The 454,280-nt window shown below is 70.6% G+C and carries 418 protein-coding genes, 4 tRNA genes, 7 pseudogenes and 2 riboswitches (1 of these 431 running past the window's edge); of the genes and pseudogenes, 158 read left to right on the top strand and 271 right to left on the bottom strand.

The window, feature by feature from the left end; all coding sequences use genetic code 11:
* Positions 1–616, bottom strand: partial view of a DUF6350 family protein gene (locus ABZ887_RS05550; protein ID WP_361283148.1) — the 5' portion only. The gene continues 1,124 nt to the left of window position 1, outside the view; the window shows 616 of its 1,740 coding nt (coding positions 1–616); the start codon lies at positions 614–616; the stop codon falls past the left edge of the window.
* A gap of 96 nt (positions 617–712) precedes the next feature.
* Here ABZ887_RS05550 and ABZ887_RS05545 point away from each other — a divergent pair, with 96 nt between their 5' ends.
* Positions 713–1,555, top strand: a complete 843-nt coding sequence (locus ABZ887_RS05545) for a sigma factor-like helix-turn-helix DNA-binding protein (protein WP_361283146.1) — start codon at positions 713–715, stop codon at positions 1,553–1,555.
* Between the two features lie 248 nt (positions 1,556–1,803).
* Here ABZ887_RS05545 and sucD read toward each other — a convergent pair whose 3' ends face one another.
* From sucD to ABZ887_RS05510, 7 genes are all read right to left on the bottom strand, one after another.
* Positions 1,804–2,688, bottom strand: coding sequence for a succinate--CoA ligase subunit alpha (gene sucD / locus ABZ887_RS05540; protein WP_089099337.1), 885 nt, complete (start codon positions 2,686–2,688; stop codon positions 1,804–1,806).
* Positions 2,689–2,715: 27 nt separating this feature from the next.
* On the bottom strand, positions 2,716–3,897 hold the full coding sequence (sucC, locus tag ABZ887_RS05535; RefSeq protein ID WP_361283143.1) for an ADP-forming succinate--CoA ligase subunit beta: 1,182 nt from the start codon (positions 3,895–3,897) through the stop codon (positions 2,716–2,718).
* A gap of 447 nt (positions 3,898–4,344) precedes the next feature.
* The gene (locus ABZ887_RS05530; protein WP_361283141.1) at positions 4,345–4,668 is read right to left on the bottom strand and encodes a hypothetical protein; all 324 of its coding nucleotides are present in this window, start codon (positions 4,666–4,668) and stop codon (positions 4,345–4,347) included.
* A gap of 248 nt (positions 4,669–4,916) precedes the next feature.
* On the bottom strand, positions 4,917–5,750 hold the full coding sequence (locus ABZ887_RS05525) for a hypothetical protein (RefSeq protein WP_361283139.1): 834 nt from the start codon (positions 5,748–5,750) through the stop codon (positions 4,917–4,919).
* Positions 5,751–5,986: 236 nt separating this feature from the next.
* A complete protein-coding gene (locus ABZ887_RS05520) occupies positions 5,987–7,207 on the bottom strand; it encodes a VWA domain-containing protein (RefSeq protein ID WP_361283137.1) in 1,221 nt (406 codons plus the stop codon).
* Positions 7,204–9,654: a DUF5682 family protein gene (locus ABZ887_RS05515; RefSeq protein WP_361283135.1), complete on the bottom strand. Its 2,451-nt coding sequence runs from the start codon at positions 9,652–9,654 to the stop codon at positions 7,204–7,206. The genes ABZ887_RS05520 and ABZ887_RS05515 overlap by 4 nt, the downstream gene beginning before the upstream one ends.
* Positions 9,651–10,769 (bottom strand): AAA family ATPase, encoded by a 1,119-nt coding sequence (locus tag ABZ887_RS05510; protein WP_361283133.1) that lies wholly within the window; start codon positions 10,767–10,769, stop codon positions 9,651–9,653. The genes ABZ887_RS05515 and ABZ887_RS05510 overlap by 4 nt, the downstream gene beginning before the upstream one ends.
* A gap of 132 nt (positions 10,770–10,901) precedes the next feature.
* Here ABZ887_RS05510 and ABZ887_RS05505 point away from each other — a divergent pair, with 132 nt between their 5' ends.
* Complete coding sequence (locus tag ABZ887_RS05505; protein WP_361283131.1) at positions 10,902–12,257, top strand: SWIM zinc finger family protein; 1,356 nt, start codon at positions 10,902–10,904, stop codon at positions 12,255–12,257.
* Between the two features lie 97 nt (positions 12,258–12,354).
* The gene (locus ABZ887_RS05500) at positions 12,355–13,947 is read left to right on the top strand and encodes a DUF5691 domain-containing protein (RefSeq protein WP_361283129.1); all 1,593 of its coding nucleotides are present in this window, start codon (positions 12,355–12,357) and stop codon (positions 13,945–13,947) included.
* A gap of 90 nt (positions 13,948–14,037) precedes the next feature.
* On the opposite strand, the gene ABZ887_RS05495 is transcribed toward ABZ887_RS05500, so the two are convergent.
* Positions 14,038–14,454 (bottom strand): cobalamin B12-binding domain-containing protein, encoded by a 417-nt coding sequence (locus ABZ887_RS05495; protein ID WP_361283127.1) that lies wholly within the window; start codon positions 14,452–14,454, stop codon positions 14,038–14,040.
* Between the two features lie 329 nt (positions 14,455–14,783).
* On the opposite strand from ABZ887_RS05495, the gene ABZ887_RS05490 reads away from it, so the two are divergent.
* Both ABZ887_RS05490 and ABZ887_RS05485 read left to right on the top strand, forming a co-directional pair.
* A complete protein-coding gene (locus tag ABZ887_RS05490; RefSeq protein ID WP_361283125.1) occupies positions 14,784–15,665 on the top strand; it encodes an alpha/beta fold hydrolase in 882 nt (293 codons plus the stop codon).
* A 262-nt stretch (positions 15,666–15,927) separates the two neighbouring features.
* Entirely contained in the window at positions 15,928–17,433 is a 1,506-nt protein-coding gene (locus ABZ887_RS05485) for a M23 family metallopeptidase (RefSeq protein WP_361283123.1), read from the top strand.
* 67 nt (positions 17,434–17,500) lie between these two features.
* Here ABZ887_RS05485 and pcrA read toward each other — a convergent pair whose 3' ends face one another.
* A complete protein-coding gene (pcrA, locus tag ABZ887_RS05480; protein WP_361283121.1) occupies positions 17,501–19,999 on the bottom strand; it encodes a DNA helicase PcrA in 2,499 nt (832 codons plus the stop codon).
* 313 nt (positions 20,000–20,312) lie between these two features.
* Positions 20,313–20,485, top strand: a riboswitch (cyclic di-AMP (ydaO/yuaA leader).
* 8 nt (positions 20,486–20,493) lie between these two features.
* Between pcrA and ABZ887_RS05475 the strand changes: the two genes are divergently transcribed.
* Together ABZ887_RS05475 and ABZ887_RS05470 are read left to right on the top strand one after the other, a co-directional pair.
* Positions 20,494–21,639 carry an NlpC/P60 family protein gene (locus tag ABZ887_RS05475; protein ID WP_361283119.1) on the top strand — a complete coding sequence of 382 codons (1,146 nt, stop codon included), beginning with the start codon at positions 20,494–20,496 and terminating at the stop codon, positions 21,637–21,639.
* 281 nt (positions 21,640–21,920) lie between these two features.
* Positions 21,921–22,864, top strand: a pseudogene (locus ABZ887_RS05470) (tellurite resistance/C4-dicarboxylate transporter family protein); the annotation flags it as partial.
* 30 nt (positions 22,865–22,894) lie between these two features.
* Here the strand turns inward: ABZ887_RS05470 and ABZ887_RS05465 are convergent.
* On the bottom strand, positions 22,895–23,248 hold the full coding sequence (locus ABZ887_RS05465) for a hypothetical protein (protein WP_217555043.1): 354 nt from the start codon (positions 23,246–23,248) through the stop codon (positions 22,895–22,897).
* Between the two features lie 456 nt (positions 23,249–23,704).
* Here ABZ887_RS05465 and ABZ887_RS05460 point away from each other — a divergent pair, with 456 nt between their 5' ends.
* A complete protein-coding gene (locus ABZ887_RS05460; RefSeq protein ID WP_361283117.1) occupies positions 23,705–24,763 on the top strand; it encodes an NlpC/P60 family protein in 1,059 nt (352 codons plus the stop codon).
* A gap of 52 nt (positions 24,764–24,815) precedes the next feature.
* On the opposite strand, the gene ABZ887_RS05455 is transcribed toward ABZ887_RS05460, so the two are convergent.
* Both ABZ887_RS05455 and ABZ887_RS05450 read right to left on the bottom strand, forming a co-directional pair.
* Positions 24,816–25,553: a response regulator transcription factor gene (locus ABZ887_RS05455; RefSeq protein WP_361283115.1), complete on the bottom strand. Its 738-nt coding sequence runs from the start codon at positions 25,551–25,553 to the stop codon at positions 24,816–24,818.
* The gene (locus ABZ887_RS05450; protein ID WP_361283113.1) at positions 25,550–26,842 is read right to left on the bottom strand and encodes a PspC domain-containing protein; all 1,293 of its coding nucleotides are present in this window, start codon (positions 26,840–26,842) and stop codon (positions 25,550–25,552) included. Before ABZ887_RS05450 ends, ABZ887_RS05455 begins: the two co-directional genes overlap by 4 nt.
* 224 nt (positions 26,843–27,066) lie before the next feature.
* Here ABZ887_RS05450 and ABZ887_RS05445 point away from each other — a divergent pair, with 224 nt between their 5' ends.
* Positions 27,067–28,407: a PspC domain-containing protein gene (locus ABZ887_RS05445; protein ID WP_361283111.1), complete on the top strand. Its 1,341-nt coding sequence runs from the start codon at positions 27,067–27,069 to the stop codon at positions 28,405–28,407.
* The gene (locus ABZ887_RS05440) at positions 28,394–28,633 is read left to right on the top strand and encodes a hypothetical protein (RefSeq protein WP_361283109.1); all 240 of its coding nucleotides are present in this window, start codon (positions 28,394–28,396) and stop codon (positions 28,631–28,633) included. The genes ABZ887_RS05445 and ABZ887_RS05440 overlap by 14 nt, the downstream gene beginning before the upstream one ends.
* Here the strand turns inward: ABZ887_RS05440 and ABZ887_RS05435 are convergent.
* Both ABZ887_RS05435 and ABZ887_RS05430 read right to left on the bottom strand, forming a co-directional pair.
* Positions 28,619–29,158: a DoxX family protein gene (locus ABZ887_RS05435; RefSeq protein ID WP_361283107.1), complete on the bottom strand. Its 540-nt coding sequence runs from the start codon at positions 29,156–29,158 to the stop codon at positions 28,619–28,621. The genes ABZ887_RS05440 and ABZ887_RS05435 overlap by 15 nt on opposite strands.
* 162 nt (positions 29,159–29,320) lie before the next feature.
* Positions 29,321–30,598 (bottom strand): hypothetical protein, encoded by a 1,278-nt coding sequence (locus ABZ887_RS05430; protein ID WP_361283105.1) that lies wholly within the window; start codon positions 30,596–30,598, stop codon positions 29,321–29,323.
* Positions 30,599–30,786: 188 nt separating this feature from the next.
* On the opposite strand from ABZ887_RS05430, the gene ABZ887_RS05425 reads away from it, so the two are divergent.
* Complete coding sequence (locus ABZ887_RS05425) at positions 30,787–31,680, top strand: DUF4429 domain-containing protein (protein ID WP_361283103.1); 894 nt, start codon at positions 30,787–30,789, stop codon at positions 31,678–31,680.
* Positions 31,681–31,814: 134 nt separating this feature from the next.
* On the opposite strand, the gene ABZ887_RS05420 is transcribed toward ABZ887_RS05425, so the two are convergent.
* A complete protein-coding gene (locus ABZ887_RS05420) occupies positions 31,815–32,609 on the bottom strand; it encodes a class II aldolase/adducin family protein (protein ID WP_361283101.1) in 795 nt (264 codons plus the stop codon).
* Positions 32,610–32,853: 244 nt separating this feature from the next.
* Positions 32,854–34,434 carry a glutamine-hydrolyzing GMP synthase gene (gene guaA, locus ABZ887_RS05415; protein WP_361283099.1) on the bottom strand — a complete coding sequence of 527 codons (1,581 nt, stop codon included), beginning with the start codon at positions 34,432–34,434 and terminating at the stop codon, positions 32,854–32,856.
* A gap of 491 nt (positions 34,435–34,925) precedes the next feature.
* Between guaA and ABZ887_RS05410 the strand changes: the two genes are divergently transcribed.
* Entirely contained in the window at positions 34,926–35,207 is a 282-nt protein-coding gene (locus ABZ887_RS05410) for a chorismate mutase (RefSeq protein WP_089099362.1), read from the top strand.
* A 599-nt stretch (positions 35,208–35,806) separates the two neighbouring features.
* On the opposite strand, the gene ABZ887_RS05405 is transcribed toward ABZ887_RS05410, so the two are convergent.
* Complete coding sequence (locus ABZ887_RS05405; protein ID WP_361283097.1) at positions 35,807–36,949, bottom strand: hypothetical protein; 1,143 nt, start codon at positions 36,947–36,949, stop codon at positions 35,807–35,809.
* A 238-nt stretch (positions 36,950–37,187) separates the two neighbouring features.
* On the opposite strand from ABZ887_RS05405, the gene ABZ887_RS05400 reads away from it, so the two are divergent.
* On the top strand, positions 37,188–38,216 hold the full coding sequence (locus ABZ887_RS05400; protein WP_361283095.1) for an LAETG motif-containing sortase-dependent surface protein: 1,029 nt from the start codon (positions 37,188–37,190) through the stop codon (positions 38,214–38,216).
* Positions 38,217–38,338: 122 nt separating this feature from the next.
* Here ABZ887_RS05400 and ABZ887_RS05395 read toward each other — a convergent pair whose 3' ends face one another.
* From ABZ887_RS05395 to ABZ887_RS05360, 8 genes are all read right to left on the bottom strand, one after another.
* A complete protein-coding gene (locus ABZ887_RS05395; protein ID WP_361283093.1) occupies positions 38,339–40,117 on the bottom strand; it encodes a GMC family oxidoreductase in 1,779 nt (592 codons plus the stop codon).
* A gap of 103 nt (positions 40,118–40,220) precedes the next feature.
* Positions 40,221–41,846: a succinic semialdehyde dehydrogenase gene (locus ABZ887_RS05390; RefSeq protein WP_361283091.1), complete on the bottom strand. Its 1,626-nt coding sequence runs from the start codon at positions 41,844–41,846 to the stop codon at positions 40,221–40,223.
* Positions 41,847–41,982: 136 nt separating this feature from the next.
* A complete protein-coding gene (locus ABZ887_RS05385) occupies positions 41,983–42,909 on the bottom strand; it encodes a serine/threonine-protein kinase (RefSeq protein WP_361283089.1) in 927 nt (308 codons plus the stop codon).
* A gap of 97 nt (positions 42,910–43,006) precedes the next feature.
* On the bottom strand, positions 43,007–43,639 hold the full coding sequence (locus ABZ887_RS05380) for a LamG-like jellyroll fold domain-containing protein (protein ID WP_361283087.1): 633 nt from the start codon (positions 43,637–43,639) through the stop codon (positions 43,007–43,009).
* Positions 43,640–43,673: 34 nt separating this feature from the next.
* Positions 43,674–45,302: a serine/threonine-protein kinase gene (locus ABZ887_RS05375; RefSeq protein WP_361283085.1), complete on the bottom strand. Its 1,629-nt coding sequence runs from the start codon at positions 45,300–45,302 to the stop codon at positions 43,674–43,676.
* Positions 45,303–45,395: 93 nt separating this feature from the next.
* On the bottom strand, positions 45,396–47,234 hold the full coding sequence (locus tag ABZ887_RS05370) for a serine/threonine-protein kinase (RefSeq protein ID WP_361283083.1): 1,839 nt from the start codon (positions 47,232–47,234) through the stop codon (positions 45,396–45,398).
* Between the two features lie 182 nt (positions 47,235–47,416).
* Positions 47,417–50,311, bottom strand: coding sequence for a protein kinase (locus tag ABZ887_RS05365; protein ID WP_361283081.1), 2,895 nt, complete (start codon positions 50,309–50,311; stop codon positions 47,417–47,419).
* A 137-nt stretch (positions 50,312–50,448) separates the two neighbouring features.
* Positions 50,449–52,521, bottom strand: coding sequence for a serine/threonine-protein kinase (locus ABZ887_RS05360; protein WP_361283371.1), 2,073 nt, complete (start codon positions 52,519–52,521; stop codon positions 50,449–50,451).
* 171 nt (positions 52,522–52,692) lie between these two features.
* On the opposite strand from ABZ887_RS05360, the gene ABZ887_RS05355 reads away from it, so the two are divergent.
* Complete coding sequence (locus ABZ887_RS05355) at positions 52,693–53,736, top strand: serine hydrolase domain-containing protein (RefSeq protein WP_361283079.1); 1,044 nt, start codon at positions 52,693–52,695, stop codon at positions 53,734–53,736.
* 12 nt (positions 53,737–53,748) lie between these two features.
* Here ABZ887_RS05355 and ABZ887_RS05350 read toward each other — a convergent pair whose 3' ends face one another.
* Positions 53,749–55,455, bottom strand: coding sequence for a glycerol-3-phosphate dehydrogenase/oxidase (locus ABZ887_RS05350; RefSeq protein WP_361283077.1), 1,707 nt, complete (start codon positions 55,453–55,455; stop codon positions 53,749–53,751).
* Positions 55,456–55,744: 289 nt separating this feature from the next.
* On the opposite strand from ABZ887_RS05350, the gene ABZ887_RS05345 reads away from it, so the two are divergent.
* Positions 55,745–56,953 carry a nucleotide sugar dehydrogenase gene (locus ABZ887_RS05345; protein ID WP_361283075.1) on the top strand — a complete coding sequence of 403 codons (1,209 nt, stop codon included), beginning with the start codon at positions 55,745–55,747 and terminating at the stop codon, positions 56,951–56,953.
* 114 nt (positions 56,954–57,067) lie between these two features.
* Here ABZ887_RS05345 and ABZ887_RS05340 read toward each other — a convergent pair whose 3' ends face one another.
* From ABZ887_RS05340 to ABZ887_RS05325, 4 genes are all read right to left on the bottom strand, one after another.
* A complete protein-coding gene (locus ABZ887_RS05340; protein WP_089099376.1) occupies positions 57,068–58,192 on the bottom strand; it encodes a GuaB3 family IMP dehydrogenase-related protein in 1,125 nt (374 codons plus the stop codon).
* 115 nt (positions 58,193–58,307) lie between these two features.
* Complete coding sequence (gene guaB / locus ABZ887_RS05335) at positions 58,308–59,813, bottom strand: IMP dehydrogenase (RefSeq protein ID WP_361283073.1); 1,506 nt, start codon at positions 59,811–59,813, stop codon at positions 58,308–58,310.
* 177 nt (positions 59,814–59,990) lie between these two features.
* On the bottom strand, positions 59,991–60,578 hold the full coding sequence (locus ABZ887_RS05330; protein WP_089099378.1) for a sigma-70 family RNA polymerase sigma factor: 588 nt from the start codon (positions 60,576–60,578) through the stop codon (positions 59,991–59,993).
* A 277-nt stretch (positions 60,579–60,855) separates the two neighbouring features.
* Positions 60,856–61,467 (bottom strand): response regulator transcription factor, encoded by a 612-nt coding sequence (locus tag ABZ887_RS05325; protein ID WP_003948568.1) that lies wholly within the window; start codon positions 61,465–61,467, stop codon positions 60,856–60,858.
* A 381-nt stretch (positions 61,468–61,848) separates the two neighbouring features.
* On the opposite strand from ABZ887_RS05325, the gene ABZ887_RS05320 reads away from it, so the two are divergent.
* Positions 61,849–62,178, top strand: a complete 330-nt coding sequence (locus tag ABZ887_RS05320; protein ID WP_123974752.1) for a WhiB family transcriptional regulator — start codon at positions 61,849–61,851, stop codon at positions 62,176–62,178.
* Positions 62,179–62,327: 149 nt separating this feature from the next.
* On the opposite strand, the gene ABZ887_RS05315 is transcribed toward ABZ887_RS05320, so the two are convergent.
* The gene (locus tag ABZ887_RS05315; protein WP_361283070.1) at positions 62,328–63,227 is read right to left on the bottom strand and encodes a LysR family transcriptional regulator; all 900 of its coding nucleotides are present in this window, start codon (positions 63,225–63,227) and stop codon (positions 62,328–62,330) included.
* A 79-nt stretch (positions 63,228–63,306) separates the two neighbouring features.
* On the opposite strand from ABZ887_RS05315, the gene ABZ887_RS05310 reads away from it, so the two are divergent.
* From ABZ887_RS05310 to ABZ887_RS05300, 3 genes are all read left to right on the top strand, one after another.
* The gene (locus ABZ887_RS05310) at positions 63,307–63,975 is read left to right on the top strand and encodes an MOSC domain-containing protein (protein WP_361283068.1); all 669 of its coding nucleotides are present in this window, start codon (positions 63,307–63,309) and stop codon (positions 63,973–63,975) included.
* Between the two features lie 97 nt (positions 63,976–64,072).
* On the top strand, positions 64,073–64,846 hold the full coding sequence (locus ABZ887_RS05305; RefSeq protein WP_361283066.1) for an SDR family oxidoreductase: 774 nt from the start codon (positions 64,073–64,075) through the stop codon (positions 64,844–64,846).
* Between the two features lie 152 nt (positions 64,847–64,998).
* Complete coding sequence (locus ABZ887_RS05300) at positions 64,999–65,706, top strand: ester cyclase (protein WP_361283064.1); 708 nt, start codon at positions 64,999–65,001, stop codon at positions 65,704–65,706.
* A 157-nt stretch (positions 65,707–65,863) separates the two neighbouring features.
* Here ABZ887_RS05300 and groL read toward each other — a convergent pair whose 3' ends face one another.
* From groL to ABZ887_RS05275, 5 genes are all read right to left on the bottom strand, one after another.
* Positions 65,864–67,489, bottom strand: a complete 1,626-nt coding sequence (groL, locus tag ABZ887_RS05295) for a chaperonin GroEL (protein WP_361283062.1) — start codon at positions 67,487–67,489, stop codon at positions 65,864–65,866.
* Positions 67,490–67,608: 119 nt separating this feature from the next.
* Positions 67,609–67,917, bottom strand: coding sequence for a co-chaperone GroES (groES, locus tag ABZ887_RS05290; protein WP_066995800.1), 309 nt, complete (start codon positions 67,915–67,917; stop codon positions 67,609–67,611).
* A gap of 212 nt (positions 67,918–68,129) precedes the next feature.
* Positions 68,130–68,897 (bottom strand): pirin family protein, encoded by a 768-nt coding sequence (locus ABZ887_RS05285; RefSeq protein WP_361283059.1) that lies wholly within the window; start codon positions 68,895–68,897, stop codon positions 68,130–68,132.
* 132 nt (positions 68,898–69,029) lie between these two features.
* Entirely contained in the window at positions 69,030–69,818 is a 789-nt protein-coding gene (locus tag ABZ887_RS05280; RefSeq protein ID WP_361283369.1) for a polysaccharide deacetylase family protein, read from the bottom strand.
* Between the two features lie 41 nt (positions 69,819–69,859).
* Positions 69,860–70,747, bottom strand: coding sequence for a polysaccharide deacetylase family protein (locus ABZ887_RS05275; protein WP_361283057.1), 888 nt, complete (start codon positions 70,745–70,747; stop codon positions 69,860–69,862).
* A gap of 90 nt (positions 70,748–70,837) precedes the next feature.
* Here ABZ887_RS05275 and ABZ887_RS05270 point away from each other — a divergent pair, with 90 nt between their 5' ends.
* Complete coding sequence (locus ABZ887_RS05270; protein ID WP_361283055.1) at positions 70,838–72,016, top strand: class I SAM-dependent methyltransferase; 1,179 nt, start codon at positions 70,838–70,840, stop codon at positions 72,014–72,016.
* Between the two features lie 127 nt (positions 72,017–72,143).
* Here the strand turns inward: ABZ887_RS05270 and ABZ887_RS05265 are convergent, their stop codons facing one another.
* The 8 genes from ABZ887_RS05265 to ABZ887_RS05230 all read right to left on the bottom strand — a co-directional run bounded on the left by ABZ887_RS05265 (position 72,144) and on the right by ABZ887_RS05230 (position 79,884).
* A complete protein-coding gene (locus ABZ887_RS05265) occupies positions 72,144–73,424 on the bottom strand; it encodes a sigma-70 family RNA polymerase sigma factor (RefSeq protein WP_361283053.1) in 1,281 nt (426 codons plus the stop codon).
* Between the two features lie 43 nt (positions 73,425–73,467).
* A complete protein-coding gene (locus tag ABZ887_RS05260; RefSeq protein ID WP_361283051.1) occupies positions 73,468–73,824 on the bottom strand; it encodes a YciI family protein in 357 nt (118 codons plus the stop codon).
* A gap of 160 nt (positions 73,825–73,984) precedes the next feature.
* Positions 73,985–74,563, bottom strand: coding sequence for a Uma2 family endonuclease (locus ABZ887_RS05255; RefSeq protein WP_361283049.1), 579 nt, complete (start codon positions 74,561–74,563; stop codon positions 73,985–73,987).
* Between the two features lie 59 nt (positions 74,564–74,622).
* Positions 74,623–75,471 carry a hypothetical protein gene (locus tag ABZ887_RS05250; protein WP_361283047.1) on the bottom strand — a complete coding sequence of 283 codons (849 nt, stop codon included), beginning with the start codon at positions 75,469–75,471 and terminating at the stop codon, positions 74,623–74,625.
* A 335-nt stretch (positions 75,472–75,806) separates the two neighbouring features.
* Positions 75,807–75,998 carry a WD40 repeat domain-containing protein gene (locus tag ABZ887_RS05245; RefSeq protein WP_361283045.1) on the bottom strand — a complete coding sequence of 64 codons (192 nt, stop codon included), beginning with the start codon at positions 75,996–75,998 and terminating at the stop codon, positions 75,807–75,809.
* Positions 75,999–76,187: 189 nt separating this feature from the next.
* On the bottom strand, positions 76,188–77,192 hold the full coding sequence (locus ABZ887_RS05240; RefSeq protein ID WP_361283367.1) for an LCP family protein: 1,005 nt from the start codon (positions 77,190–77,192) through the stop codon (positions 76,188–76,190).
* A gap of 152 nt (positions 77,193–77,344) precedes the next feature.
* On the bottom strand, positions 77,345–78,730 hold the full coding sequence (locus tag ABZ887_RS05235) for an endo-1,4-beta-xylanase (RefSeq protein ID WP_361283043.1): 1,386 nt from the start codon (positions 78,728–78,730) through the stop codon (positions 77,345–77,347).
* A 122-nt stretch (positions 78,731–78,852) separates the two neighbouring features.
* Positions 78,853–79,884 (bottom strand): LacI family DNA-binding transcriptional regulator, encoded by a 1,032-nt coding sequence (locus tag ABZ887_RS05230; RefSeq protein WP_361283041.1) that lies wholly within the window; start codon positions 79,882–79,884, stop codon positions 78,853–78,855.
* A 153-nt stretch (positions 79,885–80,037) separates the two neighbouring features.
* Between ABZ887_RS05230 and ABZ887_RS05225 the strand changes: the two genes are divergently transcribed.
* Entirely contained in the window at positions 80,038–82,341 is a 2,304-nt protein-coding gene (locus tag ABZ887_RS05225; RefSeq protein WP_361283039.1) for a glycoside hydrolase family 3 N-terminal domain-containing protein, read from the top strand.
* A 3-nt stretch (positions 82,342–82,344) separates the two neighbouring features.
* On the opposite strand, the gene ABZ887_RS05220 is transcribed toward ABZ887_RS05225, so the two are convergent.
* Complete coding sequence (locus ABZ887_RS05220; protein ID WP_361283037.1) at positions 82,345–82,593, bottom strand: DUF397 domain-containing protein; 249 nt, start codon at positions 82,591–82,593, stop codon at positions 82,345–82,347.
* Positions 82,590–83,423 carry a helix-turn-helix transcriptional regulator gene (locus tag ABZ887_RS05215; RefSeq protein ID WP_361283035.1) on the bottom strand — a complete coding sequence of 278 codons (834 nt, stop codon included), beginning with the start codon at positions 83,421–83,423 and terminating at the stop codon, positions 82,590–82,592. The genes ABZ887_RS05220 and ABZ887_RS05215 overlap by 4 nt, the downstream gene beginning before the upstream one ends.
* Positions 83,424–83,501: 78 nt before the next feature.
* On the opposite strand from ABZ887_RS05215, the gene ABZ887_RS05210 reads away from it, so the two are divergent.
* The gene (locus tag ABZ887_RS05210; protein ID WP_361283033.1) at positions 83,502–84,335 is read left to right on the top strand and encodes an NAD(P)H-binding protein; all 834 of its coding nucleotides are present in this window, start codon (positions 83,502–83,504) and stop codon (positions 84,333–84,335) included.
* 10 nt (positions 84,336–84,345) lie between these two features.
* Here the strand turns inward: ABZ887_RS05210 and ABZ887_RS05205 are convergent, their stop codons facing one another.
* Positions 84,346–84,606 (bottom strand): hypothetical protein, encoded by a 261-nt coding sequence (locus ABZ887_RS05205; protein WP_361283031.1) that lies wholly within the window; start codon positions 84,604–84,606, stop codon positions 84,346–84,348.
* Between the two features lie 199 nt (positions 84,607–84,805).
* Here ABZ887_RS05205 and ABZ887_RS05200 point away from each other — a divergent pair.
* A pseudogene (locus tag ABZ887_RS05200) lies at positions 84,806–84,910 on the top strand (RNA-guided endonuclease TnpB family protein); the annotation flags it as partial.
* A 30-nt stretch (positions 84,911–84,940) separates the two neighbouring features.
* Here the strand turns inward: ABZ887_RS05200 and tsaD are convergent.
* Genes tsaD through tsaB form a run of 3 tightly spaced genes read right to left on the bottom strand, consistent with a single transcriptional unit; the run spans position 84,941 to position 87,229 of the window.
* Complete coding sequence (tsaD, locus tag ABZ887_RS05195; RefSeq protein ID WP_361283029.1) at positions 84,941–86,035, bottom strand: tRNA (adenosine(37)-N6)-threonylcarbamoyltransferase complex transferase subunit TsaD; 1,095 nt, start codon at positions 86,033–86,035, stop codon at positions 84,941–84,943.
* Entirely contained in the window at positions 86,028–86,555 is a 528-nt protein-coding gene (rimI, locus tag ABZ887_RS05190; protein ID WP_361283365.1) for a ribosomal protein S18-alanine N-acetyltransferase, read from the bottom strand. Before rimI ends, tsaD begins: the two co-directional genes overlap by 8 nt.
* A 17-nt stretch (positions 86,556–86,572) precedes the next feature.
* A complete protein-coding gene (gene tsaB, locus ABZ887_RS05185; RefSeq protein WP_361283027.1) occupies positions 86,573–87,229 on the bottom strand; it encodes a tRNA (adenosine(37)-N6)-threonylcarbamoyltransferase complex dimerization subunit type 1 TsaB in 657 nt (218 codons plus the stop codon).
* 148 nt (positions 87,230–87,377) lie between these two features.
* Between tsaB and ABZ887_RS05180 the strand changes: the two genes are divergently transcribed.
* Positions 87,378–87,941, top strand: a complete 564-nt coding sequence (locus ABZ887_RS05180; protein WP_361283025.1) for a hypothetical protein — start codon at positions 87,378–87,380, stop codon at positions 87,939–87,941.
* A 105-nt stretch (positions 87,942–88,046) separates the two neighbouring features.
* Here ABZ887_RS05180 and ABZ887_RS05175 read toward each other — a convergent pair whose 3' ends face one another.
* From ABZ887_RS05175 to ABZ887_RS05140, 8 genes are all read right to left on the bottom strand, one after another.
* Entirely contained in the window at positions 88,047–88,268 is a 222-nt protein-coding gene (locus ABZ887_RS05175) for a hypothetical protein (RefSeq protein WP_361283023.1), read from the bottom strand.
* A 130-nt stretch (positions 88,269–88,398) separates the two neighbouring features.
* Positions 88,399–88,911, bottom strand: a complete 513-nt coding sequence (tsaE, locus tag ABZ887_RS05170; RefSeq protein ID WP_361283021.1) for a tRNA (adenosine(37)-N6)-threonylcarbamoyltransferase complex ATPase subunit type 1 TsaE — start codon at positions 88,909–88,911, stop codon at positions 88,399–88,401.
* Positions 88,877–90,139 carry an alpha/beta hydrolase gene (locus ABZ887_RS05165; RefSeq protein WP_361283019.1) on the bottom strand — a complete coding sequence of 421 codons (1,263 nt, stop codon included), beginning with the start codon at positions 90,137–90,139 and terminating at the stop codon, positions 88,877–88,879. The genes tsaE and ABZ887_RS05165 overlap by 35 nt, the downstream gene beginning before the upstream one ends.
* 129 nt (positions 90,140–90,268) lie before the next feature.
* Positions 90,269–91,474: an alanine racemase gene (gene alr / locus ABZ887_RS05160; protein WP_361283017.1), complete on the bottom strand. Its 1,206-nt coding sequence runs from the start codon at positions 91,472–91,474 to the stop codon at positions 90,269–90,271.
* Positions 91,475–91,547: 73 nt separating this feature from the next.
* Entirely contained in the window at positions 91,548–92,471 is a 924-nt protein-coding gene (locus tag ABZ887_RS05155; RefSeq protein WP_361283015.1) for a L,D-transpeptidase family protein, read from the bottom strand.
* A 226-nt stretch (positions 92,472–92,697) separates the two neighbouring features.
* Positions 92,698–94,149 carry an NAD(P)H-hydrate dehydratase gene (locus ABZ887_RS05150; protein ID WP_361283013.1) on the bottom strand — a complete coding sequence of 484 codons (1,452 nt, stop codon included), beginning with the start codon at positions 94,147–94,149 and terminating at the stop codon, positions 92,698–92,700.
* Between the two features lie 73 nt (positions 94,150–94,222).
* Positions 94,223–94,594 (bottom strand): holo-ACP synthase, encoded by a 372-nt coding sequence (locus ABZ887_RS05145; RefSeq protein ID WP_089099408.1) that lies wholly within the window; start codon positions 94,592–94,594, stop codon positions 94,223–94,225.
* Positions 94,595–94,778: 184 nt separating this feature from the next.
* Positions 94,779–95,654, bottom strand: a complete 876-nt coding sequence (locus tag ABZ887_RS05140) for an aldo/keto reductase family oxidoreductase (RefSeq protein ID WP_361283011.1) — start codon at positions 95,652–95,654, stop codon at positions 94,779–94,781.
* A gap of 93 nt (positions 95,655–95,747) precedes the next feature.
* Between ABZ887_RS05140 and ABZ887_RS05135 the strand changes: the two genes are divergently transcribed.
* On the top strand, positions 95,748–96,611 hold the full coding sequence (locus ABZ887_RS05135) for a LysR family transcriptional regulator (protein WP_361283009.1): 864 nt from the start codon (positions 95,748–95,750) through the stop codon (positions 96,609–96,611).
* A 47-nt stretch (positions 96,612–96,658) separates the two neighbouring features.
* Here ABZ887_RS05135 and glmS read toward each other — a convergent pair whose 3' ends face one another.
* Positions 96,659–98,506: a glutamine--fructose-6-phosphate transaminase (isomerizing) gene (glmS, locus tag ABZ887_RS05130; protein ID WP_361283007.1), complete on the bottom strand. Its 1,848-nt coding sequence runs from the start codon at positions 98,504–98,506 to the stop codon at positions 96,659–96,661.
* A 98-nt stretch (positions 98,507–98,604) separates the two neighbouring features.
* Here glmS and ABZ887_RS05125 point away from each other — a divergent pair, with 98 nt between their 5' ends.
* Genes ABZ887_RS05125 through ABZ887_RS05115 form a run of 3 tightly spaced genes read left to right on the top strand, consistent with a single transcriptional unit; the run spans position 98,605 to position 101,033 of the window.
* A complete protein-coding gene (locus ABZ887_RS05125) occupies positions 98,605–99,009 on the top strand; it encodes a hypothetical protein (protein WP_361283005.1) in 405 nt (134 codons plus the stop codon).
* Between the two features lie 45 nt (positions 99,010–99,054).
* Entirely contained in the window at positions 99,055–100,044 is a 990-nt protein-coding gene (coaA, locus tag ABZ887_RS05120) for a type I pantothenate kinase (RefSeq protein WP_361283003.1), read from the top strand.
* Positions 100,045–100,103: 59 nt separating this feature from the next.
* Positions 100,104–101,033 (top strand): DUF389 domain-containing protein, encoded by a 930-nt coding sequence (locus tag ABZ887_RS05115; RefSeq protein ID WP_361283001.1) that lies wholly within the window; start codon positions 100,104–100,106, stop codon positions 101,031–101,033.
* 86 nt (positions 101,034–101,119) lie between these two features.
* Here ABZ887_RS05115 and glmM read toward each other — a convergent pair whose 3' ends face one another.
* From glmM to rplM, 3 genes are all read right to left on the bottom strand, one after another.
* Complete coding sequence (gene glmM, locus ABZ887_RS05110; RefSeq protein WP_361282999.1) at positions 101,120–102,478, bottom strand: phosphoglucosamine mutase; 1,359 nt, start codon at positions 102,476–102,478, stop codon at positions 101,120–101,122.
* Positions 102,479–102,658: 180 nt separating this feature from the next.
* Positions 102,659–103,180, bottom strand: coding sequence for a 30S ribosomal protein S9 (rpsI, locus tag ABZ887_RS05105; RefSeq protein WP_351714120.1), 522 nt, complete (start codon positions 103,178–103,180; stop codon positions 102,659–102,661).
* Positions 103,181–103,222: 42 nt separating this feature from the next.
* A complete protein-coding gene (gene rplM / locus ABZ887_RS05100; protein ID WP_020941688.1) occupies positions 103,223–103,666 on the bottom strand; it encodes a 50S ribosomal protein L13 in 444 nt (147 codons plus the stop codon).
* A 370-nt stretch (positions 103,667–104,036) separates the two neighbouring features.
* Between rplM and ABZ887_RS05095 the strand changes: the two genes are divergently transcribed.
* From ABZ887_RS05095 to ABZ887_RS05070, 6 genes are all read left to right on the top strand, one after another.
* Positions 104,037–104,915 (top strand): hypothetical protein, encoded by an 879-nt coding sequence (locus tag ABZ887_RS05095; protein WP_361282996.1) that lies wholly within the window; start codon positions 104,037–104,039, stop codon positions 104,913–104,915.
* Positions 104,916–105,119: 204 nt separating this feature from the next.
* Positions 105,120–106,619 carry a glycosyl hydrolase gene (locus tag ABZ887_RS05090; RefSeq protein WP_361282994.1) on the top strand — a complete coding sequence of 500 codons (1,500 nt, stop codon included), beginning with the start codon at positions 105,120–105,122 and terminating at the stop codon, positions 106,617–106,619.
* 150 nt (positions 106,620–106,769) lie between these two features.
* The gene (locus ABZ887_RS05085) at positions 106,770–108,221 is read left to right on the top strand and encodes a glycosyltransferase family 2 protein (RefSeq protein ID WP_361282992.1); all 1,452 of its coding nucleotides are present in this window, start codon (positions 106,770–106,772) and stop codon (positions 108,219–108,221) included.
* A gap of 21 nt (positions 108,222–108,242) precedes the next feature.
* Positions 108,243–109,469: a hypothetical protein gene (locus ABZ887_RS05080; protein ID WP_361282990.1), complete on the top strand. Its 1,227-nt coding sequence runs from the start codon at positions 108,243–108,245 to the stop codon at positions 109,467–109,469.
* Positions 109,470–109,483: 14 nt separating this feature from the next.
* Complete coding sequence (locus ABZ887_RS05075; protein WP_361282988.1) at positions 109,484–110,581, top strand: NDP-sugar synthase; 1,098 nt, start codon at positions 109,484–109,486, stop codon at positions 110,579–110,581.
* Positions 110,582–110,619: 38 nt separating this feature from the next.
* Positions 110,620–112,647: an acyltransferase family protein gene (locus ABZ887_RS05070; protein WP_361282986.1), complete on the top strand. Its 2,028-nt coding sequence runs from the start codon at positions 110,620–110,622 to the stop codon at positions 112,645–112,647.
* A gap of 3 nt (positions 112,648–112,650) precedes the next feature.
* Here the strand turns inward: ABZ887_RS05070 and truA are convergent, their stop codons facing one another.
* The 33 genes from truA to rpsJ all read right to left on the bottom strand — a co-directional run bounded on the left by truA (position 112,651) and on the right by rpsJ (position 132,111).
* Positions 112,651–113,496 carry a tRNA pseudouridine(38-40) synthase TruA gene (truA, locus tag ABZ887_RS05065; RefSeq protein ID WP_361282984.1) on the bottom strand — a complete coding sequence of 282 codons (846 nt, stop codon included), beginning with the start codon at positions 113,494–113,496 and terminating at the stop codon, positions 112,651–112,653.
* A gap of 143 nt (positions 113,497–113,639) precedes the next feature.
* A complete protein-coding gene (rplQ, locus tag ABZ887_RS05060) occupies positions 113,640–114,164 on the bottom strand; it encodes a 50S ribosomal protein L17 (RefSeq protein ID WP_361282982.1) in 525 nt (174 codons plus the stop codon).
* Positions 114,165–114,332: 168 nt separating this feature from the next.
* Positions 114,333–115,355, bottom strand: a complete 1,023-nt coding sequence (locus ABZ887_RS05055) for a DNA-directed RNA polymerase subunit alpha (protein WP_003966937.1) — start codon at positions 115,353–115,355, stop codon at positions 114,333–114,335.
* Between the two features lie 143 nt (positions 115,356–115,498).
* Complete coding sequence (gene rpsK, locus ABZ887_RS05050; protein ID WP_003956432.1) at positions 115,499–115,903, bottom strand: 30S ribosomal protein S11; 405 nt, start codon at positions 115,901–115,903, stop codon at positions 115,499–115,501.
* A gap of 70 nt (positions 115,904–115,973) precedes the next feature.
* Positions 115,974–116,354 (bottom strand): 30S ribosomal protein S13, encoded by a 381-nt coding sequence (gene rpsM, locus ABZ887_RS05045; protein ID WP_031167100.1) that lies wholly within the window; start codon positions 116,352–116,354, stop codon positions 115,974–115,976.
* A 224-nt stretch (positions 116,355–116,578) separates the two neighbouring features.
* A complete protein-coding gene (gene rpmJ, locus ABZ887_RS05040) occupies positions 116,579–116,692 on the bottom strand; it encodes a 50S ribosomal protein L36 (protein ID WP_003998809.1) in 114 nt (37 codons plus the stop codon).
* 61 nt (positions 116,693–116,753) lie between these two features.
* Positions 116,754–116,975 (bottom strand): translation initiation factor IF-1, encoded by a 222-nt coding sequence (infA, locus tag ABZ887_RS05035; protein WP_003948620.1) that lies wholly within the window; start codon positions 116,973–116,975, stop codon positions 116,754–116,756.
* Between the two features lie 264 nt (positions 116,976–117,239).
* Positions 117,240–118,076, bottom strand: coding sequence for a type I methionyl aminopeptidase (map, locus tag ABZ887_RS05030; RefSeq protein ID WP_361282979.1), 837 nt, complete (start codon positions 118,074–118,076; stop codon positions 117,240–117,242).
* A gap of 106 nt (positions 118,077–118,182) precedes the next feature.
* A complete protein-coding gene (locus ABZ887_RS05025) occupies positions 118,183–119,394 on the bottom strand; it encodes a hypothetical protein (protein ID WP_361282977.1) in 1,212 nt (403 codons plus the stop codon).
* A gap of 173 nt (positions 119,395–119,567) precedes the next feature.
* Positions 119,568–119,948 carry a hypothetical protein gene (locus tag ABZ887_RS05020; RefSeq protein WP_361282975.1) on the bottom strand — a complete coding sequence of 127 codons (381 nt, stop codon included), beginning with the start codon at positions 119,946–119,948 and terminating at the stop codon, positions 119,568–119,570.
* A gap of 230 nt (positions 119,949–120,178) precedes the next feature.
* A complete protein-coding gene (locus ABZ887_RS05015; protein ID WP_361282973.1) occupies positions 120,179–120,844 on the bottom strand; it encodes an adenylate kinase in 666 nt (221 codons plus the stop codon).
* Positions 120,844–122,157: a preprotein translocase subunit SecY gene (secY, locus tag ABZ887_RS05010; RefSeq protein ID WP_361282971.1), complete on the bottom strand. Its 1,314-nt coding sequence runs from the start codon at positions 122,155–122,157 to the stop codon at positions 120,844–120,846. Before secY ends, ABZ887_RS05015 begins: the two co-directional genes overlap by 1 nt.
* Before the next feature lie 189 nt (positions 122,158–122,346).
* Positions 122,347–122,802 carry a 50S ribosomal protein L15 gene (gene rplO / locus ABZ887_RS05005; protein ID WP_352359641.1) on the bottom strand — a complete coding sequence of 152 codons (456 nt, stop codon included), beginning with the start codon at positions 122,800–122,802 and terminating at the stop codon, positions 122,347–122,349.
* Between the two features lie 2 nt (positions 122,803–122,804).
* Positions 122,805–122,987 (bottom strand): 50S ribosomal protein L30, encoded by a 183-nt coding sequence (gene rpmD / locus ABZ887_RS05000; RefSeq protein ID WP_006376032.1) that lies wholly within the window; start codon positions 122,985–122,987, stop codon positions 122,805–122,807.
* Entirely contained in the window at positions 122,987–123,592 is a 606-nt protein-coding gene (gene rpsE / locus ABZ887_RS04995; protein ID WP_016645168.1) for a 30S ribosomal protein S5, read from the bottom strand. Before rpsE ends, rpmD begins: the two co-directional genes overlap by 1 nt.
* A gap of 36 nt (positions 123,593–123,628) precedes the next feature.
* The gene (gene rplR / locus ABZ887_RS04990) at positions 123,629–124,012 is read right to left on the bottom strand and encodes a 50S ribosomal protein L18 (RefSeq protein WP_089099426.1); all 384 of its coding nucleotides are present in this window, start codon (positions 124,010–124,012) and stop codon (positions 123,629–123,631) included.
* A gap of 3 nt (positions 124,013–124,015) precedes the next feature.
* Positions 124,016–124,555, bottom strand: a complete 540-nt coding sequence (gene rplF, locus ABZ887_RS04985) for a 50S ribosomal protein L6 (protein ID WP_089099427.1) — start codon at positions 124,553–124,555, stop codon at positions 124,016–124,018.
* Between the two features lie 24 nt (positions 124,556–124,579).
* Positions 124,580–124,978: a 30S ribosomal protein S8 gene (gene rpsH, locus ABZ887_RS04980; protein WP_089099428.1), complete on the bottom strand. Its 399-nt coding sequence runs from the start codon at positions 124,976–124,978 to the stop codon at positions 124,580–124,582.
* 213 nt (positions 124,979–125,191) lie between these two features.
* Positions 125,192–125,377, bottom strand: a complete 186-nt coding sequence (locus tag ABZ887_RS04975) for a type Z 30S ribosomal protein S14 (RefSeq protein WP_003948630.1) — start codon at positions 125,375–125,377, stop codon at positions 125,192–125,194.
* 5 nt (positions 125,378–125,382) lie between these two features.
* Positions 125,383–125,940 carry a 50S ribosomal protein L5 gene (gene rplE / locus ABZ887_RS04970; RefSeq protein ID WP_123974794.1) on the bottom strand — a complete coding sequence of 186 codons (558 nt, stop codon included), beginning with the start codon at positions 125,938–125,940 and terminating at the stop codon, positions 125,383–125,385.
* Positions 125,940–126,263, bottom strand: coding sequence for a 50S ribosomal protein L24 (gene rplX, locus ABZ887_RS04965; RefSeq protein ID WP_030967306.1), 324 nt, complete (start codon positions 126,261–126,263; stop codon positions 125,940–125,942). Before rplX ends, rplE begins: the two co-directional genes overlap by 1 nt.
* Before the next feature lie 2 nt (positions 126,264–126,265).
* A complete protein-coding gene (gene rplN, locus ABZ887_RS04960) occupies positions 126,266–126,634 on the bottom strand; it encodes a 50S ribosomal protein L14 (protein ID WP_003992364.1) in 369 nt (122 codons plus the stop codon).
* A 99-nt stretch (positions 126,635–126,733) separates the two neighbouring features.
* On the bottom strand, positions 126,734–127,021 hold the full coding sequence (rpsQ, locus tag ABZ887_RS04955) for a 30S ribosomal protein S17 (protein WP_361282967.1): 288 nt from the start codon (positions 127,019–127,021) through the stop codon (positions 126,734–126,736).
* On the bottom strand, positions 127,021–127,245 hold the full coding sequence (rpmC, locus tag ABZ887_RS04950; protein WP_018564811.1) for a 50S ribosomal protein L29: 225 nt from the start codon (positions 127,243–127,245) through the stop codon (positions 127,021–127,023). Before rpmC ends, rpsQ begins: the two co-directional genes overlap by 1 nt.
* Complete coding sequence (gene rplP, locus ABZ887_RS04945) at positions 127,245–127,664, bottom strand: 50S ribosomal protein L16 (protein ID WP_030788270.1); 420 nt, start codon at positions 127,662–127,664, stop codon at positions 127,245–127,247. The genes rpmC and rplP overlap by 1 nt, the downstream gene beginning before the upstream one ends.
* A 5-nt stretch (positions 127,665–127,669) precedes the next feature.
* Complete coding sequence (rpsC, locus tag ABZ887_RS04940; protein WP_093499641.1) at positions 127,670–128,497, bottom strand: 30S ribosomal protein S3; 828 nt, start codon at positions 128,495–128,497, stop codon at positions 127,670–127,672.
* Positions 128,497–128,844 (bottom strand): 50S ribosomal protein L22, encoded by a 348-nt coding sequence (rplV, locus tag ABZ887_RS04935; protein WP_003974262.1) that lies wholly within the window; start codon positions 128,842–128,844, stop codon positions 128,497–128,499. The genes rpsC and rplV overlap by 1 nt, the downstream gene beginning before the upstream one ends.
* A 44-nt stretch (positions 128,845–128,888) precedes the next feature.
* Positions 128,889–129,170 (bottom strand): 30S ribosomal protein S19, encoded by a 282-nt coding sequence (gene rpsS, locus ABZ887_RS04930; protein ID WP_003992359.1) that lies wholly within the window; start codon positions 129,168–129,170, stop codon positions 128,889–128,891.
* Between the two features lie 12 nt (positions 129,171–129,182).
* Complete coding sequence (gene rplB, locus ABZ887_RS04925; RefSeq protein WP_041665436.1) at positions 129,183–130,019, bottom strand: 50S ribosomal protein L2; 837 nt, start codon at positions 130,017–130,019, stop codon at positions 129,183–129,185.
* A 38-nt stretch (positions 130,020–130,057) separates the two neighbouring features.
* The gene (gene rplW, locus ABZ887_RS04920) at positions 130,058–130,477 is read right to left on the bottom strand and encodes a 50S ribosomal protein L23 (protein ID WP_189268840.1); all 420 of its coding nucleotides are present in this window, start codon (positions 130,475–130,477) and stop codon (positions 130,058–130,060) included.
* Positions 130,477–131,133: a 50S ribosomal protein L4 gene (gene rplD / locus ABZ887_RS04915; protein WP_067119432.1), complete on the bottom strand. Its 657-nt coding sequence runs from the start codon at positions 131,131–131,133 to the stop codon at positions 130,477–130,479. Before rplD ends, rplW begins: the two co-directional genes overlap by 1 nt.
* Positions 131,134–131,141: 8 nt before the next feature.
* Positions 131,142–131,786, bottom strand: a complete 645-nt coding sequence (rplC, locus tag ABZ887_RS04910; protein WP_062706771.1) for a 50S ribosomal protein L3 — start codon at positions 131,784–131,786, stop codon at positions 131,142–131,144.
* Between the two features lie 16 nt (positions 131,787–131,802).
* A complete protein-coding gene (rpsJ, locus tag ABZ887_RS04905; RefSeq protein ID WP_003948644.1) occupies positions 131,803–132,111 on the bottom strand; it encodes a 30S ribosomal protein S10 in 309 nt (102 codons plus the stop codon).
* 536 nt (positions 132,112–132,647) lie between these two features.
* On the opposite strand from rpsJ, the gene ABZ887_RS04900 reads away from it, so the two are divergent.
* Together ABZ887_RS04900 and ABZ887_RS04895 are read left to right on the top strand one after the other, a co-directional pair.
* On the top strand, positions 132,648–134,300 hold the full coding sequence (locus ABZ887_RS04900; RefSeq protein WP_361282964.1) for an RNA ligase family protein: 1,653 nt from the start codon (positions 132,648–132,650) through the stop codon (positions 134,298–134,300).
* 3 nt (positions 134,301–134,303) lie between these two features.
* Complete coding sequence (locus tag ABZ887_RS04895; protein ID WP_361282962.1) at positions 134,304–137,099, top strand: poly(A) polymerase; 2,796 nt, start codon at positions 134,304–134,306, stop codon at positions 137,097–137,099.
* Positions 137,100–137,196: 97 nt separating this feature from the next.
* Here the strand turns inward: ABZ887_RS04895 and ABZ887_RS04890 are convergent, their stop codons facing one another.
* The 6 genes from ABZ887_RS04890 to ABZ887_RS04865 form a co-directional block, all read right to left on the bottom strand.
* Positions 137,197–137,787 (bottom strand): hypothetical protein, encoded by a 591-nt coding sequence (locus tag ABZ887_RS04890; protein ID WP_361282960.1) that lies wholly within the window; start codon positions 137,785–137,787, stop codon positions 137,197–137,199.
* Between the two features lie 28 nt (positions 137,788–137,815).
* Positions 137,816–138,283, bottom strand: coding sequence for a hypothetical protein (locus tag ABZ887_RS04885; RefSeq protein ID WP_361282958.1), 468 nt, complete (start codon positions 138,281–138,283; stop codon positions 137,816–137,818).
* Positions 138,284–138,286: 3 nt separating this feature from the next.
* Complete coding sequence (locus tag ABZ887_RS04880) at positions 138,287–142,942, bottom strand: RHS repeat-associated core domain-containing protein (RefSeq protein WP_361282956.1); 4,656 nt, start codon at positions 142,940–142,942, stop codon at positions 138,287–138,289.
* A gap of 103 nt (positions 142,943–143,045) precedes the next feature.
* A complete protein-coding gene (locus tag ABZ887_RS04875; RefSeq protein WP_361282954.1) occupies positions 143,046–143,378 on the bottom strand; it encodes a hypothetical protein in 333 nt (110 codons plus the stop codon).
* A 13-nt stretch (positions 143,379–143,391) separates the two neighbouring features.
* Positions 143,392–143,856 carry a hypothetical protein gene (locus tag ABZ887_RS04870; RefSeq protein ID WP_361282952.1) on the bottom strand — a complete coding sequence of 155 codons (465 nt, stop codon included), beginning with the start codon at positions 143,854–143,856 and terminating at the stop codon, positions 143,392–143,394.
* Between the two features lie 4 nt (positions 143,857–143,860).
* Positions 143,861–144,508, bottom strand: a complete 648-nt coding sequence (locus ABZ887_RS04865; RefSeq protein WP_361282950.1) for a hypothetical protein — start codon at positions 144,506–144,508, stop codon at positions 143,861–143,863.
* 79 nt (positions 144,509–144,587) lie between these two features.
* On the opposite strand from ABZ887_RS04865, the gene ABZ887_RS04860 reads away from it, so the two are divergent.
* The gene (locus ABZ887_RS04860) at positions 144,588–144,938 is read left to right on the top strand and encodes a hypothetical protein (protein WP_361282948.1); all 351 of its coding nucleotides are present in this window, start codon (positions 144,588–144,590) and stop codon (positions 144,936–144,938) included.
* Between the two features lie 29 nt (positions 144,939–144,967).
* Positions 144,968–145,510 carry an isochorismatase family protein gene (locus ABZ887_RS04855; RefSeq protein WP_361282946.1) on the top strand — a complete coding sequence of 181 codons (543 nt, stop codon included), beginning with the start codon at positions 144,968–144,970 and terminating at the stop codon, positions 145,508–145,510.
* Here ABZ887_RS04855 and ABZ887_RS04850 read toward each other — a convergent pair.
* From ABZ887_RS04850 to ABZ887_RS04840, 3 genes and pseudogenes are all read right to left on the bottom strand, one after another.
* Entirely contained in the window at positions 145,496–146,062 is a 567-nt protein-coding gene (locus ABZ887_RS04850) for a hypothetical protein (protein WP_361283363.1), read from the bottom strand. The two genes, ABZ887_RS04855 and ABZ887_RS04850, sit on opposite strands and share 15 nt — an antisense overlap.
* Before the next feature lie 592 nt (positions 146,063–146,654).
* Positions 146,655–146,891 (bottom strand): DUF397 domain-containing protein, encoded by a 237-nt coding sequence (locus ABZ887_RS04845; RefSeq protein ID WP_361282944.1) that lies wholly within the window; start codon positions 146,889–146,891, stop codon positions 146,655–146,657.
* A pseudogene (locus ABZ887_RS04840) lies at positions 146,888–147,208 on the bottom strand (Scr1 family TA system antitoxin-like transcriptional regulator); the annotation flags it as partial. The gene ABZ887_RS04845 and the pseudogene ABZ887_RS04840, both read right to left, overlap by 4 nt.
* A gap of 128 nt (positions 147,209–147,336) precedes the next feature.
* Between ABZ887_RS04840 and ABZ887_RS04835 the strand changes: the two are divergent.
* The 3 genes from ABZ887_RS04835 to ABZ887_RS04825 all read left to right on the top strand — a co-directional run bounded on the left by ABZ887_RS04835 (position 147,337) and on the right by ABZ887_RS04825 (position 150,286).
* Complete coding sequence (locus ABZ887_RS04835) at positions 147,337–147,786, top strand: hypothetical protein (protein ID WP_361282942.1); 450 nt, start codon at positions 147,337–147,339, stop codon at positions 147,784–147,786.
* A 133-nt stretch (positions 147,787–147,919) separates the two neighbouring features.
* Positions 147,920–148,765 (top strand): FkbM family methyltransferase, encoded by an 846-nt coding sequence (locus ABZ887_RS04830; RefSeq protein WP_361282940.1) that lies wholly within the window; start codon positions 147,920–147,922, stop codon positions 148,763–148,765.
* A 129-nt stretch (positions 148,766–148,894) separates the two neighbouring features.
* Positions 148,895–150,286 carry a S41 family peptidase gene (locus tag ABZ887_RS04825; protein WP_361282938.1) on the top strand — a complete coding sequence of 464 codons (1,392 nt, stop codon included), beginning with the start codon at positions 148,895–148,897 and terminating at the stop codon, positions 150,284–150,286.
* Here ABZ887_RS04825 and ABZ887_RS04820 read toward each other — a convergent pair.
* The 5 genes from ABZ887_RS04820 to rpsL all read right to left on the bottom strand — a co-directional run bounded on the left by ABZ887_RS04820 (position 150,210) and on the right by rpsL (position 157,873).
* Positions 150,210–153,293 (bottom strand): glycosyl hydrolase 115 family protein, encoded by a 3,084-nt coding sequence (locus tag ABZ887_RS04820; RefSeq protein WP_361282936.1) that lies wholly within the window; start codon positions 153,291–153,293, stop codon positions 150,210–150,212. The two genes, ABZ887_RS04825 and ABZ887_RS04820, sit on opposite strands and share 77 nt — an antisense overlap.
* Positions 153,294–153,498: 205 nt before the next feature.
* The gene (gene tuf / locus ABZ887_RS04815) at positions 153,499–154,692 is read right to left on the bottom strand and encodes an elongation factor Tu (RefSeq protein WP_189268825.1); all 1,194 of its coding nucleotides are present in this window, start codon (positions 154,690–154,692) and stop codon (positions 153,499–153,501) included.
* A gap of 170 nt (positions 154,693–154,862) precedes the next feature.
* Positions 154,863–156,989 (bottom strand): elongation factor G, encoded by a 2,127-nt coding sequence (gene fusA, locus ABZ887_RS04810; protein ID WP_361282934.1) that lies wholly within the window; start codon positions 156,987–156,989, stop codon positions 154,863–154,865.
* A 39-nt stretch (positions 156,990–157,028) separates the two neighbouring features.
* Entirely contained in the window at positions 157,029–157,499 is a 471-nt protein-coding gene (gene rpsG, locus ABZ887_RS04805) for a 30S ribosomal protein S7 (RefSeq protein ID WP_005481264.1), read from the bottom strand.
* A 2-nt stretch (positions 157,500–157,501) separates the two neighbouring features.
* Positions 157,502–157,873, bottom strand: a complete 372-nt coding sequence (gene rpsL, locus ABZ887_RS04800; RefSeq protein ID WP_003948652.1) for a 30S ribosomal protein S12 — start codon at positions 157,871–157,873, stop codon at positions 157,502–157,504.
* A gap of 490 nt (positions 157,874–158,363) precedes the next feature.
* Here rpsL and ABZ887_RS04795 point away from each other — a divergent pair, with 490 nt between their 5' ends.
* A complete protein-coding gene (locus ABZ887_RS04795; RefSeq protein WP_361282932.1) occupies positions 158,364–159,527 on the top strand; it encodes a hypothetical protein in 1,164 nt (387 codons plus the stop codon).
* Between the two features lie 177 nt (positions 159,528–159,704).
* On the opposite strand, the gene ABZ887_RS04790 is transcribed toward ABZ887_RS04795, so the two are convergent.
* The 3 genes from ABZ887_RS04790 to ABZ887_RS04780 form a co-directional block, all read right to left on the bottom strand.
* A complete protein-coding gene (locus ABZ887_RS04790; protein ID WP_361282930.1) occupies positions 159,705–159,902 on the bottom strand; it encodes a hypothetical protein in 198 nt (65 codons plus the stop codon).
* Positions 159,899–160,516 carry a hypothetical protein gene (locus ABZ887_RS04785; protein WP_361283361.1) on the bottom strand — a complete coding sequence of 206 codons (618 nt, stop codon included), beginning with the start codon at positions 160,514–160,516 and terminating at the stop codon, positions 159,899–159,901. Before ABZ887_RS04785 ends, ABZ887_RS04790 begins: the two co-directional genes overlap by 4 nt.
* A gap of 88 nt (positions 160,517–160,604) precedes the next feature.
* The gene (locus ABZ887_RS04780) at positions 160,605–160,916 is read right to left on the bottom strand and encodes a WhiB family transcriptional regulator (protein WP_361282928.1); all 312 of its coding nucleotides are present in this window, start codon (positions 160,914–160,916) and stop codon (positions 160,605–160,607) included.
* A 257-nt stretch (positions 160,917–161,173) separates the two neighbouring features.
* Between ABZ887_RS04780 and ABZ887_RS04775 the strand changes: the two genes are divergently transcribed.
* The 5 genes from ABZ887_RS04775 (at position 161,174) to ABZ887_RS04755 (ending at position 163,984) form a co-directional block, all read left to right on the top strand.
* A complete protein-coding gene (locus ABZ887_RS04775) occupies positions 161,174–161,644 on the top strand; it encodes a helix-turn-helix transcriptional regulator (protein WP_361282926.1) in 471 nt (156 codons plus the stop codon).
* A gap of 376 nt (positions 161,645–162,020) precedes the next feature.
* A complete protein-coding gene (locus ABZ887_RS04770; RefSeq protein WP_361282924.1) occupies positions 162,021–162,434 on the top strand; it encodes a hypothetical protein in 414 nt (137 codons plus the stop codon).
* 145 nt (positions 162,435–162,579) lie between these two features.
* Positions 162,580–163,179: a phage tail protein gene (locus tag ABZ887_RS04765; protein ID WP_361282922.1), complete on the top strand. Its 600-nt coding sequence runs from the start codon at positions 162,580–162,582 to the stop codon at positions 163,177–163,179.
* Positions 163,180–163,283: 104 nt separating this feature from the next.
* Positions 163,284–163,574: a hypothetical protein gene (locus tag ABZ887_RS04760; RefSeq protein WP_361282920.1), complete on the top strand. Its 291-nt coding sequence runs from the start codon at positions 163,284–163,286 to the stop codon at positions 163,572–163,574.
* Positions 163,575–163,639: 65 nt separating this feature from the next.
* Positions 163,640–163,984, top strand: coding sequence for a hypothetical protein (locus tag ABZ887_RS04755; protein WP_361283359.1), 345 nt, complete (start codon positions 163,640–163,642; stop codon positions 163,982–163,984).
* A gap of 62 nt (positions 163,985–164,046) precedes the next feature.
* On the opposite strand, the gene ABZ887_RS04750 is transcribed toward ABZ887_RS04755, so the two are convergent.
* Positions 164,047–164,826, bottom strand: coding sequence for a hypothetical protein (locus ABZ887_RS04750; protein WP_361282918.1), 780 nt, complete (start codon positions 164,824–164,826; stop codon positions 164,047–164,049).
* A gap of 404 nt (positions 164,827–165,230) precedes the next feature.
* Here ABZ887_RS04750 and ABZ887_RS04745 point away from each other — a divergent pair, with 404 nt between their 5' ends.
* Positions 165,231–165,428, top strand: coding sequence for a hypothetical protein (locus ABZ887_RS04745; RefSeq protein WP_361282916.1), 198 nt, complete (start codon positions 165,231–165,233; stop codon positions 165,426–165,428).
* A gap of 231 nt (positions 165,429–165,659) precedes the next feature.
* Here the strand turns inward: ABZ887_RS04745 and ABZ887_RS04740 are convergent, their stop codons facing one another.
* A complete protein-coding gene (locus ABZ887_RS04740; RefSeq protein WP_361282914.1) occupies positions 165,660–166,160 on the bottom strand; it encodes a DUF3592 domain-containing protein in 501 nt (166 codons plus the stop codon).
* Between the two features lie 36 nt (positions 166,161–166,196).
* On the opposite strand from ABZ887_RS04740, the gene ABZ887_RS04735 reads away from it, so the two are divergent.
* From ABZ887_RS04735 to ABZ887_RS04680, 12 genes are all read left to right on the top strand, one after another.
* Positions 166,197–167,012, top strand: coding sequence for a hypothetical protein (locus ABZ887_RS04735; RefSeq protein ID WP_361282912.1), 816 nt, complete (start codon positions 166,197–166,199; stop codon positions 167,010–167,012).
* Between the two features lie 27 nt (positions 167,013–167,039).
* Entirely contained in the window at positions 167,040–168,230 is a 1,191-nt protein-coding gene (locus ABZ887_RS04730; RefSeq protein ID WP_361282910.1) for a phage tail protein, read from the top strand.
* Positions 168,227–169,477 (top strand): tape-measure protein, encoded by a 1,251-nt coding sequence (locus ABZ887_RS04725; RefSeq protein WP_361282908.1) that lies wholly within the window; start codon positions 168,227–168,229, stop codon positions 169,475–169,477. Before ABZ887_RS04730 ends, ABZ887_RS04725 begins: the two co-directional genes overlap by 4 nt.
* Positions 169,478–169,506: 29 nt before the next feature.
* On the top strand, positions 169,507–170,427 hold the full coding sequence (locus ABZ887_RS04720) for a phage tail protein (protein ID WP_361282907.1): 921 nt from the start codon (positions 169,507–169,509) through the stop codon (positions 170,425–170,427).
* Positions 170,428–170,470: 43 nt separating this feature from the next.
* Complete coding sequence (locus ABZ887_RS04715) at positions 170,471–171,688, top strand: hypothetical protein (protein ID WP_361282906.1); 1,218 nt, start codon at positions 170,471–170,473, stop codon at positions 171,686–171,688.
* Between the two features lie 126 nt (positions 171,689–171,814).
* Complete coding sequence (locus ABZ887_RS04710) at positions 171,815–172,837, top strand: hypothetical protein (RefSeq protein ID WP_361282904.1); 1,023 nt, start codon at positions 171,815–171,817, stop codon at positions 172,835–172,837.
* Positions 172,838–172,866: 29 nt separating this feature from the next.
* A complete protein-coding gene (locus ABZ887_RS04705) occupies positions 172,867–173,994 on the top strand; it encodes a hypothetical protein (RefSeq protein ID WP_361282902.1) in 1,128 nt (375 codons plus the stop codon).
* A complete protein-coding gene (locus ABZ887_RS04700) occupies positions 173,994–174,695 on the top strand; it encodes a hypothetical protein (protein WP_361282900.1) in 702 nt (233 codons plus the stop codon). Before ABZ887_RS04705 ends, ABZ887_RS04700 begins: the two co-directional genes overlap by 1 nt.
* A gap of 61 nt (positions 174,696–174,756) precedes the next feature.
* Positions 174,757–175,146 (top strand): ATP-binding protein, encoded by a 390-nt coding sequence (locus ABZ887_RS04695; RefSeq protein WP_361282898.1) that lies wholly within the window; start codon positions 174,757–174,759, stop codon positions 175,144–175,146.
* 171 nt (positions 175,147–175,317) lie between these two features.
* The gene (locus ABZ887_RS04690) at positions 175,318–176,193 is read left to right on the top strand and encodes a peptidoglycan-binding protein (RefSeq protein ID WP_361282896.1); all 876 of its coding nucleotides are present in this window, start codon (positions 175,318–175,320) and stop codon (positions 176,191–176,193) included.
* A 16-nt stretch (positions 176,194–176,209) separates the two neighbouring features.
* Positions 176,210–176,437 (top strand): hypothetical protein, encoded by a 228-nt coding sequence (locus ABZ887_RS04685; RefSeq protein ID WP_361282894.1) that lies wholly within the window; start codon positions 176,210–176,212, stop codon positions 176,435–176,437.
* Entirely contained in the window at positions 176,424–176,687 is a 264-nt protein-coding gene (locus ABZ887_RS04680; RefSeq protein WP_361282892.1) for a hypothetical protein, read from the top strand. The genes ABZ887_RS04685 and ABZ887_RS04680 overlap by 14 nt, the downstream gene beginning before the upstream one ends.
* Before the next feature lie 66 nt (positions 176,688–176,753).
* Here ABZ887_RS04680 and ABZ887_RS04675 read toward each other — a convergent pair whose 3' ends face one another.
* The 10 genes from ABZ887_RS04675 to ABZ887_RS04630 form a co-directional block, all read right to left on the bottom strand.
* A complete protein-coding gene (locus ABZ887_RS04675) occupies positions 176,754–180,653 on the bottom strand; it encodes a DNA-directed RNA polymerase subunit beta' (RefSeq protein WP_361282890.1) in 3,900 nt (1,299 codons plus the stop codon).
* Between the two features lie 101 nt (positions 180,654–180,754).
* A complete protein-coding gene (gene rpoB / locus ABZ887_RS04670; RefSeq protein ID WP_361282888.1) occupies positions 180,755–184,240 on the bottom strand; it encodes a DNA-directed RNA polymerase subunit beta in 3,486 nt (1,161 codons plus the stop codon).
* A 554-nt stretch (positions 184,241–184,794) separates the two neighbouring features.
* A complete protein-coding gene (gene rplL, locus ABZ887_RS04665) occupies positions 184,795–185,178 on the bottom strand; it encodes a 50S ribosomal protein L7/L12 (RefSeq protein WP_361283357.1) in 384 nt (127 codons plus the stop codon).
* A 121-nt stretch (positions 185,179–185,299) separates the two neighbouring features.
* On the bottom strand, positions 185,300–185,830 hold the full coding sequence (gene rplJ, locus ABZ887_RS04660) for a 50S ribosomal protein L10 (RefSeq protein ID WP_361282886.1): 531 nt from the start codon (positions 185,828–185,830) through the stop codon (positions 185,300–185,302).
* 413 nt (positions 185,831–186,243) lie between these two features.
* Positions 186,244–187,173: a hypothetical protein gene (locus ABZ887_RS04655; RefSeq protein WP_361282884.1), complete on the bottom strand. Its 930-nt coding sequence runs from the start codon at positions 187,171–187,173 to the stop codon at positions 186,244–186,246.
* A gap of 165 nt (positions 187,174–187,338) precedes the next feature.
* Positions 187,339–188,064 (bottom strand): 50S ribosomal protein L1, encoded by a 726-nt coding sequence (gene rplA, locus ABZ887_RS04650; protein WP_360239580.1) that lies wholly within the window; start codon positions 188,062–188,064, stop codon positions 187,339–187,341.
* A gap of 81 nt (positions 188,065–188,145) precedes the next feature.
* The gene (gene rplK, locus ABZ887_RS04645) at positions 188,146–188,580 is read right to left on the bottom strand and encodes a 50S ribosomal protein L11 (RefSeq protein WP_055631380.1); all 435 of its coding nucleotides are present in this window, start codon (positions 188,578–188,580) and stop codon (positions 188,146–188,148) included.
* A gap of 212 nt (positions 188,581–188,792) precedes the next feature.
* The gene (gene nusG, locus ABZ887_RS04640) at positions 188,793–189,644 is read right to left on the bottom strand and encodes a transcription termination/antitermination protein NusG (RefSeq protein ID WP_361282881.1); all 852 of its coding nucleotides are present in this window, start codon (positions 189,642–189,644) and stop codon (positions 188,793–188,795) included.
* An 80-nt stretch (positions 189,645–189,724) separates the two neighbouring features.
* Entirely contained in the window at positions 189,725–190,009 is a 285-nt protein-coding gene (secE, locus tag ABZ887_RS04635) for a preprotein translocase subunit SecE (protein ID WP_361282879.1), read from the bottom strand.
* Between the two features lie 109 nt (positions 190,010–190,118).
* Positions 190,119–190,191 (bottom strand) — tRNA-Trp (locus tag ABZ887_RS04630).
* A 261-nt stretch (positions 190,192–190,452) separates the two neighbouring features.
* On the opposite strand from ABZ887_RS04630, the gene ABZ887_RS04625 reads away from it, so the two are divergent.
* Complete coding sequence (locus tag ABZ887_RS04625) at positions 190,453–191,679, top strand: pyridoxal phosphate-dependent aminotransferase (protein WP_361282877.1); 1,227 nt, start codon at positions 190,453–190,455, stop codon at positions 191,677–191,679.
* A 170-nt stretch (positions 191,680–191,849) separates the two neighbouring features.
* Positions 191,850–192,890: an adenosine deaminase gene (locus ABZ887_RS04620; protein WP_361282875.1), complete on the top strand. Its 1,041-nt coding sequence runs from the start codon at positions 191,850–191,852 to the stop codon at positions 192,888–192,890.
* A 7-nt stretch (positions 192,891–192,897) separates the two neighbouring features.
* Here ABZ887_RS04620 and ABZ887_RS04615 read toward each other — a convergent pair whose 3' ends face one another.
* Positions 192,898–193,527, bottom strand: a complete 630-nt coding sequence (locus ABZ887_RS04615) for a helix-turn-helix domain-containing protein (protein WP_361282873.1) — start codon at positions 193,525–193,527, stop codon at positions 192,898–192,900.
* A 166-nt stretch (positions 193,528–193,693) separates the two neighbouring features.
* On the opposite strand from ABZ887_RS04615, the gene ABZ887_RS04610 reads away from it, so the two are divergent.
* Positions 193,694–194,323 (top strand): NAD(P)H-binding protein, encoded by a 630-nt coding sequence (locus ABZ887_RS04610; protein WP_361282871.1) that lies wholly within the window; start codon positions 193,694–193,696, stop codon positions 194,321–194,323.
* 38 nt (positions 194,324–194,361) lie between these two features.
* Here the strand turns inward: ABZ887_RS04610 and ABZ887_RS04605 are convergent, their stop codons facing one another.
* The 8 genes from ABZ887_RS04605 to ABZ887_RS04570 form a co-directional block, all read right to left on the bottom strand.
* Positions 194,362–195,417: a UDP-N-acetylmuramate dehydrogenase gene (locus ABZ887_RS04605; protein ID WP_361282869.1), complete on the bottom strand. Its 1,056-nt coding sequence runs from the start codon at positions 195,415–195,417 to the stop codon at positions 194,362–194,364.
* Between the two features lie 122 nt (positions 195,418–195,539).
* Positions 195,540–196,976 (bottom strand): DHA2 family efflux MFS transporter permease subunit, encoded by a 1,437-nt coding sequence (locus tag ABZ887_RS04600; RefSeq protein ID WP_361282867.1) that lies wholly within the window; start codon positions 196,974–196,976, stop codon positions 195,540–195,542.
* Between the two features lie 103 nt (positions 196,977–197,079).
* Positions 197,080–197,661 carry a TetR/AcrR family transcriptional regulator gene (locus ABZ887_RS04595; protein ID WP_361282865.1) on the bottom strand — a complete coding sequence of 194 codons (582 nt, stop codon included), beginning with the start codon at positions 197,659–197,661 and terminating at the stop codon, positions 197,080–197,082.
* 162 nt (positions 197,662–197,823) lie between these two features.
* Positions 197,824–198,252, bottom strand: coding sequence for a MaoC family dehydratase (locus ABZ887_RS04590; RefSeq protein ID WP_361282863.1), 429 nt, complete (start codon positions 198,250–198,252; stop codon positions 197,824–197,826).
* 7 nt (positions 198,253–198,259) lie between these two features.
* The gene (locus ABZ887_RS04585; RefSeq protein ID WP_361282861.1) at positions 198,260–198,721 is read right to left on the bottom strand and encodes a MaoC family dehydratase N-terminal domain-containing protein; all 462 of its coding nucleotides are present in this window, start codon (positions 198,719–198,721) and stop codon (positions 198,260–198,262) included.
* A gap of 115 nt (positions 198,722–198,836) precedes the next feature.
* Positions 198,837–199,001, bottom strand: a complete 165-nt coding sequence (gene rpmG, locus ABZ887_RS04580) for a 50S ribosomal protein L33 (RefSeq protein ID WP_003948671.1) — start codon at positions 198,999–199,001, stop codon at positions 198,837–198,839.
* A gap of 89 nt (positions 199,002–199,090) precedes the next feature.
* Positions 199,091–199,163 (bottom strand) — tRNA-Met (locus ABZ887_RS04575).
* A gap of 46 nt (positions 199,164–199,209) precedes the next feature.
* Positions 199,210–199,282: transfer RNA gene (locus ABZ887_RS04570), tRNA-Thr, on the bottom strand.
* 266 nt (positions 199,283–199,548) lie between these two features.
* On the opposite strand from ABZ887_RS04570, the gene ABZ887_RS04565 reads away from it, so the two are divergent.
* Entirely contained in the window at positions 199,549–200,817 is a 1,269-nt protein-coding gene (locus tag ABZ887_RS04565) for an amidohydrolase family protein (protein ID WP_361282859.1), read from the top strand.
* A 143-nt stretch (positions 200,818–200,960) separates the two neighbouring features.
* Positions 200,961–201,617, top strand: coding sequence for an SDR family oxidoreductase (locus ABZ887_RS04560; RefSeq protein ID WP_361282857.1), 657 nt, complete (start codon positions 200,961–200,963; stop codon positions 201,615–201,617).
* Between the two features lie 10 nt (positions 201,618–201,627).
* On the opposite strand, the gene ABZ887_RS04555 is transcribed toward ABZ887_RS04560, so the two are convergent.
* Positions 201,628–201,840 carry a hypothetical protein gene (locus ABZ887_RS04555; protein WP_361282855.1) on the bottom strand — a complete coding sequence of 71 codons (213 nt, stop codon included), beginning with the start codon at positions 201,838–201,840 and terminating at the stop codon, positions 201,628–201,630.
* A 215-nt stretch (positions 201,841–202,055) separates the two neighbouring features.
* Positions 202,056–202,137: transfer RNA gene (locus tag ABZ887_RS04550), tRNA-Tyr, on the bottom strand.
* Between the two features lie 227 nt (positions 202,138–202,364).
* Between ABZ887_RS04550 and ABZ887_RS04545 the strand changes: the two genes are divergently transcribed.
* A complete protein-coding gene (locus tag ABZ887_RS04545) occupies positions 202,365–202,853 on the top strand; it encodes a YajQ family cyclic di-GMP-binding protein (protein ID WP_351748076.1) in 489 nt (162 codons plus the stop codon).
* A gap of 100 nt (positions 202,854–202,953) precedes the next feature.
* On the opposite strand, the gene ABZ887_RS04540 is transcribed toward ABZ887_RS04545, so the two are convergent.
* Entirely contained in the window at positions 202,954–203,220 is a 267-nt protein-coding gene (locus ABZ887_RS04540; protein ID WP_361283355.1) for a GlsB/YeaQ/YmgE family stress response membrane protein, read from the bottom strand.
* Positions 203,221–203,422: 202 nt separating this feature from the next.
* Between ABZ887_RS04540 and ABZ887_RS04535 the strand changes: the two genes are divergently transcribed.
* Positions 203,423–204,670: an amino acid permease gene (locus ABZ887_RS04535; protein ID WP_361282853.1), complete on the top strand. Its 1,248-nt coding sequence runs from the start codon at positions 203,423–203,425 to the stop codon at positions 204,668–204,670.
* Between the two features lie 108 nt (positions 204,671–204,778).
* Here the strand turns inward: ABZ887_RS04535 and ABZ887_RS04530 are convergent, their stop codons facing one another.
* From ABZ887_RS04530 to ABZ887_RS04470, 13 genes are all read right to left on the bottom strand, one after another.
* On the bottom strand, positions 204,779–205,345 hold the full coding sequence (locus ABZ887_RS04530) for an SMI1/KNR4 family protein (RefSeq protein ID WP_361282851.1): 567 nt from the start codon (positions 205,343–205,345) through the stop codon (positions 204,779–204,781).
* A 145-nt stretch (positions 205,346–205,490) separates the two neighbouring features.
* A complete protein-coding gene (locus ABZ887_RS04525; RefSeq protein WP_089099495.1) occupies positions 205,491–205,883 on the bottom strand; it encodes a YccF domain-containing protein in 393 nt (130 codons plus the stop codon).
* Positions 205,880–206,743, bottom strand: coding sequence for a zinc metalloprotease HtpX (htpX, locus tag ABZ887_RS04520; protein ID WP_361282848.1), 864 nt, complete (start codon positions 206,741–206,743; stop codon positions 205,880–205,882). Before htpX ends, ABZ887_RS04525 begins: the two co-directional genes overlap by 4 nt.
* 252 nt (positions 206,744–206,995) lie before the next feature.
* Complete coding sequence (locus ABZ887_RS04515) at positions 206,996–208,519, bottom strand: NADH-quinone oxidoreductase subunit N (RefSeq protein WP_361282846.1); 1,524 nt, start codon at positions 208,517–208,519, stop codon at positions 206,996–206,998.
* Positions 208,516–210,090 (bottom strand): NADH-quinone oxidoreductase subunit M, encoded by a 1,575-nt coding sequence (locus ABZ887_RS04510; RefSeq protein ID WP_361282844.1) that lies wholly within the window; start codon positions 210,088–210,090, stop codon positions 208,516–208,518. Before ABZ887_RS04510 ends, ABZ887_RS04515 begins: the two co-directional genes overlap by 4 nt.
* A 6-nt stretch (positions 210,091–210,096) precedes the next feature.
* On the bottom strand, positions 210,097–212,091 hold the full coding sequence (locus tag ABZ887_RS04505; protein WP_361282842.1) for an NADH-quinone oxidoreductase subunit L: 1,995 nt from the start codon (positions 212,089–212,091) through the stop codon (positions 210,097–210,099).
* Positions 212,088–212,465 (bottom strand): NADH-quinone oxidoreductase subunit NuoK, encoded by a 378-nt coding sequence (gene nuoK, locus ABZ887_RS04500; protein ID WP_361282840.1) that lies wholly within the window; start codon positions 212,463–212,465, stop codon positions 212,088–212,090. Before nuoK (ABZ887_RS04500) ends, ABZ887_RS04505 begins: the two co-directional genes overlap by 4 nt.
* On the bottom strand, positions 212,465–213,199 hold the full coding sequence (locus ABZ887_RS04495) for an NADH-quinone oxidoreductase subunit J (protein WP_361283353.1): 735 nt from the start codon (positions 213,197–213,199) through the stop codon (positions 212,465–212,467). The genes nuoK (ABZ887_RS04500) and ABZ887_RS04495 overlap by 1 nt, the downstream gene beginning before the upstream one ends.
* Positions 213,199–213,750 (bottom strand): NADH-quinone oxidoreductase subunit I, encoded by a 552-nt coding sequence (locus ABZ887_RS04490; protein ID WP_361282838.1) that lies wholly within the window; start codon positions 213,748–213,750, stop codon positions 213,199–213,201. The genes ABZ887_RS04495 and ABZ887_RS04490 overlap by 1 nt, the downstream gene beginning before the upstream one ends.
* A 2-nt stretch (positions 213,751–213,752) precedes the next feature.
* On the bottom strand, positions 213,753–214,721 hold the full coding sequence (locus tag ABZ887_RS04485; RefSeq protein ID WP_361282836.1) for a complex I subunit 1 family protein: 969 nt from the start codon (positions 214,719–214,721) through the stop codon (positions 213,753–213,755).
* On the bottom strand, positions 214,718–216,127 hold the full coding sequence (locus tag ABZ887_RS04480) for an NADH-quinone oxidoreductase subunit C (protein WP_361282834.1): 1,410 nt from the start codon (positions 216,125–216,127) through the stop codon (positions 214,718–214,720). The genes ABZ887_RS04485 and ABZ887_RS04480 overlap by 4 nt, the downstream gene beginning before the upstream one ends.
* The gene (locus ABZ887_RS04475) at positions 216,124–216,729 is read right to left on the bottom strand and encodes an NADH-quinone oxidoreductase subunit B family protein (RefSeq protein WP_361282832.1); all 606 of its coding nucleotides are present in this window, start codon (positions 216,727–216,729) and stop codon (positions 216,124–216,126) included. The genes ABZ887_RS04480 and ABZ887_RS04475 overlap by 4 nt, the downstream gene beginning before the upstream one ends.
* The gene (locus ABZ887_RS04470; RefSeq protein WP_361282830.1) at positions 216,720–217,130 is read right to left on the bottom strand and encodes an NADH-quinone oxidoreductase subunit A; all 411 of its coding nucleotides are present in this window, start codon (positions 217,128–217,130) and stop codon (positions 216,720–216,722) included. Before ABZ887_RS04470 ends, ABZ887_RS04475 begins: the two co-directional genes overlap by 10 nt.
* Positions 217,131–217,398: 268 nt before the next feature.
* Here ABZ887_RS04470 and ABZ887_RS04465 point away from each other — a divergent pair, with 268 nt between their 5' ends.
* The 5 genes from ABZ887_RS04465 to ABZ887_RS04445 all read left to right on the top strand — a co-directional run bounded on the left by ABZ887_RS04465 (position 217,399) and on the right by ABZ887_RS04445 (position 224,271).
* Positions 217,399–218,589 carry a sensor domain-containing protein gene (locus tag ABZ887_RS04465; protein WP_361282828.1) on the top strand — a complete coding sequence of 397 codons (1,191 nt, stop codon included), beginning with the start codon at positions 217,399–217,401 and terminating at the stop codon, positions 218,587–218,589.
* 158 nt (positions 218,590–218,747) lie between these two features.
* Entirely contained in the window at positions 218,748–220,103 is a 1,356-nt protein-coding gene (locus tag ABZ887_RS04460) for a sensor domain-containing protein (RefSeq protein ID WP_361282826.1), read from the top strand.
* 254 nt (positions 220,104–220,357) lie between these two features.
* A complete protein-coding gene (locus ABZ887_RS04455; RefSeq protein ID WP_361282824.1) occupies positions 220,358–221,065 on the top strand; it encodes a response regulator transcription factor in 708 nt (235 codons plus the stop codon).
* A gap of 202 nt (positions 221,066–221,267) precedes the next feature.
* Entirely contained in the window at positions 221,268–223,196 is a 1,929-nt protein-coding gene (locus tag ABZ887_RS04450) for a 2-oxoacid:acceptor oxidoreductase subunit alpha (RefSeq protein ID WP_361282822.1), read from the top strand.
* 4 nt (positions 223,197–223,200) lie between these two features.
* Positions 223,201–224,271 (top strand): 2-oxoacid:ferredoxin oxidoreductase subunit beta, encoded by a 1,071-nt coding sequence (locus ABZ887_RS04445; RefSeq protein ID WP_361283351.1) that lies wholly within the window; start codon positions 223,201–223,203, stop codon positions 224,269–224,271.
* A 40-nt stretch (positions 224,272–224,311) separates the two neighbouring features.
* Here ABZ887_RS04445 and ABZ887_RS04440 read toward each other — a convergent pair whose 3' ends face one another.
* Positions 224,312–224,650 (bottom strand): helix-turn-helix domain-containing protein, encoded by a 339-nt coding sequence (locus ABZ887_RS04440; protein ID WP_361283349.1) that lies wholly within the window; start codon positions 224,648–224,650, stop codon positions 224,312–224,314.
* Positions 224,651–224,838: 188 nt separating this feature from the next.
* Here ABZ887_RS04440 and ABZ887_RS04435 point away from each other — a divergent pair, with 188 nt between their 5' ends.
* The 3 genes from ABZ887_RS04435 to ABZ887_RS04425 all read left to right on the top strand — a co-directional run bounded on the left by ABZ887_RS04435 (position 224,839) and on the right by ABZ887_RS04425 (position 227,315).
* Complete coding sequence (locus tag ABZ887_RS04435; RefSeq protein ID WP_361282820.1) at positions 224,839–225,690, top strand: SDR family oxidoreductase; 852 nt, start codon at positions 224,839–224,841, stop codon at positions 225,688–225,690.
* A 163-nt stretch (positions 225,691–225,853) separates the two neighbouring features.
* Positions 225,854–226,819, top strand: coding sequence for an EamA family transporter RarD (gene rarD, locus ABZ887_RS04430; protein ID WP_361282818.1), 966 nt, complete (start codon positions 225,854–225,856; stop codon positions 226,817–226,819).
* 31 nt (positions 226,820–226,850) lie between these two features.
* A complete protein-coding gene (locus tag ABZ887_RS04425; RefSeq protein ID WP_361282816.1) occupies positions 226,851–227,315 on the top strand; it encodes a VOC family protein in 465 nt (154 codons plus the stop codon).
* Positions 227,316–227,365: 50 nt separating this feature from the next.
* Here ABZ887_RS04425 and ABZ887_RS04420 read toward each other — a convergent pair whose 3' ends face one another.
* The 6 genes from ABZ887_RS04420 to ABZ887_RS04395 form a co-directional block, all read right to left on the bottom strand.
* Positions 227,366–228,562, bottom strand: coding sequence for a tetratricopeptide repeat protein (locus ABZ887_RS04420; RefSeq protein WP_361282814.1), 1,197 nt, complete (start codon positions 228,560–228,562; stop codon positions 227,366–227,368).
* A 210-nt stretch (positions 228,563–228,772) separates the two neighbouring features.
* Positions 228,773–229,663: an ABC transporter permease gene (locus tag ABZ887_RS04415; protein WP_361282812.1), complete on the bottom strand. Its 891-nt coding sequence runs from the start codon at positions 229,661–229,663 to the stop codon at positions 228,773–228,775.
* On the bottom strand, positions 229,650–230,741 hold the full coding sequence (locus ABZ887_RS04410) for an ABC transporter ATP-binding protein (protein ID WP_361282810.1): 1,092 nt from the start codon (positions 230,739–230,741) through the stop codon (positions 229,650–229,652). The genes ABZ887_RS04415 and ABZ887_RS04410 overlap by 14 nt, the downstream gene beginning before the upstream one ends.
* A gap of 58 nt (positions 230,742–230,799) precedes the next feature.
* Positions 230,800–232,059 carry a DUF2092 domain-containing protein gene (locus ABZ887_RS04405; RefSeq protein ID WP_361282808.1) on the bottom strand — a complete coding sequence of 420 codons (1,260 nt, stop codon included), beginning with the start codon at positions 232,057–232,059 and terminating at the stop codon, positions 230,800–230,802.
* Positions 232,060–232,353: 294 nt separating this feature from the next.
* Positions 232,354–233,298, bottom strand: coding sequence for a CHRD domain-containing protein (locus tag ABZ887_RS04400; protein WP_361282806.1), 945 nt, complete (start codon positions 233,296–233,298; stop codon positions 232,354–232,356).
* Between the two features lie 118 nt (positions 233,299–233,416).
* Positions 233,417–234,427: a polyprenyl synthetase family protein gene (locus ABZ887_RS04395; protein ID WP_361282804.1), complete on the bottom strand. Its 1,011-nt coding sequence runs from the start codon at positions 234,425–234,427 to the stop codon at positions 233,417–233,419.
* A gap of 944 nt (positions 234,428–235,371) precedes the next feature.
* Positions 235,372–235,568: riboswitch (cyclic di-AMP (ydaO/yuaA leader) on the top strand.
* 4 nt (positions 235,569–235,572) lie between these two features.
* On the opposite strand from ABZ887_RS04395, the gene ABZ887_RS04390 reads away from it, so the two are divergent.
* Positions 235,573–236,061, top strand: a complete 489-nt coding sequence (locus ABZ887_RS04390; protein ID WP_361282802.1) for a transglycosylase SLT domain-containing protein — start codon at positions 235,573–235,575, stop codon at positions 236,059–236,061.
* A 20-nt stretch (positions 236,062–236,081) separates the two neighbouring features.
* Here the strand turns inward: ABZ887_RS04390 and ABZ887_RS04385 are convergent, their stop codons facing one another.
* Positions 236,082–236,888 carry an HAD family hydrolase gene (locus ABZ887_RS04385; protein ID WP_361282800.1) on the bottom strand — a complete coding sequence of 269 codons (807 nt, stop codon included), beginning with the start codon at positions 236,886–236,888 and terminating at the stop codon, positions 236,082–236,084.
* Positions 236,889–237,036: 148 nt separating this feature from the next.
* On the opposite strand from ABZ887_RS04385, the gene ABZ887_RS04380 reads away from it, so the two are divergent.
* A complete protein-coding gene (locus ABZ887_RS04380; RefSeq protein WP_361282798.1) occupies positions 237,037–237,390 on the top strand; it encodes a hypothetical protein in 354 nt (117 codons plus the stop codon).
* A gap of 17 nt (positions 237,391–237,407) precedes the next feature.
* On the opposite strand, the gene ABZ887_RS04375 is transcribed toward ABZ887_RS04380, so the two are convergent.
* Both ABZ887_RS04375 and ABZ887_RS04370 read right to left on the bottom strand, forming a co-directional pair.
* The gene (locus ABZ887_RS04375) at positions 237,408–238,661 is read right to left on the bottom strand and encodes an FAD-dependent oxidoreductase (RefSeq protein ID WP_361282796.1); all 1,254 of its coding nucleotides are present in this window, start codon (positions 238,659–238,661) and stop codon (positions 237,408–237,410) included.
* A gap of 26 nt (positions 238,662–238,687) precedes the next feature.
* Positions 238,688–239,953 (bottom strand): ATP-grasp domain-containing protein, encoded by a 1,266-nt coding sequence (locus tag ABZ887_RS04370; RefSeq protein WP_361282794.1) that lies wholly within the window; start codon positions 239,951–239,953, stop codon positions 238,688–238,690.
* 256 nt (positions 239,954–240,209) lie between these two features.
* Between ABZ887_RS04370 and fahA the strand changes: the two genes are divergently transcribed.
* The gene (gene fahA / locus ABZ887_RS04365; protein ID WP_361283348.1) at positions 240,210–241,421 is read left to right on the top strand and encodes a fumarylacetoacetase; all 1,212 of its coding nucleotides are present in this window, start codon (positions 240,210–240,212) and stop codon (positions 241,419–241,421) included.
* Positions 241,422–241,723: 302 nt separating this feature from the next.
* On the top strand, positions 241,724–242,662 hold the full coding sequence (locus ABZ887_RS04360) for a M56 family metallopeptidase (RefSeq protein ID WP_361282792.1): 939 nt from the start codon (positions 241,724–241,726) through the stop codon (positions 242,660–242,662).
* Positions 242,663–242,684: 22 nt separating this feature from the next.
* On the opposite strand, the gene recQ is transcribed toward ABZ887_RS04360, so the two are convergent.
* Positions 242,685–244,736, bottom strand: coding sequence for a DNA helicase RecQ (gene recQ, locus ABZ887_RS04355; RefSeq protein ID WP_361282790.1), 2,052 nt, complete (start codon positions 244,734–244,736; stop codon positions 242,685–242,687).
* 339 nt (positions 244,737–245,075) lie between these two features.
* Between recQ and ABZ887_RS04350 the strand changes: the two genes are divergently transcribed.
* Positions 245,076–245,600 (top strand): hypothetical protein, encoded by a 525-nt coding sequence (locus tag ABZ887_RS04350; RefSeq protein ID WP_361282788.1) that lies wholly within the window; start codon positions 245,076–245,078, stop codon positions 245,598–245,600.
* 90 nt (positions 245,601–245,690) lie between these two features.
* Here ABZ887_RS04350 and nuoN read toward each other — a convergent pair whose 3' ends face one another.
* Genes nuoN through ABZ887_RS04280 form a run of 14 tightly spaced genes read right to left on the bottom strand, consistent with a single transcriptional unit; the run spans position 245,691 to position 261,515 of the window.
* The gene (gene nuoN, locus ABZ887_RS04345) at positions 245,691–247,340 is read right to left on the bottom strand and encodes an NADH-quinone oxidoreductase subunit NuoN (protein WP_361282786.1); all 1,650 of its coding nucleotides are present in this window, start codon (positions 247,338–247,340) and stop codon (positions 245,691–245,693) included.
* Entirely contained in the window at positions 247,337–248,908 is a 1,572-nt protein-coding gene (locus tag ABZ887_RS04340) for an NADH-quinone oxidoreductase subunit M (RefSeq protein ID WP_361282784.1), read from the bottom strand. Before ABZ887_RS04340 ends, nuoN begins: the two co-directional genes overlap by 4 nt.
* A gap of 5 nt (positions 248,909–248,913) precedes the next feature.
* Positions 248,914–250,809, bottom strand: a complete 1,896-nt coding sequence (nuoL, locus tag ABZ887_RS04335) for an NADH-quinone oxidoreductase subunit L (protein ID WP_361282782.1) — start codon at positions 250,807–250,809, stop codon at positions 248,914–248,916.
* 14 nt (positions 250,810–250,823) lie between these two features.
* Positions 250,824–251,123 (bottom strand): NADH-quinone oxidoreductase subunit NuoK, encoded by a 300-nt coding sequence (gene nuoK / locus ABZ887_RS04330; RefSeq protein ID WP_046726439.1) that lies wholly within the window; start codon positions 251,121–251,123, stop codon positions 250,824–250,826.
* Positions 251,120–251,962 (bottom strand): NADH-quinone oxidoreductase subunit J, encoded by an 843-nt coding sequence (locus ABZ887_RS04325; protein WP_361282780.1) that lies wholly within the window; start codon positions 251,960–251,962, stop codon positions 251,120–251,122. Before ABZ887_RS04325 ends, nuoK (ABZ887_RS04330) begins: the two co-directional genes overlap by 4 nt.
* Entirely contained in the window at positions 251,959–252,567 is a 609-nt protein-coding gene (gene nuoI / locus ABZ887_RS04320; protein WP_361282778.1) for an NADH-quinone oxidoreductase subunit NuoI, read from the bottom strand. Before nuoI ends, ABZ887_RS04325 begins: the two co-directional genes overlap by 4 nt.
* Complete coding sequence (gene nuoH / locus ABZ887_RS04315; protein WP_361282776.1) at positions 252,560–253,924, bottom strand: NADH-quinone oxidoreductase subunit NuoH; 1,365 nt, start codon at positions 253,922–253,924, stop codon at positions 252,560–252,562. The genes nuoI and nuoH overlap by 8 nt, the downstream gene beginning before the upstream one ends.
* A complete protein-coding gene (locus tag ABZ887_RS04310) occupies positions 253,921–256,425 on the bottom strand; it encodes an NADH-quinone oxidoreductase subunit G (protein ID WP_361282774.1) in 2,505 nt (834 codons plus the stop codon). The genes nuoH and ABZ887_RS04310 overlap by 4 nt, the downstream gene beginning before the upstream one ends.
* Complete coding sequence (gene nuoF / locus ABZ887_RS04305) at positions 256,422–257,771, bottom strand: NADH-quinone oxidoreductase subunit NuoF (protein ID WP_361282772.1); 1,350 nt, start codon at positions 257,769–257,771, stop codon at positions 256,422–256,424. The genes ABZ887_RS04310 and nuoF overlap by 4 nt, the downstream gene beginning before the upstream one ends.
* Entirely contained in the window at positions 257,768–258,532 is a 765-nt protein-coding gene (gene nuoE / locus ABZ887_RS04300) for an NADH-quinone oxidoreductase subunit NuoE (protein WP_361282770.1), read from the bottom strand. Before nuoE ends, nuoF begins: the two co-directional genes overlap by 4 nt.
* Positions 258,529–259,851, bottom strand: a complete 1,323-nt coding sequence (locus tag ABZ887_RS04295; RefSeq protein ID WP_361282768.1) for an NADH-quinone oxidoreductase subunit D — start codon at positions 259,849–259,851, stop codon at positions 258,529–258,531. The genes nuoE and ABZ887_RS04295 overlap by 4 nt, the downstream gene beginning before the upstream one ends.
* On the bottom strand, positions 259,848–260,591 hold the full coding sequence (locus ABZ887_RS04290) for an NADH-quinone oxidoreductase subunit C (RefSeq protein ID WP_361282766.1): 744 nt from the start codon (positions 260,589–260,591) through the stop codon (positions 259,848–259,850). The genes ABZ887_RS04295 and ABZ887_RS04290 overlap by 4 nt, the downstream gene beginning before the upstream one ends.
* Complete coding sequence (locus tag ABZ887_RS04285; protein WP_053654534.1) at positions 260,588–261,142, bottom strand: NADH-quinone oxidoreductase subunit B; 555 nt, start codon at positions 261,140–261,142, stop codon at positions 260,588–260,590. Before ABZ887_RS04285 ends, ABZ887_RS04290 begins: the two co-directional genes overlap by 4 nt.
* A 13-nt stretch (positions 261,143–261,155) precedes the next feature.
* The gene (locus tag ABZ887_RS04280; RefSeq protein WP_007383963.1) at positions 261,156–261,515 is read right to left on the bottom strand and encodes an NADH-quinone oxidoreductase subunit A; all 360 of its coding nucleotides are present in this window, start codon (positions 261,513–261,515) and stop codon (positions 261,156–261,158) included.
* A gap of 757 nt (positions 261,516–262,272) precedes the next feature.
* Here ABZ887_RS04280 and ABZ887_RS04275 point away from each other — a divergent pair.
* Together ABZ887_RS04275 and def are read left to right on the top strand one after the other, a co-directional pair.
* On the top strand, positions 262,273–263,079 hold the full coding sequence (locus ABZ887_RS04275) for a C40 family peptidase (RefSeq protein WP_361282764.1): 807 nt from the start codon (positions 262,273–262,275) through the stop codon (positions 263,077–263,079).
* Between the two features lie 289 nt (positions 263,080–263,368).
* Positions 263,369–263,995, top strand: coding sequence for a peptide deformylase (gene def / locus ABZ887_RS04270; protein WP_361282762.1), 627 nt, complete (start codon positions 263,369–263,371; stop codon positions 263,993–263,995).
* Between the two features lie 9 nt (positions 263,996–264,004).
* Here the strand turns inward: def and ABZ887_RS04265 are convergent, their stop codons facing one another.
* Entirely contained in the window at positions 264,005–265,288 is a 1,284-nt protein-coding gene (locus ABZ887_RS04265; RefSeq protein WP_361282760.1) for a geranylgeranyl reductase family protein, read from the bottom strand.
* Between the two features lie 98 nt (positions 265,289–265,386).
* On the opposite strand from ABZ887_RS04265, the gene ABZ887_RS04260 reads away from it, so the two are divergent.
* Both ABZ887_RS04260 and ABZ887_RS04255 read left to right on the top strand, forming a co-directional pair.
* Positions 265,387–265,923 carry a GNAT family N-acetyltransferase gene (locus ABZ887_RS04260; protein ID WP_361282758.1) on the top strand — a complete coding sequence of 179 codons (537 nt, stop codon included), beginning with the start codon at positions 265,387–265,389 and terminating at the stop codon, positions 265,921–265,923.
* A 110-nt stretch (positions 265,924–266,033) separates the two neighbouring features.
* Positions 266,034–266,342 carry a PASTA domain-containing protein gene (locus tag ABZ887_RS04255; RefSeq protein WP_361282756.1) on the top strand — a complete coding sequence of 103 codons (309 nt, stop codon included), beginning with the start codon at positions 266,034–266,036 and terminating at the stop codon, positions 266,340–266,342.
* A gap of 15 nt (positions 266,343–266,357) precedes the next feature.
* On the opposite strand, the gene ABZ887_RS04250 is transcribed toward ABZ887_RS04255, so the two are convergent.
* The 4 genes from ABZ887_RS04250 to ABZ887_RS04235 are packed head-to-tail and all read right to left on the bottom strand — an operon-like array spanning position 266,358 to position 271,307.
* A complete protein-coding gene (locus ABZ887_RS04250) occupies positions 266,358–267,053 on the bottom strand; it encodes a demethylmenaquinone methyltransferase (protein ID WP_361282754.1) in 696 nt (231 codons plus the stop codon).
* Positions 267,054–267,077: 24 nt separating this feature from the next.
* Positions 267,078–268,448, bottom strand: a complete 1,371-nt coding sequence (locus ABZ887_RS04245) for an acyltransferase (protein WP_361282752.1) — start codon at positions 268,446–268,448, stop codon at positions 267,078–267,080.
* On the bottom strand, positions 268,448–270,907 hold the full coding sequence (locus ABZ887_RS04240) for a bifunctional polysaccharide deacetylase/glycosyltransferase family 2 protein (RefSeq protein WP_361282750.1): 2,460 nt from the start codon (positions 270,905–270,907) through the stop codon (positions 268,448–268,450). Before ABZ887_RS04240 ends, ABZ887_RS04245 begins: the two co-directional genes overlap by 1 nt.
* 22 nt (positions 270,908–270,929) lie before the next feature.
* Positions 270,930–271,307: a hypothetical protein gene (locus tag ABZ887_RS04235; protein WP_361282748.1), complete on the bottom strand. Its 378-nt coding sequence runs from the start codon at positions 271,305–271,307 to the stop codon at positions 270,930–270,932.
* A 305-nt stretch (positions 271,308–271,612) separates the two neighbouring features.
* Between ABZ887_RS04235 and ABZ887_RS04230 the strand changes: the two genes are divergently transcribed.
* The gene (locus tag ABZ887_RS04230; protein WP_361282746.1) at positions 271,613–272,650 is read left to right on the top strand and encodes a chitinase; all 1,038 of its coding nucleotides are present in this window, start codon (positions 271,613–271,615) and stop codon (positions 272,648–272,650) included.
* A gap of 66 nt (positions 272,651–272,716) precedes the next feature.
* Here the strand turns inward: ABZ887_RS04230 and ABZ887_RS04225 are convergent, their stop codons facing one another.
* From ABZ887_RS04225 to ABZ887_RS04200, 6 genes are all read right to left on the bottom strand, one after another.
* On the bottom strand, positions 272,717–273,163 hold the full coding sequence (locus ABZ887_RS04225) for a hypothetical protein (RefSeq protein ID WP_361282744.1): 447 nt from the start codon (positions 273,161–273,163) through the stop codon (positions 272,717–272,719).
* A gap of 7 nt (positions 273,164–273,170) precedes the next feature.
* On the bottom strand, positions 273,171–274,370 hold the full coding sequence (mqnC, locus tag ABZ887_RS04220; protein ID WP_361282742.1) for a cyclic dehypoxanthinyl futalosine synthase: 1,200 nt from the start codon (positions 274,368–274,370) through the stop codon (positions 273,171–273,173).
* 44 nt (positions 274,371–274,414) lie between these two features.
* Positions 274,415–280,171, bottom strand: coding sequence for a PQQ-binding-like beta-propeller repeat protein (locus ABZ887_RS04215; protein ID WP_361282740.1), 5,757 nt, complete (start codon positions 280,169–280,171; stop codon positions 274,415–274,417).
* Positions 280,172–280,316: 145 nt separating this feature from the next.
* On the bottom strand, positions 280,317–281,183 hold the full coding sequence (locus ABZ887_RS04210) for an A24 family peptidase (protein WP_361282738.1): 867 nt from the start codon (positions 281,181–281,183) through the stop codon (positions 280,317–280,319).
* Positions 281,180–284,176: a BTAD domain-containing putative transcriptional regulator gene (locus ABZ887_RS04205; RefSeq protein WP_361282736.1), complete on the bottom strand. Its 2,997-nt coding sequence runs from the start codon at positions 284,174–284,176 to the stop codon at positions 281,180–281,182. Before ABZ887_RS04205 ends, ABZ887_RS04210 begins: the two co-directional genes overlap by 4 nt.
* 220 nt (positions 284,177–284,396) lie before the next feature.
* A complete protein-coding gene (locus ABZ887_RS04200) occupies positions 284,397–284,747 on the bottom strand; it encodes an SsgA family sporulation/cell division regulator (protein ID WP_361282734.1) in 351 nt (116 codons plus the stop codon).
* Positions 284,748–284,943: 196 nt separating this feature from the next.
* Between ABZ887_RS04200 and ABZ887_RS04195 the strand changes: the two genes are divergently transcribed.
* Entirely contained in the window at positions 284,944–286,461 is a 1,518-nt protein-coding gene (locus ABZ887_RS04195; protein WP_361282732.1) for a sigma-70 family RNA polymerase sigma factor, read from the top strand.
* A 91-nt stretch (positions 286,462–286,552) separates the two neighbouring features.
* Here the strand turns inward: ABZ887_RS04195 and ABZ887_RS04190 are convergent, their stop codons facing one another.
* The 15 genes from ABZ887_RS04190 to ABZ887_RS04120 all read right to left on the bottom strand — a co-directional run bounded on the left by ABZ887_RS04190 (position 286,553) and on the right by ABZ887_RS04120 (position 297,877).
* Complete coding sequence (locus ABZ887_RS04190; protein WP_361282730.1) at positions 286,553–287,014, bottom strand: pilus assembly protein TadG-related protein; 462 nt, start codon at positions 287,012–287,014, stop codon at positions 286,553–286,555.
* A complete protein-coding gene (locus tag ABZ887_RS04185) occupies positions 287,011–287,430 on the bottom strand; it encodes a TadE/TadG family type IV pilus assembly protein (protein WP_361282728.1) in 420 nt (139 codons plus the stop codon). The genes ABZ887_RS04190 and ABZ887_RS04185 overlap by 4 nt, the downstream gene beginning before the upstream one ends.
* Entirely contained in the window at positions 287,431–287,808 is a 378-nt protein-coding gene (locus tag ABZ887_RS04180; RefSeq protein WP_254647026.1) for a TadE family protein, read from the bottom strand.
* A gap of 196 nt (positions 287,809–288,004) precedes the next feature.
* On the bottom strand, positions 288,005–288,256 hold the full coding sequence (locus ABZ887_RS04175) for a hypothetical protein (RefSeq protein WP_189266468.1): 252 nt from the start codon (positions 288,254–288,256) through the stop codon (positions 288,005–288,007).
* Positions 288,257–288,325: 69 nt separating this feature from the next.
* Positions 288,326–289,246 carry a type II secretion system F family protein gene (locus ABZ887_RS04170; RefSeq protein WP_361282726.1) on the bottom strand — a complete coding sequence of 307 codons (921 nt, stop codon included), beginning with the start codon at positions 289,244–289,246 and terminating at the stop codon, positions 288,326–288,328.
* Positions 289,243–290,232 (bottom strand): type II secretion system F family protein, encoded by a 990-nt coding sequence (locus ABZ887_RS04165; protein WP_361282724.1) that lies wholly within the window; start codon positions 290,230–290,232, stop codon positions 289,243–289,245. Before ABZ887_RS04165 ends, ABZ887_RS04170 begins: the two co-directional genes overlap by 4 nt.
* 6 nt (positions 290,233–290,238) lie before the next feature.
* Positions 290,239–291,546, bottom strand: coding sequence for an ATPase, T2SS/T4P/T4SS family (locus ABZ887_RS04160; RefSeq protein ID WP_361282722.1), 1,308 nt, complete (start codon positions 291,544–291,546; stop codon positions 290,239–290,241).
* Positions 291,543–292,382 (bottom strand): hypothetical protein, encoded by an 840-nt coding sequence (locus ABZ887_RS04155; RefSeq protein WP_361282720.1) that lies wholly within the window; start codon positions 292,380–292,382, stop codon positions 291,543–291,545. The genes ABZ887_RS04160 and ABZ887_RS04155 overlap by 4 nt, the downstream gene beginning before the upstream one ends.
* Positions 292,383–292,399: 17 nt before the next feature.
* Positions 292,400–293,125 carry a hypothetical protein gene (locus ABZ887_RS04150; protein WP_361282718.1) on the bottom strand — a complete coding sequence of 242 codons (726 nt, stop codon included), beginning with the start codon at positions 293,123–293,125 and terminating at the stop codon, positions 292,400–292,402.
* A gap of 542 nt (positions 293,126–293,667) precedes the next feature.
* On the bottom strand, positions 293,668–294,267 hold the full coding sequence (locus tag ABZ887_RS04145) for a hypothetical protein (RefSeq protein WP_361282716.1): 600 nt from the start codon (positions 294,265–294,267) through the stop codon (positions 293,668–293,670).
* A complete protein-coding gene (locus ABZ887_RS04140) occupies positions 294,267–294,896 on the bottom strand; it encodes a hypothetical protein (protein ID WP_361282714.1) in 630 nt (209 codons plus the stop codon). Before ABZ887_RS04140 ends, ABZ887_RS04145 begins: the two co-directional genes overlap by 1 nt.
* Positions 294,893–295,705 (bottom strand): hypothetical protein, encoded by an 813-nt coding sequence (locus ABZ887_RS04135; protein WP_361282712.1) that lies wholly within the window; start codon positions 295,703–295,705, stop codon positions 294,893–294,895. Before ABZ887_RS04135 ends, ABZ887_RS04140 begins: the two co-directional genes overlap by 4 nt.
* A 47-nt stretch (positions 295,706–295,752) precedes the next feature.
* The gene (locus ABZ887_RS04130) at positions 295,753–297,159 is read right to left on the bottom strand and encodes a hypothetical protein (protein WP_361282710.1); all 1,407 of its coding nucleotides are present in this window, start codon (positions 297,157–297,159) and stop codon (positions 295,753–295,755) included.
* Complete coding sequence (locus ABZ887_RS04125; RefSeq protein ID WP_361282708.1) at positions 297,156–297,458, bottom strand: type VII secretion target; 303 nt, start codon at positions 297,456–297,458, stop codon at positions 297,156–297,158. Before ABZ887_RS04125 ends, ABZ887_RS04130 begins: the two co-directional genes overlap by 4 nt.
* 2 nt (positions 297,459–297,460) lie before the next feature.
* Positions 297,461–297,877, bottom strand: a complete 417-nt coding sequence (locus tag ABZ887_RS04120; RefSeq protein ID WP_361282706.1) for a hypothetical protein — start codon at positions 297,875–297,877, stop codon at positions 297,461–297,463.
* A gap of 221 nt (positions 297,878–298,098) precedes the next feature.
* Here ABZ887_RS04120 and ABZ887_RS04115 point away from each other — a divergent pair, with 221 nt between their 5' ends.
* From ABZ887_RS04115 to ABZ887_RS04095, 5 genes are all read left to right on the top strand, one after another.
* Positions 298,099–298,773 carry a hypothetical protein gene (locus ABZ887_RS04115; protein ID WP_361282704.1) on the top strand — a complete coding sequence of 225 codons (675 nt, stop codon included), beginning with the start codon at positions 298,099–298,101 and terminating at the stop codon, positions 298,771–298,773.
* Positions 298,761–299,804 carry a hypothetical protein gene (locus ABZ887_RS04110; RefSeq protein ID WP_361282702.1) on the top strand — a complete coding sequence of 348 codons (1,044 nt, stop codon included), beginning with the start codon at positions 298,761–298,763 and terminating at the stop codon, positions 299,802–299,804. Before ABZ887_RS04115 ends, ABZ887_RS04110 begins: the two co-directional genes overlap by 13 nt.
* A 280-nt stretch (positions 299,805–300,084) precedes the next feature.
* Positions 300,085–300,216 (top strand): hypothetical protein, encoded by a 132-nt coding sequence (locus ABZ887_RS04105; protein WP_361282700.1) that lies wholly within the window; start codon positions 300,085–300,087, stop codon positions 300,214–300,216.
* A gap of 402 nt (positions 300,217–300,618) precedes the next feature.
* Entirely contained in the window at positions 300,619–301,509 is an 891-nt protein-coding gene (locus tag ABZ887_RS04100) for a hypothetical protein (RefSeq protein WP_361282698.1), read from the top strand.
* A gap of 203 nt (positions 301,510–301,712) precedes the next feature.
* Positions 301,713–303,710: a protein kinase gene (locus ABZ887_RS04095; RefSeq protein WP_361282696.1), complete on the top strand. Its 1,998-nt coding sequence runs from the start codon at positions 301,713–301,715 to the stop codon at positions 303,708–303,710.
* Between the two features lie 286 nt (positions 303,711–303,996).
* On the opposite strand, the gene ABZ887_RS04090 is transcribed toward ABZ887_RS04095, so the two are convergent.
* Positions 303,997–304,569, bottom strand: a complete 573-nt coding sequence (locus ABZ887_RS04090; protein ID WP_361282694.1) for a hypothetical protein — start codon at positions 304,567–304,569, stop codon at positions 303,997–303,999.
* 378 nt (positions 304,570–304,947) lie between these two features.
* The gene (locus ABZ887_RS04085; protein ID WP_361282692.1) at positions 304,948–305,541 is read right to left on the bottom strand and encodes a hypothetical protein; all 594 of its coding nucleotides are present in this window, start codon (positions 305,539–305,541) and stop codon (positions 304,948–304,950) included.
* A 26-nt stretch (positions 305,542–305,567) separates the two neighbouring features.
* Between ABZ887_RS04085 and ABZ887_RS04080 the strand changes: the two are divergent.
* Positions 305,568–305,882: pseudogene (locus ABZ887_RS04080) on the top strand (hypothetical protein); the annotation flags it as partial.
* A gap of 69 nt (positions 305,883–305,951) precedes the next feature.
* Here the strand turns inward: ABZ887_RS04080 and ABZ887_RS04075 are convergent.
* From ABZ887_RS04075 to ABZ887_RS04055, 5 genes are all read right to left on the bottom strand, one after another.
* A complete protein-coding gene (locus ABZ887_RS04075; RefSeq protein WP_361282690.1) occupies positions 305,952–306,515 on the bottom strand; it encodes a hypothetical protein in 564 nt (187 codons plus the stop codon).
* Complete coding sequence (locus ABZ887_RS04070; RefSeq protein ID WP_361282688.1) at positions 306,512–307,108, bottom strand: hypothetical protein; 597 nt, start codon at positions 307,106–307,108, stop codon at positions 306,512–306,514. The genes ABZ887_RS04075 and ABZ887_RS04070 overlap by 4 nt, the downstream gene beginning before the upstream one ends.
* A gap of 68 nt (positions 307,109–307,176) precedes the next feature.
* On the bottom strand, positions 307,177–307,755 hold the full coding sequence (locus tag ABZ887_RS04065; protein ID WP_361282686.1) for a hypothetical protein: 579 nt from the start codon (positions 307,753–307,755) through the stop codon (positions 307,177–307,179).
* Positions 307,756–307,800: 45 nt separating this feature from the next.
* Complete coding sequence (locus ABZ887_RS04060; RefSeq protein ID WP_361282684.1) at positions 307,801–309,078, bottom strand: putative T7SS-secreted protein; 1,278 nt, start codon at positions 309,076–309,078, stop codon at positions 307,801–307,803.
* Positions 309,075–309,380: a hypothetical protein gene (locus tag ABZ887_RS04055; RefSeq protein WP_361282682.1), complete on the bottom strand. Its 306-nt coding sequence runs from the start codon at positions 309,378–309,380 to the stop codon at positions 309,075–309,077. Before ABZ887_RS04055 ends, ABZ887_RS04060 begins: the two co-directional genes overlap by 4 nt.
* Positions 309,381–309,458: 78 nt before the next feature.
* Between ABZ887_RS04055 and ABZ887_RS04050 the strand changes: the two genes are divergently transcribed.
* Positions 309,459–310,157: a hypothetical protein gene (locus ABZ887_RS04050; RefSeq protein ID WP_361282680.1), complete on the top strand. Its 699-nt coding sequence runs from the start codon at positions 309,459–309,461 to the stop codon at positions 310,155–310,157.
* Between the two features lie 66 nt (positions 310,158–310,223).
* On the opposite strand, the gene ABZ887_RS04045 is transcribed toward ABZ887_RS04050, so the two are convergent.
* A complete protein-coding gene (locus ABZ887_RS04045; RefSeq protein WP_046726478.1) occupies positions 310,224–310,526 on the bottom strand; it encodes a WXG100 family type VII secretion target in 303 nt (100 codons plus the stop codon).
* 241 nt (positions 310,527–310,767) lie between these two features.
* On the opposite strand from ABZ887_RS04045, the gene ABZ887_RS04040 reads away from it, so the two are divergent.
* Positions 310,768–315,342: an FtsK/SpoIIIE domain-containing protein gene (locus tag ABZ887_RS04040; RefSeq protein ID WP_361282678.1), complete on the top strand. Its 4,575-nt coding sequence runs from the start codon at positions 310,768–310,770 to the stop codon at positions 315,340–315,342.
* A 23-nt stretch (positions 315,343–315,365) separates the two neighbouring features.
* Here the strand turns inward: ABZ887_RS04040 and ABZ887_RS04035 are convergent, their stop codons facing one another.
* Positions 315,366–317,060: a serine/threonine-protein kinase gene (locus ABZ887_RS04035; protein WP_361282676.1), complete on the bottom strand. Its 1,695-nt coding sequence runs from the start codon at positions 317,058–317,060 to the stop codon at positions 315,366–315,368.
* 122 nt (positions 317,061–317,182) lie between these two features.
* Positions 317,183–318,031 (bottom strand): menaquinone biosynthesis protein, encoded by an 849-nt coding sequence (locus ABZ887_RS04030; protein WP_361282674.1) that lies wholly within the window; start codon positions 318,029–318,031, stop codon positions 317,183–317,185.
* Positions 318,032–318,357: 326 nt separating this feature from the next.
* Here ABZ887_RS04030 and ABZ887_RS04025 point away from each other — a divergent pair, with 326 nt between their 5' ends.
* Positions 318,358–318,561 carry a cold-shock protein gene (locus tag ABZ887_RS04025; RefSeq protein WP_003992177.1) on the top strand — a complete coding sequence of 68 codons (204 nt, stop codon included), beginning with the start codon at positions 318,358–318,360 and terminating at the stop codon, positions 318,559–318,561.
* Positions 318,562–318,655: 94 nt separating this feature from the next.
* Here ABZ887_RS04025 and ABZ887_RS04020 read toward each other — a convergent pair whose 3' ends face one another.
* Positions 318,656–319,237 (bottom strand): XRE family transcriptional regulator, encoded by a 582-nt coding sequence (locus ABZ887_RS04020; RefSeq protein WP_361282672.1) that lies wholly within the window; start codon positions 319,235–319,237, stop codon positions 318,656–318,658.
* 72 nt (positions 319,238–319,309) lie between these two features.
* On the opposite strand from ABZ887_RS04020, the pseudogene ABZ887_RS04015 reads away from it, so the two are divergent.
* The 3 genes and pseudogenes from ABZ887_RS04015 to ABZ887_RS04005 all read left to right on the top strand — a co-directional run bounded on the left by ABZ887_RS04015 (position 319,310) and on the right by ABZ887_RS04005 (position 320,845).
* A pseudogene (locus ABZ887_RS04015) lies at positions 319,310–319,715 on the top strand (hypothetical protein).
* Entirely contained in the window at positions 319,712–320,026 is a 315-nt protein-coding gene (locus ABZ887_RS04010) for an AzlD domain-containing protein (RefSeq protein ID WP_361282670.1), read from the top strand. The pseudogene ABZ887_RS04015 and the gene ABZ887_RS04010 overlap by 4 nt, the downstream one beginning before the upstream one ends.
* A gap of 153 nt (positions 320,027–320,179) precedes the next feature.
* Positions 320,180–320,845 carry a class I SAM-dependent methyltransferase gene (locus ABZ887_RS04005; RefSeq protein WP_361282668.1) on the top strand — a complete coding sequence of 222 codons (666 nt, stop codon included), beginning with the start codon at positions 320,180–320,182 and terminating at the stop codon, positions 320,843–320,845.
* Positions 320,846–320,849: 4 nt separating this feature from the next.
* Here ABZ887_RS04005 and kstD read toward each other — a convergent pair whose 3' ends face one another.
* The 3 genes from kstD to ABZ887_RS03990 all read right to left on the bottom strand — a co-directional run bounded on the left by kstD (position 320,850) and on the right by ABZ887_RS03990 (position 323,897).
* Positions 320,850–322,616 (bottom strand): 3-oxosteroid 1-dehydrogenase, encoded by a 1,767-nt coding sequence (gene kstD / locus ABZ887_RS04000; RefSeq protein WP_361282666.1) that lies wholly within the window; start codon positions 322,614–322,616, stop codon positions 320,850–320,852.
* A gap of 94 nt (positions 322,617–322,710) precedes the next feature.
* Entirely contained in the window at positions 322,711–323,034 is a 324-nt protein-coding gene (locus tag ABZ887_RS03995) for a DUF397 domain-containing protein (protein WP_361282664.1), read from the bottom strand.
* On the bottom strand, positions 323,031–323,897 hold the full coding sequence (locus ABZ887_RS03990; RefSeq protein WP_361282662.1) for a helix-turn-helix transcriptional regulator: 867 nt from the start codon (positions 323,895–323,897) through the stop codon (positions 323,031–323,033). Before ABZ887_RS03990 ends, ABZ887_RS03995 begins: the two co-directional genes overlap by 4 nt.
* A 132-nt stretch (positions 323,898–324,029) precedes the next feature.
* Here ABZ887_RS03990 and ABZ887_RS03985 point away from each other — a divergent pair, with 132 nt between their 5' ends.
* Positions 324,030–324,446: an ATP-binding protein gene (locus ABZ887_RS03985; RefSeq protein ID WP_361282660.1), complete on the top strand. Its 417-nt coding sequence runs from the start codon at positions 324,030–324,032 to the stop codon at positions 324,444–324,446.
* 30 nt (positions 324,447–324,476) lie between these two features.
* Here ABZ887_RS03985 and ABZ887_RS03980 read toward each other — a convergent pair whose 3' ends face one another.
* On the bottom strand, positions 324,477–325,301 hold the full coding sequence (locus ABZ887_RS03980; protein ID WP_361282658.1) for a hypothetical protein: 825 nt from the start codon (positions 325,299–325,301) through the stop codon (positions 324,477–324,479).
* Between the two features lie 56 nt (positions 325,302–325,357).
* Entirely contained in the window at positions 325,358–326,224 is an 867-nt protein-coding gene (locus ABZ887_RS03975; RefSeq protein WP_361282656.1) for an NAD(P)H-binding protein, read from the bottom strand.
* Between the two features lie 91 nt (positions 326,225–326,315).
* Here ABZ887_RS03975 and ABZ887_RS03970 point away from each other — a divergent pair, with 91 nt between their 5' ends.
* Entirely contained in the window at positions 326,316–327,044 is a 729-nt protein-coding gene (locus ABZ887_RS03970; RefSeq protein WP_361282654.1) for a TetR/AcrR family transcriptional regulator, read from the top strand.
* 12 nt (positions 327,045–327,056) lie between these two features.
* Here ABZ887_RS03970 and ABZ887_RS03965 read toward each other — a convergent pair whose 3' ends face one another.
* The 3 genes from ABZ887_RS03965 to ABZ887_RS03955 form a co-directional block, all read right to left on the bottom strand.
* On the bottom strand, positions 327,057–328,265 hold the full coding sequence (locus ABZ887_RS03965; protein WP_361283345.1) for a cytochrome P450: 1,209 nt from the start codon (positions 328,263–328,265) through the stop codon (positions 327,057–327,059).
* Positions 328,266–328,276: 11 nt separating this feature from the next.
* Positions 328,277–329,260 (bottom strand): DUF1259 domain-containing protein, encoded by a 984-nt coding sequence (locus ABZ887_RS03960; protein ID WP_361282652.1) that lies wholly within the window; start codon positions 329,258–329,260, stop codon positions 328,277–328,279.
* A gap of 156 nt (positions 329,261–329,416) precedes the next feature.
* Positions 329,417–331,321 (bottom strand): AMP-binding protein, encoded by a 1,905-nt coding sequence (locus ABZ887_RS03955; RefSeq protein ID WP_361283343.1) that lies wholly within the window; start codon positions 331,319–331,321, stop codon positions 329,417–329,419.
* Positions 331,322–331,669: 348 nt separating this feature from the next.
* Between ABZ887_RS03955 and ABZ887_RS03950 the strand changes: the two genes are divergently transcribed.
* Complete coding sequence (locus ABZ887_RS03950; RefSeq protein ID WP_361282650.1) at positions 331,670–332,560, top strand: MaoC/PaaZ C-terminal domain-containing protein; 891 nt, start codon at positions 331,670–331,672, stop codon at positions 332,558–332,560.
* Positions 332,561–332,773: 213 nt separating this feature from the next.
* Positions 332,774–334,075 carry a DUF6716 putative glycosyltransferase gene (locus tag ABZ887_RS03945; protein ID WP_361282648.1) on the top strand — a complete coding sequence of 434 codons (1,302 nt, stop codon included), beginning with the start codon at positions 332,774–332,776 and terminating at the stop codon, positions 334,073–334,075.
* A 31-nt stretch (positions 334,076–334,106) separates the two neighbouring features.
* Here ABZ887_RS03945 and ABZ887_RS03940 read toward each other — a convergent pair whose 3' ends face one another.
* The 8 genes from ABZ887_RS03940 to ABZ887_RS03905 form a co-directional block, all read right to left on the bottom strand.
* Positions 334,107–334,745 (bottom strand): TetR/AcrR family transcriptional regulator, encoded by a 639-nt coding sequence (locus tag ABZ887_RS03940; protein WP_361282646.1) that lies wholly within the window; start codon positions 334,743–334,745, stop codon positions 334,107–334,109.
* Between the two features lie 39 nt (positions 334,746–334,784).
* Positions 334,785–335,102 (bottom strand): DUF4229 domain-containing protein, encoded by a 318-nt coding sequence (locus ABZ887_RS03935; protein WP_361282644.1) that lies wholly within the window; start codon positions 335,100–335,102, stop codon positions 334,785–334,787.
* An 88-nt stretch (positions 335,103–335,190) separates the two neighbouring features.
* The gene (locus ABZ887_RS03930; RefSeq protein WP_361282642.1) at positions 335,191–335,715 is read right to left on the bottom strand and encodes a GNAT family N-acetyltransferase; all 525 of its coding nucleotides are present in this window, start codon (positions 335,713–335,715) and stop codon (positions 335,191–335,193) included.
* 215 nt (positions 335,716–335,930) lie between these two features.
* Positions 335,931–337,094 (bottom strand): aminofutalosine synthase MqnE, encoded by a 1,164-nt coding sequence (gene mqnE / locus ABZ887_RS03925; protein ID WP_361282640.1) that lies wholly within the window; start codon positions 337,092–337,094, stop codon positions 335,931–335,933.
* A 38-nt stretch (positions 337,095–337,132) separates the two neighbouring features.
* Positions 337,133–337,588 (bottom strand): Lrp/AsnC family transcriptional regulator, encoded by a 456-nt coding sequence (locus ABZ887_RS03920; RefSeq protein ID WP_089099612.1) that lies wholly within the window; start codon positions 337,586–337,588, stop codon positions 337,133–337,135.
* A gap of 60 nt (positions 337,589–337,648) precedes the next feature.
* Complete coding sequence (locus ABZ887_RS03915; protein WP_361282638.1) at positions 337,649–338,293, bottom strand: UbiX family flavin prenyltransferase; 645 nt, start codon at positions 338,291–338,293, stop codon at positions 337,649–337,651.
* 85 nt (positions 338,294–338,378) lie between these two features.
* Entirely contained in the window at positions 338,379–339,281 is a 903-nt protein-coding gene (mqnP, locus tag ABZ887_RS03910) for a menaquinone biosynthesis prenyltransferase MqnP (RefSeq protein WP_361282635.1), read from the bottom strand.
* Positions 339,278–340,735, bottom strand: a complete 1,458-nt coding sequence (locus tag ABZ887_RS03905; protein WP_361282633.1) for a menaquinone biosynthesis decarboxylase — start codon at positions 340,733–340,735, stop codon at positions 339,278–339,280. The genes mqnP and ABZ887_RS03905 overlap by 4 nt, the downstream gene beginning before the upstream one ends.
* 63 nt (positions 340,736–340,798) lie before the next feature.
* Between ABZ887_RS03905 and ABZ887_RS03900 the strand changes: the two genes are divergently transcribed.
* Positions 340,799–341,350 (top strand): TlpA disulfide reductase family protein, encoded by a 552-nt coding sequence (locus ABZ887_RS03900; RefSeq protein ID WP_361282631.1) that lies wholly within the window; start codon positions 340,799–340,801, stop codon positions 341,348–341,350.
* Between the two features lie 17 nt (positions 341,351–341,367).
* Here ABZ887_RS03900 and ABZ887_RS03895 read toward each other — a convergent pair whose 3' ends face one another.
* A complete protein-coding gene (locus ABZ887_RS03895) occupies positions 341,368–341,898 on the bottom strand; it encodes a DUF3515 family protein (protein ID WP_361283342.1) in 531 nt (176 codons plus the stop codon).
* Between the two features lie 88 nt (positions 341,899–341,986).
* On the opposite strand from ABZ887_RS03895, the gene ABZ887_RS03890 reads away from it, so the two are divergent.
* Positions 341,987–342,253, top strand: coding sequence for a PLD nuclease N-terminal domain-containing protein (locus tag ABZ887_RS03890; RefSeq protein WP_361282629.1), 267 nt, complete (start codon positions 341,987–341,989; stop codon positions 342,251–342,253).
* A gap of 76 nt (positions 342,254–342,329) precedes the next feature.
* On the opposite strand, the gene ABZ887_RS03885 is transcribed toward ABZ887_RS03890, so the two are convergent.
* The gene (locus ABZ887_RS03885; protein ID WP_361282627.1) at positions 342,330–344,021 is read right to left on the bottom strand and encodes a protein kinase; all 1,692 of its coding nucleotides are present in this window, start codon (positions 344,019–344,021) and stop codon (positions 342,330–342,332) included.
* Between the two features lie 243 nt (positions 344,022–344,264).
* On the opposite strand from ABZ887_RS03885, the gene ABZ887_RS03880 reads away from it, so the two are divergent.
* The gene (locus ABZ887_RS03880) at positions 344,265–345,479 is read left to right on the top strand and encodes a hypothetical protein (protein ID WP_361282625.1); all 1,215 of its coding nucleotides are present in this window, start codon (positions 344,265–344,267) and stop codon (positions 345,477–345,479) included.
* 128 nt (positions 345,480–345,607) lie between these two features.
* Here ABZ887_RS03880 and ABZ887_RS03875 read toward each other — a convergent pair whose 3' ends face one another.
* Positions 345,608–345,958 (bottom strand): helix-turn-helix domain-containing protein, encoded by a 351-nt coding sequence (locus tag ABZ887_RS03875; protein ID WP_361282623.1) that lies wholly within the window; start codon positions 345,956–345,958, stop codon positions 345,608–345,610.
* A 126-nt stretch (positions 345,959–346,084) separates the two neighbouring features.
* Between ABZ887_RS03875 and ABZ887_RS03870 the strand changes: the two genes are divergently transcribed.
* The 3 genes from ABZ887_RS03870 to ABZ887_RS03860 all read left to right on the top strand — a co-directional run bounded on the left by ABZ887_RS03870 (position 346,085) and on the right by ABZ887_RS03860 (position 348,729).
* Complete coding sequence (locus ABZ887_RS03870) at positions 346,085–346,735, top strand: NAD(P)H-dependent oxidoreductase (protein WP_361282621.1); 651 nt, start codon at positions 346,085–346,087, stop codon at positions 346,733–346,735.
* Positions 346,736–346,919: 184 nt separating this feature from the next.
* Positions 346,920–347,174: a chaplin gene (locus ABZ887_RS03865; protein ID WP_361282619.1), complete on the top strand. Its 255-nt coding sequence runs from the start codon at positions 346,920–346,922 to the stop codon at positions 347,172–347,174.
* 160 nt (positions 347,175–347,334) lie between these two features.
* Entirely contained in the window at positions 347,335–348,729 is a 1,395-nt protein-coding gene (locus ABZ887_RS03860) for a cytosine permease (protein ID WP_361282617.1), read from the top strand.
* A gap of 82 nt (positions 348,730–348,811) precedes the next feature.
* Here the strand turns inward: ABZ887_RS03860 and ABZ887_RS03855 are convergent, their stop codons facing one another.
* Positions 348,812–349,783, bottom strand: a complete 972-nt coding sequence (locus tag ABZ887_RS03855) for a CorA family divalent cation transporter (protein WP_361282615.1) — start codon at positions 349,781–349,783, stop codon at positions 348,812–348,814.
* Positions 349,784–349,986: 203 nt separating this feature from the next.
* Between ABZ887_RS03855 and ABZ887_RS03850 the strand changes: the two genes are divergently transcribed.
* On the top strand, positions 349,987–350,571 hold the full coding sequence (locus ABZ887_RS03850; RefSeq protein WP_361282613.1) for a hypothetical protein: 585 nt from the start codon (positions 349,987–349,989) through the stop codon (positions 350,569–350,571).
* Here ABZ887_RS03850 and ABZ887_RS03845 read toward each other — a convergent pair.
* Complete coding sequence (locus ABZ887_RS03845) at positions 350,568–351,881, bottom strand: PucR family transcriptional regulator (RefSeq protein ID WP_361282611.1); 1,314 nt, start codon at positions 351,879–351,881, stop codon at positions 350,568–350,570. The two genes, ABZ887_RS03850 and ABZ887_RS03845, sit on opposite strands and share 4 nt — an antisense overlap.
* A gap of 111 nt (positions 351,882–351,992) precedes the next feature.
* Here ABZ887_RS03845 and ABZ887_RS03840 point away from each other — a divergent pair, with 111 nt between their 5' ends.
* From ABZ887_RS03840 to ABZ887_RS03825, 4 genes are all read left to right on the top strand, one after another.
* Positions 351,993–352,442 (top strand): nucleoside deaminase, encoded by a 450-nt coding sequence (locus ABZ887_RS03840; RefSeq protein WP_361282609.1) that lies wholly within the window; start codon positions 351,993–351,995, stop codon positions 352,440–352,442.
* Positions 352,435–353,406 (top strand): 2-oxoglutarate and iron-dependent oxygenase domain-containing protein, encoded by a 972-nt coding sequence (locus tag ABZ887_RS03835; protein ID WP_361282607.1) that lies wholly within the window; start codon positions 352,435–352,437, stop codon positions 353,404–353,406. Before ABZ887_RS03840 ends, ABZ887_RS03835 begins: the two co-directional genes overlap by 8 nt.
* Positions 353,407–353,500: 94 nt before the next feature.
* A complete protein-coding gene (locus ABZ887_RS03830) occupies positions 353,501–355,600 on the top strand; it encodes a hypothetical protein (protein WP_361282605.1) in 2,100 nt (699 codons plus the stop codon).
* Positions 355,600–357,150: a hypothetical protein gene (locus ABZ887_RS03825; protein WP_361282603.1), complete on the top strand. Its 1,551-nt coding sequence runs from the start codon at positions 355,600–355,602 to the stop codon at positions 357,148–357,150. Before ABZ887_RS03830 ends, ABZ887_RS03825 begins: the two co-directional genes overlap by 1 nt.
* A gap of 97 nt (positions 357,151–357,247) precedes the next feature.
* Here ABZ887_RS03825 and ABZ887_RS03820 read toward each other — a convergent pair whose 3' ends face one another.
* The 9 genes and pseudogenes from ABZ887_RS03820 to hemL form a co-directional block, all read right to left on the bottom strand.
* On the bottom strand, positions 357,248–357,646 hold the full coding sequence (locus ABZ887_RS03820; protein WP_361282601.1) for an SRPBCC family protein: 399 nt from the start codon (positions 357,644–357,646) through the stop codon (positions 357,248–357,250).
* 61 nt (positions 357,647–357,707) lie between these two features.
* Positions 357,708–357,824 (bottom strand): annotated as a pseudogene (locus ABZ887_RS03815) (RNA polymerase subunit sigma-70); the annotation flags it as partial.
* 89 nt (positions 357,825–357,913) lie between these two features.
* Positions 357,914–359,023 carry a c-type cytochrome biogenesis protein CcsB gene (ccsB, locus tag ABZ887_RS03810; protein ID WP_361282599.1) on the bottom strand — a complete coding sequence of 370 codons (1,110 nt, stop codon included), beginning with the start codon at positions 359,021–359,023 and terminating at the stop codon, positions 357,914–357,916.
* Complete coding sequence (locus ABZ887_RS03805; protein WP_361282597.1) at positions 359,020–360,732, bottom strand: cytochrome c biogenesis protein ResB; 1,713 nt, start codon at positions 360,730–360,732, stop codon at positions 359,020–359,022. The genes ccsB and ABZ887_RS03805 overlap by 4 nt, the downstream gene beginning before the upstream one ends.
* Before the next feature lie 3 nt (positions 360,733–360,735).
* Complete coding sequence (locus tag ABZ887_RS03800; RefSeq protein ID WP_361282595.1) at positions 360,736–361,512, bottom strand: cytochrome c biogenesis protein CcdA; 777 nt, start codon at positions 361,510–361,512, stop codon at positions 360,736–360,738.
* 1 nt (position 361,513) lies between these two features.
* Complete coding sequence (locus tag ABZ887_RS03795; protein WP_361282593.1) at positions 361,514–362,104, bottom strand: TlpA disulfide reductase family protein; 591 nt, start codon at positions 362,102–362,104, stop codon at positions 361,514–361,516.
* 67 nt (positions 362,105–362,171) lie between these two features.
* Positions 362,172–363,431, bottom strand: coding sequence for a hypothetical protein (locus tag ABZ887_RS03790; RefSeq protein ID WP_361282591.1), 1,260 nt, complete (start codon positions 363,429–363,431; stop codon positions 362,172–362,174).
* Between the two features lie 125 nt (positions 363,432–363,556).
* The gene (locus ABZ887_RS03785) at positions 363,557–364,204 is read right to left on the bottom strand and encodes a histidine phosphatase family protein (RefSeq protein ID WP_361283340.1); all 648 of its coding nucleotides are present in this window, start codon (positions 364,202–364,204) and stop codon (positions 363,557–363,559) included.
* Positions 364,205–364,287: 83 nt separating this feature from the next.
* Positions 364,288–365,613 carry a glutamate-1-semialdehyde 2,1-aminomutase gene (gene hemL, locus ABZ887_RS03780; protein WP_361282589.1) on the bottom strand — a complete coding sequence of 442 codons (1,326 nt, stop codon included), beginning with the start codon at positions 365,611–365,613 and terminating at the stop codon, positions 364,288–364,290.
* A gap of 302 nt (positions 365,614–365,915) precedes the next feature.
* On the opposite strand from hemL, the gene ABZ887_RS03775 reads away from it, so the two are divergent.
* Entirely contained in the window at positions 365,916–366,599 is a 684-nt protein-coding gene (locus ABZ887_RS03775; protein WP_361282587.1) for a hypothetical protein, read from the top strand.
* Between the two features lie 67 nt (positions 366,600–366,666).
* Here the strand turns inward: ABZ887_RS03775 and ABZ887_RS03770 are convergent, their stop codons facing one another.
* Both ABZ887_RS03770 and ABZ887_RS03765 read right to left on the bottom strand, forming a co-directional pair.
* Positions 366,667–368,016: a tyrosine-type recombinase/integrase gene (locus tag ABZ887_RS03770; protein WP_361283339.1), complete on the bottom strand. Its 1,350-nt coding sequence runs from the start codon at positions 368,014–368,016 to the stop codon at positions 366,667–366,669.
* A 1-nt stretch (position 368,017) separates the two neighbouring features.
* Positions 368,018–368,221, bottom strand: coding sequence for a hypothetical protein (locus tag ABZ887_RS03765; RefSeq protein WP_361282585.1), 204 nt, complete (start codon positions 368,219–368,221; stop codon positions 368,018–368,020).
* A 475-nt stretch (positions 368,222–368,696) separates the two neighbouring features.
* On the opposite strand from ABZ887_RS03765, the gene ABZ887_RS03760 reads away from it, so the two are divergent.
* The 4 genes and pseudogenes from ABZ887_RS03760 (at position 368,697) to ABZ887_RS03745 (ending at position 373,241) form a co-directional block, all read left to right on the top strand.
* On the top strand, positions 368,697–368,918 hold the full coding sequence (locus tag ABZ887_RS03760; protein ID WP_361282583.1) for a helix-turn-helix domain-containing protein: 222 nt from the start codon (positions 368,697–368,699) through the stop codon (positions 368,916–368,918).
* 679 nt (positions 368,919–369,597) lie between these two features.
* Positions 369,598–370,767, top strand: coding sequence for a DUF3631 domain-containing protein (locus tag ABZ887_RS03755; protein WP_361282581.1), 1,170 nt, complete (start codon positions 369,598–369,600; stop codon positions 370,765–370,767).
* A 304-nt stretch (positions 370,768–371,071) separates the two neighbouring features.
* Positions 371,072–371,572 (top strand): plasmid mobilization relaxosome protein MobC, encoded by a 501-nt coding sequence (locus ABZ887_RS03750; RefSeq protein WP_361282579.1) that lies wholly within the window; start codon positions 371,072–371,074, stop codon positions 371,570–371,572.
* Positions 371,569–373,241 (top strand): annotated as a pseudogene (locus ABZ887_RS03745) (mobilization protein). Before ABZ887_RS03750 ends, ABZ887_RS03745 begins: the two are co-directional and overlap by 4 nt.
* On the opposite strand, the gene ABZ887_RS03740 reads toward ABZ887_RS03745, so the two are convergent.
* From ABZ887_RS03740 to ABZ887_RS03725, 4 genes are read right to left on the bottom strand one after another with little or no spacing between them, the layout of a single operon-like run.
* Complete coding sequence (locus tag ABZ887_RS03740; protein WP_361282577.1) at positions 373,242–373,802, bottom strand: flavoprotein; 561 nt, start codon at positions 373,800–373,802, stop codon at positions 373,242–373,244.
* Positions 373,799–374,593 carry a WbqC family protein gene (locus ABZ887_RS03735; protein WP_361282575.1) on the bottom strand — a complete coding sequence of 265 codons (795 nt, stop codon included), beginning with the start codon at positions 374,591–374,593 and terminating at the stop codon, positions 373,799–373,801. The genes ABZ887_RS03740 and ABZ887_RS03735 overlap by 4 nt, the downstream gene beginning before the upstream one ends.
* A complete protein-coding gene (locus ABZ887_RS03730) occupies positions 374,535–375,224 on the bottom strand; it encodes a YdcF family protein (protein WP_306500884.1) in 690 nt (229 codons plus the stop codon). The genes ABZ887_RS03735 and ABZ887_RS03730 overlap by 59 nt, the downstream gene beginning before the upstream one ends.
* Positions 375,221–376,264 carry a hypothetical protein gene (locus tag ABZ887_RS03725; RefSeq protein WP_361282573.1) on the bottom strand — a complete coding sequence of 348 codons (1,044 nt, stop codon included), beginning with the start codon at positions 376,262–376,264 and terminating at the stop codon, positions 375,221–375,223. Before ABZ887_RS03725 ends, ABZ887_RS03730 begins: the two co-directional genes overlap by 4 nt.
* Before the next feature lie 119 nt (positions 376,265–376,383).
* Between ABZ887_RS03725 and ABZ887_RS03720 the strand changes: the two genes are divergently transcribed.
* From ABZ887_RS03720 to ABZ887_RS03685, 8 genes are all read left to right on the top strand, one after another.
* Complete coding sequence (locus tag ABZ887_RS03720; protein WP_361282571.1) at positions 376,384–376,800, top strand: hypothetical protein; 417 nt, start codon at positions 376,384–376,386, stop codon at positions 376,798–376,800.
* A gap of 32 nt (positions 376,801–376,832) precedes the next feature.
* A complete protein-coding gene (locus tag ABZ887_RS03715) occupies positions 376,833–377,213 on the top strand; it encodes a hypothetical protein (RefSeq protein ID WP_361282569.1) in 381 nt (126 codons plus the stop codon).
* Positions 377,210–377,446 (top strand): hypothetical protein, encoded by a 237-nt coding sequence (locus tag ABZ887_RS03710; RefSeq protein WP_361282567.1) that lies wholly within the window; start codon positions 377,210–377,212, stop codon positions 377,444–377,446. Before ABZ887_RS03715 ends, ABZ887_RS03710 begins: the two co-directional genes overlap by 4 nt.
* Before the next feature lie 232 nt (positions 377,447–377,678).
* Positions 377,679–378,839, top strand: a complete 1,161-nt coding sequence (locus tag ABZ887_RS03705; RefSeq protein ID WP_361282565.1) for a radical SAM protein — start codon at positions 377,679–377,681, stop codon at positions 378,837–378,839.
* A complete protein-coding gene (locus ABZ887_RS03700; protein ID WP_361282564.1) occupies positions 378,836–379,048 on the top strand; it encodes a hypothetical protein in 213 nt (70 codons plus the stop codon). Before ABZ887_RS03705 ends, ABZ887_RS03700 begins: the two co-directional genes overlap by 4 nt.
* A gap of 122 nt (positions 379,049–379,170) precedes the next feature.
* Entirely contained in the window at positions 379,171–379,974 is an 804-nt protein-coding gene (locus ABZ887_RS03695) for an aminoglycoside phosphotransferase (RefSeq protein WP_361283337.1), read from the top strand.
* 215 nt (positions 379,975–380,189) lie between these two features.
* Entirely contained in the window at positions 380,190–381,182 is a 993-nt protein-coding gene (locus tag ABZ887_RS03690; RefSeq protein ID WP_361282562.1) for a cyclic GMP-AMP synthase DncV-like nucleotidyltransferase, read from the top strand.
* Entirely contained in the window at positions 381,179–382,942 is a 1,764-nt protein-coding gene (locus tag ABZ887_RS03685; RefSeq protein WP_361282560.1) for a ThiF family adenylyltransferase, read from the top strand. Before ABZ887_RS03690 ends, ABZ887_RS03685 begins: the two co-directional genes overlap by 4 nt.
* 78 nt (positions 382,943–383,020) lie before the next feature.
* Here the strand turns inward: ABZ887_RS03685 and ABZ887_RS03680 are convergent, their stop codons facing one another.
* The gene (locus ABZ887_RS03680; protein ID WP_361282558.1) at positions 383,021–384,103 is read right to left on the bottom strand and encodes an SAVED domain-containing protein; all 1,083 of its coding nucleotides are present in this window, start codon (positions 384,101–384,103) and stop codon (positions 383,021–383,023) included.
* 406 nt (positions 384,104–384,509) lie between these two features.
* Between ABZ887_RS03680 and ABZ887_RS03675 the strand changes: the two genes are divergently transcribed.
* Together ABZ887_RS03675 and ABZ887_RS03670 are read left to right on the top strand one after the other, a co-directional pair.
* Positions 384,510–385,220, top strand: coding sequence for a phage Gp37/Gp68 family protein (locus ABZ887_RS03675; protein ID WP_361282556.1), 711 nt, complete (start codon positions 384,510–384,512; stop codon positions 385,218–385,220).
* Positions 385,214–386,107, top strand: a complete 894-nt coding sequence (locus ABZ887_RS03670) for a phage Gp37/Gp68 family protein (protein ID WP_361282554.1) — start codon at positions 385,214–385,216, stop codon at positions 386,105–386,107. Before ABZ887_RS03675 ends, ABZ887_RS03670 begins: the two co-directional genes overlap by 7 nt.
* Positions 386,108–386,213: 106 nt before the next feature.
* On the opposite strand, the gene ABZ887_RS03665 is transcribed toward ABZ887_RS03670, so the two are convergent.
* The 4 genes from ABZ887_RS03665 to ABZ887_RS03650 all read right to left on the bottom strand — a co-directional run bounded on the left by ABZ887_RS03665 (position 386,214) and on the right by ABZ887_RS03650 (position 393,205).
* Positions 386,214–388,697, bottom strand: coding sequence for a hypothetical protein (locus ABZ887_RS03665; RefSeq protein ID WP_361282552.1), 2,484 nt, complete (start codon positions 388,695–388,697; stop codon positions 386,214–386,216).
* Positions 388,698–388,882: 185 nt separating this feature from the next.
* Positions 388,883–389,350, bottom strand: coding sequence for a hypothetical protein (locus tag ABZ887_RS03660; protein ID WP_361282550.1), 468 nt, complete (start codon positions 389,348–389,350; stop codon positions 388,883–388,885).
* A 230-nt stretch (positions 389,351–389,580) separates the two neighbouring features.
* Positions 389,581–392,034, bottom strand: coding sequence for a site-specific integrase (locus tag ABZ887_RS03655; protein WP_361282548.1), 2,454 nt, complete (start codon positions 392,032–392,034; stop codon positions 389,581–389,583).
* On the bottom strand, positions 392,024–393,205 hold the full coding sequence (locus tag ABZ887_RS03650; RefSeq protein ID WP_361282546.1) for a tyrosine-type recombinase/integrase: 1,182 nt from the start codon (positions 393,203–393,205) through the stop codon (positions 392,024–392,026). The genes ABZ887_RS03655 and ABZ887_RS03650 overlap by 11 nt, the downstream gene beginning before the upstream one ends.
* A gap of 303 nt (positions 393,206–393,508) precedes the next feature.
* Between ABZ887_RS03650 and ABZ887_RS03645 the strand changes: the two genes are divergently transcribed.
* Complete coding sequence (locus tag ABZ887_RS03645; RefSeq protein WP_361282544.1) at positions 393,509–394,636, top strand: three-Cys-motif partner protein TcmP; 1,128 nt, start codon at positions 393,509–393,511, stop codon at positions 394,634–394,636.
* A gap of 410 nt (positions 394,637–395,046) precedes the next feature.
* On the opposite strand, the gene ABZ887_RS03640 is transcribed toward ABZ887_RS03645, so the two are convergent.
* Positions 395,047–396,033, bottom strand: a complete 987-nt coding sequence (locus ABZ887_RS03640) for an NAD-dependent epimerase/dehydratase family protein (RefSeq protein ID WP_361282542.1) — start codon at positions 396,031–396,033, stop codon at positions 395,047–395,049.
* A gap of 344 nt (positions 396,034–396,377) precedes the next feature.
* Here ABZ887_RS03640 and ABZ887_RS03635 point away from each other — a divergent pair, with 344 nt between their 5' ends.
* The gene (locus ABZ887_RS03635; protein WP_361282540.1) at positions 396,378–398,642 is read left to right on the top strand and encodes a hypothetical protein; all 2,265 of its coding nucleotides are present in this window, start codon (positions 396,378–396,380) and stop codon (positions 398,640–398,642) included.
* Between the two features lie 18 nt (positions 398,643–398,660).
* Here ABZ887_RS03635 and ABZ887_RS03630 read toward each other — a convergent pair whose 3' ends face one another.
* On the bottom strand, positions 398,661–399,365 hold the full coding sequence (locus tag ABZ887_RS03630) for an SDR family oxidoreductase (protein ID WP_361282538.1): 705 nt from the start codon (positions 399,363–399,365) through the stop codon (positions 398,661–398,663).
* A gap of 50 nt (positions 399,366–399,415) precedes the next feature.
* Positions 399,416–399,850, bottom strand: coding sequence for a GNAT family N-acetyltransferase (locus ABZ887_RS03625; RefSeq protein ID WP_361282536.1), 435 nt, complete (start codon positions 399,848–399,850; stop codon positions 399,416–399,418).
* A 355-nt stretch (positions 399,851–400,205) separates the two neighbouring features.
* Here ABZ887_RS03625 and ABZ887_RS03620 point away from each other — a divergent pair, with 355 nt between their 5' ends.
* A complete protein-coding gene (locus ABZ887_RS03620; RefSeq protein ID WP_361282534.1) occupies positions 400,206–401,882 on the top strand; it encodes a tetratricopeptide repeat protein in 1,677 nt (558 codons plus the stop codon).
* Positions 401,883–401,982: 100 nt separating this feature from the next.
* Here the strand turns inward: ABZ887_RS03620 and ABZ887_RS03615 are convergent, their stop codons facing one another.
* The 3 genes from ABZ887_RS03615 to ABZ887_RS03605 all read right to left on the bottom strand — a co-directional run bounded on the left by ABZ887_RS03615 (position 401,983) and on the right by ABZ887_RS03605 (position 404,645).
* A complete protein-coding gene (locus tag ABZ887_RS03615; protein ID WP_361282532.1) occupies positions 401,983–402,774 on the bottom strand; it encodes an SAM-dependent methyltransferase in 792 nt (263 codons plus the stop codon).
* Between the two features lie 118 nt (positions 402,775–402,892).
* A complete protein-coding gene (locus ABZ887_RS03610) occupies positions 402,893–403,582 on the bottom strand; it encodes a M24 family metallopeptidase (protein WP_361282530.1) in 690 nt (229 codons plus the stop codon).
* Positions 403,583–403,730: 148 nt separating this feature from the next.
* Positions 403,731–404,645 (bottom strand): winged helix-turn-helix transcriptional regulator, encoded by a 915-nt coding sequence (locus ABZ887_RS03605; RefSeq protein ID WP_361282528.1) that lies wholly within the window; start codon positions 404,643–404,645, stop codon positions 403,731–403,733.
* Positions 404,646–404,745: 100 nt separating this feature from the next.
* Between ABZ887_RS03605 and eno the strand changes: the two genes are divergently transcribed.
* Both eno and ABZ887_RS03595 read left to right on the top strand, forming a co-directional pair.
* Positions 404,746–406,029, top strand: a complete 1,284-nt coding sequence (gene eno, locus ABZ887_RS03600) for a phosphopyruvate hydratase (RefSeq protein ID WP_361282526.1) — start codon at positions 404,746–404,748, stop codon at positions 406,027–406,029.
* Positions 406,030–406,125: 96 nt separating this feature from the next.
* Entirely contained in the window at positions 406,126–406,548 is a 423-nt protein-coding gene (locus ABZ887_RS03595; protein ID WP_361282524.1) for a TOBE domain-containing protein, read from the top strand.
* Positions 406,549–406,598: 50 nt separating this feature from the next.
* On the opposite strand, the gene ABZ887_RS03590 is transcribed toward ABZ887_RS03595, so the two are convergent.
* Positions 406,599–407,357, bottom strand: a complete 759-nt coding sequence (locus tag ABZ887_RS03590) for a nuclear transport factor 2 family protein (protein WP_361282522.1) — start codon at positions 407,355–407,357, stop codon at positions 406,599–406,601.
* Between the two features lie 98 nt (positions 407,358–407,455).
* Here ABZ887_RS03590 and ABZ887_RS03585 point away from each other — a divergent pair, with 98 nt between their 5' ends.
* On the top strand, positions 407,456–408,367 hold the full coding sequence (locus ABZ887_RS03585) for a helix-turn-helix transcriptional regulator (protein WP_361282520.1): 912 nt from the start codon (positions 407,456–407,458) through the stop codon (positions 408,365–408,367).
* Between the two features lie 153 nt (positions 408,368–408,520).
* Here ABZ887_RS03585 and ABZ887_RS03580 read toward each other — a convergent pair whose 3' ends face one another.
* Complete coding sequence (locus ABZ887_RS03580) at positions 408,521–409,495, bottom strand: cytochrome c oxidase assembly protein (RefSeq protein ID WP_361282518.1); 975 nt, start codon at positions 409,493–409,495, stop codon at positions 408,521–408,523.
* A gap of 176 nt (positions 409,496–409,671) precedes the next feature.
* Here ABZ887_RS03580 and ABZ887_RS03575 point away from each other — a divergent pair, with 176 nt between their 5' ends.
* The 9 genes from ABZ887_RS03575 to pstB all read left to right on the top strand — a co-directional run bounded on the left by ABZ887_RS03575 (position 409,672) and on the right by pstB (position 422,268).
* Positions 409,672–410,208 (top strand): hypothetical protein, encoded by a 537-nt coding sequence (locus tag ABZ887_RS03575; RefSeq protein ID WP_361282516.1) that lies wholly within the window; start codon positions 409,672–409,674, stop codon positions 410,206–410,208.
* Positions 410,209–410,381: 173 nt separating this feature from the next.
* Positions 410,382–411,044 carry a hypothetical protein gene (locus ABZ887_RS03570; RefSeq protein WP_361282514.1) on the top strand — a complete coding sequence of 221 codons (663 nt, stop codon included), beginning with the start codon at positions 410,382–410,384 and terminating at the stop codon, positions 411,042–411,044.
* A 361-nt stretch (positions 411,045–411,405) separates the two neighbouring features.
* Positions 411,406–412,380 carry a phosphate ABC transporter permease subunit PstC gene (gene pstC, locus ABZ887_RS03565; protein ID WP_361282512.1) on the top strand — a complete coding sequence of 325 codons (975 nt, stop codon included), beginning with the start codon at positions 411,406–411,408 and terminating at the stop codon, positions 412,378–412,380.
* A 2-nt stretch (positions 412,381–412,382) separates the two neighbouring features.
* The gene (gene pstA, locus ABZ887_RS03560; RefSeq protein WP_361282510.1) at positions 412,383–413,870 is read left to right on the top strand and encodes a phosphate ABC transporter permease PstA; all 1,488 of its coding nucleotides are present in this window, start codon (positions 412,383–412,385) and stop codon (positions 413,868–413,870) included.
* On the top strand, positions 413,870–415,558 hold the full coding sequence (locus ABZ887_RS03555) for a substrate-binding domain-containing protein (protein WP_361282508.1): 1,689 nt from the start codon (positions 413,870–413,872) through the stop codon (positions 415,556–415,558). The genes pstA and ABZ887_RS03555 overlap by 1 nt, the downstream gene beginning before the upstream one ends.
* Positions 415,555–418,161 carry a hypothetical protein gene (locus ABZ887_RS03550; RefSeq protein WP_361282506.1) on the top strand — a complete coding sequence of 869 codons (2,607 nt, stop codon included), beginning with the start codon at positions 415,555–415,557 and terminating at the stop codon, positions 418,159–418,161. The genes ABZ887_RS03555 and ABZ887_RS03550 overlap by 4 nt, the downstream gene beginning before the upstream one ends.
* Before the next feature lie 173 nt (positions 418,162–418,334).
* Entirely contained in the window at positions 418,335–420,332 is a 1,998-nt protein-coding gene (locus ABZ887_RS03545) for an Ig-like domain repeat protein (protein ID WP_361282504.1), read from the top strand.
* A 77-nt stretch (positions 420,333–420,409) separates the two neighbouring features.
* Positions 420,410–421,324, top strand: coding sequence for a sortase (locus ABZ887_RS03540; RefSeq protein WP_361282502.1), 915 nt, complete (start codon positions 420,410–420,412; stop codon positions 421,322–421,324).
* 122 nt (positions 421,325–421,446) lie between these two features.
* Positions 421,447–422,268 (top strand): phosphate ABC transporter ATP-binding protein PstB, encoded by an 822-nt coding sequence (gene pstB, locus ABZ887_RS03535; RefSeq protein WP_361283335.1) that lies wholly within the window; start codon positions 421,447–421,449, stop codon positions 422,266–422,268.
* A gap of 15 nt (positions 422,269–422,283) precedes the next feature.
* Here the strand turns inward: pstB and ABZ887_RS03530 are convergent, their stop codons facing one another.
* Positions 422,284–423,114 (bottom strand): M55 family metallopeptidase, encoded by an 831-nt coding sequence (locus tag ABZ887_RS03530; RefSeq protein WP_361282500.1) that lies wholly within the window; start codon positions 423,112–423,114, stop codon positions 422,284–422,286.
* A gap of 77 nt (positions 423,115–423,191) precedes the next feature.
* On the opposite strand from ABZ887_RS03530, the gene ABZ887_RS03525 reads away from it, so the two are divergent.
* Together ABZ887_RS03525 and ABZ887_RS03520 are read left to right on the top strand one after the other, a co-directional pair.
* A complete protein-coding gene (locus ABZ887_RS03525) occupies positions 423,192–423,473 on the top strand; it encodes a hypothetical protein (protein WP_361282498.1) in 282 nt (93 codons plus the stop codon).
* A gap of 131 nt (positions 423,474–423,604) precedes the next feature.
* Positions 423,605–425,404 carry a phosphatidylglycerol lysyltransferase domain-containing protein gene (locus ABZ887_RS03520; RefSeq protein WP_361282496.1) on the top strand — a complete coding sequence of 600 codons (1,800 nt, stop codon included), beginning with the start codon at positions 423,605–423,607 and terminating at the stop codon, positions 425,402–425,404.
* 58 nt (positions 425,405–425,462) lie between these two features.
* On the opposite strand, the gene ABZ887_RS03515 is transcribed toward ABZ887_RS03520, so the two are convergent.
* The 6 genes from ABZ887_RS03515 to ABZ887_RS03490 form a co-directional block, all read right to left on the bottom strand.
* Positions 425,463–425,861 carry a hypothetical protein gene (locus ABZ887_RS03515; protein WP_361282494.1) on the bottom strand — a complete coding sequence of 133 codons (399 nt, stop codon included), beginning with the start codon at positions 425,859–425,861 and terminating at the stop codon, positions 425,463–425,465.
* A gap of 1 nt (position 425,862) precedes the next feature.
* Positions 425,863–433,782, bottom strand: coding sequence for an RHS repeat-associated core domain-containing protein (locus tag ABZ887_RS03510; RefSeq protein WP_361282492.1), 7,920 nt, complete (start codon positions 433,780–433,782; stop codon positions 425,863–425,865).
* A 315-nt stretch (positions 433,783–434,097) separates the two neighbouring features.
* Positions 434,098–435,516, bottom strand: a complete 1,419-nt coding sequence (locus tag ABZ887_RS03505) for a HAMP domain-containing sensor histidine kinase (protein ID WP_361283333.1) — start codon at positions 435,514–435,516, stop codon at positions 434,098–434,100.
* 57 nt (positions 435,517–435,573) lie between these two features.
* Complete coding sequence (locus ABZ887_RS03500; protein WP_361282490.1) at positions 435,574–436,335, bottom strand: response regulator transcription factor; 762 nt, start codon at positions 436,333–436,335, stop codon at positions 435,574–435,576.
* 271 nt (positions 436,336–436,606) lie between these two features.
* Positions 436,607–437,215, bottom strand: a complete 609-nt coding sequence (locus tag ABZ887_RS03495; RefSeq protein WP_361282488.1) for an FMN reductase — start codon at positions 437,213–437,215, stop codon at positions 436,607–436,609.
* Positions 437,212–438,351, bottom strand: a complete 1,140-nt coding sequence (locus ABZ887_RS03490; RefSeq protein WP_361282486.1) for an LLM class flavin-dependent oxidoreductase — start codon at positions 438,349–438,351, stop codon at positions 437,212–437,214. Before ABZ887_RS03490 ends, ABZ887_RS03495 begins: the two co-directional genes overlap by 4 nt.
* 214 nt (positions 438,352–438,565) lie before the next feature.
* Here ABZ887_RS03490 and ABZ887_RS03485 point away from each other — a divergent pair, with 214 nt between their 5' ends.
* A complete protein-coding gene (locus ABZ887_RS03485; protein ID WP_361282484.1) occupies positions 438,566–439,603 on the top strand; it encodes a thaumatin family protein in 1,038 nt (345 codons plus the stop codon).
* A 43-nt stretch (positions 439,604–439,646) separates the two neighbouring features.
* On the opposite strand, the gene ABZ887_RS03480 is transcribed toward ABZ887_RS03485, so the two are convergent.
* Entirely contained in the window at positions 439,647–441,626 is a 1,980-nt protein-coding gene (locus ABZ887_RS03480) for a sigma-70 family RNA polymerase sigma factor (RefSeq protein WP_361282482.1), read from the bottom strand.
* Positions 441,627–441,799: 173 nt separating this feature from the next.
* Between ABZ887_RS03480 and ABZ887_RS03475 the strand changes: the two genes are divergently transcribed.
* From ABZ887_RS03475 to ABZ887_RS03465, 3 genes are all read left to right on the top strand, one after another.
* Entirely contained in the window at positions 441,800–442,837 is a 1,038-nt protein-coding gene (locus tag ABZ887_RS03475) for a thaumatin family protein (protein WP_361282480.1), read from the top strand.
* Positions 442,838–442,973: 136 nt separating this feature from the next.
* Positions 442,974–443,831 carry an alpha/beta hydrolase gene (locus tag ABZ887_RS03470; protein WP_361282478.1) on the top strand — a complete coding sequence of 286 codons (858 nt, stop codon included), beginning with the start codon at positions 442,974–442,976 and terminating at the stop codon, positions 443,829–443,831.
* 189 nt (positions 443,832–444,020) lie between these two features.
* Positions 444,021–444,716 carry a type 1 glutamine amidotransferase domain-containing protein gene (locus ABZ887_RS03465; protein ID WP_361282476.1) on the top strand — a complete coding sequence of 232 codons (696 nt, stop codon included), beginning with the start codon at positions 444,021–444,023 and terminating at the stop codon, positions 444,714–444,716.
* Between the two features lie 52 nt (positions 444,717–444,768).
* Here the strand turns inward: ABZ887_RS03465 and ABZ887_RS03460 are convergent, their stop codons facing one another.
* Positions 444,769–445,233, bottom strand: a complete 465-nt coding sequence (locus ABZ887_RS03460) for a hypothetical protein (protein WP_361282474.1) — start codon at positions 445,231–445,233, stop codon at positions 444,769–444,771.
* Between the two features lie 133 nt (positions 445,234–445,366).
* On the opposite strand from ABZ887_RS03460, the gene ABZ887_RS03455 reads away from it, so the two are divergent.
* The 6 genes from ABZ887_RS03455 to ABZ887_RS03430 all read left to right on the top strand — a co-directional run bounded on the left by ABZ887_RS03455 (position 445,367) and on the right by ABZ887_RS03430 (position 449,451).
* Positions 445,367–445,699 carry a YnfA family protein gene (locus ABZ887_RS03455; protein ID WP_361282472.1) on the top strand — a complete coding sequence of 111 codons (333 nt, stop codon included), beginning with the start codon at positions 445,367–445,369 and terminating at the stop codon, positions 445,697–445,699.
* A 172-nt stretch (positions 445,700–445,871) separates the two neighbouring features.
* Positions 445,872–446,630 (top strand): SDR family NAD(P)-dependent oxidoreductase, encoded by a 759-nt coding sequence (locus tag ABZ887_RS03450; protein ID WP_361282470.1) that lies wholly within the window; start codon positions 445,872–445,874, stop codon positions 446,628–446,630.
* A complete protein-coding gene (locus ABZ887_RS03445) occupies positions 446,630–446,827 on the top strand; it encodes a hypothetical protein (protein WP_361282468.1) in 198 nt (65 codons plus the stop codon). Before ABZ887_RS03450 ends, ABZ887_RS03445 begins: the two co-directional genes overlap by 1 nt.
* Before the next feature lie 11 nt (positions 446,828–446,838).
* The gene (locus ABZ887_RS03440; RefSeq protein ID WP_361282466.1) at positions 446,839–447,597 is read left to right on the top strand and encodes a tyrosine-protein phosphatase; all 759 of its coding nucleotides are present in this window, start codon (positions 446,839–446,841) and stop codon (positions 447,595–447,597) included.
* A 24-nt stretch (positions 447,598–447,621) separates the two neighbouring features.
* Positions 447,622–448,359, top strand: a complete 738-nt coding sequence (locus ABZ887_RS03435) for a phosphotransferase (RefSeq protein WP_361282464.1) — start codon at positions 447,622–447,624, stop codon at positions 448,357–448,359.
* A 258-nt stretch (positions 448,360–448,617) separates the two neighbouring features.
* Entirely contained in the window at positions 448,618–449,451 is an 834-nt protein-coding gene (locus ABZ887_RS03430) for a hypothetical protein (RefSeq protein ID WP_361282462.1), read from the top strand.
* Between the two features lie 43 nt (positions 449,452–449,494).
* On the opposite strand, the gene ABZ887_RS03425 is transcribed toward ABZ887_RS03430, so the two are convergent.
* Positions 449,495–450,688, bottom strand: a complete 1,194-nt coding sequence (locus ABZ887_RS03425) for an RtcB family protein (RefSeq protein ID WP_361282460.1) — start codon at positions 450,686–450,688, stop codon at positions 449,495–449,497.
* Positions 450,689–450,915: 227 nt separating this feature from the next.
* Between ABZ887_RS03425 and ABZ887_RS03420 the strand changes: the two genes are divergently transcribed.
* The 3 genes from ABZ887_RS03420 to ABZ887_RS03410 all read left to right on the top strand — a co-directional run bounded on the left by ABZ887_RS03420 (position 450,916) and on the right by ABZ887_RS03410 (position 454,224).
* Positions 450,916–451,782, top strand: coding sequence for a DUF3558 domain-containing protein (locus ABZ887_RS03420; protein WP_361282458.1), 867 nt, complete (start codon positions 450,916–450,918; stop codon positions 451,780–451,782).
* A gap of 117 nt (positions 451,783–451,899) precedes the next feature.
* Positions 451,900–452,799 (top strand): DUF3558 family protein, encoded by a 900-nt coding sequence (locus ABZ887_RS03415; RefSeq protein WP_361282456.1) that lies wholly within the window; start codon positions 451,900–451,902, stop codon positions 452,797–452,799.
* 84 nt (positions 452,800–452,883) lie between these two features.
* Positions 452,884–454,224: a DUF2637 domain-containing protein gene (locus ABZ887_RS03410; RefSeq protein ID WP_361282454.1), complete on the top strand. Its 1,341-nt coding sequence runs from the start codon at positions 452,884–452,886 to the stop codon at positions 454,222–454,224.
* The last annotated feature ends 56 nt before the right edge of the window (positions 454,225–454,280 follow it).

Genomic DNA, 454,280 nt, shown 5'->3' with positions numbered 1-454,280 from the left:
GGCTCAGCAGCGGTTCACGCGGACGGCCGTACGCCGTCCACACCCCGGCGCCCGCCGCGGCCGCCGCGAGCAGCGGCAGGCACACCGCCACCCACGGCCACTGGGGGCGCAGTTCGCCGCCGGACGCGTAGAGCGCGGCACACCCGCCGACGCCGAGGTAGCCGACGACGACCCCGGTCCACGCGGTACGGGCACGGACCGGCGGCGGTGCGCCGGCGCCGTCGCCGTCCGGCGCGTCGACCGCGTCCCGCGTACCCCGGTACACCAGCAGCGCCGGCAGCGCGGGCAGCAGCAACGGCGTCACCCCGACGGGCGCCGGTAGCGCGGACAGCGTGTCGGTGCGGACCAGTTCGACGCCGTGGGCGAGCAGCCACAGCGCCGCCGCGACGTGCACCGCACCGCCCGGACCGCTGTCGGGGTACGGCGAGCTGACCCAGAGCGCGATCACCAGCACGGCGAACGCGGCCAGGCCGAGCCCGGCCGCGAGGGCGCCGGCCGCCAGGCTCGCGGCCAGTCCCGGGGAGCGGTCGCGCACCCGGCCGAGCAGAGGCGACAACGACGGTCGGCGGGACGGCAACGACGGTCGGCGGGCGGTCATCCGAATCACGACCGCCATGCTCCCAACGACACGCGCTTTCCCGTCGTAACCAGTGAACAGCCGAAGTGTCGCTCAATATATGTTTATGTGCTTTTTCGAAGGGAGGTGCGCCCGATGACACAGAGCCCCGCCCGTACCGACGAGGCCGGACCGTCCCCCGCGCTGACGCCCGCTCAGGCCTTCGACGCGCTCTACGCGTTCTGCGCCCCGGCTCTGGTACGGCAGACCTACCTGCTCACCGGCCGCCGGGAGCTGGCGCAGGAGGCGGTCGAGCGGGCCTTCCAACTCGCCTGGCAGAACTGGCCGCAGGTGGCCCGCGACCGGGATCCGGCCGGCTGGGTGCGGGTGGTGGCGCACGAGTGCGCGCTCTCCCCCTGGCACCGCTTCCGCCTGCGCCACCGCCACCCCGAGCCCCCGCCGGCCGACGCGGCCGACCGCGCGCTCCTGGACGCGCTGCTGAAACTGCCCACGACGTACCGCCGCACGCTCCTGTTGTACGACGGCATCGGCCTCGACCTGCCGGAGACCGCGGCGGAGACGGAGGCGAGCACGCCGGCGGCGGCCGGCCGGCTGACCCGCGCACGGAGGCTGGTCGCCGGCCGGGTGCCGGAACTCGCCGACCCCGCCGCGCTGCACCGCCGGCTCGCCGAACTGGCCTCGACGGAGCGGCTGCGGGCGGCCCAGCCGCCCACCGTGCGGACGTACGCCGAACGGCAGACCCGTTTCTGGACCCGGTCGGCGCTCGCCTTCACGGCGACGATCATCGCGGCGACGACCCTCACGCTGCGGACGGCGCCGACGCACTACGAGGCGCCGATCGGCCCGGCCCAGGCGATCAGCGGGGTCCCGGCGGAGGTGGGGATGGGGCCGTTGTCCGCCGGGCAGCGGGCGCTGCAGGCGAAACTGCGGAAGTCTGCCGACAGCGGGCCGGAGAGGCTGATGCCGCTGGCCAGGTAGCACGGTTGGGTGCGGGTGCGTGGGGGCTGGTCGCGCAGTTCCCCGCGCCCCTTACGGGGCGCTGCCCAGCCGCTCCTTCCACAGCTCCCCAGCTGCGGGCAGGCGTGCCGCAGGGCGGCACGGGTGGGCGCTGGGGGTCCCCCGGCCGAAGGCTGGGGGAGGCACCCCGCAAGCGCGGGCGAGCGAAACGCCGGTAGGCCCACCCCCACCCCGGGGACGGGCCTACCGGCGTTCAGTCACGCAGCTGTTCAGCCGGCGAGGATCTCGCGCGCCAGCTTCGCCGTCTCGGTCGGGGTCTTGCCGACCTTGACGCCCGCGGCCTCCAGGGCCTCCTTCTTCGCCTGGGCGGTGCCCGACGAACCGGAGACGATGGCACCGGCGTGGCCCATCGTCTTGCCCTCGGGCGCGGTGAAGCCCGCGACGTAGCCGACGACCGGCTTGGTCACGTTCTTCGCGATGAAGTCCGCGGCCCGCTCCTCGGCGTCGCCGCCGATCTCACCGATCATCACGATCAGGTCGGTGTCGGGGTCGGCCTCGAACGCGGCGAGCGCGTCGATGTGCGTGGTGCCGATGATCGGGTCGCCACCGATGCCGACGGCGGTCGAGAAGCCGATGTCACGGAGCTCGTACATCATCTGGTACGTCAGCGTGCCGGACTTCGAGACCAGGCCGATACGGCCCGGCTTGGTGATGTCGCCCGGGATGATGCCGACGTTGGACTGGCCGACGGTGATGATGCCGGGGCAGTTCGGGCCGATGATCCGGGTCTTGTTGCCCTTCTTGCCGGCGTACGCCCAGAACGACGCCGAGTCGTGCACGGCGATGCCCTCGGTGATCACGACGGCCAGCGGGATCTCGGCGTCGATGGCCTCGACGACCGCGTCCTTGGTGAACTTCTCCGGCACGAAGATGACGGAGACGTTGGCGCCGGTGGCCTCGATGGCCTCCTTGACGGTACCGAAGACGGGTACCTCGGTGCCGTCGAAGTCGACCTTCTGTCCCGCCTTGCGCGGGTTCACGCCGCCCACGACGTTGGTGCCGTCCGCCAGCATGAGCTTGGTGTGCTTCATGCCCGTGGCGCCGGTCATGCCCTGGACGATGACCTTGCTGTCCTTGTTGAGCCAGATAGCCATGGTGTGTTGTGTCCTCGTCCTGAGTGCTTACTTGGCGGCGTTTGCCAGCTCGGCGGCCTTGTCGGCGGCGCCGTCCATGGTGTCGACGCGCTGCACCAGCGGGTGGTTGGCGTCGGTGAGGATCTTGCGGCCCAGCTCGGCGTTGTTGCCGTCGAGGCGGACGACGAGCGGCTTGGAGACGTCCTCGCCGCGGTCCTCCAGAAGCTTCAGGGCCTGCACGATGCCGTTGGCGACCTCGTCGCAGGCGGTGATGCCACCGAAGACGTTGACGAAGACCGACTTGACGTCGGGGTCGCCGAGGATGATCTCCAGGCCGTTGGCCATGACCTGGGCGGAAGCGCCGCCGCCGATGTCGAGGAAGTTGGCGGGCTTGACGCCACCGTGGTTCTCACCGGCGTACGCGACGACGTCCAGGGTGCTCATGACGAGACCCGCGCCGTTGCCGATGATGCCGACCTCGCCGTCGAGCTTGACGTAGTTGAGGTTCTTCTCCTTGGCGGCGGCCTCCAGCGGGTTGGCCGCGGCCTTGTCGTGGAGCTCGGCCCAGTCCGCGTGGCGGAACTCGGCGTTGTCGTCCAGCGACACCTTGCCGTCGAGGGCGATGACGTCGCCGGAGGCGACCTTCGCGAGCGGGTTGACCTCGACGAGGAGGGCGTCCTCCTTGATGAAGGTGTCCCACAGCGTGACCAGGACGTCGGCGACCTTGTCGGCGACCTCGGCCGGGAACTTCGCCGCGGCGACGATCTCCTTGGCCTTGGCCAGGTCCACACCGTCGATCGCGTCGATCGGGGTCTTGGCGACGGCCTCGGGGCGGGTGACCGCCACCTCCTCGATCTCCATGCCGCCCTCGACGGAGGCGATGGAGAGGAAGGTGCGGTTGGCACGGTCGAGGAGGAAGGAGACGTAGTACTCCTCGAGGATCTCCGGGGCCGTCTCGGCGATCATCACCTTGTGGACCGTGTGGCCCTTGATGTCCATGCCGAGGATGTCCGTCGCCCGGGCGACGGCCTCGTCCGCGGAGGCGGCCAGCTTGACGCCACCGGCCTTGCCGCGGCCACCGACCTTCACCTGCGCCTTGACGACGGACTTGCCGCCCAGACGCTCGGTGATCGCGCGCGCCGCCTCAGGCGTGTCGATGACTTCACCGGCCAGCACCGGTACATCGTGCTTGGCGAAGAGGTCCCTCGCCTGGTACTCGAACAGGTCCACGCGCTTCCGTCCCTATCAGTGATCTCGCGGTTCGTTGGATGCGTGGGCGTGCCGCGAAGGGCAACGTGACGTCCGCATGGGTCACAGGGGAAGCGCACACGGTGTCCGAGCGCGCGGCATGTCCGTCTCGCAGGTTATCGCCGCTCGCTGAGGGTCTCTAAATCGGGAGTCACACCTGAGCGGTGATACCTGTCACATGATGCCGGGTAGCACCGGTTTTCGTGGCACGGCGTGCCGTCTTGCGTGCGATGTGCGAGGCCTCACCGGGCTGGGGTTGGCCCGGTGAGGCCTCAGGCCCCGAGGACCTCCGGTTCTCGGGGCCGGGCGGCCGCCCCCGCCCCAGGGGGAGGGCCGACCCGAACCGTGGGACTCCGGCCGGACGGACGACGGCATTCGGCCGCCCGCACCGGGCCACCCACGGAGTCACAGAAGGCCGCTCACCCGGGTCTACGCCCGGCGGTCGGCCTCCGGGGCCATGGGGGTGACCGCCGAGGGGAAGGGGAGATGGCCGGGAGCGGTGTCCGTGAGCATGGTCGCCGCGCGGTTCTGGAGGGCCTGGGCCTGAGCTCGGGCGGTGGCCTGCGCCCTGGCCGTGGCGGTCGCGGCGCGGGCCGCGCGGGCGCCCTGGATGGCCTGGGCACCGCGGATCCGGGCCGCCCGGCCCGTCACGGCGGGCGGCTCCTCCGGGCCGGCCGCTGCGGGCCGGCCGAACGCCCACGCCCAGGTCCCGCCGGCGGCTGTGACCATGGAACGGCCGATGTATTCGTTCATGTGTACGTCAGTCCTTCGGGGCTCCGGCGCGTTCGCCACGCGCATACGGAGCCGGGAGAGCTTCCGGTGAGGCCGGAAGCGCGGCTGGGGACATCGCCGTCCGGAGCGCTCGGCAGGGGAAACCGAGCAGGGGGAACCGTGACGTGCTCACGGAGTCCGGAAGGGGGATCCGAAAGGGTCCGGACGGGCGGGCAGACCTGTTCCGCCCCCACGCGACAGGTCTGTGGCGGGGAAGGTGGTCGCCGGTCCTAGCCGGGGAAGACGGGGATGTCCCGGTATCTGTCCGGGGTCCCGGCCGCGTCGGGACGCGCGGCGGCACCGGGCACGAGCCCGAGCGGCGCCCGGCCGGCGAAGGTCACGGCGTGCGCGTCACCGTGCCGGGAGGGGCTGCCGTCGACCGCCGACTTGCCCAGCGCACCGTCCGGGTCCCCGGTGGGCGCGGGGTGGGCGGGAGCGCCGACGGCGCGGGTGGCACGGTGGGTCCCGGTGTGGGTCGCCCTGTCGGGCGCGAAGGCCACGGCGGTGATCCGCGGCCCGTACGACACCGCGGTGGTCGCCGCCGCGTTCCTTTCGCTACGGGACTTGTCGTGCCCGGCGTGGTGCGTGACCGGCGTCCGCGACTGCGCGGGGCCGGGCGTCGACGTCACCGGTGCCGGTGCCGACTCGACCGGCGGCTCGGAGACGACGGGAAGCTCCGGCACCTGCACCACGGGCAGCTCCGTCACCTGCCGCACCGTCTCGGTGAGGGTCTCGGTGAGTGTCTCGGTCAGGGCCGAAGTGACGGGAGAGTTCACGGTGGCGGCCACCGTGCCGGTCACGGACCGGACGACCTCGTGGACGCCGTCCACCGCCGACGCCACCGGCGCCGCCGTCACCGCCTCGACGACCGCGGACTTCCGCGCCCCCGGCGGCGGCGTCTTCTGGGGCACGACCGACGTCAACGGCGTCAACGTCGGAGTCGTGGGCGCTCCCTCGGCCGCCTGCGCCTGCTGCCCGCAGAGGAAGCCGAGCGCGAGGAGTCCGCCGACCAGCAGCGCCAGTTGCAGCGCACGTCGTCCCGGCGCCGTGCGCAACACGCGCACGGCGGCACCGGACACAACGGCTGGCGAGGTCAAGACGGGGAGGATCCTCCCGTGCGGCGGAACAGAGCAGAGGGGCCCGACGGTGTGAAGGCCGGTGAATGACCCGTGGAGACTTCGATCCTTGCACGGGACTCCCGAGGTTGCGCAAGCCCCCCGTTACCGATGGGTAGTCATGTCCGTTTTGACGGCGGGTGCCGGACATCGCCGAGTCGACAAGTCACCCTCCAGGCGCGGCATCACACGGTGTCCGGCACCGGAATCGGCCGCTTCTCGATCGCGGCCGCCATCACCTCGGGGAAGAGGTCGGGCGTGCACGCGAACGCCGGTGCCCCCAGCGCCGCGAGCGCGGCAGCGTGCTCCCGGTCGTACGCCGGCGCCCCCTCGTCCGACAGCGCGAGCAGCGCCACGAACTGCACCCCCGACGCCTTCATGGCCGCGACCCGCTTCAGCATCTCGTTCCGTATCCCGCCCTCGTAGAGGTCGCTGATGAGGACGACGACGGTCTCCGCCGGCCGGGTGATCTGCGACTGGCAGTACGCCAGTGCCCGGTTGATGTCCGTACCGCCGCCGAGCTGGGTGCCGAACAGGACGTCCACCGGGTCGTCCAGCTGGTCGGTGAGGTCGACCACCGCGGTGTCGAAGACGACGAGCCGGGTGTCGATCGACCGCATGGACGCCAGCACCGCCCCGAACACCGAGGCGTACACCACCGACGCGGCCATCGACCCGGACTGGTCGATGCAGAGCACCACCTCCTTCTTCACCGACTGCGAGGCCCGCCCGTACCCGACCAGCCGCTCCGGCACGATGGTCCGGTACTCCGGCAGGTAGTGCTTGAGGTTGGCCGCGATGGTGCGGTTCCAGTCGATGTCGTGGTGGCGCGGCCGGTTGATGCGAGCGCTGCGGTCGAGGGCCCCGGTGAGGGTGGCCCGGGTACGGGTGGCCAGCCGCTTCTCCAGGTCCTCGACGACCTTGCGCACCACCGCCCGTGCCGTCTCCTTCGTGGTCTCCGGCATCGCCTTGTTCAGCGAGAGCAGCGTGCCGACCAGGTGCACGTCCGCCTCCACCGCCTCCAGCATCTCCGGTTCGAGCAGCAGCGAGGCCAGCCCGAGCCGGTCGATGGCGTCCCGCTGCATGACCTGGACGACGGAGGACGGGAAGTACGTCCGGATGTCCCCGAGCCAGCGCGCCACCGACGGCGCCGACGCCCCGAGCCCCGCCGAACGCTCCCGCCCCGACTGGGCCCTGTCCCCCTTGCCGTACAGCGCGGCCAGCGTCCCGTCCATCGCCGCGTCCCGCCCCGACAGCGCGCACCCGGTGCCGTCGGCGGCCTCGCCCCCGAGCACCAGCCGCCACCGCCGCAGCCGCTCCCGGCCCGGATCGCCGAGTCCGGCACCGGCGTCCGTCGTGTCCGCCGTGTCCGACACATCCGTCACGTCCGTCACGTCCGTGGTCATCTCCCCGCCCCCACAAGGTCGTTGTCCGGTTCCGCTGCGTCTTCCCCCTCGTCGAGGCCGAGCAACAGGCGCAGCACCGGCAGTACGGCGTCGGCGCGCCCGGCGTCCGTCTCGGCACCGAAGCCCGGTGTCCCCCCGGTCCGTCCCGCTCCCTCCTGCGGCCGCTCCCCGGGCCCGCGGCGCACCAGCTCGCCGATCGTCCGGCGCACCCCGGGCTCGTACACCGAGAACGTCCGCCGCAGCAGCGGCAGTACGTCCGTGAACGCCTCCGCCGGTACCCCGGTCAGCCAGGAGTCGACCAGGCCGAGCAGCCGTTCGTCGTGCACCAGCAGCATCCCGCCCCCGCCGCTGCCGCCCACGAACCCCTCGATCCAGGCGGCCCCGTCCGCCGGCGGGGTCCCCGGCGAGAGCACCAGCCCCATCAGCCGCGCCGCCTCCTCCGGCCCCAGCTCCCCCTCGTCCAGCAGGATCCGCACGGACCGCCCGCGCAGCACCCCGGGCACGCGCTCCCGCCCGGACAGCGTGCGCAGCACGGCCCGCCAGCGGCCCCGCAGGTCACGCCCGCCGGAATCGGCCCCCGCCGCCGCCCCGGCCCCCGTTCCTGGCTCGCCGAGCAGACCCACCGCCGTGTGCACCGCGTCCACATGGCCGCGCATCTCCTCCGCCGCGTCCGCGTCCAGGGCGGCGCAGGCCGGTGGAAGCCCGACGAAGACCCGCTCGGCAAGGCCCGCTGCGACCTCGGCGAGCGCGTGGATGTCGGTGCCCCGGACGTCGCCGTAGCGCAGGGAGCGGACCAGGGCCGGGAGGGCCTGGGCGAGGTGGCCGACGTCCGTGTCCAGGGCGGCCCGGTCGGCGAGCGCCCGCATCACCACCGGCAGCGCGTCCGGCAGTCCGGCGAGCAGACAGTGCTCGGCGAGCCCGGTGACCTCGGCGAGCGCGCTCGCCTGCACCGCGTCGGCCTCGGCCCTGGCGGTCGCCGCCCCCTCGACGGTCGTCCCCCACACCCCGGCCTCGGCCACCCGCACCGACAGCTCCGGCTCCCAGCGCAGCCGCCACGTCTCCCGGAACGTCCCCGTACCGGCCCGGGACTGCGCGGGCTCGCCCCACTCGACGCCGAGCAGCCGCAGCCGGTGCAGCAGCCTGCTGCGCCCCGCGTCGGTGTCCTTGCGCAGGTCGAGCTCCAGCTCCCGCTCAAGCGCCTCCGGCTTGAGCCTGAGCCTGCGCTGCTCCCGGACCAGGTCCCGCTGCAACGGCACCGCGGGCGCCGCCTCCGGCACCTCCCCCAGCACGTCCCCGACCACCAGCCGGTCGTGCACCAGCGCCAGCGGGACGTCCGAGCCCTCGCACAGCACCGCCCGCACCGCGTCGGTGGTCTCGCCGAGGCCGGGCAGCGGACGGCCGCGCATCACGGCCAGCGTCTCGGCCAGCCGTACGGCTTCGATGACATGGGCCGAGGAGACGATCCGGTCCTCCTCGCGGAGCAGCCCGGCCACCTTGACGAGCCATCGCTCCACCGGCCGGTCCGGAGCGCGGAACAGATGTCCGTACCAGCCCGGCGAGTCGATGCCCGCGCCGTAGCCGCTCGCCCGGGCCAGCCGACGGTTCGTCCACGGCACCCAGGTCAGGTCCGCCTTGACCTTGGGCAGTCCCTTCAGCAGCTCCCGGTCGGCGGCGACGGTGCTCTTCGCGCGCAGCGCCGGCACGTGCCACGCCCCGCACACCACCGCGACCTGCTCCCCGAACTCCCGCTGCGCGGCGCGCAGTCGGAGCCGCATGTGGGCCTCCCGCACGGGATCCCGGTCGCGGCCGCCGGCCCCGTACGTCTCCCGCAGCGCCCCCATCGCCTCCGCCACCGCGGCGAACGGCGCGAACGCGTCCCGCTCCCCGGCCCCGTCCCGGTGCTCGACGACGTCCTCCCACCACCGCTCGGGATCGTCGTAGCCGGCGGCCTCGGCGAGGGCCGCGAGAGGGTCGACGCGCAGCTGACGACCGGCGCCGGACTCGTCGGCCCCATCGGGCTGCTGCCGCCCGGCGGCGGGCTCGTCCGCCTCCGTGCCGGGGACCGCGACCGCTTCTTCGTCCTCCCCTTTCCCCCAGGCCAGCGTGTGCGTGGCCGGCAGGTCGATGAAGCGGGCCGGGACCTCGTGCTCCAGGGCCCAGCGGAGGGCCACCCACTCGGGGCTGAAGTCGGCCAGCGGCCAGAACGCGGAGCGGCCGGGCTCGTCCACGGCGTGCGCGAGGAGCGCGACCGGTGGCCGCATCTCCGGGTCGGCGGCCAGCGGGATCAGCGCGTCGGCCTCGGGCGGCCCCTCGATCAGCACGGCCCGCGGCCGGGCGGCGTCCAGCGCGGCCCGCACCGCCCGCGCGGAGCCGGGCCCGTGGTGCCGCACCCCCAGCAGCAGCGGCCCGGGACCGGGCGACCGCCGCCACTCCGTGTCGTCCCTCATGTGCTCACCTCGCGGCAGGCGCGGTAGAAGTCCTTCCAGCCGTCCCGCTCGCGGACGACCGTCTCCAGGTACTCCTGCCAGATGACCCGGTCGGCGGCCGGGTCGCGGACGACGGCCCCGAGGATGCCGGCCGCGACGTCACCAGCCCGCAGCACGCCGTCCCCGAAGTGGGCCGCCAGGGCGAGGCCGTTGGTCACGACGGAGATCGCCTCGGCCGTGGAGAGCGTGCCACTCGGCGACTTGAGCTTGGTGCGGCCGTCGGCGGTGACGCCGTCGCGCAGCTCGCGGAAGACGGTGACGACCCGGCGGATCTCCTCGATGCCGTCGGGCGCGGCGGGCAGCTCCAGGGAGCGGCCGATCTGGTCGACCCTGCGGGCCACGATGTCGACCTCGGCGTCCGGGCTCTCCGGCAGTGGCAGCACCACGGTGTTGAAGCGGCGGCGCAAGGCGCTGGAGAGGTCGTTGACGCCCCGGTCGCGGTCGTTGGCGGTGGCGATCAGGTTGAACCCGCGGACCGCCAGCACCTCCTCGCCCAGCTCCGGGATCGGCAGGGTCTTCTCCGACAGGATCGTGATCAGCGTGTCCTGCACGTCGGCGGGGATCCGGGTCAGCTCCTCGACTCTCGCCGTCATCCCCTCCGCCATGGCCCGCATGACGGGGCTCGGCACCAGGGCGTCCCGGCTCGGGCCGTGGGCCAGCAGCTGCGCGTAGTTCCAGCCGTAGCGGATGGCCTCCTCCGGGGTGCCGGCCGTGCCCTGCACCAGCAGGGTCGAGTCTCCGCTGACGGCGGCCGCCAGGTGCTCGGAGACCCAGGTCTTGGCGGTACCGGGCACGCCGAGCAGGAGCAGGGCGCGGTCGGTGGCAAGGGTGGTGACGGCGACCTCGACGATGCGGCGCGGTCCGACGTACTTCGGCGTGATCACCGTGCCGTCCGGCAGCGTGCCGCCGAGCAGATAGGTGGCCACCGCCCACGGCGACATCCTCCAGCGGGCCGGGCGCGGCCGGTCGTCCTGCGCGGCCAGCGCCGCGAGTTCGGCCGCGAAGGCGTGCTCGGCGTGCGGTCGCAGCGCACTCTCGGTGCTCGTCGGGTCGGTCAGTTCCACGGACACAGTCATGGCTGAGGCCCCCTCCAGCTCGGCCGGTTCGGATCTGGTGTCCACCGTGCACCACGCCACTGACAATCGCTCTGACCTGCACAAACACGCTCGCCGGGGCGATTGTCAGTGGCGGGATCTACCTTCGATGACATGACTCAGCAGGGGGTGCGCTGGAGTGCGGACCAGGTGCTGGCCTTGGCGCCTGACGCCGCGTCACGCAAAGCAGGAAGCAGACTCGGGGCGGCCGGGCCGTGGTCCGGGACCGGGAGTTGCGAGGAGGGGACGGTATGGGGACTGTGCAAGGGCAGCGGCAGCAAGCCGTACCAGACGATCGTGGACATCGCCGACCCGGCGGGTCCCGCCTACAAGTGCAGTTGCCCGAGCCGGAAGTTCCCCTGCAAGCACGCCCTCGGACTGCTCCTGCTCTGGGCGGGCGAGGACGACTCGGTACCGGCGGTGCCGCAGCCCCCGGACTGGGCCGAGCAGTGGATCGCGGGCCGGCGCAGGCGTGCGGAGGACAAACGGCCGGCGGAGGGCGGGAGTTCCCCGGCTGCCGCTGATCCGGAGGCGGCCCGGCGCCGGGCGGAGAGGCGGGCCGAGCGGGTCACGGCGGGCGCCACGGAGCTGGAGCAGCGCCTGTCCGACCTGCTGCGCGGCGGCCTGGCCGCGGCCGAGCAGGCGGGGTACGGACTGTGGGAGGAGACGGCGGCCCGCATGGTCGACGCCCAGGCCCCCGGACTGGCCGCGCGGGTGCGGGAGTTGGGGGCGATACCCGGCTCCGGTCCGGGCTGGCCGGTGCGGCTCCTCGAGGAGTGCGCGCTGCTGCACCTTCTCGACCAGGGCTGGCTGCGCCGGGACCGGCTGCCGGCGGGCCTCGCGGCCACGGTCCGCTCCCGTGTCGGCCTGCCCGCCGCGGCGGACGGCCCGCCGGTGCGCGACCGCTGGCTGGTCCTCGCCCAGTACGACGCGGCGGACGCGAAGCTGACGACCCGCCGGATCTGGCTGCACGGCGCCGACTCGGGCCGTACGGCACTGCTCCTCTCCTACGGCGCGGCCGGTCGCGCCCCCGAGCTGGCGCTGCCGGTCGGCCTCGCCCTGGAGGCGGAGCTGTCCGCCTATCCGGGCGCGGGCCAGTACCGGGCGGCGCTGGGTGAGCGGTTCGCCGCACCCGCGCCCCTCTCGATACGGCCGCCGGGCGTGCCGACCGCGCAGGCGGCGGCCCGGTACGGGGAGGCGCTGCGCGACGACCCGTGGCTGGAGTCGGTGCCGGTGACACTGGCCCGGGTCGTGCCGGTCCCGGACGGCGACTCCTGGCAACTGGCGGACGCCGAGGGTGAGTCCGCGCTGCCGCTCGCTCCCGCCGCCCGTTCCGGGCCCGGGCTGTGGCGGCTGGTCGCGCTCTCGGGGGGCGCCCCGGTCACGGTCTTCGGCGAGTGCGGCCACCGCGGCTTCACCCCGCTGACGGCCTGGCCGGAGACGGCGGGCGAGGCGGTCCCGCTGTGCTGACCCGGCCGACACACGCCCCGCCCCGGCACCACCGCCCCGCGCCCCAGCCGACTCGCAGAACTCGCGGAACTCGCAGAACTCGCGGAAAGGGAACCCCGTGACCGCTTGGGAGGATCTCGTCACCACGGCGCTGCTGGGCACGGACCGGCGGCCGCCCGCGACCGGCGGGCCGGGCCGTGAGGCTCCGGTGGCCCTGCTGGACGAGGCAGCCGTGGCCACCGTACGACGGCGGGCCGGGCTGCGTCCGGCACCGGCCGCGCCCCGCCCCGAACCGGCCGCCGAGGACCTGCGCCCCGCGCTGCCGGCCGCCGCGGCCCGCCGGCTGGCGATGCTGCTCTCCGACCGTCCCGGCATCGCGGCCGGCAGCCGCCGGGGCACCTCGCCCGACCTGATGGAGCTGCTGCCGCAGTGGCTCGCGGCGGCCAACGCACGCGGGTTCGCCGCACCCCCGCAGACACTGCCCGCACTGCTGGACGCGGCCAGGGGCCGTACCGACCTGCGGCCCGCCGCGCTGGCCTTCGCCGGACCGCGTGCCCTGTGGCTGGCCCGGCTCAACCAGGACTGGCGGTTCGCCCTGCGCGCGGTCCCGGGCGGCGGCGCGGCCCTGCCCGGCCCCGAGGACACCGAGGCGATACAGCAGCTGTGGCAGGAGGGGCTGTTCGCCGAGCGGGTCGCGCTGCTGGCCGTGCTGCGGGCCCGGGCCCCCGAGGCGGCGCTCGAGCTGCTGGCCGGGACCTGGGCGACGGAGCGGGCCGAGGACCGGCTGATGTTCCTCGACTCGCTGCGCACGGGACTGGCCGCCGGGGACGAGCCGTTCCTGGAGCAGGCGCTGTCGGACCGGAGCCGCAACGTGCGGACGACGGCGGCGGAGCTGCTGTCCGCGCTGCCCGGCTCGGCGCTCGCCGGGCGGATGGCGGTGCGGGCCGGGTCGTGCGTGGCCGTCGACCACACCGGGAACGGCCCGGTGATCGCGGTGGAGGCACCGCCGGAGTGCGACCCGGGGATGGAGCGCGACGGAGTGGTGGCCAAACCGCCGACCGGGCGCGGCGAACGGTCCTGGTGGCTGGGGCAGTTGGTGGAGGCGACCCCGCTCTCCACCTGGCCGGCGCGGCTCGGTGGCCGTACGCCCGGGGAGATCGTGGCGCTGCCGGTCGCGGACGGCTGGCAGGCCGAGCTGCACGCGGCCTGGTGCCGGGCCGCCGTACGGCAGCGGGACGCCGAGTGGGCGAGAGCGCTGCTCGGGGTTCCGGCGGCACCGGAGGCGGGCGGTCCGGGGGCGGTGTCCCTGGCCGAGCGGGCCAAGCTGCTGGGCACGCTGGAGGGCGCGGAGCGGGCCGGCTGGGTGGCCGGCTTCATCGCGGCGCACGGCCTGTCGGAGGCGTTCCAGCTGCTCGGTGTGTGCGCCGTACCGTGGTCGGCGCCGCTCGGCCGGTCCGTGGTGGACGCCCTCAACATCGCGCGGGACGCGGGGAGTTACCCGTGGAGTTTCAGCGGGGTGATGGGCCTTGCCGAACGCTGCCTGGACCCCGCGGAAGCCGGCCGCCTGGACGCGCTCCTGGCCGTACCGGACGAACGCGAGGACGCGTCACCGGGCGCCGGCGGCTACTGGGCGGAGGCGTTCCAACGCCTGGTGACAACACTGAGACTCCGGTCGGCCATGCTCAAAGAGCTCGACGACAGCGCCCCATAAGGGGCGCGGGGAACTGCGCACCCAGCCCCCACCGGCGGTCGGCCGACACACGACCCGCACCACCGAAGTCGGCCCCCCCGCGAACGCGGCCTACGCCTCGGTCGGCTGCCTGACGTTCTCCCGCACCCACTCCACGATCGACGACATCGTCGCCCCCGGCGTGAAGATCGCGGCGACGCCCTTCTCCTTGAGGGGGGCGATGTCGTCCTCGGGGATGATGCCGCCGCCGAAGACGAGGATGTCCTCGGCGTCGCGCTGCTTGAGCAGGTCGATGACCGCGGCGAACAGGGTGTTGTGGGCGCCGGAGAGGATGGAGAGGCCGATGGCGTCGGCGTCCTCCTGGATGGCCGTGTCGACGATCTGCTCCGGCGTCTGGTGGAGGCCGGTGTAGATGACCTCCATGCCCGCGTCGCGCAGCGCCCGCGCGATGACCTTGGCTCCGCGGTCGTGGCCGTCGAGCCCCGGTTTGGCCACCACCACACGGATCGGGCCGGCTGCCACACCCATCACTGCCTCCATGACCATGAAACGAACACGCCAACATCCATCCGTACCGAGAAGTACCGCACATTCGGCGCGTTCCGCCACCCGTCTCAAGTGAACGAACGTTATCTCCAGCATCCCGCAACCGGCAGTTTCGCGGAGGTTACAGAGGGGGAAATCACACACAGCGGGACACGTCAGGGAGCCGCAGCGTGGTCCGCGGGGACGGTACGGACACGCGACGCGGCAAGTCGTCGTACACGGCCGGCCACCCCCGCAGCCTCCGCCCGGCCTCCCCATGAGGGCACACGGGGGACGGAGCTGTCCTCGGCGTGCCGACAGGAGGTCGGCCGATGAAGGTCACCGAGGTACTGGACCCTTTTCTCCCGTTCTGCCGCCGCCTCCTCCCCGACAGTCTCGCCGGCCTGTCGCTGGCCCTCCTGAAGTCGACCGCCCTGGAGGCCGCGATCCTGGCCGGGCATCTCCTGCTGTACCCGACGGGCCTCACCCCTGAGCGCCGCCCGCCTGTACCGTCCGTACCGCACGTACCGTCCGCGCCGTCCGTGGAGCCCGACGGCACGGTCCGGCTGCCGGTCCGGCCGGCCCCGCCGGTCGTGCTGCTGCACGGCTTCATCGACAACCGCTCGGTCTTCGTCCTGCTGCGCCGCGCCCTCGCCCAGCACGGCGGCCAGCGCGTCGAGTCGCTCAACTACTCGCCGCTGACCTGCGACATCCGCACCGCCGCCGAGCTGCTCGGCCGGCACATAGAGGAGATCTGCGAGCGCACCGGCAGCGGCCGGGTCGACATCGTCGGGCACAGCCTCGGCGGGCTGATCGCGCGCTACTACGTCCAGCGCCTCGGCGGCGACCTGCGCGTCCGCACCCTGGTGACGCTCGGCACCCCGCACTCCGGCACCCGGGTGGCACCGCTCGCGGACGCGCACCCGATCGTGCGGCAGATGCGCCCCGGGTCGTCGGTGATCGAGGAGCTGACCAGGCCCGCACCCGGCTGCCGCACCCGGTTCGTGAGCTTCTGGAGCGACCTCGACTCGGTGATGGAGCCGGTGGAGACGGCCCGCATCGACCATCCGGACCTCATGGCGACGAACGTGCGGGTGACCGGGATCGGTCACCTTGCCCTGCCCGTCCACCCGGCGATCGCGTCCGGTATACGGCAGGCCCTCGACGAAACACCCGCGGAGGAGCGGATCGCGGGCGGTCTGACGGTGGCCTGAGGGCGGACCGGGCGAGCGAGGACCGCCCGGCGGCGCTCGGCGGAGCCTCGGCGCGGCCCGACGGAGCCCGTTTGGACGCACCCCACGCTCGAACACTCATCGAACAAAAGGCCAAACCCGCGCCCGTCGTCCCCCGAAACACGGCCGAATGCCCGTTTCCCGAAACAGCGAAACCTGTTGAAGATTGTCGCGCCCGTATACCGCCGGGTACAGTCGCCGCACTGCTCTGGCAGCCCCTGTTGTCGAGGCGAAAGAGAAGTTGGTGAACGACCGTCACCCGTCGGGGACCATGACCACCCCGGCCCCGGCTTCCGACGCCGATCCGGCGCACTACGCGCCCTACGGCACCCAGGAAGCCCAGTACGGCGACTTCACCACGTACGGCGACCACACCGCCACCGGCGCCGCGTTCCACAGCGACCCGCTCTTCGGCAGCTTCCCGAGCCAGGGCCAGGGCCATGCCACCGGCGCGTACGACGCCACGCAGTGGCAGACGGCCGGCGGCCAGACACTGAACTACGACCCGTACGCGGCCCAGCACCACGCCGCCTACGACTCCGGCGCCTACGACAGCACCGCGTGGACCGTCCCGGCGCCGGCGCAGGAGACGGTCGCCGACACCAGCGGCCACTGGGACGCGAACGCCTGGCTCCAGCCCGAGCAGTCGGCCGTGGCCGGGGCGACCCAGCAGTGGGAGTGGGGCACCCAGGCCTTCGACACCGGTGTGTACGACGCCACGCAGTGGAACTCCGACGGCACCCCGGCACAGACCGCCGAGCCCGGGTACGAGCACGAACCGCAGGCCGCCGCCTTCGACGAGTCGGCGAACCAGATGTTCGATCAGCTCCCCTACGAGGAGCGCGGGGAGTTCGAGGAGCTGGGAGAATTCGGGGAGTTCGGGGAGTCCACGGAAAACCTCCCGGACGACGGCGAGCTGACCGCGACCGGCGAACTGCCTGAAGTAACGCCACTGCTGGACGACCAGGAAGAGGTCACCCCGGTCACGCCGGCGGCGACGACCCGCGCGGGGTCGCGTTCCCGCCGCCGTACGCCTCCCAAGCGGTCCGCGCTGCTGACCGTCGCCGTGCCCTCGGTGTGCGTGATGGGGGTCGCCGGGATCGCGGCCGCCTCCGTCAACAGCCTGACCGGCGACGGCAAGGACACCACGGCCTCCGCCTCCGACGCGCAGTCGGTGAAACCGTCCGCCGCCAACAGCAAGCTGGACGCCCAGCTGCGGACGCTCTCGGCGGGTGCCAACGACTTCGCCGACCGGGCCAGCCGGACGCAGGAGCGCATCGACCTCAAGGCCCAGCAGGAGTCCGAGAAGAAGAGGGCGGCGGCGGAGGCGGCCCGCAAGGAGCGGCTGCGCCCGAAGTACGCGCTGCCGGTCACGCAGAAGGGCCTCAGCGCCTACTTCGGCCAGGCCGGCGTGAACTGGATGTCCGTCCACACCGGCATCGACTTCCCCGTCTCCTACGGCACGACGGTGATGGCCGCCACCGACGGCGTCGTCTCCACCAAGTGGAACAGCGCCTACGGCAACATGATGATCGTGACGGCGAAGGACGGCACGGAGACGTGGTACTGCCACCTCTCCTCGTACCGTGTCGCCGCCGGTACGACCGTGAAGGCCGGCGATCCGATCGCGTACTCCGGGAACTCCGGGAACTCGACCGGCCCGCACCTGCACTTCGAGGTCAGGCCGGCCGGAGGCGCTGCCATAGACCCGCTGCCGTGGCTGCGCAGCCACGGCCTCGACCCGACCTGACCCCGCCGATATCGGCGATACCGGCGATACCGGTGGGTCCCGCCGCAGCGGGACCGGGCCCCGTGTCCTACAGCTTTTCCACCGGCGCGTACCGCAGCAGCAGCCGCTTCGGCTTGGCCTCGCCGAAGTCGATCGTCGCCTCCGCGTTGCCGCCCGTGCCCTTCACCGCGACGACCGTGCCGAGGCCGAACTGGTCGTGGGTGACGCGGTCGCCGACGGCCAGCGAGACCACCGGCTTCTCCGAGGTCCGCCGGGTGGCGAAGCCGGACGCACCGGAGGCCGAGGAGCGTGAGCGGGTCGAGGAGAGCGAGGCCGCCACGCCCGCCGCGGGCCCGGCGGAGACCGGCGCCGTCGCCCCGGTCCGCTTCCACTCCAGATACGCGCCCGGGATCTCCTCCAGGAAGCGCGAGGGCGGGTTGTACGACGGCTGGCCCCAGGCGCTGCGCATCGACGACCGGGTGAGGTACAGCCGCTCCCGCGCACGCGTGATGCCGACGTACGCGAGCCGCCGCTCCTCCTCCAGTTCCTTGGTCTGGCCGAGGGCACGCATGTGCGGGAAGACGCCGTCCTCCATGCCGGTCAGGAACACCACCGGGAACTCGAGACCCTTGGCGGTGTGCAGGGTCATCAGGGTGATGACGCCGTCGCCGTTCTCGTCCTCGTCGGGGATCTGGTCGGAGTCGGCGACCAGGGCCACCCGCTCCAGGAAGGCGGCGAGCCCGGGCTGCTCCTCGCCCTCGCCGGTCTCCTGCTCGAACTCCAGCGCCACGGAGGCGAGTTCCTGGAGGTTCTCGATGCGGGTCTCGTCCTGCGGGTCCGTCGAGTTCTGCAACTCGGCCAGGTATCCGGTGCGTTCGTAGATCGCCTCCAGGACGGTGGCGGGTCCGGCGCCGGACTCCACGACCGTACGGAGGTCCTCCATCAGCGTGTTGAACCGCTTGACCGCGTTCGTCGACCGGGCGGCCATGCCGTACGCCTCGTCGACGCGCTTGAGCGCCTGCGGGAAGCTGATCTTCTCGCGCTGGGCGAGGGCGTCGATCATCGCCTCCGCGCGGTCGCCGATACCGCGCTTGGGAACGTTGAGGATCCGCCGGAGCGGGACGGAGTCCTCCGGGTTGGCCAGCACCCGCAGGTAGGCCAGGACGTCCCGGACCTCCTTGCGCTCGTAGAAGCGGACGCCGCCGACGACCTTGTAGGGCAGGCCGACGCGGATGAAGATCTCCTCGAAGACACGGGACTGCGCGTTGGTGCGGTAGAAGACGGCGACGTCGCCGGCCTTCGCCTCGCCCGCGTCGGTCAGACGGTCTATCTCCTCGGCGACGAACTGGGCCTCGTCGTGCTCGGTGTCGGCGACGTAGCCGGTGATCTGCGCGCCCGCGCCCGCGTTGGTCCACAGGTTCTTCGGGCGGCGGGACTCGTTGCGCTCGATGACCGCGTTGGCGGCGCTCAGGATCGTCTGCGTGGAGCGGTAGTTCTGTTCGAGGAGGATCGTCGTCGCGTTCGGGTAGTCCTCCTCGAACTGGAGGATGTTGCGGATCGTCGCACCCCGGAAGGCGTAGATCGACTGGTCGGCGTCACCGACGACGCAGAGTTCGGCGGGGGGCAGGTCGTGCCCGCCGGGCGGGGTGTCGGCGCCGTCGGCTCGCGTGCCCGTGCCGGTGCCGACGAGCTCGCGCACCAGGGCGTACTGGGCGTGGTTGGTGTCCTGGTACTCGTCGACCAGGACGTGCCGGAAGCGGCGGCGGTAGTGCTCGGCGACGTCCGGGAAGGCGCGCAGCAGGTTGACCGTCGTCATGATCAGGTCGTCGAAGTCGAGGGCGTTCGCCTCGCGCAGCCGCGACTGGTACATGGCGTAGGCCTGGGCGAGGGTCTTCTCGAATCCGTCGGTGGCCTGGGCGGCGAAGTCCTCCTCGTCGATCAGCTCGTTCTTCAGGTTGCTGATCTTGGCGCTGAAGGACTTGGGCGGGTAGCGCTTGGGGTCCAGGTCCAGGTCCCGGCAGACCAGGGCCATCAGGCGCTTGGAGTCGGCCGCGTCGTAGATCGAGAAGGAGGAGGTGAAGCCGAGCTTCTTGCTCTCCCTCCGGAGGATCCGGACACAGGCGCTGTGGAAGGTCATCACCCACATCGCGTGGGCGCGCGGGCCGACGAGGTGCTCGACCCGCTCCTTCATCTCGCCCGCGGCCTTGTTGGTGAAGGTGATCGCGAGGATCTGGCCCGGGTGCACCTGGCGCGCGCCGAGCAGGTGGGCGATGCGGTGGGTGAGTACCCGGGTCTTGCCGGAACCGGCGCCGGCCACGATGAGCAGCGGCGAGCCGGCGTGCACGACGGCCGCCCGCTGGTTCTCGTTCAGCCCGTCCAGGAGCGCGGCCGGGTCCAGGGCCGGGCGGGCGGCGCCGTCGCGGTAGTAGGCGTCCCGGTCCGGGGGCACGTCGAACTTCCCGCCGAACAGATCGTCCGGAATCGACTCCGGAGCGTGCTCGTCCTCGGGCGGCGGCGGAGGTTCCTCGTCATGGCCGCGGGGGGCCTGGAGGCTCGCCAGGAAGCTGTCGTCAAAGAGGCTGCTCATCGCTCTCCGAGTCTAGGGCGCCCCACCGACAACCGGCCGCCGCCCCGGAAACTCGCCCGGGTGACCGAACAGATCCGCTCCGTCACGGCAGGCCGACGCACTCCACGGTGTCGCGGGCACCGACGGCGAACCACCACCCCCTTCCCCGACAAGTCGCCCATACCACCCCAGACAACCTTGCCTGAACCGGCCTCAACAACAAGGTCACGAAAATGTATCGGGCATATCGCACATCAAACTTCACAGAGGCCACACGAGTTGGTTAGCGTGCCAGGCAGGCCGTACGACCTCCACCGGCGAACATCGCCGGGCCGCACGGCCTCCGCCGAGTCCGGGGCGCCGCCGCGCATCCGGAGCCGGGGACCCACACCGATCCCGGGGTGAATCGGTCCCGACTCCCCTCCGGGGAGCGGACCGTAGGGCAACCCTTCCGAACCACCCGCCCGAACCCGACAGCTAACTCGGTAGGCGGAACATGGAAGGAGTCGCCTCCGTTGGCGTCGCACCGCAAGTCCCGGCCGTCAGGAATACGCGCGGCGGGCATACGCACCCCCGCGCTGGCCACCGCAGCCCTCACCTCCGTGGCCCTGCTCTCCCAGACGGCCGAGGCCGCACCCCCCGAGGACGGCAAGCCGAGCCTGGAGGAGGTCGAGAAGAAGGTCGACTCGCTCTACCGGCAGGCGGAGTCGGCGACCGAGAAGTACAACGCGGCCAAGGAACGGACCGGCAAACAGCGCAAGCAGGTCGACACCCTGCTCGACGACGTCGCCGAGCGCACGGACCGGCTGAACAAGGCGCGTGAGGAGCTGGGTTCGTTCGCCGCGGCCCAGTACCGGACCGGGACGAGCGTTTCCGACACGGCGACCTTCCTGCTCGCGGACAGTCCCCAGGACTACTTCGAGCAGGACCAGTTGATGAGCCGCCTGACCTCGCGTCAGAAGGACGCGGTCGACGACTACGTCACCCAGCAGTCCGCGACCATGAAGAAGCGCCAGGAGGCCGCCAAGAGCCTCGAGACGCTCACCGAGACGCAGGACGACCTCAAGACCGCCAAGACCACCGTCCAGACCAAGCTGGCCTCGGCGCGGGAGCTGCTGTCGCAGCTGACGGCCGCGGAGAAGGCCCGGCTGGCGGCGCTCGAGAAGCGGCAGGAGGAAGCGGCGGCCCGCAAGGCGGCGGAACTGGCGAAGCAGCAGGCCGCGGCCGCCGACCAGGGGACCTCGTCGTCCTCGACGTCGAGCGGCTCGTCCTCCGGCTCGTCCTCCGGCTCCTCCACCTACGCCACGAAGGCCGCCAAGGCGATCGCCTTCGCCCGCGCACAGATCGGCAAGCCGTACGTGTGGGGCGCCACCGGTCCCGGCTCCTACGACTGCTCCGGGCTCTCCCAGGCCGCCTGGAAGGCCGCGGGCGTCTCCCTGCCGCGCACCACCTACGACCAGGTGAACGCCGGCACCACCGTCTCCCTCGCCGACGCCCGACCCGGCGACCTGGTCTTCTTCTACGACGACGTCAGCCACGTCGGCATCTACATCGGGGACGGCATGATGATCCACGCCCCCAAGCCCGGCGCTTACGTCCGGGAGGAGTCGATCTACTACGGCGGCGAGTCGATCATCCACAGCGTGGTACGCCCGGCCTGACCCGATGGGGCGCCCACCACACCTCGGGCGCCCCCTGGCACTCCCCCGCACCTGATCGCACCTCGACGCGATCCGAGCACCGCCTCGCGCATCCGCCTCGCGCGCCCCCGGCCGCTTCCACGCATCCGCTCGCACCCCGTTCCCGCCGCCCCTTCCCGCCGCCCCTTCCGGCGCCGCTTCCCGCCGCCGCGGGGTTTTCGGGCCGCACGCGCGCGTGGCCCGTTCGTGCCGTGGCCGGCCCTCCCTAGCATCAGCGGCATGTCCGGTATTTCCCCCTCCCCGCCTGGTCGGCGTGGCGTCCGGCCGCGGCCGGGGCCGCTGTGATGGCCACCGGCATCATGTCGGTGGGGCTGCACCTGGCGGGGGCGGAGACCGTGTCCCGGGTGGCGCTGGTGCTTGCCTGCGTGATGTGGGCGGCGCTGGCCGCGGACTTCGTCGTACGGCTGGCGCTCGATCGCCGGCACTGGGCGGCGGAGGCGCGGACGCCTGGCGCGCTCACCGCCGTGGCGGCGACGACGGTGCTGGGACGGAGTTCTCGGCGCTCGGGTGGCAGCCCCTCGCCGAGGCCCTGCTGGCGCTGTCGGCGGTGCTGTGGCCGCCGCTGCTGGTCCTCGTCGTGCGGCACTGGAAGCCGAGGATGCCCGGCGCGGTGTTCCTGGCCTGTGTGGCCACGCAGGGCCTGGCCGTACTGGGAGCGACGCTGGCGGCGGCCGTGACGACGGCGTGGCTCGCCCACCTCTCGCTGGTCCTCTTCTGGCTGGGGCTGGCGATGTACGGGCTCGCCGTACCGCGGTTCGAGTGGCGGCAGATCGCCGAGGGGCCCGGTGACCAGTGGGTGGCGGGCGGCGCGCTCGCGATCTCGGCGCTGGCCGGGGCGAGGCTGCTGGCCGCCGACACCGCGCGACTGTACCTGTGGAACGACGACGACCGCGGTGTCCTGCGTGTGGTGACGGTGGCGCTGCTGGTCCTCGACCTGGCCTGGTACGTCGTCCTGCTGGCCGCGGAGGTGGCATGGCCCCGGCCGCGTTACGACGTGCGCCGCTGGGCGACGGTGTTCCCGATGGGGATGACGGCGACGGCGACGCTCTCGGTGGCGGCCGCCGTCGGCGTGCCGTGGCTGAAGTGGCCGGGGCGGGTCCTGGTGTGGGTCACGGTGGCGGCCTGGCTGGCGGTGGCGGCCGGCGCGGCGGCGGCCGCCCGTGCCGGCCTCAGGAAGGCCCGCTGAGGACGCCGGGGATGCCGGGGATACCGGGGGTCACGTCCACAGGACGGCGATGAAGATGTTCGCCACCGTGAGCAGACCCACCAGCCCGAAGGCGCCCTTCTCCACCTTCTCGTCGTCCCGTTTCACGTAGACGAGACCGAGGATCACGATCAGCAGCGCGAGCTTCACGCCGATCTTGACGGTGTTGACGTGGTGGTCGTCGGCCTCGTTGAGGCCGACCAGGATCACCCCGGTCGCGAGCATGGTGAACGCGCCGTGCAGCATCCCGGGGACGAACCGGGCCGTGCCCTGGCCCATCGCCTTCATCTGGGTGAGGAAGCCGCCGAGGAGCGCGGCGATGCCGATGATGTGCAGGCCGACGAAGAGATGGATGAGTACGTCCATGGCCCCGGAGCCTAATCAGGGCCCTACGGGGCACCGGGCACCGGCCCCTCCCTCCGCGCCCGCCGCGCCGCATATATGCACCCCATAGCACCCCGTGTCCCCCGCCAGCCCCGGAACCGCCTCTTCGGTCATCCCGCCCCGAGAAGCCGACGGCTCCGGACCGGAATCCCGGTCACATACCGTCGGGTAACGATCCGGTCACGCCAATTCCGCGCATCGCGTTACCGAGCCGACACACGCGGGCCTAGCGTCCTCCCCCAGGTGACCGACTCCCCACCGCCGCCCGGGCCAGGGGCGGCAGTCGGAAGCCACCGCCGAGAAGGTCCGGCGGCGGTCCGCTCCCCCTGTGCGGGCCGCCGCCGGACGCGCAATCCGCACTCCCCGCGACCGTACGGGCGCTCCCCTGGCGTTCGCGCGGACGGGACGGCGGTCGTACGAAAGGACGGGACAGTCCAGGTGGCAGCGCACCGCAAGCCCCGACAGCGCTCGCTCAGCGGCAACACGGCCCGCACGGCCGCCACCCTCGCCCTGGCGGGCGCGGCCACCGCGACGGCTTTCGAAGGGACCGGAAACGCCGAGCCGCAACTGACACCGGCGCAGGTGAAGGCCAAGGTGGACCAGCTGTACCAGGAGGCCGAGGCGGCCACCCAGAAGTACGACGGAGCCAAGGACAAGGCCGATACGGCCGAGCGGCGGCTGAAGTCGCTGCAGGACGAGACCGCCCGCGCGCAGGAGAAGCTCAACTCCGCCCGGGACGCGCTCGGTTCGACAGCGGCCGCGCAGTACCGCGACGGTGGCATCGACCCGGCCTGGCAGCTGGCGCTGTCCAGCGACCCCGACCGGTACCTGGACGACGCGGCGCTCGCCGAACGGGTCGGCGACCGGCAGGCCGGGGCGGTGGCGCGGGTACGCAGGCAGCTGCAGGAGATCGAGCAGCTGCGCGGCGCGGCGCACGTGGAGCTGACCTCGCTGCGGTCCCGGCAGGCCGAGCTGAAGCAGCACAAGACCGCTGTCATCGGCAAGCTCGGCGAGGCCCGGCGGCTGCTGTCACAGCTGTCGCCGGGGCAGCGGGCGGCGGTCATGGCGGACGACGGCACCGGACGTGCCTCCCGCTCGGCGCCGGACGCCCGCGCCCCACTGGCCGCCGGCAGCGTCGCCGCCACCGACTCCCGCGCCGCGGCCGCCGTCGCGTACGCCTACTCGAAGCTCGGCAGCCCCTATGTCTGGGGCGCGACCGGCCCCGACGCCTTCGACTGCTCGGGCCTTGCCCAGGCCGCCTACCGCTCCGCCGGCGTCTCCATCCCCCGCACCACCTACGCCCAGATCGACGCGGGCCGCCGCGTCTCCCGCTCCGAACTCCAGCCGGGCGACCTGGTGTTCTTCTACTCGGGCATCAGTCACGTCGGCATCTACATCGGCAACGGCCAGATGATCCACGCCCCCAACCCGTCGGCGCCGGTGCGGATCGCCCCGATCGACGAGATGCCGTTCGCGGGGGCCACGCGGGTGGTGTGAGCCCCCGGCCGGTCTCCGTGGCCCCGGGGCGCAGGACCCTCGCGGACCCGCCTCAGACCAGGCGTCGCGCCGTCGCCCAGCGGGTCAGCTCGTGCCGGTTCGACAGCTGCAGCTTCCGCAGGACCGCCGACACATGGGACTCGACCGTCTTGACGGAGATGAACAGCTGCTTGGCGATCTCCTTGTAGGCGTAGCCCCGCGCGATGAGGCGCAGGACCTCGCGCTCGCGCTGGGTGAGGCGGTCGAGGTCCTCGTCGACCGGCGGAGCGTCGGTGGACGCGAAGGCGTCCAGGACGAACCCCGCGAGCCGCGGCGAGAAGACGGCGTCGCCCTCCTGGACCCGGAAGATCGAGTCGACCAGGTCGGTGCCGGTGATCGTCTTGGTGACGTAGCCGCGGGCGCCGCCCCGGATCACGCCGATCACGTCCTCGGCCGCGTCCGACACGGACAGCGCGAGGAAGCGCACCGGCTGCTCGGCGCCCGCCATCAACGGGGCGCACCGGCGCAGCACTTCGACCCCGCCGCCGCCCGGCAGGTGCACGTCCAGGAGGACCACCTCGGGCCGGGTCGCGGTGATCACCGAGACGGCCTGGTCGACGTCGGCGGCCTCGCCGACCACCTCGACGCCGGTCTGCTCGGTCTGGCCGATCTCGGCCTGGACGCCCGTACGGAACATCCGGTGGTCGTCGACGAGGACCACCCGCACCCGACGCCCGGCCTTGCCCGCGCCTTCCGCCGGACCGTTCGCCGGGCCGTTCGCCGGGCCGTTCGCCTCGGTCGCGTCGCTCATGACGTCTTCTCCGCCCTCTCCATCTCCAGCTCGACCTCCGTGCCGCCGCCCGGCACGGACCGCAGCCGTGCGGTGCCGCCGTGGCGCTCCATGCGGCCGATGACCGATTCTCTGACACCCATCCGGTCGGCGGGTATCGAGTCGAGGTCGAAGCCGGGACCACGGTCGCGGACGGACACGAAGACCGTCCTGCCCTCGACTTCGGCGTAGACCTGGACGGCGCCGCCCTCGCCACCGTACTTGGCCGCGTTGACCATCGCCTCGCGCGCGGCCTGCATCTGCGCGCCCGTCCCCTCGTCGAGCGGGCAGTCCCCGACCACCACGACCTCGATGGGGACGCCGTGCTTGTCCTCCACCTCCGCCGCGTTGCGCCGGACCGCGTCGGCGAGGGTGGCGGGCTCGTCGGCCTCGTCCTTGCCGGTGCCCTCGGGTTTGTAGAGCCAGGTGCGCAGGTCGCGCTCCTGGGCACGGGCGAGGCGGCGCACCTCGCCCGCGTTCTCCGCGTTGCGCTGGATCAGGGTGAGGGTGTGCAGCACGGAGTCGTGGACATGGGCGGCGACCTCGGCGCGCTCCTGGGCGCGGATGCGCATCAGCCGCTCCTCGGAGAGGTCCTGGGTCATCCGCACGAGATACGGGCCGGCGAGCAGCGTGATGCCGACGAGTACGGCGAGAGCCGCCTGGAGCACCGCGCCGATGTGTGCGGCGGAGCCCTGCATGACGAAGACGCCCGAGACGCCCGCGGTGACGAGCAGGACGCCGACGCCCGCGCGCAGCAGGGTGAGCGTGCGGCGCCGGCTGCCGACCTCGACCCAGCGGGCCCGGCGGGCGTTGTCCGCCTGGCGCCAGACCAGGGCGACACCCGCGGCGACCAGGACCGCGGGAAGGAGATAGGCCTTGGCGCCGCCGGTCAGGTTGACGCTGCCCACGAACACCATGGACACGACGACCATGAGGAGCAGGGCGACGATCTGGCCCCGGTCCGGTTTCCGGGCGACGAGTCTGCGGCGGCCGTCCGCCGAGGTCTCGGTGGCGACCAGGGACGGCGGCTTCTGGCCGCCCACCCCGCCGACGCCGAGGGGTACGAAGAACCAGAACGCGGCGTACAGCAGCGCGCCGAGGCCGTTGGCCATGAACAGGCCGACGAAGGCGAGCCGCACCCAGACCACGGGCAGGCCGAGGTGCCCGGCGAGGCCCCGCGCCACTCCGCCGAGCCAGCGGCCGTCGCTGCTGCGGTAGAGCTTGCGCGGCGGCCGCGGGTCGTCGAGGGGCACTGCTGCGGCTTCCGGCATGCCATCGATGTTCACACGCCCGCCGTTGCGGAGCATCAGGGTCGGCCCCCGAGACTCCCCTGATCTTCGGACTTTCCCGCGCCTGCTCCCCGCGGCGTGGGCCCGGATCTCCGTCACCCCGGCGCCGTTCGAACGCTTCCCGGCCCGGCCTCGGGGCCGATTTCAGGGTTCGGCCAGGGTCATCCCGACTGCCGTTGCGGCGGCGCGGCCGTCACCATTGACTCATGACTGATCACGAGCACGCCGCGACGGGTCCGGGACCCGGCGCCGGTGCCGGTGCGGAAGCCGTCGACGCGGCCTCCCCGCGGTTCCGGCGCGACCGTCGGCACAAGATGATCGCGGGCGTGTGCGCGGGGCTCGGACGTCACACCGACCTGGACCCGGTGATCTTCCGCATCACCCTGGCCGTGCTGGCCGCGACCGGTGGCATCGGCCTCCTCTTCTACGGCTTCGCCTGGCTCTTCGTGCCGTACGAGGACGACGAGGAGAACGAGGTCCGCAAGCTGCTGACCGGCCGGGTCGACGGGCAGGCCCTGGCGGCCGTGCTGTTCGCGCTGATCGGCTGCGGAGTGCTGCTGACCATGATCAAGAACGGCCAGGTGCTGGCGTTCGCCGTCGTCCTCTCCCTGCTGCTGGCCGGTGCCGGGTACTGGTCGCGGCGGCGCGGCGCCCCCGACCCCGACCCGCTGTCCGCCCAGGCCGTCGCCGACGCCCCGCCGGAGGCCCAGGCACCGCCGATCCAGATCTCGTACCCCTCGTGGTGGCGCGACCCGATCGTCAAGGACGGCACACATGTCGGAGGCACCGGCTATCTGTGGGGGCCCGCCGACGCCCGCGGCCGGGACGCCCCGGGACTCGACTTCCGGCTGAGCACCCCCTGGGTCCACGGCCAGGACACCCGCGTCCGGCAGAGCCCGCCCCCGAAACCGCGCGGACCGCGCTGGATCGGCGGCTGGATCTTCCTGTTCGCCCTGGTCGCCGGCGGCCTGGGCACCGGCCTGACATGGGACACGCACCCGCTGGGCACCAGCCTCCAGACCGGTCTGGCCTGCGCGCTGATCGTGTTCGGACTGGGGACGGCGCTCAGCTCGTTCCTCGGACGCACGGGGGCCGGCTCGCTGTTCCTGGCGCTGCTCACGGCGGCCCTGCTGGCGGCCGCGACGGCCCTGCCGTCCGACATCAGCACCCACTGGACGCGGATGTCCTGGACCCCGGCCACGGCGGCGGAGGTGTCGTCGGCGTACGACCTCGGGACGGGTGTGGCCACGCTGGACCTGACGCACATACGCATCGCCAAGGGGCAGACGGTGTCGACGTCGGCCGAGGTGGGCGCGGGCCGGCTGAAGATCGTCGTGCCGGCGGACGCGACCGTGCGGATGAGCATCGACGTGGGGGTGGGCGACATCCAGTTGCCCGGTGACGACAAGAAGGACGTGGACGTGGAGCCGGGCAAGCACAAGGACGTGACGCTGCCGCCGGCGAGCGGTGCGAAGAACGCGGGGACGCTGGACCTGGATCTCCAGGTCGGCGCGGGACAGGTGGAGGTGACCCGTGCTGCGGCATGAGTTCCAGCCCGGACGGCTGGTCGTGGGTGTCTTCCTGACGGCGGCGGGGGTCGCCTACGCCGGTGACGCGGGTGGCTGGTGGGACACCGAGTGGTTCGCGGTCATCCCCGTGATGGTGGCCGGCCTCTTCCTGGCGGGGGTGACCGCGGGCCTGACCCGGGCGATACGCAGGCGCCGCGGTACACCGGAGAGCCGCAAGGAGCCGAGCCGGCTAGAGACCCAGTGAGGCCCGTGCGGAGCGGTGTCGGCGCCGGGCCCGGAGCATCGCGTCCAGGGAGAGGTAGGGGGCGCCGGCGAGGACCAGGGGCAGCCAGGCCATCAGGTAGGCGAGGTCGTTGCCGTAGTAGTACGGGGAGTTGGCCCAGCTGATGGTCAGCCAGAGGCTGAGCGAGATCAGCGCGCCGCCGAGCGCGGCCAGACGGGCCAGCAGTCCGAAGAGGGTGCCGAGGCCCACGGCCAGCTCGCCGATGGCGATCGCGGTGCCGAAGCCGACGGGGTTCTTCAGGGCCAGGTCGATCAGGGCCGGGATCGCGGCGGAGTCGCGGACGGCGCGCATGGTGTCGCCGATGGACCCGGACCCGCCGGATTTGAGGAAGGCGCTGTCGGTCAGCTTGTCCAGGCCGGCGTAGATGAAGGTGACGCCCAGGAAGATCCGCAAGGGAAGGAGGGCGTATCGGGTGGCGGTGTCCCGCAGTCCGCGGTCGCCGTCGAGATACGGGGTGTGCGTGTCCGAACGAATGCCGTGAGTCATCGCCAGTAGCCGCCTCTCGCCGCTGTACCCAGGCCCCTCAACAGACCATACGTACGACAACCGGGACTCGCTCAACCCTCAGCCGGACGTTTTTCCGAATTTCGGTCGGACACAGCCACCCGGGAGGGTGGAGAAACCCCCTTCACTCGGTCACTTCGACCTTCACTCGGTCACTTCGACCACGCACCGGTTGGTCGCCACTCCGGCCGCCGTCACCACCTGGACCTCGACCCAGCCGGGCTCCACGTCGGCCGGGACCGGGACGGTGAGGACGTGGTCCGTGGGGTTGCTGAAGCCGCCGGTGACCGGGACCAGGGGGACGTGGACGTTGACGGGGCCGATACGGACGACCATGCGGGAGAGACGGTCGGCGGTCTGGGCGCCGGGCGGGACGAAGCCGGTGCCGCGGATCTCGATGTCGTCGCCGGTGCGAATCGGGGCGTCCAGGTCACCGGCCTCACGGGCCCGGACGACGGAGAGGATCACCGGGCGGCCGCCCTCGGCGTACTTGCCGGCCAGGTAGGTCGCAGCGGAGATCAGGACCACCGTCGCGAGGCCCCAGGGCAGGTCGGGGAGCTGGTCGGGGCGGCGGGCGAGCCGTACGGCGGCGAAGAGCAGGGCGACGGCGCTGATGACGACGAACTGGATGTCGGCGAAGGTGCCACGGCCGGCGTCGTCGGTGAGGAGGTCGGAGGCGCGGGGGCGGTGGGCGCGCACCTTCTGCAGGCGCTGGCCGACGATGCGCAGGCCGACCACCCGGCGCACCAGGACGGCGATGCCGCAGACCACGGCGAGGACGGTCACCGCACCGGCGCCGCGGGCGAGGTCGAGTCCGGAGATGAGGGCGTCGCGTTCGGCGGGAGAGGAGGCGGCGGCCAGGCGGCCGGCCAGGACGAGGACGGCGTACGCGACGAACAGGACCCAGGAGGCGGCGACGGTGCGGGAGGTGGACATGCGGTTGTCCTCGCCGATGACGGGGGCGAGCACCCCGCCGCGCGAGCGGTGGAACCAGGAGGCGGTGGTGAGGGCGAGGGCCACGACCAGGGCGGCGAGCAGTCCGGCGGTGCGGGCACTGGTCCAGCCCGCGCCGATGGCGGTGAGGGACTGGGTGAGGAGCATGATCACGACGATCGCCCAGACGGTGCACGTGGTGCGCAGCCAGAGGCGGGCCAGCCAGGCCTCGCCCTCGGCGCGGCTGCGTTCGGCGACCGCCTCCGCGGACTGGGTGAGTTCCTCGGAGACCCACTGGCGGGAGGCGGAGGCCGAATGGGCCACCGCCGCGGGCAGCCCCTGCCCGGCCGCGAACTCGTCGCGTTTGAGGAGGAATTCGGCGACCGCCCGCCGGTGCCCCTCGCGCGCACCGTGCGGACAGTCCCCGCACGCGCAGCCGCCCCCGTGGACACCCGAACCGGCGCCCTGCCTCGCCTCCTGCACCGCCACGCCCGACGCCTGCCTTCCCCACGCCCGGGGCACGCCGCGCAGGGCCCTCCCCGGGGCTCGACGACGCCGTGCAACTCCCTTGTGTCGAGAGCGAATTGTGCCCTACGCCACGCCGTTCGCGAGCAGCAGGTTGGTCACGACGAGTGAAGGTACGGCAGACGTGTTGACCCGGCTGCGAGAATTTCCCCATGGCCGAGATCATCCAGCGGGACGGGACCTGGGCCTTCGACGGCAGCACGGTCCGGATCACGCCGGGTCGGCACCGCTCCGTGCCGCTGTTCCGGCAGACCTACGGGGAGATCTCGGTCCCCCTGGAGGCGGTGTCGGGGGTGGTGTACGAGCCGGAGCGCAAGCGGGGGCGGCTGCGGATGCGGCTGCGCGAGGGGGCCGACCCGTTGTTGCAGGCGACGGGCGGGCGGCTGCCGGAGGCGGCGGATCCGTACCGGCTGACGGTGGACGGGGACCGGTCCGGGGTGGCCGAGTACGTCGTGGCGGAGATCCGGCAGTCGCTGCTGCTGGACCAGGTCCCGAAGGAGCCGACGAAGACGTATCTGCTGCCGGGGCCGCCGGTGCCGGTGTCGGTGCGGTCGTCGGACGGCACGGTGTCGTTCGACGGTACGCAGGTGCGCGTCGACTGGGCCGACACCTCCGACCGGGTCAAGCGGGCCACCGGGCCCCGGATCATCGGCGTCGGCGATGTGGTGCAGGTGGAGTGGCTGCCCAACTCCGGCCGCGAGGACGGCTTCCTGCGGTTCGTGACCCGCGAGACGGTGTTCTCGAAGCTGCCGGCCGAGCGCGACCCGTACGCCCTCGACCTGTGGGGCAGTGTCCGCCGCGATCTGCTGACGGCGCTGGTCGCGGCGGCGGTCACGGCCCGGCTGCCGCATCCGTCGACCCGGCCGGGCACGGAGTACGCCGACCGGGACCGGAACCGGGCCGCGGTGCCCGTGCCGCGCCGGTCGGGCGACCATCACGACGTCCTGCTGCGCAGACTGCGGGAGCTGGGCGAGCTGCACCGGGACGGGGTACTCACGGACGAGGAGTTCACGCGGACGAAGGCCGCCGTGCTGCGGAGCTTCTGAGCAGCGCCCCGCAAGGGGCGCTGGGGGTACCCCCGGCCGAAGGCTGGGGGAGGAACTGCGCGACCAGCCACAACGGCGCCGCAGACGAAAGACGACAGATCACGGCGCTTCCAGCGGAGCGCTCCGCGGAGCGCCTAGCTGAGCAGGTCCGGTTCGCTGCGGCTGATGTCCTGCCACAGGGGCTGGTAGTTGATCCAGGCCACCAGGTCGCCGCCGAGCTGTTCCCGGGTGGCGACGGCGAGCTTGTGGTCGATGAGCAGCGGGCGGCCGGCCGCCTTCGCGGTCAGCTGGACCTGCGCGGACTTCTCCATGGAGAGGAACCACCAGGCGGCCGCGTCCACCGAGTCGCCGACGGTCAGCAGCCCGTGGTTGCGCAGCACCAGCGCCTTGCGGGAGCCGAGGGCGGCGGCGATGCGGCGGCCCTCCTCGGCGTCGACGGCGACGCCGGTGTAGGAGTCGTAGAGGGCGTGGTCCTCGTAGAAGGCGCAGCTCTCCTGGCTGATCGGGTCCAGCAGGTCGCCCAGGGCGGACAGGGCGCGGCCGTGCACGGAGTGGCAGTGGGCGACGGCGACGACGTCCGGGCGGGCCGCGTGTACCTGGGCGTGGACGGTGAAGGCGGCCTGGTTGATGTGGTAGCGGCCCTCGATCACCTGGCCGTCCTGGTTGGCGAGGACCAGGTCGCCGACGGTGACGTGCTTGAACGGCATGCCGAACGGGTTGACCCAGAAGCAGTTCGAGTATTCGGGGTCGCGGGCGGTGATGTGCCCCGACACCCCGTCCTCCAGTCCGGCCCGGCCGAAGATCCGCAGCGCGCCGGCGAGCCGCTCCTTGCGATGCCGGCGCTCGTCGTCGAGCGAGTCGTACATCGGCGGCATCGCGAACTGGAGCTGGTCGGTGGGCAGTGGAAGGGGCGGGGTCGGCCCGTGCATAGGTCCTCCAGCACTGGGTTTGTGTTACGGCCGGAAGTTACCGCCGGTCCGCGCAGGAAAACAGAGCTGTTCTGTAAAGATGACGCGCGCGAGCAGATCGCGACAGAAGTTGTCGGGAATCGGCGGCACAGCGGCTCGTACGGCACACGCCGAAGAGGTGGCGCCGCCGGAGCCGCACCACCTCTTCTTCAGCTACTTCCTCCGCAGTGGGTTCCGCAGCGGGCGCGATCGGGCGCGCCCGGTCCTACTCCCACTCGATGGTGCCCGGCGGCTTCGAGGTGACGTCGAGGACGACCCGGTTGACGTCCCGGACCTCGTTGGTGATCCGGGTGGAGATCTTCGCGAGGACCTCGTAGGGCAGGCGGGACCAGTCGGCCGTCATGGCGTCCTCGGAGGAGACCGGGCGCAGGACGATCGGGTGGCCGTAGGTGCGGCCGTCGCCCTGGACGCCCACACTGCGGACGTCCGCGAGCAGGACCACCGGGCACTGCCAGATGTCACGGTCGAGGCCGGCCGCGGTCAGCTCCTCGCGGGCGATCGCGTCGGCCTCGCGGAGCAGGTCGAGGCGGTCCTTGGTGACCTCGCCGACGATCCGGATGCCGAGACCCGGACCCGGGAACGGCTGGCGCTGGACGATCTCCTCCGGCAGGCCGAGCTCCTGGCCGACCATCCGGACCTCGTCCTTGAACAGCTTGCGCAGCGGCTCGATCAGCTTGAACTCGAGGTCCTCCGGCAGGCCGCCCACGTTGTGGTGCGACTTGATGTTCGCGGTGCCGGTGCCGCCGCCGGACTCCACGACGTCCGGGTAGAGGGTGCCCTGGACCAGGAACTCCACGGCCGGGCCGGCGTCGGCGATGATCTCGGCCTGGGCCTGCTCGAAGACCCGGATGAACTCGCGGCCGATGATCTTCCGCTTCTGCTCCGGGTCGGAGACCCCGGCGAGCGCGTCGAGGAAGCGGGCCTCCGCGTCCACGACCCTCAGCTGGACGCCGGTCGCGGCGACGAAGTCCTTCTCGACCTGCTCGGTCTCGCCCTTGCGCATCAGGCCGTGGTCGACGTAGACGCAGGTCAGCTGGGAGCCGATGGCCTTCTGGACGAGGGCGGCGGCCACGGCGGAGTCGACGCCGCCGGACAGACCGCAGATCGCGCGCCTGTCGCCGACCAGCTCGCGGATCGCCGCGACCTGCTCGTCGATGACGTTGCCGGTGGTCCAGGTCGGCTTCAGGCCCGCGCCCCGGTAGAGGAAGTGCTCCAGGACCTGCTGGCCGTGCGTGGAGTGCATCACCTCGGGGTGGTGCTGGACGCCGTAGAGCTTCTTCTCGTCGTTCTCGAAGGCGGCGACCGGGACGACGTCCGTGGACGCGGTGACGGTGAAGCCCTCGGGGGCGGCGGAGCAGGCGTCGCCGTGCGACATCCACACGTGCTGTTCGGCGGGGGTGCCCTCGAACAGGGTGGAGGAGTTCTTGGAGACGTGCAGGTCGGTACGGCCGTACTCGCGGGCGCCGGTGTTGTCGACGGTGCCGCCGAGGACCTGTGCCATCAGCTGGAAGCCGTAGCACATGCCGAAGACGGGGACGCCGGCCTCGAAGAGCTCGCGGTCCAGGCGGGGGGCGCCCTCCTCGTACACGGACGAGGGGCCGCCGGAGAGGATGATCGCCGCCGGGTTCTTGGCGAGCATCTCGGCGACCGGCATGGTGCTGGGCACGATCTCGCTGTAGACCCGGGCCTCGCGGACGCGGCGGGCGATGAGCTGGGCGTACTGCGCGCCGAAGTCGACGACCAGGACGGTGTCGGGAGCGGCGGCAGCGGGAGTCGCTGATGACACGGGGTGCCTTCCGGCGGTCGGGCGGGGGTCTGTGCCTCCGATTCTAACGGGGCGCGGTGGGGCACCTCCCGCCTCCGGGGGCTCCGCCCCCGGACCCCCGGGTCCTTTGCCCACCCACCACCCGACTCGGCACACCAGAAAGTGACCGCCCCCACCCGACCCGGCGGGCCGAGAAGTGACCGCCCGGCCAGGCCCGGCAGGCCGAGGAGTGGCCGCCCCGCCCGCCCTTCCCGGCCCGGCGGGCCGGGAAGCGGCCACCTGCCCGGCCCGGTCCGCCCATCCCGTTCTGTGGCATAATCGCCCCCATGCTCACCCGGACGACCTTCCTCTTTACCTATGGCAACCGGCCCACCGGCTGCCATGGTCGTGCTGCTTGAGCTACTGACAAGCGACTTCCCCAGGCGCCCCGGGCCGACAAGGTCCGGGGCGCCTGGTGTTTCTCCGGATCCTGTCGGTTCGGGGCACCGCCCGCCTTCCGACGAGGAGCCCCCATGAACGCGATCGACGTGACCGGTGCCCGTACCCCCGAGGCCGCCGAGGTGATCAGTGGTGCGCGGGAGCGCATCGACGCGCTCGACGACCGGATCATCGGTCTGATCCAGGAACGGATGGCCGTCTCCGCCGTTGTCCAGGAGGCACGGATCACCTCCGGCGGCCGCCGGGTGAACCTCTCCCGGGAGATGGAGATCCTCGGCCACTACAGCACGGCGCTCGGCAAGCCCGGCACCGCCCTCGCCATGACGCTCCTGGAGCTGTGCCGGGGCCGCATCTGAGTCGGGCGGATCTGCGTTCGGGGTCTTCTCACCCGTACGGCGCGTGACCGGCCCGCGAACCGCTTCGTTGGTGGGGTGTCCGTGTCAGCCAGGGGCGGGCCCGAAGGAACCACGCGTGGCTTCACTGGGGCGATGAGGCGTACGGAACGTGCCGTGCGCCGTGGGACCTCGCTCCAGTCAAGTGACCGGACGGCAGGGGACAGCAGCCCGGTCACCCAAGAGACGGCCGGCTCCGGGGACGCCCGGGGCCGACCGGCGGAAAATTGCAAAAATGCATAAGGGCTGGGTCAAACGGTTGCGGAGGCCGCGTGCATCCAGCACGATGCGTAGAAGGCCCGCAAGGGGCTTCGGAGTTCCCAAGTCCCAGTTCAGGCAACGGAATTGCCGTGTACCAACCGTCCGCCAATGGTCGAGACCTGCCGTACGCCCCGTGTGCGCCGGGGCGCCGACCCGGGGCTCGGACGGTGGCGCAGGGCGCGGAAACCAGCGGCGCAACCCCCCGGCGCCGCTTCCAGGCACCGACGCTGCCCTGACGTCGGTGCTGACGAAAGAAGGGCCCCGCGGCTCCGTCCCGCGGGGCCCTTCGCCTGTGTGCGCGGCTAGGTACGGCTCACCGTGCCGCAGGCCTCTTCCTTGCCGATGTCGCGGCTGCGGTCGTACGGGTCGACGGACGGGCCGGTCGGGGCGGCACCGGCGGTCGGGGCCTGGGACGGGAACTGCGGGTGCAGATAGCCGTCGTTGATGTCGCAGGCCGAGTTGCCGGCGTCCTCGTCGTAGCGGAGCAGGGTCAGCCGGCCGGGGGTGACCTGGTACCGCGTGGGGTCGGGGAGTTCGGCGTCGATCACGCGGCGCACGATCGTGCGGGTGACCTCGGTGGAGCCGCCGGCGCGGACGACCGGGTAGACGAAGGTGTAGTCGGCGTGCACGGCCACGCCCTGGTACTTGCCCTTCGCGAAGGTGATGCGGCCGCGCACCTTGACGATCTTCCCGGCCTGCTTCACGTCCTTCGGGTCGAAGCGGCTGAAGAGGAAGAGCGGGTCGTGGGTCTTGCTCGGGCTGCGCAGCGAGGCCTTGAGGCCGTCGAGCACGTCGGGCTGCTTGGGGTCGAGCACCGAGAGGGCCGCGTCGGGGTTGCCGCCGGCGATGACGTCGGGGTTCAGGTTGGCGTCCACCAGCAGCTTCCTGGTCTGCTGGAGGGCCAGTTCGACGCGGTCCTTCGGGATCGCGCCGAGCGCGGTGGCCTTCGGCAGCACGATGCCTTCCGCGCCGTCGGCCCAGCGCAGCGCCGGGGAACCGGCGAACGGATGGGCGAGCGTGGGGGTGTCGGGAGCGGCCGCGGAGGGCGGGGCGGTCGGGGTGGTGGTCTCGGCGGGCAGGGGCGTGGTGGCGGTGTCCGTGCCGGCGGACGAGCCGAAGGGGTCGCCCGGGATCAGGGAGGGCCGCATCGCGACGACGGCCACGGCGATCGCCAGCGGAACGCCGATGAGCGCCCATGCCCTGCGGCGGCGGGTGGCCCGCCCGTTCATCTCCTGCCAGGCGGGCCCGGTCCGCCACCCCTCGGGCTCCCCCTTCCGCCCCTTGAGCCGCTCGGTCACCTCGCGGGCCCGCGCGGAGGGCTCCTTGGGGGCGGACTTGCGGATGTCCCGTTCGCTGTCCTGGAGGAACTGCTCCCACACCTCGTCGGATATGGAGGAGGACGACGGCTCGTCCCCCGACGATTCTTCGGACCGTCTGTCAGACATGACACTCTCTCGCTCGGCCGTTCGACGGGGGCGAGAATAACCTTGGAATCGACTGTGTTCATGCCATGCCCGCCGATTGACATGAAGAGGCGACAGCCTTGAGGTCACTTGAGATCAAGTGACCCACATCACATATGAATTCGGTGAATGTGGAGGCAACCATTCACACGACTTGCCGGTCACATCAGCGGAACCAGCGGTGACATCCATCCACCGCAGCTGATGTACGGGGGTCCTCATGAAGCTTCGCCGGGCCATGGCCGCGGCGGCCGTCACGGCCGTGATCGCACCGGTCGCGCTGCTGTCCGCGCCGGCCGCGTTCGCGGACGAGTCGCCGTCGGCGCCGGAGACGTCGGAGAGCGCACCGAGCGAGATACCGAGCGACACGGCCTCGGCCTCGCCGTCCGACTCCGCCGCACCGAGCGACAGCGCATCCGAGTCCGAGTCCGCATCGGCGTCCGCATCGCCCAGCGACGGCGCGAGCGCCAGTGCGTCGGCGTCGGCCTCCTCCTCCGTCGAGCCGTCCGAGTCGGCCGAGCCCAGCGAGGACCCGTCCGACCCGGACGTGCCGTACTGCGAGGACCTCGACGAGAACTTCGGCGACGCCAAGGTGTCCGCCGACATCAAGGGCCTGCCCGGCAAGATCGTCGCGGGCGACGGCTTCCACGGCTTCGAGCTGGTCGTGACGAACGAGTCCAAGACGGACGTCGAGGGCGTCGCCTTCTACGCCGAGATCGAGAACTACGAGCTCGACGAGTCGAAGTACCTCAGCCCGTACGTCGACCTGGAGTTCAAGAACCCCGACACCGGCTCCTGGGACCGGATCGGCAGCGACGACTGGGCCGGCGACTACTTCTTCTACGTGCCGAAGCTGAAGTCCGGCGCGAGCAAGTCGGTCGACCTGCGGGTCTCCATCGACGCCAAGGCGCCCGCCGGTGACGCCTACTCCTTCGGCTCCGGCGCCTACCTCGACAAGGTCGACGGCCAGGACTGCATCGCCGAGGGCTGGGCCCAGTACGACTTCACGGTCCTCGAGGCCGGCTCGTCCAACCCGGACCCGGGTACGGCCACGCCGAGCGACGACGGCGGCAAGGACTCCGTGAAGAAGCCGCAGGGCGACATCTCCGACCTGCCGACCGGCAACCTCGCCGACACGGGCTCCAGCTCGGCGCTCCCGGTCATCGGCCTGGTCGGCGGCGCCGCCGTCGTGGTCGGCGCCGGCGCGGTGGTCCTGGTACGGCGGCGGAAGGCCGGCGCCGGCTCATAGGCAAGGTCGCGCGAGCCGTCGTCAGGCGGCGGCCGCGCACCGATCGAAGAGGGACCTGGGCTCGGAGGGGGGCACAGGTCCCTCTTCGGTGTCCGGCGACCTTCCCGGCCTTCTCCTTGGGCCTACTTCTTCGGCGGTACGGCCGGAATGCCGAGGAACGGCAGCCGCAGCGCGCCGAAGGCCTCGGCCGGGACCGCCGGACGGAGCGGCTCGACCGGGCGGAGCCGCTCGTACGGCTCGCCCTGCCGCGGCCGCGGGTCCGCCTCGCCCTTGTTGGGCCAGTACGACATCGCGCGCTCGGCCTGTGCCGTGATCGTGAGGGACGGGTTCACGCCCAGGTTCGCGGAGACGGCGGCGCCGTCCACGACCGAGATGCCCGGGTGGCCGTAGAGCCGGTGGTACGGGTCGATGACCCCGGTCTCGCGGGAGTCGCCGATGGGGCAGCCGCCGAGGAAGTGGGCGGTGAGCGGGGTGCCCATCAGCTCGCCGACGTTGCTGCCGGCGAAGCCGTTGATCTCCTCGGCGAGCACGGTGGCCGCCTCCGAGGCGGCCTTGATCTGCTTGGGGTTGGGGGCGCCGTGACCCTGCCGGGCGGTGAGCAGGCCCTTGCCGACGCCGTCCGGTTTCAGGTACGTCGTCAGGGAGTTGTCCAGCGACTGCATCACCAGGCCGATGATGGTCCGCTCCGACCAGCGCCGGTTGGAGAGCGAGCGCAGCACCAGGAGGGGGTGGCGGGCCGCGTTCGCCAGCCAGCCGAGGACGCGGGAGGAGCCCTCCGCGTACGGGACCTGGAGGATGGACAGCCCGCCCATCGCGTTCGAGCCCCTGCCGTAGCGGACCGGCTCGATGTGGGTGTTCTCGTCCGGGTGGACGGAGGACGTGATCGCGACGCCCCGCGTGAAGTCGGCCTTGGGCGTGCCGTGTGCCTTGCGGTAGCGGCGGTTGTCGGTCTGCGCGCCGACCAGGGCCTCGGAGTTGGTGCGGGTGAGGTCGCCCAGGCGGTCGGAGAGGTACGGCAGCTGACCGCCGGCCTTCATGCGGTGCAGGAGGGTCTGGGTGCCGTAGGTGCCGGCGGCGATGACGACCCGGCGGGCCTTGAAGACCCGGCCCCCGGCCTTCTTCCGGTCGTCCGTGGGCAGCGTCGCGACGGCGTAGCCGCCCTGCGAGTCGTCGGTGACGGAGACGACCGTCGTCATCGGGTGCACCACCGCGCCCGCCTGCTCGGCGAGGTGGAGGTAGTTCTCGTTGAGGGTGTTCTTCGCGCCGTGCCGGCAGCCGGTCATGCACTCGCCGCACTCGGTACAGGCGTTGCGGGCGGGGCCCGCACCGCCGAAGTAGGGGTCGGCCACCTGGTCGCCGGGGGCCGCCTTCGCCTCGCCGTCGGCGTCCTTGCCGTCGCCGAAGAACACGCCGACCGGGGCGAGGTGGAAGGTGTCGCCGACGCCCATGCGCTGCGCCGCCGCCTTCAGGTGGACGTCGGACGGCGTCATCGTCGGGTTGAGCCGTACGCCGAGCATGCGCTGCGCCTGGTCGTAGTACGGCTTCAGCTCGTCCTGCCAGTCCGTGATGTCACGCCACTGGGGGTCGTCGAAGAAGGGTTTCGGCGGGACGTAGAGGGTGTTGGCGTAGTTGAGCGAGCCGCCGCCGACGCCCGCGCCGGCCAGCACCATGACGTTGCCGAGGAGGTGGATGCGCTGGATGCCGTAGCAGCCGAGCCTGGGGGCCCAGAGGTAGTTCTTGATGTCCCAGGAGTTCTTGGGGAGGGACGCGCGGGTGAAGCGGCGGCCGGCTTCCAGGACGCCGACTTTGTAGCCCTTCTCGGTGAGGCGCAGGGCGGTTACGGACCCGCCGAAGCCGGAGCCGACGACTATGACGTCGTAGTCGTAGGTGTCCTGGGGCACGGGTGCTCCTCGTTGAGTTTCGCGTGCGGGTGGATCGTGGTTGCTCGCGCCCACGCGGCGGAGCCGCAAATCAAATACAGCCCCGCGCCCCTGAAGGGGCGCGTCAGCGCAGCCTCAGTGCCTTCATCACGCGGAGGCTCGTGCTCATGAAGGCGGCGTACTTCTCGTCGTCCATGCCGAGCGAGGGGGCCATAGGCAGCAGGCGCTGCTGGGCGACCGTCTGCGCCTCCGTGTACTTGAGGATGCCCTCCGAGCCGTGTCGGCGGCCCAGGCCCGAGTCCTTCATGCCGCCCATCGGGGACTGGACGCTGCCGTAGGCGGGGGCGTAGCCCTCGTTGACGTTCACGGTGCCGGTGCGCAGGCGGGCGGCGACCGCTCGGCCCCGGCTGCCGTTCTTCGTCCAGACCGAGGAATTGAGGCCGTACGGCGTGCCGTTGGCGTGCTCGACGGCCTCGTCCTCGGTCTTGAAGCGGTAGATGGAGACGACCGGGCCGAAGGTCTCCTCCGTGCAGACGGCCATCGCGTCCTCGACGCCGTCGAGGATGGTGGGCTCGTAGAAGTAGGGGCCGATGTCCGGGCGGGCGGTGCCGCCGGCGACGACGGTCGCGCCCTTCTCCACCGCCTCGTCGACGTGCCGGGTGACGGTCTCCAGCTGCCGTTCCCCGACCAGGGACCCCATGTCGGCGCCGTAGGCGAGGGACCTGCCGAGCCGCATGGCCCTGGTGCGGGCGGCGAAGCGCTCGACGAAGGCGTCGGCGACCGACTCGTGGACGTACAGCCGCTCGATGGAGATGCAGAGCTGGCCGGCCGAGGAGAAGCAGGCACGGACGGCGCCGGCCGCCGCCTTCTCGATGTCGGCGTCGTCCAGGACCAGCATGGCGTTCTTGCCGCCGAGTTCGAGGGAGACGCCGACCAGGCGGGCCGCCGCGCCCTGGGCGACCTCGCGCCCGGTGCGGGTGGAGCCGGTGAAGGAGACGTAGTCGGCGTGCCGGACGACCTCGGGGCCGACGACCGGGCCCTCGCCGAGGACGACCTGGAAGACGTCGGCGGGCAGCCCCGCCTCGATGAGGAGGTCGCGGGCCCACAGGGCGGTCAGGCAGGTCTCGGTGTCCGGCTTCATGACGACCGCGTTGCCCGCGGCGAAGGCGGGGAGCGCGTCGCCGACGGAGAGTTCCAGGGGGTAGTTCCAGGGGGCGATCTGGCCGACCACGCCCCGCGGGTGGCGCAGTTCGGTGACGCGCGTGAGGGTGGGCATGGCGCCCGCGTGCCGCTTGGGGCGGAGGTAGGCGGGGGCCTTGCGGCCGTAGTGCCGGGCGGCGACCGCGACGGCCTGCACCTCCTCGTGGGCGTGCAGGCGGGCCTTGCCGGTCTCCAGCTGGATGAGGTCGAGGACCTCGGCCTGGCGGGCCAGGATCAGGTCGTGGAAGCGGAGCAGGACGGCGGCGCGCTGCCGTACCGGCACCTTCGCCCACACGGCCTGGGCGGCGCGGGCCGCGTCGAAGGCCTTGGCCACGTCCTCGGGGGTGGACTCGGGCAGGTCGGCCAGCTTCTCGCCGGTGAAGGGCGTGTGGTTGGCCGTGCGTCCGGAGCCGGCGACGCCCTTGGTGAGCTGGGCGACCAGCTCGGGTGTGACCACGTCGGCGGCGGTTCGAGCCCCTGCGGGGGCGGGGGCGAGCGGGTTCGTGCCGGTGGGGGCCGGTGCGTGGGCCGGGGCCTGCGAGTCCGTCATGAGCCGCAGGGTATTCGGGAGCGGGGCCTTTGGGTACCCGTGGGTAACCCGGTTTCACGGACCGCACACACACCGCCAGTGATCACTGGCAGAGAATGCGCTGATCAGGGGGTTGGACGGGGACGATCAGCGCCGGTCAGCCGCGTTCCGGTTTTTTGGCGAGGAGCAGGCCGAGGGCGGCGAGCGGGGTGAGGCGGCGGGGTTCGGGGGCCGCCGGAACCGGTGGGGCCGGTGCGACCGGTGGCGCCTGGGGGCGGACCGGGGCCGGCGCCGGGGGCTCGGTCACCCATGCCGGAGGACTCACCCCGGCGGCTTCGGCGAGCACCTCGGCAGCGTCGGCGGCCGTCGGCCGGGCCTCGGGTTCGGGGGCGAGGAGCTGCGCGAGGAGCGGACCGAGGGGGCCCTCGCCGCCGTCGGTGGCCGAGGCGCGCTCGCCGCCGTCGGTGGCCGCGCGGAGCAGCGCGCCGAGGGACCACAGGTCGGAGGCGGGCCCTGCGCCGCGCCCCTCCTCGTACTCGGGGGCGATGAAGTCGCCGTCGCCGCGCCCCTGCTGCCCCGCGCCGATGCCGAAGTCGGTGACGACGACGCGCTCGCCGTCGGCTCCGAGCAGGACGTTGGAGGGCTTGAGGTCACGGTGGACGATGCCGACGCCGTGCGCGGCGTGCAGCGCGCCGAGGACGGCGAGCCCGATGCGGGCGGCCTCGGGAGCGGGCAGCGGCCCTCGGCCGGCGAGGGCCGAGTGCAGCGGCTCCCCCGCCACCAGCTCCATGACGATCCAGGGGAGTTCGTCCTCGACGACCACGTCGTGGATGGCGACGGCGGCCGGGTGGTCGACGCGGGCGGCGGCGCGGGCCTCGTGCAGCAGCCGGTGTGCGGCGCGCTCCCGTTCCGCGCCGCCCGGCTCGCCGGTCAGGCGGGGCTCCTTGACGGCGACGTACCGCCCGTCCTGCTCGTCGCGGGCCCGCCACACGGTGCCGCTCGGCCCGGAGCCGATGCGTCCGGCGAGCCGATAGCGCCCACCGATCAGACGTTCCCCGACCGGCTGTTCGCCGTCTTCACTCATGTCACATGAGTACCTTGCGCACCATGCCCTTGTCGAAGCGGCGCGGTCAGAGGAGTGCGGTCCGCGGGCCCCTCCCTGTGGAAGGGGCCCATGGACCTCAGATGTCGACGCTCCCGAGGGAGAGTTGGGCGAGCTGGGTCGGGGTCAGGACGCCCGCGTAGGTGTGCACCTCGTCGATCGCGCCGGCCAGGTGGTCGGTCCCGCCGTCCGGGGTGAGGGTGCGGCCGACCTGGAGGGCGCCGGTCGGCGTCCAGGTGTCCTCGCCGGCGACGCCCGCCGTGGCCGCGGGGTAGCTCGATCCCACGTAGAGCCGGAGTTGGTCGGCCTGCTCGTCGTAGACCACCGCGAGGTACTCGTCGCTCGACGCGGGCCGGTCGGCGGGCGCGGTGACCGTCGTGGTCGGCGCGTCGGCACGGTCCTCGTGCGCCACCACGGCCTCCCAGGCCTGCGAGGAGGCGACATAGCGCAGGGTGAACAGGCTGGTGTGAACGCCGGGCTGGGACAGCACGGTCATGTCGTGGTCGGCCGTCGCCGTGTCGACGCGGGCGTGCGCGGTGACCGAGAAGCCGGCGTCGGTCGGGGTGACCGCGGTCGGGGTGCTCGCGTAGTCGCCGTCCCCGTCGAGGAGGAGGTCGCCGGTTCCCCAGAGGGGGTAGGTGGCCGGGGTGCAGTCGGGGTTCCAGGCGCAGTCGTCGCTGTCGGTGTGGACGGCGGCGTCCCCGGCGAGCACGGGGGCGCGGTCGCCCGGCCTCCTATCGGCGCCCTCAGTCCGCCGTGAACGTGTCGACGGCGACGTCGAAGTACTCCCGTGCCTCCCGCACCTTCCCGACCGGCGCCGACACCCACACGTCGTACATCTGACCGCCTTCCTCCCAGCAGAGGTCGTAGGTGTGCCGCGGTCCCTCCGCCGCGCTGAAGCCCTTCCAGGTGAACTCCCAGAAGGCAGCGGGGTGTCCGGAGTGGGTGGTGTCGGTGACCCGGCCGTCGTGGTACCCGGGGTTGGTGCTCGGCCCCTCGGCCGCCGCCCGCCGCATCGCCCCGCCCGGTCCGTCCGTCGGCGGCTCGGAGACCTTGATGCCGAGCCGGAAGGTCTGCCCCGGCGACATGTAGAAGACGCGCTCGCCCTGCGGGTCGCGGGTGAAGCCCTCCGGCACGGCGAGGGCGAAGCCGACCGGGTCCCGGGCGAGGCGGTAGCCGGAGGGCGCGGTGCTGGAGTGGGCGGTGGGGGGCGGCGGGGCGGTCGAGGAGGGGGGCTGGGTGGTGGCCGTGGCCGAGGGGGACAGGGTGGTCGAGGGGGCCGTCGGGTGGGACGCGGAGACGGCCGTCGTACCCCCGGGGCCCGGGGCGGTGCCGCCCCCGCCGCCGTGGAACAGCAGCGTTGCCGCCGACACCCCCGCCCCGGCCATCGCGGCGACCAGCAGCGCGGCGACCAGCACCCCGCGGGTGGAGGTGGACCGGGGCGGTACGGCCGGTTCCGGAGCCGGCGGCCACGGCACGTCCCGCTGGGTCGGCGTGTACGACGCGACGCCCGCGTCCCGCGCCGTGGCAACGTCCGCCACGGTCCCCGTCTCCAGGAACCCGCGCAGCATCAGCTCGGCCTCCGCCGCGCCCAGCCGCCGCTCGGGATCCCGCTCCAGCAGCCCCCGTACGACCGGCAGCAGCGGCTCGGCCTGGGACGGTGGCCGGATCTCGTCGGAGACCACGGCGTGCAGGATCCCGCCGAGCGAGTCGCGCCGGAACGGCGACTCGCCGCTGAGCGCCGCGCACAGCAGCGCGCCCAGCGACCACAGGTCGGCCGCCGGGCCGGACCGCGAGCCGTTCATCCGCTCGGGCGCGGTGTACTCGGGCGAGCCGACGAAGGAACCGGTCTCGGTGAGCGTGGTGGCGCCCGCGACCTGGGCGATGCCGAAGTCGGTGAGCACGACACGCCCGGTGGCCGCCTCGACGAGCACGTTGGCCGGTTTGATGTCCCGGTGCAGCACCCCCGCCCCGTGCGCCGCCCGCACCGCGCTCAGCAGGGCGATCCCGATCCGCGCGGCCTCGCCGACGTCCACCGGCCCGCTCCGCGAGATCCGGTCGGCGAGCGAACCGCCGTCGATCAACTCCATGACGATGTAGGGCCGTCCGCCGTCCTCGACCACGTCGTGCACGACGATGATGTGCGGGTGGTGCAGCTGGGCGACGGCCTGTGCCTCACGCAGGGTGCGTTCGCGGCGCAGCCGGGCGTCGTCGTCCGAGCGGGAGTCGTCGACCGTGAGCTCCTTGACGGCGACCTGCCGTCCCAGTAACTGGTCGGTCGCGCGCCATACGACACCCATCCCGCCCCGCCCGAGCCGCGTTTGAAGGCGATAACGCCCCGCGATCAGACGGACGGCGTCCCCGTCGGTCCCCATGGCCCCATGATGCCGCACCGGACCCGAACCTTCCGGACGGTGACAAGCCAAGACACCCGACCGGAAGGCCGCTTTCCGGGCCGCGGCGCCGCGTCAGCCGGACGAGCCCGGCTCGACCCAGCTCTGGAGCACCCACTTGAACTGCTGCTCGGCCGTCGCCCAGTCCTTCGCCGGCGACGACACGTAGATCGCGTACTCGGCGCCCGCCCGTGAGTAGTACGTCTCCTCGACCGCGCGCCGGGGCCCGGCCACGTTCGCCCCGTCCTTCGCCAACGCGGTCCAGGTGTACTCCCACAGCGACCCGTCCCGGTCCCGGTACAGGTTCTGCTTCAGGGTCACGCGCTTGTAGTCGACCAGCCGCTGCAACTGCTGTTCCAGATCCAGCTGGTGGGCGTTGGCGTTGGCGAAGTCGGGCGAGCTGTCGATGGCGATGCGCACGAAGTGCTTGCCGCCGTCGGGCGTGTAGTCGACCTGCTTGAGGTCACTGTCGGTCTGTTCGCCACCGGTGCCGCCGGAGTCGTAGACATTGCGCTTCCAGCCCTTGGGCAGGGAGAGGCTGAAGCCGAACGGGTCGTGCACGGTCTGCCAGTCGGTGGGGACCGCGCCGTCCGGCGCCGTGCCGGCGCTGCCCGAGGACGACGGACTGGAGGTGGCCGGCGAGGCCACGTTGCCGCTGTCGTCCTTCTGCCCGAAGTCCCACTTCTGCAGGGCCACGGCCGTGCCGCCGCCGAGCAGTGCCGCCAGCGCGACGACGAGCGCGAGCGTGCGCAGCCGGCGCCGTCCGGGCTGCACGGAGACGGGTGCGGACGACGGGCCGAGGACCGTCGGCCCGCGCATGGAATCGCCGGGGGGACGCTGCCCCTCGTAGGAACCGCCGGGAGAAGCACCGACGGAACCGCTGTACGAACTCCCGTAGGAGCCGCTGCTGTAGGAGCCGCCGCCGTAAGAGCCGCCGCCGGAGCCGCCGCCGTGGGAGCCGCTGCCGTGCGAGCCCCCGTACGGGGTCGCCGCCTCCTCCCGGAAGGTCTCGTACGAGCCGCCGGAGTCCAGCCGCGTCCCACGACCGCCGCCACTGATCTGCGACTGCGTCGGTACGTACGCCTGTGCCGTGCTCGGCCGCCGTCCCTCCGCGGCCTCCGCGAGCATCTGCTCGACCTCTTCGGGGCCCGGCCGCTGCGCCGGTTCCTTGCGCAGCAGGGCCGTGATGACGGGCTCCAGCGGGCCCGCGGCGAGCGGCTCGCCGGCCTCGTCCTCGACGACCGCCTGCATGGTGGTCAGCGGCGAGGTGCGGCGGAACGGCGAGCGCCCCTCCACCGCCGTGTACAGCGTCGCGCCCAGTGCCCACAGGTCGGAGGACGGCCCCGGATCGTGCCCGCGCACGCGCTCCGGCGCGAGGTAGTCGACGGATCCGACGACTTCCCCGGTACGGGTGATCGTCGTGTCGCCCTCGATCTGCGCGATGCCGAAGTCGGTGAGGAGGACCCGGCCGTCCCGGCCGAGCAGCACGTTGCCCGGCTTGACGTCGCGGTGCAGCACCCCGGCGCTGTGCGCGGCACGCAGCGCGCGCAGCACCCACAGCCCGATCCGCGCGGCCTCCCGCGGCTCGATGCGCCCGCGCTCCTTGACCGCGTCGGCCAGCGAGCAGCCCTCGACCAGCTCCATGACGATCCACGGGCGGCCGTCGTGTTCGAGTACGTCGTGGACGGTGACGACGGCGGAGTGGTTGATGCGCGCCGCGGCCCGCGCCTCGGCCCGGGTGCGGGCCAGCAGGACGGACTGGTCGCTCTCGGCGACGTAGAGCGCGGCCGTCAACTCCTTGATGGCGACCGCCCGGTGCAGCACTTCGTCATGGGCGCGCCACACCCGGCCCATGCCGCCGCTGCCGATGACGTCGGCCAGCCGGTAGCGGCCCGCGATGAGCAGGCCCTGCATCTGATTCACGTTGCCCCGCAATGCTCTTGTCAGGGTCAGACTAAGGACCACCCCGCGGTCAGGGAACCAGTGGGGTCCCACGGAGACAGCACTGTGACGGTTCTCGCTTTCCTTACGGAAAGTGAGCCAAATCCCCTCATCGGAACGGGAACCAACCGGACCCGGAACGCGTCGGCCGCCGCTCAGCCCGTGTACGTGTACGTCGACGACGCCTGCTCGTACAGCGTGGTGACCTCGTCCCGGTCGGACTCCGGGCCGCGCACCTGCACGATGTGGTACCGCCCGTTGATCAGGAAGACCATGTTGCGCACGAACAGGTCGCCCTCCTGGCTGTCCGTCCAGGTGAACTGCCCCTCCGCCGACACCTGCTGGCCCACCGTGATGGTCCGCAGCCCGCCCGCGGTGGCCCAGCTGGAGTCCCGGTACGGCTGCAGCTCCGGTTCCTTGTCCCGCTGGTACGTCATCGGGTCGCTGCCGTAGGCCGCCGCGCCGTCCCGTCCGGCGACGACGATCAGCTCGAACTTCCCGTGCGAGTAGACCACCTGGCCGCTGCTGTTCTTCGGGGTGCGGCTCCAGCCCTTGGCGACGGCGATCCGGAAGCCGTTCGGGTCGTCGCGCAGGGTGAACCCGTCGGCGACGGTGGAGCCGCCGGTCGAACCGGCGGTGGTCTGGGTCTCGGTGGACGGCGTCGACGTGGGACTGGGCGTCGGTGTCGGCGTGGGCGCCTGGCTCCGGCTCGGTGCGGGGCTCGCGTCACCGGCCGCGCCCGTCCGGTCGCCGGTGCTCGCGCCGCCGTTGTCGGCGGCGTCCTTCTTCGGCAGGAAGAGCATGGCGTACGCGACCACCGCGGCCAGCAGGAGCAGGACCAGGAGGAGCAGCGTACGGCCCAGTCTGCGCGGGGACTTCGCCTCCTGCCGGGCCCGCTTGTGCCGGCCGTGCGTGGCCGGGAGCCCGGCCCTGCGCCTGCGCACCAGCTCACCGCGGCGCCGGATGATCGGCAGCCGTTTGGGATCGGCGGGCGGGGCGGCGACGACATGCGCACCGGCGTCCGGCTCGGGCGCGGACCGCACCAGCGAGCGCAGCCAGCCGCGCAGCTCCTCGAAGTCCAGCCGCTCGATGGGGTCCTGACGCAGCAACGACTCCACGACCGGCCGGAGCGACCCGCACTCCTCCGCGAAGGCGGGCGGCTCCGAGCACACCAGCTGCACCAGCTCGGCCGTCGACTCCTCCGGGTACGGCGCGTGCCCCTGGACCGCCCGGAAGAGCAGCGCGCCCAGCGCCCACAGGTCGGTGGCCGGGCCGATGGGCGCGGCCAGCTGCCAGTTCTCGTGCACGGGTACGGCCTGCTCCGGCGCCCAGCGCTCGGTCACCGGCCCCACCACGGTCATCCGCACCTGCCGCGCCCGTTCGGCGGCCAGCGCGGTGGCGGGCCCCCGCCGCCCGGGTACGACGGCGGCGGGCTCGCCCCAGCGGGCGGCGGGTCCGGTGCCCTGCGCGGGCACGACGACGTGCGGCTGCCCCGGCACGCCCTGGAGTTCGGCGCCGGTCCGGGGGGTGGTCGCACCGGTACCGGCCGGGGGCGGGCCCGCGCCGGGTCCGGCGGCCGGGAGCGCGCTGCGTTCCTGGCCGGGGGGCGCCGCCGGGGGCATGCCGGGGCGGGGTGCGGCGCCGTGCCAGGACGACGGCGCGCCGCGCACCCCGTACGGGTCGGCTATCTGGCCGGGCGGCACCCCGCCGGCGGCCCGCTGCTCCCCGCCCGGGGCCTGCGCCTGCCCGTTCGCGTACGGCGGTTGCGCCGCGCCGTTGGCATACGGCTGCTGGGCCGCCCCGTTGGCGTGCCCCGGGCCCCCGGAGCCGTACGGCGGCTGCGGTGCGGGCGCCGTGGTCTCGCCCTCGGCCGGCGGCCGGGCGCCGGGCAGCGCGGCCCGCCCGTTCTGCTGGGCCTCCTGGACCCGGGCGGCGGCCCTGGCTCCCGCCCGGTACGCGGCGATCGCCCCGGCCCGGGCGGCCCGGATGTCCACGCCGGTGTCCGGCGCCCGCCGCTCCACGGCACCCGTGCCGGGACCGCCAGGAGCGGAACCGGCCGAACCGGAACCCCCCGGCCCCTCGTCCGGACCGGCCCCCGGCAACCCGCCGGCGACCCGTGCCTGGATCGCCGCGCGCCGAGCGGCCTCGGGATCGGTCTCCGACGCGCCGGACACCCGCTGCGCGCCGCCCGTACCACCGCCCGTACCACCGGACGCACCACCGACGCTCCCGATGCCCCCGACAGCGACGCCACCCGGGCCGACCGAACCGCCCGAAACACCTGAACCGGGCGAACCGATCGAGGGGCCGGGCGGGTTGCGGGGCAGGGTGCCGGGCGTGGCGGAACCTTCCGCCTCCCCGACCCGCCGACCGCCGACGGGCGCCGCCGCGCCGCTCCCGCCACCCGCGCCGCCCTCGCCTTCGCCCTCCTGCGCCGGCACCGGGTCGTACCCGCACAGCGCCTCCTCCGCCGCCCCGACCGCGAGGCCGGTCAGCATCACCCGGCCGTCGTCGCAGACGAGGACCGTGCGGGCGGTGATGTTGCGGTGCACCCAGCCGTGGGCGTGCAGGACCCGGAGCGCCATCAGCACGTCGGAGGCGACCTCGGCCGCCCGGTAGGGGCTCAGCGACTGCTCGGCGAGGACCGCCGCCAGCGGCCGCGCGGCGACCGACTCGCTGACGATCCACAGGGAACCGCCCTCGGCGAACACGTCGAAGACCTGGTCGAGCCGGGGATGGTCGGGGATCCGGGCGGCGGCCTGCGCGGCCTCCACGGCGCGCCGCACCACCGGGTCGCTGGGCCGGCGTGTCGCGGTCCGTGCCGTCGGCGGCCGGCGGGCGCCACGGTCACGCGCCGTGAACCCCTCCGGCAACCCCTCGGCGTCCAGCACCTCCGCCTCGACGACCTCCGGCAACGGCACCTGCCGGACGAACACCTCCTGCCCGCTGTAGGTGTCGAAGGCGCGCGTCTCGGTGTGTTCGTACTCGTCGGAGGGGGGCAGCGGCAGGCGGTAGCGGTCGGCGAGTACCCGACCCGCGTAGTCGTCCACGTTGCCTCCCCCGGCCGCCCGGTTGGTCAAGTCCGTTCGTTTCGCGGCCCGTTCCGTATGCATACCTGGCTGTGTACGGTCCGCAACCACTCACGATACGTGCCGGAGGCAATTCGCATTGTGGGGATGCGAATTTGTCACTTCGGGTCGAAGGACGCCGTCAGCGTCTTCCAGGTGTCCTTGCGCAATTGGCTGCTCCAGTCGTCGGCCTTCGCGGTGTACATCAGCGCGTACCCCTGCTTGGAGCTGACCACGAACCCCCGGTCGATCGTGTGGTACTTGGTGCCGCCGTCCACGTAGGTGAACTCCCAGTCGGCGGTGTTCCAGCCGCGGTAGCTCACCGCGGCTATGCGGATCTTCTGGTACTGGGAGCGCACCATGTAGCGCTCCTGGTTCTCCCAGTCGGCCACCGGGTCGTCCTTGGGCGTGGTCGTCCAGGCGATCAGCAGCTTCTGCCCGTCGGGTCCGGTGAACCGGTCCCCGGCGGAACTGCCGGTCTGGAACTTCCAGCCCTTGGGCAGCCCGATCGAGTACCCCTGGCCGCCCTTGTACGTGGACACCACCGGCGTGCTGCCACTGCTGCTGCCGCTGCCACTGGAGTTCGACGCCGACGACGAGTCGTCACCGGACGTGTCCGAGCCGTCGTCCCCGGAGGTCCCGGCCGCCGACGCGTCCCCGTCCGTCCGCGTGCCGTCGCTCGTGTCCTCCTTGGTGGAGGAACCGGAACTTGAACCGGAACCGGAACCGGTGCTCGCGCTCGCCCCGGAGGTCGAGACCGCCTTGGAACCGCCGCTCTTGCCGCTCCCCTTGCTGTCGTCCCCGTCGCCGCCGTTCAGCACGATGGCGAGGACGGTACCGAGCACCGCGAGCACCACCACCACGGCGATGATCACCAGGGTGCGCTTCGGCACCACGTCGGTGAGCGGCGCCTTGGGCACGACGGGCCGCGGCGCCAGGTCCAGATCCGGCGGCGGCATCACGGGCCACCCCGAACCGGCCTTGCCGGCCGTGGGCTTGGCCCCCGCCGGGGCGGTGGCGGCGCCGGACCCGGCGGCGGCGGCCGGACGCGCGCCTCCGACCGGTCCCGAGGGCGAACCGGTGACGACCGGGGCCGCGGCGGCGGCCGGCTCGGCGGCCGTGCCGGCGCCGGCGCCGGCGTTCTTGGTCCGGGTCGCGGCCGCGGCACCCGCCGCACCCGCGGCCTTCCGCACCGACCGCAGCGCCCCGCGCAGCTTCTCCCCGGCCTCCTCGCCCCGCTTGGCCCCGGCGCCCTTCTCGTCCTGCGGCGCGTCGGGCTGCGGGGGCAGCGGTACGACCCGGGTGGCGTCCGCGGGCGCCTCCTCCGGAGCGTTGATGACCGCGTTGAGCATCGCCCGCGCACCCGCGTCGTCGAGCCGCTGGGCCGGGTCCTTGTTGAGCAGCCCGTAGATGACGTCCTTCAGCGGTCCCGCGTTCTTGGGCTCCTCCAGCTGCTCGGTCATCACCGCCGTCAGCGTGGCGATCGCCGACCCCTTGTCGTACGGCGGTGCGCCCTCGACCGCCGCGTACAGCAGGCCGCCCAGCGACCACAGGTCGGCCGCCGGGCCGGGCTTGTGGCCGCGGGCCCGCTCCGGGGAGATGTAGGAGGGGGCGCCGACGAGCATGCCGGTGGAGGTGATGGACGGGTCGCCCTCGACCTGGGCGATGCCGAAGTCGGTGAGCACGACGCGGCCGTCGCCTTCGGAGATCAGCACGTTGGAGGGCTTCACGTCCCGGTGCAGGATGCCCTCGCGGTGCGCCGACCGCAGCACGTCCAGGACCGCCAGCCCGACCTCGGCCGCCCGCTTCGGGTCCAGCAGGCCGTCCTCCCGGATGACCTCGGCCAGCGACTTGCCCTCGACCAGCTCCATCACGATCCAGGGCCGGTCGTCCTCGTCGACCACGTCGAAGACCGTCACCGCGCTGTTGTTGCGGATCCGGGCGATCGCCTTGGCCTCGCGCAGGGTGCGCGTGATCAGGCGCCGCTTCTCCTCCTCGTCGATGTTCGACGGGAACCGCAGCTCCTTGACGGCCACCGTCCGGCCGAGGGTCTCGTCCTCGGCCCGCCACACCGTGCCCATGCCGCCGCGGCCGAGCACTCCCCCCAGCCGGTACCGCCCGGCGAGAAGACGCTCGCTGTTGCCCTGACGAGTCTCCTGACGAGAAGTCCCCGCCCGCTCCGCCTCCGACATGCGTCCCCTCATGACAACCCGCCCTGACAGAGCCTTCATTGTCCCTCACCCGACAAGTGCCCAACGCCCAGGGGCCCCCTGACCGCGCATCGGGGCCGGCCGACCGGAACCCCCGGTGACGAGGGCGTCACACGGGCCGGGATGATGGGCCCCGAGAAGGGAGGAACCCGGATGCCGTCGCTTCGGACACTGATGGCCATACCGGTCTCTCTTGCCCTGCTGTTCGCCCCTCTGACGGCCGGTTCGGCCTCCTCTGCGGAGGCCACGGACCCGCTCCTGTCACAGTTCGTCACCAAAGGCGGAGCACCCGCCGCCGCCCTCCTGGACCGCGACGGCGACGACGTCCGCTATGCGGCCGCCGGCCGGGGCATCGCCCGTGCCGACCGCTTCCGGGCCGGCAGCGTCACGAAGACCTTCATCGCCACCGTCGTCCTGCAACTGGCCGCGGAGCACCGGCTCTCCCTGTCCGACCCCGTGGAGCGGTACCTGCCGGGGCTGCTGCGCGGACGCGGTGTCGACGGGCGCAGGATCACCCTGCGGGCCCTGCTCAGCCACACCGCCGGGCTCGCCGACTTCACCACGGTCACCCGGGGTGCCGTCCCCCTGACCCCGCGTCAGGCCGTACGCGTCGCGCTCTCCCTCCCTTCGACCCGGCTGGGCCACTACGCCTACTCCAGCACCGACTACGTCGTGCTCGGCATGGTCGTCCGGCAGGTCACCGGCCACTCGTACGCCACCGAGGTCCGGCGCCGCATCATCGCTCCCCTCCGCCTGACGGGCACCTCCTTCCCGGGCGCCCGCACCACGCTGCCCTCCCCGCACGGCCGCGCCTACGCGGCGGACGGCTCCGACGTCACCGACCTCGACCCGCGGGTGGCCGGCGCGGCGGGGGCGCTGGTGACCACGCTCGACGACCTGGACCGCTTCTACGGGGCGCTGCTGGTCGGCGAGCTGCTGCCCCCGCGCCGGCTGCGCGAGATGCTCGACACCCGGGCCGCACAGGGCGCGTACGGCCTGGGGATCTTTCCTGTGAAGCTGCCGTGCGGGACCACGGTGTGGGGGCACAACGGCCGGATCGCGGGCAGCTATGTGCGCAGCGCCGCCTCGGCCGACGGACGGCACGTCCTCACGTTCCGGGTGAACACGACGACGGTCGCGGACCCGGACCTCGAACCCGCACTGCTCGCCGCCGAGTTCTGCCCTCGCACCGGGTAGGACGGCCGGGGTCTACCGCGGCACGATGTCCGGCGCTCCCAGCCGCGCCGCGTCCGCCGTCAGGTCGTCCGGCTGGAGCTGGGACTCGCGTTCCGCCTCGACGCGCTTCTCGTAGTGCTCGACCTCCCGCTCGATCTGGTCCTTGTCCCAGCCGAGGACCGGTGCCATCAGCTCGGCGGCCTCGCGGGCGCTGCGGGTGCCGCGGTCGAAGGTCTCGATGGAGATGCGGGTGCGGCGGGTCAGGACGTCGTCGAGGTGGCGGGCGCCCTCGTGGGAGGCGGCGTACACGACCTCGGCGCGCAGGTAGTCGTCGGCGGCCGAGAGCGGCTCGCCGAGGCCCGGGTCGGCGGCGACGAGTTCGAGGACCTCGTCCGCCATCGAGCCGTACCGGTTGAGCAGGTGCTCGACGCGCACCACGTGCAGGCCGGTGCGGGCGGCGATCCGGGCCCGGGCGTTCCACATCGCCCGGTAGCCCTCCGCGCCGAGCAGCGGGATGTCCTCGGTGACGCACTCCGCGACCCGCATGTCGAGCCCGTGCACCGCCTCGTCGACGGCGTCCTTGGCCATCACCCGGTACGTCGTGTACTTGCCGCCGGCGACGACCACGAGCCCCGGCACCGGGTGCGCGACCGTGTGCTCGCGGGAGAGCTTGCTGGTGGCGTCGGACTCGCCGGCCAGCAGCGGGCGCAGACCGGCGTAGACGCCCTGGACGTCGTCGCGCGACAGCGGCACCGCGAGCACCGAGTTGACGTGGTTGAGGAGGTAGTCGATGTCGGCGCTGGAGGCGGCCGGGTGGGCCTTGTCCAGGTCCCAGTCGGTGTCGGTGGTGCCGATGATCCAGTGCCGGCCCCAGGGGATGACGAACAGGACCGACTTCTCGGTGCGCAGGATCAGGCCGGTCGTGGAGTGGATGCGGTCCCTGGGGACGACCAGGTGGATGCCCTTGGAGGCACGGACGTGGAACTGGCCGCGCTCACCGATCAGTCCCTGTGTGTCGTCGGTCCAGACCCCGGTCGCGTTGACGACCTGCTGGGCGCGGATCTCGTACTCCCCGCCGCCCTCGACGTCCTGCACCCGGGCCCCGACGACCCGCTCGCCCTCGCGCAGGAACCCGGTGACGCGCGCGCGGTTGGCCGCCTTCGCGCCGTAGGACACCGCCGTGCGCACCAGGGTCGCCGTGTAGCGGGCGTCGTCCATCTGGGCGTCGTAGTACTGGATGGCGCCGACCAGGGCGTCCTTGCGCAGGGCGGGCGCGATGCGCAGGGCGTGGCGGCGGCTCAGGTGGCGGTGGACGGGCAGGCCCCGGCCGTGCCCGCTCGCCACGGACATCGCGTCGTAGAGCGCGACGCCCGAGCCCGCGTACAGGCGCTCCCAGCCCTGGTGCTGGAGCGGGTAGAGGAAGGGCACCGGCTTGACCAGGTGCGGGGCGAGGCGCTCCAGGAGCAGGCCGCGCTCCTTGAGGGCCTCACGAACCAGGACGAAGTCGAGCATCTCCAGATAGCGCAGGCCGCCGTGGATCAGCTTGCTGGACCTGCTGGAGGTGCCGGACGCCCAGTCGCGGGCCTCCACGATGCCGGTGTTCAGGCCCCGGGTGGCCGCGTCCAGCGCGGTGCCCGCGCCGACCACTCCACCGCCCACCACCAGCACGTCCAACTCGCGCTCGGCCATGGCCGCCAGGGACTCCGCACGCTGCTCCGGCCCCAGTGTCGCTGTCCTCACCGCTGCCTCCCGCTCTGCCGCCATCGGTCATCGCTCGTCGTCGGTCATCGGTCGCACGGGCCACCCCCGCAGGCGAGGCCCCTGCCCAAATTCTGACCGGCTTGCCCGACTTCAGCCACCACTCGCCCCCAGCCTGTGGACAACGGTCACCGAACCCACGGAAGACACACGAACACAATCCCGCATAACGGTCATATTTACTCCTAGTCTGACAGTGCGCCTCGCTCATCCTGTCCACAGGGCTTGCGCACCTGTCCCGCTTCGGTTACTGGGAAGGACGGCCCACGCCATGCCCGCAGACCTCGCCGTCATCGGACTCGGTCCCTACGGCTTGCCCCTCGCCCAGGCCGCCGTGGCCGCCGGCATCTCCACCATCGGCTACGCCACCGGCCCCGAGGCCGGCTCGCTCAGCCCCGCCGAGCTGCGCCGGATGCTCGCGAAGGGCTTCCGGGTGATCGAGGACCCGGCCCAGCTGGGGCGGGTGCGGACCGCGGTGATCTGCGCGCCGACCCCGCGCGGCGCCGACGGCGGGCTCGATCTGAGCCAGGTGGAGGCCGCCGCACGCACCCTCGCCGCGCGGCTGCGCCCGCACACGACGGTGATCCTGGAGTCGCCGGTCCACCCGGGGACGACGGAGGACTTCCTGCGGCCCCTGCTGGAGAAGGGTTCCGGCCTGCGCGCGGGCCGCGACTTCCACCTCGCCTATTCGCCCAGTCGGGTGGATCCCGGCAACCGCGACTTCACTCCGGCCAACACCCCGAAGGTCATCGGCGGCTTCACGCCCGCGTGCACGGAGTCGGCCGCCACGTTCTACAGCCGGCTCACCGACAAGGTGGTACGCGCGCGTGGCCCGCGCGAGGCCGAGACCGTGCAGCTCCTGGAGACCAACTTCCGGCACGTCAACATCGCCCTCGTCAACGAGATGGCCGTCCTCTGCCACGACCTGGGCGTCGACCTGTGGGACGTCATCCGCTGCGCGGAGACCAAGCCGTTCGGCTTCCAGGCCTTCCGCCCCGGCCCCGGCATCGGCGGGCACGGCGTCGCCCAGGACCTGTCCGGCCACGCGAGCCGCGGCCTGCGCATGGTGGAGCTGGCCCAGCAGGTCAACAGCCGGATGCCGGGATACGTCGTCCAGCGCGCCGCCGCCCTCCTCAACGAGCACGGCAAGTCGGCGCGCGGCGCGCGCGTGCTGCTGCTCGGGGTCACCTACAAGGCCGACCTGGCCGACCAGCAGAACAGCCCCGCCCAGGAGCTCGCGATCCGCCTCATGGAGCTCGGCGCCTCGGTCAGCTACCACGACCCGCACGTCTCGTCCTGGAGCGTCCTGGACCGCCCGGTCCCGCGCGCGGACTCCCTCTACGAGGCGGCCGCGGACGCCGACCTGACGATCCTGGTCCAGCAGCACCGCACCTACGACCTCCAGGGCCTGTCCGTGAAGGCCCAGTTGCTGCTGGACACCCGCGGGGCGACCCCGACGGGCGCGGCGCACCGGCTCTGAGCGGGCCCGGTGCCCGCAGCAGGCGGCTCGCCGACCGGCGCACCCGGGCATGCGAAAGGGCCGGTCACCCGCCCGGGGTGACCGGCCCTCCGACCGCCGTACGGCGGCTACCGCCTACCGCTTGTGCTGCGAGTCCGCGACCGTCACCTCGACGCGCTGGAACTCCTTGAGCTCGCTGTAGCCGGTCGTGGCCATGGCGCGGCGCAGGGCGCCGAAGAGGTTCATCGAGCCGTCGGGGGTGTGGGACGGGCCGGTGAGGATCTCCTCGATGGTGCCGACCGTGCCGAGGTCGACCTTCTTGCCGCGCGGAAGCTCCTCGTTGACGGCCTCCATGCCCCAGTGGTGGCCCTTGCCGGGTCCGTCGGTCGCGCGGGCCAGCGGGGAGCCCATCATCACCGAGTCGGCGCCGCAGGCGATCGCCTTGGGGAGGTCGCCGGACCAGCCGACACCGCCGTCGGCGATCACGTGGACATAGCGGCCGCCGGACTCGTCCATGTAGTCGCGACGGGCGGCGGCCACGTCCGCGACCGCGGTCGCCATCGGGACCTGGATGCCGAGCACGTTGCGCGTGGTGTGGGCGGCGCCGCCGCCGAAGCCGACGAGCACGCCCGCCGCGCCCGTGCGCATCAGGTGCAGGGCCGCCGTGTAGGTGGCGCAGCCGCCGACGATCACCGGGACGTCGAGCTCGTAGATGAACTGCTTCAGGTTCAGCGGCTCGTGCGAGGACGAGACGTGCTCCGCGGAGACCGTCGTACCGCGGATGACGAAGATGTCCACGCCCGCGTCCACGACCGCCTTGGAGAACTGCGCGGTGCGCTGCGGGGAGAGCGCGGCCGCCGTGACCACGCCGGAGTCGCGCACCTCCTTGATGCGCGCGCCGATCAGCTCCTCCTTGATGGGGGCGGAGTAGATCTCCTGGAGGCGGCGGGTGGCGGTGTCGGCGTCCAGCTCGACGATCTCGTCGAGGAGGGGCTGCGGGTCCTCGTAGCGGGTCCAGAGGCCTTCGAGGTTGAGGACGCCCAGGCCGCCGAGCTCGCCGATGCGGATCGCGGTGGCCGGGGAGACGACCGAGTCCATGGGGGCGGCCAGGAACGGCAGCTCGAAGCGGTAGGCGTCGATCTGCCAGGCGATCGAGACCTCCTTCGGGTCCCGCGTACGGCGGCTGGGGACGACGGCGATGTCGTCGAAGGCGTACGCCCGGCGGCCGCGCTTGCCGCGCCCGATCTCGATCTCAGTCACGTCTGTGGCCTTTCCCTCTGCGTTTCAGCGTCTACCAGTATCGCCGACGGGCACGGCAAGGGCGGCCCCGGTGCACCCGGGACCGCCCTGGAAAGGCCGTGGTGACTACTGGCGGCTACTTGCTGCGGCTGTAGTTCGGCGCCTCGACCGTCATCTGGATGTCGTGCGGGTGGCTCTCCTTGAGGCCCGCGGCGGTGATCCGCACGAAGCGGCCCTTGGACTCCATCTCGTCGACGGTGGCCGCGCCCACGTAGCCCATGGTCTGGCGCAGGCCGCCGACGAGCTGGTGCAGCACGTTGGCCAGCGGGCCGCGGTAGGGCACCTGACCCTCGACGCCCTCGGGGACGAGCTTGTCGTCGGAGGAGACCTCGGCCTGGAAGTAGCGGTCCTTCGAGTACGACTTGCCCTGGCCGCGCGACTGCATGGCGCCGAGCGAGCCCATGCCGCGGTAGGACTTGAACTGCTTGCCGTTGATGAAGAGCAGCTCGCCCGGGGACTCCTCGCAGCCCGCGAGGAGGGAGCCCAGCATCACCGTGTCGGCACCGGCCGCGAGGGCCTTGCCGATGTCACCGGAGTACTGCAGGCCGCCGTCGCCGATGAGCGGGATGCCGGCCGGGCGGGCGGCGAGGGAGGCCTCGTAGATGGCGGTGACCTGCGGGACGCCGATGCCGGCGACCACGCGGGTGGTGCAGATCGAGCCGGGGCCCACGCCGACCTTGATGCCGTCGACACCGGCGTCGATCAGGGCCTGCGCGCCGTCGCGGGTGGCGACGTTGCCGCCGATCACGTCGACGCCCACGCTCGACTTGATCTTCGCCATCCAGCTCAGGGCGTTGCTGTTGTGGCCGTGCGAGGTGTCGACGACCAGGAAGTCCACGCCGGCCTCGGCGAGCGCCTGGGCCCGCTCCAGGGCCTCGGGGCTGGCGCCCACGGCGGCACCGACGAGCAGGCGGCCCTCGGAGTCCTTGGCGGCGTTCGGGTACTTCTCGGCCTTGACGAAGTCCTTGACCGTGATCAGGCCCTTGAGGACGCCCTCGTCGTCGACCAGCGGCAGCTTCTCGATCTTGTGCCGGCGCAGCAGCTCCATCGCCTCGACGCCGGAGGTGCCGACCCTGCCGGTGATCAGCGGCATCGGGGTCATGACCTCGCGCACCTGGCGGGTCCGGTCGGACTCGAAGGCCATGTCGCGGTTGGTGACGATGCCGAGCAGCTTGCCGGCCGGGTCGGTGACGGGCACGCCGCTGATGCGGAACTTGGCGCACAGCGCGTCGGCCTCGGCGAGGGTCGCCTCCGGGTGCACCGTGATCGGGTCGGTGACCATGCCTGACTCGGACCGCTTGACGAGGTCGACCTGGTTGACCTGGTCCTCGACGGAGAGGTTGCGGTGCAGCACGCCGACACCGCCGAGCCGGGCCATCGCGATGGCCATGCGGGACTCGGTCACCTTGTCCATCGCCGCGGAGAGCAGCGGGATGTTGACCCGGACGTTGCGGGAGATGCGGGACGAGGTGTCGACCGCGTTGGGGAGCACTTCGGATGCGCCCGGCAGCAGCAGCACGTCGTCGTAGGTCAGCCCGAGTGTCGCGAATTTGTCGGGCACTCCGTCGACGTTGGCAGTCATGACACCTTCCCCAAATGGCCTTGAACGGTGCGGATGCCCATGCTAACGGGAAGCACGGGTCCCAAATTCCACGGTACGACTCAGCTCAGGGCTTCGTATGTTCGTACGGAAACGGGCGCGCGCCTGTTCATCGGGGGCGTGCGTGTGAGGCCGTCACAAGGGGCGGGCGGGTTCCGCCTACTGCTCCGCGAGCGCCCGCAGCCGGCTCAGGGCCCGGTGCTGGGCCACGCGCACCGCACCCGGTGACATTCCCAACATCTGGCCGGTCTCCTCGGCCGTGAGGCCCACGGCGATGCGGAGCAGCAGCAGCTCGCGCTGGTTCTCCGGGAGGTTGGCGAGGAGTTTCTTGGCCCATTCAGCGTCGCTGCTGAGCAGGGCGCGCTCCTCGGGGCCGAGGGAGTCGTCGGGGCGTTCCGGCATCTCGTCCGAGGGGACGGCCGTGGAGCCCGGGTGGCGCATCGCGGCGCGCTGGAGGTCGGCGACCTTGTGGGAGGCGATCGCGAAGACGAAGGCCTCGAAGGGGCGGCCGGTGTCGCGGTAGCGGGGCAGGGCCAGCAGGACCGCCACGCAGACCTCCTGGGCGAGGTCCTCGACGAAGTGCCGGGCATCGCCCGGGAGACGGGACAGGCGGGTACGGCAGTAGCGCAGCGCGAGGGGGTGGACATGGGCGAGCAGGTCGTGCGTGGCCTGCTCGTCCCCGTCTACGGCGCGATGGACGAGAGCACCGATCGTCCCTACGGCAGTGACCGCCTCGTCGTCGCGCATCGGTCCATGGTGCCCTGCTGCCGTCGGCGGCGTGGCATCGCGTCCGTCGTTGTGCACCGAAGCGTTATGAGCAGGTGCGCCGGAACTCATCTCCTGCGCCCTCCCCTTCCGCTCGAACGACTCGTCCCCGAGAGACTCCACACCTCAAGGATGCGGCATCCGCGCCGAAACGAGCAGCGGGCCTCCGGCGCCAGGCCTTGCGGACCCCGCCCACCGTGGGGTAGGCGGGGGCGTCCGGTCGGTCCGTCCTCCCGCTGCGGCGCAGCTCACCGCCGTACTAACGCACCAGTCCCCAGCGGAAGCCGAGGGCAACCGCGTGGGCGCGGTCGGAGGCTCCGAGCTTCTTGAACAGGCGCCGAGCGTGGGTCTTCACGGTGTCCTCGGAGAGGAACAGCTCGCGGCCGATCTCGGCGTTGGAGCGGCCGTGACTCATGCCCTCCAGGACCTGGATCTCACGCGCGGTGAGCGTGGGCGCGGCGCCCATCTCGGCCGAGCGCAGGCGCCGGGGCGCCAGTCGCCAGGTCGGGTCGGCGAGGGCCTGCGTCACGGTGGCCCGCAGTTCGGCGCGCGAGGCGTCCTTGTGCAGGTAGCCGCGGGCGCCGGCGGCGACGGCCAGGGCCACGCCGTCCAGGTCCTCGGCGACCGTGAGCATGATGATGCGCGCGCCCGGGTCGGCGGACAGCAGCCGGCGCACGGTCTCGACGCCGCCCAGTCCGGGCATGCGCACGTCCATCAGGATCAGGTCGGATCGGTCGGCACCCCAGCGGCGGAGGACTTCCTCGCCGTTGGCCGCCGTCGTCACGCGCTCGACGCCGGGCACGGTCGCCACCGCGCGGCGCAGCGCCTCTCGGGCAAGCGGGGAGTCGTCGCAGACGAGGACGGATGTCATGACCGCCCTCCGCAGCTGATGCGCGTCACCTTGAGCCTCCAGGCTGGTACGGAATCGTCACCTGTGCGGTCGAACGTCTCGGACGCCTGCCCGAGCGCTTGTTGCTTCAACCGCCACCGCACTCTCAACGACGGTCACTCGAAAGAGTTACGGGGCTGCATGCCGTCTTCGGCACTCTACGTGAGGGGGCGGACACGGTGCAGACATGGACGTCAGACCCTCAACTTTTCATCACAACCAATGCCCCATTTAGCCCTTTTTCTTCCCATTTCACGGTGTCTGGGGCTAGATTGCCAATGAGTCATATTTTCATCTCTCTAGACCGGAGATGTACGGTCGTTGGCACCGTATCCGCCCAGAACGGCTACAAGGGGTCACGTAATGGCAGATTTCTCCCGCCTTCCCGGACCGAACGCGGACCTGTGGGACTGGCAGCTCCTGGCTGCCTGCCGTGGGGTCGACAGCTCGCTCTTCTTCCATCCCGAGGGCGAGCGCGGGGCGGCTCGGAGTGCCCGTGAGAACTCGGCCAAGGAGGTCTGCATGAGGTGCCCGGTCCGCGCGGAGTGCGCGGCGCACGCGCTGGCGGTCCGCGAACCGTACGGCGTGTGGGGCGGCCTGACCGAGGACGAGCGCGAAGAGCTCATGGGGCGGGCGCGCAACAGGCTGGTGTCGGCGTCGACAACCAGCGGCGGCTCCGCCTCCGACACATGAATGAACGTTTCTGCAATCTGTTGACAATCCGTTGACGATCTGCTGCCGCTCGGGCACGCACGCGTGCCCGGCGCCTTCACGCGTGCCCGCGGCCCTGCCGCACCTGTCCGGGGCCCCGGCGCCCTGCCGCACCCGCCCGGCACCTTCGGTCACGCCCGCAGGGCCGCCCGCCCCAGCTGTTCCAGCGTCGCCGCCACGGCCGGCACCTGTGCCAGGTCGGGCAGGGTGAGGGCGACGATCTCCCGGCGCACCGCGGGTTCCAGCGCCACCGTGCGCGCGCCTCTCGGCCGTACCGACTCGATCGCCAGCCGGGGCAGGACGGCCACTCCGAGACCCGCGCCCACCAGGCCGACCACGGCCGGGTAGTCGTCGGTGGCGAAGTCGATGCGGGGCGTGAAGCCCGCGCTCTCGCACGCCTGGACGAGCTGTCCCCGGCAGCGCGGGCAGCCCGCGATCCAGGGCTCGTCGGCGAGTTCGCCGAGGGCGACGGACTCCGCGCGGGCGAGCCGGTGCCGCTCGGGCACCAGGCCGACGAGCCGGTCGGTCAGCAGCGGCCGCACCACCAGGTCGTCCCACTCCTCGGCGTCCGCGGCGCCCTCGTAGCGGAAGGCGAGCGCGATGTCGCAGTCGCCCGCGCGCAGCAGTTCCACCGACTTCGGCGGCTCGGCCTCCTCCAGGGAGACACGGGTGCCGGGGTGGGCGGCGCGCAGGGCGGCGAGGGCCGTCGGGACCAGGGTGGAGCTGCCGCTCGGGAAGGAGACCAGGCGCACCCGGCCGGCCCGCAGCCCGGCGATCGCGGCGACCTCCTCCTCGGCGGCGGTGAGCCCGGCGAGGATCCCGGAGGCGTGCCGGACCAGGGCCTCGCCGGCCTGGGTAAGGCGCATCTCACGGCCGTTGCGGACCAGCAGCGGGGTGCCCACGGAGGTCTCCAGGGCCTTCATCTGCTGGCTGACGGCGGGCTGCGTGCAGCCCAGTTCGCGCCCCGCCGCCGAGAAGGAACCGGTGGTGGCGACGGCGCGCAGGACACGGAGATGACGTGCTTCGATCACCCCTTGAGCATAAGACGGACTTGGACATGGCGCCCGAAAATGCGCCGACCCTTTGAGAGTGGTCCCGTACCGTCGGAGCATGGAGCTTCTCTCGGTGAACCTCGGCCGTCCGACGCCGTCGCCCCACACTGACCAGAGGGACGGCGTGACCGGTATCGACAAGCGGCCGGTGGACGGGCCGGTGCGGGTGGCGGCGCCCGGGCCGAAGGGCGTCGCGGGCAGCGGGCTGGCCGGGGACGCGGTGTGCGAGCTGCGCCATCACGGCGGCGACGACCAGGCGGTGTACGCGTTCGCGCGCGAGGACCTCGACGACTGGGAGAAGGAGCTCGGCCGCCCCCTGCCGAACGGCTGTTTCGGTGAGAACCTCACGACAAACGGGCTGAACGTGTCGGATGCGCTGATCGGCGAGCGCTGGCGGATCGGCTCCGGGGTCGTACTGGAGGTCACCTCCGGGCGCATCCCGTGCCGTACTTTTCAGGGCCATCTGGGCGAGCGGGGATGGGTGAAGAGGTTCACGCGGAAGGGTGCCACCGGTGCCTACCTCCGGGTGATCGAACCGGGCGAGATCAGAGCCGGCGACCCGATCGAGGTCGTGCTCCGGCCGGAGCACGGGGTGACGGCGGCGATGGAGTTCCGCGCGACCACCACGGAGCGCGAGCTGCTGCCCCGGTTGCTCGCGGCGGGCGCCGCGCTGCACCCGGAGGCGCTGGCGCAGGCGCGGAAGTACGTGGCGGCGCAGGGCGGCTGAACGGCCGTCACGCGCAGGCCGTTCACCGGTGCTTCACCCTTCGGGAGAGCCGGTGCGCACAGCGGACGCCGTCAGTCCGGGTAACTACCCTTGGGCCATGACAACGGCTCTGATTACGGGATCGACCGCGGGGATCGGTGCCGCGTTCGCGCGGCGGCTGGCGGCCGACGGGCACAACCTCGTCCTGGTGGCCCGGGACACCAAGCGGCTGCGCGAGCAGGCGACCGAGCTGCACGACCGGCACGGCATCGAGGCGGAGGTGCTCACCGCCGACCTCGCCGAGGACGCCGGCATCGAGGCGGTCGCCGCCCGGCTCGCCGACCGCAGGAACCCGGTCGACCTGCTGGTCAACAACGCCGGCTTCGGCAACAAGGGCCACTATCTGGACGTCTCGATGGCCGACGAGCTGCGCATGCTCAAGGTGCACTGCGAGGCGGTGCTGCGGCTGACCTCGGCGGCGGCCGAGGCGATGCGCGAGCGCGGCCGCGGCGGAGTGGTCAACGTGGCGTCGGTGGCGGCGTTCGTACCGCGCGGGACGTACGGCGCCTCCAAGGCGTGGGTCGTGCAGTTCACCCAGGGCGCGGCGCGTGATCTCGCGGGCAGCGGGGTCCGGCTGATGGCGCTGGCGCCGGGGTTCGTCCGTACGGAGTTCCATCAGCGGGCCGGGATGGGCACGGACAACATCCCGGGCTGGATGTGGCTGGACGCCGACAAGCTGGTCGCGGCGGCGCTGGCCGACCTCGCGCGTGGCAGGACGCTGTCGATCCCGGATCCCCGCTACAAGGTGCTGACCGGTCTGGCGAAGATGGCGCCGCGCGGGCTGGTGGGCGGCATCAGCTCGAAGACGGGCCGCAAGTACGGGCCGCAGTAGCCGCCACAGCCGAAGCCGAAAGCAGCCGCGGTGGTCGCGGTAGCCGCAGTAGCCGCGGCACTGGCCCGGGCGGCACCGCGCGCGGCGCGGACCGGGCCGGTGAGACGATGGTGGCGTTCGGTCGCACCCGCAGGGGGGCCGGAGGCGGTTTCATGACGTTCGTGCAGCTCATCGAGTGCAGGACCAGGCGGTTCGACGAGATGGACCGGCTGATGGACAGGTGGGTCGAGCAGACCAAGGGGAAGCGGACGGCGACGCACACGCTGGTCGGCCAGGACCGCAGCGACGCGCAGCACGTCGTGGAGATCGTGGAGTTCCCGTCGTACGAGGAGGCGATGCGGAACTCGCGTCTCCCGGAGACCGACAAGGTGTTCCACGAGCTGCTGGCGCTCTGCGAGGGGACGCCGACGTTCACCGATCTGGACGTGGTGCGTGACGAGGGGCTGTACGCCGGCACCGCCCGGCGGTTCTTCGACACGATCGCGGCGGCCGGCCCGCTGGCACCGCTGGACGGTCTGCTCGCCGAGGACTACCACGACCACGATCCGGTCGAGGGCCAGGACACCATCGGCATGGACGCGATGCGGCGCAAGCTGGGGATGTGGCGGCGGGCCTTCGACTTCTCGTTCCTGGTCCAGGACCAGATCGCCCAGGGCGACCGGGTGTGCACCAGGTGGCTCTGGACGGGGGTGCAGAAGGCGGAGTTCATGGGGGTGCCGAACACCGGGCGGCAGGTCACCATGGCCGGGACGACGATCCACCGCTTCGACGCCGGCGGGAAGATGGCCGAGGGCTGGCTGCAGTACGACCGGATGGGGCTGCTGGCACAGCTGGGAGCGCTGGACGCGCTGGAGAACTAGGCCGACCATCGAAGTACCCGCGAGGGGCGAAGCCCCCGTTCCCGGCGGACGACCGGGAACGGGGGCTTCCTCAGAGACTGCTTCCCGAGAGACTGCTTCCCGAGAGACTGCTGCCCAGAGGCTGGCGCCTCGGAGACCGTTGCCTCAGTGGGTTGCCTCAGTGCGAGTGGCCGTGGGAGTGGCCCGCGGCGCCGGCCTCTTCCTCTTCCTTCTTCTCGACGACCAGGGTCTCGGTCGTCAGGAGCAGGGAGGCGATGGAGGCGGCGTTCTCCAGGGCGGAGCGGGTGACCTTGACCGGGTCGATGACGCCGGCCTTGACCAGGTCGCCGTACTCGCCGGTGGCGGCGTTGTAGCCGTTGCCCTTCTCCAGGTCGGCGACCTTGGAGACGATGACGTAGCCCTCGAGGCCCGCGTTCTCGGCGATCCAGCGCAGCGGCTCGACGGCGGCCTTGCGGACCACGGAGACGCCGGTGGCCTCGTCGCCGGTCTTGTCGAGGTTGCCCTCCAGGACCTTCACGGCGTGGACGAGCGCGGAGCCACCACCGGAGACGATGCCCTCCTCGACCGCGGCGCGGGTCGCGGAGATGGCGTCCTCCAGACGGTGCTTCTTCTCCTTCAGCTCCACCTCGGTGGCGGCGCCGACCTTGATCACGCACACGCCGCCGGCCAGCTTCGCGAGGCGCTCCTGGAGCTTCTCGCGGTCCCAGTCGGAGTCGGTGTTCTCGATCTCGGCCTTGATCTGGGCGACGCGGCCCGTGACGGCGGCGGAGTCGCCGGCGCCGTCGACGACCGTGGTGTCGTCCTTGGTGACGGTGACGCGGCGGGCGGAGCCGAGCACGTCCAGGCCGACCTGGTCGAGCTTGAGGCCGACCTCCTCGGAGATGACCGTGCCGCCGGTGAGGACCGCGAGGTCCTCCAGCATCGCCTTGCGGCGGTCACCGAAGCCGGGGGCCTTGACCGCGACCGCGTTGAAGGTGCCGCGGATCTTGTTGACGACGAGGGTGGAGAGCGCCTCGCCCTCGACGTCCTCGGCGATGATCAGCAGCGGCCGGGAGGCACCCGCCTGGATGACCTTCTCCAGCAGCGGCAGCAGGTCGGCGATGGAGGAGACCTTGCCCTGGTTGATGAGGATGTAGGGGTCCTCCAGGACGGCCTCCATGCGCTCCTGGTCCGTCACGAAGTACGGCGACAGGTAGCCCTTGTCGAAGGCCATGCCCTCGGTGAAGTCCAGCTCCAGACCGAAGGTGTTGGACTCCTCGACGGTGATGACACCGTCCTTGCCGACCTTGTCCATCGCCTCGGCGATGAGCTCGCCGACCTGCGTGTCCTGGGCGGACAGCGCGGCGACGGCGGCGATGTCGGCCTTGTCGTCGATCGGGCGGGCGGAGGAGAGCAGCTCGTCGGAGACGGCGGCGACGGCGGCGTCGATGCCCTTCTTCAGGGCGGCCGGGGAGGCACCCGCGGCGACGTTCTTCAGGCCCTCGCGGACGAGCGCCTGGGCCAGCACGGTGGCGGTGGTCGTACCGTCACCCGCGATGTCGTTGGTCTTGGTCGCCACCTCCTTCACCAGCTGGGCGCCGAGGTTCTCGTACGGGTCGTCGAGCTCGACCTCGCGGGCGATCGTGACACCGTCGTTGGTGATGGTGGGGGCGCCGAACTTCTTGTCGATGACGACGTTGCGGCCCTTGGGGCCGATCGTCACCTTCACCGTGTCGGCAAGCTTGTTGACGCCGCGCTCGAGGGCGCGACGGGCGTCCTCGTCGAACTTCAGGATCTTCGCCATGGGAGCGGTTCAGCCCTCTCGGAAAGCGTGGGTGAAACGAACGGCGCCCCCGACGCCCGGCTTCACAAGGTCGCGGGGGCCAGGGGCGCAGCTCAAAGCAGAATGTGCTTTTGGGTGAATTACTTCTCGATGATCGCGAGCACGTCGCGAGCCGAGAGGACGAGGTACTCGTCGCCGTTGTACTTCACCTCGGTGCCGCCGTACTTGCTGTACAGAACGACGTCGCCGACCTTGACGTCGAGCGGCAGGCGCTCGCCGTTCTCGAAACGGCCCGGGCCCACCGCGAGGACGGCGCCCTCCTGGGGCTTCTCCTTCGCGGTGTCCGGGATGACCAGGCCAGAGGCGGTGGTCTGCTCGGCGTCGAGCGGCTGGACCACGATGCGGTCCTCAAGCGGCTTGATGGCAACCTTGGAGCTGGTGGTCGTCACGATCCGACCTCCCCCTTCGGAGATCTCACGGGGTTAACTGTCTGAGGTGGCGACCAGGTGGATCCGTCGTCGCGGGTGCCGGACCTGCCCGTCGCGTTGTTGGCACTCTCATCTGCCGAGTGCCAGAGCCGAGACTATGACCGCGATTAGCACTCGGTCAAGCGGAGTGCCAGTTGCGGGCCGCGCGCCGCCGGAATCGGCCCCCTCGGGGGTCACAGATCGACGGCGGCATGCATCTCCCACACCAGGATCTCGGCGGGCTCCGAGGCCGTCACCCGGTGGCCGCCGGTGGCCGTGAAGCGCGCGGCGTCACCCTCGCCGAGCGCCCCGACGCCCTCCAGGTCCACCGCGCCGCGGGCGACGAACAGATGCAGGTACGGCGCCTCGGGCAGGGTCACCTGCCCGCCGGGGCGCAGCCGTGCCGCGTACAGCGCGGCGTGCCGGTTCCGGATCCGGATGGCGCTCGCGTCCTTGTGCCGGTCCATGCCGGACGCCACCCTGACCAGCCCGCCGGACAGCAGCTCGGCGTCGATCTCCAGCTGTTCGTAGCCAGGCGTGACGCCGGCCTCGTCGGGCACGACCCACATCTGGACGAAGTGCACGGGGTCGGCGGGGAGCCCGCCGGCGGCCCGGTAGGTGTCGTTCTTCTCCGAGTGCAGGATGCCGGTGCCGGCGCTCATCCGCTGGGCCAGGCCCGGGTAGATCACGCCGGAGTGGCCGCCGGAGTCCTGGTGGACCAGTGAGCCCTGGAGCACCCAGGTGACGATCTCCATGTCCCGGTGCGGGTGGGTGTCGAAGCCCGTGCCCGGCTGCACCAGGTCCTCGTTGTGGACCAGCAGCACCCCGTGGTGCGTGTTGGCCGGGTCCGGCCGGTGGGTGCCGAGGGAGAACGAGTGCTTCGAGTCGAGCCAGGACAGCCGGCTCGCGAGCCGCGCCTCACCGCGCCGCACCTCCACGCCGGGTGTCAGTAGTGCGCTCATGTTGTGCCCCCTGCTCCGAGCGAGGATCCATTGACATGAATATTCAAGTTAAAACGGATCCATCACGCCGGTAGGAGACAGCGGAGAGCACCAGCATCGACTTGACCACTAAAGTCAAAAGGTCATATTGGGCTAGAGGTAGTCCTCGAGCCGGCCCACCGTCAGCCCGCTCGCCTGCACCCGGCGCAGCAGCCGGGCGGTGCGCTCCCTGAGGGGCGGGCCGAGGGCCTCGTCGGGGCCCACCAGGATGATGTCGCCGGGGCGGAGCTGCTTGTCCCCGCCCCGGTAGGTGATGCCGTCGGGGGTCATCGCCGCCCGCCACAGGACCACCGCCGCGACACCGCAGTCGGCGGCGGCGCGGAGGGTGGTGCGGTCGTAGGTGCCGTAGGGCGGGCGGAAGAGGCGGGGGCGGATGCCGAAGCGGGACTTCAGCTTCTCCTGCTGGCCGCAGATCTCGGCGCGCTGGCCGGCGTACGGCAGACCGGGCATGGCCGGGTGGTCGAGGGTGTGGTTCTGGACGCTCGCGCCGACCGACTGGAGGCGGGCGAAGTGGCCGTAGCCGGGGCCGACCACGCTGTCCGTGAGGAACATGCTCACCGGCAGCCGCAGTTCGCGGACCATGTCGACGAAGCGGGGGTCCTTCTCGGCGCCGTCGTCGTAGGTGAGGAAGACGACCCGGTCGGACGTGGGGACGTGGTCGACGACCGGGGGGAGGGCGGCACGGAAGGACAGCGGGTGCAGCGGCGGGCGGGGGGCCGGGGAGAGGGGGGCGGTCAGGCCCCACCTGCGGTACGCCGGCTCGCCGGCCGGGCCCTGCGGGTGCACCCGGCCGGCCGCCTTCCTGCCGAGCCGTTCGATGGGGTCGACGGACGGGGCGCAGGCCGACAGGAGGAGGGAGACGGCCAGGAGGGGGACGACCAGGAGGGCGGCGGCCGGCGGCGCGGCCGTCGCCCTCGGTCGGCTCACAGGTAGTCCTCCAGGCGCGCCACCGCGTAGCCGTCGCGGGTGACCTTGTTCAGGAAGCGGCGCATGTCGTCGACCATGGTGCCGTCCCAGTCGTTCCGGCCCCGGAAGTGCGTGAGGACGATGTCACCGGGGTGCAGTGCGCGGTCCCACTCCCGGTACTCCCAGTGGTCGACGAACACCTCCTCGTCCCAGATCGGCGCGTACTTGATGCCGCAGGTCTTGGCGGCGCGCAGGGTGTCGCCGTTGTAGTTGCCGTAGGGCGGGCGGAAGACCGTCGGCGCCTTGCCGAACTCCCTCTTCATGATCTCCTGCATGCCGCAGATCTCGTGCTTCTGCTCCTCGTAGGTGAGGCCCGGCAGGTAGGGGTGGGTGAGGGTGTGGTTGTTGAGGGTGTGGCCCTCGGCCTGCATCCGGCGGAAGTAGCCGTAGTCGTCCTTGACCAGGTAGTTGCTGAGGAACGCGCTGTAGGGGATCCGCAGCTGGTCCATCATCCGCAGGAAGTCCGGGTCCTTCTCGGCGCCGTCGTCGATGGTGAGGAAGACGACCTTCTTCCTGGTCGGGATGGTGGTGAAGACCGGGGGCAGGTCGTCCTCCTCCTGGCCGTCCACCTCGAAGCCGTCGCGAGCGGTGATCCTCGGCTTGAGCCTGGGCGGGGCCGGGGGTTGCAGCGGGACCGCGTCCAGGCCCCAGCGCCGGGCGGCGGCGACCAGGGCGGCGCGGGAGTCGGGAGCGGCGCCCCGGTGGGCCTGCTGGCCCGCGGCGGGGCGGACGTCGGCCTCGCCCCCCGGTCCGGCACAGCCGGAGACGACGGCGGCAGCGGCCGTGGCGAGGGCGGCAACGGCGAGTACTGCCCTATTTTTGTCATTTTGTACGACTGCTCGCATGGCGTCGGATCCTTCCAGGCACCTTCCCGGAACCCGGGCAGACACCGCGGCCGGAGGCGAACCATCCACCGACTGGCCGACAATGACCCGGTGAACGACCACCTCTCCCCCCTCCTCACCCCCGAGGGCCGCGCCCTCCTCGACGAGGTGCGCGGCACCGCGCCCGCCGACGAGCTCGCCGTGGCCACCCGGCTGCGCCGCGAGCACCCCGCCGAACTGGTGTCGGCGGCGCTGGCCCAGGCCCGGCTGCGGCAGCGGGCGGCGGCGAAGTTCGGGGACGCGGACGCGGGCCGCATGTTCTTCACGCCGAACGGGGTCGAGCAGTCGACGCGGGCGAGTGTCGCCACGTACCGGGCGGAGCGGATGAAGGCGCTGGGGGTCACCTCGGTCGCCGACCTGTGCTGCGGCATCGGGGGCGACGCGATCGCGCTGGCGCGGGCCGGGATCCGCGTCCTCGCCGTGGACCGGGACCCGGTGACGGCGGCCACCGCGCGGGCGAACGCCGAGGCGCTCGGGCTCGCCTCCCTGATCGAGGTCCGGGAGGCGGACGTCCAGGAGGTGGACACGGCCGGCCACGACGCCGTGTTCGTCGACCCGGCCCGGCGCGGCGGCCGCGGCCGCATCTTCGACCCGGAGGCCTACTCACCGCCCCTGTCCTGGGCGGTCGAGACGGCCCACCGGGCACGGACCGCCGCGCTGAAGATCGCCCCCGGCATCCCGCACGAGGCGGTCCCGGCGGCCGCCGAGGCGGAGTGGATCTCGGACGCGGGTGACGTGAAGGAGGCCGTCCTCTGGTTCGGCACCGGTGCCCCGGGAGCCGTCCGCGCCACCCTCCTCCCGGGCCCGCGCACCCTGCTCGGCCGCGGCCTCCCCGACCCCGCGGTCCGGCCGGTCGGCCGTTACCTGTACGAGCCGGACGGCGCCGTCATCCGCGCCCACCTGGTCGCCGAGGTGGCCGAGGAGCTCGCCGGCGGTCTGGTCGACCCGACGATCGCGTACATCACGGCCGACACGCTCAGGGCCACGCCCTACGCGACGGCGTACGAGATCACCGACGAACTCCCCTTCAACGTCAAGAAGCTGAAGGCACTGCTGCGCGAGCGCGAGGTCGGGAACCTGACCGTGAAGAAGCGCGGGTCGGCGGTGGAGCCGGAGGAGCTGCGCAGGAAGGCCCTGCCGAAGCCGCAGGGACGCAACACGGCGACCGTCTTCCTGACCCGGGTGGCGGGCGCCCCGACCATGCTGCTGGGCCGCCCGGCACGTCCCTGAGCGCTCCGGCGGCTGCGCCGCGATGCGCCGCGATGTGTTGTCGAGCGGCTGCCGCGCCGTCGTGGCTGGTCGCGCCCACGCGGCGGCAGCCGCACGTCGAGGACGGCCCCGCGCCCCTTCGGGGCGCTCAGAGCTCCCGTGCCCGCCGCAGCAGCAGCTCCCGTTCCCGCTCGTTGCGGGCCAGTGCCGCCGCCCGCTCGAACTCCGCGCGGGCCTCGGCCGTCCGCCCGAGGCGGGCCAGCAGGTCGCCGCGGACGCTCGGCAGCAGGTGGTAGTCGCGCAGGGCGGGTTCGGCGGTCAGCGGGTCCACGAGCGCCAGGGCCGCCGCCGGGCCGTCCGCCATCGACACGGCCACCGCCCGGTTCAGCTCGACGACCGGGGACGGGGAGCGGGCGGCCAGCAGGCCGTACAGGGTGGCGATGGCCTTCCAGTCGGTCTCCTCGTACGTGTAAGCGTGCGCGTGGCAGGCCGCGATGGCCGCCTGGAGGGCGTACGGCCCCGGGGCGCCGGCCGCCGTGGCGTCCGCGCGGGCGAGGGCCCTGATCCCGCGGGCGACGAGCATGCGGTTCCAGCGGCGGCGGTTCTGGTCCCGCAGGAGGACCGGTGCGCCGTCGGGGCCGGTGCGGGCGGCCGTACGGGAGGACTGGAACTCCAGGAGGGCGGCGAGGGCGTGCACCTCCGGCTCCTTCGGCATCAGCCCCGACAGCACGCGGGCCAGCCTCAGCGCGTCCTCGCACAGCGAGGGGCGCAGCCAGTCGTCGCCCGCCGTGGCCGCGTAACCCTCGTTGTAGATCAGGTAGATGACGTCCAGGACCGAGCCGAGCCGGGCCTCACGGTCGGGGCCGTACGGCACCTCGAAGGCGATGTTCCGCGTCGCGAGGGTGCGCTTGGCGCGGACGATGCGCTGGGCGACGGTCGGCTCGGGGACCAGGAAGGCGCGGGCGATCTCGGCCGTGCTCAGGCCGCCGAGGAGGCGCAGGGTGAGGGCCGTGCGGGCCTCGGGCGACAGCACCGGATGGCAGGTGGTGAAAACCAGGCGGAGCAGGTCGTCGTCGATGTCGTCCGGGTCGGCGGGCTCCTCGGGCGGCGCCGTCGTCTCCGTGCTGCGGCCGATCTCCGCGAGCTTGCGGGCGTAGTTCTCCCGGCGCCGGACCAGGTCGACGGCGCGGTGCCGGGCGGTGGCCGTCAGCCAGGCGCCCGGGTTGTCGGGCACGCCGTCCCGGGGCCACTGCTCCAGGGCGGCGACCAGCGCGTCCTGCGCCAGCTCCTCCGCGATGCCGACGTCCCGGACGATCCGGGCGACGCCGGCGATCACGCGGGGCGATTCGAGCCGGAAGACCGTCTCGATGGCGTGCCGGGCCGCGGCCCCGGCGCTCGCGGGGGCGTCGGCGGGGGGCTGTGTGCTCACAGCCCCCCATGCAACACCCACCACCGGACGTACGCCAGGAGGGTCAGCCCTCCGCGATCTCCCGGACCTCGCAGGTCACGGTCCAGTACTCCTCGTGCACCTTCAGGAACCGCTTGGTCCACTCCAGGGCCTCGGCCTTGTCCTTGCACTGCATGATCGCGTAACCGCCGATGACCTCCTTGGACTCGGTGAAGGGGCCGTCGGTGACGGAGATCCTGCCGCCCTCCCAGTGCACCCGCGTCCCCTGGGAGGTCGGCGTGAGCCCCGCGGTGTCCAGCATCACGCCGGCCTTGGTGATCTCCTCGATCAGCTCGCCCATCCGCTGCATCAGCTCCTGGCTGGGCCCCTCGGCGGGGGCGGTGGTCTCGTCGATCCGCACGAGCGACAGGTAACGGGGCATGGTGACTCCTCGGTCTCGTTCCGGTGCGGCGGGGCATTTCCTCGCCGCTCACCCATGCGTCGAACGGGGGACGGGCGGATCGACACGTTCGCGAAATCTCTTCGAAGACAATTTTCCGATGAGCGTTTCCGCAGGTCAGAAGAGGTCAGACAAGGCCGGATCAGTCAGCGAAGTCCTTGAGCTTCTCCGTCTCCAGCGTGAAACCGACGGGATCCGGGAGCTCGATCACGGCGCCGAAGGCCCGGCTGGTGACAGAACGGTAGACGCCGCGCTCCGGGTCGGAGCAGACGATCACGCTCGTCAGGTCCCGGTCGACGAGTAGGTACACGGGGATGCCGGCGGCCGCGTAGCCGTCGGGCTTCTCGACCCGGTCCCGCTTGTCGGCGTCCCGGTCGTGGGAGGTGACCTCGACGACCATCAGGACACCGTCCGGCTCGGCCCACTCGCCCTTGCCGACGAAGTACTCCTCGGCTGCCAGGGCACCGTCCGGCCTCGCACGTCCCTTGCGGTACGCCTCGACCTCGAGCCCCTGCTCCGGGAAGAGGAACAGCTCAGGACGGTGCTGCATGCATCGCTTGAGAAGCCAGGCGACAATCTGTCCATGGTTGCCGTCCGGCATGGGCTTGACCCCGATCTTTCCGTTCAGGAACTCCAGGCGCGCCGACTCCGGCGCATGGCGGGCGAGCTCCTCGAATTCCTCGACGAGCATCTGGGGCCGGTCGGCAGTGCTGGGGGTCATGGTGTCGCCTCCTCCCCTCCATCCTGCCCCGACCGCGGGCGGCCCGTGCTGCAAGGTCGTCATGCGTCTGCTCCTTTCTGTGTACGAGGCCGGGTGCGCAGGGCGGCACGCAGTCGCCCCACATGCGCGTGGACCTGGTCGGCGGTGAGGCCGGACCGTCCTCCCCGGCAGCCCTCGCAGAGCCCGCCGTGCAGCGAGGCCCCGGCCGCCGGCTCAGCGCAGGCGGTGCACACGACCTCGTACCGGGCGGGCGGCTGAGACTGCGGCTCCGGCGGAAGTTTCGAGACGAGCCGGGCGCGTACGAACCCGTAGGCATGCGCCACGTGTTCCGGCAGCCCGGCGGTCATCGCCTGCACGAGCTGCGCCTCACTCGCGCCCCGCGCGAACCATTCCGCTGCGCTCTCCTCCAGTGCGCCGCACTCCCCTGCCGACAGCGTCAACCGGGGCTCGATACGACCGAGGCGAGCGACCACGTTGTACGCCACCGTGCGCGCCGCCTGGGAAGGCTCGGCGACGGGTGGCACCTCGCCGGTGAGGAAGGCGTCCCACCACGCGTCGTCACGGGCGACGCGGGAGAAGAAGGTGTGCCAGACCCAGCGCGGATTGCCGTCGACGGTGACGGGGCGGCGCACGCGGCGCAGATGGCCCGCCGCGGAGAGGTTGTTGAGGGCGGTCCCGATGGCGCACTGGCCGTACGGGAGGTGCTTGGCCAGTGTCTTGATGGAGATGTCCGCCTCGTCGTCGAGCCGGTCGAGGTACGTGGCGATCGCTGCCTCGCGGACGGGCAGGTGGGCGAAGTCGCGTCCGGTGCGGGGATCTTGGCCCGGGGCGGATTTCTTTCCGTAGCCGGGATTGGCCTTCGGGTGCGCGGACGGGCGCGGGGCAGCACTAGGCTGGGCGGTAGCCATGGATCGACGACTCTCATTCGATCTGGTGGTCAGACCCCCGCGCGGTGCTCCAACACCCACGGGGGTCGATGCTTTCGTGGCGCACGCTACACGCTCGCGACGCTGCGGCGTGACCCGATCACGAAAAGTCATCTCGCCTGGCCAGCGGGCGACTTGGGAGGGTGGGTGGGTTGAGCCCACCCACCCATTCCTTGCAAAAAGGGTCTCGGATCCCGACCCCCGAAGCTCAAGCGACGACGAGCGCGACGGACTCCGTCAGGGAGGAGCAGGAGCACGGTCAACTCGGAGGCGTCGCCCCGAAGACTGAGCTTCGAGTCACGGATGTGGACGACGCGCTACCGCAGGTCACCGACATCCCACAGCCGAACGGTCCCATCGGCACTGGCGCTCGCCAGCTGACTGCCGTCCGAGTTGAAGTCGAGGGAGAGCACGGAGTCGTTGTGACCGGTGAGCAGCATCACCTCGCGGGGAGCCACGGGCTCGTTGGTGCGGAGGATGCGGATGTCACCGCCGTAACTGTCGGCCACGGCGAGGAAAGTCAGCCAGCGGCGAGCTCCTTCCGCGCTCCAGTGCTCCCGTACGCCCGCTTCCTCCGGCGCGCCTACGCACGACCGAGTGACCTGAGGATATACCGATCCCCTCGGTCGTCGGCCGTGGTAGAACCGTCCTCCTTGCGGTGTCTCCTCGTCTCAGGGCGAAACTCTCAAGGCCACCCGCTACCGCAACGACTCCCACAGGTCGCTCGCCGCCGGTTCCTTCGCGATCACCCGGTTGTGGTCGGAGGGTGCGGTCACCACGGGCATCATCACCGTCTTGACGTTGTCGGAGGTGAGGCCCTTCAGGCTCTGGCCCAGCCGCATCAGCTCGCTGAGCGAGTCCAGGCCGGTGTCGGTGGTGAGGCTGGAGGTGACCGCGTCGGCGACCTCGTAGAGCTTGGCCGGGTTGGTCAGCAGATTGCTGGAGGCCATCTGGTCGAGGAGGGCCTTCACCAGTTTCTGCTGGAGGCCTATCCGGCCCAGGTCGCTGCCGTCGCCTATGCCGTGCCGGGTGCGGGCGAGCGCCAGGGCCTGGGTGCCGTCCAGGTGGTGGGTGCCCTTCTTCAGGTGCAGGTGGCTGTCGTCGTCGTCGATGTCCTGGTCGGTGGTCACGGTCACCCCGCCGAGCGCGTCGACCAGCTTCGCGAAGCCCGAGAAGTCGATCTCCAGGTAGTGGTCCATGCGCACACCGGTGATCGACTCGACCGTCTTGACCGCGCACACCGCCCCGCCCACCGAGTAGGCGCTGTTGAACATCGCGTTGTAGGCGACGGACGTCGAGCCGCCGGAGGACAGCGGGCAGGACGGCCGGGTGACCAGGGTGTCGCGCGGGATGCTGACGACGGTGGCCGAGGTCCGGCCGGCGTCGATGTGGACCACCATCGCGGTGTCGGAGCGGGCGCCCGAGCTGCTGCCGCCGCCGAGCTTCTTGTTCGCCTTGCCGCTGCGCGAGTCCGAGCCCAGCACCAGGATGTTCACCGAGCCGGTGGGCAGCGGGCTCGGGGAGGCGGACGCGGACGCCGTGGCCGTCGGCGTCGTCACCGCCTTCGCCGGGCGGTCGTCCCCGAGCGCGCTGTTGATGTCGACGCTCTTGATGTTGTCGTTGAGGTGCCAGTAGACCCACCCCGCGCCCGCGATGCCGAGCGTCATGACCCCCGCCAGGGTGAGGCCGACGATCTTCAGCACTCTCGACCGCCGGCCCACCCGTCTGCCCGCGTCGCCTTGCTCCTCTTGTCCCGTCACAAGGCAGGAACGTAAGTCCGAATTATTAGGGGACTGTTAGCGCGGGCGCCGCGAAGGGGTTTTCTTCGGAAAATCTCACCCTTCTCAGTCCGGGTTCAGCCCAGCGTGACGGTGGGCACCGGATTGCTCCCGCTCCAGGACGCGTTCAACCCGAAACTCACCGAACTCCCGTTCGCCACCGTCCCGTTGTAGGAAGCGTTGGCACAGGACACGGCCGCGCCCGACTGGGTGCAGACCGCGTTCCACGCCTGCGTGATCTGCTGACCGGCGCCGTACGTCCAGCTCACCCGCCAGGACGACAGCGAGGCGCCCGAGCAGGAGATGGTCACCTGGCCGGTGAACCCGGTGTTCCACTGGCTGCTCACGCCGTAGGCGGCGGTGCAGGCACCGGTCGGCGGCGGGGTGGTCGTGGTCCCGCCGAGCGCCTCCGAGATCCCGTAGTACGCCGGTTTGGGCGCGTAGTTCGCGTCGTACGGGGTCGCCGCGCCGTACCCCGGGAAGGTGCTGTCCACCCAGGAGTCGGAGTCGGTGAAGCCCCACACGGTGACGTTGACGCAGCGGCTCACCGCCACGCACGCGGCCACCACCGACTTGAAGTCGGCCTTCTGCTGGGCGAGTTTGGTGCTGTCGGAGGGCAGTGCCATCCGGATGTCCAGCTCGGTGACCGCCACGTCGACGCCCAGGTCGGCGAAGCGCTGGATGTTCTGTTGGAGGGTGGAGGGCACCTGGCCGAGGACGAGGTGGGCCTGCAGCCCGACCCCGTCGATCGGGACGCCGGCCGCCTTGAGCGACTTCACCAGGTTGTACAGGGCGGTGCTCTTCGCGTTGACACCCTCGACGTTGTAGTCGTTGATGTACAGCTTGGCGTCCGGGTCGGCCGCGTGCGCCCAGGTCAGGGCGTTGGCGATGTAGTCGGAGCCGAGGCCGTTGTACCAGAGCGTCGACCGGTAGGTGCCGTCCTCGTTGAAGGGTTCGTTGACGACGTCCCAGGCCGCGATCCTCCCCTTGTAGCGGCCGACCTCGGTGCTGATGTGGTTCTGTAGCAGGCTGCTCAGCTGGGCGGAGGTCCAGGTGCCGTTCGTCAGCCAGCTCGGGTTCTGGCTGTGCCAGACCAGGGTGTGGCCGCGCACCTGCTGGTTGTGGGCCTGGGCGAAGGCGACGATCTGGTCGGCCTCGGTCCAGTTGAAGGTGCCCTGGGTGGGCTCGACGGTCCCCCACTTCATGGCGTTGCCCGGGGTCAGCGAGCTGAACTGGCCGCCGGCCAGGTCGCCGTAGGTGCCGGTGAGCTTGGAGCCGGTGACCGCGGTGCCGATGACCTTGCCCTTGGCGGCGGCGAGGTCGCGCAGCGGGGTGTCGGCGGCGTGCGCGGCGGGCGCCGTGAACAGCAGGGCGGTGCCGGTGACGAGTGCCACCGCCAGGGACAAGCCCGTGGACAAGCCGATGGACAAGCCTGCGGGTAAGCCTGTTCTCAGAGATCTCATTGCGGGTGCCTCCGAAAGTTTCGGTCGTGCAACCGACTGGCTTCGGAGGAGTGTGGAGACGCCCGCACCACCCGTCAATACGTCAACATCCGGCCACTCCCCTCACGGAACCTCACGGAGCCTCACGGAGCCGTGGGCGCTGCCGTGCTGCTGCGCACCACCAGGCTGGTCGCCAGCTCCACCCGGGTCGCGGTCGTCGCCTCCTCCGCCCGCCCCATCTCGAGGACCAGCCGCGCCGCCGCCTCGGCCATCTCGGTCAGCGGCTGCCGTACGGTCGTCAGCGGCGGCCCCACCCAGCGGGCCAGCGGCAGATCGTCGAACCCGACGACGCTCACGTCCTCCGGGATGCGCAGCCCCAGCTCACGCGCGGCCTCGTAGAGCCCGAGCGCCTGGAGGTCGTTGCCGGTGAAGATCGCGGTGGGCCGGTCGGGCATGCGCAGCAGGTCCAGGCCGAGCCGGTAGCCGGCGTCGTGGTGGAAGTCGCCGGCCTTGATCAGGGCCGGGTCCACCGGCAGTCCGGCGGTCTCCAGCGCGGCCCGGTAGCCGTCCACCCGGGCCCGGCTGCACATCATCCGGGACGGCCCGCTGATCGCCCCGATGCGCCGGTGCCCCAGCTCCACCAGGTGCCGGGTGGCGGCCAGCCCGCCCTGCCAGTTCGTCGCCCCGATCGACGGCACGTCCGGCCCCGGGTCCCCCGCCGGGTCCATCACAACGAACGGGATGGACCGGCTCAGCAGCAGCGCCCGCTGCGACTCGTCAAGACCCGACAGCACCAGCACCACCCCGTGCGGGCGGCGGGCCGCCACCTGGTCCGCCCAGGTCCGCCCGGGAGTCAGCCGCCCGGCGGACTCACTGAGCACCACACTCAGCCCGGCGTCCCTCGCCACGTTCTCCACCCCCCGGATGACCTCCATCGCCCACGCGCTCTCCAGCTCGTGGAAGACCAGGTCGATCAGCGGCGACCGGGAGGCCTCGGCGCGGCGCCGCCGGTAGCCGTAGGCGCGCAGCAGCTCCTCGACCCGGGTACGGGTCGCCGGGGCGACGTCGGCACGCCCGTTCAGGACCTTCGAAACAGTCGGAGCGGACACGCCGGCCTCACGGGCGATTTCGGCGAGCGTCGCCGTCTGCGGTTCTGCGGGCTTCGGAGGCGTCATGCCCGCGATCGTATCCCCGCGCTCCCCCTTGACGAAGACCTTCGCGCGCCATAGGTTCCCGGAACATTCGGTGTGTAGTACGAAACATTCGTAGCAGCGTTCGTAGCAGAGAAGCCCGCAGAGAGCCCCGCAGAGAGCAGAGACGGGAGTTTCATGACCACCGCTCCTTGGCGCGACCCCGCACTGCCCGCCGCCACCCGCGTCGACGACCTGCTCACCCGGATGACGCTGGAGGAGAAGACCGCCCAGCTGTACGGGGTGTGGGTGGGCGCCGCCACGGACGGCGACGGGGTCGCCCCGCTGCAACGCGAGATGACCGCCGACTACGAGTGGGACGAGCTGATCACCCTGGGGCTCGGCCAGCTGACCCGCTCCTTCGGCACCGCCCCGGTGGACCCGGCGCTGGGCGCGCGGGCGCTGGCCCGCGCCCAGCGCCGCATCACCGCGGCCGGCCGCTTCGGCATTCCGGCGATCGCCCACGAGGAGTGCCTGGCCGGCTTCACCGCCTGGCAGGCGACGGCCTACCCGGTCCCGCTCGCCTGGGGAGCCGCCTTCGACCCGCCGCTGGTCGAGGAGCTGGGCCGGCGCATCGGCCGCGACCTCCGCTCGGTCGGCGTCCACCAGGGCCTGGCCCCCGTCCTGGACGTGGTCCGCGACCCGCGCTGGGGGCGGGTCGAGGAGACGATCGGCGAGGACCCGTACCTGGTCGGCACGGTCGGCTCCGCGTACGTCCGGGGCCTGGAGTCGGCCGGGGTCATCGCCACGCTCAAGCACTTCGCGGGCTATGCCTCCTCCGCCGGTGCCCGCAACCAGGCGCCGGTCCGGGCGGGCGTGCGGGAGCTGGCGGACGTCACCCTCCCGCCGTTCGAGATGGCGCTGCGCGAGGGCGGGGCCCGCTCGGTGATGGCGGCGTACAACGAGACGGACGGCGTCCCCGCGTCCGCCGACCCCCGCCTCCTGACCGAACTCCTCCGCGGCGACTGGGACTTCGACGGCACGGTCGTCGCCGACTACTTCGGCATCGGCTTCCTCCAGACCCTCCACCGCGTCGCCGACACGGAGGCGGAGGCGGCCCGTCTCGCCCTTGAGGCGGGCATCGACGTCGAGCTGCCGACGCTGAAGTGCTACGGCCGTCCGCTGGTGGCAGCGGTCAGGGCAGGCACGGTCCCGGAGTCACTGGTCGACCGCGCGGCCCGCCGGGTCCTGCTCCAGAAGTGCGAACTGGGGATGCTGGACGAGGACTGGACCCCGGAGCCCGCGCAGGAGGGCCCGGTCGACCTCGACTCGGCGGCGAACCGCGCGCTGGCCCGCCGCCTGGCCGAGGAGTCCGTGGTCCTCCTGGACAACCCGGACGGCGTACTCCCCCTCGCCCCCGGCACCCGCATGGCGGTGGTGGGCCCGCGCGCCGCGGACGCCCTCGCGATGCTCGGCTGCTACTCCTTCCCGTCCCACGTCCTGACCCACCACCCCGAGGTCGACCTGGGCATCGCCATCCCCACCGTCCTCGACTCCCTCCGCACCGAACTCCCGGACGCGAAGGTCACGTTCGCCGAGGGCTGCGACGTCTCGGACCCCGACACCTCCGGCTTCGAGGAGGCGGTGGCCCGGGCCGCCGAGGCGGACGTGTGCGTGGCGGTGCTCGGCGACCGCGCGGGCCTGTTCGGCCGGGGCACGTCCGGCGAGGGCTGCGACGTGACAGACCTGGAACTGCCGGGTGTCCAGGCCGACCTGCTGGACGCGCTGCTCACGACGGGCGTCCCGGTGGTCCTCGTCCTCCTCACCGGGCGCCCCTACGCACTGGGCCGCTGGCAGGGCCGGCTCGGCGCGGTGGTGCAGGCGTTCTTCCCCGGGGAGGAGGGCGGCCCGGCGGTGGCGGGAGTGCTGTCGGGCCGCGTCAACCCGTCGGGCCGCCTCCCGGTCAGCGTCCCTCGCGTGCCGGGCGGCCAGCCCTGGACCTACCTCCAGCCCCCGCTGGGCCTCGCGGGCGAGGTCAGCAACCTGGACCCGACCCCGCTGTACGCCTTCGGCGCCGGCCGCTCGTACACGACGTTCGCGTGGGACCTCGTCTCACCGGACACGGCGGAGATCGGCACGGACGGCTCGTACGACGTGACGGTGGCCGTCCGCAACACGGGCGACCGCGCGGGCACCGAGGTCGTGCAGCTCTACCTCCACGACCCGGTGGCCTCGGTGACCCGCCCGGACGTCCGCCTGATCGGCTACCAGCGGGTGGAGCTGGCTCCGGGCGCCTCGAGAAGGGTGACCTTCCACTTCCACGCGGACCTGTCGGCGTTCACGGACCGGGAGGGGGCGCGGGTGGTGGAGCCGGGGGCCCTGGAACTGCGGGTGGCGGCGTCGAGCGCGGAGGCCCGAGCGGTGACCCGCCTCCAACTGACCGGCCCGGTCCGCCGGTTGGGCCCGGACCGGGTCCTGCGCTGCGAGACGGAACTGGACTGACCGTCAGACCGCGTCCGCCGCGTGCGCGACAAAGGGGGCCCAGGCGGCGGGGGCGAGGGCGAGGTGGGGGCGGACGCGGTCCTTGGAGTCGCGGATGTGGATGGTGGCGGGGGCTACGGCTACTTCTATGCAGTTGTCGCCCTCGGTGCCGCTGTAGGTGGACTTGCGCCAGGCCAAGGCGACTTCAAGGCAGTTGTCGCCTGCGGTGCCGCTGTAGCTGGACTTGAACCACGCCAGCTCATTGGTGCTCATAGCTCTCCTCTGATGCGCTCCAGCAGGCACACGGAATCCAGAGGGCTGAGGGCCTGCGAGCGCAGTGTCGCATACCTGCGATGCAGGACGGCCGCCTCTTTCGGGTCTGCCACCAGGCGACCGGTCTCCTGCCCCTCTGAGTAGGCCAGGCGCCTTCCGTCCGGAGTCTCCAACAAGGCCAACGGGCCGTCCAGCCCCGCGTGCGCCTGGCAGTCCAGTGGCATGACCTGGATCTCGACGTTGCGCAGTTGGGCGTATCCGAGCATGTGGTCCAGTTGCGCAAGTGCAACTTCGTCCCCACCCAGTCGCCGCCGCACGACGTGCTCGTCCATGACGAAACTGAACGACGTGTTGGGACGCTCGTGCAGCAAGTGCTGCCGCTCCATACGAGCCACCGCTTGCGCCTCCACCTGCTCATCCGACAACGGCGGAATGCGGTTGCCGAACACCACGCGCGCGTACGGCTCGGACTGCAACAGCCCCGGAACCAGACGGCATTCATACGTGGCCAGGCTCACCGCCTCCTGTTCCAACGCGGCCCACTTCCGGAACCACACCGCGAACCCCGGCTGCCGCACCACCCGCCCGAACGCCTTCCGCAACGCACCCGTGTTCCCCAGCACCCCCTCCGCCGCGTCCACGAAACCCTGGTCCGCCAGCCGCCTCCCCAGCTCGATCGAAGCCACGGAGTGCTTGGACATGTGGACCCTCGCCCCGAACTCCTCCCGGCTCAGCCCCGCATGCTCCCGCAGCCCCTGCACGAACGCTCCGAAGGTCTTCATGCTGTCCGACGACTCGGGCTCACCGTTCACCTCAACGCCACCGTTCATGCACTCAGGGTGATGGCGTTCGAATCCCGTTGTCCATCGTTGACCTCAAGTCCGGTCGAGGTCCTAGCGTCCTGTCGCATGATCCTCGTGACCGGCGCCACCGGAAACATCGGAAGCGCTCTGCTGAAGGAACTCCGGGCATCGCATGCCGAACCGCTCAGGGGTCTCAGCCGTGCGCCCGAGAAGGCCGGTGTCCCCTCCGGCGTGGAAGTCGTCGAGGGCGACCTGAGCCGACCGGCCTCGCTGGAGCCCGCGTTCGAGGGAGTGCGTGCGCTCTTCCTGGTGTCACGCATCGGATTGGACGCCGACATCCTGGACGCCGCCCGCAGGGCCGGGGTCGAGCATGTGGTGCTGGTGTCGTCCGTCACCGTCCAGACCCACCCCCACCTGGGCCCGGCCCGCGAGAACCTGGCCGTGGAGCGGCTCCTGAAGGGGAGCGGGATGGCGTGGACGATCCTGCGGCCGACGCAGTTCGCCTCCAACGCCCTGTGGTGGGCGCAGACGATACGAAACCGCCGGCCGGTACGAGTGCCCTACGCGGACGTCGGTCTGCCCACCGTCCACCCCGCGGACATCGCTTCGGTCGCCCGTGCCGCGCTGGCCGGGACCGGCCACCTGGGACAGACCTACGCGCTGACCGGGCCGGAGCGGATCACTACCCGTCAGCAGCTCGAAGCCCTCGCGCAGGCGGTGGGACGGGACGTGCCGTTCACACGCGTCGGCCGGGCGGAGGCCCACCGCGACATGGCCGCGTTCCTGGGCGACGAGGCCGCGGCGGCGGTCCTGGACATCACGGGCGGCGACGTGAACGAGGAACTGCTCGCCGTACGTGACACGGTCACCCGGATCACCGGTGCTCCGGCCAGGACGTTCCGGCAGTGGGCCCTCGACAACGTCGGCGCCTTCAGCTGACCTCCGCCGGCTAGCCCTCCCCGACCGAGTCGAAACGCCAGCGGTGCACCGGGCGGGTGACCAAGTCAGCTGGCGGATCCGGGAGTTCGGGGAGTTCCGGGTCGTCGTACGACGACTCCCACCACGTGATCACCAACACCCGGTCCTGCGGCGCCCGGAAGGACTCCCGGCGTACCGGCTCCCCCACGAGCTTCTGCTCTCGCGCCCACGCCAGGAGTTCGGCGCCCCGGCCCTGCACCGCCCGCGCCTCCCACATCAAGGCGACCGTCATCGACTTCCTCCCTGCGACTCGAATCGCTCAGGCATTTGCCGGGCTGGCCTGGCACCGCCGAGGGCGACTACTGCCCCCGCTGTCACCCGTTCGTGCACTTCTTCGGGGAATCGGAGAGAAAAGCGAATCATGGCGTCATCTTGGCATTATGGAGACGCCGACGAAGGCTACCGAGGTCATACACGCCCGATATACGTACAGAGACAAGAACTCCGCTCGCGTAATGCTCGTCCGGGCAGGTCTGAACCCGGCTGGTGCCGATGGCGTAAGACCTCTTGGAGCGCCGCTTCAAGAGGCAGCCTGAGCCAGGAATTCCCTCCTCGGAGGGAAGCGGTCAAGAGTAGAGGTTCTCCTTGCTGACCTCGTGCACATGGTCGTGGTGGTGGGTGCCGGGGACGTGCGGGTCCGTCACCGGGAGGGAGCTGTCCGCCGAGAGGTCCCAGCCGGACGGCGTCCGGTTGCGGGCGACCATCTCCGCGCCGAGCGCGGCGACCATCGCGCCGTTGTCCGTGCACAACTTCATGCGCGGCACCCGGAGCCGGATGCCGGCCGCCTCGCAGCGCTCCTGCGCGAGGGCGCGCAGCCGCGAGTTGGCGGCGACCCCGCCGCCGATCATCAGGTGGTCGACGCCCTCGTCACGGCAGGCCCGGACGGCCTTGCGGGTCAGGACGTCCACGACCGCCTCCTGGAAGGAGGCGGACACGTCGCGGACCGGGACCTCCTCGCCGGCCGCCCGCTTGGCCTCGATCCAGCGGGCCACCGCCGTCTTGAGACCCGAGAAGGAGAAGTCGTACGCCGGGTCGCGCGGGCCGGTGAGGCCGCGCGGGAAGGCGATCGCCGAGGGGTCGCCCTCCTTCGCGTACCGGTCGATGACCGGGCCGCCCGGGAAGCCCAGGTTCAGCACGCGCGCGATCTTGTCGAAGGCCTCGCCGGCCGCGTCGTCGATGGTCGCGCCGAGCGGCCGTACGTCGGAGGTGATGTCCGAGGAGAGCAGCAGCGAGGAGTGGCCGCCGGAGACCAGCAGGGCCATCGTCGGCTCGGGCAGCGGACCGTGTTCCAGCTGGTCGACGCAGATGTGGGAGGCGAGGTGGTTGACGCCGTAGAGCGGCTTGCCCAGCGCGTACGCGTACGCCTTCGCCGCCGAGACGCCGACCAGCAGCGCGCCGGCCAGGCCGGGTCCTGCCGTGACCGCGATGCCGTCGAGGTCCCTGGCGCTCACCCCGGCGTCCTTCAGGGCCCGCTCGATGGTCGGGACCATCGCCTCCAGGTGCGCCCTGGACGCCACCTCGGGGACGACCCCGCCGAAGCGGGCGTGCTCGTCGACGGACGAGGCGACGGCGTCGGCCAGCAGGGTGGTGCCCCGGACGATGCCGACGCCGGTCTCGTCGCAGGAGGTCTCGATCCCCAGCACCAGGGGTTCGTCAGCCATTGGTCTCGGTTCCTTCTTCGGAGGTGGGCCCGGTGGCGGAGCCACTGCCGGGCTGCCCGGTCGTCAGGCGCATCACCAGGGCGTCCACGTTCCCCGGCTGGTAGTAGCCGCGTCTGAACCCGATGGGCTCGAAGCCGAACCGCTCGTAGAGCTTCTGGGCGCGGATGTTGTCGACCCGGCATTCGAGCAGGACCTCGGCGCACTCGAAGGCGGTCGCGGCCCGCAGCAGCTCGGTGAGCAGCTCCCCGCCGAGCCCGGTGCCCCACTGGTCACGGCGTACGGCGATGGTCTGGATGTCGCCCACCGCGGCGGCACCGGTGTCGGAGGCGGTGCCGCCCTGGGCGGCGAGCCCCCCGTACCCGACGACCCGGTCGTCCTCCAGGGCCACCAGGTACCGGCGGGTCGCCTCGGGGCCCCTGGCGTGCGCCAGTTCGGACCAGAACATCCCCCGCGACCAGGCGTCCTCGGGGAACAGGTCCTTCTCGAGCTCAAGGACCGGGTCGATGTCCCACCAGCGCATCTCGCGCAGCTGTGCGGTCACTTGGGTGTGACCACCTTGTAGTTCCTGGGCACCTGGGCGTCCGGCCGGCGCAGGTACAGCGGCCGGGGCTCGGGCAGCTCCTCCCCGGCGGCCAGCTTCTCGGCGGCCAGCGACGCCAGGGCCGCGGCGGAGACGTGCTCGGGCTCGTGCGCGACCGGGAAGGTGCCGGGGTAGAGCAGCGCCCCGGCGCCGACGGCCGGCAGCCCGGCCACCTGCTCGGCGATGTCGGCGGGCCGGTCCACCGCGGGATCCGTGCGCCGGGTGCGCGAGTCCTCGTACACCGCCCAGTAGACCTCTTTGCGGCGGGCGTCGGTCGCGACGACGAACGGGCCCTTCTCGATGTCGGCCGCGTAGGCGAGCCCGTCGAGCGTGCACAGGCCGTGGACGGGCACGCCGAGCGCGAGCCCGAAGGTGTCCGCGGTCATCAGACCGACCCGCAGGCCGGTGTAGGGGCCGGGACCGATGCCTGTGACGATCCCGGTGACGGCGTCCAGCCTGACCCCCGCCTCGGCGAGGACGCGGTCGACGGCCGGCAGCAGCAGCTCGCCGTGCCGGCGCGCGTCCACCTGGCTCGACGAGGCGATGACGGCCGAACCGTCGTGCAGGGCGACGGTGACGGCGGGGGTGGCGGTATCCAGAGCGAGCAAGAGCACGCGAACAGCCTACGGCTCCGGCGCCGCGAGCACGGCCGCCGGGGACCGACGGTCACTGGCTGCTACGGTCTGTACGAAGTACGACATATACGGCGAGGTCCCCCCTGAGGCTCGCCGTACGGCTCTACGGCAGGCAGAGGTGGCGCACGTGGCAGGGACCAGCTCGGGAGTCGTGGCCGGCCTCACCGCGGCCGCCGTCGGGGTGGTCGGTTTCCTCGCCTACCAGGCCTCGGCCACCGTCCCGCCCGGCCTCGGCGGCAGGCCGGGGGCGAGCCCCGCGCCCGGCGCGCCGGCCTCCAAGGCCCCCCGGGACCACCGCCACCCCACCGCCCTGCCGAACAGTTCCGGCACGGGTGAACGGGTGGTGTACTCGGTGGACGACGACCGGGTCTGGCTCGTCAACGAGCGGGGCCGCGTCGAGCGCACCTTCAAGGTGAACCCCGGCACCATCGACCCGACCACGGGCGCCTACTGGGTGACGTCCCGCTCGAAGGCGATCACGGGCACGGACGGCCTCCCCATCGAGCACGTGGTCCGCTTCGCCACCACGAAGGACGGCTCGGCCATCGGCTTCAGCGCGGTCACCGCGCAACGCCCCGCCGCGCCGCCCGACCCCACGGTGAAGACAGGCGGCATCCGCGAGACCCGCCCGGACGGCACGGCGATGTGGAACTTCGCGACGATCGGCGTGAAGGTGATCGTGATCCGCTGAGCGGAGCGCCCCGAAGGGGCGCGGGGCTGTGTTTGATTTGCGGCTACCGCCGCGTGGGCGTGACCAGCCCCCACCGGCCCGCACGGACCCACCGGCCGAACCGGCCTAGGCGCTCCGCCGCAACTGCTGCGATCCGTCGGCTGCCGCGCCGTCGTGGCTGGTCGCGCAGTTCCCCGCGCCCCTGAGGGGCGCTGCCGAAACCGGCGCTCTCGGCGGCCGGGACACCGCGTCGGCGCACGCGCACGACGCCAGCAGCTCACGCATGGAGACCCCGGGGACCCCGGCGACCACAACCGGTCGCCGCTCCTCGGACTGGGACACGGACACGGGCGCCTCCTGAGGTGCGGGGGCGGACGTAGTTAGGTAGACCTAACCACTCACTGGATACCATGTGACCACGCCCGATACGTCCGGCGCAATATCTTGCCGACGCCTTGTCGGAACGTTCACACGGTCCTCAGGCCGACAGCACCCCGAGATCCACCGTGCCCCACCGCTCCCCCAGCCCCGCCAGAGTCACGTGCCGCACCTCGTCCGTGGTGTCCCCGACCGCCCGGTGGATCCGGACCATGAGCCGGTCGTCGGTCAGCTCCTCGACCTTGCCGTCGCCCCACTCCACGACGACCACGGACTCGGGCAGCGAGACGTCGAGGTCCAGGTCCTCCATCTCGTCGAGCCCGCCGCCCAGGCGGTACGCGTCGACGTGGACGAGCGGCGGCCCGCCCCCCAGGGACGGATGCACGCGGGCGATGACGAACGTCGGCGACGTGACGGCCCCGCGCACACCGAGCCCCTCGCCCAGTCCCCGGGCCAGCGTCGTCTTGCCGGCGCCGAGCTCCCCGCTGAGCATCACGAGGTCACCGGCGCGCAGCAACTTCGCCAGTCGGCGGCCCAGCTCCCCCATCTGCTCGGGGGAGGTGACGATCAACTCGGTCTCAGCCTGGCTGTGCCGTGCTGCTGGTGCTTCCATAGCCACTTACCGTAGCCCCTGCCGGCACGGCACCCGCGCGGGTGAGCAGGTCGGCGAGGCGGTCGGTGACCACTTCCGGGTGTTCCAGCATGACGAGGTGCCCGGCGTCCGGGACGAGCACCAGTTCGGCGTCGGGCAGCAGGTCGGCGATGACCTCGCTGTGCTCGCTGGGCGTGACGAGATCCTGGACCCCGGCCAGCACCAGCACCGGCAGGTTCTGGAAGTAGGCGAGCGCGGCCGTCTTGTCGTGGTCGACGAAGGCCGGGTAGAACTCGGCGACCACGTCGATCGGCGTCGACTCGATCATCCGCTCCGCGAACCGCTCCACGGCCGGGTCGACGTCCTTGGACGCGAACGAGTACCGCTTGATGATCCCGGCGAAGAGATCGGCGGTGACCCGCCGCCCCTTCTCCACCAGCGCGGCCTGCGTCCCCAGGGCCTTCAGCACCCCGGGCAGCACCCGGCGCACCGCGTTGACGCCGGCCATCGGCAGCCCGAAGTTGACCTCGCCGAGCCGCCCGGACGACGTACCGACGAAGGCGGTGGCGACCACCCGGTCCCGGATCAGCTCGGGATACTGCGCGGCCAGCGCCATCACGGTCATGCCGCCCATGGAGTGCCCGACCAGCACGATCGGCCCCTCCGGCACGGCCGCGTCCAGGACGGCCTTCAGGTCCCGGCCCAGCTGGTCGATGGTGAGCTCCACGCCGTCCTCGTGCTGGGCGACGCCCCGCCCGGAGCGGCCGTGGCTGCGCTGGTCCCAGTGCACGGTGCGGACGACCCCGCGCAGGGCCGCCCGCTGGAAGTGCCAGGAGTCCTGGTTGAGGCAGTAGCCGTGGCTGAAGACGACGGTGACGGGCGCGGGCGCCTTGCGGCCGAAGAGCCGACGGCGGCGCGGCGAGACGGCGGGACCGAGGTCGGGCACCACCTCGTCGACCTCGTAGTACAGCTCGGTGCCGTCGTCGGCGTACGCCTTGCCGGGCGTACCGCGCAGGGTGCCGTACGGGCCCGCGGAGTCCAGCGCGAGGCGGGCCTTGCGGCGCATCCCGCGGCCGACGGTCATCCGCTCCACGGCGACCCCGGCTGCCGCACCGGCGGCGAGCACTCCTATGGCGGCTCCGGCGACGCCCGTCACCTTGCGCCAGCTGCCGGCGGCCGTCCCCGTGGCCGAGGCGACGACGGCCGCCGCGGCGGCGTCCGCTACGGCCTCCGCACTGCTCTCGCTCACGTACCGCTCCTCTTCGCCGTACTGCAGTTCGCTGCTTCGGTGACACGGGTGATACCGGCGTCATGGCTGTTGCCGGTGTTACTGCTGTTACAGGTGTAACCGGGTTGTGCCGCCGTCGAACCCCGAGGGTCAGGCGCCGTCCCCTGGTTCTTGCCCACTCGGTTCCTCGTTCACATAGACGCGGGGAACCCGGGTTCCGATGCGGGTGACGATTTCGTATGCGATCGTGCCCGCGGCCTGGGCCCAGTCCTCGGCGGTGGGCTCGCCCCGGTCGCCCGGACCGAACAGCACGGCCTCCGCACCGACTTCGGGCTCGTCGCCACCCAGGTCCACGACGAACTGGTCCATGGCGATGCGCCCGGCGGCCGTCCGCCACTTGCCGCCGACCAGCACGGGCCCGGTACCGGACGCGTGGCGCGGGATGCCGTCCGCGTAGCCGACGGGGACCAGTCCGAGGGTGGTCTCGCCGGGCGTGACGTAGTGGTGGCCATAGCTGACCCCGTGCCCGCCCGGTACGTGCTTCACCAGGGCGAGGGAGGCGGACAGCGTCATCACGGGGCGCAGGCCGAAGTCGGCCGCGCTGCCCAGCTCGGGGCTGGGCGAGAGGCCGTACAGCGCGATGCCCGTGCGGACCAGGTCGAAGTGGGTCTCGGGGAGGGTGAGGGTGGCCGGCGAGTTGGCGATGTGCCGCACCTCGGGGCGCACGCCCTGCTCCTCGGCGTACCCGAGCAGCTCGCGGAAGAGGGTGAGCTGGGCGGCGACGGAGGGGTGGCCGGGCTCGTCGGCGCAGGCGAAGTGCGACCACAGTCCGGTGATCCGGACCAGCCCCGCCGCCTCGGCGCGCAGCGCCTCGCGGACCAGCTCGGGCCAGTCGGCGGGCTGACAGCCGTTGCGCCCGAGCCCGGTGTCGGCCTTCAGCTGCACGCGCGCGGGACGACCGGCCTGCCCGGCCGCCTCGGTCACCTCCCGCAGGGCCCACATCCCGCTCACCGACACGTCGAGGTCGGCCTCGATCGCCTCCCGCCAGGGCCCGCCCGGGGTCCACAGCCAGCACATGATCCGCACGTCCGCCGGCAGCCCGGGGTCCGCGCGCAGCGCCAGGGCCTCCTCGGGGGTGGCCGTACCGAGCCAGCTCGCGCCGGCCTCGACGGCCGCGCGGGCGCACCGCAGGGCCCCGTGGCCGTACGCGTCGGACTTCACCACGGCCATCAGGGCCGCGTCCGGCGCGAGGGCACGCAGGGTCCGCGCGTTGGCCCGCAGGGCGGCCAGATCGATCTCGGCGCGGGCGCGCAGGGGCGCCGTCGGTGCAGTCAGCGCAGTCGGTGTATCACTCATCGCGCCCCCAGTGTCTCAGAGGCCTCGGACAGCCCTTCGGCACAGCCCCTGGTACCGGAATCGGGTACCGGGCTCAGGTGCCGGTCCGGTGGCCCCACACGTACACCTTGTCGCCCTTCTTCAGCACGCTCCACAGCTTCTTCGCGTCGCCGAGCCTGAGGTTCACGCAGCCCCAGGAGCCGATGGTGGTGTAGATGGAGCCGTAGACGGCGTGGAAGGCCTGTCCGCCGTCGAAGAACTGGGCGTACGGCATGGGCGAGTTGTAGAGCGTCGACCAGTGGTTCTTGTGCCGCCAGTAGACGGTGTGCCATCCCGCCCGGGTCGCGTACCCCTTCCTCCCGCTCCGCATCTGCACGGGCCCGTAGACCACCTTGCTGCCCTTCTGCACCCAGGTGACCTGCCGGTTGAGATCGACACAGGTGACCCGGTACGACTTCACCGGGCAGTTCTTCTTGGCGTTGGGGTTCTTCTTCGCCGAGAGCAGCATCATCTGGTACCAGGTCACGGGCCCCGCGAACCCGATCGCCGGCTTGATCTTGTACTGCTTCTGGAACTTCTGGATGGCCTTGCAGTCGGCGGTGGACTGCTTCCCGTCCGCCTTCAGCTTCAGCCACTGCTCGATCTGCTTCTGGTACGGCCCGGTCAGCTTCGAGCAGCTCACCTTGGAGACGGCGTCGCTGAGCGGCACGTACTCGATGAGGTCGTACGTCCCCGGCGCCGCCGCCTTCGGCTCGACGGCGTCCTCCTTGGCGCTGGGCGTGTACACCTTGGGCGCCAGCACCTGGTCGGGGGTGTCGATCTGCCAGGGCTGCGAGGGTCCGGGCGCGACCCCCGGCACCAGGTCCGACTCGGGCACGGCGGAGGTCGGTTCGGGCGCGCCGGTGTCCGCGACCCCCGTTCCGGCACCGAGCGAGAGAACGGCCACGGCGGCCACGAGGGTCCCCGCGGCACGCCGCGCAGGACCACCCCGCCTGCACACGATTCGTCCACTGATCATGCGATCAGACAACCCCGCAGACCCCCCGATTCCACGAAGCCGCGCGGCGAGGTCACCCGGGGGATGCAGGGCACCCACGTAAGTGCAGCGCCCCGTCAGGAGGCTCGCGACAGCGCCCCGTAAGGGGCGCGGGGAACTGCGCGACCAGCCCCCACCCACCCGCACCCGAACCACACACCCCCCCCCCGGGGCCCGGGGCGAAGCCCCGTGACGGCGCGAGCCCGGCCTACCGAGACGGGTAGGCGGGTGGGAAGACGCCTCGCCAGGCCGACGGCAACTCATCAGCGACGGCGTGAGCTACGGTCGGCGCCCCCTCCGCCGCGAACCGCCCCGCGAGCCCGTGCAGATACGCCGCCACACTCCCCGCGTCCCTCCCGTCCAGCCCCGACGCCAGCAACGACCCCGCCAGCCCCGACAGCACATCCCCGCTCCCGGCGGTGGCGAGCCAGGGCGTCCCCGTCGCGTTCACCCGGACCGGCGCCCCTCCCTGCGCCTCCGCCACCAGCGTCGTCGACCCCTTCAGCAGCACCGTCGCCCCATAGGCCGCCGCCAGCTCCCGCACCGCCGCGAGCCGCCCGGCCTCGACCTCCTCCCGCCGTACCCCCAACAGGGCCGCCGCCTCCCCGGCATGCGGCGTCATCAGGGTCGGCGCCGTACGACCGCGCACCGCGTCCCGGTCGGCGTGCCGCAGCCCGTCCGCGTCGATCAGCACCGGCACGTCCGCCTCCAGCGCCTCGGCGACGGCGTCGGCGTCGTCCCCGACCCCCGGCCCGGCCACCCAGGCCTGCACCCGCCCGGCCTTCCGCGGCCCCCCGTCCGACACCAGCGTCTCGGGAAAGCGGGCCAGCACCTCGTCCTTGGCCGGCCCGACGTACCGCACGGCCCCGGCCCCGCCCCGCAACGCCCCCGCGACGGCCAGCACCGCGGCCCCCGGATAACGCGCCGAGCCGGCGACGATGCCCACCACCCCCCGCCGGTACTTGTCGCTCTCCGCCGACGGCTCCGGCAGCAGCCGTGCCACGTCCACGTCCTGCAGCGCCTCCAGCTCGGCCGCCGCGGGCAGTTCGAGGCCGATGTCGACCAGCCGTACCGAACCGGCGTACTCCCGCGCCGGATCGATCAGCAGTCCCGGCTTGTGCGTCCCGAAGGTCACGGTCAGATCCGCCCGTACGGCGGCCCCCCGCACCTCGCCGGTGTCCGCCTCCACCCCGCTCGGCAGGTCCACGGCGACGACGGCGGCGTGCGACCGCGCCACGACCGCCGCCAGTTGCGCCGCCTCGGGCCGCAGCCCGCCCTTCCCGCCGATCCCCACGATCCCGTCGACGACGAGATCGGCCCGCAGGATCAACTCCTCGGCGCCACCGTCGCGTACGACGGTCCCCCCGGCCCGGCGCAGCGCCGCCAGCCCACCCCCGTGCACACGCTCCGGCGCGAGCAGCACCGCCGCGACCCCCGCCCCTCGCCGCGCCAGCCGCGCCCCGGCGTACAGCGCGTCCCCGCCGTTGTCCCCGCTGCCGACCAGCAGCACCACCCGGCTGCCGTACACCCGTCCGAGCAGGTCCGCGCAGGCGGCGGCCAGCCCGGCGACGGCCCGCTGCATCAGCGCCCCTTCCGGCAGCCGCGCCATCAGCTCCCGCTCGGCCGCCCGTACCGTCTCCACGCTGTAAGCAGTCCGCATGCCCCGAGTCTCCCCCGGAACCGGCGGGACGCGCATCCGCCCCACCCCGCCCGGGTCACCCCGCTCGCCCCGCTCACCCCTCGGCGATCACCACCGCCGACGCCACTCCGGCGTCGTGACTGAGCGACACATGCCAGGACCGCACGCCGAGTTCCGCGGCGCAGGCGGCCACGCTCCCCTTCACCTGCAGGCGCGGCCGCCCGTTGTCCTCGACGACGACCTCCGCGTCCGTCCAGAGCAGCCCCGGCGGCGCGCCGAGCGCCTTGGCCAGCGCCTCCTTGGCCGCGAACCGCGCCGCGAGCGAGGCGACACCGCGCCGCTCCCCGCTCGGCAGGAACAACTCCCGCTCGACGAAGAGCCGCCCGGCCAGCCCCGGAGTCCGCTCCAGCGACTCCCGGAACCGGTCGATCTCGGCGACGTCGATACCCACTCCGATGATGCTCACCGGAGCACCTTACGACCCGTCAAACCGGCACAGTCCGGGTTGCGCCCCGCAAGTGCCCGCCCGTGACCGCTGAGCGCTCCGCAGGAAGTGCCGCAATCTGCCGACTGCTGCACCGTCGTGGCTGGTCGCGCCCGCGCGGCGGCAGCCGCATATCGGATACGGCCCCGCGCCCCTCACGGGGCGCTCAGCGGCCGATCTTCTCCAACTCCACGAGGTCCTCGTCGGAGAGCGCGAGTCCCGCGCCCGTGATGTTCTCGCGCAGGTGCGCCACCGACGAGGTGCCGGGAATGAGCAGGATGTTCGGCGACCGGCGCAGCAGCCAGGCCAGGGCGACCGACATCGGCGTCGCGTCCAGCCGGGCGGCCACGGCGGACAGTGCCGTGGACTGCAGCGGGGTGAAGCCGCCCAGCGGGAAGAAGGGCACGTAGGCGATGCCCTGGGCGGCGAGGTCGTCGACCAGCTCGTCGTCCTGGCGGTGGGCGAGGTTGTACATGTTCTGCACGCACACGACCGGCGCGATCGTCTGCGCCTCGGCGACCTGTTCCGGCGTCACGTTGCTCACTCCGAGGTGCCGGACCAGGCCCTGCCGCCGGAGTTCGGCGAGGGCCTCGAAGGGCTCGGCGAGCGAGCCGGGCCGGAACCCCTGGGCGTCGCCGAGCCGGAGGTTGACCACGTCGAGCGAGTCGAGGCCGAGGTCGTCGAGGTTCTCCCGGACGGCACGGCGCAGGTCCTCGGGCCGCCGGGCGGGGATCCAGTTGCCCTGCTCGTCGCGGACCGCGCCGACCTTGGTCACGACGTGCAGCGGTGCGGGGTACGGGTGCAGCGCCTCGTGGATCAGCCGGTTGGTGACGCGCGGCCCGTACGCGCCCGCGGTGTCGATGTGGGTGATCCCGAGGGCGACGGCCTCGCGCAGGACGGCGAGCGCGCCGTCGCGGTCGGCGGGCGGGCCCATGACCCCGGGGCCGGCGAGCTGCATGGCGCCGTAGCCGAGACGGGTGACGGTCAGATCGCCGAGGGCCCAGGTGCCGCCGGGCAGAGAAGCGGAGGGTGTGTTGTCCATGCCGTCGATGGTCACGCGCGGACCCGCCGCGCATCCAATACCGCCGCAGTGCCCTGTCATACCCGTCGGGTATCACCGACGTACGCTGTGGCGATGGACACCTTGGAGACCCGCGAGCTGAGGTACTTCCTGGCGGTCGCCGAGGAGCTGCACTTCGGCCGCGCCGCCGAGCGCCTCGGCATGGCGCAGCCCCCGCTGTCCCGGGCGATCCAGCAGCTGGAACGGCGCCTCGGCGTCCGCCTGCTGGACCGCGACCGCCGCGGTGTCTCCCTGACCGGCGCCGGGGAGGTGCTGCTGCACGAGGGCCGCGCGGCCCTCGACGCGACCACCGCCGCCGTCCGCCGCACCCGTCGTGCCGGTGGCGCCGACCGTCCGGACGGCCCCCGCGACCGCCTGGTGCTGGCGGTGAAGGCCGGTGCGTCCCACGAACTGCTGCACAAGCTCCTCGACGCCTACGCGGCCGAGCCCGGCGCCGCCGAGATCGAGGTGCTGCCGACGGGCATGTGCGAGCAGGAGGGAATGCTGCGCGACGGCCGCGCCGACGTGGCGCTGATGCACGCGCCGTTCAACTCCCTCGCCGGTTTCGACAGCGAGGAGCTGACGACCGAGGGGCAGATCGCCGTCCTGCCCGCCGGTCACCCCCTCGCCGCGCACCGGACGCTGTCCCTGGCCGACGTCGGCGACATCCCCGGGCTGCCGCTCGCCCGCTGGCCCCGGCACGGCACGTACCCGCCAGGACCGGGCCCGGAGATCCGCGACCAGACACAGCTGGCCCAGCTGATCGCCCTCGGGCGCACCGTGACCGTCCTGCCCGACTCGGCCCGCGCCTGGCTGTGGGCCGAGCACGCCGCCGTCCCGCTGACCGACGCGCCGCCCGTGGTCACCTACATCGCCTGGCCCGCGCACAGCCGCTCCCTGGCCCTCGCCGCCCTGGTCCGCACGGCCACCCGGCTGTGACCCCCACCCGGCCCGTCCCCGTCGGGACGGGCCCGCTCTCCTCTCCGCTACTCCACCGTCACCGACTTGGCGAGGTTCCTCGGCTGGTCCACCTCGTTGCCCCGGGCGGTGGCCAGTTCGCAGGCGAAGACCTGCAGCGGGACCGTCGCGACCAGCGGCTGGAGCAGGGTCGGGGTGGCGGGGATCCGGATCAGGTGGTCGGCGTACGGTACGACCGCCTCGTCGCCCTCCTCCGCGATGACGATGGTGCGGGCGCCCCGGGCCCGGATCTCCTGGATGTTGGACACGATCTTGTCGTGCAGCACCGAGCGGCCGCGCGGCGACGGGACCACGACCACCACCGGCAGGTCCTCCTCGATCAGCGCGATCGGCCCGTGCTTCAGCTCGCCCGCCGCGAAGCCCTCGGCGTGCATGTACGCCAACTCCTTGAGCTTCAGGGCGCCTTCGAGGGCGACCGGGTAGCCGACGTGCCTGCCGAGGAACAGCACGGTCTTCTTGTCCGCCAGCGACCGGGCCAGCGCCCGTACCGGCTCCATGGTCTCCAGGACCCGCTCGACCTCGCCGGAGATGTGCGACAGGTCCCGGATCACCGCGCTGATCTCGTCGCCCCACTTGGTGCCCCGCACCTGGCCGAGGTACAGCGCCACCAGGTAGCAGGCCACCAGCTGGGTCAGGAACGCCTTCGTGGAGGCGACCGCGACCTCCGGCCCGGCGTGCGTGTACAGCACGGCGTCCGACTCGCGCGGGATCGTGGAGCCGTTGGTGTTGCAGATGGCGAGGACCTTCGAGCCCTGCTCGCGGGCGTGCCGGAGGGCCATCAGGGTGTCCATGGTCTCGCCGGACTGGGAGATGGCGATGACCAGCGAACGCGAGTCCAGGATCGGGTCCCGGTACCGGAACTCGCTGGCCAGCTCCACCTCGCACGGGATGCGCGTCCAGTGCTCGATGGCGTACTTGGCGATCAGGCCGGCGTGGAAGGCCGTACCGCAGGCGACGATGACGACCTTGTCGACCTCGCGCAGTTCGGCGGCGCTGATCCGGACCTCGTCGAGCGTCAGCGAGCCGTTCGCGTCGATGCGGCCCAGGAGGGTGTCGGCGACCGCCTTGGGCTGCTCGGCGATCTCCTTGAGCATGAAGTAGTCATAGCCGCCCTTCTCCGCCGCCGACGCGTCCCAGTCGACGTGGTACGAGCGGACGTCCGCCGGGGCGCCGTCGAAGCCCGTCACCCGCACGCCGTCCCGGCGCAGCTCCACCACCTGGTCCTGGCCCAGCTCGACCGCCGACCGCGTGTGCGCGATGAACGCGGCGACGTCCGAGGCGAGGAAGGCCTCGCCCTCTCCGACGCCCACCACCAGCGGGGAGTTCCGGCGCGCGCCGACGACCACGTCCGGCTCGTCGGCGTGCACGGCGACCAGCGTGAACGCGCCCTCCAGGCGCCGGCACACCAGCCGCATCGCCTCGGCGAGGTCGGCGGTGCCGGAGAACTCCTCCGCGAGCAGGTGCGCGACCACCTCGGTGTCCGTCTCGGAGCCCAGGTCGTGGCCGCGCTCGGCCAGTTCGCCCCGCAGCGCGGCGAAGTTCTCGATGATCCCGTTGTGGACGACGGCGACCCGGCCGGCGTTGTCGAGGTGCGGATGCGCGTTGGCGTCCGTCGGCCCGCCGTGGGTGGCCCAGCGGGTGTGCCCGATGCCGGTGGCACCCGTCGGCAGCGGCCGCTCCGTCAGTTCCTTCTCCAGGTTCACGAGCTTCCCGGCCTTCTTCGCCGAGGCCAGCCCGCCGTCCGCGAGCACCGCGACGCCCGCCGAGTCGTACCCCCGGTACTCCAGCCGCTTGAGCCCGGCGACCACCACATCGAGCGCAGACTGCGCCCCCACGTATCCCACGATTCCACACATGAGCGGCAGCCTAGGTGCCGCCCCTCGCCCGAACACGGCGCAGCGTGCCCGAAATCGGAAATTAAACCGGCATTCGAGACCGGCCGGAATGGAGAGCAATGACAAAGCTCGTGTCCTTCCCGTCGAACGGTCCGGGAGAGCACCTCGACTGGTTCGCCACCTCCGCCCTCTTCGACGACGTGGCCGCCTTCGTCCTCCGGTATGTGACGGACGACCGGGCCAGGCGCGACATCGCCGCGGGTGCCGCATCGGGCCATGTGTTCGTCGGTGAACTCCCGGAGCCGGATCAGACGAATGTCCTGACCGCACTGCGCGACCTGTTTCCCGGTCACGTCGATTCCGAGATCTATCCGCCGCAGGTGACCGCCGGGATGGACGACCCGGAGATCTTTGTCGCGCGCGCGAAGGCGCTCGCGCGGATGGCGGGCCGGAGTCTCGCCCTGCGCGGCGCCCCCGGAGCCGCGCCGGACAGCGCGGGCCGAGGGCCCACGGCGTCCACGTGACCGACCCCACCTCCCACCCCGTTCAAACTCCGTTAACAATGGAATGTGATCTCTCCGGTCTCCCCGATGCCCCGGAGCGCCCACCGGCACAGGCCGGAGGCGACTCCCTACGTCGACCTCACCCGCTCCGAGTGGAGCGCGCTGCGCGACAAGACGCCGTTGCCGCTCACCGCCGAGGAGGTCGAGAAGCTGCGCGGACTCGGCGACGTCATCGACCTCGACGAGGTGCGGGACATCTATCTCCCGCTGTCCCGCCTGCTCAACCTGTACGTCGGTGCCACGGACGGCCTGCGCAGCGCCCTGAACACCTTCCTGGGCGAGCAGGGCTCCCAGGCCGGCACCCCGTTCGTCATAGGCGTCGCCGGATCGGTGGCCGTCGGGAAGTCCACCGTCGCCCGGCTCCTGCAGGCCCTGCTCTCCCGCTGGCCCGAGCACCCCCGCGTCGAGCTGGTCACCACGGACGGCTTCCTGCTCCCGACCAAGGAGCTCGAAACCCGCGGCCTGATGTCCCGCAAGGGCTTCCCCGAGTCGTACGACCGCCGGGCCCTGACCCGCTTCGTCGCCGACATCAAGGCCGGCAAGGACGAGGTCACCGCCCCCGTCTACTCCCACCTCATCTACGACATCGTCCCGGACCGGAAGCTCACCGTCCGCCGCCCGGACATCCTGATCGTCGAGGGCCTCAACGTCCTCCAGCCCGCCCTGCCCGGCCAGGACGGCCGCACCCGGGTCGGTCTCGCCGACTACTTCGACTTCAGCGTGTACGTCGACGCGAGCACCGAGGACATCGAACGCTGGTACCTCAACCGCTTCCGCAAGCTGCGCGCCACCGCCTTCCAGAACCCGGACTCGTACTTCAGGAAGTACACCCAGGTCTCCGAGGACGAGGCCGTCGACTACGCCCGCGGCCTCTGGCGCACCATCAACAAGCCGAACCTGGTGGAGAACATCGCCCCGACCCGCGGCCGCGCCACCCTCGTCGTCCGCAAGGGCCCGGACCACAAGGTGCAGCGGCTGCGGCTCCGCAAGCTCTAGAGCGCCCGTCAAAGGCGGCCTGTCAAAGCCTGTCAAAGGCGGCCTGTTAAAAAGGCGTCATGCTGCATCTGCGCCTGATCACCCCGGCCGGACTGACGGACGAAGTGGTCCGGCTGATCGAGACGACCGTGGGCACCGCCCACCTGGTCGTGCTGCCGGGCGCTGCCCGCAATCCGGCCGGGGACGTGGTGATGTGCGACGTGGCCCGCGAGGCCGGTGACGAACTCATCAGCGGGCTGCGGGCGTTGGACCTCGACCGTACCGGCTCGATCGCCGTCGAGGACATCGACCTGAGCCTCTCCCAACGCGCCGACAAGGCCGAGGCGGAGGCCCCCGGCGAGGGCGCGGACGCGGTGCTGTGGGAGGGGCTGACCGAGGCGACCCACGAGGAGTCGACGCTGTCGGCCACCTACCTCGCCTTCATCACCCTGGCCACGATGATCGCGGCGTGCGGTGTCGTCCTGGACAACGCGATCCTGATCGTGGGGGCGATGGCGGTGGGCCCGGAGTTCGGCCCGCTGGCCGGCATCTGCACAGCGCTCGTGCAACGCCACCCCCGCCTGGCGCTGCGCTCCCTGACCGCGCTCCTGGTCGGCTTCGCGGCAGCCATGCTCGTGACGGTCGGGTTCACCTACCTCATGGACGGCCTCGGCCTGTTCACGAAGGTGCAGTTGGAGGCGGAACGCCCGAACACCAACTTCATCTACCGCCCCGACGCCTTCTCGTTCGTGGTCGCGGTGCTGGCCGGCATCGCCGGCATACTCTCCCTGACCTCGGCGAAGTCCGGCGCCCTGGTGGGCGTGGCCATCTCGGTGACCACGGTCCCGGCAGCCGCGAACGCGGCAGTGGCCTTCGCCTTCACGGAGTACCGGCAGGCGTGGGGTTCGGCAGAACAACTCCTGCTGAACCTGCTGGGCATCATCCTGGCGGGCACAGCGACGCTCATCGCCCAGAAGTTCTTCTGGAAGCAGCGGCGTCACCAAGCTTAGGGGCGCGGGGAACTGCGCGCCCAGCCACGACGAAACCCGCGGCCCGCAACGCACACTCCCCGACACCCCGAACCCGGAAAAACGAACTACCCCAGCGCGGACTTGACGGCGTCAGCCAGCCGCCCCGCCACCGACCGCGCCTGCTCGATGTCAGCAGCCTCGACCATCACCCGCACCAGCGGCTCGGTCCCGGAGGGACGAAGCAGGACCCGGCCCGTCTCCCCCAGCTCCCGCTCCGCCTCGGCGACGGCGGCAGCAAGGTCGGCCGAGGTCCGCACCCGCGACCTGTCCACGTCGGGCACATTGATCAGCACCTGCGGCAGCCGCTCCATCACGCCCGCCAGCTCCCGCAGCGACCGCCCGGTCTCGGCGACCCGCGCCGCCAGCAGCAGCCCGGTCAGCGTGCCGTCGCCGGTCGTCGCGTGGTCGAGGATGATGACGTGGCCGGACTGCTCGCCGCCGAGGGCGTAGCCGTGCTCCTTCATCTCCTCCAGCACGTACCGGTCACCGACCGCGGTCTGCACGAGGTGCAGCCCCGCCCGCTCCAGCGCCAGCTTGAAGCCGAGGTTGGACATGACGGTGGCGACGACGGTGTCGGAGCGCAGCTCGCCCCGCTCCCGCATGGCGAGCGCGAGCACCGCGAGGATCTGGTCGCCGTCGACCTCCTCGCCGGTGTGGTCGACGGCCAGGCACCGGTCCGCGTCCCCGTCGTGCGCGATGCCGAAGGCGGCCCCGTGCTCGACGACCGCGGCCTTGAGCTTGCCGAGGTGGGTGGACCCGCAGCCGTCGTTGATGTTGAGACCGTCCGGCTCCGCGCCGATGGTGACGAGCTCGGCGCCGGCCCGGCGGAACGCCTCCGGCGAGACCCCCGCGGCCGCGCCGTGCGCCTCGTCCAGGACGATCTTCAGTCCGTCGAGCCGGTTCGGGAGCACGCCGAGGAGATGGCCGACGTACTGCTCGAAGCCCTCGTCGTACGGCCGGATCCGGCCGACGCCCGATCCGGTGGGCCGCTCCCAGGGCTCGCCGTGCCGGTGGGACTCGTACACCGCCTCGATCCTGTCCTCCAGCTCGTCGGCGAGCTTGTGGCCGCCGCGGGCGAAGAACTTGATCCCGTTGTCGGGCATGGCGTTGTGGCTGGCGGAGAGCATGACACCGAGGTCGGCGCCGAGCACGCCGGTCAGGAACGCGACGGCCGGCGTCGGGAGGACCCCCACGGTCAGGACGTCGACGCCGGCGCTGGCCAGGCCGGCGACCACGGCCGCCTCCAGGAACTCCCCGGACGCACGCGGATCCCGTCCGACGACCGCCGTCGGCCGGTGGCCCTCGAACGTGCCCGCCTCGGCCAGCACGTGCGCCGCCGCGACGGACAGGCCGAGCGCCATTTCGGCGGTCAGGTCCGCGTTGGCGACACCGCGCACGCCGTCCGTGCCGAAGAGTCGTCCCACTTGTCCTCCTGAAGAAGCGTCCTTGCTGCCAGGAAATGATGGCAGGCGCTTGGTCACTCGATCACACCAGCCTTTGAGCGTCTTGTGTCGTTATACGCCCTTGGCTGGGATAAACGAACGCCCCGACGGCACATGTGGCGTGCCGCCGGGGCGTTCGGAGTACGTGCAGGCAGCTGGTGATTAGCGCTTGCTGTACTGCGGGGCCTTGCGGGCCTTCTTGAGACCGGCCTTCTTGCGCTCGACCGCACGGTCGTCGCGCTTGAGGAAGCCGGCCTTCTTGAGCGGGCCGCGGTTGTTGTCGACGTCGGCCTCGTTCAGCGCGCGGGCGACACCGAGACGGAGCGCACCGGCCTGACCGGAGACACCGCCACCGGCGATGCGGGCGACGACGTCGTAACGACCTTCGAGTTCGAGAACCTTGAAGGGCTCGTTGACTTCCTGCTGGTGCACCTTGTTGGGGAAGTAGTCCTCAAGGGTGCGACCGTTGATCTTCCACTTGCCGGTGCCCGGGACGATCCGGACGCGGGCGATGGCGTTCTTGCGACGGCCCAGGCCGGCGGCCGGCTGCGGGTCGCCGAAGCGGGACGCGAGGGACTCGGAGGTGTACTCGCCCTCGACGGGGACGTCCGACTCCGTGGTGTAGCTGTCGATGTCGACGAGCTCGGTCTCTTCGACCGGCTGCTCAACAGTGGTCTCGGCCACGATTCTCCTCAGATTCTCTTCAGTCTTAGGGGGTGGCCGGAACTACTGCGCGACCTGGGTGATCTCGAACGGCACCGGCTGCTGCGCAGCGTGGGGGTGCACGTCACCCTTGTAGACCTTCAGCTTCGAGAGCATCTGACGGCCCAGTGTGTTCTTGGGGAGCATGCCCTTGACGGCCTTCTCGATGGCCTTCTCGGGGTTCTTGTCCAGCAGCTCGTCGTAGCGGACGGAGCGCAGACCACCCGGGTAGCCGGAGTGGCGGTACGCCATCTTCTGGGTCCGCTTGTTGCCGGACAGGTGCACCTTGTCGGCGTTGATGATGATGACGAAGTCACCGGTGTCGACGTGGGGGGCGTAGATCGGCTTGTGCTTGCCGCGCAGAAGAGACGCGGCGGTGGTGGCGAGACGGCCCAGGACGACGTCCTGAGCGTCAATGACATGCCACTGGCGAGTCACGTCGCCGGGCTTGGGGCTGTACGTACGCACTTCGCAGCCTTCTTCTTCAGTGGATGGGTGCTGACACATGGCATCACTGAAGCGATCGTGCAGCTGGGGACGACAATGCCGGGGACGCTGCCCGTATGCCGCCCACTGGTAACTGCTCCAGGGAACCTAGGTAGAGGCCACTCCCGTGAGAATGAGCGGGCCAATACACAACGAAGAGCTAGCGTACCGGGGTGCCCCCGGTAGGGTCAAAACGAGCTCGCGCGACCCTGCGGGACGAGCGATCGTCGACATTGGCGGAAACCCGTGGCCCGCGGCCGCACCGGGATGCGCCGTCCTGCCCCCAAAGGTCCCCTATCACCGTTCGTACAGTCGCACCGGCACCCCCCTCCCCCCGTCTAAGATGCGCCCCATGAGTTATGGGCAGGGGGGACCTCAGTCCCAGTGGGATCCGTGGAAACCGCAGTCTCAGCAGCCCTGGAGCAGCGGGACCGGCCAGACTCCGGACTGGGCATCGCTCGCCGAGGCCTCGGAAACCCGGAACAAGCGGCGCAGGGTGTTCTTCATCGGCGGCGGCGTGGTCGCCACGCTGGCGATCGGCACCGCTGTCGCCATGGCCGTGGTGTCCGCGAACGGCGACAACAACGCCTCCGGCACGCCCACCAACCTGCCCGCGAGCGCCTCGCTGCCCAGCGACTCGGCCGACCCGGCGCCGTCCTTCGCGCCGACCAGCGCGCCGCCGCCGCTGGACCCGGAGGAGTTCATAGGCAACGTGAAGAAGGACACGGCGCCGCTCAGCGCCGAGACCCTCTTCCCGGGCACCCAGCTGACCATGGGCGAGACGGTGTACAAGAAGGGCCCCACGGCCGACACCAAGAAGTGCGCCACGGCCGCCAAGGGCACCCTCCCGAGCGTCTTCACCAAGAACGACTGCACCCGCCTGCTGCGTGTCACCTACTACAAGGACGGCGTCGCGGTCACGGTCGGCGTGGCCGTCTTCGACACCGAGGCGCAGGCGAGCAAGGCCAAGACCGAGGCCGACAAGAAGGGCTTCGTCACCGCCCTGGCCGGCTCCGGCGTGAAGGCCTTCTGCGACTCCGGCGTCTGCCGCACGACGACCAATTCGTACGGCCGCTACGCCTACTTCACCACCGCCGGTTTCCTCAACGGCAAGGACGTCACCACCAAGGACACCAAGGTCTTCCAGGCCGGCGACGACCTGGCCGAGTTCACCTTCCGCCAGATCCACCGCCGCGGCGAGGCCCAGGCGTCGGCGGCGGCCCAGAACTAGGGGCTGTGCTGGAATCGCCGCGACGCGCCGTCGTTCGTCCGCGGCGGCGTCGTGACCGGTCGCGCCCGCGCGGCGGCAGCGGGCTTCACCCGACCTGATCAGCGGGTCACCGCACGCCTCCGGCCCGGGGGCGAATCGCCGGACCCCGTCCCCTTCGAGGCAGAATCTCCTCGGGGTGCACCGGGGAGGGTCGGGGAGATGGACATGCGCGGGCGGGTTCGGCTCGTGGGGGCCGGGGTGGCGGCGGGGCTGCTCGCGCCCCTGACATGGTGGGCCACCCGGCCCGAGGCCACCGGCGACGACGGCGGCCCGCGTCCGGTCCCCGCGGACCTGCGCGCGCGGGACCCGCACGCGACCCCCGCCGCCCGCCGGGTCTACGCCCTGCTCGCCGGACTGGAGAACCGGGCGCGGCGCGGCGAGCCGTCCCGGACGGTCATCGGCCAGCACGTCGAGCTGCAGAACGAGCGCTACAACGCGTCGTACGGCGACTACCGAGGCGCCAAGCAGCCCGGCTACTACTACAAGAAGGCCCGCGACATCACCGGCAGGCTCCCGGGGTTCGTGGAGATGGACCTGGGGCCCGGGTACGGGCAGCCGGGCTGGGCGGTGGGCGAGCCGCGCTCCTACTCCCGCTCCTCGTGGCCGAGCTGCCGCAGGTACTGGGGGTACGTCGACGACGCGGTGGACCTGGCGCTCGGGGTATGGGCCGGGCTGCCGCGGCCGGCGGACGGGTCGTACCACCCCTCGGGCACGCACGTCGACTGCGCCTCCGGGACCCGGGTGAGCCTGCCACAGAACGGGGGCGGCCCGGCGGGCATCGTCGGTTTCTCCTTCCACCAGCCCTACCCGGGCAGCGCCGTCAAGGGCTTCGAGCAGACCCGGTACCAGAACTCCCCGGCGGCCCGGGACAGCGGCTGGTTCGGCCGGGTGGTCACCCCGGGCACCGCCGAGCACCAGGCCCTGCTGGCGAACCTGGACTATCTGGCCGACCACCTGGGGTACCTCGCGGAGCACGGGGTGCCGGTCCTGCTGCGGCCGTACCACGAGATGAACACCAGGCCGGGGCACGGATTCTGGTGGGCGGGGCAGGATCCGGCCGCCTACCGGAAGCTGTGGCATGTCACATACGACCACCTCGTGGGCGACCGCGGTCTGCACAACCTCCTCTTCGTCTGGTCCCCCAGCGCCTGGGACGGCACCTTGGCACGCGAGCCCGGCGACTACTACCCGGGCGGGCGGTACGTCGACGTCGTGGGCGTGGACGACTACAGCGACACCCCGCAGCGGCCGTTTCGGGGGCAAGCGCTGGACCGAGGTCTGGTACCGGGGCCTGGAGCGCTACGAGCGGCCCCGCGTCATGGCCGAGTCCTTCCACGTCCCGCTCGGCTCCGCCCAGCACAGGACACTTTCGGACACCCCCTGGGTGCTCTGGACGGTATGGGGACAGGCCCTGACATACGCCAATGTCTCCGGCACGAGCGGAAAGAACACTTTGCAAGACGTAAAAGCGACTTATGCGTCTTCGCAGGTCATCACCGGCGGCGGGGACGGGCGGACGGGCTTCGACTGGACTTGGTTGCACAAGACATAGATTTATTACTTTCCCACTACATCTTGCTCACCAGTGCTTCTTGGCGGATTCTTACGTGGCAGGATTTGATTTCTTGTACGGCCGGGGCTCAGGAAGCCCGGGGGGGCATCTGACCGGCCGCAGAACGCCGAAGAAGGCGCCGGGGGGCAACACAAACGGCCCGGAGCGGGACGGATGAGACGAGGTTTCTCGTGTCACCGGCACCCGTCACCGAGCCATGCCCACTCGGCCGCCGCCGAACTCACGGAAGAGCATGTAGCCGTATGGCATCGACAGTGGTCGACGGGGGAGCCCCGCATTCGCGACACAACGCGAAGCTGGCCAAACGCACTGCCGAGTGGAAACCGGGCATCCTGCCGTTCCTGATCCCGCTCGTGTTCCTGACTCTCTTCAGCCTGTGGTCCTACACACCCAGCGACTCGCCGCTGGCCTGGCTGATCACCATCTGCTGGGCCCTGCCGGTGCCCGGCGTGCTCGTGTCGATCCAGGGCTTCCTGCTGATCCGGCGCCGGATCCGCAAGGCCCATCTGATGACCCCGCCGGCCCTGGTCGAGCAGGACTTCCTGACCGTGCTGGTGCCGACCATCGGGCGCCACGACACCTACCCGGCCCTGGAGCGCTCGGTCCTCTCCTACGTGGAGCACCTGCCGGAGTGGTTCCCGTACATGCGCGTGGACGTGCTCACCGAGGAGGGCTGTGAGGCCGCCGAGCGCATCGACGCGCTGGCCGCGACCAGCCACCTGATCCGCGTGGTCACGGTCCCGAAGGCCTACCAGACCAAGAACGGCACCCGCTTCAAGGCCCGCGCCAACAACTACGCCCACGAGCTGCGCATCGAGGAGGGCGAGGCCCTCGAGCACGTGTGGGTGCTGCACATGGACGACGACACCGGAGTGGGTCCCGACACCTCCGCGTCCCTCGCCCAGTTCATCAACCGGCAGCGCCGTGCGGCCCCCGAAGAGGTCAAGCACATGGCGCAGGGCATCCTGACGTACCCGCGCGAGAACGCGGTGTCCCTGCTCACCTGGTTCGCCGACGCGATCCGCCCCGCCGACGACATCGCCCGGTTCCGCGCCTTCACCGGCCTCGGCACCCCGGCCGCCGGTGTGCACGGCGAGCTGCTCGTCATCCGCGCCTCCATCGAGGCGGAGATCGGCTGGGACTTCGGTCCGAAGGAGATCGTCGAGGACGCCCGGCTGGCCCTGACCTTCTGCCGCCTCTACCCGGGCCGCAGCGACTGGTTCAACGGCCGCTGCTACGGCGCCTCGCCCGCCAACACCCAGGACTTCATCAAGCAGCGCGAGCGCTGGGCCTGGGGCCTGGTCGCCCTCTGCTTCAACCGCAAGGTGCCGCTGCGCTACCGCTGGTTCCTTACCATCTGCGTGACGAGCTGGATCCTCGGTCCACTGCAGCACGTCGGCACGATCCTGTTCGTGGCCTGGTTCATCGGCGACATGAACACCTCACCCGTGACGCAGTCCGTGGTCATCCTCTGGTCGGTCAGCTTCGCCTACGTGATCTGGGCGTACTGGGAAGGTCTGCGACTCAACGCGATCGCCTCCGTCAACGGCAAGCGCAGGTGGTGGGAGCCCATGGCCGTCCTGGTCATGCTCCCGTTCTTCTCCCTCATCGAGGGCATCGGCGGCATCAAGGGCCTGTGGAAGTTCGTCCGCCGCGAGGAGAACAAGTTCGTCGTCATCGCCAAGCCCGCCTGACCCGGAAGAGACCCCACACTCATGAAGCGCGCACGCCTGCCCTTGCTCGCCGTGCTCCCCGTCACCGTCATCGCCCTCGTGGTGGCGACCCCGTTCGTGGTCGGCGACCACCCGCTGCAGTGGTCGTCCGGCTCGTTCATGCCCCACCTGGTGCTCGACGGCAAGGAGCACAGCGGGCCGGCCGGCTCCACGAGCGGCGACGGCAAGACCTCCGCGGCACCCTCGCCGACCACCGAGGTCGCCAAGGTGGACAAGGAGTGGAAGGAGGGGATGCCGCAGTGGGGCGCCCAGCTCTACTGGGAGGACAACCCCAAGCACTCCCTCGCCTACATCGAGAAGCAGGCCCGGCTGCACGCGAACTACCTGGTCGGCCTGCACGCCAACTCCGTCAGCGTCTCCTTCCCGTTCTTCACCGGGAAGCTCGCCTCGACGGCGGTCAGCCGGGGTGACAAGACCCCGACCCCCGAGCGGCTCGCCCGCGTCCTCGCGATCTTCCACGAGGCCGGGCTGCGCACCACCATCCGGCCGCTGATGGACGAGCACTCCCTGAAGGCCGAGAAGGGCTGGCGCGGCTCCATCAAGCCCGCCGACCGCAGCGCCTGGTTCGCCTCGTACGAGAAGTTCGTCACCCCATACCTGAAGGCGGCGGAGAGCGAGAAGGCGGCCACGTTCGTCATCGGCACCGAGCTGAACTCCCTGGAGGGCGACGCGCACTGGGAGACCGTCGTGGACGACGCCGAGAAGGTGTTCAGCGGCGAGGTCGCCTACGACGCGAACTGGGACAACTACGTCGAGGGACCGATCACCATGCCGGTGAACCACCTCGGCATCGACGCCTACTTCCCGGTCAAGGTCGACGACGACGCCTCGGTGCAGGACCTGGTCGACGGCTGGGACAAGTGGCTGGACAGGAAGGCCACCGGCACCCTCCCCAAGATCACCGTCGCCGAGGCCGGCATCGGCGCCATGAACGGCGCCTACCACGCCCCGGGCGACTTCTACACCAAGCGGGCGGTCAACCCGAAGGTGCAGGCCAACTGGTACACCGCCGTCTGCAAGGTCGTCCAGGAACGGAAGATGAGCGGCGTCTACTGGTGGTCGATCTACTTCGACGACGCCCCCAACACCAAGCCCGACGACAAGGTCGCCTCCCGGCTCGACTTCGCCGGCCGACCCCAGTCCGAGAAGGCGATCAAGACCTGCTTCACCTCGGGCTACGCAGGCCCCGGCACCACCACCACCAGCTGACCAGCGAGGCACTCATGCAGGAAGCCATCATCCTGGTGGGCGGCAAGGGAACCCGCCTGCGCCCACTGACCAACCACACCCCGAAGCCGCTGCTCGGCGTCGCGGGCTCCTCCTTCATCCGCCACCAGGTGGCGAAGCTGATGGACGCCGGTGTCGAGCACCTGGTGTTCGCCACGTCCTACCTCGCCGGCCTCTTCGAGGAGGAGTTCCGGGGCTTCTCCCGGGACCTGGACATCTCCTACGCCGTCGAGGAGGTCCCGCTCGGCACCGGCGGGGCGATCCGCAACGCCGGACGGCTGCTGCGCGGCCCGTCCGACGCCCCGGTGCTCGTCCTCAACGGCGACATCCTCTCCGGCGTGGACCTGCGCGGCGTCCTGGCGTACCACGAGGCCAACGCGGCGGACGTGACGCTGCACCTCACCCGGGTCGCAGACCCGCGGGCCTTCGGCCTGGTGCCCACCGACCGGTCCGGCCGGGTGCTGTCCTTCCTGGAGAAGCCGAAGACCCAGGAGGAGTGCGTCACCGACCAGATCAACGCCGGGTGCTACGTCTTCCGCCGGTCCGTCCTGGACGCCATCCCCGGCGACCGGGAGGTCAGCGTCGAGCAGGAGACCTTCCCCCGGCTCGTCGCGGGCGGCGGGCGGGTCTTCGGCCACACCACGGACGACTACTGGCGCGACCTCGGCACCCCGCTGGCCTTCGTCCAGGGGTCGGCCGACCTGGTCACCGGACGGGCTGCCTCGCCCCTGGTGGGACCGCCGGCCGAGGCACTGATCCATCCCACCGCCACCGTGCACCCGAGCGCCCTCGTCACGGGCGGCTCGACGGTCGGCCCGCACGCGGTCATCGGCCCGCGCGTGGTCGTCGACCGCTCCATCATCGGCGCGCACGTCACCGTGGCGGAGGGCGCCCGGATCCACGAGTCCGTGGTCGACCACGACTCCTCGATCGGCAACGATTCGTTTCTCCGCGAGGTCGTGGTGGGCTGCCACGCCCACGTCGGCGCCGAGAACGAGCTGCCCGCCCAGCTGCGGCTGTCGTGCGGCATCCGCATCCCCAGCCAAGGCGTGCGCGTCAGCGGTACGGCTGCCGCCTGCCTGACGGCCCACTGAAGTCGCCGGTCCGACCGGACACAGTTACTGGAGAACCGTTGACCCGCCATCGCTCCCCGGCCACGCAGACGGAACGCCTGCGCAAGTACCGGCCGGACATCCAGGGCCTGCGTGCCGTCGCCATCATGATGGTGGTCACGATGCACGTCGGCCTGCTCGACATCCACGGCGGCGTGGACGTCAGTTTCGTGCTGAGCGGCTTCCTCATCGGCAGCCAGCTCCTCGCGGAGATCGAGAAGACCGGCAAGGTGTCGCTGAGCAAGTTCTGGGCGCGCCGGATGCGGCGGCTCGCTCCCGGCATGGCCGTCGTCGTGATCACCACGGCGGCCGTGGCCTGGCTCTACGCCAGCCCGCTCAGGTTCCGCGAGACCATGAAGGACGGTCTCAGCGCGGCGCTCAGCTTCATGAACTGGCGCCTCGTGGAGACCGGCACGGACTACTTCGCGAACGACGGGACGCAGTCCCCGTACCAGCACTTCTGGTCGCTGGGCATCGAGGAGCAGTTCTATGTGGCCGCCCCGATCGTCCTCGTCGTCACGGCCTGGCTGTCCCGCAAGATCTTCCGGAACCGCGCCCTGGTGGCACTGTTCCTGATGACCGCGATCGCCGGGTCCCTGTACCTGTCGGTCAAGCAGACCGCCGAGAACCAGCCCCTCGCCTACTTCGGCACCCAGACCCGTATCTGGGAGCTCGCCTCCGGCATCCTGCTGGCCCTCGGCGCCCCGCTGCTCTCCCGCATGAACCAGGGGCTGGCGGCGGTGATCTCCTGGCTGGGCCTGGTGACCACCATCGGCACCGCGCTCCTCATCACCAAGGAGACCCCCCTGCCGGGCTACGCGGTGGCCGGCCCCGTGCTGGGCGCCTGCATGATCATCGCCGGCGGCTGCGCCAACCCCCGCCTCGGCGTGGAGCGGATCCTGCACAACCCGGTGACCAACTACGTCGGCAACGTGAGCTACGGCTGGTACCTCTGGCACTGGCCGATCCTGGTCCTGTGGCCCGACGTCGTGGGCCGGGACATCACCTACTCGGACCGCTTCCGGGTGCTCTCCCTGTCCTTCATCCTGGCCGTCCTCATGTACTACGTCGTCGAGGCCCGGTTCCGGAACAACCCGCAGCTGGTGGCGACCCCCTGGAAGGGGATCTTCGCCGGCGGCACGGCCACCGCGAGCGCCGCCGCGGCCACGGCGTGCGCCCTGTTCATCCCGCTCAACCTCGCCACCTCGGCCGCCGCCGTGAACGGGGGCGCCACCGGATACGCCGGCGAGGCGTCGGTGCGCAAGGCCGTGACCCAGGGCGAGCTGTCGGCGACCGCACTGAACGCGCTGGCGACCGCCCCCAAGGACACCACCCACTACGGCTGCATCGACAACACCGACGTCGAGAAGTTCGTCATGCGCGACAACTGCGTCATCGGCGACAAGACCGGGAAGCGCACGATCGTCGTCATCGGCGACTCGCACGCCTGGCAGTGGGGCGACGCCTTCAACGCGCTCGGGCAGTCCCTGCACACCAAGGTGGTGACCATGGCGAAGGGCGGCTGCTCCCCCGAGGTCTACGCCATCAAGAACCCCGAGCTGAACCGCGAGTACTCCGAGTGCGACAGCTGGCGGGAGTCGGCGTTCAAGAGCATCGAGGACCTCAAGCCGGACGTCATCGTCGTCACCAGCCGCATCCGCCGCGAGGTGACCGAGGCCGGCGCCGAGAAGGCGTTCAAGAAGTTCGAGGCCTCCGGCGCCAAGCTCGTCTACATCACCGACACCCCGCAGCCCGGCCGGAACGTCCCGGACTGCCTCGCCACCCACATCCACGACGTCACGGCCTGCAGCCCCGACGAGAAGACGGCCGTCGAGTACCCCGACTTCCGCGTCATCGAGCAGAAGGTGGCGGAACGCCACGGGGCCACGGTCGTCGACTCACTGCCCGCGTTCTGCGCGGACGACGTCTGCCCGACGGTGATCGCCGACCAGATCGTCTACTTCGACAACAGCCACATGACCGGCAGCTACGCCAAGTCGCTGGCGCCCTTCCTCAAGCCGACCGTCAAGAAAGCCCTGGCCGGCTGAGCCTCAGACCGTCCGCACCCGTACCCGGCGGGCCTGCCGCTGCCGTTCGAGCAGTTGGTCGGCCGCCGGGTACGCGACCTCCTCCAGGGTCAGCCCGTGCGGCCGTACGACGTGCACGGCGCTGTCCCGCACCCCCGCGTCCAGCACCTTCCGCGGCCACTCCACGCCCCGGTGCCCGTCGCCCACGAACAGCAGCGCGCCGACCATCGACCGCACCTGGTTGTGGCAGAAGGCGTCGGCCCTGACCTCGATCTCGACGACCCCGTCGCCGCGCCGGCCCACCCCGAAGCCGAGGATCTCCCGGATCGTCGTCGCCCCTTCGCGCTTCTTCGCGTAGGCGGCGAAGTCATGCTCTCCGACCAGCGACTTGGCGGCGGCGTCCATGACATCGACGTCCAGCTCCCAGTCGTGCCACAGCACGTGGTTGCGCAGCAGCGGGTCCACGCCTCCCGGCCGGTCCCCGACCCGGTACACGTACCGCCGCCACAGCGCCGCGAACCGCGCGTTGAACCCGGCCGGCGCCTCACCGACCGACCACACCCGCACGTCCTTCGGCAGCCGCCCGGCGAGCCGCTTCAGCAGCTTCTCCCGCTGCTCCTCCCACACCCCGGCCGGCAGATCGACATGCGCCACCTGCCCCCGCGCGTGCACCCCGGCATCCGTCCGCCCGGCCACGGTCAGCTCGTACACCGTGTCCTGCGAGCGCGTGACCACCCGCAGCGCGTCCTCGACCTCCCCCTGCACGGTCCGCTTCCCACCGGCCTGCTTGGCCCACCCGTGGAAGTGGGTCCCGTCGTAGGACAGGTCGAGACGGATGCGCACATGGCCGGGCTGAACGTCGTCACTCACGGAAGAATCCTCTCAGGTAAAGAAAAGTGGGCCCGTCCCGTGAAAGGAACAGGCCCACTCATGCGCCCCGTCAGGGGCGCGGGAACTGCGCGACCAGCCACTACGGCGCCGCAGCCGCCGGCCGGCAGTCCCCGGCAGAACGCTTACGCGTCCTTCGACTCCTCGGCAGCGTCCTCGGCCTCGTCGGCCTTGGTCACGTCGACCTTGGCGTCCTCGACCTCGACGGTCTCGGCAGCCTTGGTCTCCTCGGCCTCCTTGACCGCACGCTTCGTCGCGGCCTCGGCCTCACCGGTCGCCTGCTGGGCAACCGTCAGCGCCTCGACCAGCTCGATGACAGCCATGGGCGCGTTGTCGCCACGACGGTTACCGATCTTGGTGATGCGGGTGTAGCCACCGGGACGGTTCTCGTACCGCGGGCCGATCTCGGTGAAGAGCGTGTGCACGATGCTCTTGTCCGTGATGACCTGGAGCACCTGACGACGGTTGTGAAGGTCGCCCTTCTTCGCCTTGGTGACCAGACGCTCGGCGTACGGGCGCAGACGGCGCGCCTTCGCCTCGGTGGTGGTGATACGGCCGTGCTCGAAGAGCGACTTCGCGAGGTTCGCGAGGAGCAGCTTCTCGTGCGCGGCGCTGCCGCCCAGACGGGCACCCTTGGTGGGCTTCGGCATGGTTCTTCTCCTGTGTGTCTGCCCCGGCCGTGTCAGGTACCGAGGTCAGTATCCGAGCAGACGGTTGTCTGTCGGAGATCCGGGCGCCTTTTCAGACGCCCGGAGGGTCCGCGCCCCGTAAGGGGCGCGGGGAACTGCGCGACCAGCCACAACGGACCGGCAGCCGAATCAGTACTGCTCGGTCTCCACGAAACCGGCGTCAGCATCGTCATCGGCGCCGAACGCGTCAGCCGCAGCGGTCGGGTCGAATCCAGGCGGGCTGTCCTTGAGCGCCAGGCCCATGCCGGCCAGCTTCGCCTTGACCTCGTCGATGGACTTCGCACCGAAGTTGCGGATGTCCAGGAGGTCCGCCTCGGAGCGCGCAACGAGCTCACCCACGGAGTGGATGCCCTCACGCTTGAGGCAGTTGTAGGAACGGACCGTGAGCTCCAGCTCCTCGATCGGCAGCGCCAGGTCGGCGGCAAGGGCGGCGTCCGTCGGGGACGGGCCCATGTCGATGCCCTCGGCGTCGATGTTCAGCTCGCGGGCGAGACCGAACAGCTCGACCAGGGTCTTACCGGCGGAGGCCATGGCGTCACGCGGACGCATCGCCTGCTTGGTCTCGACGTCGACGATCAGCTTGTCGAAGTCGGTGCGCTGCTCGACACGGGTCGCCTCGACCTTGTACGTGACCTTCAGCACCGGCGAGTAGATGGAGTCGACCGGGATACGGCCGATCTCCTGGCCCACCTGCTTGTTCTGCACGGCGGAGACGTAACCGCGGCCACGCTCGACCGTGAGCTCCATCTCCAGCTTGCCCTTGCCGTTGAGCGTGGCGAGGACGAGGTCGGGGTTGTGCACCTCGACACCGGCCGGGGGCGCGATGTCCGCGGCGGTGACCAGACCCGGACCCTGCTTGCGCAGGTACATCACGACCGGCTCGTCGTGCTCCGAGGAGACGACCAGCTGCTTGATGTTGAGGATCAGGTCGGTGACGTCCTCCTTGACGCCCGGCACGGTGGTGAACTCGTGCAGCACGCCGTCGATCCGGATCGACGTGACAGCAGCGCCGGGGATCGAGGACAGGAGGGTACGGCGGAGGGAGTTGCCGAGGGTGTAGCCGAAGCCCGGCTCCAGCGGCTCGATCACGAACCGGGAGCGGAACTCGTCGACGACCTCTTCGGTCAACGAGGGACGCTGAGCGATCAGCATGTGTGGATCAGATCCTTCTTTCGTGGACGCCCACTATTTGACGTCCGACGGGACCGCGCCCGTGAAGGGCGCGGGTACTGCAAGGGTACGGGCGGTACGCCCCTTACGGAGCCGTACCGCCCGAGCAGCCCTGCGAAACGACGTCAGACGCGACGACGCTTCGGCGGACGGCAGCCGTTGTGCGGGGTCGGGGTGACGTCCTGGATGGAGCCGACCTCGAGGCCCGTGGCCTGCAGGGAGCGGATCGCGGTCTCACGACCGGAACCCGGGCCCTTCACGAACACGTCGACCTTGCGCATGCCGTGCTCCTGGGCGCGGCGGGCAGCTGACTCGGCGGCCATCTGCGCGGCGAACGGCGTGGACTTCCGGGAGCCCTTGAAGCCGACGTGGCCGGCGGAGGCCCAGGAGATCACGTTGCCGGACGGGTCCGTGATGGAGACGATCGTGTTGTTGAACGTGCTCTTGATGTGCGCGTGGCCGTGAGCGACGTTCTTCTTTTCCTTGCGGCGCACCTTCTTGGCAGCGCCCTGACGACCCTTGGGGGGCATCTAGTAACTCCTACGGGGAGGTGGTCGGTCCTACAGCGAAGACCGCTGATGAAGCGTTGTCCGCTGCGGACTACTTCTTGCCCGGCTTCTTCTTGCCGGCGATGGCGCGACGCGGGCCCTTGCGGGTGCGGGCGTTGGTGCTGGTGCGCTGACCGCGGACGGGCAGGCCGCGACGGTGACGCAGACCCTGGTAGCAGCCGATCTCGACCTTGCGGCGGATGTCGGCCTGGATCTCGCGACGGAGGTCACCCTCGGTCTTGATGTTGTTGTCGACGTACTCGCGGATGGCGACGAGCTGCTCTTCGGTCAGGTCGCGAACGCGGGTGTTCGGGTCGATACCGGTCTCGGCCAGCGTCTGCTGGGAGAGTGTCCGGCCAATGCCGAACACGTAGGTGAGGGCGACCTCCACGCGCTTTTCGCGCGGGATGTCAACACCGGAAACGCGTGCCATTCAATGGCTCCTGGTGATCTTCGGAGGTCTTCCGCAGAACCGGTTCCCAGCCGCCGGCCTCTTCACGCTGTTCAAAAGACGCAGCCAAAGATTAGGTACGAACTGGGTCCCCGGCCTCCGAGCCGGGGGTGTCAGGCACCGCGGCGCCTGGGTCCTGCCTATGAACATTTCAGCTCGCGTCGCGCGAATCTCTGCGATGTCGATGCAGAGGGATTGGTCCTGCGTCAGCCCTGGCGCTGCTTGTGGCGCGGGTTCTCGCAGATGACCATGACCCGACCGTGACGGCGGATCACCCTGCACTTGTCGCAGATCTTCTTGACGCTCGGCTTGACCTTCATGGGATTGAGGTTCTCCGGGTCAGTTGCCGGCGGCCCCGCTCGCGCGGGACGTGGGCAAGATCTACTTGTATCGGTAGACGATCCGGCCACGCGTCAGGTCGTACGGAGACAGCTCCACCACGACCCGGTCGTCAGGGAGGATGCGGATGTAGTGCATACGCATCTTGCCGCTGATGTGTGCCAGGACCTGGTGGCCGTTCTGGAGCTCGACCTTGAACATGGCGTTCGGAAGAGACTCGACGACAGTGCCCTCGATCTCGATGGCACCTTGCTTCTTGGCCACGCTTCGCCCTTCGAATCGACTACCTTGATCGACTCCCACGCTTCCCGCTTGGGATACTCACGGGCGCATGCGGACATGCGGGTGCACGAGAGCCGACGAGTCAGTCTACGTCAGCGCACCCGGAAAGACGAATCGGGAAAGCCTGCCCCAGAAGGCAGATCATTAAGCGCGCAGCGCCCCGTAAGGGGCGCGGGGCTGTATACATATGCGGCTCCGCCGCGCGGGCGCGACAAGCCCCCACCGGACCGCAGCGTCGAAAATTGCTCAGCCCAGCGGATCCGGCGCAGCCGTGACCCCGTGCTCGGCCAGCTTCGCCTTCCCCCCGTCGGGAGACGTCAGCACCAGCGGACCCTCCTCGGTCAGCGCAACACTGTGCTCCCAGTGCGACGACCACGTACCGTCCGTCGTGATCACGGTCCAGTCGTCCGACAGGACCTCCGTCCGGGGCGTCCCCAGCGACACCATCGGCTCGATGGCCAGGCAGAACCCGGACACCAGCTTCGGCCCCTTGCCCCGCCGCCGGTCGACGTAGTTCAGCAGGTGCGGGTCCATGTGCATCTCGGTGCCGATGCCGTGGCCGCCGTAGTCCTCGATGATCCCGTACTTGCCGCCGCCCGGCTTCGGCTGGCGGCGGATGTACGTCTCGATCGCCCGCGAGACGTCGACCAGCCGGTTGCCCTGCTTCATCGCCGCGATGCCGGCCCACATCGACTCCTCGGTCACCCGGGAGAGCTCGATCAGCTCCGGAGCGTGACCGGAGCCCACGAAGGCGGTGTAGGCCGCGTCGCCGTGCCAGCCGTCGATGATCGCACCGCAGTCGATGGAGATGATGTCGCCGTCCTTGAGAACGACGTCCTCGGAGGGGATGCCGTGGACGACGACGTCGTTGACGGACGTGCAGATGGTGGCGGGGAAGCCGCCGTAGCCGAGGAAGTTCGGCTTCGCGTTGTGCTCCGCGAGCACCTTGCGCGCGACCTGGTCCAGATCCTTGGTCGTGGCCCCGGGCACCGCTGCCTCACGCGTCGCCGCGTGAATGGCGGCGACGACCAGCCCCGCCTCACGCATCTTGGCGATCTGCTCGGGGGTCTTGATCTGCACCATCAGCTCTGCTTCCTCACGGGTGCGGGTCCTGTTTTGTACACCGCAACAGTACGGCCACCTGGCGGCGCGGCAACACGCGGTCGCGCCGATCACGGCCGCACCCAGGTCAGCGCCGGGTGAACAGCGGGGTCCAGCGGCCTTCGTCCCGCAGATCCGGCGCCCGGAAGCCGGAGAGCGGAGTGACCTTGCCGTCCAGCCCGACCAGGAGCAGCTGGTTGCGGAACTCGCCCTTGCCGGGGCTGCACTGTTCGGGATCGCACCGCCAGGCGATGAGGTGGCTGTCGTCGGCCCAGGCGAGCAGCTGCTGGCCGGGGACCACCGCGGCCCGCCCGCCGGTCCTCGTGTTCCGGATCTCGGAGACGATGTCGTCGCCCTCCCCGACGAAGGCGCCGGTCATGAGGGTTCCGTCAGGGGACCGGATCCCTTCCGGGGAGGACGTACCCGCCTCCTGATCCGGGGCGGGCTTCCTCCTGCCGGTCACGTCGTAGTAGATCGCCTTGTTGCCGCCGGACTCCCACACCAGCTTCCCGTCCCGGCTCCAGGAGAAGTCCTGACGACCTGCGGCGGGGGCTTCGCTCTTCCTGGCCGGCCGCTCGGCGAAGTCCGCCCTGCCGGAGGCGACGTCGATCACGTAGAAGCCGGTGCGGCTCTGCTTCGGTCCCGGGACGGTCTCGTCGTTCCAGCGGTAGGACGCGTCCTTGAACAGACCGTCCGGGTTGAGGCGGTACGCCGTCGCCAGCAGGCGTCCGCCGTCCGGTGAGAACTGCACGCCGCCGACGCTCCGGTCGACCTTGATCCAGCGCCGCACCTTGCCCGTGGCCAGGTCCAGCAGTCCTATCCGGCGGACGGGCAGATCGCGCTCGAGCACCGCCGCGGTCCGCGTCCCGGGGGCGACGTCCAGCCAGGCCCAGTCGGTCTTCTCGTACCGCCCGGTGGTCGTGTCGAGCAGCCGCCACTCGTAGGTGCCGATCGCGTTCCCGTCCGGCTGCTTCACGAGCTTCGCCGTGTAGTACGCCGAGACGGCGGTCCGCCCCGCCGCGATCAGCTCCCGGGGCGGCGACTGGTCCGGGTGCGCCGCCACGTCCTTGGCATCCGGCACACCGGCGGCCCGCTCCTGCGTGTCACCGCCGCGCAGCGCGAGCGGCACCGCGAGCCCCACGGCGACGAGCACCGCGACGGCGGCGGCCACCAGCAGGCGTCGAGGCTTGCGAGGGCGAGGAAGCGGCCGCGGCCGCGGCCGTTCGGCGGATTCCGCTGCTGGTCGCGCCTCGGGAGAGGACGTGGTGAACGCCGCGCGGGCATGCGGGTCGGGAGCCATGCTCGAACCTCCACGGGAAAGACGACGGGGACCGGGATCCGGCCGGTCGGTGTGCGGGACAACGAGGAAGGGGCTGCTCCCGCGATACCGGAGCAGCCCCTCTGCGGTCGATCTCAGCCCACTGGCAGGTGCAGCATCAAGGCGCCTGGGCCGAGAGCGAACTCACCCGCGGTTTACTCGTTGAACCAGTCCGGCGACCAGACGGCAGCGCCGCCCCCGTTCCACCAGACCTCCATCTTGTAGACGGAGAGCTGGCCGATGTTCTCGCCCTTCTTGTCGCAGCCGGAGTCGCCGCCGTCGTCGAGGGTCCACAGCCTCGACGTGATGCCGGCGGAGTTCCGGACCCACAGAGCACCGGTCACCCCGTAGCCGTCGGCCTTGGTGTCGCAGACCGAGAAGACATCGCCGTCGTCGTGGAAGTGCATGTAGCCACGGCTCGACGGAAGGTTGATCTGCTTGTCGCTGTCGGCCTGCGCCGAAGCACTCAGCCCGACCACCAGGGCGGCGGACGCGCCGACCACCATGGCCGCGCGAGCGAGCTTCGAGTTGATCACTGTTCCCCCAACTAGGTTGTGCATCACCGGTGTTGCCGGTGAGGTCGCTGTGAACACTATGTGTCCTGCGGACTTCATGTCCACATCAATTAAGAGTTGGGCATGAATATGACAAGGAACCATGCGATCCGCTTGACGACCTCGTTCGCCCGGCTGTCCGCCGGACCGTGTGCACAAACACGACGGTCGCGGCGCCCCTGAGGGCACCGCGACCGGTCGGACGGCGCGATCTACTTGTTCTCGGCCTTCTCGCGCTTGAGCACCTCGAGCGCCCGCTGCGTGATCTCGTCCACCGGACCCAGGGAGGAGATCGTCACGACCAGACCCTGAGCCTTGTAGTAGTCGATGATCGGCTCGGTCTGCGTGTGGTAGACCTCGAGCCGCGTCCGGACGGTGTCCTCGGAGTCGTCGTCGCGCTGGTACAGCTCGCCGCCGCAGATGTCGCAGACGCCCTCGACCTTCGGCGGGGTGTACGTCACGTGGAAGACGTGGGACGAGTCGTTGCGGCAGATGCGGCGGCCCGCGATCCGCTTGACGACCTCGTCCTCCGAGACCTCCAGGTCGAGCACGGCGTCCAGCTTGATCTTCTCGGTCGTCAGCAGTTCGTCGAGCGCCTCGGCCTGCGAGACGTTGCGCGGGAAACCGTCCAGCAGGAAGCCGTTCACGGCGTCCTCCTGCTCCATGCGGTCCTTGGCCATGGCGATGGTGACCTCGTCGGGGACCAGGTTGCCGGCGTCCATGTAGGACTTCGCGAGTTTCCCGAGCTCCGTCTTCTGGCTGATGTTGGCGCGGAACAGGTCGCCCGTGGAGATATGCGGGATCTGCAGCTCCTTGGCAAGGCGAACGGCTTGCGTTCCCTTACCGGCGCCAGGCGGCCCGACGAGGACGATTCGCATCAGCGGAGGAACCCTTCGTAATTGCGCTGCTGAAGCTGGCTCTCGATCTGCTTCACCGTTTCCAGACCCACACCCACGATGATCAGGATGCTGGTACCACCGAACGGGAAGTTGTTGCTTGCCCCAAAGCCCACCAACGCCATCGTCGGCACGAGAGCGATCAGCCCCAGATACAGCGAACCCGGCCAGGTGATCCGGTTGAGCACGTACGACAGGTACTCAGCGGTCGGTCGGCCAGCCCGGATGCCCGGGATGAAGCCACCATACTTCTTCATGTTGTCGGCGACTTCCTCGGGGTTGAAGGAGATCGCCACGTAGAAGAACGAGAAGAAAACGATCAGCAAGAAGTACATGCTGATGTAAACGGGGTGCGTGCCCTTGGTCAGGTTGGTCTCGATCCACGTCTTCCAGCCCGAGGTACCGCCCGCGAACTGGGCGACCAGTGCCGGGATGTAGAGCAGCGACGAGGCGAAAATGACCGGGATCACACCGGCCTGGTTGACCTTGAGCGGGATGTACGTGGACGTACCGCCGTAGGAACGGCGGCCGATCATGCGCTTCGCGTACTGCACCGGGATGCGGCGCTGGGCCTGCTCGACGAAGACCACCAGCGCGACCATGACCAGGCCCACCGCGATGACCGAGCCGAACTCGATCCAGCCGCCGGCCAGGGTGCCCTGCTTCTTGATGGTCCACAGCGCGGACGGGAAGGTCGCGGCGATCGAGATGAACATCAGGATCGACATGCCGTTGCCGATGCCGCGGTCGGTGATCAGCTCGCCGAGCCACATGACGACGGCCGTACCGGCGGTCATGCAGATGACCATGGTGATCGTGGTGAAGATCGCCTGGTCCGGAACGATGCTGGAGGCGACCGTGCAGCCGGAGAACAGGGCGCCGCTGCGGGCGGTGGCCACCAGGCCGGTGCCCTGCAGGATGGCAAGCGCCACCGTCAGGTAACGGGTGTACTGCGTGATCTTCGCCGTGCCCGCCTGGCCCTCCTTCTTCAGGGCTTCCAGACGCGGGATGACCACGGTCAGCAGCTGAAGGATGATGCTCGCGGTGATGTACGGCATGATGCCGAGCGCGAAGATCGTGATCTGGAGCAGCGCGCCACCGCTGAACATGTTCACAAGACCGAACAGGCCCTGGTTGCCGGACGCCTCGCCGACACACGTCTGGACGGCTTTGTAGTTGACGCCGGGGATCGGGATGTGGGTACCGACCCGGTACACCACGATGATGCCGAGCGTGAAGAGCAGCTTCTTGCGCAGGTCGGGCGTCCTGAACGCCCGGGCGAACGCGGTGAGCACGGTGCCTCCTGCGACCCCCGCGCAACTGCGTCAAGGGTGACGGTCTTGAGGTTCGACGAATGAGAAAAAAGAACAGTGCTGGCCACCTTACCGGCCGCACCGCCCCCCTTGGAACGACCAACCGGGGATACCCCATTGTGAGGTATCCCCGGTCGGGAAATGCTTACGTCATCGAGACGTCCGAAATGATCAGACGAGCTCGGTGACGGTGCCGCCGGCGGCGGTGATCTTCTCCTTGGCGGAGCCGGAGACGGCGTCGACCGTCACCTGCAGCGCCACGGAGACCTCACCCTGGCCGAGGACCTTGACGAGGCTGTTCTTGCGAACGGCACCCTTGGCGACGAGACCCTCGACGGTGACCTCGCCACCCTCCGGGTACAGCGCGGCCAGCTTCTCGAGGTTCACGACCTGGTACTCGGTCTTGAACGGGTTCTTGAAGCCCTTCAGCTTCGGAAGACGCATGTGGAGGGGCATCTGGCCACCCTCGAAGCGCTCCGGAACCTGGTAACGGGCCTTCGTACCCTTGGTACCACGACCGGCCGTCTTACCCTTCGACGCCTCACCACGACCGACACGGGTCTTGGCGGTCTTGGCGCCGGGGGCGGGACGGAGGTTGTGGATCTTGAGCGGGTTGTTCTCCGCCATGATCAGTCGACCTCCTCAACCGTCACGAGGTGGCGGACGGTGTGCACCATGCCGCGGAACTCGGGGCGGTCCTCCTTGACGACCACGGTGTTGATCCCCTTGAGACCAAGGGACCGCAGGGTGTCACGGTGGTTCTGCTTGCTGCCGATGTACGACTTCGTCTGCGTGACCTTGAGGCGAGCCATTACGCACCCGCTCCCGCACGCGCACGAAGCAGAGCCGCGGGGGCGACGTCCTCGAGGGGCAGACCACGGCGGGCCGCGATCTCCTCGGGACGCTGCAGGCCCTTGAGGGCCGCCACGGTCGCGTGCACGATGTTGATCGCGTTGTCGGAGCCCAGGGACTTCGACAGGATGTCGTGAACGCCGGCGCACTCGAGCACGGCACGCACCGGGCCACCGGCGATGACGCCGGTACCGGGGGACGCGGGCTTGAGCAGGACGACGCCGGCAGCCTTCTCACCCTGGATCGGGTGCGGGATGGTGCCCTGGATACGCGGGACCTTGAAGAAGTGCTTCTTGGCCTCCTCAACGCCCTTGGCGATGGCGGCCGGCACCTCCTTGGCCTTGCCGTAACCGACACCCACGGTGCCGTCACCGTCACCCACCACGACGAGCGCGGTGAAGCTGAAGCGACGACCACCCTTCACAACCTTGGCGACGCGGTTGATCGCGACAACGCGCTCAACGTACGCGGTCTTCTCGGCGGCAGCAGCGCCGCCGTCACGGCCCTTCCGGTCCCGCCGCTCGCCGCCACCGGCACCGCCACCGCGGCGCTGGGGTCCAGCCATTGGATTACCTCTCTCTTTCCGCTAGCTACAAGCGGCTCAGAACTTGAGCCCGGCCTCGCGGGCGGCGTCCGCCAGGGCGGCGATGCGCCCGGCGTACTGGTTACCACCACGGTCGAACACCACGGCCTCGACACCGGCGGCCTTGGCGCGCTCGGCGACCAGGGCGCCGACCTGCTTGGCCTGCGCGGACTTGTCACCCTCGCCACCACGGACCGAGGTGTCCAGCGTGGACGCCGACGCCAGGGTGTGACCCTTGATGTCGTCGATCACCTGGGCCACGATGTGGCGGTTCGAGCGGGTAACGACCAGACGGGGACGCTCCGCCGTACCGGAAATGTTCTTACGGATCCGGATGTGACGGCGCTTGATCGCGGCGCGCTTGTAGGCGTCGCCCTTGAGGATCTTCTGTCCGTATGCCATGGCTTACTTACCCGCCTTTCCGACCTTGCGGCGGATGACTTCGCCCTCGTACTTGACGCCCTTGGCCTTGTACGGGTCGGGCTTGCGCAGCTTGCGGATGTTGGCCGCGACCTCGCCGACCTTCTGCTTGTCGATGCCCTCGACCGAGAAACGGGTCGGAGCCTCGACCTTGAAGGTGATGCCCTCGGGGGCCTCGACCAGGATCGGGTGGCTGTAACCGAGCGCGAACTCGAGGTTCGAGCCCTTGGCGGTCACGCGGTAACCGACACCGCTGATCTCGAGCTTCTTCACGTAACCCTGGGTCACGCCGGTGATCATGTTCGCCACCAGCGTGCGGGACAGGCCGTGCAGGGCCTTGCTCTGACGCTCGTCGTTGGGGCGGGTCACCGCGAGAGTGCCGTCCTCGCCCTTGGCGATGTCGATCGGAGCCACGATGGTGTGGGTCAGCTCGCCCTTGGGGCCCTTGACCTGCACCGTGCGGCCGTCGATGGTGACGTCCACGCCGGCGGGAACCGCGATGGGGAGCTTGCCGATACGCGACATAGCTGTTTCCTCCGTTCCCTTCTGCTACCAGACGTAGGCGAGGACTTCCCCGCCTACGCCCTTCTTGCCGGCCTGCTTGTCGGTGAGGAGACCGTGCGACGTGGAGATGATCGCCACGCCGAGGCCGCCCAGCACCTTCGGCAGGGAGGTGGACTTCGCGTACACCCGGAGACCGGGCTTGGAGATCCGCTTGATGCCCGCGATGGAGCGCTCACGGTTGGGACCGAACTTCAGGTCCAGGACGAGGTTCTTGCCGACCTCGGCGTCCTCGACCTTCCAGCCCGTGATGAAGCCCTCCTGCTGGAGGATCTCCGCGATGTGAGACTTGATCTTGGACGCCGGCATCGTCACGGAGTCGTGGTACGCCGAGTTCGCGTTCCGCAGACGCGTCAGCATGTCTGCGATCGGATCAGTCATGGTCATGAATTGGCCTGTGGCCTCTCTCGCCGGGGTTTCCTGGTGCGCCATCCCTCTCCCCGATCCGAGACGGGACGGGTGCGGCGCGGTGGACCTACGGCGTAGTAAGTCGTACGGGCGACTGTCAGGCGCCCAACCCTCCAAGCCTAAGCCATGGAAGGGAGGGCGCCTGACACGCCCATTGCTTACCGAGAGCCCTGAGAATCCCTAAAAGGGGGATTACCAGGAGCTCTTGGTCACGCCCGGCAGCTCGCCACGGTGAGCCATCTCACGAAGGCACACGCGGCACAGGCCGAACTTGCGGTACACGGAGTGCGGACGGCCGCAGCGCTGGCAGCGCGTGTAGCCACGCACACCGAACTTGGGCTTGCGGGCGGCCTTGGCAATCAGAGCCTTCTTCGCCATCTCGCTCACGCCTCCTTGAACGGGAAGCCGAGGTGACGAAGGAGCGCGCGGCCCTCAGCGTCGTTGGTCGCCGTGGTCACCACGGTGATGTCCATACCCCGGGTACGGTCGATCTTGTCCTGGTCGATCTCGTGGAACATGACCTGCTCCGTGAGACCGAAGGTGTAGTTGCCACGGCCGTCGAACTGCTTGGGGGACAGACCACGGAAGTCGCGGATGCGCGGCAGCGCGAGCGACAGGGTGCGGTCCAGGAACTCCCACATGCGGTCGCCACGGAGCGTGACGTGGGCACCGATCGGCTGGCCCTCACGCAGCTTGAACTGCGCGATGGACTTGCGGGCCTTGGTGACCTGCGGCTTCTGGCCGGTGATCGTGGTGAGGTCGCGGATGGCGCCCTCGATCAGCTTGGAGTCGCGGGCGGCGTCGCCCACACCCATGTTGACCACGATCTTGACGAGGCCGGGGATCTGCATGACGTTCTCGTACTTGAACTCGTCACGCATCTTGCCCGCGATCTCCTCGCGGTACTTCAGCTTCAGACGCGGAGCAGTGGTGGTAGCCATCAGATGTCCTCACCCGTCCGCTTGGCAACGCGGATCTTGTTGCCTTCGTCGTCGAAGCGGTAACCGACACGCGTGACGACCTTGTTGCCGTCCTTCTCAACGACCAGCTGGACGTTGGAGACGTGGACGGGCGCCTCGGTCGTGACGATGCCGCCGGCCTGCGAACCGCGAGCGGTCGGACCGGCCTTGGTGTGCTTCTTGACCCGGTTGACACCCTCGACCAGGACACGGTCCTCGCGGGGGTAGGCCGCGATGACCTTGCCCTGCTTGCCCTTGTCCTTACCGGTGATGACCTGGACCAGGTCGCCCTTCTTGATCTTCATGCTTACAGCACCTCCGGAGCCAGCGAGATGATCTTCATGAACTTCTTCTCGCGCAGCTCACGGCCGACCGGGCCGAAGATACGGGTGCCACGAGGGTCGCCGTCGTTCTTGAGAATGACAGCGGCGTTCTCGTCGAAGCGGATGTACGAGCCGTCCGGACGGCGGCGCTCCTTGACGGTGCGAACGATGACCGCCTTGATGACGTCACCCTTCTTCACGTTGCCGCCGGGGATCGCGTCCTTGACGGTGGCGACGATGACGTCACCGATGCCCGCGTAGCGGCGACCGGAGCCACCGAGCACACGGATGCAAAGGATCTCCTTCGCACCAGTGTTGTCGGCGACACGCAGTCGCGACTCCTGCTGGATCACGTCTATCTCCTGTTTGTCTGCCGGTTCCCCGGGGGCCGTTCAGCGGAACGGCCCCCGGAGCCTGGCGGAACTGTCCTGCGAGGGGTGCCCCGCAGGAAATTACTTGGCCTTCTCGAGGATCTCGACGACGCGCCAGCGCTTGGTCGCCGACAGCGGACGGGTCTCCATCAGGAGAACCCGGTCGCCGACGCCGGCAGCGTTCTGCTCGTCGTGCGCCTTGAGCTTGTTCGTACGGCGGATGACCTTGCCGTACAGCGCGTGCTTGACGCGGTCCTCGACGGCGACGACGACGGTCTTGTCCATCTTGTCGCTGACGACGAGACCCTCACGGGTCTTGCGGAAGCTGTCCCGCGTCTCGTTCTTCTCAGTCACGTTGCTCTCGCTCATCAGGCGTTCTCCACCGTTTCGATGCCCAGCTCACGCTCGCGCATCAGGGTGTAGATCCGCGCGATGTCCTTGCGGACCGCCTTCAGACGGCCGTGGTTCTCGAGCTGACCCGTCGCCGCCTGGAAGCGGAGGTTGAACAGCTCTTCCTTGGCCTCGCGGAGCTTGCCAAGAAGCTCCTCGTTGCCCAGCTCGCGCAGCTCGGACGCCTTGGTACCGGCCGACATCACGCTTCACCTGCCTCGCGCTTGACGATCCGGCACTTCATCGGCAGCTTGTGGGCTGCGCGAGTCAGGGCCTCACGGGCGATCTTCTCGTTGGGGTAGGACAGCTCGAACATGACCCGGCCCGGGTGCACGTTCGCGATCCACCACTCCGGAGAACCCTTACCGGAACCCATGCGGGTCTCGGCAGGCTTCTTCGTCAGCGGGCGGTCCGGGTAGATGTTGATCCAGACCTTGCCGCCACGCTTGATGTGGCGGGTCATCGCGATACGGGCCGCCTCGATCTGGCGGTTGGTCACGTACGCCGGCGTGAGGGCCTGGATGCCGTACTCGCCGAACGCGACCGTCGTACCGCCCTTGGCCTCACCGCGACGCTTCGGGTGGTGCTGCTTGCGGTGCTTGACCCTACGGGGGATCAGCATGTCGGTCAGGCCTCCGTTCCGGTGCTCTCAGCAGCCGGAGCGGCAGCGGCCTCGGCCTGGGGGGCCTCGGCAGCGGGAGCCTGCTGCGGCTTGCGACCGCGCCGCTCGCCACCACGGCCACCACGGGCCGGGCGGTCACCAGCGCCACCACCACGGGCCGGGCGGTTGCCGGCGCGGGCTGCGGCGTTCTCGGCGCGGACCTCGGCGATGTTCTTGACGTCGCCCTTGTAGATCCAGACCTTCACACCGATACGGCCGAAGGTCGTCTTGGCCTCGAAGAAGCCGTAGTCCACGTTCGCGCGGAGCGTGTGCAGGGGCACGCGGCCCTCGCGGTAGAACTCCGAGCGGGACATCTCGGCGCCGCCGAGGCGGCCACCGCACTGGATCTTGATGCCCTTGGCGCCGGCCTTCATCGCCGACTGCATGCTCTTGCGCATGGCACGGCGGAAGGAGACGCGGGAGGAGAGCTGCTCGGCAACGGCCTGCGCAACCAGCTGAGCGTCGGTCTCGGGGTTCTTGACCTCGAGGATGTTCAGCTGGACCTGCTTGCCCGTGAGCTTCTCGAGGTCGCCGCGGATGCGGTCGGCCTCGGCGCCACGGCGGCCGATGACGATGCCCGGACGAGCGGTGTGGATGTCCACCCGCACGCGGTCACGGGTGCGCTCGATCTCCACCTTCGAGATACCGGCGCGCTCCATGCCGGACGTCATCATCCGACGGATGGCGACGTCTTCCTTGACGTAGTCCTTGTACAGCTTGTCGGCGTACCAACGCGACTTGAAGTCGGTCGTGACACCGAGCCGGAACCCATGCGGGTTTACCTTCTGGCCCATTACCGGGTTCCTTCCTTGCTGCTGACGACCACGGTGATGTGGCTGGTCCGCTTGCGGATCCGGTAGGCACGGCCCTGGGCGCGCGGCCGGAACCGCTTCAGGGTCGGACCCTCGTCGACGTACGCCTCGGAGATGAAGAGGCTGTCGGCGTCGGTGTGGTCGTAGTTGTGCGCGGCGTTGGCGATGGCGCTGTCGAGCACCTTGCCGACCGGCACGGAGGCTGCCTGCGGAGCGAATCGCAGAACAGCCTGAGCCTCCGTGGCGTCCATGCCACGGATCAGGTCCACCACGCGGCGGGCCTTCATGGGCGTGACGCGGATGTACCGCGCCTGGGCCCTGGCTTCCATGGTTGTCCCTCTCAGTTACTTACGTGTCTGAATGCGATCCGCTGCTAGCGGCGCTTCGACTTCCGGTCGTCCTTGACGTGGCCCCGGAAGGTGCGGGTCGGCGAGAACTCGCCGAGCTTGTGGCCGACCATCGACTCGGTGACGAACACCGGGATGTGGGTCTTGCCGTTGTGCACCGCGAGGGTGTGACCCAGCATGGCCGGGACGATCATCGAGCGGCGGGACCAGGTCTTGATGACGTTCTTGGTGCCGGCTTCGTTCTGGGCGTCCACCTTCTTGATCAGGTGGTCGTCGACGAAGGGCCCCTTCTTCAAGCTACGAGGCATCTCAACCAGTCCTTAACGCTTCTTGTTCGTCTTGCGGCGGCGGACGATGTACTTGTTCGACGCCTTCTTGGGCGAACGAGTACGACCTTCCTTCTTGCCCCACGGGGACACGGGGTGACGACCACCGGACGTCCGGCCCTCACCACCACCGTGCGGGTGGTCGACCGGGTTCATGACGACACCACGGACGGTCGGGCGAACGCCCAGCCACCGCTTGCGGCCGGCCTTGCCCCAGTTGATGTTCGACTGCTCGGCGTTGCCGACCTCACCGACGGTGGCGCGGCAGCGCGCGTCCACCATGCGGATCTCGCCGGACGGCATACGGAGGGTCGCCATGGCGCCCTCACGCGCGAGCAGCTGCACCGAGGCACCCGCGGAGCGGGCGAACTTGGCGCCACCGCCGGGACGGAGCTCGATCGCGTGGATCGTGGTACCGACCGGGATGTTGCGGAGGGCCAGGTTGTTGCCCGGCTTGATGTCGGCCCCGGGACCGTTCTCCACGGTGTCGCCCTGCTGCAGGTTGCGCGGGGCGAGGATGTAGCGCTTCTCGCCGTCCGCGTAGTGCAGCAGCGCGATGCGCGCGGTGCGGTTGGGGTCGTACTCGATGTGCGCGACCTTCGCCGGCACGCCGTCCTTGTCGTGACGACGGAAGTCGATCACTCGGTAGGCGCGCTTGTGTCCGCCACCCTGGTGGCGAACGGTCACACGACCGGCGTTGTTACGGCCGCCCTTGCTGTGCAGCGGGCGGACCAGCGACTTCTCCGGCGTGGACCGCGTGACCTCGACGAAGTCGGCGACGCTGGCGCCACGACGGCCCGGCGTAGTCGGCTTGTACTTGCGGATTCCCATTTCTCAGTCCTCGTCCGATATCGGACGATCCGACCCGCTTACGCGGTCGGACCGCCGAAGATGTCGATACGGTCGCCCTCGGCGAGGGTCACGATCGCGCGCTTGGAGCCCGCGCGCTGACCGAAACCGGTCTTGGTGCGCTTGCGCTTGCCCTGGCGGTTGAGGGTGTTGACCCCGGTGACCTTGACCGAGAAGACCGCCTGGACGGCCTGCTTGATCTGGGTCTTGTTGGCGCCCGGGGCGACGACGAACGTGTACTTGTTCTCGTCCAGGAGCGCGTAGCTCTTCTCCGAGACGACCGGCTTCAGCAGCACGTCACGGGGGTCCGTGTACGACTTGCTGATCGGCGTCTCGACGGTGTTCTTGCCCTCGGCCTCGTGGCGGCGCGCCTTGGCGACGCGCGCGGCCTTGGCGGCCTTGGCGGCCTTCGAGGCGATGCTCGGGTGGCGGGTAGCCATCAGACCTCGGTCCCTTCGGTGTCGTTGGCCTTCGGGCCGGCGACGAAGGACTCGAAGGCGGCCTGGGTGAAGACCACGTCGTCCGAGACGATCACGTCGTACGTGTTCAGCTGGCCCGGCTCCAGGATGTGGACCTGGGGCAGGTTGCGGGCGGACAGCCACGCGGCCTCGTCGGCACGGTCGATGACCAGGAGCAGGTTCTTGCGCTCCGAGATCTTGCCGAACAGCGTGCGAGCGGCCTTGGTGCTGGGGTTCTCGCCCTCGATCACGCCGGTGACGACGTGGATGCGGTTGTGGCGCGCCCGGTCGGTGAGGGCGTGACGCAGAGCGGCAGCCTTCATCTTCTTCGGGGTGCGCTGCGAGTAGTCACGCGGCTGCGGGCCGTGGACGACGCCACCGCCGGCGAACTGCGGCGCGCGGGTCGAGCCCTGACGGGCGCGGCCGGTGCCCTTCTGGCGGTAAGGCTTCTTGCCACCACCACGGACCTCGCCACGGGTCTTCGTCTTGTGCGTGCCCTGGCGGGCGGCCGCGTTCTGCGCGACGACGACCTGGTGGATCAGCGGGATGCTGACCTTCTCCACGCCGAAGATCTCCGCGGGGAGCTCGACGCTACCGGTCTTCTCGCCGGCAGGCGAAAGGATGTCAACAGTGCTCATCGGTTACCTCAGGCCCCCTTGGCCGCGGTGCGGACCAGGACGAGGCCGCCGTTCGGACCGGGAACCGCGCCCTTGATGAGCAGCAGACCCTTCTCCGCGTCAACGGCGTGGACGGTCAGGTTCTGGGTGGTGACACGCTCGTTGCCCATGCGACCCGCCATGCGGAGGCCCTTGAACACGCGGCCCGGGGTGGCGCAGCCACCGATGGAACCGGGCGAGCGGTGCTTGCGCTGGGTGCCGTGACCGGCGCCGAGGCCCTTGAAGTTGTGACGCTTCATGACACCGGCGAAGCCCTTGCCCTTGCTCTTGCCGGTGACGTCGACCTTCACGCCGGCCTCGAAGACCTCGGCGGTGACTTCCTGACCGAGGGTGTACTCGGAGGCGTCGGCCGTACGGATCTCGACAAGGTGACGGCGGGGGGTGACGTCGGCCTTCGCGAAGTGGCCCTTGAGGGGCTTGTTCACCTTGCGCGGGTCGATCTCGCCGAAGGCGATCTGGACCGACTCGTAGCCGTCGACGTCGTTGGTACGGACCTGGGTGACGACGTTGGGGCCGGCCTTGACGACGGTGACCGGAACAACACGGTTGTTCTCGTCCCACACCTGCGTCATGCCGAGCTTCTCGCCCAGGATGCCCTTGATCTGCTTAGCCATTCTCAGATCACCGGCCTCAGAGCTTGATCTCGATGTCGACACCGGCCGGGAGGTCGAGTCGCATCAGGGAGTCAACGGTCTTCGGCGTCGGGTCGAGGATGTCGATCAGGCGCTTGTGGGTGCGCATCTCGAAGTGCTCGCGCGAGTCCTTGTACTTGTGCGGCGACTTGATGACGCAGTACACGTTCTTCTCAGTGGGCAGCGGCACCGGGCCCGCGACCGACGCACCAGTGCGGGTCACCGTCTCGACGATCTTCTTCGCCGAGGAGTCGATGACCTCGTGGTCGTAGGCCTTGAGCCGGATGCGGATCTTCTGTCCCGCCATGGCTACTCAGTAGTCCTGTCTTTGCACGCTCTGGAACCCGGCGGTTCCGCCATCCTTCTCCGACCCACGCGGTCGGGTGTGTCGCGCTCTCGCCGACACAGATGCCCCTTGTTCGAACATCCCTGCTGGGAAAGCACGGCCCTTCCGGAACCGCAAGCCGGGGGCGGAAGGCCCACCGGGTGCCTGGCCGGTGCCGCACCGCACTTCCCGAAAGATTCCCGTACGTCCGCCCCAGTGCTGCCGTAGTGGCAGTTAGGACGACGAGTACTGTGGGACTCGCTTCCGGTCCTCCCGGCGGGAGGCGCGCAGCATCAACACTCGACCGAGCAACTCCGACAGTCTGCCATAGAGGGCGGGGGGCTGGCCAATCGGGCCGGGGAGCTTACCCCCGGAGTGACGCAGGTCAAACCCGGCCTCTCCCCAGCGGCGTCCGCGAGGGCCTCGGCCGATCCCGGCCGCACCGTAATCCGCTCGCCCGCCGCCACCCCCACCCCTACGCTGAGCAGGCACAACAGCTGTCACGGGGGACGTTCACCATGCGTACGCACTATCCACGGACCCGGCATCTGCCCTGGTCGCCCGGCGCGACCGCCGATGATCTCCGGGTCACCGACCTGTCCGGCCTGCGCGGCCGCGAGGTCGTGGTGACCGAGAAGCTCGACGGCGAGAACACCACACTTTATGCCGACGGCCTGCACGCCCGTTCGCTTGACTCGGCCCCTCACCCCTCCCGCACCTGGGTCAAGGCGCTCCAAGCCCGGATCGGCCACGCCGTCCCGGAGGGGTGGCGGGTGTGCGGGGAGAACATGTTCGCCCGGCACTCGATCGCGTACGACGACCTGGAGAGCTACTTCTACGGCTTCTCGGTCTGGGACGCGGAGGGCCGCTGCCTGGACTGGGACCGGACGGTGGTCTTCCTGCGCGGGCTGGGCGTTCCCGTTCCCAGGGTGCTGTGGCGAGGCGTGTTCGACGAGCGGGCGCTGCATGCTCTGCGGCTGGATCCCGGCCGGCAGGAGGGATACGTCGTCCGGGTCGCGGACGGGTTCGGCGCGCAGGAGTTCGGGGAACGCGTGGCCAAGTGGGTGCGGGCGGGACACGTACAGACAGATACGCACTGGATGCACGCGGCCGTCGTCGCGAACGGGCTCGGGGCCGGGGCGGCCCTGTGGGCGGTGCGATCGGGAGCGGCCGTCGACGCGCGGGCGCTGGCGGAGGCCGCGGGGCTGCCCGGCGAGGGGGACGCACGGGCCGTCGACCGCTTCGATCCGGCGGGGCGGTCCGGGGACGACCTGCTGGCCGGTGCCCTGGCCGCGCTGCTGCACGGAGTGCGGCGGGGGCGGCTGGCGGCACGGCTCGCCACGGTGGCGGGCATACCGCTCGCCCGCCGGGTCGCCGACCTCGTGGGGCTGCACCCGGCGCTGCACCTGCCGTTTCCGGACGGAGACCGGCGGGCCGGTCTGGTGCGCCTGTCGTACGCCGCCGACCTGGGTCTGCTGCATGCGGTCGCCCGGGCCACCGCGGACACGGACGAGGCACGCGAGCAGGTGGAGTGGTCGGCGCTGCACGCCGAGGACGTGCGGAGCCCAGGGCTGCGGGAGGTGTTCGCAGAACTGCCGGCCGACACGGCCGCCCGGTGCCGGGCCGAGGCCCGGGAGGCGTACGCGCTGGGGCGGATCGGCGGTGCCGACGAGGCCGTCGCGGCAACCTGGCGCTGGCGGTCCGGCGCGTTCCCGAAGCTGGTCCAGACGGTCGGTCCGGCCGGCAGCGGCAAGAGCACCTTCGCACGGGGGCTCCCGGGCGTGGACGCGTACGTCTCCCTGGACGACCTGCGCGAGGCGCGCGGCTCACGCGCCGACCAGCGGGCCAACGGCGAGGTCCTCCGCGAGGGGCTCGGCCGGCTGGACCGGGCCCTGGCCGGCGGCGGGACCGCGGTGTGGGACGCCACGTCCCTCACCAAGCAGCAGCGCGCGCTGGTGCACGGGATCGCCCACCGCCATGACGCCCTGATCACGCACGCCGTGGTCCTGGTCGACGAGGACGAGCTGGTACGGCGCAACACCCGCCGCGAGCACCCGGTGCCGCCCGACGTGCTCACCGGCCAGCTGCGGCGCTTCGCCCCGCCGTATCCGGGCGACGCCCATCGCACCTGGTACATCGGGGCGAGCGGGACCGTCGAGGAAGAGGTCTGACGCGTGCGTACGAGCGAGGAGATCTATCACCGGGTGCGCTGGGACGCGCGTTTCGACCCGGCCCGCTTCGTCCTCGGCGTCCTCCAGCGCGGCGCGGCGCCGAAGCGTGTCCCGCTGCCCGCGTTCGTGCCCGGGGGCGAGATCCCCTGGCACCGGGTGCTGTTCATCGAGGCCGACGGCGAGGTGGTGTGGGACCGGGCCACGGGGGCGGACCGGATCGACGCGACGGAGGCGGGGCGGGTTCGCGAGGCCCGGCTGCTCCGGGCGCCGTTCTTCACGGCCCGTACGCCGTACGCGTGGGACGGCGCGGGCTGGGGGCCCGCGCCCTCTCGACGCGGGGACTCGTCCGGCGGTGTGCGGGGATCCGGCGGTGTGCGGGTACTGACCTGGAACACGCTCTGGGACCGGTACGACGCCGACCGCATCGACAGTGCCCGGCGCAGGCCTCTGCTGGTGCGGGCCCTGCGCGACGCGGACGTGGACGTGATCGCGTTGCAGGAGGTCGAGGCGGAACTCCTCGTCCTGCTGCTGGGCGAGGAGTGGGTGCGGGCGGGCTGGACGCTGGGCACGGACCCACGAGGGCGGGACGTCGACGCGTGCGGTCTGCTGCTCCTGAGCCGGCTGCCCGTCATCGAGGCCGCGCACCATGAACTGGGCCCGTACAAGGCGGTGACCGCCCTGGTCGTGGAGGCGGGCGGACGGCCCGTGGTCGTCGCGGCGACCCATCTGAGCAGCGACCACTCGGAGAACGGCGCCGGCCGGCGCACGGCGGAACTCACCCGCATCGCCGAGGGCCTGGCGGGCGTGGACGCCGAGCTGCTCCTGCTGGGCGACTTCAACGACGGCGGCCACACGCCGCAGGTGACGCTGGGCCTGCGGGACGCGTGGAGCGAGGTGCACGGCGCCGACGACACGACCCCGACCTTCGACCCGGGCGGCAATCCGCTGGCCGCGATCTCCTCGCTGACCGGCCGGGCCTCGCGGCTGGACCGGGTGCTGCTGCGCGGGGAGGGGCTGCGGGTACGGAGCGCCGAACTCCGCGGTGACGTGCCGTCGGCGGAGGGGACGTACGTCTCCGATCACTACGGCGTCCTGGCCGAACTCACGGTGGGCGCTGCGGAGGCGGACGCCCTGGAGTCCCTCGCCGAAGGACCGACGCCCCGTACGGCGCTGGCGTGGCTCCCGCCCGAGGAGCTGTGGGCCCCGCTGCAGGAGATCCGCCGGGACCACGACCCGCAGATCCACCGCTGGCCCCCGCATGTGAACCTGCTCTTCGGATTCGTACCGGAACACGCCTTCGAACGGGCGGCGGCCGTGCTCGCGACGGCCGCCACCGCTCCCTTCGACGCCCGGCTGGAGGGGGTGCAGTGGTTCGGCCACCGGGACGACGCGACCGTCTGGCTCGACCCCGCGGCCGCGGGTGAGGAGCCCTGGGCCGACCTGCACCGCACGCTGCTGCGCCACTTCCCCCGGTGCGGCGGCCGCCACCCGGGCTTCACCCCGCACCTCAGCCTGGGCCGCACCACCGACCCGAACACCCTGGCCACCGCCTGCGCGGCCCGGCTCGCCCCGATGCCGGTCCGGGTCGGCGAGCTGGCACTGCTTTCGCGGCGCGGGGACGAGCCGATGCGGGTGCGGGCCACGGTGACGCTGGGAACGGGCGAGGTGCGGTGGGCGGAGGAGGCCGCGCAGGGCGGGGCCCAGGACATGGCGCGGGTGGCCGAGGAGATCGCCCGTCGCGTCGAGGACGCGCTCCCCGACGCCGTCGTACACGTCGTCGGCTCCCGGCGTATGGGCTGCGCGCTGCCCGGTGCGGACCTGGACCTGGTGGCGGTGCTGCCCGGCACGGTCGGACTCCCCGCCGTACGGGCACGGTTGGCCGCCGCTCTCCCCGAGGCGACGGGTGTGCGGGAGGTGGTCGGGGCCCGCGTACCCGGTCTGCGGTTGCGGATCGACGGGCTGGACGTGGACCTGGTCGTGGTCACCACGGGATCGACGGACCCCGCGGAGGCGGTTGTGCGCCGGACCGAGCTGGGCGAGGAGGCCGCGATCGCGCTCAGTGCGGTGAGCGACGCCGACGCGCTGCTGGCCTCGGTGGGCGGTCACGGGGTTGCCTTCACCCGGCTGGCCACGCAGGTCAAGGCATGGGCGAAGGCCCGGGGCCTGGACTCGGCACCGTTCGGAGGCATACCGGGCCTGGCCTGGTCCGTCCTGGCCGCCCGCACCACGGCCGAGGCCGGCGACCTCGCGCCGGGCGATCTCCTACGGCACTTCTTCGCGACGTGGGCGGCCTGGGACTGGCGGGAGCCGGTCGGCCGGACAGGCGAGCGAGCCCAGCCCCTCCTCCCCCTCACCATCACGACACCCTCCGCCCCCGTACGCCCCTGCACCGACCAGGTGACGGCGGGCATGCGTGACCTGGTCGTCCAAGAGCTTTTCCGGGCCTGGGAGTTGCTGGAAGCGACCACGGACCCCTGCCCACCGGCCGAGTTCCTCGCCCCTCCCCCGCTCCACCGCCGCCACGCGGCCTGGGCGGTCCTCACGGTGGGCCCGGGCGCGGACGAGGGCCGGGTGAGGGGCAGAATGCGAGCCCTCGTCACCGACCTCTCGACGTCGGTCCCCGACTGCCACGCCTGGCCCCGCCCCTTCACCGCGAACCCGGTCCGCTATGCCATCGGCCTGGGCTTTGCCCCGCCGACCGCCGACCGGCTCACGGCTCTGGCGGAACGCCGACTGCGCGGTCTGACCGGCGTCACGCTGACCCGAACCGAAGGAGGCGGGATACCGACCCTGCGCTGACGCTCCGCGTCCGACAGGGCGTGCTCAGAAGCCCCGAGGGACACCGAACCGGCGTGGATGACGCGGCTCCCGGACCGGTCCCCGCCGATCGGGCGCGTCAGAATCCCCAGGGGTCGCGATGAGGCTTGACTGCGGGGTCTTCGGACCAGGTCGGACGGGCCTCGATCTGGTCCCCGGTGAGCCCGAGGAGCCGATCGACTGCCCAGCCGTTCCATTGGACGGCGCGAGGGAACTGCGGCAGCCGAAAGGCGGGCAGCCCGGTCGGCAGTACCTCGGGACGGTACACGGGCTTCTTGATCTCGCCGTTCCGCTTCGGCTTGGACGACCTGCGCACATCAAGGCAGTCGACCACCTGGTCGACGAGGTACAGGACGTAGTCGTCGTCCTTGCCGTTGCGGATCTCGACGGGGACCAGGCTCCCGGCCGACAGCAGTTCGTCCCCGAACCCCTCGGCCAGACGGCGGCTGAGCACGGGCGCTCCGGGACTGCCGCTGGGGAACTCGCTCCTGGGCGCGGAGTCGTCCATCCATTCGGCACGCAGCCGGGTCTGCCGGTCCGCTTCGTCCCTGCTCCGCTGCCACCGCATGAGCCTGCTTTGGTCGGCACCGTCCAGACGCAGCGTCTCGTAGTCGCCCAGGCTCGGCAGGAGCCGGTAGACCGCCGGATTCCGCTGCGACACATCAGACATCGCGCCAGTACTCACCGCACGCCCCAGTTCATGAAACGACGGCGTCGACCCTCACCGGGAGTTCCGTGTCGTCCTGGACCGCACCAACGAGCAGCAACCGGCGTCCCAGGCCCCAGGCCCGCTGCTCGATGTAGTCGATGCCCACCGTCTGGCCACCGTCCAGTCGGGCGAGGCGCCCGGCAAGGACACCAGTCTCCACCTCGTGTGCGATCCGTCCGACCACCTGCGCGGACTCGTCGTACAGCGCTTCCAACGCGTCGAAGCCGGCCTCCTCGTTGACCTCGCGCTCCCACAGGGTGACAGCGAGGCGCACCTGCGGGGCGTCCCCCTCAATGCCCGCCAGGAGGTCGTTCTTGCGCCAGACACGCGGGAACGCGGCACCCGGCACTTGGCGCGCCACGCCCCAGCCCAGCCGTTCCAGGACGACACCGACCCTCTCTCCCGTCAGGCTCTCGTCGTCGGCCAGGAGCTCCAGAACTGCAACGACCTCGTCCACGCCCTAATCCATTCCGTTTCCCGGCACGTGGAAGACGTTCAGCCTTCCATCGGCGAATTCGTCTGGGAACTTGCTGTTGAAAAGATCCCGGAGGTGCTCGGCTCCCTCCGGGTAGGAGGTGGCATACCGCACCCCCTTGCCGCCCAGTCCTTCGTTCAGCGCCAGGAGCTTCTCGGCCTGACTGGTGATCCGGTCCTCGTCGTAGTGACGATGCGCAGGATTGTACTGAGACGCCGCCCACTCACCCGGATGGTCACCACCGGTCCACTTCGCCTCGACGATGAAGCCGTCCGCGGTGGGACCACCGTCCACGTGCACCTCCCGACCGTCTCCGAGGCGCCACACCTGCTCGTAGTCCGTGTGCGTGACGAACCGTTGGTAGCGGAATGAAACGCGTTGCAGCATTTTGTCGGTCATCCACTGGATGCCCACGAACGTCGGGCACCGCTGCAGGCCGAGCGGATCCACCCAGAGATGGGGATTGGAGACGTAGGCGTAGTGGTCGGGCCCTGCCTGGAGCCCGAGCGGGTCGGGGGTCAGAAAGCGGACACTGTGCGGGTCGTAGTAGCGGTGGAAGTTGTAGTGGAGGCCGCTTTCCTCGTCCGCGTACTGCCCGGGGAAGCGGAGCGGGCACGACAGCCCGCCCGCCGCGGCCGTGTCAAGGGCGTCTTCGTCGCCCCAGAGACCGGATCTGCCCCGCCACCGCACCGCGCCGTCGAGACCGATCAGTTCGACAGGCGTGCCGACGACGTCCGTGACGATGGCGAAGAACCGCTCGTCGACTTCCTCCTGCGGCAGCTCGCGCGACCACATCCGCTCCGCCTGCGCCATCGGTCGGTGCGTACCTGGTTCGTACTCCCACGTGACAGTGTGCTCGCCCGCGTCGCTCCAGCGGGACTGCTCGGCCAGGCGCTGGCCGTCCCAGGTGAACGCGGTCCGCTCGATGACCTGCCCGTCCTCGGCGTGGCACCGCTTCTCCGTGCGGCGTCCGAACGGGTCGTAGTCATAGCTCCAGCGACGACCGTCGGGGCCGGTCATGCCGGTGAGCCGGTCGTCCGCGTCCCAGCTGAACGACCACGCCCGGCGGCCCCCGGACAGTGTCCGCTGCACCAGTCGGGTGACCCGGCCCTGGCCGTCGTACGAATACGACCTCATGGCCGCTCGACGAACCTGGTTCCCGGCATACGTGTGCCGGGCCTGCTCTCCGTCCGCTCGGCCCGTGAGCGACGAGGACGAGGACGTCGGGTTGCCCGCGGCGTCGTACGCGTAGCGTTCTTGCCAGGAATCACCGTCGACCGCCACGACGCGACCGCGCTCGTCGTGCCGGAACTGCTGCCGGCCGCCGTGCAGGTCGCGTGTTTCGGTCAGTCGGTCACCGATTCCGTACACATAGTCGCGACGGCTGACGACCCGGCTCTCGTCGCCGAGGCCGTGGCCGTCAGGAGCCCGCAGCACATGGGACGTCATCCGGCGGCATTCGTCCCAGTGACGCTCCATGCGGAGGGAATCGCCGAAGTCCCGGACCATCTCTTTGCCATCTTCGTCGTGCCGGAAGACGATCTCGTGGCCGGCGCTCGAAAGCCTCGACGGCAGACTCCGCTCCGAGTACTCCCACCGGCTCTCCGCTCCGGACGGCGTCCTGCGCACCGTGCGGCGGCCCAGTCGGTCATAGGTGTGACTGATGGTTCGGCCGTTGGTCGTCTCGCTCAGTACCCGTCCGAGCCGATCGCGCTCCGCCTCCACGACGACATCGCCGCATCGGGCCCGGTACACCTGTCCGCTCGACGCGTAGGAGAACGTCGTCGAGGACTCCGCGGTGCGCTTTCCGACGACCCTGCCCACCGCGTCACGCTCGTAGGACGTGACCTGTCCGGCGCCATTGGTGCGCCGAGCGAGCCGGCCGGCGGCATCGTACGAATAGATCAGCGTGCGGCCGTTGAAGTCGGTCTCCGACTCCAGGAGCCCCGTGGTGCCGAATCGGTACTCCCACGCGAGGCCCTGCTCGTTCGTGACGCCTACCAGTCTGAGTTCCGTGTCGTAGCGGAAGTGCCGCTGCACGCCGTCGGCATCGGACCGCCAGGCAGGAAGATCGAAATGGGTGTACCCGAAACGAGTGACGGAGCCGGCGGAATCCGTGTGGCGCACGAGACGCCCCTCGGCGTCCCACTCCCAGACCTCCCTGCCGCCGTCGGGCGTGGTCCGCGACAGGGGCTTGCCCTCGACGTTCCAGGTCAGGCGGGTCACATTGCCCAGAGCGTCGCGGATCTCGGAGACCCGGCCGAAAGCGTCCCGGGTGTGCTGCACGGTGCCGCCGAGGGGGTCGACCGACTTCACGGGAAGCCCACGTGCATCGGTCTCGACCCTTGTGACCGCTCCGGCCGGGTCGGTGATCTCGGTCAGCGCTCCCTTGCCGTCATAGGCGAACCGGGTCGTCTCCGCGAGTGGGGTGGTGACCGACGTGCGGTTGCCACGGTCGTCGTAGGCGTAGGACCAGCGGGAGCCGTCGGCGGCCTCGGTCAGCATCGGAAGGCGCTGCTCATTGAACTCGGCCCGAGCGGTGGTGCCGTCGGCGCTCGTGATGCTGACCAGGTTTCCGGCCGCGTCGTAGGCATAACGGGTGCTGTTGCCCAGCGCGTCGGTATGCCCCACCAACCGGTCCCGGCGGTCCCATTCGTATCGCGTGATGTTCCCGAGCGCATCGATGACCGCCGTACGCTGCAGCCGCTCGTTGTACTCGTGCACGGTGGCCTGTCCGGACGAGTCGGAGTACACGGTCCGGCGCGCATCACGGTCGTACGTGAGCCGGCAGTCGAGGAATCCGTCCGCACCCGCGCCGCGTACGCAGCGGTCCTCTTCGTCGTACTCGAACTCGTACCAGGAACCGCACCGGTCCTCCCACCTGGTGATCCTCCCCCGGTCGTCATAGGCATACCGGAAGGGCAGGCCGGAGGAGTTGTACACATGGACCAGGTCACCGTCACGGTAGGCGTAGCGCACCAAAGTCGCGTCGTCCGAGCCGGTCGCTTCCGCCAGTCGCAGCGATGCGATGCGCCCGGCCTCCGTTTCGATCGCGACGCGGTACCCCCCGCTGTGATGCAGAGCCACCGGCTCCCCGGCAGCCGAGTACTCGATGTCGAGGCGATGTCCGTTGCGGTCGCTCCGGCTGTGCAGGGAGAACACCGTGCTGCCGTCGGCACCCGGCGCACCGTCCGGCTGGAACACGCGGGTCACCCCGGTCTCCGGATCCATGATGGTCATCGGCCCGCCGAGTTTTCCGTCCCACTCCAACGGCCAGCGGGGCCCTTCCAGCGGATACACGGGATCGCCAGTGGTTGGACGGGGGTAGGCGAGCAGCATTCCGTCGTCCGAGGCGAAGGCGATCCCCTGGTCGTCCATCTCCAGTCGTTCGTCGAGCGTTGATGCCCAGGACGGACCGAACCACCTGCCGTAGTTGTAGGTGGACAAATGAGTCCGCTTGACTTCGAGCGGCAGGATGCCCGGCAACGTCACATCTGAAGCGACCATGAGCATCTCGCCCGACACCAGGTCGATCGGATCGCCGCCCGGGCAGCGCCCGGCAAGTGCCTTGCCTCTGGCGACCAGATCCGTCATCCCGGAGCGCAGACTGGTCAGGCCACGAGTTCCGAGCCCACGCACGGCCTCGGCCATGCCCTTGAGCCCCAGCTTGCCAAGTCCCCGCGCACCCTTGGCGAGTTTGCCGAGGCTGGTGATGCCCTTGCCGCCGGGTATGCAGTCCAGCGCGGCAAAGGCCACATCCCACAGGGACGCCTGCCCCTTTGAGTATTTGTAGAGGGTGTCCGCGAGGACGACGAGCGCGGCGACGAGCACGATCGCGCCGAGGATCGGCCCACCGATGATCATCGCGATGATCCCGACGACCGCCACGACCACCTTGCAGACCGTGACGATGGTGTCCCAGTTGTCCTCGAACCAATGCCCGACGTCCTGCCACCAGTGCCGGTTCGGAATCCCGGCATCCGACGCCTCGTCGATCTTCCGCTTCGCCTCACCCGCCGCGTCGTCGCGCATCTTCCGCGCGTCCTCGGCCATCTTCTTCGCCGCGTCCAGGGCGTTCTGGGCCGTGGTCACGTCCGACTGAGCCTGGGTGTGGGCGGACTTCGCGCTCTGCACGTCCCGGGCGGCGGCCCGGACCTTGCCCTCGTCCGGCTTGTCGCCGTCGGACTTGCTTCCGGTGGGGTCGTCCTTGTACTTGTCGGCTTCCTTCGTCGCCCGGGTGACCCATGAATCGGCCGAGGAGAGACGGGACTTGGCGGAGGACAGGTCCGACTGGGCCTCCTTCGCCTTGGCGAGAGCCTTGTCGGCAAGCGCCTGCGCCCGCTCCAGCTTCGGCCAGTAGTCCGCGAGGGCGTCGCCGCACATCTCGTACGACTTCTTCAGCTTCTTCAGGTTCTTCGGGACGTCCTTGAACTGCTCCTTGAACACCTCGGCCGACTTGCCGGCCCACTGCAGGAGGGTGTCCTCACCGGCCATGCCCTTGACCAGACGCAGCGCGTCGGAGACGTCGTCGGCGAAGGCGTGCAGCTGCGTGGCGAGGGTCCGGACGCGTTGCGGGTCACCGGGGGTCGGGTCCCTGTCGAGGTCGAGTGGATGCCAGTCCGCCGGTCGGTACCCCGCCATGATCCCGCAACCCCCGTCACGTACGCCCCGTCAACAAACCTGTGCACACGCGAACTTACAAGGAACTGTCGTTCGAGGTGAAGCCCGGCGGTCGGACTCGCTGTCAGGTCCCGAGCGTCCAGTAGGGGGAACCCTCCACAGGCGCGGGGCGGACCCGCAGGACGGCCAGGTCGAGACCCTCGTCGTCGGCGTCGTCGCCCGTGGGCAGACGTCCGGACGCGTCCGGGTAGTAGTACAGACCGTACGACCAGTACTCCGGGAACTCGTGGCACATGAGATCGGGGTACGCCGAGATCTCCGCCTCGTGATAGCGCTCGTTGATTCTGGCCACGGCCTCCGCGCCGGAGATACCGAACCTCGAGATCATCTCGTTCGCGATGTCCCGGAAATACTCGACCATGCCCTGATCGAGGTCCATCAGGAACTCCGCTGTCATGGCGTCGGTGGTCCTACTCGGCTCGGCGACGGCGGCCGCGCAGCGCCCGTCGGACCTCTTCGATGGCGTCCACGGAGCGCAGCCACCAGTACTCCGGCTTGTTGCGCACCGTCAGATACACCCACCGGCGCTTGAACCAGGGCGGCAGGTCCGGGTATGGCACGAAGGTGAGGGTGTCCCTGATGGGGTGCTCCACGACGCCGCCGAGGCCTTCGGCCTGCAACGCCGCGAAGAGTTCCGGGGTCAGGCGCCCGTTGAGCCGTGCCGCATGTCCGGCCGCTACGAAGGCGTTCGTCCGCTGGAGGCCGTGTCGGAACCCCATCACCTCGACGATCCGGGGTGACGCCTCCTCCAGCGGGCAGTGGAACACCAGCCCGATCACCGCCGTGCCGAGATGGTCCTCGCCGCGCTCGAACGCGGCGTCCCACTCCGCGGGGTCGTCGAGCCCCAGCAGACCCTCACCGGTATCCCACCGCAAAGGACTAGTCCGCGAACCGGAACGTCGACGTGATCGCGTCGAAGATGTCGAAGAAGGAGTCGGCGAGGTCGAGGACCTGGCTGCTGCCGGCGACCAGGGCGACCTTGCCCTCCTGGCCGGGGACCGGGATGAACGTCTGCATGAGGACTGCGCGGATCGTGCGGCCCAGGCTGTCCTCGGGCATCGGGATGTCCTCGATGCCGTAGGTGCGGGCGGCGGGGCCGACGCCGGGGATGTCGACGGTCGTCACCTTGCGCCAGGAGTCGCCCTCCCGGTGGGCCTCCTTGGGGGCGAGCTGCGCGGCGATCGCGGCCGGGTCGTTGGAGAGGGGCGCGCCCTCGCGGGTACGGCCGCCGACCAGCGACACCGTGACCGAGCCGGTGATCGGGGTGTCGCCGCCGAAGCTCTCCGCCATGCAGCCGCAGTACATCGCGCCCGACTTCCACGCGTCGGCCGCGGACTTGCGGAGGAACGCGATGTACGTGTCCCGGTACTGGGCCAGCTCCGGGTACCGGGCGACGCGCTCGTTCACCATCCGCCGGATCGAGTCGTCCCGGGACTCCGGCCGCACGTCGAACTCCCACCACGACTCGGGCACCTTGATCCGGAATCCGCCGCGCTCGATGGTGAGCGTCTCCATGTAGCGAGCCATGGTGTACGCAACCCCTCCCCCGATGATCTGATATACGGTGCGGCCCAGACTACGAGACGCGCGAACGGGGGACGGTCACGTGGGCAACGGCAAGAGCGATCTCGCGATACCGCTGAGCGAGCTGGAGGACTACGGCCGCAAGCTGCGGTCCATCAAGGAACGTCTCAACCACACCAAGAAGATGTTCGAGTCCTACCAGGACGACGTCGGCAGCAGCACGGTCTACGACGCCCTCGACGACTTCGAGTCCAACTGGCACGACGGCCGCGAGGACATCACCAAGCAGATCGATTCGCTCGCCGACATGTCCGACACCGTGGTCCGCGAGTTCAAGAAGCTGGACGACGACCTGGCGAAGAAGGCGAAGGACGCGGTGCGGCCGGAGGGCCGGCAGCAGCAACAGGGTGGTGGCGGGAACAAGGCGGAGTAGTCCGCGTTCCGCGCGGACAGGCTCATTTCATGCCGGACACCGCACTGCTCATCATCGACATGCAGCGCGCCATGCTGAAGGACGCCCACGACGGCGAGGCCTGCCTGGGCAGGGTCGCCGAGCTCGCGGACCGGGCTCGCGCCGACGGCGTGCCGGTCGTCTACCTGCGGCAGCAGTTCGCCCAGTTGCACGCCGAGTGGCTGGAGATCCATCCGACGCTGGCGCCCCGGCCGGGAGACGTGGTCCTCGACAAGGAGAGCGCGGACTCCTTCCTCGGCACGACGCTCGGCCAGGTCCTGGAGGAGCGCGCGGTACGCCGGCTCGTCGTCACCGGCTTCGCCTCCGACTACTGCGTCGACTCCACCAGCCGCAGCGCCCTCTCCCACGGCTACGACCTCGTCCTCGTCGCCGACGGCCACACCACGATGGAACGCCCGGCCGGCACCGAACCGACGGCCGCACAGATCGTCGCCCACCACAACGGGATCTTCTCGGTCATCCAGTACGCGGGACGGTCGGTCACGGTGGCCGCGGCGGCGGCGATCCGGTTCGACGGCTCACAGACGACCTGACCGGTCGGCGTCGACCACGTCCACGCTCACGTTCCATGCCTTCGGCAGTTCGCCGCCGCAGAAGACGCAGACGAAGTCGGCCTCACGGACGATGTTGTGCTCCGCGCAGGCCGGGCAGCGGCGGAACACCACCTCGTGAGTGAAGGCGGTGGGGCGGCCGAGCGGGATGCCGTCGAGTGCCCGGGCCACCGCGGGCCAGGACGCGGTGTCGGGGCAGTAGCCCGTCGACTGGTTGCTGACCTCGTCCACCGCCCAGCGACCCGCCTCGCGTACGAACACGAAGGTGATCTCTCCGGCCCCGAGTACGGCCGCCGCGCCCGCGCAGGCCACATGTTCGCTACGCCGAGGCGCCAGCCGTAGCAGCCCGTCGGTGCCGACGACGTATGTGAACGGCTCGGCCAGTTCGGCCGGTGACTGCCGTCCGGCCCACGACTCGAAGTCGGCCACGGACTCGATCGGGGTTCCGGTGGCCGCGGACTGCCGTGCCGCGACGGCGAGTTCGGCAGGGCCGACGTAGCGGTAGCCGCGCTCCGGCGTGCCGCCGCCGAGCAGCTCCTCCTCCAGCGTCCTGTCGTACGACCGGAGCCCTGCCTTGATGTGGTCCGGAGTGGGTGAGTCCGGGCGGAGCATCGACGGCAGGCGGGCGACTCGCCACATGCGGTGGGCGTGCTGCGGGGTGATGTTCCGGTTCGGTCCGCCAGAGCGCATGCGGCGGTGAGGATCTCGGTGACCTGGGGTGCGCCCGTGGCCGCGCCCGTGCCGGCGTCGAGGGCCACCGCCACCAGCATGTCGAGGAACTCGCTCAGTTGGAGGTCCGCAGCCATGCGGCACATGCGGCGCACGACCGACGGCGACGGGTCGTGGAGGCTCTCGATCCCCGTCACCCCGGCGGACCAGAGAACCAGGACCGGCGCGGACAGGTCGTAGTCGCGGAAGTAGCCCATCTCGTCGGCGGTCGCCCTGGCCTCCTCGGCGTCGAACGCGCAGAGCGAGCAGACAGCAGCGAAGAGACCGTCCCATTGTTGCCGTCTGTCCGACAGGAACGCGCCGACCGAGACGTCGGCGAACGACCACGTGCCGGTGGCGTTCAGCGCCCCCACGGCCACGACCGCCCCGAGCGGTGCGAACAGCTCGCGGGCGTATCTCACTCGCCGGTGGCGGCCGTGTGGGAGAGGAAGGCCGTCCAGGTGGCGGGCGGGAAGGCGAGGTGGGGGCCGCGGGAGGGGGCCGCGGTGTTCTTGGAGTCACGGACGTGGACGGTGGCGGGCGTGGTGGCGACTTCGACGCAGGAGTCGCCTTCACTGCTGCTGCTGTAGCTGCTCTTGAACCACGTCAGACGCGTCAGACCGGAGGCGTCCTCGGCCGTGGTCTTGCGGATCATGTCTCCCCCAGCAGTTGTTCGATGAAGGCCGTCGACTCACGCGGCGTGAGCGCCTGCGCCCGGATGATGCCGTACCGCAGTTCAAGGATACGGAGCTGCTTCGCATCGGACACCGGGCGGCCGTTGGCAACTGCCGGCGAACGCCCCACCGCCGAACCGTCCTCGGACTTCAGCACCTCGATCCCGCCGGCGAGTCCCGCATGCTCTTCACGATCCATCGGCATCACCTGCAGCTCGACGTTCCGCAACTGGCCTGCCTCCAGCAGGTGTTCCAGCTGCTGACGGAGCACGGCCCGTCCGCCGAGCGGACGCCGGAGATGCCGGCGGTGCTGCTGGTCGTCTGCCGGGACAGGCACACGGCCGCCTGGGCGGCACAGCAGGTCAGCCTCGGCCCCCGCAGTGGCCCACCCTCACCCTGCGCCCGCTCGTCCTGGGCCCGGACACCGTGCCCGTCATCGACACGCCGGAGGCGGCCGCCAAGGACATCTCCCTCGCGGTGCTGTCCTCCGCGCTGCACAGCCGCGCGCCGGAGTCCGATGCCATACTGAAAGCACTGGCAGCCGCTCTGAAGGGCCTGCAGGCCGACGACGAAGACACCGCGAGCATCTACATCGAGCTCACCGAACAAGGCCTGGGCAAGACGCCGGCCGCGGACCTCTGGAGGCACCTCATGGCCGTCGACCTCTCCATCTTCCAGTCCCAGACGGCCCAGGCCCTGCGCGCCGAAGGCCTTGCCGAAGGCCTCCTCGTCGTTCTCAGTGGCCGTGGCATCGACGTCAGCGACGAAGCCCGCGAGCGCATCACCGGCTGCGACGACCACGACACCCTCACCACCTGGCTGACCCGCGCCGCCACCGCCACCACCACGGCCGAGCTCTTTGAGCAGCTCAAGTAAAAGGACGGGTTAATTCCGGGTTATTCGAAATCAACAGCCTCCGGAAATTCCGCCCACGGAAATCTGTGAGTTTCCCTCACGGATCATTTCAAAACCCTGTGACATTTTCTGACCTTGGCTTTACCATCGCCCAATGCGTATTTCCGAGGTCGAAGCCGCCAACGCCCGCATGCTGGCCCACGCGCCATCGGTCAGGCCGGTCACCACCGGGGACATCATCCGCGTGCACCGCAAGAAGTTCCCGTACCGGGGCTACGTGGAGATCGAGTCGCCGTACTGTCCGCCGTTCGTGATGTTCTGCGTGAACGACGATGCGGTGGCCATGGACACCCTGTGGAACGGGACGTTCGGCTACGAGCCCGGCACGCTCGCCACCTGGTCTCGGCTGGCCGCGCGGAGTTCGACCATCGCGGACGTCGGCGCCCATGTCGGCTACTTCTCGATGATCGCCGCGCATGCCAACCCGAAGGCGAAGGTGCACTCCTTCGAGCCGGTCGACCAGATCCACGCCCGGCTCTCGGTGAACGTCCGCTCCAACGGCGTCCAGAACATCAAGCTCCACCAGGCCGGTGTCTCCAGCGAGCCCGGCTGGGCCGACATCAGCGTCCGTTTCTCCGGGAACCTGCTCTCCACCGGCTCGACCCTGGAGGGCGTCGCCGCTCCTGACGCCCAGCACAAGCGCATCCAGCTCCTCACCCTCGACGAGGTGTTCGCCGAGACCAAGCTGGACCTCGTCAAGATCGACGTGGAGGGGCACGAGATGTCGGTGCTCCGCGGAGCCCGGCAGGTGCTGAAGCGGGACCGGCCGACCCTGGTGATGGAGGCCCTGGTCGACGCCTCCCTCGACGACCTCGTCGCCGAGTTCGAACCCCTCGGCTACGAGGTCCACTGGATCGCGGAGCACGACGGTGCGCTGGTGCCCTGGAACGAAGCCCGGCCGCCGCACACCCGCAACCTGCTCTTCGCTCCCCAGCGCTGAGCCCACAAGGGTTGCACTGAGGCTGTCCACACCCCCGACCCACCCGTCTGCCGGATGGTCGGGGCTCCCCGGCGTCCGGCACCGTGAAGGACGGAAACGTCAGTCGCGTGCAGGGGGAAGGACGCCATCGTGCGAATCGCCGTCGGGGCCGCAGCATCTCTCCTGGCCATCGTCCTGGCCGTACCGGCCGCGGGAGCGGCGCCGGGCACCACGGCCCATGCCGTCACCACAACCGCAACCGGGCTGTGGCGCATGGACGGGTACGGAACCGTCCTCGCCATCGACGCGCGCGGGGCGCAGGAGTACCAGACGACCGCCGTGAGCTGCCTGAAGGGGTACTTCGCCACGGCGGGCCGGAAGCCGGGGACGTACGACGTCGAAGGCGCCGTGCTCACCGTGCGGCCCGCCCCGGACGGGGAACACGCCCGGTTCGGCGCCGACATCGCGGTGGGGCACCGGCAGCTGCGCCGGATCGGCTCGCTGCCGGCCGCCTGCACCCGCCCGCCCGCGACCGACCCGCGTACCGCCTTCGACGTCTTCTGGCAGTCGTTCGAGGAGAACTACCCCTTCTTCGCCGCCAAGGGCATCGACTGGCACGCCGTACGCGACCGCTACCGTCCCCTCGTCCACAAGACCACGCCCCGGGCCCAGCTCTTCGACGTCTTCAGCCGCATGATCACCCCGCTGCACGACGCGCACGTCCTCGTCCAGGACGGGGGCCGCCACTACGGGGTGGCTAGGCCGGGCACCGTCATCCCCACCGGGGAACTCAACGACAAGGTCAAGAAGTTCGTCGTCGGGCGCGACCTCGCGCAGGCCACCGACCGGCAGGACTTCGCGGGCGGGCTCATCACGTACGCGGACCTGAAGCAGCAGGGTCTGGGCTACCTCCGGATCGCGAGCTTCGACGGCTACGACCAGGACGACCCGTCGTACACCGCCCAGCTCGCCGAGCTCGACCGGGCGCTCGACACCGTCCTCACCCCGGCCCGCGTCCGCGCCCTGCGCGGGCTGGTCATCGACCTCCGCATCAACGGCGGCGGCTCCGACGCCCTCGGCATCCGCATCGCCGAACGCCTCACGGACACCCCGTACGTCGCCTACGCCAAGCGCGCCCGCAACGATCCGGCCGACCCGACGAGGCACACCCGCCCCGAGCCGATCCCGGTCACGCCGTATCACGGCCCTCGCTACACCGGCCCGATCACCCTCCTCACCGGCGGCTCCACCGTCAGTGCCGGCGAGACCTTCACCCAGGCCCTGATCGACCGCCCGGGACGCACCGTACGCATCGGGCAGCCGACCCAGGGCGTCTTCTCGGACGTCATGGTCCGCGACCTCCCCAACGGCATGGCGGTCTGGCTGCCCAACGAGGAGTACCTGACCCGGACCGGCCGGACCTTCGACGGGACCGGGATCCCGCCGCAGATCAGCGAACCCGTCTTCACGGACGAGGAGTTCGCGAAGAACCGGGACTCGGCGTTCGACCGGGCGGTGGAGCTGTTGCGGTCCGGCCGGTGATCCTCTCCTGGAGCCGCCGGCTCTCCAGCGGTCCCAGATACGTCGGTGTCAGGCCTCCTGTGTCGAGCACCAGCCGCTGCACCACCACCGTGGGGTCCACCGACCAGAACGTCAGGCGGTGGACCCCGGATGTCAGCGTGTGGCGGGTCGCCGTCCGGTTGACGTTGTCGGAGGTGTTGCGCGCCCAGACCGTGTTGAGCAGGCCGTCGTCCGCGCCCGCGGTGATGTCCACCGGCTGGGGGTCCTCGTCGTCGAAGGAGAGCGCGTAGCGCAGGCCCCGCCCTGTCCCCAGTGCCGGATTCCGCGGGGACAGGTACGCCCACATCGTCACCTCCCCTGCCGACAGCAGGCTCACCTCGTACTCCAGCCGGGGCCAGGAGTCCGGGGAGTCGCCCCAGCCTCCCGTCACCGGCCACGCCGTCATCCCGGCCCCGGTGCGGCCGATCCCCGCCAGGCGGCGCCACTCCCCGACCGACCGGTCGTAGTGCTCCGCGTCGATCGCCACATAGCCGCCGGCCTCGACGAATCCGCGCAATCCCCGCAGTTCCCGTGCCGACGGCCGCTCGGCGACACACCCCACCGTCACCGACTCCCCCGCCCCGCTCACCGTGAGCGTCCCCTCCGCGCGGCCGGCCGGGGCCCGGGACCAGTCCACCCGCACCTCCACCCTGACCTGCTGCGTCACCCGGCCACGGGGACGGTCCACCGTCAGCCAGGGTGCCGACGTCTCCACCCGGTAGTCGAAGGGCGTACGCCCCCGGTTGAAGACCTCGACGTACTGCTGCGGCCGGGTCTGGTACGGGCTGAACGGCGGCAGGGTCATGGACCCCTCCTCGTCGGGGTCCACCGACACCCCCAGCCCCGCCGCCTGCGGCACCTCGATCCGGCGTACCGCCGGGAAGAGCACGTCCGGGAGCGCCACGTTGTCCTTCTCCGGCTGCTGCCAGGGCGCGTTGGGGCCGTAGCGGTCCACGTCGCCGTAGTCGATGTGGGGCTGGGTCTGGAAGCCCTGCCACTTGCCGTCCGCCACCCGGGAGTTGAAGCGGTCGGCCAGGGCGAAGTCCTGGAGCAGGGCCTGCTCCGCCTGCGCCGCGCGGTCGTTCGTCGCCGCCCTGCCCTGGCGGGCGTAGAGCAGGTTCGTGAACTCGGCCTCCCGCAGCGCGTACAGGTTCGCGGTCGCCGCCACCTCGTAGCCGACCAGTTCGAACCATGCGTCCTGGGCCGCATCCGGCAGCCGGCGGGCGATGCGTGCCGCCCGCCGGCCCAGCTCCCGCCACTCCTCCGTCACCCGCTCCAGCTCGCCGTGGCCGAAGGAGAAGGGCGTCTGCCGGTCGTCGTACACCACCTGGCCGTCGTCCCCGAGCGTGATCCGGCGGTTGAGCAGCTCCGGTTTGCGGCGTGCCTGCAACTGGCCGTAGCACGCGAGCAGTTCGGCTATCTCGGTGGCCGCCGCCGCGCCGAAGTTCTGCCGGGCGTACCTCCGTTCCCACTCCCCCAGCCGGTCGAAGCTCCAACGCTCGGGACTCCAGGCGTAGTTCAGGAAGAACTCGGTCGGGAGTTCGTTCCCCTTCAGGTCGCCCACGTTGGCCACCCACAGGCCGTGGTTGCCGTAGGCGTGCGCCTGGTGGAGCTGGTCCCAGACGTTGCGGAGGTTGGCGGTGTCGACCCACTTGTAGTTGCGGCCGGCTCCCACGTAGTCGAAGTGGTAGTAGAGGCCGTAGCCGCCGGCGCGTGGTTCCTGCGGGGAGGGGTGCTTGCGGATGTTGCCCCAGTTGTCGTCCGTGAGGACCACGGTCACGTCGTCCGGTGCGCGCAGACCGCGGTCCCAGTAGCGCTGGACCTCCTTGTACAGGGTCCAGACCTGGGGGGTCTCGGCGGCCGGTCGCCCCGTCACCTCCTCGATGATCTGCCGTTGCGCCGCGATGATCTCCCGCATCAGCTCGATGCCGTCACCGTCGGGGAGGCCGGTGTCGCCGTTGCCGCGCATGCCGAGGGTGACCACGCCCTCGAAGCCCTCGTCCACCATGCGCTGGATGCCGGCCCGCCAGTAGGCGCGGATCGCCCCGGCGTTGCGGAGGTAGGACCATTCGCCGGTGCCCCCGTAGGGGTCGGTGCCGCCCGTCGCGTGGCGGTTCCATTCCTCGATCCCGCGCATCATCGGCGCCTCGTGCGATGTGCCCATGACAACGCCGTACAAGGCGGCCCGCCGGTGGTTCTCCGGGTCGTCCTCGGCGAACGCCCGCCCCCAGACGGCCGGCCAGAGGTAGTTGCCCTTCAGCCGCAGCAGGACCTCGAAGACCTTCGCGTAGAAGTCCGCGTTGAAGCCGCCGGGATAGCCCGGGGCCCTGCCGGGGCCGAAGTGGGCCGGGGCCCAGGTGCCGAGCGCCGGGTTCTCGTCGTTGACGAAGAAGCCGCGGTACTTCACCGCCGGGGTGCCCTGGGTGTGGCGGCCCGGCAGCACCCAGACCTCGTCGCGGTGGACCGGGGGCACGTCGTCCCACCAGTGCCAGGGCGAGACGCCGATGCCGTACGAGACGTCGTACGCCCCGAAGATCGTGCCGCGCGGGTCACTGCCGGCGATGACGAAGGCCTGGTCGACGCCGGGCAGAGGACGGTCGACCACCGTCTGCAGCGAGGTCTCCCAGCGGCCGCGGATCCCCGTCACGTCCAGCTTGCCGGATGCCACCAGGCCGTCGATCAGCGGGCTGCGGCCGATCGTGCCGACCAGCACCGCACGGCGGGCGATCGCCGCGGCCGGCCGCACCCCTGTCACCCGCCCGATGTCGTCGCGGAGGTCGCCCACCACCCGTACGACTCCGGGGTGGTCGTCGGCGCTCACCACGACCGGGGCGCCGACCAGGGAGAACGCTCCCGAGGCGAAGGAGAGGTAGGCGCCGGGGTCCGTCGTCCGGAGCCCGGAATCCTCGGCGCCCCAGGCGATCCCCGACGACAGCACCGGCACCGCGGCGGCACCTGCGCCCAGCACAGCCCTCCGGCTGACAGACATGGCTCACCCCTCCACCCGACTCCACCCGAATTTGGTCAGCGGCATGACAAATGGTGGGTGAGCGACTCCGGGGGAACCAGGGGTCGTACGCGCCGAATAGTTTCGAACTCCCGCCCGGCGCCCCGGAAACGCCGAAGAGGCCCGTACGACCGAAGTCGTACGGACCCCTTCAGAGTCCTGCCTGGTCAGCCCTTGCGGGCCGGGATCACTTCGTGATCTTGATGACCTGGCCGGCGCCGACCGTGCGGCCACCCTCACGGATGGCGAACTTCAGGCCCTCTTCCATGGCGATGGGCTGGATGAGCTGCACCGACATCTCGGTGTTGTCACCCGGCATGACCATCTCGGTGCCCTCGGGGAGGGTCACGACGCCGGTCACGTCCGTCGTACGGAAGTAGAACTGCGGACGGTAGTTGTTGAAGAACGGCGTGTGGCGGCCACCCTCGTCCTTGGACAGGATGTAGGCCTGCGCCTCGAACTCGGTGTGCGGGGTGACCGAGCCCGGCTTGATGATGACCTGGCCGCGCTCGACGTCCTCGCGCTTGATGCCACGGAGGAGCAGACCGACGTTCTCACCGGCCTGGCCCTCGTCGAGCAGCTTGCGGAACATCTCGATGCCGGTGACCGTGGTGGTGGTCTTCTCGGTCTTGATGCCGATGATGTCGACGGTCTCGTTGACCTTGAGGACACCACGCTCGATACGACCGGTGACGACGGTGCCACGACCGGTGATCGTGAAGACGTCCTCGATCGGCATCAGGAACGGCTTGTCGACGTCACGCTCGGGCTGCGGGATGGCCTCGTCGACGGCGGACATCAGGTCCAGGACGGACTGGGTCCACTCCGGGTCACCCTCGAGCGCCTTCAGCGCGGAGACCTTGACGACCGGCAGGTCGTCGCCCGGGAACTCGTACTCGGAGAGCAGCTCACGGACCTCGAGCTCGACGAGCTCCATGATCTCCTCGTCGTCCACCATGTCGGCCTTGTTCAGGGCGACAACGATGTACGGAACGCCGACCTGGCGGGCCAGGAGCACGTGCTCCTTGGTCTGCGGCATCGGGCCGTCGGTGGCGGCCACGACCAGGATCGCGCCGTCCATCTGGGCGGCACCGGTGATCATGTTCTTGATGTAGTCCGCGTGACCCGGGCAGTCGACGTGGGCGTAGTGACGGGTCTCCGTCTGGTACTCGACGTGCGCGATGGAGATCGTGATACCGCGCTGACGCTCCTCGGGCGCCTTGTCGATGTTGTCGAACGCGGTCGCCTCGTTCAGGTCCGGGTACGCGTCGTGCAGCACCTTGGTAATGGCGGCCGTGAGGGTCGTCTTACCGTGGTCGATGTGACCGATGGTGCCGATGTTGACGTGCGGCTTAGTCCGCTCGAACTTCGCCTTCGCCACTGGGGTCCTCCTGGAAGTGGTTCTGTACGCCTTGACTCGATCGGCGCCAGGTGATCTTTGCTGTTGGTTCCCGGGCCCCGGGCCATTCCGCCACGAATGCGGAGGAACGGCCCGTGAGGCTCCGGGGTCAAGCCTAAAGCGTGTGTGCGCGGTGCGTTGAACGCGGTGCGCTACTCGCCCTTGGCCTTCGCGATGATCTCCTCGGCGACGTTCCGGGGAACCTCGGCGTAGGAGTCGAACTGCATGGAGTAGCTGGCCCGGCCGGACGTCTTGCTGCGCAGGTCGCCGACGTAACCGAACATCTCCGAGAGGGGCACGAGGCCCTTCACGACGCGGGCACCGGCCCGCTCCTCCATGGCCTGGATCTGGCCACGGCGGGAGTTGATGTCGCCGATGACCTCACCCATGTAGTCCTCGGGCGTGGTGACCTCGACGGCCATCATCGGCTCAAGGAGCACGGGGGACGCCTTGCGCGCGGCCTCCTTGAAGGCCTGCGAACCGGCGATCTTGAACGCGAGCTCGGAGGAGTCGACCTCGTGGTAGCCACCGTCGAGAAGAATGACGCGGACGCCCGTCATCTCGTAGCCGGCCAGGATGCCGAACTGCATGGCCTCCTGCGCACCGGCGTCGACCGAAGGGATGTACTCCTTCGGGATACGACCACCGGTCACCTTGTTCACGAACTCGTACGAGGCGTCGCCGCCCTCGATCGGCTCGATCGCGATCTGCACCTTGGCGAACTGACCGGTACCACCGGTCTGCTTCTTGTGGGTGTAGTCCACGCGCTCGACGGCCTTGCGGATCGTCTCGCGGTACGCGACCTGCGGCTTGCCGACGTTGGCCTCGACCTTGAACTCACGGCGCATACGGTCGACCAGCACCTCGAGGTGCAGCTCGCCCATACCACCGATGATGGTCTGGCCGGTCTCCTCGTCCGAGTGGACCTGGAAGGACGGGTCCTCCTCGGCCAGGCGCTGGATCGCGATGCCCAGCTTCTCCTGGTCACCCTTGGACTTGGGCTCGATGGCGACCTGGATGACCGGCGCCGGGAAGTCCATGGACTCCAGGATCACCGGGTTCTTCTCGTCGCACAGCGTCTCACCGGTCGTGGTCTGCTTCAGACCCATCACGGCGATGATGTCGCCGGCGCCCACCGACTCGATCTCCTCACGCTTGTTCGCGTGCATGCGGTAGATCTTGCCGATGCGCTCCTTGCGGCCCTTGACGGAGTTCAGCACGGCCGTGCCGGACTCCAGGCGGCCCGAGTACACCCGGACGAACGTGAGCTTGCCCAGGTGCGGGTCGCTCATGATCTTGAACGCGAGGGCGGACAGCGGCTCGTCGTCGGACGGCTTGCGCTTGACGACCTCCTCCGGGTTGCTGACGGCGTGGCCCTCGATGGCCTCGACGTCGAGCGGGGAGGGGAGGTAGCGCACGACCGCGTCGAGCAGGGGCTGGACGCCCTTGTTCTTGAACGCGGTGCCACAGAACACCGGGGTGACGGTGATGTCCTTGGACTTGCCGGACGCGATGGTGATACGACGGATCGCGGCGTACAGCTGCTCCTCGGAGGGCTCCTCGCCCTCCAGGTACAGCTCCATGATCTCTTCGTCGTTCTCGGCCACGGCCTCCAGAAGCTTGCCGCGGTACTCCTCGGCAGCCTCGGTGTGGGTGGCCGGGATGTCGACGACGTCGTACATCTCGCCCTTGGTGGCCTCGGCGGACCAGACGAGCGCCTTCATGCGGACGAGGTCCACGACGCCCTGGAAGTCGGCCTCGGCACCGATCGGGAGCTGCATGACGATCGGCTGCGCGCCCAGGCGGTCCTTGATCATGTCCACGCAGCGGTGGAACTCGGCACCGGTCCGGTCGAGCTTGTTGACGAAGCAGATACGCGGAACGCCGTAGCGGTCCGCCTGACGCCAAACCGTCTCGGACTGGGGCTCGACACCGGCAACGCCGTCGAACACCGTCACGGCACCGTCGAGGACGCGGAGCGAACGCTCCACCTCTACGGTGAAGTCGACGTGACCCGGGGTGTCGATGATGTTGATGGTGTGATCGACGTCTTCGAGCGGCCAGTGACAGGTGGTGGCAGCAGAGGTGATCGTGATGCCACGCTCCTGCTCCTGCTCCATCCAGTCCATGGTGGCAGCACCGTCGTGGACCTCACCGATCTTGTACGACACACCGGTGTAGAACAGGATCCGCTCAGTGGTGGTCGTCTTGCCCGCGTCGATGTGGGCCATGATCCCGATGTTGCGGACCTTGGCCAGGTCAAGCGAAGTGGTAGCCATGAGGCTTCAGTCTTCTCTCGGTCTCGATGTGGACTGCGACTACCAGCGGTAGTGCGCGAAGGCCTTGTTGGACTCGGCCATCTTGTGCGTGTCCTCGCGCTTCTTGACGGCCGCACCGAGGCCGTTCGAAGCGTCGAGAAGCTCGTTGAGCAGACGCTCGGTCATGGTCTTCTCGCGACGGGCGCGGGAGTAACCGACCAGCCAGCGCAGCGCGAGCGTGTTGGCGCGACCGGGCTTGACCTCGATCGGAACCTGGTACGTCGCACCACCGACACGGCGGGACTTGACCTCGAGGGTCGGCTTGATGTTCTCCAGCGCGCGCTTCAGCGTGATGACCGGGTCGTTGCTGGTCTTCTCGCGCAGGCCCTCCATGGCGCCGTACACGATGCGCTCGGCGGTGGAGCGCTTGCCGTTCAGCAGCACCTTGTTGATCAGGGAGGTCACCAGAGGGGAACCGTAGACCGGGTCGATGATGACCGGGCGCTTCGGGGCGGGGCCCTTACGAGGCATTTCTACTTCTCCTTCTTGGCGCCGTAGCGGCTGCGGGCCTGCTTGCGGTTCTTGACACCCTGGGTGTCGAGCGAGCCGCGGATGATCTTGTAGCGAACACCCGGCAGGTCCTTCACACGGCCGCCGCGCACGAGCACGATGGAGTGCTCCTGCAGGTTGTGTCCCTCACCCGGAATGTAAGCGGTGACCTCGATCCCGCTGGTCAGACGCACACGCGCGACCTTACGCAGGGCCGAGTTCGGCTTCTTCGGGGTGGTCGTGAACACACGCGTGCAGACGCCACGACGCTGAGGGGAACCCTCGAGTGCGGGCGTCTTGTTCTTCTCGACCTTGTCCTGCCGGCCCTTCCGGACCAGCTGCTGGATCGTAGGCACTACTTCTCCGGTTTCTGTGTGCCGATGGTGAAGCTAACCTGGAACATCGCCGACCCACGCGGTCGGGTGTGTCGGATTCCGTGGACTCCTGCCGCAAGGCAGAAGGGGGCGCGGATCGCGGTGGCCGCTTCGTCACTCCGGTGCGGTTTGAAGGCACGCACGAGGGTCAGGGCACACCCCAGGCACAAGGTCTGAGCGTACCTAGCGCAATCACTCCGGTCAAAACAAAAGGACGGGGACCGGTTGTGGGGGGCGTGAGCTGCGGTTTTGGGGGTGGGTTCCGATATACCACGCAGACGAACGACACGCGAACGGAAGGGGGCGCGGGGTGTCGAGCCTGTGCGAGGCTGATCAGATCTTCTGATCGCCGGGTGCCTGCAGCGCCCCTTCAGGGGCGTGGGGAACTGCGCGATCAACCACAACGCACCTGCGGCCGCCCAACGACCACGCGCGGCACTTCCATCGGCGTTCTTCAGGGGGCATCACGGTCATGAGCACAGCTCAGAGCAGTACCGCGACGACCACCGAGCCGGCCCCACGGCCTCAGAGACTTCGCCTCCCCCCGGCCGCCCGCCCCTACCTCCCGCCCCTCGCCCTCTACGGCGCCGCCAAGCTCACCGGCCTCCTGGTCTTCGCCTGGCTGCTGACCTACGCCGGCGACTACCGCCAGAAGGACCCCCGCTTCGGCGGCGGCGCCCACTGGTGGGACGTCCTGTCCACCTGGGACGGCTGGTGGTACCTCCAGGTGGCGCAGAAGGGCTACCACCCCGAGCCGCTCAGGCCGCTCGCGCCGGGTGGCCAGTTCACCGCCGAACAGAACTCGGTCGCCTTCTTCCCCCTCTATCCCGGCCTGGTCCGAGCGGTCTCCGAGATCACCGGCATCGGCCTCTACGGCTCCGCGATCCTCGTCTCGGTGCTCTCCTCCTTCGTGGCGGCGGCCGGCATCTACGCGGTGATCGCGATGCTCGCCGGGACCCGGGCCGGGACCGTCGCGGCCGGCCTGTGGGCCGTGGCCCCCGCCGCCGGCGTCGAGTGGGCGGTCTACACGGAGTCCCTGTTCGTGGCGATCGCCGCCTGGACCTGCCACGCCGTGATGAGGCGCCGCTGGGTGGCGGCGGGCCTGCTCGCCTTCCTGTCCGGCCTGAGCCGTCCGACGGCGGCCGTCCTGATCGGGGCGGTCGGCCTGGCGGCCCTGGTGACGCTGGTGCGCCCGGGCAGCCGACGCGAGCAGGGCGTCGCGGCCCCGCTCTACGCGGCGATCGCGGCACCCCTCGGTCTCCTCACCTACATCGTCTGGGTGGGCTGGTCGATGGGGGACCTGGGCGCGTACTTCTCCCTCCAGCACCAGGCCTGGGCCCACTACTTCGACTTCGGCGCCTACACCCTGGACGTGCTGCGGAACGTGGCGGTGGGGCACGGCGACTACCTCTTCGCCTACTCCGTCCCGGACCTGATCGCCGTCCAGGTGGTGGTGGCACTGCCGTTCCTGGTCGCGCTCATGCTGCGGAAGCGGCCGCCACTGGTGCTGACGGCCTACGCCCTCGCCTCGATCGTGACGATCCTCGGCACCAGCAGATGTTCGGGAACACCCCGCGCTACCTGCTCCCCGTCTTCCCGCTGCTGCTGGCCCCGGCCGCGGCGATGGCCCGGCTGAGGTGGCCGAGCCTGGTGGTCTTCTTCTCGACGGCCGCGGTGGCGTCGGGGTGGTACGCGCACTACGTGATCTTCGAGTTGGGGATTCCGTAGGGCGTGCGGACCAGGGGCCGGCGCCGGAGTGGCACCCGCCCCTGATCCGCCGCGTCCGCCACGTCCGCCACGGGCGCTACGTCCGCTACGGGCGGCGGGCGGCCGCGCGTTCCGCCGCGAAGACGTCCTCCAGGCGGAAGAGCGCGGCCCGGCCCGCCTTGCCGGCGGCCGTGAGGTGGCCCAGCTGGACCCACTTGCGGATGGTCGCGGGGGCGACGCCGGCCTCCTGGGCGGCGAGCGGACCGGGGATGAGCGTGGGCGGCCCACCGGGAGCGGACGTCATCGGTGGCTCCACTCCCCCTCGTCCCAGGTGTGCCGGTAGGCCGGATCGTCGTGGCAACCGCAGTCGGGGTCGGCGCACCGGCAGGCCGGGTTGACGCAGAGGACGGCGGCGCGGTCCGGGAAGGCGCGCAGCGAGACGGAGTCGCACCAGGGGCAGCGCCCGGAGACGCGGACGACGGTCTCGGTGTCGCCCAGGGCGCGGGCGCAGCGCCGGGCCATCCGGCGGGTCTCGTCCCGGACGTGGGCGGCGAGGACGGGGTCGGCGGCGATGCCGTCCAGGAGCCCGCCGATCCGGCGCAGCCGCTCGGGCACGGCGGCGCGGCGGACCCGGGGCAGCCCGAGCCGGTCCCGTACCGCCTCTTCCAGCTCGACGACCCCGTCGGTGATGTCGCGGATGGTGTCGGAGATGTGCAGCCGCAGGGGTGCGGCGCTGTGACCGGGGGCGACGAGTCCCTGGGCCTGCTGGAGGAGCAGGGCCTCGGCGCGCTCCGCGCGGAGCCGGTCGGCGAGGTCCGCGGAAGGCGGGGCGGGTGCCGGACGGTGGGCCGGGGAGGCGCTGCGGCCGGGGGCGAGCTCGACGGCCAGCTCGGGGAACTGCTGGAGGAGCAGGCCGATCCAGAGGGCGGCGTTGTCGGCGGCGCGGCCTTCGGAAGGTGAAGGTGCCGGGGGCGTACGGGGGTGACGTGCCGGAGTCGTACGGCGGTCAGGCAACGGAGCCTCCGCGGCGCAGGGCGCCCTGCACGACCGGGCTCTGCATGGCCGGGAGGAGCCGGGCGGGGATCTCGACCGGGCGGCCCCGGCGCCAGAGCCGGCCACCACAGACGCCGTCGAACCAGTTGTCGGCGGGGGCGACGGCCTCCTCGCAGGCGCGCCGGACCGGGCAGCGGGTGCAGGCCCGCAGGGCGGGGGCGGCCTCCGTGACCTTCTTCGAGAAGACGACACGGGGCGGGAGCCCGGTGCAGGCGGCCGTGGCCTGCCAGGCGGGCGGTGGGCATGAGGTGCCGGTGAGCGACATGGGGCCTCCCAGGGTGGCTCGGGTGGGGCTGGTGTGAGACGAGCGCCGTCCAGACTTACAGATTGCGCGCGCGCTCGCAACAAATATGCCAGTGACCCTTTCGGAAGATCACGGAAGGATCGGGACCACCCGGGCAGTCATCGCCACCCGACCTCCCCGTATCGCACGGACTTTCCTCGGTGCTTGCACGAGAGCACGTAATTCTGTGCGCGCAAGCAAGCTAAACTTGCTGCCCTCCAAAGGAAGCGAGCCCTCAGATGACCAGCCAGGATCTGGACGCGTTCGCCGCGTGGGTCGAAGACCTGATGCGCAACCGCGGCTACGACATCGACAGCCCACGCGGCGGCGGCAAGTCGCGGATAGCGGACGAGGCGGGGATCCACCGGGCCGCCGTCACCCGCCTGCTGCAGCGCCAGAGCATGCCGGACCTGGAGACCACGCGCAGGCTCGCGCGCGTGCTGGGCGTCCCGGTCCGCGAGATGCTCATCCGCTCCGGCCGCCTCACGGCGGAGGAACTCGCCGACCCGCACGACTACTTGGCCGCACCGGCACCGAGCGCGGAGTTCGCCCGCCGGCCCACGCTGGAGGAGGTGGCCGATCTGCTGGGGGTGCCGGCGGACCGACGGGAGATGTTCGTGCGGGTGGTGGAGCAGTTCCTGCCGAACGACGCACCGGACCAGGAGGAGCACCGCCCGCTGGCGGACGCGGCAACGACGACCGCGGACTGAGCTCCCCCTCCGTCGCCGGACGCGCCATCGGAGGACACCTGCGGGCCGACGGGTGTTTCTTCACGGGGGTGGCGCGGAACGCCCCGAAGCTGAACGCCCCGAAGCAGAGCGCCCCGAAGCAGAGCACCCCGAAGGGGCGCGAGGAACTGCGCGACCAGCCACACACCACCCGCAGCGAACACCCCACCCCAGGCCCCATCCCAGACCCCCACCCCAGGCCCCTCCCCCAGGCCCCTCCCCCAGCCCCTTTTCGATCACCCAGAGATTTAGTTGCGTGCGCGCGCGCTCTCTGTCACAGTTGGTGCAGCGGCGGAGCTGTGCCCGGCGCCCCGCCCCCTCCGCACGCATCCCACCCGCTGCCCCGAGGTGATCCGGCATGACCACACCCACCCCACCCGCGTCGTTCCCCGACGTGGAGGCCATGATCGTCGACGTCCTGAAGGACGACTCCCGCCTCTCCGGCGCCACCGTCGCCGTACAGGCGACGACCGGCTTCGACGGCACGACCGCCGCCGTCTTCGTGAACCGCCGCGGCGGCGCCTGGGTCGGCGAACGCCACGTCGACCAGCCGCTGATCGAGCTGGAGGTGTACGGCCCGACGAAGCAGGCCGCGCACGTCCTGGCCAACGACGCCCGCCAGATCCTGCTGTCGATGGCCGACCACCGCTACGGCACGAACCTCGTCACGGAGGTCGAGGAGCAGGACGGCCCGCGCTGGCTGCCCGACTACCTCTACTCGGCCGCCAACCGCTACGTCACCGTGATGAAGGTGTACGTGGACGTCTACTGACCGACCGGCCGGACGCTCCACCCCACAGACCGAAGGCCCCGCCACCCCGGCGGGGCCTTCGTCGTACCCGGACACCGCCGGATACGGCACCCCACCCGGACGACAACCCGGAACAACAACCCGGAACAACTAAGGAGAAACCACCATGGCAGGAACCAACTCCTCCGAGATCCGCATCGCCGGCGCAGGCCGCCTCTACGTCGCCACCGCCGACACCAAGGTGCCGACGACCTTCTCCACCGACACCGCCACCGACTGGGCGAGCTGGAAGAACCTCGGCTTCACCTCCGGTGACGGCGTCACCTTCTCCAAGAAGGACAAGCTGGAGCCGGTCGACGTGTGGCAGGCCGTCAGCCCGGTGCACTTCGTGTACTCGGACCGCGACCTGACCCTGAAGTTCTCGCTGATGCAGTTCAACGAGGACACGCTGCCGTTCTTCATGGGCGGCGGCACGGTCGACGCGGTGACGGGTTCGACCGGCGTCTACAAGTACGACATCGCCGACCGCCCGTTCGCCGACGTGCGCGCCCTCGGCCTGGAGTTCACGGACGTCAAGGCGAGCGACGGCACCACCGTCACCTACCGCTTCGGCATCCCGCGCGGCCAGGTCACCGCGGCCGACGACATCAAGCTGGCCCGCAAGTCCGCGGCCCAGCTCGGCATCACCTACACGGCGATGGCCGCCGCCGACGGCTCGGCGCTGGCCAGCTTCGTGATGAAGGACTCGGCGTACGCCGCTTCCTGACCCGCCGGGGTGGGACGGACCTGCCCGTCCGTCCCACCCCGGACCCGCACCACACCCCCCCGCTCCCCTCTTTCTCTGCTCGTTTCTCTGTTCAAGGAGTCACCGTGGCCCGTTTCGACGTCAACGCCGCCCGCGCCCAGCGCCTCGAAGCCCTCGGCCGTACCTGGTCGTTCGAACTCGACGGCGAGAGCTACACCCTGCCCACCGAGCTGACCCGCGCGACCGCGAAAGCCCTGCGCAAGCTCGACGACAACGACGTGGACGGGCTGCTGCGCCTGCTGCTCGGCGAGAAGCAGTTCGGCCGCTTCGAACAGCACGAGGTCACCATGCAGGACATCGCCGCCGTCCTGGAGGCCTACGGCAAGGAGACCGGGCTCGGCCTGGGGGAAGACTGAGCCTCGTCGGGTTCGTGGACGAACACGCCGAGGCCCTCGAAGCGGACCTGCTCCGCTACTACGGCATCGACCTGCTCGACTGGCACCGCGAGACACTGTCCGCCCGGCGTCTCGCGCTGCTCGTCAAGCACCTGCCGCGGGACAGCGCGCTGAACAGGGAGCTGTACGGCGAGGCCGCCGAGTGGTCGGTCTCCGACCATCTCCTCGCCGCCGCGGTGGACCATCTGGCGGCCGCGAACTGGATGTTCGCCAGCGTCAACTCGGAGGAGGGCGACCAGCCGGAGCCGCCGGCGCCGGTGCCGAGGCCGTCGTACGACGACGGGGAGGCGCCGGTGGCCGAACCGGCCCCGGAACCGGCCCCCTCCGGCGCGACACCGTCGGCCGTGCAGCTGGCCCGCTTCTTCGGCTGACCACGCGGTACGGCGGCCCGGACAGGCTGCTCGTCCCGCACGGGCTCCTCGTCCCGCACGGGCTACTCGTCCCGGCGCCGGCTCGGGGCCCGGCCCTCCAGCTCGTCCGCGAGGGCCCGGGCCTTGTCGGAGAGCCGGGTGCCGGGCGCGTCGGCGGACTCCTGCTGGGCCCGGTCCTCCGCCCGACGCCCCTTGTCCCGGCCGCCGCCCGGACCGTCGCGCTTCAGCGGAGGCACGCTGGGCCGCCCGTTCCGCCGTACGACCGAACGCCGTTCGGCGGCGGCCGGCACCACCCGCTTCTCCCGCACCTCGCGGGCGGACAACAGGGTGTCGGCCCCGGGCCCGGCGCCCGGACCGCCATCGATGTCATCCATGTCCTCGATGTCATCCATGTCCCCGACGTCCTCGATCTCGTCGACGATGCCGTCCCACGGCGTCCCGTCCGCGACCGACCGCTCCCGTTCCCCGCGCTGCTCTACCCGCGTCAATTCGGCCGGAGGACGCAGAAGTTGGACGTACGGCAGCGGAATGACCTCACCGCCGCGCTCCCGCTCCCCCTCCGTCCGGCGGGCGCGCCGGGGCCGGTGTCCGCTCCGGGCGTCCTCCTGCCCCTGGAGATAGGCAGCGGTGATCCGTTGCTCGTACGCCCGCCGTACGGCAGGAAGCTGCTCGTCGACCACGTCGGCCCAGCCCGCGCTGTAGGCGGCCGTCTCCCGCCGGTCGAGCTCACCGCGCGGCAGGATCACCAGGTCCTGGGGCTCGTGACCGAGACTCAGGACCAGCTCGGAGAGACGAGCGATGAGATGTGGCAGATCATCGGCCTGTTCCAGCCAGTCGATCACGTGTCGTTGCCGCGCGCTGCTCGCGTCCCCGTCCACCCCGTAGGCCTTGCTCTCGTCCCTGCCCCCATCGCGCCCCCCGCGCGAGGACGGCCGCCCGGTGGCCGTCCACCGTCGTATGACAGGCCTTCAGGTCCGTTGTCAGGCCACACCGTTCACTTTCGATTCACCGACGGGAGAACGGGCGGATCCTACTCCACGTGTCTGACACAACATCCACTGCACCCTCGCAACGCCGCAGGTCCGGACCGGGTAGCCACGGAGAGTGAAACAAAACGGCTTCGCCAAACACGGAGCGACACCAACAGATTACTCGTACACTAGTTCGAACGGACGCTTCGAGCGCGTCAGGAGCGCACACCTGTACCACCAGCCCAGCGGACAGACCGGAAAGCAGGCCGACAGACATGGCGACTGGCACGAGCAACTTCCCGCAGCAGCCGATCGACACCTACTCCCGTCTCGCCCACCTCCTGCACTCCCCCGCGCCCGACCGCGAGGCACTGCTCGACCGGCTGTACGAGGAACTGCTCACCCGCGAGTCCCGCGCCTACGCGGCCGGCTGGACGGACGCGCTGACGGAAGCCCGCCGCGGCCACCGCTGACCCGCACCGCGACCGAGGAACAGCCGCACCGCGGCCCCGCCGCAGCGGCGCAGGGAAGGCCGGCGCCGGAGCGATCAAGGGCACCACGGAAATGAAGAAGTAGCGGACTTCCACTTTCTCTCATCCGCGATGGCAACTCGAACAAAGGGCGCCCAAGGGGCACCCCGGGCGCAGAAGGGTTCGTGTTCGACCGGCACGACCGTGAACCGTCAGCGGATCGATACCGGTCGGTCAGAAGAACGGGCGAGACAGGGCCACCATCACGATTCCCGCGACGAACAGCGTCAGCCCGCCGTAGCCCATCAGAAAGACCGTCAGACGTTCGCCGCGATAGTCGATGTCCTTGCGGGCCCCGGTCCGCGCTCGCGTCGGCTTTTCCGGGTCGTAGATGACGGGCACCACGTCGCCCGGCGAACCGACCGGCTCCAGCATCACTTCTTCGAACTCGGCCACAGGCTCGGCATCGGGCAGACAGACCTGGAAGTGGAGACGCACCTGTCCGCCTGCCGGCTCCGAACGACGGACGGTCGCCTCCCCCTCCACACCGTCCCGCTCCAGCTTCCGCAGGCGTCGATACACCCAGAAACTGTTCAGCTGAATGAGCAGACCGCAGGTCCCCAGGAATATGAAGAATATTCCCAGAAGATCGATCGCACCGCCTGGCCTCACCGGAAATCCCCCTTCAAAACACCCCTCGATCGCCGGTGAAATTAAACAGCGATCAGTGGACAAAGTCAACCCTTCGCCATCATTCCGAACGAGGTGGAAATGGCCAGCGACTCGAACACTCAAGTCCTGGAGAAAATCGCCGAACTGAAGAAAGACATCAGCACCGTAAATACCACACTCAACACACACGTAAAAAGCGGGGACGGTCTGAACAAAAAGGATAAAGAGGATATCCTCAAGGCCATCAAGGGTGGCCCGGATGACGAGCAGAAGTCCGGCTGGGCGGCGTTCTTCGAGTCCATTGGACTGAAGGACGTGATGGACGCCTTCAAGCAGCTGAGCGGCTGGAGCGTGACCGTGCTCGCGATCGCCGCCGGAATCGCCTTCCTCAAGGACAGGTTCCTGAACTACGGCGCCATTCTCAACTCGATCTGGGAAAAGCTGACCGGAAAGATATGGAGTATCGGGGACGGGGGACTCCCGACCCAGCAGACGCGCGCTCAGACGGAGTCCAACAATGCCGTCTCCATCAACCCGCACAACATCCAGCCGCAGCTCCTGAATGATCTCAGGACCGCACTCTCCGGACTCCCGCCGAAAATCCACGCCTTCAACTCCGAGATGGCGGGGATGAAGTCCGCAAGCACGATCAAAAAAATCTCCGATGCCATCGGGAAGCTGGCGGAAAAACTGGATCCGGACCCCACTCGAACCATCAAGGACGTGGCGGGGGCCGTCGGGGGACTCGACACGAAGCTCCAGTCCTTCGACCACGACAAACTCCCGAAGGCGGCGACGCTTCGAGCCATCTCCGACGCGGCCAAGGACCTCAGTCGCAACGCCGACAACGTGAAGAGGATGTTCCAGGACCTTGGAGTCGCGTTCACCGAGACCGCAAACCGTATCGGCGCCTGACCCCGTTCTCTCCGAAGGAGGTGTCCCATGAGTTTCGTCAGTTCCCTGAAGAAGGCGTCGGGTTCCCTGGAGGACTTCAAGTCCAAGGCTTCCGGTGCCGGTACCGCGGCCAGGGGGATCGGCAGTGACAGCCAGAAGAGTGCCGGTCAGCTGAAGGCGCTGAAGACGGCCGCCGACGGGTCCGGGAAGGAGTTGAAGGATCTCAGGACCGCGTCGGACCAGGCAGAGAAGTCGCTCGGCAAGGCCGGCAAGACCGGTACCAGTGCCGGGAAGAACCTCGGGAAGTACGAGTCCGGGGCGAGCAAGGCGGCCAAGGGCCAGGACAAGATGAACAAGTCGATGAAGGGCAACTTCTTCGGCCTGCTCATGCAGTTGCTGCAGCCGCTCATCGACAAGGTCATCGACATGGTGACCAACTCGAAGACCATGCAGAAGGTCCTGAAGCAGGCCTTCGAGGTCATCAAGACCGTGATCAGCAACGTCATGAAGGCCATCGAGCCGATCATGAAGAACGCCGGCAAGCTGATCAAGTCGGTCTGGAGCGGCATCAAGACGGCGATCACCAACGTCGTGAAGGCCGTCGCCACCGTCATGCGTACCTACGTCACCATGTGGAAGACGATCATCAGCGTCGCCCTCAACGCGATCCGCTCGGTCGTCTCCGGGGTGTGGAAGGGCATCAGGAACGTCATCTCGCCGGTGGTCGGCTGGATCAGGTCCGCGATCCCCAACGCCTTCCAGGCCGTGAAGGACCGGCTGTCCAGTGCCTGGGGCGGCCTCAAGGGCATCGCGAGCCGCGCCTTCGACGGCATCAAGGGCGCGGTCCGCGGCCCGATCAACGGGGTCATCGGGATCATCAACTCCGCGATCGGCGCCCTCAACGGCATCCACGTCTCCATCCCGGGCTGGGTCCCGATGGTCGGCGGCAAGACCTTCGGCGTCAGCCTGCCGAGGATCCCGGCGCTGGCGACGGGCGGTGTCGTCCTGCCCCGCTCCGGCGGTGTCCCGGCGCTGCTCGCGGAGGCCGGCGAGGCGGAGGCCGTACTGCCGCTCAGCAAGCTCGACCGGCTGCTGAAGCGGGCGGCCGCACGGGGCACCGTGAACGGCACCGCCGCCACCGGTGGCGCGCTGCACATCGAGCACTACCACGCGGCCGAGACCAGCAGCCCGCAGCGCACCGCCGACGCGCTGATGTTCCTGGCGAAGGCGCGCGGATGAGCAGCGCGGTCGTGCGCAACCCGTTCAAGGGGGCCGTGCCCGTCCTGCGTTCGTTCCGGACCAACGTGGAACAGTCCCAGTCCGGGCTGCGGTCCTTCTCCGATCACGTCAGGGCCGCCGACGACGATCTCAGCCGCGTCGGAGGCCCGGCCGGCCAGAGCGCCACCGCCGTCCAGAAGATCAGGACGAACGCCGGCGCCTCGGCCCGTTCGGTCGCCAGGGCCGGGCAGGCCGCCACCGGATCGGCCTCGGGCATCAGGTCCGTCGCCAGCGGGGCAAGGAGCTCGGGGAAATCCCTCGGCAGGCTCAAAGCCGGGCTCGGCGGCGTCTTCGCCGTCGTCGGTGCGCTCATCTCCGCCTCCGGCGTCCTCGGCGGTCTCCTCGACACCTTCGGCACCGCCATGACCATCGGCTCCGGCGTGATGATCGTCGTCAACGCGCTCACCCGCGCCAACCCCATCGGCTTCGTCACCGGTCTGCTCCTCCCGGTGGCCGGCTGGCTGCTGGACATCGCACTCAACTCCGAGACCGGGCAGCGGCTCATGGACCAGCTCGCCAAGCTGCTCCTCCAGTACGTCCAGAGCTACCTGACCATCCTCACCCCGGTCCTCAAGGCCATCGCCGGCGCGGTGAACACGTACGTCACCGGGTACCTCGCCCTCATCACCGGCGTCCTCTCCGCCCTCGGGACCCTCATCGGCACCGGCTTCGCCGTCCTCAAGGCGCTCACCACCGGCGACACCCGGGCGCTGAGCGGCAGGGTGTCGGCGGTGTGGCAGGGGCTGAAGAACGCCGTGCGGCCCGTGCTGGACTGGATCACGAAGGACATCCCCCGCGGCTTCACCCGGGTCAGGGACGCCACCTCCCGCACCCTCACCGCGATGGGGCAGTTCGTCACCACCGGCGCGCAGACCGTCGCCGGCGTGATCAAGGGCCCGATCCAGGGGCTCGTGGCCTTCGCTAACTGGGTGATCGACGGGCTGAACAAGCTCAGCTTCAGCTTCTTCGGCAAGAAGTTCGGCGTGCACCTGAGCAGGATCCCGATGCTGGCGGAGGGCGGGGTCGCCGTCCCCGGCGCGGCCCGGCCGGGCAAGGTACTCCCCCTCACCGCCCTCGCCCGCAGGCACCCCACTCCGGCGGCCCGGCACCCGCACCGCATCGAGGAGTTCCGCGAGAGTCACGGCGCCGGTGCCCACGCCACCGCGACCGACCTGCTCTTCCTGGCCGCCGCGCATGCCTGCGCATGACGGCACCGACGACAGTGAGGTGAAGGCCGATGGCCGACCTGACCACAACCGCATACACGGAGGACGTTCCCCCCGGCTCACTCATCACCCGCGACGGGCAGATGCAGTGGGCCGGACTGCTGCTGGGCCCCGGCACGCCGTACGAGATCGGCAGTGACGGGCTCACCGGCTGGGAGGACCTCCCGGACTACGACACCACCGACGCCGACCACCCCACCGCGCACGGCGCCTGGCCGGGCGCGCGGTACGCCAAGCCCCGCAAGGTCGGCGGCACGCTGTGGACCGTACCGCCGTCCGACGACACCGCCTCCTACCTCTCCGCGACGCGCGCCCTGCGCCAGGCCCTGCTCCTCGGTGACCAGGAGCGCTGGCTCGCGGTGCGGCTGCACGGCGAGACCCTCGCCGTCCGGGCCCGGGTCAGCCAGCGGGTGCTCACCACCGACCGGACGTACACCACCCAGGGCGTCGCCAAGGCGTCCGTGCAGTGGTACGCCACCGACCCGCGCCGCTACGCCGTCGACGAGCAGGCGGCCGTGACCGGCGCCCCGCAGCCGGAGAGCGGGCTGACCTGGCCGCTGACCTGGCCGCTCTACTGGGGGCAGGCGGCCTCGACCGGTGACGTCGGCGCCGACAACACCGGCTCGGCCCCGACCCACCCGGTCCTCACCTTCACCGGGCCCTGCGCCAACCCGACCGTCACCGACCGGACTTCGGGCCGCAGGCTGCGCTACGAGATCCAACTCGCCGCCGGTGACGAACTGGTCGTCGACACCGCGGAGGGCACCGTCACCCTCAACGCCACCGCCTCCCGCCGCCACACCGCCGCCGCCGACAGCAGCCCCGAGGAACTGTTCGCCTTCGAACCGGGCCAGGCCCAGCTGGCGTTCCGCCCCGACACCTACGACACCGGCGCCCGGCTCGCCGTCCGCTGGCGCTCGGCGGAGTGGTGACGAACCCCCGCGCCCGAGCCACGAGACCACAGGAGACCCGCACATGAACCTGCGCAGCTCATGGGTGGCCGAGACCGGCCAGACCCGCGAGGACACCCGGCTGACCCAGCTGGGCGCGACCACCCCGGTCAACCCCCTCGAAGTCCGCTCCGGCATCCTGCCGGGGTCCTACGACGGCCTCTACCGGATGTCCGGCTTCTGGACGGAGGGCACCTCGGGGACCATGAAGGCCACCGTCCACGAGGGCCGGGCGGTCATCGCGGCCGGCGCCACCCAGGGCGCCTACCCGGTCACCCTGCCGGAACCCGCGAGCCTCACCTTCGCCGACGGCGACGCCGCCAACCCCCGCATCGACCTCGTCGTGCTGCGGATCTACGACTCGCTGTACGACAACTCCGGGCAGACCAAGCCGGCCCTGGAGATCGTCAAGGGCACCCCGGCCGCCATCCCGGTCGCGCCCGCCGTCCCGGCCATCGCGCTGCCGATCTACCAGGTCAGGGTCCCCGCCGGGGCCAGCGCGGGAAAGGGCGGCCTCGACTGGGCAACCGTCCTCACCGACCTGCGCACCCCCACCGTGGCGGTCGGCGGCATCCTGCCGGTGTACGGGGAGACCGGCAACGGCGCCTATCCGGGCCAGTACCGCGACTCCGGCGGCGCGCTGCAGCGCTGGGACGGCTCGGCGTGGGTGTCGTACCCGAGCGCGCTCGGTGGCATCGCCCCGGCCGGCACGGTCACCACCGCGAGCTACACCGGCCAGTACCGGGACTCGTCCGGCGGGCTGCTGCAGCGCTGGAACGGCTCGGCGTGGGTGTCGTACCAGCCGGTGCCCAGCTGGACCGACTACACGCCGGTCTGGGGCGCCGAGTCCGGCACCGCGCCCACGATCGGCAACGGCACGCTCGCCGGGTCGTACGTGAAGACGGGCACGGTCGTGCACGTCCGGATCTATCTGAAGATCGGGTCGACGACCAACCTCTCCGCCCAGGCCACCGACGGCAACTGGACGTTCTCACTGCCGGTCGCGCCGGTCTCCACCGCGTGGAAGCTGGACGGGCGGGTGCTGGCCGCGGAGGCGTTCGACTCCTCCGCGTCGCTGATGTACCAGGGCAGCGGCCTGCTCGCGACGACGAGCGGCGGCATCGTCCGCTCCCTGCGCGACACCCTCGATTTCAGCAACGGTCTCTGGGACAAGTCCCTGCCCTTCGTCTGGGCCACCGGTGACGTGCTGTCCATCCACGGCACCTACGAATCCGCTTCCTGACCAAGGGAGTTGCCCTCACCACCGCGTTCGTCGCCCCGCAGATCGCCCAGGTCAGCACGGTCGTCCTCGCCGGCAACGACGAGTACCCGGCCGGCTGACCTTCCCTCCCCCACCCAGGAGTTCACCATGCCCGTACGCTCCGGCTGGCTGTCCCCGGACGGCCAGACCCGTGAGGACACCCGGCTCATCGCACTCGGCGCCCTCACCCCGACCTCCACCGTGGCCACCCGCTCCGGCATCCTGCCGGGCTCGCCCGACGGCCAGTACCGGATCTCCGGTTTCACCCTCACCGGTGCCACCGGCACCATGACCGCCACCGTCAGCCCCGGCCGGGCCGTCGTCCAGGGCACCGACGCCCAGGGCGCCTACCCGGTCGCACTCACCGAGTACCTGCAACTCGTCTTCGCCGCCGGCGACGCCCAGTACGGGCGGATCGACCTGGTCGTGCTGCGCGTCTACGACGACGTCTACGACGGCTCCGGCCGCACCGAGGCCGCCGTCGAGATCGTCCAGGGCACCCCCGCCGCCTCGGCGGCCGTCCCCGCGACACCGGCCCTGTCGATCCCGCTGTACCAGGTCACCGTTCCCAAGGGTGCGAGCGCCGGGGCCTCCGCCATCGACTGGACCGCCGGGATCATCGGAACGCGGACCGCCACCGTCGGCCTCGGCGGCATCCTCCCGGTGACCACCGACACCAGCAACGGCGCCTACCCGGGCCAGTACCGGGACGCGGGCGGAGTGCTCCAGCGCTGGTCCGGTACCGCCTGGGCCGACTACCAGCCGCCCCTCGTGGTGGAGACCACCACGACCGGCGCCACCGCGACCGGCAGCTGGACCCTGGCGTCCTTCGCCGCCCGGCGCACGCGTGGGGTCTGCTCGTTCACCCTCTCCTTCAGCCGCACGACGAGCAGCCTCACCGCGACCGCGGCCGGCACCACCAACCCGGGCAACGTCGCCGACGAACTGATGGGCACACTGCCCTCCGGCTGGCGCCCGGCGGTCGACAGCTACGCCGTCGTCACCGACGGATACGCGAGCGGTGCGGCCCGGATCGCCACCGACGGCTCCGTCTACCTCATCGCCTGGGCGACCAGCGGCGTGATCCAGGTCGGCAACAACGTCCGCGTCTGCACCTGCTTCGTGCTCTGACCACCGCCCGGCCAAGGAGCTGACAGCCCATGACCACGGACACGCCCTACCGGGCGATCTTCTGCGACCTGCTCACCGACAGCACCATCGACATCCTGCCGCTGCGCGACGTCACCGTCGACGACTACATCGGCAAGGCCGGCTCGCTCTCCGGCACCATCCCCGTCCCGAACACGGAGATGGCCGCCCGCGTCCGCCGTATCGAGGAGGGCCGCACCTCGGTCTACCTCCAGCGCGGCACCGACCTGTGGTGGGGCGGGATCATCTGGACCAGCACCCTGCAGAGCGACGACCAGGGCATCCTCACCCTCGGCATCCAGGCGGCGACCTTCGACTCGTACGCGGGACGGCGGCTGCTCCGGCCCACGTACCTGGACAAGGCCACACTCTCCTTCACCGACACGGACCAGCTGGCCATCGCCCAGGGCCTGTGGACCGACATGCAGACCGCGCTGGACGGCGGGAACATCCTCGTCGACGTCGGCACCGAGACCTCCGGCGTACTGCGCACGGTCAGCTACCAGGACGGCGACGAGACCTCCTACCAGGACGCCCTCGACTCGCTGGCCGCCCTGGGGGACGGCTTCGAGTACCACATCACCGTCTACACCGACCCGGTCTCGGGGCGCCGGCGGCGCCGCCTGGTACTGGGCCACCCGAGGATCGAGACCGGCTCCACCCCCCTGGTCCTGGACCGGCCCGGCACGATCCTGTCGTACTCCTTCCCGCGCGACGCCACCCGCGGCGGCACCACCGCCCGGGCCCGGGGCGCGTCCGTCAACACCAACCAGGCCGCGGAGTCCCGGCCGTTGGCCTCCGACGTCGCAGTCGCCCTGGAACTGATCGACGGCGCGGGCTACCCGCGCATCGACCTGTCATCCGACCACAACGACATCACCGACCAGGACACCCTGAACGCCCTCGCCCGCACCGAACTGGCCGCGGCCACCGGCGCGGTGGTGATCCCCGAGATCAGCGTGCGGCTCGACGGCCTGGTGCCGACCGCGCTGCTCGGCCGTACCGCGCGTATCCGGATCACCGACGAGTGGTTCACCGAGGGCCTCGACGCCGGCTACCGGATCATCGGCGTCAAGGTCAGCCCGGCCCAGCGCGGCCGCCCCGACACCGCCGAGCTCTACCTGGAGGAGGCCGCCTGATGCCCCAGCTCCCCGAAGACATCATCGACCGGCTGACCCAGATGGAACGCCGCATCCAGCAGCTGTCCACGGCCGTCAACAGCCGGCCCGCGCTCAACACGGTCTCCGGCGGCGCCCTCTCGGTCGGACCGGCCCAAGGGCCGGCCATCTTCCGGGTCGGCAACTGGAACGGCACCGAGTACCAGATGGAACTCCGGCGCCAGACCGGCCACCGGGCCATCAGCATGTACAACGGCGACGGCACCTCGTCGTCGGAACAGCCGCTGCGCATCTACGACTCCGCCGAGCGCGAGATCTTCTCGGACGACATCGGTGCCGGCGGGATCGCCCGGCCCTGGCTGAACATGCTGCCGCCGCAGGACACGGCCGTGGCCCGCTGGCCGCAGACCACCACGACCGGCAACTTCACGACGATCGCCATGTCCTACAACGTCGTCTGGCAGCCGAACATGCGGCTGCTGGTCAACACCCGGGCCAGCTCCGGCGCCACCGGTCAGGTCAGGGTGCTGGTCAACAGCGCCGTGTGGGGCGGCGTCGCCGACACGCCCGCGGACTTCGACTACTCGGGCCCGATCAGCTCCGACTTCGCGTCCGTCTACAACACGCTGGTCAAGGTCGAGATCCAGGCCGTGGTCACCAGCACCACCTCCGGCGGCATCGTCTACGCCAACCCCGTGCTCATGTACGGCCGCCAGACCTGAGCCACCGCCGAAGACCCGAAGACCGGAAGCCCTGAGAACCGGAAGAAAGGACACCCTCCCCATGGACATCGACACCACCCAGCCCTGGGGCCTCGCCATCGACTTCGCCGGCCGGGCCACCATCACCGAGTCCGGCCACACCGTCTACGTCAAGGTCTCCGACACCAGCCTGAGCGACATCATCGGCCCGGACTCGATCACCGGCACCTACTCGCCCGTGAACATCACCGCCCAGCTCACCGAGTCCGGCACGAACAACTCGGTGCTGCGCGGCGTCGGCCGCATCACCGTCTCGCCGGCCGGCACCGACCCGGTGGTCCCCGACCAGACCGCGATCCGGCGCGCGGTGGCCGCGGCCCTCACCAACTTCGACCAGAACGCGGCGGCCTACACCGCCCTCTGCACGAAGTGGACCCCCACGAGCACCGACCCGGACGACACCGCCCCGTAAGAGGCACAGCCGCCTTATGCGGCGCAGCCACCCTTTTGGCGGCGCAGCCGCCGTCTAGGGGCGCGGGGAACTGCGCGACCAGCCCCCACCGCCCCGCACCCCGACCACCACCCGAGCCGCCCACCCCGGCCCGGGTTTTTTCATGCCCACCAAGCCCAGAAGGACCCGCCCATGGCCACACCCCTCTCCGCCGACGCCCTCCTGTCGGCCCTCCAAGCCGAAGGCGTCACCGTCGTCGAACACGACGGCTGGCGCACCCACAACCGCGCGGGCCACGGCGCCTGGGGCCCGGTGAACGGCGTGATCATCCATCACACCGTCACCTCCGGCACCACCACCTCCGTGAGCATGTGCTTCAACGGCCGCTCCGACCTCCCCGGCCCGCTCTGCCACGGCGTCATCGCCAAGGACGGCACGGTCCACCTCGTCGGCAACGGCCGCGCCAACCACGCCGGCAGCGGCGACGGCGACGTCCTGCAGGCCGTCATCGACGAGAGCGCCTCGCTCCCCGCCCCGAACCAGAACGACACCGACGGCAACGTCCACTTCTACGGCTTCGAGTGCGTCAACCTCGGCGACGGCAAGGACCCCTGGCCCGACGTCCAGCTGGACGCCATGGTCCGGGCGTCGGCCGCGCTCTGCCGGGCGCACGGCTGGAGTGCCCGCTCCGTGATCGGCCACAAGGAGTGGACGAACACCAAGATCGACCCCAAGGGCTTCGCGATGGCCGACTTCCGCAGCCGGGTCGCCGCCCGGCTGCAGCCGAAGACCTCGCCCGGCACGCCCGCCACGCCCGCCTACCAGCCCTTCCCCGGTGCCGAGTGGTTCCGGAAGAACCCGAGGTCGGCGATCGTCACCGCGATGGGCAGGCGGCTGGTCGCCAACGGCTGCTCCGCGTACGCCGACGGCCCCGGCCCGCAGTGGACCGACGCCGACCGGGCGTCGTACGCCAGGTGGCAGCGCAGGCTCGGCTACACCGGCGCCTCGGCCGACGGCTGGCCGGGGGCGAAGTCCTGGGCGGCGCTCAAGGTGCCCCACAGCTCCTGAAAGGCAGGATTCCCCCATGTCAGAGGCCGCCAAGCACACCCTCCGTACCGTCGTACAGACCGCTGTCGGCCTGTGCGTCCTGCTGCCGGCGGTCGTCGACACCGCCGGCATCCCGGACACCCTGCCCTGGGCCGCCGGCGCGCTCGCCGTCGCCGCCGCGGTCACCAGGGTGATGGCCGTGCCCGCCGTACAGGCGCTGCTGCCCTCGTGGCTGCGGACGGGAGGTGCCGATGACCGACCCTGATCCGAACGACCCGATCACCGTCGCCCTGGAACTGGAGCGGCTGCGCGGCACGCTGGAGGCCGGGTTCGCCCGGGTCGACGGCTCTCTCGCGCTGCTCGTCCAGCGCAGCGACCAGACCGACCGGCAGCTCGCCGACCACGAGCAGCGGCTGGACGCCCTGGAGCGGACGCGGTGGCCGCTGACGAGCATCGGCGCGCTCGCCGCCGTGGCGACGGTGGTCGTCACGGCGCTGGAGATCACCGCACGCTGACACAGCACAACGCCGAAGGGCGGCCACCCCGTACGAAACGGGGTGACCGCCCTTCAGAACCAACTACTACTGGTTGTACGGACCGTAGTCGTAGTCCTCCAGCGGAACGGCCTGGCCGGAGCCGGTGCCGAACGGCGAGTAGTCGATGTCGTCGTAGCCGACGGCCGAGTACATCGCGGCCTTCGCCTCCTCGGTCGGCTCGACCCGGATGTTGCGGTAACGGGACAGACCTGTACCGGCCGGGATGAGCTTACCGATGATGACGTTCTCCTTGAGGCCGATGAGGCTGTCGGACTTGGCGTTGATCGCCGCGTCCGTCAGCACTCGGGTCGTCTCCTGGAAGGAGGCGGCCGACAGCCAGGACTCCGTCGCCAGCGAGGCCTTGGTGATACCCATGAGCTGCGGACGACCCGAAGCCGGGTGACCGCCCTCCTGGACCACACGACGGTTCTCGTGCTCGAACTTCGAGCGCTCGACCAGCTCGCCGGGCAGCAGCTCGGCGTCGCCGGACTCGATGATCGTCACGCGGCGCAGCATCTGCCGGATGATGATCTCGATGTGCTTGTCGTGGATCGACACACCCTGCGAGTTGTAGACCTTCTGGACCTCGCCGACCAGGTGGACCTGGACGGCACGCTGACCCAGGATGCGCAGCACGTCGTGCGGGTTGGTGGCACCCACGGTGAGCTTCTGGCCCACCGAGACGTGCTCGCCCTCGCTGACCAGGAGTCGGGCGCGCTTCGAGATCGGGAACGCCGTCTCGTCGCTGCCGTCGTCCGGCGTGATGACGATCTTCTTGGTCTTCTCGGTCTCCTCGATACGGACACGGCCGTCCGCCTCGGAGATCGGGGCGACACCCTTCGGGGTACGGGCCTCGAAGAGCTCGACGACACGCGGCAGACCCTGGGTGATGTCGTCACCGGCCACACCACCGGTGTGGAAGGTACGCATCGTCAGCTGGGTACCGGGCTCACCGATGGACTGGGCGGCGATGATGCCGACCGCCTCACCGATGTCGACCAGCTTGCCGGTGGCCAGCGAGCGGCCGTAGCACATGGCGCAGGTGCCGACGGCGGACTCACAGGTCAGGACCGAGCGGGTCTTGACCTCCGAGACGCCACGGGCCACCAGCTCGTCGATGAGGACGTCACCGAGGTCGGTGTTGGCCGGGGCCAGCACCACGCCGTCCACGACGATGTCCTCGGCCAGCGCACGGGCGTACACGCTGGTCTCGACGTTCTCCGCCTTGCGCAGCACGCCGTCCGCGCCGACCTCCGCGATGTGCAGCTTGAGGCCGCGCTCGGTGCCGCAGTCCTCCTCGCGGATGATGACGTCCTGCGAGACGTCCACCAGACGACGGGTCAGGTAACCCGAGTCGGCGGTACGCAGGGCGGTGTCGGCGAGACCCTTACGGGCACCGTGCGTGGAGATGAAGTACTCGAGGACGGACAGGCCCTCACGGAACGAGGCCTTGATCGGACGCGGGATGGTCTCGTTCTTCGCGTTCGACACCAGACCACGCATACCGGCGATCTGCCGCATCTGCATCATGTTTCCTCGGGCACCCGAGTCAACCATCATGAAGATGGGGTTGGTCTTGGGGAAGTTCGCGTTCATCGCCTCGGCGACCTCGTTGGTCGCCTTGGTCCAGATCGCGATGAGCTCCTGCGTGCGCTCTTCCTTGGTGATCAGACCGCGCTCGTACTGCTTCTGGACCTTCTCGTCCTGCGCCTCGTACCCGCGGACGATCTCCTTCTTCGCCTCGGGAACGACGACGTCGGAGATGGCCACGGTGACACCGGAACGGGTCGCCCAGTAGAAGCCGGCCGCCTTCAGGTTGTCGAGCGTCGCCGCCACGATGACCTTGGGGTAGCGCTCGGCCAGGTCGTTGACGATCTCGGAGAGCTGCTTCTTGCCCACCGAGTAGTCGACGAACGGGTAGTCCTCGGGCAGCAGCTCGTTGAAGAGCGCGCGGCCCAGGGTGGTGCGCAGCCGGAAGGTGTCACCGGTCTGGTACTCCGGCTCGCCCTCCTCGACGACCGGCGGGGTCCAGCCGCGCGGCGGGATGGTGCCCACCGGGAAGCGGATGTCGATCGGCGACTGCAGCGCGAGCTCGCCGGCGTCGAACGCCATGATCGCCTCGGCCGTGGAGCCGAAGGACCGGCCCTCGCCCTTGGTGTCACGCAGTTCGCCGTCGGTGGTGAGGAAGAACAGACCGAGGACCATGTCCTGGGTCGGCATCGTCACCGGACGGCCGTCGGCGGGCTTGAGGATGTTGTTCGAGGACAGCATCAGGATGCGGGCCTCGGCCTGCGCCTCCGCGGACAGCGGCAGGTGCACGGCCATCTGGTCACCGTCGAAGTCCGCGTTGAACGCGGTGCAGACGAGCGGGTGGATCTGGATGGCCTTGCCCTCGACCAGCTGCGGCTCGAAGGCCTGGATGCCGAGGCGGTGCAGGGTGGGCGCACGGTTCAGCAGCACCGGGTGCTCGGCGATGACCTCTTCGAGGACGTCGTACACGACGGTGCGGCCGCGCTCCACCATGCGCTTGGCGGACTTGATGTTCTGCGCGTGGTTGAGGTCCACGAGCCGCTTCATCACGAACGGCTTGAAGAGCTCCAGCGCCATCGCCTTCGGCAGACCGCACTGGTGCAGCTTCAGCTGCGGACCGACGACGATCACGGAACGCGCGGAGTAGTCCACACGCTTGCCGAGCAGGTTCTGACGGAAACGACCCTGCTTGCCCTTCAGCATGTCGCTGAGGGACTTCAGCGGGCGGTTGCCGGGACCGGTGACCGGGCGGCCACGACGGCCGTTGTCGAACAGCGCGTCGACGGCCTCCTGGAGCATGCGCTTCTCGTTGTTCACGATGATCTCGGGCGCACCGAGGTCGAGAAGGCGCTTCAGTCGGTTGTTGCGGTTGATCACACGGCGGTACAGATCGTTCAGGTCGGAGGTCGCGAAGCGGCCACCGTCCAGCTGCACCATCGGGCGAAGGTCCGGCGGGATGACCGGCACGCAGTCCAGCACCATGCCCTTGGGGCTGTTGCTGGTCTGCAGGAACGCGGAGACGACCTTCAGGCGCTTGAGCGCACGGGTCTTCTTCTGGCCCTTGCCGGTACGGATGATCTCGCGGAGGCGCTCGGCCTCCTCGTCGAGGTCGAAGGACTCCAGGCGCTTCTGCAGCGCCGCGGCACCCATCGAGCCGTCGAAGTACGTGCCGAAGCGGTCACGCAGCTCGCGGTAGAGGAGCTCGTCGCCCTCCAGGTCCTGGACCTTGAGGTTCTTGAAGCGGGTCCACACCTCGTCGAGGCGGTCGATCTCGCGCTGCGAACGGTCGCGCAGCTGCTTCATCTCGCGCTCGGCACCCTCGCGCACCTTGCGGCGCACGTCGGCCTTGGCGCCCTCGGCCTCCAGCTCGGCCAGGTCGCTTTCCAGCTTCTTGGCGCGGGCCTCCAGGTCGGCGTCCCGGCGGTTCTCGACCTGCTGGCGCTCCACGGAGACGTGCGCCTCCAGGGAGGGCAGGTCGCGGGTACGACGCTCCTCGTCGACGTACGTGATCATGTACGCCGCGAAGTAGATGACCTTCTCGAGGTCCTTGGGGGCCAGGTCGAGCAGGTAGCCCAGCCGGCTCGGGACACCCTTGAAGTACCAGATGTGCGTGACGGGCGCGGCCAGCTCGATGTGGCCCATCCGCTCACGGCGCACCTTGGCGCGGGTCACCTCGACGCCGCAGCGCTCACAGATGATGCCCTTGAAGCGGACGCGCTTGTACTTGCCGCAGTAGCACTCCCAGTCCCGGGTGGGGCCGAAGATCTTCTCGCAGAAGAGCCCGTCCTTTTCCGGCTTGAGGGTGCGGTAGTTGATGGTCTCGGGCTTCTTGACCTCGCCGTGGCTCCACTGACGGATGTCGTCAGCGGTGGCCAGGCCGATCCGGAGCTCGTCGAAGAAGTTGACGTCGAGCACTATGCGTCAATCCCTCTCAGGGTTGTGAGTCTTTGGTCTGAACGGGGGCCTGGGGGTCGGCGGGGGCCTCACACGGTGGTGAAGCCCCTACCGGACTCCCGTCAGACCTCTTCGACGCTGCTCGGCTCGCGCCGGGACAGGTCGATGCCGAGCTCCTCCGCAGCGCGGAAGACGTCCTCGTCGGTGTCACGCATCTCGATGGACATACCGTCGCTGGACAGCACCTCCACGTTCAGGCAGAGCGACTGCATCTCCTTGATGAGGACCTTGAAGGACTCGGGGATGCCGGGCTCGGGGATGTTCTCGCCCTTGACGATGGCCTCGTAGACCTTCACGCGGCCGGTGACGTCGTCGGACTTGATGGTCAGCAGCTCCTGGAGGGCGTAGGCGGCGCCGTACGCCTCCAGCGCCCACACCTCCATCTCGCCGAACCGCTGGCCACCGAACTGGGCCTTACCACCCAGCGGCTGCTGGGTGATCATCGAGTACGGGCCGGTCGAACGCGCGTGCAGCTTGTCGTCGACCAGGTGGTGGAGCTTGAGGATGTACATGTAGCCGATGGAGATCGGGTCCGGGAACGGCTCACCGGAACGGCCGTCGAACAGCCGCGCCTTGCCGGTCGGCTGCACCAGGCGGTCGCCGTCGCGGTTCGGGATGGTGTGCTGGAGCAGACCCGCCAGCTCGTCCTCGCGGGCACCGTCGAAGACCGGGGTGGCGACGTTGGTGCGCGGGGCGACCTGGTCGGCGCCGATGACCTGGAGCCGCTGGGCCCAGTCGTCGGCGAGACCGGAGACGTCCCAGCCTCGGCTGGCGAGCCAGCCGAGGTGGATCTCCAGGACCTGTCCCGGGTTCATTCGGGACGGCACACCGAGCGGGTTGAGGATGATGTCGACCGGAGTTCCGTCCTCGAGGAACGGCATGTCCTCGATGGGAAGGATCTTCGAGATGACACCCTTGTTGCCGTGGCGGCCGGCGAGCTTGTCACCGTCGGTGATCTTGCGCTTCTGCGCGACGTAGACGCGGACCAGCTGGTTCACGCCCGGCGGCAGCTCGTCGCCCTCCTCGCGGTCGAAGACGCGCACACCGATGATCTTGCCGATCTCGCCGTGCGGCACCTTCAGCGAGGTGTCACGGACCTCACGGGCCTTCTCACCGAAGATCGCACGGAGCAGGCGCTCCTCCGGCGTCAGCTCGGTCTCACCCTTGGGCGTGACCTTGCCGACGAGGATGTCACCGGCGACGACCTCGGCACCGATCCGGATGATGCCGCGCTCGTCGAGGTCGGCGAGGACCTCCTCGGAGACGTTCGGGATATCCCGGGTGATCTCCTCGGGGCCGAGCTTGGTGTCACGGGCGTCGACCTCGTGCTCCTCGATGTGGATCGAGGAAAGGACGTCGTCCTGCACGAGGCGCTGCGACAGGATGATCGCGTCCTCGTAGTTGTGACCCTCCCACGGCATGAACGCCACGAGCAGGTTCTTGCCCAGGGCCATCTCGCCGTTCTCGGTGGCCGGACCGTCGGCCAGGACCTGGCCCTCGATGATCCGGTCGCCCTCGTCGACGATGACCTTCTGGTTGACCGAGGTGCCCTGGTTGGAGCGGGCGAACTTGGCCAGGCGGTACGTGATGTACGTGCCGTCGTCGTTGGCGGTGGTGATGTAGTCCGCGGAGACCTCCTGGACCACACCCGCCTTCTCGGCCTTGACCACGTCGCCGGCGTCGACGGCGGAGCGGTACTCCATGCCGGTGCCGACGAGCGGGGACTCGCTCTTGATCAGCGGCACGGCCTGACGCATCATGTTCGCGCCCATGAGGGCACGGTTGGCGTCGTCGTGCTCGAGGAACGGGATCATGGCGGTCGCGACCGACACCATCTGGCGCGGCGAGACGTCCATGTAGTCCACGTCGTCACCGGCGACGTAGTCGACCTCGCCGCCACGGCGGCGGACCAGGACGCGGGCCTCGGAGAAGCGCATGTCGTCGTTGAGGCCGGCGTTGGCCTGCGCGATGACGAAGCGGTCCTCCTCGTCGGCGGTCAGGTAGTCCACCTCGTCGGTGACCTGGCCGTCGACGACCTTGCGGTACGGGGTCTCGACGAAACCGAACGCGTTGACGCGACCGTAGGAGGCGAGCGAGCCGATCAGACCGATGTTCGGGCCTTCGGGGGTCTCGATCGGGCACATGCGGCCGTAGTGCGACGGGTGCACGTCACGGACCTCGAAGCCGGCCCGCTCACGGGAGAGACCACCCGGGCCAAGAGCCGACAGACGGCGCTTGTGGGTGAGACCCGACAGCGGGTTGTTCTGGTCCATGAACTGGGACAGCTGGCTGGTGCCGAAGAACTCCTTGATGGAGGCGACGACCGGCCGGATGTTGATCAGGGTCTGCGGCGTGATCGCCTCGACGTCCTGGGTCGTCATGCGCTCACGGACGACGCGCTCCATACGGGCCAGACCGGTGCGGACCTGGTTCTGGATGAGCTCGCCGACGCTGCGCAGACGACGGTTGCCGAAGTGGTCGATGTCGTCGGTCTCGACGACGATGGTCGTGCCGCTGTCACCGACCGTCTCGGTCTCGCCGGCGTGCAGCTTCACCAGGTACTTGATCGTCGAGATGACGTCCTCGACGGTCAGGACGCCCGCGTCGAGCGGAGCCTCCGCACCCAGCTTCTTGTTGACCTTGTAGCGGCCGACCTTGGCGAGGTCGTAGCGCTTCGGGTTGAAGTACAGGTTCTCGAGCAGCGTCTGCGCGGCCTCACGCGTGGGGGGCTCGCCCGGACGCAGCTTGCGGTAGATGTCGAGCAGCGCGTCGTCCTGGCCCTGGGTGTGGTCCTTCTCCAGGGTGGCGCGCATCGACTCGTACTCGCCGAACTCCTCGAGGATCTGCTCGGTGGTCCAGCCGAGCGCCTTCAGGAGGACGGTGACGGACTGCTTGCGCTTGCGGTCGATACGGACACCGACCATGTCGCGCTTGTCGATCTCCATCTCCAGCCAGGCACCCCGGGACGGGATGATCTTGGCGGAGAAGATGTCCTTGTCGGACGTCTTGTCGATGGAGGAGTCGAAGTAGACACCGGGCGAGCGGACCAGCTGCGACACCACGACACGCTCGGTGCCGTTGATCACGAAGGTGCCCTTGTGCGTCATGAGCGGGAAGTCGCCCATGAAGACCGTCTGGGACTTGATCTCGCCGGTCTCGTTGTTGGTGAACTCGGCCGTGACGAAGAGCGGGGCGGCGTACGTGAAGTCGCGCTCCTTGCACTCGTCGATGCTGTTCTTCGGCGGCTCGAAGCGGTGGTCGCGGAACGTCAGCGACATCGACCCGGAGAAGTCCTCGATCGGGGAGATCTCCTCGAAGATCTCCTCCAGACCGGACTTGGTGGGGACGTCCTGACCGGACTCCAGAGCCTCCTCGACCCGACTCTGCCAGGCGGTGTTCCCGAGCAGCCAGTCAAAGCTCTCGGTCTGCAGCGCGAGCAGGTTGGGAACCTCGAGAGGCTCCTTGATCTTTGCAAAAGAGATGCGCAGCGGGGCAGTGCTGGCGCCGTTGTTCATATTCGCGTTCGAGGCAGTGCGCGAGGCGGCCAAGAGGGGGTCCTTCCGAGGGCTCGGACTCACTACGCGCTCCCCGGTCCCTTCCCGGACACAGAGACAGAAACCCCAGTTCAGAGGAGGTTCGGTCGTCGGCGTTCGGGTGAGGGCAGACCCCTGGTGACGGGCAGGGGAAGGCTAACAGGCAGCGCAAAGGGTCAGTGTAGCCACTTGGCACACTGATGTCCAGTCCCCATTTTCTGAGACCCTCTTCATCGTCAACGCCTGCGTCATGCCTGCCCTCAACGCACGTTGATACTGCCCTCTTCGTCGCCGATCCATGCCTCGGATTCGGACCGTTCTGGCGACGCGTCCTGAGAATTGCGCGCTGCGTGCGGTTCGTCAAGGCCCCTCTGCGCAAACCCGGTGCGCCGGAGACACGACGAAGATCACCATACCCCTCGCCGTCACAGGAGCAAGGCAACCGCGGTCGCCCTTCCGGGAACGCCGAAGAGCGACCACCCGGATGGATGATCGCTCTTCGCGGTCTGCGCGTTACAGCCCCCGAGGGGGTGTTTCAGCACACAGAGGTCTGCTCGACCTCAGAGGCCTTACTTGACCTCGACGGAGGCGCCGGCGCCCTTGAGGGACTCGGCGGCCTTCTCGGCGGCGTCCTTGGCGACCTTCTCGAGAACGGCCTTCGGGGCGCCGTCCACGAGGTCCTTGGCCTCCTTCAGACCGAGGGAGGTCAGCTCACGCACGACCTTGATGACCTGGATCTTCTTGTCGCCGGCGCCGGTGAGGATGACGTCGAACTCGTCCTTCTCCTCGACGGCCTCGGCGGGGGCGGCCGGGCCGGCCGGGCCCGCGACGGCAACCGCGGCGGCGGCGGTGACGTCGAACTTCTCCTCGAACGCCTTCACGAACTCGGAGAGCTGGATCAGGGTCATCGTCTCGAACTCGGCGAGCAGTTCGTCCTGGGTGAGAGCCACGATGGCTTTCCTTCCACTAATTCGGCTGGTGCCGGATGTACATGTCTGGCGGGCGTACGTTCGGCCCGCTACGACCTCTGCCTCAGGCGGGACGCCTCAGGCGGCGGTCATTTCGCGAGCCGAGTTACTCGGCACCGCCCTGCTCGTCCTGCTTGGCGCGAAGCGCGTCCACGGTGCGGACGAGCTTCGACGGGAGCGCCTGGAAGAGCTGTGCAGTCTGCGTCTGCTTGCCCTTCAGGGCGCCCGCCAGCTTGGCGAGCAGAACCTCGCGGGACTCGAGGTCCGCAAGCTTCTTGATCTCGTCGGCGGAGAGCGCCTTGCCGTCAAGGACACCGCCCTTGATGACGAGGTTCGGGTTGTCCTTGGCGAAGTCACGAAGACCCTTCGCCGACGTCACCGGGTCACCGGTGATGAAGGCGACCGCCGTCGGACCGTTGAACAGGTCGTCGAGCGTCGAGATCCCGGCCTCGTTGGCCGCAATCTTGGTCAGCGTGTTCTTCACCACGGCGTACTGGGCGTCTTCACCGAGCGACCGGCGCAGCGTCTTGAGCTGCGCCACGGTGAGACCCCGGTACTCGGTCAGCACGGCGGCGTTCGAGCTACGGAACTGCTCCGTGAGCTCGGCCACCGCGGCAGCCTTGTCGGGCCTTGCCATAGAGCGTCGGCCTCCTTCCGGGTGATGAGGACCGCTCAGAAGGGGCTGAGGAAAACGAAACGCCCCGGCGCAGGCGCACGGGGCGTAGCTCGACCGAAACCACACACGCGATGCATGCGTCTCCGGGAGCACTTCCACAGTCACCTGCGCGGGTCGTCCGCGGTTCAGCGGATCCTTCGGCCACCGCACACCCTTACGAGCACACGGCAACGACCAGCGGTCTTTGGCTTCTGTAGGAGAGTACGGGACCGGCACGCCGTCGAGCAAATCCGCGCCACGACAACGCGCCCCAAAGGGGCGCGGGGCCGTACCGATGTGCGGCTGCCGCCGCGCGGGCGCGACCAGCCCCCACCGGCCGTCAGCCGAACAGCCACCCTTCCGCCCCTACCCCTCCCGGAAGTCGACCCGACGGCTCAGGACGTCAGCCCGCTCGCGCCCTGCGTCTTGAGCAGCGTCGTGAAGTCCGCGGTGTCGCCGGCCGGCGGCTTCTGCGCGCTGACCTTCACGCCGTAGTCGCTGTAGTGCGCGGTCTGGGTCATCGCGCCGTTCGCCGTGTCGGCCTTCTCGGTCTTCTTGACCAGCAGGTCCTGGGCGTTGACCCAGATGTCGACGGTCTCGGTGCTGACGCCGGCCTGGGTGAGCTGCTTCTTCAGGGCGGCCAGCTGGCCCGCCGTGAGGCTGCTGCTCTGCCCGGCCAGGTCGGCCACGTTCACCGTGCCCGCGTAGTGGGTGGTGGCCTGGCCGTCGACCTTCTCCTCGCCGACCTTCTGCACGTCGCCGGAGGCCAGCAGCATCTGCACGGACTTGTTGGGCGTGGTGTTCTGCATCTGGTCCTTGAGCAGCGCGCCCGAGCCGCCGGCGACGGAGGCCAGGTCGCCGTACCCGTACCGGATCCAGTGCTTGCCGCCGGTCTGCGCGGCGAACGTGTCGCTCATCTTCGCGTAGTAGGCGTCGGGCAGATAGCGGGCCTCCATCGACGTCGTGCCGAGCTTCCGCATCAGCTCGGCCGTGCTGCCGCCGGTGTAGGTGATGGTGACCGTGCCGGTTATGCCGTCGCCCCAGGCGAGGCTGCCGTTCGTCGTCATGGACAGCAGGGAGCCCATGGTCGTGGTGGAGCGGACCCGGGCGGAGTCGGCGCTGTCGGTGGACTTCTCCGCGGAGCGCAGTGCTGCGATGGGGCTGACCCGGGTCGCGGCGCGGGCACCGGCCCTGTCCTCCTTGCCGGAGCCTCCGGAGCCCGTGGACCCCCCGGAACCGCCCGCGGAACTGCAGGCGGCCACCCCGGTCAGCGCGGCCGCCACCGCGATCGAGACGACCGTACGACGTACCTGCCCGCTCTTCATCCCGCCCACCCCCATGAAGGTCCCGTACCCCGACGCTAACCCAGGGCACCGACAACGCGCCGAGAGTCGCACAAACAGCAGGACGGGCCCCGCAACCCTTTCGGTTGCGGGGCCCGTCCTGATGCTGTCGCGTCCCTGACGCGGCTACCGGACCGAGCGCGGGGCTCAGACGGCGGCCGGGTCCTCCTCGACGAGGAGGTTGCGGGTGCGGTTCGGGTCGACCGGGATGCCGGGGCCCATGGTGGTGCTGACGGCGGCCTTCTTGATGTAGCGGCCCTTGGCGGCGGACGGCTTCAGACGGAGGATCTCCTCCAGCGCGGCGCCGTAGTTCTCCACCAGCTTGTCGTCCTCGAAGGACGTCTTGCCGATGATGAAGTGCAGGTTCGAGTGCTTGTCGACGCGGAACTCGATCTTGCCGCCCTTGATCTCGGTCACAGCCTTCGCGGTGTCCGGGGTCACGGTGCCGGTCTTCGGGTTCGGCATCAGACCACGCGGGCCGAGGACGCGGCCGAGGCGGCCGACCTTGCCCATGAGGTCCGGGGTGGCGACGACGGCGTCGAAGTCCAGACGGCCCTTCGCCACCTCGTCGATCAGCTCGTCGGCGCCGACGATGTCGGCGCCCGCGGCACGCGCGGCCTCGGCACGGTCACCGGTCGCGAAGACCAGGACCCGGGCGGTCTTGCCGGTGCCGTGCGGGAGGTTCACGGTGCCACGGACCATCTGGTCGGCCTTGCGCGGGTCGACACCCAGGCGGAAGGCGACCTCGACGGTGCCGTCGAACTTGGTCGTGGAGGTCTCCTTGGCGAGACGGACGGCCTCGAGCGGGGCGTACAGCTTCTCCCGGTCGATCTTCTCGTCCGCAGCGCGAAGGGCCTTGCTGCGCTTGCTCACAACTTGCTCCTGTGTGTTCTGAAGGAGTCGTGGTGTACGGGCCGAGCAGGCCCTACCACGGTGGTTCTACGAAGGTGGGGTTCAGCCCTCGACCGTGATGCCCATGGAACGGGCGGTGCCGGCGATGATCTTCGCGGCGGCGTCCAGGTCGTTGGCGTTCAGGTCGGGGAGCTTGGTCGTGGCGATCTCGCGGACCTGCGCCTCGGTGATCTTGGCGACCTTGGTCTTGTGCGGCTCGCCGGAGCCCTTCTCGACACCAGCGGCCTTGAGGATCATCTTCGCGGCCGGCGGGGTCTTGGTGACGAAGGTGAAGGAACGGTCCTCGTAGACCGTGATCTCCACCGGGATGACCCAGCCACGCTGCGACTCGGTCGCGGCGTTGTAGGCCTTGCAGAACTCCATGATGTTGACGCCGTGCTGACCGAGCGCGGGGCCGACCGGCGGAGCCGGGTTCGCCGCACCGGCGTTGATCTGGAGCTTGATGAGCCCCGTGACCTTCTTCTTCTTGGGAGGCATAGCTCTCCGGGTCCTTTCATTTCGGGTCCTGCCTGCGCGAGGGGACCAACCCGAACGCAGGCATACCGCACAACGATAACGGGTATAGATGCGCGGCCAAAAACGAACAGGTCAGGGGGCTCCCCTTGAAGCCGACCCTGACCAGTCCTACCTAGGGGCGCGAGGAACTGCGCGACCAGCCCCCACGCACCCGCAGTCGAACGACCAGCGACTCAGTTCTTCTGAATCTGGTCGAACGAAAGCTCGACAGGCGTCTCACGCCCGAAGATCTCCACCAGACCCTTGACCTTCTTCGAGTCCGGGTTGATCTCGTTGATCGTCGCCTGCAGCGTGGCGAACGGACCGTCGGTCACCGTCACCGAGTCGCCCACCTCGAAGTCCAGCACCTGGACCTCGACCTTGCGCTGCGGCGCCGGCTTGCCCTCGGCCTCGGCCGCCTCGCGTGCCGCCTTCTCCTCGGCCTCCGGCGCGAGCATCTTGACGATCTCGTCCAGGGTCAGCGGGTAGGGGTCGTACGCGTTGCCGACGAAGCCGGTGACGCCGGGGGTGTTGCGGACAACGCCCCACGACTCGTTGGTCAGGTCCATACGGACGAGCACGTAACCGGGCAGCTTGTTCTGCTTGATGGTCTTGCGGTCGCCGTTCTTGATCTGGACGACCTCTTCCTGCGGCACCTCGGCCTGGAAGATGTAGTCCTCGACGTTCAGCGAGACGGCGCGCTGCTCCAGATTGGTCTTCACGCGGTTCTCGTAGCCGGCGTACGTGTGGATGACGTACCACTCGCCGGGGAGCAGTCGCAGCTCCTCGCGCAGTGCCTGGACGGGGTCGACCGGCTCGGCGGGCTCTTCCTCGACGAGCTCGTCCGCGACGGCCTCGTCTTCCGCTTCCTCGTCCTCGACGTCCTCGACGTGGACCGCGGTCTCCTCGGCCGGCTCCCCCAGTTCGGCTTCGGCAGCCTCGAACTCGTCCTGCTCGTCCGCGCCCTCGACGATGTCCAGCTCGTCTTCGACGGCCTCTTCGGGCTCGACGGCCTCGACGGCGTCGTTCAGGTTCGGGTCAGACACGATGGCTGCTTCTTCCTGGATACATAGAGGTGGAACATGCGAAAACGGGCGCCGGTACCACGGCGCCCTTCGCTCTGTGCTCAGCCGAAGACGTACTTGGCCGCGTGGTTGAGTCCATAGTCAATCACGGTCACCAGAGCGATCATGATCGTGACGAAGAAGATCACCACAGTGGTGTACGACGTCAACTGGTTACGAGTCGGCCAGACGACCTTGCGGAGTTCCGCGATGATCTGGCGGTAGAAGGTGCCGAGACGCTTCAGCGGGCCCTTCTTGGCACGCTTACCGCCCTTGCGGCCCTTCTTCTTGGACTCCTGCACCTCATCGGCATCAGGCGTGTCGATGGAGCCCACGGCGTCCGTCATTCGTCCTCACCTGGTCCCGGGTCATGGCCGTGCCGCGCCCGGTTTCTGGAGCCGCACGGCGGTGCAATGCTTGTACGTACATGCGCACACATCCTGGCGGTGTGTGTAGCAGGGCCGGAGGGACTTGAACCCCCAACCGCCGGTTTTGGAGACCGGTGCTCTACCAATTGAGCTACGACCCTTCGTGTGTCCCCCAACGTACCGCATCCGGCCGGGTGCTCGTTGTGCACCGGCTCAGGCACGGCTGTTGAAGGCCAACGAGGTGAGAGTGTACGTGGTCCGCGGCGCCGCGTCGAACAGAAAGTGGCAGTCCTGGGGGACCGTACGGAAGATCGTCCTGGCCGGGGGCCGGATCCGCACGCTTGTTCACGGTTCGGCCCGTGGTTGTTCAGTCTGTGAAACCGGCGTGCCGGGCAGGTTTCCGGTCTGAAACGATAGGCCCCATGAGCGCTGCAACCCCTCCCACCGAGCGCCGGGTCTCCGCCCGAGTCGGCGCGATCTCCGAGTCCGCCACCCTCGCCGTGGACGCCAAGGCCAAGGCCCTCAAGGCCGCCGGGCGCCCGGTGATCGGCTTCGGCGCCGGTGAGCCCGACTTCCCGACGCCGGACTACATCGTCGAGGCCGCCATCGAGGCCTGCAAGAACCCGAAGTACCACCGCTACACGCCGGCCGGCGGTCTGCCCGAGCTGAAGGCCGCGATCGCCGCGAAGACGCTGCGCGACTCCGGCTACGAGGTCGACGCCTCCCAGGTCCTCGTCACCAACGGCGGCAAGCAGGCCATCTACGAGGCCTTCGCCGCGATCCTGGACCCGGGCGACGAGGTCATCGTCCCCGCCCCGTACTGGACGACCTACCCGGAGTCCATCCGGCTGGCCGGCGGTGTCCCGGTCGAGGTCGTCGCGGACGAGACCACCGGCTACCGCGTCTCCGTGGAGGAGCTGGAGGCGGCCCGCACCGAGAAGACGAAGGTCGTGCTCTTCGTCTCCCCGTCCAACCCGACCGGCGCGGTCTACAGCGAGGCCGAGACCGAGGTGATCGGCCGCTGGGCCGTGGACCACGGCCTGTGGGTCCTCACGGACGAGATCTACGAGCACCTGGTCTACGGCGACGCGAAGTTCACCTCGCTGCCGGCGATCCTGCCCGAGCTGCGCGACAAGTGCATCGTGGTCAACGGCGTGGCGAAGACGTACGCCATGACCGGCTGGCGGGTCGGCTGGGTCATCGGCCCCAAGGACGTCGTCAAGGCGGCCACCAACCTCCAGTCGCACGCCACCTCCAACGTCTCCAACGTGGCGCAGGTCGCCGCCCTGGCCGCCGTCTCCGGCGACCTGGCGGCCGTGGCGAAGATGCGCGAGGCCTTCGACCGGCGCCGCCAGACGATCGTGCGGATGCTGAACGAGATCGACGGCGTGCTCTGCCCGGAGCCCGAGGGCGCCTTCTACGCGTACCCGTCGGTCAAGGCGCTGCTCGGCAAGGAGATCCGCGGCCGGCGCCCGGCCTCCTCGGTGGAGCTGGCCGAGCTGATCCTGGAGGAGGCCGAGGTCGCGGTCGTCCCGGGCGAGGCCTTCGGCACGCCCGGCTACCTGCGCCTGTCGTACGCGCTGGGTGACGAGGACCTCGCCGAGGGCGTGAGCCGGATGCAGAAGCTGCTGGCGGAGGCCAGGGACTGACGTCACCGACGTCCGCTGCGAAAACACGCTCCACGCGCGCGTGCGGGCCGTCTCCTCCGGGGAGGCGGCCCGTTCTCGTGTCCGGTCCGCGGTGCGCTCTCGTGTGCGAGCAAGGCCACTAACGGGGAATCCGCTACCGGTACGGCAGCCGCGTACGGCAGGATCCTGGAATGGAGCACGTACGTGATGTCACTGAGCTGCCGAAAGCTCATCTGCATCTGCACTTCACCGGTTCGATGCGGCCGGAAACCGTCCTGGAACTGGCCGACAAGTACGGCGTGCGCCTCCCCGAGGCGCTGACCGAAGCCCTGACCAGCGGCGAACCACCGAGACTGCGGGCCACCGACGAGCGGGGCTGGTTCCGCTTCCAGCGGCTGTACGACGCCGCGCGCTCCTGCCTGAGAGAGCCCGAGGACATCCGGCGGCTGGTGCGGGAGGCCGCCGAGGAGGATCTCAGGGACGGTTCGGGCTGGCTGGAGATCCAGGTGGACCCGACGTCGTACGCCCCGCGGCTCGGCGGTCTGATCCCGGCCCTGGAGATCATCCTGGACGCGGTCGAGACGACCTCCCGGGAGACCGGCCTCGGCATGCGTGTCCTGGTGGCCGCGAACCGCATGAAGCACCCCCTGGACGCACGCACCCTGGCCCGGCTCGCCGTCCGGTACGCGGACCGGGGCGTGGTCGGCTTCGGGCTGTCGAACGACGAGCGGCGGGGCATGGCGCGGGACTTCGACCGGGCGTTCCACATCGCGCGCGAGGGCGGCCTGCTGGCGGCCCCGCACGGCGGCGAGCTGACCGGCCCGGCGTCGGTCCGGGACTGCCTGGACGACCTGCACGCCACCCGGATCGGGCACGGTGTGCGGGCGGCGGAGGACCCGAGGCTGCTCAAGCGCCTGGCGGACCGGGAGATCACCTGCGAGGTGTGCCCGGCCTCCAACGTGGCCCTGGGCGTCTACGAGAAGCCCGAGGACGTCCCGCTGCGCACGCTCTTCGAGGCGGGCGTCCCGATGGCCCTGGGCGCCGACGACCCGCTCCTGTTCGGCTCCCGGCTGGCCGCGCAGTACGACATCGCGCGCGTGCACCACGGCTTCACGGACGCGGAACTGGCGGAACTGGCCCGCCAGTCGGTCCGGGGCTCGGCGGCACCGGAGGACGTGAAGGCCAAGCTCCTCGCGGACATCGACGCCTGGCTCGTCGCCCCGGTGTCCTGATTCCGGATCACGCCCCGGCGGCAGGGCGGGCGCGCTCCTCGGCGACGGAGAGCCCGCCCAGCAGGGTGCGGGCGAGCCGGGCGGCGAACTGGTCCACCGGCGGGCGCTCGCCGGTCGGGGTCGCGTCGTAGGCGAAGACGCGCTGGACACAGGCGCCGAGCAGCAGGACGGCGGCGGCGGAGGTGTCGGCGTCGGGGCGGATCCGGCCGGCGGTCTGTTCGGCGCGCAGATACGCGTCCAGGGCCTCGATCGGGACGTGCGGCCCCGCGCCGATGGTGCGCAGCTTGTCGTCGAGCTTCCGCTTGAGCTGCCGTTCGGCGTACAGGGACGCGGCGATCGGGAAGCTCTCCTCGTAGAAGAGGGCGGCCTGCCGGGCGATCCGGGTGAGGTTCTCCTCCAGGGTGCCCCGGCCGGGTTCGACGGTGAGCTCGCCCAGCAGCGGGACGAGCTGCGGCAGCCGTTCGGCGAGCACGTGCACGAACAGCTCTTCCTTGCTGGGGAAGTACTTGTAGAGGGCGGCCTCGGAGCAGCCGGCCGCCCGGGCGATCTCCTTGGTGGTGGCGCGGGCCAGCCCGACGGTGAGCATCAGCTCGTGGGCGGCGTCGAGGATGCGGACGCGGGCCGGTTTCTGCTCCATGGCATCCAAGGATCACATGCCCCTTCCAGCGGCTTCGACGGACTTCCCCGAAGGGCCTTGACTGGTGAGTGAATGCTTACCCACTCTAGGAGGAGACGGAGGTGAGTGAATACTCACCCACCACTTTTGCCGTCACCACTCTTGCTGTGCTGGAACGGGAGCAGTCATGAATCTCACTGTGTTCGGCGCGACCGGCGGGATCGGCCGGGAGCTCGTCCGTCAGGCGCTGGCGTCCGGCCACCGGGTCACGGCGGTCGTCCGCGACCCCGCCCGGCTGACCGTGACCGGCACGGGCCTGGAGGTGGTCCGCGCGGACCTCACGGACCCCGAGGTGATCCGCCCGGCGCTGACCGGCCGGAACGCGGTCCTGTCCGGCCTGGGCCCGCGCGGCCGGGGCGACGCCGGTGTCGCCGCCCGGCTGACCCGCACGGTCCTGGCCGCCATGGAGGCGGAGGCCGTACGACGGCTGGTGGTGGTCAGCGCGGCGCCGGTGGGCCCGGAACCGGACGACGGCCTCCTGGACCGCTCCATGCGCGGTCTGGTCTCCACCATCCTCAGGCCGGTCTACGACGACCTGCGCGAGATGGAGGCGGAGCTGTCCCGCAGCGGCACGGACTGGACCTCCGTGCGCCCGCCGCGCCTGCAGGACAAGCCGCTGACCGGGACCTACCGCACGGTGGTGGGCGGCTTCCCGCGCAAGGGACGCTTCATCGCGCGGGCGGACGTGGCCCACGCGATGCTCGCGGTGATCGAGGACGCCGGGACGGTGAAGCAGGGGGTGGGAGTGGCGTACTGAGCCTCGTGACTCCTGCCCCTCCAGAGGTTCTTGCCTCTCTAGAGGCTCACGCCGACGGTCACCGGCTCGTTGACCAGGGTCACGCCGAAGGCTTCCCGGACCCCGGCGACGACCTCCCGCGCCAGTGCCAGCAGGTCCTCGGCGGTGGCCCCGCCCCGGTTCGTCAGCGCCAGCGTGTGCTTCGTGGAGATCCTGGCCGCGCCGCTGCCGTAGCCCTTGGTGAACCCGGCCTTGTCGATCAGCCAGGCCGCCGAGGTCTTGGTACGCCCGTCCCCCGCCGGGTAGGCGGGCGGCTCGGCCGCGTCCCCCAGCCGCTCCCGCACGCGCGCGTGGAAGGCGGCGAACTGCTCGTCCGTGAGGATCGGGTTGGTGAAGAAGGACCCCGCCGACCAGGTGTCGTGGTCCTCGGGATCCAGCACCATCCCCTTCCCGGCGCGCAGCTTGAGCACCGCCTCGCGGACCTCGGCGAGCGGTACCCGGTCCCCCGGCTCCACCCCGAGCGCCCGCGCGGCCTCCGCGTACCGCACCGGCGCCGACAGCCCGCCGGCGTCCTCGAGTCCGAACCGGACGCGCAGCACGACGTACCGCTCGGGGTCGGCCTTGAACCGGCTGTGCCGGTACGAGAACGCGCACTCCGCGTTGGTCAGCGTCACCGCCTCACCGGCCCGCCGGTCGTACGCGACGACCTCCGTGACGGTCGCGGAGACCTCCTGCCCGTACGCCCCCACGTTCTGGATGGGCGTGGCACCGGCGGAGCCCGGGATCCCGGCGAGGCACTCGATGCCCGCGAGGCCGGCTTCGACGGTGCGGGCGACCGCGTCGGTCCACACCTCGCCGGCCGCCAGCTCCAGCGTCGTACCGCGCAGTTCGAAGCCGGTGGTGGCGATGCGCAGGGCGGTGCCGTCGAAGCCCTTGTCGCCGATGACCAGGTTCGAGCCGCCGCCGATGACCAGCAACGGGGTCCCGCTGTCGTCGGCCGCGCGGACGGCGGCGATCACCTCGGCGTCGGTGGTCGCGGTGACCAGCCGGGTGGCGGGGCCGCCGAGCCGGAAGGTGGTGAGGGGGGCGAGGGGGGCGTCGTGGAGTTCCTGCACGCGCCCAAGACTACGAGACGCCACCGACAGTCCCGCCGCCACGAGCCGCACGCGCGCGTGGGGCCCCGTCCGCCAGGAACGGGGCCCCACGCGCGCGTACCGTCAGCCGTCGTAAGCCGCTGTCAGCCGCCGACGGTCTCCAGCGCCGGGGCCGGCTCGCCCTCGGCGACGAGCCGCGCGGCGCGCCGCCGGCCGGGGATGGCCAGGGCCGCGATCCCGGCGACGACCACCACGGCCGAGCCGGTGTACAGGGCGGGCTTCAGCCCGTCGACGAAGCTCTGGGCGCTCTCGTAGCCGCCCTGGGCGGAGAAGATGGACGACATGACCGCGACACCGAGTGCGCCGCCGACCTCGCGCAGCGCGTTGTTGGCGCCGGAGGCGATGCCCTGTTCCTGCGGCCGTACGGCGGACATCACCAGGTTGGCGGCCGGGGCGAAGTACAGGGCCATGCCGATGCCGCTGACGATCAGGCCGGGCAGCTGGGCGCCGTAGGAGGCGTCGGCGGTGACGACATAGGCCAGGTAGCCGAGCCCGGCGGCCTGCAGGAAGAGTCCGGCCGCGACGACCGGGCGGCCGCCTATGCGGTCGGACAGGATGCCCGCGATCGGCGCGACGATCATCGGCATGCCGGTCCAGGGCAGCATCCGGAGGCCCGCCTCGGTGGGCGAGTAGCCGAGCACGCCCTGCATGTACTGGCTGAGCAGGAAGATCGAGCCGAACATCCCGAGGAACATCAGGAGGCTGGCCGCGTTGATCCCGGAGAAGGCGCGGGAGCGGAAGAGCCGCATCGGCAGCATGGGGTTCTTGGCGCGGCTGCCGTGGAAGACGAAGCCGACGAGCAGGGCGGCGCCCGCGAACAGCCCGGTGAGCACGAGCGGGCTGGTCCAGCCGTCGGCGGGGCCGCGCACCAGGCCGTAGACGATCCCGAAGAGACCGCCGCTGGCGAGCAGGGTGCCGGGGACGTCGAGCGGGGCGCCGGTGCCGTGGGACTCGGCGAGGCGGAGGCGGGCGAGCGGCAGCAGGGCGAGGCCGAGCGGCACGTTCAGCCAGAAGATCCAGTGCCAGGACACGTGTTCGGTGAGGCTGCCGCCGATGAGCGGCCCGGAGGCGACCGCGAGCCCGTTGACGGCACCCCAGATGCCGTACGCCATCCCGCGCCTGGCCTCGGGCACGGCGGCCGTCAGCAGGGTGAGGGTGAGCGGCATCATGATCGCCGCGCCGACGCCCTGCACCGCGCGGGCGGCGATCAGGGAGTCGATGCCGGGCGCCATGGCCGCGGCGGCGGAGGCGCCGGTGAAGACCGTGAGCCCGGCGAGGAAGAGCCGGCGCCGGCCGAAGCGGTCGCCGAGGGCGGCGCCGAACATCAGCAGGACGGCGAAGGTGAGCGTGTAGGCGCTCACGGTCCATTCGAGGTCGTCCAGGGCTCCGCCGAGGTCCTTGCGGATGGAGGGCAGGGCGGTGGTGACGACGAGGTTGTCGAGGGCCGCCATGAAGCCGGCGACACTCGTGATGACGAGCGCCCATCCGGCGCCCCCGCGGCGTGCGGTCTCTTGTGACATCGCTCCCCCAGAGCATGTTCCGTGTCGGGTGGTGAGTTAGTTATTGATCACTAATTTTCTGGCCCATGAAAAAGGCCCGGACCGGGAACGGCGGACCGCCCCGTCACCCGTCGCTGCACTTGTCCAGCCGCCCCGTGGCCCCGGCGTCCGGGAACATCCCCTGCCAGATCCGGTGTTCGGGCGGAAACCCCATGGCCGAGTAGGTGTTGATGAGCATCCCCTTGGCCAGGAAGGCCGTGGTGGCCTCGACGTCGGCCCCCGAGAGCAGGTGGACGGCGCCCCAGAGCCGCATCCAGCCGTCCCGCACCAGCTCACCGAACTCGTGCTCGCCCTCCGCCTCCGCGGCCGCGACGGTGATGTACGTCTGCATCTGCATCTGGAGCCGCTCCGGCCGCTCCTGGATCAGCCGCACATACGCCTCGCCCATGGCCCGCAGGGCCTCCTCGCCCTTCAGCCCCTCGGCCGCCTCCCCGAAGACCTGCCGCATGTCGTCGATGCAGCGCTCCGAGGCCGCGGCGAAGATCGCCTTCTTGCCCGGGAAGAGCCGGAAGAGATACGGCTGCGAGACACCGACCCGCTTGGCGATCGCCTCGGTGGAGGTGCCGTAGTAGCCCCTCTGCGCGAACTCCGCGATCGCCGCACGGATGACGCTCTCGCGCCTCTCCTCGGCACTCATCCTGACCATGCGACGAAGTTAGTGCTCAATAACTAACTAAGTCAAGGGCCGCCCGCGAAGTGCTTCCGCGCGGGCGGCCCTTGACGCGCCCGTCCGCACAACACGCTCTGAACAACACGTAAGGGGCGCCCGCAGTGCGGAGCGCCCCTTACCCGGTCGTCGGGCCGGAACTCAGCCCAGCCGCACGACCGCACGCGACATGCCGAGCACCTTCTGACCGGCGCTCATGGCCGTCAGGTCGACGCGCACGGTGTTGTCGTCGAGCTTGGCCGCGACCTTGCCGCTGACCTCGATCAGGGCGCCCTGGTCGTCGTTCGGGACGACGACGGGCTTGGTGAAGCGGACGCCGTAGTCGACGACCGCGCCCGGGTCACCGATCCAGTCGGTCACCACACGGATCGCCTCGGCCATGGTGAACATGCCGTGCGCGATGACGTCCGGCAGGCCGACCTCCTTGGCGAACTTCTCGTTCCAGTGGATCGGGTTGAAGTCCCCGGAGGCGCCCGCGTACCGCACCAGCGTGGCACGGGTCACGGGGAAGGTCTGCGCCGGGAGTTCGGTGCCGACCTCGACGTCCTCGTAAGCGATCTTCGCCGTCATCGGATCCTCACGCCCCCTCTTCCACGTCCGCCGCGCGGGCCACCAGCTTGGTCAGGGCGCTCACCACGAGCTCGCCCGCCTCGTCGTGGACGTCGCCGCGGATGTCGATGACGTCGTTGCCCGCGAGGGACTTGATGGCCTCGATGGTCGAGGTCACGGTCAGCCGGTCGCCGGCGCGCACCGGGCGCCGGTAGGCGAACTTCTGGTCGCCGTGCACCACCCGGCTGTAGTCCAGGCCGAGCTGCGGGTCCTCGACGACCTGTCCGGCCGCGCGGAAGGTGATCGAGAAGACAAAGGTCGGCGGGGCGATCACATCGGAATGGCCGAGCGCCTTGGCGGCCTCCGCGTCCGTGTACACGGGGTTGGTGTCACCCACCGCCTCGGCGAACTCACGGATCTTCTCCCGGCCCACCTCGTAGGGCTCGGTGGGTGGGTAGGTCCGTCCCACGAAGGACTGGTCGAGCGCCATTGGCCCGGCACCTCCTGATGTCTCCTGTGCTGCCCCACAAACTAGCGGGAGGGCATCTGCCGAAACGCCGTGAGGCCGCCCCCGAGTGGGGACGGCCTCACGGACGAGCCTGTTGTTATCGCGTCTCGCGGTGCGCAGTGTGCGCGTTGCAACGCGGGCAGTGCTTCTTCATCTCCAGTCGGTCCGGGTTGTTACGCCGGTTCTTCTTGGTGATGTAGTTCCGCTCCTTGCACTCCACGCAGGCCAGCGTGATCTTCGGGCGGACGTCGGTGGCAGCCACGTGAGTGCTCCTTGACGAACGGGTGGGTTGATTTAACGCATAAAAGAGTAGCCGATCGAAGGACCGACCCCGCAATCGGCTACTGTCAGTAGCGGTGACCGGACTTGAACCGGTGACACAGCGATTATGAGCCGCTTGCTCTACCGACTGAGCTACACCGCTTTGATGAGATCGGTCCCCGTCTCGCGACGGGAACCTCTCACACCAGAGCCCCAATACGGAATCGAACCGTAGACCTTCTCCTTACCATGGAGACGCTCTGCCGACTGAGCTATTGGGGCGAGCGATGAAGACATTACACGCTCGGCCGCCGTTCACCCAAATCCGTTTCCCGCCGCCCTTCCCGGCCCCTTCCGCACGGCTCACGGGAGCCTCCCGGACCCCTTCCGGCACTCCCCACGCACCCGCGCCGAACCGTTCCCCGCAGGTCCGACGGCTGCGGTACGACTATTGCGCTCCTCCCCGCCGCACGCGGCTCGTCACCCTAGGCTCGACTCACTCTGCGTGATCTTGAGTCCAATGCCTGGACCGACCCTCATGGAGCGCGATGCCCGACAGCCAGCCGCAGCCGCCCTCGTCGTCGTCCAACCCGCAGGGTTCCTCGGGCCAGTCCGACCCGGCCGCGCTCCTGCTGTGCGGGGCGCGGCTCACCGACGGCCGGACCGTGGACGTACGGCTGGGCTGCGGGCGCATCGAGGCGGTGGGCACGGCCGGCAGCCTGACACCGAGCCCGTCCCGCGCGGGCGGCACGCGGGTGGACCTGACCGGCTACCTCCTCCTCCCGGCCCCCGCCGAACCGCACGCCCACGGCGACACCGCGCTCTCCGCCGAACACGGCGGCCCCGTCTCGTACGAACCCGAGGACGTCCAGCGCCGCGCCACCGAGGCGGCCCTGCTCCAACTCGGGCACGGCGCCACGGCGGTACGCGCGCACGTGCGCGTGGGCGACGTCCAGGGGCTCGGCGCCCTTGCCGCCGTCCTCCAGGCGCGCCGCTCGCTGCGCGGACTCGCGGAACTCACGGCGGTCGCGATGCCGCGCGTGCTGACCGGGATCGCCGGCGCCGACGGGCTGGCCATACTGCGGGACGCCGCGAAGATGGGCGCGTCCGTGGTGGGCGGCTGCCCGGACCTGGACCCCGACCCCACGGGCTACGCGGAGGCGGTCCTGGAGGTGGCCTCCGAACACGGCTGCCCGGTCGACCTGCACACGGACGCCATCGACCCGGCCCGGCTGGCCAGACTCGCGGCGATGGCCGGCGGCATGCGCCCCGGCGTGGCCCTCGGCCCGTGCGCCGGGCTCGCACGCCTGCCCTCCGAGGTCGCCGCGCGGGCCGCGGACCAGCTCGCCGCGGCCGGCATCACGGTGGTGTGCCTGCCGCAGGGCGGCTGCGGCTCCGTCGACCGCCGCGGCACGGCTCCGGTACGGCTGCTGCGCGCGGCCGGGGTACGGGTCGCCGCCGGCAGCGGCGCCCTGCGCGACCTGTCGAACCCCGTCGGCCGCGGCGACCCCCTGGAGGCGGCCTACCTCCTGGCCTCCCGCCACGGCCTGCGCCCCGAGGACGCCTACGACACCGTGAGCGCCGCCGCCCGCGCCGCCCTCGGCCTCCCCGAGGTCCGCGTGGAAGCCGGCTTCCCCGCCGAGCTCCTCGCCGTACGCGGCGACCACCTGTCCGGCGCGCTCTCCCTCGCCTACAGCCGGATCGTGGTGCACCGGGGGCGCGTGGTGGCACGCACCAGCGCGGTCCGCGAGTACTGCAACTCGGCGGTGGCAGCGGAACTGGGCCTGCCGCGGCAGGGGCGGGGCGAGTTGTCCTGAGGGACGCGGGAGCGCGCGGCACGGAGCGCGGCGCCCTCGCGACGAACCCGGCCCGGCCCGCTGTGCCGGGCGGAATCACCCGGGCGCGTGGGGCGCATGAAGTCGTGCGGCGGACGCGGGGCTTCGGGCGTACGGTCTGAGACATGCGCATTGTCATCGCTGGTGGTCATGGTCAGATCGCGTTGCGGCTGGAGCGGCTGCTCTCCGCGCGCGGGGACGAGGTCGCGGGGATCATCCGGAGAGCCGAGCAGGGCGACGACCTGCGGGCGGCCGGTGCCGAACCGGTGCTGCTGGACCTGGAGTCGGCGTCGGTCGAGGAGGTCGCGACGCACCTGCGGGGAGCGGACGCGGCGGTGTTCTCGGCGGGCGCGGGCCCCGGCAGCGGTGTGGCCCGCAAGGACACGGTGGACAGGGGCGCGGCGGTGCTGTTCGCGGACGCGGCCGTGCGCGCGGGCGTACGCCGTTTCGTGGTCGTCTCCGGGATGGGCGCGGACCCGGCGCACCAGGGTGACGGGGTCTTCGACGCCTACCTGCGGGCCAAGGGCGAGGCCGACGCGTATGTGACCCGGCAGAGTGCCCTGGACTGGACGATCCTGCGCCCCGGTGCGCTGACGGACACGCCGGGCACCGGTCTGGTACGGCTGGAGGCGCACACGGGCCGGGGCGCGGTCCCCCGCGACGACGTGGCCGCCGTACTCGCGGAGTTGGTGGACACCTCGGCGACGGCGGGCCTGACCCTGGAGCTGATCGGCGGGTCGACGCCGGTCACGGTGGCCGTGAAGTCGGTGGCCGGGAACTGAGTTCCCGCTCTCAGAACAACGGCAGCTGTCCGGGGAACTCGGGCACGACGTAACCGTCCAACGCGGGCTGTACGGCACCGATCCGGGCCTGCTGCCGCGAGCCCGAGCACGAGACCAGTTCCCCGTTCTCACGCGCCCCGGGCGGGTCGTGCCGCGCGAAACGGCCCGCCACGACGGCGATTTCACGGCGGCACACCGGGCAGGTTCTTCGTCGGGAGGACATGTGTTCAGTGTGCCCCGGGGCGGGGCCGAGACAACGGACCGCAGTCCCCGGCCACAGCGTCGCCGAAGCACCTGCATGATCTTCATCACGCTTCGTCACGCCTCGTCACGTCTCCGCGGCCGCACGGCCCCGTTCCCGTGAAGGTGTGCACACGGACACATGACTAAGGGCCCGTGACCTGCTTGACAGCAGGTCACGGGCCCTTAGTTCCCGTGTGGCGGCGCCAGGATTCGAACCTGGGAAGGCTGAGCCGGCAGATTTACAGTCTGCTCCCTTTGGCCGCTCGGGCACACCGCCGGGGTTCTGTCACCAGCTCGAACCGCCTTTCGGCGGTGCTCCCTGGCAACGACGTAAACAATACCCGATCCACAGGGGTGCTCCGCCACCCGATTGATCGCCGCCCGCGGGACGCGGGATGGCTAGGCTGGTGCGGATGCGGCCCGGCCCCGACGCCAGGCCCGGCGGCCGTCGCCGCGCGCCGGAACGCATCCCGTTACGCCCCCCGATACAAGGAGCCACAGGACATGGCCGACTCCAGTTTCGACATCGTCTCGAAGGTCGAGCGGCAGGAGGTCGACAACGCCCTCAACCAGGCCGCCAAGGAGATCTCGCAGCGCTTCGACTTCAAGGGCGTGGGCGCCTCGATCGCCTGGTCCGGCGAGAAGATCCTGATGCAGGCGAACTCCGAGGAGCGGGTCAAGGCGATCCTCGACGTCTTCCAGTCGAAGCTGATCAAGCGTGGCATCTCGCTGAAGGCGCTGGACGCCGGTGAGCCGCAGCTCTCCGGCAAGGAGTACAAGATCTTCGCCTCCATCGAGGAGGGCATCTCCCAGGAGAACGCGAAGAAGGTCGCGAAGATCATCCGCGACGAGGGCCCCAAGGGCGTGAAGGCGCAGGTCCAGGGCGACGAACTGCGTGTCAGCTCCAAGAGCCGCGACGACCTCCAGGCCGTGATCGCGCTCCTGAAGGGCCAGGACTTCGACTTCGCGCTCCAGTTCGTGAACTACCGGTAGGCAGCGCTGTCGAAGCACGAGAAGGGCGGGTACCCCGTGGTGCCCACCCTTCCCGGGCCCTCCCGGGCTCTCTCCTGCGCCGGCTGCGGCCGGGGGGTGTTCAGTCGCGCGAGTTGCCGAACAGCAGGCGATAGGCGATCAGCAGGACCAGCGAGCCGCCGATCGCCGCCACCCAGGTCGCGCCGTCGTAGAAGTTCCTGGTGATCGGGTGGTCCAGCCAGCGGGCCGATATCCAGCCGCCGAGGAACGCACCCACGATGCCGATGAGGGTCGTGCCGATGAAGCCGCCCGGGTCGCGTCCCGGCAGCAGGACCTTGGCGATGGCGCCGGCCAACAGTCCCAGGATGATCCAGCTGATGATGCCCATGACCTGAACCTGCCCTTCCACGCTGTGTTCGCACTGTTCCGGCCCTGTGATTTCGGTCTGGGCCGGCTGTGCCGGACAGGTGGTGCCGGACAGGCCGTCCGAGCCGTCCGTCTGCGTCCGTCGCGCGTGTGTTCGTGCCTTGTCGATGACGAGGACGCCTGGGCGATACCGCACGGTTGCGGTGATCCGTAAGGTGCGGTCCATGGTCACCTCCTCCCCTTCCGGTCTGCGGCGCACGCTGGGCGTGCGCGACGCCGTGGTCGTCGGACTCGGCTCGATGGTCGGGGCCGGCGTGTTCTCCGCCCTGGGCCCCGCGGCCCGCGCGGCCGGGTCGGGGCTGCTTCCCGCACTGGCCGTCGCCGCCCTGGTCGCCTACTGCAACGCCCTGTCCTCGGCCCGCCTGGCCGCGCGGTATCCGCAGTCGGGCGGCACCTACGTGTACGGGCGGGAGCGGCTCGGCGCCTTCTGGGGGTATCTCGCGGGCTGGGCGTTCGTCGTCGGCAAGACCGCGTCCTGCGCCGCGATGGCGCTCACCGTGGGCGCGTACGTCTGGCCGGGGCAGGCACATGCGGTGGCGGTCGCGGCCGTGGTGGCGCTGACCGCCGTGAACTACGGCGGCATCCAGAAGTCGGCCTGGCTGACGCGGGTGATCGTGGCCGTGGTGCTGGCGGTCCTCGCTTCCGTGGTGGTCGTGTGCCTGACGTCCGGGGCGGCGGACGCGGGGCGGCTGGACATCGGGCTGTCGTCGGGCGTGGGCGGGCTGCTCCAGGCGGCCGGCCTGCTGTTCTTCGCGTTCGCCGGGTACGCGCGGATCGCGACCCTCGGCGAGGAGGTACGGGACCCGGCCCGCACCATCCCGCGGGCGATCCCGCTGGCCCTGGGGATCACGCTGGTCGTGTACGCGTGCGTGGCGGTGGCCGCGATCTCGGTGCTGGGCACGGACGGGCTCGGGCGGGCGGCCGCGCCACTGGCCGACGCGGTACGGGCGGCCGGGATGCCGGGGCTGGTGCCCGTGGTGCGGGTGGGGGCCGCGGTGGCCGCGCTCGGCTCGCTGCTGGCCCTGATCCTGGGCGTGTCGCGGACGACGCTGGCCATGGCCCGTGACGGTCATCTGCCTCCGGCGCTGGCCGCCGTGCACCCGCGTTTCCAGGTCCCGCACCGCGCCGAGCTGGCCGTGGGCGCGGTGGTCGCCGTGGTCGCGGCGACCGCGGACGTCCGGGGTGCCATCGGGTTCTCCTCCTTCGGTGTGCTGGCGTACTACGCGGTGGCCAACGCCTCCGCGTGGACGCTGGATCCGGCGCCGCGGGCTCGGCTGGTTCCGGTGGTGGGACTGCTGGGGTGCGTGATCCTCGCGTTCGCGCTGCCGGTGGCGTCGGTGGTCTCGGGGGCGGCCGTACTGGCGGTGGGCGCGGTGGCGTATGCCGTACGGCAGTGGGCCGCGGCGCGGTAGCGACGGTGACCGCGGTGACCACGACCATGGCCGCTGCCGCTTCTCACGCCGCTTCCGCTGCCTGTGGCGCAGGACGGCGGCGTCCGCGCTCGCCAGGCCCCGGCTCTCTCAGGAGGCCTGCTCCGGAGCCGTGCGTATCCGGAAGTCGGCCCAGGGCGCCAGGTCGGTGCCCTCGTCGGTCTCCTCGTACCAGCCCGTGCCCTCCAGCCATACGCGCAGCCAGTCGGTGAGGCTGGGCGCGTCCACGAACCAGGCGCCGTCGGCGTCGTCGGCGTTCGGCTCGTAGAGCAGGACCGTGGCCTGTGGGGTCCGGCAGTCGACGCACGCGTACATGCCGCAGCCCCAGTGGGATATCGGCAGGACGCCCTCGGGCCAGGGCCGGTCCGGGTTCTTGCGGCCGTACTCGCGGTTGGTGAGGTACTGGGTGACGGCGGCCGGTTCGCCCGAGGGCGCCGCGTCGAGCAGGGGCAGCAGGCCGTACGACGGGCCGAACCCGCCGTCGCCCACCCGCTCGTAGAGCGCGGCGAGGAGCGGTGGCAGCGGGAAGCCCAGGGCCTGACCGGCGCGGTCGAGCGTGGCGGCGTCGACGGGCGCGGGGAGCGAAGGCCAGCCCCACGGGCGGGAGTCGCGGGCCTGCGCGGTCACCTGTGTCAGCAACTGCTCGATCTCGGTCATGGCTTCATGATGCAGCCCGCCACTGACAACCGGGCCGGCCTGTGGACAACCTCCCGCCGACGCTCCGGCCTGTGGACAACTCGTCGGCCGGAGACGTCGGATGACGTCGGATGAGGTCGGTCTTCTTCGAGAGGACGAGGAGCGGTCAGCGGGTCGCGAACGGCTGGTCCGTGGGGACGATCTCGCGGCCGAGCGGGAGCAGGGAGACCGGGATCAGCTTGAAGTTGGCGATGCCGAACGGGATACCGATGATCGTCAGGCACATCGCGATACCGGTGACGATGTGGGCAAGGGCCAGCCACCAGCCCGCGAGGACCAGCCACAGGACGTTGCCGATGCAGGAGGGGGCACCCGCGTCGCGGCGCTCCACCGTCGTGTAGCCGAAGGGCCAGAGGGCGTACACGCCGATACGGAACGCTGCTATGCCAAATGGAATGCCGATGATCGTGATGCAGAGGATCACGCCCGCGAGCAGGTAGCCGAGGAACAGCCAGAAGCCGCTCAGGACGAGCCAAATGATGTTCAGGATGGTCTTCACTGCGGGCGACCTGCCATCTTCTCTAGCCGGGCGATCCGTTCCGCCATGGGCGGGTGCGTCGAGAACATCTTGGACAGTCCCTGCCCCGGACGGAAGGGGTTCGCGATCATCATGTGGCTCGCGGTCTCGATCCGGGGCTCGGGGGGCAGCGGGAGCTGCTTGGTGCCGGCGTCGAGCTTGCGCAGGGCGCTGGCGAGGGCGAGCGGGTCGCCGGTGAGCTGGGCGCCGGAGGCGTCCGCCTCGTACTCCCGGGAGCGGCTGATGGCGAGCTGGATGAGGCTGGCGGCGAGCGGACCCAGGATCATGATCAGCAGCAGGCCGAGGAATCCGGGACCGTCGTCGTCGTCCGAACGGCCGACCGGGATCAGCCACGCGAAGTTGACGAGGAACATGATCACCGAGGCGAGGGCGCCGGCGACGGACGAGATGAGGATGTCGCGGTTGTAGACGTGGCTGAGTTCGTGGCCGATGACACCGCGCAGTTCCCGCTCGTCCAGGATGCGCAGGATGCCTTCCGTGCAGCACACGGCGGCGTTGCGCGGATTGCGGCCCGTGGCGAAGGCGTTCGGAGCCTCCGTCGGGGAGATGTACAGGCGGGGCATGGGCTGGCGGGCCTGGGTGGAGAGCTCGCGGACCATCCGGTACAGGGCCGGGGCCTCGAATTCGCTCACCGGGCGGGCGCGCATCGCGCGTAGCGCCAGTTTGTCGCTGTTCCAGTACGCGTACGCGTTCGTCCCGAGGGCGACGAGGACCGCGACGATCAGACCCGTTCGGCCGAAGAAGCTGCCGATGACGATGATGAGTGCCGACAGTCCCCCGAGGAGAACTGCGGTCCTGAGCCCGTTGTGCCGGCGGTGCACGGTACGCCCTCCAAGTCGTGCGGCAGGGGAACCCTTTGCCTGCGGTGCTGCCTTCCGATCTGCGATGCCACCGGTGTCGTGGTGTCACGTCCAGTGGACCCTTTCGCACTGGTCAACGCCAGGCGACGGCCACTAGTTCCCTTGTGCCCGCTGTGCGCCGCGTGAGCCGTCCGGGTGAGGGCCGTGCCGGGCGCGCGTGACCGCCCGGCACGCGGGCGTGCGGGATGTCTCCCCACGCGCGCGTGCAGGGCGTCAGAACAGGCCCGTGGCGGCGAAGCGGAGCACCAGCTGCGGTGCTCCGGAGAGGACGACGCCGAGGGTGCCGGTGAGGGCGAGCGCGGCCGTGAGGGGGGCCGGGAGACGGTGCCTGACGGGCTCGCCCTCGGGGGCGCGGAACAGCAGGGCCGTCCACTGGAGGTAGTAGTAGAGGGCGATCACCACGTTGATGGCCATGACGACGGCGAGCCAGCCGAGGCCGGCGTCGACGGCCGCCGAGAAGACGGTGACCTTGGCGAACAGGCCGATGATGCCGGGCGGGAGTCCGGCGAGGCACAGCAGGAAGAACGCGAGGAGCAGTGCGGTGAGCGGGTTCCTGGCGTACAGGCCGCGGTAGTCGGAGATCCGGTTGAGCCGCTGGGTGCGGGCGACGGCGGCGGCCACCGCGAAGGCACCGAGGTTCACGGCGGCGTACATGAGGGCGTAGGCGACGGTGGAGCCGACGGCCTTCTGGGCGTCCCTGGTGTATCCGGCGGCGGCGATCGGCACCAGCAGATAGCCGGCCTGGCCCACCGACGACCAGGCGAGCAGTCGTACCGCGCTGTACGCGCGCGTGGCCTGCTGGCGCAGGGCCGCCACGTTGCCGACGCTCATGGTGAGGGCGGCCAGGGCGGCGAGCGCGGGTCCCCAGACGTCGGCGTACGACGGGAAGGCGACGACGGTGACGAGGATCAGGCCGGAGAAGCCTACGGCCTTGCCGACGACCGACAGGTAGGCGGCGATCGGGAGCGGGGCGCCGACGTAGGTGTCGGGCACCCAGAAGTGGAACGGGACGGCGGCCGTCTTGAACGCGAAACCCACGAGGGTGAGGACGACGCCCGTCTGGGCGAGGGTGTGCAGTTGTCCGTCGACGTGCTGGATCCGGTCGGCGACCTGGGTGAGGTAGAGGCTGCCGGTGGTGGCGTACACGAAGCTGACGCCCATGAGGCTGACCGCGGTCGCGGTCACCGAGGACAGGAAGAACTTCAGGGCCGCTTCGGAGGACCTCTTGTCGCCGTGCCGGATGCCGACGAGGGCGAAGGCGGGCAGGGAGGCGACCTCCAGGGCGACGATCAGGGTGGCGAGGTCGCGGGAGGCGGGCAGCAGGGCGGCGCCGGCGGCCGAGGAGAGCAGCAGGAACCAGAACTCGCCCTGGGGGTAGCGGCGGTTCCCGTCCTTCAGGGCGGTGAGGGACAGCAGGGCCGTGAGCAGGGCGCCGCCGAGGACGAGGAACTGCACGACCAGGGTGAACCGGTCGGCCGTGTAGCTGCACGCGCGCGTGCTGCCGGTCAGGCAGAAGGTGCTGCGGTCGTGGTCGAGGAGCGGGAGCAGCAGGAGGGTGGCCGCGGTGAGTCCGGCGACCGAGACCCAGCCGAGGAGCGGTTTCTTTGCCTCGGGTACGAAGAGGTCGGCGATCAGGACGATCAGGCCGACGACCGCGGTGAGGGTGGGCGGGGCGATGGCGAGCCAGTCGACGGACTGGACGAGGTTCGCGGCCAGTGGCTGGGCCAGGGCGCTCATCGGGTGCCTCCTGCGAGGAGCTGCTGGACGGCCGGATCGGTCAGACCGAGCAGGGCCCTCGGCCACAGTCCGGCGACGACGGTGAGGGCGACGAGCGGGGTCCAGGCCGCGAACTCGTAGGTGCGGACGTCGGCGAGTTCCGGCATGTCCTGCGGTGTGGCGCCCATGCAGACGCGGCGGACCACGGCCAGCATGTAGGCGGCCGTCAGCAGGGTGCCGAAGGCGGCGATCGCCATGAAGGTCAGGAAGGCCGGCCGGCTGAGGCCGGTGGCGGGCTTGAAGGCTCCGAACAGGGCCAGCATCTCGCCCCAGAACCCGGCGAGGCCGGGCAGCCCGAGCGAGGCGACGGCGGCGAACGCGAGCAGCCCGCCGAGCCGCGGTGCCCTGCCGTACAGCGCGGCTCCCGTCTCCTCCGCGAGGGTGTCCAGGTCGGTGGTGCCGGTGCGGTCCTTCAGGCCGCCGACCAGGAAGAACAGCAGGCCGGTGATGAGGCCGTGGGCGATGTTGGCGAACAGGGCGCCGTTGACGCCGGTCGGGGTCATGGTGGCGATGCCGAGCAGGACGAAGCCCATGTGGCCGACGGAGGAGTAGGCGATCAGCCGTTTGAGGTCGCCCTTGGCGCCTCGTTTGGCCAGGTTCAGGCAGGCCAGGGACCCGTAGATGATCCCGACGACCGCGAAGGCGGCGAGGTACGGCGCGAAGGTGCGGAATCCGTCGGGCGCGACCGGCAGCAGGATCCGGACGAACCCGTACGTGCCCATCTTGAGCATGACACCTGCGAGCAGGACCGAGCCGACGGTCGGCGCGGCGGTGTGGGCGTCCGGCAGCCAGCTGTGCAGGGGCCACATCGGGGTCTTGACCGCGAGCCCGATCCCGATCGTCAGAACGGCGATGACCTGCACGGATGCGGTCAGCGACCGGCCGTTGTCAGTGGCGAGTGCCACCATGTCGAACGTGCCCGCCTTGATTCCGATCAGGAGCAGGCCGAGCAGCATGACGACGGATCCGAGCAGGGTGAAGAGGATGAACCTCCAGGCGGCCCTGGTCCGCCCCGCGCCGCCCCAGCGGGCGATGAGGAAGTACATCGGGATGAGCACCGTCTCGAACGCGAGGAAGAACAGCAGCAGGTCGAGGACGGCGAAGCTCGCGAGGGTGCCGGACTCCAGGACGAGGATCAGTGCGACGAAGGCCTTCGGGGACGGGCCCGCGGGCGGGTTGAAGTACGAGTAGAGCGCGCAGAGGAAGGTCAGCAGCGCGGTCAGGACCACGAGGGGGAGGGAGATGCCGTCGATGCCGAGGTGGATGCGCACGTCGAGTGCGGGGATCCAGCTGATGTCGGTCGTGGCCTGCATCCTCGACGGATGGTCCTGGTCGAAGCCGAGCGCGAGGACGATCGCGGCGATGAGGATCGCGCCGGTCACGGTCACGCCGTGGCGGAGCACGGCCTGCTCGGGAGACTTCCCCTTCAGCCCGGGCGGGGCGGGCAGCAGGGCGGCGACCGCGCCGAGAAGCGGGCCGACGACGATCAATGCCAGAAGGAACTGCATCACGGACTCGCTGATATCGATCACGCCTGCTCACGCTCCCGTGGCGACGAGGAGGACGGCGACCGCCAGGACGACGGTGCCGGCGAGCAGCGCGCTCACATAGGTCTGGACGTTGCCGGTCTGGGCTCGCCGTACGGCGGCGCCGAGCAGGCGGGGCAGAGCGCCCGCCCCGCGCACGTAGGTGTCGACGACCTCGCGGTCGAGGAACTGGACGAGACTCGCGGCGGCCAGCACCGGGCGGACGAACAGCGCGTCGTAGACGGCGTCCAGGTGGAAGCCCTCGGCCGCGTGCCGGTGCAGGGGGCCGAGCAGCAGCCGGCCGGGGTCCGCCGGGTCGGGTGCGTAGGCCACGTCGCCGAACACCTGCTGGTGGGCGGCGATGGCCTCGGCCTCGACGAGTCCGGGTTCGCCCTCGGGGTGGGTGACGACCGCCCCGAGCGGGACGCGGGCGGCCAGCGCCCTGGTGCGCTGCCAGGCACCGTAGGTGACGAGTCCGCCGACGAGCGCGAGGCCGGTGCCGAGGACCGACGTGGTGAGGGTCGGGGTGAGGGCGCGGCCGTCGAACCAGCCGGGCAGCGAGCGGTAGGCGAACCCGCCGAAGGCGAGGGACGGCACGGCCAGGACCCACAGGACCACGGTCATGGACCGCGGCTGCCTGCCGTGGTCGGGTGCCTCGGCTCCCCGGCCCCGGAAGGTCAGCAGCCACAGCCGGGTCGCGTAGGCGGCGGTCAGCAGCGCGGTCGCCAGGCCCGCGACCAGGACGATCCAGCCGGCGCTGCCGGGGACGTGCTCGGCGTGACCGGTCGTCGCGTGCTCCGCGGCTCCGAGGACGGACTCCTTCGAGAAGAAGCCGCTGAAGGGAGGGATCGCGGCGAGCGCGAGCAGGGCCACGGTCATCGTCCAGTAGGCGTCCGGGACCCGGTCGCGCAGGCCTGAGGTGCGGGACATGACGGCCAGCGAGTTGGTGCCGGCGGCATGGATGATCACGCCGGCCGCGAGGAACAGGAGCGCCTTGAAGGCGCCGTGGGACAGGAGGTGGAAGACGGCGGCACCACGGTCGCCGACGGCGAGCGCGCCGGTCATGTAGCCGAGCTGGCCGATCGTCGAGTAGGCGAGGACGCGCTTGATGTCGTCCTGGGCGAGCGCGGCGAGAGCCGAACCGACCATCGTGACGGCAGCCATGACGGCGAGGACGACCATCACGGCCGCACTGGCCTCGAAGACCGGGAGAAGGCGGGCGACGAAGTAGACACCGGCGGCGACCATGGTCGCGGCGTGGATCAGCGCGGAGACGGGGGTCGGGCCGGCCATGGCGTCGGGGAGCCAGGTGTGCAGCGGGAACTGCGCGGACTTGCCGGCCACTCCGCACAGGAGCAGCAGGCCGACCAGGGTGGGGTGGTGCAGCCCGCCGTTCGCGACGGTGCCGAGGACCGTGGTGATGCGGAACGACCCGGCGTCGGTGGCCAGCGCGAACAGGCCGATCAGGAACGGTACGTCGCCGAGCTTGGTGACCAGGAAGGCCTTCATGGAGGCGGCGCGTGCCTCGGCGGTCTCCCAGTAGTGGCCGACCAGGAAGTAGGAGCAGATGCCCATGACTTCCCAGCCGACCAGCAGCACGATGAGGTCGCCGGAGTAGACGACCAGCAGCATCGCGGAGGTGAACAGGGAGACGAGGGCGGCGTACGAGGGGTAGCGCGGGTCCTCGCGCAGGTAGCCGGTCGAGTAGATCTGCACGCAGGTCGCGACGAAGGCGACCAGGATGGCGACGAGGGCGGCGAAGCCGTCGATGTGCAGGGCGAGTTCGACGGGGACCGAGCCGGTCGGGGTGAGCTCGGTGTGGGCGTCCACGGCCCGGCCGCCGCCCTGGTCGGCGGCGACCGTGCAGGCGAGGGCCAGCGCGGCGAGCGTCGGCAGGATCGCGAGCGGGCGGACGAAACCGGGGGCGGTGCGTCCCAGGAGCAGACCGGCGGCGGCGCCGAGGAACGGCAGGAGGGGGACGAGGACGGCGAGGGTGGTCGTGGTCACGCGGTGGCCTCAGCCTTCTCGTCGGCCGCCTCGTCCGGGGGCGTGCCGTCGTCGTGGCCCTCGGCGGTGTCGCGGAGCCGGTCGATGTCGGAGGTGCCGCGGTTGCGGTAGACGGCGAGGACGATCGCCAGGCCGATGCCGATCTCGGCGGCGGCGATGGCGATGGTGAACAGGGTCAGGGCCTGGCCGGAGTGCAGGGTGTCCCGGGCTGTCTTGCTCAGCCAGACGTCGAAGGCGACGAGGTTGAGGTTGACGGCGTTGAGCATCAGCTCGACCGACATCAGGACCAGGATCGCGTTGCGGCGGGCCAGGACGCCGTACAGGCCGGTGCAGAAGAGGAGAGCGGCGAGAACGGCGGGATAGGCGAGGTGCATCAGCGGGCGCCTTCCTGCTCGGATTCCTGCCCGGATTCCTGCCCGGGCTTCTGCTCGGGTTTCTGTTCGGGTTTCTGTTCGGGTTTCTGTTCGGGAGCCTGCTCGGTCCGTTGCCCGATCGGGTGAATCCCGGAACCTGTGACGGGAGGGGAACTCTGCGTGACGGTCCGGCCGTTCACAGGGGGCGGGGCCGACTCCGCCTCCGCCTTCCGGGACAGGACGATCGCGCCGACGAGGGCCGCGAGGAGGAGGACGGAGAGGGCCTCGAAGGGCAGGACCCAGTTCTGGAAGAGGCTCGCGCCGGTGACCTTCGTCGAGCCGGCGGCGGCGCCGTCGAGGTCGATCCAGGTGGTGCGGAAGGCGTCCACGACCACCCAGACGAGGGCGGCTGCGGCGGCGACGGCCACGGCCAGCGCGACCCAGCGGTTTCCTGAGTCGGCGTCCGGGGATCGGCCGATCGGGGCCTTGGTGAGCATCAGACCGAAGAGAAGGAGGACGACGACGGAGCCGACATAGATGAGGACCTGCACCCAGGCGATGAACTCGGCGGTGAGCAGCAGGTATTCGACGGCGATCCCGCCGAGGGCGACCACCAGCCACAGGGCGGCGTGCACCAGCTGGCGGGTGGTGACTGTGACGAGGGCGGCGCCGAAGGTGACCAGGCCGACGAGGAGGAAGGCGATCTCGACACCGGTCGGCGACAGGAATCCGTGCGGTGCTTGGGCGAGAGGGATCACTGCTCCCCCTCCCGCGGCTCGGCCTGGGCGGCCGCGAGCTTCTCGGCGGTCTTGCGGGCGGCGGCGATCTCCTTCGGTTCCTCCGCGCCGGGGTCGAGGGCGGGCGGGGCCGGGACCGTCCACATCCACTCGCGGAGCTTGTCGCGCTCGTGGGTGAGTTCGTGGATGTCGGTCTCGGCGTACTCGAACTCCGGGGACCAGAACAGCGCGTCGAAAGGACAGACCTCGATGCAGATACCGCAGTACATGCACAGGGAGAAGTCGATGGCGAAGCGGTCCAGGACGTTGCGGCTGCGTTCGCGGCCGCCCGGGGCCGCCGCCGGGACGGTCTCCTTGTGGGAGTCGATGTAGATGCACCAGTCGGGGCACTCACGGGCGCAGAGCATGCAGACCGTGCAGTTCTCCTCGAACAGCCCGATCACACCCCGGGTCCGGGGCGGGAGGTCGGGAAGGGCGTCCGGGTACTGCTCGGTGACCGACTTCCGGGTCATCGTGCGCAGGGTGACGGCCAGGCCCTTGGCGAGGCCACTTCCGGGAATGGGAGCCACGGTTAGGAGATCACCACCTTGACGATGCCGGTGAGGGCGATCTGGGCGAGAGAGAGGGGGACGAGGAGGGTCCAGGAGAACTTCTGCAACTGGTCCTCGCGCAGCCGGGGGTAGGTCACGCGGAGCCAGATCACGACGAAGGCGAGGAGGGCCGTCTTCAGCAGGGTCCACAGCCAGCCGAGGCCGTCGGCACCCCACGGGCCGTGCCAGCCGCCCAGGAAGAGGACGGTGGTCAGGCCGCACAGGACGACGATCCCGGCGTACTCGGCGAGCAGGAACAGGGCGAAGCGCAGGCCGGTGTACTCGGTGTACGCGCCGAAGATGATCTCCGAGTCGGCGACGGGCATGTCGAACGGGGGCCGCTGGAGTTCCGCGAGGCCGGCGACGAAGAAGACCAGGCCGCCGGTGATCTGCCAGGGCAGCCACCACCAGTGGAAGGAACCCACGATGCCCGGCAGGGAGACGGTTCCGGCCGCCATCGCCACGGAGGCGGCGGCGAGCAGCATCGGGAGTTCGTAGGCGAGGAGCTGGGCGGCGGTGCGCAGGCCGCCGAGGAGGGAGAACTTGTTGGCGCTGGCCCAGCCGGCCATGAGCGAGCCGAGGACGCCGATGCCCATCACGGCCAGCACGAAGAACACGCCCGCGTCCAGGACCTGACCGACCGCGCCCTCTCCGGGGCCGATCGGGATGGCGAGCAGCACCAGCAGATACGGGAGAAGGGCCACCGCGGGGGCCAGTTGGAAGACACGGCGGTCCGCGCCCGCCGGGACGACGTCCTCCTTCTGCGCGAACTTCACGCCGTCGGCGATCAGCTGGGCCCAGCCGTGGAAACCACCGGCGTACATCGGGCCGAGGCGGCCCTGCATGTGGGCCATCACCTTGTGCTCGGTCTGACCGACGATCAGAGGGAAGGTGAGGAAGACGACGAACACGATGAGGAGTCGCAGGGCGACGTCCAGAGCGTCGTTCACTGCGGGCCTCCTGGCGGGTCGTCGGGGGCGGCGGGGGCGGGGGCTTCGGGGTGGGGCGGGGCGTCGGAGGGCGGGGCCTCGGAACCGGACGGTCCGGGGCCGGACGGTTCGGGACCCGACGGTTCGGGACCGGAGTCCTCGGGTGCCTCAGGTTCGGCCGGGTCCGGCTCGGGCTCCACGGGCGCTCCGGGTTCCACCGGCTCCACGGGCGCGGCAGGGCTCGGCTCGGGCTCCTGGGGCGCGGCAGGGCGCGGCTCGGGCGGCCCCGGTGCCGTCGGCTCCTCCGTCCCCGGCTCCTCGAAGGCCGGGCGGGCGTGGTGCCACGGCGCGTCCGAGCTGCGGGGGGTTGCGGGGCGGGCCGGTGTGACCGGCACCGCCGGGGTCTCCGTCTCCTGCGCACGCTGTGAAGCGGAGCCGCCCGATGCGGTACGTGCCCGGCGCGGCCCCCGGGGAGCGGCCGACGGCTCCGCGGCAGGAGCGGTCGCCTCCTCCGCAGCGGTGCCTTGCGCGGCGCTCCCCTCGGCGGGCGTCTTCTCCGCGTCGGAGGCCGTCCGCTGCGTGGCGGATCCCTCGCTCGCGGTCCGTGCGCGGCGTGGAGCGGCCGTCGGCCCCGCCAGGCCCTCGGCAGGCGTCTCGGCCGCCGCCGCAGGCGCCGCAGCCGCCGCAGTCGTCTCAGCCGGCCCGGCTGCCTCGGCCACCTCGGCCGCCTGGCTCGCCGAGCCCTCCGCGGTCGTGCGTGAGCGGCGTACCGGGCGTTCGCCGGTCGCACGGGCCGGGCGTTCGCCGGCGGGGCGGCCCGCTGTGGCTCGCGCCGGGCGGGCGGGGGCGGCCGGGAGCTGGCCCTTGAGGGGGCCCCACTCGTTGGGGTCGGGGACGCCCGGGGGCAGCATCTGGCGGCGCTTGGGGCCGCCGTGGTCGGACTCGCCCGGTTCCTTGGCGCCGGGCCAGGCCTTGGCGACGCGGGCCGCGAGGACGAAGTCCTTGCGGAGGGGGTGGCCTTCGAAGGTTTCCGGGAGGAGGAGGTGGTCCAGGCCGGGGTGGCCGGTGAAGCGGACGCCGAACATCTCGTGGGTCTCGCGTTCGTGCCAGCGGGCGCCCGCGAAGACGCCGACGGCGGACGGGAGTTCGGGGGCGGCGTGCGGGACGGTGGTGCGCAGGAGCAGGCGGCGGACCGGGGCGAGGGCGACGAGGTGGGCGGAGACACGGAAGCCGGTGCCTGGTTCGTCGACCGCGCTCAGCCAGTCGAAGTAGGTGCAGGAGAGGGTCGTACGGGCGATCTCCAGGGCGGCGAGCCAGGAGGAGGGAGGGACGTCGACCGTCAGGACGTCGTAGGACTCTTCGGCGGTGGCGTCGGTGCCGAAGAGTTCCTCGGCCGGGGCCGGCAGCCAGCCGGTCGGGGCGGTCATCGTGGGTCCCCCTGGCCGTCGTGCGTCGTGGGGACCGGAGGCCGGACCAGGCCGCTCTGGAGGGCCGCGGCGGAGGGGCGGGGGGTGCCGTAGCGCTCGCTCAGGGACTCCGCGGCGATCTTCTCCTGGAGTTTGAGGATGCCCTGGAGGAGCGCCTCGGGACGCGGCGGGCAGCCGGGGACGTAGACGTCCACGGGGATGATCTGGTCGACGCCCTTGGTGACGGAGTAGGAGTCCCAGTAGGGGCCGCCGCAGTTCGAGCAGGCGCCGAAGGAGATGACGTACTTCGGCTCGGGCATCTGCTCGTACAGGCGCTTGACCGCCGGGGCCATCTTGTCCGTGACCGTGCCCGAGACCACCATCAGGTCGGCCTGGCGGGGGCCCGGCGCGAAGGGGATCACGCCGAGGCGGATGAAGTCGTGGCGGGCCATCGACGCGGCGATGAACTCGATCGCGCAGCAGGCGAGGCCGAAGTTGAAGACCCAGAGCGAGTAGCGGCGGCCCCAGTTGAGGACGACCTTCATCGGTTCGGGGGCAAGGCGGGCGAGCGTGCCCAGCCTCTGCGGCTCCGGCAGCGGCACGGGCTCCGGCATCACGTCCATGTCAGGACGCCCTTCTTGTATGCGTACAGCAGGCCCACGGCGAGGAAGCCGAGGAAGATGAACATCTCCACGAGCGTGGTCGCGCCGTAGCCGGGGGCGGCGAAGACCGTCGCCCAGGGGAACAGGAAGATCGAGTCGACGGCGAAGATGACGTAGAGGAAGGCGTAGACGTAGTAGCGGACCTGGGTGTGGGCCCAGCCCTCGCCGACGGGGTCGACGCCGCACTCGTAGGTGAGGAGTTTCTCCGGTGTGGGGACCACCGGGCGCAGCAGCCGGCCGGCGCCGAAGGCGACGGCTACGAAGAGCACGCCGACCAGCGTCAGCAGCCCCACGACCGAGTAGGACGCGAAGTAGTCCGCGGCGAGGACCGCGGTCGGTTCACCGCCCACCGTCTCCCGCATCGCCCGTCCCTCACTCCCTCGACAGACCACAGGCCCGACCGGCCCGGTGCCGTGACCTCAGTCAACTCTTGATTCGACGATCTGTACGCACGGGAGTCTAGGCCCTGATAAAGACACGGTAAGCAGGCCGTCACACAGTGGGCCATGGCGGGCCGTGGCGGGCTGCGGTGGGACACAGGACCGGGGGCGGCTGGTGGGGTTTTCCCCAGGGCGGCCCGGGCGGCGAACTCCATGGCGTCGCGCCACGGCACACGGCACGCTGGCGCATATGACCGCACCAGCACCCCGATCCCTCAGCCCCGCCGACGGCAAGGAGGACCGCGAGCGGCTGCCGCCCGTGCGGTTCGCCTACGACGCGCACACCTGGAAGGAGATCTCGCACCTCCTGCTGAACCTGCCGATGTCGTTGTTCGGCTTCGTGTACGTCACCACGACGGTGTGGGTGAGCGGTGTCCTGACGCTGACGGTGATCGGTATACCCCTGCTCGCCGCGACCCTGCTGGGCGCCCGGCAGCTGGGGAAGCTGGAGCGGGGACGCGCGCGTGCGCTGCTCGGGGTGCGGGTGGAGGAGCCGACCCCGCTGCCGTGGAGCAGGCGGGGTGCGGGCACCGGGCGGCTGTGGATGACGTTGAAGGACCCGGTGGGCTGGCGGACGCTGCTGTACGACTTCATCCGGCTGCCGTGGGGCGTCCTCACCTTCTGCCTCACGCTGGTCTCGCTGTTCGTGCTGTGGCCGGTGCTGCCGTTCATCGCGCGCGGGCTGGCGAACGTGGACCGGGCGATGGTGCGCGGCCTGCTGTCGCCCTCCGACGAGCTGGAGCGCCGGATCGCCGAGCTGGAGTCGGACCGGGGGGTGGTCGTCGACACGGCCGCCGCCGACCTGCGGCGGATCGAGCGGGATCTGCACGACGGTGCACAGGCCCGGCTCGTCAATCTGGCGATGGGGCTCGGCCTGGCGAAGGAGAAGCTGCTGGAGGATCCCGACGCTGCCGCCGCGATGGTCGAGGAGGCGCATGGCGAGGTGAAGCTGGCGCTGCAGGAGCTCAGGGATCTCGCCCGGGGCATCCATCCGGCGGTGCTGACCGACCGGGGGCTGGACGCGGCGCTGTCGTCGGTCGCCTCGCGCTGCACGGTGCCGGTCCAGGTGACCGCGGACCTGCCGTCCAGACCGGCGGCCGCGATCGAGGGCATCGCCTACTTCACCGTCTCCGAGCTGCTGCAGAACATCAGCAAGCACAGCGGGGCGCGTACCGCCTCGGTGGACGTGTGGCGGGCCGACGACCGGCTGCTGATCCAGGTGCAGGACGACGGGCGCGGCGGGGCGAGCCTGGACGGCGGCTCCGGGATGCGCGGGCTCGCGGACCGGCTGGGCGCGGTCGACGGACTGTTCGTCGTGAACTCACCGGCCGGCGGTCCCACGACGGTCACCGCGGAGCTGCCCTGGCGGGACCGGGCGTAGCGAATCGGGCGTAGTGCGGCGCGGGGGGTGGGGAAAACCCCCCTCTCAAGACGCCGATGGCCTCCATGGTCCCTCGACCTGCGGCACAGCAGAGTGGGGATACGGCAGGACAGGGCCGATGAGACTGGGACTGGACGGAACAGGACGGGACGGCGCCGATGGCCACGGAGTACGGACACGGACACGGGTACACGCAGGAGCAGGGGTACGGCCACGAGCCGTACGGCGAGCGTCGGCATCGGGTGCCGGCCGTGCTGCGGGCACCGTTCGAGGCACGCAGCTGGCGTGAGTTCGGCTATGTCCTGCTGGGCCTGCCGGTCGGCGTGACGCTGTTCGTGTGGACCGTGACGATGCTGTCCCTCGGGGTGGGTTTGCTGGTGACCTTCATCGGGATCCCGTTGCTGGCGGTGGCCCTGGCCGGGTGCCGCGGCTTCGGGGCGCTGGAACGGGCACGCGCGCGTGGGCTGCTGAAGCTGGAGGTGGCCGACCCGGAGCCGCTGCGGATGCGCAAGCCGGGGTTCTTCCCCTGGATCGGCGCGGTGCTGAAGAGCGGCGCGTCCTGGCGTCATCTGCTGTACGCGGTCCTGCAGTTCCCCTGGTCGATGCTCTCCTTCGTCGTGGCCCTCAATTTCTGGGCGTACGGCTGGGCTCTGCTGACGTATCCGCTGTGGTTCTGGGTGTTCCCGATGTGGGCCGGGCAGGGCGGGCTCCAGCTGTACGGCGACGGGCACCACAGCGTCTACCTCGACAACCCGTTCGAGATCACCGTGACCGCGCTGGTGGGGCTGCTGTTCACGCTGGCCACGCCGTGGATCGTCCGGGCGCTGACGCTGGTGGACCGGGTGATGGTGCGCGGGCTGCTGGGGCCGTCGAAGCTGGCGTCGCGGGTGGTGGAGCTGGAGTCGGACCGGGGGATCGTGGTGGACGCGGCCGCCGCCGACCTGCGGCGGATCGAGCGGGATCTGCACGACGGGGCACAGGCGCGGCTGGTGGCGCTGGCCATGGATCTGGGGCTGGCGAAGGAGAAGCTGCGGGAGGATCCGCAGGCGGCGGCGCGGATGGTGGACGAGGCGCACGGTGAGGTGAAGACGGCGCTGCAGGAGCTGCGGGACCTGGCCCGCGGGATCCATCCCGCCGTGCTGACCGACCGGGGGCTGGACGCGGCGCTGTCCGCGGTGGCGTCGCGGTGCACGGTGCCGGTGCGGGTGGAGGTCGATCTGGCGGAGCGGCCGGCGGCGGCGATCGAGGGGATCGCGTACTTCACGGTGTCCGAGTTGCTGCAGAACGTCAGCAAGCATGCGCGGGCGAGTGGGGCGGCGGTGGATGTGTGGCGGAGCGAGGACCGGTTGATGCTGCAGGTCGTGGACGACGGGGTGGGGGGTGCGGACACGGCGAGGGGGTCGGGGCTGGCGGGGCTGGCCGAGCGGCTCGACGCGGTCGACGGGATTCTGGTGGTGGACTCGCCGGTGGGTGGGCCCACGCGGGTGACGGCGGAGCTGCCCTGGCGGGGCTGAGGGCGGGTTCTTCGCCCCCGCCGCCCCTACCCGTCCCGTCCTTGAAGGGGGTGGGCCCCCTTCTACCGCCCGGTTCGGGGGCTGCCGCCCCCGGACCCCCGCTTCGGCCTGGACGGCCTCGTCCTCAAACGCCGGACGGGCTGGAAAGCAGGGCTAGTGGGCGGCTGGGCGGCCTGATTTGGTTCGCCTCCTCTCCTTACCCGCACGCACTCCGATCCGAATGCTGGAATGCTGGACTTTCGGACAGGGCAGGCATGTACGCCGGACGGGGTGTGGGGGGCCGGGAGATCGTGGAGGACAGGGTGCGGGTGGTCATCGCCGAGGATTCCGTGCTGCTCAGAGAAGGGCTGACCCGGCTGTTGACCGACCGGGGGCACGACGTCGTCGCGGGGGTCGGGGACGCGGAGGCTCTGGTCAAGACCATCGCCGAGCTGGATGCGCAGGACGCGCTGCCGGACGTCGTCGTCGCGGACGTGCGGATGCCGCCGACGCACACCGACGAGGGTGTGCGGGCCGCCGTACGGCTGCGGAAGGCGCATCCGGAGCTCGGGGTGCTGGTGCTGTCGCAGTACGTGGAGGAGCGCTACGCCACCGAACTGCTGGCCGGTTCCAGCCGGGGCGTGGGGTATCTGCTGAAGGACCGGGTCGCCGACGTGCGGGAGTTCGTGGACGCCGTGGTGCGGGTCGCGGAGGGTGGTACGGCGCTCGATCCGGAGGTCGTCGCGCAGTTGCTCGGGCGGAGCCGGAAGCAGGACGTGCTCGCGGGCCTCACCCCGCGGGAGCGGGAGGTGCTGGGGCTGATGGCCGAGGGGCGGACGAACTCGGCGATCGCGCGGCAGCTGGTCGTGAGCGACGGAGCCGTCGAGAAGCACGTCAGCAACATCTTCCTCAAACTCGGGCTCTCCCAGAGCGACGGTGACCACCGGCGCGTTCTGGCCGTTCTGACGTATCTGAACTCCTGACGGGCCGACGGCACCGTGTCGGCACCGGAAGGCGGCCAGGGGGAGGGAAAATCGTGACAAGTCAGGGCGACAGGTCGTCTCAGAACTCGGTCCAGCATGCGAGCGGACACGGGAAGGCGACCCTAACCGACGTAGGGTTGATTACGGGATGGTCCGTGGGACGACCGCTCCCGGACAGCCGCCTCGAAGGAGGTCCAGTTCAGTGACCAGCCAGGTCAGCAGGACAACGGAACAGGCCGACGGAACCGTCGTAGGAGAGCAGCGCAAGCCGGGCGGCGTGAAGGCCGTTCGGCGCCTCGATCGGGTGATCATCCGGTTCGCGGGGGACTCGGGTGACGGTATGCAGCTCACCGGTGACCGGTTCACGTCGGAGACCGCGTCTTTCGGCAACGATCTGTCCACCCTGCCGAACTTCCCCGCCGAGATCCGGGCCCCCGCAGGCACTCTGCCGGGGGTTTCCTCGTTCCAGTTGCACTTCGCCGACCACGACATCCTCACCCCGGGCGACGCCCCGAACGTGCTGGTGGCCATGAACCCGGCCGCTCTGAAGGCGAACATCGGGGACCTGCCGCGCGGCGCGGAGATCATCGTCAACACGGACGAGTTCACCAAACGGGCGATGCAGAAGGTCGGCTACGACACCTCGCCCCTGGAGGACGGGTCGCTCGACGGCTACAGCCTCCATCCGGTGCCGCTGACCACGCTGACCGTGGAGGCACTGAAGGAATTCGACCTCAGCCGCAAGGAGGCCGAGCGCAGCAAGAACATGTTCGCGCTCGGCCTCCTGTCATGGATGTACCACCGGCCGACCGAGGGCACGGAGAGATTCCTCCAGCAGAAGTTCGCCAAGAAGCCCGAGGTCATGAAGGCGAACCTGGTGGCCTTCAGGGCGGGATGGAACTTCGGCGAGACGACCGAGGACTTCGCCGTCTCGTACGAGATCGCTCCGGCGACGAAGGCTTTCCCGGTGGGCACCTACCGGAACATCTCGGGGAACCTGGCGCTGGCCTACGGCCTGGTCGCGGCGTCGCGGCAGGCGGATCTGCCGCTGTTCCTCGGGTCGTATCCGATCACCCCGGCCTCGGACATCCTGCACGAGCTGTCCAAGCACAAGAACTTCGGTGTGCGGACCTTCCAGGCGGAGGACGAGATCGCCGGCATCGGCGCGGCGCTGGGGGCTGCCTTCGGCGGCTCGCTGGCGGTGACGACGACGTCCGGTCCGGGTGTCGCCCTGAAGGCGGAGACGGTCGGGCTCGCGGTCTCGCTGGAACTGCCGCTGCTGGTGATCGACATCCAGCGGGGCGGGCCGTCCACCGGGCTGCCGACCAAGACCGAGCAGGCCGACCTGCTCCAGGCGATGTACGGGCGCAACGGCGAGGCACCGGTGCCGGTGATCGCGCCGCGGACACCGGCGGACTGTTTCGACGCGGCACTGGAGGCGGCCCGGATCGCGCTGACCTACCGGACGCCGGTGATGCTGCTGTCCGACGGCTATCTGGCCAACGGCAGTGAGCCCTGGCGGATCCCGGAACCGGCGGAGCTGCCGGATCTGCGGGTGCAGTTCGCGAGCGGTCCCAACCACACCCTCGACGACGGTACCGAGGTCTTCTGGCCGTACAAGCGGGACCCGCAGACCCTCGCCCGGCCGTGGGCGATCCCGGGCACGCCCGGTCTCGAGCACCGCATCGGCGGCATCGAGAAGCAGGACGGCACGGGCAACATCTCCTACGACCCCGCCAACCACGACTTCATGGTCCGCACCCGGCAGGCCAAGATCGACGGCATCGACGTCCCCGACATCGAGGTGGACGACCCGGACGGCGCCAGGACCCTGGTGCTGGGCTGGGGGTCGACGTACGGGCCGATCACGGCGGCGGTACGGCGGCTGCGCGCGGCCGGCGAGCCGATCGCGCAGGCGCACCTGTGGCACCTCAACCCGTTCCCGAGGAATCTCGGTGCGGTGCTCAAGGGTTACGACAAGGTGGTGATCCCCGAGATGAACCTCGGCCAGCTCGCCATCCTCATCCGGGCGAAGTACCTGGTGGACGCACATTCGTACAACCAGGTCAACGGCATGCCGTTCAAGGCCGAACAGCTCGCCACGGCGCTCGAGGAGGCCATCCATGACTGACGCCATGACCGACGCCGGGACCGACGCCGACGGGCTGCTGCAGCTCGTCCCCAAGGCCGAGGCCAAGCAGTCCATGAAGGACTTCAAGTCGGACCAGGAGGTGCGCTGGTGCCCGGGCTGCGGTGACTACGCGATCCTGGCGGCCGTGCAGGGGTTCATGCCGGAGCTGGGGCTGGCGAAGGAGAACATCGTCTTCGTCTCGGGCATCGGCTGCTCGTCCCGCTTCCCGTACTACATGAACACGTACGGCATGCACTCCATCCACGGCCGCGCCCCCGCGATCGCGACCGGGCTCGCCACCAGCCGGCGGGACCTGTCGGTGTGGGTGGTGACCGGTGACGGCGACGCGCTCTCCATCGGCGGCAACCACCTGATCCACGCGCTGCGCCGGAACGTCAACCTGAAGATCCTCCTCTTCAACAACCGGATCTACGGGTTGACGAAGGGGCAGTACTCACCGACGTCCGAGGTCGGCAAGATCACCAAGTCGACGCCGATGGGCTCGCTGGACGCCCCGTTCAACCCGGTGTCGCTGGCGATCGGCGCGGAGGCGTCCTTCGTCGCGCGCACGATCGACTCCGACCGCAAGCACCTGACCGAGGTGCTGCGCGCGGCCGCCGCCCACCCGGGCACGGCCCTGATCGAGATCTACCAGAACTGCAACATCTTCAACGACGGTGCCTTCGACGCCCTCAAGGACAAGCAGTCGGCGGAGGAGGCGGTGATCCGCCTGGAGCACGGGAAGCCCATCCGCTTCGGAGCGGACGGCGCGCGCGGTGTGGTGCGGGACCGCCTCACGGGCGACCTGAAGGTGGTCGACGTGACCGCGGAGAACGAGTCCGAGGTCCTCGTCCACGACGCCCACTCCCCCTCCCCCACCACGGCCTTCGCGCTGTCCCGGCTGGCCGACCCCGACACCCTGCACCACACGCCCCTCGGCGTCTTCCGCTCGGTGGAACGGCCCGTGTACGACGTCCAGATGTCCGAGCAGCTGGACACCGCCGTCGAACGGCACGGCAAGGGCGACCTGGCGGCGCTGCTGGCCGGCGGGGACACCTGGACGGTCGTGGGCTGACCCCCGGAAGTCGCGAGCGGTGACGAGTGGGGCCCGGGCCTCAGGCGCGCTTCGCGTCGTCGTACGCGGTCCGGGCCCGCTCGACGTCCGCCATGCGCCGCTCGGTCCACAGCGCCAGGTCCCGCACCTGCTGGGCGGCCTCGCGGCCGAGGTCGGTGAGGGAGTAGTCGACGCGGGGCGGGATGACGGGCTTGGCGTCCCGGTGGACGAGGCCGTCGCGTTCCAGGGTCTGCAGGGTCTGGGTGAGCATCTTCTCGCTGACCCGGCCGATCGCGCGGCGCAGTTCGCTGAAGCGGTGCGGGCGGTCGAGGAGCTGGATCAGCACCAGGACGCCCCAGCGGCTGGTGACGTGCTCCAGCACCAGGCGGTACGGGCACATCTCCACGCCGACGACGTACGTCCCGGCCTTCGGTGCGGCTTCGGCTTCGACTTCTGCTCGGACTTCTGCTCGGACTTCGGAGGCACTTACGGGCATGCCAGTACCTTACTTCAAAGTGGGTACTTTCTCAGGGTTAGCGCACCTCCTAGGGTTAGTGGCATCGGAACCCCACAAGGAGATCGCAGACCATGAGCATCGTTGTCACCGGAGCCACCGGACACCTGGGCCGTCACGTCGTGACGCAGCTGCTGGAGAAGGTCCCGGCCGAGCAGATCACCGCCGTCGTGCGTGACGAGGCCAAGGCCGCCGACTTCGCCGCCGCGGGCGTGCGAATCGCCGTCGCGGACTACAACGCCCCCGAGACCTTCGACGGCCTCTTCGCCGCCGGCGACAAGGTCCTGCTGATCTCCGGCAACGAGTTCGACAAGGGCCGCCCGGCGCAGCACAAGGTCGTCATCGACGCCGCCAAGGCGGCCGGCGTGGCCCTGCTGGCGTACACCAGCGCCCCGGGCAGCCTGCACGCCTCGCTGGTGGACGACCACCGTGCCACCGAGGAGGTGCTGCTCGCCTCCGGCCTGCCGTACACCCTGCTGCGCAACGGCTGGTACCACGAGAACTACACCGAGAACCTCGCCCCGGTCCTCGCGCACGACGCCGTCGTCACGGCCGCCGGCGAGGGCCGGGTCTCCTCGGCCTCCCGCGCCGACTACGCGGCCGCCGCGGTCGCCGTGCTGACCGGCGAGGGCCACGAGAACCAGACATACGAGCTGGGCGGCGACGTCGCCTGGAGCTTCGCCGAGTACGCGGCCGAGGTCTCGAAGCAGACCGGCAAGGAGATCGCCTACAACTCCGTGCCCGGCGAGGCGCTCCAGGGCATCCTCACCGGCGCGGGCGTGCCGGAGATGTTCGCCGCGATCCTGGTCGACGTCGACGCGTCGATCGCCAAGGGCGAGCTGGTCGTCGACTCGGGCGACCTCTCCCGCCTGGCCGGCCGCCCGACCTCCCCGATCTCCGAGGCGATCACCGCGGCGCTCAAGTAAAGCCCTCGGGTAAAGCCCTCCAGCAAAACCCTCCGGTAAAGCCCTCCGGAAGACGGTGCCCCCGGTCCGTCATGACCGTATGCCGATACGGCCATGACAGACGGGGGCGCTCGGCGCTACCTTCGTCCCGGTGTGCTGAGGAAACTGGGCGTGAGGAGGGTCGGTGGCCGACATATCGAAGGGTGAGCGGCGGACAGGACTGGTGAACGGCTTCGCGGCCTACGGGATGTGGGGGCTGGTCCCCCTCTTCTGGCCGCTGCTTAAGCCCGCCGGGTCGGTGGAGATCCTGGCCCACCGGATGGTGTGGTCCCTCGTCTTCGTCGCCGTCGCACTCGTCTTCGTACGGCGCTGGGCCTGGGCCGGTGAGCTGCTGCGGCAGCCGCGCCGGCTGGCCCTGGTGACGGTCGCCGCCGCCGTGATCACCGTCAACTGGGGCGTCTACATCTGGTCCGTGAACGCCGGGCACGTCGTCGAGGCCTCGCTCGGCTACTTCATCAACCCCCTCGTCACCATCGCGATGGGCGTGCTGCTGCTGAAGGAACGGCTGCGGCCCGTGCAGTGGGCGGCGGTGGGCGTCGGTCTCGCCGCCGTCGTGGTTCTGACCGTGGGCTACGGGCAGCCGCCGTGGATCTCCCTCGTCCTCGCCTTCTCCTTCGCCACCTACGGGCTCGTCAAGAAGAAGGTCAACCTCGGCGGCATCGAGTCGCTCGCCGCGGAGACCGCCATCCAGTTCCTGCCCGCGCTCGGCTATCTGCTGTGGCTGGCAGGCCACGGCGGGTCCAGCTTCGTCGACGACGGCGCCGGGCACGCGGCCCTGCTGGCCTCCACCGGCATCGTCACCGCCGTCCCCCTGGTCTGCTTCGGCGCCGCGGCGATCCGCGTCCCGCTCTCCACGCTCGGCCTGCTGCAGTACCTGGCGCCGGTCTTCCAGTTCCTGCTCGGCATCCTCTACTTCCACGAGGCGATGCCCGCCGAGCGGTGGGCCGGCTTCGCCCTGGTCTGGCTCGCCCTCGCCCTGCTCACCTGGGACGCGCTGCGCGCCGCCCACCGGGGCGCACGGGCGCTCGCGGAGGCGCATGTACCACGGCCGGCGGCCCCGGTCACCGAGACTCCGGCAAGCCAGGTGTGACTGTCAGAGCCGTCGGCTATAAGTGGGCGACATGACGCAGACGCCCGCACCCCTGCACTGGAAGCTCGTCGTCGACGCCCGCGACCCGCACGCGCAGGCCGACTTCTGGGCCGCCGCGCTGCACTACGTGACCGAGGACAACAGCGCGTTCGTGGCACGACTGCTGGAAGTGGGCGCGCTGCCGGGCGCGGCCACCCTGGAGTACCACGGCCGTGCCGCCTTCCGTGACCTGATCGCCGTACGGCACCCGGACGATCCGTACGACGAGGAACGCGGGACGGGGCTGGGGCGGCGGCTGCTGTTCCAGCGGGTGCCGGAGGCGAAGTCCGGCAAGAACCGGCTCCACATCGACCTGCACGCCGGGGACGGGAAGCGGGCGGACGAGGTGGCACGCCTGGAGGCGCTGGGCGCGACCGTGGTGCGGCACGTCTCCGAGCCCTCCGGCGCGTGGACCGTGATGGCCGACCCGGAGGGCAACGAGTTCTGCGTGCAGTGACGCCGGCGCGGCGAGCCGGCGCGGTGACGCCGGTGCGGTGACGTCGGCGCTCAGGCGTTCTGGGCGGCCCGGCGGGCGCGTTCGGTGAGGCGGCCCATCCGGGCGCGGGCCGACTCCAGTTCCTCGATGTCGTCGGCCGCCGGGCCGTCCTCGGCGGTGAGCTGCGACCACAGGTCGATCAGCTCGCGGCCGAGGCGCAGCCCGTGCTCGGGGTCGCGCACCGCGCGCCAGGCGGTCGCGGCGCTCCGCACGTTCCCGTACGCCGCCTCGCCGTCCCGCGCGTGCCGGTGCTGCCCGGCCAGGTCGAGGGAGAGCCGGAAGGCCCGCTCCGGGTCGCCCGCCAGGTAGGAGATGTACGCGGTCAGCTCGCCCAGGTGCAGCACCTCGGTGTGGCCGTCGCCGAGGACCGCGGCGGCCTCGGCGACGGTGTGCTCCGCGAGCTCGGCCGCCGCTTCGATACGGCCCGTCCGGACGGCCTCGTTGATCCGCGACACCGGCTCGGTGAGCAGCGCGGCACCTTCCGCCGTCAGCGTCACGGGCTCGTCGCCGAGCACCTCCTCGGCGACCGCGTCGAACCCGCGGGCGGGGGTGGGTGTCGGGGTGAACCGGAGGTCGAGGTCCCGGTCGGCCGACGGCTCTTCGGGCACGAGGGCGATGACGGGGGCCTTCTCGGGGGCCGGGGGCGGCGCAAGGGCCGGAGCCGGGGCAAGGGCAGGGGCCGGGGTGCTCATCACGGGCGGCGGGCCGAAGACGCCGGTGGGCGGCTGGACGGTGCCCGGCGCGGGCGGCAGGGGCGGGGCCGGCCGTACGGACGGAGCCGGCGGGGCGGCGGGCGGCTGCGACACCGCCCGCAGGGGGAACGCCGGCGCCGCCTCCGACGCGGGTTCCTTCGGCGCGTTTTCCTTCCGCACGGGTTCCTTCCGTGCGGCTTGTCCCGTCGGCTCGGTCGCTGGTGCGGCCAGCCGTACCGGGTCGCCGGTGAAGCTGCTGGAGCCGTCCAGGTCCACCTGGAGGGGGACGACGTAGCCGATGCGGGTGTCGTGGACGGTGGCGAGGACCGGGCGGCCGGCGGCGCGGGCGAGGCGCTGGAGGTGGTTGAGGACCGCCTGCTGGGGTTCCTCACCGGGGCCCGTGAGCAGCGGTACACCGTCCACGGACGCGGTCGCGCCGGCCACCCGGACGTCGACCGGTACCAGGTGCCCCTCGTGCTGGACTTCCCGCTTCTCCTCGCGGCTGAGTCGGGACATCGGCCCTCATTCCCCCGGCGTCACCGTCCGGTCGTGCGTCCGGTCGTACTCGTGCGTACGGTCCAGTCTCGACGCTCGGCACGGCTCCCACGTCACCGCGACGTCACAGCCTCGCACCAGGAAGGGACGCCCGGCGGGGCACGGCGGATCCGGACCGTACGGACGTACGAACGTGTGCGAACGGACGTATCCCGCCCGGGCCCCGCGGGGCTAGGCGGTGATGTCCCTCGTCGTGAACCGCGCCCAGGCCGCCGAACCGAACACCGCCGTGTACAGGGCCTGCAGCTCCAGGTTCTTGGCCAGGTCGTCCCAGTAGACGGGGTCGCGCATCAGGTCGGCGAAGGACAGCCAGTAGTGGGAGAAGAAGTACGGCTGGAGCGCGTGCAGCTGGGGGATCTGGTCGAGGATCTGGACCGTGATGAGCAGGCCCACGGTCGTCGCCATCGCCGCGATGCCGCTGTTGGTGAGGGTGGACACGAACAGGCCGAGCGCGGCGATGCCGGCCAGGGACAGGGCGACCACCAGGGCGATCAGCAGGGCGCGGCCGAGGCCGTCGGCGAAGGATATCCGGGTGCCGGAGATCGTCGTCAGGTCGCCGAGCGGGAAGAGGAGCGCGCCGACGGCGAGCGCGGAGGCGGCCACCACCAGGGTGGCGACCAGGCAGAAGGCCATCGTCGTCGCGTACTTGGCGAGCAGGAGACGGGTGCGGCCCGCCGGGGCGACCAGCAGATAGCGCAGGGTGCCCGCGTCGGCCTCGCCCGCGACCGCGTCCCCGGCCACCACTCCGACGGCCATGGGAAGGAAGAACGGGAGGGTCGCCGCCAGCGCCGTGAACACCAGGAACAGTCCGTTGTTGGTGACCTGGGCGATGAAGGCCGGGCCCTCGCCGCCGCCGCCGCGGCCGACCTGCCCGCCGCCCCGCGTCTCGATCCTGACGGAGACGCCGACGAGGATCGGCACCGCCGCCAGCACGCCGAGCAGCGCGAGGGTGCGCCAGCGCCGGAACGTGGTGACGAGTTCGCTGCGCAGCAGACCGAGGCTCCACAGCGGGTTCGGCCGCACGGCCGCTGTCTCGACGACGGCCAGGTCAGCCTGCGACATCGAAGCCCTCTCCGGTCAGTGCCACGAACGCGTCCTCCAGCGAGGCCCGTTCCACGGTGAAGCCGCGGACCCGGACGCCCGCCGTGACGAGCGCCGCGTTCACCTCGGCGAGGTCGCGCTCGGGCGGCTCGCCGGTCACCCGGTCCTCGGCCACGACGACGTCCGCGACGCCCTGTTCCTTGAGCACCCGGGCCGCCTCCCCGGGGTCCGGGGTGGTCACCACGAGCCGGCCGCGGGCCCCGGCCACCAGGTCGGCCACCGCGCCCTGGGAGATCAGCCGGCCCTGCGCCATCACGGCCGCGTGGGTGCAGACCTGCTCGATCTCGTCGAGCAGGTGGGAGGAGAGGAACACGGTCGTGCCGTCCCCGGCCAGCTCCCGGACCAGGGCGCGGATCTCCCGCATGCCCTGCGGGTCGAGGCCGTTGGTCGGCTCGTCCAGGACCAGCAGCCTGCGGGGCTGGAGCAGCGCGGCGGCCAGGCCCAGGCGCTGCTTCATGCCGAGGGAGTAGGCCTTCGCCTTCTTCGCCGCGGCGGCCGCGAGGCCCACCCTCTCCAGCGCGGCCTCGACGCGGGCGCGCCGGGTGCGGGGGTCGGCGGCCGGGTCGGCGGCGTCGTACCGGAGCAGGTTGTCGCGACCGGAGAGGAAGCCGTACAGGGCCGGGCCCTCGATGAGGGCGCCGACCTGGGGCAGTACGACACGGGAGGCGCGCGGCATCGGGTGGCCGAGGACGCGGGCCGTGCCCGAGGTGGGCGCGATCAGGCCCATCAGCATGCGGATGGTGGTGGTCTTGCCGGAGCCGTTCGGGCCGAGGAAGCCGAAGACGCTGCCCGCGGGGACGGTCAGGTCGAGACCGTCCACGGCGAGCTGCCCGCCGCGGTAGCGCTTGGTGAGGCCGCGGGTGACGATGACACCCGCTCCCACCGGGGCGCGGTCCCCGGGGTTCCCGGGGTCCCCAGGGTCCCCGAGATCTCCCCGGCCCGCCCGGTCCGCCCGGTCCCCCCGGTCCCCCCGGACTCCCGAGGCCTCCGGGGCCTCCCGGTCGTCCGGCTCCCGTTCCGTGGCGGGCGGTCGGTCCATCGGCTCCCTCGATTCGTCGTGCGGCAAAGGCTACTCACCGCACCTGTGCCGGCCCGGACTAGCCCGCGTTCGCCGCCTTCAGCAGCGCCGCCTTGTCCACGGCGCCGACGTACACCTTGCCGTCGTCCGTGATCAGGGCGTTGATGAGCCGGGTGGAGAAGACGGTGCCCTTGCCGAACTTGCCGGAGACGGAGTCGCCGAGCGAGCCGAGGAAGCCGCTCAGGTCGCCGCCGCCGGAGGCGGAGCCGGTGGGCAGTCCGCCCTTGCTGCCGGTGTCGAGGACGGCTATGGAGTTCCAGCCCTTGCCGAGGACGTCGAAGCCGGACTTGTCGAGGTCCTTGGCTGAGCCGCCGCCGGGCGTCTCGGAGGCCTTGCCGCCCTTGTCCCACCCGTCGGTGCCGCTGTCTTTGCCGGTCTTGCCGGCCTTGTCGCCCTCGGTGACCTTGGCGCCCTTGGGCGGGGTGAAGTCGAAGGTGGAGGCGGCCGGCTTCGCGAAGCTGACCTGGGTGTAGCCGGCGTCGACCACGGCCGCGCCGCCGCTCGACGGGGTGAGCGTGAACTTCAGCGGCGTACCGGTCTTGGCGTCCACCGCGATGCTGATCGCGCCGACCGTCGTACCGGACTGCTTGGGCTTGATGACCAGGCGGTAGGCGTCGCGGCCGGCCACCTGGGCGGTGCCGTCGACCGTCACCGACGTGGTGTCGTCGACCGACTTGAGGACCTCGTCGGCGAAGTCCTTGGGCGTGGCCGGGGTTTCGTGCTGCTCGGCCTTGCCGGAGTCGGCGGCGGTGGAGTGGTAGACCTCGTTGGACTTGCTGTCGTAGCCCCACACGTCGGTGCCGTTGTGGATGAGGCTGTACTCGGCGCCGCTCTCCAGCACCGACACCTTCTGCTTCTCGGGGCCGTCGGCGGCCACCCGCAGGGTGTGCGTGCCGGAGGCCAGCTCGGTGAGCTTGCTCGTCGGGTCGGCCGACGAGCCGTCGCCGCCCTGCGTCGCCCCGGACAGCAGGCTGCTCTCCAGACCGCCGAGGTCGGGCAGGCCGAGGTCGGTGCTGATCTTGACGGTGCCGGACAGCTGCTGCACGTCCGACTTGGCGATCTTGTTTATGAGCTCCTGCGCGGTGATCTTCGGCAGGTCGGGGTCGCCGGAGTCGGCAAGTGCCGGGACCAGGCCGATCGTGGCCGCGGCCACGCCCACCACCGCGACCGGGACGACGTAGCGTGCGGCCTTGCGCCGCCGCTCGGCGCGCAACTCGGCGCGCAGCTCGTCCTCGGCCTGCGCGGCCCCCGTGCTGTCGTCGGATTCGTACGGTGCCATGTGTGCCCTACCTCCGTCGTCGGCGGCGGCCGTCCTCGCACGTGTCCCACCCTGAGCCGCCATTCTCACCCGAATCGGTGAGTGGTGGTGATTTCCGTGGTTTCCATCTCACCAAATCGGGGGCGGAGAAGCGTCAGACCACGGAGCCAACTCCGCGTACACCTGCGGTATGACACAGGGGTGGAGGCGCCTTCCCCGACCCGTAGGGGTCGTGCGGCGAAGGCGCCTCCTGTCACGGTCGCATCCGGTCACTTCACGGGCCGTGTCCGCTGCTGGGACCGTTGCCGGATCCGCTCAGTGCTGCACGAACACGTAGTCCGCCGAGTAGGGGACACCGACGACGGCACCCGGGGTGCAGGAGCCGGCCGGGGCGACGCCGCCCACGGTGTTGAGGCGCAGGATCTCGCCGGTGTGGGCGAGCAGCCCGTGCTTCTTGCCGGACCGGGTGGTCTTGAGGTCCAGTTCCGGGATGTTGCCGGTGCCGTTCGCCGTCTTGGTCAGGACGGATCCGGTGACCGCACTGCCGTCGGGTGCGACCCACTGCGGGGTGCCGGAGTTCGGCGCGACGAAGGAGTGGCGGATGCCCCCGCCGAGCTTGGCGCTGACGTCCCGCTGGGCGAAGGCATAGCCGCCGCCGTCGGCGGGCTTGCACTGGTAGATCTGCTTGCCGGTGACGACGGAGGCCTGGAAGCCGCCGGCCCTGAGGTCGGAGACGGTGGTGACGGCGTGCAACTGGCCGCGGAGGGCTCCGCCGGGGAACTCCGCGGTGTGCAGGTTGGCGTAGAAGGCTCCGGGGTCGGTGGTGAGCTGCTTGAGCAGGGCCTTGTCGGTGACCTTGACACTGCCGGTGACGCTGTGGGCCTTGGCCTTCTTCAGCAGCTTCCCGAAGTCGATCTTGACGCCGCCGTTGGTGCCCTTGGCGCCCTGGTGGATGTGCAGGTCGGTGGGCTTGGCGGTGCCGCGCCAGGTCACGGCGACGGTCACCTTGTCCCTCTTGACCTGGATGAACTCCAGCGCGGCGCCGTCCTTGTCCCCGACGGCGGGCCCACCGGCGACGGGGACCTCGTTGGCACCGCGCAGACTGGCGGCGAGGACCACGGAGGCGGCGGAGCCGTGGCTGGCGGCGGAGCTTTGGCTGGCGGCGGCGGATGCCGGGACGGCGGCACCGCCGAGAGCGGTGACGGTGACGGTGATGGCTGCGGCGACGAGGCTCTTGCGGCGCGATGCGTCGATGACCATGATTCCGTTTTCTCCCCCTGTGTCAGCCGACGCCCCCTGCGTCGGCTTCTGGGGAGGAGTACGGAACCCGTCCTGGATTGGACTCAGTCCAATTATGTGACCTGGGTCACACGCCGGATCATCCGGCTCGGTGCACCACCGCGTCGCACAGCTCCACCAGCGCGGCCTTCGGGTCGCACTCCGGCAGCGGAGCCAGCGCGGCCCGCGCCTCCTCCGCGTACCGGACCGCGTCCCGGCGGGCCAGCTCCAGAGCCGGATGCGCACGCAGCGCCGCCAGGGCCTCCGCGTGCCGTGCGTCGTCCGTGAGGTCGGAGTCCAGCAGCTCGCACAGGGCGACGTCCTCGGCCAGCCCCGACCGGGCGGCCAGCTCCCGCAGCCGCAGCACCGGAAGTGTGGGCACGCCCTCGCGGAGGTCGGTCCCCGGGGTCTTCCCGGACTCGTGGGAGTCGGAGGCGATGTCCAGGACGTCGTCGGCGAGCTGGAAGGCGACTCCGAGCCGTTCGCCGTACTGGGTGAGGACGTCGACGACCGTCTCGTCGGCACCGGACAGCATCGCGCCGAAGCGGCAGGAGACGGCGACCAGCGAGCCGGTCTTGCCGCTGAGCACGTCGAGGTAGTGGTCGACCGGGTCACGGCCGTCCGACGGACCGGCCGTCTCCAGGATCTGACCGGTCACCAGCCGTTCGAACGCGAGGGCCTGGACCCGGACCGCCTCGGGGCCGAGGTCGGCGAGGATCTGGGAGGCGCGGGCGAAGAGGAAGTCGCCGGTGAGGACCGCGAGCGAGTTGCCCCAGCGGGTGTTGGCGCTGTCGACACCGCGTCGTACGGCCGCCTCGTCCATGACGTCGTCGTGGTACAGCGTGGCCAGGTGGGTGAGCTCGACGACGACGGCCGACGGCACGACACCGGGCGCGTAGGGGTCGCCGAACTGCGCGGCGAGCATCACCAGCAGCGGGCGGAACCGCTTGCCTCCGGCCCGCACGAGGTGCTGCGCGGCCTCCGTGATGAACGGGACCTCGCTCTTGGTGGCTTCTAGCAAGCCTTCCTCGACAGCCGTCAATCCGGCCTGGACATCGGCTTCCAGAGCCTGGTCCCGCACGCTCAGCCCGAACGGCCCGACGACGGTCACGAGGGGTCTCCTGTCTGCTGGTGTCTACTGGCGATTACGCGGTTTGTCGATAGGTCGCTGCCCTCACTCAAGTCAGCGTATCCGGTCGGGTTTCGATCACCGATAGCGCCCACGGTTACACCCCGGGCGCTATCGGATCACGACCGTTATGTTTTTGATCAGCCGATACGACCTGACATCCACTGACTTAACAGGAAGTGCGGGCGCTTGTCCCGAACCGGGATACATGCCGTGTCCCCCACCGGCGGCAGACCTTCCACCTGAGCAGCGCCCGGAAACGGCCCCGGCTCCCCCGGCCGAAGTCACCTGCCCGGGCGCACCCCACCCGCGACCCGCCGGCCCCGCCGGGGACACCCGGCGCCCGAACGGCGGCGCCTCGTGCACACCTGCGCACCCTTCCTTCACGCGACCACGCACGGCGGCCTCCGCATCCCTCGAGCCACATTCCTTCACGCGCGCGCCCAACTTCCCACCCCGGGCGGGTCAGTGGCACGCACACGCACACGCACCGGGAGCCGCCGAGGTTGACGGAGGGCGCGCCAGAGAAGTACCTAATCAGACAATTCGGACTAATCATTGAAATCACTGCATTAGCACCCATTCCACCACCTCCAGGTCGGGCAATCCACGCGAATGGAAGCGTGCCGCCTTTCCGTCGAACCAGGAAAAAGGTGGATTCCAGGAATCCCTGGTGCCCGATTTGCCGTTATTGCTCTTTCGTGAAGTAGGTCACGCGGGCCCGAGTGACGCAAGGCCCGCCACGCCCCTCCTTCCCCTTCGCCCGCAGGCCAGTTGAGGGTTGGCAAACGCAAAGGATCAAGTACCCCATACACCTCAGTAAAAGGTCAATCGGTGTGTTGTGCGCATCAGGTACTTGTTCCTGACATGTGCCCTCGCATACGTTCCCGCTCGCCGGGCGGACGCCGAATCCTGCCGCCGCCCGTCGTAACCCATCGACGAGTTCATTCGCACGGCAGGAGCGGGGGATCCAGGTAAGTCGCCGGACCGGGCGGCCGACGTCAGCGGACGGACGTCGCTCCGGAACGGCTAGGGGTTAAGTCGCATCACCTTCGGGCGGTGCGGCCGGGCACTCCCCGGGCCCGAACCCGACAGCTCACCTCGCAGGCGACGGAGAGGAAAACGCCATGTCTGCTGCCGCCCAGCACCGCACTCCCCGCCGTAACCGCATCATCCGCACGCTCGTCGTCGCCGGTACCGGCGCCGCCGTTCTCGCCCTCCCGCTCATCGGGGCGACCGCCGCCTCCGCCGCCGGGTCCTCCACCACGACGGCCTCGACCACCCTCGCCGGGTACCCGAACAACCTCGACGGCTGGATCCGCGAGTCGCTCGCGATCATGCGGGAGAAGCGCATCCCGGGCACCTACAACGGCATCTACCGCAACCTGATGCGGGAGTCCTCCGGCAACCCGCGGGCCATCAACCTCTGGGACTCCAACGCGGCCAAGGGCATCCCGTCCAAGGGCCTGCTCCAGGTCATCGACCCGACGTTCAAGGCCTACCACGTGGACGGCACGTCGTTCGACATCTACGACCCGGTCGCGAACATCACCGCCGCCTGCAACTACGCCGCCGCGCGGTACGGCTCGATCGACAACGTCCACGGCGCGTACTGACCCGACCGACGTCCCGCGCGTCAGTCGAAGAGTCTTTCGAGGACGACGGCGATGCCGTCGTCCTCGTTCGACGCGGTGATCTCGTCGGCCAGCGCCTTGAGTTCGGGGTGCGCGTTGGCCATCGCCACCCCGTGGGCCGCCCACTCGAACATCGGGATGTCGTTGGGCATGTCCCCGAAGGCGATGGCCTGTCCGGGGCTCAGCCCCAGATGGCCGGCGGCCAGCGCGAGCCCGGTCGCCTTGGTCACCCCGCAGGGCTGGAGTTCGACGGTCCCCGGCCCCGACATCGTGACCGTCGCCAGCGAACCGACCACCGAGCGGGCGGTCGCCGCCAGTTCGTCGTCGGACAGGGTGTGGTGGCGCAGCAGCACCTTGCTGATGGGCGCGCACCACAGGTCGTCACGGCGGGCGACGCGCAGCGCGGGCAGCGTGGGGTGGGGCATCAGATAGCCCGGCTCGATGAGCGTGAGCCCGTCCACGCCGTCCTGGTCGACCGCCGCGTACACCTGGCCCACCTCGGCCTCGATCTTGCCGAGCGCGGTCTCCGCCAGTTCCCGGTCCAGGGTGACCGACCACAGCAGCCGGTCCGCGCCGGCGTCGTACACCTGCGCGCCCTGCCCGCAGACCGCGAGTCCCGTGCAGCCCAGGTCGTCGAGGAGCGGGCGCACTCTCGGCGCGGGGCGGCCGGTCACCACGAGATGCCGGGCACCCGCCCGGCCGGCCCGCGCGAGCGCGGCGAGCGACCGTTCCGAGAGGGTGTCGTCGTCGCGCAGCAGCGTGCCGTCCAGGTCGGTGGCGATCAGTGAGTACGGGGAGGGTGCGACCATGATCAGAGAATACGGACAGCACGCCCCTGGGACTCACTGCTCGTTTCGGCCTCAAGTGGCGCCCGCCGCCTCCGTGATGGGGCCGTCGTCGGTGGCGGGCGTTACGTTTTCGCTGAGCCGGTCGCACTGATCCGACGGGGTGCCGGCGGTGACGGGCGGGCGGGTGGACGACGACGGCCGCGGACCATATGTGGCGATCGACGACAACACGGAGAGCCGGTACGAGGCCGAAAGACGCCCCGAGGACCCGGTCGGCGGGGCACTGTGCGCCGAGGTTGTCCGGCGGCTCGGACTCTGGTTCGACGGGGACGGCGACGCCGCCGAACTGGACGCGGGGCGCGAGCTGTTGGGGCGGCATTTCGGCGACACGTGCGTGCGGCCGACGCGTATGTCCGGCCGGCGCGGGCGTCCGGCGGGCACGCATGTCCGGCGGGCGCGCACGTTCGGCGAGCGCGCACGTTCGGCGAGCCCGGGGTTCGCGTCGGCCCTCGGGGCCGGGTGACGGTCCGGCCCGGGGTGTCAGGCGTGGGCCGCCGCCAGGTGGCCGGCCAGGCGCGGTGAGGCGAACTCCGTGCCGCACACGAACCGCATGACCGGGCCGTAGGACGCCGCCGCCGGGAGCCCTGTGAAGTAGAGGCCGGGCACGGAGGAGACGTATCCGGCGCCGAGTCTCGGGGCACCGCGGCTGACCGCGACGCGGGTACACAGCCCGGGGCCGAGGAAGTCCATCGCTGCGATGTCCACGTGGTAGCCGGTGGCGGCTATGACGTGGTCGGCGGTGAGGCGCTCGGTGCCGCCTTCGTGGGTACGGACGGTGAGGACCGGGGCGCCGTCCGAGGTGTCGACGCCGGTCACGGCGGCGACCTCGCGGACCTGGACCTTGCCCTCGAAGCGGTCGCGCAGCCACCAGGCGCCGAGCGGGCCGAGCACCCGGCGGACCAGGTAGTGGCGAGCCTGTGCCGGGAGGTAACGGTAGGGGTGCGGGTAGTAGCTGAGCGCCCACAGGGACCAGGCCCGGCCGAACGGCGACTCGGGACGCAGCCTCGGCTGCTGCCAGGGCGGCGCGCCGAAGGCGACCCTGCCGCGTCCTCGTGAGACCACCCGTACCTGGGCGCCCGCCTCGGCGGCGAGGGCCGCCGTCTCCAGCGCGGACTGCCCGGCACCGACGACGATCAGCTCCTTGCCGGAGAAGCGCGTCAGGTCGTGGTGCTGGGAGCTGTGCGAGACCGGCCCCGCGGGTCCGTCCGCGCCCGCCCCGGCGAGCTCGGCGGGCAGGCGGGCGAGCCCGGACAGGCCGGTGGCGACGACGACCGCGCGGGCCGTGAACGACTCCCCCGAGTCCAGCTTCAGTTCGAAGCCGGCCGGGCCTTCGGCCTTCCGCTCGGCCTTGCTTTCGACCTTGTTCTCGGCCTTGTTCTCGGCCTTGTGCCGGTCCACGGAGACCACCCGTACCCGCTCCAGCTCGGGCACCAGTTTCCGCTGGAACCACTCGCCGTAGCCGATGAAGGTCTCCACCGGGATGGTGTCCTCGTCCGTGACCAGCCGGCGGATGCCCGCCGCGTCGCAGTAGTCGGCGAGGGTGTGCCCGCGTTGCGGGCAGTCCAGACTGGAGGCGGCCGGGGTGGACTTCAGGATCATCCCGGCCGGCATGTGGTCGCGCCAGCTGACCATGGGATCCCCGAAGACCCGGACGGGGATGCCGCGCGCCCGCAGATGGGCGGCGGTGGACAGGCCGAAGGGCCCGGCGCCTAAGACTGCTACCGGTTCGATCACGAAGTCCCTCCCCAGGAACGTGGTGCCTACTTCGTGGCGACGCTGGAGCCGCGGCGGTTGGTGCGCCACAGCTGATAGAGGTGCTTCGCGCCCGGACGCACGAAGCGGGCGAGCATCGTGACGAACGGCAGCGGGTCGTCACCCGCCAGCCAGGCCAGCTCGGTCCCGCTCGGCCGCTTCGGTGCGTGCGGCGTCGTGTAGCCGCTGCGGCGGTAGGCGAGGAGGGCGGGCAGGTCGATGTTCTCCACGACGTACCGGTGGCCGGCGCGCTGTTCCCCCTCCGGAACGCGGCGCCCGGTCAGGTCCAGGTGCATGGCGCGGACGACGTCCACCCCCGACTCGCTCTCGAAGAGCCGGAACTGGGCACCCATGCGCGGGTTGAAGTCGAGCAGCTTGTACTGCCCGTCGCGCCGGTCGAAGCGCAGGTCGAGATCGATGATGCCGGTGAAGCCGATCTGCTTGATGAAACGCGCGGCGAGGTCGGCGAGTTCCGGGTTGTCGACGACGTAGGCGTTCGCGGTCATGCCGGCGTGCGGCGGCCAGGAGCGGACCTTGACGCCGGTGAACAGGGCGCGCGGATTGGAGTCGGCGTCGAAGTAGGCGTGCACGATCCAGTCCTCCGCCTCCTCCCTCGGGAGGTACTCCTGGAGGATGACCCCCGGATGGGTGCCCCAGTCACGGGCGAGGGTGAGCAGTCCCTCCCGGGTGGCGATCCGCGTCGTTCCGTTGACGGCGGGCCGGCTGCGCCGCACGAACGCCTCGCGGTTCTTGGCCACGATCGGGAAGCGGGCCTTCTCCGCGAAGTCGACGATCTCGTCGTACGAGTCCGGGAAGGACGCCGCCGGGCTCGGGATGCCGTGTTCCACGCACAGTTCGTGCAGGCCCTGCTTGCTCGCCAGCCGGCGGGGCAGCTCCGGTTCGACACGCGGGAAGAGGAAGCGGTCGCCGAGCGCGTCCTGGTGCTCGGCGATCAGGACGGCGGCCTCCTCGTCGGTGGGGATCAGCACCGTGGGACGGCCGATGCGGCGGCCGATGCGCAGCAGTCCCTCGACGAGATGGTCCGGTTCCTCGGCACCGGTCGTCGGCCACACGAACGCCCGTCTGAGATAACGGGACGAGGCCGCCGGCGTGTACGCGTCCTCCGTGATCGCGTACATGGGAACGCCCAGGCGGCCCAGACTGCGAATAGCGCCGACCCCGCCGTGATGCAGCGGATAGTCGCCGAACTTGACGATCAGGCCCGGCACGTCGCGGTCCGCCTCGAACGGCACGCTGACGGCATTCCTGGCCACGGGTCCCCCCACGTGTCCCCCTCTACGGACCGGATCCACCCCGTCCGTGTCCCCCAAAGGACGCTAAGCCGGAATTGCCCCCTCCGACAAGGGCTATTAGGACATTGCGAACTCTTTAGACACTGCCACGACAGTCAACTCACCCGTAACGTGTGGCGCGACCACATGGAACGCCGCGCAACGCCATAGTGACGTCGCCACATGGCAGTCCTCCGCGCGGCACGGATGAGAGCGAGGCAGTCACCCCATGCCCCCCTTGCCCCCCTTCGAGGTCCCCGAGGGTGACCCCTTCGGCTCGCACAACCTTCCGTATGGCGTGTTCTCGACCTCCGGGAGCACAGAACGGAGGGTCGGCGTCCGCCTCGGCGACCACGTCCTCGACGCCGGCGCGGCGGCCCTCGCGCTCGGCTCCCCGTACGCATCCCTGCTCGCCCGCCCGACCCTCAACCCGCTGCTGGCCGCGGGCCGCACCGCCTGGTCGGACGTACGGCGTGCCCTGACCGCCTGGGTGACCGTGCCCGCGCACCGCGAGACACTCGCCCCCCTTCTGCACCCGCTGCCCGAGGTGACCCTGCACCTTCCTTTCGAGGTCGCCGACTACGTCGACTTCTACGCCTCCGAGAACCACGCCCGGAACGCCGGCCGCATCTTCCGCCCCGACGCCGCCGAACCGCTCACCGCCAACTGGAAGCACCTGCCGATCGGTTACCACGGCCGCGCGGGCACGGTCGTGGTGTCCGGGACGGACGTCGTACGGCCCTCGGGGCAGCGGAAGGCGCCGTCCGACCCGGCACCGGTCTTCGGTCCGTCGGCACGGCTGGACATCGAGGCCGAGGTCGGCTTCGTCGTCGGCACGCCGTCGGTGCAGGGCAGTCCGGTGGCGCTGGGCGACTTCAGGGAGCACGTGTTCGGCCTGTGCCTGCTGAACGACTGGTCGGCGCGGGACATCCAGGCCTGGGAGTACGTCCCGCTCGGCCCGTTCCTCGGCAAGTCGTTCGCCACCTCGGTCTCGGCGTGGATCACCCCGCTGGACGCCCTGGAGGAGGCGCGGGTCGCCCCGCCGCGGCGGACGCACCCGCTGCTGCCGTACCTCGACGACGCCGCGGAGGAGCCCACCGGCTACGACCTGCGGATCTCGATCGCTATCAACGGGCACACGGTGTCCGAGCCGCCGTTCTCCACCATGTACTGGACCGCCGCCCAGCAACTCGCCCACCTGACGGTCAACGGCGCCTCCCTGCGCACCGGCGACCTGTACGGCTCCGGCACGGTGAGCGGTGCCGAGCCCGGGCAACGCGGGTCGTTGCTGGAGCTGACGTGGAACGGCCAGGATCCGCTCGAACTCCCGGACGGGAAGCGGACGTACCTGGAGGACGGCGACGTGGTGACGCTGTCGGGATGGGCTCCCGGGCCGGGCGGCAGCCGGGTCGGGCTCGGCGAGGTCAGGGGGCGGATCGTGACGGGGTGACGAGGTGACGCCGCCTGCCGGGCGGCCCGGCAGGCGGCGCGGGAGAGCAGGGACGGCCCGCGAGCGGCCGGGCCGGGAAGCGGGGCGCCCGGATCGTCGCCGACACCTGACTCGGGGCACCCGGCACCGTCATACTGACGGGACACGCACCATGCGATGCGCCCGCACGCGCTCCATGCGAGGCGTCGGCGCACGCGTCAGGTGATGCGTGCGCCGGCGCGCGAGCCATGTCACGCGACGGCGTATCACCCCGCACCACCCGGCACCCGCGCCCATCTCCGATCAGGAAACGGAGCCCCGGCATGACCGTCTGCCTGCTCCTGCTGACCGTCGTCGCCCTGACGGCCGCCGTACCCGCGCCGCGCGCCCTGGTGCGGTCCCTGTGGCCGGAGCGGGAACCGGTGGTCGCGCTGTGGGTGTGGCAGTGCCTGGTCGCCACCGTCCTGATGTGCTGTCTCGCCGCGCTGACCCTGGGCGCGGCGGCCGTCTTCCACACCGTGCGCGACCGGGTGTTCGCGCCGGCGCCACCGGCGGTCACCGCCGCCTACGACCTCTCCGTCGCACCCCTGTGGGCGGTCGTCCTCACGGTGCTGCTGGCGTGCGGGGCCGCGTGGACCACGGCGATGCTCGCCCGCGAACTGGTCGAGGCCCGGCGCCGCCGCGACCTGACCCGCGCACACCTGCGCGAGCGGGCACCCGAGCTGCCGGCGGGGCTGCCCGCGGCACGCGGCCCGATGCTGGTGCTGGAGGACGAGTACCCGGACGCCTGGTGGATGCCGGGCCATCCACCGCAGCTGGTCGTGACGACGGGGGCGCTGCACCGCCTCACCGACCACCAGCTCGACGCCGTGCTCACCCATGAACGGGGCCACGCCCGCGCCCACCACGACTGGCTGCTCCACCTGTCCAGCGCCCTGGCCACGGGCTTTCCGCGGGTGCCGCTCTTCTCCCACTTCTGCGACCAGACCCACCGGCTCGTCGAACTCGCCGCGGACGACACGGCGTCCCGCCGCTGCGGCCACCTCACCACGGCGCTGGCCCTGATCGAGCTGAACCAGCACCGCGGGGTCCTGTCCTGCGCGTCGAGCCGCCGGCTGCTGGGCGAGCGGGTCGACCGCCTGCTGGAACCGCCACCGCGGCTGCTGCGCCGCCAGCGGGCGCTGACCACGACGGTGGCCGCCCTGGTCCCCCTGGTGCCGCTCCTGATCGCGTTCGCGCCGGGGCTGACGGCACTCGGATAGGAGCTCGACCGGGACGCAGGCCCTACATCCAGTCCTCCGGTTCCGGCTCCTCGTCCATCTCGGGCCAGTGGTCCTCGTAACCGCTCTGCGGCGCCGCGGGAGCCGGGGCGGTCGAAACCGGTGCGGTCGAAACCGGTGCAGTAGGAGCCGGTACGGACGGCGTCGGGGCGGACGGCGTCTGCAGGGCGGCCAGCGCGCCGAGTACGCCCTCTCCGTAGGTCATGAGCTTCTTCTCGCCGACACCGCCGATGGTGGCGAGTTCGGCGATGGACTCGGGCCACCGGCTGACGATCTCCCGCAGGGTGGCGTCGTGGAAGATCACGTAGGCGGGTACGCCCTGTTCGCGGGCCTGCTCGGCACGCCAGGCGCGCAGGGCCTCGAAGGCGGGCAGCAGTTCCGCGGGCAGCTCTGCCACGGCGGCCTTGGCCTTGCCCTTGCCCGAGGACCCGGAACCGGAGCTCCCGGCCGCCCGCGAGACCGCCGGCTTCTTCGGCTCCTTCCGCAGCGGGACCTCCCGCTCGCGCCGCAGTACCGTCCCGCTGGCCTCGGTGAGCACCAGGGTGCCGTACTCGCCCTCGACCGCGAGCAGCCCCTGGGCGAGCAGCTGGCGGACGACGCCCCGCCATTCGCCCTCGTCGAGGTCGGTGCCGATACCGAAGACGGACAGCTGGTCGTGGTCGAACTGGATGACCTTGGCCGTGCGCTTGCCGAGCAGGATGTCGACGATCTGGACGGCGCCGAACTTCTGCCCGCGTTCGCGCTGGAGCCGGACCACGGTGGAGAGGACCTTCTGGGCGGCGACGGTGCCGTCCCAGGTCTCGGGCGGGGTGAGGCAGGTGTCGCAGTTGCCGCAGCCCGCGGGGTCGGGGTCCTGGCCGAAGTAGTTCAGGAGCTGCCCGCGGCGGCACCGGGCGGTCTCGCACAGGGCGAGCATGGAGTCGAGGTGGGCCTGGGCACGGCGGCGGAAGGCCTCGTCCCCCTCGCCGGACTGGATGAGTTTGCGCTGCTGTATGACGTCGTTGAGGCCGTAGGCCATCCAGGCGGTGGAGGGCAGGCCGTCGCGGCCGGCGCGGCCGGTCTCCTGGTAGTACCCCTCGACGGACTTGGGCAGGTCGAGGTGGGCGACAAAGCGGACGTCGGGTTTGTCGATGCCCATGCCGAAGGCGATGGTGGCGACGACGACCAGGCCGTCCTCGCGCAGGAAGCGGGACTGGTGGGCGGCGCGGGTGCTCGCGTCGAGGCCGGCGTGGTAGGGGACGGCGTCGATGCCGTTGCGGGTCAGGAATTCCGCGGTGGACTCGACGGACTTGCGGGACAGGCAGTAGACGATGCCCACGTCGCCCTCGTGTTCCTGGCGCAGGAAGGTGAGGAGCTGTTTCTTGGGGTCGGCCTTGGGGACGATCCGGTACTGGATGTTGGGCCGGTCGAAGCTGGCCACGAAGTGCCGGGCGGCCGGCATCTGCAGCCGCTGGGTGATCTCCTCGTGGGTGGCGTGGGTCGCGGTGGCCGTGAGCGCGATGCGCGGGACGTCGGGCCAGCGCTCGCCGAGGAGGGAGAGGGCGAGGTAGTCGGGGCGGAAGTCGTGGCCCCACTGGGAGACGCAGTGCGCCTCGTCGATGGCGAAGACGGCGATCTTGCCGCGGGTGAGCAGGTCGAGGGTGGAGTCCAGCCGGAGCCGCTCGGGGGCGAGGTAGAGGAGGTCGAGTTCGCCCGCGAGGAACTGGGCCTCGACCACACGCCGCTCGTCGAAGTCCTGGGTGGAGTTGATGAACCCGGCGTTGACGCCGAGGGCGCGCAGGGCGTCCACCTGGTCCTGCATGAGGGCGATGAGCGGTGAGACCACGATGCCCGTACCCGGTCTGACCAGGGCGGGGATCTGGTAGCACAGTGATTTTCCGCCGCCGGTCGGCATGAGGACGACGGCATCGCCGCCCGCCACCACATGCTCGATGACCGCCTGCTGCTCGCCCCGGAAGGCGTCGTACCCGAAGACCCGGTGCAGCGTGGCCAGTGCCTCGCTGTCCGCCGGTCCCTGCGCCTGCTGCGCCCCCGGGGTCTCGGTCGTCCCTGGCATCTCTTCGGTTCCGCCCGTCCCGCCCATCGTCGTGTCCCCCGTACGTCGTCCGTCGACCACTGCCACCACGATAGGGGTCCGGACCGACAGCGCCGGAGTTATCCACAGGCTGCCTGCCCGGAAAGGGGGTGCCAGTGCGGGGTCCGCCCGCCCGGAAAGGGGTGCCGGTGCGGGGTTCGCCCGTCCGGCGGTGTCCTCGGCCGGCCCTCAGTCCTTTGGCGGTCTTCGCGTGGCGGCCCGGAAGCGGCGCGGGCCATGCTGCACGGGCGGGACCGGGGAGGCCCGCGTTGTACGGAGGTGTCGCGTTCGCGTGCCTCTTCCGCCCCAAGGAGCATCACGATGTCTCTCAGGTCCCGCACTGCCGGCGCCGCTCTGGCGCTTGCCGTGCCGTTCGCTCTGGCCGCGGTGCCCGCCGACGCGGCTCCCGTGCCCGATCCCGACCCCTTCGTGTGGACGGATCTGACCCCGACGTACACAGCGACGGCGGACTACCAGTACGAGCCGTTCGCGGTCACGGACGGGTACGCCCGGTCCGACACCTGCGACAAGGACGCCGTGAACGGCAAGGGAGGCGCGGGCTACCACTACGTCAGGGCCGCCGGCGTCGGCAGTCTGGACCCGGCCGAGCCCGCGGGTCTCCTCTACGAGGCCGACGCCGACGGCGGCCGTGCCCTGGTCGCGGTGGAGTGGATCGTACGGGCGGGCACCGGGACCACCCCGCCCACACTGTTCGGGCAGTCGTTCCAGGGGCCGACGACGGTTCCGGGCGTCTCAGGGCCCGTGTACACGCTGCGCGCCTGGATCTGGAAGGACAATCCGAGTGGCCTGTTCGCGCTGTGGAACCCGACGGTGACGTGCTCGTAGTACCGGCCCGTGGTCCCGGGTCGGGCACGCGCGCGCGGACCCCGGCTCCTCCGCGAGGAACCGGGGTCCGTGGCCGTACGGGACGACGGGTCAGCGCACGAAGACTCCCGCCTGGCTGGCCAGGTTCAGGAAGTACTGCGGTGCCACGCCGAGCACCAGGGTGACCGCCACGCCGACGCCGATCGCCGCCATGGTGAACGGTGACGGCACGGCGACCGTCGGGCCCTCGGGCTTCGGCTCGCTGAAGAACATCAGCACGATCACGCGGATGTAGAAGAACGCGGCGATCGCGGACGAGATCACACCGATCACGACCAGCGGGACCGCGCCGCCCTCGGCCGCCGCCTTGAAGACGGCGAACTTCCCGGCGAAGCCGGAGGTCAGCGGGATACCGGCGAAGGCCAGCAGGAACACGGCGAAGACGGCCGCGACCAGGGGTGAGCGGCGGCCGAGCCCCGCCCACTTGGACAGGTGGGTCGCCTCGCCGCCCGCGTCGCGCACCAGGGTGACCACGGCGAACGCTCCGATGGTCACGAAGGAGTACGCGGCCAGGTAGAAGAGGACCGACGACACGCCGTCCTTCGACGTCGCGATGACACCGGCGAGGATGAATCCGGCGTGCGCGATCGACGAGTAGGCGAGGAGCCGCTTGATGTCGGTCTGGGTGATCGCGACGATCGCGCCGCCCAGCATGGTGATGATCGCGACGCCCCACATGACCGGCCGCCAGTCCCAGCGCATGCCCGGCAGGACCACGTACAGCAGGCGCAGCAGCGCGCCGAACGCGGCGACCTTGGTGGCGGCCGCCATGAAGCCGGTGACCGGGGTGGGCGCGCCCTGGTAGACGTCGGGCGTCCACATGTGGAAGGGGACGGCGCCGACCTTGAAGAGCAGGCCCATGACGACCATCGCGGCGCCGATCAGGAGCAGCGCGTCGTTGCCCATGGTGTCGGCGAGGGCCGGGTCGACGCTGGTGACGGTGCCGTCGACGACCTGGGCGATGGTGGCGTACGACACCGAGCCGGCGTAGCCGTAGAGCAGGGCGATGCCGAACAGGGTGAACGCCGAGGCGAAGGCGCCGAGCAGGAAGTACTTGACGGCGGCTTCCTGCGACATGAGGCGCTTGCGGCGGGCCAGCGCGCACAGCAGGTAGAGCGGGAGGGAGAAGACCTCCAGGGCAACGAAGAGCGTCAGCAGGTCGTTGGCCGAGGGGAACACCAGCATGCCGGCGACGGCGAAGAGCAGGAGCGGGAAGACCTCGGTGGTGGTGAAGCCGGCCTTCACCGCGGCCTTTTCGCTGTCGCTGCCGGGCACGGAGGCGGCCTGGGCGGCGAAGGAGTCGACGCGGTTGCCGTGGGTCTCGGGGTCGAGGCGGCGTTCGGCGAAGGTGAACAGGCCGACGAGGCCGGCCAGCAGGATGGTTCCCTGGAGGAACAGGGAGGGTCCGTCGACGGCGATGGCGCCCATGGCGGCGATGTGCGCCTTGGTGGTGCCGTATCCGTCGGCGGCCAGGGCCACGACCGCTGCGAAGGCGGCGCACAGGGCCACGGCGGAGACGAACACCTGGGCGTAGTAGCGGGACTTGCGGGGGACGAACGCCTCGACCAGCACCCCGACGACCGCCGCGCCGACGACGATCAGGGTGGGCGACAGCTGCCCGTATTCGATCTTCGGTGCCGGGATCTTGGAGATCGGTTCGGCTGCTGTTGTCCACAGGCTGTGGACGGCTGCTGCGCTCACTTGGCCGCCTCCACTGCGGGCTTGGGGTCGGTCTTCTGTACGTCCGACATGGTCTGTTTGACCGCCGGGTTGACGATGTCCGTGAGGGGCTTCGGATAGACGCCCAGGAAGATCAGCAGGACGATCAGCGGGGTGACCACGAGGAGTTCGCGTGGCCTGAGGTCGGGCATCGAGGAGACCGCCGGTTTCACCGGGCCCGTCATCGTCCGCTGGTAGAGGACGAGGGTGTAGAGCGCGGCGAGGACGATGCCGAAGGTGGCGATGATCCCGATCGCCGGGTAGCGCGTGAACGTGCCGACCAGGACCAGGAACTCGCTCACGAAGGGCGCGAGTCCGGGCAGGGACAGGGTGGCCAGGCCGCCGATCAGGAAGGTGCCGGCGAGGACCGGGGCGACCTTCTGCACGCCACCGTAGTCGGCGATGAGCCGGGAGCCGCGCCGGGAGATCAGGAAGCCGGCGACCAGCATCAGCGCGGCCGTCGAGATGCCGTGGTTGACCATGTAGAGGGTGGCGCCGGACTGGCCCTGGCTGGTCATCGCGAAGATGCCCATGATGATGAACCCGAAGTGCGAGATGGACGCGTAGGCGACCAGCCGCTTGATGTCGCGCTGTCCGACGGCGAGCAGGGCGCCGTAGATGATGCTGATCAGCGCGAGGACCAGGATGGTGGGCGTCGCCCACTTCGACGCCTCCGGGAAGAGCTGGAGGCAGAAGCGGAGCATCGCGAACGTGCCCACCTTGTCGACGACCGCGGTGATGAGGACGGCGACCGGGGCGGTGGACTCCTGCATGGCGTTGGGCAGCCAGGTGTGCAGCGGCCACAGCGGTGCCTTCACCGCGAAGGCGAAGAAGAAGCCGAGGAACAGCCAGCGTTCGGTGCTGGTCGCCATGTGCAGCGTGCCGTTCGCGCGGGCCTGCGCGATCTCGGCGAGGGAGAAGTTCCCTGCGACCGTGTAGAGGCCGATCACCGCGGCCAGCATGATCAGGCCGCCGACCAGGTTGTAGAGGAGGAACTTCACGGCGGCGTACGACCGTTGCGTGGACGCCGCTTCCTCGCCCTGCGCGTGGGCGCGGTCCCCGAAGCCGCCGATGAGGAAGTACATCGGGATGAGCATGGCTTCGAAGAAGATGTAGAAGAGGAAGACGTCGGTGGCCTCGAACGAGATGACCACCATCGCCTCGACGGCCAGGATCAGGGCGAAGAAGCCCTGGGTGGGCCGCCACCGCTTGCTGCCGGTCTCCAGCGGGTCGGCGTCGTGCCAGCCGGCCAGGATGATGAACGGCATCAGCAGGGCGGTCAACGCGATCAGGACGACCGCGATGCCGTCGACGCCCAGTTCGTAGCGGACCCCGAAGTCCGCGATCCAGGCGTGGGATTCGGTGAGCTGGTAGCGGGCGCCGCCGGGGTCGAAGCGGACCATGACGACGATCGCCAGGACGAGCGTGGCGAGCGAGACCAGCAGCGCGAGCCATTTGGCGGCGGTGCGCCGGGCGGCCGGTACGGCTGCCGTGGCGACCGCGCCGACGGCCGGGAGGACCGCCGTCGCTGTCAGCAGAGGAAAGGACATCGGTATCAGACCGCCCTCATCAGCAGGGTCGCGGCGACCAGGAGGGCAGCGCCGCCGAACATCGAGACCGCGTACGAGCGCGCGTAGCCGTTCTGGAGCTTGCGCAGCCGTCCGGAGAGTCCGCCGAAGCCCGCCGCCGTGCCGTTGACGACGCCGTCGACCAGGGTGTGGTCGACGTACACCAGGGAGCGGGTGAGGTGTTCGCCGCCGCGGACCAGGACGACGTGGTTGAAGTCGTCCTGGAGGAGGTCGCGGCGGGCCGCGCGGGTGAGCAGCGAACCGCGCGGGGCGACGGCGGGGACCGGACGGCGGCCGTACTGGAGGTAGGCGATGCCGACGCCGATGATCAGGCAGACCATGGTGGCGCCGGTGACGACGCCGGCGCTGATCGGGGAGTCGCCCTCGCTGTGGCCGGTGATCGGCTCCAGCCAGTGCAGGAAGCGGTCGCCGATGCTGAAGAAGCCGCCGGCGAAGACCGAGCCGACCGCCAGGACGACCATCGGGATGGTCATGACCTTCGGGGACTCGTGCGGGTGCGGCTCGTGGCCGTGCTCGTCGGGCTGCCAGCGCTTCTCGCCGAAGAACGTCATCAGCATCACGCGCGTCATGTAGAAGGCGGTGATGGCCGCGCCGACCAGGGCGCAGGTGCCGAGGATCCAGCCCTCGGTGCCGCCCTTGGCGAACGCCGCCTCGATGATCTTGTCCTTGGAGAAGAAGCCGGACAGGCCCGGGAAGCCGATGATCGCGAGGTAGCCGAGGCCGAAGGTGATGAAGGTGACCGGCATGTACTTACGCAGGCCGCCGTACCTGCGCATGTCGACCTCGTCGTTCATGCCGTGCATGACCGAACCGGCGCCGAGGAACAGTCCGGCCTTGAAGAAGCCGTGCGTCACCAGGTGCATGATCGCGAAGACGTAGCCGATCGGGCCGAGGCCGGCGGCGAGCACCATGTAGCCGATCTGCGACATGGTCGAGCCGGCGAGGGCCTTCTTGATGTCGTCCTTCGCGCAACCGACGATCGCACCGAAGAGGAGGGTGACGGCGCCGACGACGGTGACGACGAGCTGTGCGTCCGGGGCCGCGTTGAAGATCGCTCCGGAGCGGACGATGAGGTACACGCCCGCGGTCACCATGGTCGCCGCGTGGATGAGGGCCGAGACCGGGGTCGGGCCCTCCATGGCGTCCCCGAGCCAGGACTGCAGCGGGACCTGGGCGGACTTGCCGCAGGCGGCGAGCAGCAGCATCAGGCCGATCGCGGTGAGCCTGCCCTCGGAGGCGTCCGTGGCGTGGCTGAGGACCGGGCCGAAGGCGAACGTGCCGAACGTCGTGAACATCAGCATGATCGCGATCGACAGGCCCATGTCGCCGACCCGGTTGACGAGGAAGGCCTTCTTGGCCGCCGTCGCCGCACTGGGCTTGTGCTGCCAGAAGCCGATCAGCAGGTACGAGGCGAGGCCGACGCCCTCCCAGCCGACGTACAGCAGCAGGTAGTTGTCGGCGAGGACGAGCAGCAGCATCGCCGCGAGGAACAGGTTGAGATAGCCGAAGAAGCGGCGGCGGCGCTCGTCGTGCTCCATGTACCCGACCGAGTACAGGTGGATGAGCGAGCCGACGCCGGTGATCAGCAGGACGAACGTCATCGACAGCTGGTCGAGGCGGAAGGTGACGTCCGCCTGGAAACCGGCCACCGGGACCCAGGTGAACAGGTGCTGCATCAGGGTGCGGTCGTCGGTGCTCCGGCCGAGCAGGTCGGCGAAGAGGATGACGCCGAACACGAAGGACGTCGTCGAGAGGATCGTGCCGATCCAGTGTCCTACGGCGTCCAGGCGTCGGCCGCCGACGAGCAGGACGGCCGCTCCGAGCAGGGGCGCCGCGATCAGCAGCGCAATCAGGTTCTCCACGATTCAGCGACCCCTTACAGCTTCATCAGGCTGGCGTCGTCGACCGAGGCCGAGTGGCGGGTACGGAACAGCGACACGATGATCGCGAGCCCGACCACGACCTCCGCGGCGGCGACGACCATCGTGAAGAAGGCGATGATCTGGCCGTCGAGATTGCCGTGCATCCGGGAGAAGACGACGAACGCGAGGTTGCAGGCATTCAGCATCAGCTCGATGCACATGAAGACGACGATCGCGTTCCGTCTGATCAGCACACCGGTGGCGCCGATCGTGAACAACAGGGCGGCGAGGTAGAGGTAGTAGACGGGGTTCACTTCGACGCCTCCTCGCTGCGCTTGAAGTGCGTGGGCTCGACCGGGGTCCGCTCCAGCCGCTCCTCGGAGCGCTGTTCCAGGGCCCGCAGGTCGCCCAGCGCCTGCGCGGACACGTCACGCATCTGGCCGCGGTCGCGGAGCGTCTTGCTGACGGTGAGCTCGGACGGGGTGCCGTCGGGGAGCAGGCCGGCGATGTCCACGGCGTTGTGCCGGGCGTAGACGCCGGGGGCGGGCAGCGGCGGCAGGTGCTTGCCTTCGCGGACGCGCTGCTCGGACTGCTCGCGCTGGGTCCTGGCCCGCTCGGTGCGCTCCCGGTGGGTGAGCACCATGGCGCCGACGGCGGCCGTGATCAGCAGGGCGCCGGTGATTTCGAAGGCGAAGACGTACTTGGTGAAGATGAGGGCGGCGAGGCCCTCCACGTTGCCGTTGGCGTTGGCCTGGCCGGTGCCCTCGAAGTTCTTCAGGGAGGCGTTGGCGATGCCCGCGAAGAGCAGGACACCGAAGCCGACCCCGCAGAGAAGGGCCAGCCAGCGCTGGCCCTTGATGGTCTCCTGCAGGGAGTCGGCGGCGGTCACGCCGACCAGCATCACCACGAAGAGGAACAGCATCATGATCGCGCCGGTGTAGACGACGATCTGCACGATGCCGAGGAAGTAGGCGCCGTTGGCGAGGTAGAACACCGCCAGGACGATCATGGTTCCGGCGAGCGACAGCGCGCTGTGCACGGCCTTCTTCATGAAGACGGTGGACAGGGCGCCGATCACCGCGACGGTGCCGAGGACCCAGAACTGGAAGGCCTCGCCGGTGGAGGTGGCGTAGGCGGCGAGTTGCGGGCTCATGCGTCCACCTCCCGCTCCTGCTCCTCGGGCTTCTCACCCTTGGAGACGGCGACCTGCTGCACGGTCCCCGGGGCGGCCTCGGTCACCAGGCCCCGGTAGTAGTCCTGTTCGTCGGTCCCCGGGAAGATCGAGTGCGGGGTGTCGACCATGCCCTCTTCGAGACCGGCGAGCAGCTGCTCCTTGGTGTAGATGAGGTTGGCACGGCTGCTGTCGGCCAATTCGAACTCGTTGGTCATCGTCAGCGCGCGCGTGGGGCACGCCTCGATGCACAGGCCGCACAGGATGCAGCGGGCGTAGTTGATCTGGTAGACGCGGCCGTAGCGCTCGCCCGGCGAGTAGCGCTCCTCGTCGGTGTTGTCGGCGCCCTCCACGTAGATGGCGTCGGCGGGGCAGGCCCAGGCGCACAGCTCGCAGCCGACGCACTTCTCCAGGCCGTCCGGATGGCGGTTGAGCTGGTGCCGTCCGTGGAACCGCGGGGCCGTGGTCTTCTTCTGCTCCGGGTACTGCTCGGTCAGCCGCTTCTTGAACATGGCCTTGAAGGTCACGCCGAAGCCGGCCACGGGGTTCTGGAAACCGGGCTTGGTCTCCTTGGGCTCCTCAGCCATCGGACGCCTCCTTTCCATCCGAAGGTCCGTCACTGACAGTGTCGGGTCCGCCACTGACAATCAGCTCCCGCTCCCGGCGGGGGCTGCGCCGGGGCACCGGCGGCAGCTCCTGTCCGGGTAGCGGCGGTACGGGGAAGCCGCCCGCCATCGGGTCGAACGCGGCCGGCTCGGCGGCCGGCTGCACGGCTTCCCTGTCCTTGTCGCGGAAGATGTCGACGACGAAGGACAGGAGCAGCAGGGCGAGGACTCCGCCGCCGACGTAGAGCGCGATGTCGGCGAAGTCGTAGTTCTGGTTGCGCAGGGTCCGGACGGTCGCGACCAGCATCAGCCAGACGACGGAGACCGGGATGAGGACCTTCCAGCCGAGCTTCATCAGCTGGTCGTAGCGCACGCGCGGGAGCGTGCCGCGCACCCAGACGAAGCCGAACAGCAGCAGCACGACCTTGGCGACGAACCAGAGCATCGGCCACCAGCCGTGGTTGGCGCCCGCCCAGACCGTGCTGATCGGCCACGGGGCCCGCCAGCCACCGAGGAACAGGGTGGTCGACACGGCCGAGACGGTCACCATGTTGACGTACTCGGCGAGCATGAACATCGCGAACTTGATCGACGAGTACTCGGTGTTGAAGCCACCGACCAGGTCGCCCTCGGACTCGGGCATGTCGAAGGGGGCCCGGTTGGTCTCGCCGATCATGGTGACGACGTAGATGATGAACGAGACCGGCAGCAGCAGGATGTACCAGCGGCCCTGCTGCTGGTCGACGATCGTGGACGTCGACATCGACCCGGAGTACAGGAACACGGAGGCGAACGCGGCGCCCATGGCGATCTCGTAGGAGATCATCTGGGCGCAGGAGCGCAGGCCGCCGAGGAGCGGGTAGGTGGAGCCGGAGCTCCAGCCGGCGAGCACGATGCCGTAGATGCCGACGGAGGCGACCGCGAGGATGTAGAGCATCGCGATCGGCAGGTCGGTGAGCTGCATCGTGGTGCGGTGGCCGAAGATGGAGATCTCGTTGTCGGCCGGGCCGAACGGGATGACCGCGATGGCCATGAACGCCGGGATCGCCGCGACGATCGGCGCGAGGATGTAGACGACCTTGTCGGCGCGTTTGACGACGACGTCTTCCTTGAGCATCAGCTTGATGCCGTCGGCGAGCGACTGGAGCATGCCCCAGGGGCCGTGCCGGTTGGGGCCGATGCGCAGCTGCATCCAGGCGACGACCTTGCGCTCCATGACGATGGAGATCAGCACGGTCACCATCAGGAAGGCGAAGCAGAAGACCGCCTTGATGACGACCAGCCACCACGGGTCGCGGCCGAACATGGAGAGGTCTTCAGCGGCGAAGTACGGGCTCATGCCTCCACCTCCTTGGGGGCCTCGCCGGCGGTGGCCGCCGGGCCGATGCGGACGAGGGAGCCGGGCAGTGCCCCGGTGTCGGAGGCGACGCCGCCGCCGACCGAGTTCAGCGGGAGCCAGACCACACGGTCGGGCATCTCGGTGATCCGGACCGGGAGTTCGACGGTGCCGGAGCCTCCGGTGACGGCGATGAGGCCGCCGTTCTCGACGCCCGCCTCGGCGGCGGTCGCCGCGGACACGCGCGCGTAAGCGGCGTGCCGGGTGCCGGCCAATGCCTCGTCGCCCTCCTGGAGGACGCCCTGGTCGAGGAGGAGCCGGTGCCCGGCGAGCACGGCCTCCCCGGCGGCGGGCCTGGGCAGCGAGGCCGCCGTCTCCAGCGGGTCGGAGGCCTTGGTTCCGTCCCAGGCGCCGAGCCGGTCCAGCTCTGCCCGCGCGGTGCGCAGGTCGGGCAGGCCCAGGTGGACGTCCATGGCGTCGGCGAGCATCTGCAGCACGCGCGCGTCGGTGGGCGGCAGCGGCCGGGTCATCTGCTCGGGCTTGAGGGCGGCCTCGAAGAGACGCGCCCGGCCTTCCCAGTCGAGGAAGGTGCCGGCCTTCTCGGCGACCGCGGCGACCGGCAGGACGACGTCGGCGTGCTCGGTGACCTCGCTGGGCCGCAGCTCCAGCGAGACCAGGAAGCCGACGGCTTCGAGTGCCGCACGCGCGCGTGCCGGGTCGGGCAGGTCGGCGACCTCGACGCCGGCGACCAGCAGGGCGGAGAGTTCGCCGCGGGCGGCGGCCTCGACGATCTGGCCGGTGTCGCGGCCGTAGCGGAGCGGGAGTTCGGAGAGGCCCCAGGCGGCGGCGACCTCCTCACGCGCGCGTGGGTCGGTGGCCGGACGGCCGCCCGGCAGCAGCGAGGGCAGCGCACCGGCCTCGACCGCGCCGCGCTCGCCGGCCCGGCGCGGGATCCACACCAGCTGGGCGCCGGTGGCGGTGGCGGCCCGTACGGCGGCGGTGAGTCCGCCGGCGACCGATGCCAGCCGCTCTCCTACGACGATCACCGCGCCGTCGGTGCGCAGCGCCTCGGCGGCCCGGGAGCCGGGCTCCTCCAGGCCGACGCCGCTCGCGAGGGCGTCCAGCCACTCGGTCTCGGTGCCGGGAGCGGCCGGCAGCAGGGTGCCGCCCGCCTTCTCCAGCCCGCGCGTGGGGTAGGTGGCGAGGGAGAACACCCGCTGCTTGTGCTTGCGCCAGGCCTTGCGCAGCCGCAGGAAGACGCCGGGTGCCTCCTCCTCCGACTCGAACCCGACGAGCAGGACGGCGGGCGCCTTCTCCAGGGAGGTGTAGGTGACGCCCGTACCGTCGAGGTCGCGGCCGCGTCCGGCGACCCGGGCGGCGAGGAAGTCGGCCTCCTCGCCGCTGTGCACGCGGGCGCGGAAGTCGATGTCGTTGGTGTCGAGGGCCACGCGCGCGAACTTGCTGTATGCGTAGGCGTCCTCGACGGTGAGCCGTCCGCCGGTGAGGACACCGGCCCGGGAGCGGGCGGCGGCCAGGCCCTGCGCGGCCGCGTCGAGGGCCTCCGGCCAGGAGGCGGGTTCGAGGACGCCCAGGGAGTTGCGGACCAGCGGGGTCTCCAGGCGGTCCTTCTGCTGCGTGTACCGGAACCCGAAGCGTCCCTTGTCGCAGATCCACTCCTCGTTGACCTCGGGGTCGTTGGCGGCGAGCCGCCGCATGACCTTGCCGCGCCGGTGGTCGGTGCGGGTGGCGCAGCCGCCGGAGCAGTGCTCGCACACCGACGGCGAGGAGATCAGGTCGAAGGGCCGGGAGCGGAAGCGATACGCCGCCGAGGTCAGCGCGCCCACCGGGCAGATCTGGATGGTGTTCCCGGAGAAGTACGACTCGAACGGGTCGCCCTCGCCGGTGCCGACCTGCTGGAGTGCGCCGCGCTCCAGGAGCTCGATCATCGGGTCGCCGGCGACCTGGTTGGAGAACCGGGTGCAGCGCGCGCACAGCACGCACCGCTCGCGGTCGAGAAGCACCTGGGTGGAGATCGGGACCGGCTTCTCGTAGGTGCGCTTGCGGCCCTCGAAGCGGGACTCGGCGTTGCCGTGCGACATCGCCTGGTTCTGCAGCGGGCACTCGCCGCCCTTGTCGCAGACCGGGCAGTCCAGCGGGTGGTTGATGAGCAGCAGCTCCATCACGCCGTGCTGGGCCTTCTCGGCCACGGGCGAGGTGAGGTGAGTCTTCACCACCATCCCGTCCGTACAGGTGATCGTGCAGGAGGCCATGGGCTTGCGCTGGCCCTCGACCTCGACGATGCACTGGCGGCAGGCGCCGACCGGGTCCAGCAGGGGGTGGTCGCAGAAGCGCGGGATCTCGATGCCGAGCTGCTCGGCGGCGCGGATGACCAGGGTGCCCTTGGGCACGCTGATCTCGACGCCGTCGATCGTCAGCGTGACGAGGTCCTCCGGCGGGACCGCCGCCGTTCCCCCCGAGGAGGGGGAACTCGTGGTCACGGTCATGCGTTCACCTCCGGGCGGTCCGCCCAGGCCGTCGACTTGGCCGGGTCGAAGGGGCAGCCCCGGCCCGTGATGTGCTGTTCGTACTCCTCGCGGAAGTACTTCAGTGAGGAGAAGATCGGGGACGCCGCGCCGTCGCCGAGGGCGCAGAAGGACTTGCCGTTGATGTTGTCGGCGATGTCGTTCAGCTTGTCGAGGTCGGACATCACGCCCTTGCCGGCCTCGATGTCGCGGAGCAGCTGCACCAGCCAGTAGGTGCCTTCGCGGCAGGGGGTGCACTTGCCGCAGGACTCGTGGGCGTAGAACTCGGTCCAGCGGGTGACGGCGCGGACCACGCAGGTGGTCTCGTCGAAGCACTGGAGTGCTTTCGTGCCGAGCATGGAACCGGCGGCGCCCACTCCTTCGTAGTCCAGGGGGACGTCGAGGTGCTCGTCGGTGAACATCGGCGTCGAGGAGCCGCCCGGGGTCCAGAACTTCAGGCGGTGGCCGGGCCGGATCCCGCCGCTCATGTCGAGGAGCTGGCGCAGGGTGATGCCGAGCGGTGCCTCGTACTGGCCGGGGCTCGCCACATGGCCGCTGAGGGAGTACAGCGTGAAGCCGGGCGACTTCTCGCTCCCCATCGACCTGAACCATTCCTTGCCCTTGTGGAGGATGGCGGGAACCGAGGCGATGGACTCGACGTTGTTCACAACAGTCGGGCAGGCGTAGAGCCCTTCGACAGCCGGGAAGGGGGGACGGAGCCGCGGTTGACCGCGGCGGCCTTCGAGCGAGTCGAGCAGCGCGGTCTCCTCACCGCAGATGTACGCGCCGGCGCCGGCGTGCACGGTGAGGGTGAGGTCGAGTCCGCTGCCGAGGATGTTCTCGCCGAGGAAGCCGGCCGCGTAGGCCTCGCGCACGGCCTCGTGCAGCCGCCGCAGGACGGGGACGACCTCACCACGCAGATAGATGAAGGCATGCGACGACCGGATGGCGTAGCACGCGATCACGATGCCCTCGATGAGGCTGTGCGGGTTGGCGAAGAGGAGCGGGATGTCCTTGCAGGTCCCGGGTTCCGATTCGTCGGCGTTGACAACAAGATAGTGCGGTTTGCCGTCTCCCTGCGGGATGAACTGCCACTTCATCCCGGTGGGGAACCCCGCGCCGCCGCGGCCGCGCAGTCCGGACTCCTTGACGTAGGCGATCAGGTCGTCGGGCGACATGGCGAGCGCCTTGCGGAGCCCCTCGTAGCCGTCGTGCCTGCGGTAGACGTCCAGGCTCCAGGACCGGTCCTCGTCCCAGAAGGCCGACAGCACGGGTGCCAGCAGCTTCTCGGGACTGGTGTCCTTCAGGTCGGGTGCCACCGTCATCACTCCCCCTCCTCTGCGGACGGTGCTTCCTGGGATCCCTGGGCACGCGGATGGACCACGCGTGCGGTCTCGCCCTTGGCCAGGCGCAGGCCCACCAGTGAGGCGGGTCCGGCGCTGCCGCCCTCCTCGACGGCACCGGGCCGTTCGTCGGGGAAGCCGGCCAGGATCCGCGCGGTCTCCTTGAAGGTGCAGAGCCGGGCGCCGCGGGTGGGCTCGACGTCCCGGCCCGCGCGGAGGTCGTCGACCAGGCGTTTGGCGCTGGCCGGGGTCTGGTTGTCGAAGAACTCCCAGTTGACCATCACGACCGGGGCGAAGTCGCAGGCCGCGTTGCACTCGATGTGCTCCAGGGTGACCTTGCCGTCGCCGGTGGTCTCGCCGTTGCCGACGCCCAGGTGCTCCTGCAGGGTCTCGAAGATCGCGTCGCCGCCCATGACCGCGCACAGGGTGTTGGTGCAGACGCCCACCTGGTAGTCGCCGGAGGGCCGGCGCCGGTACATGGTGTAGAAGGTGGCGACGGCGGTGACCTCGGCGGTGGTCAGCTCCAGGACGTCCGCGCAGAACTGCATCCCGGTGCGTGTGACATGGCCCTCCTCCGCCTGCACGAGGTGCAGCAGCGGCAGCAGGGCGGACCGGGAGTCGGGGTAGCGGGCGATGATCTCGCGCGCGTCCGCCTCCAGGCGGGCCCGGACGTCGTCCGGGTAGGCGGGCGCGGGCAGCTCGGGCATGCCCAGGCTGATACCGCGCTCCGAGGAAGAGGTGGTCACCGGTCGACGCCTCCCATCACGGGGTCGATGGACGCGACGGCGACGATGACGTCGGCGACCTGGCCGCCCTCGCACATCGCCGCCATGGCCTGCAGGTTGGTGAAGGACGGGTCGCGGAAGTGGACCCGGTAGGGACGGGTGCCGCCGTCGGACACGGCGTGCACACCGAGTTCGCCCTTGGGCGACTCGACGGCCGCGTAGGCCTGCCCCGGCGGGACCCGGAAACCCTCGGTGACCAGCTTGAAGTGGTGGATCAGGGCCTCCATGGAGGTGCCCATGATCTTCTTGATGTGGTCGAGGGAGTTGCCGAGTCCGTCCGGCCCGAGGGCGAGCTGGGCGGGCCAGGCGATCTTCTTGTCGGCGACCATGACCGGTCCGGGCTGGAGCCGGTCCAGGCACTGTTCGACGATCCCGAGCGACTGGCGCATCTCCTCCAGGCGGACCAGGAAGCGGCCGTAGGCGTCGCAGGTGTCGGCGGTCGGGATCTCGAAGTCGTACGTCTCGTAGTCGCAGTACGGCTGTGCCTTGCGCAGGTCGTGCGGCAGGCCGGCGGAGCGCAGGATCGGGCCGGTGGCGCCGAGGGCCATGCAGCCCGCCAGGTCGAGGTAGCCGATGTCCTGCATGCGGGCCTTGAAGATGGGGTTCCCGGTGGCGAGCTTGTCGTACTCCGGGAGGTTCTTGCGCATCTTCTTCACGAACTCGCGGATCTGGTCGACCGCGCCGGGCGGCAGGTCCTGGGCGAGGCCGCCGGGGCGGATGTACGCGTGGTTCATCCGCAGGCCGGTGATGAGCTCGTAGAGATCGAGAATCATTTCACGATCGCGGAAGCCGTAGATCATGATCGTGGTGGCGCCGAGCTCCATGCCGCCGGTGGCGATGCACACCAGGTGGGAGGAGAGCCGGTTGAGCTCCATCAGGAGCACCCGGACGATCTTGGCGCGCTCGGTGATCTGGTCCTCGATGCCGAGGAGCTTCTCGACGGCGAGGCAGTAGGCGGTCTCGTTGAAGAAGGACGTCAGGTAGTCCATGCGCGTCACGAACGTGGTGCCCTGCGTCCACGTGCGGAACTCGAGGTTCTTCTCGATGCCGGTGTGGAGGTAGCCGATGCCGCAGCGGGCCTCGGTGACGGTCTCGCCGTCGATCTCCAGGATGAGGCGGAGCACTCCATGGGTGGACGGGTGCTGGGGCCCCATGTTGACGACGATGCGTTCGTCGTCGGCGCGGGCCGCGGACTGGACGATCTCGTCCCAGTCGCCGCCGGTGACCGTGTACACGGTGCCCTCGGTGGTCTCCCGCGGAGTTGCGTGCTGCGTGCTCATGAGTACGACCTCCGCTGGTCCGGAGCCGGGATCTGGGCGCCCTTGTACTCGACGGGGATGCCGCCGAGGGGGTAGTCCTTGCGCTGCGGATGGCCCTGCCAGTCGTCCGGCATCATGATCCGCGTCAGGGCCGGGTGACCGTCGAAGACGATCCCGAAGAAGTCGTAGGTCTCGCGCTCGTGCCAGTCGTTGGTCGGATAGACCGGGACCAGGGACGGGATGTGCGGGTCGGCGTCCGGGGCGCTGACCTCCAGGCGGATCAGCCGGTTGTGGGTGATCGAGCGCAGGTGGTAGACGGCGTGCAGCTCGCGGCCCTTGTCGTGCAGGTAGTGGACGCCGCTGACGCCGGTGCACAGCTCGAAGCGCAGGGCAGGGTCGTCGCGCAGGGTGCGGGCGACGCGCGGCAGGTGCTCGCGTTCGATGTGGAAGGTGAGCTCGCCGCGGTCGACGACCGTCTTCTCGATGGCGTTGCCCGGGAGGAGTCCCTGCTCCTCCAGTGCGCCCTCCAGCTCGTCGGCGACCTCGTCGAACCAGCCGCCGTAGGGGCGGGTCGCCGGTCCCGGGAGCCGGACCGAGCGGACCAGGCCGCCGTAGCCGGAGGTGTCGCCGCCGTTGTTGGCGCCGAACATGCCGCGCTGGACGCGGATCTCCTCGCCGCCCTGGCCGCGCTGGCCCGGGAGGTTGTCGGCGGCCAGGTCCTTCTCGGGGTTGACCCCGTTGTGGCCGTTCGCGTCGCTCACCGCAGCAGCCCCTTCATCTCGATCGTGGGCAGGGCCTTGAGCGCCGCCTCCTCCGCCTCCCGGGCCGCTTCCTTCGCGTTGACGCCCAGCTTGGAGGTCTGGATCTTCTGGTGGAGCTTGAGGATCGCGTCCATCAGCATCTCGGGGCGCGGCGGGCAGCCGGGCAGGTAGATGTCGACGGGGACGATGTGGTCGACGCCCTGGACGATCGCGTAGTTGTTGAACATGCCGCCCGAGGACGCACAGACGCCCATGGAGATCACCCACTTGGGGTTGGGCATCTGGTCGTAGACCTGCCTGAGCACCGGCGCCATCTTCTGGCTGACCCGGCCGGCGACGATCATGAGGTCGGCCTGGCGGGGTGAGCCGCGGAAGACCTCCATGCCGAAGCGGGCCAGGTCGTAGCGGCCGGCGCCGGTGGTCATCATCTCGATGGCGCAGCAGGCGAGGCCGAAGGTGGCGGGGAAGACGGACGCCTTGCGCACCCAGCCCGCGGCCTGCTCGACGGTGGTCAGCAGGAATCCGCTCGGCAGCTTTTCTTCGAGTCCCATGTCCAAAGACCCCTCAGTCCCATTCCAGGCCGCCGCGCCGCCACACGTACGCGTAGGCGACGAAGACGGTGAGCACGAAGAGCAGCATCTCCACGAGCCCGAAAACACCCAGGGCGTCGAAGGTGACGGCCCAGGGGTAGAGGAAGACGATCTCGATGTCGAAGACGATGAAGAGCATCGCCGTCAGGTAGTACTTGATCGGGAAACGCCCGCCGCCGGCCGGCGTGGGGGTCGGCTCGATACCGCACTCGTAGGCTTCGAGCTTGGCGCGGTTGTACCGCTTCGGACCGATCAGCGTGGCCATGACCACGGAGAAGATCGCAAAGCCTGCCCCGAGGGCTCCCAGTACGAGGATGGGCGCATAGGCGTTCACCGCTCCTCGCTCCTCTCAGTCGGCACTGACTGGTGGCGGTTCGGATCGGGCTCCCCACCTGCCTCATCCGTCCCGCGAACCCCGCGCGTCCCGGGCGAAGATCGCGAACATGTGAAGCAGGTCACAAGCCCAACTGCCTCGCATCTTATGCCCGCCGCTCTGTGATCTGCGACACGGGGTATTACACAAGCTTTGTGATCTCCACCACCTGACGATCGATCATGAAGTCGGATGAGTAGTGATCTTCACACGCGAAGCGTTCAGCTGATCACCAGAAGTGACATTTTCGACCGTTGATGCAGACAGGAGGGGGTTTCGGGCGGGCGTCTCTATATCAAGAGAGTTCCCCTGCATGCAAATTCGCGGTGGACAGGGGCCCTTGATAGTGAGCCGCATTCACACATCAGAGGGAGGCGCGAGGGGCGATGTGGACGTGTGCACGCGTTCACGAACCCGGACGACCACCCGGACGCGCGAGACGCACCCCTCCCGGTAACCGTTCCGTGACCTCCGCCACATTGATGAGAGGCGCCTGGGAACCGGGCTTGGCCAACCATCCGAACCGGTGGTACGTCGCGGGCAATTCGGACGTAACAGCGAAAGAGCGTGATCACGGGCTTGATCGCGAGCGTCCGCAATGTCCGTTACGGCGTCAATAAAGAAAGACATGCGAGGGATTCGCCGTCTCGATTGAGCAACTGTGGCGCAGCACACGTTTCTTGAAGATATGAAGGAGCCCCTGGTACCAGTTGTTCCCATGTCCCACACCGCTCACATACGCAGCCACCGGAAGCCCCGCCGCAGCGCGACGACAAACATCGCCGTGCGCGCCGGAGTTGCCAGTGGCGTCCTCGGCATGGCAGCGGCGGGCGCGGCCTCGGCGAGCGCCGCCGAACCCGTGACGCAGACGCTCGAACCGCCCACCCTGACGGCCGATCTGGCCACCCAGGTGGCCCAGTCCGCCGACGCCACGCAGCAGGCCGCGGCGAACTACACCCTCCAGGCCGAGCGCAACGAGGCCGCCGCAAATGCCGCGAAGCAGGCAAAGGCGGACCTTGCCGAGGCGAAGCAGAAGGCCGCGGCCAAGAAGAAGAAGGCCGAGGAGGCCCGCAAGGCCGCCGCAGAGCGCGCCGCCTCGCGCAGCGCCGAGCGGACCACCCTGAGCGCCACCACGAGCTCCAGCAGCTCCACGAGCACCTCCACGGCGACCGGTTCGGCCGCCGCCGTGGTCGCCTTCATGAAGGCGCATATCGGTGACGCCTACGTCTCCGGCGGCACGGGCCCGCACTCGTGGGACTGCTCGGGTATCGTCCAGGCCGCCTTCAAGTCCGTCGGCGTCAGCCTGCCCCGTGTCTCCCAGGACCAGTCGACGCAGGGCACCCAGGTCTCGCTGAGCAACCTCCAGCCCGGCGACATCCTCTACTGGGGCAGCGCCGGCAGCGCGTACCACGTGGCGGTGTACGTCGGCGACGGCATGTTCGTCGGCGCGCAGAACCCCTCCAGCGGCGTCGGTGAGCACCCGCTGTCGTACGACCCGCCGACCGGCGCGGTGCGGGTGCTCTGACCGCCTGGGCAACAACCCGGGCGACAAGGACAATTCAGGCATCGCACAAGCACGGTAGGGCCGCAGCCGCTCGGGGGCAGCGGCCCTTCCGGCGCGTCCGGCACCGGCAGGGATCACCCCTGCGCCGGCGCCCCCTTCTCCCGGTTTTCCACAGGCCGCAGGTCGCAGGCCTCGGGCCACCGGGAGGGTTTTCCACAGGCCCGCCCGCGATCCGGTGACTCCTGGGATGCTCGGTGCAGGCCGCACGCGGAGAGCCGGCGGCCCCGAGATCCGAGAAGGAGACACCGCGATGCCACGCGTCTTCGTCCAGGGAAACCCCATGGACCACTACCCCCGGCACGCCCCCGAGGCCCGGCGCGGTTCGGTGCGCCGGATCACCGAGACCGGTGAGGACGTCCTGCACAAGCCGAGCCGGGACGTCACCGAGTTCGGTCCCGACCTCGCCGCGCTCATCGACGACATGTTCCTCACCATGTACGTCGCCGAGGGAGCCGGCCTCGCCGCGAACCAGGTCGGGGTCGATCTGCGACTGTTCGTGTACGACTGCCCCGACGACGACGGTGTCCGACATGTCGGACACATCGTCAACCCCGTGCTGGAGGCGCCGAGCCCGGCCGGGCGACGGCTGCTCGACGACAGCGAGGGATGCCTGTCGGTGCCGGGCGCCACGATGGAGGTGCCGCGGCCGGACCGGGCGGTCGTGCACGGACAGGACAAGGAGGGCAATCCGCTCACCCTTGAGGGAACAGGGTATTTCGCCCGCTGCCTGGCGCACGAGACCGACCATGTGAACGGGCGCGTGTATCTCGACCGGCTCTCCAAGCGGGAGCGGAAGGAAGCGCTGCGGCAGATGGCGGACCGGCGGGAGGACGTCTACGCCCGCCGGGCCGCCAACATCGAGGCGCTCACCTCGTAGCGCGGGCGGTCACGCCTTCGGGGCCACCTTGCTCAGCCCGTTGATGATGCGGTCCATCGCGTCGCCGCCGGTCGGGTCGGTGAGGTTCGCGAGGAGCTTCAGGGTGAACTTCATCAGCAGCGGGTGGGTCAGGCCGCGCTGGGCCGCGATCTGCATGACCTTCGGGTTGCCGATGAGCTTCACGAAGGCGCGGCCCAGCGTGTAGTAGCCGCCGTAGGTGTCCTTGAGGACGCGCGGGTAGCGCTGCAGGGCCATCTCCCGCCCGCTGGGGGTGGCCCTCGCGTGGGCCTGGACGATGACGTCGGCGGCGATCTGGCCGGACTCCATGGCGTAGGCGATGCCCTCGCCGTTGAAGGGGTTCACCAGGCCGCCGGCGTCGCCGACCAGGAGCAGGCCGCGCGTGTAGTGGGGCTGGCGGTTGAAGGCCATGGGCAGGGCGGCGCCGCGGATCGGGCCGGTCATGTTCTCGGGGGTGTAGCCCCAGTCCTCGGGCATGGAGGCGCACCAGGCCTTGAGGACCTCGCGCCAGTCCAGTTCCTTGAAGGAGTCGGAGGTGTTCAGGACGCCCAGACCGACGTTGGAGGTGCCGTCGCCCATGCCGAAGATCCAGCCGTAGCCGGGCAGCAGGCGGTCCTGGGGGCCGCGGCGGTCCCAGAGTTCCAGCCAGGACTCCAGGTAGTCGTCCTCGTGCCGGGGGGAGGTGAAGTAGGTCCGGACGGCCACGCCCATCGGGCGGTCCTCGCGGCGGTGCAGGCCCATCGCGAGGGAGAGCCGGGTGGAGTTGCCGTCGGCGGCCACGACGAGCGGCGCGTGGAAGGTGACTTCACGCTTCTCCTCGCCGAGCTTGGCGTGCACGCCGGTGATCCGGCCGGTGCGCTCGTCGACGATCGGGGCGCCGACGTTGCAGCGCTCGAAGAGGCGGGCGCCCGCCTTCTGCGCCTGGCGGGCGAGCTGTTCGTCGAAGTCGTCCCGTTTGCGGACCAGGCCGTAGTCGGGGAAGGAGGCGAGATCCGGCCAGTCCAGCTGCAGGCGGGTGCCGCCGCCGATGATGCGCAGGCCCTTGTTGCGCAGCCAGCCGGCCTCCTCGGAGATGTCGACGCCCATGGCGACCAGCTGCTTCACCGCGCGCGGGGTGAGTCCGTCGCCGCACACCTTCTCGCGCGGGAACTCGGTCTTCTCCAGCAGGAGTACGTCCAGACCGGACTTGGCGAGGTGGTAGGCCGTCGTGGAGCCGGCTGGCCCTGCGCCGACGACGATGACATCGGCGGTGTTTTCGGAGAGGGGCTCGGTCACGGCAGGGTCTCCCCAAGGCTCGAAATCGCGTGCCGACCGGCACTGGACATGGGCAGTCTATTCAGCGGTACTGATCACCCGGCTGAAGGGCTGCCCCTGTGAACCGAGCTCTCCCCGCGGTACGGCTGCGCGTACCCACGCACGAGGACGCGTTCGCCTGGCATCGGGTCTTCGACGACCCGGAGGTCATGGAGTTCCACGGCGGCAGGTCCGCCGAGCTGTCCGTCTACGAGGAGCTCACCGCCCGTCAGCGCCGGCACGACGCTGAGCTCGGCTTCTGCCTGTGGACGATGACCGACGAGGCCGGAGAGGTCATCGGTTTCACGGGCGCCCAGCCGTGGGCGCCGGACTGGGGCCCCAGGGGCGAGATCGAGATCGGCTGGCGGCTCGGGCGGGCCCACTGGGGCAAGGGGTACGTGACGACGGCGGCGCACATGACGCTGGGGCGGCTGCGGGCGGCGGGCGTGCCGAACGTGGTGGCGATGGTGCGGCCGGGGAACGAGCGGTCCGTCGCGGTCACCCGGCGCCTCGGGATGGAACCGGCCGGGACGTTCCCGCACCCGCGGCTCCCCGAGGAGGCGCTCTGCTTCCGGCTCGACCTGCGGGGCGGCAGCACGATCGATTACACAGAGTAACGATCTGTTACAGAAAGACACTTGGCGCTTCCGGGCGCCATGTGCCGGGGGTTACCCTTCCAGTACCGCTGGGGGTGACATCTGTGCATATAACACCCAAAACACCCGAAGTGCGCGTGCCACGGCTGGTCGGCCTGATGGCCGTGGACGCGCGCGAGACCGCCCGGGCGCGAGGCCTGTTCCTCAACGCGCCGGACCGGCCGGACTTCCATCTCACGGTCGTCGAGTACGTCGTACGCCAGTTCCCGCAGCCCGGTGCCGAGGTGCCGCAGGACTCGATGGTGTACGTGTGGTTCGACTTCGGTGAGGGCGAGGGCGGCGGGGGCGTGCGCGAGCCACGCATCCCGCGGCCGCCGACGGGCGGACTGCAACGGGAGCTGGACCGGCCCGGGGACGCCTTCGAGGTGAGCAGCCTGTGAGTCCCTGGTCGGGGCTCAGGCCTCCTTGAAGCCCCGGTGCAGGGCGACGATCCCGCCGGTGAGGTTGCGCCAGGCCACCTTCGACCAGCCCGCCTGGCGCAGCCGTCCGGCCAGCGCGGGCTGGTCGGGCCAGGCGCGGATGGACTCGGCGAGGTAGACGTAGGCGTCCGGATTGGAGGAGACCGCGCGGGCCACCGGCGGCAGTGCGCGCATCAGGTACTCGGTGTAGACGGTCCGGAAGGGCGCCCAGGTCGGGTGCGAGAACTCGCAGATCACGACCCGGCCGCCGGGCCGCGTCACCCGGTACATCTCGCGCAGGGCCGCGTCGGTGTCCTGGACGTTGCGCAGCCCGAAGGAGATCGTCACGGCGTCGAAGGTGTCGTCGCCGAACGGCAGCCGGGTGGCGTCCCCCGCGGTGAAGGGCATCCAGGCGTTGCGCCGCTTGCCGACCTGGAGCATGCCCAGGGAGAAGTCGCAGGGCACGACGTAGGCACCGGCCCGGACGAACGGCTGGGAGGAGGTGCCGGTGCCGGCCGCCAGGTCCAGGATCTTCTGGGCAGGGCGTGCGTCGACCGCCTTGGCGACCTCCTTCCGCCACTGCCGGTCCTGGCCGAGCGACAGGACGTCGTTGGTCAGGTCGTACCGTTCCGCCACGTCGTCGAACATCGAGGCGACTTCGTGCGGCTGCTTGTTCAGGGAAGCGCGGGTCACGCTCGCCATTCTTGCAGCACGCCCTCAGGGGAGAAGCTTCGGCTTCTTCTTCGCGGCCACGTCCTCCACCCAGCCGCACGCCACGATGAACACCGCGATCAGGATCCAGCCGACGCCGAACATGAACCACTGGCTGTCCAGCGGGAGCCACTTCTCGAACGCGGGCACGTTCCACATCTGGTCGATCAGCGGGACCGCCAGAATCAGGGCGATCTCGTGCCAGAGGTAGATCGTCACCGCGCGGGCGTTGAAGATCGTGACTGTCCGGTCGAGCTTCTTGTAGCGGGTCAGCCAGGCGAAGTCGATCTTGAAGTACGCCTTCGCCCACATCAGCAGCATCACGAACCCGGCCGACCAGAAGGCCTGTGCGAGGGGGTTCTCGTCCAGGTCGTAGGTGCCGAAGTCGGCCTGGTGCGAGAAGGCGTACCAGCCGCCGTAGCCGACGGCGGCGAGCGAGCCGACCACGACCAGGGCCGGCTTCATCCGCTGGAGCACGCCGTCGCGGTGCGCGAAGCCGAGGATCCAGCAGAAGAGGTACGTCGACAGGTCCCACAGGGCGCTGCCGAAGCGGTTGTCGGGGCCGGACCAGACGAAGTTCAGGACCAGGATCGGGGCCAGCGACGCCAGGAGCACCGGGATCGGGGCCTTGCGGAAGATCCACAGCAGGGCCGGGGAGAGGAGGACGAACCAGAGGTAGGTGCGCAGGTACCAGAGGATCTCCCAGGCCTGCTCGCCCCATGCGTTGCCCGGCGGGTCGCCGAGCGGCACGATCCAGTAGACGATCTGCCAGCCCGGCATCCAGTCGTGGATCAGCATCGCCAGCACGACGAAGAAGCCCCAGAACCAGAAGGGCGGGAGGAGGCGGCGGAGCCGGCTCTTGACCACCTTGAGCGCCGGGCGCTCCAGGGACTTCGCCATGAGGGTGCCGGCGAGGCCGAACATGATGCCCATGGAGGGGAACACCATGCCGCACCAGGCCCAGCCGAAGGTGTGGTAGGTGACGACGCGGATGAGGGCGACGGCACGGAGGGTGTCGAAGTAGCGGTCCCTTGCAGGGGGCTTGGGCCGAGAGGCGTCGGTGTCGTTGGCGTCTGTTGTCTCGGTGCCCGGCGCTGTGGGCACAGCGGTAGAGGCGGCGGCTGCGGGTGCGGCTGCGCTGGTAGCGGTCGGCTCCGGCGTCGGTTCCGGTTGCGGTTCCACCAGGGGTAGGGGGGCCGTCTGGTCAGGTGCCGGGGGGTAGGCGTAGTCGGTGTACTGCTGCTGTTGCGGGTACGGCTGCTGGGCGTACTGCTGCTGGCCGGCGTAGGGGCCGTGGTCGTAGCCGTTGTAGCCCTGCTGGTACGGGTTCTGCTGGTACGGGTTCTGCTGGTACGGGTTCTGCTGGTCCCAGGTCATCAGCTGCTCACCCCCGCCGGGGTGCCGACCTCGCCCGTGCGCTTGAGTTTCTGCCAGCGCAGGCGGCCGCCGGTGAGGGCGGTGATGCAGGAGTGGATCAGGACGAGGTACATCATCTGACGGTAGGCCAGCTGCTGCAGCGGCATCATCGCGAGGTAGCGGTACTTCTCCTTGTCCAGGCGGAACGCGTAGGCCGCGCAGGCCAGTTGGATACAGAGGACGGCGAGCCAGGCGAGCAGGGCCGCCTCGAAGTCGACGAAGATCATCGAGTAGATCGTGAAGACGTCGATGAGCGGGGCGAAGACCGGGGTGACGATCTGGAAGAGGACGACCAGGGGCATGCCGACGCGGCCGAAGCGGCCCGAGGGGCCCTTGTCCGTCAGGGACTTGCGGTGCTTCCACAGGGCCTGCATGGTGCCGTAGGACCAGCGGTAGCGCTGGGACCACAGCTGCTTCAGCGAACCGGGCGCCTCCGTCCAGGCCTTGGCGTGCTCCTGGTAGACGACCCGCCAGCCCGCGCGGTGCATGGCGATGGTGATGTCGGTGTCCTCGGCGAGGGTGTCCTCGCTCATGCCGCCGACCTCCAGGACCGCCTCGCGGCGGAAGGCGCCGATCGCGCCGGGGATCGTCGGCATGCAGCGCAGCAGGTCGTACATGCGCCGGTCGAGGTTGAAGCCCATCACGTACTCGATGTGCTGCCAGGCGCCGATGATCGTGTTGCGGTTGCCGACCTTGGCGTTGCCGGCGACCGCGCCGACCTCGGGGTCGGCGAACGGCTGCACGAGGTGCCGTACCGTGTCCGGCTCGAAGACGGTGTCGCCGTCCATCATCACGACGATGTCGTAACTGGCGTTGCGCACCCCGTTGTTGAGGGCGGCCGGCTTGCCCGCGTTCTCCTGGCGGATGACCCGGACGTTGGGCATGCCGAGCTTGTCGGCGGCGGCGCGGGCGATCTCCGAGGTGCCGTCCGTGGAACCGTCGTCGACGACGATGACCTCGATCGGATGGGTGCTCTGCGCCAGCGACTCCAGGGTGTTGGCGATGCACTCCTTCTCGTTGTAGGCCGGGACGATCACGCTCACCGGTCTGGTGACCGTCGCCCCCCAGCTGAACCGGCGTTTGTTGCGCAGCCGGTAGTGGCGGCGGGCGATGAGCAGCATCATCCCGAAGCGGCCCATGACCGCGATGCCGACGACGAACAGCAGACCGGAGAGGACCGGGAGGGCCCACTCGGCTATCGCGACCGCCACGATGAGCGCCTTGCCCTCGTAGAGGGTCATGCCGGAGGCCGTGCGATGGGCGGCCTGGAGGCGGGAGACGGTGGCGGCGCCCGTGCCTGTGCCTGTGCCGGAGCCCGAGCCGGTGCCGGTGCCTGTGCCGCCGTTGGGGGCGGTGCCGCCCTCTCCGTTCGGGCCGGTGCCGTTCGGGGCGGTACCGGTGCCGGTGCCGGGCTGGGAGCCGGTCCCGGTGCCGGTGCTCGTACCGGTCCCGGTGCCGGTCACGCCGGCCTCGGTGAGCCCGGTGGTGGTCTGGCCGCTGGAGCCGGTGCTCGCGGCGGCGGCCTGCCGGTTCGCGGTGTTCCGCTTCTCGATGACGCCGCTGATGGTGGTGAAGGTGTAGCCCTTCGCCTTCATCTTCTTGATGTACTGCGGCAGCGCCTTGATCGTCTGCGAGCGCTCGCCACCGGCGTCGTGGAAGAGGACCGAGGCGCCCTTGGTGCCGCTCGGCGTCGCCCACTTGACGATCTTCGAGACGCCCGGCTTCTTCCAGTCGTCGCTGTCGGTGTCGACGAAGACGCTGGTGTAGCCCTCGTCGCCGAGCTTCTTGTAGACCGGCCAGCTGTAGTTGTCGATGGCGTCGGTCTCGGAGGAGTACGGCGCGCGGAAGAGGGTCGTGGTGATGCCGGCCGCGCCCGCCAGCGCGAGTTGCGTCTGCTGCATCTCGCGGTTGACCCGGGCGTCGCTCTGGTACGACAGGTCGACGTGCGTGAACGTGTGGACGCCGACCTCGTTGCCCTGCTGGACCATCGTCTTCACGATGCTCGGGTAGCGCGACACCATGGAGCCGACCAGGAAGAACGTGGCGGGCACGTCGTACTGCTCGAGGATCTTGAGGACCTGCGGGGTGTAGGTCGGGTTCGGGCCGTCGTCGAAGGTGAGGGCGATGGTCTTGGAGGGGACCGAGACGGTGGACGCCTGGCCGCCCCGGAAGGTGAGGATCGGGCCGCCGTCGAGGATCTTGTCCGGCACCTTGCTGGAGCTGGCGCCGGTGCGGACCCGCTGGTCGCCGCCGACCTCTGCGCGCAGATAGCCGTCGAGCAGCATCACGCAGGTCAGCGCCAGCAGAAGCAGCAGCGCGAGGATGACACGTGGTTTCTGCAGCGCCGCGGCCCTGCCCGCCGCCCGCTCGATGCGGGAGGGGGCGCGCCTGCGGCCGCGTGAGGACGTCGGTGTAGTCATGGGAAGAGGCCTGCGTTTCCGGTCAGTCGGCGGTGGCGGATGCGGAGGCGGACGGGGTGGCGGCGGTCGAGGGCAGCGACGACGGGCGGCCGCTGGGCACGCCGGCCTGACGGCCGATGCCGCCCTGCGGTCCGACGCCGCCGGGGGCGTTGCCGGCGCGCGCGAAGTCCGGGATCAGCGAGTCCGGGGTGAGCGAGGTTCCCCAGCCCATGAAGGCGGCGCCGAGCACTCCCGTGTAGGCGAGGCAGACGACGCCGAGCAGGAGGCCGACACGCCGCAGCACCTTGGACCGGCGCCCGGAGGAGTCGACGAACACGGGCCCCTCGGCAGACCCGTTGCCTTGTTTGCGGCGGCGACCGCGCACGGCGGCGCGGCTTTCGATGGCAGGCTCGGATTGCATTCCACGGATATTAGGGAGTCTTTATGTGATCGTCTTCGGGGTTCTTGTGAAGTGCCCATGAGAAACCCCTTAACCTGTCTTTTGGCTGAGAGGTTCTGTGAACACCTGCGGTGGCGATCGAGGATGGGAAACCACCTGAACATCCCTTTTGCGTCGCACCTTTTGCGCTCTTCGCGCCCTTCGTTCCATGAGGTTTCTATGTATTGACCGGACCGTTGAACACCATGACCGTGTGAGACGTTTTCCTTTGGAATCAGGCTTTGTTTCGAGCCTGAGACACAAATCACGAGAGCGGGTGCATCTTAATGCGGAGTTTCCTCAGGCCGGCTGCTGGGCTTACCTGCCTGTTTGCCATGGCAGTGGCGGGGTGCTCCTCGGGCTCCGACGGCACGTCGGACGCGGCGCCCGCACCGTCGAAGAAGGCGTCCGCCTCCGCGAGTGAGGCCGACGACTCGGACGGGTCCAGCACGTCGTACGCGCCCTACGTCAGCGCGACGGAGGCCGCCGACACGGACGACGCCGGGTCGCCCTCCACGTACAACCTCGCGTTCGTGATCGCCGGCGGCAGCAGCTGCACGCCGACGTGGAACGGGACGGAGGCGATCGGCGACTCGGCCGTGAAGTCCCGGATCTCCAAGCTGAAGGAGGACGGTGCGACGGTCCGGGTGTCCTTCGGCGGGGCCTCCGGGAAGGAGCTGGCGACGACGTGCTCCAGCGCGTCGAAACTCGCCGCCGCGTACGGTGCCGCGCTGGACGCCGCGGGCTCCACGCAGGCCGACTTCGACATCGAGGGCGACACGCTGACCGACTCCGACTCGGTCGCGCTGCGGTCGGAGGCGATCGCGCTGCTCCAGAAGGAACGGCCGGACCTGGAGGTCTCCTTCACTCTTCCCGTGATGCCGTCGGGGCTCGACTCCGACAGCCTCGCGCTGCTGGAGTCGGCCAACAAGTACGACGTGCAGGTCTCGACGGTCAACATCATGACCATGAACTACGGCGAGTCGTACGACGGGGACATGGGCGACTACGCGGTCACCTCGGCGAAGGCCACGCACACGCAGCTGAAGAAGGTGTTCGGGCTGTCGGACGCGGGGGCGTGGGGCGGGATGGCGCTGACCTCGATGATCGGGGTGAACGACGTCGACGGGGAGACGCTCTCGCTGTCCGACGCGAAGGATGTGCGGGCGTTCGCGGAGGAGGAGGGGGTCGCGTGGGTGTCGATGTGGTCGACGTTCCGGGATGTGCAGTGTGAGAGTGGGAGTTCCGGGGACGACGATGCGGCTACGAACTGCAGTGGGGTGAGTCAGAGTTCAGGGGCGTTTGGGGAGGCGTTTGCCGGTTGAGTGTCGTCTGACGGCCGGTCGGGGGCTTGTCGCGCAGTTCCCCGCGCCCCTGAAAAGCAGGTCGGACTAGCGCCGCCTGTGAACCAGGCGCCCCGCGCACACCGTGGCGATGCACTCCCCTGTCTCGTCGAACACCGCCAGGTCGGCCCTGGTGGTTTCGGTGAGGTGGGGTCGAGGCGCATGGGGCAGTACGAGGACGTCGTTGCGGGCGGCCGCGGCTCGGAGTTCCGGGGAGTCGGTGTGCCGGTCGAGGACGGCTGTCGCGCCCGACTTCAGCACCGCATGTACGCGTTCCCGCGGCGTCGGAGCGTCCGGGAGCGCGTGTTCGTGGACGCGCGCCGGACCGAGTACTCCCGGCCAGTTCCGCACCCGGGCGCCCGGGAAGCGCGCCAGCAGGTCCGCCCGCGCCCCCACCGCAGTGATCCGGTCGCCCTCGACGACGACGGCGCCGTCCTTGAGTACGGCACCGTCCCAGTCGTGGCGGACCTCGTCCGCCGCGTGAATCGTCAACACAACCGGGTCAGTTGGCGCTGAGCAGCTTCAGCTCGGGGTGGGCCGTCCCGCCCTCGATCGCGGTGGAGGAGATGTGGGACATCACCCGCTCGTCGACCGGGTCGTTCGCCGGGTCGTCGTGGACGACGAGGTGCTCGTACGTCGTGGCGCGCTGCGCCGGGACGCGGCCCGCCTTGCGGATCAGGTCGATGATCTCCAGGCGGTTGGAGCGGTGCTTGGCGCCGGCGGAGGAGACGACGTTCTCCTCCAGCATGATCGAGCCGAGGTCGTCCGCGCCGTAGTGGAGGGAGAGCTGGCCGACCTCCTTGCCGGTGGTCAGCCAGGAGCCCTGGATGTGGGCGACGTTGTCCATGAAGAGGCGGGCGATGGCGATCATCCGCAGGTACTCGAAGAGCGTGGCCTGGGTGCGGCCCTTCAGGTGGTTGTTCTCGGGCTGGTAGGTGTACGGGATGAAGGCGCGGAAGCCGCCCGTGCGGTCCTGGACGTCCCGGATCATGCGCAGGTGCTCGATGCGCTCGGCGTTGGTCTCGCCCGTGCCCATGAGCATGGTCGAGGTGGACTCGACGCCCAGCTTGTGGGCCGTCTCCATGATCTCCAGCCAGCGCTCGCCGCTCTCCTTGAGGGGCGCGATGGCCTTGCGGGGGCGCGCGGGGAGGAGCTCCGCGCCGGCGCCGGCGAAGGAGTCCAGGCCGGCCTCGTGGATGCGGGTGATGGCCTCCTCGACGGAGACGCCGGAGATCCGGGCCATGTGCTCGACCTCGGAGGCGCCCAGGGAGTGGATCACCAGCTGCGGGAACGCGTCCTTGATCGCCTTGAAGTGCTTCTCGTAGTACTCGACGCCGAAGTCGGGGTGGTGGCCGCCCTGGAACATGATCTGGGTGCCGCCCAGTTCGACCGTCTCCGCGCAGCGGCGCAGGATGTCGTCGAGGTCGCGGGTCCAGCCCTTGGCGGTGTCCTTGGGGGCCGCGTAGAAGGCGCAGAACTTGCACGCCGTGACGCACACGTTCGTGTAGTTGATGTTCCGCTCGATGATGTACGTCGCGATGTGCTCGGTACCGGCGTACCGGCGGCGGCGTACGGCGTCGGCGGCGGCGCCCAGTGCGTGCAGCGGGGCGTCGCGGTAGAGGTCGAGCGCCTCCTCGGGCGTGATGCGTCCGCCCGCCGCGGCACGGTCGAGGACAGACTGGAGGTCGGCCTTCTCGGTCACCAGGGCTTTCCCTTCGGCAGGGGTTGTGGACAGACCCCGCCAGCCTACGCCAGCCGCTCCGGCAGGTCGGCCTCGGTACGGCCGAGCACGATCTGGTCGAAGAGGGCGCCACCGCCGTCCGTGCGCACGCCGAGCTGAGTGATCTTCTTCAGCCTGCCGGTGCTCGCCGCCCACAGGTCCACGCGGACGGTCCGCCAGCCGTCGGACGGGAACTCGTCGGCCGGGACCGTCAGCTGGGTCAGCACGGTGTCGGGGGACGTCCACTTCGAGATCCCGGCGTTCACCCCGAAGTACTGGTCGTCGCCGTCCGCCTCCGGGCTGCCGCCGGGCCCCAGCCGCAGGCCGATCCCGGTGGTCTCGGGGCCGAGCGCCTTCCAGGCGAACTGGAGGTACCGGTACTGGGCCGGTGTGCTCGGGTGCGCCACGATCTCGAAGTTCCAGTCGTGCATCGTGTCCAGGAAGAAGAGGCCGTGCCGGATGGGGTACTGGGCGCCGGGCAGCGCCACGGGCACCCGCAGGCACCGGTGGCCGGTGTACGCGCCGCCCTCCTGGATGTCGACGATGTGCGGGCCGTCGAGCAGGAGGTCCGCCACGTCGTCCACGCGGTCGTCGAAGAGGACGGCGAGAGCCCTGTTCTCCACCACGTCCCGGTGGGAGGGGCCGAGGACCTTGCCGTGCAGGACCAGTTCGCCGAGCCGGAGATTGCCGGCCGGCCAGGTGGAGCCGCCGGTCGTGACGAACCGGAAGCGTCCGGAGTGCAGCAGCGGCTCGATGGCGTGGCTGTGCAGGGCCTGGTCGGAGAGGAGCATCGGACCGTCCCGCCAGGCGCCGGCCCGGGCGTCCCACCACTGGAGCAGGACGTCCCGCAGCCAGGACTCGGGGTGCGCGGGGTCCTCGGCGATCGTGATGCCGGTCAGCTCCAGCTGGTAGCGGAAGGTGTCCACCGTGAAGAGGAAGCGGTGGTCCGAGCCGGTGGCTCCCATGCTGTTCAGGAGCGTCCGGTTCAGCCACGGTCCGGCGGGCGGATCGGCGCTGCCGTCGGTGAGGAGGCCGAAGACCTCGTTCGGGTCCTGGGTCATGCCACGATCCGGATCGACCGTCTGCATCCCGAGATAGGCGTGCGTCTGCGACAGGAGGTTGGGCGTCAGCGGGTAGGCCTCGGACCGCGCGTTGCCCCAGTGCGCCCGCACCACCGGCACCGGGTCCGGGGCCCGCAGCTTCGACCGGATGTCCCTCTCCTCGGGGATCAGCCGGGTCCGCCAGCGCTCCTCCAGGTCGGCGTCGTAGCGGATCACCGTGCCCATCCAGGTGGCCGCCAGCAGGTCGCCGCCCGGCAGCCAGGCCGGCACCGGGAGGGCGCGCAGGTCGGTCGCGGTCAGCAGGGCCCCGTCGCGGTCGAGCACGGACAGGGTGCCGAGTTCGCTGCCCACGGCGATCCGGGTGCCGTCGGGCGAGACGCGCGGGCGGCGCAGGAAGTCGTCCCCGGTGTACGTCCACAGCAGCCCGCCCCCGGTGTCGAAGGCACGGAGCTGGTTGCCGGTGGTGACCGCGAGGAAGGAGCCGTCGGCGGCGAGGGACAGCTCGCTCGCCGCGGTGGGGAGGGTGTGGGCCAGGGCGCCGTCCCGGATCACGAACACCCGGCCGCCGTCGGCCTCGGACGCGATCACGGCCGTACGCCGGTCGCCGCTGACGGCCGCGGCGCCGAAGGCACCGCCGAGGCTCCCGCTCGCGGTGGTGGCGAAGGTCCACAGGGTGTGGCCGTCCGCCGCCGAGAGACCGGTGACCGTGTCGTCGGCGAAGGTGATCAGGGTGTCGTCGTCGAGGGCGAGGAGGCGCAGCGGGGTGCGGCGGTTCTCCGTCCACCAGGGGTGCGTCCACTTCTCGCGCCCCTCCTCGTCCCACACCGCGAGGCCCAGGTCTCCGCAGGAGGCGGTCCACGAACCGTCGGGCGCCATCGCGAAGTTGTTCAGCCCATAGTCGTAACCCCACTCGCTCTTCGACCAGTCGGTGGCCTTCTTGGGCAGGCCGAACAGGGCGTACCGGCGCTGTGCCCGTCCTGCGGAGTCCAGTTGGTAGAGGTGGTACCCCTCGGCGGAGTCGAGGTCGAAGCCCTGGGCGGCGAAGCCGTCGGGGCGGGCGGTGGGGGCGTAGGCGAAGTGGTGGCCGACCCGCTGCCGCCAGCGGGTGCGGCCGGTGGCGAGGTCGAGGCCGTAGAGGTTGTGGTCCCAGTCGAAGGTGTTGAGGGCGGCGGTGCGGCCGTCCGCGGAGACCGCGATGTCCCGGACGTGCGGGCCGAATCCGTCCTCGGAGGCGGTCGGCAGCGGGTCGTGCAGCAGCGGGACGATCGCGTAGAGCCGGGCCGGTACGGTCCGCAGGTCCGCCGTGAAGACGCCGTCGAGCAGCGAGACCGGTGTGCCGGTGAGCACGTCGACGACGTGGTGCAGCAGGGGCAGCCGTACCTTCAACCTCGCCTGCACGGGCAGCCGTTGGGCGCAGAGCAGCCCCACCCGCCAGGCGGTCTCCGGCTCCCAGTCGGGCCTGGTGTTGTTGACGGCCCAGATGTACGTGATGTCCCCGGCCGTCCGTTCGCTGAGCAGCACCTCGGGGTTGTCGCACTCGGCGACCGGCGGGACGGCGGCCAGCGCCCCGGCGACGGCGGCGCCCTGCGCGAGGAAGGCGCGGCGCAGCCGGTGGTAGGAGGTGTCGTCGCCCTGCCAGGCCGGTTCCCGACTGAGGTCGACCTGGTCGAACCCGAAGCCGAGCGGACGGAAGGCGGTGCGGTACTTGGGGTGGCAGGTGTCGTCGGCGTACACGTTCGCCTGCACGGCCCGGAGCGCCTCGTCCAGTGGTGGGTCCAGGTCGACCTTCTGGCCCACGAGCAGGACGGCCTGGTAGCCGCGCAGTACGTCGGCGGTGGCGTCCTCGGCGATGTCCTCGGTGAAGACGAAGGACGCGGGGCGGTGGGCGTGGAGGCAGGCGTTGTAGGCGTCGTAGAGGCGGGCGAAGTAGAGGCTGGCGAACCAGCCGCCCTCGTTGGTCTCCAGGCGCAGCATCCGGGTGGAGACGACGATCGCGATCCGGTCGGCGCTGCGGGCGCCCGCGACGGTCGGGGCGAGGCGGGCGATCAGCTCGAACGCGGCGCGCTGGACCGAGGTCTTGCCCGCCCCTCCGGAGCGCGGCTCGCCGCGTTTCCAGCCGCTGCCGCCGGTGCGTTCCGCGTAGGCGGTGACCGGTTCGACCTGGCGGACGCCCTCGTCGGGGACCAGGCCGGTGCCGTTCGGGCCGCGCAGCACCTGCTGGAACAGCGTCGGCAGGATCATCCCGCCGGTGCCGTCGTCGTTGGACAGTTCCGGGTGGCCCCAGGCCGGTTTGCCCGGCCGCCGGTAGAAGTCGACCATGTGGGCGGTGGCCAGCATCACCTGGATCTGCTCGCCCTGGTAGTGCAGGTCGACCTCGTCGGCCTGGGCGAAGAGCAGCGGGGGCACGGTCTGGGGCTGACGGTAGGGCGGGGTCAGAGCGGTGGTCAGGGCGGTGGTCCGGCCCGGGGACGCGTTGTCGAGCGCCTTGCGGAACTCCTTCGCCGCCGTCGGCTTCAGCGTGATCGAGCGGTCGGTCACGGTGTCGAGCACGGGCGCCCAGGCCGGGTCGCCGGCGGCGATGGCCTGCAGCCGGTCGTTGTACCGCGTACGTTCCGTCTCGCTCTCCGCGGCGGCCACGCCCACCGGGCCGTTCCACCAGTTGGCGGCCCAGGTCCAGCCGCGGAAGGCGGCGTACGCGGCGAGCCGGTCGGTGGTCGTCGTGAGGTCGTTCACCAGTGTGGGCAGGTCGCGGCTCTCGAAGTTCTTCGGCCAGTCCAACGGCAGGAAGGCGTCGTTGAAGAGGAGGACCGCCTGTTCCTCGATGCCGTACGCGCCGTATCCCGCGATGGTTCGGCGGCCCACGTCCTCGAAGAGGGCCTTCTGCCAGTGCACCGCGGCCGGTGACCTCTGCAGCCTGCCGACGATCTCGCCGTCGGCGGGGTAGTCGGCGGAGAAGGTACGCCCCCAGTTCACGCCGAGCCGGTCGACGGCGAGGTTGAGACCGAGCGCCCGCACCCTGACCAGGTGGGCCTGGACCAGGTCCGGCAGGTCCGCGAGGCGCGGCAGCCTGGCGGTGGCCGGATCCTTGACGGCCTCGCGGGGGTCGACGGGGAAGCAGGCGTGGTTGGGGGCGTAGATGTCGGAGTACAGGGTGAGATGGAAGTCCGGCCTGCTCGCCAGTCCCGGCCCGATCTCCAGGTACTGCGGGGCGACCGTGAAGCCGGCCGGCGCATCGGCGTCGACGACGTACCGTCCGGGCTCCAGGGCCGCGGTGGTCTCGGGCCCGATGACCAGCAGGCCGGCACCCCCGGCGTCCAGGGTGACGCCGTCCCACGCCCGGACCTCGGACCCCGCTCGCGTCAGCGCGACCCGTACGGCGTTCGGCAGCGGCACCCCCGAGGCCGCCCGCGCCGCGATCGCGACGGTGACGGCCTCGCCGCGGCCGTAGTGGAGGCGGTTGAGATTGACCGGCGGCCTGTCGGCGCCGTTCTCGTCCTTGTCGACACGGCAGCTCATCAGGGACAGCGAGCCGCGCTCCGCGCCCTGCGGTCGGATCTCGACGACGCCGTCCAGGACGTACTCGGACAGGCGTCCGGCGATGTCCGGCGACACCCGCACCTGGTACAGCCCGCGGGCGTCGGCGGGCGGGGTCACCGTGCCGCCGGACAGCGGGAGTTCGGTGAACTCCGGCAGGCCGAGCGGGCGCAGCCAGACCCGGAAGCGCGGCCGGCCGGCCCACCCGCCCGGGGTGTGGGTGACGGTCAGGGGCACGGGCGTGCCGGCGGTCCACACGTCGGCGTCGTACTGCACGCTCAGCCGCTCGACGTCGGCGGGCACCCGGTCCCGGTCGAGCACGGTGCCGCTCGCGACGTCGTACACCTCGACCAGGTTGAGAGGGTCGTTCCGCTTGACGTGGTACTTCTCGTCGCGGAGCCGCAGATGCTGTACCTCGTAGCCGTCGGCGGGCAGCGCGATGGTGCCCGCCGTGTACTGCTTCTGCCCCTTGCTCCCGGGCGGGTAGATCCGCAGCTCCTGCCTGCCCTGGCCCTTGACGATCACATGGAGGTCGCCGTTCGCCTTCGCGTCGAAGCCGCCGTAGAGCCCGCCCGAGACCTTGACCTCGTCGTACCAGAGGAGTTGCCCCCGGAGGTCGGTGGCGCAGAGGATGCCGGAGGCGCCGTTCCCCGCCCTGGACCACGCGGTGTAGATGCGGTCGGCGTTCTCCGCCACGCGCAGGCCGACGGCTGTCTTGTTCGAGACGGCGTCGTCGGGCAGTCCGGTGAGGGGGATCTCCTGGCTCAGGGTGGCGTCGGGGTTCAGCCTGAGCACGCGCCGCCGGTGCTGGTCGAGGGCGTAGAAGGCGCCGGACTCGGCCGCCTCGATGCCGGACGGCGAGGTGTAGCCGAGGGTGTCGTCGGCGGCGAAGTCGTCGTAGTGGCCGAGCTCGGCGAAGTCGGCGTCGTAGAAGACGATCCGGTGCTGGAAGTGGTGCTCGGCGATGGCGATCACCCCGGCCGCGTTGGCCGTGACGGCGAGCGCGGCGGCACCGACCCGGACGAAGCGCCGGGTGCCGTCCGGGCCCAGCCGCAGCAGCCGGCCGTCGGGGGTACCGCCGGTGACCAGGTAGCGGTTCCCGTCCCGGCCGTACCCCAGTTTCAGGTTCGGCACGTCGAAGACGGGGTGGTACCGGGACACGACCTGCTCGATCTTCCTTGCGCCCACTGCGGCTCTCCCCCGCTCGCGCCGATCGCGGCTCACCCGCGGTTCAAGATTGGCGCGGGCATGCCTCAGCATCGCCACGTCCACCGGACCGGCACAATCACCACACCGGGCGAGCGGTCGAACTCCCTTGCGGGCGACCGGAGTTCTACGCCGTGTACGCCCCCACCAGCAGTCCCGCGAACGCGCCGGCGATCAGGAACGGCCCGAACGCGATCGCCGTCTTGCGCCCCGCCCGCCGTACGACGACGAGCGCGCCGCCGTACAGGGCGCCGAACAGGAAGCCGGCGAAGGTGCCGAGCAGCACGGTGGGCCAGCCGTACCAGCCGAGGGCGGCGCCCGCGCCGAGCGCGAGCTTGACGTCGCCGAAGCCCATGCCGCCGGGATTGATGAGGAAGAGGACGAAGTAGGCGCCGCCCAGGGCGAGGGCCGCGTAGAGGGAGGTCAGCCAGTCGCCGGCGTGCTCGGGGAGCAGGGCGGTCACGCCGAGGAGGGCGAGGGCCGCGGCGGCGAAGGGGAGGGTGAGGGGGTCGGGGAGGCGCTGGACGCGGAAGTCGACCACGGCGAGAAGGACGCCGACGGGGGCCAGGAGGAGCCAGACGGCGAGTTCGGGGCGGGTGCCGGTGGCGAGGGCGAGGGCTGCGCAGAGCACCGCGGTGGCGGCGGCGAGGGCGAGGGGGGCGGGTGCGGGTGCGTGGGTGGTTGCGGTTTTGGTGTTCCCACCCGCACCACCCGTGACAGTTTCGTCGTCGGGTGCGGGTGGCCCCTGTGGGGCGTTCTCGCCGTCGGCGGCCGCGGATCCGTGGGCCGTGGGTTCGGCGGCGGTCGTCACGCAGGCGCCGCAGGGCACGCGGCCCAGCCAGCCCTTTACGGGGTGGCCCGCCGGGCACGTCCTCCGCCAGTCCTCCCCCGCCGGGGCCGAGAAGCGGTATGCGGCGCGGGGCAGCAGGGAACCGGCCGCTGCGCCCCAGAGGGCTGCGGCGGCCGGGACGGCGAGGTCCAGGGCGGTCGTCATCCCGTCGCAGCGGCGCCGTCGCGCCAGGTCGGGAGGAGTTCGTCGAGGAGGGCCTCGGTACGCGGGGGCAGGCCGCGCGCACCGCTGCGGGTGACGAGGTCGGCGGCGAGGGCGCGCAGCCGGTCCGGGTCGCCGGTGGCGTGCGTGGCGCGCAGCAGCTCGTTCCAGAGGCGCTCGTCCGCCGGAGCGGTCCTCAGCGCCGCGCCGAGCGCCTCGATCGCCTTCTCCGCGCGGTCCTTCTCCAGGTGGAACGCGGACAGCGCGAGGCCGATGTCGGCGACGAGGAGCGGCAGCTGGGCGTCGACGATCTCGTGGGTGAGCCAGCGGTAGCGGCCCTCCGCGCGGTCGGCGAGCAGCGGGCCGCGCACCAGGACGAGCGCGTCGGTGAGGAGGCGGCCGCGGACCGCCCGGCTGTCTACGCCCTTGCCCTGGGTGGCCTCGTAGTAGAGGGAGCGCAGGACGTCCAGGTCGGAGACGACCGACTTGGCGAGCGTGAGGCGGCCGGCCGCGTCGGCGCGCAGCCGGGGGCTGCCGTCGGGGTCGGTGCCGAGCCAGCCGCGCAGCCGCTCCAGGAGGGCGTCGCGGACGTCCTCCGTCACGCCCCGCGGCCACAGCGCGGACGACAGCACGCGCGGGTGCACGCCCTCGCGGTGCAGGAGGAGAAGGGCGAGGGCCTCGTGGAGGAGGGGGCTGCGCTCGCCGTCGGGGGTGTCCAGACCCATGATCTCGTACGGCCCGACGAGCCGCGCGTACACCGCGGGACGGCCCTGTTCGCTGATGTCGACGAGGAACGGCGGGGTGGTGGTGGGCCCGTCCGGGTCGTGCTCGGGGTCGGCCTCCACGAAGAGTTCGACGACCGCACGCTGCTGGACGGCGGGCAGCAGCTGGGCCTGGAGTTCGAGGCCGAGGAGCGGGGCGAGGAGCCTGCCGTCCGGGGTGATCTCCATCGCCCAGGCGGCGCCGGGCAGGTCGTCGCTCTCGGTGCCGACCAGGTAGCCGATGCCCAGCCGGCTCGCGTCGGCGGCGAGTTCGGCCAGGCGCACCGCGTCCTCGGCGGACGGCTGGGTGGCCAGCAGCACGAGGTTCGGGGCCCAGCGGGTGTGCTGGGCGGGCCCGGTCCGGCCGGTGAGGACCGAGTGGTGGTCGGCGGCGCCCAGCGCGCCGCGCCGCTGCCGGGTCTCGGCCTCCATCGTCTCGAACAGCGCCTCCACGTCGTCGAGATGGCGCAGCCGGTTGGGGGCGAGCGGGGTGAGGTCCGCGCCGAAGCCGACGAGGGTGATGGTCATGCGGTCCGACCAGCCGTTGGTGGCGAGTTCGGCGGCGACGGAGGCGAACAGGGCGGCCCGGTCGGCCTCGCGACCGCTCAGCGAGACGATGCCGGGCACGGCCTCCAGGTTGAGCAGCAGCCGCGAGTCGTCCATGGTGCCGAGGCTGACCAGACCCGGGTACGGGGCGGCCGCGTCGGTGTCCTCGTAGCGCTCGGCGTCCGCGCGGGTCAGCGTCCAGAACGTCTGGTCCTGGCCGAGCTGCCAGGGCGCCGGGGGCTTGCCGGCCGGCTGGGCGAGCTGCAGGTGCAGATCGCCGTGGCTGAGCCAGGCCGCGTAGACGACGGGCAGGGAGCGGGACTCGGCGGTGAGGGCGGCGGCGAGTCCGCGCAGCGACCGGTCGAGCAGTCGTACGCCCTCCGGGTCGGCGCCGACCAGCAGCGCGTCCTGCACATCCTGGGCGTCCCCGGTCGGGATCGGCGGCTCCATGCCGCGGCGGCCGCCGACGGCACCGAGCGCCGACTGCCACAGGGCCTGGCGGCGCCGGCGGCCGAGGGCGGCGAGCAGGCCGGCGGCGAGGAGGGGAGCGCCGAGCAGGGCCTCCGGGAGGCCGAAGGAGGAGTGCCCGGAGCTCTCCTGGGCGTGCGCGGCGGGGGTGCCGGTGTTGCCGCCGGTCTGGCGCTGGCTCGGCACGGTGATCTGGGCGGTGGCACCGTCCTCGCCCGCGTGCTGTCCGCCGCCCTGCGCCTGCTGCTCGTGCTGCTGCTGGTGCTGGTGCTGGGCGTGGTCGCCGGTCTGCGCGTAGTCGCCGATCTGCTGCCGGGCCTCCGGCGAGACGTGCGCGTCGGGGTTCTCGACGAGTTCGCCGCCGTGTGCGTCGCCCGGCATCTCCATGATCCAGCCGGGGCGGATGAGGCTGGCCTCGGAGAGCCGGGAGCCGTCGGGCTGGACGCGGTCCTTGTTGAGCTCGTAGATCTCCTTGTACCGGCGGCCGTCGCCGAGGTGGCGCTGCGCTATCTCCCACAGGGAGTCGTGGTGGCGGCCCTCGGGCGGCTGGATCCGGTAGTACTTCGTCGCGCCGTGCGTGGCGGTGGAGCCGTGCTCGGCCTGGGCTGAGACATGACCGGCCTGCTCGGCGAGGGCGGCGGCGGTGCTCTTCGCCTGCTCCTGCTGCTGGGCGAGGATGCCGGGGGTGATGCCGGGGGTCGCCTGGGCGGTGGCCACCGTGCCCTTCTGGTTGCCCTCCAGGCTGTGGCCGAGCTGCGAGAGGCCCGGGGTGAAGCTGGCGGCGGTGGCGCCGACGAGCAGCAGCGCGGCGACGAGCTGCCGGGCGAGCAGCTGGCTGGGGCCGGCGCCGGGTACCCGGCCGGGCAGGCCGATGCCGGAGAGGGCGGCCTTGACCTCCACCAGCACGCAGGCCGTGAACTGGGCCCAGGCCAGCCACACGATGACCGTCAGGGTGTTCAGGAACACGTCGACGCCGATCGGCTGCGACAGCCAGTCCATGCTGGGCGCGCTGCGCGGCAGCGGCCAGCCGACCGTCACCGCGAGGGCGCCGGGGACGCCGACGACGAGGACGAGCAGCACCACGAAGGCGAGGAACGCCTTGACGACGTCCCCGAACGTACGCCGACGCAACCGCACCGGCTGCGGGGTCCGGTTCCGCGGACCCGACGGAGGGGTCCCCGCCGGCCTTCCCGTCGAGCTTGATGTGCTGCGTCGCGCCATGGCGGGTGTCCCGGGGTCGTGTGTGGAAGGAGTGGGCCGGGGGCGCACCGAGCCTGTCGAGGTCCCCCTGACGATCCTATTGACTGGGACCGACAGCGTCGAAGGGGAAGAACGGCGAACGGGCGCCTGAATCATCCCTTTTCGCGAACCGGTTCCCTATTGACCGGAGTTACCGTCACCCGACCTGCACACACCCCCTCCACGCACCCCACACAGTCGGTCAGCCGCCGACCCGCAGCGAGGACAGCAGGAAGCGGGTGAGGGCGGAGGTCGGGAAGCTGATCGCCGCCACGCCTTCCTCCGCACGGAGTTCGACGACCGTGCGGGAGTCGCCGTACGGGCGTACGTGCACGTTGCCGAGTACGGCCGGCCCCTCCAGTCCCTCCTCCAGCAGGGCCCGCGCGAAGGTCCAGGTGACCTCCTCGCCGTCCAGGGAGATCCAGGGCGGGAAGACGAAGTGCACGGCCTGCGGGTCGGCCGAGGTGTAGCGGAGGGTCGCGGGGACCGACACCTCCTGTTCGTCGGCGGTGAGCAGGCGGGCGCCGGTGGGCTGCTCGAGCGTGATGGGCACAGGTCGTCTCCGGGGTGCGGTGGTGGGCCGTCGTACAAGTGAGAGCGCCTGGCGACGGGTTCATTACGCCGGAAACGCAAGCGACTTGAGTGACATGTGTCACTTTCCGATGCGCTTGAAACTTTGCTTGAAAGTTTCGTCATCTACTCTGACAAACCTTCTCCCGCCCCACAGCCGGCAACTGGAGCGTTCCGCCATGCACGACGGTTCCTCTGCAGTGAACAGCGCCACCGCGTACACCCGGATCTACGAGGAACAGCACCCTCGTCTCGTCGCGTACGCCCGCTCCCTCACCCGGAACGCCTGGCTCGCCGAAGACCTCGTCGCCGAGGCGCACTTCAGGGTCTGGCGACGGCTGGCCGAGGGGCACGGGATCGACAACGTGTCGGCGTACCTGACGACGACCGTCCGGCATCTCGCGTACGCCGCGAACGGCGCCCCGCGCGAGACGCCCCGCGACCCGCACGACGACGAGCAGGCCGAGCCCGGCCGCCACGGCGACGACCCGGCCGAGCAGGTGTCCTCCGTCGACCTGCTCGTGCGCGTCCTGGCCCAGTTGCCCGAACGCTGGGTCAAGGCCCTCTGGCTGGCCGAGGCGGAGGGCCAGCCGCTGGCGCAGATCGGGCCGCAGCTGGGCACCAAGGAGGGCGCCACCGCCGTCCTGCTGCACCGCGCCCGGGAGGGGATGCGGCAGGCCTTCCTGCGCACCCAGACCGGAGCCCCGGACGACCCCGCCTGCCAGGTCCACTGGAGCCGGATGCCCGCGTACGTGCGGGGCGCCGCGACGGAACGTCAGTCCGACCGCCTGCTCGGCCATGTGGACACCTGCGCGGACTGCCGGACCCGGCTCGCCGCGCTGATGAGCGCCAACGACCGGCTCCCCGCCCTCGTCGGCCCGGCCCTGCTGGTGTTCGCGGTGGGCGGCACGGCCGGCAAGTTCCTGCTGACCCTGACCGCGGCCGGGGCCACGGCGGGCGGTCACGCGGGCGGCGGCGCGAGCGGGCTGCTGCACGGCGTACGGCAGGTCACCGGTGTCGGCGGCACGAAGGCGCCGTTGGCGGTCGCGGCGGGTGCGGTGGCGGCCGGGGCGACGGCGTTGGTGCTGATACTCGGCCCCGGCCAGTCCGCCTCCGTCCCCGCCCAGCGGGCACCGGTCGCCGACGCGCCGGTGACGCAGATGCCGGTGGCCGAACAGCCGGCGGTCCCGGTCGACACCCCTACCGCGCAGCCGGCGGTGACACCCGGTCAGGGCGGCGGGGAGCCGGTACGGCAGCAGGCCGCCGCCGACGAGGGTGCGGGCGCGGCCGTTCCCGAGCCCGAGCCCACGACGCAGCCGCCGTCGGACAGCGGGGGCACGACGGCGGACCCCGGTGGGCAGACCCCGGGAGGCGACGGGGACGGGGACGGCGCCGGGAGCAGCACTCCGCCCGCGACCACGGAGCCGACGCCGCCCTCGCCGCCCACGGTCCCGGACCCCACGCCCCCGGCGCCGCCGGCCGAGCCGACACCGCCCGCCGATCCGACACCCCCGGCGGACCCCGCTCCCGCGGACCCGCCGCCCGTCACGGACCCCGCCCCGGCACCGGCCGACCCGGACCCGACCACCCCGCCCGACGACGACTGCCCGCCCCGGCACGGTCACGGCAACGGCAACGGCCGTACCCACGGCGACAAGGGCGACGGTGACAGCGCACCAGCCACCCCTGAGACCTGAGCGCTCCGCCGGAAGTGCCGCAATGCGCCGTCTGCCGTCTGCGGCGCCGTCGTGGCTGGTCGCGCAGTTCCCCGCGCCCCTTACGGGGCGCCTAGCCCACCTCGTTCTCCGCCGTCGCCTCGCCGTGCACCACGATCGCGCCGCCGTAGAACATGCCGGTGAAGACGGGTTCGTACGTCAGCTGGACCTCGACCTGGACCTGCTGGGCGTCGGCGGTGACGCAGTGCGTGGCCGCGATGTCGGCGGTGGACATGTCCATCTCGCGGGCGAAGGTCCTCACCCGGGCGTCGCAGTCCTGGAAGTTGATCGGCGCGTCGCCCTGGTTCTCGTACAGCTTGTCCAGGTCGATGTCCTGGGCCGCGTACCGGGCCGCCTGTTCCGCGATGTCGGCGGCCCGTTCACGCTTGGAGATGGACAGGCCACCGTCGATGACGAAGGCGGACAGGGTGAGGAAGACCAGGGCGAAGATGATGACGGCGCCTGCGCCCGAGCCCCGGTCGTCGAGACGGAGCCGGCGCGCGGTCCACCAACTGCGCAGCACCGCGAGGATCATGCCGCCCTCCGGAACGGGTCGAGGGGCGAGGAGAACGTCGAGGAGAGGGTGGTCGGGATGTCCAGGCCGAGCATGGCCAGACCCCGCACCTGGCAGCTCACCTCGACCGTGAAGATGGTGCCGGACTCGAAACCCGCGCTGGTCTGTACGACGGAGACCGGCCCCGAGCAGACGTCGGACAGGTCCGCCTCGGCGGCTTTCTGTGCCTCCGACATGGCTGTGGCGTGGTCCTTCTGGATGGACCCGGCACGGGCCGCGTCCCGCGCGGCGCCGTCGATCGCCCCGCGTCCGTCGACGAGTTGGCCGAAGGCGACCAGGACCAGGATGAACATGATCATGACCGGGGCGAGGATGACGACCTCGACGGTGGACAACCCCCGGTCGTCGTCCCGCGCTCTGTTCCGCAGGGAGAACATCTAGTTCCTGTCCTCCACGAACCGCTCCACGGGTCCCGACGACTGCGCGTGCACCGTCAGGTCCAGGCCGGGGAACACCGTCGGGACGCGGGCCGTGATCTCGACGCCGACCGTGGTCTGCTCCGGCTGGAGCATCTTCACGTCGGGCGACAGGACCAGCTGCGGCCCGAGTTGGCTGATGTAGGAGTCGACCACGTCCTGGGCCTCGCCGCGCCAGGCGCCGGGCTCCGCGTCGGCGGTGGCACGGGCCTTGCGGGCGCCGGCCTGGGCCGCCGCCTGGGCCACGTGGTCGGCGAAGAAGTACAGCGCGAACTGCACCGTCGCGAAGATCATGAAGAACAGGACGGGGGTGAGGAACACGAACTCGATCGCGGTCATGCCCGAGTCGCCGCGCGCGGCCGCCGCCCGGCGGCGCACCCAGCCGCGCAGGCCCCCGCGCGCACCCGCACCCGCGACCCCGGCCGCGGCCTCGCTCGCGGATCCGGCCACGGCCCCGGCCGCAGATCCGCCCGCAGACGTCCCCGTCATCCCCGTCACCCCCGTCGTCCCCGTCGTGGTCGCGTTCGCCCGCCGCTCAGCAGGTTCCGCTCGCGTTGGCGCCCTTGATGCAGTCGCCGACCTTCTTGGCGCCGTCGCTCAGCGCGGCGTTGATGATGGCGGCCACCACGCCGACGATCGCCACGACGACCGCGGAGATGATGACCCACTCGACGGCGGAGGCACCGCGGTCGAGTTCGCCGGAGCGGGCGCGCTGCACGCGGCCCTGGAGGAAGGTGACCAGGAAGTCCACCGCCGGGATCCCGGTGCTGAAGTTCCGTGTGTTCATGATGACTTGTCCTCTCGAAACAGCAGTTGGCGAAGGTTCACGATTCAGCTCACGTCAGGTCGCATCAGCTCACACCTGGAACACCCGCATCGCCGCCGGGAAGATCAGGAAAACCAGGAAGCCGGCGCACAGCAGCAGCTGGGCGACGAGCATCGACTGGGACTTCTCGCCCGCGCTGCCCTCGATCTCGGCGAGTTCGCGGTGGCGCATGGTCTCGGCGCGGGAGGCGAGGGACTCGCGGACCTTGGCGCCGTCGTCCGCGACCAGGGCGAGGGAGGCGGAGAGGTCCTTGAGCTCCTCCACGCCGAGTTCCTCACCGAGCGCGCCCAGCGCCTGCCACTGGCTGACGCCGGTGATCCGGGCGTCGGCGAGGGCGTTGCGGATGCGCTGGTTGGCCCAGCCGTCGGAGACCTCGGCGGCCGCCATCAGGGCCTCGGGCAGGCCGCGGCCGCCGGCGAGGCTCATCGACACCAGGTCGAGGTACGCCCCGATGACCCGCCTGAGGTCCCGGCGCTTCTCGGCCGCGTCCCGTCGTACCTCCAGGTCGGGCAGGAAGAAGAACAGGGCCGCGCAGGCCAGGGAGAGCCAGACCGGGATGACCGGGCTGTGCCCGAAGCCCATCGTGTAGACGACGGCGAACAGGAACGGACCGAAGATCAGGCCGGCCGCCGCGAGCAGCACCTTCGTCGCCAGGAACTTCTCCCAGCTGCGGTCCAGGACGGCGAGGTCGGCGCGGAGCGAGCGCTGCTCCCAGCCCTGCTCCCGGTAGAACTCGGCGACGCGGGCGCCGACTTCGGCGCGCAGGGAGCCGAGCCGGCCGGTGTCCTGCGCCGGCCGCGCCGACTCGTAGGCCGCGCCGCGCGCCCGCATCGCGTCGATCCGGGCGACCTGCGCGACGGCGCTGCGCCGGGACGGCATCAGGGCACGGATCAGGGCGTAGACGCCGAGACCCAGGATCACGCCGACGACGATCGGCATCGTGAGGTTCACCGGCGTACCCCTTCCTCGGTGGGCAACGACTGCTGACCGGGCTGCCCCGGCTGGCCGGGAGCGGTGCGGGGCGGCCGGACGAACTGCACGGAGGACTGGTCGCGGACCAGGAACCGTTCCGGGGTCTCGATGGTGGACAGCTTGCGCAGCCACCAGAAGCCGAGCGCGAACAGCCCGCAGACCAGGGCGAGGACGAGCTGGCCGACGGCGGTGCCGTACGGCGCGACGAACTCGCGGTTGAAGACGGCGAGTCCGAGCACGAACGCGACGGACACGGCGACGACGATCTGCACCGAGCGCCGCGTGGACGCCCGTTGGGCCATCACGCGCTGGCGCATGTCGACCTCCTCGCGCGCCGACTTGGCGAGGGCACCCAGCACCTGGCGCAGACCGGGGCCGCGGAGGCGGGCGTTGAGGATGAGCGCCGCGACGATGATGTCGGCCGAGGCGTCGTTGATCTCGTCGGCGAGGTGCTGGAGCGCGTCCGGCAGCGGGGTGCGGGCGCGCAGCCGGTCGACGAGGGCGTCGAGGTGCGGCCGCAGGATGGGCGCGGCGGCCCGGGCCGAGGCCGGGATGGCCTGCTCCAGGCCGACGGCGCCGGCGATCGTGTCGCGCAGCGACTCGGTCCAGGAGGCGAGGGCCTCCACGCGCTTCATCGCGGCCCGCTCCTCGGCGGCGCCGCCGAACAGCTTGTCCCAGAAGAAGACCAGGACACCGGCGGCGATGCCGGCCACCGCCCAGCGGGTCATCAGCAGCACGGCGAGCCCGATGATGGCGGCGAGCGAACCGCGCTGCCCGGCGAACCGGATGAGCTCGGCGGCCCGTTCGTTGGCCTTCTGCTTCTCGTGGTCGGGCTTGGCGGGCAGGCCGCGGATCGCCAGGATCAGCAGCGCGAGACCGCCGCCGGCGGCGACACCGCAGCCGAGCGCGTAGAGGACCTCGGTGGAGAAGAGCCCGCCCATGGAGCCCAGGGAATCCAGGTTCATGTCAGATCACCCCCAGGCCCCGTGCGGCTGGTAGCCGTAGGCCATCAGGTCCTCCAGGCAGGCTATGGGCGCATGCGGTACGACCCGGCCGTCGTGTGCCTCCGCGAACACCTCGCTGGACAGCACCCGGCCGTCGACGCCGTTGACCTCGCGGACCGAGGTGACCATGCGCTGGAGACGGCCGCCGGTCTGGTAGTTGTTGCGCCGCTGGATGAAGACGACGAAGTTCACCGCGCCCGCGATCAGCATCTGGCTGGCCTCGATGGGCAGCCGCTCGGAGGCCTGGAGCGCGTACGTCGAGATGCGGTTGAAGACCTCGCTGGAGCTGTTCGCGTGGATCGTGGACAGCGACCCGTCGTTGCCCTGCGACATCGCGTTGAGCATGGTGACGATCTCGTCGCCGAGGACCTCGCCGACGATGACCCGGGAGGGGTTCATACGCAGCGAACGGCGCACCAGCTCGGCCATGGAAATGGCGCCCTGCCCCTCGGAGTTGGGCAGCCGCTCCTCGAACGCCACCACGTTGGGGTGAAGGTCGTGGAAGGTGTCGAGCCCGAGCTCCAGCGCCCGCTCGACGGTGATGAGCCGCTCGTGCGGCGGGATCTCGTTCGCGAGGGCACGCAGCAGCGTCGTCTTGCCGGCGTTCGTCGCCCCCGCGATCATGATGTTCTTGCGGGCGCGGACCGCGCAGGCCATGAAGTGCGCGACCTCGGGCGTCACGGTGCCGTTGCCGACCAGGTCGGAGATGAACACCTTGCCCATGCGGGCGCGACGGATGGAGAGCGCGGGCCGCCGGGTGACGTCCATGACGGCGGAGAGCCGGGAGCCGTCGGGCAGACGGAGGTCGAGCTGCGGGTTGGCGGAGTCGAAGGGACGGGACGACAGACCCGAGTAGGCGCCGAGCACCTGGATCAGCTCGATGAGCTCCTCGTCCGTCTCCGCGACGGAGTCCCCGATGGCCTCCCGTCCGTCGCTGTAGCCGACGAAGACCTGGTCGCAGCCGTTGATGTCGATGTTCTCGACGTCCGGGTCGTCGAGCAGCGGCTGCAGCCGCCCCACGCCGAACAGCGCGGCATGCACGGCGGCCGCGTACTGCTCCTCGGTCTCCGCGTCCAGCGGGGTGCGCCCGGCGTTGATGTCCGCGCGGGCGTACTCCTCCAGGATCTGGGCTATGACCGCGCGGGCGTACTGCCGTTCGTCCTCGCTGGACATCGGCGTGACACCGGACGCCTGGTCCTGGCGGCGCTGCTCGGCGATCCGGTCGCCGGCGTCCTGCCGGAACCGCTTGACCAACTGGTGGTCGACAGCGGTCATCGGCCGGCCCCCGCGTGGGGCGCCTGTGCCGGTACGGTCCAGGCGGCGCCGTACTGCTGGTGAAGGTCCGCGGTGACCTTGCGGGCCGAGCGGATGAGCAGGGACTTGTCGAGGCGCCCGCGCTTGCGGCCGGCCAACTGGTCGGCGCCGGCGGGGTCGTCGGCGATGGTGCCGACCACCCGGGCGCCGGTCTGGGCGTGCACGAGCATGTCGTTGACCTGGTTGACCAGCTTGCCGGAGCTCGACGGGTCGGCGACCAGGACCACGCCGATCAGCGGGGTGGCGAGGGCGGCGGCACCGCGCGGGCCGCCGTGCAGCTTCTGCCCGAGGGCGGCGGCACGGTCCCGGACCCGGGCGAGGGCCTCCGGCTCGGTGCGGGAGACCAGCAGCACGAGCGCCGCGTGCGGGAACAGCTCGACGGCCGGGGTGTCGCCGCTGACCCGGCCGCAGTCGGCGATGACGTCGGCGGGCGCGTTCGGGGAGTCGGCGAGGGCGGCGAAGGCGTGCCCGAGGGTGGGCCAGAGCCCGGCGAGCCCGGCGGCCTGCTCGGCGATGCCCAGCCCGACGAGGACTTCCAGCCCCCCGCTCAACGGCTGGACGTGGTCCCAGAGTTGATCGGGCACGAGCCCGCGCCGGGCCGTGGCCGCTATGGACAGCATGCCGGTGTTGGGGTTCAGCGGTCCGCCGTGCGCGGCGGCACTGCGGTAGACCAGGTCGCCGCCGGCCGGGTCGGCCTCGGCGAGCAGGACCCGCCGCGGCCAGACCGCGGCCAGCGCGACGGCCGCGGTGGTGACGCCGGGGGAACCCTTGTCGGCGGCGATTGCGATGAGCGCCATGGGGTGGGGGCCGCCTTCTAGTTGCCGGTGCTGGGCACGAGGACGAGGGCGACCTCGCCGTTGGACGCGGCGTCGGCCAGCTCGGCGGCCTTGTCGCTGTCGACGGTGAGCGTGATGGCATAGCTGGTGCTGCTGACGAGTTCGCCGCTGCTCTTGCCGTCCGGCACGGCGCTGACCCTGGCGTCGCCCGCGATCAGCGCGTCGGAGCCGGAGGAGGACGAACCGCCCGAGGACGAACCGCCGGTGGCGGAGCTGCTGACGCGGTACGCGGCGACGGTGTCGCCCACCTCGATCCCGCTCGGGTACTGACCCTCCTTCAGGGCCAGGCCGACGGTGGACTTCCCGGCGGGAAGCTTGCTGCCGTCGCCGAACATCTCGCCGACGGCGACCACACCGGCCGGGATGGTGCTCACGGCCTTCAGCTTCTTCAGGCCCGCCAGCTGGGACCATCTGACGTAGTGGATGCTGGAGTCGTCGGCGACCATGACGGAGGTCACGTCGCTGTCCTGCACGGACGAGCCGGCCGGGATCTCCTGCGTGATCTTTATGACCTCGATGCGCTTGCCGGCCTGCAGCACGAGCGTCGTCGCCCCCAGGGCGCCCAGCAGGATCAGCAGCACCGCGAGCGCGGCCAGCGCGGGCTTGCGCTCGCGAGGCGCGGTGGGAAGGCGGTCACCGACCGAAGGCTGAGCCGGACCGGCCGAACGACCGGCGCCCGCCCCCGTACGCTCCTGGATCTTCACGCAACCGCTCCCCGTTACAGCCAAGAAAACTGTCTGCCGAACACTCGAACACTTTGTCAACGCCGTAAAAGCGGACACTCGACACCAACCGCCCGATCCGGCCGAATACTCGGCGGCATGGCGAGTGTCAAGCGATCGCACCGTATCAGCCGCACATAAGCCCCTCAAGGCGTGCCCGGACTCCTTGACCTCACTGAAATCGTCGTTGCGATCTGCAACGGCGTTGCCGTGTGCGGCGGTTGGGATCGGGGGGACACCAGGGGGCACCGAACTGTGCGCAGGCGAATCCAGAACACCCCGCCCGCGCCCGGCCCGCGCCCGACACCCTCACCGCGCACCCATGAGGCCTGCACGAACCGCACACGCCGGCCGGGCGGGTACCGACAGCGGTCCGAGTACGATCACCCGGCCGGGCGAAGCGTCCGCCGCAGCGAAAGAGCGCGCCGACCGCACGGGTCACGGCGAGCGGAGGAAGTCCTCTGGGAGACGGACCTGAGCACGGTCGCCACGGTCGAGCGGCGGCCGCTGCGTGACCGGTGCGGCTACGCCGTGACCCGGACGGTCCGCGCCAGTTCGTCGGTCAGTTCGCACAGGGCGTCCGTGTGGGCCAGTGCCTGCCAGGACGTCAGCAGCACGAGCCCCCACGTCTCGTCGGCCCGGATGCCGTACGCGCAGGTCTCCATCACCGTCCCCAGCCCGTCCCGGCCCACGTCCTGGACGTAGGCGTGCCGGACCCGCACCGCCGGGCCCGCGGGAAGGCTGCGGGGCTCGGCCTCGGGCGGACGGTAGGAGACGGGGGTGGGGGCGGCGAGGTAGCGCTGGAGCAGTTCCACGCTCATGGTCGGGTACGTGTCGTCGGCGACCAGCGCCGACAGCTCGATCCGGGCGAGCTCACCGAGGCGCGGCTCGGGGACGTACGACAGCGCGGTGATCGGGGCGCGCTCCCGGGAGTCGGCGGCGGCCGCGCGGAGTTCGGCGGCGAGGGCGCCGAGGAGCTTCGGGTCGGGGTCGTCCGGGCCGACGTGGCGCGCGGCCGCCTCCACGGCCCACGCGTGCAGGTCGGTCTCCGCCCCGCGCACCGGCAGGGACACGACGCCCTCGGGCACCTTCATACACACCGTGGACGCGGCGAACTCGGGCATCAGGCCATCCATTGCAGAGTGCGGGCGACGGCGTCGAAGAGCCCGACCAGGGCCTCCGCCAGCGGCTCCATCGGCGTGGAGAAGGAGAGCAACAGCCGCTGGTCGCTGTGCGGGACGGCGAGGTAGACGTCCAGGTGCGTGACGGCGAGCCTGTTGCCGTCGGGGTCGTCGGGGGCCGGCCGGCGCAGGTAGCGGTGGCGTACGGCGGGGCCGGCGGGGAGGTCGACGAGGGTGACGTCCTCTGCTTCTGCGGTCGCGCGCAGGGCGAGGGACCGGGCGATGTCGCCGAGGTCGCCGGCCTCGGTGCCGGGGGCCGGCCGGAGCAGGGTGACGACCAGGCCGGCGGAGACCGGGACCTGGCCGAGGACCTGGTTCATGACGTACATCTCGACACCGCCGCCCGCGTGCGCCGCCTCGGCCTGCTCCCGCATCCGGCCGGCGAGCGCGGCCTCGAGCTGTGGACCGGCCTTCGTACGCCGTAGACCGCGCTTGACCACCTTGTCGATACGGTGCGCCCACTTCTCGGGATCGAGCACGATCCGCTCCCAGCCCTCGGGAACGGCGAGGCGGTAGTCGGAGGGTGGTGCCGTGGCCGTACCAGCCGTACCAGCCGTCGTCCCGCCGCTCATACCGCCGTCCCGATCGCCCGGTCGTACCGAGTGCGCCGTCCCATGACCACGGCCGTCACCGGTGCCAGCACCAGCACCACGGCGGCGCCGAGGCAGAGGTAGCCCTCAGGGACGCCGCCGATGTCGGGCTTGGTGCCGAGGGAGGGCTTGTAGTGACCGGCCGGGTCGACGACGGCCGTGGTCGTCTGCCCGACCCGGTCGGCGCAGTTCTCCTTGTTGTCGATCACCTCGTGGACGGACCCGTCCCGCAGCCGGACCCTGCAGTACGTCTCACGGGTCCCGTGCGTCCACTGATGGGTCGGGGCGGCGATGGTGACCGTCTGCTCCTCCCCGCGCAGCTGCAGGTACCAGGCGTTGGCGAAGTACGAGCCCACCAGGACCAGGACGAGATAGGCGCCCGCGGTGACATACCGGGCGACGGGGGCCCCTCGGGAATCACGGGTCTTGAAGGCCACCCACAACACCGGCAGCCCGAGCAGCAGGCCGACGAACGCCGCCGCCTTGCCGATGAACAGGCTGGAGAGCAGGCAGACGACGACCGATACGGCGGCCACCAGGAGCAGCCGGGCCCACGGCCAGACCGGCGTTCCGCCGCCGTACCCGGTCCACCCGGCCCGCGCCGGCCGAGGGGTGGTGGTGGCCTCGGAGAACTCGGCGAGGATGGTGCGTACCCGCCGCATGCCGTCCGGGCCGGCCGCGATGCGGCGCAACTCCGGCAGCCCCATGCCCACTTCTTCCAGCGACCGCTGCCATTTCTCCGGCAGTTCCGCGAACAGCTCGTCGACGGACCGCTCGTCCTCACTCGCCACGTGATCCTTGCTCTTTCCGCTCTGGGTTCCCGACAGCCGACCCCGGGTCAGCCGCTGGTGCTCCAGTGCCAGTTGTAGAACGGTGTTCCGCCGGCCCCGATGCCCGGGATCTCCTTCACTCCCTGGAGGACGTTCGGCCCGGTGACCCACGGCTCGCCGGAGTGCGTGTGCGCCAGGTTCGACCAGCCGGCCAGGAGCGGCAGCACCTGGCTGCCGTAGTACAAGGCCTTGGCCTGACCCGCCATGGTCTTGAACGAGGAGTCCGCGATCTCCGACAGCTCGGGCGCCGATTCCGCGAAGGCCTTGGCCGCCCGGTGCACTTCGGGGGCATCGCGGATGTCGGTCGCGAACGCCTTGAGGTTGAGCGACTCCTTGACCACCGAGCGCATCCGCGGCAGCAGTTTCGCGGGCCCTTCGGACAGCGCCTTGCCGATCTCTCCGGGCTTGACCCCGTTGAGCGTCTCGGCGAGTTCACGGGCCGCCGTCGGGTTCAGCCCGATCTCCCGGGCCAGCTGGAGGTCCTTGACCGCGGAGGCGCCCCGGGCGGCCATGGCCGCCTCCTTGGCCGTCGTCCCGAGGATCCGCCCGGCGCCGAAGGACAGCACGCCGACGGCGTCGATGGCGACGTCCAGCCAGGTGCCCTTGCCGTCCAGCGCCGAGACGGTGTCGCAGACCAGGGCGACGACCGAGGCGATGAGCGCCAGCGCCGCGAGCACCTCACCGAGCACCGGCACCCAGCTGAGCACGAGCGCCAGCACGCCCAGCACAGCCGCGGCCACCCCCGCCCAGTGCCCGATGTCGGCGACCCAGTCCTTCCAGTTGTCCCACCAGTGGTGCTGGGGATCCTTCAGTCCGTCGTGCTCGATGGCGTCCCGGATCGCCTTGGCGGCGTACCCGGCCTGGGTGTCCCGGTAGTCGAGCGCGGCCCGGAGCTCCCGCTTCGCGGCGTCGAGCTCCCCGTCCGAGGCCTCTTTCTGCCGTTTCAGCTTCTGCTTGTCCGGGTGGTTGTCGTCCGCGGACGGATGCTGATCGATCTGCTTCTGGTAGTTACTGCTGTCGGCGTCGGCCGCCGCGGCCTTCTTCAGGGCGGAACGCACGCGATTCTGCGCGTGGTTGAGAGCGGTGGCCCAGTTCTCCCGGACGGTGTCGGCGACGGGCTCGTACGGTACGGAGGAACCGAGCGCCGCCCCCGCCGCCGCGTACCGCTGATGCGACTGGCTGAGCAGCTTGACGGTGTCGCCGGTCTTCGTGGCGAACGCCTTCCCGGCGTCCGAGTCCCACCCGTTCCCGTCGACGAGGTTGTTCAGCTTCCCGGCCTGCTCCTCTATGAGCCTGGCCGTGTCGGAGATCCGCTTCCCGAGCCGGGCGACCTCGTACGGGTCCCCCGGCGTGAACTCCCTGTCGTCGTACCGGGCCGTCTGCCAGTCGACCCCGGAGAAGCCGTGATCGCTCACTTCTCCCCCGGCTGTGCCTTGACCAGCGCGTCGGCAAGATGCTGATCGACCCCGTCGTAGGCCTTCGCCGCCTCACCCGCGGTCTTCCCGAGGAACTCCAGCCCGTCACAGAGCTGCTTGCGCTTCTTCTTCCAGTCGTCCGCGAAGTCGCCGAGGGCATCGGCCACATCACCGGACCCGATCTCGGACCCGTACGAGTCGACGAGATCCTTCGCATGCTCGAAGGTGGACTTCAACTTCGCGACAGACCTGCTGATCTCCCGCAGCTCGCTCGTGGACACCCTGACGTGATCCGCCACCACTACCCCCGTGAACACCTGCCTGCTCGGCCGCCCCGCGAGACGCAGAGGACCAGGGTCACTGTGTGTCGAGGGTTTTCGGGGCTACAACCAACGGAGCGCAAAGGGAACCCAAAGGAGAGGGCGACCGCCGAGCGGACCGCACCGCCCCCACCCACCATCCACGCAACCTCCACAACCGACCCGGCCGGACACCACACCACGCACGTCCTCGCCCCCAGCTTCCTGACGAGCACGACGAGGACCACGGCGTGGACGATCCACAGAGGCACGAGGAGCACGGAGCCGAAGTCGCCCGCCAGGACGAACAGGCCCGCGATGGCCGCGAGCACGTAGCCCCCGATGACGACCGCGAGCACGACGGGATGCCGCACCCGCCTCCCGCGAGCCTCGTCGATCCCGGTGTCGCCACCGTTCATGTCCGCCTCTCCGTATGCCGCTGAACATGTCGAGGTACGCCGCCCAGTGGACTGGGTCGCTGTCCTGCCTACGAGGACACGGTCCGGATACACAGGTGGGTGGTTGGCGCATCTTTAGCCGGGTTTTCCCTCATGCCTCACAGGTTCGCGCTGGCGAAACCGCGAACCCCGCCGATAGCGTCTGCCTCCTCGACGACCTTCATTCTCACGGGGAGACCACAGTGAAGCGCCGCACATTGCCCGTTGCCGCCGCGCTGGCCACGACCGCAACCCTGCTACTGACGGCCTGTGGTGGCGGGGACGACAATTCCAAGAGCAACGAGAAGATCGCGGGTGCTGACACCGACGGCACCAAGACGTCGGCGTCGCCGAGCGCATCGGACGCCGCTACGGACATCGACCGTCCGGCGATGACGTTCCCCTCGGACTTCGAGATGGCGTTCGACATCACCAAGCCGTCCGATGCCAAGGAGGCAGCGGCTCTGGGGGACGCAGAGAACTTCGTCCGGGCCCTCAACTACGGCATCATCCGGCAGGACCCGGAGGACGCGGCGTACAAGTTCTACTCCACGGCCGGCGACACCGCTCAGGCCTACGCCAAGAAGCAGATCAAGCAGTACGTCGACGGCGGCTGGACCGTCACCGGGGTCCAGCGTTACTCGCAGGGCAAGGTCGACCTGGCCGCCGACGGCAAGCGCGCGTCCGTCTCCTTCTGTGACGACGACTCGAAGTTCTACGGCAAGGAAGTCAAGTCCAAGAAGATCCTCAAGACCAGTCCCAGCGACAAGGACTACTACTACTTCGAGATCGTCATGACGGCGTCCCAGGAGGTCAAGGGCCTGTGGATCGCGGAGGACATCGAAGTGCAGACGGAGGCCACGCAGTGCAAGGCGTGAAGCGTCACACGATCGGTGTCGCCGGGTTGACCGCTGCCTTGCTTCTCGCCCCGGCGCACAGCGCCTTCGCCGGCGGCCCTGTCGACAAGGGCACGACCGACACCAAGAAGGACACCGGTCTCAAGAACGACACCCTGTACGCGGCGGTCTCCTACGACACCTCGAAGAACGGCTCCGGCTCGTCCGTGGGCCACGTCTCGGCCACAGGAACCACCTGGACGCCTCCGGCCTGCTGGCTTGCACCCAGGTGGACGGCAAAGCAGTTCGCCAAGGAGACGGAGTCCGAGTACAAGGACGTCACGACCGACCCCAACCAGCCCAACTACGCGAAGAACGCCACATCCCAGTTCCGGGACATGTACAAGGACGGCGAGTACAAGAACTACAACCTCGACAAGCAGGACGACGGCATGTGGTGGGGGGCGGTCGAGAATCCGAACGCGCCCATCCTCGAGAGAACGGCCTGCAATTCGACGCTGCCGTTCTGGGTTGAGAACGGCGAAACGCCCAAGGTCAAGAACGCCATCTCCCCAGAGATCCTGGCGGGGCTCGCCTATGAACAGATCAAGGTTCCGGGCACCGAGGTGACGCTTGCTCCGAGCGGCACCACCAAGGTCAACCTGGCAACCTGGGCATGGCTGGACAAGGGAGACTTCAAACCTGTCTCCGTCACGGCGTCGATCACCGCGCCCGGCCTGAACCTGCAGGCCACCACCGTGGCCAAGCCCGTCTCGCTGAAGCTTCAGCCCGGAACCGAAGACGCCGAGACCTATCCCGCCTCCGGCGAGTGCGCGATCAACGACGACGATTCGATCGGTGAGCCGTACGAGACGGGGAAGGCCGGCAAGACGCCGCCCTGCGGCATCAAGTACCTGCGGTCGTCGGCCGGCGGCACGTACAAACTCCAGGCCACGGTCACCTGGGAGATCACCTGGACCGGAACCGGAGGCACCAGCGGTGACCTGCCTGACGGGACCTTCGGCAACGACCAGGACGTCAGGGTTCAGGAAGCCCAAGCAGTCAATCGCTGATAGGAATCGTCCGCGTGCATGGGCGGGATGAGCCTGGCCGCGAACGTACAGAGCCGCCTCGGTATCCCCGCCGAGTGCGCCGCCTGGTGCATCCCCACGCCTCCGAGAGACGTTCACCGGGCGGCCGACGGCGGCCCCCTCGGGCCCTCGCTCATCAGGCCGCTGGGTGCGCTCGGCATGGTCCTTGCAGGGGAGGCCAAGGAAGGCAAAACTTCCGTCCGCGCCCAACGCCTCGCCCAAGTATTCGACGGCGACTTGAACAGGTCGGCCGGTCAAGCGCGTGTCCGTAGGGCAGGAGAGGCGGCTTCGGGTCGTCGCCGACATTCCGGCCACCGGGGCCGTCGTGGAGGATCCCCTCGTCGGGCTGCACACGAGCGACCGGCTGCGCATCCGGTTCCGGGACGGCTCCTGACTCACGGTCGTCACCGAGGAGATGCGCAGCAAGGTGCGCACGCACCTGATGAGGCAGACCAGGCCGGAAGGCTGAGCACGCCCCTGCAGGGGCACGATCAGGAAACGGACCGGCCGCGCAATATCCGGTTCACACCATATTGCCCACGTCATCAAGGGAGTTCGCGCTGGCGAATCGAGAACCCCGCAGATAGCGTTGGTGCCCTTGCCACACATCTGTCTCACGGGGGAGTCCACAGTGAGGCGCCGCACCATGCCCGTTGCCGCCGCGCTCGCCGCGACCGCAGAGTTCGCACACGCCGTAGCGGGAATCGTCGGCTCGGTGGAATTCCCTCCCTCGACGGATCCGGCTGGTCTCCCCGACTGACCGAATCGTTTACCCCCGTGGAGAGATGACGTACTGATGGACTGGTACCCCGAAGCCGACGAGGATCCGCTGATCAGGACCGCGGCCACATTCGCCACCGGCATCTCCCCCGCAGTCGCCGGATCCCGCTGGTTCCGAGATCCCGATCGCAATGACATCCAGCAGGAGTTGCAGGACTGGCCTGCGGGTCCGAGCTACGCCCTGCGTACGGCCGGAGACCGCGCCGCGCGACGCACCGGCCGCGCCTTCGCCGTCGGGATTCCACTGATCGCCAACCTCATCGCGAACATCGGCGGGGCCGCCGGCTCGCCCTTCGGTGACGTACCCGTACGCGGCAGGCCGGAGGAACCGGAGAACGAGGTCGAGGACCTTCCCGTCATGTGGGCCGCGCCCGGCACTCTGGCGCGGACCGTGCCATGGCAACTCGATCCGGCGCGCCGCCCCAAGGGCTACGCCACCGACCTCGCCCTCACCACTCGGCGCCTGCTCTTTCTCGGCACCCGGACCGGCACACTGGACAAAGCCGACGTGCTCGCGGAGTTCCCTCGCGATTCTCTCGCCGAAGCCAGGCGTATGACATACAGCGAGGCCGAAGCAGACGTGCGGCTGAGCTTCGTGGACCAGTCCTGGATCCGGCTGTTCACCGGTAATCCCGAGAGCGCCGAGCGCCTGTGCCAGCTGATTTCCGGTGCCGTCCACACCGTCGTCGAAAGCGAGTTGTCCCCGGGCCGGCGTGCCCGGCTGACGCGATTCCTCGGCGAACTCCCCAGCCGATCGCAGCCACCGGTCATCACTCGGCTCCGGAGCGGGATCGTCATGGTGGAGGTGAGTGTGCCCTCGAAGGCGGCCAAGGACGTTCACGAGACCCACTCCATCCTCATGGGCCCCTCCGGAGAGGCGGCAGCGCCGAAGCCGGGCGATCTGTAGCGACGAACGCCTCCGAAGGCGGGACGGCAACGGCATTGGTCGCGCACGCCCCATCGTGTGGATTCATACCGCCGGTGACTGCGCCGGGCACCGCGGGATCGCCCCCTGACCACGAGGGCAGGAACGGGGGCAACTCGGCTTTAATGAAGGGTTGTTGCGCTACTCTCGCGGTCTCATGCGGCACGCGAGACACCTGGATTCCCATGCCTGACCACTACCGCAGCAGGTCCGACGTGATGGCCTACGCGGCGGCCGGTATGGAACCTCCCGCTCCGGTCCCGTTGCGGAAGAACGATCCCCCGCGGGTCGGCCCGTATGTGCTCACCTCGGTGCTGGGCAGCGGCGGGATGGGCCGGGTCTATCTGGGCCGGAACGCCGGTGGAGGTGCGGGACTGGCCGCCGTCAAGGTGGTGCGGCCCGAGTACGCGGAGGATCCGCTCTTCCGTAAGCGCTTCGACCGTGAGGTCAGCGCACTGAGCCGGGTCCAAGGAGCGCACACCGCACGGCTGTTGGGCAGCGGCACCGACGGGGAGCTGCTGTGGGTGGCGACCGAGTACATACCGGGGCCCACGCTCGCCGAAGCCGTCGACGCGCGCGGGCCGATGGACGTGGAGGCCGCCTGGCGGCTGGTGGCGGACCTGGCGCGGGCGGTCGAGGCGGTGTGGCGGCAGGGCATCGTCCACCGTGACCTCAAGCCGTCCAATGTGATCCTGGCGGCCGACGGGGCCAGGGTCATCGACTTCGGGGTCGTTCAGGCCTCCGACGGCACCTCGATCACCGCCACCGGCCAGAACGTGGGCACGCCCGCCTTCATGTCCCCGGAACAGGTCCGGGGACAGGAGGTGACGGCCGCGTCCGATGTCTTCTCGCTGGCGTCCACCCTGGCGTACGCCGTCTCGGGGACACCGCCGTTCGGTGAGGGCACGGGGGTCGACGTCCTGCACCGGGTCGCCTTCGACCCGCCTCGGGAGGAGGTCCTCGACAAGGTGACGGCCGCGGATCCGCAGCTGGGCGCGTTCGTGCGCGCCTGTCTGGCCAAGGATCCCGAGTCCCGGCCCGCACCGGACGAGGTGTTCCGGACCGCCATCGGGCACCAGCTCTCGGCACCGGTCCCCGCACCGCGCCGACCGGCTCGGGCGGCACGGAGGGCGAGACCGGCGGCCGACGCGGACGCGTTCGCCGCCGCGCCGCCGTCGTCGCCGCCCCTCGCACTCGCCGGCCCGGCCACCGCGCCCGACACGCCCACGATCCGTCGCAAGCGCGGGAAGACGCTGGTGGGAGCGGTGGCGGCGGCAGCCGTCCTGGTCGCCGGCGGTGTCACCGTGGCGCTGCTGTCGGAGAGCGACACCCCCGCATCGGCCGGATCCGTGCAGCCGTCCGCCCACCCCGAGACCGACGGTCCGGCCTCGGCCCCCGGCACCCCGTCCGCGTCGGACTCCGGGTCGGGCTCCCCTTCTGCGACAACCTCGACGAGCGGTGAGCCGACCGCCACCGGCGCGACGAAGGCGTCTCCGCAGAACATCTCGGTCTCGGACCTGCGGTCCGCACCCTGCGCCGACGAGATCACCGCCGGAGCCTCGGCCGCATGCGTCACGCTCCTGCAGAGCCTGCTCAACGCCCACGGCCTGTACGTCCCGGTCAACGGGGACTTCGACGCCGCGACCCTCACTGCCGTCAGGGCCTTCCAGACCGAGACGGGAACCGACGTCGACGGCAAGGCCGGCCCGGAGACCAAGAGGCTCCTTTACAGCCCGCGCGGTCCCGTGCGGTCAGGCGCGGTCACCGTGACCGAGACCGTCAACGGCGCCCCGACCCCCAGATGCCTCGGTGCCGGTGCGGACAGCGCGGACGTCCGGGTCTGGGAGTGCGCGGACGTCGCCAAGCAGAAGTGGGCGCTGTACGCCGTTCCCGGGCGGGACGGGCAGTACATCGTCGTCAACCGGGGCAGCCGCCTCTGCCTGGACGCCGACACCGCCGGCTCCGGCCAGAACGGCCACGGAGTCCACGGCAGGGTCTGCAACGGGCTGCCCGCGCAACGGTGGAGGCTCGGCGACTCGGGCTCGAACGAGGGCCAGTCCCTGGTCAGTCCTCCGGACGGCTTCTGTCTGGACGCGGACGCCGCCACGTCCGGTCAGGACGGCCAGCGGATCCAGGCATGGAGCTGCGCCGGCAACAGCAACCAGGCATGGACCTGGTCCTGACACCGGCACGCGCGGCCTCGCCGGATCCACGGGGTGGGCGCCCGTCGTGGCCCGCGGCATCACAACAGTCGGCGGCCACGAGGCCCGGTAAGCGGGGGCGGGGGTCCTGAGGACCCCCCGCCTCCTCTCCGCGCGGCACGAATCGCCGAATGGCGGCGTCAGACGAGGGTATGGCGGTGCGCCAGGAGACGGCGGTGTCAGGGCGCGGGTGCCCTCCGGGCGGGGCACTGCCGGTATCGGCTGGAGGGACGACGAAGTGCGCAGCCCAGAGCGTTGAAGTCGAGGCTCACTGCCACGCGCTGGGGATGTTGGGGTACATCTCCGCGAGTGTCTTGGTGGCGTTGGTGGCCCAGTCGCTGTGGTGCACCTGGTTGCCCCTGATGAAGCCGTAGCTCCCCTTCGGGTGGGCATAAGCGGCGTCGATCCCGCCGGCCACGAAGCTCTCCGGAATGCTGGGGTACATGTCCCTGAGCGCCTTGACCTGGCCCCTGTCCCAGTCGCTGTGGTGCACCTGCCCGCCCTTGATCAGGCCGTAATCCCCGTCCGGGTGGGCGTAGGCGGCGTCCACGCCGTTGCGGAACGAGTCCGGGATGTTGGGGTACATCTCCGCGAGTGTCTTGGTGACGCCGGTACCCCAGTCGGTGTGGTGCACCTGGTTGCCCCTGATGAAGCCGTAGCTCCCCGACGGGTGGGCATAAGCGGCGTCGATCCCGCCGGCCACGAAGCTCTCCGGAATGCTGGGGTACATGTCCCTGAGCGCCTTGACCTGGCCCTTGTCCCAGTCGCTGTGGTGCACCTGCCCGCCCCTGATCAGGCCGTAGTTCCCTGAACGGTGGGCATAGGCGGTCTCAATCGTCATTGCCGCTCCCCTTCGTGTCATGCGGCGTGTGCCGCCGTCAGCCGGTCGTGGCCCAGCGAGCCGGGCCCGCCGCCAAGGAGAGCATGATCATTATTGGGGTCGGCCCAGAAACGTGCGCCTGAGACCGCGAACCCCTCGAACGGGGGAAGGTGCCCCGGCCGGGCAGAACAAGCCGACCGAGCACCTCTGCCACGAGGCGCCCCACCTCTGGGCAGGCGGCTGATTGCCCTGCGCGTGGAGCGGGCGTGCGGCGCCGCGCCGCCACCGATGATCTTTGCGTGAGGTCTCGCTAGGACCGACGACCGTCCCAGCTCAAGCACACTCCGTCTGCGACATCACGCATGGAACCTCAGTAAACGGAACACACCTTCCCCCGGCTCAGTACCCCACCGTCAACGTCCGCGCGATGCTGTCCGCGGCATCCTCGATCTCCTCGTCGATGCCCGGCACGGGCCAGGACACCTGGAGCACGACGGCGTTGTCGGTGCCTTCCGGGAGGATGCCGTAGGTGACTGTCTGCAGCAGAACTCCGGGACCGCGGCGCGGCATTCCGTCCGCTGCGAAGTTCTGGCGAAGGCGCACGGCGGGGCCGATGGGCAGTTCGGGATGCGAGATCTGCGGCGGCCCGAAGTCGTGTGCGCTGAAGGTGTCCGCCAGCCAGCCCAGGGAGAACCGCGGAACCGCGTCGTCGGGCCGGACGACCTCGACCTCCAGAAGGGCCAGGGCCGTGTCGAATCCGTCGGGGTAGAAGGCGAAGCCGTACAGCGGGCCACGGCTGCGGCTGTCCTCGGCCCAGCCCTGCAGGTCCTTCCGCAAGGCTCTGCTGTCCAGCTCGTACCCCGCCGCGCGGCTCCGCTCGCAGAGTTCTGTCGCAGTGTTCTTCGCCCACCTCTTCACGTCCTCCGACGGATCGGGCGGGAGCGGCACCCAGTTCGTCGGGCAGACGATGCCGCAGCTCTCGATGTCACTCATCGACGGCGTCACCGTCCAGCCAGGTGAGCGCGAAGCCCGTCGCCCTCAAGCTCGAACCCGGCACCGCGGACGCCGAGACCTTCCCCGCCTCCGGCGAGTGCGGCTTCAACGCCGACGGCTCCATCGGCCAGCCCTACGCCAAGGGAGACGCGGGCAAGACCCCGCCCTGCGGCATCAGGTACCTGCGCTCCTCCGGTGACGGCGTCTTCAAGCTTCGGGCGACGATCACCTGGAAGATCTCCTGGACGGGTACCGGTGACACGGGAGACGACCTACCCGACGGCACCTTCGGAACCACGCAGGACATCACCGTGCGGGAAATCCAGGCCGTCGTTCGCTGATCGGACGCATGGGGCCGGCGGAGCTCCGTTCCGCCGGCCTCACAGAACGCGGCATCCGAACCGATGCCCTTACACGATCCACCGCAACGACTCCGCGATCGAGTCGCAGAGCCTGCGCATGGGTCCAGTCACTCCACTGAGCGGCACCGCGAACGCCAGAGCCAGATAACCGACGCCCCCGGGCATCTGGACGTACAGATCCAGCGTCGTCGGGCCAACAACTCGCACCGCCTCGCCCGCCGGAAGGGAGACGGTCGAGACCTCTACCCCAGCCGGGTTCTGCCGTTGCTTTGCTTCGAGCAACTCCCGGAGGTCCCGGGGAGTCAGTCCCCCGCGCCGAGGAATCAGGGAGACGATGAGCGAAGCGGGCAGGATGCCGCCGCCTTCCAGTTCCGGCCTCAGGAAGAACTCCAGCGCGCCGGACCTGACCCCAGCCTCAGCGGTGTTCCGCAGGGTCGCCCAGGTCTCCTGCTTGATCTCGGCCGGAACGTTCTTGCCTTCGGCCTGGTGGTCCACGAACGTCTTCAGCTGCGCACGCCAGCGTTCCTGGGTGAGATCGATGCGAAACCAGTCCCGGGGGACCAGGAGCCGGTAGTCCTTGGGGGGTGCCGTGGCGTCGGGCTCCGTGGTCATCCCGGCATCACCATCGGTTTGCCCGACTCGCTGAACAGGCGGACGCTCTTCACGACGCCGGCGAACATGGCCGAGAAGACGTCCCAGGCCTGGGGAGTGGGGGTGCCCATCTCCAGGACCAGGACCGTTCCGTTGCTGAGCGGTATCTGGACCTGGATGAAGGAGGTCACCACCGGTTCGTCGGCTCCGGAGGCGGTGAGGCTGCCGGGCAGGTTTCCCTTCCGGGTCCCGATGCAGGACACGGCCGGACCGCAGGGCAACTCGATCTCGCTGACCTGGCCCATGTCGAGGTGCCGCATCGTCGAGCCCAGGAACCCGACGGGGTGGGTGCCGGCCCTCTCGTCCAGGTCGATCATGCTGACGGTGACCGTCGCCGTGCACCGCTCCCCGTCCACCTCCGTCATGACAAAGCCGGAGTAGTGGATCCCGGCCTCGGCGAAGGAGTCGTAGTGCGCGGCGACCATGACCGCCCACTCCAATTGCACCTCGAAGGTGGCCTCCGGCATCACGGCACGTGCCAGTTCGACGAGTTGCTCGGCCGTGTCGTCCAGGCTCTCCGCGTCCATCGGGATCTCGAAGAATCCCTCCGGCATGATCCAGCGGACATCGATGCCTGGGCCACCGAGCGAACCTTGAACATTCTCTTCAGCTGTTACGGCGCTCACGACAGGCCTTCTCCATCGACGGTTTCTGCTTCGCCCACTTCGGGACGGAACGTGGCCGCGAATGGATACGGGCCGTAATGCGGATAGTGAGCGGGTACATCTGCCCCGCCTTTGCGCGCGAGATGCGCCAGTTCCCGGTAGGCACGCGCGCGGGCCCGGAGGTTCTGGCGAACAGGGTTCCCCCAATGCAGAGCGGCAGTGCGTACGAAGACGGCGAGCAGGATCAGTACGACAGCGCAGGCCACAGCCGCATAGACCAGTCGTGCGGTACCCGACTCCCAGAACTGAACCACGCCGCCCCAATACACCGCCACGCCAAAGCCGATGAGTGCTACGGGCACACCGATCTTGGACCCCGCGTTGAACAGCACGGTCTCGTCCTCATGTCGAAGCCGGAGCATACGAAGGACCCGCCGGTCGTCCAGGAAGTCGAAGCGGAGTTCCTTGCCCGACTGCTCTGCGAACGCCTTGGCGGCCGGAACGGCGGCAATCACCTCACCAGGAACAAGCCGCGCGGTCTCTGCTCCCCTACGGCCGACGAATTCCCATTCGCCGAGGTCGGTCGAGTCGCTCACTTGGATCACCTTCTTGATACGCGGCTTAAACGGACTTCTGAGCGCCTAGGCAGCCAACGCCGCGTGGAACGGCTTCGGCGAAGGCTGAGGCGATGGCGACGGAGTTGGGGTCGGTGTGGACTCGGCAGGTTGCGGCTCCTGATAGCCGGTGGTTCCGCCGTTCTCGCCACTGAACATCCTGTGGAGTGCGCTCGCGAGGCCGTTTCCCTTGATAACCCCGGTGATCTGCTTTCCGGCGATGGGGGCGAATTTTTCAGGAAGACCGGCGACGTTGAGACGCTGCCCGAGTTTGAGACCTTGGCCAAGGACCTTGTTCGTCAGGGTGACGCTTAGACCATTGAGGAAGTTGTGCCCGACTCCGGCAAGAGCACCAGCCCCCACTTTACCCAAGGTTCCTGCTTTGAAGAGGGCCGTGAACTTTTCCATGCCCCTGAGTCCAGAGAGAGCCTTGAAGCCCTTGAGCGCACCGAGCCCGGGAAGGACTCCCAGAAAGTCGGTGCCGAGCTTGAGCCAGTTGACCTTTCCACCGCGCACCGTCATGTCGTAGGCGTGCCCTGCCAGCGCCGCCGCGCTGGTGAGCACCGCGAGGGTGGCGAAGATGGGAACCAGGAACTGCAACGGCGGGATGAATGCGCAGACGACTGCCAGAACGGACAGGATCGCGGAGATGTTGGAGAACGTGTCGGCCCAGTCGGCAAGCCAGTTCATGAATCCGCCGGGGTCACGCACCGAGTCGTGGTGGACCACATCCTTGATGTGGCGGGCGGCACGGTCCCCGGCGTCGTCGAAGATGTCCCTGGCGTCTTTGACTTCCTTGCGCGCCTGACCGATGCGATGCAGCGCGTCGTCGCGCTTCCTCTCCCAGCGCTCGTACTCGGGCTTGTCTGCCTCCGGTATCTCACTGACGAGGTACTTGTCCGTGAACTTCTTCACTTCTCGATCGGCGAGATCGTGATCGGACTTGGCCTCATGGTAATCCGTCAAGGCCTTGTCAGCCTTCTTCTGCGCTCGCTGCAACTCTCCGGCGAACTCCTTGGATTCACCTTCGGCCACCTTGGTGCCCAATGCCTTGGACGCCTCGTCGTACCGCTCGAACGCCTTCTTGAGCCGGTCTCCGGCACCGTCGGCGATCTCGTTGAAGGCGCGGCCGGCGTCACTGTCCCAGCCCTCCACCGATGACAGGGCCTTGATCACGCGCGCCTGCTCGTCGATCATGTCGGCCATCTGCCGCAACTTGCGCCCGAGGGCGGCGACTTCGTCGGGATCGCCCGGGGTGGGATCCTCGTCCCACAGCGGCGGCCAGTCACCGGATCGCCTACTCACTTCTTGCCCCTCCCCGTGTTGTCGGCAATTGCCTTTGCCAACTCATGGTCGATCTCTTCGTACTTCTGGGCCGCCGCTCCGGTGTACTCGGCCAACTTCTTGAGTTCCTTCGACAGTTTCTTGCGCGTCTTCTTCCAGGTGGTACTGAACTCGTCGAAGGCGTCTTTCAGTCCACCGTGCCCAAGTTCGTCCTCGTAACCGTCCGAAGGGTTCCCGTGCTGGTCAAACTCATTGTGGAGCCTGCCCAGTGTTCGAGAGCACCCCTTGATCATGTCGAGGTCGTACCTGATTCTGTCGGCCATTGAAGAATTCCCCCATCATGGACATGAGACACTGCCGCGAGACTTCCTCCGGCGAACTACATGGAAGGTGGGACGGGTTTGTCCACGAGTACCGACCACACCGTGCGGGACCGGCTCGGCGTCACGCCCGACGCAGCGGTCTGGTGCACGATCGGCAAGATCCCGGAACCGCCTGTCGAAGTGCACCGGGCAGCCGGATCGGCGCCCTTGCGTCCCGCCCTCATCAGGCCGCTGGGCATGCTCGGAGTCGCGCTGGGCATGCCCTTGCTCTTCATCGGCAAGCTGTTCGGTCTCCTCGGCGCGGGTGAGGAGGCCCTCCAGCGGATGCTGTCGACGACCGGGGAACAAGAGCGTCACCGCGCCGCGAAGCTCGAAAAGAAGCAGCGTGACGAGGCCGTCGTCGAGCTCGGCCTCGACAAGACCTTCGACGGCGACTGGAACGGGGCGGCCGGCCGCCTCCTCCTGCAGTGGTACAGCCATTCCTCCCACCACCAACGCTTTGTCGCACTCGCCGGGGACCGCATCCTGCTGGCCGCTCCGCCCAAGCGCGTGTCGATCCGCCGCGACGCCCTCATGCAGGTCGTCGCCGAGATACCCACCGAAGAAGCCGTCCTTGCGGACCCCCTCCTCGCCTTCAAGGTCAGGAACGAGAAGCTGGTCCTGCGTTTCAAGGACGGCTCGTGGCTCACTCTGACGACCGTGCAGTGGGACAGCGAACTGCACACGTACTTGAAGCGGCAGAGGCAGCCGGGCGAGGCCCGGACCACCGAAGCCTGACAGCCAAGTGCGACGGAGCACAGCACATGCTCCGTCGCACCGGTCGTTCGACGACCTCGGACTTTACTAACCCTTGGCCTGCTTCGCCAGCTGGTCGTCCAGCTGCTCGTACGCTTCCTTGGCCTTCTTCAGGAAGTCGGACAGCCCGTGCAGGCCCTGGATCGTCTTCGTCGCGCCCTTCGTGAAGTCCTTCATGGAGTCGTCGTACGCTCCCGAGGCCTTCTGGGTGGTGAAGCCGTTCTCCACCAGGGCGGAGACGCGCTTCTCGACGTTCTTGATCTTGTCCTCAAGCTCGTGCATGTCCTTGATCAGGTCGCCGGCGACCTTCTCCATCTCGGCATATGTGAGATCCGTGTCTTTGCTGGCCATGACGGCTCCCTCCCGTTGGTGTGGCCTCAGGGCCTTCCCCCGTGGCACCCTTCGCGCGGATCCTTGGCCATGGCATGGCCGTCCGCACGAGCAAAGATCCTACGGGGGTGACGCGTGGGACCGCACGGTCCTTGTGCGGCGGAATCGTGGAACCGCACACATCCCGTTGCACCCGGGAAAGAGCGGACGGCTAAGGTCACTTCCACTGTGTTGGGTGCTCTCGGTGTGTTGGGGGACGAACGTGCGCCTGAGTCTGACCGTCGTCGACCCGGTCGGCGGTGCCACCGCCGACGTCGTGCTCGACGCGGATCCCGAGTCGACCGTCGGTGACGTGGCCCGGGAGTTGGCCCGGCAGGTGGGGGTGGGACATCCCGAGAGCCAGGGCGGGGCGCAGGTCATACCCATCGGGGCGTCACGGGGTGCCGCTCCCTTCCAGGCCGCCGGGCCGCACGCCTACGTCGACGGGTACGCCCTCGACCCCGCCGCCACCGTCGTTGGTTCGCCGCTGCGGGACGGTGTCGTCGTCAGCCTCCACGACCCCGCCGGGTGCCTGCTCGGCGAGCCCACCGGCATCGTGGAGTTCCGGGTCGCCGGCGGTCCCGCCGCCGGCGCCGTGCACCGGCTCGGCGTCGGCCGGTACGACATCGGCACCGGGGCCGCCTCCCATCTCCGCGTCGAGGACCCCGAGTTGCCGGCCCGCGCCGCCACCCTCACCATCGCCATCGACGGCACCTGCAAAGTGCAGACCCATACCGAAGACGCCCGACTGGACGGGGAGGAGTTCCGGAGCGGCGGCGACTGGCCTCTCAACTCCCAGCTCGGGCTGGGCAACACACTGCTGGAGATCACGGGGTACGCGCCGCCCAACGCCGCGCTCAAGTGGTCCGACGACGGTGCCGGGCTCGACTACAACCGGCCGCCGCGGCTGCGTCCCGCCGACCGGCAGACGCACTTCTCGCTGCCCAACCCGCCCGGCGACTACGAGGCCCGTCCGCTGCCCTGGCTGATGGCGCTGCTGCCGCTCGTCGGCGCGGTCGTGTCCGTCTTCATGTTCCATCGCTGGTACTACCTGATCATGGCCGTGATGAGCCCGATCATGCTCTTCGGCAACTACTTCATGGACAAGAAGCACGGCCGGAAGTCACACGCCAAGCAGCTCAAGGAGTACAAGGAGCACAAGGCCCGGATCGAGGAGGAGGCGCAGGAGGCGCTCGTCGCGGAGCGGACCGAGCGGCGGGGGGCGGTGCCGGATCCGGCGGCCGTGCTGACGTACGGCACCGGGCCGCGGACGCGGCTGTGGGAGCGGCGGCGCCCCGACGCCGACCACCTGCTGATCCGGTTCGGCACCGGGCGCGTGCCCTCCGAGGTCGAGCTGGACGACCCCGAGCAGGACGAGCACAAGCGCAAGGTCCGCTGGTACATCGAGGACGCCCCGGTCGGCCTGTCGCTGCGCGACCTCGGGGTGATCGGGGTCGCCGGGCCGGGGGACTCGGCGCATGCGCTGGGGCGTTGGGCGGTCGCCCAGACCGCCGTCCTGCACAGCCCGATGGACGTGCAGTTCTACGTCCTCACCGACAACGACGCCGGTGACCGGTGGGACTGGGTGCGCTGGCTGCCGCACTCCCGGCCGGGCGGCGGGCAGGACGTGAACGTCCTCATCGGCACCGACTCCGAGACCGTCGGCGCCCGCGTCGGCGAACTCACCCAGCTCCTCGACGGCCGGCAGAAGGCCCTGCAGCAGGGCGGGCGCAGCAAGGTCGACGGGCCCGCCTTCGCCGACCCGGACATCGTGGTGGTGTGGGACGGGTCGCGGCGGCTGCGGTCCATGCCCGGTGTCGTACGGCTGCTGAAGGAGGGGCCTGGGGTCGCGATTCGTTCCCTCTGCCTCGACGAGGAGGAGCGCTTCCTTCCCGGGGAGTGCCAGGGCGTCGTGGTCGCCGAGCCGCGGGCCACCGGCAAGGAGACGGCCGCTCAGGCAACTCCCGTCCCCCAGCAGGCCGTCGGCGGCTTCCCCTCCTTCCAGGCCTGGCATCCGCAGCAGGGCGGCGGTGCCGAACAGGAGCCGCAGGACCTGGAGTTGCGGCTGCGCGTCGAGCAGAGCGGGGCGCTGCGCAAGCTGAACGTACGGCCCGACCTCGTCTCCGCCGCCTGGTGCGGCCGGCTCGCCCGCTCGCTCTCCCCGCTCCGGGACATCAGCGGCGAGAGCGAGGACTCCGCGCTGCCCGCCGCGAGCCGGCTGCTCGACGTGCTCCAGCTGGAGCCGCCCACGCGCGACGCGATCGCCGCGCGGTGGCGGATGGGCGGGCAGTCGACGATGGCCGTCATCGGGGAGTCGTACGACGGGCCGTTCGGCATCGACCTGCGGCGGGACGGGCCGCACGGGCTCATCGCCGGTACCACCGGTTCCGGCAAGTCCGAGCTGCTCCAGACCATCGTGGCCGCGCTGGCCGTCGCCAACACCCCCGAGAACATGACCTTCGTGCTCGTCGACTACAAGGGCGGCTCGGCGTTCAAGGACTGCGTGAAGCTGCCGCACACCGTGGGCATGGTCACCGACCTCGACGCCCACCTGGTGGAGCGGGCCCTGGAGTCGCTGGGCGCGGAGCTGAAGCGGCGCGAGCACATCCTCGCCGCCGCCGACGCCAAGGACATCGAGGACTACCAGGACCTCGTGAGAAGGGATCCGTCCCGGGCGCCGGTTCCCCGACTGCTCATCGTCATCGACGAGTTCGCGTCGATGGTGCGCGATCTGCCCGACTTCGTCACGGGACTTGTGAACATCGCCCAGCGTGGGCGGTCGCTCGGCATTCACCTGCTGCTCGCCACGCAGCGGCCCTCCGGTGTGGTGTCCCCCGAGATCCGCGCCAACACCAACCTGCGGATCGCGCTGCGGGTGACCGACGCCGGTGAGTCCACCGACGTCATCGACGCGCCGGACGCCGGGCACATCGCGAAGAGCACGCCGGGCCGGGCGTACGTCCGGCTCGGGCACGCCTCGCTGGTCCCCTTCCAGTCGGGACGGGTGGGAGGCAGGCGGCCCGGTGCCGCGGACCCGGCCACGCTCGCGCCCTGGGCCGGGGCGCTGTCCTGGCAGGACCTCGGGCGGGCCGCGCTGCGCAAGCCGAAGTCCGAGGCGAAGGAGGACGACGAGATCACCGACCTGAAGGTGCTCGTCGACGCCGTGCGCGAGGCCAACACCGCCCTCCGGGTCCCCGCCCAGCACTCGCCGTGGCTGCCCGCCCTCGACGACATGCTGCTGCTCGACGACGTACCGGCCGTGCAGGCGCAGGGCGCGCTGCCCGCCGCCGCCTACGGTGTCGAGGACCTGCCCGCCGAGCAGGCCCGGCGCGCGGTCGCCGTCGACTTCGCGACCTTCGGGCATCTCATCGTCGCCGGTGCCCCGCGCACCGGACGGTCCCAGGTGCTGCGCACCATCGCCGGTTCGCTGGCCCGCACCAACTCCTGTGCCGACGTGCACCTGTACGGCATCGACTGCGGCAACGGCGCGCTGAACGCGCTGACCCGGCTGCCGCACTGCGGTGCCGTCGTCAGCCGTAACCAGACCGAGCGGGTCGAACGGCTCATGGCCCGCCTCTCCGGCGAGCTGAGCCGCCGTCAGGAGCTGCTCGCGGACCGCGGGTTCGCGGACATCGGCGAGCAGCGGGCGGCCGTGCCGGAGGCGGAGCGGCTGCCGCACATCGTGCTGCTCCTGGACCGCTGGGAGGGCTGGCTGCCCACCCTCGGCGAGATCAACCACGGCGACCTCACCGACCGGATCATGGTGATGATGCGGGAGGGCGCGAGCGTCGGCATCCATCTCGTCCTCACCGGCGACCGGCAGATCCTGGCCGGCCGGATCTCCTCCCTCACCGAGGACAAGTACGGTCTGCGGCTCGCCGACCGCGCCGACTTCTCGATGCTGGACATCAACTCCCGCAAGGTGCCCGAGGAGATCCCGCCCGGCCGCGCCTTCCGCAGCGAGACGGCCGCCGAGACGCAGTTCGCGCTGCTCTCCGCGGACACCACCGGCCAGGGGCAGGCCGCCGCGATCGCCGCGATCGGCGAGGCGGCCGACGCCCGGGACGCGCAGGTGCCGCGCTCCCGGCGGCCGTTCCGGGTCGACGTGCTGCCCGGCCGGATCTCCTTCGAGGAGGCCTGGGCGATGCGGGACCCGGCCGCGGCGGCTGCCCCGCTGTGGGCCCTGGTGGGCGTGGGCGGCGACGAACTCACCGCCTTCGGGCCCGACCTGGCACAGGGCGTGCCCGCCTTCGTCATCGGCGGCCCCGCCAAGTCCGGCCGCTCCACCGCCCTGTTGGGCTTCGCCCGCTCCTACCTGGCCAACGCCGTGCGGATCGTCGTCGCCGCGCCCCGGCAGTCACCGCTGCGCGAACTCGACGGTCAGGAAGGCGTACTGAAGGTCTTCACCGGCCGGGACGTGGACGAGGACGAGCTGACGGAGCTGCTGGCGTCGGCCTCGCCCGCCGAGCCGATCGTCGTGCTGGTCGACGACGCCGAGGTGCTGGACGACTGCGACGCCGAGGACGTCTTCAAGCGGATCGTGGAGCGCGGCGCCGAGGAGGGGCTGGCCGTCGTCATCGCCGGTGACGAGGACGAGATCTGCGACGGCTTCTCCGGCTGGCAGGTCGACGCCAAGAAGGCCCGCCGCGGCATCCTGCTCTCCCCACAGGAGTCCGGCTCCGGCGAGCTGATCGGCATCCGGACCACCCGCGCCATGGTGGGCGGCCCGATCCAGCCCGGCAAGGGCATGCTGCACCTGGGCAGCGGCGAGCACGTCACGGTGACGACCCCGCAGTAGCGGTCGTAGGCCGGAGGCGGGGGTCAGTCCCCCGTCTTCGACATCACCGCCACCGGGTTCCCCTCCGCCCCGCTGTCCGACGTGTAGACCAGGTCGCCGTGGCTCGGGGTCAGGTAGACCGTGTTGGTGCCGGGGTCGCAGCCGTCGTGGTTGCCCTCGGCGCCCGTGGAGGAGGCGACGAGCTTGGCGGCCGTCACCGACCTCAGGGTCAGGATGTCCGTGCAGACCCCGCCCAGCTGGTCGGTCTGGCGCAGACGGCCCAGCTCCTTGCCGACCGCCGCCTGTTCGACGGTGACCCGGAAGGTGCCGATGGGCAGGTTGCCGGACAGGGCGGTGGCCGAGCCCTCCCAGGTGCCGAGGTAGGAGGCCGGGATCGCCCCGCCGGACGCGGACCCCGTGGACGGCTCGGACCCCGTGGACGACGTGGACGGCGCGGACGGCGAGGGCGACTTGGCGGCGGATCCCGCGTCATTGCTCGCCCCGCTGCCGTCGGACCCGAGGAACGGCTTCACCAGGAACCCCACCCCGACGGTGACCACCGCCAGCGCCGCGGCCACCGAGAGCGCGACCGTACAGCTCACCCGGCGGCCGCGCCCGTTCTCTCCCGGTACGGCGGTCGCGGCGACGCTCACGGACACCTTCCCGGGCGCCGGCGGCACGCCGTCCCGCGGCTCCGGTACGACCGTGGGCGACGCCGGTACGTCCGTGGGTTGCGCCGGTACGACCATGGGCGGAACCGTCGGCGGCGGTCCGAACTCCCCGCCCACGGACGGGGTGCCGAACTCCACCGGCCCGGACGGCGCCCCGACCCCCGCGGCCTCCGCGACCTCCAGGTTCAGCACCTCCACGGCGCTCCGGCTGACCCGTTCCACCAGCGCCCCCGGCAGCCACCCGCCCGCCATCAGCCGCGCGGCCCCCTCCGGAGCCAGCCGTCGTGCCACCTCCGCCGGGGCGGGCCGCCGCCCCGGCTCCTTCGCGAGGCACGCCTCGGCGACCTCCCGCAACTCACCGCTCAGCGCGCCGAGTTCGGGTTCCTCGTGGACGACCTTGTAGAGCAGGGCGGCCGAGGAGTCGCCCGGGAAGGGCGGCTCCCCGTTCACCGCGTAGGCGAGTACAGCACCGAGGGAGAAGACGTCCGCGGCGCCCGTGGCGCCCTTGCCGAGGATCTGCTCCGGGGACATGTATCCGGGCGAGCCGATCGACACCCCCGACGACGTCAGCGACGCCGTGCCGTCCGTGGCCCGGGCGATGCCGAAGTCGATGAGCAGCGGGCCGTCCAGGGTCAGCAGCACGTTCGACGGCTTCACGTCCCGGTGCACCAGGCCCAGTTCGTGCACCGCCGCCAGCGCCTCGGCCAGCCCCGCGCCCAGCGCCCGTACGGTGTGCGCGGGCAGCGGGCCGCCGTCGGTCACGGCGGCCGTCAGGGAGGGGCCGGCCGCGTAGGCGGTGGCGACCCAGGGCACGGGCGCGTCCGGGTCGGCGTCCAGGACGGGGGCCGTCCAGGCACCGCCGACCCGCCGGGCGGCGGCCACCTCGCGGCGGAAGCGGGCGCGGAACTCCTCGTCCAGCGCGAAGTGCGGGTGCACGATCTTCACGGCGACGGAGCGGCCGCCGGCCGAACGGCCGAGATAGACGCGGCCCATGCCGCCGGAGCCGAGCCGGCCGAGCAGCCGGTACGGCCCGACGGCCGTGGGTTCGTCGCCCGCGAGCGGCTGCATGTGCCCTCACCCCCAGAGAGTTCGGCAGCAGCCTATGCGCTCCGGCGGTCAGGTAGTTCCTTTGCCGCGGGCCGGTGGGGGCTGGTCGCGCAGTTCCCCGCGCCCCTTTGGGGCGCGTCCCCTCACGGGGAGAGAAGGTCGACCTTCACGTCCGCCGGGAAGCCGGTCGTCGGGCCCACGCGGCGGGCGAACTCCGCCACCGCCGCCAGCTGCGGCGCGCCGAAGCTGAAGTCGAGGGTGGTGAAGTACTGGGCGAGGGTCGCCTCGTCGAAGGCCTCCCAGCGGGCGGCCTGTTCGGCGACCTTGGCGACCTCCTCCAGGGAGAGGTTGCGGGAGTCGAGGAAGGCGCCGTGCACCTCGCGGGTGAGGTGCGGTTCGCGCTCCAGGTAGTCCCGGCGCGCCGCCCACACCGCGAAGACGAACGGCAGGCCCGTCCACTCCTTCCAGAGTGCGCCGAGGTCGTGGACCTGGAGGCCGTAGCGGGGGCCGTCCAGCAGGTTGGCGCGCAGGGCGGCGTCGCCGATGAGCACCGCCGCGTCCGCCTCCTGCATCATCAGGCTGAGGTCGGGCGGGCAGGTGTAGTAGTCGGGCCGGACGCCGTAGCGGTCGGACAGCAGCAGCTGGGCGAGGCGGACCGAGGTGCGCGAGGTGGAGCCGAGGGCGACCCGGCCGCCGTCCAGCCGGTCCAGCGGCACCTTCGAGACGATCACGCAGGACATCACCGGGCCGTCGCAGCCGACGGCGATGTCCGGGAAGGCGACCAGGTCGTCGGCGTTGCGCAGGAACTCGACGAGGGTGATGGGCCCGATGTCGAGGTCGCCGCGCACCAGCTGCTCGCTGAGCTTCTCAGGGGTGTCCTTGGTCAGCTCGAAGTCGAGGAGGGTGCCGGTTCTCGCGAGCCCCCAGTAGAGGGGCAGGCAGTTCAGGAACTGGATGTGGCCGACGCGCGGCCGGGTGCGAGCATTGTCCACATCGCGAGACTAGACCCCATGGGGTACCGTGCTGGGACCGCCCCCGCCCCACCGCACTTGACGCACAGGCCGCCCGTACGGTCAACCCGTCTTCGGGGCCATTCAAACGTCCGGGTGACGTGATCTTGGCCTCTGTTGCTTTCCGCTGCCCACATGCTAGGCTCGCCGCAAGTTGCAGTTTGGTTTCCCTTGCAGTACAGAGCCTGCGGAGCATGTAACCGCGGGCTCTCGTCGTTTTCAGACATATGCAGTTGTGCGGCACTTAGTTTGTTTTCACACTTGCAGGTTCTGGAGCAGGGCGACCCTTTTGAGCCCAAGGAGGGCTTATGGCTACCGGAACCGTGAAGTGGTTCAACGCCGAAAAGGGCTTTGGCTTCATCGCCCAGGAAGGCGGCGGCCCCGACGTCTTCGTCCACTACTCCGCGATCAACGCCAGCGGGTTCCGCTCCCTCGAGGAGAACCAGCAGGTGAGCTTCGACGTGACGCAGGGCCCGAAGGGTCCGCAGGCGGAGAACGTCACCCCCGTCTGATCGCAGACAAACCAAGTCTGATCGCAGACTGAGTGCAGTACCCAAGGAGCCCCGTGCCGTCAGGCAACGGGGCTCCTGCCTTTCCACCGCCGCCTCAGACGTGCTGCATGACCAGCACGAACGTGGTGCCGGGCAGCAACGCCTCGTAGGAGTGCGGCACGTCCCCGCGATACGTCAGGTAATCCCCGGGGTTCAATTCGACGGTTTCTCCGCGTGGCCCGGCCTTTACCTGCCCGCCGCATACGACGAGATGTTCGACCGTTCCCGGAATGTGCGGTTCGGACTCCCGCGGCACGCCCGGCTCCATCCGCAGGTGGTAGATGTCCCGGCGGGCGCCGGGCGGGCAGGACGACAGCAGGGTGGCGGCGAAGTCGACCCGTTCCGACGCGACCGTGGGCCCCTCCCCCGCCCTGATCACCTGGACCGCGGACACCGGCGGCTCCACCAGCGCGCTGAACGGCACGCCCAGCGCCACGCCGAGCGCCCACAGTGTCTCCACGCTCGGGTTCCCGCCGCCGGCCTCCAGTTGGGACAGCGTGGACTTCGCGATTCCGGCCCGCTTGGCCAGCTCGGACAGCGAGAGCCCGACCCGGGCCCGCTCCCGCTTCAGCGAACCGGCGATCCACTCCATCGGAAGCCGGTCTGACCGGTCCGGCCGGTCGGGTGTCTCGGACATCTGATTCGTTCGCTCCATCGGTACGACCGTTCACCTTGACGAACAGGACTCTCTGTGTTCATTGTAGAGAACATGCGTTCGTCACACCGAACCACTCTTCCGCCGGGCGCCCGAACGGGGAGTTCGCTCGTCCGGGACAGTTCACTCGTCTGGCTGGCCGGCGGGATCGTCGGCGTCTCCTTCGGCGCGGTCGGCGTGGCCGGTGGCCTGCCCGTCTGGGTCCCGGTCGTGATGTCCCTCGGGGGTGCTGGTCGGCGCCCTCGCGGGCAGCGCCCTCGGCGACACCGACCGCTACGGCCTGGACGCGGCGTTCCCTGCGGTGCTGGTCGCCCTGGTCCTGCCCGCCCTCCGCGCGGACCCGGGCGTACGCCGCGCGGCCCTGCTCGGCGCGGCGATCGCCCTCGCGGTGACCCCGCTCGTCCCGGCCGGGGTCCCGGTCCTGCTCTCCCTCGCCGCCCTGGTGGTGGTACGACGATGAGCGCCACGGTGGTCATGATCCTCGCCCTCGCGGTCGGCACGTACGCCTTCCGTCTGGTGGGCCCGGCGCTGCACGGCCGGGTGGAGATCCCGGCGCGGGTCCAGGAGCTGGCGTCGGCGGGGGCGGTGGTCCTCCTCGTGGCCCTGCTGGCCACCGGCGCGCTGACCGAGGCCGGCGGCTTCGCGGGCTGGGCCCGCCCGGCCGGGGTGCTGGTGGCGGGCGTACTGGCCTGGCGGCGGGCGCCGTTCGTGGTCGTGGTCCTGGGGGCCGCGGGGGTGACGGCACTGCTGCGGGCGGGCGGGGTCGGCTGAGCGCGCCGCTTGGGCAGGGCCGAGATGGGGTAGTTGTTCGGCCGCGGCGCCGTTGGGGCTGGTCGCGCCCACGCGGCGGTAGCCGCACAGCCAACACAGCCCCGCGCCCCTTCGGGGCGCTGGTGTCAGTGCCAGCCGTTAAGTTCCCCGGGCATGACCACCGACTTCATCACCGCCACGCGTACGTTCTACGACGCGATCGCCTCCGACTACGCGGACCGCTTCCGCTCCGAGTTCGCCCACAGGCCCGTGGAGAGAGCCATGTTGGACGTGTTCGCCGAACTCGTCGGCCCCGGCGCCGAGGTGGCCGATCTGGGCTGCGGCCCGGGCCGGGTCACCGCCCGGCTGACGGCGCTGGGCCTGTCGGTGTTCGGCCTGGACCTGTCCGAGTCGATGCTGGCGATCGCCCGCCGCGAGAATCCCGAACTGCGCTTCGTACAGGGCTCGATGCTGGAGCTGGAGGTGGCGGACGGGGCGTTGGACGGGGTGCTGTGCTGGTACTCGTCGATCCATACGCCGGATGACGGACTGCCCTTGCTGTTCGAGGAGTTCAAGAGGGTGCTGAAGCCGGGCGGCCACCTGCTGCTGGCCTTCCAGGTGGGGGACGTGGCGCGCCGGCATGAGAACCCCTGGGGGCATCCGGTGACGCTGGACTTCCTGCGGCGGCGGCCGGAGCGGATGGCGGAGCTGCTGGGGGACGCGGGCTTCGACCTCCGCTCCACGACGGTCCGCGAACCGGACGAGGCGCTCGGGGAGACGAGCCCGCAGGCCTTCCTGCTGGCGGCCCGCCGCCCCGGAGCCGAACCGGTGGCCGGGTAGCGGGTCACGCCGGGAGCGCCCCGGCCAGATCCATCGCCGCGACGTACCCGAACGTCATCGCGGGGCCGATGGTCGACCCGGCGCCCGCATAGCTGTGCCCCATCACCGCGGCACTCGCGTTCCCGGCCGCGTAGAGCCCGTTGATCACGGACCCGTCGGCGCGCAGCACCCGTGCCCGTGCGTCGGTCACCAGTCCGCCCTTCGTCCCCAGGTCGCCCGGCATGATCCGGAAGGCGTAGAACGGCGGCAGCCACAGCGGGGCCAGGCAGGAGTTGGGCAGTACGGACGGGTCCGTGTAGTAGTGGTCGTAGGCGCTGTCGCCGCGCTTGAAGTCGGTGTCCTTGCCGCTCACCGCAAGGGAGTTGAAGCGGTCGACGGTGGTGCGCAGGGCGGCGGCCGGGACGCCGACGGCGGCGGCGAGGGCGTCCCAGGTCCAGGCCTTGTACGCGGCGCCGGAGGTGTACCAGGCGTCCGGGAGGACGAAGGTCGGGGCGATGTCCCGGAAGAGGTAGCGGTTGCGGTAGTTCTGGTCGACGATCAGCCACGCCGGGATCTCGGGGTCGGTCGGGTTGCGGTCGTACATGACGTGGACGACGTCGCTGTAGGGGGCGGCCTCGTTGACGAAGCGGCGGCCCGCCGCGTTGATCATCAGGCCGCCGGGGAGGGTGCGTTCGGCGAGGCAGAAGTACGGGTCGGCGGGGAGCGGGATCGCCGGGCCCCACCAGGCGTCGTCCATCAGCGCGAGCGCGCCGCCTGCCGCCGCCCCGGCCCGGATCCCGTCCCCGGTGTTCTCCTTCGCGCCGACGGTCCAGTCGGTGCCGATCGGCTGCCGCTGGTACTGCGCCCGCATGGCCGCGTTGTGCTCGAAGCCGCCGGAGCCGACGACCACCCCGCGCCGGGCCCGCACCAGCCCGGCGGTGCCGCCCTGGGTCACCACCGCCCCGGTCACCACCCCGCTCTCCTGGTAGAGGCCGGTCAGCGGGGTGTTCAGCCACACCGGTACCCCCGCGTCCAGCAGCCCCTTGCGCAGCCCCGCCGCCAGCGACTGCCCCATGGTGAGCGGGGTCTGCCCGAGCAGTGCGGCCCGGGTCCCGCGGGCCAGGCACTCGGTGGCGACGGCGGCGCCCTTGACGCTGACGGCGGACAGGGCCAGCCACTTGTAGTCGGCGCTGAACACCACCATCCCGGACGGGACCTGGAGGTACGGCGGGTTGAGGTGGGCCAGTTCGGCGCCGAGCAGGTTGCCGTCGAGCTGGTCGGGTTCGATGGAGCGGCCGTTCGGGAGGCCACCGGGCAGTTCGGGGTAGTAGTCGCTGTACCCCTCCATCCAGCGGAAGCGCAGCGGGCTGGATGTCATGACCTGCGTCAGCATCGCCGGGCCGTGCGCGAGGAACGACTGCTGGCGGGCGGCGGGGACGTCGGAGCCGACCACCGCCGCCAGGTAGGCGGCCGCCTTGGCCGGGGTGTCGGGCACCCCGGCGGCCAGGATGACGGAGTTGTTGGGGATCCAGATCCCGGCGCCGGAACGGGCCGCCGAGCCGCCGAAGGTCGCCGCCTTCTCCACCACCACGCAGCTGAGCCCCTGCGCGGCGGCGGTGAGCGCGGCGGTCATGCCGGCGGCCCCCGCGCCGACGACCACGACGTCGTACGTGCCGAGCACCGGCAGATCGGCACCGGCCGCCACGCCGTGCGCCCCGGCGGCGAGGGCGAGCCCCGTCGCCGCCGTGGTGCCCAGCACCTGTCTCCGGGTGGGTCTCGCGCTCACCGACATGACCGTTCCCTCCAGACCTGACACAAACATGAGGATTGGGGAGGGAAGGTCCCGCGAGGGTCTTGTGAAGTCAAGGGCCGTGCGGAGCCCGCTGTCAGCGGGGTAGAGCCGCGCCCGGCTCAGCGACCTCTCTGAGAAACGCCGACCAGGAGGAGGGCGAGAGCGTGAGGTGGGAGGCGGCGCCACACTTCGAGTCACGGATGTGGATGACGGAGGGGGCGGCACGGACTTCGAGGCAATCGCCGCCTTCGCCGCTGCTGTGGCTGGACTTGCGCCAGGGGTAACCGACTTCGAGGCACTGGCCGCCTTCGCCGTCGCTGTACGACGACTTGCGCCAGGTGTAGGCGGCTTCGAGGCATTGACCGCCCTCGCCGCTGCTGTAGGTCGACTTGAACCAGCTCAACTTCTCTATGGTCATCGCTCTTCCAGCATCTCCTCGATCAAGTCCAGGGACTCGTGCGGGTTGAGTGCCTGCGCCCGGATGATCCCATAGCGGGCGGCGAGTACGCGGACCTCTTCTCGGTCAGTGATCAGCCGCGGGTACCCCTGGCTCTCCATGTAGCCCACTTGCTCCTTCCCCTTGGGGGTCAGCAACGTGAACGAGTTGTCCAGGCAGGGGTGTTCGTGCCGCCGTGTGGGCATCACCTGAACCTGCACATTCCGCATCCGCCCGATCCGCAGCAACTGTTCAAGCTGCGCCCGGTGTACCTCGGCTCCGCCGATCGGCCGTTCCAGCACCGCCTGTTCCATGACGAAGCTGAACTCGGGCGGTGGCCACTGCTCGAAGATCTGCTGGCGCGAGAGCCGGTCGGCCACCCGCTTCTCGATCGTGTCCTCGTCCAGGGGTGGGTGCCGTTGGGTGAACACGGCCCGTGAGTAGTCCTCCGTCTGCAACAACCCGAGGACGCCCATGGTGCTGTAGTCGTAGAGCGAGACGGCCTGCGCCTCCAGTCCCGCATATCCCCGATACCACTCCGGATGCCGAGTCCGCGCCCTCTTCATCGCCTCCTTCAGCTCGGGCACCGCCGCCCCCAGCAACCCCCCGCACTCCAACAGCTCGTCCGACTTCACCAGCATGTCCGGCTGGGGAACCCGCACCCCCCTCTCCATCGCCGAGATCGCGTCCGGCCCGTACCCCACCAGCGCGCCGAACTCCTTCTGCGTGAGCCCCTTCCGCTCACGCAGCAGCTTCAGTTGCTTGCCCAGTGCGCTGAACAGCCCCGTCGTGCCCTCGGCCTCCGCCGGTGTCTCCGGCCGCCGCTCCTGCTGTACGTCCGTCACGTACGCCTCCGCCTCACGTCGTCGTGGTCACGGCCGACAACCCGTACTCCTCACCCGACACACCCGTACGGCTACCGTGAGTCGCGTGATCGCCCCTGGTCAGGGTACGGAGAACCGGCCACGCTCTGTCACGTGAACGCCGAAATCTCCACCCCCGCCGCCGAGCTGACCCAGCGTCTGAGCGCCACCCCGCGGGGCGCCCGGCTGGCCCGGCGCCTCGTCGCCCACCAGCTGGCCACCTGGGGATACCCCCACGACAGCGACCTGAATTACACGGCTCAGCAGCTCACCGCGGAACTCGCCGCGAACGCGGTCACCCACGGTCGCGTCCCCGGCCGGGACTTCGAGGTACGGCTGCTCCTGCTCACCCCCGGCAACACCCTCCGTATCGAGGTGAGCGATGCGCGGGACGACCGGCGGCTGCGGTTCGTGCGGGACGCGGGCGCGGAGGGCGGACGCGGTCTGGTGGTGGTGTCGCTGCTGGCGCGGGCGTGGGGAGTGAAGGAGCGGGACGTCGGCAAGACGGTGTGGGCGGAACTCACCCTCTAGGGCGGCTCGCGCGCAGCGGGATCCCGGCCGTCAGTCCCCTCGCGAGCGGGCCCGGCCCGCCGCGGACGAGAACAGGAGGTAGCCGCCCACCGTGATGGGGAGGAGCAGGTAGAAGAACCAGCGGGGCAGAACGAACCCGAGCAGAAACCAGACGACGAGGGAACCGACCACGACGAAGGCGGACCGGAAAGAACGGCGGGGGGTGGCCCAGGCGTCGGGGTCGGTGCCGATCAGTTCGAGTGCTATGCCGTAGAGCAGGGCCCGGCCCAGCCGGAAGGCCCGGCCGGCCAGCTGCCCGCCGGGGGTCGTCGAGGTGCGGCCGGGCTCGGGGAGGGGGTGGACTCGGCAGGCTTCCATGGCGGCGAGCAGGGCCCAGCCGCCCTGCGCCTTGTCGCCGGAGGCACCCAGGGTGACCGCCGACGAGTGCAGGAGCCCGGCGAGTTGCCGGCACAGGCCCTCCTGCCCGGCCAGTTCCCCGGCCACCAGTTCCGGGGCCCGTGTCCGGGCCGCCTTCCTCAGTTTGGAGCCGGGCGCTGCGCGGCCCGCGTCGCCGAGGCCGGAGCGCCGGCCCAGCCCGTCCGCCAGCCCCAGCAGGAGGACGGCGGGCAGGGCCGCCGACTGCGCCCGGTGCTCGTCGAGGCCGGGGATCATCGTCTGCGCGAGCGCCGGGACGGTCGTCGGCAGGGCGCTCGCCGCCGCCAGCAGCCAACGCGACCCGTCCAGGTGTGCCACCCCCGGATAGAGCCCACAGAGTGTGTCCGTCACGTCGTCGCGCAGGAGCTGTGCCATGGCGGCGGCGGAGGAGTACGGGACGCCGAGACCCTCGAACGCGTTTGCCACTAAGTCATCGGTCATGGCACGGCTGTGCCCTGAGGACCGGAAGAGAAAACCTGGTTCCGGGCGCGTGCGGCCTACGCGTTTCCGGCGAGGCGCTCGCGCAACAGCGTGCGCAGGGAGGCGGGTTCGCGGCCGAGCAGCTTCGCCAGGGTGGGGTCGGGGTTCGCGAACTCGCCCTCGCGGGCGGCGGTGAAGATGCCCAGGAGCTGGTCGGCGGTCTCGGCGGGGACGCCGCCGGCCACGAGGTGCGCGCGGAACGTGTCGTCGGGTGCGGTGGTCCTGGTGATCGGGCGGCCGGTGAGTTCGCCAGCGAGGGCGACGAGGTCGGCGAAGGTGAGCGCCTCGGAGCCGGTCAGCGGGGGCGTCGGGCCCTCGAAGCGGCCCTCGTCCGCGAGGATCACGGCCGCCGCCTCCGCCAGGTCGGCGTGGGCCGTCCAGCAGACCGGGCCGTCGGCGGGCAGGGCGACCTCCCCGGATTCCAGGCCCTGCGCGAGGAAGCCGAGCCCGCTGTCCGCGTGGAAGCCGTTGCGCAGCGAGGTCCAGGCGACGCCCGAGGCGGCGAGGGCCTCCTCCGCGGCCGCGTGGTCGCGGCAGGCCTGGAAGCGGGAGGTGGGGCTCGCGCCCATGTGGGCGGTGTAGACGATCCGGCGGGCGCCCGCCGCGAGGGCCGCGTCGACGGCGGTGCGGTGCTGCCGTACGGCCTCCTCGCCCATCCGGTCCACGGAGACGATCAGGATCTGGGACGCGCCCTCGAAGGCGTGCGCCAGGTCGGCCGGTTCGGTGAAGCCGCCCTGCCGCACCCGCACGCCCCGGTCCGCGAGGGCCTGCGCCTTCCTCGGGTCCCGGACGCTGACGCCGACCCCCTCGGCCGGTATGCGGTCCAGCAGCCGCTCCACGATCCGGCCGCCGAGCTGTCCGGTGGCTCCGGTCACGACGATCACGATGTCCTCCAGCGATGACAGTAACAGTGGAAACATCTTCACAGTAACACCGATACTAACGATGGAATCAAGTGCGCGATATCGTTGATACATGCCATCGGGACCACGTGACACGACCGCCGCCGCCACCGGCTCCGCCGCCACCGACACCCGGCAGCGCGTCATCGACGCCGCCATCGGGCTGCTGGAGCGCGAGGGGCGGGACGCCGTCACCACCCGCGCGGTCGCCGTCGCCGCGGGGCTCCAGGCCCCGGCCATCTACCGGCTGTTCGGCGACAAGGAGGGGCTGCTGGAGGCGGTGGCCGAACACGGCTTCGCCACGTTCCTCGCGAGCAAGCGCGTCGTCCCGGACCCCGAGGACCCGATCCAGGACCTGCGGGACAGCTGGGACCTCGCGGTCCGGTTCGGGCTGGAGAACCCGGCGCTGTACGCGCTCATGTACGGCGACGTCTCACGCAGCGACTCGCCCGCCTTCCGGACCGGGCTGGAGATCCTGAAGGGCCGGGTCCGCCGGCTCGCCGTCGGCGGCCGGCTGCGGGTCGGCGAGGCGCTCGCGGCCGACGTCATCCACGCCACGGCCCGCGGCGCCGTCCTCACCTGGCTGTCCGCGCCGGCGGCCGAGCGCGACCCGGCCCTGCTGACGACCCTCCGCGAGGCGATGGTCACGGCCGTCACCACGGAGAAGCCCGCCGTACACACGACCGGCCCCGCCGGCGCCGCCCGCGCCCTGCGCGCCTCCCTCTCCGACCAGACGGCCCTCAGCCCGGCCGAACAGCACCTCATGAGCGAGTGGCTGGACCGCCTGGCCACCGGCTCCTGACCTGTCGTACGGCTACCAGGCCACCGGCAGCTCCAGGGGGAACCGGCGGATGGTGTCGGTGTCCCAGCGGACCTCCTCCGGGCGCACCGCCAGGCGGAGCGTGGGGAAGCGGTCCAGGAGGCGGTCCACGGCGACCTCCAGTTCGGCCATCGCCAGCGGGACCGCGACACACCGGTGGCCGCCCCAGCCGAAGGTCATGTGGGGAGCGACGGTTCGGTCGGGCAGGATCGCGTGCGGATCCGGATAGCGGTCCGGGTCGCGGTTGGCCGCCAGGTACGACACGTGGACGAAGTCGCCGCGCCGGATGACCACCCCGTCCATCTCGACGTCCTCCAGCGCCACCCGGGGAATGCCCACGCCCTTGCGGAAGGGGATGTACCGGAGCAGTTCGTGGAGGAAGTCCGTCAGGTCCTTGCGGTGCTCACGGGCGTACTCCGCCAGCTCCGGACGGGTCAGCAGCAGGTACGCGATGTTGCTGATCTGGCAGGTCGCCGTGTCCTGGCCGCTGAGGGTGAAGGTCAGGGCCAGGACGGCCAGTTCCCGGTCGTCGAGCTGGTCCTCGCCGTCCCGTGCCTCGGCGAGCACGCTGATGATGTCCGTACCCGGGTTGTGCCGGCGTTCGGCGACGAGCTCGGTGAAGTAGGCCGTCAGGTCCTCCTTGGCCGCGCGGGCGACGTCCCGGTTGCCCGCGCCGAGCACCAGCAGCCGGTGGACCTCCTCCTCCATCCGGGGCCACTCGGCGCGCTCGATGCCCAGCAGGTCCAGGATCGTGTGCTGCGGCAGGGTGTTGGACAGGTGCCGGACCAGGTCGGCCGGCGGGCCCTCGGACTCCATCTCGTCGAGCAGCCGGTCCGTGAGGAGGGTGATCCGGCCCCGCATGCGGTCCACGTGGCGCTCGGTGAAGGCCTGGGTGGCCAGATGCCGGATCCGGCTGCTGTGCGGCGGGTCCATCACGTTGATCGACTCGGGGGAGACGATCGGCTCGGCCGTCAGGCGTGGATAGTCGTGCTCGATGATCCCGGCCCGGCTGAACCGGGGGTCCGTGGTCACCTGCTGCACCGACTCGAACCTGGTGACCAGCCAGGCGTCCGACTCGCCGTACGGCAGCCGGATCGTGCCGAGGGACTCACGCGCCATGAAGCCGGCCAGGGCCGGGTCGAAGTCGAGGGACTTGCTGAAACCGAAGGGGCAGTTGACCGGCTGCACGTTCGTCTCCTTCATCGGTCGGTCGCTCACGAGAACGGCACCACGTTGGTGGCGTGGACGGCGGCGCTCAGGTCCTTCGCGAGCCGCAGGGCGTCGCCGATCGCCCAGTAGTGGAGGAAGAACAGGCGCGGCTCGTCGTAGAGGTTGTGGTGGTGGAGCTCGACCAGGCCGACCCCGCCCTTGCGCAGGATCTTCAGGACCGGCTGGACCTCGCCCGCGGTCATCACGAAGTCACCGTTGACCGCGACCTTCCCCCGGCCCAGGGGCTGGAAGTTGACGGTGGTCGTCGAGCCGAGACCGGGCGGCAGGATCATGTCGCCGTCCACGATCCGCTCCACACGTGCCCAGACGCTCTTGTAGATGCCCTCGTCCTGGACGCCCTTGCTGCGGAGCGCGGTGTCGATGCCCTTGGTGTCCAGGTCGAGGACCGGGGTGGGGGGCGTCCGGTCCGGCGGGGTGCCGGTGCGGTCGAAGGCCGCGCGCAGCCCCTTGGCGACGGACACCGGGTCGTGGGCATGGGCGTGCAGATGTACCCAGCACAGGGAGGGCTGGTGGGCGAACAGGTGCTTGTGCACGGCGTTGATCTCGATGCCGTGCGCCAGGACGGCGTCGCTGAAGCCGTCCATCTCGTGCTCGGTGACCACGGCGTCGCCCATCAGCAGATGGGCGCCGTCCTTGTAGCGGACGAAGGCGACGTGGGTGCCGAGGGCCAGCGAGGTCTCGATCCGCACGCCCCGGGAGACCACCTTGAGGTCCCGGCGGGGGAAGCCGGTGTGGTACATGAACCGCTTCATGTCGCCCGGCCGTCCGAGCGCCTTGGCCACGTCCGCCCAGTAGGCGAGGCCGGTCATCTCGGGTTCGACCAGGGTGCGCGGGCGGTCGCGGGAGAGTGCCTGGGCGGCCGGGGTCGCCGCGCCTGCGAGGACGGGGGCCACGGCGCCCGCGGCAAGCACGCGGCGCCGGGTGGTGGACGGTCGGGGGTGGGTGTCCTGCTGCCGGTCGTCGGCCATGGTGTACCTCCTGGCGCGATGGAATCACGGGCCGCGGACGGTCCCCGTGATGCCATCGCGCCAGGTGGGCCAGGTGGCCCAACACAAACCACCGGACGCCGAGGCCGCGGACCACCGGACACCGGGCCGCGGACCGCTGCGCGCGACGGCCGCGGCTCACTTCGCGTAGAGACCCTCGATCTCCGTCGCGAAGTCCTTCATGATCACCTCGCGGCGCAGCTTCATCGAGGGGGTCAGATGACCGGCCTCCTCGGTGAAGTCGACGGGGAGCATCTCGAAGCGGCGGATGGACTCGGGGCGGGAGACCAGCTTGTTGGCCTCGTCGACGGCGCGCTGCAGGACGGCCCGCAACTCCATGTCGTCCATGAGGAGTTCCGGCGGCACCGGGTGCTTGCCGTTCATCTGGCGCCAGTGGGTGAGCCCGTCCCGGTCGAGGGTGACGAGGGCGCTGACGTACGGCAGCCCGTCGCCGACCAGCATCACCTGGGAGATGAGGGGGTGCGAGCGCAGCCAGTTCTCCAGCGGGGCCGGGGCCACCGACTTGCCGCCGGCCGTGATCAGCATCTCCTTCTTGCGGCCGGTGATGGTGAGGTAGCCCTCGTCGTCCAGTTCGCCGAGGTCGCCGGTGGCCAGCCAGCCGTCCCGGGTGGCCGCGACGACCCCGCCGGCCGCCGGGTCCCAGTAGCCGCGCAGCACGTGGTCGCCGGCGACCAGGATCTCCCCGTCGGCGGCGATCCGGACCTTGGTGCCGGGCATCGGCCAGCCCACCGTGCCCAGGCGGGGCTTGAGCGGCGGGGTGCAGGTGGAGGCGGCGGTGGTCTCGGTCAGGCCGTAGCCCTCGTAGATCTCGATGCCGGCCCCGGCGTAGAACGCGGCGAGGCGCCGGCCCAGCGGTGAGCCGCCGCAGATGATGTGGCGGACCTTGCCGCCCATGGCGGTGCGGATACGGCGGTAGACGAGCGGGTCGTAGAAGGAACGGGCCGTCTTCAGGGCGCGGCCGGGTCCGCTGCCGGTGCCGGTCTGCTTGGCCTCCAGCGCCTCGCCGTACCGCTGGGCGACCCCGGTGGCCCGGTCGAAGACCGAGACCCGGCCGCCCGCCTCCGCCTTCGCCCGCGCGGTGTTGAAGACCTTCTCCAGCATGTACGGGATGGTCAGGAGGCAGGTCGGCCTGAAGGCGGCGAGGTCCGGGAGGAGGTCCTCGGCCTTGAGGCTGGGGGCGTGGCCGAGGCGGACCCCGGCGCGGATGCAGGCGATCGCCACCATGCGCCCGAAGACGTGGGACATGGGCAGGAAGAGGAGGATGGAGACCTCCTCGTCGTTGCGCGACTTGAAGATCGGGTAGAGGAGCTCGATCGCGTTGTCGACCTCGGCGAAGAAGTTGCCGTGCGAGAGGGCGCAGCCCTTGGGGCGGCCGGTGGTGCCCGAGGTGTAGATGAGGGTGGCGAGGGTGTCGGGCCCCAGCATGCCGCGCCGTACGCCCACTTCGGCGTCCGGCACCTGCACACCGGCTTCGGCCAGCCGGTCCACATGCCCCTTCTCCATCACCCACAGGTGCCTGAGGTCGGGCAGCCGGTCGAGTTCGGGTCCGAGCGCGGCGGCCTGCGCGCTGGACTCCGTGACCAGGGCGACGGCACCCGAGTCGTGCATGATCCAGCGGGTCTGGAAGACCGAGGAGGTCGGGTAGACCGGCACGGTCACCAGGCCGGCCGCCCAGGCGCCGAAGTCGAGGAGCGTCCACTCGTACGTCGTCCGGGCCATGATCGCGATCCGGTCGCCCGGCATCAGCCCCTCCGCGATCAGCCCCTTGGCCACCGCCAGCACCTGCGCGGCGAACTCCGCGGCCGTCACGTGCTCCCAGTCACCGTCGTCCTCCCCCGACTTGCGGCTGAGCACCACGGCGCCCGGCTCCGCCTCCGCGTTCTCGAACGGCAGGTCGGCGAGGGAGCCGTGCCGCACCGGCGGCGCGAACGGCGGTACGTACGCCTCCCGCACCACCCCGTCCAGCCGCTGGACGAGGGGCTCCACCAGGATCGGCTTCCCGTCGTAGTCCGTGGCCTGGATCGCCGCACCCGGGGCTACGGGGACGGCGTTCGGATAAGAGGACGTGGACACGGGGCGGCTCCTCGGGCGTGCAGCGGTGAACTGCTTGCTGCATGACGTACGTGCCTCGCGCACCGAGGCGTTCACCGGCACCGGCCCTCGGAAAGGGGTTACCGGCGGTTCAGGCTGGAGATCGTACGGGTCCGCTGTGGCGGGGTTGTGGGTTTTCGGGGGTTGTCCGGGGACGGGCCTGTGCAATCCCGGAGGTTACGTGAGGGTCCTTCACGTTCGGCCCGTTTCCCGGCACTTGACAGCTGTGACATAGACTTACCTACGGTAACCTTACTCCGGAGTCAGGAATCGGGCGACATGGGGGACGGACATGACGGACCGCTGTGGCACCGGCATCGAGAGGCAGCCTCTGTGATCGTCCTTGACCGCGCCCCGTCCCTCGGCCCCCTGTTCGCCCTCGGCGCGCTGCGGTCACCGTTCAAGCACCCCGCCCCCGACGTCGACCTCCCCCGCACCCGGCTCCGCCTCCCCCGCGTCCGTCCCGACCTCGCGAAGCTCGCCGCCTATGAGCGCGTCTGCGGGTTCGGCACCGGTGAGGACGGGCTGCCGATCACCTATCCGCATGTGCTCGGGTTTCCGCTGGCCATGCGGCTCATGAGTGCGCGGGACTTTCCGTTGCCGCTGCTGGGGCTGGTGCACACCTCGATCGAGATCGTGCGGCATGCCGAACTGCCCGGGGACGGGACGTACGACATGGCCGTCCACGTGGAGAGGCTGAGCCCGCACCGGCGGGGCACCGAGGCCACCGTCGTGACCGCGGTGCGGGCCGGCGAGGACGTCGTGTGGGAGTCGCGGAGCACGTATCTGGCGCGGCACCGCACGCGGCACACCGGTGAGACGGTCCGGGACGAGCCCGGGCTCCTGCCCGTCGTCGGGGAGTGGCGGATCGCCGGGGACGTCGGCCGGCGGTACGGGGCCGCCTCCGGGGACCGCAACCCCATTCACCTGCACCCGCTCACCGCCCGCCTCTTCGGCTTCCCCCGGGCCATCGCGCACGGCATGTGGACGGTGGCCCGGTGCCTCGCCGCGCACGGGGTGCCGACGGCGGCGCAGGTACGGGCGGAGTTCCGGGCACCGGTGCTCCTGCCGGGAACGGTCGAGTACGCCGCCGAGGGCGGTCGCTTTCAATTGCGGAGCGGCGACCGGGTGTATGTGGAGGGCAGCATCGGCCCACGCATTGCCCCGTGATCTACTAAAAACTCACAAAGACTGCGTTTCGCCTTTCTATGCGTATCCTGTCATGCATTTACGAAACCGCAGGTGGCAGCGGTGCGCCAAGATCCCCTCACATCGGACACCCAGCCCGTCCAAGGATCCGTGAAGGATTCCCTAATGCTGCGCCAAGAAAGCGTCCTTAGCCTCTGCTCACTTTTGTGATCCATTGCACGAAGGGCACTGAGCATGCCTCCCAGACGCGTCGCAGTAATCGCCGACTCGGACACCCGCTGGAAATGGGGGGCGTCGGTGGCCCGGCAGATCGCCCCCGAGCACGCGCTGGACGCGTACTTCCTGCGGGGCCGCTCCACCCCCACCGAACGGCAGCTCGCCGAGATCGGTATCGAGCCCGACACCCGGCGCGAGCTGCGCGCCGCCGAACTGGTCGACGACGAGGAGCTGGCGAACGCGGACATCGTCGTGCTGGCGGTCGTCGGCGGCACGGCCCTGGCACTCGTCCACAGCCTGGGGCTCGCCTGGGAGGGCCGGCTGCACCGGCCGGTCACGGTCAGCGGGTACGTCGGCGTGGTCTACGAGAAGATGGTCGACGGTCTCCTGACCCGCGCCGGCACCGATCTCGTCCTCGCCAACTCCGACCACGACGCCCGGCGGTTCCGCTCCGTCTTCGCGAGCGTGGGCGTCGACCCCGGCTCGGTCGTCGAGTGCGCGCTGCCCTTCCTCGGCGGCGCCCCCTACCGGCCCTCCTCCGACCGCCCGTTCACCGTCACCTTCGCCGCCCAGCCGTCCGTGCCCAAGGACCGCGCGTCCCGGCTCGGGCTCCTGGAGCGGGCCGCCGCCCACGCCCGCCTGCAGCCGGAGCGGCTCGTCCTGGTCAAGCTGCGCAGCCGGCCCGGCGAGCAGACCACGCACGAGGAGCGGGAGCCGTACCAGAAGCTGGTCGAGGCCCTCGCCGAACCCGCGCCCGCCAACCTCCAGCTCGTCTACGGCAACATGGCCGAGGTGCTGGACCGCACCGACCTGCTGGTCACGGTCAGCTCGACGGCCGCGCTGGAGTCGATGCACCGGCAGATACCCACCGCGATCCTCACCGACTTCGGCGTCCGCGAGGCCCACGGCAACCACTACTTCGTGCACTCCGGCTGCCTCGCCTCCTGGGACGACATCGACGCGGGCGCGCTCCCGCAGCCGGACCCGGAATGGGCGGCGGCCCAGGGCATCGGCAGGAGCGACCCGTACACCGCGGCCCGGGCCCGCATCGCCGAGCTGCGCGCAGCCGACCCGCTGCGCCCGTTGCCGCCGCTGCGCCCGTACTACACACCGCAGAACGCCGGCATCTACCTCGACGGCATCCTCCGGAACAACGGCTTCGACGAGCGGGGCCGCCCGCTGCCGGTACCGCTGGGCGGCGGCGGCCGGGGACGGGTGAAGAAGGCGGTACGGGCGGTCGCCGGGCGGGGCGCCGGGAAGCTGTACCGCGTGGGCCGTCAGCGGCTCGCGCCCGCCCTGCGCCGCTGGGGTTCCGTCTGACGGTCCGGGCCGGTCACGGCGCGGACCACGGTCACGGCGGGGACCACGGCCGGCCCTCCATCAGGTTGCCCAGACCCGCCCAGGCGAAGTTCATCAGGGTCGCCGCCGCCTGCCGTGCCGTCACTCCGGGTGTGGCGTTGGCCCAGGCCGCGAGGGACTCGGCGGCGCCCACCAGGGCCTCGGCGAGGCCCGCGACCTCGCCCTCCCCGAGGTCGGGGTCGCGGTGCGCGGCGCGGGCGGCGGTGACGATGAGCTGGGTCACGAACGCGACGATCTCCTCGCGCATCGCCGCGACCTCGGAGGCGAACCGCTCGCCGTGGGTGCGGGCCTGGATGTGCAGCACCGACCAGCCGTCGGGGTGTTCCGCGGTGTACGTGAAGAACGCCCGCAGTCCGTCCCAGAGCTGCCGGTCGGCGGGCAGTTCGCGGTCGACGCCGGTCCGGACCGCCTCGGTCAGGGCGCCGGCCTCGCGGCGGATGCACGCCGCGAACAGGTCTTCCTTCGAGTTGAGGTACAGGTACACCAACGGCTTGGAGACACCGGCGAGTTCGGCGATCTCGTCCATCGACGCGGCCATATAGCCGCGCTGGCCGAAGGTCCGCACGGCGGCGTCCAGCATCTGCTGCTCACGTACCGCGCGCGGCATCCGCTTGGTCTTGACGGTCCCCATGGGACAAAGCCTAGTTGGGGCCGGGGACCGGGGAGCCGGTCAGGAAGAGGCCTGGGCCTGCCCCGAGGCCTGGGTCTGGTCCGCCTCGTCGATCGCCGCGTCCTCCTGGCTGCGGTTGGCCTCGATGTTGGCCTTCATCCGGTCGACCCGCTGCGAGACCTGCACGGAGGCGCGGTCCCGCTCCTTGCGCAGCACGATGAAGCTGATCGGCGCCGACAGGACGAGGGAGAGCAGCAGCACCCAGAAGAAGTTGGAGTCGCCGAAGCCACGCGGGAACGCGCCGGCGTAGACGAGGCCCCAGACGACGAGGAGGCAGCCCGCGAAGATACCGAGGCGCATCAGCGTGTAGCGGAGCATCTCAATCCAGTCTTCCGATGACGAAAAAGGGCACCGTCCAGTGAAGCACGCTGCGGGGCCGATCTTGCACCGGGGTCCGGTCGGGCCGTCAGGTCAGCGGGAGCAGCATGGTGATGTCGTCGCGGTCGTCGCCGGGTGCGACGCGGACCGCGGCGGGGACCCGGCCGACCTCCTTGTATCCGCAGGAGCCGTAGAAGTTCTCCAGGCCGAGGCCGCCGCGGCAGCTGAGCCGTATGGCGTCGATGCCGTCGAAGCCGCGGGCCGCGCCGGCGGCGGCCCCGAGGAGGTCCCGTCCATAGCCCTGCCCCTGGTGCCTCGGGTGCACCATCACGGTGTACAGCCAGACCCAGTGCGTCATCAGCCGGTGCGTGTTGAAGGAGAAGAAGGCGGTGGCGGCGACCTCGCCCGCCTCGTCGTGCCCGACGAGGAGGCGGTGGCGGCCTTCGGCCATCGCAACGAGGTGCCTGACCAGCTCCGGCCGGATGTCCTCGCTGGTCACGGGGGCGACGAAGCCGACGGCCCCACCGGCGTTCGACACGTCCGTCCACAGGTTGAGGATGCCGTCGCGGAGGGCGGGGGTGATCGCGGGGTCGAGGGTGAAGGTAAGGGGCATGGGTGGATCGTATCTATTACGGCGGAGGGTGTGGAGAGACTTCTCGCCGTACGGGACGGGGCGCGTTGCCGGGTGCGGGTGCGTCGTGGCTGATCGCGCAGTTCCCCGCGCCCCTGAAGGGGCGCACTGCAGCACCCCTTCTTTGCTTTTAGGGGCGCGGGGAACTGCGCGACAAGCCCCCACCGGCCCGCACCCGACAACGCACCCGGCCCCCCTCACACCCGCATCGGCTGCGGGGACTCCCTGCGGGACGGGTCCGGGCCGTCGTACTCGCGGATGATCTCGTAGCGGGTGTTCCGTTCCACCGGGCGGAAGCCCGCGTCGCGGATGAGGTCCAGCAGGTCCTCACGGGTCAGCTTGTTCGGCGTGCCGTAGTTGTCCGCGTCGTGAGTGATCTTGTACTCGACCACCGAGCCGTCCATGTCGTCGGCCCCGTGCTGGAGCGCCAGCTGCGCCGTCTGCACCCCGTGCATGACCCAGAAGACCTTGACGTGCGGGACGTTGTCGAAGAGCAGACGGGAGACCGCGAAGGTCTTCAGGGCCTCCGCGCCGGTCGCCATCTGGGTCCGGGCCTGGAGTCGGTTCCTGACCTTCCCGTCCTTCATGTCCACGAAGTCGTGCTGGTAGCGGAGCGGGATGAAGACCTGGAAGCCGTTCGTCTCGTCCTGCAGTTCACGCAGGCGCAGGACGTGGTCCACCCGGTGCCTCGGCTCCTCGATGTGGCCGTACAGCATGGTGCACGGGGTCTTCAGACCCTTCTCGTGCGCCAGGCGGTGGATCCGGGACCAGTCCTCCCAGTGGGTGCGGTGGTCCACGATGTGCTGCCGGACCTCCCAGTCGAAGATCTCCGCACCGCCGCCGGTGAGGGACTCCAGGCCCGCGTCGATCAGCTCGTCGAGGATCTCGGAGGCGGACAGGCCGCTGATCGTCTCGAAGTGGTGGATCTCCGTGGCCGTGAAGGCCTTCAGCGAGACGTTCGGGAGGGCCGCCTTCAGTTCACGCAGCGAGCGCGGGTAGTAGCGCCACGGCAGGTTCGGGTGCAGGCCGTTGACGATGTGCAGCTCGGTGAGGTTGTCGCTCTCCATCGCCTTGGCGAGCTTCACCGCCTCCTCGATGCGCATCGTGTACGCGTCCTTCTCGCCCGGCTTGCGCTGGAACGAGCAGTACGCGCAGGACGCGGTGCACACGTTCGTCATGTTGAGGTGGCGGTTGACGTTGAAGTGGACGACGTCACCGTTCTTCCGCGTCCGCACCTCGTGGGCGAGGCCGCCGAGCCAGGCGAGGTCGTCCGACTCGTACAGCGCGATGCCGTCCTCGCGGGTCAGCCGCTCACCGGCCCTGACCTTCTCCTCCAGCTCACGCTTGAGCCCGACATCCATGCCCACACCTCTCTACGACAACTTCGACAACGGTACGTCTATGCCTCTTCGGGAAGTTCCCCGACCCGGTTCTCCCACTTCGTGGACAGCACGATCGTGGTACGGGTCCGGGAGACGCCCTTCGTCCCGGACAGCCGCCGGATGGTCTTCTCCAGGCCGTCGACGTCCGTCGAGCGCACCTTGAGCATGAAGGAGTCGTCGCCGGCGATGAACCAGCAGTCCTCGATCTCCGGCAGGTCCCGCAGCCGCTGCGCCACGTCCTCGTGGTCGGCGGCGTCGGAGAGGGAGATGCCGATGAGGGCGATGACACCGAGGCCGAGCGAGGCCGCGTTGACGGTGGCGCGGTAGCCGGTGATGACACCGGCCGCCTCCAGCCGGTTGATGCGGTCGGTGACGCTGGGTCCCGACAGTCCGACGAGGCGGCCCAGCTCCGCGTACGAGGCCCGGCCGTTCTCCCTCAGGGCCTGGATGAGCTGCCTGTCCACGGCGTCCATGCGATCGAAGCCTTCCGCTGAAAGTTCCCGAAGTGGATGAGAGGTGGTGCGGGGGTGGTGCTACTTGTTCGCGCCGCCGAGGTCGCCCTCCCAGCGGCGGTAGAGCCGGTGCCCCACACCGGCCGCGTCCAGCACCCGGCCGGCGACGAAGTCGACCAGGTCCTGGATGTGGGTCGCGCCCGCGTAGAAGGCGGGTGAGGTGGGGACGACGACCGCCCCCAGATCGTCCAGGGTGACCAGATGGCGCAGGGTCTGGCCGTTCAGCGGGGTCTCGCGGACGGCGACCACGAGGGCCCGGCGCTCCTTCAGGGTCACACTGGCCGCCCGCTGGAGCAGGTCCTTGGAGAGGCCGAGCGCGACACCGGCGACGGCGGCGGTGGACGCCGGCACGATCAGCATGCCCTTCGCCGGGTACGACCCGGAGGACGGCCCGGCGGCGAGGTCCCCGGCGCTCCAGTACCGCACCCGCGCGAGGTCCGTCCGGAAGGTCCCCGGCTTGCCGTCGGCCCCCCGTGCCAGCCATTCCCCCAGGTCCTCCTCCCAGTGCGCGTCCCGGAAGGAGATCCCGGTCTCGTCCAGCAGGGTGAGCCGCGAGGCCCGGCTGACCACCAGGTCGACGCTCTCCCCCGCGTCCAGCAGGGCCCGCAGCACAGCAGCGGCATACGGCGTTCCGGACGCCCCGGACACCCCCACGATCCAAGGCACGCGCTGCGTTTCTCCTGCGTTCACATCTTGAGCGTACCGGCGCGACCCGGCGAGTTCAGGACGGGTCCACGGTGGCCGACGGTACTCAGGCGCTCAGGCCCCGGACCAGCAGGTCCAGCAGTGCGCACACGAAGAGGGCAATGCCGATGAAGCCGTTGACGCTGAAGAAGGCGCGGTTGAGGCGGGAGAGGTCGTGCGGGCGGACGATGTTGTGCTCGTACACGAACGCGCCCGCCACGATCACGAGCCCCAGCCAGAAGAACGCGCCGGCTCCGGTCGCCAGGGCGTACCAGACGAACAGGCCGGTCACCACCGCGTGGCACACCCGGGCGCCCCAGATCGCGGCCGGGATGCCGAAGCGGGCCGGGACCGACAGGACGCCGATCTCGCGGTCGGTCTCGACGTCCTGGCAGGCGTAGATCAGGTCGAAGCCGCCGATCCAGATGCCGACCGCGAGGCCGAGGATCACCGCGTCCCAGGACCACTCGCCGGTGATCGCCAGCCAGCCGCCGATCGGGCCCATGGCCTGGGCGAGGCCGAGGATGGCCTGGGGGAAGTTCGTGAACCGCTTGCCGTAGGGGTAGACCACCATCGGGATCACGGCGATGGGGGCCAGGGCCAGGCAGAGGGGGTTCAGGAGGGCCGCCGAGCCGAGGAAGACCGCCACCGCGATCAGCGCGCCCGTCCAGGCGTGCTTCACGCTCATCGCGCCGGTGACCAGCTCGCGGTGGGCGGTGCGCGGGTTCCGGGCGTCGATCTCGCGGTCGATGATCCGGTTGACGGCCATCGCGAAGGTACGCAGGCCGACCATGCAGATCGTGACGAGGAGCAGCCGCCCCCAGTGGATGTTCCGGTCCAGCTCGAACATCGCGGTCAGCGCCGCGATGTACGCGAAGGGCAGCGCGAAGACCGAGTGCTCGATCATCACCAGCCGCAGGAAGGCCTTGGTGCGTCCCGGCTGCGGGAGCGCGGCGGATGCGGAACTCACAGTCCGTACTCCTTCCAGCGGCGGTCGACCTTCGCCGCCGTATCCGGGTCCGGCAGGACCATGTCCGGCCAGCCCCCGTCCCTCGTGTAACCCTCCTCGGGCCACTTCTTCGTCGCGTCGATGCCCGCCTTGCCGCCCCAGAACTGCTGGTAGGAGGCGTGGTCGAGGTGGTCGACCGGGCCTTCGACGATGCTGAGGTCGCGGGCGTAGTCGGTGTTGCCGAGGGCCCGCCAGGCGACCTCGTGCAGGTCGTGGACGTCGCAGTCGGAGTCGACGACCACGATCAGCTTGGTGAGGGACATCATGTGCGCCCCCCAGATCGCGTGCATGACCTTCTGCGCGTGCTTCGGGTACTTCTTGTCGATCGAGACGATCGCGCAGTTGTGGAAGCCGCCGGCCTCGGGGAGGTGGTAGTCCACGATGTCCGGGACGATGATCTTCAGGAGGGGCAGGAAGAAGCGCTCGGTGGCGCGGCCGAGGGGGCCGTCCTCCGTCGGGGGGCGGCCGACGACGATCGACTGGAGGAGCGGGCGCTTGCGCATCGTCACGCAGTCGATGGTCAGCGCCGGGAACGGCTCCTGCGGGGTGTAGAAGCCGGTGTGGTCGCCGAAGGGGCCCTCGGGGAGCATCTCGCCCGGCTCCAGCCAGCCCTCCAGGACCACCTCGGCGTTGGCGGGGACCTGGAGCGGAACGGTCTTGCAGTCGACCATCTCGATCCGCCTGCCGGCGATGAACCCGGCGAAGAGGTACTCGTCGATGTCGCCGGGGAGCGGGGCGGTGGAGGCGTAGGTGACGGCGGGCGGGCAGCCGAAGGCGATCGCGACCGGGAGCCGCTCCCCCTTGCGCGCCGCGACCTGGTAGTGGTTGCGGCTGTCCTTGTGGATCTGCCAGTGCATGCCGATGGTGCGCCGGTCGTGGCGCTGGAGCCGGTACAGGCCGAGGTTGCGGATGCCGGTCTCGGGGTCCTTGGTGTGGGTGAGCCCCAGGTTGAAGAAGGAGCCGCCGTCCTGCGGCCAGGTGAACAGCGCCGGGAGCTGGTCCAGGTCGACGTCGTCGCCGGTCAGGACGACCTCCTGGACCGGGGCGTCCCCGGACTTCACCTTCTTCGGCGGTACGTGCGCCATCGCGCCGAGCTTCCCGAACGCCTCGCGCACGCCGACGAACCCGTGCGGCAGCTCGGGGCGCAGCAGCCCGCCGATCTTCTCGGAGATCTCGCCGTACGACTTCAGGTCCAGGGCCTTCAGGAGCCGCCGGTCGGTGCCGAACACGTTCATCGCGAGGGGCATGCTCGACCCCTTCACGTTCTCGAAGAGCAGCGCCGGTCCGCCGGCCTTCTGCACCCGGTCGACGATCTCCCCGACCTCCAGATACGGGTCGACCTCGGCCTTGACACGCTTGAGGTCTCCCTCGCGCTCCAGTGCCCGGAGCAGGGAGCGAAGATCGTCGTAAGCCATGTGTCCCAGTATCGGCCACCCGGGGTCCGGGCCCGGTCACCGCCCCCTGCATACTCGTCGGCCGTGACACGTCATCGCCGGTTACCGCTGCTCGCCCTGCTCGTCGTCCTTCCGCTGGCCGCGTGTGCGCCGGCGCGGGAGGCGGGTGCCGCACCCGTCTCCCCGCTGACCCGGGTGCCGGTCGCCGACCGGAAGGCGGCCCCCGACCTGACCGGCAGCAGCCTCGACGGCAGGGCGGTCAGCCTCGCCGGGTACCGGGGCAAGGTCGTCGTGCTGAACGTCTGGGCGTCCTGGTGCGGTCCCTGCCGCGCCGAGGCACCCGAACTGTCCAAGGCGCAGCAGGAGTTGGCGGCCGAGGGGGTCCAGGTGCTCGGGGTGGACACGGACGCCCGGCGGGACAGCGGGCGCGCGTTCCAGGAGGAGCACGACCTGGTGTACCCGAGCCTGCACGACCCCGGCAGCCGCAAGCTGGTCCGGCTGCCGAAGGGGTACCGGCCGCAGGCGCTGCCGTACACCCTCTTCATCGACCGGGACGGGAAGATCGCCGCGAAGTACCTGAGCCAGGTGACGGAGGCCGACGTCCGCAGCATCACCCGGCCGCTGCTGGCGGAGTAGCGCGGCCCCGCTCCGGCTCAGCTCCCCGTGGCGTCCAGGCACTCGGCGCCGCCCCTGATCGGCGCCACCAGGTGGCTGAGGTCCACCAGCACCGCGTCGATGCCGGTCACCGAACCGGCGACGGAGACCTCCACGGCGGGGCTGCGGCCGTAGGTGACGAGCTTCCGGCGGCCGTCGGCGGCCGTCTTCCGCCACACCCAGTCGACGCCGTCCACGCTGACGCACGCGTCCGTGGTCGGCGCCGGCGGGTTCACGCCGCAGCGCAGCTCCACCGTCCCGTGCCCCCAGGCCGCGAGCCCCGCGTACGACACCCGGTCCCGGACGGCGCCCCCGAGCCGGTCGGGATACCGGTCCGCGAGCCGCCCGCACCCCGGGTCCTTCGCGAACGGCCCCTGCGCCAGCCCGAACACCGGCGAGTCCAGCTCACCGGCGACCAGTCCGGCACCGGCCAGCAGCCCGAGCACGGCCAGCCCGACGGCTGCCCGGCTCCTGCGGGACCGCCCGCTTCCCGGCACCCGCTTCCCGCGAGGCCGGGCACCCATGATCATGGCCACCGCCGGTCCCCTCCCCTCATGAGGAGAACCATGATGCCCGGCTGCCGATCCGCGGCCCCGGTCACCCGCTAGTCTGGCCGCCATGCTCAGGTATCTGCCCTACTTGCTGGTCCTCGCGCTGTGGATCTACGCCTTCGTGGACTGCCTGAACACCCCCGAGGACGAGGTCCGCGCCCTGCCGAAGCTGGCGTGGGTGTTCGTCATCCTGCTCTTCGGCGAGGTCCTGGTCGGCCCGGTGGCCTGGCTGATCGTGGGCCGGACCCGGCAGCCGCGCGAGCACTGGGTCGCACCGGACGACAACCCGGAGTTCCTGAAGTCCCTCAAGCCGGAGGACCCGCGCACCGACTGATCGGGCGGGACGGCCGGAACGTCGGCACGTGCCGTCGAAGGGACCGGGTGGTCCTGGAGCAAGGGACCGGGTGGTCCTAGAGCAGTGCCTTCACCTGCGCCGCCGTCAAAGCCCGCTGGAACACCTGGACCTGCTTGATCGAGCCGGGGAACCAGTCGGTGGGGCCGGTGGGGCCGGTGGCGCGGCCGATGGTGAGGGGGCCGGGGGCCGCGACGGGGGCGGTGTCGTTGATGCCGGCCTCCTGGGTGCCGCCGACGTAGAGGACGAGCTGGTTGCGCAGGCCCTCGTAGACGCCGACCAGGTGGGTCCAGGTCCCGGGTTCCGGGACGCTGTACGACAGGGCGCGCAGGCCGGGGCGGGCGAAGGCCCAGCGGTTCTCGGCGGGCGAGTACTGGAGGTAGAAGCCGCTCGTGTCGCCCGCGTCCTGGGCGACGGCGGTGGCGAAGGACGCCGGCCGGCCGCTCAGGCACACCCACGCCGAGACGGTGAAGGCGCGGCCCCTGCCGGTGCGGAGCACCTGCCCCCGGGTCACCACCTGGCTGGAACCGCCGTCGAACAGGGCGGTCCCGTCCTGGCCCCGGCCCCAGCCGACCGCGGTCGCGGTGCCGTCGTAGCGGCCGGTGTCGTCGGCGGCGACCGTCCCTGCGGTCTCGTCCAGCGGCCAGGCGGCGAGCGGAGAGGGCACGGAGACGGCGCCCGTGCCGGTGGAGCGCCGCGCGGAGTTCCCGTTCCCGGCCCGGCTGAGGACGTGTGCGACCGGTACGGCCCCGAGCGCGGCGACCGCGAGGACTCCCCCGGAGACGAGCAGCGCGCGGCGGCGCACGCCGTCCGGTGGCGGCGACGGGGGCGGCGGTGCCGGGTCGAGCCGGGTGACCGGGCGGGTGACGGCGGGCGCGGGGGCCGGGTTCGCGAGGCCGGCCCGGGGGTCCGCCGCCGGTCGGGCGAGAAGGGCGGTGGTGTCGGCGGCGGGGGCGACCCGGGCCAGGATCTCGCGCGGGGTGGGCCGGTCGGCCGGGTCCTTCGCCAGGCAGTGGGCGATGAGGGCGGCGAGGTCCGGATCGGTGACGGCGCCGATGTCGGGTTCGTCGTGCACCACCCGGTAGAGCAGGGCGGGGGTCGGCCCGTCGCCGAAGGGGTTGCCGCCGGTGGCCGCGTAGGTGAGGACCGCGCCGAGCGCGAACACGTCGCTCGCGCCGGTCACCTCCCCGCCCGCGACCTGCTCCGGCGACATGAACCCGGGCGAGCCGACCATGAGCCCGGCCCGGGTGATGGTGGCCGACTCGACGCTGCGGGCGATGCCGAAGTCGATGACCCGCGGCCCGTCCTCGGCGAGCAGCACGTTCGACGGCTTGAGATCCCGGTGCACCAGCTGCGCCGCGTGGATGGAGGTGAGCGCCTCGGCCAGTCCCGCGGCGAGCGCGAGCACGCTCGCGGCGGGCAGCGGCCCCTGTTCGGCCACCGCCTCCTGCAAGGAGGGCCCGGCGATGTAGCTGGTGACCAGCCACGGCAGCGGGGCGTCCGGATCGGCGTCCACGACGGGCGCCGTGAACGCGCCGCTGACCTTGCCCGCGGCCTCCACCTCGCGGCGGAAACGGGACCGGAACTCCGGCTGGCCCGCGACCAGTTCGGCGTGGACGACCTTCACGGCGACGGCCCGGCCGCCCGGCGAGCGCCCGAGGTACACCCGGCCCATCCCGCCCGCGCCGAGCCGCCTCAGCAGCTGGTACTCCCCGACGGAGCTCGGATCGCCCGGCTCCAGAGCTGCCACGATCCCTCCCGTGCCGCGTGCTCCCCAAGACGCGGTCAGCATAGGACCGGTACGCGCGGCGAATGACCAATTCCCGCCCCTGTACGACAAGTTGCCCTCCGGTCTGCCCTTCGGGGCCCCGCCCGGCTACAAATCGCACCATTTAACACGCATTGGTGAAAACATGGCGTAAGTGCGTGATGCCTGGTTCGTACGCGAAGGATCTTCCCGGAACCGTTGCCGGCAGCGTGGGAAGGGATCTCTGTGGCCGACAGCAAGGTCGAGAAGGCGAGGCGGGCCGCCGGGTCGTTCGGGCTCGTGACCCCGGTGGGCGGACGGGCGGCCGCACCGGCGCCCCCGGCCGACGAGGAGTGGGAGCTGCCCGGCGGCAGGGCCCGGGTGTACTACGGGGCGGGCCCCAAGGGCATGGTCCGGCCGGTCGTCCTGGCCGACGGGTTCAACCTGGGGCCGACCGACTTCGACTGGCTCTGGAACGGCATGGAGAACGGCCCGTTCCCGTTCGTCAGCGAACTGCGGCGCCGCGGACGCACGTTGATCCTCGTCGGGTTCGCCGAGCGCAGCGCGTCGATCCTGCGGAACGCCCGGACCATGACCGCCGCGATCACCCGGACCGTCGCCGAACAGCTGGGCGGCGCCCGGCTCCTGGTCGGCGGGTTCAGCATGGGCGGCCTCGTCGCCCGGTACACGCTGGCCCTGATGGAGACGCAGCATCTCGATCACCGGACCGGCGTCTACCTGTCGTTCGACAGCCCGCACCGGGGCGCCTGGCTGCCGATCGGCCTCCAGGCGTTCGCCCACCACCTCGCCCCGTACGACGACACCTACCTCCGGCAGATCAGTAGTCCCGCCGCCCGGCAGCTCCTCTGGCGCCACCTCGACGGCATCGACGGCACCCCCGCGGAGAGCCCGCTGCGGACCGAGTTCAGGCGGCGGCTGAACGACGTCGGCGACTGGCCCCGCATCCCCCGCGTGCTCGCCGTGTCCAGCGGCCGCGGCGACGGCACCGGCAACGGCGTCCGCGCCGGGGCGAAGACGCTCAGCTGCACCGGGCCGCTCTTCGACGGCACCCGCTTCCTCGCCCAGGCGCAGGGCGAGAAGGCGGAGTTGGCCGTGGTGGACGGCGTGCTCGGCGGGCCGCACTCGATCACCACGAGCGGCTTCCCCGAACTCGACGGCGCGCCGGGCGGCACCCTGGAGTCCTTCGGCCTCCTCGCCGACGCGCTCGCGGCGGCCGGCGAGAACACCGACCTCGCGCACCGGAGCGTGTGCTTCGTGCCGTCCGTCAGCGCGGTCTCCATCCGCGACCTGGACCAGCAGGACGACCTGTACGCCGACATCGGCGAACTCCCGCCGGAGGACTCGGACGCCGACGACTTCCTGCTCTCCTCGGGCAACGACACGCACGCCCTGATGACCGGGGAACTCGCCGAGTGGCTCCTGGACCGGCTCCCCGAGTGACCGGCCCGCTTCACCAACGCCCGAGCATCGAGCGCCCCTTCAGGGGCGCGGGGCTGTATCCGCGTGCGGCTCCGCCGCGTGGGCGCGACCAGCCACAACGGCGCCGCACACGAACGACGGCGCGGCGCTCAGCAGGGCGCGTCGGGAAGGTGGTCCCTCGCCCACTCCCCGAGCGTCTTCAGCGACGGTTCCAGCGCGGCCCCCGCGGCCGTCAGGCGGTACGCGACCCGCAGCGGCGGCCCCTCGTCGACCTCGCGCACCACGAGCCCCGCGGCCCCGAGTTCGGTGAGCCGGTCGGAGAGCATGCGCTCGCTGATGCCGGGGATGGCCCGGCGCAGGTTGGCGAAGTGCGTGGGCTGGTCCATCAGGACGGACAGGATCGGGCCGTTCCAGCGCTTGCCGAGCACTTGGAAGACGCGCGTGATGCCGGCGTCCACACCTGCGCACGCGTCCGGGTCATGAGCCTGCTCCACCGCCATGGGATCAGGGTACCGCCCCACCACGGGTGGGGGCTGAAAAAAAGTAAGCACCTGTGTTATCTATAGCTGAGTACGAATTCTCAGCCCCTCGGCCCTGCCCTGGGCCCGTGTATCCGGAGACATCTCATGGCCACCCTTCTCCACATCGACTCGTCCCTCCTCCCCGGCGGGGCCTCCTCGTCCCGTGCCGTCACCGACGCCTTCCGCACGGCCTGGCTGGCGCAGCACCCCGACGGCACCGTGATCTACCGCGACCTGGCGGCCGACCCGGTGCCGCACCTCACCGCGGCCGCCCACACCGCCGCCTTCGCCGCCCCCGACGCGCACACGCCCGAGCAGGCGGACGCCTTCGCGGCCCGGGTGCGGCTGATCGAGGAGCTGGAGCAGGCGGACGCGGTGCTGATAGGCGCCCCGATGTACAACTTCACGATCCCGTCGACGCTGAAGGCGTGGCTGGACAACGTGATCCTGTTCAACCGCACGATGGGCGAGAACCCCTCCGCCAAGGGCACCCCGGTCACCGTGGTGGCCAGCCGCGGCGGCTCGTACGCGCCGGGCACCCCGCGGGAGCCGTTCGAGTACGTCCAGAACTACCTGACCGCGCTGCTCGGCGAAGGCCTCGGCCTGGAGGTCGACTTCATCGTGCCGGAGCTGACCATGGCCCCGCAGAACCCGGCGATGGCCGAGCTCGTGCCGCTCTACGAGGCCTCCCGCGACCGCGCCCTCCAGGACGCGGCCAGCAAGGCGAAGGAGCTGGCGGACCGCCTCGCCGCGTAACCGCACCCACCGGTCTCCGGCCCCCGTTCCGGGGCCGGTTGCGGGGCCGGTTGCGGGGCCGGTTGCGGGGCCGGTTGCGGGGCCGGTTGCGGGGCCGGTTGCGCCGATCGGCCCAGCAGCAGATGCGGGTCCGGTTGCGGGCGGTTGTGATGAACGGGTTCGCACCCCCTATCAGGAGGCTTTCATGCGCATCCGTGCTCTCGCCGCCACCGGCGCCATCGCCGCCACCCTCGTCCTCACCGGCACCACCGCCGCCTACGCCGACGGCCACGGTGGCGGCGGCGCCACCGCCCACGCCGCCGCGATCGGCAGCCCGGGCGTACTGTCGGGCAACGTCGTCCAGGTACCGATCAACATCCCGATCAACGTGTGCGGCAACAGCATCAACATCATCGCCCTGTTCAACGCGACCGGCGGCAACGTCTGCATCAACCACTGACGAACCCGTCAGTTCCTGACCCGGCTGTTCGAGGGAACTTCCGGAGGCCGCCGAGCCTCCGGAACTCCCCGACTGCGTGCAGGTTGTACGCCGGTGAGCCGCCCGAAGCGGACAGTGCGCCCCTGGGCCGCACCGGGAGCGATCCCGACACTTACCTCGTATGACGACTGCTCCCGCCGGTTCCACCACCAGCATCGCGCCCGAGTACGGCGACCGGGTCATCGCCGTGGAGGCGGCGGGCTCGGAACCGATCCCCGACGCCGAACGCCACGGCAGCCCGCTCCAGTTGCTGTGGACCTGGGCCTCTCCCAACATCGAGTTCGCGACCGTCTACATCGGCGTGATCGCGGTCCTCTTCTTCGGCCTGGACTTCTGGACGGCGACCGCCGCGATCCTGCTGGGCACCGCGCTCGGCGCGGTCACCCAGGGCGTGCTGTCCCTGGACGGGCCGCGGTTCGGCGTCCCGCAGATGGTGATCGGCCGCTTCTCCTTCGGCTTCCTCGGCAACATCCTGCCCTCCGCCGCCAACGGCCTGCTCGCGGGCGTCGGCTGGTTCGCCGTGAACAGCGTGAGCGCGGCCTTCGCCCTGAACACGCTGACCGGCCTGCGCCCGCTGCCCTCCCTTCTCCTCGTCGTGGTCGCCGAGATCCTCATCGGCTTCATCGGCCACAACTTCGTGCACACCTTCGAGAAGTACGCGTTCCCGGCGCTCGCGGTGGTCTTCCTGCTGGCCGGGGTGTGGACCTTCAAGGACGCGGACCTCGGCGGGGGCGGCTCGGGCGGCGGCATCGGCGGCTTCCTGCTCGCGTTCAGCGCGGCCTGGGGCTACGCGGCCGGCTGGAACCCGTACGCCACCGACTACTCCCGCTACCTGCCGCGCACCGCGGACAAGGCGAAGACCGTCCTGTGGCCGGCCGTCGGCCTGTTCGTGTCGGTCTCGATCGTCGCCGTCATCGGCGCGGCCTCGGCGACCATCGTCGCCCCGAAGGACGCCACCCCGACGGCCGCCTTCACCGGCCACCTCCCCGGCTGGCTCGGTGACCTCGTCCTGCTCGCCATCATGCTCGGCGGCGTCTCGGCGAACGCCCTCAACGTGTACTCCGGCGCGATCTCCATCGCCTCCTTCGGCCTGAAGCTCCCCACCTGGCTCAGCCGCAGCGCCCTGGTCGTGGTGTCGGGCATCGTCGGCACGGCGGCCGCCTGGGCCTCGCTGGACGACGCGGGCGCGGCCTACGAGGCGTTCCTGCTCGTCATCGCCTACTGGGTGGCGCCCTGGCTGGGAGTCGTCCTGGTGGAGCGGTGGCTCCAGGGCCGTACGGCGACGGACGAGGAACTCTCCGCCCGCCTGGCCGACCGCTCCTTCACCAACTGGCCCGGCCTCGCCGCCCTCCTGATCGGCGTCGCGGTCTCCGTCCCGCTCTTCTCCAACCAGGAGGACTACGTGGGCTACGTCCCGAAGCACTGGCCGTCCTTCGGCGACATCACCCCCGTGGTCGGCTTCGCGGTGAGCGCGGTGCTGTACGCAGTGCTGCGCAAGCGCACCAGCGCCCCGTAGGGGCGCGGGGAACTGCGCGACCAGCCACAACGAAAGCCGCAGCCAACCGACGACCCCAAAGCGGCCCCACCCAGCGGAGCGCCTAGTCCCGCAACCGCCGCCAGATCCGGCTGCGGTGCAGCAGGAAGAGCGAGCCGATCACGGCGACCAGCTGGAGCCCCACGGCGAGCAGCCAGAACTCGTCCCGGGTCTCCAGCCGGTTCGTCAGGAACTCGAAGTTCATGCCGAAGAACCCGGTCAGGAACGACAGCGGCAGGAAGATCACCGACACGATCGCCAGCCGGTTGATCACACCGTTCTGTTCGCCCGCGACCAGCGAGCCGTAGCTGGCGAAGGCCCGGCGGGTGGCGTCCTGGAGGGACTCGATGTCCGCGAGGACCAGGCGCGCCGCCCGCTGGAACTCCTGGGCCAGCCGCTGCCGCTCCACCGGGAAGTCGGGGCTCATCATCCTGCGGGTGATCACCTCGTCGACCCCCTGGAGGTAGGGCAGCAGCGCGTGGTGCAGGACGGCGGAGTGGCGGCGCTGCTGGGACAGCCGGTAGACCTGCTCGGGGCGCCGCTCCTCGAACATGTCGTCCTCCAGCTCCTCCACCTGGAGCAGCGCCTCCACCGCGGCCCGGCGGAACGTCGAGAGCGCCTCCTGGAGCAGCAGGAACAGCGCGGCCACCGCGTCCCGCGGCCGCTCCCGCCGCACCAGTGCCGCGATGTCCCCCGCCAGGCCGGCCCTACGGCCCCAGTGGACGACCACCAGGAAGCGTTCGGAGCCCAGGGCGTGCACATGGTGGACCTGGCCGCCACGGACCACCGGCACGACGAACCCGGCGGTCTCGCCCAGGAACTCGGCCCGCGGGGATCCGTCCGGCCGGGCGAACCACTCCAGGTCCTCGTCGTCCAGCCCGAGCTGCCGGACCACCGGCTCCTGTGCCGGTCCCTCCTCCTCGGGAAGTTCGACGCCGAGGAGCAGGAACGGATCCGTGGCGAGCCGCCGGCGCGCCTCCTGCACGGAGACCTGCGTCATGCCCCCGTCCGGCACCGACACCATCGTTACGATCATCGCCCTCACCGCTGATCCCGTCGCCCACGCTCCCAGCCTGCGGGCGGCCCGCGGTGCGCGCACGTGCTGCCGCCGCCGACCAGGTGCGGGCCGTCCGGGCGAGGCGGCGGGCCGGTACGGCATGGTGCCCGGGGCCGCGGCGCCCCGCGGCGGATGCTGAGGTCTCCCCCGCTGTTCTGTCTCCCCCCTCGCAGGAGAGGCCCGTGACCGGTCCCCGCCCCCGAGTGACCCCGAGGCCGGCCTCCGTCACGGCGGGCGACGCCGTTCCCGCCCCCGGGGTCATCGGCATCGGGCTCGCCGCGGTGCTGACGTTCGCGCTGGCCCAGGGCTCATGGGAGTGGTTCGCCACCTTCATCGGGGTGACGCTGCTCGCGGTGCTCGCCGCCTTCCAGCGCCGGGCGGCCTGGACGCCGGACCTCCGTTCGCCCTACCTGCGCGGCCTGGTCGCGTACGCGCTGGTCGTCGGCCTGTGCGTGGCGATCGCCCTGGCCCCCCTGCTGCAACGGCAGGCCTGGCTGTTCCCGATGCCCGGTACCCGCGACGACTGCGAACTGACGGGCCGGTACCAGGCCCTCCAGGTGAAGGCCGCCCTGGGAGACCTGGCCGGCACCGACGGCGCCGCCCTGGCGTACGCGCAGCAGACCCAGGCCCGCAAGGCCGTCGCCGAGTGCCTGGCCGCCACGACCACCCTGTGGCTGCCGCTGTACGGGCTGGCCGTGGCCCTGCTGGTGGGAACGGCCGCCTGGTTCCGCGACCGGGCACGGACCCGCGGCCAGGCGCTCCGCTAGGCGCTCCGCTGGAAGTACCGCGACATGTCGTCTGCCGACTGCCGCGCCGTTGTGGCTGGTCGCGCAGTTCCCCGCGCCCCTTCGGGTCGCTGCCCCCGCACCACCCGGTGTGCGCAGGCCGCCGTCAGGAGTTCGCCGAGCAGGTCGGGGTCGTCGATCTCCAGGCCGAGGAGGGACTCGATGCGCTCCAGGCGCTGGTAGAGGGACTGGCGGCCGATGTGCAGGAGGGCGGCCGTGCGGGTCGGGGAGCAGCCGTGCCGCAGGTGCACCTCCAGGGTGCGGACCAGGTCGCTGGCGTGGGCCGCCTCCCAGGCCAGCAGCGGGCCGAGGGTGTGCTGGACGAGGGCGGCGAGGCGGTCGCGGTTGGCGGCGACCCCGCCCCGGGTCAGCTCCCGCTCCAGGGCGAGGGCGCGGGCCGAGGTCACCGACGGGCCCTCGGGCAGCGCCGGTTCGGCGGGCGGCACGGTGAGCGCGAGTTCCAGGGTGGTCCGGGCCGCCCGCAGCGTCTCGCTCCAGTGCAGCCAGCCGCCGGGGCCGACCGCGTGTCCGACGGCGACCGTGGCCCCCGGCTCGGCGGCACCCCGGAACGCCTCCTGCACGGCCCGCACCGGGTCGCCGGCGACCGCGGCCGGCACCGCGAGCAGCGCCAGCACGTCCCCCGGGAACGCGGCCCGCAGCGCCCCGGCCCCGCCCAGTACCCGGGCCGCCCGGTCCACCGCGCCCACGCCCCGGCTGCCGTGCAGCGAGACACCGAGGAGCCGGGCGCCGGGGCCGGGATGGAACCCGGCGAGCGCGGCCCGGGCCTCCACCTCGGGCTGGTTGAGGGCCTGCCCGTCGGCCAGGTCGGCGAGGAGCGCCGCCGCGTGGTCGTCGCCCCAGGGCCGGACGACCGTACGGCGGCCGGACAGGCCCCGGGCCACGATCGCCCGGTTGGCGGCCTCGGCGATCCGGACGAAGGGCACCACCCGGTGCAGGGCGAGCAGCGGCAGGTCGAGGCGGCAGGCCTCGTCGGTCACCTCGGGCGGCATGCTGGGCAGCGCCCGCCCGACCTCCACCGCGAGCCCGGCCGCACCGCGCGCCGCCAGCTCCCGCACGTACCGGCGGCGGACCTCGTCGCCGGCGTCGGTCAGCCCGAAGCCGTTGGTGAGGAGCAGTTCGCCGCCGTCGAGGAAGTTGGCGCCCTCGTAGACCTCGCTGGAGTGCACCCAGCGCACGGGGCGGTCGAGGGCGCCCTCCCCGGCGAGCAGTTCGGGGCGGGCCGCCCGCACGGGGTCGAGAGCCAGGACTTCGCGGAGGGTGAGTGCGGGCACGGTGACCTCCAGGGGACGGGCACGGCCGCTGACATTTCGTCCGGCCGGGGGTTGCCCGGAGGGTACTTTCCGCACGTTGCCCTCGTGTTTCGGCCACGGGAGAGTGACGTCATGGATCAACCGCAAGCCCGTTCCTGGCTCGCCACCGCCGTCGCCGAGGCCCGCGCCGGGCTCGCCGAGGGGGGCATCCCGATCGGCGCCGCCCTCTACGGTGCCGACGGCGCCCTGCTCGGCCGCGGCCACAACCGGCGCGTCCAGGACGACGACCCCTCCATGCACGCGGAGACGGCCGCCTTCCGCGCGGCCGGCCGCCAGCGCACCTACCGCGGCACCACCATGGTGACCACCCTGTCACCGTGCTGGTACTGCTCCGGCCTGGTCCGCCAGTTCGGCATCTCCCGCGTCGTGATCGGCGAGGCGGCCACCTTCCACGGCGGCCACGACTGGCTCGCCGAACACGGTGTGGAGATCGTCCTGCTGGACGACGAGGAGTGCGTCGCCATGATGCGCGACTTCATCAACGACAACCCGGCTCTGTGGAATGAGGACATCGGTGAATGAGCTCCGGCCCCGCATCCCCACCATCGATCTGCGTCCCTGGCTGGACGGTGACCCGACGGCCCGCGAGGACATCGCCCGGACCGTCGACTCCGCCCTGCAGACCGCCGGCTTCCTGCTCGTCACCGGGCACGGGGTCGACCCGGAGCTCCGCAACGGGGTCCGGGAGGCCGCGCGCCGGTTCTTCGCGCTGTCCGACGAGGTGAAGCGGGCGTACGAGGTGAAGGTCGGCGGGCGCGGCTGGCTGGGGCCCGGCGCCGAGGCCAACGGGTACTCGGAGGGCACCGAGACGCCGCCCGACCTGAAGGAGTCGCTGACCTTCGCGACCCACGAGCCGTTCGAGGACCCGGTGGTCAACGCCGAGTGGTACGCGCCCAACGTGTGGCCGGCCCAGGTGCCGGAGCTGCGGACGCTCTGCGAGGAGTACCTGGACCGGATGGGCGAGCTGGAGAAGGAACTGCTGTCCCTCCTCGGGTACGCGCTCGGCCTCGAACAGGACTTCTTCTCCCGGCACATGGACCATCCGACGTACGGCTTCAACATCAACTGGTACCCGGGGACCGAGGTGCTCGGCGAGCCCGCGCCGGGGCAGTTCCGGATCGGGCCGCACACCGACTTCGGGACGGTGACCATCCTGGACCGGCAGGCCGGCAAGGGCGGGCTGCAGGTGTACACGGACGAGGGCGGCTGGGAGGACGCGCCCTTCGATCCCGAGGCCTTCACCATCAACATCGGTGACCTGATGGCCCGTTGGACGGGCGACCGGTGGCGGTCGGGTCGGCACCGGGTGCTGCCGCCGCCCACGGACGCGCCCGCCGAGGAGCTGATGTCGCTCGTCTACTTCGGCGAGTGCACCCCGGGCACCACCGTGGAGTCCGTCCCGGCGCCGGTCGGCAGGGTGGCGTACCCGCCGGTCGACTCGCACGTCTACCTCCGGGGGAAGCTGGACTCCATCACCGTCGGCTGATCTCACAGAGTCAGGATTCGTGACCCAACAGTCATCACGCGATCTGGCCCGAAGCAACTCCCCCTTCCTACACTCGTGTTGAGGGGGGACTGTCTTGCACAGACGGCTGCACGGGCGCGGGGCGCTGTTCGACGTCGAGCCGGCCGGGCTCGTGCCGAGGATCGTCGGGTTACGGCCGTACCAGCATCGTGCCCTCCCCCTCGAACACCCCGGTGAGCTGCCGTTCGTCGTGCTGACCGGGGCCCGGGGGCTCGGCAAGAGTGCGGTGCTCGCCGAGTTGCGGGACGCCTACAAGGGGCACACGCCGGTCGCGCTCGTCGACTGCACGGACGAGCAGTTCGCGGCCCCGCCGCCGGAGCGGCCCGCCGCCTCCTGGTCGCCGGTCGCGCAGGCGCTGCTGGTCGTCGCCGAGCAGCTCGCCGAACCGGTCACCGGGGCCGGGCGGATCACCTTCCCGCGACTGATGTCGGGCCTGGTCGCGGTGGCCGCCGGCGGCTGGGGCGACGCGGACTCGGAGCGGATCCGGCGCGAGGTGGAGCGGATCCTGCTGCTGAACGAGAGCGGCTCGTGGATCAGCGGGTTCGCGGGGCGGTGGGCCGGGAAGGTGGCGGCGAAGGTGGTCGCCGCCGCGACCGGGACCGGGCCGCTGGTCTCCGGCGCCATCGAGGCCACCCTGGAGTCGGTCGCCGAGGGCTTCGCCAGCCGCCGCCACCAGAAGGCGTCGGTCTGGTACCGGACCTACCCCAACGCGGGCGGGAACGCCCAGCGCGGCCTGATCCTGCTCTCCGGGCACTTCCGCGCGGGCGGCACCTCCCGCGAGCACGCCGAGCGGTACCTGGTCCGGGCCCTGCTCGCCGACCTGACCGAGGCGTACGCGGGGGTCCTGCCGCGGATGCAGCGGCTCGGGCGGCCGCTGGTGCTGGTCGACAACGTGCAGGCCGGGCCGGGGTCCGGCCTGGTGGAGGCGGTGCTCAGGGACCGCGCCGGGGGCATCGCCGACCAGGTGGCCTTCGTCGCCGGACTGCGCGGCGACGGCCGGGCGCTGCTGCGCGGCGGGATACGGCGGGAGCTGGCCGGGGTCGCCCGGCGCAGCGAGTGGACGCCGGACCCGGCCGTACCCTCCTCGCGGGCGCTGCTGGTCGCGCTCCCGCCGCTCGCCCCCGACGACACCCTGCACCTGGTCGCCGCCCCGGCCGCGCCCCAGCTCCCGCACGCCGTGCACCGGCTGACCGGCGGCAACCCGCTGGGCATCGCCCTGCTCGCCGAGGCCGCGGCACAGAACCCGGGGCGGACGGGATCGCTGGGCGCCCTGCTGACCGCCGCCGTACGGCCGGTCGAGGACGGCCCCGCCGCCCCGGCCTACCTCCAGCTCCTCGACCGGCTGGTGCCCGCCGACCGCCTCGACGAGCTGACCGTCCTCGCCGCCGCCCACGACCACGACTCGGCGTGCGCGCTGGCCACCGCGCTGCTCCCGGACGACTTCGGCCCGGCCGACGTACGCGCCCTGCAGAACCGGCTCGCCCGGGAGGGGCTGCCCGCCGTGCCCGGCCAGTTCGTCGGGGACCCCTTCGTACGGACCCTGCTGCTGCTCCGGCTGCACCTGCGGGACGCCGACCACAGCGGCTGGCGCACCGCCCACGAGACGATGGTCGCGTACTACACCGAGGACCGGCCGGACGGGCGGGCCCGCTTCCGGCTGCACCACCAGCTCGCCCTGGGACAGGCCGGACCAGCGGTCGCCCACCTGCGCGACGGCTTCCCGGTCCTGGACACCCGCGACTGGCTGCACACCCTGCGGTTCATCGCCGCCGCGCCCTACTTCCACGCCCATGACGCCGAGGGCCGCGACTTCACCGGCCAGGGCGACCGGCGGGCGGCGGTGGCGCTCGGCCGCACGGACGCGCAGCAGCGCGTACCGGACGGCGTGGACGCCGTACTGCACCTGCGGATACGGCGGTTGCTGCACGCGGTGTGGCTGCTGACCGATCCGCTGGTGCTGCCCGACCCGAAGGTGGGCGACCGGCTGCGCTTCGAGCTGGAGCAGCTGTCCAACCTGCGGCCGGCCGGCAACGCGCTGCTGTGGCGGGCCTCCCGGGACTGGCCGGCGGCCGCGCTGGCGGGACGCCCGCCGGCGGCGGACGGGGAGGACGGGGAGGACGACGACGGTGACGACGAGCGGAGCGGGGTGGCGTGATGGCGGCGGGGCGGGGCGTGGGCACGTGGTTGCGTGAGGGCGTCTGGGAGATTCCGCTGCGCCGCTATCTCGCCCTGCTGGTCACGGCCGCGGTGCTGGCCGGTCTGGTCGTCGGGGTACGCGTGGTCCTCCACGACGACCGGTCCTGCGCGCCGGGGGTGGCCCGGCCCGAGGGCAGCGACGAGTGCGTGGGCGTGGCGACGACCGCGTTCGACTTCGGGCATCCGCAGCTGCGGGACACCGTCGAGGCGATCGCCCGCGAGAACGCCCGCCTGAAGCCCGGGAGTTATGTCACGGTCGCGGTGATGCTGCCGTACACCGCGACGGCGGCGGCGAGCCTCGCCGACATCCAGCACGAGCTCCAGGGCGCCTACCTGGCCCAGTACCAGGCCAACCACGACTCCAACGGCCAGTCCCCGGTGATCCGGCTGGTGCTGGCCAACCCCGGTGCGACCAGCCAGTACTGGCAGCGGATGGTCACGCAGCTGGCCGGCATGACCGGCGGCACGGACCGGCTGCGGGCGGTCGCCGGGGTCGGGCAGAGCACCGACAACAACAAGAAGGCCGTCAAGGAGCTGACCCGGCTGGGCATTCCGGTGGTGGGGTCGTCGATCACCGCCGACGACCTCGCCAACGGGCAGGGCGGCAAGGACCCCTACCCCGGCCTGGCCCGGGTCTCCCCCACCAACACCGACGAGGCGCGCGCCCTGGCCTCCTTCGCGAAGGTGACCGCGGGCCGGGCGCTGCTCGTCTACGACAAGCCGGGCGACCCGTACACGCGGACGCTCCAGACCTCGTTCGCGGCGCTGATCAAGGGCTCGCCGTACGAGCCGCAGCCGTTCACGCCGCCGGCCGACCGCACCCAGGAGGGGACGACCGCGAACACCTTCCGGCAGATCACCAACCTGGTCTGCGACACCTCGCGGACGACGGACACGATCCTCTTCGCCGGCCGCCACACCCAGCTGCGGCAGTTCATCAACGCGCTGGGCGGACGGGGCTGCCAGGACCGCAGGTTCACCGTGCTGACCGGGGACGAGGGGTCGTACCTGACCGGCGAGAAGAAGCTGGACCCCGGCGCCCTGCGGCACAACCTCGCCGTCCGCTACACCGCCCTCGCCCATCCGGACGCGTGGGGCGGGGGCAGCCCGAAGACGGGCGGTTCGGCGGCGGACATGGCGACGCTGACCGGGCTGCTGACGAGCGCAGAGAAGGCGCCGGTGGGGCCGATCGGGCCGGTCGCCCTGGACGACGGGCAGCTGATCATCGCCTACGACGCGATGCGGCTCGCGGTGCACGGGATCCGGGAGGCGGTACCGGAGGGGAAGCGGGTGCCGACACTGGCCGACGTGGGCTTGCAGTGGCCGCAGGTGAAGGGGTCGCTGCGGGTGGACGGGGCGAGCGGATGGATCTGCCTCGACGCCCACGGGAATCCGTACGACAAGGCGGTGCCGATGGTGGAGCTGCGGGCGGAGGGCGGGTCACGTTTCGTGACCATTGCGTGGCCTGAGGGGAAGCCGCCCAGTCGGGAGTGTCTGCCGCCTTCGTAGGCGGGTGCGGGTGCGTGGGGGCTGGTCGCGCCCACGCGGCGGAGCCGCATATCGATACAGCCCCGCGCCCCTTTCGGGGCGCCTCAGCCGAGGCGCCTCAAGAGTTCAGGGAGTCGATCAGACGCTCGAATCTGGCGCGCCAGCCCGGTTCCGTCTCGCCTTCGCCCTTGAACTCGTGGGTGAAGCGCAGGGTGCTGCCCGTGTCGCCGTCGCGCTCCAGGTGGAAGCGGATCCTGCCGCCGCCCTCCACCGTGTACTCCGCGATCCGGTCGACGTCCCAGGCGGTCACCGTGCCCGTGCCCAGGTCACCGAGGGTGACCGTGCCGCCCAGTCTCGGTTGCAGGACGTCGGCCGGGGTGAACCAGGCGGCCAGGCCCTCCGGGGTGGAGAGGCTCGGCCAGACCTGGTCCGTCGGCCTCGGCAGTCGTACCAGGAAGTGGAGGATGTGCGTTCTCCCGTGGGTCTGACTGGTGCCCTGTTCTATGGAACCGGTCATGACACCAGCCTGACCCCGGCCTCCGGGATCCGCACCCCTACGGGCGCTTGTCTGCGGGCGGCTCGGCGGTGGTCCGGTCGCCGGTCAGGCGGTAGGCGTGGTTGTGGACCGAGCGCGCGTAGGCGTCGAAGAGGGCGGCGAAGGCGTCGTGGTCTCCGGCGCGGATGCGTCTTCGCAGATGTGTGGCCACGTCCTCCCACCTGTCCGTACGACGAAGGCCGGTTCCCGTGACCTGGGTCACGGGAACCGGCCTTGTCGGTGCGGGAGTTACACGCCCGCGTAGGAGTGCTTGCCGGTGACGAAGATGTTGACGCCGTAGTAGTTGAAGAGCCAGCAGCCGAAGGCGATCATCGCCAGGTAGGCGGCCTTGCGGCCCTTCCAGCCGGCGGTGGCACGGGCGTGCAGGTAGCAGGCGTAGGCGACCCAGGTGATGAAGGACCAGGTCTCCTTGGGATCCCAGTTCCAGTAGCGGCCCCAGGCGCTGCCCGCCCAGATCGCGCCCGCGATGATCGTGAAGGTCCACAGGGGGAAGACGGCCGCGTTCACGCGGTAGGCGAACTTGTCGAGGGACGCCGAGGCGGGCAGGCGTTCCAGGACCGAGGTGGCGAAGCTGCCGGGCTTGCCGCCGTTCTCCAGCTTGCTCTCGTAGGCGTCCTTGAAGAGGTACAGGATCGTGGCCACCGCGCCGACGTAGAAGACCGCGCCGCAGAAGATCGCCGTCGAGACGTGGATGTACAGCCAGTACGAGTGCAGGGCCGGGACCAGCGGCTCGCTCGCCGTGTAGAGGACGGTGACCGCGAGGCCGAGGTCGAGCAGGACCGTGGTGATCAGGAAGAGGCCGAGCCAGCGGACGTTCTTCTTCAGGGCGAGGAGGGTCAGGTAGACGGCGACCGCGACCGTGGAGAACGTGATGTTGAACTCGTACATGTTGCCCCACGGCGCCCGCTGCACGGAGGCCGCGCGGGTGACCACGCCCGCCAGCTCCACGAGGAAGGCGAGGACCGTGAGGGAGATCGCGATCCGGCCGTAGAGGTCGCCCTGCTCGTCGCCGCCGTGGGCGCCGGGCCCGTCCGGCACGTCCCGCGAGCCCGCCGCGGAGCGGACCACGACCTGCGGGCGCTCCAGTACGGCGGTGCCGCCGGCCTTCTTGACCGTGACGGCGGGCGCCTTCTTCGTCTCCGCCTTGGTGGTGAGCGCGTTGGCGGTGCGCGCCACCCGGCTGCGGCTGCCGAGCAGCCACTCGAAGATGTAGGCGAAGAAGGCCAGCGTGTAGACGGCCATCGAGGAGTAGACGAGCGTGTTGCTCATGCTCGCCAGATGCTCGTTGGTCGCGGCGAGGGTCGTTGCGTCGAGCGCGGTTGCGGCGGCGGAAGTCATCGCTTCTCAGCCCCTTCGGCAGGTACGACTTCGGGGTCGGGGGATTCTGCGGGGTCGTCGTCAGTGGTGTCGTCGGGATCGGGAGCCCCCGACGCCTGGTCGTAGAGGATGCCCGCGAGGTCGCCGAGTTCCTCCGGCACCTTCGCGGACTCGCTGCGGCCCAGTCCGGCCATCTCGACCACCGTGACGCCGTCGGGGCCCGGCACCGCGCGCACCCACACCCGGCGGCGCTGGATGAAGAGCGAGGCGGCGAGGCCGAAGATCGCGGCGAGCGCGCCGCCCAGCGCCCAGCCGCTGCCGGGCTCCTGGACGATCTCGAAGCCGGCCCACTCCTTGACGTCCTTCTCGAACGTCACGGAACCGGCGCCGTTCGGCAGCTGCATGGTCTGGCCGGGCTTCAGGTTGTCCCGGAACTGCGCTCCCTTGGAGTCCTTGAACTCCTTCATGTGGGTCTTGTCGAGCTGGTACACGCTCTGCGGGATGCCCGAGTTGACGCCGAGGTCGCCGTGGTACGGCGTCAGGTTCAGCACCGGGTTGTCCAGCGCCGGGAAGGAGGAGAGGACCGAGGAGCCGCCGGCGTAGGTCGGCAGGAAGAACAGCGAGATGCCGAGCTGCTCGCTGACGCCCTTGGCGTTCTGGTAGCCGTCCATCACCTTCACCACGCCCTGGGAGGTGACGTTGGCGTCGAGCGGGAGCAGCGGGACGGCGTCGTGGTAGACGACCTTGCCCTTGCTGTCGCGGACGGTGATGACCGGCGCGTAGCCGTGGCTGACGAGGTAGACCTTGGCGTCGCCGATGTGCAGCGGCTCGTTCACCTTGATGGTGGTCCGCTTCGACTTGCCGTAGGCCCCCTCGCTGTAGTCGATGTCCGCGGTGAAGGAGACCGCCGTGCCCTTGCTGGGACCGCTGGTCTGGTAGGTGGCGCTGAAGTTCTTCAGGTCGAAGCTGAACGGCACCAGGTCGTCGGTGCTGAACATGGAGCCGGACTTGAAGTCGTCGTACTGGAGGATCGAGTTGGCGAACCCGTCGCCCTCGACGACCAGCTTGGTGCCGTCCGACTTGTACATCTGGCCGGAGGCGAAGGCGATCAGCAGCACGATCAGCGCGATGTGGAAGACCAGGTTGCCGAACTCGCGGACGTAGCCCTTCTCGGCGGCGACCGCGTCCCCCGCGAGGTGCGCGCGGAAGCGCCGCTTCTTCAGCAGCTTCAGCGCCGCCGCACGGACCTCCTCCGGCTCCGCCGTGGTCCGCCAGGTCGTGTACGCCGGGAGCCGGTCCAGCCGCTTCGGGGCGCCCGGCGGGCGGCCGCGCAGCTGGCCCACGAACTGCCAGGCGCGCGGGATGATGCAGCCGACGAGCGAGACGAACAGCAGGATGTAGATCGCCGAGAACCACACCGAGCTGTAGACGTGGAACAGGCCGAGCTTGTCGTAGACCGGCGACAGCGTCTTGTGGGCCTTGCGGAAGTCGTCGACCTTGGAGATGTCGGCGCCGCTCTGCGGGATCAGCGAGCCGGGGATCGCGCCCAGCGACAGCAGCAGGAGCAGCAGCAGCGCGACCCGCATCGAGGTGAGCTGCCGCCAGAACCAGCGGGCCCAGCCGATCACCCCGAGGCCGGGGGCGACCGGCGGCTCGACGGGAGCGGTGGACAGCTGGGAGCCGGCCTCGCCGAGGTCCGGCTCGGTGTTCTCGGTTTCGGTCTTGCTCATCGATCAGATCCCCACAGTGAAGCCGGCGGACCAGGACTGCATGTCCTGCACGAGACGGTCCCAGGCGCCCGTCAGCAGCAGCAGACCGGTCACGATCATCATCGTGCCGCCGACCCGCATCACCCACACGTAATGACGCTTGACCCAGCCGAAGGCGCCTAGCGCCTTGCGGAAGGCGATCGCGGTGAGCACGAAGGGCACACCGAGGCCCAGGCAGTAGGCGACGGTCAGTATGGCACCGCGACCCGCGCTGCCCTGCTGGGCGGAGAGGCTCAGCACGGCGGAGAGCGTCGGGCCGATGCACGGCGTCCATCCGATCCCGAAGAGCGCGCCCAGCAGGGGTGCGCCGACCAGGCCGGCCACCGGCCGCCGGTGGAAGCGGAACTCGCGCTGGGTGAACCAAGGCATCAGGCCCATGAAGAACACGCCCATGGCGATCATCAGGACGCCCAGCACCTTGTTGAGGGCACCGGACTGCTCCTGCAGGTCCTGGCCGAAGTAGCCGAACAGGGCTCCGCTCGACACGAACACGGCGGTGAAGCCGAGCACGAAGAGCGCGGCGCCGGTTGCCATCCGGCCCCGCCGGGCCTCGGCGAGGTCCGTGCCGGCGACCCCGGTGACGTACGAGAGATAGCCGGGTACGAGGGGCAGCACGCATGGGGAGAAGAAGGAGACGAGTCCGCCGAGCAGGGCGATCGGCAGCGCCAGCAGCAGCGCGCCGTTCATGACGGTCGTGTTCGGTCCGTCCGTCGCGCCCGCGAGCGTCAGGAGTGCGCTCACGTCACTTCTCCGCGACCACGGGCTTGAGCATCTTCAGCAGGTTCTCCTCGCTGAGCGCCGCCAGCGAGCGCGCCGCGACGTTCCCCTGCCGGTCGAGTACCAGGGTGGAGGGGATGGCCTGCGGGTTGAGCGTGCCCTTCTTGAAGCGGAGCATCAGCTTGCCCGTCGGGTCGTACAGGCTCGGGTAGTCGATGCCGTTCTGCTTCTCGAAGGCGACCGCGGAACCGGTGCTGGTGTCGCGGGTGTTGATGCCGACGAACTGGACGCCCTTGCCCGCGTACTCCTTGGAGACGGAGGCGAAGTAGGGCGCCTCGGCCCGGCAGGGGCTGCACCAGGAGCCCCAGACGTTGATGACGACGACCTTGCCCTTGTAGTCCGCGACGTTCAGGGTGCTGCCGTCGATGGTCTTCCCGGACAGGTCGGGGGCCGCCGCGCGGTGGCCCTTCGCGACCGTGTCGATGCCGTCCTTGCCGGTGACGAAGTTGGTGTTGCCGCCTCCGCCGGAGGTGCCGCCGTTGCCGCACGCGGACAGGGTCAGGACCGCCGTGGCGGCCATGGCGCCGAGCAGGAGGGCGCGGCTACGGGTACTCATGTGAAAAGTTTCGCATGCCCGTTCTGAGGATCTTGCGCACCCCCCTCGGTCCGGGATTCGCCCCTTTTCAGGCCGCCGCCCCCTGCTTGAGGAAGGTCTTCCAGCCGCCGGCGGGCCGCTGTCCCACGTCCAGCGTGCGCAGCTTCGCCAGGATCTCCGGCTTCTGCACGTCCAGCCAGTCCGCGAACTGCCGGAAGGAGACCATCCGGACGTCGGCGCCCTTCTCCTTCTCCCGGGCGATGTGCGTGAAGGCCTGCTCGACGGCGTCCATGTAGATGCCGCCGTTCCACTGCTCGAAGTGGTTGCCTATGAAGAAGGGCGCCCGGTTCGTCGTGTACGCCCGCTCGAATCCGGCCGTGTACGCCTGGGCCGACTGGGTCCGCCAGCCCGGGTAGTTGTAGGCGGGGGCCTTGGTCGAGTTGACCGACTGGTTGGCGAGCATGTTGTAGTCCATCGAGAGGACCTCGAAGGAGCGGCCCGGGAACGGTATCTGCTGCAGCGGCAGGTCCCAGATGCCCAGCTTCTTCTCCGGCCAGACCTGACGGCCGCCGGGCGAGGAGGCGTCGTAGCGCCAGCCGAGCTCGCGGGCGGTGGGCAGCAGGTTGTTCTGGCCGAGCAGGCAGGGGGTACGGCCGCCGACCAGCTCCTTGTCGTAGTCGAAGGGGAGCGGCGGCAGGTCGGTCCAGCCGGAGTTGGTCCGCCACTCCTTCACGAACGCCTTGGCCTGGTCTATCTCGCTGCGCCACTGCTTGGGCGTCCAGTTCCCGACGGTGCCGTAGCCGCCGCAGAAGTGCCCGTTGAAGTGGGTGCCTATCTCGTGCCCTTCGAGCCAGGCGCGGCGGACGTTGGTGAGGGTCGCCCTGATGTGCTCGTCGGTGAGGTAGCCGATGTCGGAAGCGCCGCGGGGGTTGTTCGGGGGGTCGTAGAGCCGCTTCTTCGACTCGGGGAGCAGGTAGAGCCCCGAGAGGAAGAAGGTCATCGACGCGCCGTGCTCCTTGGCGAGATCCAGGAAGCGCGGGAAGAGGCCGGTGCCGACCTCGCCGGCGCCGTCCCAGGAGAAGATCACGAACTGCGGCGGGGTCTGGCCGGGCTCCAGCGGCTCGGGGGCGGCGGGCTGGTGGGGCTGCTTGCCGGTGCGGGAGGTGGAGCCGTCGCCGAGGGGGCGGGCGTCCGGCGTCTTCGACGGCTTCTTCGAGGGCTGCCTGCCGGAACCGCCGGCGTGGTTCGCACCGTCCGACGGTGTGTGCGTGCCGCAGCCGGCGAGGCCGAGTCCGGCCGCGGCGCCCGCGCCGACGCCGAGTAGTCCCCTTCGGGTGAAGGTCCGCATGGTTCCCCGATTCGTCACGTCCTCTGGTGGTCACCCACTCAGAGGGCGGGACGAACAGGGAGGTTCCGAAAGGAACCGCATATTTTCAGACTAATTTAATGAAACCGTGTTCGGCGGCACGGAGTTCACGCCCCGAAGGCCTTGTCCTTCCCCTTCACCGGCTTGGCGCCGGCGCGCAGATGGGCCGGGACCAGGTCGATGGCGGGCTCGCTGTACCCGACGGAAACGATCCTGTCGCCCTCGTATGTGAAAGTCGTCAGCGAGGCGAGGGTGCACTGCCGCTTGCGCGGGTCGTGCCAGAGCCGGCGCCGCTCGATGTACGACCGCAGGATCCAGATCGGCAGCTGGTGGCTGACCAGCACCGCCTCGTGCCCCCGCGCCAGGTCCCTGGCCGCGTCCAGGGCGCCCTGCATCCGCACCACCTGGTCGACGTACGGCTCGCCCCAGGACGGCCGGAACGGGTTGACGAGGTACTTCCAGTTGGCCGGGTTCTTCAGCGCCCCGTCACCGACCCCGAAGGTCTTGCCCTGGAAGATGTTCTCGGCCTCGATGAGCCGCTCGTCGGTGCCGAGGCCGAGCCCGTGCGCCTTGGCGATCGGGGTCGCGGTCTCCTGCGCGCGCTCCAGCGGGGAGGCGACGACATGGGTGACGTCCCGGCCGGCGAGGTGCTCGGCGACCCGGTCGGCCATCTGCCGGCCGAGCTCGGAGAGGTGGTAGCCGGGGAGTCTGCCGTACAGGACCCCGTCCGGGTTGGCGACCTCGCCGTGCCGCATCACGTGCACGACGGTGATGTCGCCGTTGCTGCCGTTGCCGCCGATGCCGCCGCTGTTCCTGCTGCTGTTGCTGCCGCTGTCGCTCACGCCGTGGCCTCCGCGGCCGCTCGGGCCGCCGCCGGGAGGGCGTCGGCGATCTTCTGGACGGCACGCTCGTCGTGGGCCGTGGAGACGAACCAGGACTCGAAGGACGACGGCGGCAGGTAGACACCGTCGGCGAGGAGGGAGTGGAAGAAGGCGGTGAACCGGAACGACTCCTGGCCCCGCGCGTCCTCGTAGTTCCGCACCGGGCGGTTGGTGAAGAAGACGGAGAACATGTTGGAGGCGGTCTGCACCTGGTGCGCGACGCCCTCCTTGTTCAGTGCGTCACCGACCAGCCCCTGGATCTGCTCCGACACGGCGTTGACCTTGTCGTAGGCCGCGTCGTCGAGCAGCCGCAGCTGGGCGAGACCGGCGGCGGTGGCGACGGGGTTCCCGGAGAGGGTGCCGGCCTGGTAGACGGGGCCGGCCGGGGCGAGGTGCGCCATGACGTCCTCGCGGCCTCCGAAGGCCGCGGCCGGGAAGCCGCCCCCCATCACCTTTCCGAAGGTCATCAGGTCGGGCACCACTCCGTCGATGCCGAACCAGCCGGCCCGGCTGGTCCGGAACCCGGTCATGACCTCGTCGGAGATGTACAGCGCGCCGTTCTCGCGGCAGGCGTTCTTCAGTCCCTGGTTGAACCCGGGCGCGGGCGGCACGACGCCCATGTTGCCCGGCGACGCCTCGGTGATCACGCAGGCGATCTCCCCCGGGTGCCGGTGGAAGGCCTCCTGCACCGCCTCCAGGTCGTTGTACGGCAGCACGATCGTGTCGCCGGCCTGCGCACCGGTGACACCGGGGGTGTCCGGCAGCGCGAAGGTGGCCACGCCGGACCCGGCGGCGGCCAGCAGGCTGTCGACATGCCCGTGGTAACACCCGGCGAACTTGATCACCTTGGTGCGCCGGGTGAACCCGCGGGCGAGCCGGATGGCGCTCATCGTGGCCTCGGTCCCGCTGCTGACCAGCCTGACCTGCTCCAGCGGCTCGATCCGGGCGACCATCTCCTCCGCGAGGGCGACCTCGCCCTCACCGGGCGTACCGAAGGAGGTACCGCGGGAGACGGCCTCCCGGACGGCGGCGATGACCTCGGGGTGGGAGTGCCCGAGGATCATCGGCCCCCAGGAGCACACAAGATCGACGTACTCGCGCCCGTCGGCGTCCGTGAGGTAGGGCCCCTTGCCGGAGACCATGAAACGGGGGGTGCCGCCGACGGCGCGGAAGGCGCGCACCGGGGAGTTCACGCCGCCGGGCGTGACGACGGAGGCGCGGTCGAAGAGCGCCTGTGAGACGGGCGCGTCGTAGGGATAGGGCGTTTCGCTCTGGGCACTCATGACGTGCGACTTCTCCGACTTCTCGGACTCCGGATGCTTGGTGACCTCCTCAGGGTAGGCCGAGGACGGCGGTCCTCTCGCAGCGGAGGACGGCGGTCCCCGCACAGCGCCCGGGGCATCTGCGAGACTGTGACCCGATACACCCAGCTCATCCGGCACGCAGGCGGCCGGAGGCTGTAAAGATCCTGCGGACTGATGTTTCGACGCACGTTTCGGCGGGCGGCCGTGGGGGAGGTCACTGACACGATGATCGGGTTGCGCGGCGGGGGCCACGCGTCCTAGAAAAGCAGTCGGGTGGAGATATGCATCGCGGTGGCGGACTGGGCGAGGGGACCGATGACCTGGGTCCTCGGCGTGCCCAACGGGGAAAGCACCGGCGCGACGCGGAGGAATCAGCCGAAGCAGCACGTCACGAACAAGGCGTACCGAGTGAGTCGGAGCGGCGCGACCGACGTATCGATCAGCGGGACCGCGATCAGAGGGATCGGGACCAGCGGAGCGAGCGGCGGATCGACCGTCTGCAGACCGGGAGCAGGAATGGTGGTCGGGTGGGGGTGACGTACAAATACTTCGGCGCACCGGACGGCGCGACCGCGGCCCGGGTCCCGATCTCGATGCGCCCGGAGGAACTCGGCGGCGACGAGCTCGGCATGAACGGCATGTTCACCAAGATCAAGCCGGAGACGATGGCCGCGATGGTGCTGACGGGCATCGAAGGCGTGCCTCTGCACAAGGTGCCGCCGCTGGAGCTGGTGGTACTGCACCCCGACTACGCGGTGGTCAAGCTCCCCATGACGGTGGTCGACCCCCTGCGCGGCATCGGCGAGGAAGCGGTCGGCGCGGCGGCCTTCATCTGGTCGACGGTCCCGGACCGGGGCGGCCCGAGGGACGCGTTCAACGTGTACCAGCTGCTGCACGAGTGGCAGGACTTCTCGCACCGGCTGCATGAGGCGGGGCATCAGCCGTACTGCCTGGTGTGGCCCTGAGCCGGGGTTTCCTGCGGGGCGGGCGGGGTCTTCGGGCCTCGCCCTTTTTGGTGCCGGGGAGGGGTCGTCAGGCGGCCAGGGCACATTGAGGGCACATTGGTTTTGCTGGGGGTGCTGATGTGCCCTGGGCGGCGGGCGGGCCGCCGTCGTCTTCCGCTTCCGCCTCGGCTCCCGTTTCCGTTTCCGTGAAGGCGTCGTCGATCGCCTTGCGGGTGCGGGTCTCGCTGGACGGCAGCAGGTGCGTGTACGTCCGCAGCGTGAAGCCCGGGTCCGAGTGGCCGAGGTACTCCGAGAGCGCCTTGATGCTCTCCCCCGCGTCCAGGAGTACGGAGGCGTAAGCATGCCGGAGGGCGTGCATGCCGTCTTCCGGGGCCGCCTGGAGGTAGCGCGCGCCCCGCTCGCGGGGAGGAATCACGCCGGCGGCGGCCAGGGCACGCTTGCAGTCGCCCATGTTGAAGACGCTGCGGTTGTAGGCCCGCCCCTTCTGGTCGACGAAGAGGAGGCGGAAGGTCTTCGGCTCACCGTCCGGCTTGGCCCAGGGCAGGGCAACCTCGACCGGCGGGAACTCCTTCATGTGCGCCTTGAGGGCGGCGGCGAGCTGCGCGGGTAGGGGCACCGAGCGAATCTTGTTGCCCTTGGGTAGCGCGAAGACGGGCTTCGCGCCGACGAGCCTCACCTGGCGGTTGACGTGGATCCAGCCGCCCTTGAAGTCGATGTCCTCGACGGCGAAGCCGAACACCTCGCCCTGGCGCAGGCCGCAGCCGAAGGCGAGCTTGCCGCCGGCCTGGAAGCGCTTCGGCAGCCCGGCGATGACGGCGCGGACGCGCTCCAACGACCAAGGGATGACCTTCTTCTTGGTCGCCGTCGGCAGCTTGACCGACTTCGCCTTGCAGGGATTCTTCGGCAGCAACCCGTCCTCCACGGCCGCGCCGAGGATGCTGGAGAGGATGTCGAAGATGCCCTCGATCGTGGACACTTCGAGGCCGCTGTCCTGGAGGGTCCGAATCCACCCCTGGATGATCGAAGGCTGGTTGAGAGACCGCAGTTCGCGTCGGCCGAGGTGCTCGACGATGTGGTTGCGGACGGTCGCCTCGTAGCGGAGGGCGGTCGTCGGGCCGACGGAGTTCGCCGCGAGCCACTTCTGCGCGTAGGCGTCGAGCGTCTGCTTCGTCTCGGCGGGTACGACGTAGGAGCCGCGCCGGAGTTCGACGTCCACCTCGGCGGCGCGGTTGTCCGCCTGCGCCTTCGTGTCGAAATTCTCCTTGCGCTGGTGGCCGTTCAAGTCCCGATAACGGACCTGCCAGCGCTTGCCGATGCTGTGGTCGGCCGTGGGGGCCATCCGCTTCGTACGGCTCTTGTGCTCCCCGCACTCGGTCTCGGTGGGCTTGGGGTGGGACTTGTGCCAGCGGTCGTACACGTCAGCCAAGAAGGGCCTCCTGGATGGGGTTAGGAGACTGGGCGGTGGCGTAGGGCGCGGCGGTGCGCGTCAGCCACGGGAGCAGCAGGGCTGAGGGCGGGGCGGCGAACTGGTGCTGGGGCAGGCTGCGCACGAGGCGTGGGTACCCGATGGCGCAGGCGGTGTGGAGGCCGGCGCGGCCTATTTCGACAGGTCGGTTGGGCATGACCAATAGCTGTAACTTACAGTCGGCCGCCATGGCAAGAGTTAGTTCTTAAACTCTCCAAAAGTCGCCCGGAGGCGAAGTGGTGTTCGTCTCGTCGAATTCCGGCACATCACGAGCCATTTCGGAGGAGGGGTTGTGCTACCTTCCCTCCGCGTCAAAGAAGTGGGCGATTTAAGCAGCTATCGGACGCGATGCCCGCTGGACTGGCGGCATCACTTCTCCACGCTGGGCGCCACCCCTGAGCTGCCGAGGTACCGGATTCCGGCACCTCGGCCGGTTGTTTCGCCGCAGAATATTTCGGCTTCCGCGGGAGCGATTTCGGCAACCGGCGATCCGCCCTTACTGTTTGGTCTTCCCCGGCAACGCCGAGGGAAGTAGCCGGGAGTTTCAGAATTCACTCTGGAAGTTTCCCAGGTGGTGTGGCTGTGTTGCCCGCCCTGCCATCCAAAACCCTGATTCCGATATGGAGACCTCATTGCCGAACCACTCCCCGCGCCTTGCCGACGCCGAGCGTGACCAGCTCGCCACTCCCGCCGACGTGGCCGCTTACCTCGGGGTACCGGTGAAGACCCTCTACCAGTGGAAGTACCGGGGCACCGGCCCCAACGTCCACAAGGTCGGCCGTCACCTGCGCTACCGCTGGCGGGAGGTGGACGCGTGGCTGGACGCCCACACGTCGTACGACCTCACGGCCTGACCCCGCGTCTGGCGCGGACAACGAAGCGGCCCCCGGCGCGCCAACGCCGAGGGCCCAAGACTTCCCAACTGATCGCCTATCCCTGAACGAATGAGCTGGTGAGGGGCGGGACCTTGCCCGTCCTGCCTCTCACCGGAGAGGAACGCCTATGGAGGACCCTACGTCCCCCAGCTCCACGAACACCTCCCCGACCGGCTGGCCCACTCCCGCCGTCCCCGGCGAGGGCGTCCCCTGGCGGCGCAGGGATCAGGCGGACACACGGTCCCCGGCGTCGGGGACCGTCGAGCACTCGGCGGATGTGGAAGCACACGGGGACCGTCCCCAGCCGTCTGCAGATGCTGCCGTTGGAGACCGTCCCCGCGACGTGCCCACTGCTCGGTCCCCGCACGTCCCGGTCCCCGTATCGACATCCGGCGCAAACCCACAGGTCAACGGCGCCAAGATGGGGACCGGTCCCCAAGAGGCTGCAGTTGCACCAGGGGACCGCAATGGGGACCGTGATCACGGTCCCCGCCAGTCGCTGGGGACTGACAACCCCGTAGCGGGAAGCGCCCAGCAGAAGGGGACCGGTCCCGTCGACGCACGGGGACCGGATCACGGGACTGGCTCCCGGCCTCCTCGGGGACCGGCAGACCCTGAGGAAAGGAGTTCCGGTGAGGGTGTAGAACTGCTGGATGAGTTGCGGGCGGCGATCGGCAAGTACGTCGTGCTGCCCAGTGACGAGGCGCTGACAGCGGTCACCCTGTGGGTGGCGGCCACGCACATCCAGACCGTTCTGCAGCACGCGCCGCGTCTGGCGGTCGTAGGCCCGACCAAGGGCTGCGGCAAGTCCCGGGTTCTGGACGTGCTCCACGAGACCGTGCACCAGCCGATCATGACGGTGAACATGTCCACGGCGGTGCTCTTCCGCATCATCGGCAAGAACCCGCGCACGATCCTGGTGGACGAAGCCGACACCATCTTCAGCAAGGCCGGTGACAACGAGGACCTTCGCGGCCTGCTGAACGCCGGACACCAGCGCAACCGGCCCGCCTGGCGCATCTCCGGCCCGGAGCACAAGCCGACCCCGTATCCGACCTTCGCCATGGCCGCACTGGCCTCGATCGGCGACCTGCCCGACACGATCACAGACCGGGCGGTCGTGCTCCGCATGCAAAAGCGCAAGCCGGGCGAGAAGGTGACCCCGTTCCGCTCGCGCTACGCCTCACCGGAGCTGAACTCGGTGCGGGACAAGCTGGCCGCCTGGCTGGGCCCGCTGCGCGGCACGGCTGGTCGCATGGCGCCGACCATGCCGGTGGAGGACCGGGCGGCAGACACCTGGGAACCGCTGGTCATCATCGCCGACCTGGCCGGCGGCCACTGGCCCGCCAGCGCCCGTGCGGCCTGTGTCGCGATGACCCGGTTCGAGGCCGTCCAGGACGAGCAAACCAACCTTAAGACAAGGTTGCTGCGCGACATCCACCGCGTCTTCGAGGCACACGGCAACCCCGAAGTCCTGTCCTCCCTGGATCTGGTCACCGCCCTGCTCCAGGACCCCGACGCCCCCTGGGCAGAGCACGGCGCCAACGGGCTCAACGCCTATCACCTGGGCAGAATGCTGCGGGACTTCGGCATCCGTCCGGCCAATTACCGGTTCGACAAGGGCAGGCAGGCCAAGGGGTACGCCCGTAACCGGTTCCTCGACAGCTGGGCCCGGCACTGCCCCGACCTCACCGAGACGGCGCCCGCCCCTGCGCACGACGACACGCCCGCGCACCCGCCAGCCCAGGGCAAGCCGCCCGCCGCCCCGTCGGGTCAGCTGCCCATCGGCCCGCCCGGCGGACCCGCCGGCTCCAAACGCGCCCGCTGACCCGCCTCCCGCTGGGTCCGTATCACTGCGTCGCATCCGTCCCCGCGCAGGTCAGCGCGGGGACGGATGTGCTTGTCGGGACGGACTTCTCCGTACCTGCCCGAGTGTCCGTACCTGTGCTGACCAGGCGTGGGACGGATGCGACGCACGTGACACATCTCCCGCCCCTCAGCCCCGGAGCACCGCCATGCACGAACAGCACCACGAACTGCCCACAGCTCAGGAGCAGATGCACACCACCTCAGCCCCAGACAGCGCAGCAAGTTGTCGGGTAAGGAGTCCTTACCCGGCCTCCGCCCCTGGGGTGGCTGAGGCATCCGGCGCCGAGGGGGCGCCGGGGTCGGTCGGCCCGGGGGTGCCGACCGATACGGGAGCCACCAGACCGTCGCCGCACGCCGCGCAGACGCCGACGCCGCAGCGCCGTCTGCGTCAGCCGCGCCTGCGTGAGCGCCGCGTCCATCCCCGTTACAGCGACAGCGAGTTCACCGACCTCGCCCACGCCGCCGCGCGCAGCCGTATGCAGATCGGCGGCTACGTCGCCGAGGCGTCGCTCGCCGCGGCCCGCGCCGAGGACCCCACCGCCGCGATCGCCGACTACCGCGCCATGGTGAAGGCGCTGATGGCCGCCAACCGGCAGCTCGCCTGGCTCGGCAACAACCTCAACCAGCTCACCTGGCACCTCAACAAGGACGGCGCCTGGCCCGAGCCGGACGTCGTCCAGCGGCTCCTGGCCCGCATCGAAGCATCGATCGCCGACGTGGACACTGCCGTCGCCCAGGTCACCGAGGGAAGGCAGGGCCGGTGATACCGAAGATCATCACCGGCAAGGCAGCACCCGCCGCCTGATCGCCTACCTCTTCGGCAAGGGCGACGCCAACGAGCACGTCGACCCGCACCTGGTCGCGTCCTGGAACGACTTCGCCCCCGACCCCGGCCGCAGCCCACACCGCGATCCGAAGGAGGTGGAGAAGCAGCTCTACACGCAGCTCGACCAGCCGGTGGCCATGCTCGGCCGCCGGGCTCCCCAGACCACGGTCTGGCACTGCCCGGTCCGCGCCGCCCCCGAGGACCCGATCCTGTCCGACGCCCAGTGGGCAGAGATCGCCCGCCGGATCGTGGCCTCCGCCAGCATCGCCCCCGCCGGGGACGCCGAAGCCTGCCGTTGGGTAGCCGTACGGCACGCTGACGACCACATCCACATCGCCGCCACCCTCGTCCGCCAGGACGGCCGACGCCCCAAACGGGACTTCGACATCCGGGCCGTCCAGCGCGAGGCCCGCCAGATCGAAGTCGACTACGGGCTGAGGCAGTTGAAGCCGGGCGACGGCACCGCCGCCAAGCGCCCCACCAGCAAGGAGCACTTCAAGGCCAAACGCCTGGGCCAGAACGCCACCTCTCGCGAGATCCTGCGCCGGCGCACCCGCCGCGCAATGGCCGCCGCCTCTACGGAGACCGAGTTCTTCGTCCTACTGGAAGCGTCCGGCGTGGTGGTGCGGCCGAAGACAGAGCCGTCCGGAGACGTGTCCGGCTACAGCGTCAGCCTGCCCGGCGACGTCAACAAGCAGGGCGAACCCATCTGGTACGCCGGCTCCACCCTCTCCGGCGACCTCTCCCTGCCCCAGGTCCGCAAACGCCTCGCCACGACCGCTCCTGAACCGGTCTCCGTCCGACCGGGCAACCCGTGGCACCAGGCCACCGCCGCCACCGAACGCGTCGTCCATCACCTCACTCGCAGCGACGACAGCGTGGCCCAGGGCCAGCTGGCCGCGCTCGGCGGAGCCCTCGACCTGCTGCCCGTCACAGCCCCGGCAGCAGCACGGGCCGAGCTGGAACGGGCCGCCATGGCGTTCGAGCGGGCGACTCGCTCCCGCGTCGCCGCCGACCACTCCAGCACACGCGCCCTGCGGCGCAGTGTCCAGATGATCTGGAACGGCCCCTCGCGACACGGCGACGGTGCCGGACTGGCGATGCTGATCGACGTGGCGCTGACCGCGGTCGCCTACGCCGTGCACTGGCACCGAACCCGGCAACACGTCCAGCAGGAGGCCGCAGCCGAAGAGGCGCTGGTCCACCTACAGGCAGCGCACGCGCAGATCACCGAACCGGTTCTGGCCCATTTTGCCGCCCGAGCACCGGGGGCTCAGATCCAGCGCCGCTACGCCTACCACCTGCAGCAGGTGGCCCCCAAGCACGCCGAACGCATCATCACCGACCGAGCCTGGGATGCTCTGGCCACCGTGCTCGCCGAGGCAGAGTCCGCAGGCCACAACGTGTCCACGCTCATCGACCAGGCGCTCAGCCAACGCACGTTGGTCGACGCCCGCAGTCCCGCTCGCGCCTTGACCTGGCGGATCCGCCGCCTCGGCGAGCGCCACCCACCTGGCCCCCGAGCCCAGAAAGCCAACGCCCACCACACCACGCAACGCCCGACCACGCCCCCATCCGTTCCGGAGGCCAAGGGGCAACGGCGCTGATCACGTCGCCACGGACACCGCAGGGGCGAGGAGCTCCAACGCCTCCTCCCAGCGGTATCGATCCGCGCCACCGCCGGCCTTGGGCCGATGCGGTTCGTACGAGCCGATCAAAACGTCCATCTCGCGTAGGCGCTGCAGGCTCCGGCGGTATGCGGGGTGGGCGGCCTGGGCCGAGTTCAGATACGGCAGGACAGCGGTCGGGATGCCCATCCCGTATGCCTCGCACAGGATGCCCAAGGCGAGGGTGTCGGAGATGCCGGCGGCCCACTTGTTGACCGTGTTGAAGGTGGCCGGCGCCACCGCGATCGCGTCGGCGGGCGGCAGCGGTCGTGACTCACCGGGTGTGCGCCAGGCCGAGCGGATCGGATATCCGGTCTGGGCCTCGATCGCCTCAATGTCGAGGAAGCCCAGCCCCTGCGGGGTGGCGACGACCCCGACGTCCCAGTTCCGTTCCTGCGCGGCGGTGATCAGCTTGCCGACGTCACCGGCGATGCCGCACGCGCAGACGATGACGTGCAAAAAGGGCTTCTTGTCCGGTTCCTTGGTGGTGGGCTCGGTCACGCGTGGGCTCCAGGATGGTGGGCTTCTCGTTGGGCGGCCAGCTGGTCGGCCAACGCATCGGGCCCGATCTTGCTCAGGGCCCACAGGCTGCTGGATCGACGAGCCCACCGCCAGAGCGGGTCATCCACAGGGGTGTGGAAGGGCAACACGGGAATGCCGTGGGTGTCGAAGGGACCGGCGTCGAGGTAACGCAGACCACCAGTGCCGCACAGATAGTGCGTACTGCCGGTCGCTGCCGCAAGGTCGGCGAGGCGCTCGGAGCGGCCTTGCCGGGTCGGGATCGCGCTGCTGTCCTGCACCTTCCCCGACCAGCCAAGAGCTCTGAGCAGGGCGATCGTCGATGCCCTCGCGAGGTCGGCCACACGGTCCGAGTCGTCGAGCGCGTCCAGCACCTCGGACACCGCACCCCAGTAGGCGCTGCGGCCGTAGTACTGGCGGACGAGAAGTTGGACCGTCCGACGCGAGCGACGCGGATCAACGAGCCGCGCCTGGCTGATCAGCGTCGGGCGCCCGTGGGGAAGATGCGTCGGAAGCGTGAGCCACTGCTGTCGGGATGGATCGTCCAGGGCGGCGAGACGGGCGCGGTGCTGGTAGTCGCGCCGAGCGAACTGCACGTCGTCCAGAACGATCCAGCGGTCGGCGGAGAACAGCTTCGCCAGCGTGGACAGCCTGGGAAACAGGTTGGGTTGATGGATCGCGCACAGCCCGCCCGACGCATCGGCGCTGGGCGGCTCAGGTACTGATGAGGCGGCTGTCGAAGCCGGCGCCCAGGAGGCGCTCGTAAGCGTCATACACATCCCCCGGTACGTCCTGCTCGACGGCGAAGCCAAGCTTCGGGTACTCGATCACCCGTTGCAGGTCACCGACGAGCATGTCGACGACGAGCTTCTCGTCGCCGATGGACTTGATGTAGTCGTCCAACTCCAGCGGCTCGGAGGCGCACACGACCTCAGCCTCGGGCCACAACTTGCGGCAGGTCGCATACGAGCGGCGCTCCATGTACGGCTTGGAGATCAGCAGCAGCGACTGCACTTCCACCCCGGCCTCGGCCAGCAGTTCGCGGGAGAAGGTGATGTTCTGGCCGGTGTTTGCGGCCTTCGACTCCACGATGATCGCCTCGTCCGGCACCCCCAGGCTCAGCGCGTGCTCGCGGTAGTGGACGGCCTCGCCGCGCGGGAAGCGAGCGCGGGTGGTGGGGCTGTTGCCGCCGCTGAAGACCACGACCGGGAAAAGGCCAGCGCGATAAAGGTCGACCGCAGTAGTCGCGACCCCAAGGTCGTGGCTGCCCAGGCCGATCGCCGCCGAGCAGGGCCGCAGCTCGTGGCCCATCTGGTGGTAATTCCAGATCAGCGTCGCGTCGTGGAACTGCTCGTCGGTGATCTGGCGCTGCTGGTGCTCCGGCACTGGCACTCCCTGGCTCATCCTTGCTGGCCCTTTCGGATGCCCTCAATACTGCGCAGCTGGTGGCTCAGCCCGTACTGCCGGGCCACCTGTGCCGCCTGATCGAGGACGGACAGCCCATCATTCCGGGTCGCCGCATCCGACAGAAGGATGTGCCCGTACGCGGTGTCCAGCCTCACCCGCTGCATCGGGGAGTCGACCGTGCCGGTGGTGCGCGCGATGTCGATGTAGTGCAGTGCCTGCTTCAGGTCACCGGCACCGCGATGGGCCAGGGCCAGCTTCTGGTGGGCGACCGACCAGTCCTCCGGCTCGCCAAGGTCCTCGAAGGCACGAGTGGCGGCCGTCATCGCGTTGGTGGCGTACTCGTTGTCGCCCTCCTTGCTCAGCGCCGTACCCACCCACAGCCGCGCCCTGGCACGGTCACGCGGGCTCAGGCGCTGGTCCCCGGCGAGGTGTTCGTAGTGGCGAGCGGAGGACTCCAACTCGCCCGACATCTCCTGAACGACGGCCAGGGACAGCTCGATCTGAGCCACCCGGCGTGGGATGTCGAGCTCGGTGAACATGCCGCGGGCGGTCAGGTAGGAGTGGCGGGCGGAGAGTGGGCCGAGGATCGCGCCCTGATCGCGCTGGAGGTCGCCCAGGAGCACGAGGGAACGGCCGTACAAATAGAGACCCTTGTCGTCCAGCTGCTGGGGTGCACGGCTGCCCAACCAGCGGTTCAACAGGGTTGAGGCGAACGGGAAGTCCTGACGGCTGATGCAGACAACAGCGCGCTCGATGTCCTCGGTCCAGGTCTCGTAGTCCGCTGGCCGCGCGCTCTTCCGCTCAGGGAACAGCATTGCCTCGAAGCGGGCTTGGGCGGCGGAATCCGCCCGTGCGAGTGCGGTGTCGAGGATGGCCTGGGTGTCCGGTCGGGGCTGTGTCTCCGCGCCGAGGCTCTCCCACTTCGCAACCGTGCGCAGCGCGACACCGAGGTGCTCGGCGAAAGCGCGCGTGCTCATACGCAACGCGGCGCGCAGGGCGCTCGCCTCCCGACCTGTCCATTGCTGCACGCTGACCACGGATGACCTCCCTCCGTCACGTATGGAAGCACTGTCGGTGACGACGTGGGGTGGGAAGTGCAACGGAAGTACAACAGCAGGTCATTTCGAGGCCGTTCACGACGGCCGACGCTATGGGCATGGACGACGACCTCATCACCGAAGCCCGCCCCGTCGCCTTCCCCCAGGTCTTCGGCTACCTACGCCACGTCACCGGCGGGCTGCCCCGCCACGCGGCGCTCGTCGACTGCCTCATCGAGTACTGCGAACGGCACGAACTTGCCCTGTGCGGTGTCTTCACCGAACGCGACTCCACGGTGATCATCCGCTCCCCCGCCTTCGTCGGTCTGCTCGACGCGCTCGAACTCCCCGATGCCTACGGTGCCGTGGTTCCGGCTCTCAGCCACCTCGGCCCGAAGGGCCTCGGCACCGAGCGCAGGCGGCAGATAACAGCAGCAGGCGCTCGTCTGATCGTGGTCCGCCGCCTCACGCCGACCACGGAATCCACCTCTTCGCTCGGCGCGAGCCACAGCTTCCGGCCGCAGGGGGATGCGTGATGTCCGTGCGCGATGCGTTGCGAAGGGCTCCCATGGCGAACGACGTGCCGGGGCTGCGGCTGCTGAAGGTCGGCGACGGCTGGGACGTCGTGCGCACCTCCGCCGAGATCGGCCTCCTAGCCCTGGCCTACCTGCGCTGCATCGGTACTTCCGTCGGCCCCGTGCTCTACGACAGGCCCAACGGGCGTCTCTACTACGCCGTCCCGACCGGCACCGCAACCAGCTGGGACGATCTGCCGGTACGGCACCTCTCCACCAACTCCTGGCTCATCGCACCCGGCCTGGAGCTGCTCGACGACTGGTTCGGCGGGTGGTGCGAGCTGCCTGCCGACGACACCCTCACCGACACGGAGGCCCTCCGCGCTGCTCTCCAGCACCCCTACGTCGCCACAGCTCTGGAGACGGTTCGATGACCAGCCGCACGATCATGCGCCACCAGGAGTGGACCCTCCAGCCCGACCGGGAACCCGACGCAGAGCCCACCACGTACGCGATGCAGTGCGCGGTCTGTGGCGAGACCTCGCCGCCCAGCACCGACTTCGCCGACCCGCAGAGCTGGGTGTTCACGCACGGTGGCCGCAATCCCTCGCACCATACGTACCGGGAGATCATCACCCGCCCGTGGAGGGCCTGGTGGAAGCCGTAAACGGCCGTCTCACCGCCCAGGTCACGCAGGGTGCCCGCCAGGCCGGACCACTGCTGATCGTGCTCGTGTCCGCCTCGTAAAGCTTCGCGATCGACGTGACCGCCTCGACACGCACGGATCACACCCCTGACCCGCGCTTGGCGAGGGGTTTCACCGGCTGAGCTGGCGGCCACCTGATCGCCGCCCACTACCAGGCCCGACCGACCGCTCATACCCAACCAGTGGAGGTTCCATGACCGAGACGAACACCAGCGCCGAGAGGCGGGGGACCAAAACAGCTCCGCGGCTCGTGGCCAGCCCGTTTCTCGCCCAGTACCTCCTTGTCCGGCCCGGCCTGGCGGCCGGCGTGCGCATCCCGGAGGTCCGCTACGAGGAGCTGCGGGCTGCGAGGGCGGAAGGACGATCCGTCCCGGACTGGCTGGCCGACGCGGCGAGGGAAGCGTGGGGGATCGAGGTGCCCGCGTCGCCGGTCGGCGACGTCGTCCTCGTCCGTGAGCGGTCCCGGTACGGATACGGCAAGGCGTCATGGGAGGTCAACCTCGGCTGTGACTATGACTGCGAGTTCTGCTACCTCGGGGAGAAGCGGTTCGAGGGCCTGGACTGGGCCGGTAAGCAGGCGCTGCTGCAGACACTGAGGGATGCCGGTGTCTTGTGGTTGCAGATCACCGGCGGTGAGGCGCTGATCGACCGCGAGTTCGGCGCCGCGTACGAGTACGCCCACCGGCTCGGGATGATGGTCCAGGTCTCGTCCAACGGCTCCTCGCTGCGGAAGCAGCCGATCCGGGACCTGTTCGCCCGCCACCGGCCGTACCGAATGACCCTGAGCGTCTACGGAGCTACAGCCGAGACGTACGACAAGGTGACGCGGAACCGCGGGGCGTTCGGCCGGTTCCTGATGGGCCTGGACGCCGCTCGCGAGGACAGGCTGCCGGTCCGCCTGAACGTGATCGTCTCGGACCGCAACTCGCACGAGACAGAAGCGATGGTGCACCTCGCGAAGTCGTACGGCTTCCCGCACCAGGTCTTCACGAACATGTCGCCCACGATCGACGGCGAGGCGAACCCTCTGGCGACGCAGGCACTGGGGCATCTCAAGGCCCGCAGCGTATTCACCGGCTGCAACGCCGGCCACACGTTCTTCCACGTCAACCCGCACGGCATCGCGTCGATCTGCAAGGTCGGCCGCGACCCCAGCGTGAACCTCATCACCGAGGGCATCGAAGCCCTCCCCAGACTCGGCGCGATCGCCGAGTCCCTACAGCTCCGCACCGGTGGATGCTCCGGCTGCACGAAGGTCGGCACATGTCGCACGTGCCGACCGCTGGCCAGGCTCTACCAGGAGGCGGGGGACCGACGAGAGCTCTACTGCCAACATGGAGGTTACGGATCATGACTCCGCCCACCGCACTCCTGACCCCGCCTCGCGAACCGATCATGCTCACCATCGGCCGACGTCCGGCGGACAACCCGACCAGCGCCCTGCCGGTACCGCTGACCGCCGCGTCGATCAAGGACGACGAGTTCCAGATCATCGCCGACCTGGACGAGGCTGCCGAGGGCGCCGAGTGCAGCTGCTCGGCCGGTGACGACCAGCCGTACTAGATCCACCACGGGCGGCGCCCGTGCCGCCCGCTCGTTCCACCCCCTCAGTGCCGTCCCGGCCGTACCCTGGCCGGGGCGGCACTCCCTTGTACCCGAGCACCCCTGAGGAACCGCGCGTGTCCATGTCCCGCATCCCCTTCGAGCAGCTCCCCGCCGGCATCCGCAGGGCCATCGCCGACAAAACCGGCGCCGTCCATCAGGCGGCCACCGCGCCGGGCGGCATGAACTCCGGCATCGCCTCCGTCCTGGAGACCGAAAACGGCAGGGTCTTCGTGAAGGGCATCCCGACCGACCACCCCCAGGTCGGTGCACAGCGCCGCGAGGCGGCCGTCGCCCCATACCTACCGGAATCCTCTCCACGCCTGTACTGGCATCTGGAGTTCGGCGGTTGGAGCTTGCTCGGCTACGAGGTGATCGACGGCCGCCACGCCGACTACACGCCAGGCTCGCCCGACCTGCCGCTCGTGGAAGCCGCGCTCGTCGAACTGCAGGGCGTTACAGCACCCGCCGACATCAAGATCAAGGACGCCGTCGACCGGTGGGCGGACTACGCACCGCCAGGTACGACGCACTACTTCGAGGGCAACACTCTCCTGCACACCGACTTCGCCCCCGACAACGTCCTGATCACCGGTGCCCGCGCACGAATCATCGACTGGGCCTGGCCGACGCGAGGGGCGGCCTGGATCGACCCGGGCGCACTTATCCTCCAGCTCATGGACGCCGGGCATTCCGTGGAGGAGGCCCTCGCCTTCGCAAGTCGGTTCCCGTCCTGGCGGGACGCAAAGGCCGAGGCACTCGCGGCGTTCAGCTTGGCCACGGCGGCACTGTGGCGGGAGATCGCTGAAGTGGAGCGGACACCATGGAAGTTGGGGATGGCAAAGCGGGCGGCGGAGCTCGCGCGCGTCCGGGACTGGGCCCTATAGACGCTAGGTACTGGTAACGGGGGACGCGTTCGGACGGACTTGCCCGGCTCTCAGCTGTGCTCGCGTCGACGAGGGTGCCGGGGGCCGCTTGGGCTGGCGACGGCGTGATGTCAGTGGTGACGCCTAGGCTGGATGAGGCAAGTGTGTTGCGCCGTCAGCTCCCGTCCTCTGATGCGGTCCGGGGGCAGTCGGCCCGTTCGAATCCGAGGACAACCATGCAACTCGCCGACCATTTCAATGAGTTCCTGCGCACCACGGTGAACCTGGGCCAAGTCAAGCTCGACCTTCTCGACACCAGGGTGGAGGCGATCTACCGGGCGTTGAAGGCGGACGAGGAAATCGGCTCGCTGGTCCTGGGCAAGATTCCGCAGGGCTCATGGGCGCATCGCACGATCATCGACCCGGTCGGCGGGACGGAGTTCGATGCTGACGTGATGCTGCTGATGGCCGAGAACCCGGACTGGTCACAGAGCCCGAAGACGTATATCGAGGAGGTGTATGCGGCCCTGCATCGGCACAGCATCTACAAGGACATGCCGCACTCGCGTAAGTGCCGATGCGTGCGGCTGGTCTACAGCAACTCCATGCACGTGGACATCGTTCCCTACGTGGTGCTGGTCGACGGTCGAGAGGTCATCGTCAACCGCGACGAGGACACCTGGGAGAACACCAACTCGCAGGGCTTCACCACTTGGATGCGTACTCAGGACCAGATCGCGCAGGGGAATCTGCGCAAGGTCATCCGGTTGATGAAGTTCCTGCGCGACCACAAGGGATCGTTCACCGGGACGCGGTCGGTGATCCTGACGACGCTGCTCGGCAACCAAGTTCATGCCTACAAGAAGTTCTCCGATCCGGGCTACTACCGTGATGTGCCCACTGCGCTCTTGCACATCGTCGCTGACCTGGACACCTATCTACAGGCCAACGAGATCAAGCCCTCGGTCGCCGACCCCTCAGGGTCTGGGCTGACCTTCGACCACCGTTGGGAGCAGAACACGTACTCCTACTTCCGCGACCGCATCCACAAGCACGCCGCCGAGATCCACGACGCCTACCACGCCGAGGACAAGGACACGAGCCTACGGCTGTGGCAGGACCTTTTCGGCCCCGAGTTCAAGGCCCCGGTTGCGGCAACCAGCGGCTCCAAGTTCCCCGTGGCTGCCACCACGGTCACCGCTGTCGCGCGGCCTGGTCGCGCCGGGTGAGCAGCGGCAAGAACCGACCCGCACCGACGGACTGGCAGAAAAAGGCCCTGACCGAGCTGCGCGAGGCCGCGACCGAACAGCCGGACGTGCTGCGTCTGGTGGGAGTTCCAGCCCGCGGCCAGAACGGTGTGCTCAGGGTGACGCTGCGGCTTCACACCGGGCCCTTGGCCACTGCTGACGGCGGCTTGGTTCTGCAGGAGCACGAGGAGTTCGTCCTGACCCTGCCGGCTTCACCGCTGTCCGCAACCACCGTCGAAGTCGAGCACTGGAGGTTCGCCGGCTACCCGCATGTCCTCCAGGGGCGCCGACTGTGCATCTTCCTGGATCCCGCCCGCGAGTGGGATCCGCTGCGCGGGGGCATGCGGGCGTATCTAAACCGGCTGTGGTCCTGGCTGAGCGACGCGGCAGCGGGCCAGTTCAACGCATCAAAGGCGATGTACCACGCCGTCGGCGGAGTGCTTCACCAAACGCCCGGAACCCCGACGCTGGTCGTACGCGTTCCCGGCCCCGACCAGCGAATCCAGACTGGCTACCTGATCGCGCGCACCGAGCACCGCCTAGACCTGGCCTACAGTCCGCCCCCGGAAGGCGGGGCCGTACGGGTGCCAGTAATCACCATTGCGGGAGCGCTGCCGCTCGGCGGCGGCTCCACCTTTGCCGAACTGCTGACCTACGTGGACAACCCTCCGTTCGATCACCAGCGGAGAAGCTCACCGCAAGCGGTCGCCCAGTCTCCGGCGATCCTGACCACACTCGCGGCCAGTGCGGCCCGCAACCCCGATGGCTCGCCGCAGTACCTGATCCTGGCAGTCCCGCACCCCGCGGGCGGCCCGCCCCATCTCTTGGGTGCACGTCTTCCCGCGCCTGCCGCGGATGCACTGCGACGCATGGCCCACGAGCAGGGTTCCGCGCTGAACATCGACGCCTCCCGGATCCGCTCGGACCTACTGATCGAATGGTGCCCTGTGTCCGATGAACGACCTGCCGTGACAACACGTCGCGATGACGGAAGCCTCATCGGGGGCTTCTTGGGGAAACACGTGCATGTCTGGGGCTGCGGCGGCCTTGGCTCCTGGATCGCCGAGTTCGTCGTCCGTGCCGGCGCCTCACAGGTGACGGTGTGCGACCCCGGAACAGTCACCGGCGGACTGCTGGTCCGGCAGAACTACGTCGAAGCTGACGTTGGAGCCTCCAAAGCCCAGGCCCTGGCCCGACGGCTGCGTGCAGTGGATGACACCGTCGCGGTCCACGTCCACGACGGCGTGCTGCCCGACGCTGCAGCTCTGGCAGGCGCCGAAATCATTATCGACGCGACCGTGAGCATTGCCATGGGCCACATCCTGGATCGCCTCGCGACTAGCGGGGGACCCCACCCGGTCCTGGCTCAGGTAGCCACCGACACCCGCACCGGCACCTTGGGCCTGCTGAGCGTCTCCGCTCCCACCACCGCACAGGGGCCCAGCAGCATCGACACTGCCGCCGGGAAGATCGTACTGGCCGACCCCGCCCTGGAGCTTTACCACCGCCTGTGGCAGGACACCCCGGACGGCGACGAACTTGTACCGACCCGCGGCTGTTCGGTGCCCACCTTCCACGGGGCATCGGCCGACCTGGCTACTGTCGCCGGAACTCTGACGTCCTTCCTGGGGATGCACCTGATCACTCCCCGCTCGGGCACACATCTGATCGCGCTCCCTCACGCAGCCGGATCGCCCCATCACCATTTCCTGGCCCACGGCCCGACACCGACGACGTCCTGACCCATCCCATGTGCACTGGAGGATGCGCTGTCGCCAAAGCTAACGGGAACGCAGTAACTGGCTACCGGATCGCCAGCGTCAGGGAATCTCCAAGGCTCGTCGATATCCGCTCGGTGTACGGTCGTAGAGCACCAGCGCCGGGTGCACCTGGCGGTCGCGTACCCGCCCCAGGCTTATCCCGGCCGAGAGCGGCACCGCGAACAGCACGTGCAGGCGCCGCACCTGCTTTGCACTCGCCTCCAGATCCGCGAACAGCGACCGCAGCACCTCCTGGAACTGAGTCAAGGAAACGCGATTGCGCAGCACGTCCGGCGCGGCGGCAACACCAACAGGGCTGATGCGGTACCGGCGCAGTCCGGCGAGCTGGTGTGGGACCTCCTCGGGCTGGATCGTGCCTGAGATGTTCAGCACGAGCACCGCCTCTTGCGCGGGCGGCTGGTCAACGTCGAGGTGGACCGCGAAGCCGACCACAGGCGCTGTCGAAGACCACGACCAGGACTCGTCTTCGCGGTGACGCTGATAGACGTCGGTGGGCACGGTGTCGTCCAGACGGGATCCAAGGTAGACAAGCAGTGGCAGCCGAGCGAAGCCGAAAACACTCAAGTGCGCAACTTTGTCACGGGCGATACCGCGGTTGAGCTGGTTGTCGATGACCTCGTCGATGACGGCGGTGGCTGCCCGGTAGTAGGGCGAGCCTCCAGTCTCCTCGTCGGGGATGTCACGCAGATCGATCGTCATCTCGCCGGCCACGTGGCGCAGGTCGATCTCCACGCCGTGCCGCTCATAGGACTCCAGGAATAGCGGGAACCGGTCCCCGGAAGTGATCACCGCGGTAGCAGCGGTCTGCCGGGTCAGCTCGACTTCCTGGCCACGCACCCGGCCCACCATCCGCAGCACCGTGGTCGCCCGGTCGTCGGCTAGCCCGGTGACGTGCTTGATGCGGTCCTCGTGAGCACGTTTGAGCGCGCGCAGCCGTTCCACGGTGAAAACGTCCAGGGTGCCGGAAGCGTCGATCTCGTCGTGCTCGTCGGCACAAACCAGCATCAAGTTGTCGGCGGTGTCGCGCTCCATCAGGTCGTGTTCACCGCGCGGGGAGCCTGCGGTCTGTTGCTGGCCGACGATGTGTGCCAGCTCACCCTGCCGTACGGTGCGGCCCGTCATCCCACCGTCGAGCAGATACCTGTTGCAGATCGCGCACCGACCACCACTACGCACCCACACCTCCAAGCGCACAGGCGCTGGGATGGCCCGTCTCCCGCCGCCCTGCCCGGCAGCCTTCCTCGCCATACCTTGTCTCCTGTCTCGGAGTGCGCCCGCCGGAACCATTGTGCGTTCCCGTCCACCCGTCACTGATGCCAAGTGCCGCCAGGCATTCGACGACACTGCGGCCCTCTGGACCCTCCAGCCAGCTCTCGATTCCAACACCCCCTTCACAGAACACTCGTTCGAAGTGAAGGATGAGGGTGATCGCGTGTCAGTTCGGCACGTCGCTCGTTAGGCAGCGCAGTCGAAGCGCCGGGTGGGAAAGCGCTGATGACCAGTGTCCACCCGCTACGGGAGGGGACCCATGGGCGATCGCAGCACAATCGAGTGGACCGAGGCGACCTGGAATCCCACCACAGGATGCGACCGGATCTCCCCTGGGTGTGACAACTGCTACGCCTTGACGTTATCCAGGCGCCTCAAGGCCATGGGCGTTGCCAAGTACCAGGCTGACGGGGATCCCAAGACATCCGGCCCGGGCTTCGGCCTCACCCCTCACCCTGACGCACTGGCCATCCCCCGCCAGTGGAGGGCCCCACGGATGGTCTTCGTCAACTCCATGAGCGACCTTTTCCACGCCAAGGTCCCCCTGGACTTCGTCCGGCAGGTCTTCCAGGTGATTGCCGAGACTCCCCAGCACACCTACCAGCTACTGACCAAGAGAGCCCGCAGGCTGCGACGCGTGGCCGGCGAACTCGACTGGCCCTCCAACCTGTGGATGGGCGTCTCCGTCGAAGATGCAGAGCACCTGGATCGTGTCGACGACCTTCGACAAGTTCCCGCAGCCGTGCGCTTCCTGTCCTGCGAGCCGCTTCTCGGTCCGCTTACCGGTCTGCAACTGGACGGCATCGGTTGGGTTATCGCCGGAGGCGAGTCCGGGCCCCACCATCGCCCCGTACAGGAGGAGTGGCTGGTGGAAATCCGCGACGCCTGCAACCACGCTGAAGTGCCCTTCTTCTTCAAGCTTCTCTGCACCAAGCCGAAGGGGACGGCCACAGTTGGTGGTGCATGGTGAGTACCGGAACGGCTATCGAGTGGACCGAAGTCACCTGGAATCCGGCGACCGGGTGCGATCGCATCTCGCCGGGCTGCGATCACTGCTACGCGCTGAACCTGGCGAAGCGGCTGAAGGCCATGGGGCAGGCGAAATACCAGCACGACGGTGATCCGCGGACCAGCGGCCCTGGGTTCGGAGTCACGGTGCACGAGGAGGCCTTGTTCGAGCCGTTGCGGTGGCGTCGGCCGCGCAAGGTGTTCGTGAACTCCATGAGCGACATAGGCCACGCCCGTGTCCCTGCGGAGTTCGTGGCCAGGACCTTCGCGACGATGGCGGTGGCATCACGGCACCAGTTCCAGGTACTCACCAAGAGGCCGCGGCGTCTGCGGCGTCTGCTGGAATCGCAGAAGTTCGTAGATGCGGTATGGGCCGAAATGACACGATTGTCAGAGGACGATGCCGTTCCGCTGGCCAGGCGTGAACGCGAGGACGTGCGCAAGCGTGTGGCCAACTGGAACGCCTTGAGTTCGTGGCCGCTGCCCAATGTCTGGATCGGCACGTCGATCGAGGCGGATGAGTACTGCTGGCGGGCTGACGAGCTGCGGGTTATCCCGGCTGCCGTCCGGTTCCTGTCGCTGGAGCCGCTGCTTGGACCAGTGCCGTCCTTGGAGCTGTCGCGGATCGACTGGGTGATCGTCGGCGGCGAAAGCGGCCCGGCTCACCGGCCGCTGGACCTGGCTTGGGTCCGTGACATTCGAGACCAGTGTGTCGATCTTCGGGTAGCTCTGTTTTTCAAGCAGGTCGGTGGGCTGACCCCGAAGGCCGGCGGCCGTCTGCTTGATGGCCGGACCTGGGATGAATACCCCACTACGGCGGTCGTGGCGGGGTATGAAAGTGGGTTCTGAGAAGCCATCACAGGTCAAGTGAAAGGGGCGCGCGGGCGGTCGATCACCCACTCGTTTCCTGTGGCTTAATCACGTCGGCGCCCGCCTGACATTGCCTTTGCGTGGATTAGCTAGAGCCTGCTGCGCCGAGTTGGGTGTCTCGCCAGGTCCAGACAGGTGAGGGGCTGCCGTTGGGCTCACGTCCGAATCTCAACAGCCGCGCGACGGTTTTCGCGTCTGCTGCCTTGCGAGCCCATTGGTGGAAGAACTCTCGTGACGCGCCCACGTCGGTAGCCCGGTTCAGTAACATCCATGCAGCCTGCTCTTCGCCAACCTTGTGCAGTGCCTTAATCACGGTGTCGATATCTCCAGGATATTCAAGGGGAAGGGGCATTTCGCTGGCTGCCCGGGCAGCCAGCGCCTGTACGGCCTGATCCCCATTGACATTGTGCAGGCCTTCGAGTATCCATTCGACTGCCACAGGCATGTCAAGCGGCACGTGGGCCACTAGGTTGCGAGAATGCAGCAGGTCCACGGTGGCCTGGCGCGTGGCGGCCTTTTCGCGAGTGTCAAAGGCGGGGTTCGGTGCCCGCAGTTCCGTGAGTAGTTCTCTGACGTTCGCGAAGTTGTCCAGGGGTACGTGTGCGGCTGCCTGCAGAGCCTCAGCGTTCACCCGCTCCCAGTCGCCATGTACGGCGTCATAAATGACTGCATTGTGTAGGCGTGTGAGGTCAAGGTCAGCGATGGGGCCCCGCCGGGTGGGCAGGCGGTGTGCCAGCATGTCTGCCTCTTGGCGCGCGCCAAACAGGCGCAGCGTCCTCAGGAGGGTGAGGACGCCGTCGAGATCCGTGACGGCGACTTGGGTGGCTGCCCTCGCGGAGACAGCCTTTGCCTCCTGGCTTGCGCCGATGAGATGCAGTGTGTCGATCAGGTAGTGGGTAGCTACGGGATCGTCGAGTTTGCCATCGGCAGCGACCCGCGCGGCTAATCTCTCAGCCGCTTCGACCGCGCCCGCTCTCCGTAGGGCACGCAGCAAGAGGCCAACGTCTGCCGGATTACTGAGCACGGCGTGGGCGGCTGGGTCGCGCGCCAACAAGGCCGATTCAGCATCGTGCGCCTCCAGGAGCGCCAGCACGTTCAACAGTTCGGCCACGCCCTGCGGGGCGGCGACGGAGACGCAGGCAGCGGGGCTGCGCGCCAGGAGAGCCGTGACGGCCTTGACAGCGCGACGAGAGTCGGTGAGACGCAGTTCACGCAAGAGATTGGCTACGCCCCATGGGTCATGGAAAGCGGTGTGGGCTGCGAGGTCACGATCCAGCAGCACCGCAATAGCCTTATGGGCCTCTACTCTGCGCAAGTTGTAAAGCAAATGTGCGATGACGAGCGGATCGTCAAGGGCGATATGGGCGGCAGTCCAGTGCGCGGCGTCATTGATCGCACGCCGACCGAGCGGGCGGATGGCATCGAACAGTGTTGTAGCGGCCAGGCCGCTACCGGCGGAAAGCGCCTTGCGGCTGAGTCGAGCTGCGTGCCTGCTCAAGCCGATGTTGTAAGCCAATACGGCTGGACCCGTCAACTCGCATGGGTCTGAGGCATGCTCGGCCAACGCGTCCCAAAGGGAGGTGGGGGCTATCACCGTCTTGCGCTGGGTATGGCCATACTGGTCGAGATAATCGGCCAGCCTGTAGCCGGCAACCCCGGCGCCCTCCGTAGGCGGTATAGGTTCCAGCGCCCGCACCGTGCCCTGAAGTTCCACTGCGGCGTATTCCAGCGCTTCCTCTGGCCAGGATGCCGGCAGCATGGTCCGCTGGCGGGCGGTCAGATACCCGGGGGCTGCGGCGATCAGAAGTTCCCGGGAGATCAATCCGGAGTACCCGTAACGGCTGGCATCCATCGCCGCGGTGATCACTGCGCATCCCGACGGGTCGGCCTCGGGGCCCTGGTAGTGCTCCAGCAGGGCGGGTACTCCGGCCAGGTATTGGGCGACCTGTCCCGGGGTCCCGGCATCGTGAGCAGCATGCACGGCCTGTGTCAGGGCCCGGTCTGTCACTCGCGCAACCTTGCTCAGGTCAGCAGCGTCGAAGGTGTCGGACACGTCGATCACAGCGCCCCGCCCTGGATCCACCGCAGACAGGGCCCGCACCTCGGACAGGCCGATCAGCAGCCCCCGCATCTCGTTGCCCGTAATTGGCCCGTCTGTCCCAGGGCGTCGGTATGCCGTGTACAGCTGCCAGAACTGCGGCCACAGGCTGGTCAGCGCGATGACTCGACCATCGCCGGACAACGCCTCGCCCAGTCGCGCCAGCACTTGCGGGCCACCCGGCTGATCGGCATACTCGCGCAACTCATCGAGCCACAGCACCGTGCACGGCGCGACCCCCGCATCCAACCGCTCGGCTAGGGTGGCCGCCGTGCGCGGATAATCCACAAGCCAGCCATCCAGGCACGCGGCCACCGCTTCGTACGCGGCACGTGTCTTGCCGGCCGAGGACATACCGCGCAGCACCACCAGGCGGCTACGCGGCGAGGTCGGGTCCAGCACCGCGCGCAGCAGCGCGTCGTGGCTGCGCTGCACATAGGTCGGCAACGACCCGCCGAGCGCTTTGTGCACCCCCAACTCAATCGGATCCCACGCCCGAATCGGTCGCCCGCGTGGTCTGGCCGGGGGTGGGGATGCGATGTAGACGAAGTTGTTGGCAGCGAAGGCGCCATAGGAGGCGTTGACGGAGATATGAGGATGTGGACGTTGGACTGGTAGGCGGTCCTTGTCCTGGGGCGGCACGACGCCGGGCACGGTCAGCCCTGGGACGGTCCCGGCTGCGGAGGGTTTCCCAGGGTCACGTTCCCCATGTTCAAGGCGGCCGCGGAGTTGTCGCGGGCCTCGATGTGTACGTTCCCGCTGACGGCCTGCCCGCCATCCCCCGCCGATGCTGTTCCGGCGGTGTGCACTATGGCTTCCAGTTGTTGTACAGCCTGGTTCAGGGCTTGGGCGAAGCCTAGATCATCCTGTGCAGCGTCCTCCAGGGCGAGTTGCACGCGCTGCCGGGTACGGTCGCTGAGCTGGTCCTGTCCTGCCTCGGCCTCCTCGGCCAGCCTGCGCAGCGCTGGGTCTTCCCCCAACTTGCGGCTGATCAGTCCGTGGAGCCGGTCCATTCCGGCGTCCAGCGTGCGATCTACCTCTTGATCTGCTCGACCCGCCACCCGCTTGGCCTTACCGACCAAATACGCGAATACGTATCCGACCGCGATCTCTATCCCCGTCATTCGAACCCCAGAGAGTCATTGACTATGTCTCAGAGAGTACGCGCTGCGGTTCCCCAGAGCGGGCCGATCGCTCAACTGACCGGGCCTTGTGCAACATGCCGCTGGGGTCCTCTATCGCGACGAACTGCTACGCGGTGTCACCGCCCAACCTGCCGAGACTTTCCGTCACGCCACCGAGCTCAGCGCGGGCGAGGGCCACGACCAGTAGGACGTGCCCCTCGCCTTACTGATCAACGGCCTCGCACGCCTAGTCCACCACGGCCGGGGCGTTGCCCAGACAGGCTGGGCATGCCCAGGCTCACCCTGCCTGTGGAAGCGGCCCGGTGGGCCTGGGCGCGCTTGCTGCGCAAGAAAGTCAAGGTCAGGCTCAGGCCCTCGACCTCACCGCGCCAGCCCTCGTCGATCGCGCGCTGGCGCCGAGCGAGCAGGTCGGTCTCCAACTCGTCGAGGCGGGCCAGCATCTTCGGGTTGACCGACAGCATCGGGCATCGGATGCAGGCGTGCTCGTGCGCGCAGGGCGTGCCGTAGGGGCGTCCGCAGGAGCCGAGTTCGACCTTGCGTTTGTCGAAGTGCTCCTGGAAATCATTCCACTCTTCGTTGGTCGGCTGGCGGTACTCGGTTGGGGGCCGCTTGGCCCGGCGGCGGTCGAGGAATTCGGTGTAGTGGGCGATGACGTCCTCGTCGAAGACGGCGACGTAGCCGCGGGTGGTCTGGATGTCGAGGTGGCCGAGCAAGGCCGCGCCGATGTGGATGGGCAGTCCGTTGTTGACCAGGTCGGTGGCGAACAACCTCCGGAAGTCGTGCGGGGCGAAGCGGATCTCGGCGAACTCCGGATGAGTGGGGATTAGGGCCTTGGCGGCGTCGAGGACGATCTGGCGTACCCCACTGACCGACAGAGCCCGCGGAGTCCCGCTTTGTACTCGCTGAAAGAGGTAGGGCAGCGGCTCGCACCAGGTGCGTTCGCTCTGGTCGTAACGGGGGCAGACCGGCACGGTCCCGTGCTCCTCGCGGTGGCGGCGGATGATCTGCGCGGTGACATGGAACAGTTCCGCGGACATGGGGATGACGCGCTCACGGTCGCTCTTGGACGGGCTGACCACCAGCAGGGCGACGACCTCGCCGTTGGGGCGCTGATATTGCCGGACGCTCAGGTGGGTCAGCTCGACGAGTTCCTCGCGACGCAGGCCAGCCAGGCGCAGGGTCTCCACCACGGCCCACTGCCAGAAGGCGCTGTTCTCCTCGTAGGCCAGGCGTACCAGTTCGCCGGTGTCCCTGTTGATCACCCGGATCGGTTCGGAGCCGAGAAGCTCAGGTCGGCGCGCGGTGGCCTTGCTGGCGGCGCGCTGCCAGATGACGCCGTCGACGGTGAACTGCTCACCCAGCCGGGCTTGCTTCGCCGCGTCCAGCAGGGTCCGCAAGCGCTGCCATTCAGTGGTGACGTGCTCGGAGAGGATCGCCAGCAGCGGCTGGCGCTCGCGGGTGCGGTTGGCCATCCGCTCCCGCAGGCGGCGTCGGCGGATGTGGAACCAGCGCAGATCCGCGTCCCGGACCGGGCAGGGAGCCACCCAGCGTCCCCAGCGTTCTGGCTCGGCCGCCGACCAGGTCTGCAGGTCCAGGTAGAAGGCGCGGACGGCCAGGAACGGACCGTCGATGTGCTGGCGGGGCTTGCCGTCCTGGCGGACGAGCAACCGTTCCTTCCAGGCCTGGACGATCTCTTCGCTCAGCCGCAGGTCGGACTGGTCCGGGTTGATCTCTTCGACGATCTTCCAGAAGTACCGGACCAGATTGCGCACCAGGTTGTCCAGGGTGCCGTAGTCGACCTCGACGGCGCGGCGGCGGATGTAGTCGACCAGCAGGTCACGGATCTCGCGGTTGCGCACCGGGTGGCGGTCGACCAGGTCGTCGACGGATTGGCGGCCGCGGATCCTGGCGTCCTGCAAGGTCTGCGGGACCCAGGCCGGCAGGACGCCCATGGCGCGCAGCAACGGCCAGGCGCCGGCGATCCCGCATCCGGGATGGGCGTTGGCGTAGTGCACCAGCGCGCCCGGGGTCAGGTCGGCCAGACCGATCCCGTAGACGGTCAGGGCCCGGCACAGATGCCGGATCGCACTCTTGCGTCCGTCGGCGCTGACCGGGTGCCGCTGTAGCCGGCCGATAAACTCCTCCAGAAGCGGATCACGGCTGAGGGCCAGGAACTTCTCGGTGTACTGCGGAGAGTTGGTCGCCCGCAACGCGTCCTCGGTCGGCTGGATCAGCCGCATGGCGAAGGCGATCCCGGCAGCCCGAGTGAGTCGGCTGCGCCACTTGGGGTCGCCGTCGGCGAGGTCGGAGACGGCCCGGCCGGGCCGGTTGAGACCGGCCGCTTCCCATCGCTCCTGCCAGCTCTCCCCAGGCTCGGAGGCTATCTGCTGCAGCAGGTGACGCATGCCGTGCTTGTAGTCGGCCCGGGCACTGCGGCTGACGTCGGCGAACTCCTCGGCGACCAGCGCGACGATCTGGTCGATCGAGGCCGACGACAGCTCCCCGAGCGGCCGTGGCAGCCGGTCCGGTAGCTGTGGCCGTTCCGGCACGATCTGCGTTAGCTGCCCGTCCGGCAGCGGCATACCGGGCTCGGCGGCATGGCGGCGGATCCGGTTCGAGGTCAGGTGCGGGCGCATGTTCGGCCCGACCGCGCTATCGGTCACCGAAGACCGCCGCAATGTCGTCGGCGTCGTACTTCGCTGACCACCGGGCCGGCTCTGCGGGCCGCTGATAGTGCTCGGCTAGCTGATCGAGCAGGTCGTCCAGGCGCACTGCCGTGTAGAGGGCGGTGGTGATGAGATGCGCGTGCCGCAGGATGGTCTGCACCTCCACCAGTGTCAGCGCCGGGTCACGAGCCATCCGGGTCGCCGCGGTATGCCGAAGATCGTGCAGCGTCCAGTTCGTGCCCAGCTGCTCGTCGGCGCGCTGAAGGATCCGTCGCGCCGCCCAGTAGCTCAACGGCCTCGGCTCGCCCCGCCGGGTGCGCCAGACGGGATCGCCACCCGCTGGCAAGCCCGCTCCCTCGAGGTAGCCGGCCAGGTAGGCCAGGGCTTCCGGGGAGACGGGGACCGCCTGCCTCAGCCGGGTCCCCTTGGAGATCACCCACAGCTGTCCCTTGGTCCATTCGACGTCTCCGAGCTGGACGCCCAACAGCTCCGAAGCGCGGGCCCCCGAGGAGACGTAGCAGGCCAGCAGGGCCCGGTCACGGATACACCGCATCGCGGCGAACAGCTCCTCCCACTGCGAGTCGGGGATCGCCCGCGGCTGACGGGCCGGGACCTTCGGCCGCAGCCGTGCCCGCCGATGCAGCCTGGCGGGCTCGATCGGCGACACGTGCGCCAAAGCCCGTCGGCGGGATCTACTGTCCGGCACCGGGTTGACCACAGGGCCTCGGCCGAAGTGCAGGTGGAAGGCGTAGAAGCCGTGCACCACCGACAGGTTGTGCGCGATGGTACGCGGCGCATACCCGGACCCCAGACTCAGCTTGCCGGTCTTCGGATTGACGGTGCCGGCCGCCAACGCATCCATGCGGCGACGTCGCCGCTGCGGATTCGGCGCCGACCGCAGCCACCCCACCAGCGTGGCGGTCTCGGCCTCGGTGGCCTGCTCCCATCCGACGTCGACCGCCCACAGCAGTCTGAACCACCGCAGCAGATCGTGACCGTAGCTCCGACAGGTCAGCGGGCTCACATCGCCAAGGAACAGATCCCGCAGGTACAGGCTTACCGGCTCGATCTCCCGACTCGCTCCATCGACCACCACGTACGGCAGGGACGCTGCCCTGCCCTCAACCACGGCGCCGACCCGCGGCAAATCCGCCCGGCCGTCGATCAAGTCCCGATGCGCACCAGTGAACTCAGCATTCCCAGACATGAGGACAGATGCTTCATGCCCTTGCCAACTGATCGCCAGCAGAACAACCAGATAGTGCAGTCAACGGAGCAATGGGGTGGCCGCAGCCCGAAGTCAGGGGGCCGCGAACTCGACGGGGCGACCTGGGACGAGATGCCACCCCGACTGCCTGCCGCAGCCCATTAACGGCCAAAGTCCAGCAGACGCCGTACGCACTCTGGTGGCATATAGCAACGGTGTGTGACCCTCTCCCCAGCGAGGCCGACGGGAGTAGGGGGACCGATCGTGGCCGTACCGAAGGATGCCGTGTGGGAACGCGATCCGCACACGGCGGCCAAACATGACTTACTGAAGCAGTACTTGGCGGCATGGGCGCCGATTCTGCTGTCACGACTCGACGTGATCAGTTACGCCGAAGGCTTCGCGGGTGCCGGCGTCTACAAACAGCGCGAGCCCGGCTCCCCGGTCATCGCTTACGAAGTCTTCGCCGACGCTCTGCACCGGTTCCCGAAACGTATGCGGGTGATCCTCATGGAGGAGGACGCCCGGCGCGTCAAAGAGTTACAGCGCCAGATGGAGCTCGCCCGCTCCCGGCAAACGGACGACATCACCAAACGAATAGCGGTCGACATACGTCACGGAGATTTCCACCCGGCCCTCGTGCAGAGGCTGCGGAGCATCGGCGCATTGGGGAAGCCTCTCTTCGTCCTGTTGGACAGCTTCGGTGGACCCGACATCCCCTTCTCGCTCCTCCAGGAGCTGGGGCGCCATCCCAGCACCGAAGTGATGGTGACCTTCGAGCCCAGCTTCCTCACCCGGTTCGCCGAGAGGCACGACGGCCACCGCCAACTCGGCGACGAAGCCTTCGGAAGCCAGGAGTGGCAAGGCGTCTTCCAGCAGCCGCCGTCAGGCAAGTTCACCTTCCTACGCGAGCAATACCGGAACACGCTGCGCCAGGCCGGCTTCACGCACACGCTGTACTTCGAGATGGTCGACGAGGGCGGCAGGATGCTCTACCTGATCTTCGGCACCCAGCACGAACTGGGGCTGGAGAAGATGAAGGACGTCATGTGGAGGGTGGACCCTTCCTATGGCGTCCGCTACCGCGACCCCAGGGACACTCAACAGCAGATGCTCGACCTCGTATTCGAACCGGATACGGCTCCGCTGCGACGGATCCTGCACGACTTCATCTCCGAAACGCCCGATGGGCGAACCATCCCCGAGCTCAAGCGATACGCCCTCTTGGAAACCGTCTATCGGCCCTCCCAAGTGATCGAGGCCGTCCGACAGTTGCGCGAGGCGGGGGCCGTGACAACGGAACCTCGTGCCATCAACTCCAAGACGCGAGTGCGCCTGGCGGTGACACCGCCCACTACCCGTCCGTCAGCCGAGCAAGGCGCTCTCTGGTGAGAGGCCGCGAGGGCACATCCAGGGCACATGAGCCCGGGAAACAGCGTTGACCCGTGAGAACTACGGAGAGGAGTTTTCCCAGGTCAACCCACGCTTTCCAGCGAAGCCCCAGGTCAGCCACCTCCCCCTCCCAATCGCTGCACGAGTGGCAGGACTTCTCGCACCGGCTGCATGAGGCGGGGCATCAGCCGTACTGCCTGGTGTGGCCCTGAGCCGGGGTTTCCTGCGGGGCGGGCGGGGTCTTCGGGCCTCGCCCTTTTTGGTGCCGGGGCGGGTCGTCAGGCGGCCACACGACCCCCGGTGGTCACACGGTGGCCGTACCGGTGCTCGGCCGGGCCACCACGAGATCGGCGAGTCGGAACGGAGCCGCCGGTACCGACGCTCAGGCGTGCGGGACCGGTGCAGCGCCGTCAGCCGAGGGCGTCGAGCAACTCGCGCTCGCGCTGCGCGCTGAGGCCCGCACGCCTTTCCCGGTCCAGCCCCTGCTCGCGTTCCCAGCGCAGCGTGTCGGCCAGCATCTGCGCCGTGGGCCGGTGACGCAGCCCCGCGGCGCGCGCCGCGGACCCGGCCCGGGCCGACCACCCCTCCCAGCCCGGCTCGACCAGCCACATCGCCAGCGATTCAGGCCCCATGTACTGGGCCACGCCGTTGGCGAGCAGCCACGCCGACTCGGCGGTGACCACCGGACCGGTGTGCCCGCCGGCGGCGCGGGACAGCTCGATCCACTCTTCGAACGGAACGACCGGACCGACGGCGTCGTACGTGCCGGTGGTTCCCGCCTCCGCACAGTGGAGCAGCCAGGAGGTCAGGTCCCGCACGTCGACCACCTGGGTGGGCAGGGCCGGTGTGTCGGGGACCAGCATCGGCCCGCGCGGATCGCGGGCGGCGCGGGCGGCCCAGTAGCCGGAGCGCCCGCTGTGATCGCCCGGCCCGCCGATGAGCCCGGCCCGTGCGATGAGGAGGCGGTCGCCCACAGCGGCCGTCGACGCGTGTTCGCAGGCGACCTTCGCCTCGCCGTACAACTCGCGGTCGACCTCGCTCCGGTCGGTCGGGGCGAGCAGGGCCGCGGACTCGTCCGCCCCCGGCGTGGCGTGGGAGGTGTAGGCGTTGCCGGACGAGACATACACCCAGTGCCCGGCCTTGCCGCCCAGCGCGTCGAGCGCTCCACGGACGAAGCCCGGCTGCCATGACACCTCGACGACCGCGTCCCACACGCGGTCGAGCAGGGGCTGGTACGCCGACGGGTCGCGCCGGTCGGCGGCGACCAGTGTCGCTCCGTCCGCGACCTCTCCGCTCTCACCACGCGCGAGGCAGGTCACCCGATGGCCGCGTTCGACCGCCAGCCTCGACAGCTCCCGACCCACCCATGCCGTACCGCCCAGAACCAGGATCTCCATGCCGACACACAAGCACCGGGATCACCGCCCGGCCAGGCGGATTCGCTGACAGCAGACGGCCGGCCACTGGTTCCGCCTCGTCCCCCGGGCAATGGCGTCGGCCCGCCGAGGCATCCGCACACCCGATCGCGACGTCGCGTCGGACTACTGGCAGGGTGTCGTCGACGCGGGCGGTGGAAGGCGACGCCTTCACCTGTAGACCGCCGGCCCGCCGGACCGCCGGCCCCGCTGCCCCAGTGGCTCCCGGTGAGCGCATCCCGCCCGGAGCCCGGCCGCGGCCGCCGTCGCGCTGCCGAGGCGGGCAGAGCGGATCGTTGTCAGTACCGGCTGGCATGATCCGCGACATGGATTCCCGCCTCGTCTTCGCCGACCTCGACCGAGTGGACTGGTCGCGGCTCTGCCATGCCTACGGCTCCGCGGAGGACGTCCCGGCGCTGCTGCGGGATCTCGCGTCCCCGGTGGAGGAGACCGCCGCGGAGGCGGAGCAGGAGTTGTGGAGCAGCATCGTCCACCAGGGCACGGTCTACCCGGCGACCGCGCCCGCGGTGCCCTTCCTGGCGCGACTCGTCGCCGAAGGCGTGCGCCGAAGCGCCTTGGTGGGCATGCTCGGTGTGATCGCCGGGAGCGTCGACGAGCACGACCTGCCGGTGCCCGGCGCGGCCCGCGGCGCCGTCGCGGCACAGCTGGGGCTGCTCCTGCCGCTGCTCGCGGACGACGATCGCGAGGTGCGGCGGACCACGGCGTGGACGGTGGCCCAGTGCCGGTCGGCGGCCGGTCCCGACGCGCGTGCGGCGCTGCGGACCCGCTGGGCGGCGGAGAGCGATCCGGCCGTGCGCGCGGACGTGCTGACGGCCTGTGCGCTCCTGGATCCCGACGCGGCCGAGGAGCTGTGCCCCGCGGTGCTCGCCGGGAACGAGCCGGCGCCGGTTCGGGTTGCGGCGCTGCTGGTCACCGCCGACTGCGGCCTGCCGTGGGACAGGGAGACGACCGCGTGCGTCACGGCATTGGTCCCGTTGGAGCGGCACGGTTTCGGCGCCCTGTGGGAGCGGGAGCCGCTGCACGCGATCGTCGAAGCTCTGCACACACGCGGTGAGACGGACACCGCCATCGACGTGGTCGGCTCCGCGCTCGGGCGGGCCGTGGCACTGCGGCTTCAGGGAAGCGAGCACGGGCAGGCCGCCACCACCGAGGCGCGGTGGGCCGCCGAGGCCCTCGCCCGCCGCTCACGGACCGCCCCGGCACGGCTGCTGCCCGCAGTGCTCCCGCTGCTCGACGATCCGGCCACCGCGGCCGGCGTGATCCCGCTGCTGCGTACCTGGTGTCAGCCGGCCCCGGAGGCGGTCCCGGCCCTGCTTGCCATCGCGCAGGGCGATGGCGAATCGGCCGACGAGGCCCTCGCCGCGCTGGTGTGCCTGGGAGCCCCGGAGGCGACCGGGCTGCTCGCCCGCCACCTGCCCGAGCGGCCCCACGCGCTGATGGCCGCGTACCGCCTCGCGACCGGTGAGACCCGCACGCCGGGTCGTGCCCACACGCCGGGCGAGGACCGGACGCCCCTGCCCTACGATCCTGAGCTGCTCGACGCGCTACGCGTCCGGCTCGCCGCCGAACCGTCCCGCGAGCGCAGATCGGTCTTCGACGGGGGTCTGGCCGCGACCAACGAACCGGTGTACCTGAGCGGGCTGTTGGCCGCCTGGGGCAGGCCGGCCAGGGCGGCCCTGCCGGAGCTGCTCGCCGCGCTGCCGCGCCATCCGCTCCCGGTCAGCCGCGCCTTGGCCGCCGTGGCCGATCCCCGGACCGACGCGCACGTGGTCGAGGCGCTACGAGCCCAGGCTCGACAGGGTCCACCGGCCACGCGTCAGGCGGCGGCAAGCGCACTCCACTCCCTGACCGGCGACGCCGATCCCCTGATCTCCGTACTCTCCGAGCTGCTGGCCGGACGAGGCAACAGCCTGGACCACACCGTCACCGCGGCCGCCTCGCTCGGGGAGGCCGCTCGTCCCTTGCTGCCGCTGCTGCACACGCTGCTGGCGGAACCGCCGCAGTCGCGCGAGACCGTGCCGGCGATCAGGGCAGCGCTCGGGGCCGCAGCGCTGGTCTGGGAACTGACCGGAGATGAGCGGGCGGTGCTCCCGGTGATCCGGGAGGGCCTCGCCCGGGCCTCCCAGGCATGGGGACAGGAGACGGTGAAACGCGCCGCCGAAGTCGCCTGCCTGCTCGGTCCCAGAGCCGAGCCGCTCGTCCCCGACCTCCTGCCGCTGCTGGACGATCCGGAACTCTCCCCTGCCCTCGTACTCGCCCTGACCAGCGTCTGTCCCGGGGCCGGCACACTCGCCGGGCTCGCCCGGACGACCCTGGCCGACCGTGTCCTGGCAGCGGCCCGACCGGGCTCGTATGCGCGCTCCGCCTCGGCCGTGCTGAGAGCCTGCGTCGCGCTCGGCCCGACGGCCTTCACCGACGCTCGGCTCGACGTGATCCGCGACCTCGCGGACGGCGACCGGCGCATCGTGGGCGCCGGCCTCCAGGACCGGATCATCCTCGACGACGAACGCTTCCGCGCCGAGGCCCGGAAGGTCCTGGGGACACTGACTGGCAGTGCCTTGAGTTCGTAGGGGCCCTGCGAGGGGGTGTTACAGGCGCCGGGCGGGGGCTGTCGTGCCGGGAGTGCGCCCCAGGGCTGCCTTGGCCTGTCGGGTGCGTTCGTCGGCGAGGACTTCCGTCACGCCCGCTTCGACGGCGGCGAAGGCCTGCTCGGCGATCGATTCCGGGGTGTTCTTGGGACCGGTGACGTGGGCGGCCATGTCCGTGTCGATGTATCCGCAGTGCACGCCGACGACGAGGACGCCGGTGTCGTGGAGTTCGCCGCGGATCCCGTTGGTCAGGGCCCAGGCGGCGGCCTTGGAGGCGCTGTAGGAGCCCATCGCGGGGTTGGTGAACCAGCTCGCGATGGACAGCACGTTGACGATGGCGCCGGGCGGGTTGCTCATGAGCAGCGGGGCGAAGGCACGGCACATGGCGAGCGTGCCGAAGTAGTTGACCTCCATCTCGGTGCGGGCGGCCTCCGGGTCGGGCGCGGCCAGCAAGGGGCTGTCGGTGAGGACGCCGGCGTTGTTGACCAGCAAGGTCACGTCGGAACACGTCTCGGCCGCCGCGGCCACCCGGGCGGGATCGGTGACGTCGAGGCGGACCGGGATCACGCCGGGCTCGCGGACCGACCGCGGGTCGCGGGCCCCGCCGTAGACACGGTGGGCGCCGCGTTGCAGGAGCAGCCGGGCCATCACCTGCCCGAGCCCCCGGTTCGCGCCGGTCACCAGTGCCGTTGCCCCCTGGATCATCAAGGTCTCGACCCCCGTCTCGCCCGGCCGATTCCTCGGCGATGTCCCGATCACGCAGTGGACCATGTGAGATGAACGGCGGTCTCGTGGAACCCGAGAGCGCGATAGAAGTCGGCCGCTCTGCGGGTCGGCACGGTCACCTCGACGTCCTTCGCCTCCCGGGCCCTTGCCTGTGCGGCCCGGATCAGCGCGGAACCCGTACCGCGGCCGCGCAGGGGCTCGGCCACCGTGAGTTCGAGCAGTTCGAGGATCGTTCCGCCGGCGAACAGGGTGGGCATGCGGACCGCGAGCAGGTATCCGACCACGCACGAGTCCTGCTCGGCGACCAGGAACTCGGCGCTGCCGTCCGAGGCGGCCTCGATGATCCGGGGGAACGCGGCGTCGTCGAAGACCACCCGGTCGGGCCGGTAGCTCGTCACGAAACCGCTCAGCAGACGGTAGATGTCATCGGCGTCCGAGGGTGTGGCGTCGCGGATCATCGTCATGCCGGCCCGTCCGCCGTCACCGCAGCCCGGTCCGCGGACAGGGGCATACCCCGACCGGCCGCATCCCCGACTGCGTGGGTGAGGGCGCCGTACCGCGGCCGGGCGGGCCCCGGCAGCGTTCGTGCAGCCGGAGAGCCATCGAGCCAAGCGCGGATCTCCGCCGGACCAACGGGTGCGCACACCTGCATCCCCGGAGATTACCGTGCACGCCAGGGGAGTTGATCGCCGCTCGCGGAGCGGAAGCCGGCCACGCCGCTGCAAGGAACGCCGACGGTGGTACCCGGTGTGAGCGGCCGCTGCAGGTGGTGGCGCGCCGATATGGTCGCTATGCCATGTGCGCGGGGAGGGGGCTGCTGTGACGGGTGACCGTGATCACGTCGATTTCCGGGGCAGCGAGATCTACGGTCCTGTGCTGGGCAAGGGCACTCAGAACAACTACTACGGGACATCCCGGGTTCCGGTCACCTTGCCGCATCTGGTCGGGGTGATCCCGCCGCGGGCGGGCTGTTTCCAGGACCGGGCCGAGGCTGCCCGGCTGGTGGCGACGCTGGCCGCAGGTGGGACCACGGTCGTCAGCTCTGCGGGTGGGGTGCTGGCGGGTGGGGTGCTGGCCGGGATGGGCGGGGTCGGCAAGACCCAGCTGGCCGCCGACTACGCACGTTCCGCTTGGCAGGCGGGTGAGGTGGACGTGCTGGTGTGGATCACTGCCGGCAACGCCACCGAAGCCGCGTCGGGGTATGCGCAGGCGGGCATGGAGATCCTGGGTGCTGAACCCGAAAGGGCGGCGCAGGCGTTTCTGGCCAGTCTGGAGCCTGGGCCGCGGGAGCGGTCGTGGCGGTGGCTGGTGGTGCTGGACGATGTCGCCGACCCTGCCGACCTGAACGGGCTGTGGCCGCCGGCCAGTCCGCACGGGCGGACCCTGGTCACCACCCGCCGCAAGGACGCCGCGCTCACCAACGAGGGCCGGCGTCTGATCGAGGTCGGGTTGTTCACCGAGGCCGAGGCCGTGGACTACCTCACCGCCGCACTGGCCGCCCGGGACCGCACCGAGCCCGCCGGGCAGCTCGCTGCCCTCGCCGCCGAACTCGGGTATCTGCCGCTGGCGCTGTCCCAGGCTGCCGCGTATCTCATCGACACCGGCGTGGACTGTGCCGACTACCGCGGCGTGCTCGCCGACCGCGCTACGAAACTGGCCGACACCGGTCCCGATGCCCTGCCTGACGAGCAGACCCACACCGCTGCCGCCGCGTGGACGGTGTCCATCGAGCGCGCCAACAGTCTCATGCCTGCCGGGTTGGCCCGGCCGCTGCTGCAGCTCACCGCGTTCCTCGACCCCAACGGCATCCCCGACACCGTCCTCACCAGCCGACCCGCTCTCGCCCACCTCACCACGGCCACAGGCCGCGGCCAGGTCACCCCTGCCGAGGTACGGCGTGCGTTGCGGGCGCTGTACAGACTCAGCCTGATCGACCACACCCCCACTACCCCGCATCAGGCGGTCCGGGTCCATCAGCTCATCCAGCGCGCCGTCCGCGACACCCTCACCCCCGATCAACACGATCAGATCGCCCGTACCGCGGCCGACGCCCTGCTCGTCGCGTGGCCCGGCATCGAGAACGACACCGCGCTCGCCCAGGCCCTGCGCGCCAACTCGGCTGCCCTGACCGCGCACGCCGAGAACACACTCCTTCTCCCTGTGGCGCACGACGTGCTGTTCCGGGTCGGCGGCAGCCTCGGTGAGGCGGGCCAGGTCACCGCCGCCCGCGACTACTTCCACCACCTCACCCGCACCACAATCTCCCGGCTCGGTCCCGACCACCCCGACACCCTGTCCACCCGGAACAGTCTCGGCCACTGGCGGGGGGTGGCAGGGGACCCGGAGGGCGCCGCCGCCGCGTACGCCGACCTGCTGGAGGACCGGCTACGGGTACTGGGACCCGACCACCCCGACACCCTTGCCACCCGGCACAACCTCGACGACGGGCAGCGGAGGGCTGAGGAAGGCGGAGAGGGCGGGGAAAGTGTCGACTGATGTTGTGCCGGCATGGAGAAATCCCGCCGTGCGGCCGGCCAGACCGTGGCTCCAAGCGGCACTTCGGTCGGGAGGTCCGGCCGGGATCCCCTTCTCGGCGTCAGCGGATGCGGGCCACTCCCGAGTAGATGCCGCTGCCCTCCGGTTCCGGGGCGGGGGCGGTGGCGAACCATTCCGTCGCCGTCACCAGGCCGGGCGGCACGAGGTCCAGGCCGTCGAAGAAGCGCTCGACCTCCGGGCGGGTGCGGAAGGCGAGCCGGATGCCGCCCCTGGCGTACTCGGCGACGACCTGTTCGACGAGGTCCGGGTACAGGTCGGAGGCGGCGTGCGACAGGATCAGGTAGCTGCCCGACGGCAGCGTGTCGACCAGGGCGCGGACTATGCCGTGGGCGCCCTGCTCGTCGCTGATGAAGTGCATCAGGGCGATGAGGGAGAGCGCGACCGGGCGGTCGAAGTCCAGGACGTGCCGGGCGTGCCGGACGATCGCCTCCGGGTCGCGAACATCGGCCTGGATGTAGTCGGTGGCCCCCTCCGGGCGGCTGATCAGCAGCGCCTCGGCGTGCCGGAGGACGATCGGGTCGTTGTCGGTGTAGACGACCTTGGCCGACGGCACGACGTTCTGCACGATCTGGTGCAGGTTCGGCTCGGTGGGGATTCCGGTGCCGATGTCCAGGAACTGGTCGATGCCCTGCCGCGCGAGCCAGGCGGCCGCCCGGTGCATGAACTGACGGTTCTGCCGGGCGGCGTCCCGCGCCTCGGCCGGCAGCTTCTCACCGACCGCCTCGTCGACCGGGTAGTTGTCCTTGCCGCCGAGCAGCCAGTCGTAGACCCGCGCGGGATGCGCCCTGCTGGTGTCGATCGGCGGAGACGGCTGTGGGCCGGTCGTCGTCATGGCAACTCCATCGCGCCGGTGAGAGGCAGAGAGCGAGTGAATGCGCGATGATCGTACTCGCGCTTCCCATCTGCCTTGTTCCAGGGGCGACTTGAGCGGCACACCGAACGCTTCCCGGTCAGAGGGTGAGCAGTTCCTCGTGGAAGCCGCCGAACTCCCGCTCCCGGTCGACGAGATGGATCTCCAGGATCCAGTGGCAGGTGCGTCCGGCCTTGTCGGTACGGCGCAGGGCGGTGTCATTGGCGGGGGCGATGTACGACTCCGTGTCGGCACCGTCGATCGTCTCGTGCGGGAACTCGCCGACCAGGTGCCCGGCGTGCCAGCCGCCCAGCTCCCAGCCGGCCTCGGCGGCCAGCCGCTCCACCTCGGCGTACAGCTGCTTCCCCGTGATGTCGGGGCCTGCCTCGAAGAAGCGGCGCCCCGCGGCGAAGATCCTCGGCAGGTCGTCCCGCAGCCGGTGCTTGACCGGGTCGTCGCCGAGGACGAAGGTCCGGCCGAAGTCGGCCTCGTACTCCTCGAAGATCGGCCCGAAGTCGGCGAACACGATGTCGTCCGCGCCGATCACCCGGTCCGGCGGGTTCTCCCGGTACGGCTTGAGCGTGTTCGGCCCCGACCGCACGATCCGCTTGTGCCAGTGCCGGGTCGTGCCGAACAGTTCGTTCGCAAGGTCGCGGACCCGGTCGCTGACCGCCCGCTCCCCCTCGCCCGGCGCGACCAGCCCGCGCTCCTCGATCTCCGCGAAGAGCAGCTCGGCCTTCGCCTGGGCATCCAGCAGTCGCGCCGCGCGCGTGGTCTCGTCGTCCGCCATGGCGCCGAACCTAACCAGCCGGGAATTCCACGGCAACGGGATTCCTCCGCTTACGCTGCACGGGCAGACACGCAGGCCGAGCAGGGCGCGACGCAGATCAGGCAGCCGACGAGCCGACGATTCGGCGGCTCGCCCCCGGTCCGGCGGCTCAGCGGGTCCGGGCGCAGTCCGCGGCCAGCCGCAGGCTCTCCTCGACGGCGTGCGGGATGTCGGTGACCGGGAAGAGCGTGTGCCGTACGGTCCGTCGGGCGTCGACGACGAGGATCAGGCGCTTGTGCCGCAGCCGGCCCGCGCCACGGAAGACCGGCAGCCGCAGCGCCGCGGCCAGCTGCTGGGCGGCGTCGGAGAGGAGCGGGTAGGGGAGCCGCTCGGCTCGGGCGAACTCCTGTTGTTCATAAGGGAGTTGGGTGCTGGTGCCGCGCAGCTGCACGCCCGCGCGGCGGAAGTCGGGCCAGGCGTCCCGGAAGAGCCGGTTCTCCAGGGTGCAGCCCGCGGCACCGGGGATCGGGCCCCATTCGACGCCGGTCCCGGGATAGGTGAACAGCACGGTGGCGGGGGCGTCCGGTGAGACCACGGGAACATCCCCGCCTTCGGGACCGGAACCGGAACCGGGACCGGTCCCCGCCGTCCCCGCCGTCCCCGCCGTCCCGGGCAGTTCGAGGCCGTCCGGCAGGCGGGTGCCGGGCAGGGCGTGGACGCGGGCGTGTTCGGCGCCGTCCGGGTCCGCCGTCGCGGTGAGGGTGCCGTCGCCGAGCACCCACCGGTCGCCCCAGTCCTGCATGGCGACGAGCAGCGGGAGCAGCGCCGTACCGGCGTCGGTGAGCAGGTACTCGTAGCGCACCGGGCGCCGCTGGTACAGGCTGCGCCGCAGGACGCCCTGGGCGACCAGCCCGCCGAGCCGCTCGGTGAGCACCTTCCGGGACAGGCCGATCTCGGCGGCCAGGGCGTCGAACCGGACGTGCCCGCGGGCGACCTCCCGCAGCACCAGCACGTTCCACCAGTCCCCCAGGACCAGCGCGGCCTGGGCGACGCCACACGTCTCGTCGGCGTTGTGCATCCTCATGCACCCATAGTAAGTTCCTTTTCGGGACTCACTTTGTTTCTAGACGGAACTTACCGCCTGCCGGCGAGAGAGCCGCGGGCCCAGCGTGAGGAGTTGCACCGTGACCGCCATCAGCCGCGTCGTCGCCCGGGAGATCATCGACAGCCGGGGCAACCCCACCGTCGAGGTGGACGTGGAACTCAGGGACGGCTCGCTCGGCCGCGCGGCCGTCCCGTCGGGAGCCTCCACCGGCGCCCGGGAGGCCGTGGAGCTCAGGGACGGCGACCCGGCCCGCTTCCACGGCAAGGGAGTGCTGCGCGCGGTCGACGCCGTGAACGAGAGCGTCGCGGACGCCGTCGTCGGTCTCGACGCCGAGGACCAGGCGGTCGTCGACCGCACGATGATCGAGCTGGACGGCACCGACACCAAGTCCCGGCTCGGCGCCAACGCCCTGCTCGGCGTCTCCCTGGCCACCGCCAAGGCCGCGGCCGCCGCCCACCGCCTCCCGCTGTACCGCTACGTCGGCGGGGTCGACGCCCGCCTCCTGCCGGTCCCGATGATGAACATCGTCAACGGCGGCGCCCACGCCGACAACCCGCTCGACTTCCAGGAGTTCATGATCGCGCCGATCGGTGCGGCGACCTTCGCCGAGGCCGTCCGGATGGGCTCGGAGGTCTTCCACACCCTGCGCGGCAACCTGCTCGCCGCCGGCCACAGCGTGAACGTCGGCGACGAGGGCGGCTTCGCCCCCGACCTGCGCACCGCCGAGGAGGCCCTGGACTTCGTCGTACGGGCCATCGAGCAGAGCGGCTACAAGCCCGGCACCGACATCACCCTGGTCATGGACCCGGCCAGCTCGGAGTTCTTCCGCGACGGGGTGTACGACTACACCGGCGAGGGCGTCCGCCGCACCCCCGCCGAGCACGCCGGGTACCTGGCCGCGCTGGTCGACCGCTACCCGGTCGCCTCCGTCGAGGACCCGATGGCGGAGGACGACCACGACGGCTGGCGCGACCTGACCGCCCGGCTCGGCGACCGCTGCCAGCTCACCGGCGACGACGTCTTCTGCACCAACGAGACCCTGCTGCGGGCCGGCATCCGCGACGGCATCGCCAACTCGGTCCTGGTGAAGGTCAACCAGATCGGCACCCTCACCGAGACGCTGGCCACCGTCGCCACCGCCCACCGGGCCGGGTACACCGTCGTCATGTCCCACCGCTCCGGCGAGACCGAGGACACCACCATCGCCGACCTCGCCGTCGCCACCGGCTGCGGCCAGATCAAGACCGGGTCGCTGTCCCGCGCCGACCGCACCGCCAAGTACAACCAGCTCGTCCGGATCGAACAGGACCTGGGTTCCCAGGCCCGCTACGCGGGCGCCGGGGCACTGGGCCTGCGCCGCTGAACCGGCCCGGCGGCCGAACCCGCTAACTTGGGGAGCCGGAGTCGTCACAAACTCCACTGAACCAGCTCTTTTCCCATCCCCATGAGGCGGCCCGTCATGAGCCTGAGCATCCGCAACCAGATCCCCGGCACCGTCACCGCCGTCACCCCGGGCGAGGTGATGGCGACCGTGAAGGTCCGGCTCGACGGCGGCCAGGAGCTGACGGCCGCGATCACCCTGGAGGCGGTCCGGGAGCTGGGGCTCGCCGAGGGTTCGGCCGTACGCGCGATGGTGAAGTCCACCGAGGTCGCGCTCGCCACCGGCCGGGTGCCGGGCGTCTCCATCCGCAACCAGCTGCCCGGCACGGTCAGCGACGTGGCCACCGGCGGGGCGATGGCCACGGTCAAGGTCGCCGTGGCCGGCGGCCAGGCCCTCACCGCGGCGATCACCAAGGACGCGGTCGGCGACCTCGGCCTGACGGCCGGTGCGCCGGTCGTGGCGCTGATCAAGGCGACAGAGGTGTCCCTCGCGACCGTCTGATCGCGAGACGACGCGGCCGCGTGACCACGCCCGGTCCGGGACCGGGCCGGTCAGAACAGCCCGTTGGTGTGCGGGAGTTCGGCCGGGATCGGGGCGATGACGTCCCAGTGCTCGACGATCCTGCCGTCCGCCACCCGGAACAGGTCCCAGTAGGCGACCGGCACTCCGAACTCGCCCTCGGACTGGAGCAGGACCAGGTCGCCCTCGGCGACGACCTGGTGGACCGTCTTGTAGACGAGGTTCTTGCCCTGCTCCGCCCACGTGGCGGCCGCCGCGCCGAAGCCGTCCAGGCCGTCGGCGGCCTCCGGGTTGTGCTGGCGGTAGGTGTCGGTGGAGATGTAGTCGGTCAGGACCGAGTAGTCGGCGCCGACGAGCACCTTATGCGCGAACTCGGCCACCAGCGCGCGGTTGGCCTCCGTCCGGTCCGGGTCCGCCGGCGCGCTCGGGCCGTCCGTCTGGGAGCGGCCCGAGGCGGTGTCCGTGACCACCGGCGTCAGCGCGTCCCAGTGCTCGGCCAGCCGCCCGTCCGCGTCGACCCGGAACAGGTCGAACGCCACCAGCGGCACGGGCCCGAAGCCGTGGTACGTGCCGTGCAGCGCCACCAGGTCACCGTCGGCGATCACCCGGGCGCCCTCGTAGCGGAAGTCCTCCGCAAGGCCCGCCACCAGCGCGCGCAGCGCCTCCGGGCCGTCCGCCGCCAGACTGCTGTGCTGACGGTAGTCAGCGGCCACCCAGCGGTCCACCGCGCCCGGGTCGCGGTCCCCGAACAACTCACCTGCGGCCTTGAGGACGATGTCCTTGCTGCTCATGACCATGTCTCCGATCTGGGAACTCTCACCGACGTGCGTCCGTCGGCACGTCCCCCACTCTCCCGGCGGGCGGGGCCGCACGCGCGGTAGAGTCGGGCATGGCCATGGTCGAAACGGGACAACCTTCGGTGCCGCCGGTGCTCGAACGGGGTTATCGCAACCCCACCCGGCCCGGACTGGGTCTGGAGCTGCTGGCCTTCGCCGACCTGCGCCGCAGGCTGCCGGGCGACGAGTACCGGCGGGTCCACCGGCCCGACTTCCACCACCTCACCCTGGTCCACCGCGGCCACGGCACCGCCATGGTCGACTTCGTCGACCGTCCGTGCCGGCCGGGCACCCTGCTGCACATCCGCCCCGGCCAGGTGCAGCGCCTGCCCACGGCGGCCGACGGCACCCCCGCCGACCTCGACGCCACCCTGGTCCTGTTCACCCCGGACTTCCCGCCCCGGCTCCCGGCGACCGCCCGCGTCACCGACGACCCCGTCGGCCCGGCCGCCTGGCAGCTCGACCCCGCCGACCACGACCGCTTCCGCCACGCGTTCGCCGAACTGGCCCGGGAATACGGCGCGTACACGGCGGGGGACGAGGACTCCGAGATCACCAGGGAGCTGCTGCGCCAGCTCCTCGCCGCGGTACTCCTGCGCACAGCGCGGCTGCCCGGCCCCGGGGGGCCCGCGCCGGTGCCGGCCGCGCAGGAGGCGTACCGCCTCTTCCAGCACGAGCTGGAGCGTTCCTTCACCACCCTGCGCCAGGCCCACGAGTACGCCGACCGGCTCGGCTACTCCCTCAAGACCCTCAACCGCGCGTGCCGGCGCGCCACCGGTCACACCGCCAAGCAGCTCGTCGACGCCCGCGTCGTCCTGGAGGCGAAGCGGCTGCTGGCCCACACCGACCTGCCCGTCGCCGCCGTCAGCCACCGGCTCGGCTTCACCGAACCGACCAACTTCAGCAAGTTCTTCACCCGGGAGGCCGGGGTTACGCCGGGGGTGTTCCGGGCCGACCAACGCTAGGCGCTCCGCTGGGGTGGCCGCGATGTGCGGTCGGTGTCCGCGGCGCCGTCGTTCGGCTGCGGCTCGGTGGGGGCTGGTCGCGCAGTTCCCCGCGCCCCCAGACGGCGGCTGCGCCGCCGAACCCGGACGGCCGGTGCGCCGCCGATCACCCGGTCACTGCTCGCCGTGTTGGCGGCGGATTCTTGCGGCTACCTCGTTCTCCTCCGTCTCCCACCAGGGGCGGACCCGGTCGGCGGCGGGGGCGGGGGCAGAGGTGGCCGGGGCCGGGACCGTCGCGAGCTGTTCGTCCAGGTGGCGGTCGAGGGCCGCCGTCTGGACGCGTTCCGTGCGGGCCCACTGGAACAGGATCGCCAGCAGGAACGGCAGCGCGACCAGTTCGGCGATGCCCAGCATCGCGCCGCCGCCGATCTGCTGGTCGTACCGGACGTCGGGGGCCCAGGACGGGTGGTGGTGCAGGTACCACGCGCCGGCGATCAGCGTGCCGTGCGTCATGACGACGAGTCCCGGGACGGCGTCGATCACGCCGTCCAGGAAGACCAGGGCCGCCCGTACCGGATGGGTGCACCAGGCCGGCAGGGTCTCCTCGCGGGTCAGGACCGGTACGACGAAGAGGCTGCCCGCCAGCAGCAGGTGCAGGTACATCAGCTCGTGCAGCCAGCCCACGCGCAGCGCGGTGGCGAAGTACGGGGTGAAGTAGACCGTCAGCTCGGTGGCGAGCACGAGGGCCGTGCTGACCAGGGGGAAGGTCAGGAGCCGGACCAGGCGGCCGGTCACCGCACGGCGGACCCGCGCCGCGGCGCCCGCCGGCAGCGCCGCCACCGCCAGCCGCAGCGGGTCGCCCAGGGCCAGGCCGAGCGGGGCCACCAGGTCGAGCAGGATGTTCTGCACGGCCGCGGGCCAGAACAGCACATGGTCGTAGACGGCCAGGCCCGACATCGTCGCGACGACCAGCGTGCCCAGGCCCAGCACCGCGAAGACGGCGGCCCGGGCCGACGACCAGGACCCGCCCCCGCCGCGCACCCGCAGCACGCCCCAGCCGTACAGCCCGCCCAGGGCCAGGACCAGCAGCAGCGCCGGCAGGTCCAGCTGCCACGACGTCAGCAGCCGGCCCACGGTCAGCTCGGCCATCCGGCACACCCTCCTTCGATCGGGGACGAAACGGGTCAGGTCAGGTCCACGGCGCGACGGTATACCCGACCTGCCCCGGCCCGGCATCGGGGCTCGGGCAGAATCGGCGGGATCGCCGGACGGTGATCGGTGCAGGTCACAAAAGTGGGGGATCCATGTTCGGAAAGCGGCTCATAATGAGCGGAGCCATCGCGATTCTGATCGGCACGCTCGGTGCGTGTTCCGGGGGCGGGAACGGGAACGGAGTCGACGACGGCATCGGCTACGAACAGGACAGCAGCGGGACGGGGACGGGAGCCGGCGCCACCGGTACCGGCTCCGCCTCCGACGACACCGTCCACGGACTGAAGGACTCCGTCCGGCACGTCGCGGCGAGGACCGTCCGGGCCACCCGGCCCCACCTGGTCAGGAAGTGCTCCACCGCGACGCGCCGGGTCCGGCACACCTCCAGCAGCGGAACCGGCAGTCGGCGCACGACCCGTACCTGGTACACGACCGAGCGGTACCGGTCCTGCGCCAAGGTCCGCAGCGGCACCGAGACGTACCGGAAGACCGTCCGCACCGAGAAGTGGTGCGTGGAGCTGGACGACGTGAACGGCGACAAGCGGCGGGACGACGTCTGGTACGAGGTCGGCCGCTCGGTCTACGGCGACGCCCGGGCCGCGGACGACCGCGCCCGGCTGGAGTTCTCCCCGGTCGCCGAGGGCTGCTGAGCCGTCCGCCGCCGCGTCACAGTTCTGTGCCGGGCCGCGGTGATCCTTGTTCGCTTTCGTTCGACCGTGCTTAAGGTGATCACCGCGGCCTGAGGATCTTGACCACCTTCTCCGCCGCCGCACAGGGGACGCAGAGATCACGGGGGCTTTTCATCATGGGGGAACGATTCGTCATGCCCCGGCGCCTGCGGACGCGGCCCGTCGCCGCGCTGCTGGCCGCCGCCGGGATCGTCGCCGGGGTGCTGGTCGGCAGGCCGGGGCTGGAGTCGGTGGCGGGGTGCGGGACGTCGGGGGACCCGTATCCGTCGCAGACCGCGAAGGACTGGGTGTCGTACGCCGACCACGTCGTCGTCGCCAGTCCGACCGGGGAGCGGGAGACGAACCGGCGGACCTACGCCAAGGGGGCCGTGGCCTACGCGATGGACCGGCTGGTGAGCTTCCGGACGGAGAGCAGGCTCTGGTCGCGCAGCTCGCCCCGGCACGCGCTCGGCGCCGGCTTCGACATGGTGGCCCCCGGCTGGGAGGTCTACCGGTCCTCCGGCACCCGCGTCGCCGAGATGGCGTCCGACGCGCCCCGTCTCCAGGCCGGCCACACCTATCTGCTCGCCCTGCGCTGGCACGAGGGCGGCTGGGTGGTCCTCGGCGAGGGCGGGGCCGTGCCCTTCGACGACCACACCGGCGACCAGGGCGAGTGGTGCGGACGCGTGCTGAGCCAGGAGGACGTCGCCGAGGGCGAGCGGTTCTCCCGGCACGACGACCACAGTCTGGAGAAGGCGCTGCTGGGGCAGGACGAGCAGGCCGTCAAGAGCGCCCTGGACCGCGCCGGCCGCGGCTGAACCCCGCCCGCCGCCCGTTCACATCCGGCCACAGGCCGGCCCGACCTCCCCGCCCCCAGGCCGAGGGCGCGCGATCTGACCGAACTCGCCCTGCCCGCACGCCATGTGAGCGGCGGGGGCGCCTAGTGGAACTGGTCCCGCCTGACCCTCCAGTACACAGCCACCCACATCTCCCCCACCGAAATGGCATGGACAGTTCACCTGTTCTCCATGTTCGACGCGTTGGTGCGCAAGGAACCGGCCATTGACTCTCGGGCGCGGCACCCCGATTCGGAGCCGCGTGGGGAGTATCGCTTCGTATAGGGGGGGCACCGTGGTGTCCGCGCTCAAGGGTTCCGCCGGGGCGGAATCCGAAAGACCCGTGCCCAGGCAGCTGTCGGCCGCCCGGGGGCTCGGGGACCGGATCTTCCGGGTCCAGTTGACGGCCTCCGGCGTCATCGTCCTCGCCATCATGGCTGCCGTAGGGCTGTTCCTGCTGCTCCGGGCCGGACAGGCGCTGCGCACCAGAGGGATCTGGGACTTCCTCACCACTGCCCAATGGCAGCCGGACGTCCACCGCTTCGGCATCGCGGCCGTCCTCACCGGCACCCTGCTCATCGCCGCCGTGGCCGTCACGATCAGCGTGCCGCTGGCCCTCGGGACCGCCCTGTTCATCTCGGACGTCGCGCCCCGCCCGCTGCGCCGCACGCTGGTCTCCATGGTCGACCTGATGGCCGCCGTGCCGTCCGTGGTCTACGGCCTGTGGGGCCTCTTCTTCCTCCAGCAGCATGTGATCGGGCTGTCCCGGTGGCTGTCGGACTGGTTCGGGTGGATCCCGTTCCTGCACGTCGACGGCACCCAGCCGGGCGAGCCGCTCGCCTCCCAGAGCGTCTACACCGCCTCCACCTTCGTGGCCGGCATCGTCGTGGCCCTGATGGTCGCGCCGATCCAGTGCTCGGTGATGCGCGAGGTGTTCGCGCAGGCGCCGGCCGGTGAACGGGAGGGTGCCTACGCGCTCGGCGCCACCCGCTGGGGCATGATCCGCGCGGTCGTGCTGCCGTACGGCATGGGCGGGATCATCGGCGGCACCATGCTGGGCCTGGGCCGGGCGCTCGGCGAGACCATCGCGGTCTACCTGATCATCTCCCCGGTCTTCACCATCCAGCCGCACATCCTGCAGACCGGCTCGAACTCCGTCTCCTCGCTCATCGCCCTGCACTACGGCGATGCCTCCACCTTCGGCATGTCGGCGCTGATGGCCGCGGGCCTGGCGCTGTTCCTGCTCACCCTGGCGGTCAACTTCACCGCCTCCTCGATCGTGGCCCGGTCACGGTCCGGCGCACAGAGCGAGGCGTGACGATGACCGTCGTAGACCTTGAGAAGGGCGCTCCCCAGGACGCCCCGCAGGACGCCCCGCAGGACGCCGCCCCGAGCGCTTCCACGGAGCCCGCCGTCGCCGCGTCGCCCGACGTGCCGCGCCGGATCGGCGGGGTCACCCGCTCCGGTGTGCTGTCGGTGTTCGGCGCCGCCGCCTCCGGACTGTGCGTCGCCGTCCTGCTCTTCGGCGAACTCGCGCCGTTCTCCGGCGCACTGGGGTTCTTCATCACCGCATACCTCTCTTTCCTAGGTATCTACGCGGTGTTGACAGGACTTGAGGAGGACGGGCAGGCCGTACGGGACCGGGTGATGACCGTCGTCCTGTGGACCGCGGGCGGGCTGATGTTCGCCGCGCTCTCCCTGGTCGTCGGCTTCACCGCGTGGCGCGGCCGGGAGGCCCTGCCGCACGCCAACTTCTTCACCCAGGACATGCAGGCGGCGGGCCCGCTCGACCCGCTGACGCACGGCGGCATCGCGCACGCCATGCTCGGCACGCTCATCATGATCGCGATCGCGCTGACGATCACGGTCCCGCTGGGCCTGGCCTGCGCGGTGTACCTCAACCAGATCCCCGGCCGCTTCTCCCGCTTCGTCCGCACGATCGTCGAGGCGATGACCGCGCTGCCGTCGATCGTCGCCGGTCTGATGGTGTACGCCGTCTGGATCCTCAACCTCGGCATGCAGAAGTCGGGCCTGGCGGCGGGCTTCGCGATCAGCGTGATGATGCTGCCGATCGTGATCCGCGCGGCGGACGTCGTGCTGCGCCTGGTCCCCGGCACCCTCACGGAGGCGTCCGAGGCCCTCGGCGCCCCGCGCTGGCGGACGGTCTGGCACGTGGTGCTGCCGACGGCCCGCTCGGGTCTCGCCACCGCCGTCATCCTCGGCACGGCCCGCGGCATCGGCGAGACCTCCCCGGTCCTGCTCACGGCGGGCTTCACGGCGGCGCTCAACGGCGACCCGACGAGCGGCCCGATGGTCTCACTCCCGCTGGCCGTCTTCAACTTCGTCAAGTCCCCCGAGCCCACGATGATCGCGCGCGGCTTCGGCGCGGCGGCGGTCCTGATGGCGCTGGTCCTGGTCCTCTTCGTCATCGCCCGGGTGATCGGCGGCCGCGGCCCCGGCCACCAGAACAAGCGCCAGGCGAGGCGAGCGGTGCGAGCTTCCCGCCGGGACACCACGAGATTCGCCGAGCTCCACACGCCGGGCCTGGAGCTGTTCGAGACCGGCGACCGTCTCGACTCCGGTGAGAGCAACGAACCCAGGGGCGCGGGGCTGCAGCAGTCAGCGGCTCCGCCGCGGAGCGCGACCAGCCCCGACGCACCGGCAGCCGACAACGGCGAGCAGTCCCCCGAAGACAACGCACCCGCAGCCGCCGACGGCGAACAGACACCCCCGAACGACTCACCCGCCGATGGCGGAACCCGTGCGGACGGGAAGAACACAGACCCCGCTACAGGAGACAGTCACTGATGTCCAGCCAAGTCATCAACGCCCTCCGACGGCTGGGCATCCTGGCCGCACTCATAGGCATCCTCGGCACCATCGCCGGCACCCCGGCCGTCGCCGACAGCTACACGCCCATCGCCGGCGCCGGGTCCACGTGGGCCGAGAACGCCGTCGACGAATGGCGTCGCGCAGTCAACCAGTACGGCATGCGCATCAGCTACGCCGGCACCGGTTCCTCCGACGGCCGCCGCCAGTTCCTCTCCGGCACCGTCGACTTCGCCGTCTCCGACATCCCGTTCCAGACGAACCCCACCGACGGCAGCGCGGCCGAGCGCCCGGCCTCCGGGTCGTACGCCTACATGCCGATCGTGGCCGGCGGCACGGTGTTCATGTACCACCTCACCGTCAACGGCAAGCGGGTCAACAACCTCCGCCTCTCCGGCGACGTGGTCACCAAGATCTTCACCGGGGTCATCAAGACCTGGGACGACAAGGCGATCAAGGCCGACAACCCGGGCATCCAGCTGCCGCACCGCACCGTCGTCCCGGTGGTCCGATCGGACGGCTCCGGTTCCACCGCCCAGTTCACGATGTGGATGGCGAACCAGCACAAGTCGCTGTGGAACGCGTACTGCGCGAAGGTCGGCCGGTCCGGTTCCTGTGGTCAGACCTCGTACTACCCCACCGTCTCCGGCATGATCGCCCAGTCCGGTGACCTCGGCGTCGCCGGTTACGTCGCCCAGAACTACGGCGAAGGCGCGATCGGTTACGTCAACTACTCGTACGCCATCAACGCGCGGTATCCCGTCGCGAAGGTGCTGAACCACGCGGGCTACTACACCGAGCCGACCCCGTCGAACGTGGCGGTCTCGCTCCTCAAGGCGAAGATCAACACCAACAAGAACTCGGCGGACTACCTCACCCAGCAGCTCGACGGCGTCTACAACGACGCCGACAAGCGCAACTACCCGCTGTCCAGCTACTCGTACATGATCCTGCCGCTGAAGGTGCAGGGCACCTTCACCAAGGAGAAGGGCAAGACGCTCGGCGCCTTCTCCTACTACTTCATGTGCCAGGGCCAGCAACAGGCGCCAAAACTCGGCTACTCGCCGCTGCCCATCAACCTCGTCCAGGCGGGCTTCGACCAGATCCGCCGGATCCCGGGCGTGCAGGCGCAGAACATCAACATCAAGAACTGCAACAACCCGACCTTCACCACCACCGGCCAGAACCGGCTCGCCCAGACCGCGCCCTACCCCGCGGCCTGCGACAAGAAGGGCGCCGCGCCCTGCACCACGGGCACCGGCGGCACCAAGACCAGCTCCGGCAACAACGGCGGCGGCACCTCCGGCGGCAGCGGCGGCACCGGTAGCGGCGGCGCGACCGGCAGCGGCACCGACAGCGGCGGCTCCTCCGGAGGATCCAGCGCCCAGCCGTCGGTCGACCCCGACACCGGGCAGACCATCTCCCCGGACGGCACCGCTGCGGGCGGCTCCGGCGCCGGCGGGACCACCGCCGGTGGCACCGTCGCCCTCGCCCAGCCGGTCGCAGTGGCCACCGCGCACGGCTGGACCGGAACCCAGACGCTGATGCTGCTGGCCGCGGTCCTGGTCTTCGGCCTGCTCCTGCTGCCCTCGCTGGTCTCCCGGCTGGTGGGCAACAAGGGCAGCGGCAAGGGCAACGGCCCCTCGGACGACGGGAGTACCCGATGAGACGTCGGATCAGAAACGCCCTCGTCCGGCTCCTCGCCGGCGCCACCATCGGCGCCCTTGCCGGTCTCGCCGTGGCGCAGGCGGCTCCGTCCGCCACGGCGGCGAGCAGCGCCGGATCCGCCGTGACAGTGTCCGGGCGCGGTGAGTTCAAGGACATGAAGTTCACGGTCAGCCAGACCACGCACCTGACCAGCCAGGCCATCTCGGTGACCTGGACCGGCGGCACGCCGACCACCTTCGCGGGCTCGCAGTTCAACACCGACTTCGTGCAGATCATGCAGTGCTGGGGCGACGACGACGGCACGGTCCCGTCCAACCCCGGCCCGTCGCGCACCCAGTGCCAGTTCGGCGCCTCCCCCACCACGGACCGCGGCGGCTGGCCGGGCAACGGGACGGACGACACCCGACAGATCTTCTACAGCGCCGACCCCACCAACTACGGCCAGGACGACCGGTACGGCGCCGCCAACCCGAACGCCCCCGGCGAGGTCCCCTTCAAGTCGGTGGACGGCACCACGATCACCAGAAACACCCAGAACAACCCGCTCTTCAACTACAACACGACCAACGAGGTCGACTTCGCCCGCACCAGCGCCGACGGCAAGGGCCAGGAGTACTTCGAGGTCCAGACCGCCAACGAGGCACCCCACCTCGGCTGCGGCACGCCCGTCACCACCGACGGAGTCACCAAGCCCCGCTCCTGCTGGCTGGTGATCGTCCCGCAGGGCCGTCTCGACCTGGACGGCAAACCGTACGCGGACCAGAGCCACGTCAACGCGGGCTCCCCGGTCTCCTCGACCAACTGGAAGAACCGCGTCGCCGTCAAGCTGGACTTCAACAGCGTGGGCACCAACTGCGCCCTCGGCTCCGACGAACGCCCGACCACGGGCAGCGAGCTGGTGGCCGACGCGATGACCAGCTGGCAGGCCACGCTGTGCTCGGAGGGCAAGGTCTACAGCTACACGGAGTACGGCGAGCCCAACACGCGGGCCCGGCTCATCTCGGACGGCTCCACCGGCCTCGCCTTCACCACCCGCAAACTCGGCGTCGACCAGGGGACCACCGCACCATCGGGTACGACGACCTACGCACCCGTCGCGCTGAGCGGGGCCGTCATCGGGTTCACGATCGAACGCAGACCCAAGTCCACGGCGCCGGACAGCGTCCAGAAACTCGCGGGCACCAAGGTCGAGTCGATCAAGCTCAATCCCCGTCTGCTCGCCAAGCTGCTGACCGAGTCGTACCGCAACTCGACCTGGGGTTCGGTGCTCAACAGCGGCGTGGCCAAGGGCTACGGCTGGGCGAAGAACAACCCGGCGGGTCTAGCCTCCGACCCCGAGTTCATCGCGCTGAACCCCGAGTTCGCCAATCTCTCGGTCGCCGAGACGCCGGCCACCGACACCGACCTGATGACCTCGCTGGGCCACACCGACACTGCCCGCGCGCTCTGGCAGTGGATCGTCGCCAACAAGGACGCCCGGCAGTTCCTCGCCGGTGTCCCCGACGACGACGGGATGCGGGTCAACCCGTACTACAGCACCAACGCGGACCTGAACCCCTCAGGCGCCGCCTTCGACCCGTCGAACACCGACGAGTACCCGAAGAACGACCCCTGGTGCACGGTCCCGCCCAACTCGGGCGCGCCCGACGACAAGAAGCAGTGCATGACCGACTTCCACCCCTACGTGGACGACATGCACGCCGGCGCCCTGCACACCCGGCGCGCGGACACGCTCTGGAAGTCCAGCTGGGACCCGCTGGCCAGCCCGCCGGCGTACAAGAGCGTCGGTCCGCAGACGGTCGGCTCGCGCTTCGTGATCACGGTGACCGACGCGGCCTCCGCCGCCCGCTACGGGCTGCAGACCGCCGAACTGGAGAACAGCGCGGGCAAGTTCGTCGCCCCGACCGCGGCGAGCCTGGCCGCGGCCGCCGCGACCGCCACCGGCTCCGGAGTCGCCGAGATCACCCCGGCGAACGCCACGGCGAAGGACGCCTACCCGCTGGCCCAGCTGGTCTACGCGGCGGTACGCCCCGGCAAGGTGACCAAGGCGGCCCGCCAGGACTACGCGGCCCTGCTGCGCTACGCGGCGGCCGCCGGTCAGACCTCCGGATCCGACCCGGGCAAGCTGCCCGTCGGCTACGCCCCGCTCTCCGAGAAGCTGCGCGCACAGGCCGTCAAGGCGGCCGACGCACTGGTCCACTACACGGGCCCGAGCCCCGCCGACGACGGTTCGGCCGACGGCGGCGGCACGGACACCTCCGGCGGTGGCGCGCCCGGCACCGGAGGTGACACCGGAGGCACGGGCGCCGTCGGCGGCACGGGGACCGGGAGCGGTGACGCCAGCGCCTCGCCGAGTGCGTCGGCGTCGTTCGACGGCGGCAAGGCGCTGGAGACGACCGCGGCCGGCAACACGCCGGCCGACCCGGCCAATCCGCTGCGTTACGCCGTTCCGGCGGGGGCCGCGCTCGGGGCGGTCGCCGGAGTGGGCGCGCCCTTTGCCGGTGGCCGGCAGCTGTCGATTGCTTCCGTGACGGCGGCAGTACGCCGGCTGCGGGTGCGTCGGGGCTGGTCGCGCCCACGCGGCGGAGCCGCAAATGGATAAGGCCCCGCGCCCCTAAGGGGCGCCTTCCCTCAGGGGCGTTGAAAGCCCCACGGAGCCCAGTGCTCCCCCACAGACGGCCGCCCGCCCCGAAAGGCAGTCGGGGCGGACGGCCCGTACCACCCTGCCAGATCCCTCTGGCAACACCCCAGCTAGCACTTGTCAGGAGACTCTCGATGCGCAGAATGCGCTCCTCGGCGGCGTTCGTCGCCGCGGCCGTGGTGGCCGGCGGTCTGGCCCTCGCCACCCCGGCGCTCGCCGACCCCACCCCCGCGGGCACCTTCCGCCAGCTGGTCGGCGTGGGCTCGGACACCACCCAGGACGTGGTCAACGCCCTGGCCGGCGACACCGTCAACGGCACCAGCTACTCCGCCACCGCCGTGAAGTCGGCGGACGGCGCCGGTATCGCCTCGTACGACGCGATCGAGCCCGGCACCGGCTCCACCACGTCCACCATCGTCACCCGTTCCGGCGGTACGGCGTTCACCCGCCCGAACGGCTCCGGCAACGGCCAGAAGGCGCTGTCCGCGTCGCTGACCGGCGACAAGTTCCCGGCCGGCACCGGTACCGTCATCAAGGGCCAGGTCGACTTCGCCCGCTCCTCCGGCGGCCCGTCCACCATCGGTTCCGCGCTCACCTACGTCCCGATGGCCCGGGACGCGGTCGGTGTCGCGGTCAAGGGCTCGGCCCTGGACTCGCTGACCAAGCAGCAGCTGTTCGAGATCTACTCCGGTTCGCTCACCGAGCTGAACGGCCAGACCCTGCACCCGAAGATCCCGCAGGACGGCTCGGGCACCCGCAAGTTCTTCCTCGCGGCGATCGGCATGTCCAGCACGCCGCTCGGGGCGAACGTCCAGGTCGTCCAGGAGAACCAGGCCAACGCGGCCCTCACCGAGGACGGCGCGCTCGTCCCGTTCTCCGTCGGTTCCTGGATCGCCCAGAACAACGGTGTCTCCCCCGACTACAGCAAGGCCGCGGCCGCGGCCGGCGGTCACCTGGCCTCCATCACGCTGCCCGGCGACGACGGTCCCACCAGCCCGGTCACCACGGTGAACGGCAAGCTGGCGCCGGTCCAGGCCTACTACGAGAACTCGACGTTCGGCCGTGACGTCTACAACGTCGTCCCGAGCCGCGCGATCGACCCGACCAGCGTCTTCTTCGACAAGGACCTGTACGACGTCTTCGTCACCAGCGGCAGCCACACCGCCGAGCTGGCGTCGGACAGCGCCGAGAAGGTCATCTCGTCCTTCGGCTTCGTCAACGAGGCGTACAACGGCTCCATCAACCTGCAGGCCAAGCACGCCCTGCAGGGTGGCCTGGAGGGCCTCTCCTCCGCCAACACGGTGCCGGCGGCGCCCACCCTGAAGACCACCGTGGGCGACGCCAGCCTGAAGCTGTCCTGGACCGCCCCGGCCGCCACCCCGCTGCCGCTGACCGACTACCGGGTGACGCTGACCGACGCGGACGGCGCGGTCGTCGCCACCAAGGACGTCGCGGCCACCACCACGACGTACTCCTTCCCCGGTCTCGCCACCGGCACCTACACCGCCACGGTCACCGGCTACAACATCGTCGGCGCCGGAGCAGACGCCACCTGGACCGGCGCGGTCAAGTACGCGAGCAAGACGGTGGCCACCACCGCCACCACCGCGTACGGCAAGACCCCGAAGGTCTCCGTCACGGTCACCGACACGCACAGCGTGAAGCCGACCGGCAAGGTCACCGTCAAGGACGGCACCACCGTCCTCGGCACCGGCACCCTGGACTCGTCCGGCAAGGTCACCATCGGCCTGTCGAACCACCTCAAGGTCGCCACCCACTCCCTGTCGGTCTCCTACGCGGGCAGCTCCAGCCTGAACGCGTCCTCGACGACCGTCTCCCTGAAGATCACCAAGGCGACGGCGTCGGTCTCCACCTCCGCCCCGACCTCGGTGAGCCACACCGCCAAGGCCAAGGTCACCGTCAAGGTCACCGCGACCGGCACCACGCCGACCGGCACCGTCCGCATCTACCAGGGCACCAAGGTCATCGCGACCGGCACCCTGAGCAGCGGCAAGGTCGTCGTCACCCTGCCGAAGCTGGCCAAGGGCAAGCACACCCTGCACGCCTTCTACGTCGGTTCCTCGACCGTGAACTCGAAGACCGGCGCCAACTTCACCATCACCTCCAAGTGACCGTCTGACGGGCCCGCCGGGAGCCTCGTACGGCTCCCGGCGGCCCCTCACTCATTCCTCGAAGGAGGCGGGCCGCCATGACCGTCGCCGTACCGACACCGAAAGCTCTGGCTCCGGCCGTGCCCCGCAGGCCCGTCCGCAGCCTCACCTTCGTCCGCCACCTCTCGCGCGGTGGACTGCTCAGCCTCGCCGCCCTGCTGCTCGGCATCACCGCCCAGCTGCTGGTGTTCAGCACCGCCCAGGAACACTCGGCCCAGCACGCCGACTTCGACCAGCTGCGCGAGCAACTCGCCCTCGGCACCGCCCCGGTGGCGCAGACCGGGCAGGACGGCAAGCTGCTGGCGCCCGGCACGCCGGTCGCGCTCATCGACATACCGAAGCTGGGTCTGAGCCAGGTCGTCCTGGAGGGCACCGACTCCTCCGTGACGACCGACGGCCCCGGGCACCGCCGGGACACCCCGATGCCCGGCCAGGCCGGCACCAGCGTGCTGATGGGCCGGGCGGCCGCGTACGGCGGCCCGTTCGGCAAGCTCTCCCAGCTCGCCACCGGTGACACGTTCTCCGTCACCACCGGCCAGGGCAAGGCGAAGTTCCAGGTCATCGACGTACGGCGGGCCGGCGACCCGGCGCCGACGGCGCTGGCCTCGGGCAAGAGCCGGATCGTCCTCATCACCGCGACGGGCCCGAAGTTCATGCCCTCGGGCGTGCTGCGCGTCGACGCCGACCTGGTCTCCGACACGTTCCAGACCCCGTCGGCCGTGATCCGGGCCGGCACCCTGCCGAGCTCCGAGGAGCCGCTGGCCCGCCCCTCCGGCGTGCCGTGGCCGCTGGTGATGTGGCTGCAGGCGCTGCTGCTCACCGCCGTGGCCGCCGTCTGGACCTGGCACCGCTGGGGCCGCCACCAGACGTGGATCGTCTTCGCCCCGGTCGTCGCGGTGCTCGGCCTCCAGGTCGCGACGCGGACCACCGAACTGCTGCCGAACCTGCTGTGACCGAGGTGAGTGAAGTGACTGAAGCAACCCAGGCAACCGAAGTGACCGAAGCACCCGAGCCATCTGAAACGACCGAGACTGCCGAGACGACCGAGACTGCCGTGACCGCCGAGACCGCCGAAATGACCGACACCGCCGTACTTCCCGCCGCCGTGGTGGACGGGCCCGCCCCCGCCACCCTCGACGCCCGCGCCGTCTCCGCCTGGTTCGGCTCCCACCAGGTGCTCAGCCAGGTGTCGCTGACCATGCCCGCGGGCCAGGTGACCGCGCTGATCGGCCCGTCCGGCTGCGGCAAGTCGACGTTCCTGCGCACCCTCAACCGGATGCACGAGCTGATCCCCTCCGCGCAGTTCGGCGGCGAGGTGCTCTTCGAGGGCGAGGACATCTACGACCCGTCCTGGCGGCTGACCGACGCCCGCCGCAGGATCGGCATGGTCTTCCAGAAGCCGAACCCGTTCCCGGCGATGTCGATCTACGACAACGTGGTGGCGGGCCTGAAGCTGACCGGCACGAAGGTGAACCGCCGGGAGAAGGATGTCCTGGTCGAGGAGTCCCTGACCCGCGCCGGCCTGTGGAAGGAGGTCCGCGACCGCCTCCGCCAGCCCGGCGGCGCCCTCTCCGGCGGCCAGCAGCAGCGCCTGTGCATCGCGCGGGCCCTGGCGGTCCGCCCCCGGGTCCTGCTCATGGACGAGCCGTGCTCGGCCCTGGACCCCACCTCCACCCGCCGCGTCGAGGAGACCATCCAGGACCTGGCCGGCCAGGTCACGATCGTCATCGTCACGCACAACATGCAGCAGGCGGCCCGCGTCTCCCAGCAGTGCGCGTTCTTCCTGGCCGAGCAGGGCACCCCCGGCGGCATCGTCGAGCACGGCGCCACGGAGGCCGTCTTCAACTCCCCGCAGGACCAGCGCACGGCCGACTACGTGGCGGGCCGGTTCGGCTGAGCCCCGCGGTCGGAGTCAGCAGTACGGCGGCTGGTTGGTGAGCGAGGAGGCGACCCGCATCCAGACGCCGAACTGGCGGTAGAGGGCGGGCAGCGGACCACGGGCCTGGACGGTACGGCTGTCCACGGCCGTCACCCCGGGGATGCCGAGGAGGACGGCGGGCACGGAGGCGGACTGCCAGCGCACGGCGAGCACCGACTCGCCCTCGGGCGCGGCGGGCCGCTTCGGCACCGGCGTCAGGGCCGCCACGACCGCCTCCTCGATCGCCCGGCGGGCCTCCTCCGCCGGGCGCAGCTCGGCGGCGAACCGGTCCCGGGCGTACTTCACGGGCACGGTGACGACCGATTCGTCCCACGCCGTCATCTCGGTGCACGCCGCGTCGTCACCCGTGAGGGCCACCACCGGGACACCGAGGGCCGCGGCGGTGGCGTGCGCGAGGCCGATCTCCCCGGCGGGCCTCCCGTCCAGCCAGATGTCCTCGATCTCGTGGCCCATGAAGCTGTGACTCAGCACACCGAGGACACCGGCCCGGGAGTGGTACCCGACACATATCGCCGCGTCGTGCTCCGCCGTGAGCCCCTCCAGCATGAGCATGCTCTTCGGCTTGCCGCGCACCAGGCGGGCGGCGGGGTGCAGCTGCTCGGGGAGCAGGTTCCGCATCGGCCCGTGGGCGTCGTTGACGAGCACCTCGGTGGCACCGGCGGCCACCGCCCCGCGGATCGCCGCGTTCACGTCCTCGGCCATCATCGACCGGCCGCGCTCGTAGTCCCGGCCGCCCGGCTGCACATCGTCCCGGTCGACCAGCCCGGTGATGCCTTCCATATCCACGCTGATGTAAATACGCACGTCCTGAGGCTATCCGGACCCTACGTATTGTAGGTTCCCCATCGGCCACGGCGGCTCGTCAGCTCACGGGGGTACTCATGCAGGGCACGGACACACAGGAGGCGCGGCGCAGTCTCGCCCCCACGGTGGCGGTGCTGGTGGCGAGTCTGCTGGTCGCGGCGGTGGGCGTGTACGAGCTGTCCGGCTTCGGCCTGCACAGCCTCGACCGGCGCCCGCACCTGTTCAGCGACGGGCTGGCGACCGGCGGGGTGATCGTGGCGGCGGTGGCGGCCGGGGCGGCGATCGGCAACCTGGCGTGGATGCTGGCGGCCCGGCGGCGGGTGGAGCGGGAACGGGCGCAGGCCCCCGTGCGTCCGTAAGAGGCGGTACGCCCTTTCACACCGTATTCCGTACCGGGACGGATCCCTCCCCCGTCCCCCACCGTTACCTTACAGACTGTAGGGTCAGCCCTCCGTCAACCCGCTCCCCGTCCCCAAGGTGACCGGTCCCCATGCCCGCACAGCTGTCGACCCTGATCCCGCCCCGCGTCTCCGCCGCCCTGCGCGCCCCCACCGGCGCCTCCGGCGGCGCCCTGCGCAGGCGGGCCGCCGACTTCACCGTCTGGTACCTGCGCGTGATCGCCGTACTGAACATAGTGGCGGTGGTGTCGCTCCCGTTCCGCGAGGAGGTCGACGAGCACAACAACGGCCGTATCACCCTGCACCTGCACCGGCAGCACGCGCACCACAGCGGCCAGTTCTTCACCCCGTACCTGGCCACGGCGGGCCTGGTCTCGGCCGCCCTCGCCATCTTCTTCGTCCTGGTGATGCGCCGCCGCAAGCGCGCGGCCTGGGTGGTCAACCTGCTCCTGTCCGCCCCGCTCTTCGCCCTCTACGCCCTCGCCCTCACCCAGCACGAGTACCGCGCCCACGCCTTCAACTGGGTCTCGGCGGCCCTCACCGGCCTCTTCGTGGCCGCGCTGCTGGTCAGCCGCCGGGAGTTCAACGCGGTGGGCGACCCGTCGAACCCGAAGACGGCACTGGCGGTCGGGGCCGCCGGCGTCCTCGTGACCGGCGTCCTGGGCACCCTCCTCGTCCACGCCACGAACAAACTCCCCGGCGCCACTCTCCCCGACGAGATCGCCTACACCCTCCTGAGGGGCGTCAGCGTCGGCCCGCTCGCCGACCACGTCACCGCGGTGCACGCCCCCCGCTGGACCGACATCGTCATCAACGCCCTCCTCGCCGCCGCCTTCTGCCTGGTCCTCTACGCCGGCTTCCGCTCCCCGCGCGGCCGCCGCCTGCTCAGCGCGGAGGACGAGACGAAGCTGAGGTGCCTGCTGGACCGGCACGGCGCCCGCGACTCCCTCGGCTACTTCGCGCTGCGCCGCGACAAGATGGCGATCTTCTCCCCCACCGGCAAGTCGGCGGTCACCTACCGCGTCGTCGGCGGCGTCAGCCTCGCCTCGGGCGATCCGATCGGCGACCCGGAGGCGTGGCCCGGCGCGATCGACGCGTGGCTGACGGAGGCGCGGCAGCACGCCTGGACGCCGGCCGTCATGGGCGCCAGCGAGGAGGCGGGCACCGTCTACGCCCGGCACGGCCTGGACGCCCTGGAGCTGGGCGACGAGGCGATCGTCGACATCGCCGACTTCACCCTGGAGGGCCGCGCGATGCGGGTCGTCCGCCAGGCCCACAACCGGGTCCGCCGGGCCGGCTACACGGTCCGCATCCGCCGCCACGAGGACATCCCGGCCGACGAGATGGCGACCCTCATCGAACGGGCCGACAGCTGGCGCGACGGCGCCACCGAACGCGGCTTCTCCATGGCCCTCGGCCGCCTCGGCGACCCGGCGGACGGCCGCTGCGTGATGCTGGAGTGCCGGGACGCGAACGACACCCCCCGCGCCCTCCTCAGCTTCGTCCCCTGGGGCGAGCAGGGCCTCTCCCTGGACCTGATGCGCCGCGACCGCGATTCCGAGAACGGCCTGATGGAGTTCATGGTCGTCGAACTCCTCCTCCGCGCCGCCGAGTTGAAGGTCGACCGCGTCTCCCTGAACTTCGCGATGTTCCGCTCGGTCTTCGAACGCGGCGCCCGCCTGGGCGCCGGCCCGGTCCTCCGCCTCTGGCACGCCACCCTGACGTTCTTCTCCCGCTGGTGGCAGATCGAGTCCCTGTACCGCGCGAACGCGAAGTACCGCCCGGTGTGGGAGCCGCGCTACATCCTCTTCACGAAGAGCAGCGACCTGCCGAGGATCGGGCTGGCGAGCGCTCGGGCGGAGGGGTTCCTGACGGTGCCCTGGGGGTCGTGACCAGACCCACACCATCGGGGAAGCCCGTGCGCCCCCGGGTACCGATCTCCCAGGGCGATCAGCCCGACATCACCACTTCCCAGACTCCCGCAATATTGATGAAATCAGAAGTCCTGACCAAAAGGCTCGGCGATCCCGGCCTGGCGGACAGGATCCCGTCGACAATGCGACGAGCCTCAATCGAGCCGAGCCCACCCGAGACGGGCCAGACATGCGCACCGTTACCAGACTCTCCGAATTCTCCGGAAAGAACTGCGCCGTCTGAGTCAGGAAGCGCCCAGAGGGCGAAGATCCTGTCGTCAAGAACAGTAGTCTCCGACCGCTCCGCAAACAGCTTGAAGTACCAGCAGGTAATCTCACCTCGACGCCAAAGAATTCCCTCTACCGGCCCATCATGCCAATCGATGATGATCAGAACCTCGGGCCGACCAAGCTTCTCCGTCAAATGCTCGCTCAATTTACCTCCGCCCAAAAACGACGTTGAATGATTTTTGAACTACAGCATCCACTGGATTCGGCAGTATCAAGGTGTGATGCGTTGGATTATTCCGCGTCGGAGTGAAGATCAGATAAAAACCTGCCGCCTCTATCTGCTCCTTCGTCGCTATCGACGCACCCTCGAATGGGCCGTCCACCGCCAGCACCGAAACTCCGTGGCCAAATGACTTGGAGTTCTCTTCGGCCTTTTGCGCCTGAGCTGAAAGTCGTCCGGTACTTTCCTTGCTGGTTCCAAGTCTCGCAAAGCTCTGATCAGCACTGCATGTGCAGGGTTGACCAAACCCAGGACCGCCCGGACCACAGTTGTGAACGAGGACGGGTGTGGCGCCCGCCAGCACATAGTACGTGTGCAGTTGGGCGACGGTGAGGTTGTACCGTTCGCCGGCGCCGGGGGTCCCACGGACGGTAACGACGTAGGCCTTGTGACCGTCTTCGGTGGCCAGGGCGTCGTGGGGCTTGAGGTCGGAGGCCGGTTTCCATATGTGGTCGGTCTCGTCCCAGAACGGGTGCTTCGACGTGGTGTGGAGGGTCTCGGTGTGGCCGTCCGGGGTGTGGACGGTCACGTCGACCAGGTCGTTGTCGAGGTTGCGGTGGAGGGCGGTGACCTTGTGGGTGCCGCGGTGCTCGCCGGTGCCGGGATCGGCGGCCTCGACCTCGTCGCCCGGCTTCACCTCACCGATCGGCTTGGTCTTCCCGTCCGCCATCAGGACCGGCGTGTCGGCGCGGAAACTGCACTGCCCCGCCGTCTCGCCGTCCGTGCCCGTGCCCTGGCACACCGACCCCAGGACCGCGTCGCCGAGACCGCAGGCCACGGCGCCGGTGACCATGTCGAGGAGGTTGCCGCTCGCCGAGCAGCTGAATCCGAGCAGACCGCCGACACAGAACCCGCCGCCGCCGTCCCCGGCACCCGGTGGCAGGCCGGTGTTGCGGCTGCCCGCCACGCAGCTGTTGCCGCTCGCCCCCGGGGTGCCGCAGGTGGCCTTGTCATTGGCGATGGCCGAGATGGTGGCGCCGGTCGGCTTGGCCGGGGCCGTGGTGGGGACCAGGATCGGGTCGTCGACGTCGAACAGGGGCTGGCGTTCGGTGACCCAACGGTGGCGTGTAGGGCTGCGCCACCAGCGGTAGGCGTGGGTGCCGTTGTCGTAGTACGTCCACTGCTGGGTGGTGGTGTAGCTGTAGTAGTCGGTGCGGGTGTAGAGGTACGTGTCGTCGTACCACTTGGTGGTGGTCTGCCAACTGGTCGTGTGGGTCTGCTGCTTGGTGCCGGTGACGACCGGCTTGGTGGGGTGCGGCGGCTGCGGCGGCACCGTGGTGGTCGGCGGCGGCGGTACCGCCGGCGTACGGATGGCGGACGCGTCGAAGGTCGCGGTCCCGGTGGCGGCGTCGTAGAGGATGGCAGCCGCGGCGACGACCACCACGACGCCGCCGACCACGAGGAGCACCTCGCCTGCGCCCACGGTGGCGGCGGCCCCGGCCACCACCTCCGCGCCCTCCACGACGGCGCCCGCTCCCTCGGCGGCGGCGCCGGCGGTCTCGGCGACCGCGGAACCGGCGACCCGGGTGATGTTCGCGAACTCCTCGTCGATCTTCGCCTGGCTCCAGTCCAGCGCCCTGTTGGCGAAGGCCGTGACTGACCAGTGCCCGTCGGGGTCGAGACGGCTGGTCGGGTTGGCGTTCCCGTACAGGTAGTCGTTGATGGAGGTCGCGTCGGTGACCGGGACCGAGGCGGTGTCCGCCGAGGCGAAGGTGCCGCTGCCCGGGTCGTACCAGCGGGACTCCGCGGAGACCCGGCCGGTCGTCGAGTCCGTCCAGCTGCCCTGGAAGCCGACGGTCATGGTCGCCGCGTTGGACTGGGCGGTGACCTTGCCGAAGGGGTCGTAGGCACGGGAGGCGAACACGTCGCCGAAGGTCGTGTCCAGCGAGGCCACGACATTGCCGTGCACGTCCTGGACCAGGGGCATGGCGATGCCGCCGGCCGGCTTGCCGGACAGCAGGGTGCCGTCCGCGGCGCGGGCGTAGGTCCAGCTGCCGTCGCTGTCCGGCTCCTTCGACAGCCCGCCGTAGCCGAGTTGACGGGTGGTCGTGCCGTCGGAGACCGACAGGAGGCGGTCCAGGCTGTCGTAGGAGTAGGTGTGCTGTCCGTCGCCGACCAGGCGGTCGAAGGAGTCGAAGACCGATGCCGCGCTCGACGTCGAGCCGCTCGCCGTGGCCGTGGTGGTCTTGGCCAGAGTGCCGCGCGCCGTCCAGTCGTAGGTGGTGGTGTCGCCACCGGAGACGGCGGTGCGGGTGAGGCGGTTGCGCTCGTCGTACTGCGCCGACGTGGTCTGGCCGGTGGGGGTGTGCGCAGTGCCCGACCACGGGGTGGCCCAGGTTCGGTTGCCCACCGCGTCCCAGGTGTAGTCGGTGCCGGTCGGTGTGGCACCGTCCGTCGAGGAGCGGACGAGCCGGTTGTCCTCGTCGTAGTCGTAGCTGGTGGTGCCCGCGGCGATGTAGCGGCCGGTGCGGGTGGCGGTCTTCAGGTTGCCGTTCTTGTCCCAGGTGTAGGAGAGCGTGCTCTTCTGGTCCTGGAAGGGGGCGTCGGGGGTGATGGTCTCGGAGGTGAGGCGGCCGAGGTCGTCGTAGGTGAGGTCCTGGGCGGGGTAGTAGGTGCCCTCGCCCGGCACGCTGCCGGTGATCTTCTTGACCTGGCCGGCCGTGTCCCGGGTGTAGGAGACGCTGGCGCCGGTCAGTCCGTCGTAGACGCTCCCGACGTCCTCCAGGCCGCTGTAGCCGTAGGACACCGACGTTGCCGGGTCCTGCTGATAGGTGAGCCGGCCCAGCGAGTCGTAGCGGTAGGTCGAGGTGCCCAGGGCGCCGTTGCTGCCGGTGAGCAGGCCTCGGTCGTCGTAGGTGAAGTTCTCGGTGCCGCCGGGGGCGCCGACCGAGGTCGGCCGGTCGTCCAGGTCGTAGCCGAACGACCGGTTCACCGTGCCGCCCGCGCCGCCGGTGCCGGTCTGGCCGGTGTTCCGGTAGTAGGTGTCGTAGGTGTACGACGTGGAGACACCGCCGGGTTCCGTCACCTTGGTGAGGCGTCCGCCCACACCGGAGCTGTGCTCGTAGGTCCAGGTGCGGTCGGCGGCGGCCGGCTGGGCACTGGTGGCTGGCTCCACCCGGGTGTGCAGCCAGCTGCCGAGGTACGTCTGGTACGTCGTGTGCTGGTCGGCGTCGGTGACGCGGGTGGCGTCGCCGAGCTCGTCGTAGCCGACGGTGGTGACCGGGTTTGCGGCGACCGTGCCGTCGGCGGCGGTCGGGGCCGGGTCGGTCAGGGCGGTAAGCCGGTTGCCGGCGTCGTAACTCGCCCGCCAGACGTTGCGGTTGGGGTCCTTGACGGCCGTGACGTTGCCCGACGGGTCCACGGTGTAGTCGGTGCGGGCCACCTCGTTGCCGTCGGGGTCCTTGGCGATGACGGCGGTGCGGCGGCCGGCCAGGTCGTAGTCGGTCTCGGTGGCGCGCTGCAGCGGGTCGGTGACCAGGGTGAGCCGGCCCGCGACGTCGTGGAGGTAGTTCGTGGTGCCGCGGCCGGTCTCCGACTCGGAGCTGAGCTCGCCCGCGGCGTTGTAGCCGGAACGGGACTCGAAGACCTTGCCGTCGATCGTCTGCCAGCTGTGCGTCGGCTCGCCGAAGTCGTCGTAGCGGTACTGGGTGATGTCCTGGTCGGGCGTGGCGGTGCCGTTGCGGACGACGTCGTCCACGGTCTGCCGATGGTCCATGTCGTCGTAGGTGCTCAGCGTCTGGGCGCCGGTGAAGGAGATGGCCGACAGCAGGTTGGAGTTGTCGTCGTAGGTGTAGGTGGCAGGGGTGCCGTCGGCCTTGTTCGTGTCCCGGTTCCAGCGGGTCGCGGTGTGCACCCGGTTGCGGGCGTCGTAGGTGTAGTCGGTACGGCCGGAGTCGGTGCTCGTGTCGGACAGCACGTTCCCGGCGTGGTCGAAGGCCCGGTGGTCCGACGAGCCGTCCGCGCGGTGGATGTCGGTCAGGTCGCCGCGCCGGTCGTAGGTGAAACTCGAGCCGCTCCCCTTCGGATCGCGCATGCCCGTCGTGTCGCCGAAGGCGTCGTAGCCGTACTTCGTGACGGGCCGGGTCATCGTCGCCCCCGCACCGGACCCGTCCTCGACCGGCACCGCGGGTCCGGTCACCGTCGAGGTGCGGCCCATCGCGTCGTACGTGTACGAGGTGGTGTTCTGGCGCGGGTCGGTGACCGTGAGGACGCGGCCGAAGGCGTCCCGGGTGTACTTGGTGACGAGGTCGGCGGTGGCGTCGTTGTGGACCGTCGACTGGGCCATGGCGCCGGTCACCGGGTCGTAGGACTGGCTGGTGGACTCGGTGCGGGTGGCGTCGGAGACCGTGGTGCCGGTCTGCAGGCCCGCCTTGTCGTAGCTGTAGGCGGTGGTGCGGTTCAGGCCGTCCGGGTCGACGGTCGTCGAGGTGCGCTCGTTGGCGTCGTCGTAGCCGTACGTCGTCGTGCGGGCGCCGCTGCCGCCGCCCTCGATGTCCTTGAGCAGGTTGCCGGCCAGGTCGTAGGTGTAGGAGTGCAGCGGGACGTCCCGGGTGGAGTTCGGGTTGTCCGGGTCGGCGTGCGCGATGTACGTCTCGGACTTCAGCAGGTCGTCGTGGGTGTAGGTGTACGACACGACGTGGCCCTTGGCGTCCCAGAAGTCCGCGAGGCGGCCCGCGTTGTCGTAGTCGTAGGCCTTCAGGCGCACGCTGCGGGTGGCGGCGCCGCTCTGGCCGGGCGTGTCCGTGTACGCGGGGATGGCGACGGAGCTGAGCTGGCCGCGCGAGTCGTAGGTGTAGTGGTAGCGGATGTTGTTGGCGTCCCAGGAGTCCGCGACGTGGCCCACCCCGTCGTAGAGCTGGTGCGACAGGACGTACGACTCGGGGCCGCTGCCCTGGTCGTTCTCGGTGGTGGTGCTCGTGAGGCGGTCCCGAGCGTCGTAGGCGTAGCTCTCGTAGCGCGTGACGTCGGGTTCCTCGGGCAGGCCGAGATAGTCGACGCGGGAGGTGGAGGCGAGGTTGCCGTCCGCGTCGTAGGTGTTGAAGACCTGCAGCTGGTCGTTCCAGCCGCCGCCCGCGACCACGGGGTCGGACACCGGGTCGCCGACGGCGGACAGCACCCGCCCGTGGGTGTCGTAGGTGTACGAGGTCGTGTACCCGGAGCCGCCCGGGGTGTCGGAGACGGTTTGGCGGCTCATCATGCCGTGGGTGTCGAAGTAGCTGTTGACGGCACCGCCGGTGGGCAGCTGCTCCAGGGTGCGGTCGCCGAAGCGGTCGTAGCCGTAGCGGGTGACGTGCCCGTCGGGATCGGTGACGGTGGCCAGGAGGCCGCAGGGCTGGACGCTTCCCGCGGGCGCGGTGGGGTCGTTGACCACCGGCGGCTGGGTGCCGGAGTCACAGGTGTAGCCGTACGTGGTCGTCGCGCCGTTGGGTGCCGCCTTGGTCGGCGGAGTGGTCCGGGTCTTCAGTCGCTCGCCGCTGTAGGTCATGGTGACGGCGTGGTGGTTGCCGTCGGCGACGGAGAGCGTGTTGGCGTACGGCGTCGAGTCGTACTCGTAGTGCGTGTTGACGATCGGGCCGGCGGCTTCCCGGTAGCGGTTCTGGTCCTGCAACTGCCCGGTGATGCTGTCCCAGTGGTACTCGGTGATGTTGTCGTTCTCGTCCATCAGACTGGCGACCCGGCCGGTGGAGTCGTACTGCCAGCTACGGGTGTTGCCGTGGGTGGGCGTGGTCCCGCCGGTCCACCGGGAGAGCAGGCTGCCGTGCGCGTCGAACTCGTAGTAGATGTTGACGCCGGTCGGGTCGGTGGTGTGGATGACGTCGGAGGCGTCAACGTCGGCCTTCGGCGGGTCGATGCGGTTGTAGAACCAGGTGTCCCAGCCGCCGGTCACCAGGTCCGAGGGGTAGGCGATGGTGTAGAGGCGGTCGCCGGTGTACGTCAGCTTGGTGACGGCGGCCGTGTTGGGGCGGGTGATCTGGGTCAGCCGGGGCACCGTGTGGGAGGAGTCGGTGGCGCCGTAGGCGTAGTTGGTGCAGCGCGGGGTCGGCTCGGCGTCGCAGACCTTGGTGAGCTGGTTGCCGGTGTACGTGTACTTCCAGGTGTTCCAGCGCTCGCCGGAGGCCAGGCCCGCCGACACCGCGGTGACATGGCTGCCGGTCCAGGTCAGGAAGATCGACCGGCCGGAGGGGACCTGGCCGATCTCCGTGATGTGGCCGCCGCTGGCAGTGAAGAACAGGGTGCTGCCATTCGGTGAGTACATCCGCTTCACCGGCTGGTGGCCGCCCGTCGGCGAGAACTCCTCGGACGATCCGTCCTTGAACCGCAGCCAGGGCACGCCCGTGTCGTGCTCCACCTCGTACTTCACCGAGTCGCCCTCGCCGAACGAGGGCGCCCAGCTGCCGTCGGGGTTCTTGCCGAACTGGATCTGCTTGCCGTCCTTGAAGGTGGCCCGTACCCAGCCCTCGGAGGTCGGATCGATCGCTGCGTCCAGGATCGACGACCAGCCGGTGCCGAAGGCGCCGTTGACCGTGTTCGTGGTGTTGTAGACGCGCTCGACGGCCAGCGGCTGCGAGCCGTCCGGCACCGGCACGCTCAGGTCGGTCTCGTCACGGGAGTAGTTGCCGGCGAAGAGGCTCACCCCGGCCGGGTCGAGACCGGACGGGTCCACTCCGTAGTGCGCGCCGCCGGAGGCGGGCGGGGACACCACGGGGGTGAAGAGGCTCATCGCCGACCAGGGCGTGGTCACGGAGTCCCTGATCCTGGACCGCCAGTAGTACGACTTGTTCCACTTGAGCGTGCCCAACGGCACGGTCCAGGTGGCGGCGGCGTCGAAGCTGTCGCCCATGGTGACGTCCAGCCAGCCGGAGTCGTGGCAGTTCTTGGTCGCCGCCTGGTCCTCGCACACCGTGAACTCGGACTGGACCGGCGCGGTCTTGTCGGCGGACAGGTTGATCCGCAGTTCCGGGGTGAGCGTGGGCACGGTCGCGTCCCAGACGGGGGCCACCAGATCGTAGGTCGGCGGGGCGTGCTGGAGGGTCAACTGCACGGAGGCCGTCGGAACGCCCTTCGCGGAGAACCAGGTGCCGTCGCTGTTGAGCCTGGCGTCCCAGACGACCTTGAACGTGCCGGCGGGCAGCGGCTCCACGTAGGAGAGGACCCGGATCGACTGCCCCGAGCCCACCGCCTTGTCGATGAGGACGCCGTAGCCGTTGCAGTTGTAGACGCTGTTGTCCGACCGCAGCACGTGGTAGCCGAGGATGACGGAGTTGGCCGCCCAGCTCTTGCCCGACGTGTTGGTGACGGTGACCCACTCGGCTCCGTCGATGTTGTGCGCCGGCTGTACCGCGAAGGGCACCTCGGGGGCGTAGGTGGCGCCGTAGGGAGGGGCCGGTGTGCCGCCGGTCGAGTCGGTGCAGGGGTTCGTCGCGGCGGCGCTCAGGGTGGTCCGGTGGACCTGACCGCCGGTGCCGGTGCTGCCGGTCTGCCATCTGACGTGCTTGGGCGGACGCTTCGGCAGCAGATGGGCGGCACGCAGTGCGGCGGTCTGCTTCCCGGCCTTGCGCTCGGCTCCGGTCGGCGGGGAGGAGAGCCGTGCGTGCCGGGTGTTGCGGGCCCGCAGCCCGGCGTGGAAACGGTCGATCGCGCGGTGCCAGGCGTCTCCCGGCTTGCCTCGGCTCTGGGTCGGCCGGTTCGGGTCGGGCTTGGCCGGCGCGGAGACCGCGCCGGGCGGCAGCGGCCTGGACACCACCGCAGACGCACCGGCGCGCCCCACGTTCGGACCCAGCAGGCCGGTGAGCAGCGCGAGCGCGAGAACGAAGACGAGCCGGACCCGTACGGCGGCAGGGCGCACGATTCCCCCAGGTGGTGTGGACCTTGGGAGAGCAGATCATTCGTGTCCATGCCAATCCGGCCAGGACAGGTGAACAACAGGAGAACAGACTTTCAACAGACCCCGCTCAGCTTTTGCACAGGATCTCCGGATCGAGGGCAGCCGTGTCCGTCCGGACGTCCCTTACGGGCGGAGCGGCGCGCCAGGGCCGTCCCGGCGAGGTGACGTGGTCGCGGGAGGGCCAGGGCGGGCACGGCGGTCAGCGTCATGCCGTACCGGAAGATGGGGTCGGCAGATGCGGTCGGCCGGAGTGCCGACGCCCCCCGGCCAGGCGGATCAGACGCGGACCGTGCCGCCCGCGAACCCCCCGCCCACCGTGAACCCGATCACCGCGCCGCCGCCCTCCCTGCGGAAGGCGAAGGGGGCGCCGCCGTGGGCCATGGCGACCTCTCGGACGATGGAGAGGCCGAGGCCGGAGCCGGGGAGGGAGCGGGCGTCGGCGGCACGGTAGAAGCGGTCGAAGATACGGATCAGGTCGCCCTCGGCGATGCCGGGGCCGCGGTCGAGGACCTCGACGCGGACCGTGCCCGGCCGGGCCGGGCCGGTCACGCTGATCTCGATGGGGGCCTTGCCGTCCCGGTCGAACTTGGCCGCGTTCTCGACGAGGTTGGACAGGGCCCGCTGGAGCATCCCCGGGCGGCCGTCGGTGGTCGTGTCGCCGACGGCGCGGAGGACGATCTCACGGCCGGTACGGCGCCTGGCCAGCCCCGCCACGTCCTCCGCGATGTCGGCCAGGTCCACGTGCTGCGGGGGCTCGTTGTCGGACTGCCCGGCCGCCAGGTCGACCAGCTCGTTGACCAGGTCGGTCAGCTCGCGTGCCTCCTGGCCGAGGTCGGCGACCAGTTCGTCGCGGGTCGCGGGCGGGAGTTCGTCGATCCGGCGGAGCAGGGAGATGTTGGTACGGAGCGAGGTCAGCGGGGTGCGGAGCTCGTGGCCCGCGTCCTGGACCAGGCGCCGCTGGTCCTCCTCCGACTGGGCGAGCCGGCCCAGCATCCGGTCGAAGGCGCGGCCCAGCCGGCCCACCTCGTCCAGTCCCGTCACCGGCACCTGGATGCCGAGCTGCCGGGTGCGGGCCACGTTCTCCGCGGCCGAGGTGAGGATCACCAGCCGGCGGGTGATCCGCCTCGCCAGCCACCAGCCGAACAGCCCGGCGGCCACCACCACGGCCGACATCAGCAGCAGCGTCCGCTGCTGGAGCGCGTTGAGCAGGTCCTCGGTGTCGCTGAACTCCTGCGCCACCTGCACCGCGCCCCGTCCGCCGCCGAGCGAGACCGTGGCGATCCGGAACAGGTCCTCGCCGGCCTGGACGTCCTTGTGCTGGACCGTCTTCCCGGCCTCCGCGGCGGTGGCGGCCGCCCGGTCCGCGGCGGTGACGGGCAGCACCGGAGTGCCGCGGTCGACGATCTCGCCCTGCGCGCCGAGCACCTGGACGTCGGTGCGCGCGGGCCGGACCAGGTCATGCCCGGGCTTCGAGGAGGAGAACTCCTCCGGCACCATCTTGTGCTGCTTGACCTCGTCCTGGACGTCGGAGACGACCTGCGTGAACACCGACTGCTGGTCGACGCGGACCAGCCGGGCGGCCGCGTTGTACGACAGGATGCCGACGACGATCGTGACGGCGGCGGTGATCGCCGCGAAGGAGACGACGAAGGTGGTGCGCAGCGAGACGAGCTTGGGCCGGCGCCGGGCCAGCATCCGCCAGAGCCGCGCGGGCAGCCCGTACCGCCCCGGCCGTCCGGGGCGGCGGGCCACTCAGTCCTCCCGCAGCACGTAACCCACGCCCCGCACGGTGTGGATCAGCTGCGGGGCACCCGGCTCGTCGAGCTTGCGGCGCAGGTAGCCGACGTAGACGGCGAGGTTCTTGGAGCCGGGGCCGAAGTCGTAGCCCCAGATGCGGTCGTAGATCGTGGAGTGGTCGAGGACGATGCCCGCGTTGCGCGCGAGCAGTTCGAGCAGCTCGAACTCGGTGCGGGTCAGCTCCAGCTCGCGGCTGCCGCGCCAGGCCCGGCGGGCCTGGAGGTCCATCCGCAGGCCGGCCGCCTCGACCTGCCGGTCGGAGACCAGCGGCTCCCGGCCGGGCTCGGCGGCGACACCGCCGCCGGTGGTGCCTGCGCCGACGCCGCCGGCGCCTCCGCCGGTGGTCACGGGCAGGGTCCGGCGCAGCAGTGCCCGCAGCCGGGCGAAGACCTCTTCGACGTCGAAGGGCTTGACGACGTAGTCGTCGGCGCCGGCGTCCAGTCCCGCGATCCGGTCGGCGGTCTCGACCAGCGCGGTCAGCATGAGGATCGGGGTGCGGTCCCCCTCCGCCCGCAGGACGCGGCAGACCTGGAGGCCGTCGATGCCGGGCATCATCACGTCGAGGAGGAGGACGTCGGGGCTGGTGCGGTGGGCGTGCGCCAAGGCCTCCACGCCGTCCGCGACCGCCGTCACCTCATATCCCTCCAGGGTGAGGGCCCGTTCCAGGGCGTGGCGGATGGCACGGTCGTCTTCGGCGAGCAGCACAGTCTGGGGCACGTCCCCAGTCTGCCAAGGCCTCCGGCGGTTCTGCCGTGGTGAGCGGGCCTACGATCACCCTTTTTACCTGCCTCTCACCGTCACAGAGGCAACCGGGCGTCGCGATTCGGCTGCGGGCGGGTGGGGGTTGCTCGCGCAGTTCCCCGCGCCCCTTACGGGGCGCTTCCCAGCCACCCAGCTGCGGGCGGGCGTGCCGCAGGGCGGCACGGGTGGGCGCAGCGGCGCCTTGCCAGCGCCGGTAAGCGTCCCCACCCCCCGCCCCGCCCCCCCCTCAGCTCGCGGCCAACCTCGCCAGCTGCTCCGCGAACGGCACGACCGGCAGAGCCTCCGGCTCCTCCCGCCCGGCCCCGCTCAGCCCCTGCGTCAGCCCCCGCATCAGCCCCGCCAGCTCCCCCGCCGCCCGCTCGATCCGGCCGTCCAGCCCCTCCGCTCCCCAGTCCTCCGAGGCCGCGTAGACACCCGTCGGCACGACCACCGCCCGCAGGTACGCGAACATCGGCCGCAGCGCGTGCTCCAGCACCAGCGAGTGCCGTGCCGTACCCCCGGTCGCCGCGATCAGCACCGGCTTCCCCGCCAGCGCGTCCTTGTCGAGCACGTCGAAGAAGGACTTGAACAGCCCGCTGTAGGAGGCCGTGAACACCGGCGTGACCGCGATCAGGCCGTCCGCCCCGGTCACCGCCTCCTGCGCAGCCGCCAGCTTCCGCCCTGCGAACCCGTTGGTGAAGTTGTGCGCGATCTCGACCGCGAGGTCGCGCAGCTCCACCACCTCGACCTCGACCCGGGCCTCGGCCTGCCGGCTCACCGCCGCTGCCAGCCGGTCGGCCAGCAGCCGGGTGGACGACGGCACGCTCAGCCCCGCCGAGACGACGACGAGCTTCATACCCCGGCCTCCTTCTTGCCCGACTTGTCCGACTCGTCCGAAGTCTTGTCGGCCTTCTTCTCCGCCGCGGCGGCGGCCAGCAGCGACGCGTGCGTCGGCGCCTCCGGGACGTCCGCCGGACGGCCCTTCGCGAACTCCTTGCGCAGCACCGGCACGACCTCCTCGCCGAGCATGTCGAGCTGCTCCAGGACCGTCTTCAGCGGCAGCCCCGCGTGGTCCATCAGGAAGAGCTGGCGCTGGTAGTCGCCCGCGTACTCGCGGAAGCCCAGCGTCTTCTCGATCACCTGCTGCGGCGAGCCCACCGTCAGCGGGGTCTGGTCGGTGAAGTCCTCCAGGGACGGGCCGTGCCCGTAGACCGGCGCGTTGTCGAAGTACGGCCGGAACTCACGGACCGCGTCCTGCGAGTTCTTCCGCATGAACACCTGGCCGCCCAGGCCGACGATCGCCTGCTCGGGCGTGCCGTGCCCGTAGTGCGCGAACCGCTTCCGGTAGAACTCGACCATCCGCTTGGTGTGGTCGGCGGGCCAGAAGATGTTGTTGTGGAAGAAGCCGTCGCCGTAGTAGGCGGCCTGCTCCGCTATCTCGGGCGAGCGGATCGAGCCGTGCCAGACGAACGGCGGTACGTCGTCCATCGGCCGCGGGGTGGAGGTGAAGCCCTGCAGCGGCGTGCGGAACTTGCCCTCCCAGTCGACGACGTCCTCGCGCCACAGGCGGCGCAGCAGGGCGTAGTTCTCGACGGCGAGGTTGATGCCCTCGCGGATGTCCTGCCCGAACCACGGGTAGACCGGCCCGGTGTTGCCGCGGCCCATCATCAGGTCCACCCGGCCGTCGGCCAGGTGCTGGAGCATCGCGAAGTCCTCCGCGATCTTCACCGGGTCGTTGGTGGTGATGAGGGTGGTGGAGGTGGAGAGGATCAGCTTCTCCGTCTGCGCGGCGACGTAACCGAGCATGGTGGTCGGCGACGACGGCACGAACGGCGGGTTGTGGTGCTCACCCGTCGCGAACACGTCCAGGCCGACCTCCTCGGCCTTCAGCGCGATCGCGACCATCGCCTTGATGCGCTCCCGCTCGCTCGGCGTCCGCCCCGTGGTGGGGTCCGGCGTGACGTCGCCGACCGTGAAGATCCCGAACTGCATGCTCGCTCACCCTCCAGGTTGTTTACGATTCAACTATACCCACAGAACGAGACCCCGCGGCCACCTATTCCCGGCTTCGGCTGCGGCGCCCTGTAAGGGGCGCCGGGAAACTGCGCGACCAGCCACCCCCTTGCATTTCCGTTGTCCCACCACCCCCGTCCAGGTCTCCCCTACGACAGCCCGCACCCGTGGGAACGGACAGGAGCCCCGTGACATGCAGCACCACCACCGCCGCCGCAGACCCCGCCGGTACTCCGGCCTCGCCGCCACCGCCGCCGTAGTCCTCACCTGCCTCGCCCTGGTGACCGCCGTGGTGCTGGCCCGTATGCAGACGGGCCCCTCGTCGGACCGGCGGACCACCGCCGCCGAGCCTGCGGCCACCCCCCGTACGACGGCCGCCGCCACCCCCCTCGCCAGTCCTTCCGGGACGCCGTCACCGTCCGGCTCGGCCTCGGCCTCGGCGACCCCGCACACCGGCGCCTCGCCCTCGGCCAGGGCCTCCTCGCCCGCCCGCACCGCAAAGCAGCCGACAACCGCCGCCGCGGCCTCCGGCAAACGCACCATCACCCTCGTCAACCGACTCGACCAGACCATCTGGCCGGCCATCGCCGCCGACCCCAAACACCCGGTCGAGGCCACCGGCTGGGTCCTGCGCCCCGGCGCCAGCCTCAGCTTCGCCATCCCCGACCACTGGGACGTCCGCCTCTGGGCCCGCACCGGCTGCTCCTTCGACGCCGCCGGCGACAGCGACTGCCTGACCGGCGGCTGCGGCCACTTCCAGTGCGGCTCGACCTGGGGCGAATTCCCGTCCACCCTCGCCGAGTTCAACCTGAACGCCTGGAACGGCATGGACTTCTACGACGTCAGCCTGGTCGAGGGCAACAACCTGCCGATGTGGATCAACAGTTACGGCGGCACGTCGAAGGACAGGATCGACGCCGACGGATGCTCCGCCGCCGGCTGCACCCGGGACGCCAACGCCACCTGCCCCGCCAAGCTGCAGCGCGTCCGCGACGGCCACGTCGTCGCCTGCCTCAGCGCCTGCCTGGTCTTCAACACCGACAAGACCTGCTGCACGGGCGCCTACGCGGCCCGCCCTCAGTGCGTCCCGTCCTCCTGGCCGGTCGACTCCGCCGCCGTCTTCAAGGCGGCCGAGCCCTTCGCCTACTCCTACGTCAACGACGACGCGACCAGCGTGCTCACCTGCTCCGGAGAGTGCGGCTACCGCGTCACCTGGGGCGTCAGCCCATGACCCGGAGGGGGCCGGTACGTCTGCCGGCACCGGCCCCCTCCGCTCAGCGGGCCGCCTGGAAGGCCCGGCCCGCCGCCGTGGCCGCCGTACCGCTCGTGAAGAGCCCGCTGCTCGGCTTCGCCGGGTCCGCACCGAGCCCGAACCACGCGTACCGCTGCACGTACGGCAGCGCGTCGAGCGCCTTCGTGGACGCCGTGACGAAGTCCGCCTGCTGCTGCGCCGACGGGAAACGGGTCCCCTGCGAGAAGTCGATCAGCGCGTACTCGGTCAGCCAGATCGGCTTGTGGTAGCGCGCGTACACCGCCGACAGGTACGAGGTCAGCTGCTGTACGGCCTGCGGGGTGCGGAAGTCACCGCCGTACCAGTGCAGCGTGATGAAGTCGACCCGGTAGCCCTTCGCCTTCGCCCCGGACATGAACCGGTCCAGCCAGCCGCCGGCCGTGTCCCCGCCGTACGCCACCGCCGGGCTGCCCAGCACCTTGCCCGCCGCCATCAGCCTGGGCCACAGCCCCAGCGCCTGGTCGACGGTCATGTTCGACTGCTGCGCCATGTCGGGTTCGTTGAAGCCCAGGAGGTACGGCCCCGCCGCCCGCGCCTGCGCCAGCGACGCGTCGGTGACGGACGCGGCACCCCAGATCATCGGCACGTAGGAGGCCGAGGACGGGGTCGTCACGCCCTGGTGCTGGGTGTTCCAGGTGTAGTACCAGCTCGCCCCGCTCGCGGCGAGCGCCTGGCTCACCCCGTTGAACGTCCACACGCCGACGCCCTTCTTCGCGCCGGAGACCACCTGCACCGGGGCCACGGTGTGCTTCGAGGGGGTCGGCCTGACCGACGGTTTCGGCGACGCGCTGTGGGAGGGGGACGGAGACGGGGAGGCGGAACGGGTCGGGCTCGGGCTCGGGGACGCCACGGCGACCGGCGTCGGCGGCGCCTGCGTCTGCGCGGCCGGGACCGACGGACCCGCCGTCATCCGGGCCGCGACCAGCGCGACCGCCGCGACGACCGCGACCGCCGCCGAACCGCCCACCACGGCCTTGCCCACGAGACGGCTGCCCGCCCGTCCGGCCGCCCGCCCGTGCCGCCGCCGCAGCGCCCGGCCCGCTCCGCCGCCCCCGCCGCCCCCGCCGCCCCCGCTGCTCGGATCGGCGGACGCGACGCCATGTGCCCCTCCGCCATGAGCCCCGCCGGCATGCGACGCGGCGGTGTGGTGCGCGGTGACCTGGGCCAGCACCCGCGCCGGGTCGAGGCCGGCCGGCACGGCCACCAGCGGCAGGCCGCTCAGCAGCCGGTCCATCGGCAGCAGCCCCCGCTCCAGGCCCGCGCACACCCCGCAGCCACGTATGTGACGGCCGAACCGCTTGCGCCACAGCGGACTCGGCGTGCCGTCCCACGGCTCGGCGATCTCGTCCAGCTCTGCACAGCGCGGCTCGGCCCCGAGCCCCCGCACCACGCACCGCGAGACCTCCATCTGCTTCTTCATCCGCTGCACCCGCACCGCGGCATGCCGGTCGGACAGCCCCAGCGCACCGGCGAGGTCCGCGCGCTCCAGGTCGCCGGTCTCCTCCAGCCACCACAGGGACAGCAGCTCCTGGTCGTCCGCGTCGAGCCAGCGCGTCGCCTCGGCGACCTCCCGGCGCTGCTCGGTCAGACCCAGCCGCAGGATGGTCAGCCCGGCGAAGTCGAGCGCCGGGTCGGTGATCGCCTCGGCGTCGTCCAGACGCGCCCTGCGGTCCCGGTCCGTGGCCCGCGACTGCTCACGGTTGCGCACCTGCCGGATCGTGATGGCGACGAGCCACGACCGGAACGCGGACGGATCCCGCAGCTTCTCCAGCCCGCGCACCATGCGCAACAGCGTCTCCTGTACGACGTCGTCGACGTCGGCATGACCGTTCAGGGCCCGGCCGACGATGTTGTAGACCAGCGGCAGACACGCGGTCACGAGGTGTTCCAGGGCCGCTCTGTCACCCGCGCGAGCGGCCGTCACCACGCCGGGGTCGGGTCCGCTCCGATGGTTGTCGGTCATGTGGGTCTGTTCCTCCGCGCAGAGTCCGGCTGTCGGAACGGAGACCCCGCGCAGGACGCGGGGACAACAGAAAAACCGGCGAGTCGGCTTCGCAATTTATGTTGTACGGCCCCCGTCGAGGAGGTCACCGAAAGGCAGGCACACATCTGGCACAGCCCGAGGAAGGCACAAGGATGGCACGAGGACGCAGGAGACACGGCGCGAGACCACCGCGACGCCGCTGGTGGTACGCCGGCGCGGCCGCCCTCGCGACGACCGCCACCGTACTCATCACCTACGGGTGGTGGACCCCGGCCGGCACCCAGGCCGCGCACCCGGACCGCCGGACGACGGCCGCGGCCCTCTCGTCCGGGCCGTCCGGCACCCCGCTCTCCCCGTCACCGAGCCCCAGCACCTCCCCCTCCGCCTCCGGCTCCGCCTCGGCGAGCGCCAAGGCCTCGGCGTCGGCGTCGGCGAAGACCACGCGCAAGCCGACGACCGCCGCGTCCCACCAGGCCGCTCGGAGCACGCAGCCGACCGCCGCCCCCGCCGGCAAACGCCTGATCACCGTCGTCAACAAGACCCAGAAGACGGTGTGGGCGGTCGTCACCAACACCTCCGTCTACCCGGCCGGCCGCAAGCTCGCCCCCGGCCAGAGCCTCTCGGTGACCGTCGCGAACAACTGGGGCGGCCGCATCTGGGGCCGTACCGGATGCACCGACGGCACCGCCGCGGGCCCCTGCGCCTCCGGCGACTGCACCAGCGTCTGCAGCGGCGGCAACCCGCCCACCACCCTCGGCGAGTTCACCTTCGACGCCTTCGACAGCATGGACTTCTACGACGTCAGCATGGTCGACGGCTCCAACCTGCCCATGTACATCAACGTCTCCCACACCACGACCACCGACCCGGTCAGCTCCACGGGCTGCTACAAGGGCACCTGCACCACGGAGGTCGACTGCCCCAAGGCCATGCAGGCCCTCTCCGGCGGCCAGGAGATCGGCTGCAAACCGCCGTGCGCGGCGTTCGGCGGCGACACCTACTGCTGCCGGGGCGCCTGGGCGGGCCGCGACAACTGCATCCCCTCCAAGTGGCCCGTCGACTACACCCAGGTCTTCAAGCGCGCCGAGCCCTACGCCTACTCCTACGCCTTCGACGACGGGGCGACCATGCCCTGCAAGGGGGCCTGCTACTACCGGGTGACCTTCGGAACGACGGCCGGCTCCACCTGATCACGCCTTCCCCCCTTCCCCACTTTCTCCCTTCCTCCCCGTTCACCCGGACGGCCCGCGCACGGGGACACGCCGACACGTGTCCCCGAGGCTGGAATCCCGGGCGTCGCCCGACGCCTCGCACCGAAGGACCAGCATGCGAATACCGCGCGAGTCCCGTCGTACCGTGAACGCCGTCCGCTGGGGCGCCGCTCTCCTGGCACTCTCGGGAACCACTGCCGTCCTCGCCCCCACCACGGCACGGGCCGGAGGTCCGAGCGGCGATCCCGGCCGGGAGAAGCCCACCGTCGTGCTCGTCCACGGCGCCTTCGCCGACGCGTCGAGCTGGACCGGTGTCGTACAGCGCCTCCAGCAGAACGGCTACACGGTGGCCGCACCGGCCAACCCGCTCCGCGGCGTCCCCGAGGACTCGGCCTACCTCGCGAGCTTCCTGAAGTCCGTCAGCGGGCCGATCGTCCTGGTCGGCCATTCCTACGGCGGTGAGGTGATCTCGCAGGCCGCCGTCGGAAACAGCAACGTCAAGGCCCTCGTCTACATCAACGCGGTCATGCCCGACGCCGGGGAGTCGTTCACCACCCTCTCCGCGAGGTTCGCTCCCGCCCCGCTCGCCAAGGCCCTCAAGCAGGTGCCCTTCCGCAACAGCGACGGCACCACCGGCACGGACGTGTACGTACAGCCGGCCCTCCTGCGCCAGGTCTTCGCCGCGGACCTGCCCGCGAGCCAGACCGCCGTCATGGCAGCCACCCAGCGCCCGATCGCGATGTCGGCGTTCGGGGACAAACTCACCGGCGCCGCCTGGCGGAACAGACCCGTCTACGTCCTCGTCGGCAAGCAGGACCAGTCGATCAACCCGGCCCTGGAACGCTTCGAGGCGCAACGCGCGCACGCCCGGAAGACCGTGGAGATCAACTCCTCGCACGTGTCCCTCGTCTCCCACCCGCAGGCGGTCAAGGACCTGATCGTCGACGCCGCCGAGAACTACATGTGGAATTAGAGCGGGACACCGAGGAGTTCCCCGGCGTCACCGCCGTGTCGGGAATTCCGCGCCGTACCCGTCACCGTCACAGGAACGGCCCGCGCATTTCCCGCACGGCGGCCACGAGTTGCGGCCTCCGGGATACCCGCCCAGACTTGATGGGCACATTTGATGGTGTTCCGGAAACGTGTCCCGGAGGAGCGTCCCATGGCCAGGATCCTGTGTGTGGTGACCGGCGCGAGCTACTGGACCCTCAAGGACGGGCACCGACATCCCACCGGCTACTGGGCCGAGGAGTTCGTGGCCCCCTACACCGTGTTCACCGACGCCGGACACGAGGTCACCGTGGCAACCCCGCACGGGGTCGTACCCGTCGTGGACACGATGAGCCTGCGGCCCCGCATGGCGGGCGGCGAGGAGAACGCCCTCCGTGAGGAGGCCGTCATCGAGGAGGCGGAGGAGCTGCGGTACGCCGTCCCTATCACCGACATCCGCCTGGAGGACTACGACGCGGTCTACTACCCCGGCGGCCACGGCCCGATGGAGGACCTCTCGGGCGACCCGGACTCCGGCGCGCTGCTGCGGGAGGCCCTCGCCTCCGGCCGTCCGCTCGGCATCGTCTGCCACGCCCCCGCCGCCATCCTCGCCACCCGGGACGCGAACGGTGACACCCCCTTCGCGAACTACCGGCTGACGGGCTTCTGCAACGAGGAGGAGGCCGGTGTCGGTTTCGCCGACAAGGCAAAGTGGCTGCTGGAGGACGAGCTGAAGAAGCTGCCCACCGAGTATTCGCGGGGCCCCGCCTGGGAGCCCTACACGGTCGTGGACCGCAACCTCTTCACCGGGCAGAACCCCGCGTCCTCCGGCCCTCTCGCCCGGGAACTCGTCGCGGCACTGCCATGAGCCCGGTCGGTTGGGCCGATCGGGTCGATCCAATCGATCTGACCGACCCTGATCAGAACGCGTACGCGTCCCCCGTCGCCAGCACCAGCACCCGCTGCCTGTCGTTCGTACGGTCCTGGTCCACTGCACCGCCGCCCCACGCCACATCCACCTCCAACCTCATCTCCGACGGCTGACCCAGCAGCCGTACCGGAACCACCAGCTCCGTGCCGGGCACCTCGACCGCCAGCGGCCCGGTGTCGCACACCACCTCCCGGTCACCGGTGCGCGCGCACCCGCCCGGCAGCTCCTGGGTGTCCGCCAGCGCCGCCGACGAGACCAGCCGCACACTGGCAGCCGTCACACCGTCCGGCCCGTGGTTGAGCGAGGACACCCGGACCTCCAGCAGGTCCCCGCTCAGCACGGCGGACCCGTGCACCTCCAGATCGGCGTCCCCGGCCCAGGCGGTACCACCGCCGCCCACGACCAACGCGCCCACCGCCACGGCACCGACCACTGCGAGCCCACCACGACGCATCGCCACACCACCCGTCCCGTCCCGTCCGTCCCCGGTATTCACACTCCGGCATACATACGGATATATGCCACCCGAGCCCCACCCCAGGCGCCCCCCATCAGGTGACACCCGCCGGGCGTGGCACCCTGCACGCATGCTGATCCTCCGCTCCGCCGCCCTGTTCGTCGTCGCCGCGTTCTTCGAGATCGGCGGCGCCTGGCTGGTCTGGCAGGGCGTACGCGAGCACCGCGGCTGGCTCTGGGTCGCCGGCGGCATCCTCTCCCTCGGCGCCTACGGCTTCGTCGCCACCTTCCAGCCCGACGCCCACTTCGGCCGCATCCTGGCGGCCTACGGCGGCATCTTCGTCGCCGGCTCGATCCTGTGGGGCGTCGTGGCCGACGGCTACCGCCCGGACCGCTGGGACATCACCGGGGCGGCGATCTGCCTCGCAGGCATGGCCGTGATCATGTGGGCACCAAGAAACTGACGGTGCGGACACCCACCTCAAGGGGCGCGGGGCCGTATCGATATGCGGCTCCGCCGCGTGGGCGCGAACAACCCCCACCGGCCCGCAGCCGCCCGACTCCGCACCAGCCACGACGCCTAGACTCACCTCAGTCACTCGCACACCTGACTCACCCCCGCTGAGGAGCACCCCCATGGCCCCGTCCCGCATCGCGGTAGTCACCGGCGCCAGCAGCGGCATCGGCGCCGCCACCGCCCGCCGGCTCGCCGAGGCCGGATACCGCGTCGTCCTCACCGCCCGCAGGGCGGACCGCATCGAGGCGCTGGCCAAGGAGATCAACGAGGCCGGCCACCAGGCCACCGCCTACCCCCTCGACGTGACGGACCGCGCGGCGGTCGACGAGTTCGCGACGGCCTTCAAAGCGGTCGCCGTCCTCGTCAACAACGCCGGCGGAGCGCTCGGCGCCGACCCGGTGGCCACCGGCGACCCCGCCAACTGGCGCACGATGTACGAGACGAACGTCATCGGCACCCTGAACCTCACCCAGGCCCTGCTCCCCAAGCTGGAAGCGAGCGGCGACGGCACGGTGGTCGTCGTCTCCTCCACCGCCGGCCACGCCACCTACGAGGGCGGCGCCGGCTACGTCGCCGCCAAGCACGGCGCCCACGTCCTCGCCGAGACCCTCCGCCTGGAGATCGTCGGCAAGCCGGTCCGTGTCATCGAGATCGCCCCCGGCATGGTCAGGACCGACGAGTTCGCCCTGACCCGCTTCGGCGGCGACGAGGAACGGGCCGCGAAGGTCTACCAGGGCGTCGCCGAGCCCCTCACCGCCGACGACGTCGCCGACACCATCACCTGGACGGTGACCCGCCCCAGCCACGTCAACATCGACCTCCTGGTCGTCCGCCCCCGCGCCCAGGCCTCCAACACCAAGGTCCACCGGGAACCGTGATGCCGGACTCCGCGACACCGGACCCCACGACACCGGACGACGACCCGACGGCCGCCCTGGAACGCCGGCTGGAAGAGCGCCGTCTGGAACAGGAGACGAAGAACGAACGCCAGGTCTGGTACTTCCTGGCCTACTTCCTCTTCGGCATCCACCTCATCGCGTTCGTGATGATCTACGCGGTACGGCACGCGAAGTAGGCTCGCGGCCCGTGGACAGACACATACCGTTCGACGGGCTGCACAACTTCCGTGACCTGGGCGGCTACCCGACCGCCGACGGCCGCCGCATCCGCCCCGGCCGGCTCTACCGCGCCGACTCGCTGGGCAAGCTGCGCGAGGGCACGCGGGACTGGGACCGCTTCCTGTCCCTGGGCATCCGCACGGTCGTCGACCTCCGCCACCCCTGGGAGGCCGAGGGCCGGGGCCGTGTCCCGTCCCACCCCTCCTTCACGTACCACAACCTCAGCATCGAGCACCGCCCCTACGACCAGGCGGCCCTGGCCCCGGACATCGACCCCGGCCCGTACCTGGCGGAGCGCTACATGGAGGTGGCGGAGGACGGGGTGACGGAGATCCGCAGGGCACTGGAGCTGGTGGCCCGGTCGGCGGAATCGGACACCCCCCTGGTCTTCCACTGCGCGTCCGGCAAGGACCGCACCGGCCAACTGGCGGCGCTGATCCTGACGTTGGCCGGAGTGCCCGAACCGACGGTCGTCGAGGACTTCACCCTCACGGAACTGGCGGCGCCCGCCCTGCTGGCCGACTGGAAGGCGCGGAACGAGGGCCGCGAGCCGACCTGGCTGGGCTTCGGCCGCGCCCCGGCATCGGCGATGCGCCTGTTCCTGTCCGCGCTGAACGCCCGCTACGGCTCGACCGAGGAGTACGTGACACGAGCACTCGGCCTGAACGCGAACACACTCCGGGAAACCCTCCACACCACCCTCCTCGAACCCCGCCCCACCGCCTGACCGCAGCTCGGGCAGGATGGAGCGATGCCTGAGTCGCCCTTGCCCGGAGGTTTCGTCAATGCCGTCGTCCGTGTCGGCGACACGGTGCGCCGGCCGGTGTCTGCTCGCACGAAGTTCGTGGGAGAGCTGCTGAGTCTGCTCGAAGCCGGTGGCTGGAACGGAGCTCCGCGGTATCTCGGTGTGGACGAGAAAGGCCGCGAAGTGCTCAGTTACCTTGACGGCCATGTGGCGTGGGAACCGGGACAACCTGCTTCCGTGGCGTCGGACGAGAGCCTGGGTGCGGTCGCCCGGCTCGTGCGCGAGTTCCACGACCTGACGGCCGGCACCCGGCTGGCCGGAGACCACGAGGTCGTCTGCCACAACGACCTGTCGCCCAGGAACACGGTGTACCGGCCGGCCGGTGGCGCGCTTCGGCCGGCGGCGTTCATCGACTGGGACCTGGCGGCACCGGGCGCCCGGATCCATGACATCGCTCATGTCTGCTGGCAGTACCTCGGCCTCGGCCCTGCCGTGACCGACGTCGATGAGGCGTCCCGGCGCATGCGACTGATCGCCGACACCTACGGGTTGTCCGACCGGCAACGTCTCGTGGCCACGGTCCTGTGGTGGCAGGACCGGTGCCGCCGGGGCATCGAGACCGGGGCCGATGCGGGAGACGCCGCCATGATCCGGCTTCGTGATGCCGGGGTGGTGGAGGAAGTCCAAAGGGCCTGCCAGTGGGTTTCCGACCACCAGGCTGCTTTGGAACGCGCACTGCGGTGAGCAGGCGGGGAGGGTCGCTCCGGATCACGGGGCGGCCGCGGTGGGTCGGGGAGTCCTCGGCACCGGCTTCCGCCCGCCCCGCCACATCCTCAGGGAGGAGGCGCTACGGCTCGATAACTCGCAAGGGTGAACATCGTCGATCACCCGAACGCCGCCTGAACACCCGACCTAGTCTCGCACCACACCATCAAATCGACGGCCCTCGGCAGGGATGCAGCCCAGCCGAGGGCCTGACCAGCATGGAAGTGGAGCTTCCCTGTGGCTGAATGCGAGCCTAACGCCCAGCAGTTCATGGACCTCACGGTCCCGGAGTACGCGTACATGTTCGGGTTCTTGCAGGCGGATGGGCACTTGTCCCAGCAATCGAGGCAACGAGGACGGCTGGCCGTCGAAATCAGCGCAAAAGACATCGGCCTGCTGCGGGAGTTCCAGAAACTGACGCCCTACAACAGCAGCATCACGGAACGTACTCGGTCCACCGACTTCGCCGAGACCCACACCACCGCCGTCTGGAGCATGTGCTCCCTGGAAGCCAGGACCAGGATCAACGAACTCGGGCTTCCGTACGGCCGCAAGTCCAAGACGATCGCGCCGCCGACCGTCGAGTTCTCCCGCCGCGACTATCTGCGAGGCCTGATCGACGCAGACAGGTCAGTCGGCTTCACCAGCAAGGGTCTTCCCTTCGTCTCGCTCACCACGGCCAGCGGCGCTATCGCCTCCTACCTGTCCGACTACGGCAGGGATATGACGGGGGTCGCTCGCAACCCAAAGCGCAACGCCCGAGACGACATCTACAACGTCCTCTACATGATGGAGTTGGCTCAGGGCCTGGCAGCCGACCTGTACTACCCGGGCTGTCTGTCGCTGGAGCGCAAGCGCGCCACCGCCGAATCACTCTCGGCGTGGGTACGCCCCTCAGGGATGAGGGCCGCCTACACAACTCGCCGCTGGACTGCGACCGAAGACCGGATCCTGCTCAAGCTCAACAGCCCCATGGCCGCCGCAGAGGCACTCGGCAGGACCACCCAGAGCTGCAACCTCCGCCTTTGGCGTCTGCGCAACCGGAAAGTGCCCATGCCCAGCGATCAGTGACCCAGTGAACGAGGCCCCCGGCACTGACCGGGGGCCTTTCGCGTCAGCCCTTCACACACACGAACTGCTTCAACTTCGCCACGACCTCAACGAGGTCGCGCTGCTGCTCCATCACCTGGTCGATGTTCTTGTAGGCGCCCGGAATCTCATCCAGCACCCCGGAGTCCTTACGGCACTCCACGCCGCGCGTCTGCTCTTCCAGGTCCCTGGTCGTGAAGCGGCGCTTTGCCGCGTTACGGCTCATGCGCCGACCGGCACCATGCGACGCCGAGTTGAAGGCCTTCTCGTTCCCGAGCCCCTTCACGATGTACGAGCTGGTGCCCATCGAGCCGGGAATGATCCCGAACTCACCGGAGCCGGCCCGGATCGCCCCCTTACGGGTGACGAGCAGATCCATGCCCTCGTACTGCTCCTCGGCAACGTAATTGTGATGGCAGGAGATCTCCGGCTCGAAGGTCGGCTTCGCCTTCTTGAACTCCCTGCGGACCACATCCTTCAGGAGCCCCATCATGAGCATGCGGTTGTACTTGGCGTACTCCTGAGCCCAGTAGAGATCGTTCCTGTAAGCCGCCATCTGCGGAGTGTCCGAGACGAACACCGCCAGGTCCCGGTCAACTAGTCCCTGGTTGTGCGGAAGCTTCTGCGCGACACCGATGTGATACTCGGCCAGCTCCTTCCCGATGTTGCGGGAACCGGAGTGCAGCATGAGCCAGACCGAGTTTGACTGATCAAGACACAATTCGATCATATGATTTCCGGAACCAAGCGTTCCCATCTGCTGATGCGCCCGCTCCTGACGGAATTTGACTGCATCGGCAACCCCGTCGAACCGCCCCCAGAACCCCTCCCAGCCTGCCGTGGCCAGCCCATGGAAGTCCTCCGGCTCCACCGGATCCGCATGCATCCCCCGCCCCACCGGAATCGCCTGCTCGATCTTCGACCGCAGCCGCGACAGGTCCCCCGGCAGGTCGTTCGCCGTCAGGGACGTCTTCACCGCCGACATGCCGCAGCCGATGTCGACCCCGACCGCCGCCGGGCACACCGCACCCTGCATCGCGATGACCGATCCGACCGTCGCACCCTTCCCGTAGTGGACGTCCGGCATCACCGCCAGGCCCTTGATCCACGGCAGGGTCGCGACGTTGCGCAGCTGCTGGAGCGCCACGTCCTCGACGGTCGCCGGGTCGGTCCACATCCGGATGGGCACCTTCGCGCCCGGTATCTCCACGTACGACATGTCTTCCTCATTCCCCCGCGGGCAACAAACCAAAAGAGACAAATAGCTTTAATCAAACAAAACGCAAATGCGGCGCCAGAGATCCAGAAACCAGACAGTGGACCGGCGTTCACAGCAGTGCGTGCGATACACATTGTCTCCAGGGGGCGCCCCGCTGCGGCAAGCGATTAACCAGCGGGGACACTGGAGCAGGACCGAGCGGACCAGTGAACGGAAGGAGCCTGACCGTGCAGCGGAAGGCGTACGTAACCGGCATCGCCGCCCTTCTCGCGGCCCTGCTGGCCGGCTGCACGAGCGGTTCCAGCGGTGGCGACGACACCAGCGACAAGAACGCGGACACCAGTACGTCCACTGTCGCCGCCCAGCCCGGCAAGTACCGCACCCTCCCGGAGGCCTGCAGCGCGGTCAGCCACGACACCCTCGACTCGCTGCTCCCGGGCATCGCCCAGATCACCGACGCCGAGCAGCGCGAGAAGGCGTACGCGGGCGAGGCCACGCTCACCTACGACACGGACCGCAAGGTCGGCTGCCACTGGAAGATCGAGTCCACCGACGCCACGGACCGGCTGTCCGTCGACTTCGAGCGCGTGGTGTCGTACGACAACGCGGTCAGCGACGACAGCGAGGCGCAGACGATCTACACGCAGCTGGAGGCGGCGGCCGACATCCCGGAGTCCGCGCCCCCGAGCCCCACCGAGTCGGAGTCGCCGTCGGGGTCTCCGTCCGGGTCGGCTTCGGGCTCCCCGTCGGCATCCGCGTCGGCGTCCGTCTCCGCCTCGACCGCCGGATCCGGCGACCCGTCCTCCTCTGATTCCGCCTCCGCCTCCGCGTCGTCCTCCACCACCCCGTCGGGTCTCCAGCCCCGTACGCTCTCCGACCTCGGCGACGAGGCGTATCTCGACGACCAGCTCAGCGGCTCGGGTTCGACGGCCGAACAGCGGACGGTGACTGTGGTGTTCCGCACGTCCAACGTCGTCGTGACGATCGTGTACGAGGAGCAGCCGATGGCCACCGGGACCGTCCCGGACAGCAAGGAAATGCAGGACAGGGCGCAGAACCTGGCCGCGCAACTGGCCGAGGCCCTCAACGGCTGAGGGCCCCGGCACACCCTCTGCACCCCACCCGCAAAGGGCGCGAACCGAAACCGCACAGCTCCCTCACCGCGTACCGTGGCCCCTCGGACCCGATCCGACCGCAGGAACCCCGAACGTATGAGTGAAGGAACCATGCAGCGAGTAGCAGTCCAGTCAGACGACCAGCGCGCCCGGAACGATCGGAACGCACAGCGACGGGCAGGGCGCCTGCGCCGCGTCCTCGTCTGCGCGGCCGCCGTCCCCGCCGTGGCGCTGTTCGCGACGGCCTGCTCCTCCGGCTCGGACAGTGCCGCGCAGGGGACGGGTGGCGGCTCGGATCCGGTGACCGCCGCGGACGGTTCGGTGGCCGCCTCGCCCACGGTCCAGGCGGCCAAGTACCAGAAGCTGCCGGAGCCGTGCGCGGTGCTGTCGAAGACGACGCTCACCGCGCTGGTGCCGAAGGGCGCGAAGTCGGGCAAGGAGGGCACGTCGGACGACGTGGCCACGCGGGGCAGCTGTTCCTGGAGCAGCCTCGACAACAACGGTGTGAAGGGTTCCCAGTTCCGCTGGCTGAACATCTCCTTCCTCCGCTTCGACTCGGACACCAGCCGTGGTTCCGGCGAGAAGCAGGCCGAGGCGTACTACGCGAGCCAGGTGCAGGGTGCCCAGTCGGTGAGCGGCGCCAAGAACACCAAGTCGGAGCCGGTGGCCGGGGTCGGCGACCAGGCGACGGTCGTGCGCTACGACCTGAAGAAGAAGGAGGGCGCCTTCAAGCAGCAGACGGTCGTGGCACGCGTCGCGAACGTCGTCGTCACCCTCGACTACAACGGTGCGGGTCTGGCGGGCGAGAAGACGCCGGACGCGGACACTCTGACGAAGGTGGCGGAGAAGGCGGCCAAGGAGGCGGTGGCGTCCGTCACGACGGCCAACGGCTCGGGTACGTCGCAGAGTTCACCTGCGGCGACGCCCTCGAAGTCGGCGTCCGGGTCGCCCTCGGCGAGTGCCTCCGCATCGAAGTCGTCATCCAAGAAGAGCTGACCGGCCGTACGGGCGCCGCACTGATGTGCCACCCTGTTGCGCGCAACAACACGCAAGGGGAGGGGAGTACGGGTGGCCGCGCCAATGCAGCTGACTCGGATGCACCGCGTTCTCATCGGCGTGGTCGTGACCGGCGCGATGATCATCGCCGGTATCGGCTTCGCCGGCTCGTACGCGGCCGTCCGTGAGCTGGCCATCAAGAAGGGCTTCGGGAACTTCTCCTATGTGTTCCCGATCGGCATCGACGCGGGTATCTGCGTCCTGCTCGCCCTGGACCTGTTGCTGACCTGGATCCGCATCCCCTTCCCACTGCTGCGGCAGACGGCCTGGCTGCTGACCGTCGCGACGATCGCCTTCAACGGCGCGGCGGCCTGGCCGGACCCGCTGGGTGTGGGCATGCACGCGGTGATCCCGATCCTGTTCGTGGTGGCGGTGGAGGCGGCCCGGCACGCGATCGGCCGGATCGCCGACATCACGGCGGACAAGCACATGGAGGGGGTCCGCCTCACCCGCTGGCTGCTCTCGCCGGTGCCGACCTTCCTGCTGTGGCGCCGGATGAAGCTGTGGGAGCTCCGTTCCTACGACCAGGTGATCAAGTTGGAGCAGGAACGTCTCGTCTACCAGGCGCGGCTGCGGTCCCGTTTCGGGCGGGCGTGGCGCCGGAAGGCCCCGGTGGAGTCGCTGATGCCGCTGCGGCTGGCCCGGTACGGCGTTCCCCTGGCGGACACGGCCCCGGAGGGCCTGGCGGCGGCGGGCATCGAGGTGCCGGTGCTCCTGCCGGCGGCGGATGCCGTGGGCGTGGGCGGTCGTGGCGGCGCCGACGCGGTGCCTGCCGGCGAGCAGCGCCCCGAGCTGGTCCCCGGCCCCCAGGCCGGGCAGCCGGAGATCCCGCAGCAGGCGGTGCCGGCGCCCGAGCCGGAGACCAATCCCTGGCTGCAGTCCAGGGACCCCCAGCAGATCGAGTACCAGGGCGGCTACGACCCGACGTACGACCCTCGGTACGCCGCCTGGCTGGCACAGCAGCAGTACCAGCAGTACCAGCAGGAGCAGTACCTGCAGGAGCAACAGCAGTACCAGCAGGAACAGTTCTCGCAGCAGCAGTTCGCGCAGGACCAGCAGCCTCTGCCCGAGGAATCCCCCGCGGAGACCACCGGCAGCTTCCCCATCCCGTCCGGTCCGGGCCGCACCCGTGAGCTGGGCGAGGGCGGCGGTCCCCCGGAGCCCCCGGCGCCGTCGGAGGAGGATTACTACCTGGTCTTCCGTGAGTCGATAAAGACCGGCAACGGAGCACCCACCCCGCGCGGGTTCATCGCCGATGTCGAGGCGACCTACGGCGTCGCCCTCGACGAGACCGAGTCCAAGCGCATGGTGACCCGCTTCTCGAACCGTCTCAACGCGGAACTGGCGGACGAGCACATCGCCTGACGGGTACGGAGTCCGGCAGACACGGAGAAGGGGCCCTCTGGTTCCAGAGGGCCCCT

Origin of the sequence: Streptomyces sp. NPDC047061 (genome assembly GCF_040643955.1) — a bacterium.
Classification (GTDB): domain Bacteria; phylum Actinomycetota; class Actinomycetes; order Streptomycetales; family Streptomycetaceae; genus Streptomyces.
This window is presented reverse-complemented; position numbering and strand designations above follow the sequence as displayed.

Bases quoted from the DNA above. Each gene is read 5' to 3' on its own strand.
- ABZ887_RS05545 (WP_361283146.1), top strand. From the start codon at position 713: ATGACACAGAGCCCCGCCCGTACCGACGAGGCCGGACCGTCCCCCGCG.
- sucD (WP_089099337.1), bottom strand. From the start codon at position 2,688: ATGGCTATCTGGCTCAACAAGGACAGCAAGGTCATCGTCCAGGGCATG.
- ABZ887_RS05530 (WP_361283141.1), bottom strand. From the start codon at position 4,668: ATGAACGAATACATCGGCCGTTCCATGGTCACAGCCGCCGGCGGGACC.
- ABZ887_RS05520 (WP_361283137.1), bottom strand. From the start codon at position 7,207: ATGACCACGGACGTGACGGACGTGACGGATGTGTCGGACACGGCGGAC.
- ABZ887_RS05515 (WP_361283135.1), bottom strand. From the start codon at position 9,654: ATGAGGGACGACACGGAGTGGCGGCGGTCGCCCGGTCCCGGGCCGCTG.
- ABZ887_RS05510 (WP_361283133.1), bottom strand. From the start codon at position 10,769: ATGACTGTGTCCGTGGAACTGACCGACCCGACGAGCACCGAGAGTGCG.
- ABZ887_RS05505 (WP_361283131.1), top strand. From the start codon at position 10,902: ATGACTCAGCAGGGGGTGCGCTGGAGTGCGGACCAGGTGCTGGCCTTG.
- ABZ887_RS05495 (WP_361283127.1), bottom strand. From the start codon at position 14,454: ATGGGTGTGGCAGCCGGCCCGATCCGTGTGGTGGTGGCCAAACCGGGG.
- ABZ887_RS05490 (WP_361283125.1), top strand. From the start codon at position 14,784: ATGAAGGTCACCGAGGTACTGGACCCTTTTCTCCCGTTCTGCCGCCGC.
- pcrA (WP_361283121.1), bottom strand. From the start codon at position 19,999: ATGAGCAGCCTCTTTGACGACAGCTTCCTGGCGAGCCTCCAGGCCCCC.
- ABZ887_RS05465 (WP_217555043.1), bottom strand. From the start codon at position 23,248: ATGGACGTACTCATCCATCTCTTCGTCGGCCTGCACATCATCGGCATC.
- ABZ887_RS05455 (WP_361283115.1), bottom strand. From the start codon at position 25,553: ATGAGCGACGCGACCGAGGCGAACGGCCCGGCGAACGGCCCGGCGAAC.
- ABZ887_RS05450 (WP_361283113.1), bottom strand. From the start codon at position 26,842: ATGCCGGAAGCCGCAGCAGTGCCCCTCGACGACCCGCGGCCGCCGCGC.
- ABZ887_RS05445 (WP_361283111.1), top strand. From the start codon at position 27,067: ATGACTGATCACGAGCACGCCGCGACGGGTCCGGGACCCGGCGCCGGT.
- ABZ887_RS05435 (WP_361283107.1), bottom strand. From the start codon at position 29,158: ATGACTCACGGCATTCGTTCGGACACGCACACCCCGTATCTCGACGGC.
- ABZ887_RS05425 (WP_361283103.1), top strand. From the start codon at position 30,787: ATGGCCGAGATCATCCAGCGGGACGGGACCTGGGCCTTCGACGGCAGC.
- ABZ887_RS05420 (WP_361283101.1), bottom strand. From the start codon at position 32,609: ATGCACGGGCCGACCCCGCCCCTTCCACTGCCCACCGACCAGCTCCAG.
- ABZ887_RS05410 (WP_089099362.1), top strand. From the start codon at position 34,926: ATGAACGCGATCGACGTGACCGGTGCCCGTACCCCCGAGGCCGCCGAG.
- ABZ887_RS05405 (WP_361283097.1), bottom strand. From the start codon at position 36,949: ATGTCTGACAGACGGTCCGAAGAATCGTCGGGGGACGAGCCGTCGTCC.
- ABZ887_RS05400 (WP_361283095.1), top strand. From the start codon at position 37,188: ATGAAGCTTCGCCGGGCCATGGCCGCGGCGGCCGTCACGGCCGTGATC.
- ABZ887_RS05390 (WP_361283091.1), bottom strand. From the start codon at position 41,846: ATGACGGACTCGCAGGCCCCGGCCCACGCACCGGCCCCCACCGGCACG.
- ABZ887_RS05385 (WP_361283089.1), bottom strand. From the start codon at position 42,909: ATGAGTGAAGACGGCGAACAGCCGGTCGGGGAACGTCTGATCGGTGGG.
- ABZ887_RS05375 (WP_361283085.1), bottom strand. From the start codon at position 45,302: ATGGGGACCGACGGGGACGCCGTCCGTCTGATCGCGGGGCGTTATCGC.
- ABZ887_RS05370 (WP_361283083.1), bottom strand. From the start codon at position 47,234: ATGCAGGGCCTGCTCATCGCGGGCCGCTACCGGCTGGCCGACGTCATC.
- ABZ887_RS05360 (WP_361283371.1), bottom strand. From the start codon at position 52,521: ATGTCGGAGGCGGAGCGGGCGGGGACTTCTCGTCAGGAGACTCGTCAG.
- ABZ887_RS05355 (WP_361283079.1), top strand. From the start codon at position 52,693: ATGCCGTCGCTTCGGACACTGATGGCCATACCGGTCTCTCTTGCCCTG.
- ABZ887_RS05345 (WP_361283075.1), top strand. From the start codon at position 55,745: ATGCCCGCAGACCTCGCCGTCATCGGACTCGGTCCCTACGGCTTGCCC.
- guaB (WP_361283073.1), bottom strand. From the start codon at position 59,813: ATGACTGCCAACGTCGACGGAGTGCCCGACAAATTCGCGACACTCGGG.
- ABZ887_RS05330 (WP_089099378.1), bottom strand. From the start codon at position 60,578: ATGCGCGACGACGAGGCGGTCACTGCCGTAGGGACGATCGGTGCTCTC.
- ABZ887_RS05325 (WP_003948568.1), bottom strand. From the start codon at position 61,467: ATGACATCCGTCCTCGTCTGCGACGACTCCCCGCTTGCCCGAGAGGCG.
- ABZ887_RS05320 (WP_123974752.1), top strand. From the start codon at position 61,849: ATGGCAGATTTCTCCCGCCTTCCCGGACCGAACGCGGACCTGTGGGAC.
- ABZ887_RS05310 (WP_361283068.1), top strand. From the start codon at position 63,307: ATGGAGCTTCTCTCGGTGAACCTCGGCCGTCCGACGCCGTCGCCCCAC.
- ABZ887_RS05305 (WP_361283066.1), top strand. From the start codon at position 64,073: ATGACAACGGCTCTGATTACGGGATCGACCGCGGGGATCGGTGCCGCG.
- ABZ887_RS05300 (WP_361283064.1), top strand. From the start codon at position 64,999: ATGACGTTCGTGCAGCTCATCGAGTGCAGGACCAGGCGGTTCGACGAG.
- groL (WP_361283062.1), bottom strand. From the start codon at position 67,489: ATGGCGAAGATCCTGAAGTTCGACGAGGACGCCCGTCGCGCCCTCGAG.
- ABZ887_RS05285 (WP_361283059.1), bottom strand. From the start codon at position 68,897: ATGAGCGCACTACTGACACCCGGCGTGGAGGTGCGGCGCGGTGAGGCG.
- ABZ887_RS05275 (WP_361283057.1), bottom strand. From the start codon at position 70,747: ATGCGAGCAGTCGTACAAAATGACAAAAATAGGGCAGTACTCGCCGTT.
- ABZ887_RS05260 (WP_361283051.1), bottom strand. From the start codon at position 73,824: ATGCCCCGTTACCTGTCGCTCGTGCGGATCGACGAGACCACCGCCCCC.
- ABZ887_RS05255 (WP_361283049.1), bottom strand. From the start codon at position 74,563: ATGACCCCCAGCACTGCCGACCGGCCCCAGATGCTCGTCGAGGAATTC.
- ABZ887_RS05250 (WP_361283047.1), bottom strand. From the start codon at position 75,471: ATGGCTACCGCCCAGCCTAGTGCTGCCCCGCGCCCGTCCGCGCACCCG.
- ABZ887_RS05235 (WP_361283043.1), bottom strand. From the start codon at position 78,730: ATGAGATCTCTGAGAACAGGCTTACCCGCAGGCTTGTCCATCGGCTTG.
- ABZ887_RS05230 (WP_361283041.1), bottom strand. From the start codon at position 79,884: ATGACGCCTCCGAAGCCCGCAGAACCGCAGACGGCGACGCTCGCCGAA.
- ABZ887_RS05225 (WP_361283039.1), top strand. From the start codon at position 80,038: ATGACCACCGCTCCTTGGCGCGACCCCGCACTGCCCGCCGCCACCCGC.
- ABZ887_RS05220 (WP_361283037.1), bottom strand. From the start codon at position 82,593: ATGAGCACCAATGAGCTGGCGTGGTTCAAGTCCAGCTACAGCGGCACC.
- ABZ887_RS05215 (WP_361283035.1), bottom strand. From the start codon at position 83,423: ATGAACGGTGGCGTTGAGGTGAACGGTGAGCCCGAGTCGTCGGACAGC.
- ABZ887_RS05210 (WP_361283033.1), top strand. From the start codon at position 83,502: ATGATCCTCGTGACCGGCGCCACCGGAAACATCGGAAGCGCTCTGCTG.
- ABZ887_RS05205 (WP_361283031.1), bottom strand. From the start codon at position 84,606: ATGACGGTCGCCTTGATGTGGGAGGCGCGGGCGGTGCAGGGCCGGGGC.
- tsaD (WP_361283029.1), bottom strand. From the start codon at position 86,035: ATGGCTGACGAACCCCTGGTGCTGGGGATCGAGACCTCCTGCGACGAG.
- rimI (WP_361283365.1), bottom strand. From the start codon at position 86,555: ATGCGCTGGTGGGACATCGACCCGGTCCTTGAGCTCGAGAAGGACCTG.
- tsaE (WP_361283021.1), bottom strand. From the start codon at position 88,911: ATGGAAGCACCAGCAGCACGGCACAGCCAGGCTGAGACCGAGTTGATC.
- alr (WP_361283017.1), bottom strand. From the start codon at position 91,474: ATGAGTGATACACCGACTGCGCTGACTGCACCGACGGCGCCCCTGCGC.
- ABZ887_RS05155 (WP_361283015.1), bottom strand. From the start codon at position 92,471: ATGATCAGTGGACGAATCGTGTGCAGGCGGGGTGGTCCTGCGCGGCGT.
- ABZ887_RS05150 (WP_361283013.1), bottom strand. From the start codon at position 94,149: ATGCGGACTGCTTACAGCGTGGAGACGGTACGGGCGGCCGAGCGGGAG.
- ABZ887_RS05140 (WP_361283011.1), bottom strand. From the start codon at position 95,654: ATGGACAACACACCCTCCGCTTCTCTGCCCGGCGGCACCTGGGCCCTC.
- ABZ887_RS05135 (WP_361283009.1), top strand. From the start codon at position 95,748: ATGGACACCTTGGAGACCCGCGAGCTGAGGTACTTCCTGGCGGTCGCC.
- glmS (WP_361283007.1), bottom strand. From the start codon at position 98,506: ATGTGTGGAATCGTGGGATACGTGGGGGCGCAGTCTGCGCTCGATGTG.
- ABZ887_RS05125 (WP_361283005.1), top strand. From the start codon at position 98,605: ATGACAAAGCTCGTGTCCTTCCCGTCGAACGGTCCGGGAGAGCACCTC.
- ABZ887_RS05115 (WP_361283001.1), top strand. From the start codon at position 100,104: ATGCTGCATCTGCGCCTGATCACCCCGGCCGGACTGACGGACGAAGTG.
- ABZ887_RS05095 (WP_361282996.1), top strand. From the start codon at position 104,037: ATGAGTTATGGGCAGGGGGGACCTCAGTCCCAGTGGGATCCGTGGAAA.
- ABZ887_RS05090 (WP_361282994.1), top strand. From the start codon at position 105,120: ATGCGCGGGCGGGTTCGGCTCGTGGGGGCCGGGGTGGCGGCGGGGCTG.
- ABZ887_RS05085 (WP_361282992.1), top strand. From the start codon at position 106,770: ATGGCATCGACAGTGGTCGACGGGGGAGCCCCGCATTCGCGACACAAC.
- ABZ887_RS05080 (WP_361282990.1), top strand. From the start codon at position 108,243: ATGAAGCGCGCACGCCTGCCCTTGCTCGCCGTGCTCCCCGTCACCGTC.
- ABZ887_RS05075 (WP_361282988.1), top strand. From the start codon at position 109,484: ATGCAGGAAGCCATCATCCTGGTGGGCGGCAAGGGAACCCGCCTGCGC.
- rplQ (WP_361282982.1), bottom strand. From the start codon at position 114,164: ATGCCGAAGCCCACCAAGGGTGCCCGTCTGGGCGGCAGCGCCGCGCAC.
- ABZ887_RS05055 (WP_003966937.1), bottom strand. From the start codon at position 115,355: ATGCTGATCGCTCAGCGTCCCTCGTTGACCGAAGAGGTCGTCGACGAG.
- rpsK (WP_003956432.1), bottom strand. From the start codon at position 115,903: ATGCCCCCCAAGGGTCGTCAGGGCGCTGCCAAGAAGGTGCGCCGCAAG.
- rpsM (WP_031167100.1), bottom strand. From the start codon at position 116,354: ATGGCACGCGTTTCCGGTGTTGACATCCCGCGCGAAAAGCGCGTGGAG.
- rpmJ (WP_003998809.1), bottom strand. From the start codon at position 116,692: ATGAAGGTCAAGCCGAGCGTCAAGAAGATCTGCGACAAGTGCAGGGTG.
- map (WP_361282979.1), bottom strand. From the start codon at position 118,076: ATGGTGCAGATCAAGACCCCCGAGCAGATCGCCAAGATGCGTGAGGCG.
- ABZ887_RS05025 (WP_361282977.1), bottom strand. From the start codon at position 119,394: ATGGCTCCCGACCCGCATGCCCGCGCGGCGTTCACCACGTCCTCTCCC.
- ABZ887_RS05015 (WP_361282973.1), bottom strand. From the start codon at position 120,844: ATGCGAATCGTCCTCGTCGGGCCGCCTGGCGCCGGTAAGGGAACGCAA.
- rplO (WP_352359641.1), bottom strand. From the start codon at position 122,802: ATGGCGGAGAACAACCCGCTCAAGATCCACAACCTCCGTCCCGCCCCC.
- rpmD (WP_006376032.1), bottom strand. From the start codon at position 122,987: ATGGCTCGCCTCAAGGTCACGCAGACGAAGTCGTACATCGGCAGCAAG.
- rpsE (WP_016645168.1), bottom strand. From the start codon at position 123,592: ATGGCTGGACCCCAGCGCCGCGGTGGCGGTGCCGGTGGCGGCGAGCGG.
- rplR (WP_089099426.1), bottom strand. From the start codon at position 124,012: ATGGCATACGGACAGAAGATCCTCAAGGGCGACGCCTACAAGCGCGCC.
- rplF (WP_089099427.1), bottom strand. From the start codon at position 124,555: ATGTCGCGTATCGGCAAGCTCCCCATCGCGGTTCCCGCCGGCGTGGAC.
- rpsH (WP_089099428.1), bottom strand. From the start codon at position 124,978: ATGACCATGACTGATCCGATCGCAGACATGCTGACGCGTCTGCGGAAC.
- ABZ887_RS04975 (WP_003948630.1), bottom strand. From the start codon at position 125,377: ATGGCGAAGAAGGCTCTGATTGCCAAGGCCGCCCGCAAGCCCAAGTTC.
- rplE (WP_123974794.1), bottom strand. From the start codon at position 125,940: ATGGCTACCACCACTGCTCCGCGTCTGAAGCTGAAGTACCGCGAGGAG.
- rplX (WP_030967306.1), bottom strand. From the start codon at position 126,263: ATGAAGATCAAGAAGGGCGACCTGGTCCAGGTCATCACCGGTAAGGAC.
- rpsQ (WP_361282967.1), bottom strand. From the start codon at position 127,021: ATGAGCGAGAGCAACGTGACTGAGAAGAACGAGACGCGGGACAGCTTC.
- rpmC (WP_018564811.1), bottom strand. From the start codon at position 127,245: ATGTCGGCCGGTACCAAGGCGTCCGAGCTGCGCGAGCTGGGCAACGAG.
- rplP (WP_030788270.1), bottom strand. From the start codon at position 127,664: ATGCTGATCCCCCGTAGGGTCAAGCACCGCAAGCAGCACCACCCGAAG.
- rpsC (WP_093499641.1), bottom strand. From the start codon at position 128,497: ATGGGCCAGAAGGTAAACCCGCATGGGTTCCGGCTCGGTGTCACGACC.
- rplV (WP_003974262.1), bottom strand. From the start codon at position 128,844: ATGGAAGCCAGGGCCCAGGCGCGGTACATCCGCGTCACGCCCATGAAG.
- rpsS (WP_003992359.1), bottom strand. From the start codon at position 129,170: ATGCCTCGTAGCTTGAAGAAGGGGCCCTTCGTCGACGACCACCTGATC.
- rplB (WP_041665436.1), bottom strand. From the start codon at position 130,019: ATGGGAATCCGCAAGTACAAGCCGACTACGCCGGGCCGTCGTGGCGCC.
- rplW (WP_189268840.1), bottom strand. From the start codon at position 130,477: ATGGCTACCCGCCACCCGAGCATCGCCTCGAAGGCCGCCAAGGCCGCC.
- rplD (WP_067119432.1), bottom strand. From the start codon at position 131,133: ATGAGCACTGTTGACATCCTTTCGCCTGCCGGCGAGAAGACCGGTAGC.
- rplC (WP_062706771.1), bottom strand. From the start codon at position 131,786: ATGGCTAAGCAGATCAAGGGCATCCTGGGCGAGAAGCTCGGCATGACG.
- rpsJ (WP_003948644.1), bottom strand. From the start codon at position 132,111: ATGGCGGGACAGAAGATCCGCATCCGGCTCAAGGCCTACGACCACGAG.
- ABZ887_RS04900 (WP_361282964.1), top strand. From the start codon at position 132,648: ATGCGTACGCACTATCCACGGACCCGGCATCTGCCCTGGTCGCCCGGC.
- ABZ887_RS04890 (WP_361282960.1), bottom strand. From the start codon at position 137,787: ATGTCTGATGTGTCGCAGCGGAATCCGGCGGTCTACCGGCTCCTGCCG.
- ABZ887_RS04880 (WP_361282956.1), bottom strand. From the start codon at position 142,942: ATGGCGGGGTACCGACCGGCGGACTGGCATCCACTCGACCTCGACAGG.
- ABZ887_RS04875 (WP_361282954.1), bottom strand. From the start codon at position 143,378: ATGACAGCGGAGTTCCTGATGGACCTCGATCAGGGCATGGTCGAGTAT.
- ABZ887_RS04865 (WP_361282950.1), bottom strand. From the start codon at position 144,508: ATGGCTCGCTACATGGAGACGCTCACCATCGAGCGCGGCGGATTCCGG.
- ABZ887_RS04855 (WP_361282946.1), top strand. From the start codon at position 144,968: ATGCCGGACACCGCACTGCTCATCATCGACATGCAGCGCGCCATGCTG.
- ABZ887_RS04845 (WP_361282944.1), bottom strand. From the start codon at position 146,891: ATGATCCGCAAGACCACGGCCGAGGACGCCTCCGGTCTGACGCGTCTG.
- ABZ887_RS04830 (WP_361282940.1), top strand. From the start codon at position 147,920: ATGCGTATTTCCGAGGTCGAAGCCGCCAACGCCCGCATGCTGGCCCAC.
- ABZ887_RS04820 (WP_361282936.1), bottom strand. From the start codon at position 153,293: ATGTCTGTCAGCCGGAGGGCTGTGCTGGGCGCAGGTGCCGCCGCGGTG.
- fusA (WP_361282934.1), bottom strand. From the start codon at position 156,989: ATGGCTACCACTTCGCTTGACCTGGCCAAGGTCCGCAACATCGGGATC.
- rpsG (WP_005481264.1), bottom strand. From the start codon at position 157,499: ATGCCTCGTAAGGGCCCCGCCCCGAAGCGCCCGGTCATCATCGACCCG.
- ABZ887_RS04795 (WP_361282932.1), top strand. From the start codon at position 158,364: ATGAGCACAGCTCAGAGCAGTACCGCGACGACCACCGAGCCGGCCCCA.
- ABZ887_RS04790 (WP_361282930.1), bottom strand. From the start codon at position 159,902: ATGACGTCCGCTCCCGGTGGGCCGCCCACGCTCATCCCCGGTCCGCTC.
- ABZ887_RS04780 (WP_361282928.1), bottom strand. From the start codon at position 160,916: ATGTCGCTCACCGGCACCTCATGCCCACCGCCCGCCTGGCAGGCCACG.
- ABZ887_RS04775 (WP_361282926.1), top strand. From the start codon at position 161,174: ATGACCAGCCAGGATCTGGACGCGTTCGCCGCGTGGGTCGAAGACCTG.
- ABZ887_RS04770 (WP_361282924.1), top strand. From the start codon at position 162,021: ATGACCACACCCACCCCACCCGCGTCGTTCCCCGACGTGGAGGCCATG.
- ABZ887_RS04765 (WP_361282922.1), top strand. From the start codon at position 162,580: ATGGCAGGAACCAACTCCTCCGAGATCCGCATCGCCGGCGCAGGCCGC.
- ABZ887_RS04745 (WP_361282916.1), top strand. From the start codon at position 165,231: ATGGCGACTGGCACGAGCAACTTCCCGCAGCAGCCGATCGACACCTAC.
- ABZ887_RS04735 (WP_361282912.1), top strand. From the start codon at position 166,197: ATGGCCAGCGACTCGAACACTCAAGTCCTGGAGAAAATCGCCGAACTG.
- ABZ887_RS04730 (WP_361282910.1), top strand. From the start codon at position 167,040: ATGAGTTTCGTCAGTTCCCTGAAGAAGGCGTCGGGTTCCCTGGAGGAC.
- ABZ887_RS04725 (WP_361282908.1), top strand. From the start codon at position 168,227: ATGAGCAGCGCGGTCGTGCGCAACCCGTTCAAGGGGGCCGTGCCCGTC.
- ABZ887_RS04720 (WP_361282907.1), top strand. From the start codon at position 169,507: ATGGCCGACCTGACCACAACCGCATACACGGAGGACGTTCCCCCCGGC.
- ABZ887_RS04715 (WP_361282906.1), top strand. From the start codon at position 170,471: ATGAACCTGCGCAGCTCATGGGTGGCCGAGACCGGCCAGACCCGCGAG.
- ABZ887_RS04710 (WP_361282904.1), top strand. From the start codon at position 171,815: ATGCCCGTACGCTCCGGCTGGCTGTCCCCGGACGGCCAGACCCGTGAG.
- ABZ887_RS04705 (WP_361282902.1), top strand. From the start codon at position 172,867: ATGACCACGGACACGCCCTACCGGGCGATCTTCTGCGACCTGCTCACC.
- ABZ887_RS04700 (WP_361282900.1), top strand. From the start codon at position 173,994: ATGCCCCAGCTCCCCGAAGACATCATCGACCGGCTGACCCAGATGGAA.
- ABZ887_RS04695 (WP_361282898.1), top strand. From the start codon at position 174,757: ATGGACATCGACACCACCCAGCCCTGGGGCCTCGCCATCGACTTCGCC.
- ABZ887_RS04690 (WP_361282896.1), top strand. From the start codon at position 175,318: ATGGCCACACCCCTCTCCGCCGACGCCCTCCTGTCGGCCCTCCAAGCC.
- ABZ887_RS04685 (WP_361282894.1), top strand. From the start codon at position 176,210: ATGTCAGAGGCCGCCAAGCACACCCTCCGTACCGTCGTACAGACCGCT.
- ABZ887_RS04680 (WP_361282892.1), top strand. From the start codon at position 176,424: ATGACCGACCCTGATCCGAACGACCCGATCACCGTCGCCCTGGAACTG.
- rplJ (WP_361282886.1), bottom strand. From the start codon at position 185,830: ATGGCAAGGCCCGACAAGGCTGCCGCGGTGGCCGAGCTCACGGAGCAG.
- ABZ887_RS04655 (WP_361282884.1), bottom strand. From the start codon at position 187,173: ATGAAGAGCGGGCAGGTACGTCGTACGGTCGTCTCGATCGCGGTGGCG.
- rplK (WP_055631380.1), bottom strand. From the start codon at position 188,580: ATGCCTCCCAAGAAGAAGAAGGTCACGGGGCTCATCAAGCTCCAGATC.
- secE (WP_361282879.1), bottom strand. From the start codon at position 190,009: ATGACGGACGCCGTGGGCTCCATCGACACGCCTGATGCCGATGAGGTG.
- ABZ887_RS04625 (WP_361282877.1), top strand. From the start codon at position 190,453: ATGAGCGCTGCAACCCCTCCCACCGAGCGCCGGGTCTCCGCCCGAGTC.
- ABZ887_RS04620 (WP_361282875.1), top strand. From the start codon at position 191,850: ATGGAGCACGTACGTGATGTCACTGAGCTGCCGAAAGCTCATCTGCAT.
- ABZ887_RS04615 (WP_361282873.1), bottom strand. From the start codon at position 193,527: ATGGAGCAGAAACCGGCCCGCGTCCGCATCCTCGACGCCGCCCACGAG.
- ABZ887_RS04610 (WP_361282871.1), top strand. From the start codon at position 193,694: ATGAATCTCACTGTGTTCGGCGCGACCGGCGGGATCGGCCGGGAGCTC.
- ABZ887_RS04600 (WP_361282867.1), bottom strand. From the start codon at position 196,976: ATGTCACAAGAGACCGCACGCCGCGGGGGCGCCGGATGGGCGCTCGTC.
- ABZ887_RS04595 (WP_361282865.1), bottom strand. From the start codon at position 197,661: ATGGTCAGGATGAGTGCCGAGGAGAGGCGCGAGAGCGTCATCCGTGCG.
- ABZ887_RS04590 (WP_361282863.1), bottom strand. From the start codon at position 198,252: ATGACGGCGAAGATCGCTTACGAGGACGTCGAGGTCGGCACCGAACTC.
- ABZ887_RS04585 (WP_361282861.1), bottom strand. From the start codon at position 198,721: ATGGCGCTCGACCAGTCCTTCGTGGGACGGACCTACCCACCCACCGAG.
- ABZ887_RS04565 (WP_361282859.1), top strand. From the start codon at position 199,549: ATGCCCGACAGCCAGCCGCAGCCGCCCTCGTCGTCGTCCAACCCGCAG.
- ABZ887_RS04560 (WP_361282857.1), top strand. From the start codon at position 200,961: ATGCGCATTGTCATCGCTGGTGGTCATGGTCAGATCGCGTTGCGGCTG.
- ABZ887_RS04555 (WP_361282855.1), bottom strand. From the start codon at position 201,840: ATGTCCTCCCGACGAAGAACCTGCCCGGTGTGCCGCCGTGAAATCGCC.
- ABZ887_RS04545 (WP_351748076.1), top strand. From the start codon at position 202,365: ATGGCCGACTCCAGTTTCGACATCGTCTCGAAGGTCGAGCGGCAGGAG.
- ABZ887_RS04540 (WP_361283355.1), bottom strand. From the start codon at position 203,220: ATGGGCATCATCAGCTGGATCATCCTGGGACTGTTGGCCGGCGCCATC.
- ABZ887_RS04535 (WP_361282853.1), top strand. From the start codon at position 203,423: ATGGTCACCTCCTCCCCTTCCGGTCTGCGGCGCACGCTGGGCGTGCGC.
- ABZ887_RS04530 (WP_361282851.1), bottom strand. From the start codon at position 205,345: ATGACCGAGATCGAGCAGTTGCTGACACAGGTGACCGCGCAGGCCCGC.
- ABZ887_RS04515 (WP_361282846.1), bottom strand. From the start codon at position 208,519: ATGAGCGCCCTGGCCCAGCCACTGGCCGCGAACCTCGTCCAGTCCGTC.
- nuoK (WP_361282840.1), bottom strand. From the start codon at position 212,465: ATGCACCTCGCCTATCCCGCCGTTCTCGCCGCTCTCCTCTTCTGCACC.
- ABZ887_RS04480 (WP_361282834.1), bottom strand. From the start codon at position 216,127: ATGACCGCCCCGACCGGCTGGCTGCCGGCCCCGGCCGAGGAACTCTTC.
- ABZ887_RS04475 (WP_361282832.1), bottom strand. From the start codon at position 216,729: ATGGACGTGATGCCGGAGCCCGTGCCGCTGCCGGAGCCGCAGAGGCTG.
- ABZ887_RS04470 (WP_361282830.1), bottom strand. From the start codon at position 217,130: ATGCGGGAGACGGTGGGCGGTGAACCGACCGCGGTCCTCGCCGCGGAC.
- ABZ887_RS04465 (WP_361282828.1), top strand. From the start codon at position 217,399: ATGACCGCACCAGCACCCCGATCCCTCAGCCCCGCCGACGGCAAGGAG.
- ABZ887_RS04460 (WP_361282826.1), top strand. From the start codon at position 218,748: ATGGCCACGGAGTACGGACACGGACACGGGTACACGCAGGAGCAGGGG.
- ABZ887_RS04455 (WP_361282824.1), top strand. From the start codon at position 220,358: ATGTACGCCGGACGGGGTGTGGGGGGCCGGGAGATCGTGGAGGACAGG.
- ABZ887_RS04445 (WP_361283351.1), top strand. From the start codon at position 223,201: ATGACCGACGCCGGGACCGACGCCGACGGGCTGCTGCAGCTCGTCCCC.
- ABZ887_RS04440 (WP_361283349.1), bottom strand. From the start codon at position 224,650: ATGTGCCCGTACCGCCTGGTGCTGGAGCACGTCACCAGCCGCTGGGGC.
- ABZ887_RS04435 (WP_361282820.1), top strand. From the start codon at position 224,839: ATGAGCATCGTTGTCACCGGAGCCACCGGACACCTGGGCCGTCACGTC.
- ABZ887_RS04425 (WP_361282816.1), top strand. From the start codon at position 226,851: ATGACGCAGACGCCCGCACCCCTGCACTGGAAGCTCGTCGTCGACGCC.
- ABZ887_RS04420 (WP_361282814.1), bottom strand. From the start codon at position 228,562: ATGTCCCGACTCAGCCGCGAGGAGAAGCGGGAAGTCCAGCACGAGGGG.
- ABZ887_RS04415 (WP_361282812.1), bottom strand. From the start codon at position 229,663: ATGTCGCAGGCTGACCTGGCCGTCGTCGAGACAGCGGCCGTGCGGCCG.
- ABZ887_RS04410 (WP_361282810.1), bottom strand. From the start codon at position 230,741: ATGGACCGACCGCCCGCCACGGAACGGGAGCCGGACGACCGGGAGGCC.
- ABZ887_RS04405 (WP_361282808.1), bottom strand. From the start codon at position 232,059: ATGGCACCGTACGAATCCGACGACAGCACGGGGGCCGCGCAGGCCGAG.
- ABZ887_RS04400 (WP_361282806.1), bottom strand. From the start codon at position 233,298: ATGGTCATCGACGCATCGCGCCGCAAGAGCCTCGTCGCCGCAGCCATC.
- ABZ887_RS04390 (WP_361282802.1), top strand. From the start codon at position 235,573: ATGTCTGCTGCCGCCCAGCACCGCACTCCCCGCCGTAACCGCATCATC.
- ABZ887_RS04385 (WP_361282800.1), bottom strand. From the start codon at position 236,888: ATGGTCGCACCCTCCCCGTACTCACTGATCGCCACCGACCTGGACGGC.
- ABZ887_RS04360 (WP_361282792.1), top strand. From the start codon at position 241,724: ATGACCGTCTGCCTGCTCCTGCTGACCGTCGTCGCCCTGACGGCCGCC.
- recQ (WP_361282790.1), bottom strand. From the start codon at position 244,736: ATGCCAGGGACGACCGAGACCCCGGGGGCGCAGCAGGCGCAGGGACCG.
- ABZ887_RS04350 (WP_361282788.1), top strand. From the start codon at position 245,076: ATGTCTCTCAGGTCCCGCACTGCCGGCGCCGCTCTGGCGCTTGCCGTG.
- ABZ887_RS04340 (WP_361282784.1), bottom strand. From the start codon at position 248,908: ATGTCCTTTCCTCTGCTGACAGCGACGGCGGTCCTCCCGGCCGTCGGC.
- ABZ887_RS04325 (WP_361282780.1), bottom strand. From the start codon at position 251,962: ATGAGCCCGCAACTCGCCGCCTACGCCACCTCCACCGGCGAGGCCTTC.
- nuoI (WP_361282778.1), bottom strand. From the start codon at position 252,567: ATGGCTGAGGAGCCCAAGGAGACCAAGCCCGGTTTCCAGAACCCCGTG.
- nuoH (WP_361282776.1), bottom strand. From the start codon at position 253,924: ATGAGCCCGTACTTCGCCGCTGAAGACCTCTCCATGTTCGGCCGCGAC.
- ABZ887_RS04310 (WP_361282774.1), bottom strand. From the start codon at position 256,425: ATGACCGTGACCACGAGTTCCCCCTCCTCGGGGGGAACGGCGGCGGTC.
- ABZ887_RS04295 (WP_361282768.1), bottom strand. From the start codon at position 259,851: ATGAGCACGCAGCACGCAACTCCGCGGGAGACCACCGAGGGCACCGTG.
- ABZ887_RS04285 (WP_053654534.1), bottom strand. From the start codon at position 261,142: ATGGGACTCGAAGAAAAGCTGCCGAGCGGATTCCTGCTGACCACCGTC.
- ABZ887_RS04275 (WP_361282764.1), top strand. From the start codon at position 262,273: ATGTCCCACACCGCTCACATACGCAGCCACCGGAAGCCCCGCCGCAGC.
- def (WP_361282762.1), top strand. From the start codon at position 263,369: ATGCCACGCGTCTTCGTCCAGGGAAACCCCATGGACCACTACCCCCGG.
- ABZ887_RS04245 (WP_361282752.1), bottom strand. From the start codon at position 268,448: ATGACCTGGGACCAGCAGAACCCGTACCAGCAGAACCCGTACCAGCAG.
- ABZ887_RS04240 (WP_361282750.1), bottom strand. From the start codon at position 270,907: ATGACTACACCGACGTCCTCACGCGGCCGCAGGCGCGCCCCCTCCCGC.
- ABZ887_RS04235 (WP_361282748.1), bottom strand. From the start codon at position 271,307: ATGCAATCCGAGCCTGCCATCGAAAGCCGCGCCGCCGTGCGCGGTCGC.
- ABZ887_RS04230 (WP_361282746.1), top strand. From the start codon at position 271,613: ATGCGGAGTTTCCTCAGGCCGGCTGCTGGGCTTACCTGCCTGTTTGCC.
- ABZ887_RS04210 (WP_361282738.1), bottom strand. From the start codon at position 281,183: ATGACGACCGCCCTGGACCTCGCCGTCCCGGCCGCCGCAGCCCTCTGG.
- ABZ887_RS04205 (WP_361282736.1), bottom strand. From the start codon at position 284,176: ATGGCGCGACGCAGCACATCAAGCTCGACGGGAAGGCCGGCGGGGACC.
- ABZ887_RS04195 (WP_361282732.1), top strand. From the start codon at position 284,944: ATGCACGACGGTTCCTCTGCAGTGAACAGCGCCACCGCGTACACCCGG.
- ABZ887_RS04190 (WP_361282730.1), bottom strand. From the start codon at position 287,014: ATGATCCTCGCGGTGCTGCGCAGTTGGTGGACCGCGCGCCGGCTCCGT.
- ABZ887_RS04185 (WP_361282728.1), bottom strand. From the start codon at position 287,430: ATGTTCTCCCTGCGGAACAGAGCGCGGGACGACGACCGGGGGTTGTCC.
- ABZ887_RS04180 (WP_254647026.1), bottom strand. From the start codon at position 287,808: ATGACCGCGATCGAGTTCGTGTTCCTCACCCCCGTCCTGTTCTTCATG.
- ABZ887_RS04175 (WP_189266468.1), bottom strand. From the start codon at position 288,256: ATGAACACACGGAACTTCAGCACCGGGATCCCGGCGGTGGACTTCCTG.
- ABZ887_RS04165 (WP_361282724.1), bottom strand. From the start codon at position 290,232: ATGAACCTGGATTCCCTGGGCTCCATGGGCGGGCTCTTCTCCACCGAG.
- ABZ887_RS04160 (WP_361282722.1), bottom strand. From the start codon at position 291,546: ATGACCGCTGTCGACCACCAGTTGGTCAAGCGGTTCCGGCAGGACGCC.
- ABZ887_RS04155 (WP_361282720.1), bottom strand. From the start codon at position 292,382: ATGGCGCTCATCGCAATCGCCGCCGACAAGGGTTCCCCCGGCGTCACC.
- ABZ887_RS04145 (WP_361282716.1), bottom strand. From the start codon at position 294,267: ATGCCCGAGTTCGCCGCGTCCACGGTGTGTATGAAGGTGCCCGAGGGC.
- ABZ887_RS04140 (WP_361282714.1), bottom strand. From the start codon at position 294,896: ATGAGCGGCGGGACGACGGCTGGTACGGCTGGTACGGCCACGGCACCA.
- ABZ887_RS04120 (WP_361282706.1), bottom strand. From the start codon at position 297,877: ATGAACGGTGGCGACACCGGGATCGACGAGGCTCGCGGGAGGCGGGTG.
- ABZ887_RS04100 (WP_361282698.1), top strand. From the start codon at position 300,619: ATGGACTGGTACCCCGAAGCCGACGAGGATCCGCTGATCAGGACCGCG.
- ABZ887_RS04095 (WP_361282696.1), top strand. From the start codon at position 301,713: ATGCCTGACCACTACCGCAGCAGGTCCGACGTGATGGCCTACGCGGCG.
- ABZ887_RS04090 (WP_361282694.1), bottom strand. From the start codon at position 304,569: ATGACGATTGAGACCGCCTATGCCCACCGTTCAGGGAACTACGGCCTG.
- ABZ887_RS04085 (WP_361282692.1), bottom strand. From the start codon at position 305,541: ATGAGTGACATCGAGAGCTGCGGCATCGTCTGCCCGACGAACTGGGTG.
- ABZ887_RS04075 (WP_361282690.1), bottom strand. From the start codon at position 306,515: ATGACCACGGAGCCCGACGCCACGGCACCCCCCAAGGACTACCGGCTC.
- ABZ887_RS04070 (WP_361282688.1), bottom strand. From the start codon at position 307,108: ATGCCGGAGGGATTCTTCGAGATCCCGATGGACGCGGAGAGCCTGGAC.
- ABZ887_RS04055 (WP_361282682.1), bottom strand. From the start codon at position 309,380: ATGGCCGACAGAATCAGGTACGACCTCGACATGATCAAGGGGTGCTCT.
- ABZ887_RS04045 (WP_046726478.1), bottom strand. From the start codon at position 310,526: ATGGCCAGCAAAGACACGGATCTCACATATGCCGAGATGGAGAAGGTC.
- ABZ887_RS04035 (WP_361282676.1), bottom strand. From the start codon at position 317,060: ATGCAGCCGCTCGCGGGCGACGAACCCACGGCCGTCGGGCCGTACCGG.
- ABZ887_RS04025 (WP_003992177.1), top strand. From the start codon at position 318,358: ATGGCTACCGGAACCGTGAAGTGGTTCAACGCCGAAAAGGGCTTTGGC.
- ABZ887_RS04020 (WP_361282672.1), bottom strand. From the start codon at position 319,237: ATGTCCGAGACACCCGACCGGCCGGACCGGTCAGACCGGCTTCCGATG.
- ABZ887_RS04010 (WP_361282670.1), top strand. From the start codon at position 319,712: ATGAGCGCCACGGTGGTCATGATCCTCGCCCTCGCGGTCGGCACGTAC.
- ABZ887_RS04005 (WP_361282668.1), top strand. From the start codon at position 320,180: ATGACCACCGACTTCATCACCGCCACGCGTACGTTCTACGACGCGATC.
- kstD (WP_361282666.1), bottom strand. From the start codon at position 322,616: ATGTCGGTGAGCGCGAGACCCACCCGGAGACAGGTGCTGGGCACCACG.
- ABZ887_RS03995 (WP_361282664.1), bottom strand. From the start codon at position 323,034: ATGACCATAGAGAAGTTGAGCTGGTTCAAGTCGACCTACAGCAGCGGC.
- ABZ887_RS03980 (WP_361282658.1), bottom strand. From the start codon at position 325,301: ATGACCGATGACTTAGTGGCAAACGCGTTCGAGGGTCTCGGCGTCCCG.
- ABZ887_RS03970 (WP_361282654.1), top strand. From the start codon at position 326,316: ATGCCATCGGGACCACGTGACACGACCGCCGCCGCCACCGGCTCCGCC.
- ABZ887_RS03965 (WP_361283345.1), bottom strand. From the start codon at position 328,265: ATGAAGGAGACGAACGTGCAGCCGGTCAACTGCCCCTTCGGTTTCAGC.
- ABZ887_RS03960 (WP_361282652.1), bottom strand. From the start codon at position 329,260: ATGGCCGACGACCGGCAGCAGGACACCCACCCCCGACCGTCCACCACC.
- ABZ887_RS03950 (WP_361282650.1), top strand. From the start codon at position 331,670: ATGGGGGACGGACATGACGGACCGCTGTGGCACCGGCATCGAGAGGCA.
- ABZ887_RS03945 (WP_361282648.1), top strand. From the start codon at position 332,774: ATGCCTCCCAGACGCGTCGCAGTAATCGCCGACTCGGACACCCGCTGG.
- ABZ887_RS03940 (WP_361282646.1), bottom strand. From the start codon at position 334,745: ATGGGGACCGTCAAGACCAAGCGGATGCCGCGCGCGGTACGTGAGCAG.
- ABZ887_RS03935 (WP_361282644.1), bottom strand. From the start codon at position 335,102: ATGCTCCGCTACACGCTGATGCGCCTCGGTATCTTCGCGGGCTGCCTC.
- ABZ887_RS03930 (WP_361282642.1), bottom strand. From the start codon at position 335,715: ATGCCCCTTACCTTCACCCTCGACCCCGCGATCACCCCCGCCCTCCGC.
- mqnE (WP_361282640.1), bottom strand. From the start codon at position 337,094: ATGGATGTCGGGCTCAAGCGTGAGCTGGAGGAGAAGGTCAGGGCCGGT.
- ABZ887_RS03920 (WP_089099612.1), bottom strand. From the start codon at position 337,588: ATGGACGCCGTGGACAGGCAGCTCATCCAGGCCCTGAGGGAGAACGGC.
- ABZ887_RS03905 (WP_361282633.1), bottom strand. From the start codon at position 340,735: ATGGCTTACGACGATCTTCGCTCCCTGCTCCGGGCACTGGAGCGCGAG.
- ABZ887_RS03895 (WP_361283342.1), bottom strand. From the start codon at position 341,898: ATGATCATGGGTGCCCGGCCTCGCGGGAAGCGGGTGCCGGGAAGCGGG.
- ABZ887_RS03890 (WP_361282629.1), top strand. From the start codon at position 341,987: ATGCTCAGGTATCTGCCCTACTTGCTGGTCCTCGCGCTGTGGATCTAC.
- ABZ887_RS03875 (WP_361282623.1), bottom strand. From the start codon at position 345,958: ATGGCGGTGGAGCAGGCTCATGACCCGGACGCGTGCGCAGGTGTGGAC.
- ABZ887_RS03870 (WP_361282621.1), top strand. From the start codon at position 346,085: ATGGCCACCCTTCTCCACATCGACTCGTCCCTCCTCCCCGGCGGGGCC.
- ABZ887_RS03865 (WP_361282619.1), top strand. From the start codon at position 346,920: ATGCGCATCCGTGCTCTCGCCGCCACCGGCGCCATCGCCGCCACCCTC.
- ABZ887_RS03860 (WP_361282617.1), top strand. From the start codon at position 347,335: ATGACGACTGCTCCCGCCGGTTCCACCACCAGCATCGCGCCCGAGTAC.
- ABZ887_RS03855 (WP_361282615.1), bottom strand. From the start codon at position 349,783: ATGATCGTAACGATGGTGTCGGTGCCGGACGGGGGCATGACGCAGGTC.
- ABZ887_RS03840 (WP_361282609.1), top strand. From the start codon at position 351,993: ATGGATCAACCGCAAGCCCGTTCCTGGCTCGCCACCGCCGTCGCCGAG.
- ABZ887_RS03825 (WP_361282603.1), top strand. From the start codon at position 355,600: ATGGCGGCGGGGCGGGGCGTGGGCACGTGGTTGCGTGAGGGCGTCTGG.
- ABZ887_RS03820 (WP_361282601.1), bottom strand. From the start codon at position 357,646: ATGACCGGTTCCATAGAACAGGGCACCAGTCAGACCCACGGGAGAACG.
- ccsB (WP_361282599.1), bottom strand. From the start codon at position 359,023: ATGACTTCCGCCGCCGCAACCGCGCTCGACGCAACGACCCTCGCCGCG.
- ABZ887_RS03805 (WP_361282597.1), bottom strand. From the start codon at position 360,732: ATGAGCAAGACCGAAACCGAGAACACCGAGCCGGACCTCGGCGAGGCC.
- ABZ887_RS03795 (WP_361282593.1), bottom strand. From the start codon at position 362,104: ATGAGTACCCGTAGCCGCGCCCTCCTGCTCGGCGCCATGGCCGCCACG.
- ABZ887_RS03790 (WP_361282591.1), bottom strand. From the start codon at position 363,431: ATGCGGACCTTCACCCGAAGGGGACTACTCGGCGTCGGCGCGGGCGCC.
- ABZ887_RS03785 (WP_361283340.1), bottom strand. From the start codon at position 364,204: ATGCGGCACGGCGAGGTCGCCAACCCGGACGGGGTCCTGTACGGCAGA.
- hemL (WP_361282589.1), bottom strand. From the start codon at position 365,613: ATGAGTGCCCAGAGCGAAACGCCCTATCCCTACGACGCGCCCGTCTCA.
- ABZ887_RS03775 (WP_361282587.1), top strand. From the start codon at position 365,916: ATGCATCGCGGTGGCGGACTGGGCGAGGGGACCGATGACCTGGGTCCT.
- ABZ887_RS03765 (WP_361282585.1), bottom strand. From the start codon at position 368,221: ATGCCCAACCGACCTGTCGAAATAGGCCGCGCCGGCCTCCACACCGCC.
- ABZ887_RS03735 (WP_361282575.1), bottom strand. From the start codon at position 374,593: ATGACGCTTACGAGCGCCTCCTGGGCGCCGGCTTCGACAGCCGCCTCA.
- ABZ887_RS03730 (WP_306500884.1), bottom strand. From the start codon at position 375,224: ATGAGCCAGGGAGTGCCAGTGCCGGAGCACCAGCAGCGCCAGATCACC.
- ABZ887_RS03720 (WP_361282571.1), top strand. From the start codon at position 376,384: ATGGACGACGACCTCATCACCGAAGCCCGCCCCGTCGCCTTCCCCCAG.
- ABZ887_RS03715 (WP_361282569.1), top strand. From the start codon at position 376,833: ATGGCGAACGACGTGCCGGGGCTGCGGCTGCTGAAGGTCGGCGACGGC.
- ABZ887_RS03710 (WP_361282567.1), top strand. From the start codon at position 377,210: ATGACCAGCCGCACGATCATGCGCCACCAGGAGTGGACCCTCCAGCCC.
- ABZ887_RS03705 (WP_361282565.1), top strand. From the start codon at position 377,679: ATGACCGAGACGAACACCAGCGCCGAGAGGCGGGGGACCAAAACAGCT.
- ABZ887_RS03700 (WP_361282564.1), top strand. From the start codon at position 378,836: ATGACTCCGCCCACCGCACTCCTGACCCCGCCTCGCGAACCGATCATG.
- ABZ887_RS03695 (WP_361283337.1), top strand. From the start codon at position 379,171: ATGTCCCGCATCCCCTTCGAGCAGCTCCCCGCCGGCATCCGCAGGGCC.
- ABZ887_RS03690 (WP_361282562.1), top strand. From the start codon at position 380,190: ATGCAACTCGCCGACCATTTCAATGAGTTCCTGCGCACCACGGTGAAC.
- ABZ887_RS03680 (WP_361282558.1), bottom strand. From the start codon at position 384,103: ATGACGGGCCGCACCGTACGGCAGGGTGAGCTGGCACACATCGTCGGC.
- ABZ887_RS03675 (WP_361282556.1), top strand. From the start codon at position 384,510: ATGGGCGATCGCAGCACAATCGAGTGGACCGAGGCGACCTGGAATCCC.
- ABZ887_RS03670 (WP_361282554.1), top strand. From the start codon at position 385,214: ATGGTGAGTACCGGAACGGCTATCGAGTGGACCGAAGTCACCTGGAAT.
- ABZ887_RS03660 (WP_361282550.1), bottom strand. From the start codon at position 389,350: ATGACGGGGATAGAGATCGCGGTCGGATACGTATTCGCGTATTTGGTC.
- ABZ887_RS03640 (WP_361282542.1), bottom strand. From the start codon at position 396,033: ATGGAGATCCTGGTTCTGGGCGGTACGGCATGGGTGGGTCGGGAGCTG.
- ABZ887_RS03635 (WP_361282540.1), top strand. From the start codon at position 396,378: ATGGATTCCCGCCTCGTCTTCGCCGACCTCGACCGAGTGGACTGGTCG.
- ABZ887_RS03630 (WP_361282538.1), bottom strand. From the start codon at position 399,365: ATGATCCAGGGGGCAACGGCACTGGTGACCGGCGCGAACCGGGGGCTC.
- ABZ887_RS03625 (WP_361282536.1), bottom strand. From the start codon at position 399,850: ATGACGATGATCCGCGACGCCACACCCTCGGACGCCGATGACATCTAC.
- ABZ887_RS03615 (WP_361282532.1), bottom strand. From the start codon at position 402,774: ATGACGACGACCGGCCCACAGCCGTCTCCGCCGATCGACACCAGCAGG.
- ABZ887_RS03610 (WP_361282530.1), bottom strand. From the start codon at position 403,582: ATGGCGGACGACGAGACCACGCGCGCGGCGCGACTGCTGGATGCCCAG.
- ABZ887_RS03605 (WP_361282528.1), bottom strand. From the start codon at position 404,645: ATGAGGATGCACAACGCCGACGAGACGTGTGGCGTCGCCCAGGCCGCG.
- ABZ887_RS03595 (WP_361282524.1), top strand. From the start codon at position 406,126: ATGAGCCTGAGCATCCGCAACCAGATCCCCGGCACCGTCACCGCCGTC.
- ABZ887_RS03590 (WP_361282522.1), bottom strand. From the start codon at position 407,357: ATGAGCAGCAAGGACATCGTCCTCAAGGCCGCAGGTGAGTTGTTCGGG.
- ABZ887_RS03585 (WP_361282520.1), top strand. From the start codon at position 407,456: ATGGCCATGGTCGAAACGGGACAACCTTCGGTGCCGCCGGTGCTCGAA.
- ABZ887_RS03580 (WP_361282518.1), bottom strand. From the start codon at position 409,495: ATGGCCGAGCTGACCGTGGGCCGGCTGCTGACGTCGTGGCAGCTGGAC.
- ABZ887_RS03575 (WP_361282516.1), top strand. From the start codon at position 409,672: ATGAGCGGAGCCATCGCGATTCTGATCGGCACGCTCGGTGCGTGTTCC.
- ABZ887_RS03570 (WP_361282514.1), top strand. From the start codon at position 410,382: ATGCCCCGGCGCCTGCGGACGCGGCCCGTCGCCGCGCTGCTGGCCGCC.
- pstA (WP_361282510.1), top strand. From the start codon at position 412,383: ATGACCGTCGTAGACCTTGAGAAGGGCGCTCCCCAGGACGCCCCGCAG.
- ABZ887_RS03555 (WP_361282508.1), top strand. From the start codon at position 413,870: ATGTCCAGCCAAGTCATCAACGCCCTCCGACGGCTGGGCATCCTGGCC.
- ABZ887_RS03550 (WP_361282506.1), top strand. From the start codon at position 415,555: ATGAGACGTCGGATCAGAAACGCCCTCGTCCGGCTCCTCGCCGGCGCC.
- ABZ887_RS03545 (WP_361282504.1), top strand. From the start codon at position 418,335: ATGCGCAGAATGCGCTCCTCGGCGGCGTTCGTCGCCGCGGCCGTGGTG.
- ABZ887_RS03540 (WP_361282502.1), top strand. From the start codon at position 420,410: ATGACCGTCGCCGTACCGACACCGAAAGCTCTGGCTCCGGCCGTGCCC.
- pstB (WP_361283335.1), top strand. From the start codon at position 421,447: ATGACCGACACCGCCGTACTTCCCGCCGCCGTGGTGGACGGGCCCGCC.
- ABZ887_RS03525 (WP_361282498.1), top strand. From the start codon at position 423,192: ATGCAGGGCACGGACACACAGGAGGCGCGGCGCAGTCTCGCCCCCACG.
- ABZ887_RS03520 (WP_361282496.1), top strand. From the start codon at position 423,605: ATGCCCGCACAGCTGTCGACCCTGATCCCGCCCCGCGTCTCCGCCGCC.
- ABZ887_RS03505 (WP_361283333.1), bottom strand. From the start codon at position 435,516: ATGCTGGCCCGGCGCCGGCCCAAGCTCGTCTCGCTGCGCACCACCTTC.
- ABZ887_RS03495 (WP_361282488.1), bottom strand. From the start codon at position 437,215: ATGAAGCTCGTCGTCGTCTCGGCGGGGCTGAGCGTGCCGTCGTCCACC.
- ABZ887_RS03490 (WP_361282486.1), bottom strand. From the start codon at position 438,351: ATGCAGTTCGGGATCTTCACGGTCGGCGACGTCACGCCGGACCCCACC.
- ABZ887_RS03485 (WP_361282484.1), top strand. From the start codon at position 438,566: ATGCAGCACCACCACCGCCGCCGCAGACCCCGCCGGTACTCCGGCCTC.
- ABZ887_RS03480 (WP_361282482.1), bottom strand. From the start codon at position 441,626: ATGACCGACAACCATCGGAGCGGACCCGACCCCGGCGTGGTGACGGCC.
- ABZ887_RS03475 (WP_361282480.1), top strand. From the start codon at position 441,800: ATGGCACGAGGACGCAGGAGACACGGCGCGAGACCACCGCGACGCCGC.
- ABZ887_RS03470 (WP_361282478.1), top strand. From the start codon at position 442,974: ATGCGAATACCGCGCGAGTCCCGTCGTACCGTGAACGCCGTCCGCTGG.
- ABZ887_RS03465 (WP_361282476.1), top strand. From the start codon at position 444,021: ATGGCCAGGATCCTGTGTGTGGTGACCGGCGCGAGCTACTGGACCCTC.
- ABZ887_RS03460 (WP_361282474.1), bottom strand. From the start codon at position 445,233: ATGCGTCGTGGTGGGCTCGCAGTGGTCGGTGCCGTGGCGGTGGGCGCG.
- ABZ887_RS03455 (WP_361282472.1), top strand. From the start codon at position 445,367: ATGCTGATCCTCCGCTCCGCCGCCCTGTTCGTCGTCGCCGCGTTCTTC.
- ABZ887_RS03450 (WP_361282470.1), top strand. From the start codon at position 445,872: ATGGCCCCGTCCCGCATCGCGGTAGTCACCGGCGCCAGCAGCGGCATC.
- ABZ887_RS03445 (WP_361282468.1), top strand. From the start codon at position 446,630: ATGCCGGACTCCGCGACACCGGACCCCACGACACCGGACGACGACCCG.
- ABZ887_RS03435 (WP_361282464.1), top strand. From the start codon at position 447,622: ATGCCTGAGTCGCCCTTGCCCGGAGGTTTCGTCAATGCCGTCGTCCGT.
- ABZ887_RS03425 (WP_361282460.1), bottom strand. From the start codon at position 450,688: ATGTCGTACGTGGAGATACCGGGCGCGAAGGTGCCCATCCGGATGTGG.
- ABZ887_RS03415 (WP_361282456.1), top strand. From the start codon at position 451,900: ATGAGTGAAGGAACCATGCAGCGAGTAGCAGTCCAGTCAGACGACCAG.
- ABZ887_RS03410 (WP_361282454.1), top strand. From the start codon at position 452,884: ATGCAGCTGACTCGGATGCACCGCGTTCTCATCGGCGTGGTCGTGACC.